The organism is Delftia sp. WSY_7 (genome assembly GCF_043104845.1).
Classification (GTDB): Bacteria; Pseudomonadota; Gammaproteobacteria; order Burkholderiales; family Burkholderiaceae_C; genus Comamonas; species Comamonas tsuruhatensis.
This window is the reverse complement of record NZ_JBICLB010000034.1, coordinates 335,259-782,221: the sequence shown is the minus strand read 5'-3', so window position 1 is coordinate 782,221 and position 446,963 is coordinate 335,259. Positions and strand designations below refer to the sequence as shown.

Here is a 446,963-nt window from a genome sequence, read left to right as displayed (position 1 = left end):
GCAGGCGGCGCAGCTGGTCGAATTCGCGCTTGCGTACGAAGTCGTTGCGGCGCTTGCGCTCGATCATTTCCTTGAGCGCCTGCTTGCTGTACTGGCTCTCCTGGTCAGCGTCGAGGCCGTCGAGATCGGACCAATTGACCGTCGGGTGGCGCACAAAGCGCACCACCTTGGACAACAACCCTCCCGATTTGCTGCTCTCTTCTTTTGCCATGGCGAATCAGATTAGCACCACCGTTCCGAAGGCCGTTGCCGCAACTCAATCTCCGTACATCTTCTGCTTGAGCTCGCGTCGCTGCTGGGCCTCCAGCGACAGCGTGGCCGTGGGACGGGCCAGCAGGCGGCCCACGCCGATGGGCTCGCCGGTTTCGTCGCAGTAGCCGTAGTCGCCTGCGTCGATGCGTGCAATGGATTGCTCGATCTTCTTGAGCAGCTTGCGCTCGCGGTCGCGGGTGCGCAGTTCCAGCGCGTGCTCTTCCTCGATGGTGGCGCGGTCGGCCGGATCGGGAACCACCACGGTGTCCTCGCGCAGGTTTTCTGCCGTCTCGCCCGCGTTGGTGTGCATGTCGTGCTTGAGAGTGAGCAGCTTCAGGCGGAAAAACGCCATCTGCTTCTCATTCATGTAGTCGTCATCGGACATGGCCAGCACTTCGGCATCCGTCAGCTCCTCCGCCGACTTGGTCTTCCAGGCATTGGCCAGCTTGGGGTCTCGTTTCGTCGATCCCGACGAAGGCGTTTGCGTAGTGGTAGGCATAGTGTTGGTTTCGCTAACTTAGTCCGAGCCGGGGGCATCGGACGGGGCCATGGATGGTACTGTCAATCGAGGCGCCCGGGTCGAATGCCATGTAGGACAGCCGATCGCCGCAGTTGCGGAACCTGCCGGCTTCCCCTTGCGGCGGGGTGCGGCAATCCAGGCCGTGCGGCGGCCGTGCGTGCAAAGAGCCCTTTTCCAGCCGGCGCGGGAGGCCAGGTCGACGACGCCGACCGCAGTGCGGACCGCGGCCTTCTGGCTTGCAGCCGGGGCCTGGGCGACCACTGACGGCTTCTTGCTGGATTCGGCGCTCACTTGCTGTCTCCTCACGGTATGGGCGACCCCTGCGGGGCAGTCCATTGGGCTTGGGGGCTCTCTTCAGGGGCGCGATTGTATCGATGCTCTACAGGAGCGCAAGCCGTTGCACATACCCCACATGAAAGCAGAGGAACCGCCTGCAGATGCGGGCGGCTCCTGCGTCAATCAGATGTCAGCAAAAACCATGTGATTCCTCACAAAAGTTCACAGACGGCTCAGACCAGGCACTGCTCCAGGCCCTGCAGGAAGATGTCCTGGGGCAGGTCGATGCCGATGAAGACCATCTTGCTCTGGCGCTTTTCGTCTTCGGCCCATTGCGGTCCCAGGTCGCTGCCCATGAGCTGGTGCACCCCCTGGAAGATGACCTTGCGCTCCGTGCCCTGCATGTTCAGCACGCCCTTGTAGCGCAGCATGCGCGGGCCATAGATGTTGACGATGGCGCCCAGGAAGTCCTCCAGGCGGGCAGGGTCGAACGCGCGGTCGGCACGGTAGACGAAGCTCTTGACGTCGTCATCGTGATGATGGTGGTGAGGATGATTGCAGTGTTCGCCGTGCTCGTGGTCATGGGCGTGGCTGTGGGCGTGGTCGTGCCCGCAGTTCTCGTCATGCTCGTGGTCATGGCTGCAGTGCTCGCCATGCTCGTGCTTGTGATCATGGCCGTGGTCGTGATCGTCTTCCTTGAGGAAGTCGGGATCGATGTCCAGCTTGGCATTGAGGTTGAAGCCACGCAGGTCGAAGACTTCGTTCAGGGGCACTTCGCCGAAATGCACGGCGCGGATGGGCGCGCGCGGATTCATGTGCTTGAGGCGGTGGATGAGCGCGTTCTTCTCGTCCTCGCTGACCAGGTCGGTCTTGGACAGGAAGAGCTGGTCGGCAAAGCCGACCTGGCGGCGCGCTTCCTGGCGGTCGTCCAGCTGCTGGTTGGCGTGCTTGGCGTCGACCAGGGTCAGGATGGAGTCGATGAGATAGGTCTCGGCGATCTCGTCGTCCATGAAGAAGGTCTGGGCGACGGGACCGGGATCGGCCAGGCCCGTGGTCTCGATCACGATGCGGTCGAACTCCACCAGGCCCTTGCGGCGCTTGGAGGCCAGCAGCTGCAGGGTCTCGCGCAGGTCTTCGCGGATGGTGCAGCAGATGCAGCCGTTGCTCATCTGCAGGATCTGCTCCTTGGACTCCGTCCTGAGGATGTCGGTGTCGATGTTTTCCTCGCCGAACTCGTTCTCGATCACGGCGATCTTCATGCCGTGGGACTCGCTGAGCACGCGCTTGAGCAGCGTGGTCTTGCCCGAGCCCAGGAAGCCGGTAAGGATGGTGACGGGAATCAGTGCCATGGGATTGCTTTCAGAAAATTCAGCAAAGGGAAGCAGCAAGGCCCGTCCACCATGGACGGGCCTTGTCGAAAAGACGTTCCGAATAAGTTTAGCGAGCCTGTCAAGTGCTGTTTTGCCAGAGGGCTTGGCCCTTTTTATTCGAGGTTGTCCTTTTCAGGGGTTTCGCCGATTTCGCCGACTTGCCTGCTGTCGCCGCTCTTGCGGCGCGCGCGCGGGTGGGCGCTCTCGTAGGCCTGGGCCAGATGCTGGAAATCCAGGCGCGTGTAAATCTGCGTGGTCGAGATGCTGGCGTGGCCCAGCAGCTCCTGCACGGCGCGCAGATCGCCACTGGACTGCAGCATGTGGCTGGCGAACGAATGCCGCAGCACATGGGGATGGACACCGGCCGACAGGCCGGACTGCTGCCCGCGCTGGCGCAGCCGCGCCCAGACCGACTGCGCGCCCAGGCGCTCGCCGCGCCGGCCGATGAAAAGGGCGGGTTCGTGCTGCGCAGCCTGCGCGGCCGCCCCCGCAAGACCCGTTTCCCGAAGGGCCAGCCAGCGCTGCAGCGCCTGCAGCGCGGCCGCTCCCACGGGCACGGTGCGGCGCTTGCCGCCCTTGCCCTGCACGTGGGCGTCGGCGGACTGCAGGTCTATCCAGCCACGGCCCTGGCGCTGCGTGTCCTGGCCGGGCGCCACGTCCAGGCCTACCAGCTCGCCCACGCGCAGGCCGCAGCTGTACAGCAATTCGGTGATGGCGGCGTCGCGCGCCTCGATCCAGGGGTCGGCATCGGCGTTGCTGAAGGCGGCCAGCTGCACGGCGTCATCCACGCCCAATGCCTTGGGCAGGGGTTTGGGGGCCTTGGGGCCGCGCACGCCCTCCACAGGATTGAAAGGCACCAGCGACTGCTGGGCCGCCCAGCGGAAGAAGCTGCGCCAGCCAGACAGGATGAGCGCAATGCCGCGCGGGCTGCGGCCCCGGGAATGCATCCGGGCCACGAAACGGCGGATGTGGGCGGGCTGCAGCGCCAGCAGATCCAGGCCGGCGTCGCGGGCCATGGCGCACAGCCGGGCCATGTCCAGCGCATAGAGCTCGCAGGTGCGGTCAGCCAGGCGCTTTTGCACGCGCACATGCTCCAGATAGGCATGGACGGCGGAGGGGAGCAGCGCCAGGTCCTCTGCCTCCAGATCCTCTGCCGGAAGGCCGCCTTCCGGGAGCCCGTCCCTGTCCGATGCCCCCGGCATGGGCTTTCAGCCGATCAGCCGCGCGCCAGGGTCAGCGCCACGGGCCGCATGCGCGAGAGGGCCGCGCTGGCCAGGGCCGCGATGCGCGAGAGGAATTCCGTGCCCATGGTGGCCTCGAAGCGCAGCGGATCGGGCGAGCCCAGGACCAGCATGCCGAAGGCATGGGCCGGGTTGCCGGGGTCGCCATCGTGCAGGGTGAGCAGGGCCAGGGACTGGGCCGCGTCGGGATCGACCAGCCAGCCGCCGGGCTCGAAGCCCATGTTGGGGCCGCAAAACGGCATGGTCAGCGAGGCAGCGAAGGACTTGGCATCGTCGCTGACGCCCATGGTGTAGATGCTGCTGGTCTGCGCGCCGGAGACGTTCCACAGGCGCAGGGCCACCTGGGGCACCTCGAAGACATGCTGCAGGCTGGCCGTCAGCGCATGGGGCAGTTCGCGCAGGTCCTGGACCTTGGCCAGGGCGCAGCTCCAGGCGTGCAGCTTGTCGGCGATGGAGGCGTTCTCGCTGCTGTGCCGCATCATGTCCATGATGCGGTGCTCCAGGCCCTTGATCTTCTCGCGCAGCATCTCGGCCTGGCGTTCCTGCAGGCTGACGGTGCGCGGGCTGTGGCTGCTGACCAGCTGCACGCGCGCGAGCATCTCGGCGTGGCGCTCGAAGAATTCCGGATGGTTCAGCAGGTAGTCGGCAATCGTCTCTTCGGTGACGGCGATATCGGTAGTGCTGTTCATGGCTGGTCGGGAACCTCGATCTGTCCTTCAAAAACAAACTCTGCGGGGCCGGTCATGCGCACTGCGCCGCCGTCCCACTCGATGGTCAGCCGGCCACCGCGGGTGCGCACATCGACGCGCGCGTCGAGCAGCCCCCAGCGGATGCCGGCCACCACGGCCGCGCAGGCGCCCGTGCCGCAGGCCAGCGTCTCGCCGGCACCGCGCTCGTACACACGCAGCCGGATCTGGCCGCGATCGACGATCTGCATGAATCCCGCATTGACGCGCTGGGGAAAGCGCGCATGGCGCTCGATCAGCGGGCCCCAGGTGGCCACGGGCGCATGGTCCACATCGTCCACCAGCTGCACCGCATGCGGGTTGCCCATGGAAACGGGGGCGATCCAGACCGTGGCCTCGTCGCCCAGCTGCAGGGGCCATTGCTGCGCCGCACCCAGCGGGCGGGGAACCAGGCCTGCACCATCGAAGGGCACCAGGGCGGGCTCCAGCACGGGCTGGCCCATGTCCACGGTGACGCGGCCATCGGCATGCAGCTCGGGGGCGATGAGGCCGGCCAGCGTCTGCACGCGGATGACGGACTTGTCCGTCAGTCCCTTGTCGTGCACATAGCGGGCAAAGCAGCGCGCGCCGTTGCCGCACTGCTCGACCTCGCCGCCGTCGGCGTTGTGGATCACGTATTCGAAGTCGATGCCTTCGGCGGGCGAGGGCCGCACCGTGAGGATCTGGTCGGCGCCCACGCCGAATTGGCGGTGGGCCAGAAAGCGGTACTGGGCTGCGCTCAGGCCCAGCGGGCCGGCGGTTTCGTCAAGGACCACGAAATCGTTGCCAGCGCCCTGCATCTTGGTAAAGCGGATCTGCATCCCGCGATTATCCCCTGCACGGCAGCCTCATGGCGCAATCCGGGGCATGCCCTGGTGCAGACCGCCATCCAGCCGCCTGCGTCTCCGGCGCAACAGCACGATGCAGGTCCATCCGCATAATGCCCCCATGACCCGCCCCAGCCAGCTCCTGCACCCCCAGCGCCAGCCCGTAGACACGCTCAAGGCCTCCACCGTTTTGCTGATGCGCGACCGCGCCGATGGCAGCGGACTGGAAGTGCTCATGACAAGGCGCTCGCCCAAGGCCAGCTTCGTGCCCAGCGCCTATGTCTTCCCGGGCGGCGGCATCGAGGCCCAGGACGCCGCCGACGCCGCCCATGCCTGCGCCAGCACCCGCCCCGCGCAGGCCGGCTATGGCCTGCGCGTCACCCAGGCCATCGCCGGCCTGCGCGAGACTTTCGAGGAGCTCGGCATTTTGCTGGCCCACGATGCCCAGGGCCGACCGGTATCGGCCGCCGAGCTGGCCACGCTGGACCGCAATGCTCCCCTGGTTCCCCAGTGCGAGGCACGCGGCCTGCGCCTGGCCGTGGATGCGCTGTGGTACCTGGCCCACTGGACGGCCGACCGCGACCTGCCCCGGCGCTTCGATGTGCCTTTCTTCGTGGCGCGCATGCCCGAAGGCCAGGAGCCTGACGCCGACGGATCGGAACAGTTCGAGCCCATCTGGGTGAGCCCCCAGCAAGCGCTGGAGCGCCACCGCGCCGGCAGCTTTCCCATGATCTTTCCCACCATCCGCACGCTGGACCGGCTCAGCCGCTTCGCGGGCACCGATGCCGTGTTCGCCGCCCTGCAAGGCGAGCGGCCGCTGTGGCAGTGCTGCCCGCGCACCGGCTTTCTCGATGGCAAGGAAGCCCGCCACATGGAGGACGAGGCCCCCTTCGGCGAGCTGGAAATGGTCTGCCCGGACGGCCAGATCCTGCACACGCTGGACTGGCAGAGCGAGCGCGCCGTGCCCCTGCGCAAGAACCTGCTGCGCCTGACGGCCCCCAACCCCGGTGTGATGACCGGCCCCGGCACCAACAGCTATCTGGTGGGCGATGCCGCCACGGGCTACATCTGCATCGATCCCGGCCCGGCCGACGCCGCCCATGTGCAGCGCCTGTTCGAGGCGGCCGGCGGCGACATACGCCACATCCTGTGCACCCACTCCCACGCCGACCATTCGCCGGGCGCAGCCCTGCTGCAGGCGCTGGCGGTGCAGGCCGGCAAGCCACGCCCGGCCATCGGCGGCCTGCCTTCGGCACCCACGGCCCGGCCGGCCAGCCGCTTCACGCCAGACCACGTGCTGGCAGATGGCCAGCGCATCGCCGTGCAGGATGCGCAAGGCACCGTCACCCACACGCTGCAGGCCGTGTTCACGCCGGGCCATGCGGCCAACCACGTGTGCTTTCTGCTGGAGGAAGATGCCCTGCTGTTCAGCGGCGACCACATCCTCAACGGCAGCACCACCATCATCGATCCGCCCGACGGCAACATGCGCGAGTACATCGATTCGCTGGACAGGCTGGACGCGCTGTGCGCCGCGCACGATGCGCGCTTCATCCTGCCGGCCCATGGCTATGTGCTGGGCTTTGCGCGCCAGGCGATTGCCAGACTCAAGGCCCACCGGCTGGCGCGCGAGGCCAAGGTGCTGGCCGCCATGCAAAGACAGCCCGACGGCAGCGTGCAGGACTGGGTGCGCCTGGCCTATGACGACGCCCCGCCGCAGCTGTGGCCGATTGCCGAGCGCTCGCTGCTGGCGCATGTGGAGCGCATCCGTGCGCTGTGCGGGCGGCAATGACCGGCAATGACCGACGACGCGCGCGGGGCCTGGTATCTGGTTAAGCTGCGCGCATGTCTGAATCTGAAAGCGTTCGCCTGGCCAAGCGCCTGGCCGAACAGGAACAATGCTCGCGCCGCGAGGCCGAGCTGCATATCACCGCCGGCAACGTCCAGGTGGACGGCAAGGTCGTGCAACTGCCCGAGACGCGCGTGCGCCCCGAGCAGCAGGTCACGCTGCGCAGCGGCGCCCAGCCCGAGGCCGTGCCGCCCGTCACCCTGCTGATGAACAAGCCTGCGGGCTATACCCAGGGCCGGCCCTATGGCCGGGTGCGCAGCGCCCACTCCCTGCTGGGCGAAGCCAGCATGGCCCAGGTGGACACGCCCATGCCGCTGCTGGTGCTGGCCCAGCACTTCAAGAACCTGGAATCCTTCCTGCCCCTGCCGCTGCCTGCCAGCGGCCTCATCGTCTACACCCAGGACAAGCGCGTGGCGCGCAAGCTGGGCGAGGAAGGCATGTGGCTGGAGCAGGAATGCATCGTCGGCGTCGAGGGCCAGATCCACGAGGACGGCCTGGAGCTGATGAAGGCCGGCCTGCCGATCGGCAAGCGCCAGCTGCCGCCCTGCCGCGTGAGCTGGCAAAACGAGAACCACCTGCGCTTTGCGCTCAAGGGCATCGCGCCCGACGAGATCGACGCCATGTGCACCGAAGTGGGCCTGCGCGTGGTCAGCCTGCGCCGCCTGCGCATTGGCCGCCTCTCTCTGGCCAAGGTGCCCGAAGGCCAGTGGCGCTACCTGATGCCCTGGGAGCGGTTCTAGGCCGGCATTGCCGGGTGCGCGGCGGGCAGCACATTCGGCAAATGAGAATCATTTCATAGAATGCGGGATTCCCGTGCTGCCTTCGGGCCTCCCGCATGCCTGCGCCCGCCTCTTCCTCCTCTTCCCTGCTGAGCACCTTCCAGGACAGCTACCACGAGCTGGTGCGCTTCGTGGCGCGCCGCGCCGGCCCGCAGGCAGCGCGTGACCTGGTGCATGACGCCTGGATACGCCTGGCCGAACGCCAGCGCGGCGAAAGCGATGCGCCCGCCGCGCCGGACAGTCCGCCAGGCGCCAGCCGCGCCTATCTCTACGCGGTGATGGAGAACATCGCCATCGACCACCTGCGCCATGGCCAGCGCACGGCCGAGCGCTTTGACACCAGCGCGAGGGAAGGCGAGCCGCCCTCCCCCCTCAGCCCCGATGTGGCCGACACCCATTCCTACCGCCAGGCCCTGGCCGGGGTCGAAGGCGCCCTGGCGCAGTTGCCCGCGCGCTGCCGCGACATCTTCCTGGCCGACCGCATCGAGGGCGCCTCGCATGCCGAGCTGGCCGAGCGCCACGGCGTCTCGGTCAAAACCGTGGAACGCGAAGTCATGCGCGCCATGGACAGCGTGGAAGCCTCGCTGCGCCGCTGGCGCGGAGAAACCGCCGCACCCGCACCACGCACGGGCCGCCGCCGCGCCCTGTCCACCCTGCTGGGGATGGCGGGCCTGGGTGTCGGCAGCCCGGCGATCTGGCTGGCCTGGCGCCAGTGGATGCCGCAGTACCAGGTGCGGCTGGCCACGGCCACCGGCCGCCTGCTGAACCAGCCCCTGCCCGACGGCAGCAGCTTGACGCTGGACGCCGCCAGCCGTGCCGAGGTGGATTTCTACGCCACGCGCCGCCAGGTGCGGCTGCTGGCCGGCAGCGCCTTCTTCGCCGTGGCGCGCGACACGGAACGGCCCTTCGTGGTCCAGGCGGCGGACGTACAGGTCACCGTGCTGGGCACGCGCTTCGAGGTGGCGCTGGAGGACGATGCGGTGCTGGTCGCCGTCGATGCGGGCCGCGTGCAGGTGCGCGACGGCAGCGGCGCCCGGCATGCACTGGGCGCAGGCCAGATGCTGCGCCTGGCGCCAGGCCAGACGGCCGCCGTGCAAACGGTTGCGGCAGTGGCCGCCTGGCGCGAGGGCTGGCTGGACTTCCAGAACACGCCGCTGGCCGAGGTTGCCCGCCGCCTGGAGCGCTACAGCCTGCAGCCACTGCGCGTGGAGCCCGACGCCGCCGCCCTGCCCGTGCTGGGGCGCGTTCGCATTGCGGCGGCCCAGGGCTGGCTGCGCATGCTACCGCGCACCCTGCCGGTCAGCGTGCAGGAAGAGGTGCAGGAAAAGGAGCAGGGCCCGGGAACCGGGCGCACTCTGGTCATCCGCCGCCGCAGCTGATGCGCTGATGCGCCCATGGCCCCGGAATGCACGTCGCATGCGCACCAGGCATGAGGGAATGCCTGCGCCCGTTCGTATAGGCATGAGGACCCGGGAACGCGACGCATTCGCAGCCCGGGAATCGCCATTGCCCAGATCCGCCACGGGACCTTCCATGTCTTCATTCCCCTCCAAGCCTTCCCGCCTTGCCTGCAGCCTTGCCCGCCACCATGCCGTTGCGGCGGCCATCGCGCTGCTGGCCCTGCAGCTGTCTCCAGCCGCTCCAGCCGCACTGGCCCAGGCAGCACCGGCCCCGGCCACGGCCGCCAGCACCGACTTCCACATTCCCGCCCAGCCGCTGGACCAGGCGCTGGCCCAACTGGCCCGCCAGGCCGGCCTGCAGCTGCTGGCCGCGCCCGAACTGGTGCAGGGCCGCCGTGCGCCCGCCGTGGAAGGGCGCCTGAGCACCGCCGCCGCCGTGGCCCGGCTGCTGCGCGGCAGCGGGCTGGAAGGCCATGTGAGCCAGGGCACGCTGGTGGTGGAAAAGCCCGCCGGCACCGTGGCCCTGCCCGAAGTCACGGTGTCCGCCGTGGGCGAGACCACGACCACCGAGGGCTCGGGCTCCTACACCACGGGGCTGATGAGCACCTCGACCAAGCTGCCGCTGTCCATCCGCGAGACGCCCCAGTCCCTCACCGTGGTCACGCGCCAGAAGATGGACGACCAGGGCATGCTGTCCATCGACGACGTGGCCAACAGCGCCACCGGCATCACCATCAACCGCTGGAGCGACGACCGGGCGCGCTATTTCTCGCGCGGGTTCGTGATCGGTTCGTTCCTGCAGGACGGCGTGCCCGTCTCGTATGAAACCGACACCTCCACCTACGACACCATGGCCATGTACGACCACGTGGAAGTGGTGCGCGGCCCCACGGGGCTGATGACGGGCGTGGGCGACCCTTCGGGCACGATCAACTTCGTGCGCAAGCGCGCGCCGCGCACCACCCAGCGCTCGGTCACCCTGCGCGGCGGCAGCTGGAACCAGGCCGTGGGCGAGCTCGATGTGGGCGGTGCCCTCAACGAGGACAGCTCGGCGCGCGGGCGTGTGGTGGCCTCGGCCCAGTCGCGCGACCACTTCATTGATGGCTATAGCAGCCGCCGCCAGCTGCTGTACGGCACCGCCGAGTTCGACCTGGGGCGCGACACCACGCTGAGCGTGGGCGGCGCCTATGTGAACGAAGACAACCCCGGCTCGCAATGGATGGGCGTGCCCATGGGCTTTGATGGCTCCTTCCTCGACATTGCGCGATCCAGGCGTTTCTCGCCCTCCTGGAGCAAATGGGACAAGAAGGAGGTCAGCCTGTTCGCCGACCTGGAGCACCGCTTCGACAACGGCTGGAAGGCCAGGCTGGCCGCGCGCGCCCTGCAGGCCAAGTCCGCGCTGGACGGTGCCTACCTGGTCTCGGGCGGCCTGGACGACCAGGGCCGCACGCGCTACGACGTGGCCGGCGGCCTCTACGACTACGACAAGCGCCAGCTCAGCCTCGATGCCTCGGCCCAGGGCCCCGTGCGCCTGTTCGGCCGCGAGCATGACCTGGCCTTCGGCCTCAGCCGCCGCACCATCCGCTGGAGCGACCAGGGCTACAGCTACCTGTCGCCCACGGGGGAATGGCTGATCGCCAATGGCGTCGATCCCTATACCTGGAACCCCGACTCGCTGGACCGCTCCGGCCTGCTGGCCGAAGACCTGTGGACGCGCCGCCAGAAGACCACGCTGACCTCGGCCTACGCCACGGGCCGCTTCCTGCTGGCCGAGCCACTGAACCTGATCGCCGGCGCGCGCCTGGACTGGTACGACTTCACCAACGTCCAGCGCCAGGGCAGCTGGAGCCGGGAGCGCGAATTCAGCGAGAAAGCCCATGCCACGCCCTATGCGGCGCTGACCTATGACATCAACAAGACCTACTCGGCCTATGCCAGCTACACCAGCATCTTCCGGCCGCAGGATTTTCTGGATGTCTCGGGCAGCATGCTGGCGCCGGTGGAGGGCCGCAATTTCGAGCTGGGCCTCAAGGGCAGCTACCTGGACGAGCGCGTGAACCTGGCCGTTGCCGTGTTCAACACCACGCAGGACAACCTGCCCCAGGCCATCGCGGACATCAACTCCTGCACGGTGAAGACCAATTGCTACCGCTCGGTGGGCAAGGTCAGGAGCAAGGGGCTGGACGTGGACATCAGCGGCGAGATCCTGCCGCGCCTGAACGCCGGCCTTGGCTATACCTTCACCCAGGCCAAGATCGCCAGCGACAGCACCGAAGGCGCCAAGGGCGCGCCCTATGCCAGCTACACGCCGCGCCACCAGCTCAAGCTGTCGGCCATGTACCACCTGGGCGGCGAGCTGGTCGCATGGCGCGTGGGCGGCGGCCTGCGCTACCAGAGCCGCACCACGTCCGAGTCGCTGACCAGCGCCGAGGGCTATGCAATCCGCCAGCCCGCCCATGCCGTGGCCGACCTGGTCATCGGCTATCGCGTGAACCGGCAGTTGGACCTGCAGATGAACATCAGCAACCTGTTCGACCACCGCTATTTCGAGACCCTGGGCACGAACAACGGCGGCAACTATTTCGGCGTGCCGCGCAGGCTGCTGCTGACGGCCAGATACCAGTTCTGAACCGCCCATGAAAATGCCCCGCCGGTGGCGGGGCATGGAAGAAAGTGTGAAGCGCGCCGATAAGCCGGATTCTGTGCACGCGGTTGCCCGCATGTGACCGCCATTAATCTGGGCCGGGCGTCGCCGCCCGGCTCGGTGCTACCTACCCGCACACTCCGGGGGCCCCGTCAACGTGTGCCTACTTGGTATTGCTGCGCGTAGAGATTGCCCGTTTCACCCGGGGACGCGTTCCGCGTCCCCGGGTGGCTATGGGGCCCAGGCTTTCGCCTGGGCGTCTGGCTTGCGCCATCCGTCGCCAGCTTGCGCTGGCACCCCATAGAACACCAAGTTGGCGGCACATGTCCCCGACTCGTCTCTGTTGCTCTGATCCTCACCTCACGGTGGACAGCCGTTAGCTGCTACGCTGCCCTGTGCAGTCCGGACGTTCCTCCAGTGCCGTGTTTCCACGATTGCACCAGCGGCGGTCTGGCGTGCTTCACGGGCGGCATTATCTCGCGGCTGGGGCCAGGCTGCAGACAGATGGCGCAACAGCCTCACGGCGGCATGCAGAACTCGCGGCGGAATTGTTCGGGTGAGGTGCCGGCCTCGCGCTGGAACATGGCGATGAAGGCCGAGGGCGTGCTGTAGCCCAGGTCATAGGCGATCTGCTGCACGCTCAGGCCGGCCTCCAGCGCATCGATGGCCAGCAGGTAGCGCATGCGCTGGCGCCATTCGCCCAGGCCCATGCCCAGTTCGCGCTGGCAGTGGCGCGCCAGGGTGCGCTCGGTCATGTGCACGCTGGCGGCCCATTGGGCCAGGCTGCGGTGGTCCTCGGGCGCAGCGCGCATGCGGGTCAGCACTTCGACCAGGGCCGGGTGTTCGGCGGCCGGCAGATAGCCGGGCTCCACGGGAACGGCCCGCAACTGGTCGTAGAGCACACGGGCCAGGCGCAGGTCGGCGTCGGTGGCGGGAATGTGCACGTCGCGCACGGCAAAGTCGGCCAGGATGGCCTTGACGATGGCGCCGATGCGCATGGAGCATGGCTGCGCCGGCAGCTCCCTGCACAGCGCAGGCGCCAGGTAGACCGAGCGGTAGACCACGGCGTGCGCCACATGGCAGCTGTGCACCACGCCGGGCGGCACCCAGACGCCGTACTGCGGCGGCGAGACCCAGCGCTGGCCTGCCGTGTCCATGCACATGCTGCCGTGGGGCGTGTAGTTCAGGTGTCCCCAGCTGTGGCTGTGCGGCGGCACCTCGGTGTCGGCGCCGAATTCGTCGTAGCGGAAGTAGTACTCGCCCGGCACATCCTCGACGTTCTGGATGCGCATGGGCTTGCTGGGACGGGGCATGGCGGATGGTCCGGGTTGCGCTATCGATTGTCCGAAACCAGGGATGCACTCCAAGTCGGACAGAACGATCATAGGACCAGTCTTAGGAGTCTTCCAATGGGGTCTTACCTTTTCCCTTTGATCGCCGTGCTCATCTGGTCGGTCAATACCGTGGTCAGCAAGATGGCGGCCGACAGCATCGGCGCGGCCGAGATCGGTTTCTACCGCTGGCTGGTGGCGGCCGTGCTGTTCACGCCGTTCCTTTTGCCCTCCATCTGGCGCCAGCGCGCCGACATCCGGCCGCTGCTGCCGCGCCTCATCGTGCTGGGGATGCTGGGCATGGTGATCTACCAGAGCCTGGCCTACTACGCGGCCCATATGACATCGGCCACGCACATGGGCCTGATCGGCTCGCTCACGCCCATGATGGTGCTGGGCCTGTCCACCGCCATGCTGGGCCAGGCGCTGAGCCGGGGCGCCGTGCTGGGCTGCGTGCTGGCGATTGCGGGCGTGGCCCTGGTGGTGTCTTCGGGGCAGCCTGCCACCTTGCTCACCCAGGGCCTCAATGGCGGTGACGCGCTGATGTTCGTGGCCATGCTGGCCTATGCCGTCTACAACATCCTGCTCAAGCGCTGGCCCATGCCGCGCCTGGCCACGGTGCAACTGCTGTACCTGCAGATCCTGGTGGCCGTGATCGCGCAGCTGCCGCTGTTCCTGATGGCGCCGCGCACGGGGCTGAACGCGGCCAACCTGCCGCTGGTGGGCTTTGCGGGCATCATGGCCTCCATCGCCGCGCCGCTGCTGTGGATGATGTCGGTGGCGCGCATCGGGCCGGGCCGCTCCAGCATGTTCTTCAACCTCGTGCCCATCTTCACGGCCGTGATCGCCTTCATGGCATTGGGCGAGCCCCTGGCGGCCTACCACGCCGTGGGCGGCGTGATGACCATCGGCGGCCTGCTGCTGGCCGAGCTGTGGAAGCAGCCTTTGCGCGCACCGCGTGCCGCCGCCACCGCCTGAAAAAATCAGGGTTTTCCCGAGCTCAAATGGTGCACGCATGCCGCATGCCGGTGCGGCGCCCGCACCATTGCTGCCCATAAGAATTTGCATTCAGGCCTGCTCATAATTTCTTGTTGGACAGCCCTGTCCTGCCTTTCGATACTGCCGCCAAAGGAACCGCTGCAAGCGCCAGACGCCTGAGGTTCCCACGACACACGGGCCCGGTCCCAGCGGCCTGGCCCGTGTGCCCGCTGCACTTTCGAAGACAGGAGACACCCCATGAGCAGCCCGGCATCCGCCGCACACCCCCTCGCACAGAGCACAGGCGCCGGCGAGGCCGCGTCCCTCGACATGGACGCCACCTATCGCAAGATCGCCTGGCGCCTGATCCCTTTTCTGGTCCTGCTCTTCATCCTGGCCTGGATAGACCGCGTCAACGTCGGTTTCGCCAAGCTGCAGATGCTGGACGACCTGCAGTTCAGCGAGGCCATCTACGGCCTGGGCGCAGGTATCTTCTTCATCGGCTACTTTTTGTTCGAAGTGCCCAGCAACCTGCTGCTGGAGAAGATCGGCGCGCGCAAGACGCTGGCGCGCATCACCATCCTGTGGGGCGCGGCCTCCATGGCCATGGCCTACGTGACCACGCCCACCATGTTCTACGTGCTGCGCTTCGTGCTGGGCGTGGTGGAGGCCGGCTTCTTCCCCGGCGTGGTGCTGTACCTGACCTACTGGTTCCCGGCCCGCCACCGGGCGCGCGTCAACGGCCTGTTCATGACCTCGTTCGCCATTGCGGGCGCCGTGGGCGGCCCGATTGCGGGTGCCATCATGAATGGCATGCAGGGCGTGGGCCATCTGTCCAACTGGCAGTGGCTGTTCATCCTGGAAGGCATTCCCTCGGTGATCGCCGGCTTCTTCGTGCTGCTGTACCTGCCCGAAAAGCCCGCCAACGCCAGGTGGCTGAGCGCGGCCGAGCAGCGCGCCGTGACCGCCGCCGTGGAGGCAGAGAACCAGGGCGGCCACAAGCATGTGTCCTTCCTGGACGCCTGCCGCAACTACCGCGTGTGGCTGTGCGCCGCCGTGTATTTCTGCATCGTCAGTGGCAACGCCACCATCGCGTTCTGGTCGCCGTCCATCATCAAGGAGATCGGCATCCAGAACACGCTGCAGATCGGCCTGATCTCGGCCATTCCCTTCCTGGCCGGCACCCTGGCCATGGTCTGGAACGGCATGCATTCGGACAAGACCGGCGAGCGCCGCATGCACTGCGCCCTGTCCGCGCTGATCGCGGCGGCGGGCCTGATCCTCACGGGCCTGTTCCTGCACAACGCCGTGCTCGCCCTGTGCGCGCTGACGCTGGCCTCCATCGGCATCCTCGCGGCCTTTCCCGTGTTCTGGTCGATTCCTGCCGCCTTCCTGGCCGGCACGGCGGCGGCCGGCGGCATTGCGCTGATCAACTCCATCGGCAACCTGGCCGGCTTCGTGGCGCCCTACATGATCGGCGCGCTCAAGACCAGCACGGGATCGCTGTCCTCGGGCCTGTACTTCGTGGCAGCCCTCGAATTCCTGGCGGCCTTCCTGGTCGTGCTCTTCGTCAGGAAGCAGTGAGGCCTGCGCGTGCGCTGCCGCTCCACGCCCTCCGCACGCCACAGCCTGACTTCCGCGTTTTCTCACCGGGGCCCGCGGCCCCGAATTCCCCCTGGATCGCCTGCCATGCAACTGCAGTTCACCACCCCCGAAGGCCAGACCTTCGCCCCTGAATTCGACACCCTCATCGTCGCCGGCTGGGCCGGCCGCGACCGCGAGGCCATCGAGCACCACATCGAGGAGCTGGCCGCCATCGGCATCCCGCGCCCCAGCGCCGTGCCGCTGTACTACCGCATCTCCAGCAACCAGCTGAGCCAGCACAGCGCGCTGCAGGTGCTGGGCCCGGACTCCTCGGGCGAGGTCGAGGTCTTCGTGTTCACGCACGAAGGCGAGATGTTCGTGAGCCTGGCCTCCGACCACACGGACCGCAAGCTGGAAGCCTACAGCGTGGCCTTTTCCAAGCAGGCCTGCGTCAAGCCCGTGGCCACCCAGGCCTGGCGCTTTGCCGACGTGGCCGGCCACTGGGATGAGCTGGTCGTGCGCTCGTGGATCGTGGAAGACGGCCGCGAGGTGCTCTACCAGGAAGGCACGCTGGCCAGCCTGCGCACGCCCCAGGACCTGATCGCAGGCTTCACGGGCGGCAAGGATCTGCTGCCCGCAGGCTGCGGCATGACCTGCGGCACGGTGGGCGCCATCGGTGGCATCCGCCCCTCGACGCAGTTCTCCATGGAGCTGTACGATCCCCGCAGCCAGCGTTCCATCCGCCACAGCTACCGCAGCGAACTGCTGGACGTCGTGGCCTGAGCCGCGACTCCGATCCGCCCACGCCCGCCTTCACCCACAGGACTTCCCACATGACCCAAGCCCTCCCCCTGCCCAGCCTGGAACTGGCATCACAGCGCCTGCATGGCGGCGAAACCACCTCGGTGCAGCTGACCGAGCAGGCCCTGGCCCGCACCATGTCGGGGGAAGGCCCCAAGGTGTTCACGCGCGTGTTCCAGGGCGCGGCCCTGGCCGAGGCCCGCGCCAGCGACGTGCTGCGTGCGGCCGGCCTGGCGCGCTCGCCCATCGAGGGCCTGCCGGTCTCGGTCAAGGACCTGTTCGACATCGCCGGCTTTCCCACGCTGGGCGGCTCGCGCCTGCTGGCCGACGCACCGCCCGCGCAGCGCACGGCCGAAGTGGTGCAGCGCCTGCGCCAGGCCGGCGCCGTCATCGTGGGCACGACCAACATGACCGAGTTCGCCTACTCGGGCCTGGGCATCAACCCGCACTACGGCACGCCGCGCAATCCCTGGCAGCGTGACGAGGGCGGCGGCCGCATCCCGGGTGGCTCGTCCTCGGGCGCGGCCATCTCGGTCACCGACGGCATGGCCATGGCGGCCATCGGCTCGGACACGGGCGGCTCGGTGCGCATTCCTTCGGCGCTGTGCGGGCTCACGGGCTTCAAGCCCACGGCGCGCCGCGTGAGCATGGAAGGCGTGCTGCCGCTGTCGGCCAACCTGGACTCCATCGGCCCGCTGGCCCCCAGCGTGCGCTGCTGCGCCACGCTGGACGCCATCCTCTCCGGCGAACCGCTGGGCGAGCTGCATGCCGCGCCGCTGCAGGGCCTGCGCCTGCTGGCACCCACCAACGTGGTGCTGGACGGCATGGACGCCACCGTGGCCGCCGCCTGGGAGCGCGCCCTGTCCCTGCTGTCGCAGGCGGGCGCCCACATCACCCATGCCGTGGTCGCGCCCTTCGGCGAGCTGGCCGACATCAATTCCAAGGGCGGCTTCACGGCCGCCGAGGCCTGGGCCTGGCACCGCCACCACATCGCCACGCGCCTGTCCGAGTACGACCCGCGCGTGGGCACGCGCATCCTGCGCGGCAAGGACATCAGCGCGGCCGACTACATCGACCTGCTGGCACGCCGCAGGCAGTGGATTGCCGCCGTCAGTGCGCAGATGGCCGACCATGACCTGATCGTCATGCCCACCGTGCCCGTGGTCGCCCCGAAGATCGCCGACCTCACGCAGAGCGACGAGGCCTACTTCGGCGCCAACGGCCTGATCCTGCGCAACCCCACGCTGATCAACTTCCTCGACGGCTGCGCCATCTCCCTGCCCTGCCACCGCGCAGGCGAGGCGCCCGTGGGCCTGAGCCTGGCCGGCCTCGGCGGGCAGGACCGGCGACTGCTGTCCGTGGCCCTGGCCGTGGAGCAGCTGCTGGCTTCGGCGCAGGGCTGATCGACCAGACGGCCTCGGGCCTAGCCGCCCAGGCCGCTGCCCGGCAGCCGCGCCACGGCCTGGCCGTGGTTCAGCGCAAAGGCGGCAGCGGTCTCCTCGGCCGCGCGCGCCACCACTTCGGTCAGCGGGTTCTGGTGGTCATTGCGGTAGCAGGCCACCAGCGGCAGCGAGGGGAACTCCCGGTCCACGCGCAGCAGGCGCAGGCGCTGCTCGGCCAGCTCGCGCTGGATGATGGCCGGCGGCACGGCGGCCACGCCCAGGCCGTCGCAGACCACGCGGATCATGGTGGCCACCGAGGCAATGCAGTTCAGGTGCACCGAGGCGCTGCTTTCGGTGGAGAACAGCTGCTCGATCACCGCATACGGCTCGGAGCCGCGCGCAAAGCACATGATGGGAAAGGCCGCCAGCTCGGCCAGGCTCAGGGTCTCGTCGCCGATGCCCAGCTTGGGGCTGCCCACCCAGGCCATGGGAAATTCACCCAGCGACAGATGGCCCACGCCGGCCGCCGTCACGGGCTTGGCCTGCAGCGACAGGTCCAGCTGGCCCTTCACCAATTGGTCGGACATGTGCAGCGTGGTGTCGCAGGCGATCTCCACCTGCAGGCGCGGATAGCGCTGCTGCAGCAGCGCCAGGAAATCGGGAAACCAGCTGTGCACGATGGACTCGATGGCGCCGATGCGGATCACGCCCGCATAGGCCTGCTTGTCCAGCATGTCCTCGCGCATCTCGCGCATGAGGCGCAGCATGCGCTCGGCATGGACCAGGGCCTTGGCGCCGTCGGCCGTGAGCGTGACCTCGCGCACGCCGCGGTCGAACAGGCGCACGCCGAACTCCTGCTCCAGCGTGGCGATGCGGCTGGAGACGGCGGCCTGCGTGGTGTACAGCCGCTCGGCCGTCATGCGGAAATTGCGCAGCTCGGCCAGCAGCACAAAGGTTTCCAGGAACCGTAGATTCATGCGGCGATGTTAGCCGTCCAGGCCATATCGATATAGCCCATGCATGGAACGCCTGCGTGCACAATGCTCCGTGACCGCGCACGCTGGCTGCGCAACACCCCGACTGTCCAACCACCACCCCAAAATCGCGGAGGTCCGATGAGAGCTGACAACATCCTGCAAACGATTGGCAACACGCCCCACGTGCGCATCAACCGCCTGTTCGGCGCCGGTGCCAATGTGTGGATCAAGTCCGAGCGCGGCAACCCCGGCGGCTCCATCAAGGACCGCATCGCGCTGGCCATGGTCGAGGACGCCGAAAAATCCGGCGCCCTGCAGCCCGGCGGCACCATCATCGAGCCCACCAGCGGCAACACCGGCGTGGGCCTGGCCCTGGTGGCCGCCGTCAAGGGCTACAAGCTGGTGCTGGTCATGCCCGAGAGCATGAGCATCGAGCGCCGCCGCCTGATGCTGGCCTACGGCGCCAGCTTCGACCTCACGCCCAAGGAAAAGGGCATGAAGGGCGCCATCGCCCGCGCCCAGGAACTGGCCAGCCAGACGCCTGGCGCCTGGATTCCGCAGCAGTTCGAGAACCCCGCCAACATCGATGTGCACGTGCGCACCACCGCCCAGGAAATCCTGGCCGACTTCCCCGAAGGCCTGGATGTGCTGATCACCGGCGTGGGCACGGGCGGCCACCTGACCGGCGTGGCGCGGGTGCTCAAGGCCCAATTCCCCCAGCTCAAGGTCTTCGCCGTGGAGCCTGCCGCATCGCCCGTGATCTCGGGCGGCCAGCCCTCGCCCCACCCCATCCAGGGCATTGGCGCAGGCTTCGTGCCCAAGAACCTGGACACCAGCCTGCTGGACGGCGTGATCCAGGTCGAAGCCGAACCCGCGCGCGAGTACGCACGCCGCTCGGCCCGCGAGGAAGGCATCCTGGTCGGCATCTCCTCGGGCGCCACGCTGGCCGCCATCGCGCAGAAGCTGCCCGAGCTGCCCGCAGGCGCCAAGGTGCTGGGCTTCAACTACGACACGGGCGAGCGCTACCTGTCGGTGGAAGGCTTCCTGCCGGCCTGACCGCCCTGCCCCCTGAACAAGCCAAAGGCCCTTCGCGGGCCTTTTGTCATGGCAGATCCGTTCAGATCGTCAGGCCCTGAGCCAGGTGCCGCAGCAGCGCATCCACCTTGGGCAGCAACTGGCGGCTGCGCGGCCAGACCAGGTGCAGCGGCAGGCCATCGACTTCGGCGCCGGGCAGCAGCCGCAGCAGGTGGCCATCGCGCAGCGGCGCCTCAACCATCCACGTGGCCAGTTGGGCGATGCCGCAGCCCGCCATCACGGCAGCCACCACCGCTTCGCCATCGCCCAGCACCATGCGCGGCTGCACCGCAATGGCGCCGGCACTGCTCTGCCATGCACTCATGCCTGCATCGGTCCTTCCATAGGCCACGGCATCATGGCCGGCCAGTGCCTGCAGGCTGTCAGGCGCTCCGCGCCGCTCCAGATAGGCAGGCGATGCGCAGAACACCAGCCGCTCCCGCCCCAGCAGACGCTGGCCCAGTCCCGCAGGCAGCTGCACGCTGCCGCCTATGCCTATGCGCACGGCCACGTCGATGCCTTCGTCCACCACGTCCACGAAGCGGTCCGTGAACGACACCTGGGGCTGCACCGCCGCATGGCGCTGTGCAAACTCCAGCAGCAGCGGCATCACCTTGAGCCGTCCGTACAGCGCCGGCAGGTCCACGCGCAGCCTGCCTGCGGGCTCCAGGTGCTCGGCGGCCAGCACCTGCTCGGCCGACTCCAGCTCGCCCAGCACGCGCACACAGGTGCGGTAGAAGGCCTCGCCGGCATCGGTCAGCCGCAGCCGCCGCGTCGTACGTTCAAACAGGCGCGTCGCCAGCCGGGCTTCCAGCCGGGCCACGGCCTTGCCCACGGCCGAGCCCGTCAGGTGCAGCCGCTCGGCAGCAGCCGTGAAACTGCCCGCGTCTGCGGTACAGACAAAGGCCTCGATGCCCTTGAGACGCTCCGAAGGAAACATGGCGATGGCGGCTTTCATTCAAGAATCAATTTCCAGTATCTGCAGAAAATTCGTCCGAGATAAGAATTCACATCTTAAATAAGCTCGCGGGCCTGTTGTTTCTTTTCCCCGGAGTCTTTGCGCATGTCCCCTGCCCCATCCCTGAACCGCGATGCCCGCCCCTCCATTCCTGCCACCCAAGGCAAGGCCGCCACCGCCGTGCTGGCGGTGGCGGCTTTCGTCATCGTCACAACGGAGTTCCTGATCGTCGGCCTGCTGCCGGCGCTGGCGCGCGACCTGGGCACCAGCGCTGCGGCGGCCGGCCAGCTGGTCACGCTGTTCGCCCTGGTCGTGGCGCTGGCCGGTCCGCCGCTCACGGCCTGGCTGGCACCGGTGGGCCGCAAGCGCCTGTTCGTGGCCATTGCCCTGCTGTTTGCGGGCTCCAACGCGCTGGCGGCCGTGGCGCCCAGCCTGGGCGTGCTGGCACTGGCGCGCCTGCTGCCGGCCATGGCGCTGCCGGTGTTCTGGGGCACGGCCAGCGAAACCGCTGCGCAACTGGCAGGACCGTCACGCGCAGGCCGTGCCGTGGCCAGCGTCTACCTGGGCATTTCTGCGGCGCTGCTGCTGGGCATTCCCCTGGGCACGCTGGCCGCCGATGCCGTGGGCTGGCGCGGCGCCTTCGGCCTGCTGGCCCTGCTGTCGCTGCTGGTGGCCCTGGCCCTGCAATGGAAGATGCCGGCGCTTGAAGGCGCGCCCCGCATGCCCCTGGCGCAGCAGTTGCGCGTGTTGCGCACTCCCCGGTTCCTGGCGCAGATTGCGCTGTCGGTGCTGGTCTTCACGGCCATGTTCACGGCCTATACCTATCTGGCCGAAATCCTGGAGCGCGCCGCCGGCGTGGCACCCGCACGCGTGGGCTGGTGGCTGATGGGATTTGGCGCCGTCGGCCTGGCCGGCAACTGGCTGGGCGGGCGCTGGGCCGAGCGCCACGCGCTGAGAGTCACAGCGGCCCTGTGCCTGGTACTGGCCCTGGGCATGGCGGCCACCGTGCAGCTGGCCCAGGCCCTGCCCTGGCTGGTGGTCGCGCTGGCCGTCTGGGGCGTGGCCAACACGGCCCTGTACCCGGTCTGCCAGATCCGCGTCATGCAATCCGCACCCCAGGCGCAGGCCCTGGCGGGCACGGCCAATGTCTCGGCCGCCAATGCCGGCATTGCGCTGGGTGCCCTTTTGGGCGGATGGGCACTGCAGACGGCAGGCCCTCTGTCCACGGGCCGGGTTGCCGCCGGCCTGGCCATGCTGGCGGCCGTGGCGGCGCTGTGCATGGCACGCTCGGGGCGAGCAAGGCACGCGCACTGCGCATGATCCACTCCATGAAGAGCCAGGGCCGGCAACCGCAGCGGCGTGCATTGTTGCTGGCCGCTGCATGCTGCGTTGTCTGCTCGCGCACAAAGTGAACCGCCTCGGGCCTGGACAATCCGTACCGGCGCCGCGACCGCATCCCGGACCGCCGCCTGTGTGCAGCGCAGACGTGACGCCCAGCCCGGCGTAAGACAGTTGTGTGGAGATCTCTTACAAAACATGTTGCGCCCAAAGGTCATGCTGAACGCGCATCGGGCAAACCCGACTCTGGCCTACGATGGTCTGACCAAGGAGTAAAAAAATCTTGTTCGGTTTCTTTGAAAAACGCGTTCCGCCCTATCCCAGCGTCGAGCCCACGGTCCCTCCCAAGGGCTTTTTCGCCTTCATCTGGGCCTGCACGCAAGGCATGCGCGGCTGGATCGCGCTGCTGACCTGCACCTCGGCGCTGCTGGCCGTCTACGAGGCGGCGCTGTTCGCCCTGATGGGCCATGTGGTGGACTGGCTTTCCACCGTGTCGCCGGCAGGCTTCTGGGAGCAGCAGCGCGGCACGGTCTGGGGCATTGCCGCCATCCTCTTGTCCAGCGTGCTGCTGCTGGCCTTTCACACGGCAGTGATGCACCAGGTGCTGGCCATCAATTTCCCCATGCGCCTGCGCTGGGTGTTCCACCGGCTGATGCTGGGCCAGAGCATGTCGTTCTATGCGGACGAGTTCGCGGGCCGCATCACCACCAAGATCATGCAGACGGCGCTGTCGGTGCGCGAAGTGGTGTTCATGGTGGTCGATGTGCTGGTGGGCGTGAGCGTCTACATGATCGGCATCCTGGTGCTGGCGGCCAGCTTCGAGTGGCGGCTGATGATTCCGTTCGCGCTGTGGCTGCTGGCCTATATCGGCGCCTGCTTCTACTTTGTTCCGCGCCTGGGCAAGATCGGCAAGGAGCAGGCCGACGCGCGCTCCATGATGACGGGCCGCGTGACCGATGCCTATACCAACATCGCCACCGTCAAGCTGTTCGCCCACACGCGCCGCGAGGCAGAGTACGCGCGCAACGCCATGGACGCCTTCAAGTCCACCGGCTATGCGCAGATGCGGCTGGTCAGCCTGTTCGAGATCACCAACCACCTGATGATCACCCTGCTGCTGGTGGGCTCCACGGGCACGGCGCTGTACCTGTGGTCTGCCGGCCAGGCCAGCGCGGGCGTGGTGGCAGCGGTGATTGCCATGGCGCTGCGGCTGATGGGCTATTCGCACTGGGTGATGTGGCAGATGACGGGCCTGTTCGAGAACGTGGGCACCATCCAGGACGGCATCCTCACGCTGACCAAGCCGCGCACCATCGTGGACGCGCCCGACGCCAGGCCGCTGCAGGTCACGCACGGCGCCATCGCCTTCGAGGACCTGAGCTTTGCCTACAAGGACGGCGGCAAGCAGGTGATCGACCACCTGAACCTGCACATCCGCGCGGGCGAGCGCATCGGCCTGATCGGCCGCTCGGGCGCGGGCAAGTCCACGCTGGTGAACCTGCTGCTGCGCTTCCATGAACCCCAGGGCGGGCGCATCACCATCGACGGGCAGGACATCCGCACCGTCACGCAGGACAGCCTGCGCGGCGCCGTGGGCATGGTGACGCAGGACACCTCGCTGCTGCACCGCTCCATGCGCGACAACATCCTCTACGGCCGCCCCGATGCGACCGAGCAGGAGATGCTGGCCGCCGCGGACAAGGCCGAGGCCTCGGACTTCATCGCCACGCTGACCGACCTCAAGGGCCGCAGCGGCTACGACGCCCAGGTGGGCGAGCGCGGCGTCAAGCTGTCGGGTGGCCAGCGCCAGCGCGTGGCGATTGCGCGCGTGATGCTCAAGGACGCGCCCATCCTGCTGCTGGACGAGGCCACCAGCGCGCTGGACAGCGAGGTCGAGGCCGCCATCCAGCAAAGCCTGGACAGCCTCATGCACGGCAAGACCGTGATCGCCATCGCCCACCGCCTGTCGACCATCGCGGCCATGGACCGGCTCATCGTCATGGACCAGGGCCAGATCGTCGAGCAGGGCACGCACCAGCAACTGCTGGAGCTGGGCGGCATCTACGCCAAGCTGTGGTCGCACCAGAGCGGCGGCTTCCTCGCAGAGCAGGGCTCGGAAGCTGCCAACGCCAACGGCTAGACGCTCGCCAGATCCCGGTCCAGCTGCGTATGCAATGTGTAGCGGCTGGCCGGGTGCAAGGTCACACTGAGGTCCATCAACTCCCCATCGGTATCCAGGTAGCGGCGCACGATCTTCAGCGCCGCTGACCCGGCCGGGGCCTGCAATTCCTCCGACAGCGCCTCGGGAATGAGCGCCCCCACCACGGCCTGCCGCACCCGCGCGATGCGCAGGCCGTATTGCTGCTCCAGCAGGCTGCTGACCAGCAACTCGGGCGCGGCGCGCACGCGCTCGGCCAGCTCCTGCGTGTCAAAGCGCTGCGCATCCACATAGACCACGGTCCAGGCAATGGGCAGGTGCGGCGCTGCGCCGTCGCGGCGCAGGCTGCAGATGGCCAGCCAGCGGCTGCCGGCCGGGCAGTCCAGTTCGGCGGCCAGGTCCTGGTCCAGCACCACCTCCTCGATGCGCCGCACTTCGCGCACATGGGTGGCGCCGAACTGCACCAAGTCCTCCAGCGAGGTCAGCGCCTGGCGGTAGTGCGCATGGGGCTGCGCCGCCTCCACGCGCGTGCCGACCTTCTTGCGCCGCGAGACCAGCCCCGACTGCTGCAGCTCGGCAATCGCCGCGCGCACGGTGTGGCGGCTCACGCCATAGCGGTCGCACAGCTCCAGCTCGGTGGGCAGCAGGGCGCCCACGGCGTATTCGCCCGAGGCAATGCGCTCGGACAGGTCGCGCGCCACCTGGGCATAGCGTGTCTCAGCCATGGGCGCAGGCCCTCACCCCAGGCAAACCCGGATGTTCGTAATGTACGTACATAAATAAAAATATCGATATGTCCGAACTTAATTGCAATTGCGCACCATGACCCTTCCGTCCTTCACCTCCAGCACCGCCATCGATTCGCTGCTGTTCCGCGACGCCTTCGGCACCCCCGCCATGCGCGCCATCTTCGCCGACAGCGCGCTGGTGTCGCGCTACATCGAGGTCGAGGTCGCGCTGGCGCGCGCCCAGGGCCGCTGCGGCGTGATTCCGGCCGAGGCCGCACACGAGATCGCGCAGCGCTGCAGCCTCGAAGCGCTGGACTTCGAGCTGCTGCGCAAGGAAACCGACATTGTCGGCTACCCCATCCTGCCGCTGGTGCACCAGCTGGTGAAACAGTGCGGCGACGCAGGCCGCTACATCCACTGGGGCGCCACCACCCAGGACATCATGGACACGGCCACCGTGCTGCAGGTGCGCGATGCGCTGGACCTGGTCGATGCCGACATCGCCGCACTACGCACCATCCTGGCCGACCTGGCAGAACGCCACCGCGACACGCCCATGGCCGGCCGCACGCACCTGCAGCACGCCCTGCCCATCACCTTCGGCTACAAGGCCGCCATCTGGCTGGCCATGTTCGACCGCCATGCCCAGCGCCTGAAGGAACTGCGCCCGCGCGTGCTGGTGGGCCAGTTCGCGGGGGCGGCAGGCACGCTGGCCTCGCTGAGCGGCCGGGGCCTGGAAGTGCAGCAATTGCTCATGGAAGAACTGGGCCTGGGCGTGCCCGCCACCACCTGGCATGTGGCGCGCGACGGCCTGGCCGAGGCCGTGAATTTCCTGGCACTGGTCACCGGCTCGCTGGGCAAGATCGCCTACGACGTGATGCTGCTGTCCTCCACCGAGTTCGGCGAGGTGTTCGAGCCCTTCGTCACCGGGCGCGGCGCCAGCAGCACCATGCCGCAAAAGCGCAACGCCATCTCCAGCGAGCTGATGCTGGCCGCCTCCAAGGCCGTGCGCCAGCATGCGGGCCTGATGCTGGACGCCATGGTCCAGGACCTGGAGCGCGCCACCGGCCCCTGGCACGCCGAATGGGTGGCCCTGCCCGAGAGCTTCGTGCTCTCGGCCGGCGCCCTGCACCAGGCGCGCTTCATGCTGGGCGGCCTCATCGTCGATCCCGAACGCATGGCCCGCAACCTGGACATGACCGACGGTCTGATCGTGGCCGAGGCCGTGATGATGGGCCTGGCCCCGCACACGGGCCGCCAGCAGGCGCACGACATCGTCTATGCCGCCTGCCGCAGCGTCAACGCCGAGGGCGGCACGCTGGCCGATGCGCTGGCCCGCCTGCCCGAAGTCACGGCCCATTTCGACCGCGCGGCGCTGCAGCGCCTCACCGACCCGCGCAACTACCTGGGCGAGGCCCCGCAGATGGTGGACCGCGCCCTTGCGCTGTCGCGCGCCCATACAGCCAGCGGCCGCTGACATCCCGGCCCAGGACAGAACACAGCACTACAGGAGACAACACCATGCCTTTCCATCTTCCCCGCCTGCCACGCCTGGCCCTTGCCCTGGCCGCCACCACCTTCGCCCTGGCCGCGCACGCCCAGGGCGGCTACCCCGCCAAGCCGCTGACCTGGATCGTGCCCTTCGCGGCCGGCGGCCCCACGGACGCCATGGCGCGCGACATCGCCCAGCGCACCAGCACCCAGCTGGGCCAGCAGATCATCATCGAGAACGTTCCGGGTGCGGGCGGCACCATCGGCGCGGCCAAGGCGGCGCGCTCGGCGCCCGACGGCTACAGCTTCCTGGTCGGCCACATGGGCTACATGGGCGCGGCGCCGTCGCTGTACAAGAAGCTGGCCTATGACCCGGTCAAGGACTTCGAGGCGGTGTTCCGCTTCCCCGACACGCCGCTGGTGCTTCTGGTGGGCAAGAACTCCCCGTACAAGACGGCCGAGGAGCTGGTGGCCTTCGGCAAGCAGAACCCGGGCCGGCTGAACTTCGGCAACGCGGGCGTGGGATCGACCTCGCACCTGGTGGCAGCGCTGTTCGCCAGCCGCGCGCAGATGGAGATCACCCAGGTGGCCTACAAGGGCGCGGCACCGGCCATGACCGATGTGATCTCGGGCCAGGTCGATGCCATGTTCGACCAGACCAACACCGCCCTGCCCCAGCTGGCCGGCGAGCGCATCCGCGCCATCGCCCTCACCTCGGACAAGCCCATGCCCCAGTTCCCGGGCGCGGCCGCGCTGGGCCAGAAGCTGCTGCCGGGCTTCGAGACCGCCACCTGGTACGGCATCTACGCGCCCAAGGGCACGCCGCGCGACGTGGTGCAAAAGGTCTACCAGGCCTATACCAAGGCCCTGGCCGACAAGGCCTGGACCGACAGGATGGCCGCCCAGGGCATACGCCTGCTGCCCGCAGATCAATACGCGCCCGAAGCCCTGGCACGCCACACGGCCGCCGAGGTGGAGCGCTGGCGCAAGGTGGCAGCCGACGCGAAGATCTCGCTGGACTGAGCCCATGGACCAGACACGCACCCAGGCCCAGGCACAGACCCAAGCTCATACCCGCATCGAGCACGATGCCTTCGGCCCCGTCCACATCCCTGCCGACCGCCTCTGGGGCGCGCAGACCCAGCGCGCGCTGGAGCTGTTCACCATTGGCGAGGAGCGCTTTCCGCAGGGCCTGTACCGCGCATTCGGGCTGCAGAAGCTGGCGGCAGCGCGCGCCAACCGGCGCCTGGGCGTGCTGGACGACGAGCGCGGCGCGGCCGTCGAGGCCGCAGCCGCCGAACTGCGCGACGGACTGCTGGACGCGCATTTCCCGCTGACCATCTGGCAGACGGGCTCGGGCACGCAGACCAACATGAATGCCAACGAGGTCATCGCCAACCGCGCCAACCAGATGCTGGGCCAGCCCCCGGGCACGCGCAGCCCGGTCCACCCCAACGACCATGCCAATGCCTCGCAGTCGTCCAACGACAGCTTTCCCACGGTGATGCACCTGGCCACGGCGCTGGAGCTGCGCGACCACCTGCTGCCCGCCCTGGAACAGCTGCAGCAGCGCCTGCAGGAACGCGCCCTGGCCTTTGCCGGCGTGCTCAAGGTGGCGCGCACGCACCTGATGGACGCCGTGCCCATGACGCTGGGCCAGAGCTTCGAGACATTCGCCCACCAGGTGGGCCACGGCATGGACCGGCTGCGGGACACCCAGCCCCGGCTGTGGAGCCTGGCCCAGGGCGGCACTGCGGCCGGCACGGGGCTCAACGCGCCGGCCGGATTCGACCGGATCTTCTGCGAGGAGATACAGGCGCTCACGGGCCTGGCGGTCACGCCCAATCCCTGCAAGTTCGAAGGCATGGCCGCGCACGATGCGCTCATCGAGGTCTCGGGCGCACTCAATGTGGTGGCCGGTTCGCTGGCCAAGATGGCCAACGACATCCGCCTGCTGGGTTCAGGCCCGCGCTGCGGCCTGGGGGAGCTGGTGTTTCCCGACGATGGGCTGAGCTCCTCCATCATGCCGGGCAAGCGCAACCCGACCGTGGCCGAGGTCGTGGTGCAGGCCGCCTACCAGGCCATGGGCCACCACCTCACCGTCACGCTGGCGGGCTCGGCCGGGCACTTCGAGCTCAACGTGGCCAAGCCCGTGCTGATCCACCACCTGCTGCGCGCCATGCGCGCGCTGGGCGACGCCATCCGCGTGTTTGCCGAGAAACTGGTGGCCGGCCTGCAGGCACATACGGAGCGGCTGGAGCAGCAGGTCAGCCACTCGCTGCTGCAGGCCACCGCGCTCAACCCGGTACTGGGCTATGACGCCGTGGCACGCATCACGCGCGAGGCCATGGCGCGCGGCATTGCGCCGCGCGAGGCAGCCGTGGAGCTGGGGCTGATCACGGCGGCCGAGTACGACCGGCTGGTGGACCTGCGGGCCATGGCCGGGCTGCCGCCCGCGTAGCGGCCTCAATCCTCCAGGCCTATGTTCTGCACGATCTTCTTCTCGTCCTCGAACGCCTTCTTGGCGAACGCCGTGTACTCCTGGCTGCCGCGGAACTGCGTGCGCACGCCGTAGTTGCCGACGACCTGGCGGAAGGCCGGGTCGTCCATGGCGGCCTTGATGGCGGCTTCGAGCTTGCGCACGATCTCTGGCGGCAGGCCGCGCGGCCCGGCAATGCCCAGGGGCGAGGGCACATCGAAGGCATAACCGGCCTCGCGGAACGTGGGCACGTTGGCAAAGGCCTCGGGCCTCACCTCGGAGGCCGAGGCCAGGGCGCGCAGCTTGCCCGAGCTCAGGTACGGCAGCACCGTGTTGGCGTACACGCCGGACTTGATGTGGCCGGCCATCAGCGAGTTCAGCGCCTCGGCATCGCCCTTGAAGGGCGCATGCGTGAAGCGTGCGCCCGTGGCCTGCTCCAGCAGCGCCATCACCACGTGGTTGGCCGTGAACTTGCCCGGCGTGCCGTAGTCCACGGCGCCCGGATTCTTCTTGGCGAACTCGACCAGGTCCTGCACCGTCTTGAACGGCGAGTCCTGGGGCACGGCCAGCACGAAGTCATAGGTCATGTAGGTGGCGATGTAGCTGAGATCGCGCACCGGGTCGTACTGCACCTTCTGGATGTGCGGCTGGCGGAAGATGCTCACGGGCGCCAGCGTCAGGCGGTAGCCGTCCGGCTTGGCCGATCGCATGTCCATCACGCCCATGGACGCGCCCGCGCCGGGCTTGTTCTCGATCACCACGGTCTGCCCCAGCTGCTTGCCCATGCCCTGTGCCAGCGCACGCGCCACCACATCGGTCACGCCGCCCGCGCCGTAGGGCACGACCAGGCTGATGGGGCGGCTGGGATAGCTGTCCTGCGCCCATGCTGCGCCCGTCATCAGGACCGATGCGCACATCCATGCGCCAAACACTCGTCTTTGCATTTCCATCTTCCTCAGAGGCTCACGACCATCGAACTTGCTGCTGTTCAATTTAGATGGATGCATGCCAACCATGGATTCGGGCAAGCCCGTAGCGTTGGGGATTGTGGGGAAAACGCGCAGCGTGGGTGCGGGACTGATGGCTCTATAGCAGGGGGTGGCGTGGTTGCTTGGTTTGCGGGTGGTGGTGGGGTGTTTTTTTGCGCATTGGGGTGGGTGGGGCATGTCTTTGAGGCGACAGTCATGGCGCGTGTGCCCTCAGAGCGGCTGCCATTCAGGGATGCTTTTTTGTCCCTGCCGGGTGGTTGTTTTTCGAGGCCGGGTTTCGGCCCGGCGGCCGACCTACTTTCTTATCGCGCGATAAGAAAGTAGGCAAAGAAACGCGCCCAAATGCCCGCGACCCCTGCGCTTCGCTCCGGGGCAACCTGCGTCGTGGCGGTTGCGGGGTTCGCTGCGGAACTCGCTTTGCGCTTCGCGCGCCGCTCAGACAACCGCAGCGAGTCAGGTCACGAAGCAGTCCTGTCCTTCGGCAGGACTGCAACCCCGCAACCACCACGCCGCAGGCGCTGACATACGGGAGGTGGTGCGGGCCTTCGCTTCGCTCGGCCCCGGTTTGAAGCCGAGCGGAGCGATGGCGCCGGCTGTTGGCTGTTGGCTGTTGGCTGTTCCCCAGCCTCCCCCCTTCTGCCCACGCCTGCGTTGGGCGGGATGCGGGGTGGCAGCCCTGCCGAAGGACAGGGCTGCTTCGTTGTCTAGCTTGCCGCAGTTGTTTGAACGGATTGCGCCGCAGGCGCAAGGAGTGAGTTCTGCGGCACACCCCGCATCCCGCCCAACGCAGGTCGCCCGCAGCGAAGCGAAGGGTCGTGGGCAGTTCGGGGCGCGCTTCTTTGCCCCGCTTTCTTGTCGCGCGACAAGAAAGCGGGTCGGCCGCCGGGCCGAACCCCGGCCTCGAAAAACAACCACCCGGCAGGGTCAAAAAAAGACCCACCAGCAAAAAAGGCGCCACCAGCATCCCTGCCAGCAGCGCCTTCCTCAGTCAATCATCAGACCGAAATCAGCGAACGGTATTGCCCAGAACAAGCCCTTCACGGCGCGGATCAGCCCCACCTTCCAGCTGCGCCTGCCCATTGCGCTGCACCCGCAAGATGGTGCCAATCCCGCTGGACTGCGCACTGATGGACACCACATGGCCCAGGGCACGCAGGCCGCTGACCAGCGGATCGTCGTTGCCGCCATTGGCCGTGTTGATGTTGGGGTGCTCGCCGCCCACGTTGGTGGTCGGGCTGTTGGCCGCGCCGAAGTCCACCATCGACGTGGCCTGCTGCGCATCCAGACCCCAGTCCAGCGCGCCGACCAGGGTCTTGGTCACGTACTGGATGATGGTGCTGCCGCCCGGCGAGCCCGTGGCCATCTTGAAGTCGCCGGCGGTGCCGTCGGTCTTCAGGTCGAACACCAGCGTGGGCGCCATGGAGCTGCGCGGGCGCTTGCCCGGCTGCACGCGGTTGGCGACCGGGCCGTCGGCGGTGCTGGGGATGGCCGCGAAGTCGGTCAGCTGGTTGTTGAGCACGAAGCCGCGCGTGACGTGAAAGGACCCCATGCTGGACTCCACCGTGGTCGTCATGCTCAGCGCGTTGCCCTTGGCATCGACGATGCTCATGTGCGTGGTGCCGGCCTCCTTGACATCGACCACGCCCTGCGAAGGCGTACCGAAGTTGCCTGCCTGGGCCGTGCCCATGCTCTTGGTCGTGGAGATGAGGGCGGCGCGCTGGCGCAGGTAGCTCTTGTCCAGCATCAGGGCCGGCGAGCCGCCGGGCAGGGACACGAAGTCGGTGTCGGCCACGTACTTGTCACGGTCGGCATAGGCCAGGCGCAGGGCTTCGCTGACCAGGTGCACGCCCATCACCGAAGGCTTGCCGCCCTCGCCATCGATGGCCGTGGGCGCATAGGCCTTGAGGTCGAAATTCTCCAGAATGCCCATGGCCTGTGCCACGGCGATGCCGCCGGACGACGGCGGCGGCATGCTGCAGACCATGTAGCGCGCGCGGTAGGTGGTGCAGACGGCCTCGCGGCGCTTGGCCTCGTAGCTGGCCAGGTCCTGCAGCGTGGTCTTGCCGGGGGTGATGGGCGCACCGTCCGAGACGGTCTGCGTCACGCCCACCTTGCTGACGATGGCCTGGGCCAGGTCGCCACGGTAGAAGGCATCAGCACCGCCCGTGGCGATGCTGCGCAGCGTGTCGGCATAGGGCTGGTTGACGAACTTGGCGCCCAGCGCCAGCGGCTTGCCCTGGGCATCGAAGTACAGCTTGGCGGCATCGGCATCGCGCGCCAGCTCCGTCTTGGAGCCCTCCAGCGCGGCGGCCATGCGGCCGCTGATGGGAAAGCCCTTGCTGGCCAGGTCGATGCCCGAATTGAACAGCTGGGGCCACGCGGTCTTGCCGTAGTCCTTGTGCGCGAGTTCCAGCATGCGCACCACGCCCGGCGTGCCGATGGAGCGGCCGCTGGAGCGCGCCGAAGGCTTGGGCGCGGTCTGGTCGGTGGCATCGTCCACGTAGCGCAGGTAGTTTTCCGTGGCAGCAGCCGGCGCAGTCTCGCGGCCGTCATAGGCCACGACCTTGCCCGTGGCCGCATCGCGGTAGAGCATGAAGGCGCCACCGCCGATGCCGCTGGACTGCGGCTCCACCAGGCCCAGCACCATCTGCACGGCCACGGCCGCATCCACGGCCGAGCCACCGGACTTGAGCACCTCGCAACCGGCCTTGGACGCCAGCGGGTTGGCCGTGACCACCATGTACTTGGAGGTGTGCAGGGCCTTCTTGCCGAGGCGGTAGCCCGACGAGGGTTCGGGTGCGGCCGGATCACCGGGCAGGCCCGAGCCCACGACCACGCTGCCATCGCCCGAGGTGATGGCGCAGGCGGCCAGGTCGTCCTGGCCCGATCCGCCATTGCCACCACCACCGCCGCACGATGCGAGGAACAGCGGCGTGGCGGCCGCAAGGCCGAGCCACTGCCATGCGGGCAGGCGTTGCCTGGAAGGGGGTTGCTTCATGAAATGTCTCCTTGTGGTGCGTGGAATGCGTTGATCTTGTTCACCTGGGGCAGCACCCGCCCGCAGGCTTGCCGCGAGCTTACATCCGTTCCACCACCACTTCGCGCAGATGCAGCCACCCCATCAGAGCGGGACTGAAGGGCCCCGTTCGCGGATGGCCGGCCCTGCATGCAAGGTCCGTGCCCGGATCGGGACGGCACCAGCACCGGAAATATCTGGCGGAAAATCCGAACCCGAGCACACCCCAAGGCTGTGCGGCCCGCAGCCTGTGCGGTCGCCCACTTTGGCTTACCATCGCCGGCCCTCTGCTTGATAGGTACAAGCCATGATCCGCGTCTCTGAACTGAAACTGCCCCTGTCGGCGGTGCAATACCACCCCGACAGCCACACCGAATACCTGCCCCTGGAGCCGCTGCGCGCCCTGGCCGCGCGCCAGCTGGGCATTGCCGAGGAGGCCATTGCCTCCGTGCATGTGCACAAGCGCAGCTTCGATGCGCGCAAGTCCGAGCTGCTGGCCGTCTACATCGTCGACCTGACGCTGGCCGACGAGAGCCAGGAAGCCGCGCTGCTGGAACAGTTCTCCAGCCATGCCCATGTGAACCCCACGCCCGACATGCGCTGGCATGCCGTGGGCCAGGCGCCTGCCGACCTGCAGCGCCGGCCCGTGGTGGTGGGCTTCGGGCCCTGCGGCATCTTTGCGGCCCTGGTGCTGGCGCAGATGGGCTTCAGGCCCATCGTGATCGAGCGCGGCCGCTCGGTGCGCGAGCGCACCCAGGACACCTGGGGCCTGTGGCGCAAGCGCGAGCTGGTGCCCGAGTCCAATGTGCAGTTCGGCGAAGGCGGCGCAGGCACCTTCTCCGACGGCAAGCTCTACAGCCAGATCAAGGACCCGCGCCACCTGGGCCGCAAGGTGATGCAGGAATTCGTCACCCACGGCGCGCCGCCCGAGATCCTCTATGCCGCGCATCCGCACATCGGCACCTTCAAGCTGGTGAAGGTGGTCGAGGGAATACGCGAGGAGATCATCCGCCTGGGCGGCGAGATCCGCTTCGGCCAGCGCGTGTGTGACATGCGCATCGAGGGCGAGGGCAAGGACCGCCGTCTCACCGCCCTGGAAGTGCTGGACCAGGACAGCGGCGAGCGCCAGTGGCTGGAGACCGACCATGCCGTGATGGCCCTGGGCCACAGCTCGCGCGACACCTTCGCCATGTTCTACGAGCGCGGCGTGCACATGGAGGCCAAGCCGTTCTCGGTGGGCTTTCGCATCGAGCATCCGCAAAGCGTGATCGACCGCGCGCGCTGGGGCAGGCATGCCGGCCACCCGCTGCTGGGTGCGGCCGACTACAAGCTGGTGCACCACGCCAGCAACGGGCGCGCGGTCTACAGCTTTTGCATGTGCCCGGGCGGCACCGTGGTGGCGGCCACCAGCGAGCCCGAGCGCGTGGTCACCAACGGCATGAGCCAGTACTCGCGCGCCGAGCGCAATGCCAACGCCGGCATGGTCTGCGCCATCGACCCCTGCGACTACCCGCGCGATGCCAAGAGCTTTGCCTGGGCCTTCGACGGCAAGACCCATGGCGTGGAAAACCTCAAGGACGGCGAGCTGCACCCGCTGTCGGGCATCGTGCTGCAGCGCCAGCTGGAGACCAAGGCCTACCTGCTGGGCGGGCGCAACTACAACGCGCCGGGCCAGCTGGTGGGCGACTTCATCGCGGGCAAGGAATCGGCCGCGCTGGGCGAGGTCGAGCCCTCCTACAAGCCCGGCATCACGCTGACCAACCTGCACCACGTGCTGCCCGCCTATGCCATCGAGGCCATGCGCGAGGCGCTGCCCGCCTTCGGCAAGAAGATCCGCGGCTACGACATGCACGATGCCGTGCTCACCGGCGTGGAAACGCGCACCTCCTCGCCCGTGAAGATCGAGCGCGGCGCGGACTTCCACAGCCTGAACACGCGCGGCCTGTACCCGGCCGGCGAAGGCGCCAGCTACGCGGGCGGCATCCTGTCGGCTAGCGTGGATGGCGTCAAGGTGGGCGAGGCCGTGGCCTGCGCCATCCTCGGGCTGCCCCTGCCCTCGTCGGGTGCACGCGGCTCCGGTGGCGCAGCATGACACCGCGTCCGCCCCGTTTCGCCGCCCCCTCGCGCGCCCAGCTGCTGGCCGCCATTGCGGCCATGGGCGTGGTGGTGCTGTCGTCCAACATCCTGGTGCAGTACGCCATCAACGACTGGCTGACCTGGGGCGCCATCACCTATCCGTTCGCCTTCCTGGTGAGCGAGCTGGTCAACCGCAGCTTCGGCCCGCAGCAGGCCCGGCGCGTGGCCTGGGTGGGCTTTGCCGTGGCCGTGGCCGCCTCGCTGGTGCTGGCGCCGCCGCGCATCGCGCTGGCCTCGGGCGCGGCCTTCATTGCCTCGCAGTGGCTGGACATCGGTGTGTTCCACCGCCTGCGTGCGGGCCGCTGGTGGCGTGCCCCCCTGGTGGCCACGCTGCTGGCCGCCTGCCTGGACACCTTCCTGTTCTGGAGCATCGCCTTCGCAGGCGCCGCCGAGCCCTGGGTGACCTGGGCCCTGGGCGACCTGGGCGTCAAGCTGGTGCTGGGCGTGGCGCTGCTGCTGCCCTTCCGGCTCGCCATCGCCCGGTGGTGGAAAGGCCCATCGGCAATCGCCAGCGCCAAATAAAGCCGACGCGGTTCGCACGGACTCGATCTCAAGCCAGGGGCACCGAGCAAGGGCCTACGCCGGCCGCGCCGCCCCGCAGCGCGGGTGCCGTCCCCCTCCCGCGTAGCGAGAGAGGGGGCGCCGTGCAACGGGAAGCGGCGTCCGCCGCTCAGGGGGAGTCCAATAACTATGGGTTGCGCTGCAGATAGTCCACGGCCAGCGCGGCCAGTGAGCGCGCGCCCGTGGGCAGTTGCTTCTCGTCGATGTCGAACAGCGGCGAGTGGTTGGACGGCGCCTTGGCAAAGTCCTGGCCGGCCGGCGGCGCGCCCAGGAAGTAGAAGAAGCCCGGAACCACCTTCTGGAATTCCGAGAAATCCTCGGAGCCGCTGACCTTGGGAATCACCATGGCCTTGCCGCCCATGGCCAGCTTGAGCGCGGGCAGCGAGGCCTCGGTCAGTGCTGCGGGGTTGGTGGTCACCGGATAGGCCACGGGACCGAAGCGCACCTTGGCCTTGGCGCCGCTGGAGGCCGCGATCTGCTCGGCCGTGGCGGTGATGCGCTTGTGCGCCTCCTGGCGCATGTCCTCGTCGAAGGTGCGCAGCGTGCCCTGCATCTCCACGTTGTCCGGGATGATGTTGTAGCGCGTGCCGCCCTGGATGGAGCCGATCGTCAGCACGGCAGGCTCCAGGCTGATGTTGAGCTGGCGGCTGACCACGGTCTGCAGGCCCAGCACCACCTGGCTGGCCGCGACGATGGGATCGACCGCATTCCACGGCGACGAGCCATGGCCGCCCCGGCCCTCGACCTGGATGCTCAGGCTGTCCGAGCCCGCCATCAGCGGCCCGCTGCGATAGCCCACCATGCCCGAGGGCAGGTTGGCCGTGATGTGCAGGCCGTAGATGGCCTGCACGTCCTTGAGCACACCGGCCTCCACCATGGCCTTGGCACCAAAGCTGGGCACATGGCCGTGGGCATCGGCCTCCACCGGGGCACCTTCCTCGGCGGGCTGGAAGATGAACTTCACCGTGCCGGGCAGCTTGGCGCGCATGCCGGCCAGCGCCTCGGCCGCGCCCATGAGCATGGCCACGTGGGCATCGTGCCCGCAGGCATGCATGACCGAAACCTCCTTGCCCATGTACTGGGCCTTGGCCTTGGAGGCAAAGGGCAGGCCGGTCTTCTCGGCCACGGGCAGCGCATCCATGTCGGCACGCAGCGCCACGGTCTTGCCGGGCTGGCCGCCGCGCAGCACGCCCACCACGCCCGTGCCGCCCACGCCGGTCTGCACCTCCATGCCCAGGCGGCGCAGATGATCGGCCACCAGCTTGGCCGTGCGTTCTTCCTGGCCCGACAGTTCGGGGTGCTGGTGGATGTCGCGGCGCCACTCCACCATCTTGGGCGCCAGCGGCTGGATGGCGGTATCCAGGGCCGCCAGGCCCTGTGCATCGAGCCCCTGGGCGCTGGCCGCCAGTGGCAGGCCGCAGGCCAGCAGCCCGGCCAGGGCGATGGAGCGCAGGCCTGTGCGCGGGGAGGAGGAAGGCTTTGTCTCGGCGCTGGTGTGGAGCATCTTCGTGGTCCTGGAAAGTGGCACAAGCAGCCATGCTAAAAGTGAAGCACGTATGACGGGCACGTCAAAATCGCCATTCGAGGAGCCAGAACCGCCATGCCCCGAGCCTTCATCATCGAGTTGCCCTGCCTGGAGCACAGCGCCATCGGCCACGCCGCGCACCTGGTGGAGATGCTGCGCAGCGCCAACCTGGTCGCCAGCCTGCGCCTGGGCCGGCGCGCGCCACGCTTTGGCTGGCGCTGGGTCGACGGCCAGGGCCGGCCCCTGCCCGCCATGCCGCATGCGACCGAAGGCGCGGCAGCCGAAGGGCCCGCGCAGGCCGTCTTCGTGAGCGCGCTGCACTGCCCCGACATCCCATCCATCCGCGACATCGTCGCCGCGCATCCGGCCCTCGTGCGCCGCATCACCACAGCCTTCGACCAGGGCCTGGCCGTCTGCACGCTGGGCAGCGCCGCCTGGTTTGCGGCAGCGGGCGGCCGCTGCAAGGGCCGGCTTGTGGCCCTGCCCTGGTATTTCATGGGCGGCTTCGGCCTGGACTTCCCGGGCATCGAACTGGCCGAGGGCCAACCCTTCGTGGACGACAGGCCCTGGCTCAGCGCCTCCCACCCCGAGGCCCTGGCACCCATGGCCGTCGCGCTCACACGCCATGCCTTCGGCGACGACCTGGCCGCAGCGCTGGCCGCCGTGCTACAGCCCGATGCCCAGCGCGAACGCGCCACCCGCGCCGCCCTGCAGGACCGCCGTATTCCCGCCACGCGCAACAGCGTGCTGGCCCATGCCATCGCCTGGCTGGAGGCGCGCGTGGAGCAGCCCTATGACCTGCAGGCCCTCGCGGACGCGGCATCCACCAGCCCGCGCACCCTGCTGCGCCACTTCCAGCAGGAACTGGGCCACAGCCCGCTGGACCACCTGCACCGCCTGCGCTGCGCGCGGGCCCGGGTGCTGCTGGAGATCACGCTGGAGAGCGTGCCGTCCGTGGCGCTGGCCTGCGGGTATGGGGATGCCTCGGCCTTTCGGCGGGTGTTCTTGCGGTATGTGGGGATGGCGCCTGCGGCCTATCGGGAAAGGCATGCGTTGAGGGCGCCCAGGAGGCGGTGGAGGGTGGGGGCTGCTTGATTGTTTTTGCCCCTGCCGGGGGGGTTCTTTTCGAGGCCGGGTCTCGGCCCGGCAGCCGAATGTCCGCGCCCCTCCGCTTCGCTGTGGGCAACCTGCGTCGTGGCGGTCGCTGCGCTCGGCCTGGGACTTTGGCCTCGCTTTCATTCAAAGCCTCTATCATTCCGAGTGGCCCCCAGTACAGGGGCTGGTGCGTAAGAACACCTTTTCTCAAAGCGGTGCGGCCTCCCCGTTAACGAGGCCTTGTCACGTCTGCATTGCCGGATCGTGGGTGTACGCCCACGTCCCTACGGTTATGGACGGGATGGGGCTACCCGCAAGGGCGTCCGCACGGCTTTGAGCGTGTTCTTAACATCCCGTCCACCTGTCTGCGCGTAAGAACGCGGATTGGTGGTTTCAAGTCTCTCAAAGGAGCACGGAACCATGCATACAGCGCCGATGATTCAGAGCGCCCTCACATTCACATGGAGGGCCATGCCATGAAGCAGGAAGTCCGACCCAGCAGCGCCAGAACCACGCAACTGACCATGGCCGTCGCCGAGATGAACGCCATGGTTCAATCAGGCTGCAACGAGGTCTCTGCACTATCCCAGCTCGCGCAGTCATGGCTGCAGACGCCAGAAGGCCTGCGCGATCCGGATGTGGTGATCAGCGCCTTGCGCACCATCCAGCACAGCGCCGAACGGCTGGCCACCTCCATGGACGACGAAATCCACGTCCTGCGCAACACCGCCAGGCCCGAACCCTGACGCCGCACCCAACTCCATGAAAACAGCCGAGCGCACCAATGCGCATCGGCTAGGTCACACATGCTGCAGTACGCCCGAGCACTCGGGCACGCAACCAGTCCATACAAAAGGTCTATTGGAGATCGCGGATCATGAGCTAACCACTAAAACGCAGAATGACCGCTTTCTGCGTCTTTCGAATATCCCGGGGCGCTTCATTTTTGCCCATCGCATTTCCAGGGGAGCAACGAGGCCTATGAGCAATGTGTTCAAGCGAGGCGCAGCCATCAGCCCCTACTTCCGGGGAACGGCCTTCGCCGTCCGCATCGGTGCGGTGGCTGCTGCCGTCGCCGGTGTATGCGAGGCCGCCTTTGCATGGCTGATGCTGCCCATCGTCGACGGAGGCTTCCAATACGCGCCCATCGGTTGGCTGGCAGATATAGACCACCCTCCGCTGTGGTTTGTTCCGATCGGCATGGTTGCCGTGTTCGCCCTGCGGGGAGTGGCCGTATTCATCGTCGACTACAGCCTTGCCTGGACGGCCAACCAGGGGATCATGAATCTGCGGTTGAGGATGTTCGGAAAATTGCTGGATGCCGATCCGAACCTCTTTGCCTCCCGCCCTGCGAACAGCTTGACCAACACGATCGTGTACGAATCAGCGGCAGGAGTGGTGCAATTGACGGGGGCCATCCAGACCATCCTGAAGGACAGCTTCAGCATTCTTGCGCTGCTGGCGACACTGCTCATGCTGAACTGGAAGCTGACGCTGGTCCTGGGCGTTCTCGCCCCGGTCCTGGCCGTGACCATACGTGCATTTGGCCAGCGGCTGCGAAGAATCACCAAAGCATCTCAGACGGCCATCGATCGCCTGGGCTATGTCGTGGAAGAGAATGTGCTCGCATGGCGCATCGTGCGGCTGCATGGGTTGCAGACACCGCAGGCGGCCCGGTTCCGGCAGGAAAGCCGCGCACTCAACCGCTTGCTGATGAAGTCAACGGTTGCCAGTGCATCGGCATCGCCATTGACCCAGTTGTTCACAGCCATTGCTTTGGCGACCGTGGTCGCCCTGGCGCTGTGGCAAAGCAGCAGCACCGGAACGCCAATGGGTTCTTTCGTGGCCTTCATCGCGGCGGCCGCAGGTATTGCCAACCCCATCCGCAGATTGACGGACGTATCCGCCTCCGTGGCCCGGGGAATGGCGGCTATCGCAAGAGGCATCGCACTCATCGACGATGAGCCATCCGAGGCGGGCGGCCCCCTGAGGAAGGACCATGTGACAGGCCATTTTTCCTTGCGAGATGTCACCGTGCAGTTCGGGCCAGACGGTACAAGGCCGGCGCTGGCCGGACTGACGCTGGAAATCGAACCGGGTTCCATGGTCGCGCTCGTCGGCCCCTCAGGAGCCGGCAAAAGTACCTTGGCCAATCTGCTGCCGCGATTCCTTTCACCGTCGGGCGGTGTGGTCGAGCTGGATGGAGTGCCCCTGCCAGACTGGGACTTGCAGTGCCTGCGGGCCCAGGTGGCCATGGTGAGCCAGGACGTCGTACTCTTCAATGGCTCCATCGAATACAACGTCTGCCTCGATACGGATCCCGATGCTCAACGGCTCCGGTCAGCATTGCAGGCGGCCAACCTGCTCGCCACAGTGGACGCATTGCCACACGGGCTGCAGACCCTGGTCGGCCACAACGGCACCCACCTGTCGGGCGGGCAGCGCCAGCGCCTTGCGATTGCAAGGGCCATCTACAAGAACGCCAGCGTCGTGATACTCGATGAGGCCACCTCGGCACTTGACTCGGAATCGGAGAGATTGATCCAGCAGGCCATGGAACGCCTGATGGCGGGCCGCACAAGCATCGTCATTGCGCATCGCCTGTCCACCATCGCCGTGGCAGACAAGATCGTCGTACTGGAAGCTGGTCGGGTTGTAGAGGAAGGCTCGCATGCGCAACTCCTCGACCGCCAGGGACTGTATGCCAAGCTGCATTCCATCCAGTTTGGAGCGTTCTCTGCCGAACCGAAGGCCAACCCTGTGGAGGACAGGAACGATGTCCTCTGCACCACCGCCAAGATCCCATGAAAACAGCCGAGCGCAGCAATGCGCATCGGCTACTGGCTGTGGGCTGTCCCCAGTCTCCCCCTTCTGCCCAACGCGGGTCGCGCAGCGAAGCAAAGGATCGTGGGCAGTACGAGGCGGGCTTCTTTGCATACTTTCTTGTGGCCGGCTCCCCGGCCGCGCGACAAGAAAGCGGGTCGGCCGCCGGGCCGAAACCCGGCCTCGAAAAACAACCACCCGGCAGGGTCAAAAAACAGACCCGAGAACAAGAAAGACTCAGTCCACCGTCACCTTCGCCTCCCGAATCACCCTCCCCCACTTCTCCGTCTCGGCAGCAATGAACCGATCGCACTCCTCAGGCGTGGACCCCTCCGCAAACGTCCCCATCACCTGCTCCAGCCGCTGCGACACCTCGGCACTGCGGATGATGCGCGACACCTCGGCGGACATGCGCTGCACGATCTCGCGCGGCACGCCGGCCGGCGCGATCATGGCCGCCCAGGTGCTGCCCAGCAAGCCGTCGTAGCCCTGCTCCACGAAGGTGGGCACGTCGGGCAGCGCGGCCAGGCGCTTGTCGCTGGCCACGCCGATGAGGCGGATGCGGCCGGCCTTGGCGGGCTGGATGAGGTTGGGCGGCGGGTCCAGGAACAGCGGGATCTGGCCGCCCATGAGGTCGGCCAGCGCAGGCGCGGCGCCCTTGTAGGGCACGTGGACCATGTCCGTCTTGGTGAGCAGCTTCATCAGCTCGGTGGTCAGGTGGGCGCTGGAGCCGCTGCCCGAGGAGCCGAAGCCCACCTTGCCCGGATTGGCCTTGGCATAGGCGATCAGCTCGGGCGTGGTCTTGAAGGGCGCGTTCATGGCCACGGCAGCGACCAGGGGCGAGACGCCCATGAGCGAGACGCCGACCAGGTCCTTCTTCGGGTTGTAGGGCAGCTTGGGATAGAGCGTGGTGTTGGCCGCATAGGCCGCGATGACCACGCCGAAGGTGTGCCCGTCCGGCGCGGCCTTGGCGATCTGGTCCACGCCGATGATGCTGTTGGCGCCGGGCTTGTTCTCCACGATGACGGGCTGGCCCAGGGCCTTTTGCAGGCCGACCTGCAGCAGGCGCGCCATCTGGTCGGTGAAGCCGCCTGCCGTGTACGGAACGATGATGCGGATGGGCTTGGAAGGCCAGGGGCTCTGGGCCCAGGCCGAGGGGGCCAGCACGGTGGTGGCTGCTGCAGCGGCGGCAGCGGTAGATTGCAAAAAGCCGCGGCGGGAAGTCGAAGGCATGGTGTCTCTGGATTCTTCTCAGTTGAAAAATGGCCCCCACGCTACCCTTGCTGCGCAAGGTCCGCTGCCCCCCAAGGGGGCCGCTTTTCATCTTGGGGCGGCCCGGCGATGAAAAAACGCCACGCAACAGCGCAGCGTCGGATGGAAAACAAGGCTCAATACCCCCGCGCCACATCCACAAGGTTGAGCAGCGGCTCGCCCGCGCGCAGGCGGCGCAGGTTCTCTAGACACTGGCGCGCCACGGTGTCGGCCGAGGCCTGGGCCGCGATGTGCGGCGTGACGAAGGCCTTGGGATGGCCCCAGACCTTGTTGCCGGGCTGGGGCGGCTCGTCGCGCAGCACGTCCAGCGCGGCGCCTGCCAGGTGGTCTTCGTCGAGCAGGGCCAGCAGGTCGTCTTCCACCACCTGCTCGCCGCGCCCCACGTTGATGAAGTAGGCGCCGCGCGGCAGCAGGGACAGGGTTCGGCGGTCCAGCAGGTCGCGCGTCTCGGGCGTGAGCGGCAAGGCGCAGACCAGGATGTCGCTGGTGGACAGCAGTTGCTTCAGACCTTCGGCACCGCTGTGCGTGGCCAGGCCTGCAATGCTCTTGGCGCTGCGGCTCCAGCCTGCGACGGGGTAGCCGATGGCCTGCATGGCGCCGGCCACGAAGCGGCCGACCTCGCCCAGGCCCAGGATGCCCACGCGGCAGTCTGCGCTGGCGCGCACGGGGCGGCGCAGCCAGTCGCCGGCCTGCTGCTGGCGCGCGAACAGGTCCAGCTCGCGCGTGTGGCGCAGCGCGGTACCGACCACGTACTGGGCGATCTCCACATGCTGCTGCGGATCGACGGTGCGCGCCACGGGCAGGCCAGCCGGCAGGTCGGGCACGGCCAGCAGCTTGTCCACGCCCGCGCTGGGCGCGCACAGCAGCTTCAGGCCCGGATAGGCCGGCAGCACGCCCGGCTTGAGGCTCCAGGCAAGCATGGCCTCGACCGCATCGGCCGGCGCCTCCTCGCGGTGGCCCCAGACCTGCACGCCGGGCGCCAGCGCGCGCAGCGAGTCGACGATGGGCGCGCCCATGCTCGGATGGATGTTGACCAGAATTCCCATGGTTTCCTTCAGTCCTTGTAAGAATGGTCTATGCGGTCCAGGCGGCGCAGCAGGCCGGGCCAGGCCAGGCCTGCGCCCTTGCCCTTGGTGACCTGGCGCGACTGGTTGACCGCGTCGGCAATGATGTCCTGCGGGATGCGCGTGAGCTCGCCGCCGCCCGACTGCGCCAGGATCTGGATGCGGCAGGCCGACTCCAGCGTGTACATGGCCAGCACGGCCTCGGCCACGTTGCGGCCGCAGGTCAGCAGGCCGTGGTTGCGCAGGATGAGGAAGTTGCTGGCGCCCAGGTCATCGACCAGGCGCGGCTTCTCGTCGTCGCGCAGGGCCACGCCTTCGTAGTCGTGGTAGGCCAGGCGCGCCAGCGGGAAGATGGACTGCTGCGAGATGGGCAGCAGCCCCTCCTTCTGCGCCGAGACGGCCACGCCATAGCGCGTGTGCGTGTGCAGCACGCACTGCACCTCGGGGCGGCCGTCGTGGATGGCGCTGTGGATGACGAAGCCGGCCGGGTTGACGTCGTACTCGGTCTCCATCAGCGGCCGGCCTTCATGATCGACCTTGACCAGGCTGGAGGCCGTGATCTCGTCGAACAGCATGCCGTAGGGGTTGATCAGGAACTGGTCGGGCTGGCCCGGCACGCGCGCCGAGATGTGGGTGAAGATCAGGTCGTCCCAGCCGAAGTGGGCGACCAGCCGGTAGGCGGCGGCCAGCTCGATGCGGGTCTGCCATTCCTCGGCCGTCACCTGGCGGCGGACCTCGGACATCGTGGTGTCGTTGCTCATGGGGTGTACCTCTTGGTGGACATCGTGGTGGACATCGTTTGGAGAAAGCCTCCGCCGGTTCAGCGCCCCGTCGCGTACTGGTCGCGCAGCTCGCGCTTGAGCACCTTGCCGATGGCGCTGCGCGGCAGCTCGGCAATGAAGCGCAGGTCCGCCAGGCGCTGGGTCTTGCCGGCCCGCTGGTTGTACCAGCCCATGATGTCCTCGGGCAGGGCCGGCTGCCCCGCGCGCGACACCACGTAGGCCACGGGCGTCTCGCCCCATTGCTCGGACGGCACGCCGACCACGGCCACGTCGTCCACGGCCGGGTGGGCGCGCAGCTGGGTTTCCAGGTCGCTGGGGTAGATGTTGAAGCCGCCGCTGATGATCATGTCCTTGCGGCGGTCGAACAGGGTGAGGAATCCATCGGCATCGAAGCGGCCCACGTCGCCCGTGCGGATGAAGCGCTTGCCCGTGGGGTCGAACCATTCGGCCTCGCGCGTCTTGGCGGGCTGGCCGTGGTAGCCGGTCATCATGCTGGCAGAGTGGCCCACGACCTCGCCATCCTCGCCCGGGGCGACCTCGCGGCCGTCCTCGTCGATGAGGCGGATGTCATGGCCCTCGGCGGGCTTGCCCACGGTGTGCAGCTTGTCCGGGTGCAGATGGGCTTCGAGGATGCAGGTGCCGCCGCCTTCGGTCATGCCGTAGAACTCGGTCAGGCTGCCGGGCCAGCGCGCCACCACGTCGGCCTTGAGCTCGGCCCGGAACGGCGCGCTGGTGCAGAACTTGGCGCGGAAGCTGGACAGGTCATGCTCGCCGAACTGCGGCAGCGCCATGATGCGCTGGTACTGCACGGGCACCAGCATGGTGTGGGTGACGCGGTGCTGCTGGGCCAGCTGCAGGTAGCGGGCCGCGTCGAATTTGGGCATCAGTACGACGCAGCCGCCGCTGCCCAGCGTGGGGAAGAACACCACCAGCGTGGTGTTGGAGTACAGCGGCGTGGCCAGCAGCGTCGTGCCCTCGGGGCCATAGCCGTAGACGCTGCCCCGGTTGATGTGGGCCCAGCGCATGCCGTGCGACTGCACGATGCCCTTGGGGGTGCCCGTGGTGCCCGAGGAATAGATGATGTTGAACGGCGCGGCCGGCTCCACGCTCACGGGCGCGGGCTGCGCGCCTTCGGGCGCCAGCCAGTCGTCAAAGGCACGGCCGGGCGCGGCGCCGTCCAGCGAGATGCATTGCAGGGCGCTGTCGGCAGGCACCAGGTCCTGGGCCGCCTTGTCGAGGAACAGGTGGCGCGCCTGGGCATCGCGCAGCATGGAGGCCAGGCTGTCGGCCGTGGAGGACGGCGCCAGCGGCGCAACCACCACGCCCGCGCGCAAGGCGCCCAGGAACAGCGCGGCATAGCGCACCGAGTTCAACGCGCAGATGGCAATCGCCTGGCCAGGCTGCACGCCGTCGCGCTGCAGCGCGGCAGCCACGCGGTCCATGAGGGCGTCGAGCTGCGCGTAGCTCAGCGTCTGCTGGTCGTCGCGCAGCGCGGCATGGGCAGGCTGCTGGCGCGCGTGGCTGCGGATCAGCTCGGCCAGCGTGGTGAAGGGCGCATCGGGCGAAGGCAGGGAGACAGTCATGAGGGACTCCGTTTCACGAATTCACGAATCTCAAGCGGACTGCGCCCGCCAGCCCCCTGGCCCTGCGGGCGCATTGGAGGACAGGCCTACTTGGCGGCCAGGCCCAGGCGGTCGATCAGGACCTTGTCCTTGGCATAGGCCTCGCGCACCCACTGCGCATAGTCGGCGCCGGAGCGGTACCAGGCGTCCTGGTTCAGCTGCTTGAGCACCTCGATGTGGCGCGGGTCATCCATGGCTTTCTTGAAGGCGTCGTGCAGCTTGCGCACCACGGCCGGGTCCATGCCCTTGGGGCCGGCCAGTCCGTAGGGCGAGGTGGAGACCACGCCATAGCCCAGCTCCTTGGCCGTGGGCACGTCGGGCCAGCGCTGGGTGCGCTTTTCGCCGAAGGTCATGAGCAGGCGCATCTGGCCGCCATCCACATAGGTGTCCCAGCCCGAGGCATCGCTTTGCGCGGCCACGTGGCCGCCCAGCAGGGCCTGCTGCAGGTCGGCGTTGCCCTTGAAGGGCACGTGGTTGAGCGTGACCTTGGCGTTCTCGGCCAGCTCCTCCATCAGCAGGTGGGGCGAGGAGCCTATGCCGGTGGAGCCGTACTCGATCTTGCCGGGGCTCTTGCGCGCGGCGGCAATGTATTCGTTGAAGCTCTTGTAGGGCGAGTCCGAGCGCACCGTGAAGCCGAAGGTGTAGCCCGAGACGCCGATGATGTAGGTGAAGTCCGTGACCGGGTTCCAGGCCGTCTTTTGCATGTGCGCCATGCGCAGCATGGACATGGGGAACTGGGTGATGGTGTAGCCATCGGGCTTGGCCGTGCGGGACATGTTGCCCGGGCCCAGCGTGCCGCCCGCGCCGGGCTTGTTCTCCACGATGATGGCCTGGCCCAGCTGCTTGCCCGCGATGTCGGCCAGGGTGCGCATGTGGCGGTCGGTGGAGCCGCCTGCGGGGAAGGGCACGATCAGCGTGATCGGGCGCGTGGGAAAGTCGCTGGCCTGGGCCCATGCCGGCGCGCTGGCGCCCGTGGTGGCCACAAAGACAACAGCCGCAAGCGCAAGGCTGCGGCGGCCAATGGAAATCTGCATGTCTGTCTCCTGCATCTCTGAACCAGGTGGGGCCGGGGCACATGCCTTGTGTGCCGCTCTGGCCAGGGCCCGGATACTTCACCCGGGCCCGTTGGCACCGCCTCCCGGTGCGGCGCCTTGCATTCTTACAGCGACTGCACCAGCTCGGGCACGGCCTGGAACAGGTCGGCTTCCAGGCCGTAGTCGGCCACCGAGAAGATCGGTGCCTCGGGGTCCTTGTTGATCGCCACGATCACCTTGGAGTCCTTCATGCCGGCCAAGTGCTGGATGGCGCCGGAAATACCGGCCGCAATGTACAGCTGGGGCGCCACGATCTTGCCGGTCTGGCCGACCTGCAGGTCATTGGGCGCATAGCCTGCGTCCACCGCTGCGCGGCTGGCGCCGATGGCGGCGCCCAGCTTGTCGGCCAGCGGGGTCATGACCTCGTTGAACTTCTCGCTGCTGCCCAGCGCGCGGCCGCCGGAGACGATGATCTTGGCGGCCGTCAGCTCGGGGCGGTCGCTCTTGGTCACTTCACGGCCCACGAAGCTGCTCTTGCCGCTGTCGCCAGCGGCGGCCAGCTGCTCCACCTGGGCGCTGCCGCCCGTGGTGGCCGCTGCGTCAAAGCCCGTGCCACGCACGGTGATGACCTTGATCTTGTCGCTGCTTTGCACCGTGGCAATGGCGTTGCCCGCGTAGATGGGGCGCTCGAAGGTGTCGGCGCTGTCCACCTTGGTGATGTCGCTGATCTGGGCCACGTCCAGCTTGGCGGCCACGCGCGGCGCGGCGTTCTTGCCGCTGGCGGTGGCGGGGAACAGGATGTGGCTGTAGTTCGAGGCAATCGCCAGCACTTGCGCCGCGATGTTCTCGGCCAGGCCGTCCTTCAGGCTGGCGCCATCGGCGTGGATGACCTTGGCAACGCCAGCGATCTGGGCCGCGGCCTGCGCGGCGGCGCCGGCATTCTCGCCCGCCACCAGCACATGCACGTCGCCGCCGCAGGCCAGGGCCGCAGTGACGGTGTTCAGCGTGGCGCTCTTGATGGAAGCGTTGTCGTGTTCTGCAATAACGAGGGATGTCATGTCTGCGAATTCCTTTAGATGACCTTGGCTTCGTTCTTGAGCTTGCTGACCAGGGTCGCCACATCGGGCACCTTCACGCCAGCGCCGCGCTTGGCGGGCTCGGCCACCTTGAGCGTCTTCAGGCGCGGGGCCACATCCACGCCCAGCTCTTCAGGCTTGACCGTGTCCAGCTGCTTTTTCTTGGCCTTCATGATGTTGGGCAGCGTGACGTAGCGCGGCTCGTTCAGGCGCAGGTCGGTGGTGATGACGGCCGGCAGGCTCAGGGCCAGGGTTTCCAGGCCGCCGTCCACTTCACGCGTGACATTCACCTTGTCGCCAGCGACTTCGACCTTGGAGGCGAAGGTGGCTTGCGGCAGGTCGGCCAGGGCCGCCAGCATCTGGCCGGTCTGGTTGGCATCGTCGTCGATGGCCTGCTTGCCCAGGATGATCAGGCCGGGCTGCTCCTTGTCCACCAGGGCCTTGAGCAGCTTGGCGACGGCCAGGGGCTGCAGCTCCTCGGTGGTCTCCACCAGGATGCCGCGGTCGGCACCGATGGCCATGGCCGTGCGCAGGGTTTCCTGGCACTGGGCCACGCCGCAGGAGACGGCGATGACTTCGGTGACCAAGCCCTTTTCCTTGAGGCGAACGGCTTCTTCGACGGCGATTTCGTCAAAGGGGTTCATGCTCATCTTGACGTTGGCGATGTCCACGCCCGTGCCGTCCGACTTCACGCGGACCTTCACGTTGTAGTCCACGACACGTTTGACGGGTACAAGGATTTTCATGAGAAAGCTCTTTCCTGGTTTTTGAAGTACGACCTACGCAAGAAGGAACAAGGCAAGCGGCTTGCCATGGGGCGCAGCACGTTGTCGCATCCTGTTTGCGTAAGTCCTGTGAAGATGGGCGGTCAGCGGGCCAGGCCGGCCAACCGCTCGTTGATCAGTGCATGGGCCTGGTCCATGATGCCGGAGATCAGCTGCTGGACCGTGGGCACGTCGTGGATCAGGCCGGCCACCATGCCACAGGACCAGACGCCTGCGTCCATGTCGCCGTCATGCATGATGCGCGGATAGACGCCGGCCACCTCAGGCGCGATGTCGGCAAAGGTGATGGCCGCGCCCAGCTCGCGCTCCTTTTGCAGCAGGCGCTCGGTGGCCGGGTTGGTCAGCACGCGCTCGGTGTTGCGCAGCGGGCGCATGACCAGGCGCGTGTCCAGCTCGCTGGCCGCGACGATGGCCTGCTTGACGTTGTCGTGCACGGGCGCTTCCTGGGTGGCGATGAAGCGCGTGCCCATGTTGATGCCCTCGGCGCCCAGCGCCAGCGCAGCCACCAGCGAGCGGCCGTCGGCCATGCCGCCCGAGGCGACAAAGGGAATCTTCAGTTCTTCGGCCGCGCGCGGCAGCAGGATGAAATTGGGAATGTCGTCCTCGCCCGGATGGCCGCCGCATTCGAAGCCGTCCACGCTGATGGCGTCGCAGCCGATGGCCTCGGCCTTGAGCGCATGGCGCACCGAGGTGCACTTGTGGATGACCTTGATGCCGGCTTCCTTGAGCGCGGGCAGCCATTTCTGCGGGTTGTTGCCCGCCGTCTCCACGACCTTGACGCCGCCTTCGATGATGGCCTTGACGTAGCCCGGGTAGTCGGGCGGGTTGACCGAGGGCAGGAAGGTCAGGTTGACGCCGAAGGGCTTGTCCGTCATCTCGCGGCAGCGCGCGATCTCGCGCGCCAGCAGCTCGGGCGTGCGCTGGGTCAGGCCCGTGATCAGCCCCAGGCCGCCCGCGTTGGAGACGGCGGCGGCCAGCTCGGCCAGGCCCACATGGTGCATGCCGCCCTGGATGATGGGGTGCTCTATGCCAAAGAGTTCGGTGATGCGTGTCTTCATGTCGATGTCACTCCACTGCAATGCCCTTGTCGCGGATCAGCTGGCCCCAGCGCGTGTAGTCCTGCTGGATGCGCTGGCCCAGCTGGGCGGGGTTCTGGTAGGCGGCGATGGCGCCTGCGTTGAGCAGCTTGTCCTGGATGTCCTTGTCGGCCAGGATCTGCTGAACTTCGCTGGCGATGCGGTCGACCACGGCCTTGGGCGTGCCCTTGGGCGCCAGCAGGCCGCCCCAGGAGACGGCGTCGTAGCCCTTGATGCCCTGCTCGGCAATGGTCTTGGTGTCGGGCAGCATGGCCACGCGCTGGGGCGATCCCACGGCGATGGCGCGCAGCTTGCCGGCCTGGATGTGGGGCAGCGCGGCCACGAGGTCGGCATACATGATGGGCACCTGGCCGCCGATGGTGTCGGTGATGGCGGGCACGCCGCCCTTGTAGGGCACGTGCTGCATGTCGAAGCCGGCCATCTGCTTGAGCAGCTCCATGCTCAGGTGGCCGAAGCTGCCTGCGCCCGAGCTGGTGTAGTTGAGCGCGACCTTCTGCGCCTTGGCGTGGGCGATCAGGCTCTTGAGGTCGGTGACGTCGGGCAGCAGCGTGGGGTTGACCACGATGACGATGGGCAGGTCATAGACCGTGGCCACGGGCGTGAAGTCCTTGACGGTGTCGTAGCCGGCCTTCTTGTACAGGTGCGGCGCCAGCAGCGTGGGCGTGGCCAGCATCATCAGCGTGTAGCCGTCGGCCGGGCTCTTGGCGACCTGCACGGCCGCGATGGAGCCGGAGGCGCCAGGGCGGTTTTCCACCACCACGGTCTGCTTGAGGCGCTCGCCCAGCTTCTGGCCTACGATGCGCGATGCCGTGTCGGTGGGGCCGCCCGCCGGGAAGGGAACGACCAGCCGCAGCATCTTGCTGGGCCAGCCGGTCTCGGCCAGGGCGCCGCCGGCCAGGCCGGCCAGCAGCGGGGCTGCGGCCAGGGCCAGAACGCTGCGCCGCGTGGGGCGTGCCGGGGATGCGGGATTGCGCGTGTACATGAAGTCTCCTCTCAAAGCTGTCTCAGCAGTCGTCGGTGGCGGCCCGCTGCCGCGGGCCGGAAAAATCAATCAAGCTTCGCGCCGGCTTCCTCCACCAGCGCCTTCCAGATGGGCATGTCGCGCTGGTAGTTCTCGCGGAAGGCCTGCGGGCTGTTCATCAGCGGCATGAAACCTGCGCCCACGGTGCGCTCCAGCACCTTGGGGTCCTTGGCGATTTCGCGCAGGTGGCCGTAGAGCTGGTCCACGATCTCCTTGGGCACGCCGGCCGGCGCGCCCATGGCCACCCAGCCGTAGATGGCGTAGGCGTCGTCAGTGACGCCCTGTTCATGGATGGTGGGCAGCTTGGGCAGGATTTCCATGCGCTCCTTGCCCGTGACGCCGATGGCCTTGAGCTTGCCCGAGTCGATGAAGGGCTTGGTGTTGAGCGCGCTGGAAAAGCACATCTGCAGCTGGCCGCCGATCAGCTCCTGGATCATGGGCGCCTCGCCCTTGTAGGCGGCGTGGGTCATGTCGGCGTCCATGGTCTTGCTCATGTAGGCACCGGCCAGATGGGCATACGAGCCCACGCCCCAGGAGCCGTAAGAGAGCTTGCCCTTGTTGGCCTTCACGTAGGCCAGCAGTTCCTTCATGTTGTTGGCCGGCACCGAGGGATGGACCACCAGGGTGACGGGCGCCGCCGCGATCTGGGTGATCAGGGCGATGTCCTTTTGCGGGTTGTAGGGCAGCTTGGTGTAGAGGAACTGGTTGATCAGCATGGAGGTGCTGAGCGAGACCAGCAGGGTGTGGCCATCGGCGGGCGCCTTGACCACGGCGTCCGTGCCCAGGATGCCGGCCGCGCCCGCGCGGTTGTCGATGACCACGGGCTGGCCCACGCGCCTGGCCAGGGCCTCGCCGATGGTGCGCGCAATGATGTCGGTGGCGCCGCCCGCGTTGAAGGGCACGACCACGCGGATGGGCTTGGTGGGCCACGCGGCCGGCTTGCCGGCCTGTGCGAGGGCGCTGGTGGCGCCCGTGGCCAGCAGGCTGGTGCCGCCGATGGCGGCCAGCCCTTGAAGAATGTCGCGGCGTGTGACTTGGTTGCTCATGGCTTTGTCTCCTGGGTGTTGCTGTCTATGGGTGCCGTCTTGGTGCGGCATGCAAACCTGGCGGGTCGGGAGCCGGGCATCAATGGCCCCCGTGGAATCAGTCGCGTGATCGGTCCTCTTATCCCTGTTGCGCGGGGGTCTCGGGCAGGGTCAGCACGCCCTTGGACTGCAGCTGCTGCAGCTGCTCGTCGCTCAGGCTCAGCAGCCGGTGCAGCACCTCGCGCGTGCCCTCGCCCAGCGTGGGCGGTGCATGGCGTATGGGCAGGCGCTGGCCGTCCAGGCGGTAGGGCGGCGCGAACACGGGCGTGGTGCCGACCACGGGGTGGGGCATGTCCTGCAGCAGGCCGCCACGGCGCGTGCGCTCGCTGGTCAGGGCCTCGTGCAGGCCGGCCACACGGCCGCAGGGGATGCCGGCGGCCGTCAGGCGCTCCAGCAGCAGATCGCGCGGGAAGGAGCGGATCAGTTCCTTGAGCATGGGGCCCAGCTCCAGGCGGTTCTTGGCGCGGTTGACGTTGGTGGAGAAACGCTCGTCCTCGACGATGTCGGGGCGCATCACCACCTGGCGGCAGAACTTGTCGAACTGGGCGTTGTTGCCCACGGCGATGATCAGCGGGCCGTCGGCCGCCTCATACATGCCGTAGGGAACGATGGAGGGGTGGGCATTGCCATAGCGCTCGGGGTCATGGCCCAGCTGCATGGCGTCCAGGCCGTAGTAGCCGGTAATCATGATGCCGCTGTCGTACAGCGCCATCTCGATGAGGCGGCCCTTGCCCGTGCGCTCGCGGCGGAACAGCGCGGCCAGGATGGCCTGGGCCGCGTACATGCCGGTCATGAGATCGACCACGGCCACGCCGAACTTGAGCGGCGGCGTGCCGGCCTCGCCGTTGAGCGCCATGAGGCCGGCCTCGCCCTGGATGACCAGGTCGTAGCCGGGGCGCTTGGCCTCGGGGCCGCTGCTGTCATAGCCGGCCACGGCGCAGTAGATGATGCCGGGCTTGATGGCCTTGAGCTGTTCGTAGCCCAGGCCCAGCTTCTCGGCGCCGCCGGTCTTGAAGTTGTGGATGACCACGTCGAACTGGGGCAGCAGGTCGTGGACGATCTTCACGCCCTCGGGGGTCTGCAGGTCCAGCGTGATGGACCGCTTGTTGCGGTTCATGCTGTTGTAGTAGGTGGTCTCGGTCTTGCCGATGCGCAGGCCCCAGTCGCGCGTGTCGTCGCCGCGGCCCGGGTGCTCGACCTTGACCACTTCGGCGCCGAAGTCGGCCAGCACCATGCCGCACAGCGGCCCCGCGAACACGCGCGAGAGGTCGAGCACGCGCACACCCTCCAGCGGGAAGTCGATGTCGCCCGATTTTTCCTTGCTTGCCATCTTGTCTCCTTGAGATTCCTCTATTCAACAACGTCCATACGGCTCATAACCCTTGCAACTGGCGTGGCCCAAACCCGGGGCGCCTAGCAAGGGCCGCCCCGCAGCGAGGGCGCCGTCCCCCTCCCGCGTAGCGAGAGAGGGGGAAGCGGCGCAGCCGCTCAGGGGGTGCTTCATTTCAGCCGCGCAGCTTGGTGAAGTCGGCGCTGCGCTTTTCGAGGAAGGCGCCAATGCCTTCGCGCGATTCCTCGCTCTCCTGCGAGCGCACCATGTACTGCGCCTCCAGCTCCAGCTGCTCTTCCAGCGTGTTGCGCGGCGCCTGGCGGCACAGGTCCTTGATCAGGGCCATGGCCTGGTCGGGCCCGGTGGCCACCTGGGCGGCCAACGCCACGGCGTCGGCCTGGGCCTGGCCCGGTTCGGACAGGCGGTTGACGGGGCCCAGGGCATGCAGGCGCTCGCCGCTGATGCGCTCGCCGGTCAGGCACAGCTCGGTCAGCACCTGGCGCGAGACGAACTCGGCCAGGAAGGCGGTGGCGCCGCCATCGGGCGTGAGGCCGACCTTGACGTAGGCGACCGAGAACACGGCGTTCTTCGCCGCCACCAGCATGTCGCAGGCCAGGGCCAGCGACAGGCCCGCGCCGGCCGCCGCGCCTTCGACGGCGGCGATCACGGGCTTGGGAAAGTCGCGCACGCTGCGGATCAGGTCATGCAGGCCTTCGAGCTTGGCGCGTCGCTCCTGCACCGGCAGCTCGCGGCGCTTGGCCAGCTGGCGCAGGTCGCCGCCCGCGCAGAAGTGGCCGCCCTCGCCCGTGAGCACCACGGCGCCCACGGTGGGGTCGGTCGCCGCGCTCTTGAGCGCCGCCGAGACGGCCGCGTAGAACTCGGGCGACAGCGCATTGCGCGCGGCCACGTTGTTGTTGGACAGCACCAGCACGGCGCCTTCGCGGCGGGTCAGCAGGACTTGGTTCGCTTCGGTCATGGCGGCTTTCCTTGGCTCAGTGTTGCGAGCCGAGTGCGATGTAACGCGACAGGTGGTGGTCCTCGTCGCCGAACTGGTGGTCGATCATGACCAGGCGCTTGGCGTAGTGGGCCAGGGGCAGTTCCCAGGTCATGCCGATGCCGCCATGCATCTGGATGCTTTCCTCGGCCACCAGGGTGCCGATGCGGCCGATGCTGTACTTGGCGGCCGACAGGGCCTTCTCGCGCGCCACGCGGTCTTCGTCCGCAATGGCGGCGGCCGCGTTGATCACGGCCGAGCGCGCCTGCTCCACTTCCAGCAGCAGGTCGGCCATGCGGTGCTGCAGGGCCTGGAAGCTGCCGATGGGCACGCCGAACTGCTTGCGCGTGCGCAGGTACTCCAGCGTCTGGTCCTTGGCCACGTCCATGGCGCCCACGGCCTCGGCGGTCAGCGCCAGCACGGCGTAGCCGCTGATGCGTTCCAGCAGGGACAGGCCCTGGCCTTCTTCGCCCAGCAGGGCGTCTGCGCCGACCTGCACCTTGTCCAGCACCAGCTCGGCCGCGCGGCCGCCCTCGATGCGGTTGTAGCCGCGCTTTTGGATGCCTGCGGCATTGCCGGGGACCAGGAACAGGCTGATGCCGGCCTCGTCGTACTGGCTGCCCGAGGTGCGGGCCGAGACCAGCAGCAGGTCGGCCTTCTCGCCGAAGGCGACCACGCCCTTGGCACCGTTCAGCACCCAGCCGTCGCCGCTGCGCACGGCCGTGGTGGCGACGTTGTTGAGCTCGTAGTGGCTGCCGGGCTCGTCATGGGCCAGGGCCGCAATGGACGTGCCGCCGATGATGGCTGCCAGCTGTTCCTTTTGCGCATCGCTGCCGGCCGCGATCAGGGCCTGGCCCACGACCAGGGCGCCCAGCAGCGGCTCGGCCACCAGGCCGCGGCCCAGGCATTCGAAGACCACGCTGATGTCGAAGCCCTGGCCGCCGAAGCCGCCGGCGTCCTCGGGGAACAGCGCGCCGATAGCGCCGATGTCCGCGAACTGCCCGTACAGCAGCGGGCTGTGGCCTTCCTCGCCATAGGCGACGTGGTTGCGCGCCTCGATGGCGTACTGCTCGGAGACGAAGCGGTTGAGGCTGTCCGCCAGCATGCGGCGGTCTTCGGTGTGTTCGAAGTTCATGTTCCGTTTTCCTTGCCGGATCAGAGGCCGAGGATCATCTTGGAGATGATGTTCTTCTGGATTTCGTTGGAGCCGCCGAAGATCGACAGCTTGCGGTAGTTGAAGTACGCGGCGGCGGCCGTGGCGGCAGCCGCGTCGCCGATGGCGGGCTGGTCGTAGCCGGCCTGCAGGGCCTCTTCGATGAAGGGCGCGGCGTAGGGTCCCATGGCGCGGCGCACCAGGGACAGGATTTCCTGGCGGATCTCGGTGCCGCGGATCTTGAGCATGGAGCTTTCGGCGCCCGGCACGCCGCCGCCGGCCACGGCGGCGATCACGCGCAGGTTGGTGGTCTTCATGTTCTCCAGGTCGATCTCGACCTTGGCCAGGCGGGCCGCGAACAGCGGGTCCTGCGTCAGCGGCTTGCCATTGCGCAGCATGCGGCCGGCGACGGCCTTGAGCTTTTCCAGGCCGGCCACCGAGAAGCCCACGCCCGCGATGTTGGTGCGCTCGTAGGTCAGCAGGTACTTGGCGTAGGTCCAGCCCTTATTCTCTTCGCCGACCAGGTTCTCCACGGGCACCTTGACGTCGGTGAAGAAGACTTCGTTGACCTCGTGCTCGCCGTCCAGCGTGATGATGGGGCGCACTTCCACGCCGGGCGAGTTCATGTCCACCAGCAGGAAGCTGATGCCCTGCTGCGCCTTGGCCTCGCGGTTGGTGCGCACCAGGCAGAAGATCATGTTGGCGTGCTGGCCCAGCGTGGTCCAGGTCTTCTGGCCGTTGACGATGTAGTGATCTCCATCGCGCACGGCCGACGTCTTGACCGAGGCCAGGTCCGAGCCCGAACCCGGCTCCGAATAGCCCTGGCACCACCAGTCGGCGCCATTGAGGATGCGCGGCAGCCAGTGGGCCTTCTGCGCCTCGTTGCCGTACTTGATCAGGACGGGGCCCAGCATGCTCAGCCCGAAGGGCACGATGCGCGGCGTGCCCGCCAGTGCGCATTCATGCTCGAAGATGAATTTCTGCACCGCGCTCCAGCCCGGGCCGCCGTGCTGCTCGGGCCAGTGGTTGGCCAGCCAGCCGCGCTCGTTGAGGATGGCGTGCCAGCGCTCCATGTCCTGCTTGGTCAGCTGCAGGCCGTTCTTGACCTTGTGCGACAGGTCCTCGGGCAGCTTGTCCTTGAGGAAGCCGCGAACCTCGTCGCGGAAGGCCAGTTCTTCGGGGGTGAATTGCAAATCCATTGCTGTGTCCTCAATAAATTTCGAACAGGCCTGCGGCGCCCATGCCACCAGCGATGCACATGGTGACCACGCCCCACTTGGCCTTGCGGCGCCGGCCTTCCAGCAGGATGTGGCCCGCCAGGCGCGCACCCGTCATGCCGAAGGGGTGGCCGATGGAGATGGCGCCGCCGTTGACGTTCAGGCGCTCGTTGGGAATGCCCAGCTTGCGCTGGCAGTACAGGGCCTGGGAGGCGAAGGCCTCGTTGAGTTCCCACAGGTCGATGTCCTCGACCTTGAGGCCGTGGCGCGCCAGCAGCTTGGGGACCGCGAAGACGGGGCCGATGCCCATTTCGTCAGGCTCGCAGCCGGCCACGGCAAAGCCGCGGAAGGCGCCCAGCGGGGACAGGCCCAGGCGCTCGGCCTGCCTGGCTTCCATCAGCACGCAGGCCGACGATCCATCGGACAGCTGCGAGGCATTGCCGGCCGTGATGAACTGGTCCGGGCCCTTGACGGGTTCCAGCTTGGCCAGGCCTTCCAACGTGGTGGAGGCGCGGTTGCAGTTGTCCTTGGTGGCGACCACGTCGCGGTAGGTGATCTCGCCCGTGTCCTTGTTCTTCTCGGCCATGCGCGTGGCGCAGGCAATGATTTCGTCCTTGAACAGGTCGGCGGCCTGGGCGGCGGCCGTGCGCTGCTGGCTTTGCAGCGAGAAGGCGTCCTGGTCCTCGCGGCTGATGCCGTAGCGGCGCGCCACGATGTCGGCCGTGTCGATCATGGCCATGTACAGCGCGGGCTTGTGCTCGACCAGCCAGGGGTCCATGTCGGTGGGCAGGTTGTTGCCGGGGCGGATGCCCGAGATGGTCTCGATGCCGCCGGCCAGCATGGCGTCCACGCCCTCGGCCACGATGCGGCCCGCCGCGATGGCGATGGACTGCAGGCCCGAGGCGCAAAAGCGCGTGATGGTCGTGCCCGCGATGGACAGGGGCAGCTCGGCGCGCAGCACGGTCTGGCGGCCCAGGTTGCGGCCCTGGAAGCCGTCGGGGTTGCCGCAGCCCAGGATCAGGTCCTCGATCATGGCCGGGTCGATGCCCGAGCGCTCGACCGCGGCCTTGACCGAGAAGGCCGCCAATTGGGCGGCGGGCGTGACGTTGAACTCGCCGCGGTGCGACTTGGTCAGGGGCGTGCGGGCAGTGGAAACGATGACGGCTTCGCGCATGGTCGGTCCTTGCTTGTCTCTTGGGAATTTCTATTACTTGTTGCCGGCGCGGCCCAGTCGGGGACACCGAGGAAGGGCCTACGCCGGCCGCGCCACCCCACACCGAGGGTGTCGTCCCCCTCCCGCGTAGCGAGAGAGGGGGAAGCCGCGCAGCGGCTCAGGGGGTGATCAGTTACGCTGCCTTGTTCAGGCTTTCGAAATCGCGGCCTTCTGCCACGAGCTTTTCGAGCAGGGGAGCGGGCTTCCAGAACAGCGCGTCTTCCTTGGCGAATTCGCGGATGTCGGCCAGCACCTTGTCCAGACCTTGCATGTCAGCCCACTTCATGGGGCCGCCACGAAAGCGCGGGAAGCCGTAGCCGGACAGGAAGGTCACGTCCACGTCCAGCGGGCGCAGGGCAATGCCCTCCTCCACCACCTTGGCGCCTTCGTTGACCATGGCGGCCATGTAGCGGCGCATGATTTCCTCAGGGGTGAATTCGCGCGGCGTCACGCCCTTCTTGGCGCGCTCGGCATCGACGATGGCCAGCACTTCGGGGTCGGGCTGGCCGACGCGTGCGCCCTGCGGGTAGAGGTAGAAGCCACGGCCCGTCTTCTGGCCGAACCAGCCGCGCTCGCAGACGCGGTCGGCCACTTCGACGTATCGGGCCTTGGGATCGCGCGTGGCAGCACGCCGCTTGCGCGTGGCCCAGCCGATGTCGCCGCCGGCCAGGTCGGTGACCTGGAACGGGCCCATCGGGTAGCCGAAGCCGCGCACGGCCTCGTCGATCTCGTAGGGGCTGGCGCCGTCTTCCATGATGTAGTCGGCAGCCTGCTTGTAGACGGCCAGGATGCGGTTGCCGATGAAGCCGTCGCAGACGCCGGCACGCACGGGCACCTTCTTCATGCGCTTGGCCAGCTCGAAGGCCGTGGTCACCACGTCGGGCGCCACCTTGGCGGGCACCACGATCTCCAGCAGCTTCATGATGTTGGCGGGGCTGAAGAAGTGCAGGCCGATCACGTCCTGCGGGCGCGAGGTGGCGGCGGCAATGGCGTCGATGTCCAGGTAGGAGGTGTTGGTGGCCAGCACGGCGCCGGGCTTGCAGACGCGGTCCAGTTCCTTGAACACGGCCTTCTTGACCTCGAGGTCCTCGAACACGGCCTCGATCACCAGGTCCACATCCTTGATGTCGTCATAGGAGGTGCTGGGGGTGTAGCGCGCCATGACGGCGGCCTTGGCCTCCTCGGTCATGCGGCCCTTGGCGATCAGGCCGTTGTAGACCTTCTCCACATTGGCCTGGCCGCGCGCGATGGACTCGGCGTCGCGCTCGATCATGGTCACCGTGAGGCCCGCGTCCAGCGCGGACACCGTGATGCCGGCGCCCATGGTGCCGCCGCCGATGACGGCGATCTTGGCAAAGTGGCGCGGCGCAGCGGCCTTGGCTTCGGGAATCTTGGCGGTTTCGCGCTCGGCGAAGAAGGCGTGGATCAGGCCGGCGCGCTGCGGGCTGTTCAGGCACTCCACGAACAGGGCGCGCTCCTTGGCGATGCCTTCGTCGAAGGGCAGCTCCACGGCGGCGCGCACGCATTCCACGATCTTCAGCGGCGAGAACAGGCCGCGGCTCTTCTTGGCGGTGTCGGCGGCCAGTGCGTCGAGTTCGGCCAGGGCAGCAGCCTTGTCGGCGATTTCAATGTCACGCGTGCGGCGCGGCGCGGTATTGGTTGCCAGCAGTTCGTTGGTGTATGCCAGGCCTGCGGCCGTGGCATCCGTGCCGTCCACCAGCTTGTCCACCAGGCCGGCGGCCAGCGCGGCCTTGGCCGACAGGTGCTTGCCGCTGAGCATGAGGTCGGCGGCCGCCTTCACGCCCATCAGGCGCGGTGCGCGCTGCGTGCCGCCAGCGCCGGGCAGCAGGCCCAGGTTGACTTCGGGCAGGCCGAGCTTGGCAGCCGGCAAAGCCAGGCGGTAGTGGGCCGACATGGCCACTTCCAGGCCGCCGCCCAGGGCCGGGCCATGGATGGCGGCGACCACGATCTTGTCGGAGGCTTCGAGACGATTGAGCACCTCGGGCAGCGAGGGCGGCATGGCGGGCTTGCCGAATTCGCGGATGTCTGCTCCGGCGATGAAGGCCTTGCCCTCACCCACGATGAGCACGGCCTTGACGGCGGCATCCGATTCGGCCTGCTCCACGGCGGCCAGCAGGCCGGCGCGCACGGCCTGGCCCAGGGCATTCACGGGGGGGTTGTTGATGCTGACCACCAGCACGGCGCCGTCAAGGCGGGTCTGGACCACGGAAGCCTGGGCTTGTTCGCTCATCTGCATGTCTCCGAACTTGGGTTTTCCACTCAAAACATCCATTCTTGCTACGACAATGGTTCTTTACAATCCCATGAATGATTGACAGACTGTAAAAACGTATTTGACAACCCCCTGAGCGGCTTACGCCGCTTCCCCCTCTCTACCCGCTTCGCGGGGGAGGGGGACGACACCCTCGGTGCGGGACGGCCCTTCCTCGGTGTCCCTCGCTTTGGGTTGCGCCAGTTTTATGCCCTCTGCTCTTGCGCTCGATCTCGCTGTTTTGCTTGGTGAACTGAATGGATCTGAACTCGCTGACCCTGCTGGTGGAAATCATCGATAGCGGCAATCTGAGCCAGGCGGCGCGCAAGCTGAAGATGACGCGGGCCAATGTGAGCTATCACCTGACGCAGCTCGAAAAATCGGTGGGGGTGCAGCTGGTGCGGCGCACCACGCGGCGCGTGGAGCCGACCGAGGTGGGGCTGCGGATGTACGAGCATGGCCGCGCGATCCAGAACGAGATGATGTCGGCGCGCGAGACGATCACGTCGCTGGGCCAGGGGATGGCAGGGCGCGTGGGGCTGAGCGTGCCCAGCGGCTATGGACAGATCGTGATGAGCGACTGGCTGATCGAGTTCAAGCGGCTGTATCCGGCCATCGTGCTGGATGTGCTGTTCGAGAACCGGGCCGACCATTTGCGCGACGAGGTGGACATCGCCATCCGCGTGATCCAGGAGCCGCCGCTGTCGGTGATTGCGCGCAGCCTGGGCAATGTGCACTACGTGGCCTGCGCCTCACGCGAGTATGCGCAGCAGCACGGCCTTCCCGCCACGCTGTACGAGCTGCGCAACAGCCCGCTGATCACGGCCGGCGTGATGGGCCGTCAGCTGCGCCTGTCGGCCTACCAGGGAACGGACCGCCAGGAGGTGCTGCTGGCGCCGACCATGATCTCCGAGCACTTCCCCTTCCTGCGCCAGGGCATTCTGGCGGGCCTGGGCGTGGGCCTGGTGCCCGACTACGTGGTGCAGGACAAGGTGGCCAGCGGCGAGGTGGTGCTGACCCTGCAGGAGTACCGCCTGAGCATCTTCGGCACCCACATGTACCTGCTGTACCTGCCCGACCGCCACCAGACGCGGGCCGTGCGCACCTGCATCGACTTCCTGCTGGCCAAGGCCGGCCAGGGTGGCAGCGGCAGCGGCAGCGCCGACGCCGCCACCACCTGACTCAGCGGCGATACCAGCCGCCGGGACGCTGGTACCAGCCGCGCGGCCCATGGTCCCAGCGGTGCGGGCGCCAGGCATAGCCGGGATGCGGCGGCGCCGCCCAATAACCAGGACGCCAGGCATAACGGCCGCCACCCCAGCCCCAGGAGCCGCCGATCCAGACATGGACCGGCGAGGGAGCGACCGGAATGACCTCGGTCTGCACCGGCGGCGGCGCCATGGGCGCATAGACCACCTCGCCCGAAGGACCTACGGGATAGGCAGGCGCCACCACGCAGCCGGTCAACGCCACCGCAGCGGCAGCCAGGACCAGGGCCGGAACCAGGCGACGGCCCGGCGTTTGAATGAATACAGGCTTCACGATGCACTCCTGGCCGCGCTTAGTACGGCCATGCAGATACAACGAAAAAGCCCCTGCCGGTTGTTGACAGGGGCTTGTGAAGCCTGGGTAAAGATCCGCCGCCAAAGGTAGCGGTGGGATCGGTCGCTCAGAGGTTCTGCGCGTTTTGCAGCGCGGCAATGCGCTCTTCGATCGGCGGGTGGGTCGAGAACAGCTTGCCGATGCCACCGGCAATGCCCATGGCGGCCACGCTCTTGGGCAGCTCGCCGGGGTGCATGCCGCCCAGGCGGGCCAGGGCGTTCATCATGGGCTGCTTGCGGCCCATGAGCTGGGCGGCACCCGCGTCGGCGCGGAATTCGCGCTGGCGCGAGAACCAGGCCACGATGATGGCGGCCAGGAAGCCCAGCACGATGTCCAGCACGATGGTGGTCACGTAGTAGCCGATGCCGGGGCCCGAGCTGCTTTCGTCGTTCTTGCGCAGGAAGCTGTCCACGGCATAGCCGATGACGCGCGACAGGAAGACCACGAAGGTGTTCATCACGCCCTGGATCAGGGTCATGGTCACCATGTCGCCATTGGCGATGTGGGCGACCTCGTGGCCGATCACGGCCTCCACCTCTTCGCGCGTCATGCCTTCCAGCAGGCCCGTGGACACGGCCACCAGGGCCGAGTTCTTGAAGGCGCCGGTGGCGAAGGCATTGGGCTCGCCCTCGTAGATGCCGACTTCGGGCATGCCGATGCCAGCACGGTCGGCGAAGCCGCGCACGGTGTTGACGATCCAGGCCTCATCGGCGTTGCGCGGCTCGTTGATCACGTGCACGCCCGAGCTCCACTTGGCCAGCGGCTTGGAGATCAGCAGCGAGATGATGGCGCCGCCAAAGCCCATGATGAAGGCGAAGCCCAGCAGGGCCCCGAGGTTCAGGCCATTGGAGGTCAGGAAGCGGTTGACGCCCAGCAGGCTGGCGACGATGCCCAGCACCACCACGACGGCGACGTTGGTCAATAGAAAAAGTGCGATGCGTTTCATCAGTGGGTTCTCCACAAAGTGGGGAAAGGGGGAAGGATCTGGGCCCTGCAGCGTTGAAAAGTGAGGGCCGCACCGGCTGTTTTCAAGCCGGGTCCTGCGCTGTTGTCATTCCTTGTTGTGATGCTTGTACGGAACGGGGCGCCCGGAACACGAGAGAGTCATCATAGAAGGAAAAGTTCTCGTTTTCGCGCCACCAGCCGGGCACGCCCAGCACCGGCAAGGGCGCAAAAGGCTTGGCCGCCAGCGTGTCCGGCTCCAGCCAGGCGCTGGCGGCCAGCCAGGCGTCGATATCCGCTGCGCCAGAAGCCGGCGTGGCGCCTGCACCATCCGTGTGCACGCACAGCACATGGGCCGTGATGGGCTTGCGCGGCTGCACCAGCTTTTCCAGCAGCGCATGGCCTATGGGCAGCAGCCTTGCCTGGCGCCATAGTGCGCGCTGCTCCACGAAGAGCTGGTGCCAGCGCCGGTGGCGCAGCGCCTCGCACAGCGCGGCCGGCGCCAGCAGCAGGGCGCCGTTCTCGTCCAGCACGGTGACGGCATCGCGCAGCGGCCCGCGCTGCGCGCCCACGCCCGCCTGGGCAATGGCGCCGGCCTGCAGGGCATTGCAGCGCTGCTTGAGCGCGGGCCAGCGCAGCCAGATCAGGCCGTTGAAGAAGTCATGCAGGTTGTCGCGCGTGGGGATGCAGCGCGTCTCGAAGATGAATTGCTCGTAGGCCATGCCTTCGGGCAGATCGTGCTGGGGCACAAAGCGCCAGGGCAGCGCCTGTGCGTCGGCCAGTGACTGCAAGGCCTGCCAGACCGGCCGGCCCTGCGCCACCTGCAGGCAGGCCGCCCTGCCCTGCGTTTGCAGCCCCTGCAGCCAGGGCGCATTCCAGTCGATGGGAAACGTCAATTGCCGGACGGCCTGGACTGCGCCTTGGCCATGCGCTTGTCGCGCACGGCCACGCGCGAGGTGCCTTCGTCGCGCATCTCGAAGGCCTGCGTGGCCGCCAGCAGCTTGGTGAGCGTGGCATAGCCGTAGTTGCGCGCATCGAACGAGGCCTTGTTGCCGATCTGCGCGCCCACGGCGCCCACATGGGCCCAGCCGCTTTCGTCCTGCGTGGCGTTGACGGCGCTGCGCAGCATGTTCAGCAGGCGCGTGTCCTGGCGCAGCTCCTGCGAAGGAACGCGCAGGCAGGGGCGCTGCGGCTCGGGAGCGGACAAGGAGGCAGGTGCCTGCTCGGCCTGGGCCGGCGCGCGTTCCTTGCCGGCACCGTTGGGCGGCTGGGGCGCGGCGGCGGCCGATGCAGCCACGGGCGGCACCGCCGCCTGGCTTGCCTCATGCGCGGCGTCCTGGCCATTGCCGTTGGCTGGCGCCGCCTCGCCCAGCGCTTCCAGGTACAGGAAGCGCGAGCAGGCATTGACGAAGGGTTGGGGTGTCTGCGCCATGCCGAAGCCGTAGACGGCCGCGCCCTTGGAGCGCAGGTGCATCACCAGCGGGGTGAAGTCGGCGTCGGAGGAGACGATGCCGAAGGCGTCGGGCCGCTCGGTGTACAGCAGCTCCATGGCGTCCACGGTCATCGCCATGTCGGTGGCGTTCTTGTGCTTGGAGTAGTCGAACTGCTGCATGGGCCGCAGTGCGAAATCCAGCAGCTTGCGCTGCCAGCCGCTGAGCGAATGCTTGGTCCAGTTGCCGTAGGCGCGGCGGATGTCGATGACGCCGAAGGTCGACAGCTCGGTCAGGATCTCGTCGATCATCTCGGCCGGCGCGTTGTCGGCGTCGATCAGCAGGGCGATGCGCGGTTGCGGCTCAGGCATGGCAATCCTCTGGCGGGTGGCAGTCCCGCCAGCTTAAACCAGCTTCCAGGGCAGGGCTTCGCCGGAGCGCAGCGGCTTCAGTTGCGCCTCGCCGAAGGCGAAGCTGTCCGGCGGCGTCCAGCTCTCGCGCACCAGGGTGATCTTGCCGGTGTTGCGCGGCAGGCTGTAGAAGTCCGGGCCGTTGAAGCTGGCGAAGGCTTCGAGCTTGTCCAGCGCGCCGGCATTGTCGAAGGCCTCGGCATACATCTCGATGGCGGCATGGGCGCTGTAGCAGCCCGCGCAGCCCGTGGCGTGTTCCTTGAGATGGGCCGCGTGCGGCGCGCTGTCCGTGCCCAGGAAGAACTTGGGCAGGCCGCTGGTGGCCGCCTCCACCAGTGCCAGGCGGTGCGTCTCGCGCTTGAGCACGGGCAGGCAGTAGTAGTGGGGACGGATGCCGCCCGTAAAGATGGCATTGCGGTTGAACAGCAGATGCTGGGGCGTGATGGTGGCGCCCACGAAGCGGTCGGCCTCGGTCACGTACTGGGCGGCTTCGCGCGTGGTGATGTGCTCGAAGACGATCTTGAGTTCGGGGAAGTCGCGGCGCAGCGGGATGAGGTGCTGGTCGATGAAGGCGGCTTCGCGGTCGAACAGGTCGATGTCGCTGCTGGTGACTTCGCCGTGCACCAGCAGCAGCAGGCCTTCGCGCTGCATGGCTTGCAGCGTGGGGTAGATTTTGCGCAGGTCGGTGACGCCGTGGTCGCTGTTGGTGGTGGCGCCAGCCGGGTAGAGCTTGCAGGCCACGACGCCGGCCGCCTTGGCGCGCACGATTTCCTCGGGCGGCAGGTTGTCGGTGAGGTACAGCGTCATCAGCGGCTCGAAGGCCATGCCCTCGGGCACGGCCGAGAGGATGCGCTGCTTGTACTCCAGCGCCTGCTCGGCAGTGGTCACCGGCGGCTTGAGGTTGGGCATGATGATGGCGCGCGCAAACTGCGCGGCCGTATGCGGCACCACGCTGCGCATGGCTTCGCCATCGCGCACGTGCAGGTGCCAGTCATCGGGACGGGTGATCGTGAGGGTGTCGGTGGAGGCGGTCATGGTGCGCTATTGTCCCATTGCCTGGCCGGCTGCGGCCGCGCGCCCCAGGCCGGCAAGATCGACCAGCGTCAGCCGCCCATAGGCCGCCTGCAGCAGGCCGCGCTGCTCCAGCAGGCGCAGCTCCTTGTTGATGGTCTGGCGCGAGACCGACAGCATGGCGGCCAGGTCGCTCTGCGAGATGCGCAGCACCACGCCCTGCCCGTCGGGCGCGGGCTGGCCATGCGTGGGGGCCAGCCGCGCCAGCAGCTCGGCCACGCGGTTGTCGATGTTGCTGAAGGCGTGGCGCTGCTGGACGACGATCAGCTCGTGCATGCGTGCCAGCACCAGCAGGCAGATGTCCTTCCACAGCAGCGGATGGGCATCGAGCAGGGCCAGGAAAGACTCGCCGGGGATCTCCACCAGCACGGTGGGCTGGTGCGCGTGGTAGTCGTAGACGAATTGCGTGTGCTCCAGCAGCCGCGCCAGGCCCACGATGTCGCCCGCGCTGTGCATGGACAGCACGAAGCGCGAGCCCGTGGCGTCCACGCCGCCCACTTCCACGCAGCCCGAAGCCACCACCAGCACCTCGCGCCGCTTGGGGTCGGCGGCGCGCACCTGCTGGTGGCGCTCGTAGCGGCCCAGGCGGGACAGCGCCGTCAGCTCATCGAGCACCTCGGGCGGCCAGTTGCGCAGCATGCGGCACAGGCCCAGGGCGCGGCGGATCAGCGCCGAAGGGTCGGCCACGGGAGCAGGCTTGGAGCGCATGGTTCTCTCACGATGTCGAAGGCCCCGGGTTAGTCCGGTGCCCATGTACCGCCATTTGTCAATGGCTTGACAGAGTGCATCCCCTGTCGCTCGGGATAGTAGCAAGCAAGCCACCGGGCAAAGCATCCGGGGCGCTACCAAGGAGACAAGTTCGTGAAGCACAAGCATTGGCTGGCCGCCGGCGGCATGGCGGCCCTGGGAACGTCCGCGTGGGCCCAGGGCAGCGTGGAGATGTTCGGCATCGTCGACGTCCACATCAACAGCGCAAGGTCGGGCGCCACGCGCCTGAGCCGGCTGGAGGACGGGGGCAGCGCGGCATCGCGCATCGGCTTTCGCGGCAGCGAGGACCTGGGCGGCGGCCTGCGTGCCCAGTTCATGCTGGAGGCCGGCGTGGCGCCGGACACAGGCCTGGGCACCATTCCCGGCCCGGGCCTGGCCTTCACGCGCCAGACCTGGGTGGGGCTGAACAGCGGCTGGGGCGCCGTGGAGATGGGCCGCATGTACACGCCCATGTTCGGCGCGCTGTTCCGGGCCGATCCGCTGGGCATGAACGCGCTGTTTTCCTCGCTGAACCTGGTGTCGGCCACCGATGCCCAGGCCGGCCTGCGGCCGTTTGCGGCACGGGCCAACAACCTGGTGCGCTACCGCACGCCGGCAGGCCAGCCCTGGCTGGCGGACCTGGCCTATTCCTTCGGCGAAGCGGCTTCACCGAACAGCAGCAACGGCCGCCTCTACGGCGCCACGCTGGGCTGGAACCAGAAGCCCTGGTTCCTGGCCTACAGCTTCCAGAAGTCCGTGGAAGGCAGCGCCGCCGCACCCGTGGCCGCGCCCGCCACCAGCCAGTACCAGGCACTGTCGGCCAGCTGGGAAGCCCTGAATGGGCTGCGCCTGACGGGCAACTACGTCATCAACCGCGTGGACCGTGCAGGCACACCCAAGGCGAAGCTGGCGCAGCTGGGCGCCGATTGGAGCGTGGATGCGCGCTCCAAGCTGCTGGTCTCGGTGGCGCGGCGCGAGGTGGGCGGCACGGACCGCGCCCAGAACACCTGGACGCTGGGCTACGACTACGCGCTGAGCAAGCGCACCGTGCTCTACGCGCGCTGGCTGCAGCTGGGCAACGCGGCCAATGCCTCGGCCGCCATCGCCAACGTGCCGGTGGCCGCCAACAGCGGCGACGGCGTGCGGTCCCTGGCGCTGGGCGTGCGCCACAACTTCTGAGGGACACCCATGACCGACAGCCATTGCTTTGACACCTCCCGGCTCGACGCGCTGTTCGCGCCGCGCTCCATCGCCGTGGTCGGCGCCTCGGACCAGGCCAGCAAGATCGGCGGCATTCCGCTGGACTACCTGCTGCGCTTCGGCTACGGCGGCGCGCTGTATGCGGTGAACCCGCGCGCCAGCCGCGTGCAGGGCCTGCCCGCGCACGAGCGGCTGGCCGCCATCGGCGCGCCGGTGGACCTGGCCATCGTCGCCGTGCCGCAGTCGCAGGTGGCCGGCGTGCTGGAGGATGCGGCCGCCGCGCGCGTGCAGTCCATGGTGCTGTTTTCCTCGGGCTATGCCGAGACCGGCTCCGAAGGCACGGCCGCCCAGCAGGCGCTGGCGCGGCGCGCGCAGGAGGCGGGCATACGCCTCATCGGCCCGAACTGCCTGGGCTTCATGCGCCCCGGCCACCAGGTCTACGCCACGTTCTCGCCCGCGCCGGGCGGCGGGCTGGTGCGGCCCGGGCGCATCGGCATGGTCAGCCAGTCGGGCGCCTTCGGTGCCTATGCCTACAGCCTGGCGCGCGAGCGCGGGCTGGGCCTGTCGCTGTGGGCCACCACGGGCAACGAGGCCGATGTACAGCTGGCCGATGGCCTGGCCTGGCTGGCCCAGGACCCCGAGACCGACGTGATCATGGCCTACATGGAGGGCTGCCGCGACGGCCCCCGGCTGCGCGCGGCCCTGGCCCTGGCGCAGGAGCGCGGCAAGCCCGTGGTCATGTGCAAGGTGGGCACCAGCGCCCTGGGCGCGGCCGCCGCCGCATCGCACACGGCCTCGCTGGCGGGCAACGATGCCGTCTATGACGCGGTGTTCCGCCGCTACGGTGTGCTGCGCGCGCATTCCATCACCGACTTCTTCGCGCTGGCGGCCAGCGCCTCCATCGCGCGGGCCCCCAAGGGGCGGTCCATCGGACTGTTCACGGTCTCGGGCGGCGTGGGCGCCATGATGGCCGACGACGCCAGCGCAGCCGGCCTGGACGTGGCACCGCTGTCCGATGCGGCCCAGCGCCAGTTGCGCGAATGGGTGCCGTTTGCCGCGCCGCGCAACCCCGTGGACATCACGGGCCAGGTCACCAACGACATGACGCTGCTGGAGCGCAGTGCCCGCCTGATGCTGGCCGACCGGCAGTTCGACAGCTGGCTGGGCTTCTTCGCGGCAGGCGGCCTGTCCGACGCCTTCTGGCCCGTGCTGCAAAGCCTGGTGCAGACGCTGCGCACCCACCATCCCGACACCCTGCTGGCCGTCAGCACGCTGTGCCCGCCCGAGCGCCGCGATGCGCTGGAGGCGCTGGGCTGCCTGGTGTTCGCCGACCCGGGCGCGGCCATACGCTGCATTGGCGCGCTGGCCCGCCTGCATGAAACACCGCAGGCGCTGCCCGCGATGGCCGATGCAGGCAGTGCGCTGCACCTGGCGGCGGGCACGCTGTCGGAGCAGCGCAGCATGGCCCTGCTGGCCGAGGCCGGCGTGCCCGTGGTGCCGCACCGGCTGGTGCGCACGGCGGCAGAGGCAGCGCAGGCCATGCAGGAGATGGGCGGACGCATTGCCCTCAAGGTCTGCAGCGATGCCATCGCCCACAAGTCCGACGTGGGCGGCGTGGCACTGAACCTGGCGGATGCGGCCGGCGCCCAGGCCGCCTTCGACCGCATCCTGGCCAATGCGCGCCAGGCCCGGCCCGAGGCGCGCATCGACGGCGCGCTGGCCGCCCCCATGGTGCAGGGCGGCGTGGAGTGCATCGCCGGCGTGCACCGCGACCCGGTGTTCGGCCCGGTGCTGATGTTCGGGCTGGGCGGCATCCATGCCGAGATCCTGCGCGATGTCTCGCTGCGCCTGCTGCCCATCACGCGCGACGACGCGCTGGCCATGGTGCGCGAGCTGCGGGCCTTTGCCGTGCTGGACGGCGCCCGCGGCCGCCCCCGCGTGGACCTGGACAGCATTGCCGACACGCTGTGCGCCCTGGCCGGCTTTGCGCAGCGCGCAGGCGCCACGCTGGAAAGCGCCGAGATCAACCCCCTGATTGCCCGCCCGCGCGAGGACGGCGGCTGCGTGGCCGTCGATGCGCTGGTCATCGGCAGGGAGGCTGCATGAAAGCCAATGCCCATTCCATCTCCCACCCGGAGGCCACCATGAACACACCCCTGCTGCGCACCGCCGCGCTGACCTGTCTTGCCCTGGCCTGCAGCGCCGCGCCGGCCCAGGAAGGCTATCCCGCCCGGCCCGTGCGCATCGTCGTGCAATACCAGGCCGGCGGCTCCACCGACACCGTGGCGCGCATCCTGGCCGAGGGCCTGGCCAAGCGCCTGGGCCAGCCCGTGGTGGTGGACAACCGCAGCGGCGCGGGCGGCATCATCGGCACCGAGCATGTGGCCAAGAGCGTGCCCGACGGCCACACCCTGCTGCTGACCGTGCCCGGGCCCATCACGGCCAACCTGGTGCTCTACAAGAAGCTGCCCTACGACCCGCGCACCGAGCTGCGCATGGTCTCGGACGTGGTCTCGCCCTCCATGGTGATGGCCGTCAACCCGGCCGTGCCGGCCAGGGACTTCAAGGGACTGGTCGAGGCCGTGCGCCAGTCGCCGGGCAAGTACGCCATGGGTTCCTGGGGGGCGGGCACGCAGCCGCACCAGGTCCAGGTCTTCATGGACAAGGCCTACGGCCTGCAGTCGCTGCACGTGGCCTACAAGGGCGAGGGGCCCATGTCCATCGACCTGATCAGCGGCGTGATCCAGATGACGCTGGGCTCGGCCGCCACGCTCAAGCCCTTCATCGACGCCGGCAAGCTGCGCGCCCTGGCCGTGGCCGGACCGCGCCGCAGCAAGGCCCTGCCCGATGTGCCCACCTTTGCCGAGCAGGGCTACCGCGAGCCCGTGTATGCCATCACGGGATCGATCTCGCTGATGGCGCCCGCGCGCACGCCCGACGCCATCGTCGAACGCCTGGGCCGCGAGGTCGCCGCCGTGATGCGCGAGCCCCAGGTGCGCCAGCGTGTCGAGGCGCTGGGCCTGGAGGCCCAGGGCAACAGCCCGGCCGAGGCCAGCGCCGCCTACGCCGCCTTTTTGCCCGTGGCGCTGGACCTGGCGCGCTCCACGGGCGTGACCCTCGACTGACCCCCTCATCCCCTGAAGAAAACAATGGACATGAACCCGACCCCTCCCTCCCTGCCCGAAGTCCGCCGCGCCCTGGCGCGCTCCATCGGCCTGGCCGCCTTTGTCTACGGCTATCCGCTGATAGAGACCTACCGCACCTGCCGCCTGCAGACCGATGCCGGCGCCGCGCGCGCTACCGGTCTGAGTGTGGGCCTGGGCCTGGACATGCGCGGCGACTTCGACACGCTGCACCACAGCCAGCGCCCCTCCACCCATGAGGACCGCGACGTGGTCACGCCCGCCAACGACCTGCTGTACTCGCTGGCCTGGATCCACCTGGCCGACGGCCCGCGCCTGCTGACCGTGCCCTCCAGCGCCGCACATCCGGGCCGCTATTTCGTGCTGGCCCTGTACGACGCCTATACCGAGAATTTCGAGAACCTGGGACCGCGCAACTGCGCGCCCGAAGGCGAGACCGTGGTCCTGGTCGGGCCGGGCGGCCAGGTGCCGGAGCAACTGGCCGGCCACCGTCTGGTGCACTGCCCCAGCAACCTGGTCTGGCTGATCGGCCGCACCGTGGTGGGCGATGCGCCCGACTGGCCTGCAGCCCGCGCACTGCAGGCCGACATCCGGCTGGAGCCCGCGCCGGGCGTGCCGAAAGGAGGCCGCCCGGCCGCCGTCGCGAACTGGGTCGGCCCGCCCGTGGACGCCATGGCGGCCGCCTTCGAGAACCAGGAGCCTGCGGCCGAGGTTGCGCCGCGCTTTTTTGCCAACCTCTGCCATGCGCTGGCCGAGGCGCCTGGCCGCAAGGAGGACCAGGGACTGCTGGCCTGGTTCGGCCAGGCCGGCCTGGTGGCCAGCGCCCACATGGCGTGGGAGCAGCTGGAGGAGCCCGTGCGCGAAGGCCTGACCGAGGGCTTTGCCGACGGCGTGCGCACCGTGGCCGCCATGGGGCGCAACCGCCGCCCCCGGCCCTGGACCATGACGCCGTCCACCGGCCGCTACGGCAGCGAGTACCTGGGCCGCGCACGCACCGCCTACCTGGGCCTGGGCGCGCTGGCCACCAGCGAGGCCATCTACGCGGCCGCCCACCACGACGCAGGCCTGCAGCCGCTGGACGGCAGCCAGCGCTATGTGCTGCGCTTCAATGCCGCCGACATGCCACCGGCCGATGCCTTCTGGTCGGTCACCCTGTACGACGCCGACCGCTTTCTCTACGGCAACGAGATCGGCCGCCACTCCATAGGGGACCGCACGCCGGGCTTGCTGCACGAGGCCGACGGCAGCCTGCAGATCGACCTGGGCCATGCCCGGCCGGCACAGGGCGCCGCCAACTGGCTGCCCACGCCGCACGGGCGCTTCTACCTCATCCTGCGCATGTACCACCCGCAGGCAGGCGCGCACCAATGGCCTGTTCCGCCCCTGCAGCCCGTGGCCGCATGAGACACGCCATGGACCTGACCGCACTGGCCGAGGAGGCCGTCATCCACACCTGCCCGCTGTACGAGATGCGCCGCATGCGCGCGGCCACCTCGCCCCGGCGCAATGCGGCGGGCGAGGCCGCGCCCGCACCGCTGCGCTGGTGCAACCAGTTCGTGCATGCGCGCCAGCTGCTGCGCGCCGGCACCAGCCGCGTGGTCACGCCCAACAACGACACGCTCTACACCAACGCCTGGCTGGACCTGGGCGCCGGGCCACTGGTGATCGACGTGCCCGACACGGCGGGCCGCTACTACGTGCTGGGCCTGCTGGACTTCTTCACCAACCCCTTCGCCCACCTGGGCCAGCGCCTGACGGGCACGGCAGCGCGCTCCTTCCTGGTCACGCCGCCGGGCTGGCAGGGGGAGCCGCCGCCACCGTTCGATGCGCCCGGCGCACACATTGCCGCGCCCACGCCCTGGCTGTGGGTGATAGGCCGCATCCTGGTCGATGGCGAGCACGACCTGCCCGCCGTGCACGCGCTGCAGGACGGCTTTGCGGTGCGCCCGCTGGCCGACTGGCAGGCGGGCACGCCCTCGCAGGCCCGCGCCTTCGACCCGGACTGCGATCCCCAGGCCCCGCCAAATGCCGAGCACTATGCAGCCCAGGTGAATGCCGCCTTGCGCGACAACCCGCCGCCAGCGGGGCATGCCGCACGGGTCGCGCGCTTTGCGGCCGTGGGCCTGGGCGCCGGGCTGGGCGCACCCGATGCGCAACAGCAAGCCGCACTGCAGCGCGCCCTGGACAGCGTGCTGCCCCGGCTGCGCGCGGCCAGCACGGGCCGGCGCCTGGACTCGGGCTGGGAACTCCCCGCCCTGGTCGAAGGCAGTTTTGGCGACGACTTCCAGGCCCGCGCCGAAATTGCACTCAAGTACATCGGCATGCTGGAAAGCCGCGAGGCCATCTACCCGCTGGCCTGGCATGACGCCCAGGGCCAGCCCCTGCACGGCAGCCGCCGCTACCGGCTGCGCTTTGCCCCAGGCGCGCTGCCGCCCGTGCAGGCCTTCTGGTCCCTGACCCTCTACGGCGCCCACGACTGCATGCTGGTGGACAACCCCATCGACCGCTATGCCATCGGCGACCGCACGCCGGGCCTGCGCCCCGACGCTGATGGCGATGGCGATGGCGATGGCGGGTTGACTATCCACATCAGCCACGCGCCGCCGGCCAGCGAAGACCACCGCGCCAACTGGCTGCCCGCGCCGCGCGAAGGCTTTTACCTGTGCCTGCGCGCCTACATGCCACGGCCCGAACTGCTGGACGGCCGCTACGCCCTGCCCCCCATCGAACCAGACCCGGAGACCCCATGAACGCCAGAGACGACGACAAGCCCTTCTTGCTGGTGGGCACCGGCAGCGAAACCGTGGCGCCGGGCCTGCACATAATGCGCGGCCAGGGCCAGTCCTTCGTGGCCGAGACCGACGCGGGCCTGGTGGTGATCGACGCCGGCCCCGGCGGCAAGGTCAGCCAGGACATGATCGCCAGCCTGCGCCAGCTCAGCGACGCGCCCGTGCATGCGCTGTGCTACAGCCACGGCCACATCGGCTACAACGCGGGCGTGCCCGCCTGGCTGGAGCATGCGGCCGCGCGCGGAGAGCCCGTGCCGCGCCTGATCGCGCACCGCAACCTGCCGCGCCGCCAGGCGCGCTACCGCGAGACCCGGGCGCTGCAGCACCGCATGGCCGAGATCCAGTTCAACCGCAGCGCGGGCTTTTTCGAGCACCGGCTGGACATGCACGAGCCCACCGAAACCTTCGACACGCGGCTGGAGATAGGCAGCGGAGACAGCCGCATCGAGCTGTTCTGGGCGCCGTCCGAGACCGACGACGCCATCGCGCTGTGGAGCCCCGGCCAGCGCGTGCTGTACGGCGGCGCGGCGCTGCTGGACTCCATCCCCAACATCGGCACGCCCTTTCGCACGCTGCGCGACACCGTGCGCTGGGCCGACACGCTGCAGGCCATGGCCGCGCTGCGCCCGCTCAAGGCCGTGCGCGAGTTCGGTCCCGTGATCGAGGGCGAGCAGGCCGTGCAGCAGGTGCTGCTGCACACCGCACAGGCGCTGCGCTGGCTGCGCGCCGAAGTCGTGCGCCTGATGAACGAGGGTCTGAACGAGCAGCAGGTGCTCGCGGCCATGGACTATCCGCAGGAACTGTTCGGCGTGGAGTGGATGAAGCCCACCTATGGCGACCCCAGCTACATCGTGCGCGACATCTACCGCTCGGAAAACGGCTGGTGGGACCGCAACCCGACCACGCTGCACCCGGCCCCGCCCGAGGCCGCAGGCGCCGCCATCGCCGATGCCATCACCGACAAGCCCGGCCTGGTGGCCAGCGCCCAGGCGCTGGCCGACGCGGGCCAGTGGCAGCTGGCCCTGCATGTGATCGACGTGCTGGCCACGGCGACCGGCGACGCGCCCGAGATCGGCCAGGCCCGCAGCCTCAAGGCCGCCTGGCTGCGCGAGCGTGCGCGCGAGGTGGACAGCTATGTCTCGCGCAACCTCTACCGCGTGGGAGCCGACATGATCGAGCAGGGCACGCAGGCGCGCCTGGGGCTGCGCTGACGGGGCCGCACACAGGCAAGGCGACACAAGGCGACACAAGGAGACAAGTGCATGAAGACGATGAAGAAGCACGGCATGGCCCTGACACTGCTGCTGGCCATGGCCTGCACGGGCCACGCCCAGCCGGCGCAGGATGCCGGCAACTACCCCGCCCGCCCCGTCACGCTGATCGTGCCTACGGCCGCCGCCGGCGGCACGGACACCATCGCGCGGGTGTTTGCCGAAGGCCTGACCAGGCTGCTCAGGCAGCCCTTCGTGGTGGACAACCGGCCCGGCGCCAACGGCCTGGTCGGCGTGGAGCAGGCCGCGCGCAGTGCGCCGGACGGCTACCGGCTGCTGTTCACCTACACGGCGTCCATGGCCGTGAACCCCAGCCTCTACCGCAAGGTGCCCTATGACCCGGTGAAGGACTTCACGCCCATTGCGCAGATAGGGCGCGCCGGCAATCTGCTGCTGGTCTCGCGCGATCTGCCCGTGCATTCGCTCAAGGAGTTCGTGGCCTATGCAAGCGCACGGCCCGGCCAGCTCAGCTACTGCTCCTGGGGCCAGGGCTCAGGCGGGCACCTGACCATGGAATTCCTGCTCAAGCAGGCAGGCCTGCAGATGCAGCATGTGCCCTACAAGGGCAGCAGCCCCTGTGTGCAGGGCCTGCTGGGCGGGCAGGTGCAAGCGGCGTTTGCGGACACCTCTTCCACCGTGGAGCTGGTGCGTGCGGGCCGCGTGCGCGCCATTGCGCACAGCGGCGACAAGCGCATTCCCAGCCAGCCGGACCTGCCCAGCCTGACCGAGGCGGGCTACCCGTTCCACAACTATTCCTGGTACGGCGTCTTCGCGCCCGCCAAAACGCCGCAGCCCATCGTGGACAAGCTCAACGCCGCCATCAACCAGTTGCTGCAGGACCCGGCCACGGCCAAAAAGCTGGGCGAGCTCAACCTGACCGATCTGCCCCGGACCACGCCTGCGCAATTCGCCGACACGCTGCGCCAGGACCTGGCGGACTGGGGGCGGCTGGTGCGCGAGGTGGGTGTGCAGTTGGACTAGCAGCTCACTCGGCGACGATGCCCGTCCTGCGCACCACCTCGCCAAAGCGCTTGAGGCGCTCGGACATCATGGCCTCGAAAGCCGCGGGGCTCATTTCCTCGGGCGGGGTCACGCCCCGGTCCTGCAGGCTGGCCACCATGGCCGGCGCCGTGGCGGCCTGGCGCACGGCCTTGAAGAGGGCCTGCACCACGGGCGCGGGCGTGCCGGCCGGCGCGGCCAGGCCGGTCCATGAGCTCATGTTCAGCTGCGGGTAGCCGACCTCGGCCAGCGTGGGCACATCGGGAATTTGTGCCACGCGCTGCTCGGAGGCCACGGCCAGGGCGCGCACCTTGCCCGCCTGGATGTGGGGCAGCATGGAGATGAGGTTGTCGAAGAACACCTGCACCTCGCCCGCCAGCACCGAGGTGACCAGCAGCGTGCCGCCCCGGTAGGGAACATGGGTGATGTCCAGGCCCGCATCGGCCTTGAACATCTCCATGTTGAGCTGGCCCATGCTGCCCGTGCCGCCGCTGCCGTAGTTGAGCTGGCCAGGGTGCTTTTTGGCATAGGCGATGAACTCCGCAAAGCTGCGGATGGGCAGGCTCGCGGGCACGACCAGCACATTGGGCAGGCGGCCCAGGATGGCGATGTTCTCGAAATCCTTGATGGGGTCGTAGCCCACCTTGGGCTGGGTCAGAGGATTGGCCAGGTGGCTGCTCTGCGAGGACACGACCAGGGTGTAGCCATCGGGCTTGGCGCGCGCCACGGCCAGCGCGGCCACCGAGCCGCCCGCGCCGGGCCGGTTCTCCACGACGATGGGCACGCCCAGGATGCGTGCCATGGGCTCGGCGTACTGGCGTGCCATGGCATCCACCGAACCGCCCGGAGGGAACGGCACGATGAAGCTGATCTGGCGCGAGGGGTAGCCGGTGGCCTTGCCTTCGGCGGCCAGCGCCGCAAGCGGCGCCAGCATACCCAGGCCCAGCCCCGCGCCAAGCACACGGCGGCGGGAAGGGTGGCTGGCAGCCTGGCGGGCGATAGGGGTCATGCTCATGTCTCCTCCTTATGGAAATACGTCGGCTGCGCCCGGCCATCCGGGGCGCCCTGGGGGCGCCCTGGGCGTGCCCTGCTTACTCGGCCACGATATGGGCCTTGCGCACCACCTCGCCGAAGAGCTTCAGGCGCTCGGCCATCATCTTCTCGAACGCGGCGGGGCTCATCTCCTCGGGCGCGACCACGCCGCGCTCCTTGAGGCTGGCCACCATGGCAGGCGCGGTGGCGGCCTGGCGCACGGCCTTGTGCAGCGTCTGCACGATGGCGTCGGGCGTGCCCGCAGGCGCCGCGATGCCGGTCCAGGAACTCATGTTGAGCTGGGGATAGCCGACCTCGGCCATGGTGGGCACGTCGGGCAGCATGGGCAGGCGCTGCTCCGAGGCCACGACCAGGGCTCGCACCTTGCCCGACTGCACATGGGGCAGCATGAAGACCAGGTTGTCGAGGATGAACTGCACCTCGTTGCCGATGGCCGCCGTGACCAGCGGCGAGCCGCCGCGGTAGGGAATGTGGGTGGCGAAGATGCCCGTGGCGGCCTTGAGCATTTCCACGTTGAGCTGGCCCATGCTGCCGATGCCGGCGCTGCCGTAGTTGACCTGGCCGGGACGCTTTTTCACGTACTCGATGAACTCCTGGAAGTTCTTCACGGGCAGGCTGGAGTGCACCATCAGCGCATTGGGCTGGCGGCCCAGGATGGCGATGTTCTCGAAGTCCTTGATGGGGTCGTAGCCGATCTTGGGCTGGGTCAGCGGATTGGCCAGGTGGCTGCTTTGCGACGACACGACCAGGGTGTAGCCGTCCGGCTTGGCGCGCGACACGTACTGCGTGGCGACCGAGCCGCCCGCGCCGGGACGGTTCTCCACCACGATGGGCACGCCCAGGATGCGCGACAGGGGCTCGGCGTACTGGCGGCCCATGATGTCCACCGAGCCGCCGGGCGGAAACGGCACGACCAGCGTGATCGGGCGCGAGGGGTACTTGTCATCGGCGCGTGCGGCCAGCGGCGCCAGCGCGGACAGGCCCGCCAGGCCAAGGCCTGCGCCCAGCAGCTTGCGGCGGGTGGGGAAGGATGCATTCACGGACAGGTTTTTCATGGGTATCAGCGGAGTCAAGGATGGTCGAAGATGGCGAGGGCCACGGCCTGGGCGCGCGGCACGAAGGTGGCCAGCTCGCAGTACTCGCGCTCGGTATGGGGATGGCCGCCCACGGGGCCGGTGGCGCACAGCGTGGGCACGCCCACCGAGGCCGTGAGGCCGCTGTCGGCCGCGCCGCCCGTGAACTCGCCCTGCACGTCGAAGCCCAGCGACTGCGCGCCGCGACGGTACAGCTGCAGCAGCGCATCGGGCGTGGGCGCCATGGGCAGGGTGCGGCGCACGGCGGTGACGCGGCCCTGGGTGCGGGGCACGGATTCTTCCTCCACGATGGCGCGGATGCGCTCCATCAGCGCATCGGGATCGGTCTGGGCCGTGTAGCGCACATCGAGCTCGGCCTTGGCATGGGGCGCCACCATGTTCGGCACGATGCCGCCCTGCAGCACGCCCACATTGGTGGTCGTGCCCGTGGCGGGATCGGTCAGCGCATGCAGGGCCAGCAGCTTGCGTGCCATGGCTTCCAGCGCGCTGGCGCCGGCCGCGTGGTTGATGCCGGCGTGGGCGGCTACGCCCTGCACCTCGAACTCCACGGCCATCGATCCCTTGCGGCTGGTCACCAGGTTGCCGCTGACGCGGCCCGGCTCGGCGTTGAAGACGGCGCGCGCACCGCGCACCGTATCCATGATGGTCTGGCGCGTGGCGGGCGAGCCGATCTCCTCGTCGCACGAGAAGAACAGCTTGAGCGGCGCGCCCAGGCCGCCGCAGCGCGCAAAGGCCTCGGCCACGAAGACGTTGAGCACCAGGCCCGACTTCATGTCGGCCACGCCGGGACCGTAGGCCCGGCCTTCTTCCACGCGGAAGGGGCGGCGCGCCACGGTGCCGGCCGGAAAGACCGTGTCCATGTGGCCCATCAGATAGATGGGCGCGCCCTCGCCGGGCCCGGGCACGTCGGCATGCAGCAGCACGCCGTAGCCGGGAACGTCCTCGAAGCGCACGGCCACGCCGGCCGTCTCCAGCCGCTCGCGCAGGGCCTGGGCCACGGCCAGGATGCCGGCTTCATCGCGGCTGCCGCTGTCGATATCGACAATCCTGTGCAACAGATCTTGCATGGCCTGCTGCTGGCCGCCCAGCCAGTCCAGCAGTCTCGCGCGCTGCTGCACGCGGCTTTGTTCGAGGGTATCGTGCATGGTGGAATCTCCAGAGTGCATGCAGTGTTGCACGCGACCCCCTATTTTGCAACACACGTTGCATATACAAGAAAAACATGAAATCACCATTGCAAAAAGCCGCGCTGCTGCTGCCGCAGCGCCTGGCGCAGCAGGGCGCGGAACTGACGGCCAGCGAGCAGACGCTGGCCCAGACCCTGGGCAGCGACTATCCGCATGCGCTGCTGGAATCGGCCACCGCCCTGGCAGCGCGCACAGGCACCAGCGCCTCGACCGTGGTGCGCCTGTTCGCCAAGCTCGGCTATGCCAGCTATGCCGAGGCCCAGCGCGAGGCGCGCGGCGAGGTGACGGCGCTGCTGCAGACGGCTGCCCAGCGCGCGCCCGTGCTGCTGGGCGCGCAGCGCAGCCTGAGCGAGTGCGTGGACGATGCACTGCTGCACGACCAGCACAACATCCAGTCCACGCGCGAGGGGCTGGACATGGCGGCCTTCGAGGCCATGGCCCGGCAGCTCGCGCAGGACGAGGGCCGGGTGTTCGTGCTGGCCCAGCTCAACAGCTCGCCGGTCTCCGCCTGGCTGGCCCTGCACCTGAACATGTGCCGCCCCGGCGTGCAGCAGCTGGATGCAGGCGCCATCGCCCCGGCCGACCAGCTGCTGTGGGTAGGCCCCACCGACACGCTGCTGGCCTTCAGCGTGAGCCAGTATTCACGCGGCACCTACGAGGTGGCGCAGCGATTTTCGGAAGCCGGCGCCCGGGTGCTGGCCATCACCGACAGCCCCACGGCCCCCCTGGCCACCGTGGCCCACCACTGGCTGCAGGTGCGCACGGCCAATGCCTCGCCCTTTCACTCCTACACGGCCGCCTTCTACCTGTGCAATGCCCTGGTCTCGGCCGTGGCCCAGTTGCGCCATGCCGATGTGTCCGAGGCGCTGGCCCGGCGCGACGCGCTGTGGAGGGAGTTCAACCACCAGCTGATCAGGACGCCCGAGCCGCGCGGGCCGGCTCGCGCCGCGCGCAAGCCACCCGCGCGCAGGTCTTCTACATAGACCAGTAGTACTTGAAGCTCAGCGTGGCCTCGCGATCCACGCCGCGGAAGATGCCTGCGAAGTACTTGCGGTTGAACAGGTTGTTGATGTTCAGCACGATGCGGTACTGCGGCGTCTCGTAGGCCAGCGCCAGGTCGGCCAGCGTGGCGGAGTCGTTGATGTTCAGCGTGCCGTCCGCCGCCACGTTGTAGGGAGAGCGACCCTTGTAGCGCAGGCCGCCGGCCACCATCAGGCCCGGCACCGCGCGCGGGCGGTAGTCCAGCCACAGGCTGGCCATGTGGCGTGTGGTCTGTATGGTCTGGCGGCCGATTTCGGCGGGCCGGTTGCTCTGCGTGGTGCGCGGGTCCAGGTAGGTGTAGCTGGCCAGCGCGTTCAGCTCGCGCGTGAGCGCGAAGCGGCCTTCCAGCTCCAGCCCCGTGGAGCGCACCTCGCCCGTCTGGATGCTGAAGCGCGGGTGGTCGGGGTCCAGCGTGGTGACGTTGGTCTGGCGCAGGTCGAAGACCGAGGCCGTGATCAGCGAGGTGCTTCCCGGAGGCTGGTACTTCACGCCCGCCTCGTACTGCTTGCCGCGCCGGGGCTCGAACGGATTGCCGTCGTACTGCAGGCCCGTGACCGGATCGAAGGAGGTCGCATAGCTCGCATAGGGCGCCCAGCCGCTGTCGAACAGGTAGAGCAGGCCCGCGCTGCCGGTGGTGGCGCTGTCGCTCATGCGCGGCTGGGTGCTGCTGTTCTGCGTGGTGCGCGCCTGGTCATGGCGCAGGCTGAGATTGGCCACCCAGCGGTCCCACTTGAACTGGTTGAGGGTGTAGATGCCGGTCTGGCGCAGGTCCGTGCGGCTGTCCTCCAGCTCTGGATAGGCGATGGACTGGCCATAGACAGGGTCGAGCATGTCCAGGTCGGGCACATCCCAGCCAAAGCCCAGGCCGCCGCGCTCCCTGTACTTCACATGGTCCATGCCGAAGGCCAGCCGGTGCTGCAGCCCGCCCCATCGCAGGTCCTTTTGCAGGCGGGTGTCCAGCGCCAGCGTGCGGCCCTTGGTGCGCTGGGCCAGGCTGGCGCGCGAGACGCTTCGGCCGTCGGCCAGCACGTCCATGGCGTAGATATGGCGGTAATCGATGTCGATGGTGGAGTAGCGCAGGTTCTGCGTGAGCTGCCAGCCGCTGTCGGTCTGGTGCGAGAACTCGTAGCCCAGCGATCGCGTGTCGCGGTCGAAGCGGTCGAAGGACGGGTCGCCGGCGGTCAGGTGCGCGGGCAGGTCCTTGATCTGCGGGTAGGTGAACAGGCTGGGCCACCAGGACTTGGGCGTGCCGCGCTCGCGCGAGTAGCTGCCCAGCACGGTCAGGTGGGTGCGGCCGGAGAGGTTCCAGCGCAGCGAGGGCGCGATGGAGATGCGGTCATCGCGCGAGCCCACGGTGCGTCCGTCGCTGTCACGCGCCTTGAGGTTGAGCCGGTACAGCAGGTCGCCCGAGGCATCCAGCGCGCCGCCCAGATCGGCCGTGGCCTGGGCGCGCTGGTAGCGGCCATAGGACAGGCCCACGCTGTTCACATGGTCGGCCTCGGGTTTCTTGGAGACCACGTTGATCACGCCGCCCGGCCGCCCCTGGCCAAAGAGCACGGAGGCCGGGCCCTTGATGACCTCGATGCTGTCCAGCTCGTCGATCTCGTCGTTCCACGAACCATAGGTGCCGGCCGAGAACTGCCGCAGCCCGTCCTTGTAGTAGGAGCTGCCATCGCTGAAACCCCGGATGATGGCGCCCGTCATGCGCAGGTCCGCGCCCGTGACTTCGGTGGACACGCCGGCCGTGTACGACAGGGCCTGCTCGATGCTCTTGGGCGCCTGGTTCTGCAGCTGTTCCTGGGTGACGATGGAGATGGAGCGCGGCGTCTCGATCAGCGGCGTGTCCAGCTTGGTGCTGGCGCTCCTGCCGCTGCCCACGTAGCTGCCCGGCGCGGCCATGCGCTGCGATGTCACGTTGACCGTGGACAGCGTGGTGCCCGCCGACGCCTGCGGCGCAGGCTCAGGCGCAGGCGCCTTTCGCAGCGTGAACGTGCCCTCCTCGGTGCTGTGCGCGGTCACGCCGGTGCCGGCCAACAGCCGGTCCATGGCCTCCTGCGGCGTGAAGCTGCCCCGGAGGGCCGGCGCCTGGCGGCCGCCCAGCACGGCTTCGTCGTACAGCACCTGGAACTGGGTCTGGCGGCCAAAGGCGCGCAGCGCGTTGATCAGCGGCTGGGCCGGCTGGTCAAAGGCCAGCCGCTGTCCGGATGACGGCATCGGTGAAGAGGCGGCCGGCTGCTGAAGCTGTTGCGCACGGGCGGACGGCGCGGCGCCCATGCCGGCCACGGCACCGGCCACCAGCCACGCCAGCAGGCGCGGACTGGCCTGCGGGCCGGCGCCCTGCTCCTTCATGTTCCTGCGTCGGGCATGTGTGCCCCTGCCTGCGAATTCCCTGCCTGCTGCTTCTTGCGCTCTCATTGCCACTCCGTTGCTGTGCCGTTGCACGGGCACGCGACGGGCAGGCCGCAGGCAGCCGTCGCGGGCGACCAGGAACCGCGCCGGACAAGTCATGCCAGCCCACCCGCGCATGCGCGTCAGGTGTTGCGGCCGTTGGCTGGGGCGTGAGGGACGAGCGCCCTCGGTGGTCCTTGGCTGGCAGCCGTGCGGGCCTGGAAAATCCACGCCCCTGCCCCTATAGAAGCCAAAACCGGTGCAAAGCTGGAACCTGGGGTTGGCCGTCAGTTTGAAACAAATTGTTTCCCAACCTTCGATTCATCCCCGCACGATCAGCCAACCTCCGCCGCTGCGCGGCTGCACGCGTACCGCAATCAAGGTCGGCAGCGCGCGCACAAAGCGCTCGGGCGCGGCCGTGGCCAGCAGGCCCGAGACACGCAGGCGGCCCAGCGACTCGTCGCCCAGCTCCACGGGCGCACCCAGATAGCGCGACAGCTCCTGCGCCACCTCCGCCAGCGGCGTGCCGCTGAAGCGCACCTGGCCCGTGCGCCAGTCGCCCACGCTGTCCGCATCGGCCACCACGGTGCTGTGCCGGCCGGCGCCGTCCACAGCCACGCCCGCGCCTGCCGCCAGCAGCAGGACATCGCCCCCAGCCCGGTCACGCTCGGGCCGCAGCTGCACCTTGCCCTCCAGCACCTTCACCACCAGCCGCGGCGGCCCGGCGCGCACATTGAACGCGGTGCCCACCACCCGGACGCGGCTGGCGCCGGAGTCCACGGTGAAGGGCCTGTCCGGGCCGGGCGTGACCTCGAAGAAGGCCTCGCCCCGATCCAGCACCACCTCGCGGCGGCGCGGGTAGTAGCGCACCTGGAGTTCGCTGTCCACGTTGAGGGCCACGCGCGAGCCATCGGGCAGCTCGATGCTCTGCGTCTGCCCGGGCGCCGTGCGGGCCTGCAGCGTATAGCCTGGCGTGTGGTCCCAGCGGTACCAGCCACCCCAGGCCAGCAGCGAGACCACCGCCAGCACGGACAGGGCCGCCGCAGGGCGGCCGGGCCAGCGGGCAAGAACGCGCTGGCGCGGCGGCGCGGCCGCTGGTGCCGCGCAGACGGCAGGCGCGGCGGGCGGCACCGCTGCGCCGAACTCATCGGGAAACAATTCCCTGAGCTGTGGCGCGCCATGCCAGTGGCGCGACATGCCTTCGAAGATGCCGCGGTGCAGCGGGTGGGCGCCCAGCCACGCATCCAGCGCGCGCTCATCGGCGCCCGTCCAGTCCGGCTGCTGGCGGCGCACGAACCAGTCGGCCGCCCTGTCATGCAGCCCCACCAGCTCCTGCGGCGAAACGCCCGGGGGAAGTTCGTTGCTCATCGTGTGTTCTCTGCGGCGCCCGGCCGCTGCTCGTCTGCGCGCAGCAGGGCACGCATTTGCTCGGCGCTGGCGTAGCGTACGCGGATCTCGCAATAGGACAGTGCCCGGCTCAGGTGGCGCGAGACCATGCGCACGGTGATGTCCATGCGCTCGGCCGTCTGCTCCAGCGTCAGTTCCTGCACGCGGTGCAGCACGAAGGCCTGGCGCTGGCGCTCGGGCAGCTCGTTCAGGGCATCGCGCAGCCGGGCCAGGCGCTGGCGGCGCTCATCGTCCAGCGCATGGTCGGCTCCGTCGCGGGCCGGCAGGGCCTCGACCTCGTCGCGGCAATCCTCCACGGACACCAGCCGCACACCGGCCTGCTGCGGCGCCGTGCGGTGCGCGAAGGCCGCCACGCTGCGCACGACCTGATGCAGATAGGGCCGCTCTTCGTCCACAGGCAGGCGCTTGTCGGCCGACAGCATGCGCACGAAGACTTCCTGGGAGGCATCCTCGATATCGGCCGGGCTCTTGAAGTACCGCGCCAGCATGCGCTGCAGCGGCTTGCGCCAGCGGGTGTAGAGACTGCGGGAATGGCCACCGGGCTCTCCCGGGGCGTCGTCGCGCTTCATGGCAGGCATGGCACGGCGGACGTGGAAGTTGTCCGGTGGCGGGGAAATGGGGGCGGGATCTGGAGCACGGTGCAAACAGCTGAGCCGGCGATTGTATCGAGAACGATTCTCATCATCGTCTCGCCGCGGCCACAAAAAAGGGGCGCCGAAGCGCCCCCTTGATTGCCGTGCCCGCAAGGGCCGCACCGGTTCAGTGCTGCAGGATCTTGTTGAGGAATTCCTTGGTCCGGGGCTGGCGCGCTTCCGGGTTGCCGAAGAATTCGTCCTTGGAGCAGTCCTCCAGGATCTTGCCGCCCACGTCCATGAAGATCACGCGGCTGGCCACCTTGCGCGCAAAGCCCATTTCGTGGGTCACGCACATCATGGTCATGCCTTCGTTGGCCAGGCCGATCATCACGTCCAGCACTTCGCCGACCATTTCGGGGTCCAGCGCGGAGGTGGGTTCGTCGAACAGCATCACGATGGGGTCCATGGACAGCGCGCGCGCAATGGCCACGCGCTGCTGCTGGCCGCCCGACAGCTGGCCCGGGAACTTGTCCTTGTGCGCCGTCAGGCCCACGCGGTCCAGCATCTTGAGGCCGCGCTTCCTGGCGTCGTCCGCGCTGCGGCCCAGCACCTTGACCTGGGCAATGGTCAGGTTCTCGGTCACCGACAGGTGCGGGAACAGCTCGAAGTGCTGGAACACCATGCCCACGCGGCTGCGCAGCTTGGGCAGGTTGGTCTTGGGATCGTGCACGGCCACGCCGTCCACGAAGATCTCGCCCTTCTGGAAGGGCTCCAGCGCGTTGATGGTCTTGATCAGCGTGGACTTGCCCGAGCCCGACGGGCCGCAGACCACCACGACCTCACCCTTCTGGATGTTGGTGGAGCAGTCGGTCAGCACTTGAAAGCTGCCGTACCACTTGGAAACGTTCTTGAGTTCAATCATTGCAATTCCTCAATGGGGTGCTGGCTCATCGAATGATGGCAATCTTTTTGTGCAGGCGCTTCACTGCCCAGGACAGCGAATAGCACAGCACGAAGTAGGTCACGCCAGCGGCCAGATAGGATTCGATGGGACGGCCGTAGTTCTTGCCGGCCACTTCGAAGCCCTTGAGCATGTCGTAGGCACCGATGGCATAGACCAGCGAGGTGTCCTGGAACAGGATGATGGTCTGCGTCAGCAGCACGGGCAGCATGTTGCGGAAGGCCTGGGGCAGCACCACGAGGCGCATGTTCTGCCCATAGGTCATGCCCATGGCCTGGCCCGCGAAGACCTGGCCGCGCGGGATGGACTGGATGCCCGCGCGCATGATCTCGCTGAAGTAGGCCGCCTCGAAGGCGATGAAGGTGATGATGGCCGAGACCTCGGCGCCGATGGGCCGACCGATGATCAGCGGCATCAGCAGAAAGAACCACAGGATCACCATCACCAGCGGCACGGAGCGCATGCCGTTGACGTAGAGCGTGGCGGGCACATCGAGCCATTTCTTGCCGGACAGGCGCATCAGCGCCAGCAGCGTGCCGAAGAGCACACCGCCAATGGTGGCGATGACGGTCAGCGTCAGGCTGAAGTACAGGCCCTTCAGCACGAAGTTGCTGAACAGGTCCCAGGTGAAGAACGACCAGTCGATTTGCAGGTTCATGTCAGTGTCCTCCGCCGCTGGCAGCGATCAGGCCCGGGACGCGCGAGCGCTTCTCGATGAAGGCCATGATGCGGTTGATGGCAAAGGCGGAGACCACGTACAGGCCGGTGACGGCCAGGTAGATCTCGATGCCGCGCGAAGTCTCTTCCTGCGCCTGCATGGCGAACATGGTCAGTTCGGCCACGGACACGGCAAACGCCACGGACGAGTTCTTGAACACGTTCATGGTCTCGCTGGTCAGCGGCGGAATGATGATGCGAAACGCCATGGGCAGCAGCACGTAGCGGTAGTACTGGAACGTGGTGAAACCCAGCGCCATGCCCGCGTACCGCTGGCCGCGAGGCAGCGCCTGGATGCCGGAACGCACCTGCTCGGCGATACGGGCCGAGGTGAAGAAGCCCAGCGCCAGCACCACGAGCACGAAGCCCGGCAGGGACTTCAGCGCGGGGAAGATGGACGGCACCACGTGGTACCACATGAAGATGTGGACCAGCAGCGGAATATTGCGGAACAGTTCGACCCAGGCATTGCCCAGCCGCACGATCCACGGCCGGTCGGGCAGCGTGCGCAGCGTGCCGATCAGCGAGCCGACGATCAATGCGATCAACAGCGACAGCAGCGACACGGAAATGGTCCAGCCCCAGGCCGACAGCATCCAGTCGAGGTAGGTGATGTCGCCGTTCTTGCCGAAGCAGCTTTGACCGACCTCTTGGGTAATGGTGTCCTGGCAGAACACCTGCCAATCCCAACTCATAGGAGCACCTCTTTATTCAGATTCTTGAAAAATGCACTACCGGCAAAAACGGCGCCGCAACAAAAAACGCCCCTTCCAACCGCATGGCAGAAGGGGCGGCATTCAGCTGGTGCTTACTTGACTTCGTACGACTCCATGGGCTTGTCGTTGGGGTTGGCCCATGCGTCCTTGGTGGCGTCGGACAGCGGCAGGCCGACCTTCACGTTGGCCGGGGGAATCGGCTGCATGAACCACTTGTCATAGAGCTTGGCCAGCGAGCCGTCGGCGATCTGGCGCTTGATGGAGTCGTCCACGGCCTTCTTGAAGGCGGGGTCGTCCTTGCGCAGCATGCAGGCGATGGGCTCGACAGACAGGGTTTCGCCGACGATCTTGTAGTCGGCAGGTGCCTTGGACTTGGAGATGTTGGCGGCCAGGATGGAGCCGTCCATGATGAAGGCGTCGGCACGGCCGGTTTCCAGCATCAGGAAGCTGTCGGCGTGGTCCTTGCCCATGACTTCCTTGAAGGTCAGGCCGTCGGCGCGCTTGTTCTTGCGCAGGGTCTGCACCGAGGTGGTGCCCGTCGTCGTGACGATGGTCTTGCCGTTCAGGTCCTTGATGCCGGTGATGCCGGAGTTGCCCTTGACGGCGATGCGCACCTCTTCCACATAGGTGGTCACGGCGAAGGCCACATCCTTTTGACGGGCCTGGCTGTTGGTGGTGGAGCCGCACTCGATGTCCACGGTGCCATTGGTCACCAGGGGGATGCGGTTCTGCGAGGTGACGGGCTGGTACTTGATGTCCAGCTTGGCCAGGCCCAGCTGCTTCTGGATGTCGGCCAGCACGCGCTCGCCCATCTCGGTGTGGAAGCCCACGTACTTGCCATTGCCCAGCGTGTAGCCCAGGCCGGAGGATTCACGCACGCCCAGCGTCACGGCGCCGGAGGACTTGATCTTGGCCAGGGTGTCGCCAGCCTGCGCAAAAGCGCTGCCTGCAGCCAGGGCGGTCACGGCGATGGCCAACAAATGCTTCTTCATACGGGTCTCCTGAGATGAGAACGAAAACGGTCTTGATGAGAACGGTCGAGTCGCCTTGTGGGCTGGCTCGAACTATCAACGATGTGACACATATTGTGCAATCACGCACGGTGCTGGAGCACCGACACGTGCTAGGGCTTTCCAGCACGTCAGCCAGATTCAGGTAAGCAACTGCCGTGCCATGGCACGCGTTTTTTGCCCGATCCAGCGCGCCTGGGGGCCTGCACACGGCGTGGCTGCTGTGCGCGCACTCTAATGCCAGGCGTGGCAGCACAGCCAATGCCGTTTGCAGAAACCCTTATGCATGCCATGCATAATAGGTGTTTACCCTAGGCATAACCCATGCACCAAGTCGGTCTCTTGACGGGCTTTGCCGTGCACCAGCGTGCAGCAAAAAGGGGCTCGAGAGCCCCTTTGTCTTCATGTGTGCCGCCTGGCGTGTCAGCCGATGGTCTCGCCCTGCTCCAGCAGGAAGTTCCACAGCGCGCCGGCCACGCCCTGGGGCGCATCCTTGCTGGTGGGTTTTTCGCGGTAGGCACGCACTTCCATGTCCATGCGGAAACCGTCGTCACCGGCAGGTGCGGCGCTGACCAGGCGGCCGGCCTCCAACTCGTTGCGCACGGCGCTGAATGGCAAAAAGGCCACGCCATGGCCTTCCAGCGCCATGGCCTTGAGGCCTTCGGCCATGTCGGTCTCGTAGACGCGCTCCAAGTGCACGGCCTCGGCCGCTTCCTTGAGGATGAGTTCCGTCACGCGGCCCAGGTAGGCGCCCGGCGCATAGCCCAGGTAGGGCAGCGGCTGGCCCTGGCGGCCCGGCAGCTGGTGCAGCGGCAGGCCGTCGGCGTCGGGCCTGGCGTAGGGGGCGAGCACCTCATGGCCCAGGCTGACCATCTCGTAGCGCGCCGGGTCAAGCTGGAAGGGCTGGGACGGATGGAAGTAGGCGATCAGCAGGTCGCAGCCGCCCTCGACCAGGCGCATCACGGCGTCGTGCACGTTGAGCGCGAACAGCCGGCTGCGGAACGGCCCGAACTTGGCCTGCACGCTGGAGACCCAGTTCGGGAAGAAGGTGAAGGCCAGCGTGTGCGGCACGGCAAACCCCACCATGCCCTTGCCCGCGCTGACATGGGCCCGCAGCATGGTGCGCGTGCTCTGCAGCGACTGCAGCATCTCCAGCGCCTGGTCATACATGGTCTTGCCGGCCGGCGTGAGCCGGGTCGGGTAGGAGCTGCGGTCCACAAGGTCGGTGCCGGCCCAGGCCTCCAGTGCCTGGATGCGGCGCGAGAACGCAGGTTGCGTCACATGCCGCAGTTGGGCGGAGCGGCTGAAACTGCGTGTTTCAGCCAGGCTGACGAAATCTTCTAGCCATTTGGTTTCCATGCCCGCCATTATCCGCTGTGATGGAAGGCACCCCCTGAGCGGCTACGCCGCTTCCCCCTCTCTCTCCGGGAGGGGGACGGCACCCTCGGTGCGGGGCGGCCCTTCCTCGGAGCCTCCACGCCGGGGCATGCCCGTATCAACGTCCCGCATGGGCCGCCACACTGAGGAAACCGCCATCTGATGCGGCGCTCGTATGCGCACATAATGGCGCTGCGCCGCATTTACCCAATGTGACATTTTTTCCTCACGGCCCCCGGCACACGACGCCGAGGAAGCTCAGTGACTGCATCTGCCCCGCCATGTGTAATTTTCTGACTCCCCGCGTCCATGTCATCCCCTCCCACCGAAAACGGCGCCGCTGAGACGCCTTCCCAGCCGGACGAGCCGCGTTCGCTGCGCATCGAGGACTGGCTCACCGTGGTGATCATGGCCCTGCTGGCCCTGATCACCTTCGCCAATGTGCTGGTGCGCTACTTCACCTCCTCGTCCTTCGCGTGGACCGAGGAAATCTCGGTCTTCCTGATGATCCTGCTGGCCATGGTCGCGGGCTCGGCGGCCGTGGCGCGCAACGCCCACATCCGCATCGAATACTTCGCCGAAGGCGGCAGCGCCCTGCGCAGGAAGCGCCTGGCGCGCTTCGGCACGCTGATGGTGGCCCTGCTGTTCGCGGTGATCGCCGCACTGAGCGTGCGCGTGGTCTGGGACGACTACCGTTTCGAGGAAACCTCGCCCGGCATCGGCGTGCCGCAGTGGTGGTATTCGATGTGGCTGCCCATCTGCTCGGCGCTGATCACGCTGCGCGCGCTGCAACTGTTCCTGCGCCAGGGGCGCCCCGGCGCCTTCGTGGACGAGGAGAAGGCGCCATGATCGCGACCCTGCTCTTCATCGCCTTCCTGGGCCTGATGCTCCTGGGCGTGCCCATCGGCGCGGCCCTGGGCCTGGCAGGTGCGGCCGCCATCGCGCTGGCCAGCCCCGACACGCAGTGGTTCGGCCTGCTGGCCGTGCCGCAGAACTTCTATGCCGGCCTGGGCAAGTACCCGCTGCTGGCGATTCCGATGTTCGTGCTCGTGGGCTCGATCTTCGACCGCTCGGGCGTGGCGCTGCGCCTGGTGAACTTCGCCGTGGCCATCGTGGGCCGTGGCCCCGGCATGCTGCCCCTGGTGGCGATTGCCGTGGCCATGTTCCTGGGCGGCATCTCGGGCTCGGGCCCGGCCAATGCCGCTGCCGTGGGCGGCGTGATGATCGCGGCCATGAGCCGCGCCGGCTATCCCGGCAGCTTCTCGGCCAGCGTGGTGGGCGCGGCCGCGGCCACCGACATCCTGATCCCGCCGTCCGTGGCCTTCATCATCTACTCGGTGCTGGTGCCCGGCGCCTCGGTGCCGGCGCTGTTTGCGGCCGGCATGATCCCCGGCATCCTGGCCGGCGTGGCGCTGATCGTTCCGGCCGTGTGGATGTCGCGCAGGCACAGGATGGGTGCGCTGGAATCGTCCATGCCGCGCCCGCCGTTCTGGCGCAGCCTGCGCGAGGCCTCCTGGGGCCTGGCCGCCCCGGTGCTGATCCTGGGCGGCATGCGCGCCGGCTGGTTCACCCCTACCGAGGCCGCCGTGGTGGCCGTGTTCTACGGCCTGTTCGTGGGCATGGTGATCCACCGCACCATCACGCTGCGCGACCTGTATCCCATCCTGCGCGAGGCCGGCGAGCTGTCGGCCGTGATCCTGCTGGTGGTGTCGCTGGCCGGCATCTTCGCGTTCTCGCTGTCCACGCTGGGCGTGATCGATCCGGTGGCCAAGGCCATCGTGGAATCGGGCCTGGGCGAGTACGGCGTGATGGCGCTGCTGATCCTGCTGCTGATCACCGTGGGCATGTTCCTGGACGGCATCTCCATCTTCCTGATCTTCGTGCCGCTGCTGCTGCCGATCATGCAGCACTACCACTGGGACCCGGTGTGGTTCGGCGTCATCCTCACGCTCAAGGTGGCGCTGGGCCAGTTCACGCCGCCGCTGGCCGTGAACCTGATGGTGTCCTGCCGCATCGCGGGCGTGCGCATGGAGTCCACCGTGCGCTGGGTCGGCCCCATGCTGCTGGCCATGTTCCTGGTGATGATCGCCGTGATCGCCTTCCCGCAGCTGGCTCTCTGGCTCCCAGCACGCCTGGGCTACTGATTTCCCAAAAATTCAACAAGGAGACCTTCGCAATGAAACTTCGCACTTTCCTCGCCAGCGGCCTGGCCGCAGCGGCGGCCCTGGCCCTTTCGTCCGCTCCCGCAGTGGCGCAGACTCCGGCCAAGTACAAGAGCGAGTACCGCATGTCGCTGGTGCTGGGCACGGCCTTTCCCTGGGGCAAGGGCGGCGAGATCTGGGCCAACAAGGTGCGCGAGCGCACCAACGGCCGCATCAACATCAAGCTCTACCCAGGCGTCTCCCTGATCCAGGGCGACCAGACGCGCGAATTCAGCGCGCTGCGCCAGGGCGTGATCGACATGGCCGTGGGCTCCACGCTGAACTGGTCGCCCCAGATCAAGGAGCTGAACCTGTTCGCCCTGCCCTTCCTGATGCCCGACTACGCGGCCGCCGACGCGCTCACGCATGGCGAGCCCGGCAAGCGCCTGTTCCAGCGCCTGGACAAGGCCGGCGTGGTGCCGCTGGCCTGGGGCGAGAACGGCTACCGCGAGATCAGCAACTCCAAGCACGCCATCAAGACCCCTGCCGACCTCAAGGGCCTGAAGATCCGCGTCGTGGGCTCGCCGCTGTTCCTGGACACCTTCACCGCGCTGGGCGCCAACCCCACGCAGATGAGCTGGGCCGATGCCCAGCCCGCCATGGCCAGCGGCGCCGTGGACGGCCAGGAAAACCCCGTGTCGGTCTACATGGCCGCCAAGCTGCAGTCCGTGGGCCAGAAGCATCTGACGCTATGGGGCTACATCAACGATCCGCTGATCTTCGTGGTCAACAAGGACATCTGGGCCACCTGGACCAAGGAAGACCAGGACATCGTGCGCCAGGCCGCCGTGGACGCCGCCAAGGAGCAGGTCGTGATCGCGCGCAAGGGCATGATCGAGGCCGACAAGCCCCTGCTCAAGGACCTGGCCGCCAACGGCGTGACCGTGACCCAGCTCACGCCGGCCGAGCGCGAAGCCTTCGTCAAGGCCACGCGCCCCGTCTACGACAAGTGGAAGCAGCAGGTCGGCGCCGACCTGGTGGATGTGGCGGAGAAAGCCATTGCCGCGCGAACTCGTTAGAATGCTATCGGTTGATCGCACACTCCGGTAGAAGCAAAAGGCCCCGCTCTGCGGGGCCTTTTTTTCGCCATCCTGCTTCGCAAGGACGACCAGGACTTCAGCCCGCCCATCAAGGCATGCCTTGCTGCGAAGCCGGTCCAGCGAAATGGCACAGGCACAGCCCCTGCTGCCTATGGGGCAGGGGCACGGGCAGCGGCTCCCGCGTCCGTCGCGCCACCCAGCAACATATCTGCCCCCATCTCGCACAGCAGCTCCTCCAGTGCGCCCGAGGCGATCAGCGGCGAAGCCTCCAGCGAGGCAAAGCGCACCGTGCCCAGCACGGCCCGCGTGGCCACGTAAAGGCGCGCATAGGACAGCGAGGGGCCGCCCCAGCGCTGCAGGTGGGCGGCCATGCGCTCTGCGGTCTCGCGCATGGACAGGGCAATGCGCTCGTCACCATCCTGGCGCCAGGCAAAGCGCGCCAGCTTGCGCCGCGCAGGCGTGCGGCCCGCAAAGCCCTCGACGATGCAGGCGACCACGCCGCGCGCCACGGCCTCGCGCGGCAGGCGCCGTTCCGACGCCTGCTCCAGCCAGGCCTCGATGGCCGCGACGGCCGCACGGCGCTGGCCATCGACCATGGCGCGCAAGACGGCCTGCTTGTCGGGGAAGTACTGGTAGAGCGTGCCGATGGAGACGCCTGCGCGCTCGGCAATGCGATTGGTGGTGAGCGCGGCTTCGCCCTCCTTGACCAGAATCTGAGCTGCTGCCTGAACAATGGCCTCCAGCGTGCGCTGCGCACGGGCCTGTACGGGCTGTCTTCTTCTCTGGGATTCAGTGCTAGCGGAGGTATGGGAGGGCATGCGGCAAAACCTGAGCACAAGGCGAGTTTTCTGCCCGGAGTTTAAGCACTACAGTGGCCGGCCATTGCAGCAAATCCCAAGGAATACACCATGAAGAAGCATCAGCACACCGGCGCGTGGGAATCCCTGCCGTGAAGGGCGTGCAACTGCTGGCCCTGGCCGCCGCCCTGTTCGACACGGCGGCCGCGCTGGCCCACTTCGCCTGCATCGTTTGGGGGGGACGTGGGCTGCGGCTCATGGGTGCCGGCGAGCGCATGGCGCGCATGGCCGAGGCAGGGCACTGGTATCCGCCGCTGGTGTCGGCGGCCATCGGCGTGGTGCTGTCGCTGCTGGCAGGGTATGCGCTGGCAGGCGCGGGCCTGCTGGGACCCCTGCCCTTCATGCGCCCGGTGCTGGCCGGGGCCGGCCTGGTGCTGGTGGCGCGGGCCGTGGCCTATCCGTGGTTGAAACCACGCTTTCCGGACAACAGCGACCGCTTCTGGCATGTGTCCTCGGCCCTCTGCCTGGTCATGGGGCTGCTGCACCTGGCAGCAGTTGCCGGGATGGCACAGGGCTGAATCCAGCCTCAGGCCGTGACCGGCGAGACCAGCGGGCGGCCTTCCAGGTGGCAGCGCATGTTGGCGATGAAGCGGTCCACCGAGGCCTGCACGGCTTCGGGCGACCAGCCACCCACATGGGGCGTGAGCACCACGGCGTCCAGGTCCAGCAGTTCGGCCGGGGGCGCGGGTTCGCTTTCGTAGACATCCAGGCCCGCGCCGGCAAGGCGGCCTTCGCGCACGGCGGCGGCCAGGGCGGCGGTATCGACCACGCTGCCGCGCGCGATATTGACCAGGTGGCCCTGCGGGCCCAGTGCGTCCAGCACCTGGGCGTTGACGAGATGGCGCGTACCCGGGCCGCCCGGCGTGGCGACCAGCAGCACATCGGCCCATTGCGCCAGGGACAGCAGGTCGCCGAAGTAGCGGTGGGGTAGCCCGCTGCGGGGGCTGCGGTTGTGGTAGCCGATTTCCATCTCGAAGCCCAGCGCGCGCTGGGCGATCTTGGCGCCGATGGCGCCCATGCCCAGGATGCCCAGGCGCTTGTGCGAGACATTGGGCGGCAGCGGCATGGCGGTGCGCCAGACGCCGTCGCGCGTGGCGCGGTCCAGGCGCACCAGGCCGCGCACGGAGGCGATCAGCAGGCCCATGGCATGGTCGGCCACGCAGTCGTCATTGGTGCCTGCGCCATTGCCCACGGCAATGCCGTGGGCCTGCGCATGGGCGACATCGATGTTCTCGTAGCCCGCGCCCAGCGCGCAGACCAGCCTGAGGGCGGGCATGCGCTGCATCTGCGCGGCCGACAGGCCGATGGAGCCTATGGTCAGCACGGCCTGTATGCGCGTGCCGTGCTCGGCGATGGCGGCCTCGCACTGGGCGGCGTCGGGCGCGTAGAGCAGGTCGAAGGAGGGAAAGGCCTGGGCCATCTGGCGCAGATGGGCCTCGGTATTGAAGTTGAGGACGAGCAGGGCAGGTTGCATGGCAGGAAGGCGGCGCCCGCCGCCACAGGGCGGGCCTTGGGGGAAAACCTCATTGTGCGCCGGCCGGCCGGGTCCAGCGCTACAGGTCCAGCACCAGCCGGGCGGATTTCGCGCGCGAGCAGCAGGGCAGAAACTGGTCGCAGGCGGCCTGCTCGTCCTCGGTCAGGTACATGTCGCGGTGCTCGGGCTCGCCCGAGAGCACACGCGTGAGGCAGGTGCCGCACACGCCCTGCTCGCACGAAGTCTGCACCTCCACGCCGATGCCGGCCAGCGCCTGGACCACGGTCTGCTCGGGCGCCACGCGCACCACCTGGCCGGTGCTGGCGATCTCGATCTCGAACCCGGCATCGCCCTCGCGCTGCACGGCCTCGCCTGCAAAGAATTCGTAGTGCAGGCGGTCCTCGCTCCAGCCCGACGCGCGGGCATGGCCCAGGGCCGCGTCCATGAAGCCGCGTGGGCCGCAGACATACAGGTGCAGGCCCGCCTGCGGGGCGCCGAGGAGCTGCGCCATGTCGAGCGCACCCTCGCCATCCACATGCAGGTGCACGCGGTCGGCCCAGGGCATGGACTGCAGCAGGGCCGTGAAGGCCATGCGCTCGCGCGAACGCGCGCAGTAGTGCAATTCGAAGTCGGCACCCTCGCGCGCCAGCTGGCGCGCCATGGCCAGCACGGGCGTGATGCCTATGCCGCCGGCCAGCAGCAGGTGCCGCGCAGGGCCACCCGCATGCAGCGCGAAGTGGTTGCGCGGCGCGCCGATGGCGATCTGCTGGCCTTCCTGCACCTGTTCGTGCACGGCGGCCGAGCCGCCGCGCGAGGCGGCCTCGCGCAGCACGCCGACCACGTAGCGGCCCGTGTCCTGCGGGTCGTTGCACAGCGAGTACTGGCGCACCAGGCCGCCCGGCAGGTGCAGGTCGATGTGCGAGCCGGCCGTGAAGGCGGGCAGGCTCTGGCCGTCCAGCGGCACGAGTTCAAGGCTGCAGATGTCCTGCGCCTCGGCGCATTTGCGCGCGACGCGCACCTGGAGGATGGGGTTGGCTTGCATGGGAAGAAATCGCGGAAAGGGATGGGTTCGGAAAAATCAGGCCGCCGCCAGCGCCCGGGCGCTGGCCTCGCGCAGCCGGCTGATCACGCGGCGCGCGCGGTTGGGGCCGGCGTCCACGTGGATGTCGATGACGGGGCGCGCGCCAAAGCGCTGCTGGTTGCGGAACTGGGCCTCGATGACGACCTTGTCCTCCTCGAAGGTGGCGGCCGTCTGGTCGATCACCAGGCGCGTGGTGTCCTGCATGTCGGGATGCGGGTTGGTGGCAATGGTCCAGAAGTAGTGGGCCGAATGCTCGGTCTCCGGCGTCACGCCGTGAAATCCCCGCATGTGAAAGCCCTCGCGCTGCGGATCGTCGAGCCGGCCGCTGCCTGTGTCCATGGCGCCGGTCCAGATGCACACGTGCGAGGGGTGGAACTCCACTTCCTGCCAGCGGTCGATGCGGCCCGCGAACGGCCAGGCCGCCGCATAGGTGGGCGGCGGGTCGGAGTCGGGCATCCAGCGCAGCACGGTGACGCTGTCCCCGTCCTGGCGGACCTGCAGCTCCGCATTCATGTGGATGCCGGCATTGCCGCCAATGGTCTTGAGGTGCACATAGCCCAGGTGGCTGAGGTCCAGCAGGTTGTCGTGGATGAGCTGGTAGGGCGCGTCGTAGTGGTAGACATCGCCGCCGAAGCGGTAGCGCGCATCGCCGTGCACGGGATAGGCGGGCGGCTCCTGCGCGGGCACGGAATCGGGCGTGGCGCCCATCCAGATCCAGAGGATCTGGTCACGCTCGCGCAGGTCGAAGGACTTGACGCAGGCCTTGGGCGGTATGCGCTGCTGGCCCGGAATCTCCAGGCACTGGCCGGCGCGGTCGAACAGCAGGCCGTGGTAGCCGCAGCGCAGGCCGCGCGCCTCCACCGTGCCGCAGGACAGCGGCAGCTCGCGGTGGCAGCAGCGGTCCTCCAGCGCGGCCACGCTGCCATCGGGCGTGCGAAACAGCACGACGGGCCGGCCCAGCAGGGTGCGTGCCAGTGGCGCGTCCTGCAGCTCCCAGGCAAAGCCGGCGACATACCACTGGTCCAGCGGGAAGGCAGGCGTGGAGGCAGGTGCAATGGTGGTGCATTCGGTCATGGGTTCTCCTTCTTGTCTGCAAGTCGCGCTCAATGCGCCGACAGCGTGCGGCCCGTGGCTGCGGGCCTGCCGGCTTCGGGCCCCTGCAGCCGGTGCAGCGACACGATGCAGGCCGCAAACACGAAGGCCAGGCCATAGCCCACATAGAGCTGGCTGGGCGACCACGCGGCGTCCAGCAACGAGCCCGCGACCATGGGCGAGACGATGGCGCCGATGCGCCCTATGCCTATGCCCCAGCCCACGCCGGTCACACGCACCTCGCCGCCATAGACCATGGGCGCGATGGCATAGAGCCCGGCCACGCAGCCGTTGACGAAGACGCCGATCAGAAAAGCCAGCGCATACGACAGCAGCAGCGAGCCCGGATTGCTCACGATGAAGCACAGCAGCACGGCCGTGGCCAGCATGAAGCCGGCCAGCGCGCGGTGCACGGGATAGCGCGCCGCCAGCAGGCCCAGCAAGGTGGCGCCCAGGATGCCGCCCAGGCTCAGCAGCACCCCGCCGGTCACGCCCTGCTCGGGCGTGAGGCCCGAGGCGGCCAGCAGCTTGGGCGTCCAGCTCATCACGAAGTAAAAGCCGAACATCACCGCGAAGAACGACAGCCAGACCAGCAGCGTGGGCCGGCGCAGGCCCGGCGCGAACAGCTGCAGCGGGCCCCGCCTTGAGCGCTCCGCCGCCGATGGCGCGGCAGGCGGCAGCGCAGCCAATGCGGGCAGGCCCAGCCGCCCGACCAGGGCGTTGAGCCGCTGCAGCGCGCCGGCCGGGCGCCGCGCCAGCAAAAAGTCCATGGACTCTGGCAGGCGCCACCAGGCCAGGACCAGCACGCCCAGCGTCACGCAGCCGCCGAACAAGAAGACGGCGCGCCAGTCATGGCGCCCCAGCAGCCACACCGCGATGGAGCCGCCAATGCTGGCGCCCAGCGCATAGCCCGTGGACTGCAGGGTGACGGCCAGGCTGCGCCAGCGCTGCGAGGCGTATTCGCTGGCAATCACGTTGCTGCAGGCCAGGATGCCGCCCACGCCCAGGCCCGTGAGCACGCGCAGCGCCGCAAGCTGGATGGCGCTGTGGCTGAAGGCCGAGCCCAGCATGCCCACGCCCGAGAGGGCCAGGCAGGCCAGGATCAGCGGCCGGCGGCCCAGCCGGTCGGCCCAGGGCGCGATCAGCAGCGATCCGCCCGCCATGCCGAACAGGCCCGCGCTGAGCAGAAAGCCCAGCTGGGCTCCGCTGAGCTGCCAGTGCGCCGACACGGCCGAGGCCGTGAACGCCATGACCAGGACGTCGAAGCCGTCGATCATGTTGAGCACCATGCACAGGGCTATGACCGACCACTGGAAGCGCGTCATCGGCCGCTGGTCGACGCTTGCACGCAGGTCGGCGCTCATGGCCGCAGCTCCCGCAAAGGGCAATTGGACGATGCGGCGGCGCAAGGCCGCTGCAGCCATGGGACAGGGGTAGAGGCAGTCATCGTGGGTCTCCTTGGGTTGAAGCTCTGTGGAAGCCTTCTTGTGTTCTCAGCACATCATTACGTATGCTGAATGTGATTCAGTTTACTGAATGAAAATCGGCGCCAGATACCGGGATTTCCCCGATCAGGCGGGGCCGCGCAGTCTCGGACGCGGAGGCGGCCGGGCCGCTGTCAGTCGGATGAGGAAGCGTTGAGGGCGTCGCGTGCGTCGTGCAACTGCACGAACTTGCGCAGCAGGCGCTTGAACTCGGCCTGCTCCTCGGGCTCCAGCGCGGCCAGCATGCGGTTGTGCAGTTCGTGCACATTCGGCACGAAGCCGCCCAGCATGGCCTCGCCCTCGGCCGTGAGCGTCAGGCGCCGCTGGCGCCGGGGCAGAATCTCGCGCAGCACCCAGCCCTTGGCCTCCAGTCGCGCCGCGATGTCGGCCGTGGTGGAGTTGTCCAGCGCCACCAGCCGCGCCAGCGTCACCTGGTCGATGCCCGGTTTTTCCTGCAGCATGCGCAGGATGGCGTACTGCACGGGTGTCACGTCCGGCCCCAGCACGTCGCGGAACAGCTGCGCCGCGATCTGCTGCGCGCGCCGGATCAGGTGGCCCGGCTGGTCGTAGAGGTCGATGGAAAGCGGATCGGAGGCGGAGTGGACCATCGGTGGCGGCAGGCCTTGCGGCCCTGGGGTTGAAGCCCGCCGAGATTACCCCATCCCCGGCGCCGGTCCTGGATGCGCGCCGGGCCATGGCCGGCCTCAGGCCACCGCGGCGGCAGGCTGGGCCGCTGCTGCGGCCACCGCCGCCGCCTGCTGTTCCTGCGCAATCCATTTGTCGATGACCTTGCGCGACTGCACGCCGCCCGCATCGATGTTGAGCTTGAGCAGCTTGCGGTCGGGGTGGGCACTGAGGTTGCGCTGCTGCAGCTCCAGCATCTGCAGGTCTTCGCTGAAGATCTTGTGCTGGCCCTCGCGTATGCGGTCGGTGACTTCGGCATCGCCCGGATTGAAGCGGCGCGCCATGCCCCAGAAGTACCACATGGACTCCTCGGTCTCCGGCGTGATGAAGTCCACCACCATGCTGTAGACCTTGTGTTCGTCGGGCGCGTCGTAGCCGCCGTGGCCTGCGTGGGCCACGCCGACCTCGATCAGCACATGGCTGGGCGGGGTGAAGCGGCAGACCTGCCAGCGGTCCACGGGCACATCGTCGGCCAGGCCGTTGCTGCGCAGCGCCATCTTCCAGAACGGGGGCGCGGGAATGTCGTTCATGAAGCGGCTGGTGACCACCTCGACATCGGCGCCCTCGCCGCGCGTCTCGGTCTTGCAGGGCGTCTCGTCGATCTCGGCCTGGCCGATGGAGCTGGCGTGCACATAGGTCTCGTGCGTCAGGTCCATGAGGTTGTCGATCATCAGCCGGTAGTCGGCCTGGATGTGGAACATGCCGCCGCCATAGGCCCATTCGGGGTTGTCGTGCCAGGGCAGCTTCGGGATGAGCGCGGCATCGGCCAGCGCCTTGTCGCCGGGCCAGACCCAGATGAAGCCATGGCGCTCCTCGACGGGATAGCTGCGGATCTCGGGGAAGCCGCGCACGCGCTGGCCCGGCATGGCAATGGTCTTGCCGTCGCAGCCCATCTCCAGCCCGTGGTAGCCGCAGACCAGCTTGCCCTCGCAGACAAAGCCCAGCGACAGGGGCGCGCCGCGGTGCGGGCAGAAATCCTCCACGGCGGCAATGCCGTGCTGCGCGCGGTAGAACGCGATGCGCTCGCCGCAGATGCGCCGGCCCAGCGGCTTGTCCTGGATCTCATCGGACGTGGCGGCCACGTACCAGGTGTTCTTGGGAAATGTGCTCATGGGGGGTCTCCTTTATGGGTGGGGTCCGCAGTCCTTGGCGCTGCGGTGGCTGGGGCGCAGGCGGCCGAGGCCGCCGGCGCACATCAAGGGCAGATCAAGCGCAGATCAAGCGCGGATCAGACTCGAATCAGGCTCGGATCAACTGCACGCCAGGAACCGCATGGCTGCCGGGCTCGCTCACGGCTTCGCGCAGGTTGCGGCGCGCAATGCGCGAGTGCTCCTTCATCAGCGCCTCGGCCCGCGCGCCCTCGCGCGCGGCAATGGCGTCCAGCACCTGGCGGTGCTGGTCCTGGGCCACCATCAGGCTGTGGCGCGCACGCGGAGACTCGGCCCGCGCCAGCACAAAGCCCGAGGGCGAGGCGAAGGGCATGCGCACCACGCGCTCCAGCTCGCGCTGCATGACGCTGCTGCCGGCCATGGAATGCAGCAGGTCGTGGAATTCGGAGTTCAGCGCCACATAGCGCGAGAAGGCCTCATCGCCCCAGTCAGGCGTCTCCAGCACACGGTCGATGGCGTCCAGGCAGCGGCCGGCCTGCGCCAGCAGCGGCTCGGCCACGCCGCGCTCGGCCGCCCAGCGCGCGGCCAGGCCTTCCAGCGTGCCGCGCAGCTCGATGGCATCGGCCACATCGGCCTCGGAGAACAGCCGCACGCGGTAGCCGCGCCCGCCGGCCATGGCTTCGAGCAGGCCTTCCTGCTCCAGCCGCATCAGCGCGGCGCGCACCGGCGTGCGCGAGATGCCCAGGCGCTGCACCACGGTGAGCTCGGCAATGCGCTCGCCTGCGGGCAGTTCGCCCGCAAGAATCATCTCGCGCAGTTGCAGCTGGGCCTTGATGACCTGGGAGTGGCTTTCCGCTTCGGAGGCGGCGGGGGCAAGCTGGGGGCTCATGGGGCTTTGTCTGGATGGAATGGCGTTAATGTATACATTCAAGGCGATTAATGGTGCATTTTTCCGCAAAAACACGGGAAAACACCAATCAAATGTATACAACCGATCCCGGCAAAGACAGTGACCCGCCTGTTTGTATACATCGCCATGGCATCATGGTCGGCTCCCTTTTTCCCCTGCCGCTGCAACCCAGGAGGTCACCCTTGCCGACGTTTTCCCGACACCCCGCCATGGCCGCCCACATCCTCAACCTGGCACGGGATGCCAGCGCCGATGCGCAGGCTCCGCAGACCTATCCCATCAAGGACTTCTTCCGCAATCCGGAGCGCGGCTTCTTTCGCCTGGCCGATGACGGAAGCATGCTGGGCTTCATGCAGCCCGTCAGCGTGGACGGCCATCCGGCGCGCATGAACATCCATGTGCAGGCGCTGGACGGCAGCACCCCTGTGGGCGAGCCGCGCCGCATCACGGCCGAGACCGAGCGCGACATCAGCAACTTCTTCTGGAAGGGCCCGGATGTAGTGCTCTACCAGAAGGACTTCGGCGGCGACGAGAACTTCCACGTGCTGGCGGTCAACGCGCGCAGCGGCGAAGCCACCGACCTGACGCCCTGGGAAGGCGTGCGCGCCAGCATCGAGGACGACCTGGAAGACGACCCCGACCATGTGCTGATCAGCCACAACCAGCGCGATGCCGAGGTCTTCGACGTGTACCGCGTGAACGTGCACACGGGGGCGGCGCAACTGGTGGCGCAGAACCCCGGCAACATCGTCGGCTGGCAGACCGACCATGCGGGCCGCGTGCGGGCCGCCGTGGCCAGCGACGGCCTGAACAGCGCCCTGCTCTACCGCGACGACGAGGCCGGCGAGTTCCAGCCCCTGATCACCACCGACTACCGCACCAGCGTCAGCCCGGCCTTCTTCACCTTCGACGACCAAAAGCTCTACGCCCTGTCCAACCGGGGCCGCGACAAGCTGGCCCTGGTGGTCATCGACCCGGCCCGGCCCGACGAGGAAGAAGAAATCTTCGTGCCCGAGGAAGTCGATCTGGGCGCGGCGGCCTATTCGCGCAAGCGCCGCGTGCTCACCCTGGCCGCCTACCAGACCGACAAGCCGCAGTACCGTTTCTTCGATGCCGAGACCGAAGCCCTGTACGGCCGGCTGGCTGCGCAGTTGCCGGGCTACGACTTCGCCATCCAGGGCGCCAACCGCGCCGAGGACAAGTTCATCGTCGCCGCCTTCAACGACCGCACGCCGGGCGCGCGCTACATCTACGACGCGGCCGCCGACGCGCTGACCAAGCTGGCCGACATCAACCCTGCCATCCCCGAGTCCGCCATGTCGCGCGTGCAGCCCGTCAGCTACACCAGCCGCGACGGCCTGACCATCCACGGCTACCTGACCTTGCCGGCCGGCCGAGAGCCCCGGAACCTGGCCTGCATCATCAACCCGCACGGCGGCCCCTGGGCCCGCGACGGCTGGGGCTACAACCCCGAGGTGCAGTTCCTGGCCAACCGGGGCTTTTGCGTGCTGCAGGTGAATTTCCGCGGCTCCACGGGCTATGGCCGCGCGTTCTGGGAAGCGGGATTCGGCCAGTGGGGCCTGAAGATGCAGGACGACATCACCGACGGCGTGCACTGGCTGATCGACCAGGGCATTGCCGACCCTGCGCGCATCGGCATCTACGGCGGCAGCTATGGCGGCTATGCCACGCTGGCCGGCGTGGCCTTCACGCCCGACCTGTATGCGGCGGCCGTGGACTATGTGGGCGTGTCCAACCTGTTCACCTTCATGAAGACCATTCCGCCCTACTGGAAGCCGCTGCTGGACCAGATGCACGCCATGGTGGGCGATCCCGAGCGCGACAGGGAGCGCCTGGCCGCCACCTCGCCGGCCCTGCATGTGGACCGCATCAAGGCGCCGCTGTTCATCGCCCAGGGCGCGCGCGATCCGCGCGTGAACAAGGACGAGAGCGACCAGGTGGTGAAGGCGCTGCGCGAGCGCGGCGTCGAGGTGCAGTACATGGTCAAGGACAACGAGGGCCACGGCTTTCACAACGACGAGAACAAGTTCGAGTTCTACGAAGCCATGGAGCAGTTCCTGGTCACGCACCTCAAGCCCTGAAGCCGTCCAGGCACCCGGCCGCCCGGTCCCTCGGCCGCCCCGCGCTACAGCACGGCGGGCTCCCCGCTTTGCTGCAGCGCCCACATGTCCGCATAGCGCCCGCCCGCCGCGACCAGCTGGGCGTGGGTGCCGCGCTCGACGATGCGGCCCGCCTCCATGACCAGGATCTCGTGCGCATCGACCACGGTGGACAGGCGGTGGGCAATCACCAGCGCCGTCTTGTTGCGCGCGGCGCTTTGCAGCTCGGCCTGGATGGCGCGCTCGTTGGCCGAGTCCAGCGCCGACGTCGCCTCGTCGAAGATCAGGATGGGCGGGTCCTTGAGCAGGGTGCGCGCAATCGCCACCCGCTGCTTTTCGCCGCCCGACAGCTTCAGGCCGCGCTCGCCCACGCGCGTGGCATAGCCCTGGGGCGTGGCCTCGATGAAGTCGTGGATGCGCGCGGCGCGCGCGGCCGCCACCACCTGCTCGCGGCTGGCGCCAGGGCGGCCGTAGGCGATGTTGTATTCCACCGTGTCGTTGAACAGCACCGTGTCCTGCGGCACGATGCCCACGGCGCCGCGCACGCTGTCCTGGGTCAGCTCGCGCAGGTCGTGCCCGGCGATGCGCACATGGCCGGACTGCACGTCGTAGAAGCGGAAGATCAGCCGCGCCAGCGTGCTCTTGCCCGAGCCCGAAGGGCCGACCACGGCCACGGTCTTGCCGGCGGGAATGGTGAAGCTCACGTCCTTGAGGATGGGCCGCTCGGGGTCATAGGCGAAGTCCACATGCTCGAAGCGCAGCTCGGGCGGTGCGCCATGGGTCTGCAGCGGCTGGGCGCCGGGCGCGTCGGCCACCTCGCGTTCCTTGTCCATGAGGGTGAACATTCGCTCCAGGTCGGTCAGGCTCTGCTTGATCTCGCGGTAGATCACGCCCAGAAAGCCCAGCGGGATGTAGAGCTGGATCATGAAGGCGTTGACCATGACCAGGTCGCCCAGCGACAGGCGGCCATCCACCACGCCCTGCGTGGCCCGCCAGAGGATGGCGACCAGGGCCGTGGCGATGATCAGCTGCTGCCCGCAGTTGAGCATGCTCAGCGTGGTCTGGCTCTTGAGGCGCACGCGGCGCAGCGCCTCCAGGTTCTCGTCGTAGCGCCGCGCCTCGAAGCCCTCGTTGCCGAAGTACTTGACGGTCTCGTAGTTCAGCAGCGAGTCGATGGCCTTGGTGTGGGCCGCCGACTCCTGGGCATTGGCCTCGCGCCGAAAGCGCGTGCGCCACTCGGTCACCGTGACCGTGAACGTGATGTAGAACACCAGCGCCGCCAGCGTGATGGCCGCGAACCAGATGTCGAAGCGCAGCGCCAGGATGCCCAGCACCAGCGCCATCTCGACGAAGGTGGGCAGGATGCTGTAGAGCGAATACGAGATCAGCGACTCGGTGCTGCGCACGCCGCGCTCGATGTCGCGCGTCATGCCGCCGGTCTGGCGCTCCAGGTGAAAGCGCAGGCTCAGCGCATGCAGGTGCTCGAAGGTGGACAGCGCAATCGCCCGCGAGGCACCCTGCGTGGCCTTGGCAAAGACCAGGTCGCGCAGCTCGGTGAACAGCGAGCTGGAAAAGCGCAGCAGTCCGTAGGCCAGCAGCAGGGCCACGGGCACGACGAGCACCGCGCGGGCATCGCCGGCCTTCAGATCCAGCGCATCGACCAGATGCTTCAACAACACCGGCACGCCCACGTTGGCGAGCTTGGCCCCGATCATGAAGCCCAGCGCCGCCAGCACGCGCCACTTGTATTGCCACAGGTAGGGCAGCAGGCGCCGCAGCGCGTTCCAGTCCCGCGACGGTGCCGGGGTTGGGACTAAGGGTAAATCCGTAGGGGAAGCGCTCTCGCGTCGCATGAAAGACAATTCTCGGTTGTTATATTGATCCGATTGTGCCCATGCCACCCCGCCCAGACCTCCCGCCCCATCCCTTGCCCGCAGACAAGGAGCTGGTTCTCAAGGTCATTCCCATGCCTGCCGATGTCAACGCCAATGGCGACATCTTCGGCGGCTGGGTGATGGCGCAGGTTGACTTGGCAGGTTCGGTGCTGCCCTCGCGCCTGGGCCAGAGCCGCATGGTCACCGTGGCCGTGAACGAGTTCATCTTCAAGCAGCCCGTGCGTGTGGGCGACATCCTGTCGTTCTACTCCAGCGTGCAGCGCGTGGGCCGCACCTCGGTCACGGTCGATGTCGAGGTCTATGCCGAGCGCTTTGCCGACCAGGGCCGCTTCGTCAAGGTGACCGAGGCCCTGCTGACCTACGTGGCCATCGACGGCCAGGGCAAGCCCCAGTCGCTGCCGGACAACGACCAGGTGCGTTCCTGGCGCGCAGCGGCCGAGCGCAATGCAGAACGCAAGCAGCAGCAGGCCGGCTGAACCAGCCCCTCTGCAGCCATGAAAAAAAGCGACCTTCGCAGGTCGCTTTTTCATTTCCGGCAGCAGAGATGGCTCATGCCAGCGACGGCGTGACGCGCGGCTGCAGCGAGGCCGCTGCGGTGGCCGCAGCCAGGGCCGCGGAACTGCTGGCGGCGCTGTCGCTGGAGGCGGCCGACGAGGAAGAGGACAGGCTGGAGGCGCTGGACGCCACGGCCGAACCCGAAGATGAACGCGGCGAGGAGCCGGCCTCGATCTGGCCCGTGAGCTCGCCGCCCTCCTCGATCACCACCTTGCCGTAGCGGATCTTGCCGCTGACCTTGCCCGTGCCGTAGATGACCAGCTTCTCGCGCACGGTCAGCGTGCCGTCGAACACGCCATGGATCTCGGCGATGTCGATTTCGGCCGTGCCGTGGAAGGCACCCTGCTCGGCGATCTGGATCACGCGCGAGTCCATGGTGGCTTCCACCGTGCCTTCGACGACCAGCGTGTCGCAGTCGGTGATCTCCACGCCCTTGAGCTTGATATTGGGGCCTACGGTGAGCTTGCTGCCCTGGGAGTCCTGCGCCACGGCCGATGCCTGGCGCTGGGCGGTCGACGGACTTGTCACGCTGGAGCTGGGCGTGACGGCACCGGAGGGGCTGCCGCCCGTACCGGTGGCGCCTATGCCGCTGCCCAGGGTGTTGCGGGAGGTGAAAGCATCGTTGTCGCGCTTGCCAAAGAACGGGTTCTGAACAGCCATGGGTGGGTCTCCTTCGGAAAAATCCGATGCTACGCACACGAACTGGCAACAAATGCCGGCATCTCGCAAGAAAAGTAACCAGATGGTTCTCCCGTTTCATGTGCTTGCAAGCCTTTCTCGATCACACACCGCGCATGCGCAGGTCGCGCAGCGGACATGCGCAAATCAATAGGTGCATCTACACTCATTTCCATTCCAGGCCACCTGCCCCACGCCCCATGACCTCCTCCACCTCAAGCGCCGCCAGTCCGGTCTGCACCTGCTTCATGGTGCGCAGCCTGTCGCGCAAGATCTCCCAGCTCTATGACGACACGCTCGCGCCCAGCGGCCTGCGCGGCACGCAGTTCAGCCTGCTGGTGCAGGCGCGCAATGCGCCCGACGGCCCGCCCACCGTCTCGGCCCTGGCCGAGCAGCTGCACACCGACCGCACGACGATGACGCGCAATCTGCGCACGCTGCAGCAGGCCGGCTTCATCGACCTGGTTCCCGGCGCGGATGCGCGCAGCCGCTGCGTGGTGGTCACCCCGGAAGGCCGCGCCCGCATCCGCGAGGCTGCCGCCCTGTGGCGCCAGGCCCAGCAGCGCGTGCGCGAGCTGTGCGGCAGCGAGCAGATCGGCGCGCTCGAAAGCCTGGTGCTGGGCATGCTGCCCGTGCTGGAAACCGCCACGCAGGAGAGCGCGGAATGAGCGCCGCCCTGCCCTCCGCAGCCCCTGGCGCTGCGGCCAGCGGGTCCGCGCATCCGTTGGTCAGCGGCCCCATCGCCTCCACCCTGGTGCGCCTGGCCGTGCCCAACATGGTGGCGCTGAGCATGTCGGTGCTGGTCGCCGTGGCCGAGACCTACTACGTAGGGCAGCTGGGAACCGTATCGCTGGCGGCCATGGCCCTGGTGTTTCCGCTGGCCATGCTCACGCAGATGATGAGCAACGGTGCCATGGGCAGCGGCGTGTCCTCGGCCATCAGCCGCGCGCTGGGCGCGGGCGACGGCGCGCGTGCCTCGGCACTGGCCCTGCACTCCATCGTCATCGGCACCATCGCAGGCCTGCTGTACTCGCTCATCTTCGTGCTCTGCGGCGCCACCTTCTACGGCTGGCTGGGCGGGCGCGGCGAGGTGCTGGCAGCGGCCACGGGCTTCGGCGCCGTGCTGTTCAGCGGCGCCATCCTGGTGTGGCTGTGCAATACGCTGGCCTCGGTGGTGCGGGGCACGGGCAATATGCGCATGCCGTCGGCCGTGATCTTTGCGGCCTCGCTGGTGCAGATCGCCGTCGGCGGCACGCTGGGGCTGGGCCTGGGGCCCATGCCGCGCTGGGGCATGCCGGGCGTGGCCGTGGGCAACATCGTGGCCATGGCACTGGCCGTCGCAGTCTTCCTGGCCTATCTGCAATGGGGCCAGCAGCGCCTGCAACTGGACTGGCGCAGGCCCCGCCTGGCCTGGCCCATGTTCCGCGACATCCTGCGCGTGGGGGCCCTCGCCTGCCTGTCCCCCGTGCAAACGGCGCTGGCCGCGCTGCTGCTGACAGGCATGGTCGCCCGCCTGGGCCCGCTGGCACTGGCCGGCTACGGCATTGGCCAGCGGCTGGAGTTTCTGCTGATCCCCATGGCCTTCGGCGTCGGCATGGCCGCCGTGCCCATGGTGGGCATGGCCATGGGCGCCGGCCAGGTGGCGCGCGCGCGCCGCGTGGCCTGGTCGGGCGGCGCCATGGCAGCGGCCCTGCTGGGCGTGCTGGGGCTGGTGGTCATGGTCTGGCCGCAGCTGTGGTCGGGCATTTTCACCGGCGACCCGGCCGTGCGCGCCTACGCCGACCTCTACCTGCGCACCGTGGGCCCGGCCTTCGGGCTGTTCGGCCTGGGACTGGTGCTGTACTTCGCCTCCCTGGGCGCAGGCCGCGTCTGGGCGCCCGTGCTGGCCGGCACCGTGCGCCTGCTGATCGTGGTGGTGGGCGGCGGCTGGCTCATGTCCAGCGGCCTGGGCAGCGCCCAGTCGCTGTTCATCCTGGTGGCCGTGGCCATGGCCGCCTATGGCGCAGGCACGGCCTGGGCTGTGTGGCGCGCGCGCTGGGGGTGAAGAAACGCAAAAAGAAGGCCCGCAGTCAGCGGGCCATGCTTCAAGAAACGATGTACGCCGCCGTCCCCGTGGACAGCAAGCTGCCATCGGCCCCCAGGAATTCCATGCGCGTGTTGGCCACGCGCGAACCCAGCCGCAGCACCTCGGCGCGCAGGATGAATTCGCTGCCTATGCCGGGGCGCAGGTAGTCCACGCGCAGGTCGATGGTGCCCAGGCGCGAGAAGCGGTGCAGGCGCTGCAGCGGTGCGCCGTCCATGTGCTTGGCGCCGATGGCCGCCATGACGGCCAGGCCGCCCATGGAGTCCAGGCCGGCGCTGATCACGCCGCCGTGGATGCGCTGGTAGGCCGCGTGGCCTATGAGCTCGGGCCGCATGGTGATGCGGCCTTCAACCCGCTCGGGCAGCACTTCGGTGATGCGCAGCCCCAGCACCTGGTTGAAGGCAATCTGGCGCTCGAACACTTCGCGCAGCCCGGCGATGAACTCGGGCTCGAACTGCACGGGCGCCTCGGAGGCCTCGGAGGCCTTCGTGGATTTCAGCACTGGCTGAAGTCCGGCTTGCGCTTCTCCATGAACGCGGTGAACGCCTCCTTGGCAGCAGGTCCGCCCATCAGCTTGCCGAAGCTCGCGCCCTCCTCGGCCATGCGCTCGCGCACCAGGCCGGACTGGCCGGCCTTCATGAGGCGCTTGGTCTCGATCAGGGCCGACAGCGGCTTGGCAGCCAGCTTCCTGGCCTGGGCCTGGGCCAGCGCATTGCATTCGCTGGGCGGCACGACGCGGTTGACCAGGCCCACTTCCAGGGCGGCTTCGGCCAGGAAGGGCTCGCCCAGCAGCAGGGCCTCGGCCGCGCGGTGGTAGCCGAGCATCTGGGGCAGCAGCAGGCTGGAGGCCGCTTCGGGGCACAGGCCCAGGTTCACGAAGGGCAGCGAGAAGGCCGCGTTGTCGCCCGCATAGACCAGGTCGCAGTGCAGCAGCAAGGTGGTGCCGATGCCCACGGCCGGGCCGCAGACGGCGGCGATCACGGGCTTGGGAAAGGCGGCGATGTTGTGCAGGAAGCGCCAGACGGGGCGCTGCTCGCCTTCCGGCCTGGCGGCGCCGCCGGCAGACTGCTTGAGGAAGTCGGCAATGTCGTTGCCCGCGCTGAAGATGGCCATGTCGCCCTGGAAGACCACGCAGCGCACGGCGGCGTCTTCGCCGGCCTGGGCCAGCGCATCGGCCATGCTGGCGTACATGGCCTCGGTGATGGAGTTCTTCTTGTCTGCGCGGTTGAAGGTGATGGTGCAGACACCGGCTTCGGTGTGCACGAGGATGTCCTGGGTGGTTTCGCTCATGATGGTCTTGCCTTGCTTATTCCTTGAAATACACGATCTGGTGGCTGCTCGCCAGCATCACGCCGGCCTCGCTCCACAGCTGGGCGCTCTGGTCGAAGAAGCCGTTGCGAAATTCCTGGCCGCGCGCCTGGGCCAGCAGATGGCCCGTGCCTGCGGCGGCCAGTTCCTCGCGCCCCGCATGGAAGTAGACGGTGATGGACACCGTGCCCGCCGGGGTGCGCTGTGCGCGGCGCAGCCACACGCGCGGGAAGAATACGTCAGCCAGGCCGGCCAGCGCGCAAAAATCCAGTGCGCGCGGCGGCTCGTCGCGCACCCACAGGCGCGTGAGGCTGTCGGTCTCGCGGCCATCCCAGGTCTGGGGAATGATGCCGTCGAGAAAGCGCATGTCGTAGCGATTGAGCCATTCCACGCCGCCCAGAGGCGGCACGCGCGGCACGGTGGCGGGCGCAGGCACCTCGGGCATGGCCAGGTCGGTACCGCCCCAGGTGCTGCGCCGCACAGCCGTGACGGCCGTGGCCGTGGTGACGACCTGGGCATCGCCATCCTGGTCGGGCTGGGTGATGGTCAGCAGCCAGTGCTGGGTGGAGCGGTTGGTGCGAACGGGGCGGGCCTCGATGTCGAAGCGCCCCGCGCCCAGCGCGGCCGCGTAGTTGACGGTGATGGACAGCGGATCGCCCAGGCACAGCGGATGCTGCTGGATGGCCCGCACCAGCGCGGCGGCGGTGATGCCGCCGTACGGGCCCACCATGTTCCAGTAGTCCTGCGTGGTCTGGCCCTGGTAGTGGCCCACGGCGCCGGTGGGCGTGAGCGCCACGGCCTGGTCGAGAGGATGGATGTCTGTGCTCATGGCAAACGAGTGTGATGGCAAGCGGGGCCCGCGTCCGTCAAGCCGGCGACTCTGCGGGTGAGGGAAAGCGCGGGTGGGCCGCGGCGGCCGGCGCCTTGGTCCAGCCCGAGAACACGTCCACGGCCCGGCCCCAGAGCGCGTCGCGCATATCGGCGCGGAAGAAGCCGAAATGCCCTATGCGCCGCAACTGCAGGGCCTTGGGTTCGATGCGCTCGATGCGGCTGGGGGCATTGGCGTAGAGCGCGAACAGGTGCTCGGTGCCGCGCCAGGTCATGAGTTCGTCGTCGCTCATGGACAGCGCCATCACCGGAAAGCGCACGGCGGCGTAGCTGCGCGCGGCGGCCTCGCCCTCGGCACCCACGCTGTAGCGCGGATTCAGGCACCAGCGGCGCCACTGCAGCATGACGCCGGCCGGCAGGTCGCCCACCTTGCGCAGGCGCCGGCCCGGAAAGTAGCCGCACAGGCGCGTGGCCACGGGCACCAGCACATGCCAGAAATAGGGAACCATGCGCTTGAGGCGGGGCGCGTTGTCGCGCCAGTAGCCGCTGCCGGCCGCAATGCTCAAAAGGCCGTCCACCAGCTGCGGGGAGCGCAGCAGGCCCGGCAGCTGGGCGCCCAGGCTGTGGCCGATAAGGAACAGCGGCTGGTCCGGCAGCTGCGCCTTGGCATGGGCGATGACCGCCTCGTAGTCGCGCGCCCAGTCGCACAGGTCGGCACGCACCTGGCGCAAAGAGCCTTGCAGGGAATCGCCATGGCCCCGGTAGTCAAAGCTGGTCACCCGATAGCCCTGGCCCGCAAGCCAGGTGGCAAAGGCCTCGTAGAAGGCCTGGCGCACCCCCATGGCCCCGCCGATGACCACGCTGGCGCGCGGCGGGCCAGAGGGCGTGTAGACGCGCAGCGCCAGCGTGGCGCCATCGCTGCTGAGTTGGTGTTGTTCCATGGCTGTCTCCTGGTCGGTGCCGCAATGTGCTGACACCAAGTCAAAAACCGGCGCGGCCCCACGCCAGGGACACCAAGGAAGGGCCTAGGCCGGCCGCGCCGCCCCGCACCGAGGGTGTCGTCCCCCTCCCTCGCGCAGCGAGTAGAGAGGGGGAAGCGGCAAAGCCGCTCAGGGGGTGCTACATCCTCTCGAAGATGCCGGCGGCGCCCTGGCCCATTCCGACGCACATCGTCACCATGCCGTAGCGCAATTGCTTGCGGCGCAGCGCATGCACCACGGTGGCCGAGCGGATGGCGCCTGTGGCACCCAGCGGGTGGCCCAGGGCGATGGCGCCGCCCATGGGATTGACCTTGGCGGGGTCCAGGCCCAGCGTGTTGACCACGGCCAGCGACTGGGCGGCAAAGGCTTCGTTGAGCTCGAACCAGTCGATGTCGTCCTGCTTGAGGCCCGCATAGCGCAGCGCGGCCGGGATGGCTTCGATGGGGCCGATGCCCATGATGGCCGGCGGCACGCCCTTGCTGGCATAGCTCACGAAGCGCGCCAGCGGCGTGAGGCCGAAGCGCTGCACGGCGGCGCCGCTGGCCAGGATCAGCGCGCCTGCGCCATCGCTGGTCTGCGAGCTGTTGCCGGCCGTCACCGAGCCGCGCGCCGCGAACACGGTGCGCAGCTTGCCCAGGCCTTCGAGGCTGGTGTCGGGGCGTGCGCCCTCGTCCAACTCCACGGTGCGCGTGCGCACCACGGGCTCGCCCTTGGCCAGGTCCAGGCTCCGGTCGGTGACCTCGATGGGCGTGATCTCGTCCTTGAACTCGCCGGCCTGCTGCGCGGCCAGGGCACGGCGGTGCGACTCCAGCGCAAAGGCGTCCTGCGCATCGCGCGAGACCTTCCACTGCTGGGCCACCTTCTCGGCCGTCAGGCCCATGCCATAGGCAATGCCCACGTCGCCATCGCGCTCGAAGATGGATGGCGACAGCGAGGGCGCGTTGCCCATCATGGGCACCATGCTCATGCTCTCGACGCCGGCCGCGATCATCACGTCGGCCTCGCCCACGCGGATGCGGTCCGCCGCCATGGCCACGGCCGACAGGCCCGAGGCGCAGAAGCGGTTCACGGTAATGCCACCCACGCTGGTGGGCAGGCCCGCCAGCACGGCGCTGATGCGCGCCACGTTCAGGCCCTGCTGGGCCTCGGGGATGGCGCAGCCGCAGATGATGTCCTCGATGGCAGCCGGGTCCAGCCCCGGCACCTGGGCCAGCGCGGCCTTCAGCGTGGTCGCCAGCAGGTCGTCGGGACGGTAGTTGCGGAAAAAGCCCTTGTGCGACTTGCCGATGGGCGTGCGCGTGGCGGCGACGATGTAGGCGTCTTGGATTTGTTTCATGGAGATTGCTCCTCGATCTCAGTTATTCATCACCCCCGCAGCCCCCGAAAAGGGCGCGCCCCAGACAACTGGCGTGCTCCAGACCAGGGACAGCGAGCAAGGGCCGCCCCGCCGCGAGGCTGTCGTCCCCCTGGGGGGGAAGGCGCGAAGCGACTCAGGGGGGACATATCAATTCCGGACGGGCTTGCCGGTGTTCAGCATTCCGAGAATGCGTTCATGGGTCTTCGGATGGCCGATCAGGTGGCAGAACGCCTTGCGTTCGAGCTTCATCAGATAGGCCTCGTCCACCAGGGTGCCAGCATCCACGTCGCCGCCGCAGACCACGTTGGCGATCAGGCTGGCCACATGCTGGTCGAACTCGCTGATGAAGCCGCCGTCACGCATGTTGACCAGCGAGCCCTTGATGGTGGCCACGCCGCTGCGTCCCGCCACGGGGAAGCTGCGCGGCAGCGGCGCGCGCCAGCCGCCTGCGGCCATGGACTTGGCCTCGTTGATGGCGACGAAGAGCAGCTCGTCCTTGTGCGGCACGATGAGGTCGCTGTCCAGCAGGTAGCCCAGCTTGCGCGACTCGATGGCACTGGTGCCCACCTTGGCCATGGCCGCGGCCGTGAAGCCTTCGGTCAGGAAGGGCAGCAGGTCCTTGCCCGTGCTGGTGGCGGCGTTCTCTGCCGCGCGGCGCGCGATATAGGTCAGGCCGCCCGCGCCGGGCACCAGGCCCACGCCGACTTCCACCAGGCCGATGTAGCTTTCCATGTGCGCCACGCGGCGCGCGCTGTAGACGGCCAGCTCGCAGCCGCCGCCCAGCGCCATGCCATGGATGGCCGCAACCACGGGCACCTGGGCGTAGCGGATGCGCAGCATGAGGTTTTGCAGCTCCTGCTCCACGCTTTCGATGGCGTCGGCGCCGCCGATCACGAAGGCCGGCATGGTGGCCTCCAGGTCGGCGCCCACGCTGAACGGCGCATCGCCCGACCAGATGACCATGCCCTGGAAGTCGGTCTCGGCCACGTCCACGGCTTCCATCAGCGCTTCCATGACTTCGGGGCTGATGGCGTGCATCTTGTTCTTGATGCTGGCGATCAGAATCTGGCCGTCCAGCGTCCAGGTACGCAGCGCCTTGGATTCGGCGATCGTGGTGCCGGCCGTCTTCCAGTCGGGCAGGCTGTCTTCGCCCAGCAGCTTCTCGGGGAAGATCTGGCGCTCGTAGACGGGCAGCACGCGGCGGGGCACGAATTGGCCCTTGGCGGGGCTCCACGAGCCCTGCGCCGTGTGCACGCCGCCGGCCTCGGCCACCGGGCCTTCGAAGACCCACTTGGGCAGAGGCGCCTTGCTCAATGCCTTGCCGGCATCGATGTCCTCCTGAACCATCTTCGCCACTTCCAGCCAGCCCGCTTCCTGCCACAGCTCGAACGGGCCCTGCTTCATGCCGAAGCCCCAGCGCATGGCCTGGTCCACGTCGCGGGCGGACTCCGCAATGCTCTCCAGGTGGATGGCCGCGTAGTGGAAGCTGTTGCGCAGGATGGCCCACAGGAAGCGGCCCTGCGCGCCCTCGGCATTGCGCAGCAGCTTCAGGCGCTCGGCCGCGGGCTTCTTGAGCATGCGGCCATAGACCTCGTCGGCCTTGCCGCCGGCGGGCACGTAGTCCTCGCTGTCCAGCTCGAACTGCAGGATGTCGCGGCCGACCTTCTTGTAGAAGCCCTTCTTCGCCTTCTGGCCGAGGTTGCCCAGCTCGATCAGCTTGGCCAGCACGGGCGGCGTGCCGAAGCTGCCGTAGAAGGGATCGGTCTCGGCGCTGAGGTTGTCCTGCAGCGTCTTGATCACATGGGCCATGGTGTCCAGGCCCACCACGTCGGCCGTGCGGAAGGTACCGCTGGATGCTCGGCCCAGCTTCTTGCCGGTGAGGTCATCGACCACGTCGAAGGTCAGTCCGAAGTTCTCGACCTCTTTCATCGTGGCCAGCATGCCGGCGATGCCGATGCGGTTGGCGATGAAGTTGGGCGTGTCCTTGGCGCGCACCACGCCCTTGCCCAGGCCGCTGGTGACAAAGGCTTCGAGCTGGTCCAGCACCACGGGCTGCGTGGTCGGCGTGGCGATCAGCTCCACCAGCGGCATGTAGCGCGGCGGGTTGAAGAAGTGGATGCCGCAAAAGCGCGGCTTGATCGCGTCGGGCAGCGCCTCGGACAGCTTGGTGATGGACAGGCCCGAGGTGTTGGACGCCACGATGGCGTGCTTGGCCACATGGGGCGCGATCTTGGTGTACAGATCGAGCTTCCAGTCCATGCGCTCGGCAATGGCCTCGATGATCAGGTCGCAGCCCTTGAGCAGCTTGAGGTGCTCCTCGTAGTTGGCGGGCTGGATCAGGTCCGCGTCCTCGGCCACGCCGATGGGCGAAGGCTTGAGCTTCTTGAGGTTGGCGATGGCGCGCTCGGCGATGCCGCTTTTCGGGCCTTCCTTGGCAGGCAGGTCGAACAGCACCACGGGCACCTTGACATTGACCAGATGGGCGGCGATCTGCGCACCCATCACGCCAGCGCCGAGCACGGCGACTTTCTTCACATTGAATCGGGACATGGATGTTCCACAAGTGGGAGGAAGGCGGCCGCTGCGGCCGCCCTCCGGAATGGTTACTGCACGCGCACCCAGGTCTGGGTGCGGCCGAAGGGGCCGATGGAGCCACGCACCTCGAGCTTGGCGCCGCCTTCGATGGGCGTCAGGCGCAGCGTGTAGGTCTTGCCGTTTTCGGGGTCGAGGATCTTGCCGCCTTCCCAGACGTCCTTGCCCTCGGCCTTCTTGGCGCCGCGGATGATCTCCAACCCCTTGAGCGGCTGGCCCTTGCGGTCGTCAGAACACTCGGTGCAGGTGGCGGCCGGATCGGCGCCCTTGCGCAGGATCTGCTCGATGCGTCCCGTGACCACGCCGTCGTTCTCGGCCACGCGGATCTCGGACTTGGCCTCGCCGCTCTTGTCGTCCACGCTCTTCCACAGGCCCACGGGCGTCATCTGCGCCTGCGCTGCGGCAGCCGTGAGGCCCAGGACCATTGCTGCCAGTGCTTGATATGCCTTCATTTCAAACCCCCTTCGCCTAGAAAGGCGCGCAGGCCACGCTGATGCGCACAGCCCGCGCTCCCATGTTGGAGTGAAGCCGTTCAGGCCAGCGCTGCGTCCGTGTCCATCAGCGACTTGCTGCCTGCGCGGGCCGTGCGCATGAGCGTGGCGGTCTCGGGCAGCAGCTTGGCGAAGTAGAAACGCGCGGTCTGCAGCTTGGCCTGGTAGAACGGGTCGGTATTGCCCTTGGCGATTTCGCGCAATGCCACCTGGGCCATGCGGGCGAAGAAGTAGCCGAACACCAGGTGGCCCGCCACACGCAGGTAGTCCACGGACGCGGCACCCACCTCGTCGGGGTTTTGCATGCCCTTGAAGCCGATCTCGGTGGTGAACTTGGTCATCTGGTCGCCCAGGTAGGCGATGGGATTGATGAACTCGGCCATCTTCTCGTTGACGCCCTCTTCCTCCACCAGTTGCGCCACCAGCTTGCCGAACTTCTTGAGCGATGCGCCCTGGTTGCCCAGCACCTTGCGGCCCAGCAGGTCCAGCGCCTGGATGCCGTTCGTGCCTTCATAGATCATGTTGATGCGCGCATCGCGCACGAACTGCTCCATGCCCCATTCGGTGATGAAGCCATGGCCGCCATAGACCTGCTGGCTCATGGTGGTGGCCGTCCAGCCGTTGTCGGTGATGAAGGCCTTGACGATGGGGGTCAGCAGCGCCACCAGCTCGGCGCTGTCCTTGCGCACCTTTTCGTCGGGGTGGTTGAACTCCTTGTCGATCAGGAAGGCGCAGTAGGTCACCAGCGCGCGGCCGCCTTCGGCATAAGCCTTGGCCGTCAGCAGCATGCGGCGCACGTCGGGGTGGACGATGATGGGGTCGGCCGGCTTGTCCTTGGCCTTGGTGCCCGACAGGCTGCGCATCTGCAGGCGGTCCTTGGCATAGGCCAGGGCGTTCTGGTAGGCCACCTCGGTCAGGCCCAGCGACTGGTTGCCCACGCCCAGGCGGGCGGCATTCATCATCACGAACATGGCCTGCAGACCCTTGTTCGGCTGGCCCACCAGGGTGCCGATGGCGCCGTCGATATTGATCTGAGCCGTGGCATTGCCATGGATGCCCATCTTGTGCTCCAGTGCGCCGCAGAAGATGGGGTTGCGCTCGCCCAGCGAGCCATCGGCCTTGACCACGAACTTGGGCACCACGAACAGGCTGATGCCCTTGGAGCCCGGGGGCGCATCGGGCAGGCGGGCCAGCACCAGATGGACGATGTTCTCTGTGAAATCGTGCTCGCCAGCGCTGATGAAGATCTTGTTGCCGGTGATCTTGTAGGTGCCCTCGGGCGCGCCGGCCACGGGCTCGGCCTTGGTGCGCAGCAGTCCCAGGTCGGTGCCGCAATGGGGCTCAGTCAGGCACATGGTGCCGGTCCACTCGCCGCTGGTCAGCTTGGGCAGGTACAGCTTCTTTTGCTCTTCCGTGCCATGCACATGCAGGGCCTCGTAGGCGCCGTGCGACAGCCCGGGGTACATGGTCCAGGCCTGGTTGGCGCTGTTGAGCATCTCGTACAGCGCCGAGTTCACCGCAAAGGGCAGGCCCTGGCCGCCATAGGCCGTGTCGCAGGACAGCGAAGGCCAGCCGCCTTCCACGTACTTCTGGTAGGCCTCCTTGAAGCCCTTGGGCGTGGTGACCTCGTGGGTTTCCTTGTTCAGCACGCAGCCCTCGGCATCGCCGCTGATGTTCAGCGGAAAAGTCACATTGGCCGCGAACTTGCCCGCCTCTTCCAGCACGGCGTTGATGGTGTCGGCATCGACCTCGGCATGCGCCGTCATCTGCCGGTAGTCATCCGTGACCTTGAACACCTCGTGCATGAGGAATTGCATGTCGCGCAGGGGCGGGTTGTAGCTGGGCATTTGTCTTCTCCTGTGTTGGCGGGGTTTGCAGTGGATGCGGTGAAAACGGTGAAACTGAAAAATCAGGTCGGGCTGGCGTAGCGCGCCAGGATGCTCTCGAAGCCGTCGATGGCGCGCTGCATGGAGCCTTCGTTGCGCAGGAAGCGCGCCTCGTAATGCAGGGCCAGGATCAGGCCGTGGATCTCGAACAGTAGCTGGTTCTCGTCCAGGTCGGCACGCAGGTCGCCGCATTCGCGGCACTGCACGATGGTGCGGCGCATGGCTGCGTGCCAGGTCTGGACCGAGGCCGTCAGCGCATCGCGCACCGGCCCCGTGCGGTCATCGAACTCCACGGCGCCGCTGATATAGATGCAGCCCGAGTCCAGCTCGATCGAAGTGCGCTTCATCCAGTTGTCGAACAGCGCGCGCAGACGCGCCACGCCGCGCGGCGCCTGAAGCGCCGGGAAGAACACTTCCTGCTCGAAACGGTCGTGGTATTCATGCACCACGGAAATCTGCAGCTCCTCGCGCGAGCCAAAATGCGCGAACACGCCCGACTTGCTCATGCCCGTCAGCTCGGCCAGAGCGCCGATAGACAGGCCCTCAAGGCCGATGTGCGTGGCCAGGTTGAGGGCAGCCTCCACAATGGTGGCCTTGGTCTGCTGCCCCTTGTGCAGCGCGCGGCGCGGCGCGGGCGCAGCGGCTTCGTGCACGGAAGAGCCGGCCTTGGGATCGGCATTGGAGTTGGCCTGAGAGCGGGCGGCGCGGCGTGGGGCGGAAACGCTGGACATGCGAAATTCTTGTTAAAACGAACGTTCGTGCTATTTTGCATGGAAAGCTTGTCGCGGCGAAGACATGCGGGGGAAAACACCTAGCAACCCGAATCCCACTCCACCGCGTGCCCATGAAAAAAGCCACCGGCGCAAGCGGGTGGCTTTGCTGCAAAGCGGACCCTGGGGTCCGCTGGGCCGTGTTCAGACCATCAAGGCCAGGCTGGCTTCCAGATGCTCGGTCGGCAGGCGGCGGAAACCCGAGCGTGCGTAGCGCTGCAGGCGGCCCAGCGCGAACGACGTCAGCACGCTGGCGGCGACCTGGGCATCGACCGTCGGGGCGGAGGAGCCCAGCGCACCGGCGGCGGGGCGCAGGCACTGGCGCAGCGTGGATTCGATGCGGTCGAAGAACTGGTTCATGCGGGCCTGCAGGCGCTCGTGCTCGAAGACGATGGCATCGCCCACCATGACGCGCACCATGCCGGGGTTACGCTCGCCGAACTGCAGCACCAGCGAGATCACGCGGCTGGCCTGGCGCATGCCATCCACTGCGGGACGCTCTTCCTCCGGCACATCCCGCCCGACGATCTGCTGCACCAGCGTGAAGACGGATTGCTCGATGAACTCGATCAGGCCTTCGAACATCTGTGCCTTGCTGGCGAAGTGGCGGTACAGGGCCGCCTCGCTGACGCCCAGGTGAGCGGCCAGTGCTGCCGTGGTGATGCGTTCTGCGCCGGGCTTTTCCAGCATGGCCGCAAGCGCCTGCAGGATCTGCTCGCGCCGCTCCCCGGGTTTGGGGCGTTTGCGCGCAGGCGTGGGGGCGGAAGCGGAGGCGGCTTCGTCGGAAACGACATCAGCGCCAGGAGCGGATAAAGGCGACAGGACTTCAGACTCGGACATAAGCAGATCAACTATTTGTAAGTAATTCTCTCACAGCCCTCGGCGGCAACTCCGCACAAAGCTGTCCCCATGAGCGCAACCGTCAGGATCGCGTCCCTGTTGGCTGTGCTGCTACTGTTTCCGAGAGCACGGCCGGCATTTGCAATGGAAGCTCCAAGCGTACCAGCAGGCCCTTGCCCTGCGCGCCAGCGCCAAAGGCCAGAGTGCCCTGGTGCAACAGGGCGATTTCATCGGCAATCGCCAATCCCAGCCCCGTTCCATCGCCGGACGCACCCTGGGCGCGGTAAAAGCGCTGCGTGATCTGCGAGCGCTCGGCCTCGGGCACGCCGGGGCCATCGTCCTCGATCTCCAGGAAGGCCCACCCTGGCGGCTCATCCGCAGACTGCCCCGCGCCATGGTACATGCCGCAGCGCAGCGTGACGCTACCGCCGGGCGGCGTGTACTTGATGGCGTTGTCCACGAGATTGGACACCAGTTCGCGCAGCAGCCAGCTGTGGCCCCAGACACTGGCCGGAGCAACGTCAAGGCCGAAGTCCAGCCCCTTGGCGCTGGCCTGGTCGAAGAACATTTCCAGCATGCTTTCGCACAGGTCCTTGAGGTCCACCTGCTGCAGCGGCTGGACTTCGGCATTGCGGGCGTCGGCACGTGACAGCGCCAGCAGCTGGCGTGCCAGCTGCGAGGTGCGCCGCGTGGCGTCGCGCAATTGCTCGATCTGCGTCACGCTGAGCACCACCTGGGCCTCGGTGCCCTTGCGCCTCGCCTCGGCCTGGGCAGCCTGCGCGCTCAGCGCCCAGGCCTCGACCTGGGCTTGCAAGGCCGCCAGAGGCGTGCGCAATTGATGGGCGGCATCGGCCACAAAGCGCCGCTGGCCTTCGGCCTGGGCGTTGACCAGTGCAAACAATCGGTTGAGCGAGCGCACCAGCGGGCGGACCTCGGCCGGCGAGCTGTGCTCAGAGATGGGACTGAGGTCGCGCGGCGAGCGCCGCTCCACAGCCTGGGTCAGGGTCAGCAGCGGCCGGAAGGCCCGGCTGACCGACCAGTAGATGGCGATGCCAGCGCCCGCGATCAGCAGAACGCTGGGCAGCAGCACATGCAGCAGCAACTGGCGCACCCATTGCTGGCGTACGTCGCCACCGTCGGCCAGCACGAGCACCATTTCACCGGCGCCATAGGTTTCGGCGCGCATGACGGCCACGCGGTAGGTCAGGCCGTCATGCTCCTGGCTGTGGAACTCGGCCAGCGGCGTGGAAGGCACATCGAAGCGGATCCAGGTGTCGCCGGCAACGACATGGCCCTGCAGGTCGCCCACGGCATATCCGACGTCGTTGCCGCGCTGGCGCAAGACTTCCTCGATGGCGGGCGTCAGCGCGACCAGCGGCGGCGTTCCCTCGGCAATCGACGGTGCCAGCACGGAGTCGGCCAGCGCGGGCAGCAGGCGCAAAAGGCGCTGGTCATGCTGGGTGGAGGCCTCGTCTGCCGAGCGGTAGCCGAACCAGCCGCCCATCAGCGCCAGCAGCGTCAGCGGCACCACCAGCAGCACCAGCAGGCGAAGTCGCAGATTGGCTGTCATGGGCGGTCAGCGCCTGGGGCCATGCGCCATGTCCGCATCAGGCAACGGTATGCGAGAGTTCCAGCCGATAGCCGAAGCCCCGGATGGAGCGCAGGGCCACGCCGTGCGGCTCCAGCTTGCTGCGCAGGCGAGAGACATAGACCTCGACCGCATTGGGCGTGATCTCTCGGTCCCAGCCCGTGAGCGCCTGCAGCAGCTTGTCCTTGCTGGCCGGCTTGGGCGCGTGGATCAGCAGGTATTCCAGCACGGTCCATTCGCGCGGGCCCAGGTCGATGGGCAGCAGCTTTCCCTCGCTCTCATCGTCTTGTGCAGGCTGGCGCGCGCCGGCGCGGCGGCCTGCCGTGTCCAGCTCGATGGGACCGAAGCTGAGGACGGCCGATGTGGCTGCCTGTGATCGGCGCAGCAGCGCGCGCAGCCGGGCCAGCAGTTCAGGAAGCTCGAAGGGCTTGACCATGTAGTCGTCGGCGCCCTGGTCCAGGCCCTGCACGCGGTCCTGCAGCGCGTCGCGCGCCGTCAGAATCAGCACGGGCATGGCCGAGCTCTCCACCGCGCTGCTGCGCAGGCGGCGCGTGAGCTCCAGCCCGTCGATACCGGGCAGGCCGATGTCGATCACGGCCAGGTCGAAGGCTTCCTGAGCCAGCACCTCCAGGGCGCGCTCGGCACTGCCGACCCAGTCCACGGCATACCCCGCATCGGACAGCCCCAGCTTGATGCCGCTGGCCACCATCACATCGTCTTCCACAAGAAGCAAACGCATATCAAACCTAAAAAACAAAAGCCGCCCAAAGGCGGCTTGCAGCAGACCGGCCCAGGCCGTCAGACCACGCCCGGGCCATGCGCGATGGTAACGCGAACCGCAAAGTCCGCGCCATCGGGCCTCAATGGCTGCGGATCATGGTGCCGTAGGCCTGGTCGGTCAGGATTTCCAGCAGCATGGCATGCGGCACGCGGCCATCGATGATGTGCACGGCGTTGACGCCGGCCTTGGCGGCATCCAGGGCGCCGCTGATCTTGGGCAGCATGCCACCCGAGATGGTGCCGTCTGCGAACAGGGCGTCGATCTCGCGTGCCGTGAGGTCGGTCAGCAGGCTGCCGGCCTTGTCCAGCACGCCGGGGGTGTTGGTCAGCAGCACCAGCTTTTCGGCCTGCAGCACGGTGGCCAGCTTGCTGGCGACAACGTCGGCGTTGATGTTGTAGCTCTCGTTTTCCTCGCCAAAGCCGATGGGGCTGATCACGGGGATGAAGGCGTCATCCTGCAGCGCGCGCACCACGCTGGGGTCGATGGAGACGATGTCGCCCACCTGGCCCACGTCGTACTCGATGTTCGGATCCTTGTTGTCGACCATCTTGAGCTTGCGTGCGCGGATCAGGCCACCATCGCGCCCTGTCAGGCCCACAGCCTTGCCACCGGCCTGGTGGATCAGGCCCACGATGTCCTGCTGCACCTCGCCGGCCAGCACCCATTCCACGACTTCCATGGTCTCCGCGTCGGTCACGCGCATGCCCTGGATGAACTCGCCCTTCTTGCCCAGGCGGTTCAGGGCCGTCTCGATCTGCGGCCCGCCGCCATGCACCACCACCGGATTCATGCCCACCAACTTCAGCAGCACCACGTCTTCCGCGAAGTCGGCCTGCAGGGCCGGATCGGTCATGGCGTTGCCGCCATACTTGATGACCATGGTCTTGCCATGGAACTTGCGGATGTAGGGCAGGGCCTGGGCGAGGATTTCGGCCTTGTCGCGGGGGGCAATCGAGAGGATATCGTTCATGGTGCTAGCCCGGGGGCGTGGAAGTAGTCAACAACAAGGCGGGCATTGTGCCGCAACTGCGCCGCAGTGTTGCATGCCCGGATGACGGAACGCCCATGGCGCCTGGTCATCATCCATTGTTCTGCATCCAGCCCGGCAGCTTGAAGCGCACGATGGCCAGATAGGCGATCACATAGCTGACCACAAACAGCAGGCAGAACCCCACCAGAACGGGCGTGTTGCTCCAGAACAGCAATGCCGGCACCACGGTCAGCAGCGTGAAGGCCCACAGGTAGGGAGAAGTCCGGTTATTGCGACGCAGCATGCGCCGTGCCAGATCGTCGTCGAACACGCCACGCACGATGCGCCGGTAGATCAACTGGTGGAAATGCAGGGCATCCGCCATGCCCGGCGACATGCCGCGCATCAGCTTGCGGTAAATGGAAAACACCGTCTCCCAGACCGGATAGATCAGCAGCAGCATGGGAAACCATGGCGAGACTGCGGAATTGCGCTGCACCAGGGCAATGCTGGCCAGGGCAATCGCCAGGCCCCAGACATAGGCTCCGCCATCGCCGGCAAACATCATGCCGCGCGGGTAGTTCCAGACCAGGAAGCCGCAGGTGGCGGCGGCCAGCGTCACCAGCATGGCGGCCAGCGTGCGGTCGCCCACCTGCAAGGCCACATGGGCCAGCGCCAGGCAGATGATGGTGGCCACCATGCCCGCCAGCCCGTTGTAGCCGTCGATGATATTGAAGGCATGGGGCAGGCCCGTCAGGGCCAGCACCGCAAGGCCCATGCCCAGCCAGGGCATGGCAGGACCCAGTGCCTGTTCCAGCCAGGGCCAGCCGAGCCGGGGCACGGTGAGGCCGCACAGCAAAACCGCCAGCACGGCGCTCAGCAGGGTCAGCACCAGCCGGTAGCGCACGCTCAGGCGCTGCGAGACATCCTCGATGACGCCGCCGACCACGGCCGGCAGCATGGCGGCCAGGCATACGACGACCCACAGCTGCATGCGCAGCGACGAAGGATCTCCGCGCATGCTCAGCCAGGTGCCGACTCCCCAGGAAACAGCCAGCCCGAGGTACATGGGCACGCCCCCCAGCCGGGGCACCTCGCCCATGTGGAAACGCTGAGGCTTGTCGTATCCGTAGGAGGACGTTGCGGACCGCCGGGCCCAGCGCAGCAGCAGCGCACAGCCGATGAAGGAGACCATGAAGGCCAGTACCGACATCCAGATCACGATGGTTCTCCACGCAGGCTGCGCAGCGATGGCGCTGCCTGCGGCAGGGCCCTGGCCTTGCGGTAAGCCGGCCGGCTCCACAGCCGCAGCAGACTGGCCACGTGCCATGCGCCATGGCGCAAGCTGCGCCGGCTCGCCCTCTGGCCCGCATGGACCACAGGCAAACCGCCGCGCCTGAGTTCTCCGCCCAGCACCCGCAGGCGAAGGCACAGATCCACATCCTCACAATACATATAGAAACCTTCGTCAAACCCACGCAGCCGCAGCCAACTGTCCCGGCCCAGCACCAGGCAGGCCGCATTCACCCATTCCACACGCCGCTCCACGCGCCCGCGCAGCTTGCGCCGCAGCAAATTCCACAGCGATGGCAGCTCCCGTTCGAAATCCTGCAGCGCGCCGTCTTCACCGATCTGCGGGGGATAGGCCAGGGCCAGTCCCGGACGGGCCACCAGCGCCAGAAGGTCTTGCAACGGCTCCTCCTGCTCGCTCCAGAACACATCGGGATTGATCACGCAGACAAACGGCTCCCGTGCGCTCGCCAGCGCCCGGTTGTGGTTGCAGCCGAACCCCAGAGGCTGCGCATTGCGCCGGATCTCCAGAGCAAAGGGCCAGCCGGCCACGGGCGCCTGGGGCTCCGCCTCGGGAATGTTGAGCGTCAACACCACACGGGACACCGGCGCAACGCGCGCCGAAGCCAGGCACTCAAGCAGCCTCTGGATATGAGCGCCATGTCCGTGACTCACCACCGACACGACCAACGATGAACCCATCAATGCCGCCCTTCAGATCTTCAAATTCCCGCACGGGAATCACGCGCCGCAGAAACGGCGGCACAGAGTATTCCGCCGACAGCCTTCGTCAAGCGTCAGCGGCCATGCCGTAATGCAAAAAAATGCAACAGCCGCGCAATATGTCATTACCCGGCCATGCCATGCAGTCACTGCAGTGGCCGGGATTATGATGCGCGACAATCTGCCGCCCGGACTTCCGGGATTTTTTGCGCCCTGACGTGGGCGCAGCTTGCTGCCCGCTGCGGACTGGCCAAGGCCGTCTGGCATGAATGAATACGGCCGCGGCACCTGCTCCCAGCGGAGAGATTGCCCGGCACCCCTTTTCCTATGACCACACCCATTCCCGATCCCCACGTCTACCTGCGCACCGTCGATCTGAACGAGCGCACGTCGCTGTCCGTGCTGGCCGGCCATGTCCGGGCCCAGGCGCACATACTGGATCTGGGTTGCGGCAGCGGCGCGCTGGGCGCCTTTCTCGCCGAGCACAAGCAATGCGTCTGCGACGGCGTCACCCTGAGCCAGGAAGAGGCACGCCATGCAGCGCCCTTCTACCGCCATGTCCATGTGGCCGACCTGGAAGACTGCGACCTGGACCAGCTCTTCGGCGAAGCACGCTATGACTACATCGTCTGCGCCGACGTGCTGGAGCACCTTCGCCAGCCCGAGCGCGTCCTGGCTGCATGCCGCAAGCGGCTGACGCCCGAAGGCCGTCTGCTGATCTCCGTGCCCAATGCAGGCTACAGCGGCCTGGTGGCAGAACTGCTGCATGGCGAATTCCGCTACCGCGAAGAAGGCCTGCTGGACCGCACCCACCTGCGTTTTTTCACGCGGCGCTCGCTGTCGCGCTTTCTGGCCGAGCAAGGCTGGCAGGTGGACGACATCGACACCATCGAACGGGCGCTCCCCGAATCCGAATTCCGCGTCGCCTACGACAGCCTGCCCCCTGCCGTTGCCCGCCACCTGCTGGCCACACCCGATGCACTGGCCTACCAGTTCATCGCCAGTGCCGCCCCGGTGGCCCAGGCACAGGCCATCGAGCCGCCGGTGAACTATCCACAGGCACATGCCCTATTCACGGCACAGCTCTACATGGCACGCGCTGGCCGCTATGACGAAGAAAGCAAGCTCTCCACCACGGGCATCATTGGCCAGGCACGCCAGACACTGCGCTTTGCGCTGCCCGACCACAACACTTCACTGAGCCATCTGCGTCTGGACCTGGCCGACCGGCCGGGCTTCATACACCTGCATCGGCTGGCCTTGCTCGATGCGCAAGGCGCCGTCGTCTGGCAATGGCTGCCAGAGGATTCGGACGCAGCCCTGCTGGGGCAACGCCCGCATCATCAGCTCGTGTGGAATGGACTTCATCCGGCAGGCGCCTTCTCGCTGATGCTGCTTCTGACCGGCGATGACCCCTGGTTCGAACTGCCCATTCCTGCAGAAACCCTGGCTGCACTGCGTGGCGCCTCGCTGGAGATCGAGATGGGATGGCCCATGTCGGCCGACTATCTGGCGCTGGCGGGCGCCGTGCAGCCGCTTGAACGGCAGATCGCGCAGGAGCGCAGCCGGGCCAATGATCTGCAGGATCAACTGCACACCCAGCAACTGTTGCATGAACAGCAGCATGCGGAAACCCTTAGCCGGCTCACCAATGAGCTTCAAGGACTGAATGTTGAGATTCAGCACAAGAGTGACTCCATCAAGGGCCTTTCGCATCGAAATGCTCTGCTAGAAGAGAGCCACGCGGCACAAAGCAAGGAACGCGCCATCTGGCAGCAAGAGGCCACCCGCGTGCAGCGGGACTTCGCGCGCCTGGAGCAGCACCTGCGCGATATCGAGAACTCCACCGTCTTCCGGGCCACGCGCCCTCTCGTCCACGCCAAGATGCGCATTGACCGCCTGCTGGGCCGCACGCCCGTGCCTGCCCCTGTCCTCCACACACCCGTGCCCCAGCCGATGCCGCAGCAACCCGTCGATGTGATCGTGCCCGTGTACCGCGGCCTGGACGACACGCGCAACTGCATCGAATCCGTTCTGGCCAGCCCCTGCCGCACGCACTGGCAACTCGTGGTCATCAACGATGCCAGCCCGGAGCCCGAAGTCACGGCCTGGCTGCGCGAGAAGGCTGCGCAGGAGCCCCGCATCACTTTGCTGGAGAACGAGGAGAACCTCGGCTTCGTCGGCACCGTCAACCGCGGCATGGCGCTGAACACCGCCCATGACGTGCTGCTGCTCAACAGCGACACCGTGGTTGCCAATGACTGGCTGGACCGCATCCGCCAGGCTGCCTACGGAGATGCACGCATCGCCTCCGTCACGCCGTTTTCCAACAACGCCACCATCTGCAGCTACCCGCGCTTTTGCGAGGGCAACGACCTGCCGCCCGGCATGGATACGGCCGCCATCGACGCACTGTGCGCGCGCACCAATCCCGGCCAGGTGGTGGACGTGCCGACCGGCGTGGGCTTTTGCATGTACATCCGCCGCGACAGCCTGAACGCCGTCGGCCTGTTCGACACCGAGCACTTCGGCAAGGGCTATGGCGAGGAAAACGACTTCTGCCAGCGTGCCGCAGCCGCTGGCTGGCGCAACCTGCATCTGCTGGACACCTTCGTGCTGCACACAGGCGGCGTGAGCTTCGGAGAAAGCAAGAGCCCGCGTGAACGTGCCGCCATGGAAACCCTGCGCAGGCTGCATCCGCGCTACGAAGCCGATGTCATGGCCTTCGTCCAGGCGGATCCCGCATGTACGGCTCGCTTGGCAATAGATGTGGCTCGCCTGCAGGCAGACGCCGCGCACCTGCCGGTGGTGCTTTCCGTCCTGCATGATCGAGCGGGCGGCACCGTTCGCCATGTGCGCGAACTGGCGCAGCATCTGCAAGGCAAGGCCCTGTTCCTGACCCTGTCTCCTGCTGCAGGCGGCGCCGTGGTGCTGCGCCGCGCCGAAGAGAAAGAAGCCTTCGAGCTGGCCTTCCGCGTCGCCGACCAGATGGAGGAACTGGTGCAGGCCCTGCGCCAGCTTGGCGTGGTTCATGTGCACTACCAGCACCTGCTGGGCCACAGCGAAGCCATCCTGGACCTTCCCGCCCGCCTGGGTGCGGCCTATGACTTCACGACCCACGACTTCTACACCTACTGCAAGAACATATCGCTGACCGGCATAGACAACCGCTACATCGAACCGACACATGAAGGAGAGTGCGGCTGCTGCGAACCGGGAGACACCGCCCCCTACGCAGGCACCGTAGCCCAGTGGCGCCATCGCAATGCGCTGCTGCTGAACAATGCACGCCATGTACTCGCGCCCAGCCAGGACACGGCCGGCCGGATCGCCGGCTTCGCGCCCGGCGCGCGTGTCCAGGCGGTTGCCCACACCGACCTGCCGGCACAGCTGCCGGCTCCAACGGCGCGACCATTGGCCGAGACAGCCCCGCTCAAAGTCGTGGTCTTGGGTGCCATGAGCGCCATCAAGGGCGCCGACGTGCTGGAAGCCGTGGCGCAGGAGGCCGCCAAGCGTGGCGCACCCGTAGAGTTCCACTTGCTGGGCTACGGCTACCGCAGCCTGCAGACCCAGCCGCGCGCTCGCCTGACCGTGCATGGCGCCTACAAGGAAGAGGAGCTGCCTGCGCTGCTGGAGTGGCTGCAGCCCGACCTGGCCTGGTTCCCTGCGCAATGGCCGGAGACCTATAGCTACACGCTCAGCGCGTGCCTGGCTTCTGGCCTGCCTATCGTCGGCCCCGATATCGGTGCGTTTCCGGAGCGTCTTGCCGGGCGTGAATGGTCATGGGTCCACGCCTGGGATGCCAGCCCTGCACAATGGCTGGATTTCTTCGCCAAGGTACGTCAGGCGCATTTCATCGCCTCACAGGCACCGGAAACTCCTCCCGCGTCAGACATGCCGCAGGCGCTGGCTGGCGAAGCCTTCTATGGGCAAAGCTACCTGAAAGGCCTTCAGCCTTGCGAACAGGCCGTGCTCCAGCCCCTGCCCCAGGTTTTTCTGGCAACGCATCGCCTGCAGCGCGAAACCCATGTGGCCAGCTCAATGGCATTGGCCGCCCTGGCACGGTTGCGCTCCATGCCAGTCCTGCGCGGCGTGGCCAGGTGCATCCCCGCGCACTGGCAGCGGCGTGTCAAGAACTGGCTGCAGGCCTGAGCCCTGGACCATGAATTCGCAGGCGCCGCCAAGATGCCAAGGCCTGCGCAGTTCAGGACTTGCCCAGCAACAGCAAGATCTCGTTATTGCGCAACCAATCCTCGGGATATCGTCCCTGCAGCGCCTGCGGAACGGGCATATCGACATGGCGCCGCTCCTCGCGCAGCACGTCGAAGCCGGCCTGCCGGGCGATATCGATCAGCTCATCGGCAGTGAGTCGGTTCAGCGCCTGGTACTCCTTGAAGACAAAGCGCTTGTAACCATCGACACCGAAATCGGCAAAGCCGAAATCCACCTCGGCAGCATCCAACGGACCTTCATGCTTGTCGATGATGCTCCATAGCTCCTCTTCCGAAGCCATCAGGTGGTGCCAAGGTACATCGTCATAGCGGCGCAGATGCGAGCCCCAGGGCGAATGGAACAGCGGCTCAATCTGCAGGAAGAACACCCCGCCAGGGCGCAGGCAGGCGTGCAGGTCCGCCAGAATCGGCAGCACCTTGTCGCGCTGCACATGCTCAAAGGTGGACCAACTGAGCAATCCATCGTAATTTGCATGGCGCCCCGCCAGTGGCGAATTGGGCACGATGGTCTCAAAGCTCAGCGCTGCAGGAATGCGCGACATGCCCAATTGCTCTCGCGCGATGCGCGGCAGCTTGGCGTATTCCTGGCGGATGTCGATGCCGTGGATGGACGTCGCACCATGGCGCAATACCAGGGCCAGATCGGTAATGCCATCGCCGCAGCCGAAATTCAGCAGCCGAGCCTTGGACAGATCCAGCGCCCGACCCAGCCAATCATGCGCCAGATCTGCAGCATAGTTGAAATGTGCACGAAACCATTCATCCGTGATCTTGCCGGCATCCCATGGCGCCAGGCCGAACAGTCTCTCCTGCAAGCGCAGCTTCCAACTCATGCAATCGTCCTCTTTGTTCTATCAAATGGCCTGGCTGCCGTTCACAGCCGTTGAAGCACATAGGCATCCTGGTGGTTCCAGAAATGCACCAGTGAACGATGGCGCAAGGCATCACTGCCCCAGGTTTCGGCAATGCGCTCCAGCACGAAACGCTCCGAGGTGAACGCCGTGCCGTACTCATTGGCATCAATGGCATTCGATTCGCTGGACGGTGCGAAGAAAAAACCGTCATCGTCCAGTGTCACGCTATCGAAATCCGCAGCCTTCACGCCATGGGTGCTGAACACCAGCAGACCACCCGGCGCCACCGCATCGCGCAGCACCTGCAGCCATCGCGTCCAGGTCGAGCGCGGCAGATGGCTGAACAGCGACAGTACGAACACCAGCTCGTACTGCTGAGGCCAGCGTACCTGCTCCGGCACGCTGGCCGACGCAAAGCCCTGCACACCGAAGGTCTGCCTGGAAAAGTCCACGGCATCGATCACGATGTCCGAGACCGTGACCCGTTCCGCACCCAGTGCCTTGACCAGGTGCCGTGTGAAGCGGCCATGGCCGCTGGCGAACTCCAGCACGCTGGCCGTGTGCAGCAAGGGCTTGTCCACTGCCTCCAGCAGCAGCATCAGCTCCGACAGCGTGCGCCAACCATCAGCGAAGTAGTCGCGCAGCGGATTGCGGCTGGAGGGATGTCCACGGAAGAAGCCAAAGATATCGTCCTGTGGCGAGATCCTGCACTCAAGCCCCATGATGTTGGAGAACGAGCCCACAAGGCCATGGGTCTCGATCAGCTCATGAGCCTGCAGCAGCGCATCGTTTTCGCTTCGTGCGCGAAGCAGTACCTGGGCAGCGCCAGCTCTGTCTCCCTGCTCCAGCAGTTGGCTGGCTTCTTTCAGCAGACGTTGCCCTTCGCTCAAATCCGTGGGCAGAGAACTCGTTGTATTCATTGAACTATCCGGGGAGAGTTGTGTGCAAAGGCCGAAAAACCGACTTCAGCTCACCAGGCGCCGCAGCGGTGGAAGAGAAAAAAGCGCCAGCGATGTCACCGCAGACAGCGCAAACACCAGCAGCGTCATCAAAGGCCAGTAACTGCCGGCTTGTGCAAGGCCATAGCCCCAACGTGCCAGCATATCGATCCAGAAGGGGTGAATGGCATAGATGCCCAAAGTGGCCTTGCCCATGTGGTTGACCCAGGCCGGCACCCTGTGAGCGGGAAAGCGAAGTGCCAGCAAGAAAACGCAGAAGGTCAGCACCATCGCAAACGGGCTGCGATTGCTGTAGAAGAGCACGAAGGCCCACTCCTTGAGCGCCGGGTAAAGCAATGCCACACCCCCTGCCATGCCCGCAATCGCCAGGATCACGCCCAGCCACAATTGCCATGACGCCAGGCGCACCTGGCGCCTGAGCAGATAGTAGCCACCGAGGAAATAGACGATAAACAGGGGAGCAAGCCCGATGAAGCTGGCATGCGAGGTCTTCTGCAGCGTCTGTGCGATGGAGACAAACCACGTCATGCCCGCTGCCACTGCCAAGAGATGGCGCCATCCCGGGCCATCCCCCACGCCCAGCACCGCATAGCGCATGGCAGGCATCATCAGGTACAGGCCCAGCATCATGTACATGAACCACAGGTGGTACCAGGGGCTGCCCAGCACCACATCCTGCACGATGCCCGCCCAGGTCATTCCGCCCCACATCCACTGGCGCCAAGCGAAATAGAACACCGACCAGAACAGCAGCGCGGGCAGCAGCCGGGACAGGCGTTGGCCCACCATGCCCCAGGGATCACGTTCGGCAGGCCGCGCCAACAGCACCGCCCCGCCCACCATCACAAACATGGAACTGCCCAGGCGCCCGGCCGCGTCTCCGATATTGGCAACCCACCAACCCAGGCTGTGCAAGTCGACCTGCGACACCCGCAGCACTGCCGTATGCACCATGATCACGCCGAACGATGCCAGTACCTTGAGCAGATTCAAGCGTGGATCAACACCCGACCTGGCCTCGCCAGCGGGCGGCGCGTGCTGCTGCGATCGTGCCGACTCCTGCGCCATCGTTCAGTTCCAGTGATGAGGAAGGCGCACCAATCCAGGCAGCGGCTTTGGGAAGATGAAGCGCAGATGCAGGAACTGGAACCATTCGTCATAGACGGCAAGACCTGTCTCATCGAACAGGAAGGCACTGATCACATAGTCGCCGCTGTGCAGAGGCAGTTCGGGGAAGGTCAATACCGTCTGCCAGGTTCCATCAGGCAATTGCCGCGGAAAAGCGCCATCTTCGTGGGTGGCCAGGGAGGTGATTCCCACTCCCTTGGACTGCTCGATCATGAAGCCTATGTGCGGGCGCTCCTCCCCGCGTCCGCGCGCCGTGATGGTCACCACCAGATCCTGGCTCTGCAGCAGGCCAGGCTGATCGCCCTCAGGCTCGGCCAGATCCTTCACATCCACCGACAGGATGCAGGCCGTGCCACTGTCCACGGCAGCCACGGGCCCCGATGGCGGAGCCTCTGCCTCATGCGCCGTTGCCTGCTCACGCCCGCCTGCCCCCTCGGATGCAGCAGCGCCTTCCAGCGCTTGCTGCTCGCGCTCCTGGCGCTCGCGTGTGTGCATATCGTAGGCAGCAAGCACCTGCTCGGTATCGCCGAACTGCGCCACCTGCCCCCCACGCAGCCACAGTGCAGCGTCGCAGAGATGGCGGATGTGGTACGGACTGTGGGAGCAGAACAGGATAGTGCAGCCGCTGTTGCGGAAGGCCATGATGCGTTCGATGCATTTCTTCTGGAAATGCTGGTCACCCACGGCCAATGCTTCATCGATGATCAGCACATCGGGTTGCACCGCCGTCACCAGCGCAAACGCCAGGCGCACGGTCATGCCCGAGGAATAGGTCTTGACCGGGCGCTCCATCGCCTCGCCCAGCTCGGCGAAGGCAGCAATCTCGGGCTCCAGCTCGCGCATGCGCTCGGGGCTGATGCCGATCAGGCTGCCGCCGAAATACAGATTGTCACGGCCGCTGAAATCAGGATGGAACCCGGCGCCCAGCTCCAGAATGGCCGTCACCCGGCCCACGCGTTCGATCTTTCCGCAGCTCGGCTGCAAGGTACCTGCCAACAGCTTGAGCAGCGAACTCTTGCCTGCGCCGTTGTCGCCAATCACGCCAATGCACTGGCCGCGGTGCAGTTCAAACGACACATCGCGCAGCGCCCAATGGCTGCGGTGCGTGGCGGTTCCTGTCAGCAGCGCCTTGAACCGCGCGCGCGGCGACGGGTATAGCTTGTATTCCTTGCCCAGGTCGCGCACGCGCAAAACCAGGTCTTCGGGCAGCTCGACATGCTTGGCGTTCATAGCCAGTCCACCAATTGATCGCGGCTGCGCCGCACCAGGCCGTTCAGGAGCACGGCCAGCACCAGCAGCCAAGCGCCCAGGGCCACCCACACCGCAAGCTGGGGCCACAGGCCCTGCAGCAGCACATTCTGGTAGCCCAGCACCAGCGCCGTCATGGGATTGGCCCAGAGCACCCAACGCCAACGCTCGGGGAACAGCGTGAGCGGAAACAGGATGGGCGACAGGTAAATACCCACCGACAGCAGGAAGGTCACCAACTGCCCCACATCCCGCAGCGCCGCCGTGAGGATGGCCAGCGCATAGGCCAGCAGCGCGCACAGCAGCAACTGGCCCAGCAGCAGCGGCGCCAGGGCCAGCATCGAGGTGTTCAATCCATGCTGGGGCAGATAGGCCAGTGCCACCAGCACCAGCAAGGGCCCGAAGATCACGCTGCTGGCCAGCACGGCCCGCATGGGAAACAGTACGGGTGGCAGCGCGTTCTTCTGCAGAATACCTCCCGCCTCGATCAGGCTGTTCATGCCACGTGCCGTGGCGTCGCAGAACGCCATCCAGGGCAAGGCGCCCACGACCAGGAACGCGCCCACGGCATGCGTGGGCGCGTTGTCGCCCAGGCGCATGGAGAACACCACGTCGAACACGAGATAGTAGGCAGCCACCGTGAGCAGGGGCTGCAGATAGGGCCAGAGCACGCCTGCGGCCGTGCCCGCATGGCGAGCCGCCACCTCGCGCCGGGTCATCACCCACAGCAGGCTGCGTGCCTGCCACAGCGCGCGGCATTCGCCGAATAAAGAGTACATGCGTTGTTATGCGACAAGTGCCGCCCACGTCGCATGGCGACGCAGCGGCACTTCGTTCATGCCAAACCCGGCATTTTCGCGCAAGACGCCGGGTCTGTGCCTGCCTTTATGGGGCTGTCCAGGCAAAGAGTGTCAGTTTTTGCTGCACCCCCTCGACAACTTCTAGCAGGCCTGCCAGTCCACGGCAAAAGGCTGAACTCGGCGTTGGAGCCGATACAGCTTAGCGCTTCTTCATGCTTTCGCTATAAGTCTTGATGGCTTCAGGCTTGAGTGTGCCCTTGGCGCGCAGCTTATCAGCCTCTTTGTCGATAGCCTCTTGCACGGCCTTGGCACGCACCTCGGCCACCAATTGCTCGCGCACTTCAGCGTAGGGTAGTACACCTGCAGGGCGACGGGATTCCAGCTTCAGGATGTGGTACCCGAACTTGGTCTTCACCAGCGAACTCAGGGCACCGGGCTTGTCCAGCGCAAAAGCGGCCTCATCGAATTCCGGCACCATGCGGCCGCGTTCGAAGTAACCCAGGTCTCCGCCCTTGGCGGCGCTGCCCTTATCGACGGAATTGACCTTGGCCAGCTCTGAGAAATCGGCGCCGGATTTGAGTTGTGCTAGCAACTCCTCTGCTTTTGCCTTGGATTCCGGGGTATCGCCAGCAATCAGAATGTGACGGACATGGACTTGTTCGAAGTGCGAAAAGCGATCCGGCTTGGCGTTATAGGCGTTGCGCGCCTGGGATTCGGCCAGGGCGTCCGACAGATTGTGCTTGGCCTGCATGCTCTGCAGCCAAGCGTCCGACAGCATCTTGTCTCGTGCCAGGCGCATTACGGCGTCCAGATCCGCCTGCTTCACGAGTTTTTGTTTTTGTGCATCATCGGCCAATGCACGACGCACATAGAGGCTGGTGACAATCTGCTCGACCCGCTTTGGATCGGAGAGCACCTGGTTGCGCAAGGCGTCAGGCGTGCGCAACGCGTCGGCGTTGACGTCACTGATCGTGATCCGGGCAGGGCCATCCATCAAGGCCTGGGCCTCGTCAGCGCGGGCACTGGCTCCCAGCAGGCAACCCGCCATCAAGGCCAGGGCCACAGTGGTTCGCGGCAGGGAGGAAAAAGCGGTCTTTGTCATTCGCATGCTTGCCATTTTTTTCGTCGGTACAAATAAAAAAAGCGGGACTTCCGTCCCGCTTTTTTAGATCGCTACTTGGCGACTAAGTTGCTTGCTCACGCAAACAAATTAGGGAGCCACGCGAGCGTAGCGGTGGGGCCAAGTGATACCGTAGGTGCCCGAGAAGCCAGAGCCAGCGCTGGGGTTGGTCAGCTTCTGGAACGAAGCGCCCAGGATAGGCAGGCCAGCGCCGCCGTTGGTCACATCAGCAATAGCCCAGCCACGGTTGAAAGCAGAGCCGCCGGTGTCTTGACGAGCCACGGTAGCGGCCAGCACGGAGTTGCCGGTGTCGGCAAAGCTCAGCACGCTGGTTTCACCGCAGAAGCGGAAGGTAGCGACTTCACCCGGCGACAGGACAGCGCCATCTTCACGGAACTGCTCTTCACGGCCGTAGAAGGTCTGGTTGTCAGCTGCCACGCAGATACGTGCATCAGCAGTAGCGTCTGTCACTTCGGTGTTGCCGGAGTGGAAGAACGCCACGGCGTTGTTGACGATGTCCGACGAGAACACGCGAGCAGCAGGAGTGGTGCCTGCGCCGTTGTAGTTCAGTGCCACGCTGTAACGACGGGTGGGCATGGAGAACACCCAGTCAGTCTTACCCGAAATGCTCAGGTCATTGGCGTACTGGTTGATCACCGAGCCTTGCGCCAGAGCCACCGACAGAGCCTGGGCTTGCGTCAGGGGCTGTGTGTCGCTCAGTGCGCCGAAGTAAGGCGTAGACATGTCGGGCAGGTCGTACAGACCAGCACGGATCACGGGGTTGTTGAAGGTACCGCCGGTCACAGCGCCTGCAGCGTTCTTCTCCAGGCCCACGTTCACCGTACGGAACAGCGGATCGGCCGTCACTTGGTTAGCCGTTGCCACAGCAACAGGGGTAGCGCGCTGGGGGAACAGCACGTAGTTACCGCGAGCGGCAGCACCGGCGTTGACAGCCGTCAGAGCCGTGGCAGCACCCGAGAACGTGGTGGTCTGCGGCACGTTCATGATGTACCAGTCACCCATCAGACCCGTGGTGGGGGAAGCCAAGCCGCGGGAAGCAGCGTCAGCTTCATCAGTCCAGTCGGTGGTCAGCACGGCGGGGTTCAGCACAGCGCTGTCGCAAGCAGCCACGCCAGCGGCATTGTGCTTGATGGTCTTGTACAGAGCCGACTGGGAGTCAGTAGCAGCACCGTAGACACTTGCGCTCGGGATGTCAGCCATGTTGAAGATTTCAACGTAGCCTTCACGCGAACCACTGGCACGGGCTTCAGCCGACAGCTTGGGGTTCAGGCGGGCAGTCGTGCCGTTGAAGTAGCCCACGGCATTGGCAGCCTTGGCACCATCAGGCGTAGCCTGGTTGGGAGCCGAGTTCAGGCGGGGCAGCGTGCAGGTATTGTCCGAGCTGGCCAGTTGCAGGACGCCATTGGCACCTTGTGTCACGGCAGCGGTGAAGACGTCTTGGGGCGACAGGAAGACTTGGAAGTCCATCAGGTCGTCGGAGTTGGCGGCGCCGCGGAAACGCACCTTGACGGCCTTGCCGTTCTGGGTGTCGGTGTTCACCAGGTGCAGCACGGTCATGTTGCCGTTTTGAGCGGAGAAGTAGGGCACAACCAGGTTGTGACCCGTACCGCCTTCGCTCAAAGCGAACGACGTGGCGTCAGATGCGCCCAGCACAGCAGCCGTAGGAGCAGCACCCGTACCGACGATCACGCCAGCCGATGCAGCGCCTGCAAAGCCCAGGCCACCAACCATGGCAGCAATGCTCAGGGCCAGAACATTTTTCTTCATAAGAACTATCTCCAGTAAAAAAGATAAGGTAGTTGCAACCACCACGATTGATCGCCGAGGAATCGTAGCACAGCCAGTTACGCCGCCATGTGGCTTTTTGGGGGCTTGCAAGTGAGCATTTGCGAAAAAAACAACACTTGCCTAGCGAGCGCCGGTACAGGGACGACGCATTATCCCCGACATTTACCAACGCACACAATGGCTTTTGAACCAGTTCGAACTTTTCAGTCCAAGTGCAGCCACCAGCGGCCGTCCTCGGTCACCCAGGCCTCCGTGATGCTGATCGGCACTTCCGCCCCACCCATGCTGGGCACCTTGGTCGTGAAATTGCGGCGCACCACGCAGCGGGTCGGCTCGCACTCGGTGGAAATCAGTTCACCGCCCTTGAGCGTGGTTGCTGCGCCATTTTCCAGGCGGAAGCGCTCCTTATCCTTGAGCTTGCGGTAGGTAGGAGTCAGGTATTCATAGGCTTTGTCCACCTCGCCGGACTGCCGCGCCTTGAGATAGGCAGCGGAGCGAGCGCTCACAACGTCTTCCGGGGTTTTACCCTCATCCGAGGTCGTGGCGCATCCTGCCAACAGCGCCACGCAGGCTGCCCCTGTTGCCCACGCCATCCACCGTAGGCCCGATGCAATAGGCTGTTTGATTGTCTTGTTACTCATATGGTTTTTCTCCAGAAAGAAATTTCGAGGTGTGCAGATTCCGAACGCTTCAAAGGCCTGCACGCTTACCGGGAGGCAGGCGCAAGAGGCCCCACCTCCACCGAGGCCTTGGATGGCGCCGGAAAGGCATCATCAGGTGCAGTCCGAACCGAGGACTTGAGGAGCGGCGACAGAGCACGCATCTGCTCGCGCAGGTCATCGCTGACTTCGCGCACATCGATGTCGGTGCGGACCACGCGCGGGGTGATGATGACGATGAGCTCGGTGCGGGCACCTGAGTTGTTGGTGGAGCCGAACAGATTGCCGACCACGGGCAGATCATACAAATAAGGTATGCCCGAACGGCCCTCATTTGAATTCTCCTGGATCAACCCCCCCATGACGATGGATTCCCCCGACCGCACGGCCACACGGCTTGAGATCTGGCGCTGAAGGAAGGCTCGCTGCCGAGTCACCTCATCCATGGCGCCCACATCTGTCACCGATTGATTGACTGTCATAGTGACCAGATTGCCCGCATTGACAGAAGGGACGACCTGCAAATTCACCCCCGTGTCCTTATAAGAGAAGTTGTCGATGGCGGTCCCCGAGGTCCCAGTCACAGTAGTGCCGGATTTGTAAGGCTGCTGCGTACCGACGGCGATAGCCGCCGGATGGTTGTCCAGCACCATCAGCGTGGGACTGGCAACTACCTTGACCTGGGTCTTGCCGGCCAGGGCTGTCAAAACGGCCTTGATGTTGCCAAGAGAGTTTTTAAGTGTGTAATTGAAGCCCTGTCCAAGGCTAAGACCGCCCAGCCCTCCTGTGGCTGTATCCAATGATGTAGCGCCAGGGGGACGGTCATCGCCCGCCTGACCCAGCAGTCCACCATTCCCGCTGTAGCCCTTGTTGCCGACATCGCCACTGAAGGCCCATTGCAGGCCATAGCGCAATGTGTCATTAAGAGTGACCTCCACGATGCTGGCCTCGATCAACACCTGGGTGGGCGGCAGGTCCAGCTTCTTGAGCGAAGCTTCGATGCGCTCGAACTCAGCTGGCGTGCCCCAGACCAGCACGGAGTTGTTGAGTTCGTCGGCCATGACGCGCACGCTACCCAGGCTCGCGCTGACCATGCCCTGCCCTGTCCCAACCTGGTTGCCGATCCCCGATGTCGTGGAACCGAAGCGCTGCCCGGAGTTCGAGCCGAAACCACTGTTCCCAAATCCGCTATTGCCGAACCCGCTATTGCCGAACCCGCTATTGCCGAACCCGCTATTGCCGAACCCGCTATTGCCGAACCCGCTATTGCCGAACCCGCTGTTGCCGAACCCGCTGTTACCAAAGCTGTTGTTCCCGAAAGCCGAGGTCCCTGAAGTCGAGGTTCCCAACCCGGGAGCCACACCGCTGTTGGCCGTACTGCCGCCCGCAGAGCCACCGAAGATGCCGGCCAGCACGCCGGCCAGATGCTTGGCATTGCCGTTCTGCACGCGATAGATGTTCAGTTGCGGCTGCGAGCCTCCGGAGCCCGGCTGGTCCAGCTTGGCCAGCCAGCGCCGCGCCTCGTCCAGATAGGCCGCCCGGGGCGTGATGACGATCACGCTGTTGAGACGCTCGATGGGGATGATGCGCAGCGCGCCGAACATGGGGTTGCCCTCGCTCAGCGATGTCACCGCGCCTGCGCTGGCCGCCGCAGCTGCGCCAACGGCCGCGCCCGGCCGGACTGATCCACCGGCAGTGCCGGGCGCCCCAGGGGTTGCGGCACCGCCAGCGCCTCCACCATTCATGATCTGGAGCGCCGCACTGACTTCCTGGATGGAGACATACTTGAGGGGAAAAACTCCCACGGACATGCCTTCGAGCAGGTTCACGTCAAAAGTCCGCACCATGTCCAGCCAGCCTTCAGCCTGCGCCCGCGAGCCCGCCATCACCAGCAGGTTGCGGATGTTGTCCACGCGCACGATGGCATCGCCAGGCACCATGGGCCGCAGGATGGCAGCCATCTCGTTTGCACCGATGTACTGCAGCGGCACGATGATGGTTCCGTATCCTGGTGCCAGCGGCTTGTCGGTCGTGGCCTGGCGCACGGTGGCACCTATGCTCTTGAGTGCATCGACCCGGCCCACATGGTAGGTGCCGCGCGCATCGCGCACCATGGCCATGCCATTGGCTTGCAGAGCAGTCTCCAGCAGGTTGAGGATCTGGTCCGCCGGAATGGCACTGCGCGTACTGAGCGTGATGTTGCCCGTGATCGGCGGGTGCAACACATAGTCGAGCGACAGGATGTCGCCCAGCACCGTGCGCACTACCTGGGATAGTGGCGCGTCCTCGAAGTTGAGCTTGGAGGGCTTGCCAGCCACCGGAGGAAATGCCTTGGCATCGCCCAACAGCTTGCCCGTCCCGGACAGGATGCGTGGCTTGGCGCCATCAGCATCGTCCGAAGTCTTTTTGCCCTGCGATGCGCCATCGGCACCCTCCCCTTCGGGCAGAAAGACATAGTCCCGTTGAACGGCATCGTCACGGAAATGGCTCACGAAGTTGTTCTTGGCCGGTTGGGCACAGGCCAGCAGCAACTGGCACACGGCGAGTGCCAATGCGGTTCGGATAGGTCGATTAGGCAGTTGCATAGATTCTCTTGACTGGTTTCTTGAGGCGGAGGAGTCTCAGCGGACAATCCCGCCACCCAACGAGGCACCCTCTTCCTGGGGCGCCGGACCGGTGTTTTGCGGCTGCTCAGCCTCCAGCTGTTGCCCAGCATATGAGCCCCCCCTGGGGACTCGCGCCACCGGAGCAGGAGGCGACGGCACACGAACATTTGCGGGAATGGCCGGACCCTTGTCCATTGCGGCCCGCGTTATGGGTAGCCTGCGCTTGCGCCCGCCACGTTCCAATTCAATTTCGCGGTCCAGCACACGAGACAGCTTCCAGCCGCCAAGGCTTTGGCTGAGCATGAAGCGCTGTTCCTTGCCTGCGTACTGGACGATGGCGCCCGTGACGGCCCCATCAAACAGGCCCAGCACCTTGGCCTTGGACCATTGGTCCTGCTCGACCGGTTCTTCGTCCGACTTTTTGGGAGGCGGCGGGGGGGGAGGGGGAGGACGGCGGCTGAGCGCGAACAAAGGCCGTTCCTGCATCTGGAGCATCAACTGATCCTCCTGGCGTATCCCAGGTTCCGGGGTCTCCGGCTGCTTTGGCAGCAATGCCTGAACGTCCGCCTTGATGGGCTCAGGCGGCTGCCAGCGGCTGTTCTTGATCTCCATCTGCGGCGTGAGCCAGGCCATCGCCAGGGCACCGCACAGCAATACCTGGGTGGCTCCTACGCCCCATCCCAGCCAGTTGATCTGATTCACGGCGTCTTGCTCCGGAGAATGCTGAAGGTAAATTGCGCACTCAACCTGGGCGCCACTCGGGGATTGGCATTTTGCAGGCTACCCGGCAGATTGACCTCCAAGTCGTCGAGCCAGACCGTGGGGCTGATGTCGCGCAGGGACAGCAGCGCCATCTGGATCGAGGGCCAGTCGCCCTCCGTGGACATCACAACATCAATGCGCTCATAGTTGCCGTCTTCAGGATTGGGGCGCACTTGGCTGCTGACGATGGCCAGGCCGGCACGGTCCAACACCGTACGCAGGCGCTGCTGCACCGCGTTACCGGTCTGGGTAGCGTCACTCTCGCCCGGATAGACATGCTTGGCCTTGGTCTCGGCCAGGCTTTCCAATGCCTGTTGAATTTCCTCCTCCTGCTGCTGCAGGCCCAGCAACCGCGCATGGCGTGGCTCCACGACATCCAGCTGGCTCTGCCCCCAGTTGTGCTTGGCATGGACCCAGAGCCCGCCCACAACCAGAGGTAGCAACAATGCCAGGGCAGGCAGCGACAGGATTGCCAGTTGGCGCCAGGGCAGTCTTGGCTTCTCGGCCATTACGCACCCTCCTTCGCCGGCACGGATGGCGTATCCGTTGCTTCAGATGCATCCTTGGCCTCGTCAAGGGCGTGCACACCGAGCACGGCTGAATCCAGCGTGGCTTCGAGCGTAAAGCTCTCCTTGCTGGTCCGCGAGGACCGCGTCACGGCGCTGGGCAAGCGCACATCGCGCAATCCAGGCTCCTTGGAGAGCAGGCGCACCGCTTCGGAAGTGTCATCACTCAGGCCTTGCACCGTGAGCTTGTCTCCCTTGTACTGCACGCGTTGAACGGCAGTGTCATCAGGCAACACCCGCGTCAGGAGCGCCATTACACGCAGATGGTCGATCTGCTGATTCCTGCGATCCATCAGGGCGGAGACACTTTCCGCCTCAGCCACCAAGGCCTGCCGCTTGGCCACCACTTCCCGGGTAGCCTGGGTCAGCCGGGCAAATTGGGCGTTGGCATCCTCGGCACGCAGATAAAGCTGTGCGGTAGGCGTGGCGGCCAGGGCTGCAGCCAGTGCCGCCACGACCAATACACCAGTCAGTAGCCAGACACGTTGCCGCGCCTCACGAGCCAGACGGCGCTGCTCGCCAAACCCGGTGATCATGATGGTCTGCGTCACGGCATCTGCCCAGACCTCGGGCGCCATGCCGGCCGGCAGGCGGTATCCCTGCTCCTTCAGAGCCCGCTCCACCTGATCGCGAGATGTGATCACCACATCGACCAGCCGGACTGAAGATGCCCCCCCTGGGGAACGCGCAGCATAGGCCCACAGTGTCTGCTCTTCAGTGAAGGGCGACATCATCTGCACATCGAGCTGCACGGCTCCATGCAGTGCCTTGGGAGACATGGCAGGCAGGCGCAGCGTGCGTACCAACACCTGCTCGGACGGCAGCAAGACGGCAGCATAGTCAGGCGAGGGGGTGGTCCCGCCATTGTCCCGCTGCCCCCACTCGAAACGATCTCCCCTGACCCACGCCATACCATCAGGCCGGGACTCCCAACCTGCCACCTTCACGGGGAACCGCGGCATAAAACGCCGCATCCAGGGCAGGTGTGCCAGTTGCTGCCATGCCTCGCGCAATTGACCACCCAGCGAACTCAGGTCGATGCCGAACAGTTTCGCGTCGGAACTCAGCAGCGGCATGGACTACCCCCTCCACTCTCACGTTGAGCCATCTTGAAATTCTTCCTTTCTTGGCACTTGAAGCGCTACAAGCGCCCTTTCCAGGTCTGGGAGGCAGCGAGCACAGTCCAGGGCAAACGCCCGGGCCCCATTCCGCCCGGTACGTCCACCTGCCGCGTGATCAATGCCTCCCCCGTGCCGTCAAACGGCACCTTGGCAATGAGGGTGTAGCGCGAACCGGATACGCCCTGCTGGGAGCCAACGCTCCCTTCCAGCCATGGCTTGAGCGCTTCCGGGGCGGCCCCAGGATTCACCGAACCACGCCCATCAGCATCCGCTACGACAAAGCCCCGGATGCTGGCAAAAATGCCGTAACTCATGCCCTGCACCTGCAGCAGGTCCTCAGGCGCATCCCAGGCCGGGCGTAGCGGCTGGCGATTGTCTACGCCATTGCGCGCCTGCACAATGGCTTGGGCCAATGCCTCGGCAGCACCGCCACCGAGGCCAGCCGCCTTGGAAAGCAGCAATGCCAGCAACGCAGGCGGCGCATCGTTGATGTTCACCAAGCCGCTCCAAGGCACAACAGCGACGTCTATTATCCCTTTTGGCGTCGGCACCTGGAGCACGGCGGAATCGCGAAATTCCATTGGTTTGAGAGCTATTCTCTGCAGCACTTGGTAAATGGCTGCCTCACCCAGCGCCCGGCCTTCGGCCATTTGCCGGGTTACAGCGATAACCGAGGCCTCACTGCGCACCACGCGACCCAGGCTGCTCGCAAATATGGCCAAGGCGGCCACAATCCAGAGCACCAGCACCAGGGCCATTCCACGCTGCGAGTCAGAACGGCAAGTGTTTTCGGTCGTGCAGCGTCTCACCAAATAACACCTCCGCCCAAGGTGGCACGAATGACACTTGCAGGATTCGAACCTGCTGGCGTATTCATCGCAACAACTGTCAACGGCCATACCCCTGACGACGTCTGCAACTCGATCTGCACGGCAGACGGCAGTTCCTTTTCGTTGTCCTTTTCGGGCCCCCATTGCGGCTGCCAATGTGCCACGCCCAGCTTGGCGTTCTGGTAACGCAAGGCAAAACCCGTGACACCGCGATCGACCACGTAGGACTGGCTCTGCCCCCAGTCGGGCATGACATCTGGCCCCTGCCAGGGCGCAAAGCGCAGCACCAGGGCATCGCCTTCGACGGAAAGCTGGAAGTGGGTACGACCGCCCATGCCAAAGCGTGCGGGCATGATGCCCAGCCAGCGCATGCCCTGCGGGCCGCCTTCGAAAAACAGCTCGCTCTCGCCCTGCTTGCGCAGGCCCGCCTGCCGGCGCACGGCAGAGACCTGGCCCAGAACCGAGCGCAGGAAGGCAATGGACACACGCTGGTGGTCCATGCGGTCCCGTCGCGCATCGACACGCTCCTGGGTCTGGGAGACCGTGGACATGGCCGAGGCCAGCCCCAGCATGAGCAGGGACAGCAAAGCCATGACCACCAGCAGCTCCACCAGCGTGAAGCCGCGCTGCCTGGCCGAAGCCGAAGGCTTGACGCCGGACACTCTCATCGCGTTACCTCGCCTGGCTGCAATGGTCGCTGCGGACGCAGGGTTTCAAAGACCCAGCTGCGATTTTCGGCAGAGATGGTGATTCGCAATGCATGCAGGGGGACGGCGGTCTCAGGCAAGTCGCTTACCGGGAAAGGCGCCGAAGTCACTTGCCAAGCATAGATGCCATCCTGGCCCGAAGCCTGGGTGCCACCAGGATCGACCATGGGGAAGGCGTCCATCAGCGAATCGGCCAGCAGGGCCACGCCCTGGTTCTGTTCCAGCTTGGCGACGCCCCGCGCGGAACCACCCACCGCCCGATAGATGAGCGCCAGCGAGATCGCCATGATGGACAGCGCCACCAGCAACTCCAGCAAGGTCATGCCCCGCACCCGGGTGCGGGCTCCAGCGCGCCGACGCACTACAGGGCCTCTTTGGTGACTTGGCCGGACAGCCAGTCCACACGCAGACGCACGCCGCTGCCGCTTTGCGCGCGGGCGAGCGAAATGCTGCCGCCCGTGGCACCGCCCTCGGGCAGGAAGACGATGGTCTGGCTGCCGTCGGGCAGGGCCATGCCGGCTGCCGTGGTCAGTTGCACCGTCAGGCTGTCGGGCAGCTTGGCCGTGGCCTGTCCGGCGATACCGTACTGCCTGCTATTCGTATTGACAGCGAATGCCACGGGCATGCCCTGCAACGTGGCCTGCTGGCGCGCCTTGCGCAGCAGGGCCGTCACGTCCTGCACCGTCTGCCGATAGTCCACGGCATCGCGCAGCTTGCCCATGGCAGGCGGCACGATGCCGATGATGGCGGCAAGGATGCCGAAGACCACCAGCAACTCGATCAGCGTGAAACCATGGGCGCGCTTCAAGACTCATTCCCGGCACGGAGGCAGCGTTGCACTGAGGCGTCAGACCAGCAACTTACTTGGTGTTGCGGATATCGGAAGCTTCACCTTCTCCGCCGGGTGTGCCATCGGAGCCCAGCGAGAGGATCTCGAGGTCGCCATTGGCAGCCGGATAGGTGTAGCGGTAAGGATTGTTCCAGGGATCATTCGGCACGCCACCCTTCAGGTAAGGGCCTGCCCAGCCGGCGACGCCAGCGGGCTGCTTGACCAGCGCGTCCAGGCCCTGCTGCGAGGTGGGATAGCGGCCCACGTCGAGCTTGTACAGCTCCAGCGCCTTTTCGATGTCGGCAATCTGCACGCCGGCCGTCTTGGTCTTGGCTCCGCCCAACTGGTTCAGCACCTTGGGGCCGACCAGGCCGGCCAGCAGGGTCAGGATGGCCAGCACGACCAGCAGTTCGATCAGCGTGAAGCCACGCTTGCGGGCGCGGGAGGACAGTTGCTTTTGCATGCGCATCATCTTCTACATACCTTTCAGACAATTCAGATTCATCAGACGGCCAGATCGTTGACGGACAGGATTCCGAGCAGGATCGACACGATGATGGAGGCGATAAGGATACCGAGGACCAGGATCAGCGCCGGCTCCAGCATGGTCAGGAGGCGTTTGATCGCGTTTTCGACCTCGCGGTTCAATATGTTGGACAGCTCCAGCATCATGTCGCCCAGGCGGCCGGTTTCCTCGCCCACCCGCACCAGATTCAGGGCCAGGGGCTCGAATTCTCCGGTTTTCTGGGCAGCATGGGCCATGCGATGGCCTTCCTTGACCATGGGACCCATTTTTTCCAGGCGCTCGCGGATGGCGACGTTGGAGACCGTGTCGCTGGCAATGCGCAGTGCGGTCAGCAGCGTGACGCCGTTGCCCAGCAGCGTGCCCAGCGATCGGCTGAACAAGGTGAGCTGGTACTTGCGCACCACGCCACCCAGGCCCGGCAGGCCCAGCAGCCACGATTGCCAGGTCTGGCGGCCCTTGGGGCTCTTGACCCAGCGGGAAAAGGCCCAGCCCAGCGCGCCCAGCACGATGAACACCGCCCAGCCGTAGCTGCGAAACGCATGGCCCAACCCCATCACGAACTGCGTGGGAAGGGGCAGCGCGTCGCCCATGTCGTTGAAGAGTTGCTCGAACTGCGGGACCACGAAGCCCAGCATGGCCACCAGGGACAGCACGGCCACGCCCAGCAGGATGGCCGGATAGATGGTGGCCGAGACCACGCTGTCGCGCAGGGCACGCTGGCGCGCCATGTGTTCCACCAGCCGGTTGAGCACGCCCGACATCTGGCCGCTGGCCTCGCCCGAGCGCACCATGTTGATATAGAAGTCGCCGAACAGGTCATGGTGCTTGCCCAGCGCCTGGCTCAGCGGCATGCCGGCCTTGACGCTGTCGAGCACGGACTGGAGCATGGCCTGCATCTGCACCTTGTGGCTCATCTCCACCAGGACCTTGAGCGCATTGTCCAGCGACAGGCCGGCACGCATCATGATGGCCAGTTCGGTGGTCATGCCCTGGATGTCGTCGGCCTTGATGCGGCCTTTCTTGAGCGCACGCGCCGCCAGCGGCACATTGCCCAGGCTTGCGGCTTCCTCGACCTTGATGGGCGACAGGCGGCTCTTGCGCAGGTGCACCACCACCTCGGCCACGGCCGCAGCGGAAAAAGTGCCCTTGACCATCTGACCGCGGCTGTCCACGGCCTCCCAGCTGTAATCAGGCATCGCTCTGGTCCTGGGTCACGCGCAGCACTTCGTCGAGCGTGGTGACGCCCGAAGCCACCTTGCGCAGGCCGTCGTCATAGAGGCTCAGCATGCCGCTCTTGGCGGCCATGGCATGCAGGGCGTTGGCATCCTGGCCTTCGATGATGGCGCGGCGCAGCGGCTCGTCGATGACCATGAGTTCGTGGATGCCGGTACGCCCCTTGTAGCCAGTGCCGCGGCAATGCTCGCAGCCGACGGCGCGGTAGATGGGCGAGCCCTCGCGCAGAAAGCGCTTGAGGCCGCTGCCCTCGATGGCGGCCGTCGGCAGTGTGTCGGGCTGCTTGCAGCGCGAGCACAGCGTGCGCACCAGCCGCTGGGCCAGCACGCCGTTGACCGAGGAGGTGATCAGGTAGCTCTCCACCCCCATGTCGCGCATGCGGGTGACGGCGCCTGCGGCGGTGTTGGTGTGCAGCGTGGACAGCACCAGGTGACCTGTCAGGGCGGACTGCACGGCGATCTGCGCGGTTTCTCCGTCACGCATTTCGCCGATCATGATGATGTCCGGGTCCTGGCGCAGGATGGAGCGCAGGGCGTTGGCGAAGGTCAGGTCGATCTGGGGATGGACCTGGATCTGGTTGATGCCGTCGAGCTGGTATTCGACCGGGTCCTCGACGGTGATGATCTTGTTGGAAACCGCGTCGATCTTGGACAGGGCTGCATACAGCGTGGTGGTCTTGCCAGAGCCCGTGGGGCCCGTGACCAGCACAATGCCGTGCGGCTTGGCCAGCAGCGTGTTGAATTTCTCGAGCGTGTCCGCCTCGAAGCCCATGCTTTCCAGGCGCAGCCTCACGCTGGCGCGGTCCAGCACCCGCATGACGATGCTCTCGCCATGCACTGTGGGCGCGGTGGAGACGCGCAGGTCCAGTTCGCGGCCCTTGGCGCGGGTCTTGATGCGGCCGTCCTGCGGCAGGCGGCGCTCGGCAATGTCCAGATGGGCCAGCAGCTTGACGCGCGAGCCGACGGCGGCGCTCAGGCGCGGCGGCACGAGTTCGGCCGCGTGGATCACGCCGTCCATGCGGTAGCGCACCTGCAGGCCGGCTTCAAAGGGCTCGAGGTGGATGTCGGAGGCGTGCAGCTCGATGGCGCGGGAAATGATGCCTGTGACCAGGCGGATGACGGGCGCCTCGCTGGCCAGGTCCTTCAGATGTTCGACGAAGTCGCCACCCGTGGCGTCCGATTCCCAGTCCTGGCCTTCTTCCCCTTCGGGTTCCTGGCCTGCTTCGGACAGTGCCTTGCGGATGTCGGCCTCCAGCGCCAGCACGGGCTTGATCTGCAGCCCCGTGGCCAGGCGCAGCGCCTTGGTGATGAAGGGGTCCTGCGGCACGGACATGGCCACTTCGAGCACGCCGTCCTGCAGCGAAATGGGGCAGACGCACTGCGCATCCAGAAAACTGGCCAGCAGGCCAGGCACGTCGGGCAGCAGGTCGGGAAACTCTTCCGCACGCAGCCAGCGCATCTGCAGCTGCTCGGCCAGCGCCTGGGCCACGTCGGTTTCCGCCACCACACCCAGCTGTACCAGCACCTGGCCCAGGTAGCCGCCCAACTCCTGCTGCGCCTGCAGGGCGTTTTGCAGATCGCGCTCGTTCAGCTTGCCGGCGGAAAGGAGGCGTTCGCCCAGCCGCCCCTTGATCGGGGCTTCGACAGCGGCAATCGGTTCCATGAGGTGATTGGTGGAAGACATTGCCGCGGATTATCCACTGTCGCCGCATCCCCCGCCAAAGGCATAGCATGCGACACCCAGGGGCGCCGCCTTCCCGTCATCAACTGTTACGCGCGCAATCGTGCGGCGCGATGCTGCGCTGCACGATGAAAAGTGGTCTCAGGCGGTTTCAGGCGTTGTCAGGTGGTTCAAGGCGGCTTCAAGCCGCCTTCACCGCCTCTGCGGGCAGGCCGCTGGCATCGCCCCAACGACGCTGGGCCATGACCAGCAGCCCCTCGAAGATGAGGTTGTCCACCAGTTCGAAAGGCCGCGTCATGCTGGGCACCATCTTCCAGCCGGCGCCGCCGGCCATGACGCAGGCAGGCTCCATGCTGCAGTGCATGTAGAGATGCTGGTACATGCGCTCCACGGCACCGGCGATGGCGTAGGTGCCGCCGCTGGTCAGGGCGTCGCTGGTGTTGGTGGGAAATGGCGTGACCGCGCCCGTGGGCACATGCAGGCCGGCCGTGCCGCTTTCCAGGGCGCGCAGCATGATGCCGTGGCCCGGAAGAATCAGCCCGCCCATGAAGTGGCCATGCTGGTCCAGCGCGTCCACGGTGACGGCCGTGCCGACCATGACCACGATCAGGGGCCGCTCGGGGCCGCGCTGCAGGATGTGCTGGCGCGCACCGATCATGGCCACCCAGCGGTCTGCGCCCAGGCGCGACGGAAAATCGTAGCCATTGGTGACGCCGGCCTCGGCTGCGCTGGGCACGGCCCACTGCGGCTCGAAATCCCAGCCCAGCATCATGTCGATCTGGTCGTGCACGCGCCGTCGCGCCGTGTCGCCAGCCACCACGCAGCCCAGCATGCGCGTGGGCGTGGGCAGGTCGCTCCACGGCCCTTCGGCCAGGTGCTCGATGTGCTCAAGGAACTCGGCGCCGTGCGCCAACAGGGCAGCGCCAGGCCGATGCGCGTCGTACATCGCCCATTTCAAGCGGGTGTTGCCGATGTCTATGGCCAAAAAAGTCATGGGCGGGATTATCGGAGTTTTCCGGAGGATAGCGTCAGCCATGGACGACAACTGAGTGAGGACGTGAACGCAAGAATGACGCAAATGTCAAAAATCCGGGAGCGCTCCTGCCCGGCAGCGCGCGCTGCCACTGTTAGGCGTTACATTGGCCTTTCCGTTTTTCCACCCACCAACAGGAGTCACCCATGGGACTTTTCAGTTTCATCAAGGAAGCCGGCGAAAAGCTGTTCGGCGGCAGCGCCGCACAGGCAGCCGAGCCTGCGCAAGACCTGAATGCCAAGGCGGCCAAGGCCATCGAGACCTATATCGGCACGCAGAACCTGGGCGTCAGTGACGTGAAGGTGCAGTTCGACGGCTCGCAGGGCAAGGTCACGGTGCTGGGCACGGCACCTACCCAGGCGGCCAAGGAAAAGGTGACGCTGTGCTGCGGCAACGTCTCCAGCGTGCAGTCCGTGGACAACCAGATGACGGTGACCAACCCCGAGCCCGAAGCCCAGTACCACGACGTGGTGCGCGGCGACACGCTGTCGGCCATTGCCAAGAAGTTCTATGGCGATGCCAACAAGTACCCGGTGATCTTCGAGGCCAACAAGCCCATGCTGAGCCACCCCGACAAGATCTACCCCGGCCAGAAGCTGCGCATTCCGGCAATCTAAGCCCCCCTTGAGCGGCGGGGCGGCCCTTGCTCGGTGTCTCTGACCTGGCTCATGCCAGTTCTGGATGCCGCGAATTAGACCTACCCCGCTCCGAGAAAGGCCGCAATAGCGGCCTTTCTCAAGGAAAGATTCAGTATTTACCGCTCAACAGCGCACCGAACCCCGGAACGGCTGTCGGCAAGCCCAGGCGCTTGAGCATCATGAACGTCGTGGCCACCGAGGAAGACAGTACCGGCAGGCCCACGCGGTCCTCGATGGGCTGCACCGAGGCCAGCGAGGGCATCTGCACGCAGGCCGAGGCGATGACCGCGTCGGCATTGGCCGTGTTCAGGCGCCGCGTGATCTCGATGGGTGCGCGCGCATCCTGGGCGCCCACCTGCAGGTTGTCGGCAATCTCCAGCGAGATGCTGTCCACCACTTCGATGCCTTCGTTCTCTATGTAGTCGATGACCAGCTGCGTCAGCGGCTTCATATAGGGCGCCAGCAGCGCCACCTTCTTCGCGCCGATGGCGTGCAGGCCATCGACCAGGGCGCCGGCGCTGGTGACCACAGGCGCGGGGCCGCCGTTGTCCACTGTGCGCTGGTGCAGGCGCGTCTCGGAGACACGGTGGTAGCCGCGCCCCATGCTCATGATGGCCACCAGGCAGGCATAGCCGAGCACATCGACACGCGCATCCGACAGTTCCAGCGCGCAGCGGTCGCTGTCGCCGTCCATGGCAGCCAGCTCCTCCTTGGTCACATGCTTCATGCGCATGCGGCTGGAGTGAAAGGTGAAACGCTCGGGCGCCAGGGCCTCGCGGGCCCGCAGGATGGCGGGGATCTCGGTCTCCATCGTGGTGTTGGAGCTGGGCACGATCTGCCCGATACGGAAATGGGTTTTGGCTGTCATGTCAATCCATCGTGATGTGGTTGGCCTTGATGACCTTGCCCCAGTGGTCCGTCTCGCGCTGGACCAGGGCGGCCAGCGCCTGCGGGCCGAGGAATCGCGGCTCCACGCCCTGCAGGGCCGCGCGCTTTTGCACGTCAGGCGACTCCAGGGAGGTCTTGAGCGCGTCCGACAGCCTGGCGATGGCGTCGGGCGGTGTGCCCGCAGGCGCGAACAGGCCGACCCAGGCCTCCAGCTCGAAGCCCGGCAGGCCCGCTTCTGCGGTGGTGGGCACATCGGGCAGCATGGGATGGCGCGTCTTGCTGGTCACGGCCAGGGCCCTGAGCTTGCCCGTCTGCACATGGCCCAGCACCGAAGGCGGCGTGGTGATGAACATCTGCACCTGGCCGCCCAGCACGTCCTGGATGGCCGGGCCGGAGCCCTTGTAGGGCACGTGGGTGATCTGGGTCTGGGTCACCTGGGCGAACACGGCCGTGCCCACATGGGACAGCGAGCCATTGCCCTGCGACGCGTAATTGACCTTGCCCGGGTTCTTGCGCAGATAGGCAATGAACTCCTGCAGATTGTTCGCCGGCACCGAAGGATGGACGGCGATCACATTGGTGGCGGCCACGATCAGTCCCACGGGCACCAGCTCGGACTGGGCCCAGGGCAGCTTGGGAAACAGCGCCGGATTGCCCACGTGGTAGGCCGAATACGAAGCCAGCAGCGTGTAGCCGTCCTTGGGTGCCCTGGCCACCATCTGGTAGGCAATGTTGCCGCTGGCCCCGCCCCGGTTGTCCACCACGACCGACTGCCCCAGCAGGCGCGACATCGGATCGGACGCCAGGCGTGCCGCCGTGTCCACCACGCCTCCGGGCGGATTGGGGACCACGAGGGTGATGGACTTGGCTGGAAAGGCCTGGGCCTGGACGGTTCCTGCGCCCAGCAGGGCGGCCGCTGCCAGGCCGGCGGCCTGCAGCACAATGCGTCGATTCATGCTTGTCTCCATGTTCTCTTTGTACCGGCGCATTCTTGCGGGCCTGCTCGCGGTCGAACAGCCGTATCTCGTTGATCCATCCTTCGTCTCTGGTGGAGGATGCGAATGATCAACCTGCACCGATTCGATCTGCTGACGCTGCGCCTGTATGTGGCCGTGGTCGATGCCGGCAGCCTGACGGCGGGCTCGCGCACGCTGGGGCTGTCACTGGCAGCCGCCAGCAAGCGCGTGGCCGAGCTGGAGCAGCACTGCGGCGTGACCCTGCTGGTGCGCAGCAAGCGCGGCGTCACGCCCACGCCCGCCGGCCAGAGCATGTACCACCATGCCGTGGACGTGGTGGCCCGGCTGGAACATCTGGCCCTGGCCATGGACGACTTTCGCAGCGGCGCCACGGGCCAGTTGCGCCTGTGGGCCAACAACTCGGCGTTCGCAGGCTTTCTGCCCCGGCTGCTGGCCGACTTCATGGAGGCCCACCCGGGTGTGTCGGTGGACCTGGAAGACGCGCTGAGCGAGGAGTCCGTGCGCGCCGTGCTCAGCGGCGTGGCCGAGCTGGCCATCATCGGGGAGAACACGCCCCTGGAAGGGCTGAGCACCCAGGTCTGCGATGTGGACGAGCTGGTGCTGGTCATGCCGCGCGGCCATGCGCTGGACACGGACGACGACTCCCCCGTGCCCCTGGCCACCGTGCTGGACCACGACTTCGTGAGCCTGGCCCGCTCCACCTCGCTGATGCGGCGCATTGCGGCCGAGGCCGAATCCATCAACCGGCCCGTGCGGATCCGCATCCAGGTGCGCAGCTTCGATGCCATGTGCCACATGGTCTCGGTGGGCCTGGGCCTGGCCATCCTGCCGCGCGCGGCCACCGCGCCGCACCTGGCCGCGCGGGCACTGCGGCTGCGCCCGCTGGGAGCGCTCAACACCCGGCGCCGGCTGTTGCTGGCCATGCGCTCGCAGGCCACGCTGTCGGGACCGGCCCAGGCCCTGGTGGACATGGTGGCCGCCCGGGCGGCGGCGCTGGGGTTCGCGCAGCCGCAGCGCTGAGCGACGACAGGCTGGCGCCGGCTTACTGGCGCCAGGGCAGGCCGCGCAGGCGCCAGCCGCCGACATGGCCGCGCTGGCCGCTGGCGTCCACATCGCCCTCGAAGCCTTCGAGGATGTTGTAGGCCTCGATGCCCAGTTGCGCTGCGCGCTGGGCAGCGGCCACCGAGCGCACGCCGCTGCGGCACAGCAGGACCACCTTGCCGCCCTCAGGCACGGCGGCGCGCAGCTGGCTGTCGAAATCGGGGTTCATGGCCATGGACGGCCACTGCTTCCAGGCCACGGCCACGGCGCCAGGTACGCGGCCCACCCACTCGCGCTCGGCATCGGTGCGCACGTCCACCAGCGCGGCTTCGCCGGATTGCAGCCATTGCCAGGCAAGTTCGGGAGGAATGTCGCCGGCATAGCCCTGTGCGGGCTGGACGGTCGGGGGAATGGCTGCGGGAACGGGAGCGTTTGCGGACATGGATGGGCTTTCTTGATAGGACGCGGTTGTGTGTCCGGCAAGAATAACCGTCCAGCCCGACTGGCGCCGCCTCGCCGGTGCCCGAGTCGCCTATTCCCAGGGAGGCAGCAGCCTGTCGCGCAGCACCTGGCGCTGCGCCTCCCAGCCCGGCATCACGCTGGCCACCGTGGCCCAGAAGCGCGGACTGTGGTCCATGTGGCGCAGGTGGGACAGCTCGTGCACGACCACGTAGTCGATGACCTCGGGCGTGTGCTGCATGAGCCGCCAGTTCAGGCGGATGGCCCCTGCGGTGTTGGCGCTGCCCCAGCGCGTGCGCGCGCTGGTCAGGCGCAGGCTGGTCCATTGCACGCCCAGCAGCGGCGCATGGCGCTGCAGGCTGGCCGTGAACCAGGAGCGGGCCTCGCGCAGCATCCAGGCCTGCACGCAGGCACGCACCTCGGCAGCCGATGCGTCTGGCGCCAGGGGCAGATGCAGGGACTGGCTGCCGTCGGCCGCCTGTTCGCGGTGGACCTGGCGGGTGCGCAGCGGCTGGGCTTCGCCACCGGTGAGAAGCAGTGCCAGGGGACGCCCCAGATAGTCGATCTCGCCGCCGTGCTCCCACCGGATGCGTGCCGACTCCTGGGCCCGCTGGCGCTGCCCGGCCTCCTGGAGCTTGCGCAGTATCCAGCCCGACTTCGCATCCAGTGCCTGCCCGATGGCCGTCATGCTCACCCATGCGGGCGCGCTGACCACCAGCCCCTGCGCGCCGATGGTGAAGCCTATGGTGCGTCGGCGCGACCGCTGCAACCGAAAGTGCAGCACCTGCCCCTGGAGAACCGCCTGCTGGTTGGCTTGCGGATGAACGAAGGAACTGTGCACGGAGCCGGTGGGCGGGGTGGGTGCAGGTGCAGGTGCAGGTGCAGGTGCAGGTGCAGGCAAAGCCTGCGGCGCTTCGGGTTGAGCGGATCGCTCACGGCGCGGCCTCAGCCCGCCGTCCTGTCTTTCCACGGCGGGCGGCACCAACCAGTCCCAGGAACGCTGTGCCGTGTCCGCCATGCCGACTCCTGCCTCAGGCGCGGTAGGCCTCGGGGTCGAGGCGCTGCATCTCGGATTCGATCCAGTTTTCGACTTCCACCATCAGCTCCTCGTGCTTGCGGCCCACGGAAGGGATGGGCTTGCCTATGGAGACATCGACCACGCCCGGGGTCTTGATGAAGGCCTTGCGCGGCCAGCACTTGGCCGAGGTGACGGCAATGGGCACCACGGGCACGCCGGTCATGATGGCCAGGCGCGTGGCGCCGGTCTTGTACTCGCCGCGTTCGCCGCGCGGGATGCGCGTGCCTTCGGGAAACATGATCACCCAGGTGCCCTGGCCCAGCAGGCGCTTGCCCTGCTCGACCACCTTGTGGAATGCGCGCGACCCGTGCTTTCGGTCGATATGGATCATGTCCATGCTGCCGATGGACCAGCCGAAGAAGGGCACCATGAGCAGTTCCTTCTTGAACACATAGGCCAGCGGGCGCGGCATGATCGCCGGCATGAGGAAGGTTTCGTAGGTGGACTGGTGCTTTACCAGCAGCACCACGCCCTGCTTGGGGTCGGTGGGCAGGTTCTCCATGCCCTGCACGCGGTGGCGCACGCCCATGATCACGCGGGCGCTGTCCACCGACAGCTTGAGCCAGGCGCGCGCCACGGCATAGACGCGGCGCGGCCCGCCGCCCAGCCAGCGCGTGAGCAGCACGGCCAGGGTGTAGGGGATCACGGTGATGCCCATCCAGAGCATGTGGAGGGTGGAGCGGATCAGGGACATGGCGGCAGTGTGGTGCAGAAAGCGGCGCAGGGGCCGGGCGGCAGGCCCGGGCCTTGCGCCCTCAGGAATCGGAATTCACAAAGATAGCATTGTGCGCAGGACGGCAGGCCGGCGGCGCATGGGCAAAGCGCCATTCGGGCGTTCAGGCGTTCAGGGAGCGGGTGCGGCATCTGCCGGAACCAGCGCATCGGCCAGCGCGGCCAGGCTGGCATGGCGCTGGGTGCCGGCAGGCAATCCGGGCGGAAGTTCGCCGTCCAGAGACACTCCGGCGCTGGCGCCCGTGCAGACCAGGTGCAGGCGTGCGCCCATGGCCGCTCCGGCCTGCAGGTGGGCCACGCAGGAACCTATGACCCACAGCTGCTGCCCCTCGACGCCGAAGCGCTCGGCAATCTGCTCGAACAGCGCCGTGCCGGGCTTGCGGCAATGGCATTCCTCGTCCGGGGCATGGGGGCAGTAGAAAACCGCATCGACGCGCGCGCCTGCCGCCGCCATTTCGCGGTGCATGCGCGCGTGCACGGCATTGAGCTCGGTCACGTCGAACAGGCCCCGGCCCAGGCCCGGCTGGTTGGTGGCGACCACCACATGCCAGCCCGCCCGGTTCAGGCGCGCCACGGCTTCCAGCGCACCGCGCTGGGCCCTCCAGGCCTCGGCCGAGCCGATGAAGCCCTCCTCACCGATCTGGTTGAGGGTTCCGTCACGGTCCAGGATCGCAATTTTCATGGTCGGGTCCCAAGAATGTCAGAACTCAATTGCGCGCGTCCCAAGACGAGGGACACCGAGGAAGGGCCTAGGCCGGCCGCGCCGCCCCGCACCGAGGGTGCCGTCCCCCTCCCTTGCGAAGCAAGTAGAGAGGCGCCGTGCCACGGGGGGAAGGCGCGAAGCGCCTCAGGGGGTGCTCCATTCACGCCAGTCGCGAAAGGTCCGCCACGCGGTTCATGGCTTCGTGCAACGTGGCCAGCAGGCCCAGGCGGTTGGCCTTGAGCGCCGGGTCTTCGGCGTTGACCATCACATGCTCGAAGAAGGCATCGACCGGGGCGCGCAGCGCGGCCAGGGTCTGCAGGCTGGCCGTGTAGTCGCCGGCAGCAAACTGCTGCTGCGCCTTGGGCGCCACCGATTGCAGGGCTGCGTACAGGTCCTTCTCTGCCACCTCGGCCAGCACGGCCGCGTTGACCTGGGCCTGCACCGCCTGGTCGGCCTTCTTGAGGATGTTGCCCACGCGCTTGTTGGCGGCGGCCAGGGCCGGTGCCTCGGGCAGCTCGCCGAAGGCGCGCACGGCCTCCAGGCGCTTTTGCACGTCGGACAGGCGCTGCGGGCGCAGGGCCAGCACGGAGTCCACTTCCTGGGCCGAGAAACCCTGCTCGCGCAGGTTGCCGGCCAGGCGGTCGTAGATGAAGTCGGCCAGCTGGGGCGTGGCGTCCTCGATCTTGTCGCCGAAGGCGGGCAGCACGCTGACCAGCAGGGTTTCCAGGTCCAGCGCTAGGTCCTTCTCGACCAGCATGCGGATCACGCCCAGGGCGTGGCGGCGCAGCGCGAAGGGGTCGCGGTCGCCCGTGGGCAGGTTGCCGATGCCGAACATGCCGACCAGGGTTTCCAGCTTGTCGGCCAGGGCCACGACCACGCCGGCGTTGCCGCGCGGCAGTTCGTCGCCCGCAAAGCGGGGCTTGTAGTGGTCCTCGATGGCATCGGCCACGGCCACGTCCAGGCCATCGTTGAGCGCGTAGTAGCGGCCCATGGTGCCCTGCAGTTCGGGAAACTCGCCCACCATGTCGGTCACGAGGTCGGTCTTGGCCAGTTGCGCGGCCAGGTCGGCCTGCTGGGCCAGGCCCGTGTCGCCCAGCTGGCGGGCAATGCTCTTGGCGATGGAGCGCACGCGCTCCACGCGCTCGCCCTGGGTGCCGAGCTTGTTGTGGTAGACCACCTTGCCCAGCCCGTCCACGCGCGAGGCCAGGGTCTTCTTGCGGTCCTGGTCGAAGAAGAACTTGGCGTCGGCCAGACGCGGGCGCACCACGCGTTCGTTGCCGCCGATGACGGCGCTGGCATCCTGGGGGCTGATGTTGCTGACCACCAGGAACTGGTGGGTCAGCCGGCCGGCGGCGTCCAGCAGCGGGAAGTACTTCTGGTTGGCCTTCATGGTGAGGATCAGGCATTCCTGCGGCACGTCGAGGAATTCCTTCTCGAACTCGCAGACCAGCACATTGGGGCGCTCGACCAGGGCCGTGACTTCGTCCAGCAGGGCCTCGTCCTCGATGGGACGGACACCGCCGCCCACGCGCTCGGCAGCGGCCTGCAGCTGGCGCGCGATCTCGGCTCGGCGCTCGGCGAAGCTGGCGATGACGGCGCCTTCCTCGCGCAGCTGCGCGGCGTAGTCATCGGCGGAGCGGATGACCACGGGATCGACCGCCGCCTCGAAGCGGTGGCCATGCGTGGCCGTGCCGGCCGTCAGGCCCAGGGCCTTGACGCCGATCAGCACCTCGGTGCCGTGCAGCACCACCAGGCCGTGGGCCGGACGCACGAAATGGACGCTGCTCCAGCCGTCGGCCAGCTGGTAGCGCATGACCTTGGGGATGGGCAGCTTGGCAATGGCTTCGTCCAGCGCCTTTTGCACGCCGTCGGCCAGCATCACGCCGCGCACGGTGGAGGCGTGGAACAGGGCCTCGGCCTTGCCTTCGCCCTGGCGGGTCAGGCTGGCAACGGCTTCTTCGCCGGCGCCCAGGGCGGCCAGCTTCTTGATCAGTGCGGGCGTGGGCTTGCCGTCGGCGTCCAGGCCCACGGAGACGGGCATGAGCTTTTGCGACACGGCCTTGTCCTCGGCCTGGGGCAGCACTTCGGTGATGTGGGCGGCCAGGCGGCGCGGCGAGGCATAGGCCGTCAGGCGCGCTTCGCTCGATGCCAGCAGGCCCTGGGCCTTGAGCTGCTCGAACAGCACGCCGGCAAAGGCGTCGCCCAGCTTTTGCAGCGCCTTCGGGGGCAGCTCTTCGACAAACAGTTCAACAAGAAGATTCGATGCGTTCATGGTCTGGTGTTCTCTCGGTGCAGCGGTGTCCGCCTCAGGCGGCCTTCTTGCCCTGTTGTTCGGCGGCCTTGGCCAGCTCGGCCAGCACTTCGTCGGCATGGGCCTTGGGCGCCATGGGGAAGCCCAGGCGTGCACGGCTGTCCATATAGGCCTTGGCCACGGCTCGGGCCAGGTTGCGGATGCGGCCGATGTAGGCGGCACGCTCCGTCACGCTGATGGCGCCGCGCGCATCGAGCAGGTTGAAGGTGTGGGCGGCCTTGAGCACCTGCTCGTAGGCCGGCAGCGCCAGCTGTTCGCCGATCAGGTGGTTGGCCTGCTTTTCGTGGGCGCTGAAGGCGGTGAACAGGAAGTCGGCGTCCGAGTGCTCGAAGTTGTAGGTGGACTGCTCCACCTCGTTCTGGTGGTAGACGTCGCCGTAGCTCAGGCCGTCGGTCCAGGTCAGGTTGTAGACGTTGTCCACGCCCTGCAGGTACATGGCCAGGCGCTCCAGGCCATAGGTGATCTCGCCGGTGGCGGGCTTGCAGTCGATGCCGCCGACCTGCTGGAAGTAGGTGAACTGGGTCACCTCCATGCCGTTGAGCCAGACTTCCCAGCCCAGGCCCCAGGCGCCCAGCGTGGGGTTTTCCCAGTCGTCCTCGACGAAGCGGATGTCGTTCTTCTTCAGGTCGAACCCCAGGGCTTCGAGCGAGCCCAGGTACAGCTCCAGGATGTTGTCGGGCGCGGGCTTGAGCACCACCTGGAACTGGTAGTAGTGCTGCAGGCGGTTGGGGTTGTCGCCATAGCGGCCGTCCTTGGGGCGGCGGCTGGGCTGCACGTAGGCGGCCTTCCAGGGCTCGGGGCCCAGCGCGCGCAGGAAGGTGGCGGTGTGCGAGGTGCCCGCGCCCACTTCCATGTCATAGGGCTGGAGCAGTGCGCAGCCCTGGTCGGCCCAGTAGGACTGCAGCTTGAGGATGATTTGTTGGAAAGTGAGCATGACTTGTTTCAGGCGTCGCACGCAGGCCGGGGCCGCGCCGGTGAATGAGAGGCGGCTCGCGCCGCGCAAACGACGATTTTAAGGCGCCGCCCGGCCCTGCGCCGTGGCGCGGGCCTGCGGCCCCACGGCAGACGCTCCACAGGGCGATCTGCATCAAAAAACGGAGCAGGCGACACATGCCGGCAAAGGCCGTGGCCCGCGAAGCCCCGAAAGCCCGCCTTGCACGACGCATCCGGATCATTTTTTGACAATTCACCGGGGCAGCGGCCGGTGACCGTTCGCCACGCCGCCATGCACGCCCCCTAGAATGGCCCATTGACCTTTTTTGTCGTGGACCACCACCGCCCCGGAGCCTGCCATGAACCTGATGAACATCATCACCAAGCAACTGATAGAGATCATCGAGTGGACCGATGACTCGCGCGACACGCTCTCCTACCGCTGGCCCGACGACGACAAGGAAATCAAGAACGGCGCCCAGCTCATCGTGCGCGAGTCGCAGCAGGTGCAGTTCGTCTCGGCCGGCCAGTACGCCGACCTGTTCAGCCCCGGCAAGCACACGCTGACCACGCAGAACATTCCCATCCTGTCCACCATCCAGGGCTGGAAGTACGGCTTCAACTCGCCGTTCAAGTGCGATGTCTACTTCATCAACACGCGGCTGTTCACGGGCAACAAGTGGGGCACCTCCAACCCCGTGATGGTGCGCGACCAGGACTTCGGCGCCGTGCGCCTGCGCGCCTTCGGCACCTATGACTTCCGCATCGTCGAGCCGGCCAAGTTCCTCAAGGAAGTGGCCGGCACGGACCAGAACTTCCGCATCGACGAGTTCGCCGACACCATGCGCTCGCGCATCATCAGCGTGTTCACCGAGTCGCTGGCCAAGGCCCGGGTGCCCGTGCTGGACGTGGCCCAGCGCTATGGCGAGCTGGGCGATGCGCTGCTGCCGCTGATCAACCCGGCCATGACGGACAAGTACGGCCTGGAGATCACCAGCTTCGTGCTGGAGAACGTGTCCGTGCCGCCCGAGGTGGAGCAGGCCATCGACAAGCGCTCCAGCATGACGGCCATCGGCAACCTCAACGACTACGTCAAGTACCAGATGGGCCAGGCCATGACCACGGGCGGCGAAGGCGCTGCCGCAGCCACCCTGCCCGCCACCATGGCCATGGGCTTCGGCATGGCGCAGGAGATGATGAAGAGCATGCAAAACGGCGGCGGCGCCGGTGGCGCACCGGCCGGCCAGGCCTCCGACCCGTTCTCGCCTGCCGCCGCCCAGGCCGCCCAGGCGCCGGCAGCACCCGCCGCCGGTGGCCTGCAGGTGCTGACTCCGGCACAGGCGGCCCAGGTGCTGGGTGTCAGCGAGGCCGATGTGCTGGCCGAGATCCAGGCCGGCAACCTCAAGGCGCGCCAGATCGGCAGCCAGTGGCGCATTGCGCAAGCCGCACTCGATGAGTTCCTGCGCGGCTGACATTTCCGTGGTTTGACCCTTTGCGGCGCCAGGCCCTGCCTGGCGCCGCGTCCCGTTTTCCAGGACCGATGCCGTGAGCGCGCCCTCCTCCAGTTCCTCCAGCACCTCGACTTCCCCCGCCTCCGGTTCCTGGGAGGCCGCCGCCGCCGCGCCGGCCATGGTGCGCAAGCACCCCTGCCCCGAATGCGGCGCCAACCTCGAATGGAATGCCCAGGCCCAGGCGCTCAAGTGCCCGTACTGCGGCACCACGGTGCCCTGGAGCGAGGAAACGCGCGAGGAACTGGGCCGCGATGTGGTCGAGCAGGACTTGGCCGAGGCACTGCGCAACCCCAAGTCCGGCCGGGGCTGGGGCACGGAGGACCGCTACGAGGTCCAGTGCCAGAACTGCCGCGCGATCTCGGTCTTCGTCAACCGCACCGTGGCCCAGCGCTGCGACTTCTGCGGCTCGCCCTCCATCGTGGCCCACGAGGGCCAGGGCGATGCCATCACGCCGCAGAGCATCCTGCCCTTCAAGATCAGCGACGGCCAGATCCGCGACCGCATACGCCAGTGGTACGGCAGCCGCTGGTTCGCGCCCAACCGCCTGAAATCCGCCGCGCTGACCGACACGCTGCACGGCGTCTACCTGCCCTACTGGACCTTCGACGCCCACGCCAGCGCCGACTGGCAGGCCGAGGCGGGCTTCTACTACTACACCACCGAGTCCTACCGCGACAGCAACGGCAACGTGCAGACGCGCCAGGTGCGCCATGTGCGCTGGGAGCCGGCCTCGGGCAGCCTCGCCCATTTCTTCGACGACGAGCTGGTGCCCGGCACCGTGGGCGTGCACGCCAACCTGCTGCGCCAGGTGGAGCCCTTTCCCACCACCACCGACCTCAAGCCCTACACGCCCGAGTTCGTGCGCGGCTGGACCGTGGAGCGCTACCAGATCGACCTGGGCAAGGCCGCGCAGGTCAACGTGCAGGACATGGACGAGCAGCTGCGCGCCCTGTGCGCGCGCCAGGTGCCCGGCGACACCTACCGCAACCTGCAGATGCAGCGCGAGTACCAGGGCCGCACCTTCAAGCACATCCTAGTGCCGGTCTGGCTGGTGGGCTACACCTACGGCAGCAGGACCTTCCAGATCATCGCCAACGGCTACACGGGCCAGATCGCGGGCGAGCGCCCCTACAGCGCCCTCAAGATCACGCTGGCCGTGCTGGCCACGATCATGGTGCTGGCGCTGCTGTGGGTGATGTTCGGCAAGTAGGCCGGCTGCCGCTCACCACGCGCTCCAGACCTCTTCGGCAAGCCCGAAGGCGGTGCTCGCGCCGGAACCTCCGGTGACCGCCACCACGCGCGTGGCCTCGTCGGGCGCATGCACCACGCAGGGCGCGTCCTGCGCGCTCGGGTAGACGCCCACCCAGCGCTCCACCACCTGCGCATCGCGCAGGTGCAGGGCCTCGTTCATGTGGCGCAGCATCAGCCGGTCCACGGCTTCGCTGGCAAAGGGCGGGGGCGCTGCGCCGTAGTGGTGGGAGTCGCCCACCACCAGGCTGCCGTCGGCGCTTTGCACGGCGATCAGGTGGATGCCGTGGGCCAGGCTCTCGCCCTCCTCCCGCTCCAGTTCGGCGCGCAGCGCGGCGGCTTCGGGCAGGGCGCTGTAGCCCTCGTATCTGACCATGCTCAGGTCCCCCATGACCGAGCCCTTGAGCTGCAAGCCCGGCTGCGGCCGCACGCGCAGCATCTGCAGCTGGCACAGCTGGATGCGGTGCGGCGTCCACAGGCCGGCGAACAGGCCGCCCGGGTCGGCGTTGTTGCAGACCACCACGCGTTCGCCGTGGTAGCTGGCGCGCGTGCTGCGCACCCGGGGCGCGGCCACGTCGAGCACGGCCTCGCCAAAGCGGAAATCCACGCCCATGGCCTGCTCCAGCCACTGCGCCAACCTGGCAATGGCTGTGCGCGACTCCACGCGCAGCTCATGCGGGCTGTAGAGCACGGCGCTGAGGTCTTCGGTGCGCAGTGCCGGGTGGCGTTCGGCGGCCTGGGCCGGCGTGAGCAGCTCGCAGCGCTCGCCCATGGAGGTGCTCAGAAAGGCGTGGAGCACGGCCTCGGCGCTGGCCCGGCGCGCCGTCAGCCACAGGCCGCGGTGCACGACCTCGATGCCGGCCTGCGGCGCGATCTCGGCCCAGGTATCGCGCGAACGCATGGCCCGCTGCCAGTGGGCGCCCGCCTGCTGCCCCGTGACAGTGACAAAGCCGAAATTGCGGATGGAGGCGGAGATGCAGGCCGCGTCGCGCTCGATGACGAGCACGCTGCGGCCACGGCGCGCAGCCGCATAGGCGTGGGCCAGGCCGACAATGCCGGCCCCCACCACGATCAGGTCGTAGTTCTTCATGGGAGAAAACAGAGGAGAGGGAAAGGAAAAAAGTCAGCGCTGGCGCCAGCGCTGCGTGCGCCGCTGCACCCAGGCATCCAGCGCCGCGATCAGCAGCCGGCCCGCAGCGGCCGTGGCAAAGATCAGCGTGGCCATGGCGGCGGCCGGCGCGGTGTCGCCCGCGTCGTCCATGGCCAGCACGGCCACCGAGGCCAGCGTGGTCTCGGGCGAGTACAGGAACACCACGGCCGACACCGTGGTCATGGCGTTGACGAAGAAATAGCCGGCCACCTGCATGACCACGGGCAGACACACCGGCAGGTGCACGCGCCACAGCAGCGTCCAGAAGGCCACGCCCATGGAATCGGCCACGCGCTCGTACTCGGCATCGAGCTGCTGCAGCGCGGCCAGTTGCGTGATGTGCGCCACCGAGAAGAAATGCGCCACCGAACACAGCACCAGAATGGCCATGCTGCCGTACAGGAAGTGCAGCGGATTGCCCTGGGCATTGAAGAACAGGATGTAGCCCAGGCCCAGCGCCAGCCCCGGCACGGCCATGGGCAGCGTGGCCACGGCATGCAGCCACTGGCGCGTGCGCGCCCAGCGCACGGGCTTGGCCACCAGGTAGGCGGTCACAAAGCTCAGCACCGCGCCCAGCACGGCCGTGGCCAGCGCCATGGACAGCGAGTTGCCATAGCTGGCCCAGCCGCCGCCGTCCATCATGTCGAAGCGGTAGTTCTTGAATGTCAGCGTGAGGTTGTAGGGCCAGTAGCTGACCAGGGAGGCCAGCACGGCCGTGCCCATGACGGCCAGCAGCGCCAGCGCCACCAGCGCGCAGTAGGCGAACAGCGCGCGGTCCAGCGGCGCATGGGGCTGGGGCACCAGCGGCACGGAGCGCACGCCCATGGTGGCCGCCTGGCGCGCACGCAAATGGCGCTCGGCCGCAAAGGCCAGGCCGGCCGGCACCAGCAGCAGCATGGCCACCACCGCACCCATGGACAGGTTTTGCTGACCGATGACCTGCTTGTAGATGTCGGTGGCCAGCATGGCCGTGTTGCCGCCAATGACCTTGGGCACGCCGAAGTCGGTCACCACGAGCACGAAAACCACGATCCACGAAATCATCAGCCCGTAGCGGCTGGCCGGCAGCGTGACCTGGCGGAAGCTGCGCCAGCGGCTGGCGCCCAGCGTGGCGGCCGCCTCGTACAGGCGCGCATCGCCCGAGGCCAGCGTGGTGCACAGAATCATCAGCGCATGCGGAAAGGTCCAGAGCACCGAGCCCACGATGATGCCGAAGGGCCCGTAGGCCGAGCCCCCCTGCAGCCAGCCCTTGAGCAGGCCCTGGCTGCCGAACAGGTAGATCAGGCTGATGGCCATGAGCAGCGAGGGCGCCAGCAGCGGCACCAGGGCCAGCGCGCGGAACCAGCGCGCCAGCGGCATGCAGCTGCGCACCACGCCATAGGCGTAGGCATAGGCCAGCAGCACGCAGACCGTGCTGCTCACGGCCGACAGCCACAGGCTGTTGAACAGCGATTGCGCCACGCCCGGCATGCGCGCATAGGTGATGAACTGGGCCAGGCCCGTGAAGCGGCCCGTGTCGTCCCAGAAACTCCTGCCCAGCAGGCTGGCCACCGGCAGGGCGATGGTGGCCAGCAGCCAGGCCAGTGCGCCCAGCACCAGGGCGCCCAGCCACCAGCGCTCCCAGCCTGCACTGCGCCCCTGCGGACGCACGGGTCCTGCAGGCGCGCTGCGGCGTGCGCAAGCGAAGCGGTCCACCGGCACCGGCACGGAAACGGCCGTGTCCATGGGATGCGCGCTCATGCGGCCTTCCTCGCGTCGGGCGCCGCCAACGGCTGCAGCGCAGCGGCGGGCAGCTCCATCAGCACCTCGCCCTGCAGCCAGTCGGGCAGGCCCACGTCGTGGCGCAGGGGCCACTGGGCGTCAACCTGGCATTGCAGCGTGGGGCTGTACAGGCGCACCAGGGCCATCGATCCGAGGAAGGAGGTCTCCACCACGCGGGCGCGCAACAGGTTGGGCAACGCCGTGGGCTGGGCCGGGTGCAGCACCACGCTTTCCGGACGCACGCCGACCAGCAGCGCGTCGCCACGCTCGAAGCCGGCCAGCGCACAGCGCAGGCTGGCTTCGCCGATGCGCACCTGGTCCGCCCCCTCGGCCGTGGCCGGCAGCAGGTTCATGCGGCCCACGAAACCGGCCGCGAACTGGCTCACGGGCTGGGCATAGAGCTGCTCGGGCGAACCCTGCTGCTCGATGCGGCCCTGGTGCATGAGCACCACGCGGTCGGCCATGGACAAGGCCTCTTCCTGGTCGTGCGTGACCATGATGGAGGCGATGCCCAGCTGGCGCTGCAGCTGGCGGATCTCGCTGCGCAGCTCGGTGCGCACCTGGGCATCGAGCGCGGACAGCGGCTCGTCGAGCAGCAGCAGGCGCGGCCGGGGCGCCAGCGCGCGGGCCAGTGCCACGCGCTGCTGCTGGCCGCCCGACAGCTGGGCCGGGTAGCGCTGGGCCTGCGCGCCCAGACCCACCAGGGACAGCATCTCGGCCACGCGCTCGCGCGCCTGCGCCGCAGGCTGCCCGTTCAGCCCGAAGGCCACGTTCTGCGCGGCCGTGAGATTGGGAAACAGCGCATAGCTCTGGAACACCACGCCGAAGCCACGGCGTGCGGCCGGCCAGCGCGTGATGTCATCGCCCTGGAACAGCACCCTGCCCTCGTCAGGCATGTCGATGCCGCAGACGATGCGCAGCAGCGTGGTCTTGCCGCAGCCCGAAGGGCCGAGCAGGCTGACGAACTCGCCCGCCTCCACGTTCAGGTCAATGCCGCGCAGCACCTGCTGCTCGCGGTAGCGCTTGGCGATATGGTCTATGCGCAGCATGGCGTGGCTCCGGCTTACTTTTTCTCTGCCTTGGCTTCGTAGCGGCGGCTCCACTCGGCCAGGATGCGCTCGCGGTTGGCCGCGGCCCAATCGAAGTCGTTCTTCGCCAGCCGCTTTTCGAGGTCGGCAGGAATGAACTCCAGCTTTTCCTGCGCCTCAGGCAAGGCCAGCACGGCGAAGTTGGCGGCGTAGAGCTTGTTGGCCTCGGGCGTGACGGCCCAGTCGGCCAGGGCCTTGGCGGCTTCCTGCTTCTTGCTGGTCTTGAGGATGGCCGTGGCCTCCACATCCCAGCCCAGGCCTTCCCGGGGGAAAACGATGTCGATGGGCGCACCGTCCTTCTTGGTCTTGCTGGCGCGGTACTCGAAGCTCAGGCCCACGGGAAACTCGCCAGCCCCTGCCTGGCGGCAGGGCTTGGAGCCGCTGTGCGTGTACACGCCCATGTTCTGGTGCAGGCCGTCCATGTAGGCCCAGCCCTTGTCCTCGCCCATGATCTGCAGCCAGGCCGCGACCATCAGGTAGCCCGTGCCGCTGGAGGCCGGGTGGGGCATGGTGATCGTGCCCTTGAACTCGGGCCTGACCAGGTCGGCCCAGCTGGCGGGTACCGGCAGCTTGCGCTTGCCGGCCTCCACGGTGTTGAAGCAGATGGCCGAGGACCACAGGTCCATGCCCACCCAGGTCGGCTGGGCGCGCGGATCGCGCATGTTGGCTCGCACCTTGTCCAGGCCCTTGGGCGCGTAGGGCTGGAGCATGCCCTGCTTGTCCAGCAGCATCAGCGAGGTGGCGGCCACGCCCCAGATCACGTCGGCCTGGGGATTGGCCTTCTCGGCCAGCAGGCGGGCCGTGATGATGCCCGTGCTGTCGCGCACGAACTTGAGTTCGATCTCGGGATGGGCCTTCTCGAAGCCGCTCTTGTAGGCCTTGATCTGGTCGGCCTCCAGCGCGCTGTAGACCAGCAGCTCGGTCTTGGCCGCGTGGGCCAGGGAGGCGAAGGAGGCGACGGTCAGCGCCGCAGAGGCAATGGCGAGGCGGCGGCCCAGGGAGGCAAGGGTGTGGCGCATGGCGTGTCAGTTCCGTTGTGGGTTCGTGGACAGGCGGCAGGGTCGCCACCTCTGACACCCACTGTAGAAAGCGCAGGTGAAACGTCCGTGTCACACAACGGAAATTTAGCGAAGCGGGTATTGGCGGATTTGGGTGCCCTCCGCCCCTCGGCGCCCCCTCGCCCCGCTCCCGCCTTCTTCAGCGGCGCGGCTTTACCCTGCCCGGGCGCTCAGCCTGGGCCGTCTGCGGCTGCAGCGCATCCAGCAGCCGGTCCTGCAGGCGCGCGCGGTGGGCAAGGTTCTGATCCAGCCTGGCGGCCAGCGCGTCGATGTGCTCGCGCATCAACTGCTCGGCGCGCGCCATGTCGCCGGCGGCCAGCGCATCGACGATGGCCTCGTGGTCGGCATTGGAGTGCTGGGCCTCGGTCTGCGACTGGTACAGCGCAGACACCAGGGTGGTGCGCGCCGACAGGTCGGCCATCATGGCCGTGAGAAAGCGGTTGCCCAGTTGCTCGGCCAGGCAGACGTGGAAGTCGGCCAGCAGCACGCTGCGCTGGCCGGCGTTGTCGGCCTCGGCGATGGCGCCGCGCTCCTGGGCCACATGCTCGCGCAGCGTGCGTATGGCCGCCTGCAGCGGCCGGCCCGCGTCGCGCAGCATGCCGGACTCCAGCACGCGGCGCGCGGCATAGGTTTCCTGGGCTTCCTCGAACGAGGGCTCGACCACGTACCAGCCCTGGCGCGAGCGCACCTCGACGAAGCCGCGCGCCTGCAGCTGCATCAGCGCCTCGCGCACCATGGTGCGGCTCACACCGAAGACCTCGGCCAGTTCCTTTTCGCCCAGGCGTTCGCCAGGGCGCAGCTTGCGCTCGACGATGGAGCGCATCACGCGCTCGGCAATCAAGGCCGGCCCGGTGGCCGGCGCATCCTGCGGCTCGGACATGGCGGCCTCCTCAGGCTGCGGCCGGAATGCGGCGCGGGCGCAGCGTGGCCATCACCCAGTACACGCTGCCGCCGATCAGCACGCCGAAGAACCAGCCGTAGGTGCCCCACCAGACCGGCAGCAGGCTGGTGAAGTTGGGCAGGATGGTGGAGAACACGCTGCCGATGCCGGTGGCGATCAGCGCGTTGACATTCCAGCCGCCCTCGTAGCGGTACTCGCCATGCTCGTCATACAGCGCCGCCACGTTGATGTTGCCCTTGGCCACCAGGTAGTAGTCCACCAGGATGATGCCCAGCAGCGGCCCCATGGTGGCGCCGATGGCGTTCACGAAGTGGGCAGCGCCGCCCTCCCATGGTGCAAAGGGGTAGAGAGCCAGGGCGATCAGTGCGGCGATGTATCCGCCGCGCTTGAAGTCGATGCGCTTGGGAAACACGTTGGAAATATCGAAGGCCGCCGAGACGAAGTTGGCCACCACGTTGATGCCCAGCGTGGCCACAGCAAAGGTGACGGCGGCCAGCAGGGCCAGCACCCAGCTGTCGAACTTGGCCGAGATCTGCTCGGGGTGCAGCAGCACCTCGCCATAGACCTTGAAGGCCGCAATCGTGGTGATGCCGGCCACCAGCGAGAAAGCGATCAGGTTCACGGGCAGGCCCCAGAGGTTGCCCTTGGCGACCGCTTCCTTGTTCTTCGCATACCGCGAGAAGTCGCAGAAGTTCAGGTACAGCGCCGCAAAGTAGGTGATCCAGGTCGCGCCCACGGCCATCAGCGCCCAGAAGCTGCCCGGCGCGCCGCTCACCCCCGCATCCTTGGTCTTGTCCAGCAGCACATCCATGGGAATGCCGTGGTCGAAGCTGAAGCCGCCGGCCTTCACGCACAGGCCGATGGCCAGCACCAGCATGGCGATCCACACGGCAGGCCCGGCCCAGTCCTGGAATCGCCGCACGGTCTCCATGCCCCTTTGGATGATCAGCAGCTGCAAGGCCCAGATGACCACGTAGCAGATCACCTCCAGCCCCGAATGGCCCAGCCAGTGCGTCGTCTGGTGGAAGGACAGCAGGGCGTCATTGCGCACCATCAGCGCCACCATGGCGCCCGAGGCGGCCGCCGTCTGCGCCCCGTACCAGAAACAGGCCACGATGGCTCGCACCAGGGCAGCCAGATTCGCGCCCCATACCCCGAAGGACGCACGCGCCAGCACCGGATAGGGCACGCCGGTCTTCTCGCCCGCATAGCCCACCAGGTTCATCAAGAAGAAGATGACCAGGGAGCTGATGCCGATGGCGATCAGAAAATTGACGAAGCTGCCGCACAGCAGAAACAGGCTGGCCGCCAGGTAGTAGCCCCAAAGGCTGTGCACGTCCGAAGTCCAGACGTTGAAAATGCTGAAGGCGCCCCAGCGGCGGTCCTTGGTGGGCGCCAGGTCTTCGTTGTAAAGACCCGGCGAGGGATTGCGAATATCCATTGCTGCGCTCCTTGATCACGAGCAATCACTGACACAAGACCAGCCGAGACCCATGAATCAGCTGGCACACAAACTGGCACGCAAACTGGTATGCAAGAAGTGTGCCTTCAGGCGCAGGAGTTGTTTCCAGGGACATACCCGGCCACGCCGGCCCTGCGCATCACGGCGCCATGTTGAAATGGCGCCAGGCATTCCTGACCCCAACACCCCGCCATGTTCGTCACGCAGCTCAAGTCCTTCTTCTGGGTGGCCCGCCTGGGCAGCATCACGCAGGCGGCACGCCAGCTTTCGCTGAGCCAGCCCACCGTGACCACCCAGATCCGCGCGCTGGAAGAGCACTACGGCGTGGAGCTGTTCCATCGCCAGGGCGGGCGCCTGTCCATCACCGATGCCGGGCTGCGCCTGCTGCCCCAGGTCGAGCAATTGCTGCTGCAGACCATCCAGCTGGAGTCGGCGCTGCGCCATTCGGGCGATGCCAGCCAGGGCCAGTTGCGCATCGGTGCGACGGCGCCCTACTACGTGCTGGACATCGTCAAGCGCTACCAGCGGCGCTTCGAGCGGGTGGAAGTGGCCATCGTGGGCGGCAACTCGCGCCAGATGGTGCAGGCGCTGGTGGACTACCAGGTGGACCTGGCGACCTCATCGCACCTGGAAGGTGATCCGCGCCTGCTGCGCGTGGAGCTGGGCCAGGACCCGCTGGCCCTGCTGGTGCACCGCAGCCACCGGCTGGCGCAGCGCACCATGGTGCAGGCGTCCGATCTGGTGCAAGACACGCTGATCCTGCGCGAGCGCGGCTCCATGACGCGCCAGCTCACCGAACAGATGCTGGCCGCCGCCGGCCTAGCACCGCGCCACATCATGGAAATCGCCAGCCGCGAAGCCATCCGCGAGGCCGTGATCCGCGACATGGGCATCAGCGTCTTCGCCCGGCATGAAGCCTCGGCCCACCCCGACATCGTCGTCCTGCCCTTCGCAGGCCCCGTGCCGCGCCTGCCCGAGTACCTGTACTGCCTGCGCGAACGCCGCCAGGCCCGGCTGATCGCCGGCTTTCTGGAGGAGGCCGTGCCGGGCGGGGTGCTGCCGGACCAGATGTGAACTGGCTCAGGCCAGCTCGGCATCCGCCAGCAGCGGCTGCCTGAGGTCCTTGTCCGACAGCGACAGCTCCACATCGAGCTGCGGCCACTGCACGCCGATGGCCGGGTCGTCCCAGGCAATGCCGCGATCGGCCTGGGGCGCGTAGAAGGCCGTGGCCTTGTAGAGGAAGTCGGCGCTGTCGCTGAGCACCATGAAGCCGTGGGCAAAGCCTGGGGGCACCCACAGCTGGCGGTGGTTGTCTTCCGTCAGCTCGGCGCCCACCCATTGGCCGAAGGTCGGCGAGCCCTTGCGGATGTCCACGGCCACATCGAACACGGCGCCGCGCACCACGCGCACCAGCTTGCCCTGGGCATGGGGAGGCAGCTGGTAGTGCAGGCCGCGCAGCACGCCCTTCTTGCTGCGGCTGTGGTTGTCCTGCACGAACTGGTGGTCCGTGCCGGTGGCCTGGTTGAAGGCCTGCTGGTTGAAGCTTTCGAGGAAAAAGCCGCGATCGTCACCAAACACCTTGGGCTCGATCAGCATCACCTCGGGAATGGCCAGGGGTGTTGCCTTCATGCGTGCACCTTTTCCTTGAGGATCTGCAGCAGGTACTGGCCGTAGCCATTCTTGGCCAAGGCCTGGCCCAGCGTCTCGAGCTGGGCGCGATCTATCCAGCCCTGGCGGAAGGCGATCTCCTCCGGACAGGAGACCTTCAGGCCCTGGCGCTGCTGCAGGGTGGCAATGAACTGGCCAGCCTCCAGCAGGCTGTCATGCGTGCCCGTGTCCAGCCAGGCATAGCCACGGCCCATGAGTTCCACATTGAGCTGGCCCTTGTCCAGGTACAGGCGGTTGAGGTCGGTGATTTCCAGCTCGCCGCGCGCCGAGGGCTTGATGGACTTGGCCAGCTCAACGACCTGGTTGTCGTAGAAATACAGGCCCGTGACCGCGTAGTTGCTCCTGGGCTGCCTGGGTTTTTCCTCCAGGGAAAGAACCCGGCCCTGGGCATCGAACTCGGCCACGCCATAGCGTTCCGGGTCCTGCACATGGTAGGCAAACACCGTGGCGCCCTCGCTGCGCGCGTCAGCGCGTTCGAGCAGGCGGGGGAAATCGTGTCCGTAGTAGATGTTGTCGCCCAGCACCAGGGCGCTGGGGGCGCCGGCCAGGAAGTCTTCGGCGATCAAAAAGGCCTGGGCCAGGCCATCCGGGCTGGGCTGGACTGCATATTCGAGCTTCAGGCCCCATTGCGAACCATCGCCCAGCAACTGCTCGAAGCGCGGCGTGTCCTGCGGGGTGCTGATCACGAGGATCTCGCGGATGCCCGCGAGCATGAGAGCGCTCAGCGGGTAGTAGATCATGGGCTTGTCGTAGACCGGCAGCAGCTGCTTGCTGATGGCCAGCGTGGCCGGGTGCAGGCGGGTGCCGGAGCCGCCCGCGAGGATGATGCCTTTGCGTGTCTGGTTCATGTCCTGGATCCTGGGGTTCTGCTGAAGCGCGCAGCCGCGCTCAGATGATTTCCTGCAGCATGCGGTCCACGCCGGCCTGCCAGTGCGGCAGGCGCAGGCCGAAGGTCTGCTGCAGCCGCTCGGTGTTCAGGCGGGAATTGTGCGGACGCTGCGCCGGGGTGGGAAAGGCGCTGGTGGGCACGGCAGCTATGCGCTGCACCTTCCAGGGCCGGTCGGGCGCGAGTTCGCGGGCGCGGGCGATCACGTGGCTGGCGTAGGCATGCCAGGTGGTCTCGCCACCGGCCACCAGGTGGTACAGGCCCTGGTCGCCGGGTTGGCGCTGCAGCTGGCGAATGGCATGGGCCGTGACGTCGGCGATGAGGTCCGCGCCCGTCGGTGCGCCCCATTGGTCGTCGATCACGCTCAGTGCTTCACGCTCCTGGGCCAGGCGCAGCATGGTCTTGGCGAAGTTGCCGCCGCGCGCCGCATAGACCCAGCTGGTGCGAAAGATCAGGTGGCGGCAGCCCGAAGCCTGGATCAGCTGCTCGCCTTCGAGCTTGCTGCCGCCATAGACGGACAGCGGCGCCGTGGCCTCGGTCTCCGTGCGCGCAGCGCTGCCGCTGCCATCGAAGACGTAGTCCGTGCTGTAGTGCACCAGCAGCGCGCCGGTCTGCGCCGCCTCGCGGGCCAGCACCTGGGGAGCCAGCGCATTGAGCAGCCGCGCCTGTTCCGGCTCGCTTTCGGCCTTGTCCACGGCCGTGTGGGCGGCGGCATTGACGATGACATCGGGACGCAGAGCGCGCACGGTCCGTGCGAGTTCATCGAGGCGAGAGAGATCGCCGCACAGGCCCTGGCCACCGGCGTCGTCCTGGCGGTCCAGCGCAATCAACTCGCCCAGCGGCGCCAGGCTGCGCTGCAGCTCCCAGCCCACCTGTCCATTGCGGCCCAGCAGCAGCAGCTTCATGCGCCGGCTCCCTCCGTGTACTGGCGGCTGACCCATTCGCGGTAGGCGCCGGACTGCACATCGGCCACCCACTCGGGATTGTCCAGGTACCACTGCACGGTCTTGCGGATGCCGGTCTCGAAGGTCTCCGCGGGCTTCCAGCCCAGTTCGCGCTCGAGCTTGCGCGCGTCGATGGCATAGCGCCGGTCGTGACCGGGGCGGTCCTTCACATAGGTGATCTGGGCAGCGTAGCTGGTGCCATCGGCCTTGGGGCGCAGCTCGTCGAGCAGCGCGCAGACGGTGTTCACGATCTCGACGTTGGGCTTTTCGTTCCAGCCGCCCACGTTGTAGGTCTCGCCCAGCTTGCCGGCCTCCAGCACGCGGCGGATGGCGCTGCAATGGTCGCGCACATAGAGCCAGTCGCGCACCTGCATGCCATCGCCATAGATGGGCAAAGGCTTGCCGGCCAGGGCGTTGACGATCATCAGGGGGATCAGCTTCTCGGGGAAATGCAGCGGGCCGTAGTTGTTGCTGCAGTTGGTGGTCAGCACGGGCAGGCCGTAGGTGTGATGCCAGGCGCGCACCAGGTGGTCGCTGGCGGCCTTGCTGGCCGAGTACGGGCTGTTGGGCTCGTAGTTATGGTCTTCGGTGAAGGCCGGTGCCGCTGGCGCCAGGCTGCCATAGACCTCGTCGGTGGAGACATGCAGGAAGCGGAAGGCCGCCCTGGCCTCGGCATCCAGCGCGCTCCAGTAGCCGCGCACGGCCTCGAGCAGGCGGAAGGTGCCGACCACGTTGGTCTGGATGAAGTCCTCGGGGCCGTGGATGGAACGGTCCACATGGCTTTCGGCCGCGAAGTTGACCACGGCGCGCGGCTGGTGCTCGGCCAGCAGGCGGGCCAGGACTTCGCCATCGCCGATGTCGGCCTGCACGAAGACATGGCGCGCATCGCCCTGCAGGCTCTCCAGGCTCTTGAGGTTGCCCGCGTAGGTGAGCTTGTCCACGTTGAGCACCGGCTCATCGCCGGCAGCCAGCCAGTCCAGCACGAAATTGGCGCCGATGAAGCCGGCGCCGCCTGTGACAAGAATCATGGTTCAACCTTGCAAAATTTCATTGTTCTTGGTTCGGGGTTCAGGCAGCAGCCTGCCGTGCTGCCTCCCGCGCGACCTGGGCATTGTCGGCGTTCACCAGTGAAAAAGCCCGCAGGAGGCGGGCTTTTTCCTTCAGGACACGCCTTTTACACACCAGGGCGTATTCACTGGCCCTGCCAGCGGCGCAGCACCAGCGAGGCGTTCGTGCCACCGAAGCCGAAGCTGTTGGACAGCACGGTGTTCAGCTGGGCATCGCGTGTGCGCGTGACCAGGGGCATGTCGTTCAGCGCGGGATCGGGCGTGTCCACGTTGACCGAACCCGCGATGAAGCCCTTGTTCATCATGATCATGCAGTAGATGGCTTCCTGCACGCCGGTGGCGCCCAGCGAGTGGCCGGTCAGCGACTTGGTGGAGGAGAACGGCGGCACCTGGTCGCCGAACAGCGCGCGCATGGCGCGCACTTCCTGCATGTCGCCCACGGGCGTGGAGGTGCCGTGGGTGTTGATGTAGTCCACGCCGCCTTCGAGGCCTTCAAGGGCCTGCTGCATGCAGGCGATGGCGCCGTCGCCCGAGGGCGCGACCATGTCCTCGCCATCGCTGGTGGCGCCAAAGCCCACGACTTCGGCCAGGATGTTCGCACCCCGGGCCTGGGCGTGCTCCAGGCTTTCCAGCACCACCGCGCCGCCGCCACCTGCGATCACGAAACCGTCGCGGTGGGCGTCATAGGCGCGCGAAGCCTTTTCGGGCTGGTCGTTGTACTTGCTGGACATGGCCCCCATGCCGTCGAACAGCAGTGCCATGCCCCAGGACAGCTCTTCGCCGCCGCCGGCAAACATCACGTCCTGCATGCCCCAGGCGATCTGCTGCGCCGCTGCGCCGATGCAGTGCGCCGAGGTGGAGCAGGCCGAGGTGATGGAGTAGTTGATGCCCTTGACCTTGAAGTTGGTCGCCAGGCAGGCGGACACCGTGGAGCTCATGCAGCGCGTGACCTGGTAGGGCCCGACGCGGCGAATGCCCTTTTCGCGCAGCGTGTCGGCCGCCTCGATCTGGTTGGCCGGCGACCCGCCGCCCGAGCCCATGATCAGGCCGGTACGCGGATGGCTGACCTGCTCGGGAGCCAGGCCGGCCTGGGCGATGGCATCTTCCAGCGCGATCTGCGCATAGGCAGCGGCATCGCCCATGAAGCGCAGCTGCTTGCGATCGATACGTGCCTCGACGTCGATCTCCGGCACACCGGCCACCTGGCTGCGCATGCCCAGTTCGGTGAACTTCGGCATGGCCTTGATGCCCGTGCGCCCCTCGCGCAGCGAGGTCTCCACGGTATCGAGGTCGTTGCCGATGCACGAGACAATGCCCGCGCCGGTGATGACTACGCGACGTTTGGTCATGCTGCCGTTCCCTGGCCTTCACCCTCGCGCAGGAACAGGCCCACGCGCAGGTCATTGGCGACGTAGATTTCCTTGCCGTCGGCCAGCAGGCGTGCATCGCCGATGGCCATGTTGAGCTTGCGCTTGATCACGCGCTTGATGTCGATTTCGTAGGTCACGAGCTTGACGTCAGGACCCACTTCGCCCGTGAACTTGACTTCGCCGGCGCCCAGCGCACGGCCCCGGCCCGGAAGGCGCAGCCAGGTCAGGTAAAAGCCGATCAGTTGCCACATGGCGTCCAGACCCAGGCAGCCGGGCATGACGGGGTCGCCCCGGAAATGGCAGTCGAAGAACCAGAGATCAGGCTTGATGTCGAGTTCGGCGACGATCTTGCCCAGGCCGTGGGCGCCACCATCCGTGTCGATGTGCGTGATGCGGTCGAACATCAGCATGGGAGGCAGTGGCAGACGCCCGCTGTCTGCGGAAAACAGCTTGCCTTCGCCCGAAGCGATCAGTTGCTCATACGAAAAAGAATCGGCCATTGTCTAACTTGCTCCACGGCGGCACTGACGCCACCTCTATCTCTGAATGGGTGCGGCCCGCAGCGGACCATGCAGCCGCGCATTATCGGGGCTGAACGTTGCCAGACTGCAACAAAACCCCGAGGCCGCATCAAAACTCTGCCACAAAAGCCACGCCGACCCAGGTCGCGGGACTTGGCTACAGCCCCTGAGCCGAGGCCCTGCGGCGGCCGATCCAGGCCACCAGCAGCACCGCCGCAGCAGCGGCGCACAGCGGGACCAGACCTGCTGCATTCACCCAGCGCGCAAACGGTGTCAAGGCCTCGCGGCCCTGCACACTGGCCTCAAGCACCGCGCGCTCGTAAGGCACCAGCGCGTGCGTCACCACGCCCCGGTGGTCGATGGCCACCGTGGCACCGGTATTGGTGGCGCGCAGCATGGGGCGCTCGAACTCCAGCGCCCGCATGCGGCTGATGGCCAGATGCTGGTCGATCGCCACGCTGTCGCCAAACCAGCCGATGTTGCTGAAATTCACCAGCACCGTGGGCGCCGTCGCTGCATTGCCGAAATGTGCACCCAGCTCTTCGCCAAACAAATCCTCGTAGCAGATGTTGGGTGACAGCCGCTCGCCAGCCCAGGCCATGGAAGGCTGGCCCAGCGCGCCGCGGTTGAAGTCGCCCAGCGGTATGTTCATCATCTGCGTGAACCAGCGAAACAGCGGCGGGATGAACTCCCCGAAGGGCACCAGATGGTGCTTGTCGTATTGGTAGTCCTGGATCTGGCCAGGCTGCCAGCCCACGACCGAGTTCGTATAGCCGGCCTCTTCCGAGCCCAGCGGAATGCCCAGCAGCGCCGCCTGCCGGCCATCCTTCTTCAGATATGGTTCGCGCAGCAGGTCCAGGTATTCCTCGGGCAACTGCTGGGGCAGCAGGGGCACGGCCGTCTCGGGTGCGACCACCAGCTGCGCCGTGGCCGCGCGCAGCTCCCGCCCGTACCAGCCCAGGGCCAGCGGAATGCCGCTGCCGGCCTCGAACTTCTCATCCTGCGGGATATTGCCCTGCAGCATGGCCACGCTCAGCGCTGGCCGTTCGGCCGATGGTGCATTGATGGCGGCATCGCGAAGCCACCACAGCCCGCCCCAGGCCAGAACCAGGGCCGCCACAGTGGCCGCGCACCGTGCAGGCCGAAGGGCTTGTCCGCCCCGCGAACCAGCCGCCAAGGCGGCCAGCCAATATGCCAGCCAGGACGCCACCGCCCCCGTGCCGTAGACGCCGATCCAGCGCGGCAGCACCGACAGGGGCCCTTCGACGTGGGCATAGCCCCCCGCGCCCCAGGGAAAGCCGGTCCACAGCCAGCCACGCGCCAATTCGGCCAGCAGCCAGACGGCGGCGAACAGCAAGGCGCCGCCCGCCGTGCTGGTGGGGCGCAGCTTGTGCCAGCCCCAGGCGGCCACCGCGTAGTAGCTGCCCAGGAAGGCCGCAAGCGCCAGCACGGCGGCAACGGCCAGCGGCGCAGGCAGGCCGCCATAGACATGCATGGAGATGAACAGCCACCAGAAGGTGGCCACCAGCCAGGCGGTGGCATAGAGCATGGCCCGCCCCGCCGCCTGGGCCGGGCGCTGTGCCGTCTGCAGGGCGCGTGCCAGCACGGCCAGCGACAGAATCTGCAGCCACCACAGCGGGCGGCCATAGCCGCCGACCAGGCTCAGCGGCCCGTCGCCCTGGCCGCGCGCCCAGGGCCAGGCCAGCGACAGGGCCTGGGCTGCACCCGCAAGCAGCAGCAGCACGCCCACGGCGAGCCGGCCCATGCGCCGGCCGTCTTGCGAAAAAGCGGAAGAACTGGACAGGGGCATCGGCCAGGTACGGGAGAGATGTCGGTGGGGATAGAAAGGGGCAGCCTCAGCTGCGCAGCAGACTGTCGGCTGCGGGATCGCGCACCACCTTGAACCAGCGCACGGCGCCGCCCTTGGTGTGCAGCACGGTGAATTCCAGGCCGGCCAGATGGATCTGCTCGCCGCGCTTGGGCACATGGCCCATTTCGTGGGCGATCAGGCCTCCGATGGTGTCGAACTCATCTTCGGGATCGCGGGCATGCAGGGCGACCTCGAAGGCTTCGTTCACATGCTCGATGGTGGTGTCGCCCGCCACGCGGTAGCTATTGTCGGCCAGGGCGAAGATGTCGCCCTCGTCCTCGGGGATGTCGAACTCGTCCTCGATCTCGCCGACGATTTCCTCCAGCACATCCTCGATGGTCACCAGGCCTGCCACGCGGCCGAACTCGTCGATGACCACGGCCAGATGGTTGCGGTTGCCCCGGAACTCGCGCAGCAGATCATTCAGGCCCTTGCTCTCCGGCACGAAGGCGGCGGGGCGCAGCAGGGCGCGGATGTTCAGGTCCGGTGAACGCTGCAGCTTGAGCAGGTCCTTGGCCAGAAGGATGCCGATGATGTTCTCGCGCTCGCCCTGGTAGACCGGGAAACGCGAATGTGCAGTGGTGATGACCTGGTGCAGCAGTTCATCGAACGGAGCGTCGATGTTGACCAGGTCCATGCGAGGGGCTGCGACCATGACGTCGCCGGCCGTCATGTCGGCCATGCGTATCACGCGTTCGAGCATGACGCGGGACTCGGGGCCGATGACCTGGTTGTCCTCGGCGTCGGCCAGGGTCTCGATCAGCTCGTCAGGAGAATCAGGGGCCGGGTGGATGAACTCGGCCACCTTTTGCAGGAAGCTTCGCTTGCTTTCCTTCTCGGAAGAGCGCGCAGGATGGGGGTCGGACACTGTCTTGGAGTGCAGGACGTGCGGTAGTGAAACAAGCCGCAAGGATAGCGGATTGCTCCGTCACCCCTGCATGCGCTGCGCCAATTCCCTTTGCGGCGTTTTGCGCCTATTCGCCGGCCTGGTGGCGGCCATCCTGCACGCCACGGCGGATTTCCTGCACGTCGGCCAGGAAATCCCAGAACTGCTTGGCCTGCTTCTTGAGCTGGTAGTCCACCTCGCCGATGTGCTCGGTCATCAGCGACGCCATGTGCGTGTCGATGCCGGCGGGCGGCAGCTGCAGGTAGGCCTCGGACTCGGAGCCATCGCGCTTGATGGTGGCGCCGGCCTTGCGCGCAATCTTGAGCATGGCCGTGTTCTCCGACAGCGCGTGGATGAACATCATGGACACGCCCTTGGTGCGTGCATGGATCACCGCGCGGTTGAACAGGCGCCCGCCGTAGCCGCGGCCGCGTGCCTGCTTGAGCACGGAAACGCCGAATTCGGCGCAGCTCTTGTGCTCGGGATGCGAGGCAAAGGCCAGATGCGCCATGGCGATCAGCTCGAGCCGGCGGTTGTAGATGCCGAAGATGTCGTCGCGCTCGAAATCAAGCTGCATCGCATAGCGGCGAACCTGCTCGTCGCTGGCGGCATAGCCAAAGCGCAGGTAGCGGTCGCCTTCATCGAGCTTGAGCAAATGCGCCACCACGCGTTCGCGGTGGGACGGGCCCAGCGAACGAATGGGCACCATGGACGCGGAGCGCCCATCGGGACGGTGCGGCTGGCCTGCGCTCGCACGCAACATGTCCCGGCCGGCCTGCCAGGACGCCTTCAACCAGTCTTTGGATGCATTCATGGCTCAAATATAGGTAAAAACCCGAGGTCGAGCAACGAAGATATTGCAATGCAACAAAACCGTAAGGTTTTGGCATGCAAACCAATTTCCCCTCCCTGCAACACCCAACGGCCTGGCGCCTGTCGAGCCCGAAGGCTACAAAGGCACGGCCGTGGTCACCTTGACGCGGTCCATCACGAAGCTGGTCTTGCAATCCTGCACGCTGGGATGCTTGAGCAAGGTGTCCATGACGAAGCGCGTGTAGTGCTGCATGTCGGCCACGACCACACGCATCAGATAGTCCATCTCCCCGGTCAGCGACACGCACTCCACCACTTCGGGCCAAGTCTGCACGCTGGCGCGGAACACGTCCATGGGGTTGCGCTTGCTGGTCTCGGTGTACTTCTCCAGGCGCACGTTGAGATAGGCGGTCAGCCCCAGGCCCACGGTCTCCGGCTGGACCAGGGCCACATAGCGGTCGATCACGCCGCTGTCTTCCAGGCGCTTGACCCGGCGCAGCACGGCACTGGGAGACAGGCCGACCTGCTCCCCGATGACGTCATAGGTTTCCCGGCCGTTGGCCTGCAGGCGGCGCAAAATGGCCCGATCCAGTTTGTCGATGGTGTGCGTGGCGCTCATGGCGGTGGACTCGTAAATAAGTACGGATTTCTTCAGGGTTAACCCGAATTAACCAGTTAAATTGCGATAAACAAAAGAATTCCGCAATTTTCATGCATTCCGCATTTTCCCACCAAGGGCAAACGGCAAAAAGCTGAAGCCCCTCCCGCCTACAGTGACAGCACTGATCGCAAGCCCGCAGGCCATGCCTGGGGCGCCCGAAACACTGTCCTGCACAAAAAGGCCGGAGACCCCCATGAAAGCCCCGCTGAACCTGGCCCAGTTCCCCGCCCGCGCACAGACGGCCCGGCGCGCGCAGGACATGGGCGCGTGCGGCCTCAGCGGCAGTCGGCGCTGCCTATACTGCGGGGATCGCCTCCATTTCGCTTCACGCCATGACGCCCCGCCACGACGCCACCCGCGCCATGCCACGCCATGCCCGTGCATCTGCGCCAGTACGTGCACCTGCGGCAGCCGGCCCGCAGCCGTCGGCCCGGATGGCGCGGCGCAGCCTGCTGGCGGCCCTGGCCGCCCTGCCCTGGCTGCCGGCTTCGGCACAGCCCCAGCCGCCTCCGACAGCCTCGACAGCCCCGGCGCGCGACGCGAAATCCGACGCCCTGACCCTGATCGTTCCCTATGCAGCCGGCGGCCCCCTGGACCGCACGGCGCGTCCTCTGGTCGAGGCCAGCTCCGCGAAGCTGGGGGCCATCCACATTCTTTACGTGCCGGGCGAAGGCGGCGCCAAGGGCTCGAACATGGTGGCCCAGGCCACGGCCCAGGACCGCTTGCTGCTGATGGGCGCGGCCGCCACGCACGCCGTGCTGCCCTGGCTGCAGCCCCAGCTGGGCTACGACCCGCTGCGCGACTTCCAGCCGCTGGTGCTGGTGGCGCGCATGCCCAATGTGCTGGTGATGCGCAGCGATCTGGCGCGCCAGTGGCGCATACGCACGGCGCTGGACCTGCAGCGCTTTCTTGCCAAGCACCGCCAGCCGCTGCGCTATGCCTCGGGCGGGCCGGGCAGCAGCGGGCACCTGTCGGGCGAGATGTACCAGATGCTCACGCGGCTGCCGCTGCTGCATCTGCCGTTTGGCGGAACGCAGCCGGCGCTGTCGGCCCTGCTCGACGGATCGGCCGATCTGCTGTTCGACAGCCTGGCGTCCTCGCTGCCGCACATCCGTGCAGGCCGGCTGCAGGCCCTGGCCGTGACCACGCTGGAACGCGTGCCGCTGCTGCCCGAGGTGCCCAGCCTCAACGACACGGTACCGGGCTTCAACCTCGCCAACTGGTTCGGCCTGTTCGCGCCTGCCGGCTGGCCCGCCGACCTGGCCCAGCGCCATGCCGCCGTGTTCTCGAAGGCCATGCGCAGCAGTCCGGTGCAGGAAACGCTGACCGCCATGGGCGTGCTGCCCGAAGACCTTCAACTGCAGGAGTTCGCGCGCTTTGTGCGCTCCGAGCACAGCAAATACGGCCTGCTGGTGCAGGCCGCCCGAATCCGCCAGCTCTGAGCCGCGCAGGTGCCTTGCCTGCCCCCGGCCCGGGGCAGCAATGACAAGATCCCTGGAGAGCACCATGATGAGCACCGCAGCGACCCCCACCTCGTCCCACGCCCCCGCCCACGCCCCCGGTGTGGCACCCGTGGTCTACGGCCAGGCCGACCGCCCCCCGCGCGGCGACTACAGCCGCGCCAGCGACGACTACACCTGCGCGCAGGACTACGACGCCTACACCGAGGCCGACCACGACACCTACCGGCGCCTGTACGAACGCCAGTCCGCCCTGCTGCCGGGACTGGCCAGCCAGCATTTCATCGACGCCCTGCCCTCGCTGGGCGCCAAGGACCGCATTCCGCGCTTCGAGGAAGTCAACGAGCGCCTGCGCCGCGCCACGGGCTGGGAGATCGTCGGCGTGCCGGGCCTGATTCCCGAGGTGCCCTTCTTCTCGCTGCTGGCCAACCGCAAATTCCCGGTCACGGACTGGATCCGCAAGCCCGAGGAGTTCGAGTACATCGTCGAGCCCGATGTCTTCCATGACCTCTTCGGCCATGTGCCGCTGCTGTTCAACCCCGTCATCGCCGACTATATCCAGGCCTATGGCCAGGGCGGGCTCAAGGCCGCCGAGCTGGGCGCCTGCGAGATGCTGTCGCGCCTGTACTGGTACACCATCGAGTTCGGGCTGATCCGCGAGCAGGGTGGCCTGCGCGCCTACGGCGCGGGCATTCTGAGTTCTTCGGGTGAGCTCAACTACTCGGTGCGCAGCCCCGAGCCGCAGCGCCTGCCGCTGTCGCTGGAGCGCGCCATGCGCACGCTCTACAAGATCGACACCTACCAGCACACCTACTTCGTGATCGACGACCTGCAGCAGCTGTTCGACCTCACGGCCGCCGATTTCGAGCCGCTGTACCGCCAGCTGCGCGATCAGCCGACCATCGCGGCCGATGCGCTGCTGCCCGGTGAAGTGGCCCTGCAGACTTCCGCGTCCTGAAGCCGCTCGCGCAGCTCCAGGCAAAAGCGCCAGACGCGCTCGTCGAACACCAGCTGCACATGGGCCACGTCGTCCAGGCGGTGCGCGTGCTGCCCTGGCAGCGTGGCCACGGGGAAGGGAAAGACGATGTTGTCGCAGCAGCTCCACCAGCAGCTGAAGGCCACCTCGGGCGGCGGCGGCCCCAGGCGCTGCAGCCAGGAACTGTCCTCGCGCATCTGAAGCGCCGGCAGGCCATGGGCGAAGCGCGCCATCCAGGTGCCGCGGTGCGGCGTGGCCAGGGTCACCACATGGGCAGCCAGTTGCCGGCGCTCCTGCGCGGACAACCGGCCCAGCCAGGCACGCACCACCAGCCCGCCCATGCTGTGGGCCACGATCAGCGGCGCCTGCCCCGTGGCCTGGGCCATGCGGCGTGCGCAGGCATCGAGGTCGGCCACCATGGCGTCGATGGATGCGCCGTGCGCCGGCTCCAGCGTCATGGCCGCGCAGGCAATGCCGCGTTCCTTGAGCCGCCGCAGCCATGGCGCCCAGACCGCGCGATTGCAGAAGAAACCGTGGACCAGCACCATGCCGACCTGGCCTGTGACCGGGCTTGCGTTTTGTCCTGCGGCCGGGTCACCTGGCCAGCCATCGGCCTCGGCATGGACCCGGAAGGGCAGGCGCCAGCCAAACACCTGCACGGCCAATGCCCACTCGGCGAGCCAGGCTGCCGCCACCGTGCGCCAGGCGGGCACGGGTGCGCCGGCCTTGCGCACCACGCGGCGCATCAACACCATCTGCAGGCCCAAGTGCAGGCCCGGCCAGCACAGGCCCGGCAGCGCTCCTGCCAGCGCCAGCCAGGGCGATTCCGGCCACCACCATGCCAGCCAGGCCATGGCGCCGGCCAGCGTGCCCAGCGCCACCATTTGCAGAATGCGTGCGTTCACGGCAGCCCGCCCTCCCTGAAAAAAACGCCAACGTAGCACAGAGCGGCCGCACTTTCGCGGGGACGCCGGCCCCTGCCTAGGACAACCCCGCGTAGACCGCAAAGCACCCGCCTGACCAGAATCAGCCGCAGCGGTGGCCGGCCGACCGGCGCCTGCCCCTTTGCCGTTCCCCTGTCTCACCAGCAACCCAAGGTACCCTGCATGGACGCTGCGCCCTGGCTCAAGAACTATCCCGCCGATGTGCCCCACGAGGTGCATCCCGAGCAATACCGCTCGCTCACGCACCTGCTGGAGGAGGCCTTCACCCAGCATGCGGACCTGCCCTTCTCGGTGTGCATGGACCGCTGGATGAGCTACCGCGAGCTGGACCAGCTGTCCACGCGCCTGGGCGCATGGCTGCAGGGACTGGGACTGGAGCCCGATGCGCGCGTGGCCATCATGCTGCCCAATGTGCCGCAGTTCGCCGTGAGCATGGCGGCCGTGCTGCGCGCGGGCTACACCTGCGTCAACGTCAATCCGCTGTACACCCCGCGCGAGCTGGAGCACCAGCTCAAGGACTCGGGCGCCACGGCCATCATCATCCTGGAGAACTTCGCCCACACCCTGGCCGACGTGATCGAGCGCAGCGCCATCCGCCATGTCTGCGTCACCGCCATGGGCGATCTGCTGGGCGGCATGTATGGCAGCTGGATCACCTTCGCCGTGCGCCACCTGGCCAAGATGGTGCCGGCCTACAGCCTGCCGCTGGACGGTGAGGGCGGCACCGTGCGCGAGGTCACGACCTTTTCCCAGGCGCTGGCGCGCGGCGCCCAAAAAGAGCTGCGCCCCAGCCAGGCGGGGCTGGATTCGGTGGCCTTCCTGCAATACACGGGCGGCACCACCGGGCTGTCCAAGGGTGCCGTGCTCACCCACCGCTGCATCGTGGCCGCCACGCTGCAGGCGCATGCCTGGTTCACGCCGGCCCTGCACGGGCGCGTCAGCGCGCAGGACACGCACATCATCGCGGCGCTGCCGCTGTACCACATCTTCGCGCTCACGGTGAGCCTGTTTGCCATGCGCATGGGCGCCAGCCTGAGCCTGATCCCCAATCCGCGCGACATCCCCAAGTTCGTCAAGGTGCTGCAAAAACGGCCCTTCCACATCCTGCCGGCCGTCAACACCCTGTTCAACGCCCTGCTCAACAACGCCCAGTTCCGCGAGCTGGACTTCTCGCAACTGCGCGTGTCGCAGGCCGGGGGCATGGCCGCCAGCGAGGGCACGGCGCGCCAGTGGCAACAGGTCACGGGCAGCGTGATGATCGAAGGCTGGGGCATGAGCGAGACCTGCGCCATCGGCACCAACAACCCCGTCACCGCCACCTCCTTCAGCGGCACCATCGGCCTGCCGCTGCCGGGCATCTCCATCGCCATCAAGGACGACGAAGGCCGCGACCTGCCCATGGGAGAGGCCGGCGAGCTGTGCATCAAGGGCCCCAACGTCATGCGCGGCTACTACAACCAGCCCGACGAAACCGCCAAGGCCTTCACGGCCGACGGCTACATGCGTACCGGCGACATCGGCGTGATGGACCAGGAGGGCTTCACCCGCATCATCGACCGCAAGAAGGACATGATGGTGGTCAGCGGCTTCAACGTCTATCCGAACGAGCTGGAGAACGTGATCTCCATGTGCCCCGGCGTGCTCGAATGCGCGGCCGTGGGCGTGGCCGACGAGCGCCAGGGCGAGGCCATAAAGGTCTACGTGGTGCGCAGCGACCCGGCACTGACCGAGGACCAGGTGATGCGCTTTTGCCATGACCAGCTCACCGGCTACAAGCGCCCGCGGCAGGTGGAGTTCCGCGACGAACTGCCCAAGACCAATGTGGGCAAGATCCTGCGGCGCGCCCTGCGTGATCCCGCCTGAAGTCCGGACAGCCGCAGCTGTAGCCCACGCGTCAGCCGTGGCTGCCTGCGGCTGTTAGCCTTGGGAAAGGCTTCTCCCCCCATGACCTCCTTCGCCCCCACAAGCGCCACCGCTGCGCTGCCCTGCGGCATGACCGTGCTGGAGCGCGGCTGGCTGTCGGCCAACAACATCGTCTTCGCGGCCGACCCTGCCGATCCGCAGGACGACGGCGCGGCCGTGGTCGATACCGGCTACGTCAGCCATGCCGATCAGACCGTGCTGCTGATCGAGCAGACGCTGGCTGGCCAGCCGCTGGCGCGCATCCTCAACACCCATCTGCACAGCGACCACTGCGGCGGCAATGCCGCACTGCAGGCGCGCTGGCCGCAGGCCCGGACCTATGTCGCGCCGGGCCAGGCCGAATTCGTGCGCCACTGGAATCCCGAGGCGCTGAGCTACACACCCACCGGCCAGGAATGCCCGCCATTTGCGCTGACCGGCGTACTGCAGCCCGGCGCCAGCGTGCGGCTGGCCGGGCGCGACTGGCAGATCCATGCCGCGCCGGGGCATGACCCGCACTCCATCATCCTGTTCGAGCCTGCCAGCCGCACACTGATCTCGGCCGATGCGCTCTGGGAAAACGGCTTCGGCGTGGTGTTTCCCGAAATCGAGGGCCTGCAGGCCTTCGAGGAAGTGGCCGCCACGCTGGATGTGATCGAGGCCCTGGCACCGCTCACCATCGTCCCTGGCCACGGCGGCGTTTTCACGGGCGTGGCCGCGGCGCTGGACACGGCGCGCCGCCGCCTGGACGGCTTTGTGCGCGCCCCCGAGCGCCATGCCCTCTACGCGGCCAAGGTGCTGCTCAAGTACCGGCTGCTGGACTGGCAGCGCGTGCGCACCACTGAACTGCTGGCCTGGCTGGACGCCACGCCCTACTTCGGCATGCTGCATACAGGCTATTTCAGCCACGAGACCGCCGAGCACTGGAGCCGCACGCTGGTGGATGCGCTGGTGCAAGCGGGCGCGGCGCAGCGCGAGGGCGAATGGGTTCACAACGCCTGAACGAAACAGATCCGCGATAGGCGCAAACCACGCCAATCACATCACCGGCCGCAAGCACTGCGCAGCTGCGGCCCGGCCGCATGCCGCGGGCATCGCCGCCACGCCGATCCGGCGTGACCCTGTGGGAGAAGGCGGCAACTCCGGCAGCATCCACATGCGCACCAAGCCGCCGATGCTGGGCGACCTGTCGCAAATACGCCTTGGCACCGGCACCGCCGACACCAACCGCAGCCGATCTACGAGAAGCAGACCTCCGGGGGCGCACGGGCGCAGGCGCCCTGGCGCCCGCCAATCTCTACGATCCCGGCGTCAGCGATGCGATCACGGGCCAGGACATCCGCTATGCCGGCCAGATCAACGAAGGCCACACCAAGACCCTTGCGCTGTACGCCTTCATGGCCTGGGAGCTCAGCGCGAACCTGAGCCTGCAGTTGAACGTCTACAACCTCGCCAACCAGCGTTACATCGCCAGCCTGAACAGCGACGGCGCGCGCCACATCCCGGACGGGGCGCGCTCGGCCAGGCTGGTCGCCACGCTGAAGATCCGAGACCAGGCTGTTGCTGGGCGGCAACGGCCATCCATTCACTTATCAGATTATTCTTATATTTTTATTAGGAATCATTACCATTCTCAATCCAGGCAAAGCTGCCTGATCCAGCCAGCACCGGCAAGCCAAGACAGCTCTCCAGCCGCCCGCGCAACGCCGGCCAGCAAGCCAGCATGTTCACTGCCCATCCCGCTTTCCGTTCAACCATGGCGAACTCCAACTCGTACATCAAAAGCCGCAAACACGACAGCGCTGGCCGCTCGCCGTCGGCCGGCATCATCGCTGCAGCCGCGGCCCTGGCCACCCTGGGCCTGCCGGCCGTGGCCCAGACACAGACGCCCAGCGCCAGGACCGCGCCCAGCCTCAAGGAAGTGACCGTCGAAGGCTCGCGCAGCACCGGCTACGAACCCGCACAGGTCTCCTCCCCCAAGTTCACGCAGCCGCTGGTGGACACGACGCAGACCATCTCCGTCATCAAGGAGCAGGTGCTGCAGGAACAAGGCGCCACCACGCTGACCGAGGCGCTGCGCAACGTGCCCGGCGCCGGCACCTTCTACGCGGGCGAGAACGGCAACACCAGCACGGGTGATGCCATCTACATGCGCGGCTTCGATACCTCCAACAGCATCTATGTGGACGGCGTGCGCGACGTGGGCTCCATCTCGCGCGACGTGTTCAACACCGAGCAGGTGGAAGTCACCAAGGGCCCGGCCAGCACCGACTACGGCCGCAGCGCGCCCACCGGCGCCATCAACATGGTCACCAAGCAGCCCAGCCTGGCCGACAGCTTCGGCGCCTCGCTGGGCGCGGGTTCGGGCAGCTACAAGCGCTCCACCGTGGACTGGAACAAGAGCCTGACCGAGATGGGCGGCGCGGCCTTCCGGCTCAACGCCATGGTGCAGGACGCCGGCGTCGCCGGCCGCGACCGCGTGGCCAATGACCGCTGGGGCATCGCACCGTCGTTCGCCTTCGGACTGAACACCGACACGCGCACCTACCTGAACGTGCTGCACGTCAAGCAAAGCAATGTGCCGGACGGCGGCGTGCCCACCATCGGCCTGCCCGGCTACAGCAACACCGATGCGCGCCTGAACGCGGGCCGCCCCGTGGAGCCCAGCCGCTTCTACGGCACCAGCGCCGACCACGACGACGTGACGGCCGACATGGTCACGCTGCGCGTGGAGCACGACTTCACGCCCGACACCACGCTGCGCAACACCACGCGCTGGGGCCGCACCAAGCAGGACTACCTGCTCACGGCCTTCATGACGCTGTCCAGCAACAACAGCAGCAATCCCGCCGACTGGACCGTGTCACGCAGCCTGCCGACCTTCAAGAACCAGGTCAACGACATCGTCACCAACCAGACCAACCTGACGACCAAGCTGGCGACAGGCAGCGTGCGGCACGAGCTGAGCACCGGGGTGGAGATCACGCGCGAAAAGCAGAGCAACTACGGCACGGGCACCACGGGCGCCTGGCCCAATGCCAGCCTCTATGACCCGCAGGTGCCCAGCTCCGGCCTGAACTGGTCGCGCAACGGCGCCGACAGCAAGGGCTCGACCGACACCTTCGCGCTGTACGCCTTCGACACGCTCAAGTTCAACGAGCAATGGCAGGCCAACGCCGGCCTGCGCCTGGACCGCTACAAGACGCAGTACGACGCACGCGCCGTCTGCGGCGGCCGCAGCGGCCCGGCCTGCGGCAGCAATCCTGCAGGCACCGTGCTGCCCAGCGCCGTGGGCCTGGAGGCCTCCGACACCCTGCTGAGCTGGAAGATCGGCGGCCTCTACAAGCCCGCGCCCAATGGCAGCGTGTACGTGAACTACGCCCTGTCGCAGCAGCCACCGGGCGGTGCCAACTTCACGCTGTCCACGGCCGCCAACAACGCCAACAACCCCAACATGGACCCGCAAAAGGCCAAGACCGCCGAACTGGGAACCAAGTGGGAGCTGATGGACAAGCGCCTGCTGCTGACAGGCGCGCTGTTCCGCACCGAGATCACCAACGAGATCGTCACCAACCCTGACGGCACCGTGGGACAGACCGGCAAGAAGATCGTGCAGGGCCTGGAGCTGGGCGCCACGGGCCAGATCACGCCCGCCTGGGGCGTGACTGCCGGCTACACGCTGCAGGACACCAAGGTGGACACGGGCGCCACCGTGGCGCAGGACGGCTCCAGCGGCCTGACCTATACGCCCAAGAACGCCTTCTCACTGTGGACCAGCTACCAGTTCCCGTTCGGCCTGACGCTGGCTGGCGGGGCGCGCTACTCGGGCGGACTCAAGCGTGGCACCGACGGAGCCGTGGGCACGCCCAACTTCACCGATGCCTACTGGGTCTTCGATGCCATGGCCAGCTACCGCATCAACAAGAACGCCGACATCCAGCTGAACTTCTACAACCTGTTCGACAAGGAATACGTGGGCGCCATCAACAAGAGCGGCTACCGCTATTTCCCGGGCACTCCGCGCTCCGTGCGCGTGTCCGCGAACTTCCGCTTCTGAGTGAATGCAAGACGGGCCGCCGCGCCGGCCTTGCCGCGCGCAGAGCGCCGACAATCCCAGTACCGCCCCGGCCCCGCCGGGGCTTTTTCCATGCGAGGAGGACCCGCACCATGATGCTGCACATTCCCGACGTGCTCACGCGCCAGCAGGTCACTGCGATCCGCACAGCCATCGACGCCGCCGACTGGGTGGATGGCCGTGCCACGGCGGGCAGCCAGGGCGCCCGGGTCAAGCGCAACCGCCAGTTGCCCGAAGACTCGCCCGTGGCACTGGAGCAGGGCCGCACCATCGAGCAGGCGCTGGCGGCCAATGCGCTGTACTTCAGTGCCGCCCTGCCCGCGCGCACCATGTCGCCGCTGTTCAACCGCTATGCGGACAGTGAAACCTATGGCCTGCACGTGGACGGTGCGGCACGGCGCCTGCCAGGCGCGCAGCAGTGGATGCGCACCGATGTGTCCTGCACCCTCTTCCTCTGCGATCCCGAGGACTACGATGGCGGCGAGCTGGTCGTGGTGGACACCTACGGCACGCACGAGGTCAAGCTGCCGGCCGGCGATCTCATCCTCTATCCCTCCACCAGCCTGCACCGCGTGGAGCCCGTCACCCGGGGCGAGCGCGTATGCGCCTTCTTCTGGGCACAGAGCATGGTGCGCGACGACACACGCCGGGCCATGCTGTTCGAGATGGACCAGACCATCCAGCGCCTGCGCGAAAAACTGGGCGAGACCGATGAAACCCTCAGCCTCGCGGGCCACTATCACAACCTGCTGCGCATGTGGGCCGAGACCTGAGGGATCGGATCGCTTCAGGGCTTGTGCTTTTCCGCGCAGCCGATCAGGTGGTTGTAGCTGTTGGACATGCACTGGTACATGGCCTTGGAGCGGCCCGTGGAGGCCTGGCAGTCGGCCACCGTGGCGTGCGTGCGCGCCTCGCGGAACTTGCCCGCGGTTGCATCGAACTGCGCCTGCGTGATGTAGCCGCCTTTGAGGTTTTTCTGGCCGTTCTCGACCATGGTGTCCACCTGGCTGCGGATGTTGTCCACGGCGGCTGCGCAGTTCAGCGGCACCTCCTTGGAATCGACCTTGCTCAGGCCCTTGGCCACGCCGTCCGCCAGCTCGCGCACCTGCTTGGGCAGCTTCTTCGTGCCGTCGGGATTGCGCTCTTCGCCAAACCGGCCCGAGCCTGCGCCCGAGCTGCCATTGGGCGAGACCTTGATCTGGCCGGCATCGGCCTGGTCGACGGGCAGCTGCGAACCGTAGTGCGTGCGCCCTTCGGCATCCACCCATTTGTAGACGGGCTGCGCTGCCGCCGTGCACGCCCATGCAAGACCCAGCGCGACCCAGGCCGCGCGGCTCCCTGTTGTTGTCATTCTTGAAACCCCTGCGGTATCCGGGGCCGCGGCATGCGGCCCGCCAGTCGGTAACCAAGTGTAGCGCCGACAGGCATCGCCGAACCCCGCAGGAATGTCAAGTGCGGCTCAGGGCAGATCCTTGCTGGGGTCGGGCGTGGCCGCATCACGCGGACCAATGGTGCCCAGGCGGCTCTTGAGCGACTGGGGCTGGCCCGTGATCAGCGCCGCGTAGTTGGTGGTGTTGGACAGCACCTTCTTCACATAGTCGCGCGTCTCGGTGAAGGGCACGTTCTCGGCCCAGATGGCGGCGTCGAGCACCGGGCCGTTGCGCCAGTTGCGCGGGCGGCCGGGGCCGGCGTTGTAGCCGGCCGCAGCCAGCGCCATGGAGCCGTCGAAATCGTCCAGCGCAAGCTTCAGATAGGCGGTGCCTATGGTGATATTCACATCGCGGTCATTGATCATGGACGGGGAAAAGTCCGTCATGCCGATCTTGCGCGCCGTCCACCGGGCCGTGGCCGGCATGACCTGCATCAGGCCCGAGGCGCCTACGCCCGAGCGCGCATCCATGATGAAGCGGCTTTCCTGGCGGATCAGTCCATAGACATAGGCAGGGTCCAGCCCGATGGAACGCGAGCGCGCCAGCACCGTGTCGTGGAAGGGCATGGGAAAGCGCTGGCTCCAGTCGGCAAAGCTGCGCGTGCGCTCGCTGGTGTTGATGCAGCGGTCCCAGACCTGCTGCTGGCAGGCCAGGTCGGCGGCAGCCAGCAGTTCGCGGTCGTTCATGCCGCCGGCCTGGTGCAGGTTGGTGGCGTAGTTCCATTCACGCACGCCTTCGCTGCGCAGGCCGTTCTGGATGGCGTAGAGGCCGCGCACCAGGCTGGGGTTGGCGCGGGCGGCGGCCTTCTCCTGTGCCGTGGGCGGCGCAGGCGGCGGTGGGGCCGTCACGCGCTGGCCGATATCCTCCAGCGCCAGCTGTTCGTAGAAACTGCCGGGGCCGGCCATGTCCTCCAGCAGCTGGCGCGCCTCGGAACGCTCCTGCTCGCTGGGGCGGCCCGACAGCAGGGCGCGGGCCTTCCAGTAGGTCCATGTGTGTTCGGTGCGCTCAGGCCCCATGGCGTCGATGGCGCGGCGCACCGTGCGCCAGTCGCCTGCACGCAACGCGGCACGCACCTTCCAACCCAGCAGTTCGTCGCTGAGATCGCCGTCCTTGCGCACCTTGCCGAAATAGGCCGCAGCCTCGGGCTGCAGCTTGAGCGCGGCCTGCTTGCCGATCACGCCCCAGGCCCAGTTGTTCTCTTCGGCCGTCAGCCGGGCACCCCAGCCGCCTTCCAGCTGGGTGGCCGCCGCCGCCGGGTCGCTGGACGCCATGCGGATCAGCGCCAGCAGCGCCAGTTCCTTGGGCACGGCACCGCGCACGCGCGTCTGCCCGGCAAGGTATTTCGCCGGCGAGGCGAATACCTGCGCCACCTGGGGCAGGGCCTCGGGCGCGACGATGGCCACGGCATCGCGCGTGGCCTTCTGGCGATTAGCCTCGGCCGACTGGCGTGCCTTGCGCCAGACTTCGGGCTCGCTGATCTGCTTGGCTGCGTACAGCTCGCCGGCAGCATAGGTGCAGCCGTCGTCGGCGTCGCGCTGGGCCCACCACAGGTCGCGCACCTGCTGGCCAAGATTGGCGGCAGGCTGGCCCTTGAGGTTGTCGATCAGCAGGGCATAGCAGTTGACGGAACGGTCATCGCGCATGCGAAACGCTCCGTGCACCTGATCGAACATGCCCCAGTCGCGCCGCTGCCCCAGCAGCAGCAGCCAGTCATTGCGCAGCCGGTCTTCCTGGTAGGTGCCGGGCCAGCGCTTGAAAAACCCCAGAATCTCGTCGGCACTGGCTTCTTCCAGCCGGGCCTTGAGTTCCCAATAGGCGGCCCAAGGTTCGAGCACATGGCCACGCGCAGAAGGCAGCAGCTGCGTGAGCTTGGCCTTGTCGCCCTTGCGAAAGGCCTGCTGCATTTCCAGCAGGACGTCGTCGCCACGGTTTTGCGCCAGCGCAGGCGTGGCTGCGGTGGTCCAGAGGGAAGCCGCCAGAAGCGGTGTCAAAATCTTCAGCCAGTGCATGGAGGAAATTATCTGATGGACAAAGCAGCCCTGCGCCGCAGCTTGATAGACCAGCGCCTCAACCTTCCCGACCGATTGCAGCGCGCCGACGCGCTGCAGCAGGTCATGCGCTTTTGGCTGATACAGCGGCCCGACAGCATCATCGGCGCCTATTGGCCGATCAAGGGGGAATTCGACCCGCTGCCAGCGCTTCACCGGTGGAAGGAAGATGGCGAGCTACAGGGTACCCCACAAAGACGCCGCATCGGATTGCCGGTGATCGACAAGCAGCGTAAGACACTCAGCTTTCACGCCTGGTACCCGGGCTGTCCCATGGAAGAGGACGCCTATGGCATCCCCAAGCCCAAGGACACCGAAACCCTCACCCCCACCCTGCTGTTCGTGCCCTGCGTGGGCTACGCGGCCGGTGGCTACCGCCTGGGCTATGGCGGGGGTTTCTACGACCGCACCCTGGCCGAGCTGCAGCCCAGGCCCTTCACCGTGGGCCTGGGCTACGGCTGCGGCTATGTGGACGAGTTCGAGCCCGAGCCGCATGACCTGCCCCTGGACGCCATCTTGAACGACCACGGAGTCGTCTGGCCGGTGTAGAACAAGCACCCCCTGAGGCGCTGCGCGCCTTCCCCCTCTCTGCCCGCTTCGCGGGGGAGGGGGACGACACCCTCACTGCGGGGCGGCGCGGCCGGCTTAGGCCCTTGCTCGGTGTCCCTCGCTTTTGGCCGCGCCGGTTTCTAGCGCTGTGCTTCTTTAGTTTGCTGTCTCGCGCTGCGCCTGCCATTGATGCCAGCCGCGGGCTCGCAGGTCGCAGGCGGGGCAGGTTCCGCAGCCGTAGCCCCAGTCGTGCAGCGTCTCGCGCGTGCCCTGGTAGCAGGTGTGGGTGTCGCGCTGGATGAGGTCCACCAGGGTGTCGCCCCCCAGGTCGTGGGCCATTTGCCAGGTCTGGGCCTTGTCTATCCACATGAGCGGGGTTTCGATGCGCAGGCGCCGCTCCAGGCCCAGGTTCAGGGCGAGCTGCATGGCCTTCATGGTGTCGTCACGGCAGTCGGGGTAGCCGGAGTAGTCGGTCTCGCAGACGCCGGTGACGATGACCGACAGGCCGCGACGGTAGGCCAGCGCGCCGGCCAGGGTCAGGAACAGCAGGTTGCGGCCGGGCACGAAGGTGTTGGGCAGGCCGTCGGCCTGCATGGCGAAGGCCACGTCCTCGGTCAGGGAGGAGCCGCCGATCTGTTGCAGCACGTCCAGCGAGAGGACATGGTCGTCACCCAGGCGCGGTGCCCATCCGGGAAAGTCCCTGGCCAGCCGCTCGCGCACCTGCTGGCGCACCTGCATTTCCACGCTGTGGCGCTGGCCGTAGTCGAAACCCAGGGTCTCGACGCGCTCGTACAGCGACAGTGCCTGCGCCAGGCAGGTGGTCGAATCCTGGCCGCCGGAAAACAGGACCAGCGCAGCCGTGTGGCGCCCCGCTTGCGCCTGGGGGGAAGAGCTATCGTTTTGCATGGCACGCATTAGAGCGCGCCCAGGCAGCGCCCGGCTCCTACATGGGTTTTCCTGCCATGCTTGCTAAGCTGTAGGGCCTATCGCGGAGGTTGCGGCCATGCTCACGCTCTATATCGGCAACAAGAATTACTCATCCTGGTCCATGCGCCCCTGGGTGCTGATGCGCCAGGCCGGCATTGCTTTCGAAGAAGTCATGCTGCGCTTTGACAGCTTCGACGAGCAGTCCGCCTTCAAGCAGCGCGCCCGCGCGCTGTCTCCCTCGGGCCGCGTGCCCGTGCTCATGGACGAAGGCATGGCCATCTGGGACAGCCTGGCCATCTGCGAGTACCTGGCCGAGAAATTCCCTGAAAAACACCTGTGGCCGACCCTGGCCCTGAACCGCGCCCGCGCGCGCAGCCTCTGTGCCGAGATGCACAGCGGCTTCGGCGCGCTGCGCTCGCTGTGCCCCATGAACATCGAGGCCCAGCTGCCCGAGGTCGGCGCGCGGCTGTGGGCCGAGCGCGCGGACCTGCGCGACGATGTCCAGCACCTGTCCGAGCTGTGGCAGCCGCTGCTGTCCACGGCCAGCGGCCCCATGCTGTATGACCAGTTCAGCATCGTCGATGCCTTTTTCGCGCCCGTGTGCATGCGCCTGACGACCTACGAGCTGCCGCTGGCCCCGGCCATCGACGCCTACGTGCGCCGCGTGCGCGCCTTGCCGGGCGTGCAGGACTGGGTGCAGGGCGCACTGGCCGAGCACGATTTCCGGCCGTTCGAGGAGCCCTACCGCAGCGCGCCTGCGGCCGGCTGAGCGGCGCACCAGCAAAAGTCGGAGCACTGCTGCGCTGGGGTGGGCGCGGCCTGCGCAATGCCGCGGTTGCGGAGCCAGTGCAGCGGCCGTCCGGCTGGCGCTGCTTGAGTTCGTCTCCAGAAAGAATCCGGAAGAAAGCATGCGCTCGGCACTCCATCGGTGCGTGGAGGCAGCCCGCCATCATGTCACCGCCCAGGCCCTACCATTGCGGCATGAGCGAATTTCAGGTGTACATGGTGGGCGGCGCGGTGCGCGACCGTCTTTTGGGGCGGGCCGTGCATGACCGCGACTGGGTGGTGGTCGGCGCCACGCCCGAACAAATGTCCGCGCGCGGCTTTCTGCCTGTGGGGCGGGACTTCCCGGTCTTCCTCCATCCCGAGACGCACGAGGAATACGCGCTGGCGCGTACCGAGCGCAAGAGCGGCCTGGGGTACCGGGGTTTCGTCGTGCAGGCGGCGCCCGATGTCACGCTGGAGCAGGATCTGGCCCGGCGCGACCTGACCATCAATGCCATGGCCGCTCCTGCGGACTGGGATGGTGAAAGCGCCATCACCGATCCCTACCACGGCCAGGCCGATCTTCAGGCCCGGGTGCTGCGCCATGTGACCGGGGCCTTCCGCGAAGACCCGGTGCGCATCCTGCGCGTGGCGCGCTTCGCGGCACGTTTCCACGAATTCACGGTGGCGCCGGAAACCATGGCCCTGATGCGCGAGATGGTGGCCGCCGGCGAGGTGGATGCCCTGGTGCCCGAGCGCGTGTGGCAGGAGATCAGCCGTGGCCTGATGGAGCGCCGCCCCTCGCGCATGTTCGAGCTGCTGCGCGAGTGCGGTGCGCTGTCCGTGCTGCTGCCCGAGCTGGAGCGGCTGTGGGGCGTGCCCCAGCGCGCCGAGTACCACCCCGAGGTCGATACCGGCGTGCACGCCATGATGGTGCTGGACATGGCCGCACAGCTCGACGCCCCCCTGCCCGTGCGCTACGCCTGCCTGGTGCACGACCTGGGCAAGGGCACGACATCGGCCGATGTGCTTCCGCGCCACATAGGCCATGAGCAGCGCAGCGCCCGGCTGGCCGAGAAAGTGGGCGAGCGTCTGCGCGTGCCCACGGACTGCCGCGAACTGGGCGACGTGGTGGCGCGCGAGCACGGCAACATCCACCGCAGCGGCGAACTCAACGGCGCCGCCATCGTCCGCCTGCTGGAGCGCTGCGACGCCATCCGCAAGCCCGCGCGCTTCGAGCAGGCGCTCATGGCCTGTGAGTGCGATGCACGCGGAAGACTGGGTTTCGAAGACCGGCCCTATCCCCAGCGTGCCCGCCTGCGCGAAGCGCTGGCCGCAGCGCTGTCCGTCTCCACCTCTGACATCGCCGCCCAGGCCGCTGCGCGCGGCAAGCAGGGCAAGGCCATCGGCGAAGCCGTGCAGGCGGCGCGCGCGCAGGCCGTGGCAGATTGGCTGGCGCAGGCGGCCTGAGCGCAAAGGCCGCCACACACGGGAATCAGGCTCGCGCCACGGGCAGGACCAGTCGCAGGCACACGGGCTGCTCGCCTCCTGCCGTCAACAAGGCCACGCTGCCGCCCAGCCGCTCGGCGATGCGCCGCACCAGGTACAGCCCCAGCCCGGCGCCGGGCCGGTGCTGGGCGTTGCGGCCACGGTAATACCTTTCGAACAGCTGGTCCTGGTCCGCCTGGGCAATGGGCTCTGCCGGATTCGAGACCTGGATCTCCAGACCCTCGCCCTGCCTGGTCACGTCCAGGCGGACCGATTCGCCCTCGGGCGTGTGGCGGTCTGCATTGGCCAGCAGATTGCGCAGCGCGATGCGCAGCAGGCCGGCATCGGTGATCAATTGCTGCGTGCCCCCGCCCAGTTGGCAGACGATGCGGCCGGGCGCAAAGTCCAGGCACAAGCCATCCACCAGCGCATGCAGGTCGCACGGCTGCAGGCGCGGCTCGGCATGGGGCTGGGGGTCGGCCATGCGGTCGTCGGCCAGGCAGTCGTCCACCAGGGCCAGCAGGCGCTGGGCGGCTTCGCGGATGTTGCGGCTGCGTGCCAGCGTCTTGTCGGGCGGTGCAGCCAGATTGCGCGCCAGTTGCTGCGCACTGGTCAGGATGATGGCCAGCGGCGTGCGCAGCTCGTGCGAGACCATGGCGACAAAGTCGCGCTGCTCCTGGCGCACCCTGCGCTCCAGCGCCAGCGCCTCGCTGAGTTCGCTTTCGCGCAACTGTCGCTGCCGCAGTTCCGCCTCCAGCCGGACCTGCTCGTGCTCTCGAATGCGGCGCCTGCGCTCGTATCCGCCGATGATCCAGCCACTGAGCAGCAGCATGTGCGCCATGGTGCCCAGCGCGGACGCATGCGTGGACACCAGCGCGGTCAGCGCGTTCATGGGCAGCCAGCCCAGGTTGCGCAGGAAAGAGATCAGCACGCCGGCATAGAAGATGCCGAACGCCAGCATGAAGAACCGTGCCGGGGCGTGGCCGCGCCGCCACAGCCAAAGGGCGAATGCGAGAAAGCCCACGGTCAGCGGCAGGGTCATGGCCTGCACCGGGACCATGCCCGCCGAGTAGTGCCCCGACACCACCAACAGCATGCAGCACAGGCTGAACAGCCACAGCAGCGGCACGATCTGGCGTACCAGCCGCGGATACAGCGATGCCAGCTCCAACTGCCTGCAGGCCAGTTGCATGGAGATCGCCAGGGCGCCGGCAATGCCGCATCCCAGCAGGCGGTCGCTCCAGAAACCCGGCAGGCCCGTCAACTGCTGCACCAGCCCCAGCGATACCACCTCATTGAGCACGCAGACGCTGAGATAGGCCAGAAACAGGCCGCTCACCGGAGCCCGCGTGCCCAGCCAGAACACCAGTTGCACGCCAATCAACAGCAGGTACAGCCCGAAGTACAGGCCGAACGAGAGGGCCTCGCGCCGCGTATGGTTGTCGAACGCCAGTCGCTGCCACAGATCGATACGGGTGACGAGCGCGTTGCGCGCACGCAGGCGCACCAGCAACTCGTATGACCCGGCGGCAGCAGGTTCGAACTGGAATGCGGGACTGCGGTAGTCCACCGGCCAGGCGTGACGCGGAATCTCTTCGCCACTGCGCCCCAGCAGCTGCCAGGGGTCGCCAGGCCGGCGCACATGGACCTCCACCTCATCGAGCAGGGCATTGCCCAGCAACAGCATCCAGCTGCCGGGCTGCTGCACCTGCAGCGGCATGCGCAACCAGACCGCCGCCTGCGTGAAGCTGGCGTTCAGGTGCCCTGGCATCGCCTTCCACCCGGGCGCCAGGTCGGCCTGCCGCACATCGAGCAGGCCCGAAGCGTCATCGAGCCGCTGCCACTGCCCTGCGGTCTCCTGCATGGGCACATCGGGGTCCAGCAAGAGGGTCCGGGCCTGGAGCAGCAGTGGGCACAGCAGCCAGGCCAGCACGATGAGGGTTGCACGGTAATATCGCATCTGAAGTCCACCACGGGGCCGCCAGCGTACACCAGCTGTCTGCGCTGTCACCCGCCTGCCCTCCTCCCAGTCCATGCTTGATGTGATCCTGCTCGAAGACGAGCCCGTGCTGCGCCATGAACTGGGCGAGTTCCTCGAATCCCTGGGCTATGCACCGCAGTGCGTGGCCAGCCTGCAGGAGTTCGACCGCCATTTCGATGCGCGGCGCCACCGGCTGGCCATCATCGACATCGGCCTGCCCGACGGCAACGGCCTGGCGCTGATCCAGCGCCTGCGCCAGCAGGGCCAGCAACTGGGCATCATCGTCTTCAGCGCGCTCAACAGCAGCGCCAACCGCATCGACGGCCTGGAGATCGGCGCCGACCACTACCTGGGCAAAGGCTGCGATCTCGACGAGCTGGAAGCCACCCTGGCCGCCCTGGTGCGGCGCCTGGGCCTGCAGCAGCGCCAGGCGCCGTGGCTGCTGCAGCTTGGCCCCAGCCGCCTGCAGCCCCCCGCCTCGCCCCCTGTGGCGCTGTCACACCAGGACCTGCTGGTGCTGCACTGCCTGATGGGCAAGGCAGGGGCCAGCGTCAGCCGCCGCCAGATCGTGCAGGCGCTGGGTGGAGACTATCTGGTCTACGACCAGCGCCGCCTGGACACCCAGATGCGCCGGCTGAGGCGCAAGGTGCAAGAGGCCAGCGGCCAGCAGCTGCCTGTCAAGACGCTGCGCAACAGCGGCTATTGCTTCTATCTGCCGGGTGAAGTGCAGGCCTGAGGAAGGGCCTGACGGCGCCCGGTCCTTGCGGCCCGGCAACCATCAGACGACCGAGCGCACCCAGCGCACGATCTCGCCGGCAGGCAGCGCGCCGGAGACACGGGCGATCTCGCGTCCTTCCTTGAACACCACCATGGTCGGGATGCTGCGGATGTTGTAGGGCGCGGCAGCCTGGGGATGGGCTTCGGTATCGAGCTTGGCCAGCTGCACCCCGGGCGCCAGCGCCTGCGCCGCCTGCTCGAAGGCCGGCGCCATCATGCGGCAGGGGCCGCACCAGGGCGCCCAGAAGTCCACCACCACCGGCGCCTGGCTGCGCCCCACATGCCTGGCAAAGCTTTGCGCATCCAGCGCCACGGGCTGGCCGGTGACCAGCGGCTGGTGGCAGCTGCCGCAGTCAGGCGCGCTGCCGAGCTGGTCGGCCGCAATGCGGTTGGTGGTGTGGCAATGGGGGCAGACGAAATGCAGCTTGTCGGACATGGGTGGCCTCTTGTTCGGAAGTCAGGGGGCAATGCCTGCATATACGGGCGGCGCGCCCGTGCTTCAAGCCATGCTCAGATCAGCTTGGCGATCAGGGCGGCAATCACGCTGAGCAACACGGTGCTGGCAATGGGCAGAAAAATCACGCGGCCGAACAGGCGAAAGCGGAAGTCGCCCGGCAGGCGGCCCAGGCCTATGCGCTCCAGCCAGGCGTGCAGGCCATTGAACAGCAGCAGGGCCAGGAAGATGACGAGGAGCCAGCGGATCATGGCGCCGAGTGTACGGCGGCGGCGCGTCATGGGCAGGACACATGGGCGTCCTACATTGGGAAAGTCCCGTGGCGGGAGGCTTCGGGACCATTCGCGACAAGCCCCCTTCTTCCATGGCTCCATGCCGCAACAAGACAACCCCACCATGCAACACACATCCAGGCGCCTTCTTCTCGCCATCCTGCCTGCCGCCCTGCTGGCGGCCTGCGCCAGCGCTCCGGCCCCCACCACGGCAGCCGCAGCGTCGGGCGCCATCGACAACAGCGCCCTGCAGCGCAGCGACTTCCGCGCGCACCAGGCCACCTATGGCCTGGTCTACCGCCTGCCTGCCGATGCCACCGCCATCCTGGACAGCCAGGTCGCGCCCGTGGTGCACGAGCAGTTGCTGCGCCTGAAGCTGGTGGCCGAGGCCAACACCTTCAACCTGCCCCATGTCACCGTGGTGCATATCCACAGCGCCGATCCCTCCACGCCGCGCAAGATGCTGGCGGCCCTGCCGGCATTGCCGCCCGTGCTGCAGGACGTTCACCTGAAGAATTTCTACACTACCGAGGCCGCCAAGGGGGCCGGCAAGCCCTGGTGGCTGGACCTGGGCATCGTCAAGTCCGGCCCGGCCTACGAGGCCATGATGGACTTCAACACCCGCGCCACCGCCGCCATGGCGCCGCTGCGCGACGGCCCGCTGCCGCGCGTGACGGGACCCGTCTATGCCCGGATGAACGACTCGGCCAAGGCCATGGTGCAAAGCGTGGGTGTCAGCGGCATCAACCAGGTGCAGGCCGGCAAGGAGGTGCGCAGCCACAACCCGCACAACACTCTGGTCTACAGCGAAGCCACCTTCACGCCCGAGATCGAGCGCGCCATGGGCGAGACGGCCGCGCGCCTGAACCGCATCCTGCCCGGCGGCCTCACGACCACGTTCGAGAACCTGTCCATCGTGGAGCTGGGCTTCTCTGGCAACGTCACGCGCGAGATCTACCGCATCAACCTCAAGGACCAGACAGTCCACGACGTCAGCAACGGCCGCAGCGTCCAGCGCTGAGGCAGGCGGGCCCCGGCCCGCTACAGGCGGTGCGTGCGGTCGCCGCGCACAAAGCCCATGGCGTCCCAGGGCTCCACGCCCTTGGCCAGGCCGATGACCTTGAACAGCTCGCCCATCTCGTGCTCCATCATCAGCTTGGTGGCCATGGCGCGCGGGCCCTGGGCCAGTGCGTCGAGCTTGGGGCCCAGGCCGCAGTTGATGAGGAAATGGGCCTGCGAGGTATAGCCCAGCACCTCGAAGCCCGCCTCCTGCGCGGCCACGGCCGTGCCCGTGAAGTTCACATGGGCCGTGATGTCCTTGAGGCCGACATCGGCCAGCGGATCGTCGTCCACCTTGTGCAGCCGGTGGCACACCAGGGTGCCCATGTGGCGCTGCGGGTGGAAATACTCGGATTCGCCAAAGCCGTAGTCGATGAAAAATGCCGCGCCGCGCGCCATGCGCTCGCCCAGCGTGCGAATGAAGGCCTCGCACTGCGGGTGGATTTCGGTCAGGTAATCGTGCTCGCCCTCGATGTCCATCGGCGGGCGCAGTGGCGTGGGCCTGTCTTCCCAGCCCAGGCTGCCGTCCGGCTGCAGCACCACGCCGCGCTCGTGCCAGACACCTGCCTTGCGCACCAGCAGTTGCACGGGCATGGCATCCAGCACCTCGTTGCCGATGACCACGCCTTCGAGCCTATCGGGCAGGGCATCGGCCCAGTGCACCAGGCCTTCGTACTTGACCAGCCTGAGCTGCTGTCGCGCACGCAGCGTGCCCGACAGGTCGACGATGGTGTAGCGGTCCGGCCGCACGCCCAGGGCCGCCAGCTCGTCCAGCACCTGCAGCGCCAGCGCGCCCGTGCCGGCGCCAAACTCCCAGACTTCGCGGGTGTGCGTGCGCTGCAGCGCCTCGGCCACCTGGGCGGCCAGCAGCTGGCCGAAGACCGGGGACATCTCGGGCGCGGTCACGAAATCGCTGCCCGACGATGGCATCAGCCCGAACTTGGCGGTGTCATTGGCGTAGTAGCCCAGGCCCGGCTCGTACAGCGCCAGGGCCATGAAACGGTCGAAAGCCAGCCATCCGCCCGAGGACGCAATCTCTTGCGCAATACGGGTTTGCAGGGCGGCCGTTAAAATTGAGGGTTCTGTCGTCACGATCCGTACATTGTCCTCGAATGTCCTCACCTGCCCGAACACGCACAGTTTTGGTGACCGGCGCGGCCCGCCGCCTGGGGCGCGACATCGCGCTCGCGCTTGCCAGCGCCGGTTGGCAGGTGGCCGTGCACTACCGCGACTCCCACGACGAGGCGCTGGAGACGGCCGCCACCTGCGCTGAACTGGCCGGCGACAGCGCCGCCCTGGATGCCGATTTCTTCAACGAGGACTCGGTGCGCTCCCTGGTGCCGCGTGCCGTTGCGCACTTCGGCCACCTGGACGCCGTGGTCAACAACGCCTCTCTGTTCGAGCATGACGACGCCGGCAGCTTCAGCTACGTGGCCCTGGAAGCCCACCTGCGCAGCAACACCGGCGCGCCCATCCTGCTGGCCCAGGCGCTGCATGCCCATATCGAGGACCGCGTGGCGGCCGGCGAGGAGCATGCCAGCGGCGCCGTGATCAACATGCTGGACCAGAAGCTCTGGAACCAGAACCCCGATTTCCTCAGCTACACGCTGTCCAAGGCAGCGCTTGAGGCCGCAGGGACCATGCTGGCGCTGGCCCTGGCGCCGCGCGTGCGCGTGGTCGGCGTGGCCCCGGGCCTGACGCTGACCAGCCACATGCTGAGCCAGGAGCGCTTCGAGGCCCTGCACCGCCTCAGCCCGCTGGGCCGCTCGTCCAGCGCGGCCGACGTGGCCGCCACCGTATGCTTTGCGCTGGACAACCAGTCCATCACGGGCACCACGCTGCTGGTCGATGGCGGCCAGCACCTGCAGCGCTTCGAGCGCGACTTTTCCATGATGTAGGCGCCTGCCCGCGCCCATCCCCACACTCCACGGCTTTTCCCCATGAACTCCGCCACCGGACAACAGATCCTGACGCTCACGGGTTTGCGTTTCGACGCCAACCTGGGCATCCTCGCCCACGAAAAACAGATGCCCCAGCCCATCCAGGTCGATGCCGAGCTGAGCCTGGGCACGCAGCCGCTGGCTCCGCGCGACGACGACATCCTGCATGTGCTGGACTACCGCAAGGTGCGCCAGATCATCATCGATGAATGCACGGCCGAGCATGTGAACCTGCTGGAGAGCCTGATCGGCAAGCTGGCCCAGCGCCTGATGCAGCTGCCCGGCGTGATGGGCGTGCGCGTGAAGATCGCCAAGCTCGAAATTTTTGACGACTGCGAAGTGGCCATTCGCGTCGAGACAGGACAATGGTGAACCCCATGAACGCAGTGACCGACAACCCCTGGCTGGCCGAAGAAGCCGCCGCCGACGCCCCCGCAGACACCGCAGGCGGCAACCGCATCAAGATCGAGCGCGAGCAGATCAAGCTCGAAAAGCGCCTGTGCCGCGAGGTGGGCCGCGCCATCACCGACTTCAACATGATCGAGGAAGGCGACAAGATCATGGTCTGCATGTCGGGCGGCAAGGACAGCTACACGATGCTGGACGTGCTGCGCAAGCTGCAAAAGCGCGCGCCCGTCAAATTCGAGCTGGTGGCCGTGAACCTCGACCAGAAGCAGCCCGGCTTTCCCGACCATGTGCTGCCCGAGTACTTCAAGAGCATCGGCGTGGACTACCACATCGAAACGCAGGACACCTACAGCGTGGTCAAGCGCGTCGTGCCCGAGGGCAAGACCACCTGCGGCCTGTGCTCTCGCCTGCGCCGCGCCATCCTGTACAAGGTGGCCGACGAGCTGGGCTGCACCAAGGTGGCCCTGGGCCACCACCGCGACGACATCGTGCAGACGCTGATGCTCAACATGTTCTACGGCGGCCGCATGAAGGGCATGCCCCCGAAGCTGGTCTCGGACGACGGCAAGCATGTGGTAATCCGCCCGCTGTGCTACGTGCCCGAGAAGGACACGGTGCGCTGGGCCCAGTACCAGAACTTCCCCATCATCCCCTGCAACCTCTGCGGCAGCCAGGACGGCCTGCAGCGCGTGGCCGTGGGCGAGCTGCTGCGCGAATGGGACAAGAAATTCCCGGGCCGCGTGGAAAGCATGTTCCGCGCCATGGGCCACATCGTGACCACGCACATGATGGATCCCGAGCTGCACGACTTCAAGAACGCCAAGGCCACCGGCATTGCCGACCCCAACGGCGACATGGCCTTCGACCATGAAGAGATGCCAGTGTCCGCATCGCTGCCCGGCCTGCAGGTGGTACAACTGTCGTCCTGACGGCTGAACCTATAACAATCGCCCCACTCCAACCAAGGCCCGTGCAAACGGGCCTTTTTTCGACCAAGGAGTACACCATGAAGCTGCGCTGCATCCATGTCCTGGCCATCGTGGCCACGGCCTTGCTCACCGGCTGCGCCAGCGTGCGCGAAGTCCAGAGCACCGTCCAGAGCTATTCCACGCTGGGCGCCCTGCCCGCGCCGCCCACCTATCGCCTGGAGGTCCTGCCCTCGCAACGCGAGGCGCAGACGCATTTCGCTGCCATCGAATCCCAGGCCCAGCAGGCCCTGGGCCGCGTGGGCCTGCAGCGCGACGACTCCCGGGCCAGCCTGATCGTGCAGATCGGCGCCGACGCACGCTATGCGCGCGACTACGCCGCCTGGCCCTACTACGACCGCTGGGGCGGCCCGCGCTGGGGTTGGGGCGTGGGCTACGGGCGCGGCTGGGGCATGGGCTTTGGCGGCAGCTTCATGTTCGACGGCCCGCCGCTGGAGTACTACCGCGCCGTCAGCATCGTGATGCGCAACGCCACCACGCAGCAGATCGTCTACGAGACCTCGGCCCAGCGCCAGGATGTCTGGACCGACGACCCGGCCATCTTCGGCATCCTGTTCGACGCTGCGCTCACCGGCTTCCCCAACCCGCCCAAGGGCTCGCGCGTGGTGCGCACCACCATCGGTCCGGTGCAGCAGGGTGGCGCGCCGGCGCAGCAGCCGGCCCAGGCGGCACCTGCGGCGCAGGCAGCACCGGCCACGCCACCAGCACCCGCCCGGTAAGCCATCGTGTCCTCAGAAGCAAAGGCCTGCATCCGCAGGCCTTTTTTGGGTCCATCGCTGTCATTCGTTCCTGGGAACATGAGAACGCTGTAGGTCATGTGGACAGCGCCTTGCAGCGTTGGTAACTCATAAGTTACCATCCAATCCATGCGAATCCAGCTCCAGGAGTACATCCGCGAAGACGGCAGCAGCGCGTACCAGACATGGTTCAACGGGCTGGATGGCCAGGCGGCCGCCAAGGTGGCCGTCGCCATGGCCCGCATGGAGTTGGGCAACACCTCCAATATCGAATGGTTCCGGGGTATTGGCGAATACAAGATCGACTGGGGCCCGGGCTACCGCATCTATCTCGCCAAGGACGGGGAAAGATTGATCATCCTGTTCGGGGGCAGCACGAAAAAGGGCCAGCAGAAGGCCATCGACGAAGCCGTGGCCATGCACAGCGAATACAAGGCTCGCAAGAGGCAACGCCCCTCGGACAATGCCAAAAAAGGAACGAAGGCATGACGCTCACCCGCGATTTCAAACAAACGGTCATTCAGCGCATTGAGCGCGACCCTGCTTTCGCACAGGCGCTGCTTGATGAGGCGGCCACTCTTTTTCTGAGCGGTGAGCCAGAAACGGCACGCCTCGTCCTGCGCGATCTCGTCAACGCAACGGTGGGATTCGAGACGCTGGCCGACCTCACGCACAAGCCGAGCAAGAGCCTGCACCGCATGCTCTCGCCGAAAGGCAACCCCAGCATGGACAATCTTGCCGCCATCTTTGCCGCCATCAAGAACTGGCTTCAGGTCCGGTTCGACGTGCGGGTCGTTGCCGCGACCTGAACGCCAAGCCATGGCAGTGCACTTGCCTCAGTGCACATGCTCCATATCAGGCACGGCAGCCATCAGCGCACGCGTGTACGCATGCTGCGGTGCATCGAGCACGGCGCCGGCCTCGCCGGCCTCGACCAGGCGGCCGCGCTGCATGACGCCGATGTCGTCGCACATGTGGCGGATCACGGCGAGGTTGTGGCTGATCAGCAGATAGGTCAGGCCGAACTCCTCCTGCAGGTCGCGCATGAGGTTGAGCACCTGGGCCTGGACCGAGACGTCCAGCGCCGAGGTGGGCTCGTCGCAGATGATGAATTCGGGCCGGCTGGCCAGGGCGCGCGCGATGGCGATGCGCTGGCGCTGCCCGCCCGAGAACTGGTGCGGGTACTTGCGCGCATCGTCGGGCTTCATGCGCACGCGGCGCAGCGCCTCCTGCACGCGCTCGGCCGTCTCGTCCTTGCCGGCTGTGAGGGCCAGCACCTGCAGGGGCTCGGCAATCAGTTCCTGCACGGTCCAGCGCGGGTTCAGGCTGGCATACGGGTCCTGGAAGATCATCTGGAAGCGCCGGCGCATGGCCACGGTCTGGGCGGCCGGGCTCCACTTGTCCACGCCGTCGAACAGCACGGTGCCGCTGGTGGGCGGCGTCAGCCCGGCCACCATGCGCGCCACCGTGGATTTTCCCGAGCCGGACTCGCCGACCAGGCCGAAGGTGGAGCCCTTGCGGATGGAGAAGCTGACGCCGTCCACGGCCTTGAGGACCTTTTTGTCCTCGCGCGCCAGCAGCCGGGCCAGCCAGCCGCTGGACAGGTCGAACTCCTTGCACAGATCCCTGACCTCCAGCAGGGCAGCCGCGGGCTCCTGCGCTCCGGCCCTGGGCTGCCAGGGCACGGCGGGCGCGGCCGGGCCGCCGCCCACCTCGGGCACGGGCAGGCGCTGCACGCGGTGGTGCACGCTGGGAATGGCGCCCATCAGCACCTGGGTATAGGGCTGCTGCGGCGCGTCCAGCACCTGGCGCACGGGGCCGGTTTCCAGCACGCGGCCCTGGTACATGACCATGACGCGGTCGGCCGTCTCGGCGATGACGCCCATGTCGTGCGTGATCAGCATGGCGGCCGCGCCGCGCTCCTTGCACACGCGGCGCAGCAGGGCAATGATCTGCGCCTGCACGGACACGTCCAGCGCCGTGGTGGGCTCGTCGGCAATGATGAGTTCGGGCTCGGCGCACAGCGCCAGGGCAATGGCCACGCGCTGGCGCATGCCGCCCGAGAACTGGTGCGGATACTGGGCCATGCGCTCGCGCGCCTGCGGGATCTCCACCTCTTCGAGCAGGGCCAGCGCGCGTGCCTCGGCTTCCTTCTCGGAGACGGGCAGGTGCGTGCGGATGGTCTCCACCAGGTGCCGGCCCACGGTATAGACCGGGTTCAGGCTGGTCAGCGGGTCCTGGAAGATGGAGCCTATGCGCCGGCCGCGTATGCGCCGCAGGTCCTCGCCGCGCAGCGTGTCGATGCGCTCGCCGCGCAACTGCACCGTGCCGGCCGAGATGCGGCCCGGCGGCTCGATCAGGCCGATCACGGCGGCGCCCGTCATGGACTTGCCCGCGCCAGACTCGCCGACCACGCCCAGGATCTCGCCGGGCGCAATATCGAAGGACACATCGTCCAGCACCTGCACGGGGCCCTTGTAGGTGTCGAAGGTGACGGACAGGCCGCGAACGCTCAGCACCGCAGGCTGTGCGGGGGGCTGCCCGGATTGTTGTGTCGTGCTCATTGCAGCTTGGGGTTCAGTGCGTCGCGCAGCCAGTCGCCGACGAGGTTGACGGACAGCGCCAGCGCCAGCAGCACCAGCGAGGGGAACAGCAATATCCACCACTCGCCCGAGAACAGGAAGCCCTGGCCGATGCGGATCAGCGTGCCCAGCGAAGGCTGGGTGGGCGGCAGGCCCACGCCCAGGTAGGACAGCGTGGACTCGGCCACGATGGCATGCGCGAAGCTGATGGTGGCGATGACCAGGATGGGCGCCAGCAGGTTGGGCAGGATGTGGCGCACCAGGATGGCCACGCGGCTGCGGCCTATGAGCTGGGCCGCCAGCACGTAGTCCTTGTGCTTTTCCACCATCACCGCGCCGCGCACGGTGCGCGCGTACTGCACCCAGTCGGACAGGCCGATGGCCACGATGATCACGAAGACCGCCATGTCGTCGCGGTAGCCCTCGGGCAGCAGGCCGCGTGCGATGCCGAAGACCAGCAGCGCCACCAGGATCACGGGAAAGGTCAGCTGTACATCGGCGATGCGCATCATCAGCGTGTCGAACCAGCCGCCCGCATAGCCGCAGACCAGGCCCAGCGGCACGCCGATCAGCAGGGACAGCCCCACGGCCGACACGCCCACCAGCACCGACATGCGCAGCCCGTAGAGGATGGCGCTCCACACATCGCGGCCCTGGTCGTCCGATCCCAGCGCGTACAGCGTGCCGCTGGTGCCCGCCTGGCCCGGCGGCGTGAAGGCATCCATCAGGTCCAGATTGGCCGGATCGAAGGGGTTCTGCCACGCCAGCCAGGGCGACAGCAGCGTGGCCGCCACGATCAGCGCCAGCACCAGCGCCGCCGCCTGCACCAGGCGCGAGCGTGCAAACGCGCGCTTGACCGGCGAGTCGCTGGCGCGCCAGCCCGTGGGAGGGATTGCTTGTTTGGCGGAATCGGTCATCGGTTTCTCAAGCGGGGGTCCACGATCACGTACAGGAAATCGACGAGCAGGTTGATGCCCACGTACAGCAGCGCGATGAACATCAGGTAGGCGGCGATCAGCGGCACGTCCACACCCTGGATGGAGGAGATGAACAGCAGGCCCACGCCGGGCCACTGGAACACGGTCTCGGTGACGATGGCAAAGGCGATCAGCGAGCCGATCTGCAGGCCCGCGATGGTGATCACGGGAATCAGGGTATTGCGCAGCGCATGGCCGAAGTACAGATCGCGCTCACGCAGCCCGCGCGCACGGCCGAAGCGCATGTAGTCGGCGCGCAGCACCTCCAGCATCTCGGCGCGCACCAGGCGCATGATCAGGGTCATGTTGTAGAAGCCCAGCGTGATGGCCGGCAGGATCAGCGCCGACCAGCCCGAAGCCGTCAGCAACCCGGTCTCCCAGCCGCCCAGCTTCACCGTCTCGCCGCGCCCGAAGGACGGCAGCCAGCGCAGCTCCACGGCAAACAGGTAGATCAGGGCGATGCCGATCAGGAAGGTGGGCAGGGACACGCCCACCAGCGACACCGTCATGATCGAGCGGCTCAGCCATCCCTCGCGCCGTATGGCCGTGTACACGCCCAGCGCCACGCCGATGACCAGGGCGAACAGCGCCGCCGTCATCGCCAGCTCCAGCGTGGCGGGCAGGCGCTCGGCAATGATCTCGGTCACGGGGCGCTTGAGCCGGTAGGAGATGCCCAGGTCGCCCTGCAGCACCTTGCCCACGTATGCCAGGTACTGCAGCGGCACGGGCTTGTTGAAGCCCAGGCTTTCCGTCAGCGCCTCGCGCTCGGCAACCGTCGCGTCCTCGCCCAGCAGGCTGATCGTGGGATCGCCGATATGGCGGAACACCATGAACGAGACAAAGGAGACGGCCAGCAGGACCAGGGCGGACTGGCCCAGCCGGCGCAGCAGATGGACCAGCATCGGCGCTTACTTCTTCTCGAACTTGACGAACTTGAAGTGCAGCGCGTTGTCCGGGTGCACGGGCACATTGAGCCGGGGCACGGACGCGAAGTGGATCACCTGGTCATGCAGCGCAATGTAGAAGCGCTCCTTTTGCACGGTCTCCCAGATGCTCTTGATGGTGGCATCGCGCTTTGCCTTGTCGCTCTCCGAGGACAGGGACAGGATCTTGGCATCCACATCGGCATTGCTGTAGTGCGTCGCGTTCTGCGCGCCACGGCTGTCCTTGCCGCGCGTGTGCACCAGGAAGTCGAAGATGTAGGCCGAGTCATAGGTGGGCACGCCCCAGCCGTACAGGTAGAAGTCGCTGTCCGCCTTGGTCAGCGAGACGCTGTGCATGGCGATCGGCCGGGCCGAGACTTCGGTCTTGATGCCGATGCGGCCCAGGAAACCGGCCACCGCCGTGGCGATGGCCTCGTCGTTCACATAGCGGTCGTTGGGCGTGTTCAGCGTGATGGTGAAGCCGTTGGGGTAGCCCGCCTCGGCCAGCAGTTGCTTGGCCTTGGCGGCATCCGCCTTGGGATAGGCCGCGAAGGCCTTGTCGTAGCCATTGACGAACGACGGCGCGATCACGCCCGTGGGAATCGACAGGCCGCGCATCACCGAGCGCTTGATCGCATCGCGGTCGATGGCCAGCTCGATGGCCTGGCGCACCTTGGGATCGGCCAGCGGATTCTTGCCCTTGACGTTGCTGCTCTTGAGCTCGGCCGCACCCACGTTCAGGCCCAGGAAGATGGAGCGGTTCTCGGGGCCTTCATTGATGCGCAGGCGCTTGTCCTGCTTCAGGCGCGCCACGTCCTGCGCGGGAATGTCCTGGGCGAAGTCCACCTCGCCCGACAGCAGGGCCGCCACGCGCGTGGCCGGCGACTTGATGGGCAGGTAGACCAGCTCGGTCACCTGCAGCGGGAACTGGCCCTTGCCCCAATAGTCGGGGTTGAGCTTCATCACCGTCTTCGAATCGACCTCGCGGCTGGCCAGCACATAGGCGCCCGTGCCGTTGGCCGCGCGCGTGGCGCCGTTCTCGGTCTTGCTGGCCGTGTCCTGCGTGGTCTCGGCGCCGTTGGCCTTGGACCACTTCTCGCTCATGATGAAGAGATTGGTCAGGTTGTCGGGGAAGATCAGGTTCGGGCCCTTGGTCTTCACCTGCACCGTGAGATCGTCAACGGCCTTGGCCTCCTCCATCGAGGACAGCAGGGACTTGACCTGGGCGTTCTCGCCCTTGGCGCGGTTCAGCGAGAAGACCACGTCGCGCGCCGTGAACGGCGTGCCGTCATGGAACTTGACGTTGGGGCGCAGCTTGAACTCCCAGACCGACGGGTCGGAGGTCATCTTCCACGAGGTCGCCAGCGTGGGCACCAGCTTGCCGTCGGCCGAGCGGATGACCAGGGTTTCGTAGATCTGGTGCAGCAGCACGAAATTGGTGCCGACATTGAAGGCATGCGGGTCCAGCGAAGTCGGATCGGAGCCGCGCGCCCAGCGCACGGTCTCGGCCTGGGCCAGCGCGGCCGAGGTCAACAGGCCTGCGGCCAGCAAAGAACTGCCCAGAATCTTCATGATCATTTGTCTGCTCCCCTGTGGATTGATTGGAAAGGCGGCGGCCATGCGACGCAGCAGCCCGGGCGCCGCAAGAAGCGGGCCATATAGGTGCGCCCCACTTTAAATAACTTTTTCAGCTTGTTGAATTGATTTTTATACTTAAAAGCCATTTCCAAATAACAAGACTGCCGCCGCGGCCCGCCAATGGTGTGCGGCCATCATGGACAGGCCAACGGCTTTGAAAGCTAGTGAAAACGCGAAAGACCGACACGGCCCGCTCTGGCAAAGGTTTGCAATCGGGCACAGGTCTGCGCCGCACGGCGTGCTAATTTCAGGCCCTGTATCGAGCCTGCGGGTTTCCGCGGAAAGGAAGCATCCATGAAGACATCCATTGCCAGCGCACTGCTGTGCGCCATGCTGGGCCTGGGCGCCCTGCCTGCCCAGGCGTCGGGCCTGGGAGACTCGCTGCGCCAGGCCTCGGGCCTTGGCGGTGACAAGGCCGCCGCCAGCAGCGAAGGCGCCGGCTCCGGCCTTGGCGGCATGCTGGGTGCGGGGGCAGGCGGTGCGGGCGCGCTGTCCGCCCTGGGCCTGAGCCCCTCGGCCACGGCCGGCAATGCGGCAGGCGTCATCTCCTACTGCATGAAGAACAACTACCTCAATGCCGACAAGGCGGCCCAGGTCAAGGACCAGTTGCTGGGCAAGCTGGGCATGCAAAAGCAGGAAGAGCCCAAGGACACGGGATTCCAGAACGGCCTGGGCGGCCTGGTCACCGGCTCCAACGGCAAGAGCTTCAGCATCGACAAGCTCAAGGGCGACCTCAAGGAGAAGGCCTGCGACTTCGTGCTGGACAACGCAAAATCGCTGATCTGACCCCCTGAGCGGCTGCGCCGCTTCCCCCTTCTCGCTTCGCGGAGGGGGACGACGCCTTCGGCTGGGCGCCCCCGCCGCGAGGCGACTCTTGCTCGGCGTCCCTGAGTGGGGCCGCGCCAGTTTCAACGGCGGCGCGCGATGCAGGCTTGCCTGGCTTGCGGGACAATGCCTGCTCCTTTTTGCAGCACCCCACGCCAGCCCCTCATGCAAGCCACGCGCATCATTGCCATCCGCCACGGAGAAACCGCCTGGAATGTGGACGCCCGCATCCAGGGCCATCTGGACATTCCTCTGAACGACATGGGACTTTGGCAGGCCGCCCAGGCCGGCAAGGCCCTGGCGGGCGAGCCGGTGGCCGCCATCTACAGCAGCGACCTTCTGCGTGCCTATGCCACGGCCGAGGCCGTGGCCGCGACCACGGGCGCATCGCTGACGGCCGACAAGGGCCTGCGCGAACGCTGCTTCGGCAGCTTCGAGGGCCAGACCTTCAACGATATCGAGGCGTCCCACCCGGAGGATGCGCTGCGCTGGCGCAAGCGCGATCCCGAGTTCGTGCCCGCAGGCGGCGGCGAGTCGCTGTTGATGCTGCGCGACCGCATCTCGGCCACGGTGGACCGCCTGGCCGGCCGCCACGCAGGCGAGCAGATCGTGATCGTGGCGCATGGCGGCGTGATGGATGTGCTCTACCGCCTGGCCACGCACCAGGAAGTGCAGGCACCACGCACCTGGGCGCTGGGCAACGCGGCCATCAACCGCCTGCTGTGGACGCCCCAGGGCCTGGGCCTGGTTGGCTGGGGCGATGTGCAGCACCTGGAAGGCGGTGCGCGCGACGAGGTTTTCAGCTGAACGCCCGCACTGCAGCGCAGTCCCTCATTCCACCTGGATATTGGCGGACTTGACGATCTGCGTGTAGCTCGCCTTTTCCTTTTTCAGGAACTGGGCGAACGTGGCCGGCGTGCCCGAGCCGGGCGTGGCGCCGCTGTCCTGCAGGCGCTTGCGGACCTCGGGCAGCTTCAGCACCTCGGCCAGTTCGGCGGCCAGGCGGCTGACCACGGGTTCGGGCGTGCGGGCGGGGGCGAACAGGCCGGTCCAGGCTTCCAGCTCGAAGCCCTTCAAATCAGGAGCCTCCGCAAAGCTCATCACCTCGGGAATCACGTCGATGCGCTGTGCCGAGGTCACGCCCACGCCTTCCAGCTTTTTCTGCTGCACCAGCGGCGTGGCGCCGGTGGTCATCAGAATGCCCAGATCGACCTGGCCGCCCATGACCTCGCTGGTGACCTGTGCCACGCCACGATAGGGCACATGGACCAGGCGGATGCGGGCACGCTCCTGCAGCCGCTCCATGGCCAGGTGCAGCACCGTGCCCACGCCCGGGGTGGCATAGGTCAGCGCGCCGGGCCGGGCGCGGGCCATGCTGATCAGCTCGTTGAGGTTGTGCACGGGCAGGCCAGGGCGGGCCACGATCACCATGGGCGCCACCGAAGTCAGGCCCACGGGAGCCAGATCACGCTCGGCGTCATAGCGCACGGAGGAGTTCACCAGTTGCGCAATGCTCACCGGCCCGTCAAAGCCCAGCAGCAGCGTGTAGCCATCGGCATGCGAGCGCGCCACCTTGCTCACGCCCAGCACGCCGCCGGAGGCCGGCACGTTGTCCACCACCACCGACTGGCGCAGCCGCGCACCCAGCTTTTCGGCGATCAGCCGCGCCGTGGCGTCCACATCACTGCCCGCGCCGAAGGGCACGATCAGCGTGATGGGCCCGCCTGCCGGCCAGGGCTTGCCCGCGCCCGGCGCGGCATGGGCGGCGGGTGCGGCAGCAAGGGCCGCAGCCACTGAGGCTGCAGCCGATAGCAGGGAGCGTCGGGACAGGTGCATGGAGCGTGGGCATGCGCGGCGCATGCCGGCGAAGGCGGTGCGGGCTGGCAATGGCCTGCAGGGCAGGGACGGCCAGCGCGTGGAAAGCGGGCGATTCTGCCATAGGGCGCAATTTTCCTGCCACACGCTTGCCACGAAGCCCTATTTATTGCAATCCGTTTCAACCCTTGTGATTCCGTGTCCTAGGGTTCTCGCCTAAGGCGCTGCCCCGCCGCCATGCCCAGAATCGGCTGACCATGCTCTCACCCAGCCAAGTCATTGTCTTCGCCACTCCTGCCTTTTTGCTGCTGATCGCGCTGGAATGGGGCGTGAGCCTGTGGCGCGGGCGCAATGCCTACCGGCTGGCCGACGCCATCAGCTCCATCAGCCTGGGCATGCTCAGCCAGACCAGCGCCGTCTTCACCACGCTGCTGCGCGTGGGCCTGTACACGCTGGCCTTCGAGCACTTGGCGCTGTGGCGCAACGATGCCTTCTGGACCAGCATTCCCGGCTGGCTGCTGGCCCTGCTGTTCTACGACTTCTGCTACTACTGGCTTCACCGCATGGGCCACGAGGTGGCCGTGCTCTGGGCCGCGCATGCCGTGCACCACCAGAGCCAGGACTACAACCTGTCGACGGCGCTGCGCCAGACCAGCTCGGGCGCGCTGCTGGGCTGGCTGTTCTACCTTCCCATGGCGCTGGCCGGCGTGCCGCCGCTGGTGTTTGCCATCGTGGGCCTGATCGATCTGCTCTACCAGTTCTGGGTCCATACCGAGCAGGTGCGGCGCCTGGGCTGGTTCGACCGCTGGTTCTGCGCGCCCAGCAACCACCGCGTGCACCACGCCGTCAATGACTGCTACCTGGACAGGAACTACGGCGGCATCCTCATCGTCTGGGACCGCCTGTTCGGCACCTTCAAGCCCGAGGACGACAGCGAGCCCTGCGTCTACGGCACGCGCGGCCTGCTGCAAAGCTGGGATCCGCTGTGGGCCAACGCCGTGGTGTACCGGCAACTCATCCATGACAGCTGGCATGCGCGGCGCTGGGGCGACAAGCTGCGCATCTGGCTCAAGCCGCCCGGGTGGCGCCCTGCCGACGTGGCGCAGCGCTTTCCCAGGCCGGCCTTCGACCTGGACGCGCACCGCGTGCTCTACGCACCGGACATGCAGCGCAGCCTGCGCTGGTTTGCGGGCCTGCAGTTCGTGGCGCTGATCGCCGGGGTGTCGCTGTTCCTGTGGCATGCCGACCAGTCCTCGACGGCGCGCAATGCGCTGTGGTTTGGCGTGCTGCTGGCCTGCCAGTGGGCACTGGGCGCGGCCATGCAGAGGCGCATCAGCCTGTGGGTGGCCCTGGCCATCGAGGCCGGCGCGCTGGCCACCGCCACCAGCGTGCTGGACATGCTGCACTGGCACTGGCTGTTCAAGCCGCTGGCCATGGTCTTTGCGCTGATCGCTGTCATGCAGCTGTGGCGCGGCAGCGCGGCGTTCTCGGCGCTGGCGAAACCCGCGCGCGGCGCCTGCTGGCTGGCCGCGGCGTTGGCGGCCTCGATGGCGGGCGACGTGTTCCTGATGCTGCCCGATCTGTTCATCCCGGGCCTGGCCAGCTTTCTGCTCGCCCACCTGGCCTATATCGTGCTGCTGCGCCAGGATGCGCCCTGGTTTGCGCACCGGCCCTCGCTGGCCGCCACGCTGGCCCTGGGCGTTGCCATGTATGCCGTGCTCTGGCAGGGCGGCCTGCCCGCCGCGCTGCGCCTGCCCGTGGCCGCCTATGTGCTGGTCATTGCGCTGATGGCGGCGCAGGCCCTTGGCCGCGCCAGGCACCTGGGCGGCCAGCCCGCCTGGACCGTGGCCATCGGCGCCTGCTTCTTCATGGTCAGCGACTCGCTGCTGGCCATCAACCGCTTCGTGCAGCCTTTCGACGGGGCGCAAGCCGCCGTGCTGTCCACCTACTACGCGGCGCAGTTGCTGATCGTGCAGGGCTGGCTGGCCCGTGGCGCATCGACATCAGGGTTGACCCGAGGCAGCTCGCAAGGCACAATGGCGGGATCGCATTTTCAGGAGTCCTTCCGTGGACAGTGCCAGTTCAACCAGTGACAAACAGCGCGCCGCAATGGCTACGCTGCTGGCTGACTGACCGACTCCTGTGAAGGGAGCGGCCATGTCGGCCGGCTTCCTTCCATTGCTGCGTTTCCCGTTGGATCTTCGCGCCGCCCGGCGCTGCAGTTGCGCTTGGCATGCATCAGGTACGCCGCTCCTGCACCGAAGATTCCAATGGCTGTTGATCACTGATCGCGTGCCCGTGTGGCTGCCATCGAGCAGCGCGCGACCCACGCTGCTTGACGGCCCTGCCCGCGGCAGTCTTCCTGGTTCGCCAAGGAGAAAGCCATGTCCACACCGTTCGTCCGCCCCGCAATGCAACGCCTGCAGCCTGCCACTGCCGCGCCCTGCCCCGGCGCCACCGGCACGCGCGTGGCTGCCTCCCAGGCAGCAATGCAGGCCAAGGCACAGCCACAGATGCAGGCCCAGGCCCCATCGGCCATGGAGCACGCCATGCACCTGGACCTGCAGACCCACTGGCCCACGCACCGCATCCGCAGCTTTCTGAGCCTGCAGCCGCGCTGAGCGCGCGCCGCAGCCTTGTCCGCCCCATCGTCAGAAAGGAGTTCCCCCATGGACCCCGATCCGAGTCGATCTTGCCCTGACCCCTCCGATACGGTCCGGCCGCACATGCCTGCGGCCCTTCCGCCCCTTCCCAAGGCCCCGGCCGGGAGGCCCGTGCACGTCCATTGACGGATAGGTGCCGGGCTTCCTTCGGCCGCAACGAAAGAAGCCCGCCATGCAACACGTCATCACCGCGCTGCGCGCCACGCCCGCAACAGCACCCGTCTCCGCACGCGCCAGCCACACCTCCCGCGCCAGCACCCTGCAGCTGGCCCTGCAAGCCGCCATTGCGGCACGCCATACCGGGCAACTGCACGCCCTGCTGCAGCAACACGGCCCCGATCTCTTCGCCCACGCACTCGTGGCGCTCACGCAGCGCCAGCAGGCCGACGTCCTGTCCCTGCTGGCGGCGCAGGAGCGCGCCGAGGTCTACCGCCACCTGCCTGCCCATGCGCGGCGCCAATGGCTGCAGTCGGCCACCGTGGCACGCCCGCCGCTGCGCCGCCGCCTGCTGTGCGCCTGCCAGCGCAACTGGCACTGGCTGCGCGCCACCCTTCGTTCGAGCCAGGCCTGAGCCGCCAGGGAGGTCACCATGAAAAGCCTCAAGCACCTGTTCCAGGCGTTTCTGCGCAGCCGCCACGCCCTGGGGCTGTTCCGGCGCAATGCCCTGCCCTCGGGCACGGCCGTGCACCACTCGCGCTCGGTATCGCCGACCCTCACGCGCGAGCTGCTGCGCGCCTCGCGCGATGACATCGCCGCCGTGCTGGCGCGCACCAGCTCCAGCGAGAACGGCCTGACCCGCGAGCAGGCCCGCGGCGCGCTCGCACGTCTCGGCCCCAACGAGGTCGAGCACGAAAAGCCGCTGCCCGGCTGGCTGCACCTGTGGTACTGCTACCGCAATCCCTTCAACCTGCTGCTGACGCTGCTGGCCGTGGTCTCCTACGCCACCGAGGACATGAAGGCCACGGTCGTCATCGCCTCCATGGTGCTGCTGTCCACGCTGCTGCGCTTTGTGCAGGAAGGCCGCTCCAACCGCGCCGCCGCGCGGCTCAAGGCCATGGTCAGCAGCACGGCCACGGTGCTGCGCCGCAATGGCGGCCCACCGGCCCCTGCAGATGCCGACTCCGCAGACGCCCCGCACAGCGGCTTCGGCCAGCAGGCGCGCCGCTACGAGGTGCCGCTGCGCGAGGTCGTGCCCGGCGATTTCGTGGTGCTGTCGGCCGGGGACATGATCCCTGCCGACTGCCGCGTGCTCAGCGCCAAGGACCTGTTCGTGAGCCAGTCCGCCATGACCGGCGAATCCCTGCCCGTGGAAAAGCGCGCCGACGCCAGTGCATCGAATGGCACCGGCGTGCTGGACGCCAGCAACCTGCTGTTCATGGGCACCAACGTGGTCTCGGGCACGGCGCTGGCCGTGGTGCTGGCCACGGGCAACCGCAGCTATTTCGGCACCATTGCCACGCGGGTGACCTCCAACGACCGCGCGCCCACGGCCTTCGAGACCGGGGTCAACAGCGTCAGCTGGCTGCTGATCCGCTTCGCGGCGGTGATGGTGCCCGTGGTGCTGTTCATCAACGGCTACACCAAGGGCGACTGGGCCGAGGCCTTCCTGTTCGCGCTGTCCGTGGCCGTGGGCCTGACGCCCGAGATGCTGCCCATGATCGTGACCTCCACCCTGGCCAAAGGCGCCGTGGTGCTGTCGCGCCGCAAGGTCGTGGTCAAGCGGCTGGACGCCATCCAGAACTTCGGCGCCATGGACGTGCTGTGCACCGACAAGACCGGCACGCTGACCCAGGACCGCATCGTGCTGGAGCGGCACACCGACGCCTTCGGCCAGCCCTGCGACGAGACGCTGCGCTTCGCCTACCTCAACAGCCACTACCAGACGGGCCTGAAGAACCTGCTCGACCATGCCGTGCTGGAACACGTGGAGCTGCACACCCAGATGCGCCTGGCCGAGGACTACCGCAAGGTCGATGAGATCCCCTTCGACTTCGAGCGCCGCCGCATGTCCGTGGTGGTGGCCGAGCGCGGCCACCACCACGAGCTGATCTGCAAGGGCGCGGTCGAGGAGATCCTGGGTGCCTGCACCCGGCTGCGCGAGGGCGATGGCACGCGCCCGCTGGACGAGGAGCAGCTGGCCCGCGTGCGCCGCGTGACGCGCGAGCTCAACCGCGAGGGCCTGCGCGTGGTCGCCGTGGCCATGAAGGAAGTGCCGCCGCACAAGAGCGACTACGGCGTGGCCGACGAGTCGGAGCTGACCCTGATCGGCTACATCGCCTTCCTGGACCCGCCGAAGGAAACCACGGCCGAGGCGCTGGCCGCCCTGGCCGCGCACGGCGTGGCCGTCAAGCTGCTGACCGGCGACAACGAACTGGTGGCCGCCAAGGTCTGCCGCGATGTGGGGCTGCCCGCAGACCACATCATCCTGGGCACGCAGATCGAGCACATGAACGACGAGATGCTGCGCCAGACGGTGGAACGGCACCAGCTGTTCGCCCGGCTCACACCGCTGCACAAGGAGCGCATCGTGCATGCGCTGCGGGCCAACGGCCACATCACCGGCTTCATGGGCGATGGCATCAACGACGCCCCGGCCCTGCGCGCGGCCGACATCGGCATCAGCGTGGACAGCGCCGTGGACATCGCCAAGGAAGCGGCCGACATCATCCTGCTGGAAAAAAGCCTGATGGTGCTGGAGCAGGGCGTGATCGAGGGCCGGCGCACCTTCAGCAACATGCTGAAGTACATCCGCATGACGGCCAGCTCCAACTTCGGCAACGTGTTCTCGGTGATGGTGGCCTCGGCCTTCATCCCCTTCCTGCCCATGCTGCCGCTGCACCTGCTGGTGCAGAACCTGCTGTACGACCTCTCGCAGATCGCCATCCCCTTCGACAACGTGGACGACGAACTGGTGCGCCAGCCGCTGCGCTGGAACCCGGCCGACCTGGGCCGCTTCATGGTGTTCTTCGGGCCCATCAGCTCGCTGTTCGACATCCTGACCTTCGCGCTGATGTGGTTCGTCTTCGCCGCCAACACGCCCGGGCAGCAGACGCTGTTCCAGTCGGGCTGGTTCGTCATCGGGCTGCTCACGCAGACGCTGATCGTGCACATGATCCGCACGCCCAGGATCCCCTTCCTGCAAAGCCGCCCGTCCTGGCCGCTGCTGCTGGCCACGGCGGCCGTGATGGCGGCCGGCATCTTCCTGCCGATGGGGCCGCTGGCCGGCTACTTCAAGCTGCAGGCGCTGCCGGCGGCCTACTTCCCGTGGATGATTGCCATATTGCTGGGCTACGCTTGCCTGGCCACGCTGCTCAAGCGCGTCTACATCCGCCGCTACGGCTGGCAATGACGCACCCTTCGGCGCCTCTTTCAACGCCCCTTCAACCCATTCACCAGGAAAGCCCGGAACCCCATGCAGGCCCTGCAGAACCTCAACCCCGGCGCCATGCTGGACACCTTCGTCAGCCTGACCACGGCCTTCGTGTTCGGCGCCCTCATCGGCCTGGAGCGCCAGGTGCGCCAGCGCACGGCGGGGCTGCGCACCAACACCCTGGTCGCCGTGGGCGCGGCCGTCTTCGTGGACCTGGCCGTGCGCCTGGGCGGGGCCGAGGGCGCCACGCGCGTGGTGGCCTACGTGGTCTCGGGCGTGGGTTTCCTGGGTGCGGGCGCCATCATGAAGGAAGGGGCCAACATCACCGGGCTGAACACGGCGGCCACGCTGTGGGGCTCGGCCGCCGTGGGCGCCTGCGCGGGCGCCAGCCTGGTGGCCGAGGCGGGCCTGGCCACGCTGTTCGTGCTGGCCAGCAACACCTTGCTGCGCCCCGTGGTCAACCGCATCAACCGCCGCCCGGTGGATGACGAATCCACGGAGTCGACCTACTACGTCTACGCCATCTGCCACCGCGGCGCCCAGGGCGATGTGCGCGAGCAGATGCTGGAGCTGCTGGAGAACGCCAGCTACCCCGTGCGCGGCGTGGAAACCCATGCCTTCGGCCCGCAGGACACCGAGATCGAGGCCATGCTCTACGCCACCTCGGTGGACTCCGACGAGCTGGACCGCGTGATCGCCGCCATCGAGGCACTGCCCGGAGTGCTGCAGGCCTTCTGGAACGCCGGCACGGAGGAGTGAGCCTGCGTCAGCTGGCGTCGTCGCCCGGCACGGGAAGGCCCAGGTGGCGGTACGCCGCCTGGGTCGCCATGCGCCCGCGCGGCGTGCGCTGCAAAAAGCCCTGCTGGATCAGGTAGGGCTCGATCACGTCCTCGATGGTGCCCGCCTCCTCGCCAATGCTGGCCGCGATGTTGTCCAGGCCCACGGGGCCGCCGTCGAAGCGGTGCACCACGGCCTCCAGCAGCTTGCGGTCCATGATGTCGAAGCCCTGGGGATCGACATCGAGCATGGCCAGCGCACGGTCGGCCAGCTCGCGCGTGATGCTGCCGTCGCCACGCACATCGGCATAGTCGCGCACGCGGCGCAGCAGGCGGTTGGCAATGCGCGGCGTGCCGCGCGAGCGGCGCGCGATCTCGAAGGCGCCCTCGTCGTCAATCGGCGCGTTCAACAGGCCTGCACTGCGCCGCACGATGCGCGCCAGCTCCTCGGCCGTATAGAACTCCAGCCGCGCCACGATGCCGAAGCGGTCGCGCAGCGGGTTGGTCAGCATGCCCGCGCGTGTGGTCGCGCCCACCAGCGTGAACGGCTGCAGGTCCAGCTTGATGGAGCGCGCCGCCGGCCCTTCGCCGATCATGATGTCTATCTGGTAGTCCTCCAGCGCCGGGTAGAGGATTTCCTCGACCACGGGCGACAGGCGGTGGATCTCGTCGATGAACAGCACATCGTTGGCTTCGAGGTTGGTCAGCAGCGCCGCCAGGTCCTTGGGCTTTTCCAGCACCGGGCCGCTGGTCTGGCGCAGGTTCACGCCCAGCTCGGCCGCGATGATGTGCGACAGCGTGGTCTTGCCCAGGCCCGGCGGGCCGAACAGCAGCACATGGTCCAGCGCCTCGCTGCGCTTTCGGGCCGCGCCGATGAAGATCTCCAGCTGCTCGCGCGCCTTGGCCTGACCCACGTACTCCTGCAGCAGCTTGGGGCGCAGGGCGCGCTCCATGGCCTCTTCCCCGCGCGAGACCGGCGCTGCCGAAATCATGCGCGGCTTTTCCGGTGCCTTGTCGGGCGCGAAACCGCCCTGCGGAAAGCCGCCCTGCCCGAAATCGTCGGTATGGATGCTCATGCGCCGCTCACTTGGCCAGCGCCTTCAGCGCCAGCTTGATGCCTTCGGTCACGCCCACGTCGGGCGGCAGCTTCTTGAGCGCGGCGGCCGCATCCTTGTCGGAATAGCCCAGCGCCATCAGCGCCTGCACGATGTCGTTCTGGTCGTTGTTCACGAACAGCGACTGCGCGCCCGTATCGGCGCCGATCTTGCCCTTGAGCTCCAGCAGCAGGCGCTCGGCCGTCTTCTTGCCGATGCCCGGCACCTTGACCAGGCGGCCCACCTCCTGCAGCGTCACGGCCTGGGCCAGGTCCTCCACGCTCATGCCGCTGAGCACCGACAGCGCCATGCGCGGGCCGATGCCGGTGATCTTGATCAGCTCGCGGAACGCCTGGCGCTCGCTGTGCGTGCCAAAGCCGTACAGAAGCTGCGCATCCTCGCGCACCACGAAGTGCGTCAGCAGGCTGACCCTGGCCCCACTGGCGGGCAGGTTGTAGAAGGTGCTCATGGGCACCTGCACCTCGTAGCCCACGCCGCCGCAGTCCACCAGCACCTCGGGCGGGTTTTTTTCCAGCAGCGTTCCTGTCAATTTGCCTATCATTGGTGTCCTTTGCCGCCCCAGGGGCGGCTTTTCATGCCCGTCCGCAACCGAACGCCGGCCCATTCACAGGGTATGGCACCACGCCCTCGCGCTGGCCGCCGCCCGGAATCTCTGGAATTATCCGCGTGATCCTGCGCCACACATTCACACCCCACGACAACAACCGGTTGAGCCATCTGTGCGGCCCGGCCGACGCGCACCTGCGCACCATCGAGATCGCACTGGGCGTCAAGATCGCCCACCGCCACGAGCAATTCAAGATCGACGGCCCCAAGGCCAAGGCCAACGACGCACTGGAGCTGCTGCAGGCCCTCTACGAGATGGCCGACGACCCCATCCTGGACGATTCGCTGCAGCTCATGCTGGCCGGCGACACCGAACTCATCGAGCAGCCCCTGGACGCCATCCAGCTGTCCACGCGCCGCCCCGACCTGCGCGCGCGCACGGCCAACCAGTCGGCCTACCTGGAGAACATCGCCCGCCACGACATCACCTTCGGCATCGGCCCGGCCGGCACCGGCAAGACCTACCTGGCCGTGGCCTGCGCCGTGGACGCGCTGGAGCGCAGCGCCGTGCAGCGCATCGTGCTCACGCGCCCGGCCGTGGAAGCAGGCGAGCGCCTGGGCTTTCTGCCCGGCGACCTCACGCAGAAGGTCGACCCCTACCTGCGCCCGCTGTACGACGCGCTCTACGACCTCATGGGCTACGAGAAGGTGCAAAAGGCCTTCGAGCGCAATGTGCTGGAGATCGCGCCGCTGGCCTTCATGCGCGGGCGCACGCTGAACAACGCCTTCGTCATCCTGGACGAGGCGCAGAACACCACGCCCGAGCAGATGAAGATGTTCCTCACGCGCATCGGCTTCGGCGCCCGCGCCGTGGTCACGGGCGACGTCAGCCAGATCGACCTGCCCAAGGGCGCCCTGAGCGGCCTGATCGATGCCGAACGCGTCTTGAAGCGCGTCAAGGGCATCGCCATCAACCACTTCACCAGCGCCGACGTGGTGCGCCACCCGCTGGTGGCCCGCATCGTGGACGCCTACGACGCACGCGGCCAGGCCCCGGCGCGCCGTGCCGCACCGCGCCTTGCAGCGCCTTGATCCCGACAGCCACAGCAGACGCCCGCCCACGGGCGCTCCAAAGCTCAAGCCCAAGCACACGCCCACGCACTCCCCCATGTCCCTGAACCAACTGCAACTGTCCCTGCAATTCGCGCGCTTTGCCGAGGCGCCCGCCCACCGCGCCGTGCTGTCCCGCAGCAAGGTCACGCGCTGGATACGCCATGCCCTGGCCGTCGATGCCGAAATCACCGTGCGCATCGTCGATGCCGAGGAAGGCCAGCAGCTCAACCGCGAGTACCGGCAAAAGGACTACGCCACCAACGTCCTGACCTTCGACTACCAGCAGGAGCCCACCGCCATGGCCGACCTGGTGCTGTGCGCCCCCGTGGTCGAGCGCGAGGCGCGCGAGCAGAACAAGACGCTGGAGGAGCACTACGCCCACCTGCTGGTGCATGGCACGCTGCATGCCCAGGGCTGGGACCATGAAACCAGCGAGCAGGACGCCGAGGAAATGGAAGCCTACGAGACCGAGATCATGGTCGAGCTGGGCTTTGCCGACCCCTACGCCAAGTAGGCCCCGCGCGGGCCTCAGCGCGCCGTATCGATGACGACCCGGCCGCGCACCTGGCCGGCAAGCAGCCGGGGCGCCAGCGCAACCGCATCGGCCAGGCCCGCCTCTTCGGTATTGCGCTCCAGCACCTCGCGCGGCAGTTCGGCGGCCAGCCGCGCCCAGGCCTGCTCGCGCCGCGCCTGCGGCGCATAGACGCTGTCGATGCCCAGCAGCGACACGCCGCGCAGGATGAACGGTGCCACGGAAGCGGGCAGGTCCAGCCCCTGGGCCAGCCCGCAGGCCGCCACGCAGCCGCCGTAGCGCAGGCTGGCGCACACATTGGCCAGCGTATGGCTGCCCACGCTGTCCACGGCCGCCGCCCAGACCTCCTTTTGCAGCGGCTTGCCGGGCGCATCCAGGCTGCTGCGCTCCACGATCCGCGCCGCGCCCAGCGCCTTCAGGTGCTCGGCCTGTTCGGGCCGCCCGGTGCCGGCGTGCACCTCGAAACCCAGGCGCGACAGCAGGGCCACGGCAATGCTGCCCACGCCGCCATTGGCCCCCGTCACCAGCACGGGGCCGCTGGAGGGCGTGATGCCATGCGCCTGCAGCGCCATCACGCACAGCATGGCCGTATAGCCGGCCGTGCCTATGGCCATGGCATCCCGTGCGCTGAAGGTCTCGGGCCGGCGGATCAGCCAGTCGCCGTTCACGCGCGCCTGCTGGGCGAGCCCGCCCCAGTGGGTCTCGCCCACGCCCCAGCCGTTGAGCAGCACGGCATCGCCGGGCTGGAAACGCGCGTCCTCGCTGTCCAGCACCGTGCCGGCCAGGTCGATGCCCGGCACCATGGGGAACTGGCGCACCACGGGCGAGCGCCCCGTGATGGCCAGTGCATCCTTGTAGTTGAGCGTGGAATGCGAGACGGCCACGCGCACCGCGCCGGCGGGCAGGCTGGCTTCGTCCAGCTCCACACACTCGGCACGGGTTTCACGCGGTACGGGTTGGGTCAGCAGCAAGGCTTTGAACATGGGATCTCCAGCAAGGCAGTGGCAAAGGAATCCAAAGGCAATCAGGACTGCGGCGCGCCCAGCACGCCGCTGCGGCACAGGCGGGCGATGGCCTCATCCGCCATCCCCAGCTCCCGCAGCAGCGCAAGGTTGCCATCGCCCAGGACGGGGGCCGGCGCACCCGGCAGGGGCTCGGCATCCATCCACCGGAACCCCATTCCCGGAGTGTCCACCGCAGCGCCGCCGGCGCCATAGCTCACAGGTGACACGGTGCCGGCAGCGCGGGCCTCGCCCAGGAACTCACCCAGGCGCCGCACCCTGGCGGCAGGCACGCCCACGGCGTTGAGCCGGGCTTCCATGTCCCGTGCGCTGCGTGCGGCGAAGGCCTCGGCCAGACATGCCTGCAGCCGCTGCAGCGCGGACGCATCGCGCGCGGCGACAAAGCCGCCCTCGGGCGCGTTGAAGGCATCGAGGTCCAGCAGCGTGGCGTCCTCGCACAGGGCATCGAGCCCCAGCACGCTGGCGAGCCTGCGAAACTGCTGCGGCGTGTTGGCGGCCGTGGACAACCAGCCGTCGGCGCACCGGTAGGTGTCGGCCGCCGGGCTGCCCGTATAGCCCCGGTTGCCCACGCGCAGCTCCATGCTGCGCCGCATGATGGAAGAGGTGTTCCGCCGCGAAGGCGTGATCGCGCCCACGCCCGTCATCGAATCCACCAGCCCCTTCACCAACCTGCAACTGGTCCGGGCCGGCCTGGGGCTCAGCGCCGTGCCCGACTCCACGCTGCAGGCCTCGCCCCGGTCGCTGGGGGTGCGCAGGGTGCATGTCACACCCACCATCTCCATGGGCCCCGTGGCGTTGATCTACCGCAGCGCCGTCGCCAACCCGCGCGTCGCCCTGCTGCGCGCCACGCTGGGCCTGCCCGGCCCGGCGGTGGAGCCGCCCTAGTCGCCTGGTGGCCACCACGCCGGCGCGATCCTGTCCTTTTGCGCAAAGCAGCCCTGACCCTGCCGCCATGCCGGTGCGACAGCCCGGCCGATGGTCCGGCACTAAGATCAGCCTCGACCTATAACACCGGCCTGGCCGCGCAAGGCCACGGCGGCCTGCCGATGCCTGGCCCCAGGAGGAGACAACACCATGTGGGACATCGCACTGCTCATGAGCGCCGCCTTCGTGGCCGGCGCGCTCAATGCCGTTGCCGGGGGCGGCAGCTTCCTCACCCTGCCCGCCCTGGTCTTCACCGGCGTGCCGCCCGTGGCCGCCAACGCCACCGGCACCGTCGCCCTGCTGCCCGGCTACATGGCCGGTGCCTGGGGCTTTCGCCAGGACATGGAGCCGCCGCCCGGCCTGGGCATGCGCGGCGTCATCGTGCTGTCGCTCATCGGCGGCTCGCTGGGCGCGGCCCTGCTGCTGGTCACGCCCGACCACCTGTTCCGCAAGGTCGTCCCCTGGCTGCTGCTGGCCGCCACCGCCATGTTCGCCTTCGCGCCCCAGCTCAGGCGCATGGCATCGCGCGGCAGCGCCGAGCATGCCGCCCATGCATCGCCCCTGAAGGCCGGTGCCGGCATGCTGGCAGTGGCCATCTACGGCGGCTACTTCAACGGCGGCCTGGGCATCCTGCTGCTGGCCCTGTTCGGCCTGCTGGGCCAGACCAGGCTGCATGCCATGAACGGCATGAAGAACCTGGTCTCCGCACTGCTCACGGCCATTGCCGTCGCCATCTATGCGGCCGGCGGCGTCGTGCAGTGGGAGCAGGCCCTGGTCATGATGATTGCCGCCACCGCAGGCGGCTACGGCGGCGCCCGCCTGGCGCGCCGCATCCCGCCCGAATGGCTGCGCGCGGGCATCGTGCTGACGGGGCTGGTGATGGCGGGGGTGTTTTTCTGGAGGCAGTGAGGCCAGAAAGCTACTTCTTCGGCGCCGCACTCTGCGCTGACTTCGATACGCGCTTGCCTGTGGATTTTTCCGGCGTCGCCGCATCCGTGGTTGGCTGAGAGCCGCTCTGTGGCAGGGCCAGGGCTTGCGCAAGCGATTGCAACCGCTCTTCGATACGCTTCACGGTTTCCAGCGTTTCGTCACCGACGCGGGTATCCAGATTCATTTGCGAACTATCGCTGTCCATGCCCGAAACGCGCGGCGCCGCAAAGGTCTGCTGTAGCCGAGCCACGACCTCGGCAGTCATTGAGCGCCGGTTCTCTTCGGAAGCGGCATCCAGCAGATCCTTCAGCTCCTGAGGGATACGCATGTAGATGGTTGGGTCGTCGCGTGCCATCCGCGCACTTTGCCATGGAACACACTTGCCATTCTCTATGCACAGTGCATAGAATATTGAGTGCATAGATCGTGCATAGAAAGCCCGAGTCATTGAAGCGACGACAAAGGAATCGATATGGCTGCGTCACGGCACTCAACGAACAAGCCCTGCACGATGGACACCGCTGCCTGGCCCACCATGCAGCAAATGATCGCCCTGTCCATTGCCCGCGCAGAGAGGGGGCTGGTTGCCCTGATCGAAACACGCTGTGCCGACATGGACTGGCATGACGCGGATGTAGAGGTGGACCTGGCCGCAGACCTGGCGCTGAACCACATCCGGCAAATCCGGCACAAGGTATTCGAGGACGCCAGTGAATTCGACAACGAGTGGTACCTCGCCCGCGCAGCCATCGCCCTGGCCGCCCAGGCCTTCAACCGGCCACAGAGCCTCTACGCCCGGCACCTGAAACTGCTCTTGCAACTGTTTGATGAAGCACCGTCCTTTGTGGAATACGCGGAGCATGGTCCGGAAGGTTGAGGGCAGGCAGGCCTGTGCCGCATCCAGGGCAGTCGGCTTTCATGTGTCGAATGACTGGGCGGAATTGGACGAAAAAAAGCGCCTTGCTTTCACAAGGCGCTTTCGCATTTCAATAGCCGGAGAATGTCACTGCATCTGCTTCAGATTCCCGATGCGCACCAGCATTTCCGTGAACATCTGCATGTCGGCGCGCAGGTCGGGCAGTTCCTTGTATTCGAGCGCGTTGTGCGCCGTGTACTTCTTGCCGGGCATGGCGGGGCCGAAGTTGATGGCGTTGGGCATGAGCTTGGCCGTGGTGCTGCCGGCCGTGGGCACGGGCTTGGCGTCCAGGCCAGTGGTGTCGCCGAAGATGTTGAGCAGGGTGGACAGCCAGGCGCCCTTGGGATCGCGCGCCATCCAGTTGCCCTGGGTGTACTGCAGGGTGAGGGGAACCTTGGCGGCCTCGCTCCAGCGGGTGATGCGCTGCTCGACTTCGGTGCGCAGCTGCTCGGGCGTCTTGCCGCGCGGCATGCGCACGTTGGTGGTGACTTCGAGCTTGCCGTCTGCCGCCTTGATGAGGTTGGGCGACAGGGTCAGCGGGCCCATGAAGTCGTCGGCATAGGCAACGCCCAGCTGCTTGCCGAAGTAGTCGAGGCCGAAGGCGCCGTTGATGTAGCGCAGGGCGTTGCTGTAGGCATTGGGCTGGACCAGGGCCACGCCATCGGTGGGCATGAGCACCTGCTGCAGGAACAGCGTCAGGCGCGGCACGGGGTTGACGCCTTCCTCGGGGCGCGAGCCGTGGGCCGAGGTGCCCGTGACCTTGACGGTGGCCGTCGCGCCGCTGTGCTGTATGTCGATGGTGAACGGCCCGCCCTGCCCGGCATAACTGGCGGTGAAGTCACCCTTGGCCGCCTGCAGGCGCGCGGCGATGGCGGCAATGGCGGCTTCGTCGCTGGCCGTGATGGTGGCCGTGGCGGTCTGGGCAATGGCGTTGGCCGAGGCGGCGCCGGCCATGGCGGTGATGGCCGGGCGGGCGGGGTCGGTCTTCACGTCATCGAACACGGCCTTGAGCGCGCCCGAGCCTTTTTCCGCGACGACGGCGGGGTACTTGCTGTCCAGCACGATGTTGTAGGCGGGCAGCGTGGTCTTGCCCTGGTAGTACTTCATGGCATCGCCGCCGGTTTCCTCGGTGGTCTCGATCATGAGGCGTATGCCGCGCGACAGGGGCAGGCCGCTGTCCTTGACGGCCTTCATGGCGAATAGCACGGTGGCGATGGAGCCCTTGTCGTCGATGGTGCCGCGCCCGTAGATCCGATCAGGCATGGGTGGGACAAGCACCGGGGGATGGCTCATCAGGGTGATCCCGCTGTTGCCGGGCACAAAGGTAACCTCGAATGGGTTGATTTGCTTGCCGTCCAGCACCCATTCGGCGGCCACGGCAGGTACGACGTCGGCATGGGTGAGGATGCCGAATTCATCGGTGCCCGCGTTCGCTGCGTTCGCAGGCAGGGTGACTTCGAAGATGCGGTTGTCCACGTTGCGGTACTGCAGGCCGAAGTCCCTGGCCATCTGCTGCACCAGTTCGCCGAAGGCCAGGATGGCCGGGCTTTCGTGCGGCGGCACCTTGGGGTCGCGCACCGTGGGCAGGGCGACCATGCGCTCGATGCTGGCCAGCACGGCCCGCTCCTGCGTCAGCCGCGTGTACAGGCCCAGCAGGCGGGCGATGTGGTTGAGTTCATCCCCCGTGAGCGCGGCGCCTGCGGCATGGCGCTGCACGGCCTGGGCGATGGCAGGCTGCGCGGCCGCGGCCTGCCTCAGGAAGCTGGCGAAGTCGGTGGGTGCCGGCTGCGCCTGGGCCAGTGCGTCCAGCGCGGGCTTCTTGAGGGTGTCGGCGCCGGCCGCGCCGCTCCACGCCAGGGCCATGCTCATGGCAAGGGCCAGGGTGGAGGCTTTGAACGGATGGTTCTTCATGGTCGTCGGTCTGTCGATGAATGCTGAGGCCGCAAGAATACGGGCTTTGCAGGCCAGTTCCGACCAGGCCGCGCTCGCAGATCGCGCCAGAATCCGCCCCAGAACAGCAGGTCTGCGGCGCGCTATGCCGCGGTGGCCGGAGCTATCGACAGCGGAATGGTCACGGGCCCGTCGTTGAGCAGGTGCACCTGCATGTCGGCGCCGAAGCGGCCCGTGGCGACTTCCGGGTGCAGGGCGCGCGCCCGCTGCACGATGTAGTCGTACAGGCGCTCTCCCTCGGCCGGTGGCGCGGCGCGCGTGAAGCTGGGGCGGTTGCCGCCGCCGGTGTCGGCCGCCAGCGTGAACTGGCTGACGATGAGCAGGCCGCCGCAGGCGCCCTGCCCGTCCAGGTCCTGCACGCTGCGGTTCATCTTGCCCGCGTCGTCGGCAAAGATGCGCAGCTTGAGCATCTTGGCCAGCAGCTTGTCGGCTTCGGCCTCGGTGTCGCCGCGCTCTGCGCAGACCAGGGCCAGCAGGCCGGGGCCTATGCTGCCGGCGACCTGGCCATCGATTTCCACGCGCGCCTGTTTCACGCGCTGCAGGATGCTGATCATGGTTCGGGGTTCGGGTTCTTGTCGGTGGATGGGGAAGGCGTGTCTGTCTGGCCTGCCGCCTCGATGGCGGCTTCCATGGCGGTCTGCATGCCCAGCGGCAGCAGCTCAATGCGCGCATACAGGCCGGGCACGGCCTGCAGCAGTTCGGCCTCTATCTCGGTGCGCAGCCGGGCGGCGCGGGCCACGCTCCAGTCGCCGGGCACATGCATGTGCAGGTCGGCAAAGCTGCGCTCGCCGGCACGCCGGCTGGAGATGTTGTCGAAGACCACGCCATGCTCGCGGTGCGCGTGGCGGTCCAGAACGGCGTCGATGCGCAGGCGCTCGGGCGCGTCCAGGGCCTGGTCCATCAGGCCCTGGGAAGACTGCCAGACCAGTTGCGCGCCCTGCACGCAGATGTTGATCGCAACCCCGATGGCCACGGCCGCGTCCAGCCACAGCCAGCCTGTGAGCGCTGCGCCCATCAGGCCGATGACCACGCCGGCCGAGGTCCAGACATCGGTGAGCAGATGGCGGGCATCGCCCTCCAGCGCCATGGAGCGGTGCTGGCGCGCCGAGCGCAGCATGGCCACGGCCAGCAGGCCGTTGAGGGCAGAGCTGGCCACGGACAGCGCCAGGCCCCAGCCCAATTGCTCCAGCGGCTGCGGGTTCCACAGCCGCGCCAGCGCCGCCCAGGCGATGGCCAGGCTGGCGCCGATGACCAGGATGCCCTCGAAGCCCGCAGAGAAGTACTCGGCCTTGTGGTGCCCATAGGGATGGTCGGTGTCCGCCGGCCGCTTGGCGATGGTGACCATGGTCAGCGCGAACACGGCGCCGGCCAGGTTGACGAAGGATTCGAGCGCATCCGACAGCAGGCCCACCGAACCCGTGAGCCACCAGGCCAGGGTCTTGAGCACGATGGTCAGCAGGGCCACGGCCACCGAGATGCGCAGCAGGCTGTGCGGCGCCATCCAGCCGGCCGCGGAAGCGGGGGCGGTAGCGTTGGCAGTAGAGGGAGTGGGTTCGGCCATGCTGCGCTGCGGTACGTGGGGGGGTGCTTCGGATTAGACCACCGCGTGCCCACCGCGTGCGCGAGCCGCATGACAGAATCCGCGCCATGAATGGATGGCAGCGAGCAGCGGGGTGGGTGCTGGCCTGGGCCCTGGCCGCAGGCTGTGGCGCGGCCTGGCTGGCGCATGGGCGCCTGCAGTCGCTGCGCGAGGTCTTCGACACCGATGCCCGCATCGCCCACCGGCTGCTGAGCCAGCGCATGGTGCAGCACGACGCCGTTCTGGGCACGCTGGCCCTGCTGCAGCCGCGCCAACCCGCATCCGGCCAGGCCTCATGGAAGCAGTTGCCGCGCCTGTATCCCCAGGTGCTGGATGTGGCGCGCCGCGCGGCCACCGCAGGCCAGCCCTGGCCCGAGACCTGGCCGCCCGGCATGGCCGAGGCCGAGCGCCGCTCCCAGGCCAGCGGCCAGGCCGAACTGGCCCTGGCCGACCTGGTCCGGGGCCGGCTGTACCTGGTGCAGGCCGGGCTGCCGGCCAGCTACGCGCTGCTGCTGGACCTGCGCGCCACGATTCCCGCCGACGAGTGGCCGCTGCCGCCCGCCACCAGCCCGGTGCGCGCATGGCTGGCCCTGGGCGGGCAGGAATTCGTGATCCAGCCGGGCCGAGCCGCCGCGCACGGCTGGAACACATGGTCGTGGGAGGTGAGCAAGACCCTGGCCTCGCCCAGCCAGCCTCTGGTGCTGTACCTGCGCCAGCCGCTGGACGCCACGGTGCTGCCCTGGACGGCCATGCTGGGCTGGGCCCTGGGCTGTGCGCTGGCCGTGGCCGCGCTGCGCGCCCTGCTGCGCCAGCGCGTGGCCCGCCGCCGCGCCGAGCAGTTGCTGCAGCTGGGCCAGGTGGCACGGCTCAATACGCTGGGCGAACTGGCGGCCGGCATGGCGCATGAGCTGAACCAGCCGCTGACGGCCGTGCTGTCCAACAGCCAGGCCGCGCGCCGCCTGCTGGCCGAGGACCCGCCCGAGCTGGACGCCGCACGCCAGGCCATGGGACAGGCTGCCGAGCAGGCCAAGCGCGCATCGGCCGTGGTGGGCAGGCTGCGCCGCCTGGTGGAGCGGCCGGGGCTCGCGCCCCAGGCCGAGCCGCTGGATCTGGGCCAGGCCGTTGCCGAGGCGCTGTATCTGCTGGAGCCCGAGCTGCGGCGCCGCCAGGTTCAGGTCATGGTGCAGGCCGCCGATCTGCCCGCCGCCCAGGCCGACCCCGTGGCGGTGCAGCAGATACTGCACAACCTGCTGGTCAATGCACTGCAGGCCATGGATGAGCAGCCGCCCGCAGCCCGCCATCTGCGGGTGGAGCTGGCACGCCGCGACAGCCGCCTGATGGTGGCCGTGCACGACAGCGGCCCCGGCGTGGCGCCCGAGATGCGCCAGCGCCTGTTCACCCCGTTTGCCACGGGCCGCGCCCAGGGCCTGGGACTGGGCCTGACGCTCAGCCAGAGCCTGGCCGAATCCATGGGCGGCAGCCTGGAGCTGGCCGCATCCGCCGCCACCCCGCCGCAAGGCGGGGCGCGCTTCGAGCTGCTGCTGCCTGCGGCCCATGGCCCGGCACCTGCCGTACCCAACGCCCCTCAGGAACCACCGACCCCATGACTGCCGCGCCCGCCCAAGACCTGTCCCCGCTGATCCATCTGGTCGATGACGACGAGGCCGTGCGCGACAGCCTGGCCCTGCTGATCGGCACCGTGGGCCTGCGCGTGCAGTGCTGGGCCGATCCGCTGGCCTTTCTCGACGGGCTGGACCGCCAGGGCATAGGCGCCATCGTGCTGGACGTGCGCATGCCCGGCATCGGCGGGCTGGCCCTGCTGGGCCGGCTGATGGAGCAGGGTGTGGACCAGCCCGTGATCATGCTCACCGGGCATGGCACGGTGGACATGTGCCGGCGCGCCTTCAAGGCCGGCGCGGCCGAGTTCCTGGAAAAGCCCGTGGACGACGAAGTGCTGATCGACGCGCTGCAAGGCGCCGTGCGCCAGCATGTGCAGTCGCGCGAACGCCAGCAGGCCGACCGCGATGCCCAGCAGCGCTTTGCGCAGCTTTCCGCGCGCGAGCGCGAGGTGCTGGCGCTGATCGTGCAGGGCCTGACCAACAAGGAGATAGGCCGCAGCCTGGAGCTGTCGCCACGCACGGTGGAAACGCACCGGGCCAACCTCTTCGCCAAGCTGGAGGCGCCCAGCCTGGCCCAGCTCATACGCCGCTACGCCAGCCTGGCGGACACGGCGGCAGGCGCCTGAAGCACTACCTCCTCACCCAGCAGCGCGCCTGGCTTCTCCGTATTTCTACGCAGCGCCGCGCGTAGCCGTCCGAATGGTGCGCGGCGGCGGCATTTTCTACAGTGCATGCATGCCGTCCGGGCTTGTGGCCCGGGCCGTCCTGACCCCAAAGGAGAAGACCATGCAACGCCACGCCACCAAGCTCGCCACCCTCGCTGCCCTGACCCTGGGCCTGATCGCCACCGCCGCCCAGGCCGATGCCGTGCGCACGGAAAAGAACATGTCGCTGGAGCTGGCCAACCAGATCGCCGCACGCAGCGTGGCCGCCTGCGCCGCCGACGGCTATGCCGTCACCGCCACCGTGGTGGACCGTGCCGGCACCGTGCGCGCCGTGCAGCGCGCCGACAACGCGGGCCCCCACACGCTGGAGGCCAGCCGGCTGAAGGCCTATACGGCCGCATCGGCCAAGAACAGCACGCTGGCCATCATGGAAGGCGCGCAGAAGAACCCCGGCGCCGCCAACCTGGTGAACATCCCCGGCTACCTGCTGCTGGGCGGCGGCCTGCCGGTGAAGGTGGGCAACGAGGTGATCGGCGCCGTGGGCATCGGCGGCGCGCCCGGCGGCCATCTGGACGACAAGTGCGCCCAGGCTGCACTGGGCCAGGTGCAGGACCTGCTCAAGTAAAGAAGCCGCGCCGTACGTGATGCGGCGCTGCAAAAAAAAGACAGGCCGCCATGGCGGCCCCGGAGGCTCGACAGCCGCACGCGCTCCCTCGCGTCAGCGGCCGCTCACCCTCGCACAAGAGCGCTATCAAAATCTCGGCGATTCCGCTATAAATCCCCAGCGAGGGGGACGAATGCCAGAGAACGTCGATGCGCAAATCACGGGGCCCAACGATACGCTGCTGCGGCTGATAGCAGATACGGCTCCGGCCATGCTGGCCTACTTCGATGCGCGCACGCTGCGCTGCCGCTTCGCCAACATCAACTACGCACGCAATTTCGGATTGACGCCCGCCGAGGCGGTCGGCAAGACCGTGCGCGAGATCGTGGGCGAAGCCGTGTGGCAGCTCATCGCCGAGCATGTGGAGCGCGGCCTGCGCGGCGAACATGTGCGCTACGAGCGCGAGGTGCCCCAGCCGGATGGACCGCCTCGCCATATCGAATCGCTGCTGATGCCGCACTTCGAGCACGGGCAGCTGCAGGGCGCCGTGGTGCAGATCACCGACGTGAGCCACCACCACCATGTGGCGCAGAAGGTGCGTGACAGCGAAGAGCGCATGCGCAAGTTCACCGAGGTCACGACCGAGGCCATCGTCATGCACCGCGACGGCCTCATCATCGACGGCAACGAGGCCCTGTCCCGCCTGGCCGGCTACACGCTGGACGAGCTGATCGGCCGCCCCATCCTCGACTACATCTGCCCGGAATTCCGCCTCTACGCGCTGCAGTACATGCGCAGCGGCCGCGAGGACCGTTTCGATGGCGCCCTCCAGCACAAGGACGGCCACCGCATTCCCGTGGAGATCGAGGCCAAGACCATGCCGGCCGGGGGCAGGCCCTACCGCATCGTGCTGGTGCGCGACATCACGCTGCGCCAGCTGGCCCAGGAGCGCATGGACTTCCTGGCCCAGCACGACCAGCTGACCCAGCTGCCCAACCGGGTGCGCCTGATCCAGATGCTGCGCCAGGCGCTGTCGCTGGCCTCGGTCAAGCAGCGCACGCTGGCCGTGCTCCTCATCGACCTGGACCATTTCAAGACCATCAACGACTCGCTGGGCCACCAGGCCGGCGACCTGCTGCTGTGCGAGGTCGCCCAGCGCCTGCGCGGCAGCGTGCGCGCCCATGATCTGGTGGCGCGCGTGGGCGGCGACGAATTCGTGGTCGTGCTCACCGATGATCCCGATCCGCAGGAGACCGAGACCCAGGCCAGGCACCTGCAACGCATCATCGAGGCACCCTGCACCATCGACGGCACGCCGCTGGTGGTCTCGCCATGCATGGGCATCGCCATGTACCCGGGCGACGGAAAAAGCGCCGAGGAACTGCTCAACCGCGCCGAAAGCGCCACGCACACGGCCAAGGACAGCGGCCGGCGCAACCTGCAGTTCTACGCACCCGCCCACGGCGGCCAGGCCACCCAGATGCTGATGCAGGAGCAGCAACTGCGCGGCGCGCTGGAGCGCGGAGAGTTCGAGCTGCACTACCAGCCCCAGACCTTCACGGCCGATGGCCGGCTGGCGGGCTTCGAGGCCCTGGTGCGCTGGCGCCACCCGCAGCGCGGCCTGGTGCTGCCCGGCGAGTTCATCGGCTTTGCCGAGGCGCGCGGCCTGATCTCGGCCATAGACCACTGGGTGCTGCGCGAGGCATGCCGCCAGGCTCGCCAGTGGCAGGACGAGGGGCTGCGGCCCGTACCCCTGTCCGTGAATGTCTCCGCGCTGGAATTTCGCCAGCGCAACATGGCGCGCGAGGTGGCCCTGGTGCTGGAGGAAACCGGCCTGGAAGCGCGCTGGCTGCACATCGAGCTGACAGAGTCCACGCTGATGCACACCAGCGGCCAGGTGCAGGACACCTTGCAGGCGCTGCAGGCCCTGGGCGTGGGCCTGGCCATCGACGACTTCGGCACCGGCTATTCCTCGCTGGCCTATCTGCGCCGCCACCCCATCAACCAGCTCAAGATAGACCGGTCCTTCATCGCCGACGTGCCCGATAGCGAGGACGACACGGCCATCGTCACCGCCATCGTGCAGATGGGCCACAGCCTGCATCTGGACATCGTCGCTGAAGGCGTGGAAACACCTGCCCAATTGGAGCTTTTGCGCGACCTGGGCTGCGGCATGATGCAGGGGTACCTTGTGGCGCCGCCCATGCCGGCCGACAGAGCGCGCGCCTGGCAGTTGCACAACAGTCATCCAGTCCAACGACAATAGCCCATGGTTTCGCTTCACAACCCCTCGCAGGCCTCACGGGCCGCAGCCACCTTGCACACCGACCCCCAGCGGGCCCTGGAGCATGTACAGCAGATCTACCGCGAGCAGATAGAGCACCTGCGCACGAACATGCAGCGCTTCGTCTCCGGTGAAACCCCGGCCGCCCCCGTCCACGCCTACTACCCCTTCGTGCGCATGCATACGGCCACCGTGTCACGCGCGGACACGCAGCTGGCCTACGGCTTTGTCGAGGGGCCGGGCACGCACGAGGCCACGCTCACGCGGCCCGACCTGTTCTCGCGCTACTACGCCGAGCAGTTCCGCCTGCTGATCAAGAGCCACGGCGTGCCGCTGGAAGTGGGCCTGAGCGACAAGCCCATCCCCATCCACTTCTCGTTTGCCGAGAACGACCACATCGAAGGCACGCTGTCGCGCGAGCGCCGGCAGCTGATGCGCGATGTGTTCGACCTGCCCGACCTAGAGGCCATGGACGACGGCATCGCCAACGGCACCTGGCGCCCCCAGCCGGGCGAGGCCCTGCCGCTGTCGCTGTTCACGGCCCCGCGCGTGGACTATTCGCTGCACCGGCTGCGCCACTACACGGGCACCCAGCCGGAGTGGTTCCAGAACTTCGTGCTGTTCACCAACTACCAGTTCTACATCGACGAGTTCATCCGCCTGGGCCACGCCGAGATGGCCCGGGAGGACAGCGAGTACGTGGCCTTCATCGAGCCCGGCAACGTGGTCACGCGCCGCACCGGCCTGCCGGCCCAGCCCAATGACGAGCTGGGCACGCCGCCGCCGCGCCTGCCGCAGATGCCGGCCTACCACCTGGTGCGCGCCGACCACAGCGGCATCACCATGGTCAACATCGGCGTGGGGCCGGCCAATGCCAAGACCATCACCGACCACATTGCCGTGCTGCGCCCGCACGCCTGGATGATGCTGGGCCACTGCGCGGGCCTGCGCAACAGCCAGCAGCTGGGCGACTACGTGCTGGCCCACGCCTATGTGCGCGAGGACCATGTGCTGGACGAGGAGCTGCCGCTGTGGGTGCCCATTCCCGCGCTGGCCGAGATCCAGCTGGCCCTGCAGCAGGCCGTGGCCGACGTCACGCAGATGGACGGGCCCGACCTCAAGCGCATCATGCGCACCGGCACCGTGGCCAGCACCGACAACCGCAACTGGGAGCTGCTGCCCAACAACCTGCCCCAGCTGCGCTTCAGCCAGAGCCGCGCCGTGGCGCTGGACATGGAAAGCGCCACCATCGCGGCCAACGGCTTCCGCTTCCGCGTGCCCTATGGAACGCTGCTGTGCGTGTCCGACAAGCCGCTGCACGGCGAGATCAAGCTGCCCGGCATGGCCAACCACTTCTACCGCGAGCGCGTGGACCAGCATCTGCGCATCGGCATGCGCGCCATCGACATCCTGCGCGAAGGCGGCACCCAGCGCCTGCACAGCCGCAAGCTGCGCAGCTTCGCGGAGGTGGCGTTCCAGTAGCGCCCCGCCACCGGCCACCTGCTGCCAAGGGCCCCGCTTCGCACCGCCATCCAGGGACGCACATGCCATCCACGCTGCCCACCCTGGATTTTTTCTCCATGACCTCGGTCGTGGCCCTCAACATGATGGCCATGTCGGCCGCCCTGCCGCTGGCCATGGGGCGGCGCGTCAGCGGTGCCGCGCGCCATGCCCAGCATTTCTTCCTGATCCAGGCCGGGGCCTGGATCTTCATCCTCATCGCCAGCCGCCTGCCGCAAGGCCTGCTCTCGCGCGAACTGCTGTCGCTGGGCGCAGCAGCCTGCGCGGCATCGGCACAGTGGCAGATGGCGCGCGCCTTGCGCGAATGGCTGGGGCCCCGGCCGCCCTGGCTGGAACGCGGCCTGATCGCGCTGTGCTTTCTGGGGCCGCTGGGCTTCACCCTGCTGCTGCCCCACTTGTCCTTGCGCACCGGCTGGTTCAGCGCCGCCCACGGACTGAGCCTGCTGGCGCTGGCCGGCCTGTGCCTGGCGCCACGCCGCCCCGTGGCACGCAGCTGGCGCTATCTGATGTGCGGCGTGGCCGTCTTCATGGGGCTGGTACTTCTGGTGCGCAGCTACCTGGCCCTGGCCACGCCCTTCCTGCCCAGCTTCACGGCCGACAGCGGCGCCAACCAGATATTCGCCCTGCTGGTCACGCTGAGCAGCACGCTGCTGATGGTGGCCGTGCTGGTGGCCTGGCGCGACGAGACCAACCAGCAGCTGCGCGACATGGCCTTGCAGGACATGCTCACCGGCCTGCCCAACCGCCGCGCCCTGCTGGAGCGCGCCCCCGCCATGCTGGCGCATGCCCAGCGCCACCGGCAGGCCCTGGCCCTGGTGATGCTGGACCTGGACCACTTCAAGCATGTCAACGACGAATACGGCCATGCCATGGGCGACCGTACGCTGTGCCTCTTCGCCCGCCTGCTGCAGCAGCAATTGCGCAGTGACGAAATCGCTGCGCGCTGGGGCGGCGAGGAGTTCTGCCTGCTGCTCTACACCACGGACGACGGTGTGGATACCCTGTGCACCCGGCTGCAGTCGGCGCTGCTGCAGGCCTCGACGCAGACGCTGGGCTTCGAAGTCCGCTTCAGTGCCGGCTGCGCCCACGCGCCCCAGGTCTGGGACGGCCTGCGCCTGGAAATGCTGCTGCCCGCCGCCGATGCCGCGCTCTACGCTGCCAAGCGCCGCGGGCGTGACTGCTGGACGCAGGTGCGGCTGAGCCCACCGCAGCAGCAGGCCTGCGCCGATGCGCCAGCTGTATCGGAGACGCCGGAGACGCCGGATGCGCCGGCCAGGCCCGCACTGGCCGCCAAGCCTGCGCGCTAGCCCCGGACCCAGGAAAACGCTCCATGCCCGCGCTCTTCGACGCCCTGAACCTGCGCAAGCGCTACGGCGACACCACGGTGGTCGATGACCTGTCCTTTTCCATCGCTCCCGGCGAATGCCTGGGCGTGATCGGCCCCAATGGCGCGGGCAAGACCACCACGCTGCGCATCTGCCTGGGCCTGACGGCATCCGATGCGGGCCATGTTCTCTACCACCCCGAAGACGGCTCGCCGCCGCTGCACATGCCTGCCGATGCACTGGCCATCAAGGCGCGGCTGGGCGTGGTCTCGCAGAACGACACGCTGGACCCCGACTTCAGCTGCGCGGAAAACCTGGGCGTCTACGCGCGCTACTTCGGACTGGGTACGGCGCAGATGCGTGACCGCATACCGCAGCTGCTGGACTTCGCGGCGCTGTCGCACAAGGCCGCGGCCAGGCCGGGCGAGTTGTCCGGCGGCATGAAACGGCGCCTGTCCCTGGCGCGCGCCCTGGTCAACGACCCGCGCCTGCTGCTGCTGGACGAACCCACCACGGGCCTGGACCCGCAGGCACGCCACCTGATCTGGGAGCGTCTGCAGTGGCTGCTGCAGCAGGGCAAGGCCATCTTGCTGACCACGCATTTCATGGACGAGGCCGAGCGGCTGTGCTCCCGGCTGCTGGTGCTGGACCACGGCCGCAAGATCGCCGAAGGCCGCCCGCGCGAACTCATCGCCGAGCACCTGGAGCCCGAAGTGGTCGAGGCCTACGGCAACGGCGCCCTGGGCCTGGCGCATGACGCGGCACTGCGCCCACTGGCCGGGCGCACCGAGGTCAGTGGCGACACCGTCTTCTTCTATACGCACGACGCGCGCCCGCTGCTGCAGGCGCTGGCCGCGCACAGCCACCTGCGCACCCTGCACCGCCCGGCCAACCTGGAGGACCTGTTCCTCAAGCTCACCGGCCGACAGATCAGAACCGACGGCTGAACCACCATGACCGAACCCGCATCGGACACCCCCAGCATCTGGCGCCCGCCCGACCTGTCGCTGCGCTGGTGGCCGGTGTTCCTGCGCAACCTGCTGGTGTGGCGCAAGCTGGCCCTGCCCAGCCTGATCGGCAACATCGCCGAGCCGCTGATGTGGCTGGTGGCCTTCGGCTACGGCATGGGCGCCTTGGTGGGCGAGGTCACCGTGGGCGCCACGGGCCGGCAGGTGCCCTACATCCTGTTCCTGGCCAGCGGCTCCATCTGCATGAGCGCCATGAATGCCGCCAGCTTCGAGGCGCTGTACTCGGCCTTCTCGCGCATGCATGTGCAAAAGACCTGGGACGGCATCATGAACGCGCCCATCAGCCTGGACAGCGTGCTGCTGGCCGAGATGCTCTGGGCCGCCTTCAAGGCGCTGTTCACGGTCACCGCCATCCTGGGCGTGATGCTGGCGCTGGGCATCAGCCACTCGCCCAGGCTGCTGGTGGCCTGGCCCGTGCTGCTGTGCGTGGGCATCATGTTCTCCAGCATCGCGCTGATCTTCAACGCCCTGGCCAAGGGCTATGACTTCTTCACCTACTACTTCACCCTGGTGCTCACGCCCATGATGTTCCTGTCCGGCGTGTTCTTCCCGCGCGAGCAGCTGCCCGAGGCCGTGCGCCTGGCCTCGGACTGGCTGCCGCTGACCAATGCCGTGGAGCTGGTGCGCCCGCTGTTCATGGACGAGTGGCCGGCCCACCCGCTGCGCCACGGCCTCGTGCTGGCCGCCACCACGGTGGCGGCCTACTGGTTTGCGCTGGCGATGACGCGCAGGCGCTTCAGGGCCTGAGATCCGGCCGTTCTTCAGCGCGCTGCGGCGCGGATCATGTCCACCGCCTTCTCCGCGATCATCACCGTGGGCGCATTGGTGTTGCCGCTGACGATGCGCGGCATGACCGAGGCATCGACCACGCGCAGGCCCTTGATGCCGTAGACGCGCAGCTGCGCATCGACCACGTCCATGGGCCCCGGCCCCATGCGGCAGCTGCCCACGGGGTGGTAGATGGTGTCGGCATGGCTGCGGATGAAGGCCTCGATGCCCGCATCGTCCTGCGCGCCGGCCGAGGCCGGCATCTCGCGCCCGCCCAGGGCCGCCAGCGCCGGCTGGGCCAGGATCTCGCGGGCGCAGCGCACGCCGTTCACCATGCGCCGCAGGTCCTGCGCATCGGAGAAAAAGGCCGGGTCCACCAGCGGCAGGGCCAGCGGGTCGGCACTGGCCAGGCGCAGGCTGCCCCGGCTGGCCGGCTGCAGCACGCAGACATGCAGGGAATAGCCGTGGCCCCAGACCGTCTTGCGCCCATGGTCCACCAGCTTGGCCACCACGAAGTGCAGCTGCAGGTCGGGCGCAGCCTCGCCGGGGCTGCTGCGGATGAAGCCGCCCGCCTCGGCAAAGTTGGTGGTCAGCATGCCGCGCCGCTGGCTGCGCCATTGGCCCACGGCGGCCAGCAATCTGCGTGCGCCCCCCAGGGACAGGCCGAAGCTGTCGGTCAGCTGCGCGCCATCGACCACCAGCACCACATCCGGGTGGTCATGCAGATGGGCGCCCACGCCGGGCAGGTGGTGGACCACATCGATGCCCAGCGAACGCAGGTGATCGCCCGGCCCCACGCCAGACAGCATCAGCAGCTGCGGCGACAGTAGTGCGCCGCCGCTGAGCAGCACCTCGCGCCGGCAGTGCAGTTGCTGCACCGTACCGCCCTGCAGGTACTCCACGCCCACGGCGCGCCGGCCCTCGAACAGAATGCGCAGCACCTGGGCACCCGTTTCCACGCGCAGATTGGGCCTGGCACGGTGCGGCGCCAGATAGGCCTTGGCGACGTGGTGGCGCTCGCCATTGCGCTGGGTGACCTGGTACAGGCCCACGCCCTCCTGCGCCTGGCCGTTGAAATCCGCGTTGTGCGCATGGCCGGCCTGCACGCCCGCCTGCACGAAGGCCCGGGACAGCGGGTTGGGATCGCGCAGCTCGGCCACGTTCAGGGGCCCGCCCGTGCCATGCCAGGCGTCGGCGCCGCGCTCGTTGTGCTCGGCGCGCAGGAAGTAGGGCAGGACTTCGCTCCAGCTCCAGCCCGGGTTGCCCTGGGCGGCCCAGTGGTCGTAGTCGGCCGGCTGGCCGCGCACATAGACCATGGCGTTGACCGCGCTGGAGCCGCCCAGCACCTTGCCGCGCGGCTGGTGGCCACGCCGCCCGCCCAGGCCCGGCTGGGGCACGGTGGACAGGCCCCAGCTGTGGCGCCCGCCCTTGGCCATGGCGGCCATGCCCGCCGGACAGTGGATGAGCACGCTGGAGTCGGCCGGCCCGGCCTCCAGCAGCGCCACCTGCGTCTGCGCATCCTCGCTGAGCCGCCCGGCCAGCACCGAGCCCGCCGAGCCGCCTCCGATCACGATGTAGTCCAGCATGCCTCCCCCTCCCCTGCGGTGTAGCCATCCACTGTTGCAGTCGCCTGCGCGGCGCCGCAAGCCGGGGCAAACCCGGTGGATGCTCCGAATCCCGCTACGATCGCTGGATCGCATTCACGTTCGCATTCACTTTGTTCGTTTGAGGAGACTGACAGTCATGGCAATTCAAACCGTAGGCATCATCGGCGCAGGCACCATGGGCAACGGCATCGCGCAGGCCTGCGCGGTATCGGGCATCGACGTGGTCATGGTGGACATCTCCGATGCCGCCGTCCAGAAGGGCGTGGCCACCGTCTCGGGCAGCCTGGACCGCCTGATCAAGAAGGAAAAGCTGACCGAGGCCGACAAGGCCGCCGCCCTGGCCCGCATCAAGACATCGACCGACTACGCGGCGCTCAAGGGCGCGCAGCTGGTCATCGAGGCCGCCACCGAGAACTACGAGCTCAAGGTCAAGATCCTCAAGCAGCTGGACGCCCTGCTGGATGCCGACGTCATCGTCGCCACCAACACCTCGTCCATCTCCATCACCCAGCTGGCCGCCGTGACGGGCCGTGCCGACAAGTTCATCGGCATGCACTTCTTCAACCCCGTGCCCATGATGGCGCTGGTGGAGATCATCGTCGGCCTGCAGACCAGCGACGAGACGCACGCCACGGTCAAGGAACTGTCCGAGCGCCTGGGCAAGAGCCCCATCACCGTGAAGAATGCCCCCGGCTTCGTGGTCAACCGCATCCTGGTGCCCATGATCAACGAGGCCTTCTTCGTGCTGGCCGAAGGCCTGGCATCGGCCGAGGACATCGACGCCGGCATGAAGCTGGGCTGCAACCAGCCCATCGGCCCGCTGGCCCTGGCCGACATGATCGGCCTGGACGTGTGCCTGGCCGTGATGGAGGTCTACCTCAAGGAATTCGGCGACAGCAAGTACCGTCCCTGCCCCCTGCTCAAGGAAATGGTGGCCGCCGGCCGCCTGGGCCGCAAGACGGGCCGCGGCGTGTACAGCTACTGATACACGGCCTTTGCCTGCCGGCCCGCACGGGCCGGCCGTCTTCTGCGCGACTGCGCCCTCCAGCGGCCTGCTCTAAGGTCCATGCGCAGGAGACAACCATGGACATCAACACCCCCACCCCGCCGCCCGAAGGCTGCATCAGCTGCGAAGTGCGCGGCCATGTGCTGCTGATCGGCATCAACCGCCCCGCCAAGCGCAACGGCTGGACGCCGCCCATGTTCCAGCAACTGGCCGAGGCCTATACGCGCCTGGACGACGATCCAGAGTTGCGCGTGGGCGTGCTGCATGCGTTCGGCAGCCATTTCACGGCGGGGCTGGACCTGCCGGTGATGGCGGAGTACCTGCGCTCGGGCAGGAAGGCCATCCCGCAAGGCCTGGTGGAGCCGCACGACTACGGCCTGGTCGGCTACCGGCGCCGCGCCAAGCCCATGGTGGTGGCGGTCAAGGGCATTTGCTTCACGGTGGGCATCGAGCTGATGCTGGGCGCCGACATCGTGGTCGCGGCCGACGACTGCCGCTTTTCCCAGCTGGAGGTGCAGCGCTGCATCATGCCCACGGGCGGCGCCACGCTGCGCATGGCCGAACGTGCGGGCGTGGGCAATGCCATGCTGCACCTGCTGACGGCCGACGAATTCGACAGCGCCGAGGCCTATCGCCTGAACTTCGTGCAGAAGGTGGTGCCGGCCGGCGAGGAGCTGGCCGAGGCGCTGCGCATTGCCGAGCGCATTGCCGCCCAGGCCCCGCAGGCCGTGGTGGCCACGCGGCTCAATGTGCTCAAGGCCATCGAGCTGGGCCAGGCCGCCGCCGTGGCCGACTTCATTCCCGTGCAGCAGCGCCTGGCCAGCAGCGAGGATGCGGCCGAGGGCGTGCGCTCCTTCATCGAAAAACGCCCCGCGCGCTTCACGGGCCGATAGGCCCCCTCGGTCCCTCGACCCCTGCGGATCTTCACCTTCCGATCCGAAGGGGTTTTTCAAATTAAGTTGTGCACAATTTAATTGACAGCAATAATTTAACCCATGCCCAGCAGCCACCCCCTTCCTCTCGACAGCTCCGAGCTTCTGTGCCTGGACAACCAGGTCTGCTTCGCGCTGTACTCGGCATCGCTGGCCATGACCAAGCTGTACAAGCCCCTGCTCGATGGCATCGGCCTGACCTATCCGCAGTACCTGGTGATGCTGGTGCTGTGGGAGCGCGACGGCCTGACCGTGTCCGAGATCGGCGAACAGCTGTATCTGGATTCGGGCACGCTGACCCCGTTGCTCAAGCGCCTGGAAGGCGCGGGCCTGCTGGAGCGGGTGCGCGATGCGCATGACGAGAGGCGCGTGCGCATCACGCTCACGCCGCAAGGCCGGGCACTGCGCGATGCGGCTGAAAAGATTCCCGCCTGCGTGCTGCAGAGCACGCAGTGCACGCTGCCCGAGTTGCAGGCGCTGACGCAGCAACTGGGCGCGCTGCGCCAGCGACTGGTGCCGCGCCGCAGCGATTGACGACCACCCACAGACGATTTCCTCCACCCGTCCGCACCGCCGGACAACTTTGCAAAAGGAAGACACCATGGCCCAGCTCGAAAAAGTCCTGTACACCGCACGTGCCCACACCACCGGCGGCCGCGACGGCGCCTCGCGCACCGATGACGGACGCCTGGATGTGACCCTGTCCTCGCCGGGCACCAGCGGCACGGGCACCAACCCCGAGCAACTGTTCGCCGCCGGCTACTCGGCCTGCTTCATCGGCGCCATCAAGGCCGTGGCCGGCAAGCAGAAGATCAGCCTGCCCCAGGACCTGGCCATCGACGCCGAAGTGGACCTGGGCACCATCCCCAACGCCTACGGCATCGCCGCGCGCCTGAAGGTCAGCCTGCCCGGCATGGACAGGGCCGCCGCCCAGGCCCTGGTGGACGCGGCCCACCAGGTCTGCCCCTACTCCAACGCCACGCGCGGCAACATCGACGTGCAGATCACCCTGGCCTGATCAGGCCCAGTCCGGCCTCTGCAGCCAGTGCAACCTGCGGCGCAGGAGGTCGTAGCGGGCGTGGCAGGTCAACGGCCCGTGCAGCACATCGGCTGCATAGCTGACCAGCGCGATCTCGCCCACGGCGGCCTGCCAGTGCTCCTGCATTGGCAGGCCGCTCATCCATTGCAGCACCTGGTCACGGGGCCAGGCAGCGCTCCAGGCGCCCAGCGTCACATGGGGCACGTAGGGGCGCATCGCCTCGGTCAGCGCCAGCCCTGGCCCTGTCTGCGCGAGCACGCCATGCAGTCCATGCAGCGTGCAGCCGTCCGGCCTGCCGTCGCGCACCTGAAGGTAGGGCGCCATCTCGAAACTTCCCCAGCCACCGAACTCCAGCTGCAGCGGCGCGGCCGGCAGGTGCTGCAGCGCGAGCAGGTCGCGCGACAGTTGCGCCGCGCCGTAGGCCTGCGGCAGTTGCGCACCGCCATCCAGAAAGCCCGCGGTGGCCAGGGTCACGTGCAGTTGCCGCTGGCAGTGCGGGACCAGCGCCGCGCCCAGCCAGCGGCGTGCCTGCGCACAGGCGGCTTGCACGGCGTCGCGCACAGGCGGGGTCAGCGCCTGCATCGTCACCACCCAGACCGCATAGCGGCCACGGCCGAGGTGCCAGGCGCTCCAGTCGTCGGATGGCCCGGCCGCACTGGCGATGGCATGGGATTGCAGGAAGTGGGGCAGCAGCGGCACGGCGGGCGGATCGGCGTTGTCGGGCGGACGCAAAGCTTAAGCCAGCCCGGCGACAATCGCCCCATGTCTGCCACACCATACGATCCTGATCTGAGTGCCGTCCCCGATGCCGGTTCGCACGCCTATGCCCGGCTTACGCCCGACGCCGTGCTCGACGCACTGGCCTCGGTCGGCCTGTGGGGCGATGGCCGGCTCACGGCCCTGGCCTCCTACGAAAACCGCGTCTACCAGGCCGTGCTGGAGGACGGCGAACGCGTGGTGCTGAAGTTCTACCGCCCGGGCCGCTGGAGCCGCGATCAGATCCTGGAGGAGCACGCCTTCAGCGCCGAGCTGACGGCCGCCGAAGTGCCTGCCGTGCCCCCGCTGGTGCTGGAAGGTGCCACGCTGCACAGCTATGCGGGCTTTGATTTCTCGGTCAGCCCGTGGCGCGGTGGCCGCCCGCCCGAGCTGGACGATTTCGAGGTGCTGGAGTGGACCGGGCGCTTCCTGGCCCGCATCCACACCGTGGGCGAAGCCCGCCCGTTTGTGCACCGGCCCGCGCTGGACCTGGCCACCTTCGGCCACGACTCCATGCAATGGCTGCTGGACCGGAAAATGATTCCGCTGGAGGTGGAATCCACCTGGAAAGCCGCCTGCCAGCGCGCCCTTGAGCTGATGGCACCCGCTGCCGACGGCCTGAGCGCAGCCGGCCACTTCGGCCTGCACAGCGCGCGCACGCTGCGCCTGCACGGCGACTGCCATCCCGGCAACGTGCTGTGGACGCCGCTGGACGACGAAGGCCATGGCGGCCCGCATTTCGTGGACCTGGACGATGCGCGCACGGGCCCGGCCGTGCAGGACCTGTGGATGCTGCTGTCGGGCGACCGCAGCCAGCGCACGCGCCAGCTGGGGGCCCTGCTGGATGGCTATGAGCAGTTCCGCCCCTTCGACCGACGCGAGCTGGCCCTGATCGAGCCGCTGCGCACGCTGCGCCTCATCCACTACAGCGCCTGGCTGGCGCGACGCCAGGACGACCCGATCTTTGCCATCAACTTCCCGTGGTTCGGCACACCCGACTACTGGCGCGGGCAGGTGGACATGCTCAACGAGCAGATCGAGGCGATGCAGGAAGAGCCTCTATACGCCTGAGGCCACCGGGCCGCCTGCCTGCCGAAGACAGAGATCTTTACAAATTGTCCAGACCCCCTGCGCCCTATCCAGGGCTGCGGGTTCCGGGGTATTCTCGGCCCGAAATCCCACCGGCCATGCCCTACTCCGCCTTCCCCCCTACGCTGCCCAACCCGCTACAGCCCTTGCCTGCCGGGCAGAAGGTGCTTGTGGTGGACGACGTCCCGGACAACGCCGCCATCATCTGCCAGGTGATCAAGGATCTGTGCAGCGTGCTCATGGCCCACACGGGCGAGGACGCGCTGACCCTGGCCCGCCAGTACCTGCCCGACCTCATCCTGCTGGACATCCGCATGCCCGAGATGGACGGCTTCGAGGTCTGCCGGCGCCTGAAGGCGGACCTGGAAACCGCCCACATCCCCGTCATCTTTCTCACGGCGCTGACCGAGCCCCATTGCGAGGAACTGGGACTGAACCTGGGCGCGGTGGATTTCGTGACCAAGCCCTTTCGCCCGCCCGTGCTCAAGGCGCGCGTGCGCACGCATCTGGAGATTGCACAGCAGCGCAAGATGCTGCAGCTGCTCTCGCACAGCGACGGGCTGACGGGCACGGCCAACCGGCGCTTTTTCGGCGCCCAGCTGGAGCGCGAGTTCATGCGCCTGCAGCGGCTGGGCGAGCCGCTGTCGCTGGTGATGATCGATGTGGACCACTTCAAGGCCTACAACGACCACTACGGCCATCTGGTCGGCGATGAATGCCTGAGCCAGCTGTCCCAGGCCATACAGGGCGCGCTGCACCGGCCTGGCGACCTGCTGGCGCGCTATGGCGGCGAGGAATTCGTCTGCCTGCTGCCCCATACGGCGCTGGACGGCGCGGTGCTGGTTGCGCAGGGCATCGTCGATGCGCTCAGGGCGCTGGACCTGCCTCACGCCGCATCGCCCCTGGGCCATGCGCTGACCGTCAGCCTGGGTGTGGCCAGCATGGCGCCTTCGCCCGACAACAGCGCCGACCAATTGCTGGCCGATGCCGACCGGCGCCTGTACCTCGCCAAGAACGCGGGCCGGGACCGTATCGTCTGGGCGGGGTGAACCGAAGCTCCCCCTGGCGGCTGCGCTAGGCTGGGCCAGGCGCACCTTCCAGGGCGACGCATACGCTTGAGCGTTAGCAACGCCCGTCGACGCGGCAGGCCGGTACGACCTGACCGCTGGCGTCGCGCCATTGCAGCTGGCCGGCGGGGGTCTGGGAAGGCGCTGCAGGTGAGGGCTCCTGAGGTGTTTGGGTGGCGGAGCGCTGCGGGTCGTGCAGCACGGTGGACGAGCCCACGCCCACACCCACCCGCGCGCCGCCCACGCCCGTGGAGGCGCCCACGCCGGCGCTGCCCAGGACCTGGCCGCTCTGGTTGACGCCCACGCCAACGCCCAGCGGCCCCACGCCCGTGCCGACACCGGCGCTCAGCCCGCCGCTGCCCAGCCCGACGCCCACCGATACCGGGCCGACGGGAATGCCTATGCCCACGCCGCCGCCTACCGAGCCGCAACCGGCCAGCAGCAGCGCGCAGGCGGCAAGCGCGGCACCAGCCGCCTTGCGCGATGGCGGGCAGGTGATGAAGGCGGTGGGTGGAACTGGCATGCCGGACTCTCTGGACAAGGGAAAACACAGGGACGGCCACAGGGTACACCCGCCCGCCTGGCGCACGATGCCAGCGGTATGCCCGGGTGCATGCCAGGGGCTCGGAGGCGGCGAAACACCCAGGACACGCGGGTTTCTTAGAATTCACCCATTGGCCTGCGGGTCATTCCAGATTCCATGCGCTCCCGGACAGTGCCGCGGCGCCTCGGGGCGCAAGGCCTGCGCGGCGCCTCTTTCCCTCGCTTTCGTCTTCTTCGCGTTCCCTTTTTCTATGCAAACCCGTTGGCCGCCCTATGCGTGGGTGTGTTTTTCCATGTGCGTGGGTGTCATGGGCACGGCCCTGGCCAGCCCGCTGTACCCGCTGTACCAGCAGGCCTGGGGGCTGCAGCCCAGCCACATCACGCAGATCTTCGTGGCGTACATGTTCGGCGCGCTGGCCAGCCTGCTGTTCCTGGGCCGGCTGACCGACCGCTTCGGCTTTGTCGCCGTGCTGCGCGCCGGGCTGATCCTGATGACGCTGGGCGTGCTGGCCTCCACCGTGGCCTGGAACGTGCCCAGCTTTGCGCTGGGCCGCGTGGTGATCGGCGTGGCTTCGGGGCTGATCACCACCTCGGCCTCGGTGGGCATGACCCGGCTCAACAACCGGGGCGACCTGCAGCGCGCCGCGGCCACGACCAGCCTGACCATTGCCTTCGGCTTCGGGCTGGGCCCCGTGGTGGGCGGGCTGATCGCGCAGTGGCTGCCCTGGCCGCTGGTCACGGCCTACATTCCGTCGCTGGGGCTGGGCCTGCTGGCCGTCTATGCGCTGTACCAGGTGCGCATTGCCGAGCCGGCGGAGCTGGCCTCCACCCAGGCACGCGCGCTGCACTGGCGTGATTTCATGCCCACCATCACCCTGCCCGAGCGCCGCTTTGCGCGCCACTACGCGCTGGGCGGCATGTGTGCGTTCTGCGCCTTCGGCATGTTCAGCCTGTTCGCATCGCTGGCGCCCAGCTTCATGCAGCGCATGGTGCCCTGGCATGGGCCGGCCGTTTCTGGCCTGTCCATCGGCGTGATCCTGTTCCTCTCGGCGGGCTTCCAGTACCTGGCGCGCCCGCGCCCGACCAAGGGCTCGGCCATTCTGGGCTTTGCCTGCCTGGTGGCCTGCAACCTCCTGCTGCTGGTCAACAGCTTTGCGGGCTCGGCCCTGCTGTTCGCGCTCAGCGTGATCGCCACGGCGGCGGGCCACGGCCTGTGCAACCTGGCGGGCATGTCCATCGTCAACAAGGTCTCGACACCGGCCACGCGCACGGGCCTGCTGTCCACCTACCTGGTGGTCGGCTACCTGGGCACCATCGTGCCCATCCTGGGCCTGGGCTGGCTTTCGGACCACATCGGCATCACCGAGGCCCTGGTCGCCTACTGCATCGTCATGGGCGTGCTGGCCGGCTGGCTGTGCTGGATGTGCACGCGCACGCCCACGCTGCCCATGCCCAAGCACTAGGACCTGTTCACGCCCAAGCGCAGGCTGTTCAGCGAAAGTGCGGCCCCGGCCCGTCCTTGGCCAGGCAATCGCCGTCATTGCGCAGCGGGCAGACCTTGAGGGACAGGCAGCCGCAGCCAATGCAGCCGTCGATCTGGTCGCGCAGCTGGGTCAGCCCCTGGATGCGCGCATCCAGCGCATGGCGCCAGCGCGCGGACAGCGCGCTCCAGTCGGCCTGCGTGGGCGTGCGGCCGCTGGGCAGCTCCTGCAGCGCCTCGGCAATCTCGGCCAGCGGCACGCCCATGCGCTGGGCCACCCTGATGACGGCCACGCGCCGCAGCACGGCACGCGCATAGCGGCGCTGGTTGCCGGGCGTGCGCAAGCTCTCGATCAGCCCCTGGCGCTCGTAGAAATGCAGGGCCGAGACGGTGATGCCACTGCGCCGGGCCACTTCGCCCACGGAGAGGATGGCCGGCCCGTCATGGTCGGACGCGGTGACACCGGCAGAAGACAGATTCATGGCAGCAGGAAAATAGGCGCAGGAAAAATAGGTCCAAGCAGGCCTGCATTTGACCTCAACTTTGGTTGAGGTTTCACACTGGCAAGCCTCGCCGGTCCAGCCGGCGCACTTTCGGACTCCAGGCCCACCATGCAACACGACGCACTTCCAGCCGCCTCGGCACAGCCCGCCGCTTCCACGGCCCCGCAACTGCACCATCTGCAGCCCGCCGGCCTATACGACGCCACGCCCAACGGCTACACGCATGTGGTCACCGTGCACGGGCCGGCGCAATGGGCCTTCGTCTCGGGCCAGGGCGGCGAGAACCAGGCGGGCGACTTGCCCGACAGCTTCGCGGCCCAGGCGCAGCAGGCCCTGTCCAACCTCAAGCTGGCGCTGCAGGCGGCGGGCGCGGACATGGGCCAGGTGGTCAAGCTGACCCTGCTCATCGTGGACCACTCGGAGGCCCGCTTCAACGACTGGCAGGCCGCCGTGCGCCTGCATTGGAGCGACGGTGCCCCCGGCGATGGCGCCCCCGGCAATACCCTGCCGCGCTTTCCGGCCTGCACCCTGATCCCCGTGCCCCGGCTGGCCCTGCCCGGCATGCTGATCGAGGTCGATGCCGTGGCCGCACTGCCCGCCACCGCCCAGCCGGCGCGGCCGCCGCTGTGGGTCTGAGCCATCCGCTTGCCACCCATCAGCAGATACCACAGGCATTCGTCCGATGAACAGATCCTCCCCGGCCCCCGCCCTGCCCTCGCCGCCCATGCAGGCCACCGCCGCGCCCGTGCTGCCCCAGAGCACCCTGCTGCTCATGGCCACGGCCTGCGGCCTGTGCGCGGGCGCCAACTACTTCAACCAGCCGCTGCTGCACTCCATCGCCATCGACCTGGGCATCAGCGAGGCGCGTGCCTCGCTGACGGTGACCATGGCCCAGGTCTCCTATGCGCTGGGACTGCTGCTGCTCGTGCCCCTGGGCGACATGCTGGAACGCCGCCGCCTGGTGCTGGGCCTGATGCTGCTGGCCGCGCTGGGCATGCTGGCCAGCGGCATGGCGCACAGCTTCACCCTGCTGGCGGCGGGCACGCTGATGACCGGGCTGTTCTCGGTCGCGGCCCAGGTGCTGGTGCCCATGGCGGCCAGCTTTGCGGCGCCCGGCGCCAGCGGGCGCGCCGTGGGCCTGGTCATGAGCGGGCTGCTGATCGGCATCCTGGCCTCGCGCAGCGTGGCCGGCGTGCTCTCGGACCTGGGCGGCTGGAATGCCGTGTACTGGGTCGGTGCCCTGGCCACGGCCGGCGTGGCCCTGCTGCTGCGGCGCGCGCTGCCGCTGGCGCAGCCGGCCCAGCGCATCGGCTATGGCGCGGTGATGCGCTCCCTGCTCACGCTGGCGCGCGAGCAGCCGCGCCTGCGCAGCCGGGCGCTGATCGGCGGCATGGGCTTTGCCACGGTGAGCGTGCTGTTCTCGACCATGGCACTGCTGCTGGCCGGGCCGGGCTACGGGTTTGGCGATGCGCAGATCGGCCTCATCGGCCTGGTCGGCGTGGCCGGCGCCCTCATGGCCAACATGGCCGGCCGTCTGGCCGACCGGGGGCTGGAGCAGCGCACCACGCTGGCCGGCGGCCTGCTCATGCTGGCGGGCTGGGGGGCGCTGTGGCTGGGCGGCACCAGCCTGTGGTGGTTTCTGGCGGGGTTGCTCATCGTCGATGCTGCGCTGCAGGCCCTGCACATCAGCAACCAGAACGTGATCTACGCGCTGGCACCCTTGGCGCGCTCGCGCATCAATGCGGTCTATATGACGGGCTATTTCATCGGCGCCTCGGCAGGCTCGGCTGTGGGCTCGGCAGTCTGGCTGCACTGGGGATGGACAGGTGCCAGCGTGGCGGGCCTGATTCTGAGCCTGGCCACGCTGGCCGTCGTGGCCTGGGACAGGTCCCTCGCGCGCCAGGCAGGCCAGGCAGATCGACAACAGGGCCGCGCGTAAGAAAGAGCACCAGCCTGCGGCACGCTGCGCAAGAATGCACTGCAAACGTGCCGTCTTGCGCGCCTTGCCATGCAGGAAACGCACCAATCCGATGCGCCAGCGCACCAGCATGGCGCAACCGCCACTGCACCGGATTGGCACGCTAAATGCATGACAAAGGCCGTTACAACCACCACGCCCTGTACCGCCCGTCACGCCCATGTCCGCAGCGCTACCGATCACCGCCGTGCCCGCTTGCGCCTCGGGCTGGCAGGCCATGCTGGACCTGCGCTTCGGGCACCGCGCCGGCCAGGGCAGCGTGCTTTCCCACGCACGCCACAGCGGCCCGCTGCGCGTGCAAAAACCGCTGCACCCCGAAGGCCCCGGCATCTGCCATGCCGTGCTGCTGCACCCGCCCGGCGGCGTGGCCGGCGGCGACCAGTTGCAGATCGATGTGACCGTGGAGCCCGGCGCCCACGCCCTGCTGACCACACCGGGCGCCACGCGCTGGTACAAGTCCCAGGGCCGCCCGGCCGCGCAGCGCGTGCGGCTGCGCGTGGAAGAAGGCGCCATCCTGGAATGGCTGCCGCAGGAAAACATGCTGTTTGCCGGTACCGACGCCACCATGGCGCTGGACCTGGAGCTTGCCCCGGGTGCGCGCGCCATCGGCTGGGACGCCACGGTGCTGGGCCGCTATGGCGCAGGCGAGCACTGGAACCATGCCGACGCACCGCCTGCGCGGCTGCAGCTTCACAACCGGCTGACCCATGCGGGCCTGCCACTGTGGCTGGAACAGGGCGAGCTGCACTGCGGCCATGCCCTGCTGTCCAGCCCGGTTGCCTGGGCAGGCTTGCCCATACAGGCCAGCCTCTGGGCCGTGGCCCCGGAACCCCTGGCGGCCATGGAGCCATTGAGCGAGCAACTGGCCGCCAGCCTGCCCTGGAGCGATGAAGTGCGCGCCGGCGCCAGCCTGCTGGCCGGCCAGGGCGGCGCGCCCTCGGTGCTGCTGCTGCGCGTGCTTGCCCGCCGCATGGAGGCGGCACGGGCCGTGCTGCATGAAGGCTGGCGCCTGCTGCGCCCCGCACTGCTGGACATGCCTGCCCGCCCTCCCCGCCTCTGGGCCACCTGATCAACGGAGACTCATCCATGGAACTCACCCCGCGTGAAAAAGACAAGCTGCTGCTGTTCACCGCAGCTTTGGTGGCCGAGCGGCGCAAGGCGCGCGGCCTGAAGCTCAACTACCCCGAGGCCGTGGCGCTGATCAGCGCTGCCGTGCTGGAGTGGGCGCGCGACGGCAGGACCGTGGCCGAGCTCATGCACCTGGGCACCACGGTGCTGACGCGCGCCGATGTGATGGAGGGCATTCCAGAAATGATCCCGGACATCCAGGTCGAAGCCACTTTCCCGGACGGCACCAAGCTGGTCACCGTTCATCACCCAATAGTTTGACCCCCTGAGCGGCTACGCCGCTTCCCCCAAGGGGGACGGCGCCATCGCTGCGGGGCGGCGCGGCCAGCTTAGGCCCTTGCTGGGCACCCCCAACCAGCCCGCTGCATCCGCTTGTGCCGTGGGCAGATCCAGTCTCGATAGCGATCAAGGAGATCTCCATGTTCAGATTCCGCAACACTTTCAACTACCTGCTCGCCCCGGCCCTGCTGGCCGCCGCCACGGCTGCCAGCGCCCATACGGGGGCCGGCGCCCACCTGCATGCCGGCGACGGCGCCATGCAGGCCCTGATGGCCGGGCTGTCCCATCCCATTGCGGGCCTGGACCATCTGCTGGCCATGCTGGCGCTGGGCCTGTGGTGCGGGCTGATGCTCAAGCGCCAGTGGCTGCCGCCCGTGGCCTTTGCCGCATGCATGGCGCTGGGCCTGGCGCTGACGCAGACCCCGCTGGAGCTGCCGGCCGTGGAGCCCATGGTGGCCGCCTCGCTGCTGGCCTTCGGCCTGCTGCTGGTGGCCCAGCGCCGCCTGCCCGTGGCCCTGGCCATGGTGCTGGCCGGCGCCTTCGCGCTGTTCCACGGATACGCGCATGGCGAGGTCTTCCCCCACGCGCTGCCCGCAGCCGTGTTCTGGGCCTACATGGCGGGCATGGTCGCCACCACGCTGGTGCTGCATGCCCTGGGCGTGGCCTTTGGCCGGGCCATGCGCGGCGGCACGGCATCGACCTGGGCCGCACGCCTGGCCGGCGTGGCCGCCATGGGCTATGGCGCAGCAGCCCTGGCGGGCTGAACGCGGGAGCCGCACATGACCGAGCGCATCATCCCCGGCGAACTGCTGGCCGAGCCCGGCGAGATCCTGCTGAACGCAGGCCGGCCGGTGCAGACCCTCACGGTCACCAACACCGGCGACCGGCCGGTGCAGGTGGGCTCGCACTTTCATTTCTTCGAGGTCAACGAGGCCCTGCACTTCGACCGCGCCGCCGCACGCGGCTGGCGGCTGAACATCGCGGCCGGCACGGCCGTGCGCTTCGAGCCGGGCCAGGAACGCACGGTGGAACTGGTGGAAATCTCCGGCGACCGCATCATCTATGGCTTCAACGCCAAGGTGACGGGACCTCTCTGAAAGGGAACATTCATGGCAAGCATCACGCGCCAGGCCTATGCCGAGATGTTCGGCCCCACCGTGGGCGACCGCCTGCGGCTGGCCGACACGGCCCTGGTCATCGAGATCGAGAAGGACCACACGATCTACGGCGAAGAGGTCAAGTTCGGCGGCGGCAAGGTCATCCGCGACGGCATGGGCCAGAGCCAGCGCATGGCCGCCGACTGCGCCGACACCGTCATCACCAATGCCGTGATCATCGACCACTGGGGCATCGTCAAGGCCGACATCGCCATCAAGAACGGGCTGATCGCAGGCATAGGCAAGGCCGGCAATCCGGACATGCAGCCGGGCGTGACCATCGTCATCGGCCCCGGCACCGAGATCATTGCGGGCGAGGGCATGATCGTCACGGCCGGCGGCATCGACACGCACATCCACTTCATCTGCCCGCAGCAGATCGACGAGGCGCTGACCAGCGGCGTGACCACCATGATCGGCGGCGGCACGGGCCCGGCCACGGGCACCTTCGCCACCACGGTCACGCCCGGTCCCTGGCACATGGAGCGCATGCTGCAGGCCGTGGACGGCTACCCCATGAACATCGGCCTGCTGGGCAAGGGCAACGCCAGCCAGGCCGCGCCGCTGCGCGAGCAGATCGCGGCAGGCGCCATCGGCCTGAAGCTGCACGAGGACTGGGGATCGACGCCCGCCGCCATCGACTGCTGCCTGGGCGTGGCCGACGAGACCGACACCCAGGTCGCCATCCACACCGACACGCTCAACGAGGGCGGCTTCGTCGAGGCCACGGTGGCCGCCTTCAAGGGCCGCACCATCCACACCTACCACACCGAAGGCGCGGGCGGCGGCCACGCGCCCGACATCATCAAGGTCTGCGGCGAGGCCAACGTGCTGCCCTCGTCCACCAACCCCACGCGGCCCTACACGGTGAACACGCTGGACGAGCACCTGGACATGCTCATGGTCTGCCACCACCTGGACGCCTCGATTGCCGAGGACATCGCCTTCGCCGAAAGCCGCATCCGCCGCGAAACCATCGCCGCCGAGGACGTGCTGCACGACCTGGGCGCCTTCTCCATGATCTCCAGCGACAGCCAGGCCATGGGCCGCGTGGGCGAGGTCGTGCTGCGCACCTGGCAGACCGCGCACAAGATGAAGGTCCAGCGCGGCAGCCTGCCGGGCGACAACGCGCGCCACGACAACTTCCGTGTCAAGCGCTACGTGGCCAAGTACACCATCAACCCCGCACGCACGCATGGCATCGCCCATGTCGTGGGCTCGGTCGAGGTCGGCAAGCTGGCCGACCTGGTGCTGTGGCGGCCTGCGTTCTTCGGCGTCAAGCCCAGCCTCATCCTCAAGGGCGGCAGCATCGCCAGCGCCGCCATGGGCGACCCCAACGCCAGCATCCCCACGCCCCAGCCCGTGCACTACCGCCCCATGTTCGCGGGCCAGGGCAGCGGCGTGGCGGCGGCCAGCCTGACCTTCGTCTCGCAGGCCGCCCAGCAGGCCGGCGTGGCCGACCGCTACGGCCTGCGCAAGCGCACCGTGGCCGTGGAAAACTGCCGCAGCGTCAGCAAGCGCGACATGGTGCACAACGACTGGCAACCCGACATCAGCGTCGATCCCGAGACCTACCAGGTCGTGGCCGACGGCCAGCTGCTGACCTGCGAGCCCGCCACCGAGCTGCCGATGGCGCAGCGGTATTTTCTTTTTTAAGGGGGAGCAATGGGGTCAGCGGGGCAAGGGCGCACCGTGCTCACGTATCCAGAGGGCGAACCCGGCCTCGTCCAGTTCGCCTGCGGCCAAGGCCACCATGGTCAGCACACAAGACTCGTCACCCGCCGTCAATTCCCAGCCATTGAGATGGAGAAACAGCTCGGTCGCCACAAAGGCTGTGCGTTTATTGCCATCCACAAAGGGATGGTTGCGCGCGATGCCAAAGCCATAGCTGGCTGCCAGCTCGGCCGCATCAGGCGCCCCATAAGCGGCCAGATGGCGTGGCCTGGCCAGGGCGGATGCCAGCAACCCGGCATCACGCACGCCCGCCGGGCCACCATGCTCGGTCAGTTGCTCTTCGTGAACAGCCAGCATGACGGCCTCGCTGAGCCAGACCCAAACCTGCATGTTCCCGGTCATTTCGCCAGCTCACGCAAAACACCACGCCGCTTTTTCATGATCAGGCGCGCTGCATCCATCTGCTGCCCGAAGTCCTCGTCATACGGAGAAAGCTTGATGCCACCGTCGGCGACCTCGGTCAGATACACCGTGTCGCCTTTGCCCAGGTTCAGCTTCGCCAGAATCTCCTTGGGCAGGATCAAGCCCACGGAATTGCCGACCTGGGTGAGTTTGAGAGTGGTCATGATGGAATCTCCAGGGAAGTCATTGACCTCGCAATGTTATAACGAACGTTAATACGAAACAATTCATGCTCACCGTCAACAAACACATGCCCCAGGGCGGGGGCCTTGCCGCCGTGCTGGTCAGGCGCGCCGCCACGCTGGAACTGGACTGGGACATGCGCCAGAAGAGCCGCTTTGCGGCCATCGACTCCACGGGGCGCGAGCTGGCCGTGGTGCTGGCGCGCGGCAGCGTGCTGCGCGGCGGCGACGTGCTGGTGGCCGAGGATGGCAGCCTGGTCGCCGTGCGCGCGGCGCCCCAGGCGGTGTTGCGCGTGACGGCGGCCACGCCGCTGGGCCTGCTGCGTGCGGCCTACCACTTGGGCAACCGGCATATCCCGGTGGAGGTCACGCCCACGCACCTGCACCTGGAAAACGACCCCGTGCTGCACGACATGCTGCTGCGCCTGGGTGCGCAGGTGGCCCTGGTGGATGCGCCCTTCGAGCCCGAGGCCGGCGCCTATGGCGGCGGCCACCGCCACGGCCATGACGCCAGCTTTGCCGAGGACCAGGCACTGGCGCAGAGCGTGTATGCGCTGCATGACCATGGGCACGCACACGGCCATTCACACGATCATTCCCACGGGCATGAACATGGCCACGACCACAGCCATGACCATGATCACAAAGGCTGCTGCGGACACGGGCACGGCCACGACCATCCGCATGGCTGACCTGTCGATACAGGGGCTGTGCGCCCTGCTGCACCTGGCATCGCCCCAGCTGCCCGTGGGCGGCTTCAGCTATTCGCAGGGGCTGGAGGCCGCCATCGAGCACGGCCTGGTCACGGACGCCGGCACGGCGCGCACCTGGATTGCCGATGCGCTGGCCCACGGCTTTGCACGCTGCGAGGCGCCGCTGTGGCTGCTGCTGCGCCGGGCCTGGAGCGCAGGCGACGAAGGGGCAGTGCACGAATGGAACCAATGGTTCATTGCCAGCCGCGACAGCCGTGAGGCCCGTGCCGAGACGCTGCAGATGGGCTGGTCGCTGCACAGCCTGCTGCGCTCCGTGCCCTGGGGCGGCGAGGCCTTTGCGCCCCGCATCGCACAACTGGGCGCGCTGGTGGACACCCCTGGCCTGGCCTATCCCACGGCCTTTGCCTGCGCCTGCGCCGCCGTGGATGCCGACGAGGACCATGCCCTGCTGGCCTATGGCTTTGCCTGGCTGGAGAACCAGGTGGCCGCCGCCATCAAGGCCGTGCCACTGGGCCAGGTGGCGGGCCAGAGCCTGCTGCTGGCCCTGCATCCGCTGCTGGAGCAGGTCGTGGGCGAGGCACGCCGCCGCGCCAGCGAGGCGCCGCCCCGGCTGGACACCATGCTGCCCCAATGGAGCGTGCTGCAGGCGCGGCACGAACACCAGTACTCCCGGCTCTTCCGGTCCTGATCACTCACCCCAAGTCCACCATGAACACCCGCACCAAGAAACTCCCCCCGCTGCGCGTCGGCATCGGCGGCCCGGTCGGCTCCGGCAAGACCACGCTGCTGGAGATGCTGTGCAAGGCCATGCGCGCCCACTACGACCTGGTGGTCATCACCAACGACATCTACACCAAGGAAGACCAGCGCCTGCTGACGGTGGCCGAGGCCCTGCCGCCCGAGCGCATCATGGGCGTGGAGACCGGCGGCTGCCCGCACACGGCCATCCGCGAGGACGCCTCCATCAACCTCGAGGCCGTGGACCGCATGCTGCGCCAGTTTCCCGAGGCGGACATCGTCTTCATCGAAAGCGGCGGCGACAACCTGGCCGCCACCTTCAGCCCCGAGCTGTCGGACCTGACCATCTACGTGATCGACGTGGCCGGCGGCGAGAAAATTCCGCGCAAGGGCGGCCCCGGCATCACCAAGAGCGATCTGCTGGTGGTCAACAAGACCGACCTGGCGCCCTACGTGGGCGCCAACCTGTCCATCATGGAAGCCGACACGCAGCGCATGCGCGCCCACAAGCCCTATGTGATGGGCAGCGTGAAAAGCGGCAAGGGCCTGCGCGAGGTGATCGACTTCATCACCGAGCGCGGCCTGCTGCCGCCCATGCCCGCTCAGGCCTGAAGACGGCCGCGCACGGCCTTCAGCGCTGCGGCGTGCCGCTGGTGGCCTTGGCCTTGGGCAGGGTGGCCGCGCTGCTGGAAGACACCAGCGGGTGGCCGGTGGAGGTGGCGGCGCCATCGGTCTGGCGCCAGGCCGAGGGCTTGGGCGCCACCATGGGCTGGGGCGCGGCGGCAGGCGCCCGGCTGCGGTTCCAGGCCGGCAGCAGCACGCGGCGCACAAAGCCCATGTCCAGCGCCAGCCACAGCAGCACCGGGCACAGCGTGGGCACCATCAGCCCGCCCATCTGGTAGGCGTAGACGATGGCCTCCAGCTGCCATGTCTGTATGCCCAGCACGTTGAGGTCGAGCCGCGCCGCAAGGCACAGCTGCATCAGCACCTGCGAGACCACGCTGAAGGTCTGCAAGGGCAGCAGCGCCACATAGCCCACCAGGATGCGCCACCACCGGCCCGGCCCCCAGGCCGCCAGCAGCATGGCCACCAGCACCGGCAGGCCGTAGCCGTAGCGGGCGGGATCGACCTCGACGATGGCCTCGGCGCGGCGCCAGCCGGTCTGCTCGTTGGAGACCTGGACCGAGGAATTGACGACCAGGTTGCGGGGCGTCTCCAGGTCCACGCGCTGCACCCAGCCGTTGGCGGCGTTCTCCAGCACCCACTTGCTCATGCCGGACACCGGCACGGCCAGCCAGCCGGCCGCCAGCGTCCAGGCCAGGGTCAGCACCACGATGCCGCCCATGGCCAGGGCCGCGAAGCGCGAGATGGGATTGCGTCCGATCATGGCCTGCTCCTCAGGCGGCCACGGCGGCGGAAGCTGCAGCGGCGGGCGGCAGCGGCGGCTGGCCGCCGTCATCCTGCGACGGCGCCTTGCGGCCGCTCCAGCGCACCCACAGCAGCCAGAACACCAGCACGTCCAGCATGATCAGCGCCTGCCAGAGGTACTCATGCGCGAAGTTGAAGGCCGTGGTGCTCCACTGGCCCAGGTAGAACAGGCTGATGACGCGCAGCACGTTGATGGCCTGCACGGCCACGAAGCCGGCCAGCAGGCCCGCCAGCTTCTGGCGCCATGACGAGGGGAAGGCCATCACGGCGGCAAACAGCACGATGTAGGCCTCCAGGCCGTTGCAGCCGGCCTCGATGGAGACGCCGAAGCCCGTGGCCGTGTTCCACAGCACCTTGCCCGTGGCCGAGGCCGTGCTGTCGAACCAGGTCACCAGCGAGGCGCAGATGTGCGCCAGGAAGGCCGTCCAGGGCAGCACGATGTGCTGCTGCACCCAACTGAGCAGGTTCAGCCCGAACATCGTCAGCTGGATGGCCAGAAAGATCAGAAAGAAACGCAGCATGGCAGGTCTTGGAGTGTTGGTTGCCGGGCTTGCGACCTGGCGGTTGCGAAACAGTGTCCCTCTATAGGCTCGCATTATCTTCGGACCGCTCAAAGACGACAAAGGCCGGTGCGTGAATCACGCCACCGGCCCTTGTCGTCACGGGCGCATCACCGACGCTCGCGCCTGCGCATGGTCCCCAGTGCCATCAGCGCCAGCAGGGACGACATCAGCATCAGGCCCCACTGCGACAGCGTGGGAATGCTGGCCGTGCCGCCCGGCCCCGGCTTGAGCGGCGTGGTGGTCGTGCTCTTGTCGTTGTCGGGATTGCCGTCACCGGGCACCGAGACCGTTGCCGAGTTGACCAGCGGGCGGGCGCCCTTGTAGGGCTTGTCCAGCTTGGTCTCCAGCGTGAAGACGGCCGTGCCGCCCTGGGCCAGCTGCGGCACGCTGCAGGTCACGGTGCGCGTGCCGCTGGCATAGCTGCAGCCTGCCGAGGCCGAGACGAACTCCAGCCCGGCGGGCAGCACGTCGGTCACCGAGCCGCCCGCGGGCGACTGCGGATCGCGGCCGTAGTTGGTGACGGTCAGCGTGTAGCTGGCCGTGTCGCCATCGTCCAGCGGGCCGGCGGGGCCCTGCTTGCCGATCCCCAGGTCCACGGCATTGCCCTGGCGGCTGGTGGAGGTGCGGTCGGTGGTGATGTTGTTGACGATCACATCGCCGCCATTGCTCAGCCATTCCGTCTCGAAGGGCTTGACCGAGGCCTCGTGGTAGATGGTGCCGCCCGAAGCCTTGTCGGGCAGGGTCTGTGCACGCATCTTGAACTTGATGGTCATGCTCTGGCCCGGCGCCAGCGAGGGGATGGTGCACTGCAGAGGCCCGCTGGTCGCGTTCAGCGCCGGCTGCACGCCGCACCAGGATGCGGAGGCGCCGGGAATGCCGGCCAGCGCCAGGCCGTTCTGGTAGCTGAAGGTGGCCGTGGAGCCCGATGCGGGGAACTTGTCGGTCACGACCACCTGGGTGGCGTAGGAGGGGCCGGAGTTGGTCACCGTGATGGTGTATTCGGTGTCCTCACCCAGCACCAGGCCGTCCGCCGTGTGGCGCATGCTGATGTTCACATCCAGCTCGGCACGCTTGAGCCGGGCCTTGGCCTCGGCCTGGTTGTTGGCCTTGGTCAGTTCCTCGGTGGTGGTGTCGACGGCGACCGTGTTGAGGATCTCCGTGTCAGCCGCCAGATCGCCGCGCGAGCGCATCTTGTAGGTCACGGTGTACTGCGCGCCTGTGGGCAGCGGATTGGCCCAGGCGCACTCCAGCGTTCCGCCCTGCACGCCATCGGTGGCAGCCGGAGTGCAGGTGCCGCCGCCGGAGACCGTGGGCGTGCCGATGAAGATGGCGTCTGCAGGCAGCACGTCCTTGAGCGTGACATTGGCGGCCGACGAGGGGCCGTAGTTGGGCACCGTGACCGTATAGGTCAGCGGCTCGCCCGCAGCCGCCACCTTGGGCGAGACCTGCTTTTGCGCGGCGATTTCCGCGATGGCCTGCACGGTGATGCTGGCCGTCGAGGAATCGTTGCCGGGATCGGCGTCATGGATGTCCAGGGACTGGGCCGAGGCCGCGTTGGCATAGGTGCCGGTGGTGGCGCGCTTGGGGCGGATCTTGACCTCGATCACCACCTCGGCCTCCGGGGCCATGGAGGTGATGTCGCAGGTCAGATCGCGCGTCTCGCTGTTGACGCCGCCCGAAGGAGTGCCGCAGCTGGCGTTGGCGCCGGAGACGATGCGGCTGGAGACAAAGCCGCCGCCCGGGTAGGTGTACGGCACGGGATTGCCGGCCTCGTCCACCGGGTTGCCGCCCACGATGCGCACGCCGTCGGTCTGCTTGACCAGGGACTGCAGCGCGTCGCGCACGCGGACATTCGTCACCGTCGTGCTGGCCGAGTGGTTCTTCACCACCAGCTGGTAGGTGACCTCCTCACCGCTCTTGATGGCAGCCGGCGGCACGGGGCTGACCACGCTCTTGACGATGCCCACATCCACCTTGTCGGCAGACACGGTGACGGTCGCGGAGGTGGTGGCCGATGCATTGTCCCGGCCGATCACGCCAGCGGAGGCGTTATTGGTGAAGTCCAGATGGCCCGAAGCCAGCGTGACCTTGGCCCTGACCGTGATCCGGCGGCTGGCGCCCACGGCCAGGCCCGCGGTCGAGGTGCAGCTCTGGGCGGCGCAGGTCCAGTCACCCGCGCCGGTGCCCGCACCGGACATGCCGATGACGGTCATTCGGTTGTCCGCAGGGTTGTCGGATACGGTGATCAGCTGATTCGGCAGCACAGGCATGGGACCGTTGTTGGTCACCGTGATCGTGTACTGGAACTCCTCACCCGCCAGCACCGGGCGGCTGGGGCCGGCCTTGACGAGGCGCAGCCGTGCATCGTTGCTGAAGCTCACCGCCGCGCTATCGGTGTTGTTGGTCTTGTTGGGCTCGTTGAGTTCGGGTGGAACCCCGATCACGCCCTGATTGACCAGTTGCGCACCCGGCGTTCCACCCGCAGCCACGCTGGCCTTGAAGCGGATGGCCTGCATGTTGGCGTAGCCGGCCACCGGGTACTCGCCCGCGTGGGTGCAGGTGATGGTGCCGCTGTTGTGGCCGCAGTTCCAGGGCGCCGTGCTGCCGTCGAAGCCCATGAAGGTCACGCCGGCCGGCAGGGTGTCGGTGACGGTGAGATCGCGCGGCACGAGGGAGCCGCCTTCGCGGCGCGGCTGCAGCGTGTAGGTGACCTCGGTCGCCTGCAGCGCATCCAGTACCGTGGGCGCCACCTGCTTGCGCAGCGAGACATCCACGAACTCGCTGCCGCTGGAGACCACGGCGGCGCTGGCGGTGTTGTTGCCGGACTGGCCGTCGGGCATCTCCGTGCTGGCGTCCTTGTAGCCCTTGACGCTGGCAGCGCCGGCAATGGTGCCGCTCATGTTGGCGATGGCCGGCACGGTGATGGCTGGCAGCACGGCGCCTGGCAGCACCGGGCCGCCGCGCGTGCAGTTGAGCTCGCCCGAGATCAGCGGATAGCCCGAGGCCGGCGTGCAGCTCCAGCCGCTGCCTGAGGGCACGCCCGTGACCACGGCGCCGTTGGGCACGGGGAAACGCACCACGGTACGGCCACCGGCGGGGACCTCGGACGGGCCCTTGTTCTGCACGTCGATGACGTACTGGAAGGCGCCGCCGTTGGCGACGCTGGCGGGAGCCGCCATCGCGATGGCCAGATCGGCGGCCTCGGTGGTGGTGAAGTTGCGGTCCAGCTGCGTGTTGTTCTGGTCGTTGTCGTAGTCGGGCGAGGCCATGCGCGCGCTGGCCACGGCGCGCCAGTTGGTGCCGACGGTCGGCAGGATGACCTCGAAGCCCACGGACTTGAAGCCATCGGCGGGCGCCAGGTTGCCGATGTTGCAGACCAGCGTGTTGTTGCCTGCGGTGAGCACCGTGCCGGCAGCCGGTGCCGTGCAGGTGATGCCGCCCGGGCTGCTGCTGTAGCCCTGGAACACGGCGCCCACGGGCAGCACCTCGGTCAGGGTGACGCCTACGGCGTCGGGACCGATGTTGTTGTGCCTGACCTTGGCCACATAGGTGAAGGTGCCACCGGCAGGCCCTGCCGATGCGTCCTGTCCGTCATAGAGACCATCCTGGTTGACCAAGATGTCGGTATCGGCCGGCGCCGCCACGGCAGCCGCTGTTGCCAGCAAGCCGCCGGACAGCAGCGCACGCGCCAGCCAGCCCTTTCTCGTGAAAGCCATACAAACCTCTCTTTTGCTTCGTTGACAGCGCCGAATGCCGCAGGCACGGACGCACGGGGTGCCCGGCTGGAACAGCTCTGTCAAAAAGCCGACAACCGGACGCACCAAAGGGAGGCATGATGGTTCTTTATTACCAAAAGTAAATATGATCTGGAATTTTTGACAAAAGTGAGTATTTAGAAGAATTTGTGAGTTTTCCGTGAGTCCACCGACGACTACCGGTTTTCCTCACGGATTGCAGACGTGAAAAAGCCGGTGGCAGCTTGGCTGGCACCGGCTTGGAAGGCTTGTCTGCCGTGCGCTGGCACGACAGTGAGCAGGCACTGAGGCCTATGGAATGCGCCTGGGCGATCCTTGTGAGGAACTCACGCGAGAAGAGCGTTCACGCGCTTGACGTAGGCGGCCGGGTCCTCGGGCATGCCGCCTTCGGCCAGCACGGCCTGGTCGAAAAGGATGTTGGCCAGGTCATGGAAATGCACCGATCCGTCCAGCTTCTTGACCAGCGGATGCTCGGGGTTGACCTCCAGCACGGGGCGGGCGTCCGGCGCCTGCTGGCCGGCCTGCTTGAGCAGGCGCGCCAGCTGCAGGCTCATGCCGCCGTCCTGCACCACCAGGCAGGCCGGCGAGTCGACCAGACGCGTGGACACGCGCACGTCCTCGGCCTTGTCCTTGAGCGCCTCCTTGAGCTTGGCCAGCAGGGGCTTGAAGGCTTCGGCCGCTTCCTCGGCGGCCTTCTTTTCCTCTTCGTCCTGCAGCTTGCCCAGGTCCACGGCGCCCTTGGCCACGGACTGCAGCGGCGTGCCGTCGAAGTCGGTCAGGTAGCCCATGGCCCATTCGTCCACGCGGTCGGCCATCAGCAGCACTTCGATGCCCTTCTTGCGGAAGACTTCGAGCTGCGGGCTGTTGCGCGCTGCCGTCAGGGAGTCGGCCGTGATGTAGTAGATCGCGTCCTGGCCTTCCTTCATGCGGGCCTTGTAGTCGGCCAGCGAGACCATGGCGTCTTCCTGGCTGGTGGAGGCAAAGCGCAGCAGCTTGGCGATGCGTTCCTTGTTGGCGAAGTCCTCGCCCAGGCCTTCCTTGAGCACGGCGCCGAACTCGGCGTAGAACTGGCTGTACTTGCCTTCCTTGGCCTTGTCCTCTTCGCTGACCACGTCGGTGACGCCGTCCGTGCCTTCGCCGGCCTCGTGGCGATCGTGCTTGGCCAGGTCTTCCAGCATGGACAGCACGCGCTTGGTGGAGCCGTCGCGGATCAGGCGCACGTCGCGGCTTTCCTGCAGCAGCTCGCGGCTGACGTTCAGCGGCAGGTCGGCCGAGTCGATCACGCCCTTGACGAAGCGCAGGTAGCCGGGCATCAGCGCCTCGGCGTCATCCATGATGAAGACGCGCTTGACGTAGAGCTTGACGCCGGCCTTCTTGTCGCGGTTGTAGAGATCGAACGGTGCCTTGGCCGGAATGAACAGCAGCTGCGTGTACTCGGTGTTGCCCTCCACGCGATTGTGGCTCCAGGTCAGCGGGTTCTCGAAGTCGTGGCTGATGGCCTTGTAGAAGTCCTGGTACTGCTCGGCCGTGATGTCCTTCTTGGGACGCGTCCACAGCGCGCTGGCCTTGTTGATGGTCTCCCACTCGCCGGTCTTGACCATGGCGCCGGGCTGGTCGTTCTCGCCGTCCTTCCATTCCTCCTTTTCCATGAGGATGGGCAGGCTGATGTGGTCGGAGTACTTACCGATGACCTGCTTGATCTTCCAGGCATTGAGGAACTCCTCGGCCTCGGGGCGCAGGTGCAGCGTGATGCTGGTGCCGCGCTGGGGGCGCTCGATCTGCTCGACCTCGAACTCGCCCGTGCCGCCGCTGGTCCAGCGCACGCCTTCGGCGGCCGGCAGGCCCGCGCGGCGTGTTTCCACGGTGATCTTGTCGGCCACGATGTAGCCCGAGTAAAAGCCCACGCCGAACTGGCCGATGAGCTGCGAGTCCGACTTCTGGTCGCCCGACAGCTTTTCCATGAAGGCCTTGGTGCCGCTCTTGGCGATGGTGCCCAGGTTGTCGATGGCTTCCTGCTCGCTCATGCCGATGCCGGTGTCGGCAATGGTCAGCGTCTTGGCGGCGGCGTCGAAGGACACGCGCACTTCCAGGTTGGGCTGGTCTTCATACAGCGCGGCATTGTTCAGCGCCTCGAAGCGCAGCTTGTCGCAGGCGTCCGATGCGTTGGAGACCAGCTCGCGCAGGAAGATCTCGGGGTTGGAATACAGCGAATGCGTGACCAGGTGCAGCAGCTGTGCAACTTCGGCCTGAAAAGAATGGGTTTGCTTGCTCATGCAGACAGTGTCCTATGTCCTATGGGTTCACAACAGGGAAAAAATCAGCCCTCATCTCGGGTCGGCGGATGCAATTTCAAGAGCCCGCCGCCCCTGTGGCGACGCAGGCTGTGGACGATTGTTCACTTTCTTGCCCTCTCGGCAGGCCAGGCGCAGCGCTATAACTGCGCCACTTTCCGCCATTCGGCGGGCAGTGCGCGCAGGGCCCGGGCGCAGCGGCGGGCCTGTTTCAGGAGATTTCCCATGCACAGCTCTGTTCAAAAATGGTCCGCAGAATTCCTCGGAACCCTGTGGCTGACCCTGGGCGGCTGCGGTGCGGCCGTGCTGGCCGCCGCCTTCCCGCAGGTGGGCATCGGCCTGGTCGGCGTCTCGCTGGCCTTCGGCCTGACGGTGGTCACCGGCGCCTATGCCTTCGGTCCCATCTCGGGCGGGCACTTCAACCCTGCCGTCTCCGTGGGCCTGGCCATGGGCGGGCGCTTTGCCTGGAGCGAGCTGCCGGGCTACGTCGTGTCCCAGGTGCTGGGCGCCATCACGGGCGCAGGCATTCTCTACGTGATCGCCACGGGCAAGGCCGGTGCCGACATCGGCGGCTTTGCCACCAACGGCTTCGGCACGCATTCGCCGGGCGGCTACGGCATGACGGCTGCCCTGGTCACCGAGGTGGTGATGACGGCCTTCTTCATCCTGGTCATCCTGGGCGCCACGGCCAAGCGCGCGGCAGCCGGCTTTGGCGGGCTGGCCATCGGCCTGTGCCTGACGCTGATCCACCTGATCTCGATTCCCGTGACCAACACCTCGGTCAATCCCGCGCGCAGCACGGGCCCGGCCCTGTTCGGTCCCGAGATCGCCGTCTCGCAACTGTGGCTGTTCTGGGTGGCCCCCATCGTGGGCGCGCTGATCGGCGCCGTGATCTACAAGGCCCTGCTGTCCAATCCGGCCGACGAGTAAGGCCAGGCACGGGCGCAGCAGGCGCCCCGCAGCAAACCCCGGCGGCTGGCGACAGCCGCTTTTTTTTCGTCCGGCAGCAGCCGCGTTTTCATTGGACCTTTGGTGAAACACGGTTTTCGTTTGTTGCATGGCGGCAACGCGAAGGACTTTTACCCAGGGCAAACAGGCCAACTTTACGAAGCAGAAACCGAACACTAGTGATTCGCAATAACAATCCGCGGGCTTTCATCGGAGTGAACATGAGCAAAATCCAACAAATCCTCCCCCCCGCGAACCTCACCCAGCTGGCCCTTGCCGCTGCCCTGTGCCTTGCTGGCACCCCGGCCTTTGCGCAGGCCAGCACCACGCTGGGCACCGTGAACGTGACGTCTTCGACCGAAGCGCCCGTCAAGACCGACAACGCCTCCTCGGCCAAGTTCACGGCCCCGCTGGTGGACACGCCCAAGACGGTGCAGGTCATCAACGAGGAAATCATCAAGCAGACCGGCGCGACCAGCCTGCAGGAAGCCCTGCGGTCCACGCCCGGCATCACCTTCGGCAACGGCGAAGGCGGCAACCCCTCGGGTGACCAGCCCTTCATCCGCGGCATGGATGCCCAGGCCAGCACCTTCGTGGACGGCATGCGCGACATCGCGGCCGGTACGCGCGAAGTGTTCAACCTGGAATCGGTGGAGGTCATCAAGGGTGCCGATTCGGCCTATGCAGGCCGTGGCGGCGCTGGCGGCTCCATCAACCTGGTGACCAAGAAGGCCAGGAACGAGAACTTCATCAGCGGCGACGTGGGCCTGGGCACGGACAGCTACCGGCGCGCCACCATCGACGCCAACCGCGTGCTGGGCGAAGGCGTGGGCCTGCGCCTGAACGCCATGGTGCACGACGCCGACGTTCCCGGCCGCAGCGGCCCCGAGAACAAGCGCTGGGGCATCGCCCCCACGGTGACCTTCGGCATGGGCACGCCCACCGAGGTCTCGCTGTCCTGGCAGCACCTGCAGACCGACAACATTCCCGATGGCGGCGTGCCCTACCTGTACACCAGCACGGCGGCCGCCGGCCTGCCCGGCGGCAGCGTGGTGCGTCCCACCTACGGCAGCAACCGCGACAACTGGTATGGCCTGACCAGCCGCGACTACGAGAAGGAAAAGAGCGACCTGTTCACGGCCACCGTGGAGCACAAGTTCACCGACACGAACAAGTTCCGCAACAGCCTGCGCTACAGCAAGTCCGAACAGGACTACCTGTGGACCCAGCCCGACGACAGCAAGGGCAATGTCATCAACGGCTATGTGTTCCGCCGCGGCAATGCGCGCGTGGCCGACATCAAGACGCTGCAGAACCTGTCGGAATTCACGGGCAAGGCACAGACCGGCAGCGTGGGCCACAGCTACGCCTTCGGCCTGGAGCTGTCCAAGGAAAAGGCCGAGTCCCGCACCGCCGCGCTGCAGACCACCAACACCACCTGCACGGCCGCCAGCCTGTGGTGCGCCTCGCTGAACAACCCGGACAGCAGCCCGCTGTGGAACCTGCCCGTGACCCTGGGCGACCCCAGCCACAACAAGATCGACACCGTGGCGCTGTACGGCTTCGACACGCTCAAGTTCAACGACCGGTGGCTGCTCAACGCCGGCCTGCGCATGGACCACTACAAGCTCAGCGCCTCCGGCCCCGCCGGCCGCAACACGCCGGCCTATGACCTGAGCCGTTCGGACACGCTTTTCAACTACCAGCTGGGCCTGGTCTACAAGCCGGCCACCAACGGCAGCATCTACGCCAGTCTCGGCACCTCCTCGCGCCCCGGCGGCTCCATGCTGGGCAACGGCAACGAGGACCTGGGCATCTCCACCGACCAGCTGGCCAACCTGGCGCCCGAGAAGACCCGCTCGCTCGAGCTGGGCACCAAGTGGGACCTGATGGAAAAGCGCCTGGCGCTGACCGCCGCGCTGTTCCGCAACGACGTGACCAATGCGCGCATCACCGAAAACGGCGTCACCTACATGGGCGGCAACAAGGTGGTCAACGGCGTGGAGCTGGGCTTCACGGGCAGCGTGCTGCCGGGCCTGAGCGTCTTCGGCGGCTACACCTACATGGACAGCGAGCAGAAGAACGCAGGCGCAGGCAACGTGGCCAACGGCCAGCCCTTCCCCAACACGCCCAAGCACAGCTTCAGCCTGTGGACCAGCTACAAGCCCATGGCCAAGCTGACCGTGGGCCTGGGCATCTATGCCCAGAGCAGCGTAAACCAGAGCTACATCCGCTCCACCGTGGATGGCGGCATCGTCACCAAGGGCGCCAGCGGCTATGCGCGCTACGACGCCATGGTGGCCTACCAGATCGACCGCAACCTGACCGTGCAGCTGAACCTGTACAACCTGGGCGACAAGGTCTACTACAGCGGCGTGCGTTCGCCCCACTACGCGACCATGGCGGCAGGCCGCTCGGCCGTGGCCTCGCTCAAGTGGACGTACTGATCTGCTGATCGCCCCGGGCGAACGCGCAGCGGCTTGACGCTGCGCAGATCACCGCAAAGCCCCGCAGGCCATCGCCGCCTGCGGGGCTTTTTTGCGGGACACTCATTGATTCCGCCCCTGAGGACCGCCTGCCATGATGCTCCGCATACCCGCCCTGCTCAGCCCCGACGAAGTGCGCCAGTGCCGCCAGGCGCTGGAGCAGGCCCCGTGGCAGGACGGCCGCGCCACGGCCGGCCCCCTGGCGGCCCAGGTCAAGGCCAACCTGCAGCTGCCGCTGGACAGCCAGGCCGGCCAGGCGATAGGCAACCTCATCCTCGACAGGCTGGGGGCCAGCGCGCTGTTCATGTCGGCCACGCTGCCGCTGAAGGTGCTGCCGCCGCGCTTCAACCGCTACGAAGGCGGCGGCACCTATGGCAACCACATAGACAACGCCATCTTCACCATCCCCGGCACGGCCATCAAGGTGCGCAGCGATGTCTCCACCACCGTTTTCCTCAGCGAGCCCGACGAATACGAAGGCGGCGAACTGGTCGTGGAAGACACCTTCGGCCACCAGAGCGTGAAGCTGGCCGCAGGCGACGCCATCGTCTACCCCGGCACCAGCCTGCACCGCGTCAACCCCGTCACGCGCGGCACGCGCTACGCCAGCTTCTTCTGGACCCACAGCCTCGTGGCCTCGGACGAGCAGCGCCGCCTCCTGTTCGACCTGGACCAGCAGATCCAGCAGTTGACGCTGCGCCACCCGGGCGACCCCGCCCTATCCGCGCTGTCCGGCACGTACCACAACCTGTTGCGGATGTGGTCGCAGGCCTAGTGGCACAGCCGCCAGGCAGCCGCATCAGAACCTGTAGCGGGCCGTGACCAGCACATTGCGCGGATCTCCATACACGCCCGTGCCGTACGAACCCAGGCCCGGCATATAGGTCTTGTCGAACAGGTTGTTGACGTTCAGCGTCACCGACCACTGGCGGTCCACGTCGTAGCGCGCCATCAGGCCCACCAGCGCATAGGCACGCTGGTCGGCGCGCGCGTAGGGAGCGGCGGACTGCTGGTAGTAGGTCAGGCTCTGCCAGGCCAGCGACCCACCCACGGTCCACTGCGGGTTGAGACGGTAGCTGGTGCTGAGCTTGAACAGGTGGCGCGGCTGGTTCGTGTTGACCGCGCTGAGGATCACGTCGGGCTGGGCCGGCGCACGCGAAGTGCGGTAGGTGTAGCCGCCGTAGATGTTCCAGGCCGGCGTGATGCTGCCCGACACCTCCATCTCCACGCCCTTGCTGGTCACGCCGTCGATGGCCGCATAGACCTCTTCCCCGGATTGCGGGTTGGCGCTGACGTACTGCGCGGCATTGCGCTGCTGGATGTGGAACAGCGCCAGCGAGGCGTTGAGCCGGCCGTCCAGGAACTCGCCCTTGACGCCCACTTCGCGGCTGCGGCCCGTGAGCGGCGGAAGCGGGCTGCCGGCAGCGTCCTTGTAGTAGGTCTGCGGATTGAAGATATCGGTCTGGCTGGCGTACAGCGACAGCTGGCGGTTCAGGTCATACACCACGCCCGCATAGGGCACGGTCTTGTGCGCCACGCGCAGCGCGTTGTTCACGACGTAGCTTCCGCTCAGGCCCGTGGTGTCGTCCAGCATGTCGTACCAGCTCACGCGCGCACCCAGGATCACCGACAGATCGTCCGTGGGCCGCAGGCGCGCGGCGCCGAAGACACCCTTTTCCACGATGCGCGTCATGCGGTGGTTGCGCAGCTGGAAATCGGGCCGGGGCACCTGGCCGTCCCACTCGAAGTAGTTGCCCACGGGGCCGTAGGCATTGCTGTAGCCGGGCGCATGGCGGCGCTGGCGCGACCAGCTGGCGCCGAACGACAGCTCATGCTCGCGCCCGAACAGCTGCAACGGCCCGGACAGCGCCGCATTCACGGCCTGCGTGGTGGCATCGGTGGGAATCTTGTTGGACAGCATGTTGATGCCCAGGCCGCTGACCGGGTCCACCATGCCGTGGGCTGCCACGCCGACCTCCACGTCGCGCGACTGGCGCAGCCGGCTGGCAGACAGGTCCATCTTCCAGCCATTGCCGAAGCTGTGCTTGAGTTCGGCAAACACGTTGGTGCTGTCGTTGTCCCAGTACGACCAGCGCGCCGCAGGGTTGAGCGAGGTGGGGAAGTGCGTGCGGCTGCCATCCTTGAAGAACAGCGGGATGTGGCCGAAGCTGGCCCCGTCGGCGCGCGTCTGCATGTGGTCAATGCCCAGGCTGGCCACGGTGCCCGGGCCCAGGTCGGCCTCGATGATACCGTACAGGCTGCGCACGTTGCGGCTGTAGTCGTCCACATGGGACCTGGCGTTCTGCGCCACGGCCACCACGCGGGCGCGCACGCGGCCGTCTTCGGTCAACGGCGCGGAGATGTCGCCCACGCCGCGCAACCGGTCATGGCTGCCGATGGCCGCCTCGGCCGAGGCCTGGAAGGTCTTGGTGGGCCGCTTGCGCACCAGATTGACCACGGCCGACGGATAGCCCGCGCCCGTGAGCAGGCCTGTGGCGCCCTTGACCACCTCCACGCGGTCATAGATGGCGCTGTCGGCCAGCGAGGTCGTGTACTGGTTGGCCGAGTCCATGGTGTTGGGCACGCCGTCGAACTGGAAATTCTCGATGGCATAGCCGCGCGAGTAGAAGGTGGTGCGCTCGCTGTCGTTGCGGCCCACGGTGATGCCGGGCGTCTTCTCCAGCACCTCGGGCAGGCTGGTCAGGCCCTGGTCGTCCATGAGCTGGCGCGTGACCACGCTGACCGACTGCGGCGTCTCGCGCTGCGACAGGCCCAGCCGTGTGGCCGTGCTGGACTGGCGCGTGGCGTAGGAGCCCGTGCCTTCGGAGACCGCGCTGCGCTCGGCAGCGGCCGTCACGTTGACCGTGGCCAGCGTGGCACCGGCGGCCGCCACGGGCGCCACCTGCTCCACGCGCCGCAGCGCATAGCCGCCGCCGGCCTGGCGCACGGCCTGCCAGGCGGTGCCGGCCAGCAGCGCCTCGAAGGCGCCCTCCACCGTATAGCTGCCGCGCAGGCCCGCGCTGCGCTGTCCGGCCGTCTGCTCGGCCGTGAAGATCAGGGCCACGCCGGCCTGGGCGGCCGTGCTGCGCAAGGCGGCATCCAGCGGGCCGGCAGCGACGTCATAGCTGCGCTGGGCCTGGGCCAGCACGGCGGCGGGCATGAGCGCGATGGCCAGCGCCAGCGCGGGGCGGGGCATGAAAAGGGGTTGCATGGTCCTGGGTTCTCCCTGTGTTCCGATGTCGAAAATCAAAGCTCTCGGAAACAAGGAAGCGCGGCGCGGGAAATCGGGTCACCCCCGGCGCAAAAAAAGCGAAAAGGAAGAAAGAGCCTCAGCCGCGCACCTGCGCAGGCTCCACCACCACCCACCAGCGCGTGCGCCAGCGCAGTTGCACGGGCAGCGCACCGGGCAGCATGGCCAGCACGGCGTCCGTGCCATCGATGCCGCCTTCGTCCAGCGGGAACACGCCTGAGAACCGCAGCCCGGCCACGGCCGGATCGGCGTGCAGCCAGCCGGGGCGGTAGCGGTTGAGCTCGGCCAGGAAGTCGTCCAGGCGCTGGTTGTCCACCCACAATTGGCCCCGGCTCCAGGCGTCATCCGCAGGGCCGGCCGGCTGCACCGTGCCCCAGCCCGTGCGCGTGAAGTCCATGGCCTCGCCCGCCTGCAGGCGCCGTGCGGATGCGCCTGTGCCGGCCGGGCGCAGCTCCACGGCGCCCTCGAACACCGCCACGCGCGCACCTGCCTGGCTGCTGCGCACCATGAAGCGCGTGCCCAGGGCGCGCACGCGGCCGTGGGCGGTCTCCACCACAAAGGGCAGATCGCCCAGCGCACCTGCGGGATGACCGGTGGTGAACAGCGCCTCGCCGGCCAGCAGGCGCAGCCGGCGCTCGCTGCCGTCGAACTGCAAAGCCACGGCGCTGCCGGGGCCCAGCAGCATGTCCGTGCCGTCGGGCAGGCTCCAGCGGCGGCGCTGCGTGCCGGTGGAGTAGTCGGCCGCTATCTGCTGCCACTGCGGCGTGCGGCTGGCCAGCCAGCCCGCGCCCGCCGCCGTGCCCATCCCCGCGAACAGGCCCAGCAGGCGCCGCCGCGCAGCCCGGGGAGCAGCGGACAGGCCGCGATAGCCCGCGCCACCGGGATTGAGCCCCGTCAGCGCGCCCGTGACGGCCTGCAGATGGGCCCAGGCGCGGCCATGGTCGGCGTCTTCATCGAGCCAGCGCTGCCAGCGCGCCCGGTCGGCGGCCGAGGCCTGGCCCGATTGCAGCAGCGCAAACCAGCCGGCCGCCGCCCGCGCCACGCCGGCCGGCAAGGGCCGGCCCAGCGCCTGGGGCGCCTGGATACTGCTGCCGGGTAGCGGCGTGGCGCTGGACAGGCGCCGAGGATCGGAAGGAGGCACCGGCGCCATCAGGACAGCGCCAGCACGAAGCAGCGCTCATAGCCCTGGGCCAGGTAGCGCTTGACGCTGGTCATGGACACGCCCAGGCGCGTGGCGATGTCCGCATAGCTCAGGCCTTCGAGGTTGGCCAGCAGGAAGGCCTCGCGCACCTTGGGCGCCAGCGCGTCCAGCGCCTGGTCCACGGCCTGCAGTGATTCGAGCGCGATCAGCCGCTCCTCGGGCGAGGGAGCCAGCTCGGCCGGCAGCAGGGCCAGGGTGTCGAGATAGGCGCGCTCCAGCAGCCGGCGCCGGTGCTGGCGGATCACAAGATGGCGAGCCACGGTGGCCAGAAAGGGGCGCGGCTGCTCGATGCGGCCGGCCATGCCCGAGGTGATCACGTTGACGAAAGTGTCGTGCGCGATATCGGAAGCCTCGAACACATTGCCCAGCCTTTGGCGCAGCCAGCCTTGCAGCCAGCCGTGGTGTTCGACATAGAGGGTGTGTACAGGATCGGCCGGTGCGCGCATGAAAAGACGGACGCGCCCCGGACTGGCGTGCCGCAGCGCTGAAGCTCGTTTGAGAATGGTTCGCATTCTAAACACGAGCTCAAAACCGTCGCTGCCCAAATCAGGGGCACCGAGGAAGGGCCGTCCCGCACCGAGGGTGCCGTCCCCCTCCCGCGAAGCGAGAGAGGGGGAAGCGGCGCAGCCGCTCAGGGGGTGCTAAAAATTCTCGTGTGCACCCAGATAGCGCCACTGGCCCACAGGCAGATTGCCCAGCGTCACGCGGCCGATGCGGATGCGCTTGAGGCCCACCACGCGCAGGCCCACCAGTTCGCACATGCGGCGGATCTGGCGCTTCTTGCCTTCGGTCAGCACGAAGCGCAGCTGCTCGGGGTTCTGCCAGTCCACCTTGGCGGGCTTGAGTGCCTCGCCGTCCAGCGACAGGCCATGGCACAGGCGTGCCAGCTGCTCGGCCGGGAACACGGATTGCACGTCGATGTCGCGGTCGCCGTAGGTCACGCGTACCAGGTACTCCTTGTCCATCTCCGAGTCTTCGCCAATGATCTGGCGCGCCACGCGGCCATCCTGGGTCATGACCAGCAGGCCCACGGAGTCGATGTCCAGCCGGCCGCAGGGCGCCAGGCCCTTGAGCTGCGCGAAGTTGAAGCGCGTGCGGCTGGTGTCCTGGTTCCAGTGGTTCTGGGGAGTGACCAGGACCACGGCGGGCTCGTGGCCATCCTCGGCCTGTCCGCTGACGTAGCCCATGGGCTTGTGGATCAGGATGGTGACCTGCTGGTCCTGGCGGTCACGTGCCTCGCGCTCGACCGTGATGCGGTCGGCGGCCACCACGTTCTGGCCCATGACGGCGAGTTCGCCGTTGACGCGGACCCAGCCCTTGTCCACCCACTCGTCGGCCTCGCGGCGCGAGCACAGGCCCATGTCGGCCAGGCGCTTGTTGATGCGCACGGCGCCCGGAACCTGCTCCTGCACGGGCGCGGGGGCACGCTTGACGGGAATCTCGCGGCTGGCGCCACCGTCGGCGGGACGGTAGGTGCGGATGCCGCTGAGCGGACGGTAGGCGGGTTCGGCCTGGGCCGGCGCATCGCGGCGCGGGCCGCGGGCGTCATCACGGCGGGGACCCCGGGCGTCGTCACGGGGGCGATCACGGAAGCCGCCCTCCCGGGGGCCGTCACGTTGCCCATCACGCGGACGCTCGTCGCGCTGGCCATAGGGCCGGTCGCGGCGATCATCCGGGCGGGGCGGACGCGGGGGACGGGAGTCGCGCATGTCGCCCGCATGGCGCGTGTCACGCGCATCACGGGGATCGCGCTGCTCGCGCGGGGCACGGTTTTCGCCGCCGCCATGGCCACGCCAGTCGCCACGCGGCTGGGAACGGTCCAGGTCCTCGGCACGGCCGAAACCGCTGCTGCGCGGGCGCTGATCACGGGCGTCGCCGCGGGGCGCCGCATCACGGGCATCGCCGCGAGGGCCTGCGTCACGGCGGTCGGAGCGCTCGTAGCGTTCATTGCGCCCGCCGCGTTCATTGCGGTCGTTGCGGTCGTTGCGCGGGCCGCGTGCGCCCGCAGATCTGCCTGCGCCACCAGAGGGGCGGCGGGCATCGCCAGCCGGCTCGGCCTGTGGCTTTTCGGGGCGGCGCAGCACAGGGCGCGCGGAGGGCGCGGCCGCCTCGTCGGCGCCGGGCCGGGACGGTTTGGAAGAAGTAGGGGATGACATTAGGCCGCCATTGTCGCGCGGCACGGCCTGCAGCGGCAGCGCCCTGCGGCCAATACGGGCATTGCGCTCGGCTATCGGCCCCGCGCTGCCCCGGCCTGCCGGGCCCCCTGCGCGGCCCCGCAGCGAAGCGCCTGCACGAAGGACGGCACACCCGTTGTGCGAGCCCGATTCCCGTCCATGGCAATGCACCTGGCCCCCAGGCCCATCCCATTCGCTGCATCCGGCGCGATATGCATATTCATATGAATCCCCAATGAAAGATGGATCAGGTTGAATCAACTCGCCACGAAAATTCGCCATCCGGCCAATGAGGAAATAACAGCCCATGGCATTGAATATGTAAAAAACTGTATTTCTCACGAGCGCATTCATTCATTTTCCATTGCAAACCAATCCATTGGGCTTGCCATTTCCCATGTATCTCCCCATAGAATGGCGCCCGTCCAGAGACAGGGGCCCTCTTTCGAGACAACAGCCCTGCGCGCAGCGCCCGCTGCGGCATCCAGACCATCACGCCCGGAATCCCGCCTCATTCAACAAGGAAAACCATGAGCGATACACCCAACCTATTGAATTCCATGCCCTTGAAAGAACAATTCAAGGCGCTGCTCATCACCAAAATGGACTTGACGGGAATCGAGTGGTCCGATATGGAGACCGCCATCGGCCCGAATGCCGACAAATACCGTCCGCTGTGGGAGCGCATGGTCGGCGGGAAAAAGGGATTCTTCGCCGCACTCAGTCCCTGCTGGACGGCCATTCCCTTCATGGGCGTGTCCTGGGCCATTGCCCGCCGCGTCTACGCCTATGCCGTGGTGGCCTTCATCACCCTGTTGATCATCAACCTGCTGATGCCCGGCACGGGCGGCGCGGGCCGCGTGCTCGGCATCGCGGTGGCCATCTCGTTCACGGTCAAGCGCACCTACCTGCAGTGGCTGGTCACGCGCATACAGCAGATCAACCAGAGGGGCCTGGTGGGCGCTGCGCGCGAAGAGGCGCTGCGCCAGATCGGTGGCCTGGACCAGAAGAACGGCTGGATCTCCTTCGGCGTGCTGCTGGCCATCGGCATCGTGCTGGCCGCCTTCTGAAGCGCCAGGCCCGCAGATCAGCGGTCCACGGGCAGCCGGTCGCACAGGGCCACCAACTGCGCCAACTGGGGGCCCACATCCCGGATCAGCGTGCGGGCCGGCATGCGCAGGCCCGGCACGGCGCAGTTGAACAGCAGCCGGCGAGACCCGTAGCGGATGCGGGAGGCCGCGCCCACCGCGCACACGCCCAGGCCGGAGTCGCCCATGTTGACCGCGAAGCCCCGGGCGGCATAGTGCGCCAGGCTTTCGCTGGCGTTGTCCCTGCAGCGCGCGTATTCCTCGGGCCGCTGGCTGCGCACGCGGTCCAGGAAGCGCTGCAGTTCCCCGGCATCGAGCTGGGCAAGCCCTGCCCGGCCCATGGCCGTTTCCAGCACGCCGCGAACCGCGCCCACGCCGGGGCGCTTGAGCGTGCCGCCTTCCCAGGCGCAGGTGTCCAGGTAGACCACATCCAGGTCCATGACCACGCCCACCGATACCGCCCCCTTCACGCGGTCGGCCAGGGCCTGCATGGGCAGGCGCAAAGGCCCCAGCAGCGGCGTGTTGATCACATAGGGGTATCCCAGGGCGACGGCGGCCGGGCCGACGAAGTAGCGGTCCAGCCGCTCGTCATGGTCCAGGTAGCCCATGGTCTGCAGGCTGCGGCACAGCCTGGACACGGTAGGGCGCGGCAGGCCCAGGCGGCGGGCCAGCTCGCTGTTGGCATGCGGGCGCGGGTCGCTGACGAAGCACTGCAGGATCATCAGCCCCTTGGCCAGCGTGCCCGCGAAATACGGGTCCTGCTCGCGGATGCGGCAGACATCCTGCGAGTCCTTGGGTTGGTGGGCAATGGGGGTGTGGGGCACGTAGCGATTGTGCGGACCACGGCCGCAAAGCCGCAACTGCATTTCAATATTTGAAACTGCATTGCAGCCCTGGTGCCCGCGCTTCCTACAGTGCGGCCCATGAGCCAAGCCCCCACCCCCCAACCCGCCGACGCCCGCCTGCAGGCGTTGATTGCAGACATCCGCCATTTCGTGCGCCACCGCTGGCATCCGCTCGAAGAGCAGATCGAGCGCGACGACAGCATTCCGCCCGCCGTGGTCCAGGAGCTGCGCGACAAGGGCTATTTCGGCTGGAGCATTCCCCAGGCCCATGGCGGCCTGGGCCTGAGCACCGAGGAGCTGGTGCGCTGCGCCTTCGAGCTGTCCCAGGCCTCGGTGGCGCTGCGGGCCCGCGTGGGCACCAACACCGGCATTGGCTCGGAAGCCCTCGTGGCCGACGGCACCGAGGCGCAAAAGCAGCGCTGGCTGCCGCGCATGGCGCGCGGCGAGCTCACGGGTTGCCTGGCGCTGACCGAGCCGGACGCGGGCTCGGAGGCAAGCAACATCCAGACAACGGCGCGCCGCGAGGGCGACCACTATGTGCTCAACGGCAGCAAGCGCTTCATCACCAATGCGCCGCTGGCCGATGTGTTCACCGTCATCGCCCGCACCGGCGAAGGCAGCACGGGCAGCGAGGGGCTGACGGCCTTCTTCGTGGAACGCTCGCCGGGCCTGGTGACAGGCCAGCCCTATCGCAAGATGGGCCAGGCGGGCTCGCCCGTGTCCGACGTGCATTTCCAGGACTGCCGCGTGCCGGCCGACCAGATCATCGGCGGGCGCGAGGGCCAGGGCTTCAAGACCGTGATGAAGGTGCTCAACAAGCAGCGCCTGCACCTGGCAGCGCTGTGCACGGGGCCGGCGATCCGCATGCTGGACCTGGCGCTGGCCCATGTGCGCCAGCGCGAGCAGTTCGGCCAGCCGGTGGCGAACTTCCAGCTGGTGCAGGCCATGCTGGCCGACAGCCGCACCGAGATCTTCGCGGCCCAATCCATGATCCTGGAGGCCGCCCGCGCCCGCGACCGGGGCGAGGACGTGGCGCTGTCCGCCTCCATGTGCAAGTACTTCGCCTCCGAGATGTGCGGCCGCGTGGCCGACCGCGCCGTGCAGATGTTCGGCGGCGCGGGCTATGTGGCCGACTTCAGCCCCATCGAGCGCTACTTCCGCGACGTGCGCCTGTTCCGCCTCTACGAAGGCACCAGCCAGATCCACCAGCTCAACATCGCCAAGCTCATGCTGCGCGAGAGCGCCTGACACCGGAGGCCCCCATGACACGCTCCCTCACCTCGAAGCACCTGGCCAACCTGGGCCTGCTGGCCGCGCTGTGTGCCTGCGCGCAGGCTGCCCAAGCGGCACAGACGGCCCAAGCGGCTTTTCCCGATCGGCCCGTGCGCGTGATCGTTCCCTTTCCCGCAGGCGGCAGCACCGACCTCGTGGCCCGAGCGCTGTCGGTGGAACTGGGCAAGGCCCTGGGCCAGCCGGTGGTGGTGGAGAACAAGCCGGGCGCGGGCAGCCTGGTCGGCTCGGAACTCGTGGCCCGCGCCGCGCCCGACGGCTACACCCTGCTCATGGCAGGCCTGAGCAATGTCTTCCTGCCCCATGTGCACGCCAACCTCAAGTGGAATCCGCTGACCGACTACGAGTACATCGGCCTGGTGGCGGACCTGCCCAACGTCATCGCCGTCAACGCCAAGACCCCCTACCGCACGCTGGCCGAACTGGTGGCGGCCGACAAGGCCAGGCCCGGCACACTGTCCTTCGGCACGGCCACGCCCTCGCACCTGGTCTGCGAGATGGTCAACCACCGGCTCGGCACCAAGATGCAGCACCTGCCCTACAAGGGCAACGCCCCGGCCGTCAACGACCTCATGGCCGGCCACATCCCGGTGATGTGCAACAACCTGGGCGGCACCCTGCCCTACATGCAGGGCGGGCAGATCCGCATCCTGGCGCAGACCGGCAAGAGCCGCTCGCCCGCAGCGCCCGACATTCCCACCTTTGCCGAGCTGGGCGTGGCCGGGCTGGACACCGGCCTGTGGGTGGGCCTGGCCGCGCCCAAGGGCACGCCGCAGCAGATCGTGGCCACGCTCAACCAGGCGCTGGCCAAGGCCATGGCCTTGCCCGAGACACGCGACAAGCTGGCGCGCCTGGGTGCCACGCCGCTGCCCACACAGACGGCAGACTTCCACCAGCGCGTGGCCGAAGACCGCCGCGCCTGGGAGCCCGTGCTGAAGAACGTGGACCTGAAAGGCAACTGATGCAGCGCCAAGGCTATCCGCTGGAGGGTGTGCGCATCCTCGACATGGCCACGGTGCTGGCCGCCCCCTTCTCGGCCACCCTGTGCGGCGACCTGGGCGCCGACGTCGTCAAGCTGGAGCTGCCCGGCGGCGGCGACACGCTGCGCAGCCTGGCCCCCGTGCACGACGGCCACGCCGTGTTCTGGAAAACCGCCAACCGGGGCAAGCAGGGCATCTCGCTGGACGTGCGCAAGGCCGAGGGCCGCATGCTGTTCCTGCGGCTGATCGAGGATTTCGACGTGCTGGTGGAGAACTTCCGCACCGGCACGCTGGACCGCTGGGGGCTGGACCTGGCCACCTTGCATGCCCGCAACCCGCGCCTCATCGTGCTGCGCCTGACGGGCTTCGGCCAGACCGGCCCCTATGCGCGCCGGCCGGGCTTTGCGCGCATCTTCGAGGCCATGAGCGGCTTCGCCCACCTCACGGGCGAGGCGGGCGGCCCGCCCCAGCACATGAACTACCCGCTGGGCGATGCCGTGGCCGGCCTGTTCGGCGCCTTCTCCATCGCGGCCGCACTGGCCGAGCGCAACGCGCAGCCGCCTGGCGAACGGCGCGGCGTGGAGATCGACCTGTCGGCCACCGAAGCCATGCTGCGCCTGCTGGACCCGCTGGCGGCCGAGTACCAGCTGGGCGGACAGGCACGCAGCCGCACGGGATCGTGCGCGGGCTACACGGCGCCCTCCAACGTCTACCGCACGCGCGACGGCGCCTGGCTCACCGTGGTCGCCACGGGCGATGCCATCTTCACGCGCCTGTGCCAGGCCATGGACCGCGCCGACCTGGCCGCCGACCCGCGCTTTGCGGACAACGCCGCGCGCATCCGCCACCTGCAGGCGCTGGATGCGCTGATCGTGCAATGGTGCGCAGGCCTGGACTGCACCCAGGCCATGGCCGCGCTGGCCGCGCACGACATTCCGTTCAGCAAGGTCTGTTCGGCCCAGGACGTGCTGCAGGACCCGCATTTCGCGGCACGCGGCAGCTTCATCACCCTGCCCGACCCCGACCTGGGCCCCCTCGCCGCCCCCGCGCCCGTGCCACGCTTCACGGGCCGCCAGGCCCCTTCGCCCCGCAGCGGCCCGGCCACAGGCCAGGACAATGCATGCATCTATGCGGCGTTGGGGCTGGATGCGCAGCAGCAGGAGAGGCTGCGGCGCGAGGGCGTGATCTGAGGCCTCAAGCGGGTGGCAGCGGGCGGCGTCAGGCCGCCCGCCGCGCCGTCGCAAACAGCCCGCTGCGCAGCGCTTCCAGGTCGAGCACGCGCAGGCCGCCGTACTCCACGACGATGGCGTTTTCGCGCTGCAGCACGGACAGCGCCTCGTTGACGCGCTGGCGTGACAGGCCCACCAGGTAGGCCAGCTCCTGCTGGGTGATGCGCAGCACCTCGCCGACGCCGGGATACAGCAGCGGGTGAAAGAGCGCCGCCAGGCTGCGGGCCACGCGCAGGTCGGGGTTGGTGAGGCGGTCGATTTCGCGGGCCGAGATGAACTGGCCCAGGCGCTCGTTGAGCTGGCTCATGACGAAGCGGTTGAAGCCGATGGAGTGGTCCAGCAGCCAGTGGAAGGTGTCGATGGGCAGGCCGGCGACCACGCTTTTTCGGATGGCCTGCACGTTGTAGCGGTAGGGCTCGCGCTTGACGGCCGTGCCCTCGCCGAACCAGCCGCCCGGAGGCAGGCCGGCCAGCGTCATGCTGGCGCCATCGGCGCCATCGGTGTTCATCTTGAGCAGGCCTTCGACCACGCCGAACCAGTAGGTGGGCGCGCGGCCGGTGCGGCAGACGTAGTCGCCGGACTGTGCGTCGCCGACGACCAGCGCCTTGTGCGCGCGCTCGCGCTCGGCGGGCTGGAGCAGGGCCAGCCAGGGAATGCCATCGAGTTCCTCGGGTCGGGGCGCACGGCGGCGCTGGTGCAGTGACAGTTCTTGGCTCATGGAGTCGCGGCGAGGGTGCGCGGATGAATCAACAAAACCACCCAAGCATTGCCCGAGGCCAGTGGCTGGCGTGAGCGGGATTTCCAGAAGGACGGCGACCCGCTGCGAACGGGCTGGAGCGCAAGCCCCCCAACGGGCAATGAGACCGTTTTGGCACCATTTGTTACGGCGCGTTTTCCCGATGATGAGTTTCCCGAAGATTGTCGTCAAACAGACACCACGGCGTCAAAGCCAGTCCTACGATGCAGTCCAAGCCGGTGGGTCTCAGCCTGGGCATTTGCACCACGCGGCCACCATCCACGAACAACCAAGGACATGGAATGACGACCACGTTCCCGCACCTGCTGCTCCAGCATGCTGCCCAGCGCCCACAGGCACCGGCGCTGCGCGAGAAGGAATACGGCATCTGGCAGACCTGGAGCTGGAGCGAGGCCGCGCAGACCGTGCGCCACATGGCCTGCGGCCTGGCGGCGCTGGGCCTGGCACGCGGCCAGAATCTGGCCTTCATCAGCGACAACCGGCCCCATGTCTACATGGGCTTCCTGGCCGTGCAGGCACTGGGCGCCGTGCCGATCCCGCTGTACCAGGACGCGGTGGCGGCCGAGATGCGCTTCGTCATCGAGGATGCCGAGATCGACTTCGCCTTCGCCGAGAACCAGGAGCAGGTGGACAAGCTGCTGGAGGTGCGCGAGAGCGTCCGCGGCCTGGGCCACATCATCTATGACGACCCGCGCGGCCTGCGCCACTACGACCAGCCGGGGCTGATCAGCACCGAGGCGCTGCTGCAAAAGGGCAAGGAATGGGAGGCCGCCCACCCGGGCGCCTGGGATGCCATGCTGGCGGCGCTGTCGCCCGACGACGTGTCCGTCATCCTCTACACCTCGGGCACGACGGGCAAGCCCAAGGGCGTGTGCCAGACCCACCGCAGCTTTGGCGAGTCGGCACGCGGCGGTGTGCAGGTGGACCGCCTGGGCCCTGGCGACAACGTGATCTCCTACCTGCCTCCGGCCTGGGTGGGCGACCACCTGTTTTCCTTCGCGCAGTGGCTGGTGGCGGGCTTCACCATCAACTGCCCGGAGTCGGCCTCGACCGTGTCCATCGACCTGCGCGAGATCGGCCCCAGCTACTACTTCGCGCCGCCGCGCATCTTCGAGGGCATGCTGACTTCGGTGTCCATCCGCATGGAGGATGCCGCGCCGTTCAAGCAGTGGATGTACGGCCGCGCCATGGCCGTGGCGCGGCGCGTGGGATCGGACATCCTGGACGGCAAGAAGGTGGGCGCGCTGGACCGCCTGAAGTACGCGCTGGGCGACCTGTGCATCTACGGCCCGCTGCGCAACGCCATGGGCCTGTCGCGCATCCGCGTGGCCTATACGGCGGGCGCGGCCATCGGGCCCGAGCTGTTCCGCTTCTTCCGCTCCATCGGCATCAATCTCAAGCAGCTCTACGGCCAGACCGAGACCTGCGCCTATGTGTGCATACAGCGCGACGGGCAGGTGGAACTGAGCAGCGTGGGCCAGGCCGCACCGGGCATCGAGCTGAAGATCGCCGACAACGGCGAGGTGCTGCTCAAGGGCGTGTCCGTGCTCAAGGAGTACTACAAGCGCCCCGACGCCACGGCCGAGGTGGTGGATGCCGACGGCTGGTTCCACACGGGCGATGCCGGCGTGATCGACGCCAGCGGCCAGCTGCGCATCATCGACCGCGCCAAGGACGTGGGCAAGACCAGCCGGGGTGCCATGTTCGCGCCCAACTACATCGAGAACAAGCTCAAGTTCTTCCCCCAGATCAAGGAGGCCGTGTGCTTCGGCCACGGTCGCGACCAGGTCTGCGCCTTCATCAACATCGACTACGAGGCCGTGGGCAACTGGGCCGAGCGCCAGGGCCTGCCCTACGGCGGCTATGTGGACCTGGCATCGAAGGCCAAGGTGCTGGAGATGGTGGCCGACTGCGTGGCCCAGGTGAACGCCGACCTGGCCGCCGAAGCCGGCATGGCCGACACGCAGGTGGCGCGCTTCCTGGTGCTGCACAAGGAGCTGGACCCCGACGACGACGAGCTGACCCGCACGCGCAAGGTGCGCCGCGGCTTCATCGCCGACAAGTACGGCGTGCTGGTCGATGCGCTGTACACGGGCAAGCGCGAGCAGTTCATCGAGACCCAGGTCAAGTTCGAGGACGGCCGCACCGGCAGCGTCAGCGCCACGCTGTCCATCATCGATGCCAAAACCCATTCGGTGGCTGCCACCGCCAGGGCCTGACCGGAGCCGCTGACATGACCCACAAGAAGATCGGCGATGTCATCCTCGACATCAAGAACATCAGCCTGCGCTTCGGCGGGGTGAAGGCGCTGACGGACATCTCGTTCGATGTGCGCGAGCACGAGATCCGCTCCATCATCGGCCCCAACGGCGCGGGCAAGAGCTCCATGCTCAACTGCATCAACGGCGTGTACACGCCGTCCGAGGGATCGATCACCTTCCGGGGCAAGACCTTCAGCCACATGAACAGCCGCCAGGTGGCCGAGATGGGCGTGGCGCGCACCTTCCAGAACCTGGCGCTGTTCAAGGGCATGAGCGTGATCGACAACATCATGACCGGCCGCAACCTGCAGATCAAAAGCGGCATCCTGATGCAGGCCCTGCGCCTGGGCCCGGCCCAGCGCGAGGAGATCCGCCACCGCGAGTTCGTCGAGCACATCATCGACTTCCTGGAGATCCAGGCCTACCGCAAGACCCCCGTGGGCCAGCTGCCCTACGGCCTGCAAAAGCGCGTGGATCTGGGCCGCGCCCTGGCCATGCAGCCGCAGGTGCTGCTGCTGGATGAGCCCATGGCCGGCATGAACGTGGAGGAAAAGCAGGACATGTGCCGCTTCATCCTCGATGTCAACGACGAGTTCGGCTCCACCATCGTGCTGATCGAGCACGACATGGGCGTGGTCATGGACATCAGCGACCGCGTCGTGGTGCTGGACTACGGCAAGAAGATCGGCGACGGCGCACCCGACGAGGTGCGCCAGAACGAAGACGTGATCCGCGCTTACCTTGGCACCAGCCATTGAGGGGACTGACATGGGATTTTTTCTGGAAACCTTGTTCGGCGGCCTCATGGTGGGCACGCTGTACGCGCTGATCGCCATCGGCTTCGTGCTGATCTTCAAGGCCTCGGGCGTGTTCAACTTCGCCCAGGGCGCGATGGTGCTGTTCTCGGCCCTGGCCATGGCGCGCTTTTCCGAGTGGATCCCGAAGTGGATCGGCATGGAGCCGGGCTGGTTCACCAACCTGCTGGCCATCTGCGTGTCGCTGGCCATCATGGTGGTCGTGGCCTGGGTGATCGAGCGGCTGGCGCTGCGCCACCTGGTCAACCAGGAGCCCATCACGCTCTTGATGGCCACGCTGGGCATCGCCTACCTGCTCGACGGACTGGGCCCGATGATCTTCGGCAGCGCCGTCTACAGCATCAACGTGGGCATGCCCAAGGACCCCATGTTCATCCTCGACGGCCTGTTCGAGGGCGGCGTGCTGCTGAGCCAGGAAGACCTGTATGCGGCCTGCATCGCCGCGCTGCTGGTGGCCGCGCTCAGCGTGTTCTTCCAGAAGACCAAGACCGGCCGCGCGCTGCGCGCCGTGGCCGACGACCACCAGGCGGCGCAGTCCATCGGCATCCCGCTGTCGCGCATCTGGGTCATCGTCTGGTCGGTGGCCGGCGGCGTGGCCCTGGTGGTGGGCATCATCTGGGGCTCCAAGCTGGGCGTGCAGTACTCGCTGTCGCTGGTGGCCCTGAAGGCCCTGCCCGTGGTGATCCTGGGCGGCCTGACCTCGCTGCCCGGCGCCATCATCGGCGGCCTGATCATCGGCGTGGGCGAGAAGCTCTCCGAGGTCTACCTGGGCCCCATGGTCGGCGGCGGCATCGAGACCTGGTTCGCCTACGGCCTGGCCCTGTGCTTCCTGCTCGTGCGGCCCCAGGGGCTGTTCGGCGACAAGATCATCGACCGCGTCTGAGACCGTATACGGAGAACTTGCACCATGTTTTATCGTGAGAACGGTCAATTCAAGACGACCTACGCATCCGACCAGCAGATCTTCGGCGTCGCCCAGGACCGCTGGGCCATCGTGGCGCTGCTGGCCGTCGCCTTCCTGGTGATTCCCTTCAGCGTCAGCGACTACACCTTCCAGGCCGTGCTGATCCCCTTCCTGATCATGTCGCTGGCGGCGCTGGGGCTGAACATCCTGGTCGGCTACTGCGGCCAGATCTCTCTGGGAACGGGCGCCTTCATGGCCGTGGGCGCCTACGCGGCCTACAACCTGCAGGTGCGCTTCGAGGGCATGCCGCTGCTGGTGGCCCTGATCGGCGGCGGCGTGCTGGCCATGGTCTTCGGCGTGATCTTCGGCCTGCCCAGCCTGCGCATCCGCGGCCTGTACCTGGCCGTGGCCACGCTGGCCGCCCAGTTCTTCGTGGACTGGCTGACCAGCCGCGCCGCCTGGGTGACGAACAACTCCTCCTCGGGCTCGGTGAGCGCAGGCCCGCTGTCCATCATGGGCTGGAAGATCGACACGCCCATGGAAAAGTACCTGCTGTGCCTGGGCATCCTGTGCCTGCTGGGCCTGGCCGCCAAGAACCTGGTGCGCGGCGCCATCGGCCGCGAATGGATGGCCATGCGCGACATGGACGTGGCCGCCAGCGTGATCGGCATCCGCCCGACCTACGCCAAGCTCAGCGCCTTTGCCGTGAGCAGCTTCATCGTCGGCGTGGCCGGCGCGCTGTGGGGCTTCGTACACCTGGGTGCCTGGGAACCTGCGGCCTTCAGCCTGGACCGCTCGCTGCAGCTGCTGTTCATGATCATCATCGGCGGCCTGGGTTCGGTGGTCGGCAGCATCTTCGGCGCGGCCTTCTTCGTCCTGCTGCCGCTGCTGCTCACCCAGGTGCCTCACTGGCTGGGCCTGCCGCTGTCCACGGCCACGGCGACCTACCTGGAGCACATGATCTTCGGTGCGCTGATCGTGTTCTTCCTGATCGTGGAGCCGCACGGACTCGCGAAGCTGTGGGCAACGGCAAGGCAAAAGCTTCGCGTCTGGCCCTTCCCGCATTGATATGACACCCCCTGAGTCGCTTCGCGCCTTCCCCCTCTCTACTCGCTACGCGAGGGAGGGGGACGACACCCTCGGTGCGGGGCGGCCCTTCCTCGGTGTCCCTGACCTGGGGCTCGCCAGTTCCACAGATGGCGCCAGGAAACATGGAATGTTTGATTCTGATCGAGACAGGGCGCCACAGAGTGCCGGATAACCGGGGAATCTTCCCCAGCCAACTAGGAGACAACGTCATGATGTTCAAGAAAGTCGCCATCGCCGCCGCCACCGTCGCAGCCGGAATCGGCGGCCTCGTGGCCGCCCCCGCCGTCCAGGCCCAGGACCAGTTCGTGCCGCTGCTGGTCTACCGCACGGGCCAGTTCGCTCCGCTGGGCATTCCATGGGCCGATGGCAAGCAGGACTACATCAAGCTGGTCAATGCCAAGGGCGGCATCAATGGCGTGAAGATCGCCTACGAGGAATGCGAGACGGCCTACGACACGGCCAAGGGCGTGGAGTGCTATGAGCGCCTGAAGGGCAAGGGCGGCGGCGCGGCGGGCTTCGATCCGCAGTCCACCGGCATCACGTTCGCCGTGACGGACAAGGCGCCCGGCGACAAGATGCCCATCATCACCACGGGCTACGGCCTGTCGCAGTCGGCCGACGGCAAGGTCTTCGAGTGGAACTTCCCGCTGCTGGGCAACTACTGGACGGCGGCCGACTCCATCATCCAGGACATCCTCAAGAAGGAAAAGGGCAGCCTCAAGGGCAAGAAGATCGCCCTGGTCTACCACGACTCGCCCTATGGCAAGGAACCCATTCCGCTGCTGCAAAAGCGCGCCGCCAAGGAAGGCTTCGACCTCACGCTGCTGCCCGTGACGGCGCCCGGCGTGGAGCAGAAGTCCACCTGGCTGCAGATCCGCCAGCAGCGCCCCGACTACGTGCTGCTGTGGTCGGCCGGCGTGATGACGCCCACGGCCGTGCGCGAGGCGCAGGCCACCGGCTACCCGCGCGAGAAGATGTACTCCATCTGGTGGGCCGGCTCGGACCATGACGTGAAGGACATCGGCGCCGGCGCCAAGGGCTACAACACCGTGACCATCCACAACACGGCCGAGCACGACAAGGTGCACGACGAGGTCAAGGCCATGGTCTACGACAAGGGCCAGGGCACGGCCACCGACGCCAAGGAACTGGGCGCCATGGCCCATACGCGCGGCATGGTGATCTCCATGCTGCAGGTGGAGGCCATCCGCACGGCACAGGAAAAATACGGCAAGGGCAAGGTCATGACCTCCGAGCAGGTGCGCTGGGGCCTGGAGAACCTGAACCTCACGCAGGAGCGCCTCAACGAGCTGGGCTTCGGCAAGATCATCCGCCCCGTCAAGACCAGCTGCGACAACCACCTGGGCACCGACTGGTCGCGCATCGCCCAGTGGGATGGCGCCAAGTGGAAGGTGGTCTCCGACTGGTACCAGGCCGACAAGTCCATGGTCGAACCGCTGGTCAAGGAGTACGCGGACAAGTACGCCAAGGAAAAGAACGTAAAAGCTAGAACTTGCACCCCCTGAGGCGCTTGCGCGCCTTCCCCCTCTCTACCCGCTTCGCGGGGGAGGGGGACGACACCCTCGGTGCGGGGCGGCCCTTCCTCGGTGTCCCTGAGTTGGGGCATGCCCCGCGCAGAGATGCTTCGAGAGTTGCGGCCCCGCACTCCGCTTTCGTATCAACGCCCATGGACGACGCCATGACCACCGCACCCACCTCCGCCCCGGCCCCCAGCGATCCGCTGCTCGTGGTCAATGGCATCGAAGTCATCTACAACCATGTGATCCTGGTGCTCAAGGGCGTTTCGCTCCAGGTGCCGCGCGAGAGCATCGTGGCCATCCTGGGCGGCAACGGCGCGGGCAAGACCACGACGCTGCGCGCCATCTCCAACCTGCTCAAGGGCGAGCGCGGCGAGGTGACCAAGGGCACGATCGAGCTGGAGGGCGAGCGTATCGAAAGCCTCACGCCCTCCGAGCTGGTGCAGCGCGGCGTGGTCCAGGTCATGGAGGGGCGGCACTGCTTCGCCCACCTGACCATCGAGGAAAACCTCATGACCGGCAGCTACACGCGCACTGACAAGGGCGAGATAGCGGCCAACCTTGAGAAGGTCTACAACTACTTTCCGCGCCTGAAGACGCGCCGCACCTCGCAGGCGGCCTACACCTCGGGCGGCGAGCAGCAGATGTGCGCCATCGGCCGCGCGCTGATGGCCAATCCGCGCATGGTGCTCCTGGACGAACCCTCGATGGGCCTGGCCCCGCAGATCGTCGAGGAGGTGTTCAACATCGTCCGCGACCTCAACAGCAAGGAGAAGGTCACCTTCCTGCTGGCCGAGCAGAACACCAACATGGCGCTCAAATATTCGGACTACGGCTACATCATGGAAAGCGGCCGCATCGTCATGGACGGCGCGGCCTCGGACCTGGCCAGCAACGAGGACGTCAAGGAGTTCTACCTGGGCGTGGGCGGCGGCGAGCGGAAAAGCTTCAAGGACGTGAAAAGCTACAAGCGCAGAAAACGTTGGCTTGCATGAATACCCCCTGAGTCGCTTCGCGCCTTCCCCCTCTCGCGTCGCGGGGGGGACGACACCCTCGGTGCGGGGCGGCCCTTCCTCGGTGTCTCTCGCCTGGGGCCGCGCCGGTTTCGCAGGCAACGGCGTTGCTGAATTTCTGGAATAAACCACTATCACTGGCCGGACTCCATCTGCCCTTTTCCACATACAGGACTAGCCATGAGTGCCTTCTACGACGCGCTGGAGACGCGCACCCCTGACGAACGCGAAGCGGCGCTGCTGTCCGCCCTGCCCCGGCAGATCGCCCATGCGCAGCAACACTCTGCCGCCTTCGCCCAGATCCTGGCCGGCGTCGATGCCGCGCAGATCACCAGCCGCGAGGCCCTGGCCCGCCTGCCGGTGACGCGCAAATACGAGCTGCTGCAGCGCCAGGCCGAGCAGCGGCCCGCGCAGATCTTCGGCGGCTTCAACGCCATCGGCCTGGGCCAGCCCATGCCGCGCCTGTTCTGCAGCCCCGGCCCCATCTACGAGCCCGAAAGCCGCCGCCCCGACTACTGGCGCATGGCGCGCGCGCTGCATGCCTCGGGCTTTCGGCCCGGCGAACTGGTGCACAACTGCTTCAGCTACCACTTCGTGCCCGCGGGCTCGATGATGGAAAGCGGCGCCCATGCGCTGGGCTGCACGGTGTTCGCAGGCGGCACGGGCCAGACCGAGCAGCAGGTGCAGGCCATGGCCGACCTGCGGCCCGCCGGCTACGTGGGCACGCCCAGCTTCCTCAAGATCATTGTGGAAAAGTCCCTGGAGATGGGCCTGCCCATCCCCTCCGTGACCAAGGCCATGGTCTCGGGCGAGGCCTTCCCGCCCTCGCTGCGCGACTGGCTGGCCGAGCGCGGCATCGCGGGCTACCAGTGCTATGCCACGGCCGACCTGGGCCTGATCGCCTACGAGACCGAGGCCCGCGAAGGCCTGGTGCTGGACGAGCAGGTCATCGTCGAGATCGTGCGCCCCGGCACGGGCGACCCGGTGGCCCCCGGCGAGGTGGGCGAACTGGTGATCACCACGTTCAACCTCGACTACCCGCTGATCCGGTTCGGCACGGGCGACCTCTCTGCCGTGCTGCCCGGCCAGTGCCCCACGGGCCGCACCAACGCACGCATCAAGGGCTGGATGGGACGCGCCGACCAGACCACCAAGGTGCGCGGCATGTTCGTGCACCCGGGCCAGATTGCCGACGTCGTGCGCCGCTTCCCACAGGTGGGGCGCGCGCGGCTGGTGGTCACGGGCGAGATGGCCAACGACCAGATGCAGCTGCTGGTCGAAACCCGCGAAACCTCACCGGGCCTGGCCCAGCAACTGTCCGATGCCGTGCGCGAAGTCACCAAGCTGCGCGGCGATGTGCAGATGGTGCTGCCGGGCACCCTACCCAATGACGGGAAGGTCATTGAAGACGCGAGGTCGTACAAGTAGCCACCGAGGTGCGGGAACGGCGGCCTCGCCGCCGAGCGGCATTCGCAGACCCTGAAAACATGACGCCTGTCAAGACTCCCAGGGTTTGCACTAGATCAATGGCAAGGGAATCTGCTGCGGCGCAATAGAAACAATTCTTAAAATCCGTCTCCTCGTGCATTCGGTTTCTCTTGCGTGTTTGCCCTCGAAGGCAAATGCGCATCGCCCCCTATCATTTGCACGCCATTCACCTGGAGACACTATGAAAGCATTGTTCAAGATCGCAGCCATCGCCCTGGCAGCCGGCGCAGCCATTGGCGCTCATGCGCAGGACTATCCTGCCGCAGGCAAGACGATCACCCTCATCGTGCCGTTCACCGCAGGCGGCCCGACCGACAAGGTGGCCCGCGATCTGGCCGAGTCCATGCGCAAGCATCTGAACAATGCCACCATCGTGGTGGACAACGCCGACGGCGCCGGCAGCACCATCGGCACGGCCAAGGCTGCACGTGCCCGCCCTGACGGCTACACGCTGCTGATCAACCACATCGGCATGTCCACGATCCCGTCGCTGTACCGCAAGCTGTCGTTCAACGTGCTCAACGACTTCGAGTACGCCGGCATCATCAACGACGTGCCCATGACCCTGATCGGCCGCCCCAGCCTGCCGGCCAAGAACTTCGCCGAGGTCAAGGACTGGATCGGCAAGAACCAGGGCAAGGTCAACCTGGCCAATGCCGGCATCGGTTCCGCCTCCCACCTGTGCGGCCTGATGCTGCAGGCGGCCATGAAGACCGAAATGACGCCCGTGCCCTACAAGGGCGCCGCGCCGGCCATCGCCGACCTGATCGGCAACCAGGTCGACCTGCTGTGCGACCAGACCACCAACACCACGGGCCAGATCACGGCCAAGAAGGTCCAGGCCTATGCCGTGACCACGCCCAAGCGCCTGGTCATGCCCGCACTGAAGGACCTGCCGACGCTGGCCGAAGTGGGCGTGCCCGACTTCCAGGTCACCATCTGGCACGGCCTGTACGCGCCCAAGGGCACGCCGGCCGACGTCGTCAAGAAGGTCAACGAGGCCATGAAGGCCGCCCTCAAGGACCCCGAGTTCATCAAGCGCCAGGAAGCCCTGGGCGCCGTGATCGCCAGCGACGGCCGCATCGAACCCGAAGGCCACAAGAAGTTCGTCCAGGCCGAGATCGAGAAGTGGGGCAAGGTCATCAAGGCAGCCGGCACCTACGCCGACTGATCCCGAGGACCACCACCGCGACGGATCGCCCAGTTGCAACCACGATCAAGCCCGGCTTCGGCCGGGCTTTTTCGTTGGCGGGGACGGCGCGACAGCGGCGATGCAGGGTTCAGGGCGCCGGCCCGCGCAGCGCCATCACGGCCTGCCAGCTGCCGCCGCGCTGGCTTGCGTTGTAGAGGTTGCTCTGCGTGTTGCCGGGACCTTCGTAGTAGCTGCCGCGCATCAGGCATTGCGATCCCGAGGCCGTGCAGTGCACAAGCTCGACGCCGAACATCAGCGCCGGCCGGCCGCTGGCCCGGTCCAGCACCTGCTCGCCGCCCTTGCCCACGTCGCAGGCCGAAGCCGGCCGCACCTGGCTCTGGCCGCTGAGCAGGGCCAGCGTGCCGGCATCGGGGTCCAGCAGCGCCCATCCACGGCCGTTGCCTATGCAGTAGGCCGCCGCCTTGGGGCCGAGGTTGGAGGCGTTGTCCAGAAACAGCAGCGAATACACGGCCGCCGCCGCTCCCGGGGGCGCCTGCGGGCCGGTGGGCGCCTTGGGCCTGTCGGCGCAGGCGGCCAGCGCCAGCGTGGCGGCCAGCGCGCCCAGCCAGGGCAGGAATCGGGAGGAATGACGGAGGCGGTGCATGGAAGTCCTTTCTTTCTCGCAATCTGCGTGCGTGTTTAACACGGCGCGCGGCCCCTGCTGCGGCTCAGGCCGGGCCTTCGAGTTCGGCATGCCGCCGCTCGAACAGTTCAATGAGGTGGTCCGCCACGGCCCGCACCCGCCGCGAATGGGCAAGGTCGGCATGCATGGCAAGCCAGATCGGCTGGTCGGCGCCCAGCTGCGGCTCCACGCAGACCAGCCCCGCCTGCCGCGCCAGGAAATGCGGCAGCACGGTCAGGCCCAGGCCCGCCTGGGCCGCGGCCAGCTGCGCGGACAGGGTGTTGGTCTCCAGCCGGCAGGGACGCCCGCGCAGGGCGCGCGCCATCCAGCGTGCGGCGGGCAGGTGGGCATGGCTGTCGTCCCAGCCGATGAAGGCGTCGCCTTCGAAGGGGTCCGAGCCGCTCCGGCCAGCGCGGCCAGCAACATGGCCGGCCGATCCGTACAAGCCGAAACCCAGCGTTCCCAGGCGCCGGATCGTGACGTGGCCGGCCTCGGGCTGGGTCATGCGCACGGCCAGGTCGGCATCGCGCCGGTGCAGGTTCAGCGTCTGCACGCCGCTGACCAGCTGCACGCGCAGCCCCGGATGGCGCGCGAACAACTGCGCCAGCGAGGGCACGATCAGCGGGTTGGCCAGGTTCTCCGCCGTGGCCAGCCGCACCACGCCCGCCACCTGTGCCTGGCTGTGCGCTGCATCGCCCAGGGCCTGGGCCGCCTGCTCCAGCGTCTCGGCCGGGGCCAGCAGCGCCTGGCCGTCGGCCGTGAGCCGATAGCCGCTCTGGTGGCGGCTGAACAGCGGCATGGCCAGCGCGGACTCCAGCCGGTCCAGCCGGCGCGAGACCGTGGCCACGCCCAGCCCCAGCGCGGCCGAGGCGCCGTTCAGGCTGCCGGCGCGGGCAATGGCCAGGAAGATGCGGGCGTCGTCCCACTGCAATGAAGTGCTCCTTGGTTTTCCTGGAAAGCCCTTGCGGAGAGCCTTTGTGGAAATGTTTTCCGGAAATGGAAGATCGAAGCGCGATTTTCTCAGTAGGCAAGCCCACCCCGGAAAACCATACTGGCCCCTTGTTTCAGCAAGAGGATGTGCAATGCAACAACGCACACTTGGCCACGATCTGCAGGTATCCGCCCTGGGCCTGGGCTGCATGGGCATGAGCGAGTTCTATGGCCCGCGCGACGACGCCCTGGCGCTGCAGGCGCTGGACCATGCCGTGGAGGCCGGCATCGACTTCCTGGACACGGCCGATGTCTACGGGCCGCACCACAACGAGGAGCTGATCGGCCGCTTCCTGGCATCGCGCCGCCCGCGCGTGAAGATCGCCACCAAGTTCGGCATCGTGCGCAAGGCCGGGGAGTACCGGCGCAGCATCGACAACAGCGCGCAGTACGCGCGGCAAAGCTGCGAGGACTCGCTGCGGCGCCTGGGCGTGGAGCGCATCGACCTGTACTACGTGCACCGCGTCGATGCCACGCGGCCCATCGAAGAGACCATGCAAGGCCTGGCGCGCCTGGTGCAGGAAGGCAAGATCGCCCGCATCGGCCTGTGCGAGGTCAGCGCAGCCACGCTGCGCCGCGCCCATGCCGTGCACCCGGTGGCGGCGGTGCAGACCGAGTATTCGCTGTGGACGCGCGAGGTGGAGGACGAGGTGCTGCCCGCCTGCCGCGAGCTGGGCGTGGGGCTGGTGGCCTATTCGCCGCTGGGGCGCGGCTTTCTCACGGGACGCTTTCATGGCGGCACGGCCTTCGAGCAGGGCGATTTCCGCGCCAGCCTGCCGCGCTTTCAACCCGGCAACATCGACACCAACCAGGCCCTGGTGGGTGCCGTATCGGCCCTGGCGCAGCGCAAGGGCAGCACGCCTGCGCAGATCGCCCTGGCCTGGCTGCTGGCCCAGGGGCCGGACGTGGTGCCTATTCCGGGCACCCGGCGCATCGCCCATCTGCAGGACAACCTGGGCGCGCTGTCCGTGGCACTGACGCCCGGCGAGCTGGACGAGCTGCGGCGCGCCAGCGACGAGCTGCCCGTGGCCGGGCAGCGCTATACGGAGGAAGGCATGAAGGGCATCAACGCCTGACGGGCCAGCGGGGGCCTCCGGCTTACCAGGTGACGTCGCTGTTCTCGGCGGCGCTGCGGCGCAGCATGTCGATCATGGGCGCAGCGCGCTGGCGCAGGCTGACGGCATCGCGTGCGCCCGGTGCGGCATTGTCCTGGTCGCCATCCTGCGCATCCTCTTCCTGGTTGGCCTTGCGGCGGGCATCGTCATCGGCCACGGCGGCTTCCAGCGCATCGATGGCGGCCGGGATCTGCTGGACGGTGATGATGCCGCTGGCGCCGGGCGTCTTGCCGACGATCTCCAGGACCTGGCGGCCGTTGGATTCGAGCATGATGACGTCGGCCGTGGCACGGGACTTGAACTTGTAGAGCATGGCTATCCTTTTTCTGTGTGGCGTGTCATGCACTCAGCGGTACATGTACTCGCGGTTGAAAGCATAGTCCGATTGGGCTCCCACCATGGACCCCGACTGCAGCCGTCCGTCGGGATGCGTGCACAGCATCTGGTGCAGGGCGATCCAGCCGCGCTCGAAGCCCATGGCGCAACCCGCCAGATAGAGCCGGTAGGCGCGCAGCACCTTGGCGGCACCTTCGGCATCGGCATGCTGCTCAAGGATACGCTGCGCCTGCGGCAGCTGGGCCTCCAATGCGTCGGACCAGTTCCACAGCGTGCGTGCGTAGTGGGGCCGCAGGTTCTCCGTGTCCACCATTTCCAGCCCGCTGTGGCCCATGTCGTGCAGCACGCGGCTCACATGCATCAGCTCGCCGCCGGGGAAGATGTAGCGGTCGATGAACTCGCCCATGCCCGCGCCCAGCTGGGTGTTGTCCACGCCGCCCGCGGTGATGCCGTGGATCAGCGCCATGCCGCCCGGGCGCAGCAGGCGGTGCACGGTCTGGAAGTACTCGGGCAGCTGGGCCTGGCCCACATGCTCGAACATGCCCACCGAGCCTATCTTGTCGAAGGGCTGGCCGGGCGCCAGCGCGCGGTAGTCCAGCAGTTGCATGTCCACCCTGCCCTGCAGGCCGCGCTCGGCAATCAGCTGCTGCACATGGCGGTGCTGGTTGTGCGAGAGCGTGATGCCCGTGGCCGTGACACCGTAATGCTCGGCCGCCCACAGCAGCAGCGCGCCCCAGCCCGCGCCGATGTCCAGGAAACGCTCGCCGGGCCGCAGGTCCAGCTTGCGGCAGATGTGGTCGAGCTTGGCCTCCTGGGCCTGGGCCAGCGTCATCTGCGGATCGCGGAAGTAGGCGCAGGAATAGACGCGGCGCGGGTCCAGCCACAGGCCGTAGAAGTCGTCGGAGATGTCGTAGTGGAACTGGATCTGCTGGGCGTCGCGCGCCAGTGTGTGCGCGGCCATGGAGCGCATGCGGGCCATGGCATGCACCCACCAGTGCGATGTGCCGCGCACCGGATCGGATTGCAGCAGGCTGGCGGCCACCGCCATCACGTCGCGCATGCGGCCATCGATGCGTACCAGCCCCTCCACGATGGCACTGCCCAGTGTCCCTATCTGCCCGGCCGCCAGGCTGGCCATGGCCGCCATGGACTGGAAATGCAGCACCACCTGCGCATCCGCAGGACCGGCGCGCTGGCCGGACGGCAGGATCACCGCCACGGGAACAGGGAGAGACGCCAGCCGCGCCTCGATGGAGCTCAGCACTTGTGTCATGGCGTTCATTTTTGACAGCAAGCCGCACTGCGTCAATCGCAGCCTGGGCTGTGCATGGCGGGGCATGGCGCCCCGCCACAGAGGGGGCGATCAGGCGATCAGCTGCCTGTAGTCGCGCCGTGTCTGGTCACTCACCGAAGCAAGCACTTGCTCGAAGGGCGTCTTGTGCCGTGCGACCAGCCGCAGGGATGCCACGGCGCGCGATTTGCAAAACCAATGACAGGTGTACTGCATGAGCAACAGCTCGGCCGTCATCATGAAGGCGCGCGCACGGCGTTCTTCCTCGGTGGCGCTGTCGGCCACGCGCACGGAGGCAATGCCGCGCGCATGCAGCTGCATGGCTTCGCGCAGATCGAAGCCGGACGACGGGAACAGCCGGTCCAGATAGGGCAGCGCCACGGGCAGCGTGCTCACGCGCGTGAGCTGCGGATCGGCCGAGGCCATTTCCTTGGCAAAGCGCTGGAACTGCTCGACCAGGCTGGTTTCGGTGTTGTCCAGCACGGTCCAGATCTGGGCGCGGCGCTGCTCGTCGTTCTCGCCCAGGGCGCGCAGATAGCCTTCGATCAGGCCGCCCATCAGCTTCTCTATCTGGAAACGCCCCAGATACTGGGCCAGCAGCAGGGTATGCCGGCGCTGCTCCTGCGTCTTGAGAAGGTAGATTGCGATGAAGACAATGATCGCCAGCGTGAAGAAGTCCATGAAAGCAGCAAGGGGGCCAAGGGTGCGTGAAGGCTTGAGTGTAGTCAGGCGCGGCCTGCCCGCGATTTTGGCGGGCATAGGCCTGCTGCTGGGCGGCTGTGCCAGCACGGGGGCCGGCGGCGACGGCCTGGGCTATTACTGGCAGAGCCTGCGCGGCCAGATACACCTGCTGCAGGCCAGCCGCCCCATTGACGACTGGCTGCAGGACGACAACCTGGCACCCGCGCTGCGCGAGCGCCTGCTTGCGGCCCAGCGCATGCGCAGCTTCGCCGTGCAACGGCTGGGCCTGCCCGACAACGCCAGCTACCGCCGCTACGCCGATCTGCAGCGGCCCTTTGCCGTGTGGAACGTGGTGGCCGCGCCGCCCGACAGCCTGGAGCTGCACCGCTGGTGCTTTCCCGTGGCCGGCTGCGTGGGCTACCGGGGCTACTTTTCCGAGGCAGACGCCGTGGCCCAGGCCCGGCTGCTGGCCGACCAGGGCCTGGAGTCCGGCAGCTACGGCGTGCCCGCCTATTCCACGCTGGGCTACCTGAACTGGCTGGGGGGCGATCCGCTGCTCAACACCTTCGTGGGCTGGGGCGAGGGCGAGTTCGCCGGCCTGCTGTTCCATGAGCTGGCCCACCAGGTGGTCTACGTGGCCGGCGATACCGCCTTCAACGAATCCTTTGCCACCACCGTGGAGCGCCTGGGCGCAACGCTGTGGCTGGCCACCGAGGCCGGCCCAGCCGCCCGCGCGCGCTGGGAGTCCAGCCAGCTGCGGCGTACGCAGTGGCGGGCACTGACCGGGCGCACGCGCCAGGCGCTGCAGCAGCTGTACCAGGACCCGCAGCAGCGCGGCCCCGCCATGCAGCAGGCCAAGGCGCAGATCTACCAGCAGCTGCGCAGCGACTACGCTGCGCTGCGTGCGCAATGGCGCAGCGCCGATGCAGCCTTGCTGACGACCGACGCGCAGCGCCAGTTCTACGAACGCCACCAGGCCCGGCTGGACCAATGGGTGGCCGATGCCAACAACGCCAGCTTCGGCGCGCTGGCCGCCTATGACGACTGGGTGCCGGCCTTCACCGCGCTGTGGCACCAGGCCCAGGCCCAAGCAAAGACCCAAGCTCCGGCCCAGGCCCAGCCCGGCAACGAGGCAATCCAGGGCTGGCAGCTTTTCTATGCCGAGGTGCGGCAGCTGGCCGCCCTGCCCGCAGCGCAGCGCAACGCCAGGCTGTGCAGGCACATGCCGGCCGATGCGCCCCTGCCGTCTGCCTGCGCCCCGGCTCAGGCCGGGGCGTCGGAATCTGCGGACGGATCGCGCCCCGGCAACTGAATGCGTGCCAGCAGGCCGCTGGAGCTGCCAGGCGGTGGCGACTGCAGCTGCAGGCTGCCGCCGTGCTGGGCCACGATCATGGACACGATGGACAGGCCCAGGCCATAGCCCGGCGATGCCAGTTCGCGCACGGCGCCCTGGGGCAGGCGCAGATCGTCCACATGGCGCACATGGCGCTCGCGCGCGGTGCCCAGCGCCACGGCGTCCATGCCCGGCCCCTCGTCGCGCACCTGGACGGTATGGCTGTCGCAGACTTCGAGCAGCACCTCCGAGCCATCGCTGTAGCGCAGCGCGTTCTCCACCAGGTTGCGCAAGGCAATGGCCAGCGTGTCCACGTCGCCCGCCACCGGCCCGCAGGGCTGCTCGGGCAGCACCACGTCCAGCCGCAGCTGGGTGGATTCGTCCTGCTGCCAGAACTCGGAGGCCACCATGCTGGCCAGCGTATCCAGCCGCACATCGTCCTGCGCCAGCGCCGAGCCCGAGGCCGCGCGCGACAGCTGCAGCAGCTTTTCCGTGCGCTGGCTCAGCCGCTCCAGCGCCTCGTGCGCGGCCCGCACGTCGGCGTTGTCCACGCCACGGTCCAGGGCCGTCTGCAGGCGCAGCGTGGCCACGGCCAGCGGCGTGCGCAGCTCGTGGGCCGCATTGGCGGCCATGGAGCGCTCCACCTGCAGCGCATGCGACAGGCGCTGCATCAGGTGGTTGATGCCCCGGCCCAGCCGCCACAGCTCGCGCGGCATGGCGTCCAGGTCCAGCGGCTCCAGGTTGGAGCCGCCGCGCTCGCTCAGCTGCAGCTGCATGTCGCGCAGCACGCGCAGGCGCCGCCGCGCGGTCACGCGCAGCGCCCAGCCCATGAGGGCGAGCATGACCACCATCACCGAGCCCAGCGCCAGCAGCGCCCGCTGCAGCGCCTCGCTGCGCTCGACCATGGGATCGGCCAGCATCAGGAACAGCGGCTGCCGGGGATGGGCCACCACATAGATGCGCCAGCCCTCGCGCTCGTAGAAGCCCTCGCGCATGGGCACGGCAAAGGCCGCCACGGGGGCGGCCTGGGTGCGCAGCAGCACGTTGCCGCGGCCGTCCTGCAGCTGGTAGACCAGATCCTCGGCCTCGTCGCCCGGCTGCGAGGCCACATGCGGGCGCTGCACGCCCTCGCGCGAGTGGTCTTCCTGTTCCAGCTGGTGCACGGCCACCTCCAGCAGGCGGTGGCCGCTGTCGATCATTTCCTGGTCGAAGTTGTGGTGCACGATGTGGCTGACATACCAGGCCAGCGCCAGCACGCAGGCCAGCCAGACGGCGGCCAGGGCCAGTGTCAGCTCGCGGGCCAGCTGGTCGGCCAGACGGGGCGGCAGCGCCAGGCTGTAGCGCTGCGGCTCATCCATGCTCGAGGGCCAGGCGGTAGCCGGTGCCGCGCACGGTCAGGATGCGGTCGCGCCCGAGCTTGCGGCGCAGCCGGCTGATGAACACTTCCAGCGTGTTGCTGTCGGCCTCGGCATCGAAGCCGTAGAGCGCATCGAGCAGATGCTCGCGCGCGTGCACACGCTGCGGCTGGGCCGTGAGCACGCGCAGCAGCGCCCATTCCTTGGGCGTGAGCAGCAGGGTGCGGCCGGCGTCGCGCACCATTTCACGGGCCAGGTCGATCTCCAGCGTGCCCATGCGCAGCACGGCGTCCTGCCCGGCCTGCATGCCGCCGCCGCGCCGGCTCACGGCGCGCAGGCGGGCCAGCAGTTCCTCGGGGTCGTAGGGCTTGACCAGATAGTCGTCGGCGCCCGCATCCAGCCCGCGGATGCGGTCGCTGACCTGGTCGCGGGCCGTCAGCACGATGGTGACGGGAGGCTGCGCCAGCCGGCGCAGCGTGGGCATGAGCGCCAGGCCGTCACCGTCGGCCAGGTGCAGGTCCAGCAGCACGGCCGCGTAGCTGGCACCGGCCAGGCAGGCGCGCGCCTGGGCCAGCGAGGGCACGCTGTCGATCAGAAAGGCCTTGGAGCGCAGATAGCTGCCCACCGCCTGGGCCAGGGCCTCATCGTCTTCGACCAGCAGGATTCGCATGGGAGGTTGGGCCTTCGCACATCAGGATGCGCACCGGATACGGACGGAACAAGCGTGGCGCAAGGGGGGGCGGCAGGGGTTCAAGCTGAACGGAGTCTGAACGCGGGGTTCAGATGTTCTTAAGCTGCGAATTCTACGCTCGCGGCCATGTCAGAACGCCTGCTCGCCCGCCCCCCCTTTGCCGGCTCCTCCGGCACCGGCCAAGCCCCGGCCCCATCTTCTGCCCAGCCTGCCCAGGCGGCCCCCGCCAGCCTCGCGGCACGGCTGCGCACGGCCTGGACCGCACCGCGCTCGCCCCAGGCCGTGGCCCTGGTGCTGGCGCTGTGGCTGCTGGCCACCGCCAACTGGGCGCTGTGGCGGCGCCTGCCCCACCTGGAAGGCTATGACGGCAGCCTGGCCGCCCTGGTGCTGCGGCTGCTGCCCCTGGGCCTGGGCGGCCTGCTGCTGCTGCTGTCGCTGACGGCCTGGCCGCGCGGCATGAAGCCGCTGTGGATTGCCCTGCCCTGGATTGCCGGCGCGGCCCAGTACTTCATGACCGCCTACGGCACGGTGATGGACGGCGGCATGATCAACAACATCCTGCAGACCGACCTGCGCGAGAGCAGCGACCTGTTCAACCCCCAGCTGCTGCTGCAGCTGCTGCTGGTGGCCGGACTGCCCACGGCCTGGCTGCTGCGGCTGCGCGTCATCCGCCCGCGCCGCGGCATGCAGACCGTGCTGCGCACGCTGGCGCTGCTGGCCGCCTCGGTGCTGCTGCTGGCGGCCTCGGTCTTTGTCTCGTACCGCGAGCTGGCGCCCGTGGTCCGCAACAACCTGTGGATGCGCCACATGCTCAATCCGGTCAGCCCGGTGCTGGCCTCGCTGGATGCGGTGCTCAAGCCCATCCTGCGGCCCAAGCGCCCCTTCGCCAGCATCGCGGCCGGCGCAACGCTGGGGGCCACCTATGCGGCCGAGCGCAAGCCGCCGCTGTTCGTCATCGTCGTGGGCGAGACGGCGCGCGCCGCCAACTGGGGCCTGAACGGCTATGCCCGCGACACCACGCCCGAGCTGGCCAGGCGCCAGGTGCTCAACTGGAGCAACGTGACCTCCTGCGGCACCAGCACGCGCGAATCCGTGCCCTGCATGTTCTCGCACCTGGGCCGCACGGGCTTCTACAAGAGCAAGGTGGACTACGACAACCTGGTGGACGTGCTGTACAGCGCCGGCCTGGCCGTGCTGTGGCTGGACAACCAGGCCGGGTGCAAGGGCGTGTGCGACCGCATTCCCAACGCCAGCACCGCCGACCGCCTGGACACGCCCGACGGCAAGGCCCTGTGCTCCAGCGATGGAGAATGCCTGGACGGCATCCTGCTCAGCGGCATCGACGAACGCATCGCCGCCCTGCCGCGCGAGCGCCGCGAGCGCGGCGTGGTGCTGGTCATGCACCAGATGGGCAGCCACGGGCCGGCCTACTACAAGCGCTCCACGCCCGAGACCAAGGTCTTCCAGCCCGAATGCCTGACCAATGCGCTGTCCAGCTGCACGCGCGAGCAGGTGGTCAATGTCTACGACAACTCCATCCGCTACAACGACCACTTCCTGTCGCAGACCATCGACTGGCTGACGCGCCAGCAATCGCGCTACCAGACCGGCATGGTCTACATGTCCGACCACGGCGAGTCGCTGGGCGAGATGGGCATCTACCTGCACGGCATGCCCTACGCCATGGCGCCCGACGAGCAAAAGCACATTCCCATGATCGCCTGGCTGGGCAACCTGGGCCAGCGCACCGGCGTGTCAGAGCGCTGCGTGCGCGGCCAGCTGGACGCGCCGCTGTCGCACGACAACCTCTACCACACCACCCTGGGCCTGCTGGACGTGACCAGCCCCACCTACCAGAAGCCCCTGGACGCGCTGGCCGGCTGCCGCAGTTGAGCCGCCCGCGCAGGCAGCTCAGCCCTGTTGCCAGAAGCCCCGGTGCGGCGCCAGCATCTCCTCCTGCAGCGCAGGCACGGGCCCCACGACCTGCACGCTGCGCTGCCCGCGCGCGAAGACCTCGCGGCAGGGCAGGGACAGCGTGGGATTTTCGGGATGGTTGCCCGTCAGCGCCAGCAGCGCCGTTTCCTCGGCGCCGTAGAGCACGCGGCCTATGCCGGCCCAGTAGATGGTTCCGGCGCACATGGCGCAGGGCTCGAAGGTGGTGACCAGGGTGCACTGCGCCAGGTAGGCGCCCGGATAGTTGGCGGCGGCCGTGCGCGCCAGCGTGGACTCCGCATGGTTCACCGTGTCGATGTTGCCCTGCTCGGCCAGCACGGTCTCGCCGTCGGGCGCCAGCAGCAGCGCGCCAAAGGGGTGGCGGCCCATGGCCATGGCCCGCTCGGCCACGGCGCCTGCGCGCCGCAGCTGGCGGGCCGCCTGTTCGTCGGTCAGGGGCGTCATGTGCGGGGTCGTCGTGGGTGCGGGCGTCATGGCCGGATTCTCCTTCACTCGCCCTGCGAGCCGCGCCGGGCCCAGCCCGTGGTGCGCTTTTCGATGGCGCTGAACAGCTCGTACATCACCATGGCCATGGCGCCCACCACGATGAGGCCGGCAAAGGCCAGGCCCATCTGCATGGACGAGCCGGCCGACACCAGCAGGTAGCCGATGCCTTCGTTGGCCGCCGTCATCTCGCTGACCGTGGTGCCCACGAAGGCCAGGGTGATCGCCACCTTCAGCGAGCCGTAGAAGTACGGCATGGAGCGCGGCAGGCCGACCTTGATGAGCACGTCCCAGCGCCGGGCGCCCAGCACGCGCAGCACATCCTCCAGCTCGGGCTCCAGCGTGGCCAGGCCGGTGGCGATGTTGACCATGATGGGAAAGAAGCTGATCAGGAAGGCCGTGAGGATGGCCGGCCCCGCGCCGATGCCGAACCAGACCACCAGGATGGGCACGAAGGCCGCCTTGGGCAGCGCGTTGAAGGCCGTCATCAGCGGATAGAACGCCGCATAGGCCAGGCGCGAGGAGCCGATCAGAAAGCCCAGCAGCACGCCCACCACGATGGCGATGCCAAAGCCCGCCATGGTCACCCAGTAGGTGCGCCAGGCGTGGGCGGCGATGATGCCGCTGAACTCGGCCAGCTGCCGGCCGATGGCCCAGGGGCTGGGGAAGATGAATTCCGAGACCTCGAAGGCCGAGCAGATGACCTGCCACAGCAGGATGACCGCCAGCAGCAGCACCCAGGGCGCCCAGCGTTCCGCGTATTTCTTGTGCATGTGAATCTCCCCCGTTCTATTGTTGGATGGCCGCGCCGGTCTTGCGCATGGCGCCGATGTGGCCGCGCAGCTCGTGCACGATGTCGGTGAATTCGCGCGTGTAGGTCAGCTCCAGCTCGCGCGGGCGCGGCAGCTCGATGTCGCGGCGCACCACGAAGCGGCCCGGGCTCTTGCTCATCACGTACACGGTGTCGGCCAGGAAGACGCTCTCGCGCAGGTCGTGCGTGACCAGGATGACGTTGAAGCGCTGCTCGGCCTGCAGGTCGCGCAGCACGCACCACAGCTCCTCGCGCGTGAAGGCGTCCAGCGCGCCGAAGGGCTCGTCCAGCAGCAGCATCTGGGGCTCGTGGATCAGCGCACGGCAGATGCTGGCGCGCTGCTGCATGCCGCCCGACAGCTGCCAGGGGTACTTGTCCTCGTAGCCGCCCAGGCCCACCTTCTGCAGCAGGGCGCGCGCACGCGCCTCGTACTCCTTGCGCTTTTGGCGGAACAGCGAGCGGTGCGGCTCCACGATCTCCAGCGGCAGCAGCACGTTGTCCACCGTGGTGCGCCAAGGCAGCAGCGACGGCGCCTGGAAGGCCATGCCCGAGATCTTCAGCGGCCCGGTCACGCGCTCGCCGTTGACCATGACACGGCCCATGGAGGGCATCTTCAGCCCCGTGGTCAGCTTCATGAAGGTGGACTTGCCGCAGCCCGAGGGGCCGACGATGGCGATGAACTCGCCGCGCCGCACCTGCAGGTCGATGGCCTCGACCGCGAAGTGGTTGGCGCGCAGCAGTTCCTCGTTGTAGGCAAGCCAGACGTCGCGGAACTCGACGAAGAAGGCGTCGTCATCGCCGTGGGATGTGGAGGAATTCATGTCAGGCAGCAGGCAAGGGCCGGCGCGTCGCCCGCTGGCGCACGCGCACGGTGTCAATCACTTTGTCGTCACTTCTTGGGCAGGATGTTCAGCTCGGCCGCAGACGGCAGGAAACTGCCGTTCCAGACCTCGGCCGGGTTCACGCGCGTCTTGGTGGCGTAGACATCGGAGACCTGCGACGCCATCAGCGACAGCCGTGTGGGCACGACCTGGCCAAAGCCCTCGGCACGCGCGTCGGCGCTGTTGACCACGGTGTCGATGGCCAGTTGCAGGCGGCGCGTCTCCAGCTGGGTGTTGACGATGCCGTCGCGCTCCTTCACGTAGGCAATGGCCGCGCCCGGGTTGGCGATGACTTCCTTGGCCCCCTTGGCGAAGGCCTGCAGGAAGGCCTTGATGGCGGCCGGGTTCTCCTTGATCAGCTTCGGGCTGGCGATGATGGCGTTGCCGTACAGCTTCACGCCGAAGTCCGCATAGGGCATGACCACCACATCGGCGGCCTTGATGCCGCGCGCCTCCAGGTTCAGCAGCGAGGTGAAGGTGAAGCCCGTGATGGCATCCACATCGCCGCGCACCAGCATGGTCTCGCGCAGCGGCGGGTCCATGGCCGTCCACTGCACGGTGCCGACCTGGTTGGCCTTGGCGAACAGCGGGAAGGCGCGGCGGCCCGCATCGAACACGGGCGCGCCCAGCTTCTTGCCGGTGAGGTCGGCCGTCCTGGCGATGCCGCTTTTCTTGAGCGCCATCACCGAGGCCGGCGTGTTGTTGTAGACCATCATCACGGCCACGGGCTTGTTGGGCATGTCCGGGTTGTTGGCCTGGAACTCCATCAGCGCCGCGATGTCGGCAAAGCCCAGGTCATAGGCGCCCGAGGCCACGCGCTGCACCACGCCGCCCGAGCCGCTGCCGGCATCGACCGTGACATCCAGGCCCGCGTCCTTGAAGTAGCCCTTGGCCACCGGCTGCAGGAAGAAGGCGGCCGGCCCCTCGAAGCGCCAGTCCAGCTGGAACTTCAGCGGCGTGGCCGCGTGGGCCTGTGTATGGGCCGTTGCCAGGCCGGCGCTGGCGGACAGGGCCAGGACGGTGTGCAGGAACAGTCGTTTTTGCATGGTGGGCTTCCTCTCTGGTGGTCAAAAGAAACGGTGGGGACGGACGGGGCCGGGTCAGCTTTTCCAGGCGCCCTGGTGCGATGCGGCGGCCTCGCCGATCAGCGCCGGGCCTATGCATTCGATGGCGTGGGACGAGGCGGCGAACACATCGCGGCAGGACAGCTCGGCATCCTTCTGGTCCAGGCGCTCGCCGCGGAATTCGCGCAGGCGCACGGCGTCTATGCCGTAGACCACGCGGCCTATGGCCGACCAGAAGATGGCGCCCGCGCACATCACGCAGGGCTCGGCCGATGAATACAAGGTGGCTGCGGACAGCGCCTCGCGGTCATGCAGGGGGCTGGCCAGGCGGATGGCCGACAGCTCGGCATGGGCCGTGCAGTCGCCGCTCTCGCCGTTGGCGTTGGAGGCCTCGGCCAGCACGCGGCCATCGGCGGCCACGATGAGTGCGCCGAAAGGGCGGTTGCCGCGCTGGCGCGCGCGGTCGGCCATGGCGATGGCGCGGCGCAGGTACAGGCCGTCGCGCTCGTCGAGCGAGGCCTCAAGGGGCAGTGAAACGGTGGCGTGGTCCATGTGCGCTCCCTCAGGCCTTGGCCATGCGCGCGGCCAGCGGCGGCAGCAGGCTGCGGTTGAACAGCGCATCGGCCGACACGGGTGCCTTGAGGCCGAAGGCCTGGCTGACCTGCTCGGCCTGTCGGGCCAGCAGCTGCGGGTCGATGTCGCCCAGGCCGTGGCGCTGCGTATCGGGCGCGGCCAGGTATTGCGAGGTGATGGCCCAGCGCGCCAGTTCCAGCTTTTCATCCAGGATGGGCTCGCGCTGGCGTACGGCGGCCACGGCCAGCGCAGGCTGGGCCAGGCATTCGATGAGGGCGCGGTTGCTGGCGCGCAGGAATCCCGCCACCAGCGCCGGCTGCTCGGCCACCAGAGCGCTGGAGGCCAGGATGGCATTGCCGTACAGCTGCACGCCCGCATCGGTGTAGCGCAGCACCGACAGCTCCTCGGGCTTGATGCGTGCGAACAGCGACACGGCCGAGTCATGGAAATAGGTGGCCGCATCCACATCGCCGCGCACCACCACGTTGTCGCGCGCCGAGAACTCCGTCGTGGTCCAGGCGAACAGGTCGGCCGGCAGGTTCTGGCGCTGCGCAACCAGGGGCCAGACGCGGCGCGTGGACTCCACGGCGGCGGCGGCCACCTTCTTGCCCTTGAGGCTGGCGAACTCGCCCGTGATGCCCCGGTCCTTGCGGCCGATGATGGCGAACGGCGCGCGGTTGTAGTACTGGTAGACGGCCTGCACGCGCGCCGCGCCCGCGTTCTGCGCATTGAACTCGATCAGCGAGCTGATGTCGCCCAGGCCCAGCTGGTAGGCGCCGCTGGCCACCCGCGTGATGGATGCCACCGAGCCCGAGCCCACGTCGATGCTCACGTCCAGCCCCTCGTCGCGGTAGTAGCCCTTTTGCAGCGCCACGAAAAAGGGCGCGGTCTGCGAGGTCACGCGAAAGTCCAGCGTGAACTTCAGCGGTGTCAGCGCCTTGCCCTGGGCGAAGGCACCGGGCATCACGGCACTGGCAGCGGGAAGGGCGGCGGCGGCAAGGAAATGGCGGCGTTGCATGGTGGAACTCTCAGTCGCTATCAACATGGGGACCGGCCGCTGGCATGGGGCCGGGCGGCTGGCGTGACATGAGCAATTTCCGGGCAACGCGCACTGGGCGCGTGCTGAACGCTTCTACTCGTTCGTCCTTGTATGCAAAGTGCGTACCACCCCCTGAGTCGCTTCGCGCCTTCCCCCTCTCTCGCTGCGCGGGAGGGGGACGACACCCTCGGGGCGGGGCGGCCCTTCCTCGGCGTCACTGGGCTGGGCCGCGCCGGTTTTCGACGCGGCGGGCATGCATCAGATTGGTGCCAGACGGTTCCGATGCGGCGCGTGCACCAAGCTGCCCGGCCCTCTTGCACCACGATGGAACGCAGGCGGCCATGAACCGGCCTTCGCGGGCTGGCGCGCTGTTTGCTTGGGTGGTTGGCAAGAGTAGAAGCGTTCAGCTTGCCGGTCTGTGCCGGCGCGGGTCATTGCTCTTGAAGCGGGTGCGGGAGCGGCGTGGCTGCGACCTGTGCCCTGTCAGCCACTTCAAGAGCGACGGGCGGGATCGGTGTCTTTTTGCGCCGGCCGCTGCGTGCCTTGCCACTGCCTTTGCGGCAAAGGAAACAGACCATGAACATGCTTACCAACTCCACCCTGCCTTCGGCACCGGCGTCAGATTACGCGCTGGGTGAACTCGCCAAGGAGGCCCGCATGGGCGGCCAGGGGCAGGAGACGCGCGCACGGGAGGTGCGGGTGATCGACATCTCCGACTTCGACCGCCGCAAGGCCGAGATCGCCGATGCGATCTGGCAGGCCTCGGTGGAGATCGGCTTCTTCCAGGTGTCGGGCCACGGCATTCCCCAGCCCGATATCGATGCGGCCTTCGGGCGTGCCGAGCAGTTGTTCGCGCTGCCGCGCGAGGTGAAGGCGCAGTGGCCGCTGTCGCGCAATGCGGGCTGGGAGCACAAGGCGCAGATCCGGCCTTCCACGCGCACGCCCGATCAGAAGGAGTCCTACCAGGTGACGCGCCCGCGCATGGCCGGCCTGTGGCCCACGCAGCAGGAGCTGCCGGGCTTTCAGCAGGCCACGCTGGGCTTCGAGCGCCAGTGCTGGCAGGTGGGCATGCAGCTGCTGTCGTGCTTTGCGCACAAGCTGGGCTTTGATGCGGATTTCTTCACGCGCGCCCACGACCCTTCGGTGCCCGCCTACCAGAGCACGCTGCGCATGCTGCATTACTTTGCGGTCGACCCCGCGCTCAAGGACGAGCTGGGCCTGTGGCGCGCAGGCGCCCACACCGACTTCGACTGCCTGACCCTGCTGTTCCAGCGCGCGGGCCAGGGCGGCCTGCAGGTGCTGCCGGGCAAGGAGATGGAGGGCCAGCAATGGACGCCCGTGGACCCCGTGGAGGGCGTGATCACCTGCAACATCGGCGACATGCTCACGCGCTGGAGCGACGACCAGCTGCCCAGCAACTTCCACCGCGTGCGCAATCCCCTGCCCCATGAATACCAGGGCGCGCGCTACAGCCTGGCCTTCTTCTGCCAGGCCAACGAGGACGCGGTGATCGAGGGCCCGCAAAAGAAGTACCCGCCCATCACGGGCGCGGAGTACCTGCGCCAGCGCATCAGCGCGAACTTTTCCAACAAGTACTGAGCCCGGCCGGGGCCGTGGCCGGAAACGACAAGGCCCCGGATTCCGGGGCCTTGTCTGTGTCTGCGATCGGTGGTGGCGTTGATCAGCGCAGCGACTCGATCAGGTCGATGTACTGCTGCTTGGCGTCATCGGCCGAGGTGTCCTTGAGCTTTTCCCAGGCGTCCCACTTGGCGCGGCCGACCATGTCGGTGAAGCTGGGCTTCTTGGCCTCGTTGTCGCCTTCGGTGGCCTGCTTGTACAGCGCGTAGAGCTTGAGCAGCGTGGCGTTGTCGGGGCGCTCGCTGATCGAGGTGGAGTTCTTGACGGCGGCCTCGAAGGCGGCGTTCAGATCGGACATGGCGGGTCTCCTGGTGGGCGGTTCGTGTAGCGGCACAGTGTAGCCAAAAAAGCAGGAATTTAGAACGACCGTGCTTTTTTCACCGTCATCCGAACCGAGACCGGCTACGCCCCTCCTATGCTGCGCTGCACAGGTGCCCGGCCATGGGCCATAGGTCTGCCTCGCAAGGCACGGGGGCCGGCGCCTGGCCCCGGGCGCTGCCCGGTTGCAGGATGCGGCCGTGCTCCATCACGACCACGCGGTCGGCGACGGCGAAGGCCTGCTGGCGGTCCTGGGTCGCATAGACGGCCGTACAACCCAGGCTGCGCAGCAGCCAGGGGATTTCCTCGCACAGGCGCTCGCGCAGGTTGCAGTCGAGGCCGGACAGGGGTTCGTCCAGCAGCACCAGGCGCGGGCGCTCCACCACGGCACAGGCCAGCGCCGCGCGCTGCTGCTGGCCGCCCGACAGGCTGCCGGGAAGACGCTCGCCCATGCCCTGCAGCCCGACCAGGCCCAGGGTCTGCTGCACCCGCTCGTGGATCTGCGCGCGAGGCAGGCCGCGCATTTCCAGCGCGAAGGCCACGTTGGCCTGCAGGCTCATATGGGGCCAGAGCGCCTGGTCCTGGGGCACCAGGCCCAGGTCGTGCCGCTCGGGCGGCAGGGACTGCGAGGCGCTGGCCAAGCACTGCCCGCCCATCCAGACTTCGCCGCGGCTGGGCTGCTCCAGCCCGGCCAGGATCTTGAGCAGGGTGGTCTTGCCGCAGCCCGAAGGACCCAGCAGGGCCAGCACCTCGCCGGGGGCGATCTGCAGGCTGATGTCCTGGAGCACGGCGCGCTCGCCGTGGATGCGCTTGAGCTGCCGGGCTTGGACGGCCACGCCCTGCGCGGCGGCCGTGGAGGATTCGATGGAGGTCACAGGGACCGCATGCTAGGTGCGGTGTGTGACATGCCGGTGTCGGCCGGACCCTGCAAGGGCCTCAGCGCGTGGGCTCGCTCAGCCAGCGCTGGGCCAGCTTCACCCAGAACGTGGCGCCCTGCGGGATCAGCTGGTCGTTGAAGTCGTAGCTGGGGTTGTGCAGCGTGCAGGGACCGCCGCCGTGGCCGATGGCGCGGTGGTCGCCGTCGCCATTGGCGATGAAGCAGTAGGCGCCGGGCTTTTCCAGCAGCATGAAGGCGAAGTCCTCGGCGCCCATGGACGGCTCCTGGGGCAGCACGTTGGCCTCGCCCACGACCTCGGCCATGACGCGGCGTGCGAACTCGGCCTCCGGGGCGGAGTTGATGGTGGGCGGGTAGTTGCGCACGAACTCGAACTCGCAGCGCGTGTCATGCGCGGCGCAGATGCTCTCGGCCAGGGCCTTCATGCGCCGCTCGATCAGGTCCAGCACCTCCAGCGTGAAGGTGCGCACCGTGCCCTGCAGCTCCACGCTGTCGGGCACCACGTTCGTGGCCTCGCCCGCATGGACCATGGTGACCGAGACCACGCCCGCCTCGATGGGCTTGACGTTGCGGCTGACGATGGTCTGCAGGCCCAGGATGAGCTGGGCCGCCACGGGCAGCGGGTCGATCACCATGTGCGGCATGGCCGCGTGGCCGCCCTTGCCGCGCACGACGATGCGGAACTCGTTGCTCGACGCCATGGCCGGGCCCGGGCCCACGGCCATGGTGCCGGCCTTCATGCCCGGCCAGTTGTGCATGCCGAACACGGCCTGCATGGGGAACTGGGTGAACAGGCCGTCCTCGACCATCTCGCGCGCCCCGCCGCCGCCCTCTTCGGCCGGCTGGAAGATCAGGTGCACCGTGCCCTCGAAGCTGTCGCAGTGCACGGCCAGGTACTGCGCGGCGGCCAGCAGCATGGCGACATGGCCGTCATGTCCGCAGGCATGCATTTTTCCGGCGTGGCGGCTGGCGTGCTCGAAGGTGTTGAACTCCTGCATGGGCAGGGCGTCCATGTCGGCGCGCAGCCCGATGGCCCGGCCGCTGGCGCCGCCGTCACGGCCGTGGATGGTGCCCACCACGCCCGTGCGGCCCAGGCCGCGGTGCACGGCGATGCCCCATCCCTCCAATTGCCGGGCCACGAGGTCGGCGGTGCGGATCTCCTCGAAGCACAGTTCGGGATGGGCATGTATGTCGCGGCGCAGCGCGGTGATCTCGGGCGCGCGGTCCAGCAGTTCCTGCAGCAAGGCCATGGGGTTCTCCTTTTAGAGCGTGATATGCACTTTTAAGTACCCGCGTTGGCTTTGCGCGCTGGTGATCGCAAGGCGCAGTGCGCCGCCAAGGCTGAAGCCTTGGCAAGCGCTGCAACGCCGCGAGCGCCTGCGCGCAGAGCCAACCCGAAGGGAAAGCCGGGAAAGGGGCCCGGCCCTTCTCCAATGCTGCAAGCCTACACCCGGACCTTGCCGTCGCCGGTCAGCATGGACAACTCCACGAAGCGCGGCTTGGCCGATTGCGGCTTGAAGACCAGCGGGAAGCCGGCCACCTGCTGGCCGTGCATGGCGTCGAGCGCGGCCACCAGGCCGTCGCGCGTGGGCTTGCCCGAGGCCGAGGCCTGGCGCAGCGCATCGGCGAACACGCGTGCCGCCAGATAGCCTTCCATGCTGGAGTAGTTGGGCGTCAGCTTGCCGCCGCCCTTCTGGATGGCCGCCAGGAAATCGCGCGTGATCTGGCGCGAGGTCTGGAAGGGCGAGGGCACGACCTGGGTGACCACCACGCCTTCGGCATCCTTGCCCAGCGTCTCCGACAGCGCCTGGGCACCCACGAAGGACACGTTGTAGAACTGCCCGCCAAAGCCTGCCTGGCGCGCGGCGCGCACAAAGGCCGCGCTGGCCGAGTAGGTGACGATCTGCACGATCACATCGGCGCCCAGCGGCACCAGCGTCTTGACGGCCGCCGCCACATTGTTCGAGTTGCGCTCCACCGTGGCCGCGCCCACGGGCTCCAGACCCTTGGCGGCCAGGGCCGCCTTGACACCGGCCAAGCCCGACTCGCCATAGGCATCGTTCTGGTGCAGCACGGCCACCTTCTTCAGGCCCAGGCCCGTGAGGTGGCGCACCATCAGCGCCGTCTCGTCGGCATAGGAGGCGCGCACATTGAAGACCAGGTGGGCCAGCTGGGGCTGGCGCAGCGCGTCGGCGCCCGTCAGCGGTGCGAACAGGGGCACGCGCGCCTTTTGCAGCAGCGGCAGCGCGGCCATGCTGGTGGAGGTGCCCACGTAGCCGAACAGGGCGAACACGTCGTCGGACAGGAAGCGCTGGGTATTGGCCGCGCAGCGCTCGGGCTCGTAGCCGTCGTCCATCACGCGCAGTTCGATGTTGCGCCGGGCAATGCCCCCCTGCGCGTTGAGCTGTTCGAAGTACAGCTTGGCGCCTTCATGGAAGGGCTGGCCGATCTGCGCTGCAGACCCGGTCAACGGGCAGGACTGGCCCAGCACGATGGTGCCTCCCGCGTCCTGGGCGCGCACTGCGCCGGTCCAGGTGGCGGCAGCAGCCGTGCTGGCTGCGATGAACTGTCTGCGGCTGAACGCCGTCTTGGGTCGGAGCATGAACTTGCCTGTTTTTGTCACTGGAATCGGCGCCGTTGCTGCGTGCAGCCGGCCGCAAGGGTCCGCATAATAAAGACAAGCGGCGATTGCGGCATGCAAGACCGGCACCGCCCCTTGCCCGTGACGGCCTTTTCCTGTTTTCCCGGCTTTTCACGGTTTTTTCGCAAAGTACCCACCCTGTCCGAGACCGCTGCCACCATGTCCTCCGCCACGCCCCCACTCCAGGCCACCTCACAGGTGCTGGGCGCCTGCCCCCATGACTGCCCCGATACCTGCTCGCTGGTGACCACGGTCGAAGACGGCATCGCCAAAAGAGTCCAGGGCAACCCCGACCATCCGCACACGGGCGGCGTGCTCTGCGCCAAGGTCAGCAAATACACCGAGCGCAGCTACCACCCCGAGCGCGTGCTCACCCCGCTGCGCCGCGTGGGCCCCAAGGGCTCCGGGCAGTTCGAGCCCGTGGGCTGGGACGAGGCGCTGGCCGACATCGCCGCCCGGCTGCACGCGCTGGCGGCGCGCGATCCCGAAACCATCCTGCCCTACAGCTACGCAGGCACCATGGGCCTGGTGCAGGGCGAGAGCATGGACCGGCGCTTCTTCCACCAGCTCGGCGCCTCGCTGCTGGACCGCACCATCTGCTCCAGCGCCGGGGGCGAGGCCCTGAACCTGACCTATGGCGGCAAGCTGGGCATGCGCGTGGAGCATTTCACCGAAAGCCGGCTCATCCTCATCTGGGGCAGCAACAGCATCGGCAGCAGCCTGCATTTCTGGCGCTATGCGCTGGAGGCCAAGCGCAACGGCGCACGCCTGGTGTGCATCGACCCGCGCAAGACCGAGACCGCCGACAAATGCCACGAGCACCTGCAGCTGCTGCCCGGCACCGATGCCGCCCTGGCACTGGCCCTGATGCACGAGCTGATCACGCACGGCTGGCTGGACCACGACTACATTGCACGCCACACGCTGGGCTGGGAGGAACTCAAGGCCCGCGCCCTGCAGTGGCCGCCCGAGCGCGCGGCCCAGGTCTGCGGCCTGCCCGTGGAGCAGATCCGCCAGCTGGCGCGCGACTACGGCACCACCACGCCCGCCGCCATCCGCCTGAACTACGGCGTGCAGCGCGCGCGCGGCGGCGGCAATGCCGTGCGCGCCATCGCCTGCCTGCCGGCCCTGGTGGGCGCCTGGCGCCACTGTGCGGGCGGCCTGCTGCTGTCCGCCTCGGGCGCCCTGCCCGCGCAGCGCGCCCGACTGCAGATGCCGCACCTGCTGGGCGAGCGCCGCCCGCGCACCATCAACATGAGCACCATCGGCGACGCCTTGCTGCACGAAGGCGGCAATGGCTTCGGCCCGCGCGTGGACGCCATCGTGGTCTACAACAGCAATCCCGTGGCCGTGGCGCCCGAGTCGGCCAAGGTCGTGGCCGGCTTTGCGCGCGAGAACCTGTTCACCGTGGTGCTGGAGCAGTTCATGACCGACACGGCCGACCTGGCCGACTACGTGCTGCCGGCCACCACGCAGATCGAGCACTGGGACATCCACGGCAGCTACGGGCATACCGACGTGCTGCTCAACCGCCCCGCCATCGCGCCGCTGGGCCAGGCGCGCAGCAACGGCCAGATCTTCCGCGACCTGGCCGCGCACATGGCGCGGCATGACGACGCCTTTGCCGCCGCCCATTTCCAGACGGGAGACGAGCAACTGTGCCGCGAAGCCTTCGAGGGGCGCGGCGTGGACTTCAACGAGCTGCTGGACAAGGGCTTTGCCACCCTGGCCCTGCCCGAGGCCCCCTTTGCCGAGGGCGGCTTCGCCACGCCCTCGGGCCGCTGCGAATTCACCAGCGCCGAGCTGGCGCGGCGCGGCATGGACCCGCTGCCCGACTACCTGCCCAACTACGAAACCGCCGAAACGGATGCGCGCTACCCGCTGGCCATGATCTCGCCGCCGGCACGCAACTTTCTCAACAGCAGCTTCGTCAACGTCAAGAGCCTGCGCACCATGGAAGGCCGCCCGCTGGTGGAGCTGCACCCCGACGACGCCGCCACGCGCGGCGTGGCCGAGGGCGACCGCGTGCGCGTCTTCAACGACCGGGGCAGCTACGAATGCCACGCAACCCTCAACGGCCGCGCGCGCCGTGGCGTGGTCAACGGCCTGGGCATCTGGTGGCGCAAGCACGGCGTCAACGGCACCAATGTCAACGAGCTCACCCACCAGCGCCTGACCGACCTGGGCCGCGCGCCCAGCTTCTACGACTGCGCGGTACAGGTGCAGCGGCTGGCCTGAGCCCCGCCCCGGAGGCGGGCGATTCCTGCGCAATGGCGTCTGGCGCATCGGCACAATGGACCGCATTGCCACCACCGACAGGAGATGCCCATGCTGCAAACCGCCGTGGTCGCCGTGCGCGACCGTGCCCGGCTGCAGGAAATCGTCGGCGTGCTGCTGCGCTTCGGGCTGGCCGACCTGGTCGACACGCTGGGCCTGGCCCGCTTCGCGCCGCGCGGCAGCCAGCCCCATCCCGAGCATCCGCTGGATGCCAGCCGCCCCGAGCGCCTGCGCATGGCCCTCGAACACCTGGGTCCCAGCTTCGTCAAGCTGGGCCAGATCATGGCCACGCGCTCGGACCTGCTCGCGCCCGAATGGACGGCCGCCCTGCAGCAACTGCACAGCCACGCCGCCCCGCTGCCCTGGGAGACGGCCCAGCCGCTGATCGAGCAGTCGCTGGGCCTGCCCGTGGAGCAGGTGTTCACGCATTTCGACCCCGTGCCGCTGGCCTCGGCCTCCATGGCCCAGGTGTACCGCGCGCGGCTGCCTGCGGCTGAAGACCGGGATGACCGGGAAGACCAGGAGGACGGCAGCGGCAGCGGCAGCGACAGCGACAGCACCCCTGCGGCCAGCGCTGCCGACATCGAAGTCGTGGTCAAGGTCCAGCGCCCTGGCCTGCGCCCCCAGATCGAGGCCGACCTGCGCCTGCTCGAGCACCTGGCGCTGCTGGCCCAGGAACAATGGCCGCAACTGGCACGCTACCGCCCGCGCGAAGTCACGCGCCAGCTGGGCCAGGCGCTGCGCGAGGAACTGGATTTCACCGTCGAAGCCCACAACGGCGACGCCGTGGCGCGGCACTTCGCGGCCCAGCCCGAGATCGTCGTGCCGGCCATCCACTGGGCATTGAGCGGGCCGCGCCTGCTGGTGCAGGACTTCGTGCCGGGCGTGCCGGCCTCGGCCGTGGGTGCGGACCCCGCGCTGGACGGCCCGCTGCTGGCGCGCCGTGGCGCCTGCGCGTTTTTGCAGATGGTGCTGCGCGACGGCCTGTTCCACGCCGACCCGCACCCCGGCAACCTGCTGGCCCTGCCCGGCAACCGCGTCGGCTTCATCGACTTCGGCATGGTCGGGCGGCTGTCGCCCCAGCGCCGCCGCCAGGTGCTGGGCCTGATGCGCGCCCTGGTCGAGGGCCAGGGCCGCAGCCTCTCGGGCGTGCTGCTGGAATGGGCGGCCGAAAGCGAAATGCCCGGCCGCGCCCCGCCCTCGGCCGCGCGCATCGAGGCTGCCGTGGACCGCTTCGTGACCCGCCATGGCCCCGGCGCCAGCAATGGCCGCCTGGTCATGTCCCGCGCCCTGCAGGACTTCATGGCCCTGGCCCGCGAAACCGGCGTGGCCCTGCCCGCCGACATGGCGCTGCTGCTCAAGGCACTGATCACGGCCGACCAGGTGCTGCTGCAGCTGGACCCGCAATTCGACGTGGTGCAGACGGCCACGCCCCTGGTCAAGGCCCAGCTGCTGCAGCGCTACTCCCTGCGCAGCCTGGCGCGCCAGCGCCGCGCCGCCATGGCGCAATGGATGGACCTGGCCGACGACGCGCCGCACACCCTGCGGCTGGTGATGCAACGATTGCGCTCGGGCCGGCTGCAGGCCGACCTGGACATACGCCACATCGACCGCCTCTCCCAGGCCCTGGAACGCGCCGCCACCCGCCTGGCCCTGGCCGTGGTCTCCGGAGCCTTCATCCTGGGCCTGGCCCCCGGCCTGCTGACCATGGGCCCGCGCCTGTGGGGCATCCCCCTCTTCGCCGCCCTGGGCGTGGCCGGCGCCGCCGCCAGCCTGGCCGTTCTTTTCACCACCATGCGCAGGCAGAAGGCGCTGGATTGATGGCTGGATTGATCGCTGGATTGGCGATCAGGAACGCCAAAAAAAGCAGCACCAGCGCATCAGATCAAAGCCTGGCGCCGCCCCCAAAACCGCCACGGCCCAACCCAGAGACACCGAGGAAGGGCCTACGCCGGCCGCGCCGCCCCGCACCGAGGGTGTCGCCGGCTGCCCGTACGCCCCCTCCGCGAAGCGAGAAGGGGCGACGTGCAACGGGCGCCGTGCAACGGGCGACGTGCAACGGGAAGCGGCGCAGCCGCTCAGGGGGTCAGTCCAATTTGACGCCCGCGCTCTTGATGATGGCCCCCCAGCGCTTGGACTCCGCGCGCGACATGGCCAGGAACTGCTCGGGCGTGCCGGGCAGCGCCTCCATGCCGAAGTCCTGCATGCGCTTGACCACGGCGGGGTTGGCCAGGGCCTTGTTGAGCTCGGCGTTCAGGCGCTGCACCACGGCCGGGGGCATCTTGGCCGGGCCCAGGATGCCCTGGAAGGCATAGACCTCGGTATCGGGCACGCCGACCTCGGCCAGCGTGGGCAGCTCGGGCAGGCTGGGCACGCGCTTGCCCGTGCCGATGGCCAGGGCGCGCACCTTGCCCGACTGGATCACGGGCAGGCCCGAGGCCAGGTCCAGGAACATGCAGGGCACCTGGCCGCCCATCACGTCGGCCAGCGCGGGTGCCGCGCCGCGATAGGGGATGTGCGTCAGGAATGTGCCCGTGCGGTTCTTGAACATCTCCATGGCCAGGTGGTGGGGCGAGCCGTTGCCTGGAGAGGCGTAGTTGACCTGGCCCGGATGCGCCTTCACGTAGGCCAGGAATTCCTTGAAGGTCTTGGCCTCGAAGTTCGGGTTCACCACCAGCGCCATCGGGAAGCGGCTGATGCCGCCGATGTAGGTGAAGTCCTTTTCGGGGTTGAAGGACAGCTTGCTGAACAGGTGCTCGTTGTAGGCCAGCACGGCGTTGTCGGCCGACATGATGGTGTAGCCGTCGGGCTTGGCCGTGGCCACGATCTGGGCGCCGATGTTGGTGGAGGCGCCGGGGCGGTTGTCCACCACGATGGTCTGGTTCAGCGTCTGGCGCATGGCCTCGGCCACGGTGCGCGCCAGCACGTCGGTGCCGCCGCCGGGCGGATAGGGCACGACCCAGCGGATGTTGCTGGCGGGCCAGTCCTGCGCCTGTGCAAAAGGCGCGGCCATGCCGGCCGATGAGGCCGCCACGGCGGCCAGGAATTGTCTACGGTCCATTGTTGTCTCCTGTGGGATGGGTGTGGATGGGTCCTGGCCGCGCCCTGTTGCTTTTGTTCATGGAGGCGGCGGCCGTGTGTTTCAGGGCGGGCTGGCTGCGGGGAACTCCACGCGCTGCACCTTGAAGCCCTGGGCCGCCAGCAGCGCCGGCAGGCCGCGCGTGCCCACCATGTGCAGGGCGCCCACGGCGGCGAACACGCTGCGGCCGGAACGGATCTGCCGCGCCACTTCGCGCGCCAGGCCGGGGTTGCGGCCATAGACCATGCGGTCGTAGTCGGCACGCTCGGCGGCATTGGCCATGCAGTCGCACCAGTCGGGCAGGCTCTCCAGCAGGTGGATGCGGCCATCGGCCCAGACGCCTGCGATCAGCCCCAGCTTCTGGGACGCGGTGCCGCTTTCCAGCTGGCGCAGGCCGGACTCCACCGTCTCGGCCACGCGCGCGGGGTCGTCCGAGACCAGCTCGCGCAGTTGCAGCTCGGGCGTCTCCAGGGACAGCACGGGCTTGTCCAGCGCGCGTGCCATCCCGGCCAGAGAGAAGTCGATGCCGTAGGCCGCGTCCAGTCCCTCGCTGCGGCCGGCCAGCGACAACAGGGTGATCACCTGGGCGTCGGGGCGCAGCAGGGCCAGCTCGGGGCCGGCGCAGGCCAGGCGCCTTTGCTCCTCAAGCCGGCGCTGGAGATCGCCGCGCAGCGGCGGCGCATCGGGCCGCGCCTGCATGCCGGCGAACAAGACCTTCATGACATCGGGATCGAGGATGTTCAGCTCCAGCGCCAGGCTGTCGGAGGCGCGCAGCGCGTCCGCCACCGTGGGGCCGGGCACGCTCCAGCCGAGCTTGGCCGCGTGCATGGTCCCGTAGAGCCAGCTGGTGCGGCCCCGGTGCTCGATGCGCCACAGCAGCCCGCGGTCCTGCGCCTTGCGCTGCATGGCGCGGATCTCGTCCGGGCCGGGCATGCGCGCCTCGGGCGGGCAGGTGACGGGATCCGCGGCCGGGGGCGCCGCGAATGCGCCCGCCAGCGGCGACAGCGCCAGCGCGGCCAGGCCGGCGCGCAGCGACCTGCCCGCCAGGCGCCACCAGGGTGCGCAGACGCGGCTCATTCGGCAGGCTCGACGATGTTCTGGTCGATGGCGCCGAAGATGCTCTGGCCGTCCTTGCCCTTCATCTCGATGCGGATGGTGTCGCCGAAGCGCATGAACTCGGTCTTGGGCGCGCCGTCCTGGATGGTCTCTATGCAGCGCTTCTCTGCGATGCAGCTGTAGCCCTTGGGCCACTCCATGCGCCGGTTCTTGCCCTTGCCGCTTTCCACGCCCTTGTTGCTCACGGTGCCGCTGCCCACGATGGAGCCGGCGCGCACATTGCGCGTCTTGCAGATATGGGCGATGAGCTGGCCGAAATGAAAGCTCATGTCCTCGCCCGCATCGCACATGCCGACCTTGCGGCCGTTCCAGGTGGACTGCAGCGTCAGGTGCAGGCGGCCGCCCTTCCAGGCGTCGCCCAGCTCGTCCAGCGTCACGGCCACGGGGCTGAAGGAGGTGGCAGGCTTGGACTGGAAGAAGCCGAAGCCCTTGGACAGCTCATTGGGGATCAGGTTGCGCAGGCTCACGTCGTTGGCCAGCATGACCAGGCGCACGCCGCCCAGCGCACGCTCGGGCGTGGCGCCCATGGGCACGTCGGCGGTGATGACGGCGATCTCGGCCTCGAAGTCGATGCCCATGGACTCGCTGGGCACCACCACATCGTCGCAGGGGCCCAGGAAATCGTCGCTGCCGCCCTGGTACATCAGCGGGTCGGTGTAGAAATTGGCAGGCACCTCGGCGCCGCGCGCCTGGCGCACCAGCTCCACATGGTTGATGTAGGCCGAGCCGTCGGCCCACTGGTAGGCGCGCGGCAGCGGCGCCATGCACTGGCGCGGATCGAAGGCAAAGGCATGGACCGCCTTGCCGCTGTTGAGCAGGTGGTACAGGTCCTGCAGCTGGGGCGCCATGTAGCTCCAGTCGTCGAGCACCTGCTGCAGGCGGCTCGCTATGCCGGTCGCATAATGGGCCTGGCTCAGGTCGCGTGACACCACGACCAGTTGCCCGTCCCGCGATCCGTCCTTGTATGTGGCAAGTTTCATGCTGCTCCCCCGTGCCGCCGCCGCGCGCCACGGCATCCGGGCAGCGGCCTGGATACCCATGGCGACGCAGCCACGAATTACGATAAGTTAAATTGATTTAACTAAACAAAACCAAATTCTATTGCAATGGACAAGGAACGCGCAGGGATTCAATCGGTCGAGGTCGGTTTTACATTGCTGGAGGCGCTGACGCGCGCCCGGGGCCCGCAGATGCTCAAGGACCTGGCGTCCGACGCCGGCATGAGCGCCGCCAAGGCGCACCGCTACCTCGTGAGCTTCCAGCGCATCGGCCTGGTCACCCAGGACGCGCGCACCTCCCGCTACGACCTGGGCCCGGCCTCGCTCAAGCTGGGCCTGGCATCGCTGGCGCGGCTGGACCCCGTGCGACTGGCGCGCGAACGCATGCCCGCGCTCATGGAACGCATCCACCACACGGCGGCCATCGCCGTCTGGGGCAACCACGGGCCGACCATCGTGCATTGGGAGGAAAGCGCGCAGTCGGTCACCGCCAATCTGCGCCTGGGCGACGTCATGCCCATGCTGGCCTCGGCCACCGGGCGCTGCTTCGCGGCCTGGCTGCCGCGCGAGGTCACGGCCCCGCTGCTGGAGCCAGAAGTGGACAAGGCCCGCCGCATCCAGCGCAAGGACCTGCCGCTCACCCCCGAGGCCATAGACGCCATGCTGGCCGAGGTGCGCGAGCGCGGCACCGCCCGCGTGGTCGATACCGTGCTGCCCGGCATCGTGGCCTTTTGCACGCCGGTCTTCGACTCCTCGGGCCATATCGTGCTGGGCCTGACCACGCTGGGCTCGATTGCCACCTTCGACCCCGAATACGGCGGCGCCATCGATGCGCCCCTGCGCGAAGCCTGCGTGCAGCTGTCCCAGGACCTGGGCTGGAATGCCTGAGATGAAGCTACACCCCCTGAGTCGCTTCGCGCCTTCCCCCTGGAAGGGGGACGACAGCCTCGCTGCGGGGCGGCGCGGCCGGCGTAGGCCCTTGCTCGCTGTCCCTGGCCTTGGGCCGCGCCGGTTTCATGGGCTGTGGGTGGCGCGCAGCACTATGGATAATTGACATGAGCCTGCGCCAGCGCGCCCTGCCCGCCCTCACCGCCGTGGTGCTGGGCGGCCATGCGCTGGCCCTGCTGGGCCTGCCGCTGTGGAACCAGGTATCGGCACCGCGCACCGAGGTGGCGGCCATGCAGACACGGGCGCTGTCCCTGCCCGAGCCACCCGCTCCCCCGCCTGCCGCCGCGCCCGAGACACCTGCGCCCGTACCCAAGCCGCAACCCCGCCCTCGCCCCAAGGTCCAGCGCCCGACACCCGCCGCGCCCACCGCACCCGTGGCCGAGCCGCTGGACACGCCCATCCGCGAAACCGTCGAACCCTTGCCGATGGCCGCAGCGCAGGAGCCTGCTGCATCGGACGCCTCGGAAACCGCCCGTGCTGCTGCCGATACGGGTGCCGGCAGCGAGCCAACTCCGGCCACACCGCCGGCGCCGCCCGCTCCCAAGCCCGAACCCGAAACACCGCCCACGCCCTCGGCCGGCCCGGCCCAGGGCATGGCCATCACATCGCCCGACGGCACGCCGCTGGCCTCCGACGCCCCCGTTCCCGTGCAACTGCCCGATCCCGCGCGGCTGTCGTTCGCCGTCACCGGCCAGGCCAAGCGCTTCAACTATTCGGCCAATGCCGAGCTGGTCTGGCGCCATGCCAACGGCCAGTACCAGGCCAGCCAGGAAGTCAGCCTGTTCCTGCTGGGCTCGCGCTCGCAGACCAGCGAGGGCCGCATCACCGACAGGGGCCTGGAGCCCAGCCGCTTCAATGACAAGGCGCGCAAGGAGCAATCGGCGCAGCTGGCGTTCGACCAGAACCTGGCGCGCTTCAGCACGGGCGCGCCCGACGCGCCCATCGCGCCCGGCGCGCAGGACCGGCTCAGCGTGTTCCTGCAGCTGTCGGCCCTGCTGGCGGCGGCGCCGCAGCGCTACCCGGCGGGCACGCAGATCAGCTTCATCACCGTCAGCGCGCGGCGCGCCGACCGCTGGACCTTCCGCGTGGGCGAGACCGAAACGCTGGACCTGCCCTCGGGCAGCACGCAGGCGCTGCGCCTGGACAAGATCGCGGCGGCCGGCGATGACCAGCAGGCCTCGCTGTGGCTAGCGCCATCCATGCAATATCTGCCCGTGCGCATCCGGCTGGCGCAGGACAACGGCGACTTCGCCGATCTGCAGCTCAAGAGCCGCCAGGCGCCATGACACACGGGACACCGGTGATTTCCCGGTAGTCCTGCACTTGCAGCCAACGCCACCGCCCGCCTACCACAGCGCGGCCTGCGGCACACGCCGCAGCGCATGCCAATCCGTGGAATACTGCATGCAAGTGCCTGCGATAGATCGGGACCCCCACGGTCCTTGAAATCCGGCGCTTCGCAGCCATGTAGGCTGTGCGACGCCCGGCAACGGGCCAGAAAGGGAACACCATGCAAATGCTTTACGACTCCGAATCTTTTGTGGTGCTCCATCTGCGTCCCGACATGGATCCGGATGCAGCGGCCGGCGAAGCTGCGGTCGATGCCGCCCGCCAGCTGCCACGCCACGGCTTCGAAATCGTGGACAAGCGCTCGGGCAAGGAGGTCTATCTGGACGGCTCCTGGGCCGAGATGTTCCAGAAGCAGATCATCGCCTGGCAGCAGGACGCCCCCACCGAGGAAGAGGTCGAGGACGCCCTGGAGCGCTACGCCGGCCTGGCCCAGCAGCCTGTCGTGGTCCACTGACAGCACACAGCGCACGGTCCCGTGAAGGGACTTCGCGCCAGGCCCGCCGCAGGTTCTCTGCGGCGGGCCTTTTCTTTGGGCGCGGCCATTGCGCGCACCCTGGTGCTTTCACCGATCCGCAGGCTGCGCCTGCTGCCTAGAATCGCCGCACAGGTTCAAGATTTGAAGACCATCTGTGAGATGGTCTTGTCGCGCCTGTACGGTTTGCCGGCCTCTTGCAGAAACACAGGAGGCCAGCATGCAGACCAGCATCCACAGGGTTCGCGGCGTTCAGGATGTCATCGCCTACATCGACGCACGCCAGGGCATTTCAGGCCGCGCCGGCACCATCTGGTGGCTGGCCCTCGGCGGACTTTTCCTCGACGCATTCTCCAACTCCGCACTCAGCGTGGGCCTGGGCCCCATGACGCGCGACCAGCAGCTCACGCCGGCCGAAGTGGCCTGGATGACGTCGCTGGCCTCCTGGGTGTCCATCGCCTTCAATCCCATCGGCGGCTGGATGGCCGACCGCTGGGGCCGCATGCGCCCGCTGGTCATCGCCAAGGTGCTGGCCGTGGCCGGCGCGCTGCTGGTCAGCATGGCGCCCGACTACGCCACCATCCTCTTCGGACGCTTCTTCGTGGGCGCGGCCTATGGCATCGACTTCGCCATCGCCATGGCGGTGCTGGCCGAATTCACGCCCGCCCGCCTCAAGAGCCGGCTCAATGTCTGGCAGGGCATGTGGTACATGGCCGTGTGCAGCAACCTGGTGCTGGCGCTGTGGTTCCATTCCTGGGATGTGGGCGATTCGCTGTGGCGCTATTCGGTGGCCGCCACGGCGGTGTTCGGCCTGTTCATCCTGGGCATGCAGGCCGCGCTGCTGGTGGAAAGCCCGACCTGGCTGGCACGCAAGGAGCGGCTGGATGACGCCGCCCGCGCCATGACGCGCATCTACGGCGCACACGGCCAGCGCTTCGAGGCCGCGCCGCCCGCCGAACGCCTGCCCGTGCTCAACCCGGCCCGTCGCGGCCTGGCCAATGTGCTGCTGATCTTTCGCGGCATCTACCTGCCGCGCACGCTGCTGGCGGCCACGGTGCAGATCGGCCAGTCCATCCAGTACTTTGCCGTGGGCTGGTACCTGCCGCTGATCAGCGCCTCGCTGTTCGGCAAGGATTTCCGCGAGGCCACGCTGGGCGCGCTGGTGTTCAACGTGTTCGGCATCGTCGGCGGCTTCCTGTCACCCGTCATCGGGCGCCGGCTGGGCCTGCGGCGGGCCTCGGCCTTCGGCTTTGCGCTGGTGTTCCTGATGCTGCTGGTGCTGGGCCTGTTCAACGGCCGCATGCCCATCTGGCTGGCCGTGGCCGTGCCCTCGCTGTTCATCCTCTTTCACTCGGGCGGGCCCGGCGCCAACGGCAAGAGCCTGTCCACGCTGTCGTTCCGCAGCGAGCTGCGCGCGGGCGCCAATGGCGTGATCGGCGCGCTGGGCGCCATGGGCGCGGCGCTGGGGCTGCTGGTGTTCCCGCTGTTCCGCCAGCAGTACGGGCTGGAGAACACCTTCCTCATCCTGTCCGTGGTGCCGCTGCTGGCCAGCATCGTCTGCTTTTCCATCCGCTGGGACCCCACGCGCACCACCGTGAACCCCGACGACGAGCCCGGCGCGCCCCAGTTCGCGGACGACGCCGCCCCGCCCGCCAAGGTCGCTCAAACCACCGCCTGAAAGAGACCACCCCATGCACCATGAAGCCGTGATCCTTTGCATAGACGAAGGCACCTCGGGCACGCGCGCCGCCGTCGTGGGACGCGACGGGCAGGTGTCCGCCCAGGACTATCTGCCGCTGGAAATCCACTGCCCGCGCCCCGGCGTGGTCGAGCAGGACGCCGACCTGCTGCTGGAGCGCACGCTGGACGTGTGCCGCCGCGCCATCGCCCGCGCCCAGGGCAGCGGCCAGCAGATCGTGGCCCTGGCCATTGCCAACCAGCGCTGCTCGGCCGTGCTCTGGGACACGGCCACGGGCCGTTCGCTGGCGCCCATCATGGTCTGGCAGGACTCGCGCCACCGCGACGAACTGGCCCTGCTGGCCAGCGACTGGGATGCCCGGCTGATCCGTCACGCGGGCCGGCCCGTGGGCGTGCGTTCGCCCTACCTGTGGGCCGCGCGCAAGCTGCGCGAATGCCCGGCCGTGGCCCAGGCCTGGCAGCAGCGCCGCCTGGCCTTCGGCACCATCGACTCCTGGCTGCTGTGGCATCTGTCGGATGCGCGCGCCGTGGTCACCACGCCCACCAATGTGACCTCGGGCAACGCCTATGCGCTGGGCGATCACCGCTACCTGCAGGACTGGCTGGACGCGCTGGAGTTTCCCGCCGAGCTGCTGCCCCGCCTGTGCGAGGACGTGCAGGACTTCGGCCGCACGCGCACCGAGCTGCTGGGCCTGGCCGTGCCCATCCTGGCCTGCGCGGGCGACCAGCATGCGGCCGCCGTGGGCCTGGGCTGCCTGGAGCGGGGCCAGGCGCTGTGCGTGCATGGCACGGGCAGCTTCGTCGATGTGCTCACGGGAACAAAGCTGCCCGCGCATGACGCGGCCCATGAAAGCTCGCTGACCATGACGGCGCGGCGCATGGACGGTGTCTCGCGCTATGCCATCGAGACCTATGTGCCCACCACGGGATCGGCGCTCAACTGGATCTGCGAGAAGCTGCAGTGGTTCGACAACCCGCAGCAGATCAGCACCCTGGCCCGCGAGGCCGAGACGCCGGCCGACCTGGTCTTCATCCCCGCGCTCACCGGCCTGCGCCTGCCGGCCATGGAGCCGGGCGCGCGGGCCTCGATCTCGGGCGTGTCCATGGCCACCTCGCGGCCGCAGCTGGCGCGCTCCATCCTCGAAGGCATTGCGCATTCCGTGGCCTCCTGCGTGCAGGCCGACGAGGCGGCCGCAGGCACCGAGGTGGGCGAGCTGCTGGTGGGCGGCGGCCTGTCGGGCAGCGATGCGCTGCTGCAGATCCAGGCCGACCTGGGCGGCCTGCCCGTGCGACGCCTGGCCGATACCGACAAGGCCAGCCTGCGCGGCATCGCCTTCATGGCCGGCAGCGCGGGCCTGCTGTGGGACGGGCTGGAGCAGGCCTGCGCCACGCTGCGCACCGAAGCGGTCTTCACCCCGCGCATGGCCGCCGACGAGCGAGGCGAGCGCCGCCGCATCTGGCGCGCCCGCGTGGGCGACGAACTGGCCCGCGCCCGGTCCCCCGGCCGCAGCGCCGCCCTGGAGGGCTGCGCATGATGCAATGGCCCTTTGGCAAGGAGCGCAGGGACAGCGCCGCACTGACCCAGACCGCGCCGCTGCAGCTGCAGCGCGCGGACCAGCTGGCGCGGCTGGGCGACGAGGCATTCGACCTGCTGGTCATCGGCGGCGGCATCACGGGTGCCTATGCGGCGCTGGACGCCAGCCTGCGCGGCCTGCGCGTGGCGCTGGTGGAGAAGGACGACTTCGCCTCGGGCACCTCGTCCAAGTCCTCCAAGATGGTGCACGGCGGCCTGCGCTACATCGAGCAGGGCAACCTGGGGCTGGTGCGGCACTCGCTGCTGGAGCGCCAGCGCCTGCGCCGCAATGCGCGCCACCTGGTGCAGCGCCTGCCCTTCCTGTTTCCCGTGATGGAGCGCGACGGCGTCTTCGACGCCCGCCTGGCCAAGGCCTTCGGCAGCCTGCTGTGGACCTACGACCTGGCCGGCGGCTGGCGCGAAGGCATCCTGCACCGCAAGCTCGGCAAGGCCGAGGTGCTGTCGCACTGCCCGACCTTCCGCGAAGAGCAGCTCCTGGGCGGCTACATGTACTTCGATGCGCGCGTGGACGATGCGCGGCTCACGCTGGCCGTGGCGCGCACGGCGGCCTTCCATGGCGCGGCCGTGCTCAACCATGCCCGGGCCACCGCCATCACGCGCAACGCCCACGGCGGCGTGGACGGCGCCATCGTCCAGGCCGATGGCCGCGAGATCACGGTGCGCGCGCGCAGCGTGGTCATGGCCACGGGCGTCTGGCTGCGCGACTGGGATGGCCGCAGGTCCGACCAGCAGGCGCAGCTGCACGTGCGCCCCGCCAAGGGCGTGCACGTGGCCATTCCCTGGCTGCGCATACGCAACGACTGCACCGTCACCATTCCCGTGCCGGGCCGCAGCCGGCGCGCCACCATCACGCGCTGGGGCGATGTCTCCTACCTGGGCACCACCGACGAGGACTACGCAGGCGGCCTGGACGATGTGCACTGCACGCGCACCGAGCTGGATTTCCTGCTGGAAGGCGCGCGCTCCGCACTCAAGGTGGACCTGTCGCCCGAGGACGTGGTCGGCTCCATCGCCGGCTGCCGCCCCCTGGTCGGCCCGCCCGGCGGCAAGACCGTGGAGATGAAGCGCAACCACGAGATCCATGTGGCAGCCGACGGCCTGGTCACCATCGTCGGCGGCAAGCTCACCACCTCGCGCCACATGGCCGAGCAGACCGTGGACGCCGTGGAAAAGCTGCTGGGCCGGCGCACGCGCTGCACCACCGCCTCCGCCTTCCTGCTGGGCGCGGCCGGCTACGACGCCCAGGCCATCACGGCCACGGGCGGACTGTCGGCCCACCTGGGCGAGCGCTACGGCACGGAGGCGCGCTTCGTCAGCGACATCCTCGACGCGCATCCCGCGCTGGCCCGGCCCATCGTCGAGGGACTGCCCCACACCGAGGCCGAAGTCCTCTACGCCGCGCGCCACGAAATGGCGCGCACGGTGGAAGACGTGCTCTCGCGCCGCATGCGCGCCCGGCTCATGGCGCGTGATGCATCGGCCCGCGCCGCAGCGCGCGTGGGCGACATCCTGGCCCAGGAACTGGGGCTGGCACCTGCGCAGATAGCGCAGCAGATCCACGACTACCGCCGCGCCATGGAGCGCGAGAAACAGATTTTGATGGGAGACATCCAATGCTGAGCAAAGACGCAATCGCCCGCGGCTACAACCGCCGCAACTACGTGGTGGGCGCCCCCACGACCCCGGGCTGGGCGGCGCAGGCCGCACCCGCAGCCGACCGCCCTGCCTCCGAAGGTCCTGCCTGCGGCCTGCAGCACGAACCCGTGGCCGTGCCCGAGGCCGTGCTCGCCGCGCTGCGCGCCGCCTGCGACCGCGTGCAGACCGAGCGCGCCGACATCGTTGCCGGCACGCGCGACTGGTGGGCGCGCACCATGGTGGCCGAGACCTCGGGCCACCCGGCCACGCCGCAGGCCGTCATCGCCCATGCATCCACCGTGGAGCAGGTGCAGGCCGTGATGCGCATTGCCGACGCGCACGCAATTCCCGTCACCGTCTCGGCCGGGCGCAGCAACGTCACGGGCGCGGCCCTGCCCCTGCGCGGCGGCATCGTGCTGGACCTGTGCGAACTCAATCGCTTCATCGCCATGGACGAGCAAAGCCAGATCGTCGAGGTCGAGGCCGGCATGTTCGGCGACGTGTTCGAGGAAACCATCCAGCGCCGCCACGGCATGACCATGGGCCACTGGCCCTCGTCCTTCGGCATCAGCACCGTGGGCGGCTGGGTGGCCTGCCGGGGCGCGGGCCAGCTGTCCACGCGCTACGGAAAGATCGAGGACATGGTCCACGGCATGGACGTGGTGCTGGCCGATGGCCGCCTCGTCACCGTGGGCGGCTACGCGCGCGCGGCCATCGGGCCGGACCTGCAGCAGCTGTTCATCGGCTCGGAAGGCACGCTGGGCGTGATCGTGCGCATCCGCTTCAAGCTGCACCGCCTGCCCGACCACGGCCGTGCCATCGCCTATGGCTTTGCCAGCTTTGCCCAGGGCCTGGAGGCCTGCCGCCAGATCCTGCAGCAAGGCGCCAACCCCGCCGCGCTGCGGCTGTACGACGCGCTGGAAAGCGGCGTGCAATTCGGCCGCAGCGACCTCAACGTGCTGCTGATCGCCGACGAAGGCGCGCCCGAGATCGTCGATGCCGTCATGGACATCTGCGAACGTGTGTGCGCACCCTTGGGAGAACGGCTGGACGGCGCCGCCACCCTGGAGCGCTGGCTGGACACGCGCTACCTGACCGGCAAGAGCGCCGAGGGCTTCAAGAAAGGCCCGGGCTTCGTCGCCGACACGCTGGAGATGTGCGGCCCCTGGAAAGACCTGCCGGCCATCTACGAGGAAGTGGTCGCCGCCCTGCAGGCCATCCCCGGCACCCTGGCCGGCTCGGCCCACCAGTCGCATGCCTATGTGGATGGCGCCTGCCTGTACTTTTCGCTGCGCGGCGAGGTGGCCGTGGACCAGCGTGCCCAGTGGTACCGCGCGGCCTGGGACGCGGCCAACGCCGTGCTGCTGCGCCACGGCGCCACGCTCAGCCACCACCACGGCGTGGGCCTGCTGCGCGCACCCTACATGCGGCAATCGCTGGGCCCGGCCTTTGCCCTGCTGGAGGCCACCAAGCGCATGCTGGACCCCAAGAACCTGCTCAACCCCGGCAAGCTGGGGCTGGACCTCTGACATGGGCCGCCCGGACAACTCCCTGGGCGCGCGGCTGGCGCGCCGCCCCGTCATCGCCACCCTGTACGGGGCCGAGCAAATGGACGCGCTGCTGGCCAGCCAGGCCGAAGTCGCCATCGTCGCCAACATCGAACTGCGCCGCCTGCGCTCGGTGATCTCCACCATCACCGGGGCGGGCAAGATCGCCATCGTCAACATCGACAGCTGCGACGGCATCTCGCCCGACAAGGGCGGCGTGGACTACCTTGTGGACCTGGGCGCCAGCAGCCTGCTGTCCACGCGCGTGGCCACCATCCAGCGCGCCAACAAGGCCGGGCTGCTGACCATGCAAAAGGTCTTCGTCACCGACCGCTCCACTTGGCCGCGCAGCATCAAGGCCGTGGAGCAGAGCGACCCCAACCTCGTGCAGATCATGCCCGCCCCCATGCTGGCCCACATCACCGAGGCCGAGCGCCGCATCCTGCCGCCGCTCGTGGCCTCGGGCTTCGTCTGCAGCCAGGAGCAGGTCCAGCAGGCGCTGGCCGGTGGTGCGATTGCGGTATCGACCAGCGACAGTGGGCTGTGGTGAGGTGGGCCCTAGGCCGTGCGCGACGCGGCCGGCCCGCGCGCCTCCACCCAGCGGAACAGCGGCGCCACCAGCAGCAGCACGGCGATCAGCCGGCAGACCTGGAAGGCCGTGACCACGGGCACGCCCAGCTGCAGCACCTTGGCGGTGATGGCCATCTCGGTGATGCCGCCCGGCGAGGTGCCCAGCAGCAGCGTGACCCAGGGCAGGTCCGCGGCCAGGTGCAGCAGCCAGGCAAAGCCCGCGCAGATCGCCATGAGCCCCACGGTGCCCACGGCCACGGAGCCCAGCCAGCGCGGCGCGGTGTGCAGGAATTCGCGCTTGAAGCGCACGCCCAGGCTGATGCCGATCACCAGTTGCGCCGCATTGACCAGGGCCTGGGGCACGGCCGACAGTTCCTGGCCGCACATGGTCAGCAGCATGGACACCAGCAGCGCGCCCAGGAACCAGGGGTTGGCCCGCTTGAGCCGGTCCATGGCCCAGGCGCCCAGGCCCGTGAGCACGGCCAGCAGCGCCAGCCCCGGCCATTCGACGATGCGGATGCTGGGCGGCGTCAGCCCCTCCAGCCCGTGCAGGCCGCTCCACTGCAGCGCAAACGGAATGCTCACGGTGACGATGACCAGGCGCAGGCTGTGGCTGGCCGCCACCAGGTCGGTGCGCGCGTTCTCGCGCTCGGCCAGCAGCGTCATCTCCGACGCCGCGCCAATGGCGCCAGCGAAATAGGTGGTGGCGCGCATCTCGCCCGCCGGTATCTGCGGCATGCGCGGCGCATGCACGCGGTACAGCCAGGCGCCGAAGCCCCAGCCCAGCAGCAGCGCCCAGACAATGGCCACGGCAATCGCCCACCACAGCCCCGCGATCAACTGCACCACGGCCGGCGTGAAGTACAGGCCCAGCGAGGCGCCGATGATCCACTGCCCGCCGTTGCGCAGCCGGCCCGAACTGGCCGTGGGCGCGCCCAGGATGGAGGCCAGCGAGGTGGCGATCAGCGGCCCCAGCATCCAGGGCAGCGGCGTGCGCAGCCACAGGCACAGCTGGGCGGCGGCAAGGGCGCCCAGCAGGGTCAGTGCGATGCGAAGCAGGAAAATGGGGCGGCGCTCGGGCATGGCAGGCGAGGCGGGGGCAGGTCCAAAGCCTGCGAGTATCGCCGCGCCGGCTCCCGCGCGCTGCCGGCGGCGCTATCTCCGTGACAGGTCCGCGCCCCGCCGCACCGCCATCTCGCGGCCCATGTCCGCCTGCGCTGCCTCTGGCAGCAGGCCGCGCGCCTGCGGGTAGGCCAGCCGCTCTTCATTCTCGACATGGCTGGCATAGCAGGCCGCGAAGCGTTCGAACACCGCCTCGTCAGCCGCGCCAAAGCCCTGGGACTGCCCCTCAGCCATGTCCAGCAGCGGCTGGCGCGCCAGCGCCCAGTCGGCGCTCATCAGGCCGTGCTCGCGCTGCAGGCGCTGCACCAGGGCCACGGTCTGCGCATCGCCCTGCTCCAGCAGCGGCGGGAAGACATGCAGCTCCTCGTCCTCATGGTGCAGCGGCGCCGCCTGGTCGAAGTAGCGCAGGATGTCGCGCGCCGCCTGGCGTGCGCTGTCGTCGCAACCTTTGGTCTGGAGATGCACACGCAGCCGGTCCAGCAGCGCCAGCATGCGCAGCACGCGCTCGTGGCAGGCTTCGAGCATTTCGAAGGGCTGGTCGAAGCCAACGGCCGGTGAGCGCCAGCCTGGAAGCGTGGAGATTCGCTGTGCAGGATCGTGGTTCATTTTTTGTCCAGCAAGACTCTCGACAAAGACAGGGTAGCGCAACGCCTGCGCTTCACCCCTGCCCGGCAGTCAGCCGCCGCAAGCCATCGCGGAATTTGCCAAAGCTTGGCGATTCATTGCGCTCCACATCCAGGTGCGGACCTATGTTCCTGGCCCACTCATGCTTGATCTGTCCCGGCAACGGCCAGCCAGCATGTTTGATGGCGGCGTGGCCGCCCGGATGGATTGCGTCGGCCAGCAGTTCCCAGGTGCCGCAAACGCTGTCTTGCCGGTAGCGGGCCAGCACATCCTTTTTTGCTTTGGGGTAGGCGGCAATCAGCGCCTGGCGATCGCCGAGGTACCAAGCCTCCATCTCCTCGATGGCGAGGCGAAACAGGGTTTGGGGCGCAGGGTCACATTGCTGGAGTATCGCGTCCAGTTCGCCAAGAAATTTCCTGCAGTCGCGTGTGTCGCTGTCAAGAACCACCACGACGGCATCAATGCCGTGCGTCTTGCCATGCGCTCGCAGAATCCCCGGCAGCCTGTCAAGCAAGGTCATCTTGACGGGATCGCTTTTCTTGCCGAGTTCTTTGGGGATGCGGCCGATCCCCTTGAAATCGTGGATTCGCCAGGTGTGCGGCTGGCCTTGTTGGCCAATGATCTGCGGCAGCAACGCTTCGACCAGCCGTGCGCCTGAACCATCCTCTACCAGCACCTCGATATGCATGCTCACCTCGCGTCCAGGTAGTCGCTGTACCAGAGCCCCCCCAGAGGCAGGCCCTCTTCCACGAGGTTGCGAACCAGTTCAATGTCGGAGGCGCGGCGGATGGCCGAGAAGCCGTCCTCACCCTTCTCCAGAATCCAGACCTCCTTGGGCGAGAGCGCATCCACAAAGTAAGGCTGGTGCGTGGTGACAAAGACCTGCGGAGCCCCTTTCTTGCCGGTGGCGTGGCTGCGCAGTTCGTTGGCCAAGGCTTCCAGCAAGCGGTGATACAGGCCGTTCTCCGGTTCTTCTATGCAGATGAACGGTGGCGGCTCGGGGTCTTCCATCAACAGCAGGTAGGCGAAGATTTTCAGGGTGCCATCGGACATCTGGGATGCATAGAACGGATCGGCAAACGCACCGTCGTTGAATCTCAGCAGCACGCGCTTGTCGTCCGTGACCTTGGTGTCGATGCTCGTCACCCCGGGAATCTTGGTGGCGATGCGGTCCAGGATGACCTGGAAGCGCGCCTTGTGCTCGCGCTCCATGTACTGGACCACGTTACCGATGTTGTCGCCATGCACATTGAGGTGGCGCTGCACTCCCGCCGGCTGGATGGTCCGCGCGGCATCGGGGTGGAAATAGGACAGGTACCAGCCCTTGAGGAAGTCCCGAAAGCGCTTGATGCGCGGGTGCTCTTTCAGGGTTCCCAGCGTGGCAATGCCGAGTTGGCGCAGATCTGTCAGCTCAACGTCTTCCTGGGCACGGTCTTCTTCGTCGCTCTCTGCCTCGACTGCCTCTTCCCCGGCCCAGACCTTGCCAATCCCATGATTCAAGCGCAGAAACGGATAAGGCCTGCCGTGCTTCTGGCCTTTGCGGCGCTGTTTCAGGACTTCGGATTCCACAAACGGCCGGCCGCTCGCATCCATGTTGATGGCCAGCTCATAGGTGATGGGGCGCTCGCCCGGCCCCTCGCGGTAGTAGATGTCGAACTGAATCGCTTCATTGACGCCAAGAGCGCGCATGCGCTCGAAGCCACCGCGCAGCTTGTCGTCACAGGCTGTCTCCACATCCGTGTTCAGGCAGTCAGCCACAAAGCCAAAGGCATCGAACAGCGTGCTTTTGCCCACCCCGTTCTTGCCGATGACCACCGTGAAAGGGGTCAGCGGATCACCTTTTTGATCGGTCGAAAGCTTGCCCAGCGTGATGTCACGCAGCGCCTTGTAATTGCGGACCCTGAAACCTTCGATCTGTGCCATCTCAACAACCTCTCCCGCGAATGCGACATCACCGCCACGGCGACCTGTGCAAGCCATTCCACAAAGGACTGCAGATTATGGTGCACGGGCCGCATGGCGATCACCCGCAACTCCCCAGATGGCCGCAGGCCGTGCAGTACTCGCAGCCGTCCTTGCGGATCACGGCATGGGCGCCGCATTCCTCGCATTTGCGGCCGGCCATGACCATGGGGTCGGTGGCCAGGGCTTCGGGCTCGGGCAGCGGCGAGGGGGCGGGCGGCGCGCCGCTGCCGCGCCGGGCCAGGATGTTCTGCACCGCATAGGCGATGGCGGCCACCTCGGAGTCGTGCCACATGGGCACGCGTGTGCCGTCGTCGCGCTGGTGGGTGCCCAGGCGCACGGGACCCCGGTCCCAGGCCACCTTGCGCATGTCGCTGAGGGCGCGCTCCAGGAAGCCGCCGCGCGCGGCCAGTGACAGCAGGCGCATGCTGGAGGTCACCCATTGCTGGGACTCGCCGCTCTGGCCCACGGGCATGAAGAATTCGATGGCGCGGTCCACCGTGCGGCCATCGGGCAGGACCACGGGCAGGAAGGAGACGACCAGGTACAGGCGCTTGGGGCCTTGCTGGGTCCAGTACTCGATCTTCTCGGCCACGGCGTCCAGCGCGCCCTGCGGGCGGCTTTCTATCACGGTGCGCAGCGGGTCGGGTGCGGAAGCCCCGGCCCCTGCCGGCGCGGGGGAGGCCGGCTTTTCAGCAGATTCGGGCGCATGGGTTTCGAGCACGGCGCCCAGGATGGTGTTGGGCCGGTAGGTGGCCAGGCCCTTGAGGCCGGCCTTCCAGGCCTGGCGGTACAGGTCCTTGAAGTCCTCGTAGGGATAGTCGGCGGCCACGTTGACGGTCTTGGAGATCGCCGTGTCCACGAAGGGCTGCACGGCCTGCATCATGGCGATGTGGCCGGCCGCAGGCATCTGCAGCGCGCTGACGAAGTAGTCGGGCAGCTGCTGCACGTCGCCGCCCAGCGAGCGGTACAGGCGCCAGGCATGGTCCTCGACCGCGTACTCGGCGCTGCCGCCATCGGCCGTGCGTTTCTTGCGCTTGTAGGTCCAGGAGAACGGCGGCTCTATGCCGTTGGAGGCGTTGTCGGCAAAGGCCAGGCTGACCGTGCCCGTGGGCGCGATGGACAGCAGGTGGCTGTTGCGTATGCCGTGCGTGCGTATGCGCTGGCGCAGCGCATCGGGCAGGCGGCTGGCGAATGTGCCTTCGGCCAGGTAGCCATCGGCGTCGAACTTGGGGAAGGCCCCCTTCTCGCGCGCCAGCTCCACCGAGGCGCCATAGGCCGCATCGCGCATGCGCTCGGCAATGCGCGCGGCCATGGCACGGCCCTCGGGCGCGTCGTAGCGCAGGCGCAGCATGGCCAGCGCATTGCCCATGCCGGTGAAGCCCACGCCGATGCGCCGCTTGGCCTCGCTTTCCTCGCGCTGCTGCGGCAGCGGCCACCAGGTCAGCTCCAGCACGTTGTCCAGCGCACGCACCTGCACGCCCACGGCGCGCTCGAAGGCCTCGAAGTCGAACACAGGCTCGCCCGCGAAGCCGAACGGATGGCGCACGAAGCGCGTGAGGATGACGGGGCCGAGGTCGCAGCATCCGTAGGAGGGAAGCGGCTGTTCGCCGCAGTTGTGCACATACAGGCCATTGGCGTCGAAGGCGTGGCAGTCTGCCACCGTGACGTCATAGACCATTTCCTCGCCGTCGCTCTCCAACGCCTGGACGGTGGCAGTGAAGCGCTCACGGTTCGGGGTGCGCCGGTACTGGGCCAGGGCCTGCTCCAGCCGTTCGGCCTTGTCGGTATCCGCAAGGCCTATGCGGTCGGCAAAGATGCCAAGATTGTCGCCGCTGATGACCAGTTCATGCTGTGCCTGGGTTGCATAGTCGCGCTGGCCGCCTTTGCCGTCGGGCATGGCGCGCAGTTGGGCTGGCCGACGGTTCTCATAAATCGTCGACGCCATGCCCTGGCGCAGCAGCATGCGCTGCACGGTACGCAGCAACTCAGAATCGCTCTGGGACAGGCGCAGGCTCACGCCCTTGTCCTGTGTGCCCTGGACCGATCCATCGGCATCAAACAGGCCGCGCAGCAGCCCTGCGGAAAATGCAGAAGAGGCCGCTTCCATGGACTTGGTGATGCACTTGCACCCTGGCTCCATCCCCATGCCAAGCGCCAGATCGCGCAATGCGGCACTGGCCATGCGCGCCTCGCCACGTCCCGCCACTGGCCGCTGGAATCCACGGAAATCCGCACGGTGGCGCAAGCTGGCTGCTGCAGCCTCAGCGGCCTGCATGATGCCTGCCGCGCCCGTGGCGGCATAGGCCACCGCACTGCTGGCGTTGCCTGCGACCTGGCGCAGCTCGGGCGCCCATACGCTGATCACGGCCTTGTCGGCCTTGAGGGTTCCATCGCCTATCAGCAGGCCCAGCAGGTAGCCTTCGGCCTCGGTGCCCTGCCCATCCCAGCCTTGAAACGCACGGTGGTTATGAAGCAGTACCTCGTCGCCTGCCTGCAGTTGGGCGGCCGGAGTCCATTCGGCCTGCAACGCATAGCGCGTGCGGCGAGCGACACGCCGCACCAGATGGTCTGCGGTCAGGCGCAGCACCTGGCCCTCGCGTGTGGTCAGCCGCAGCACCGGCTTGCGGCCGGTGGCAAAGAAGCCCGCGCTTTCGGTGGCGTAAACCTGGCCGTCGACCACGGCGCCAAATGTCTTTCCGACGAGGTCTGCAACCTGGGCTGGTCCCGACTCGGTGAGTACCCAGGTATCTGCCGTGACGCAAGGATTCGTCGCCGCGATCTCCTCGCAGTAGCGCAGGTTGTTGTCGTCGTTGATGTGGTCCAGGAAGAGGATGCCGGGCTCGGCGAAGTCGTAGGCCGAGCGCATGATGGTGTCCCACAGCGTGCGGGCGGGCAGGGTCTGGTAGACCCACTGGCCGTCTTCGCGCTGGTGGGCACCCTGCTCCAGCAGGGCGGTGCCGGGGCGGGCGCGGTGCACCAGGTGCCAGGGCTGGTCTTCGGCCACGGCCTGCATGAAGGCGTCGCTGACGCCGACCGAGACGTTGAAGTTGTTCCAGCGGCCCGGCGTGCGCTTGGCGGTGATGAATTCGAGCACGTCGGGGTGGTCGATGCGCAGCACGCCCATCTGGGCGCCGCGCCGCGCGCCCGCGCTTTCCACGGTGGCGCAGGACTGGTCGAAGACGTTGATGTAGCTGCACGGGCCCGAGGCCAGCGAGGCGGTGGCGCGCACCTCGGCGCCACGGGGGCGGATGCGCGAGAAGTCGTAGCCCACGCCGCCGCCACGGCGCATGGTTTCGGCGGCTTCGCGCAGGGCTTCGTAGATGCCGGGGTAGCCGCCGTCGTCCACGCCCTGGATGCAGTCGCCCACGGGCTGCACGAAGCAGTTGATCAGCGTGGCCTGCAAGTCGGTGCCGGCCGCGCTCATGATGCGCCCCGCGCCTATGGCGCCGGCCTGCAGGTTGGCCAGGAACAGGGCCTCGCATTCGGCGCGGCGCGCCTCGGGCTCGACCGAGGCCAGGGCGCGGGCCACGCGGGCGTAGAGCTCGCCCACGCCGGTCTCGCCGTCCTTGAGGTATTTCTCGCGCAGCACATCGAGGCTGATGGGCTGCAGATCCGCCGCGTCCTGCGCGCGGCCCAGGTTTTCGCGATGCATTGGCATGGCTCCCGTGTTGACTTGCCTGCCGCCGTCCCTGGCACTTGCTCGGGCCTCAGTCGACAAGCACTTGTCCATCATGCTCCACGTAGGGCGGGTACGGCCCGGTGCCGCTGTGCGGAGCTTGAGATGCCGCAACAAAGCGGCCGGTCTGGACATCGAAGACATGGACTTCGCCGTCTTCGATGACATAGTGCCACCCGTGCAGGCTGAGCCGCCCGGCCTCTACCCGCGATCGCACCATGGGATAGTCCATCAACCGTTCGAGCTGCAGCACGACGGCGCGCTGCTCGGTGCGGCGCAGCGCCTCGGGGCCGGCCTGCACGGGCAGCACGGCCTCGCGGCCCAGGTCCAGCCAGCGCTGCAGGTTGCGCGCCTCGGGCGAGACTTCTCCATACAGGGCCTTGATGGCCCCGCAGTGGCTGTGGCCGCAGACCACGATGCGGCTGACCTGCAGGTTGAGCACGGCGAATTCGATGGCCGCCGCCGTGCCGTGGTGGCCGTGCGATCCGTCGTACGGCGGCACGAAGGCGCCCACGTTGCGCACCAGGAACAGCTCGCCCGGCGGCGCCCCCGTGAGCAGGTAGGGCACGAGGCGCGAGTCCGAGCAGCCGATGAACAGCGTAGTGGGATGTCAGGGCCTGCCCGCCCTCATCTGGGGTCGCGAAGCTGCATGCCAGCGTGCCAATCAAGGCGCGCGACGCCGTGCGTGTGTCCACACGCACAAGGAGTGCAACGCGGAGTGGCGCGCTGGCATGCAGCTTCCCTTCGGGTTGCCCCGCTCCAGGGCCGTCTGCGGCGTTGCCCGCGCTTGCAAGGCACATGCCTTGCGGCGCACGTGCGCCTTGCATACGACCCTGGAGCGGGGCAACGCGATCCCCAGATGAGGGCGGGCAGGCCCTCGCCTCTTCGACCAGGGTGCGGAACTGCGCGCGGTACTGCGGGAAGGCGTGCTCGTGGAAGCGCCGCAGGCGCAGCAGCAGTTCGTCGTCGGGCATGGGCACTGCGCCTTTGCCCGGCTATTGCACCAGCGGCGAGTCGGCCGCAGCGATGCGCACGCCCACCACTTCGGACTGGCCGGCCAGCAGCTGCAGGTACTGGTGGAGCGCGCTCACCCAGGTCTGCTGGTGCAGGGCCTGGGCGACGGCCGGGCGCGCCTGCTGCCAGTCGGGCAGAACGCCCGCCTCGCGCGCGCAGACCTCGACCACGTGCAGGCCGAAGCGGCTGTGCACCAGGCGCGGCAGCACGCCGATTTCCTGGGAGGCAAAGACATCGCGCGCGAATTCGGGCGCGCAATCGCTGCGGCCCAGCCAGCCCAGTTCGCCGCCATGCTGGCCGCTGGGGCAGTTGGACCATTGGCGCGCGGCCTCGGCAAAGCGCAGGCCGCCGTCGTCGGCGCAGCGCAGCTCGATCAGCAGGGCCTCGGCCCGCTGGGTGAGGGCGCGCACGTCCACGCCGGGCGTGACGGCAAACAGCACGTGGCGCAGGCGCACGCGCTCGCCCTGGGCGAAGCGCGCGGGGTTGGCATCGAAGTGGCGGCGGCAGGCATCCTCGCCGGGCTCGGGCAGGTGCAGCGATCGCTCCAGCAGCTGCTCTATGGCCTGGGAGGCGCGCTCGCTGATGACGCCGTCGTCGCCGGCCGCATCATCGGCGCCCAGCAGGCCTTCGCGCTGGGCCGCCTGGCGCAGCAGCTCGGTGCAGGCGCGCTGGCGCAGTTCGCGCTCGGGCGGGCGCTGTCCGGGTGCGTGCAGCGGCGTGGCGTTGATGCGGGCCACCTCGGCACCGGCCTCGCCCACGGGCTGGAAGGCCGGCACTTCGGGAATCGCCGGGAGATCCCCCATCGGGGCAGAAGAAGTAGAAGAAGAAGGGGTTGAAGACGCGCAGCCGCAATGGCCGCCGCCCGATCCGTTGCATCCATGTTCCATGTCGATCTCCTCAATGGCCGGGCTTGGCGTCACGGCGTGCCGACGATGCGGGCAGGCCCAGGCGGCGCGAGCGCACCAGCTGGTAGGGACGCAGCAGGTAGACCAGGGTGCCGAAGCCGCTCCAGACGTGGACCAGGCGCGTGAAGGGGAAGACCAGGAAGATGCTCATGCCCAGGAACATGTGGGCCTTGAACACCCAGCCGGCCTCGGCCAGCAGTTCGGCTGCGCCGCCACGGAAGGTGACGATGCGCTGCGCCCATTCGGCCAGGGCCATCATCATGGAGCCGTCCATGTGCCTTGCCGACAGCGGAATGGTGGCCAGGCCCAGCAGCAGCTGCAGCCACAGCAGCCAGAGGATGGCGATGTCGCTGAACCTGGAGTTGGCGCGGATGCGCACGTCCGACAGCCGGCGGTGCAGCAAGATGGTGAGGCCGATGAAGCCCAGCGTGCCCGCGATGCCGCCGCTGACCATGGCCAGCAGCTGCTTGGCGCCTGCGGCCATGAAGGGCTCGTAGACGAAGTGCGGCGTGAGCATGCCCACGGTGTGGCCGAAGAACAGGAACAGCACACCGATGTGGAACAGGTTGCTGCCCCAGCGCAGGCTGCCGCTGCGCAGCAGCTGCGAGGAGTCGCTCTTCCAGGTGTACTGGTCGCGGTCGAAGCGCAGCCAGCTGCCGATGAAGAACACGGCCAGACAGATGTAGGGGTAGAGGCCGAAGAGCAGGTGGTCTATCCAGGAGGGGGTCATGTCAGGCTCCTTTGGCGGGGTCCTTGGGCTTGGGGCGCCGCCGTGCGGCGCACGAAATGCACGGGCTGCTCGGCGCCGGGGCGCGATTGGCCCTGGCTGCTGCAGTCGTCGAAGGCGGCGGGTTCGGCCCAGGCCTCGTCCATGGCGAGCTCGGGGCGGATTTCCACGCGTTCGGCCCGGTGGCCGGTGATCTCCAGCACGGCCGCGATCACGCTGGCGTAGGGGCTGTCGCGCCGCGCCAGCGCCGTGAACAGGGCGTTGAGGATGTGGGCCATCTCGCCCAGGAATTCACGGGCGATGGCCGGCGGCTGGGTGGAGGCGAACTCCAGCACCACGGCCAGGTGGTCGGGCAGTTCGTCGGCCTCGAAGGCCAGGCCCGCGCGCTCGTAGGTCTGCTGCAGGTCGATCAGCGCCGGGCCCCGGTCGGCCGAGTCGCCGTGCACATGCTCGAACAGGTGCAGCGAGGTCTGGTGGCCCCGGTCGAAGGTGTCCACGTAGCGGGCCTCGGCCTCGAAGGGGTCCATGGCCTGCAGCTGCTCGGCCAGCTGCTGCAACTCGCGCAGCCGCGCCAGCGCCACGGATTGCTCCAGGCGCAGGGCGTCGATCAGGCCCGGCAGCAGGGCGCGCAGCTCGGCGCCGGGGTAGCCGATGAGGCAGGCCAGCGCGCGCAGCGTCAGGCGCACGGGGGAGGAGGTGTTGTGATTGAACATGGCGGCAGTCCTCACATTTGCGCGCGGATGGGGATGGTGCGCGGCTTCCTGCCGCCGAACAGGCTGGCGTCGGTGCTGCCGTCGGAGCAGCCGTTGCCGAACGAGAAGCCGCAGCCGCCGCGCAAATCGAACGCGCTTTCGGCGTATTCGCGGTGGGCCGAGGGGATGACGAAGCGGTCCTCGTAGTTGGCGATCGCCATGGTCTGGTACATGTCCTCGACCTCGTGCACCGTCAGTCCCGCGTACTGGAGCACGGCCAGGTTCCGTTCCTGGTCCACGTGCTTGCTGCGCTGGTACGCGCGCATGGCCAGCATGCGCTCCAGCGCGCGCACCACGGGCGTGGTGTCGCCGGCGGTGAGCAGGTTGGCCAGGTACTGCACGGGGATGCGCAGCTGCGAGACATCGGGCAGGTCGCCATTGATGGGGCTGCGGCCGACACTGTCGAGATGCCCGGCGTTCGCCGCCGAGGTGATGGGCGACAGCGGCGGCACATACCAGACCATGGGCAGGGTGCGGTACTCGGGGTGCAGCGGCAGGGCTACCTTCCAGTCCACTGCCATCTTGTAGACGGGGCTGGACTGGGCCGCCTCGATCCAGGCGTCGGGGATGCCGTCGATGCGGGCCTGGCGGATGACCTCGGGGTCATTGGGGTCCAGGAAGATGTCCAGCTGCGCCTGGTAGAGGTCGCGGTCGCGCTCCACGCTGGCCGCTTCCTCGATGCGGTCGGCGTCGTACAGCAGCACGCCCAGGTAGCGGATGCGGCCCACGCAGGTTTCGGAGCAGACGGTGGGCTGGCCGGCCTCGATGCGCGGGTAGCAGAAGATGCATTTTTCGGCCTTGCCGCTTTGCCAGTTGTAGTAGATCTTCTTGTAGGGGCAGCCGGAGACGCACATGCGCCAGCCGCGGCACTTGTCCTGGTCGATGAGGACGATGCCGTCCTCCTCGCGCTTGTAGATCGAGCCCGAGGGGCAGGACGCCACGCAGGCCGGGTTCAGGCAGTGCTCGCACAGGCGCGGCAGGTACATCATGAAGGTGTTCTCGAACTGGCCGTAGATGTCCTTCTGGATCTGCTCGAAGTTCACGTCATGGCTGCGCTTGCTGAATTCGCCGCCCAGGATTTCCTCCCAGTTCGGACCCCATTCGATCTTCTCCATGCGCTGGCCCGAGATCAGGCTGCGTGCGCGCGCCGTGGGCGCGGCCTTGCTTTCCCTGGCCGACTGCAGGTGCTCGTAGTCGTAGGTGAAGGGTTCGTAGTAGTCGTCGATCTGGGGCAGGTTGGGGTTGGCGAAGATGCGCATCAACAGGCCCCACTTGCCGCCCTGGCGGGGCGCGATGGAGCCGTCCGTGCGGCGCATCCAGCCGCCGTTCCACTTGGCCTGGTTTTCCCACTCGCGCGGGTAGCCGATGCCGGGCTTGGTCTCGACGTTGTTGAACCAGGCGTATTCGACGCCGGGGCGGCTGGTCCAGACGTTCTTGCAGGTGACGGAGCAGGTGTGGCAGCCGATGCACTTGTCCAGGTTCAGCACCATGCCGATCTGTGCGCGGATTTTCATCGTGTTTCTCCTTGTTGTTCAGGCATGGGCGGCTGCGCCGGCCGGAGCTTCGTCGTCGAGCCAATCTATGCGGCGCATCTTTCGGACCAGCACGAACTCGTCGCGGTTGGTGCCGATGGTTCCGTAGTAGTTGAAGCCGTAGCTGTACTGCGCGTAGCCGCCGATCATGTGGGTGGGCTTGAGCACGATGCGCGTGACCGAGTTGTGGATGCCGCCGCGCGTGCCGGTGATCTCCGAGCCCGGCGTGTTGATGGTCTTCTCCTGCGCGTGGTACATCATCACCATGCCCGGCTTGACGCGCTGGCTGACCACGGCCCGCGCCGCGATGGCGCCGTTGGCGTTGTACAGCTCCACCCAGTCGTTGTCGGCGATGCCGGCGCTCCTGGCGTCGTCCTCGCTGAGCCAGACGATGGGGCCGCCACGCGCCAGCGTGAGCATCATCAGGTTGTCGCCATAGGTGGAGTGGATGCCCCACTTCTGGTGCGGCGTGATGAAGTTCAGCGCGATCTCGGGGTGGCCGTTGGGCTTTTGGCCCTGCACTTCCTGCAGCGCCTTCATGTGCACGGGCGGGCGGTAGCTGACGAAGCCTTCGCCGAAGTCGCGCATCCACGGATGGTCCTGGTAGAACTGCTGGCGGCCGGTGAGGGTGCGCCATGGGATCAGCTCATGCACGTTGGTGTAGCAGGCGTTGTAGCTGACCTTCTCGCTTTCCAGGCCCGACCAGGTGGGCGAGCTGATGATCTTGCGCGGCTGGGCCTGGATGTCGCGAAAGCGGATCTTCTCGTCCTCGCGGTGCAGGGCCAGGTGGGCGTGCTCGCGCCCCGTCTGTTTCGACAGCGCCTCCCAGGCCTTGACGGCCACGTGGCCGTTGGTCTCGGGCGCCAGCATCATCACCACCTCGGTGGCGTCGATGTCGGTGACGATGCGCGGGCGGCCCTGGCTCACGCCTTCCTCGCGCACCAGGCCATTGAGCTCGCCCAGCTGCTCCACCTCGGTCTCGGTGTTCCAGCCGATGCCCTTGCCGCCGTTGCCCAGCCTGTCCATCAGCGGGCCCAGGGCCGTGAAGCGCTTGTAGAGGTTGGGATAGTCGCGCTCGACCACGGCAATCTGCGGCGCGGTCTTGCCGGGGATCAGGGCGCACTCGCCCTTCTTCCAGTCGCGCACGCCATCGGGCTGGGCCAGCTCGGCGGGGGTGTCGTGCATCAGCGGCGTGAGCACCACGTCCTTTTCCACGCCCAGGTGGCCCACGCAGACCTCGCTGAAGGACTTGGCGAAGCCCTTGTAGATCTCCCAGTCGCTCCTGGCCTGCCAGGCCGGGTCCACGGCCGCCGACAGCGGATGGATGAAGGGGTGCATGTCGCTGGTGTTGAGGTCGTTCTTCTCATACCAGGTGGCCGTGGGCAGGACGATGTCCGAGTACAGGCAGGTGGTGCTCATGCGGAAGTCCAGCGTGACCAGCAGGTCCAGCTTGCCTTCGGGCGCCTTGTCGTGCCAGCGCACTTCCTGCGGCTTGGCCGAATGGCCGACGCCGGGCCGCCCCAAGCCGGCCGCCCCCTGGGGGGAGGCGCGCAGCGCATCGGGGGGGTCTTGTTCTCCAAGGTCTTTTCCTTGCACGCCGTGCGTGGTGCCCAGCAGGTGCTTGAGGAAGTACTCATGGCCCTTGCCCGAGCTGCCCAGGATGTTGGAGCGCCACACGAACATGTTGCGCGGCCAGTTGGCCGGGTGGTCGGGGTCCTCGCAGCTCATGGACAGCGAGCCGTCCTGCAGGGACTGCACCACGTGGTCCTTCACGTCCAGGCCCTGGGCCTGGGCGTCGCGCACCAGCTGCAGCGGGTTGGCCTGCAGCTGCGGGGCGCTGGGCAGCCAGCCCATGCGCTCGGCGCGCACGTTGTAGTCGATCATGGCGCCGCCGTACTGGCTGCGGTCGGCCAGCGGGGACAGCACCTCTTCCACGCCCAGCTTCTCGTAGCGCCACTGGTCGGTGTGGGCGTAGAAGAAGCTGGTGGAGTTCATCTGGCGCGGCGGGCGCAGCCAGTCCAGCGCAAAGGCCAGCGCGGTCCAGCCGGTCTGCGGGCGCAGCTTTTCCTGGCCCACGTAGTGCGCCCAGCCGCCGCCGCTCTGGCCTATGCAGCCGCACAGCATCAGCATGTTGATGATGCCGCGGTAGTTCATGTCGCAGTGGTACCAGTGGTTCATGGCCGCGCCGATGATGACCATGGACTTGCCGCGCGTCTTCTCGGCGTTGTCGGCGAACTGGCGCGCAATGGCGATCACCTGGTCACGCGGCACGCCGGTGATCTTTTCCTGCCAGGCCGGGGTGAAGGGCGCATCGGCGTCATAGCCGCCATCAGCGCCCTCGCCTTCCAGACCGCGGTGGATGCCATAGTTGCCCGCCAGCAGGTCGAACACGGTGGCCACGATGGCCTCCTCGCCGTCCAGCACCATGCGCGAGACAGGCACGCGGCGCAGCAGCACGTCCGTGCCCTGCTCGTTGGCGTCGAACCCCGGCGACTGCAGGCCGCCGAAGTAGGGGAAGGCCACGTCGGCCACTTCACTGTCCACGCCCTGGCCGTCCAGCACCGAGAGCTTGAGCTGCACGTCGTTGCCCGTGCGCGCCTCCTTGGATTCGAGGTTCCACAGGCCCTCGTCGGCACGGCCGGCCTCGCCCCAGCGAAAGCCGATGGAGCCATTGGGCAGGGCTACGCCGCCGTCCTCGCCGTAGGCCACGGTCTTCCACTCGGGGTTGCTGTCCTGGCCCAGGTGGCCGTCGAAGTCGCTGGCGCGCACATAGCGCTCGGGAACCAGGGCCGTGCGGCCGTCGGGCAGTTGCTGGCGCTTGAGGCGGATCAGCAGCGGCAGGTCGGTGTAGCGGCGCGCATAGTCCTCGAAATAGGCCGGGCGGCCGCGCTCGCCGAAGTAGAACTCCTTGAGGATGACGTGGCCCATGGCCATGGCCACGGCGGCATCCGTGCCCTGCTTGGGGTGCATCCACAGGTCGGCCAGCTTGGCGACCTCGGAGTAGTCGGGCGTGACGGCCACGACCTTGGCGCCCTTGTAGCGGACCTCGGTGAAGAAGTGGGCGTCGGGAGTGCGCGTCTGGGGCACGTTGGAGCCCCAGGCGATGATGAAGTTGGAGTTGTACCAGTCGGCGCTCTCTGGCACGTCGGTCTGCTCGCCCCAGGTCTGGGGGCTGGCCGGCGGCAGGTCGCAGTACCAGTCGTAGAAGCTCATGCACACGCCGCCGATCAGGCTCAGGTAGCGGCTGCCTGCGGCATACGAGATCATGGACATGGCCGGAATCGGCGAGAAGCCGATGATGCGGTCCGGCCCGTGCTTCTTGATGGTGTAGACGTTGGCCGCCGCGATCATGCGGTTGACCTCGTCCCAGCTGCTGCGCACGAAGCCGCCCAGGCCGCGCTGCTTTTGCCACTCGCTGCGCGCATCCTCGTTCTCGACGATGGCGGCCCAGGCATCGACCGGGCTCCTGGCCACGGCCAGGGCGGCACGCCAGTGCTTGAGCAGCCGGCCGCGCACCATGGGGTATTTGACGCGGTTGGCGCTGTACAGGTACCAGCTGTAGCTGGCGCCGCGCGCGCAGCCGCGCGGCTCGTGGTTGGGCAGGTCGGCGCGCGTGCGCGGGTAGTCGGTCTGCTGCGTCTCCCAGGTCACGATGCCGCCCTTGACGTAGATCTTCCACGAGCACGAGCCCGTGCAGTTCACGCCGTGCGTGGAGCGCACCACCTTGTCATGCGCCCAGCGGTCGCGGTAGGCGTCTTCCCAGGTGCGGTCCTCGCCCGTCACCTGGCCATGGCCGTTGGAGAATTCCTGCCGGGGCAGGGAGAAGTAGGAAAGCTTGTCCAGAAAATGGCTCATCGCGGGACTCCTTGTTGTTCGTTGCGGTGCGGTCTGCGGCCCGGGGCTCAGCAGGGCATCTCGGCGTTCCTGCGCGCGTAGTACCACCAGGTCACGCCCACGCACAGCACATAGAAGGCGGCAAACACCCACAGCGCCAGCTCGGGCCCGCCCGTGGCGGCGATGGAGCTGCCGTAGCTCTTGGGGATGAAGAAGCCGCCGTAGGCTCCCAGCGCGCCCGCAAAGCCCAGGGCGGCCGCGCCTTCGGTATTGCCCTCCTTGAGGGCATGGGCCTGGGCTTCCTCGCTGGGATGGGCGCCGAGCTCGCGCTGCTTGAGGGCCAGGAAAATCGCCGGGATCATGCTGAAGGTCGATCCGTTGCCGATGCCCGTGGTCAGGAACAGCACGAGGAACATCAGGAAGAAGCCCATGAAGCTGCCCTCGGCAGGGCCCAAGCCCAGCGCGTAGCCGCCGCTGCCCTTGGGCAGGAAATACAGCACGCCCACCACGGCCACGGCCATGACGAGAAAGTTCCAGAACGTCACGCGCGCGCCGCCCGCCTTGTCGGCCAGCCAGCCGCCAAAGGGCCGCGACAGCGCGCCCAGCAGCGGGCCCAGCCAGGCATAGGCCAGCGGATTGACCGCCGGGAACTGGCTCTTGATCAGCAGCGGAAAGCCGGCGGCAAAGCCGATGAAGGAGCCGAACGTGCCCAGGTACAGCAGGCACATCACCCAGTTGTGCTTGCGCCGGAAGATGGCGGCCTGGGCCGCGAAGCTGGCCTTGGCGTCGGCGATGTCATTCATGCCGAACCAGGCGGCCAGCGAGGCGATGGCGATCCACGGCACCCAGATGAAGGCCGCGTTCTGCGCCCAGACCCGGGTGGTCTCGCCGGCCTTGGTGATGGTCTGCGCATCGCCGCCGAAGACGCCGAAGATGCCGGCCGTGATCACCAGCGGGCTCAGGAACTGCACCACCGACACGCCCAGGTTGCCCAGGCCCGCGTTCACGCCCAGGGCCGAGCCCTTGCGCTCCTTGGGAAAGAAGAAGCTGATGTTGGCCATGCTGGAGCTGAAGTTGCCCCCGCCCAGGCCGCACAGCAGGGCCAGGATCAGCATGGTCGGATAGCCGGTGGTGGCGTCCTGCACGGCGTAGCCGATGCCGATGGCCGGGATCAGCAGCGAGGCCGTGGACAGCGCCGTCCAGCGGCGCCCGCCCATCAGCGGCACCATGAAGGAATAGAAGATGCGCAGCGTGGCGCCCGACAGAGCGGGCGCCGCCGCCAGCCAGAACAGCTGGTTGGTGGAGTAGGTGAAGCCCAGCGCGGGCAGGTTCACGGCCACCACGCTCCAGACCTGCCAGATGGCAAAGGCCAGGAACAGGGCGGGCACCGAGATCCAGAGGTTGATCCTGGCGATGGCCTCGCCCTCGCGCTCCCAGAACTGTTTGTCCTCGGGGCGCCAGAGGGTCAGCACGCTGCCGGGGCGGCTGCGCGCGGATGCCTTTGCGGCGGTCTTGGTGTTCGCATGCATGTGCAACTCCTGCGGTTCAGCGCGCGGCCGGCTGCACATCGCTGTGGCCGCCGTGGCTGTTGAGCACGTCGGTGCGGCGCACCTCGGTGAAATACATCCAGATCAGCGACACCCAGACCACGCCGTACAGCAGCATGAAGGCGCTGGAGCGGATGCCCGTCCAGTCCAGCAGCACGCCGAACAGGATGGGCAGGATGAAGCCGCCCATGCCGCCGGCCAGGCCCACGATGCCGCTGATGGCGCCGATGTTTCCGGGGTAGTCGTCGCTGATGTACTTGAAGACGCTGGCCTTGCCGAAGGCCATGGCAATGCCCAGCACGAACATCAGCGCGGTGAAGGCATAGACGTTCAGGCCCAGGTGAAAGCGGGTGCTGCCCTCGGTGGTGAGCACCGTGAAATCGGTCTGCGGATAGGACAGCAGGAACAGGCAGATCCAGCACACCCACAGCACCCACCAGGTCACGCTGTGTGCGCCGTACTTGTCCGACAGCCAGCCGCCGATGGCGCGCAGCACGCCGCCCGGCAGCGAAAAGCAGGCCGCCAGCAGCGCCGCCACGCGGATGTCCAGGCCGTACTCGCCCACGTAGTACTGCACCATCCACAGGCTCAGCGCCACATAGCCGCCGAAGACGATGCTGTAGTACTGGCAGTACTTGAGCACGCGCGGGTCCTTGAGCGCCTTCAACTGGTCGCTGAAGCGCACATTGCTGGGCACCAGGTGGGCCGGGTCGCTGTGGCTGAACAGCCAGAACAGCACCAGCGCGCCCAGCATGATGGCCGCATAGGCATGCGGCACGGCGGCCCAGCCGAAGGCCACCAGGATCACCGGCGCCACGAACTTGTTGACCGCCGCACCCGAGTTGCCCGCGCCATAGATGCCCATGGCCATGCCCTGGCGCTCCTTGGGAAACCAGCGCGCCACATAGGGCGTGCCCACCGAGAACGAGCCGCCCGCCAGGCCCACGAACAGGCCGATGGTCAGGAAGTGCCAGTACTCGGTGGCATAGCCCATCACCCAGATCGCGGGCACGGTGACGGCCATCAGCACTGCCATCACGATGCGCCCGCCGAAGCGGTCGGTCCAGATGCCCAGCGGCACGCGCACCAGCGAGCCCGTGAGCACGGGCATGGCCGTGAGCAGGCCGAACTGCGTGGCGTTCAGATCCAGCATCTTCTTGATGGGGATGCCGATGATGCCGAACATCATCCAGACCATGAAGCAGACCGTGAAGGCCAGGGTGCTGACGGCCAGGACCGACCAGGCCTGGCGGTCGTGGCGTGTGCCTGTGCTGGTGCTCTTTCGGGGGTCGCCCTGTGCGGTGGGCGCTGTGTTTGCCATTTTGTTTTCCTCGTGGGGGCTATGGCATCCATGGTCCCGCGCGAGGGCCGCGCCGCACATCCGCCAGCCGTACGCTCGGACAAGGCGGAAGAACTAGGAGCGCGCAGGCGGGCCTAGTTCCAAAGAACTATCGAGGACAAAAAGGCTTGACGCAGATCAGGAGCGGCGGCCGAAGACCGACTTCGGGCTGCGCCCATAGAACCGCGCAAATGCCGCACTGAAGTTCGACGGATGGGCATAGCCCACCTGCCAGCCGGCCTGGGCGACCTGGCAGCCGGTCTCCAGCAGCGCCCAGGCGCGGCGCATGCGCAGCTCCAGCAGCAGGGCCTGGGGCGTAGTGCCGAAGACGGCGCGAAAGCCCTGCTTGAGCCGGTGCTCGCCCAGGCCCACGGCGGCGCTCAGGTAGGCCAGGGTCAGCGCGCGGTCCATCTGGGTGGACAGCAGTTCGCGCGCCTGCTCCAGCCGGGCCAGTTCGTCGGCCGACCAGCGCGGTGCCGCCCTGGCCGGCTGCGGCGCAGGCGCGAGATGCCGCAGCTCCAGCGCGGCCAGGCTCAGCATGGCGATGTGGCGGTCCAGCGCATCGGTGGGCTGGTGCCCGGGCGGCTGGGCCAGGCGCCGCGCCAGCGCCAGGCTGGCCGGCAGGCTGGCACGGTGGTCCAAGGGCCGCACGCCGGCCGCGCCGTCCACCTGGGTCAGGCGCTGCGAGAGTTCAGGCCCCAGATAGCGGTCGAGCGCTGCACCCGACAGCAGCAGGCGCAGCTGGCGCACGGTCTGCCCGGCCGCATAGCGGCGCTCGCCCTGGCTGCCGCGAAAGGCTGCCAGCGTGGTCTGCCCTGCGCCGAAGCGCAGCGCCGCGCCCGTGCGCGCCACAAAGCCCGATTGCCCGGCCAGCCCCAGCGTGATGACCAGGGTGCGGCCCTGGTCCGAGGCATCGGCCTGCACGCTGTCCTCCACCAGGTCGCGCAGCGGGCAGTAGTGCGAGCGCGCCAGCACGATGCCGTCGCCCAGCGTGAAGCGCTCCGCATGGCAGTCGCCCAGCTCGGCGGGCAGGGCATGCCGCGTCCAGCCCGGCGCACAGGGCTGGGGCAAGGCAAGCGAGGAAGGGATGCGGGAGGTCATGGGAGAGGAATGGATGCGCGCTTCGCATAGGAAATGCTCCGGCGCGCATACGTTTTCAAATGATAGCGATTCTCATCTTCCCTAGCATCGGTCTCCAACGAGATTCCCTTTTGGAGAGGACGAGAAAACCATGGCATTCCCCCTTCGCTGGCCGGCCGCGCTGGCCCTGGCCCCCTTCACGGTGGCGGCCCAGGGCCAGGCGCCCGAAGCCGCCCTGCCCGAGATCACGGTCACGGTGAACAAGCAGGCCGAGAGCCTGGACGCCGTGCCCGCCAGCGTCTCCGTCTTCGAGGGCGCGGCGCTGGAGGCGGCCGGCGTGCGCGGGCTGGACGCGCTGTCCGCCCAGGTGCCGGGCTTTGTGTTCCAGGCCTTCGGCCAGTCGGGCGTGCAGCCGCCCGTGATGCGCGGGCTGACGGCCAACTTCGTGTCGTTCTCCTCGTCCACGCTGCTGCTGGTCGATGGCGTGCCCACGCTGATGGCCCAGGGCTTCGAGCACAACCTGCAGGGCGTGGACCGCGTGGAGGTGCTGCGCGGCCCGCAATCGACCTTGTACGGCCGCAATGCCGAAGCGGGCGTGGTCAGCATCGTCACGCGCCAGCCCGGCGACACGCCCTATGCATCGATCAGCGCCGAGGCAGGCAACCACGGCCAGCGCGCGGGCAGCTTCGAGCTGGGCCGCGCCCTGGTGCCGGGCCAGCTCTATATCGGCCTGTCGGGCGAGTGGCGCGCGCAGGACGGCTTCATACGCCAGCAGGCGACGGGAGCGCGCGTGGACGACCGCGAGCGCGCCAGCGGCCGCCTGGCCCTGCGCTGGACGCCCACGGCCGAGACCGAGGCCACGCTGCGCTACGCCCGGCAGCGCTGGGACGACGGCGCCGCGCAATGGGGCAGCATTGCCGCGCCGCGCGCCACGGTGAACTCGGGCACGGACAGCTGGAACCGCTCGCGCGGGCAGACGCTGTCGCTCGATGTCTCGCACCGCTTTGCCTCGGGCCTGCGGCTGCGCTCCATCACCGCGCGCAATGTCTTCGACGACCGCGTGCTGCAGGACACGGACTTCCAGCGCGCCGACCTGCTCCACGTGCGGCGCGACTACCGCCTGGCCACGACCTCGCAGGAACTGCGCCTGGAGGGCGAGGCCGCAGGCCTGTGGAACGCGCGCTGGCTGGCCGGCCTGTACCTGGACCGCGACGACCATGACCTGCGCTACGAGCAAAAGCTGCCCGCCGCGCTGATGCGGCCCACGGCCGGACTCAAGGGCAGCACGGCGGCGCTTTTCACGCACTGGACCGTCCCGCTGTCCGAGCGCTGGACGCTGGCGGCCGGCGCGCGCGTGGAGCGCAACCGCGTGGAACTGGCCCCCGTGGGCGCGGCGGCGCGCAGCGACGACTGGTCGCGCTTGAGCCCCAAGCTCTCGCTGCAATACCAGTGGTCGCCCCAGGGCCAGGTCTACACCAGCCTCAGCGAGGGCTACCGCGCGGGCGGCTTCAACGTGTTCTCTCCGGCCATGGGCTATGCGGCCTACGAGCCAGAGACCGTGCGCGCCTGGGAGATCGGCGCCAAGGGCCGGCTGCTGGGGCAGCGCCTGCGCTATGCGGCCTCGGTCTACACCCAGCAGGTGCGCGACATGCAGGTGCAGCAGATGGGCCTGCCGGGCGTGGTCTACATCACCAATGCGGCGCGGGCGCGCTCCACGGGTGCGGACTTCGAGCTGGACTATGTGTTCGGCGGCGGCTGGCAGCTGCAGACGGCCCTGGGCCTGAACCGCACGCGCTTCGGCAGCTTCCGCGACGGCGCCGCCGTCTACGACGGCCACCGCAACCCGTTTGCGCCCGACATGACGGCCCATGTGGCGCTGCGCTACGACGCGCCCGGCCGCTGGTGGGCGCAGGCCGCCGTGCAGGGCGCGGGCAAGGTCTACCTGGACGCCGCCAACGCCTACCGCCGCCCCGGCTACGGGCTGCTCAACCTGTCGGCCGGCTATGCCCAGGGGTCCTGGGAAATCGCCGCCTACCTGCGCAATGCCGCCAACCGCCGCTACGACGCCGTGGGCTACCTCAACGGCCAGGTCGTGGTCTACAGCCCGCCGCGCGAGTTCGGCGTGCGGCTGACCTGGCGCATGTGACTCCCTTTCGTGAAAAGGACCTTCCGATGTATACACCCCGCTGTGAATCCCCTACCCACGCCCCCTCTCACGCCCTGCAACCGCTGTGGGACCTGGCCGCCGCCCAGGTGCAGGCCGAGGCCCTGGTGCTGGCGCTCGAATCGGGGGCACTGGACCGGCTGGCCACGCCCCAGACGCCGGCCGAGCTGGCCCTGGCCCAGGGCTGGAACGAGGCCAATACCTCCCATTGGCTGGAATTGCTGTGGAGCATGGGCCTCCTGCGGCGCGGCCAGCACGAGCCCGTGAGCTACCTGCTGGCCACCGACGCGCTGCGCTACCTGCACAGCGCATCGCCCGAGTCCTGCGGCGCGGCCTGGCTGTTCCGCCTGCGCTCGCTGCGCCACTCCGCCACGCTGCTGCGCGGCCTGGTCGAGCACGGCCCTGCCGGGGACGGCTCGGCCTGCAGCGCCCCCTTGGCCACGGGCAATGCCGAAGGCTGGGCCGCCGCCGCGCGCGCCCAGATCGGCCAGGAGCAGCGCGCCGTCAGCGTGCCTGCCGCGCTGAACCTGCTGCAGCAGGTTCCCGAGGCAGGCGCCGCGCGCCGCATGCTGGACCTGGGCGGCGGCCCCGGCTGGATCGCGCTGGCCCTGCTGCGCCAGCAGCCCGCGCTGCAGGCCAGCGTCTTCGACTGGCCCGTGGCCGTGGCCGTGGCGGCGGACAACGCCCGCCAGTCCCGCCTGTCCGACCGCTTCACCGCCCTGGGCGGCAACCTGGCCACGGACAGCATAGGCAGCGGCTACGACCTGGTCTGGTGCTCGTCCGTGCTGCACTTCGTGCCCGATGCGGCAGCCGTGGTCGCCAAGGTGTTCGACGCGCTGGCGCCCGGCGGCGTCTTCGTCTGCGCCCATGCCGAGGTGGATGAGACGCCCGAAGCCGCCCTGCGCACCCTGCCCTACTACTTGCCCATGCGCCTGCTGGGCCGCAGCGTGACCCGGCGCGGCGAGCTGCAGGCGCTGCTGGCGCAGGCGGGTTTCGAGCGCATAGAACGCATCGAGTCGCGCGAGTTTCCGATGGCGCCGCTGGCCGTGCTCATTGCCCGCAAGGCCGCGCCATGAAGGCCGCAGCTCCCCGCCCGGTCTGGCTGCTCCAGGCACTTTTCGGCTGGCTGCACCTGGCGCTCACCGCGCCCAGCGTCTACCTCTGGCTGGGCCTGCCCCTGGTCATGCGCCAGCATGGCTGGTCGGGCACGGCCATCGGCCTGTTCCAGCTGGCGGGCCTGCCCGCGCTGATCAAGTTCGCGCTGGCCGCGCCCGTGGAAGCGCGCAGCGCGAACGGCCGGCCGCGCTACCGCGCCTGGGCGCTGGCCCTGTGCCTGGCCTATGCGGCCGTGCTGCTGGCCCTGGGCTGGCAGCAGTTGCTGGCCGAGCGCCTGTGGCTGTTCGGCCTGGCCTTCGCGGCCGCGCTGGCCGCCACCTGGGCCGACATTCCCGTCAGCGCCCTGGCCATCCGCCTGCTGCCCGCGTCCGAGCGCATGCGCGCCGGGGGCGTGCGCGCAGCGGCGCTGTCGCTGGGCGCCATCGTGGGCGGCGGGATGATGCTGCTCATGCAGGCGAAATGGGGCTGGCGCGCGCCCTTCCTCTGCCTGGCCGGCGCGCTGGCCCTGGGCGCCCTGCTGCTGGCCTGGGTGGTGCGCCATGAGCCGGGGGATGCGCCCTCACCCCTGCTGCTGCCTGCGCCCAAAGCTGGACTGGCCGCCATGGTCCGCGGCTATGGCGCCCAGCCCGGCGCCTGGCGCTGGACCCTGGTGCTGGTCAGCTGCTTCCCCTTCATCGGCGCGGCCTGGTTCTACCTCAAGCCGCTGATGCTGGACCATGGCTTCGCGCCCGCCCAGGCCGCCCTGCTGGCCGGCATGGGCGGCGGCGTGGTGGCTGCGCTGGCGGGCGCGGCCTCGCCCCTGCTCACGCGCTGCCTGGGCACCCGGCGCGCCCTGCCCCTGTATGCGGGCGGCAACGTGGCGGCGCTGGCCCTGCTGGCCGCCGTCATCGCAGCCGGCGCCCCGGCCCCGGGCCTGGTCGCGGCCGTGGCCTGCGTGGCAGCAGCCATGGGCGCCTCCTCGGCCTGCGTCTTCGGACTGATGATGCAATTCGCCCGCCCGCGCTGGCAGGCCTTCGACTACGGCCTGCAGGCCAGCCTGTTCGCCGCCAGCCGCATGCTGGTGCCGCTGGCGGCCGGCGTGGCGCTGGACGCCATGGGCGCAGCGGCCATGCTCACCGGGCTGACCCTGGCGGCTGCGCTGGCCTGGGTGTGGGCGCTGCGGTGTGCGGGGGATGGGTGGGTGCAAGGAGATGCGGGGACGACTGGAACGCAATGATCCGTTGACCTCTGCCAGCATGCGTGGCGGAGGATGAGAAGCCAGCGGCATTCACGTGCACAATTTCGACTGTTCACGAACCAGCCGACATCCCACGGCTGCCCCGTGCTTGAAACGAAGGCATGCGCCATGCGATTGAAATCCGTCACGCTCAACAACTTCCGTTGCTTTGAATCCCTCACGCTGGATCTGGACCCGCGCCTTACGGTCATCGTGGGGGAAAACGGTGCGGGCAAGACGGCACTTCTGGATGGCATTGCCAGCGGACTGACCCCTGTGCTGACCCACTTGTCCTCGGCAGACCAGCGACTGACAGGCCGTGGCATCAAGGACTCGGACTTTCGCCTTCAGGCCTTGTCAGCACCACGCGGAAAAGCGCAATGGAGCACGGCCGACTACGCACAGATCATGACCACCACCGTAGGTGATCTGCGCTGGGATTACTGGCGCCCTTCCGCCAGCGGCAAGGGTCGGAAACCTGCACAGACATGGGGCGAGACGGCTCTCAAGGAGCACCTGAATTCAATCACCGACAGCTACAAAACAGAGAGTCCGGCTCCGACGCCCGTATTCACCTACTACGGGGCAAGCAGAGGCCACATCGAGGTGCCTGAGCGTCTGCGCTCCGCAAAGAACAACTACGAACACCCGACATCCGCGCTTGTGGATTGCTTCAACCCCCGCAGCGACTTCCGGGAAATGCTGGCCTGGTTCGATCAGGAGGAGTCTTCCGAACTGCGCTCAAACAAGGGCGTGACGGGCGAGAACTACAAGCCGTTTTCCTCGCTGGAAGCGGTGCGCGCCACCGTGGTTTTATTGCTGGGCGGAGCCTTTCGCAACCCCCAGTTCAATGCACGGCACAAGTTCGTTCTGGAGCGCGCCAGCGATGGGGCCGAGCTGCTGGTCAGCCAGTTGAGCCAGGGCTATCAAAGCATGTTGGCGCTGGCCATCGACTTTGCGCGGCGGCTTGCCATTGCCAACCGGTATGCCGAGTACGGCAACATCCACGCGCACCAGCAGTTTCTGATACACGCAACATCTGTTCTGGATGAGCATGATCCAGGCAGCTATGCGCCGTTTCAGCACGCGCTGACCATGAGCGCTCCGGCCATCATGCTGGTCGATGAAATCGACCTGCACCTGCACCCCACCTGGCAGCAGCGCGTGCTGGATGACCTGATGCGCACCTTTCCGGCGACGCAATTCATTGTCACCACGCACAGTCCGCAGGTCTTGACTTCGGTACGGCGCGAGAAGATCCGTATCCTGGAGCAGCACGACGGCCGCCTGCGCGTGCGCACGCCTGACTTCAGCCCGCTGGCCCATGAATCGGGCGATGCGCTGGCCAAGATCATGGGAACCCACCGGGAGCCGCCGTTGCCACTGCAAGACGACATCCGCCAATACGAGCAGTTGGTGCGTGAAGGCCAGGAGCAGACCGAAGCCGCGCAGGCCCTGCGCGTCACCTTGCAGCAAGCAGGCTATCAATTCCATGAAAGCGATCTGGCCACCTGGCGCTTCCTTGCCGCGCGCAATACCGGCAGGGCGCATTGACCATGGTGGAACTGGAACATCGCGCCATTCCTACGGTGGCTCTCACAGCCTTCGTCGCGGCAACCCCACGCGCCACGGTCGCGGACTTCGACAGCCTGGCATTCCGCGCCGTCAAAGCGGCCGTCAAAGCCGACCTCAATCAGGACCAGGGAGGTCTGTGCGTCTATTGCGAAAGCGCTTTGGATGCAGAGGACGGGCAGGTGGAGCACATCAAACCCAAGGCGGGCCGCAACGCGCATCCGCACCTGTGTTTTACCTACACCAACTACGGCCATAGCTGCATCAACCACAAGACCTGTGGGCAGAAAAAGAAGAATGGTCTGCTGCCCATAGAACCCGGCCCTGGCTGCAATGCACAGTGGGCGCTGTCCACCGACGGAACCATCGAGCCTCGTCCAGGCTTGAATCGCAAACAGCGGCATCGCGTGACCCAGACCCGCGACATGCTGGGCCTGAACGCCGACTCCAATCTGGTGGATGAGCGCAGACGCTGGCTGGCGAACAGCATTGCCATCCTGCAGCAAGCGCCGGATGGCATTCAAGCCTTTTTGCAGTTGGCACCGTATCGCCACATGCTGGCAACGGCGCTGTAGCCGCCTGCGTTCTTTCTCTTGCAGCGCCTAATCCCGCTGCCGCTCCGACGCATACACCGCCGCCTGCACGCGCGAGCTCAGGCCGAGCTTGCGCAGGATGTGTTGCACATGGATCTTGACCGTGGTCTCGGCAATGTCCAGCGTGCGGGCGATTTCCTTGTTGCTGGCGCCTCGGGCGATCTGGACCAGCACCTCTTCCTCGCGCGGGGACAGCGGCGAGGCCGGGGCCTCGTCCGGCTCGGGCGCCTGAGGCTCGGGCGCGCCCTGGGACTGGAAGGCGGCCACCAGCTTGCCCATCATCTCGGGGCTGACCACGGGCTCGCCGCGCGCGGCGCGGCGCAGGGCCTCGGACAGCAGGTCGCCGTCGATGGTCTTGAGCAGATAGCCCTGGGCGCCGTTGCGCAGCGCGGCCGCCAGGTCCTGGCCGTCCTCGCTCACGGTGAGCATGACGACGCGGCTGCCGGGCGATGCGGCCCGCAGGCCCGCGATGGCATCGACGCCCAGCACGCCGGGCAGGTGGTTGTCCAGCAGGATGACCTGGGGCGCCAGCGCGGGTACCAGGCGCAGGGCCTCGCCCGCGTCGCCGGCCTCGCCGACCACGCGCAGGCCTGCGTCCTGGGCGATGAGGGCGATCAGGCCGCGGCGGAACAGCGTGTGGTCGTCGATGACGAAGACGGAGATGGGGCTGGAGAAGGACATGGGGCGGTCTTTTTCTTGCGGGAGCGTGTCACGCGTTCGAGGGGAGGGCCTGCGCCGGCGCGCCGGCCGAGGCCGACGGCGGCAGCTCGATGAGCACGCGCGTGCCCTCGCCGGGGCGGGAGTGGACATGGACCAGCGCCTGCGCCAGCAGGGCGCGCTCGCGCATGATGCCCAGGCCCACATGCAGCGAGTCCGGCGCAACGGCGGCGGGAACGAAGCCGCAGCCGTCGTCGCAGACTTCGAAGCGCCAGGGGTGGCGCCCCACACGCAGCTCCACATGCCTGGCACCCGCGTGCTTGCGCACGTTGGACAGCGCCTCCTGCACCATGTGCAGCACCTGGATCTGCACGTCGGGCGCCAGCGGCAGGCCCTGGCCCGACATGCTCAGCGAGGTGGCAATGCCCGTCTGGTGCTCGAACTTGGACAGCGTGGCGCGCAGCGCGGCCTCGATGTCCTCGGTGCTGGTGCGCGTGCGGAAATGCACCAGCAGCTCGCGCACGTCGGCATAGCATTCGCGCACGCCCACTTCCAGCTCGCCCAGGCTGCGGTCGCGCGCCTCGTCGCGGCCCTTGGCCACGGCGTCGCGCAGCAGCTGGGTCTGGATCTTGAGAAAGGCCAGCGACTGGGCAATGGAGTCATGCAGCTCGCGCGCGATCAGGCCGCGCTCCTCGGCCACGGCGGCTTCGCGCTCCAGCGCCGTGGCGCGCAGGCTTTCCATGGCGCTGGCCAGGTGGCGCGCCATGGCGGACAGCAGGTCGCGCATGTCGTCCGTGAGCACCACGGTGGAGCGAAAGAACAGGTTGACCTCGCCCAACAGGCGCTGCTGCAGTTGCACGGGGATGCTGACCACGGTCTCGAAGCCGGCCTCGCGGCAGTGGGGCAGCTGCAGGTCGCTGGCCGGCGTGATGGGGATCACGCGCAGCCTCGCCTGCTCGCGCGGCTGGCCGCACAGGCAGGCGCCCGTGTGCAGGCAGTGCTCCTGCACCGACATGGACTGGGGCAGGCCGTCGCCGGCCAGCAGCACGTAGCGCTCGTTGGCCTCGTCGGACCAGCGCACCGTGGCCGCATCGGCCTGGGCCGCCAGGCGGACCTGGCGCACAAAGCCTTCGGCCAGGGACTGCAGGCTGGCGGCCTCCGACGCCTGCACGCTGACCGCGTACAGCGCCTGCAGCTGCTGGTGCTGCACGTTGAGGCTGGCGGTCTTCTCGCGCACCTTGTCCTCCAGCTCGGCGTGAGAACTTTGCAGCGACTGGGCCATGAGGTTGAAGCCGGCCGCCAGCTGGCCGAACTCGTCGTCCACCTCCACGCTCATGCGCGTGTCCAGGTGTCCGCGGCGCATGCGCTCCAGCGCCGAGCGCAGCTGGCCCACGGGATGCAGCACCAGCCAGTAGCTGGTGGCCATGAAACTCACGGCCGCGATGATGGCCAGCGCCATCAGACACATCTGAAACAGGTGCAGGATGGCCGTCCAGCGCGAGAGCCGGTCCTCGATGGCCTCGACAAAGCCGTCCACCTCGCGCACGAAGGCGTCGGCGCTGCCCATGATGGCCTGCGCATCGGCCTGGTCCTCGGCCTGCCAGCGCGCGTGCAGCGCGCTCCAGTCGCGGCGTATGCGCTCGTAGCGCGCCCTGACCTCGTCGCTCCAGGGCACGAACAGCGGGCGCGACATGTCGCCGCTGCGCAGCAGGTCCAGGCTGGCGTCGAACTGCTGCGCGCGCGCCTGCCACTGCGCAGGCGCCTCGTTCTGGCGCGCCATGGCCATGCGCACCATGCTCATGCGCAGCCGCCCGGCCTCGTTCACGGCGGCCGCGCCGCCCTCCAGCTGCCAGGCCACCCACAGCGTGAAGCCGATCGATGCCACGGCCGCCAGCAGGCAGGCCGCGCCCATGAGCAGCAGCTTGGTCGAAAGCGAGGGCTTGCCATGCATGGTCGCACTGTAGCCACGGCGCATTTGCGCGTCTTGACCTGAATCAAGCGTCACCCGTTTGCGCCGTGCCCCCGCCCCGATTCCTAGGATCCTTTCCAACTGCCCCCAATGCCCACAGGGCCTATGAGGACCCCGGCAAGGCCAGTGATTAGCATGGGGCCATGCATGTCCGCTCCCACCTCCGCCCCTTCATCCGCACCCCGCGCCTTGCTGGCCTGGCTGCGGCCGCATGGCTGGCGGCAGCCCTTGCCGGCTGCGCCAGCTCCTCCACACCGGCGCGGGACTGGACGCAGCAGCTGCAGCGCTGGTCCGACGCACCCCTGGTGCTGCTGGGCGAGCAGCACGATGCGGCGGCCCACCAGGCCTGGCAACAGGCCACGGTGCAGCAGCTGGCCACGCAGGAGCGCCTGGCCGCGCTGGTGATCGAGATGGCGCCGCGCACGGGCTCCACGGCCAGCCTGGCGCGCGATGCCTCCGAGGACGCTGTGCAGCAGGCCCTGCAATGGCAGGACGCCGCCTGGCCCTGGCCGCGCTACCGCGGCGTGGTCATGGCCGCCGTGCGCGCAGGCGTGCCCGTGCTGGGCGGCAACCTGCCCCGCGCCGACATGAAGCAGGCCATGCGCAACCAGAACCTGGACACCCACCTGCCGCCCGAAGCCTGGCAGCGCCAGCTCGACGCCATCCGCGAAGGCCACTGCGGCCTGCTGCCCGACACCCAGCTGGCGCCCATGGCCCGCATCCAGCTGGCCCGCGACGCCAGCATGGCCGAGGTGGCCAGGGCCGCAGTCAAGCCCGGCAAGACCGTGCTGTTGGTGGCCGGGCGCGGCCACGTACTGCGCGGCGTGGGCATTCCCACCTGGCTGCCCGAGGCCGCAGGCGCCAAGGTGGCCGTGGCGCAGGCGGGGGAGACATCGGTGGCGCAGGCCTCGGATGTGGATTGGCTGCAGAAGACGGATGCCCTGCCCGCCAAGGACCACTGCGCCGAGCTGCGGGAGAAGTTCAGGAATCCGCCGGCGCCGCGGGCGGATGCGGGTCGGGTGGACTGAGCTTCACCCCTGCACGGCCCACATTCCCTCGTTGCCCGAGACCCACTCGCCGAACGCCTGCGCAGGCATGGGCTTGCTGCACAGATAGCCCTGGAAGAAGTCGCACCCCTTGCCGCGCAGGAATGCCAGCTGCTCGGCCGTCTCCACGCCCTCGGCCAGCACCTTCAGCCCCATGGCATGCCCCAGCGCGATCACCGACCCGCTGATGGCCATGTCGTCGGCGCTGTGCGGGATGTCGCGGATGAAGCCCTGGTCGATCTTGAGCAGGTCCAGCGGGAAGCGCTTGAGGTGGGCCAGCGAGGAATAACCGGTGCCGAAGTCGTCGATGGCCAGCCGCAGGCCCTGGGCCCGCAGACGGCGCATGACGGCCAGGGCCTCCTCGGGGCGCTCGGCCAGGGCGCTTTCGGTGATCTCCAGCTCCAGGCAGTGCGGGGCGAAGCCCGTGGCGGCCAGCGCGTCGGCGGTGGCACCGGCGATGTCGGTCAGCAGGAACTGGTGCAGCGAGACATTGACCGCGATGGTCATCTCGGGCAGGCCCTGATCGCGCCAGCGCTGGCCCTGGGCGCAGGCCTCGCGCAGCACCCACAGGCCCAGCGCGCCGATGACGCCCGAGCTTTCGGCCACGGGAATGAAGCGTGCCGGGGAGATGAGGCCCTCGTCCGGGTCCAGCCAGCGCACCAGGGCCTCGGCGCCCACCAGGCGGCCCGTGGCCAGGTCGATCTGAGGCTGGAAGTAAAGGCGCAGGTGGCCCAGGTCTATGGCCTGCCGCAGCCGTGCCTCCATGGCCAGGCGCTCGCGCGCGGCCGAGGTCATGTCTTCCTCGAAGAAGCACCAGGCACGGCCGCTGCGCGACTTGGCGCCGTAGACGGCCGCATGCGCGCCCTGCAGCAGGTCCTGGGCATTGCCGGCGTGGGAGGGGTACATGCAGATGCCCACGCTGACGCCGGCCATGACGGACAGGCCGTCCGGCGAGCTCCAGGGCTGGCCGGCCGCCGCGATCAGTTGCCGTGCACGGGCGATGGCGTCGCCGCGCTCGCTCATGCCCTTGCACAGCACGGCCAGTTCGTCACCGGCCATGCGACCTATGAGGTCCTGGGGACCCAGGGAGTCGTGCACACGGGCGGCGATGTGGCGCAGCACCTGGTCGCCGATGGCGTGGCCGTAGCTGTCGTTGACGTCCTTGAAGCGATCGATGTTCAGCAGCATCACGGCCAGCGTGCCCTGCTCGGCGGCCGCCTCGGCCACGGCGTCTTCCAGCAGCGCTGTGAAGCGCACGCTGTTGGGCAGGCCGGTGAGCATGTCGCGGTGGGCCAGGAATTCGAGCTGGGCCTCGCGCGCCTTCTCGGCCGAGATGTCGGTGAACATGCACACGTAGTGCGTGACCTTGCCCTGTGCGTCCTTGACGGCGCTGAGCGACATGCGCTCGGGAAAGACCTCGCCGTTCTTGCGGCGGTTCCAGATTTCGCCCTGCCAGTGGCCCGTGGCCTGCATGCTGTCCCACATGGCCTCGTAGAAGGCCTTGTCATGGCGGCCGGACTTGAACATGCGCGGGGTCTTGCCCAGCATCTCCTGCTCGGTATAGCCCAGCAGCCGCGTGAAAGCGCTGTTGACCGAGAGGATGCGGCTGCGCGCATCGGTGACGACCACGCCCTCCATGGTGTTGTCCACCACGGCGGCGGCCAGGCGCTGGCGTTCGTCGGCCTCCCGCCCGGCGGCCATCGCGGCATGGGCAGTGCACTCTCCACGGCGCATGCGCCACAGCAGCCAGCCGCCGCCCACGGCCGTGACCAGCACCAGGGTCACCGAGGACAGCATGCGCCGCTGCGCCGCCGCCTCGGGCGGAATCTGCAGGTGCGCCAGCAGCCATTCCACGCCCCAGAGCCACAGCAGACCTGCGCACACGTACAGGGTCATTGCGCCCCAGAGCGGTATTCGGGGCTGCTCTCCCTGATCTTGCATGTGGTTCCTCAGAACGTTCCCAGAACGTGTGACTTGCGCAGGGTCGTGTCCATGCTGCGACAATTGCGCCGCTATGACCCAAGCCTATATTCTTACCCTTTCGTGCCCCGACCGGCTCGGTCTGGTACATGCCGTCTCGGGCTTTCTGCTCGAGCAAGGCGGCAACATCGAAGAGGCCGCGCAGTATAACGACCCGGCCACCGGACTGTTCTTCATGCGCGTGCAATTTGCCTGCAACGGCTGCGATCCCGCGGCTCTGAGGGCGGCCCTGGCCGACCTGGGCGGCCAGTACCAGATGAAGTGGCGCCTGCACACCAAGGCCGAAGCCATGAAGACCGTGCTCATGGTCAGCAAGGAAGGCCACTGCCTCAACGACCTGCTGTTTCGCTGGAAGAGCGGCCTGCTGCCGGTGGACATCCGCGCCATCATCAGCAACCACCGCGAGTTCTACCAGCTGGCGGCCAGCTACAACATCCCCTTCCACCACATCCCCGTCACGGCTGCCACCAAGGCCCAGGCCGAGGCAAAGCAGTTCGAGATCATCGAGGCCGAAGGCGCCGAACTCGTGGTGTTGGCGCGCTACATGCAGGTGCTGTCCAACGACCTGTGCACCAAGCTGGCCGGCCGCGCGATCAACATCCACCACAGCTTCCTGCCCAGCTTCAAGGGCGCCAAGCCCTACTACCAGGCCCATGACCGCGGCGTGAAGCTGATCGGCGCCACGGCCCACTATGTGACGGCCGACCTGGACGAAGGCCCGATCATCGAGCAGGACGTGGCCCGCGCCGACCACACCGACACCGTGGAAGACCTCACGGCCCGCGGCCGCGACACCGAGAGCCAGGTGCTGGCCCGCGCCGTCAAGTGGCACAGCGAGCACCGCGTCATCCTCAACGGCCACAAGACCGTGGTCTTCCGCTGAAGCCGGCTCCCGGCCGCCCATGGCGAACGTGACCCTTGCCGCCGGCAGCGGCTTTGCCCCGCCCGGCGGCGGCGCCCGCCGCATCCCGCCCATACAGTGCCTGCTCACTTTCGAGGCGCTGGCGCGGCTGCGCAGCGTGACGCAGACGGCCGAGGAGCTGTGCGTCACGCCCAGCGCCGTCAGCCACCGCGTGCGCCAGCTCGAGCAGATCCTGGGCACGCGGCTGTTCGGCCGCTCGGACTTTTCGCTCACCACCGAAGGCAGCGCCTACCTGTCCCACGTGCGCGAGGGCCTGGGCGCGCTGCAGCGCTTCCCGGGCGAGGTGACGGCGCCGGGCCGCCGCAGGCTCAAGCTTGCGGTCACGCCCACCTTTGCGCGCGTGATCCTGATTCCGCGCCTGCGCCAGTTCACGGAAACCTATCCCGAGATCGACATCGCCCTGCAGGTCTCCATCCCGCTGCTGGACGTGGTGGCCGAGGATGCCGACCTGATGGTGCGCTTCGGCCCCGGCCACTACGCCGACGTGGAGCACATCGAGCTGGCGCGCGACGTGGTCACGCCGCTGGCATCGCCGGCCTTCATCCGCGAGCACGGCCCCTTCGAGCAGGCCCAGGACCTGGAAGGCATGCCCCTGCTGCGCAGCCCGCTGGAGCCCTGGCGCACCTGGTTCGGCGCCACCGGCCTGGACTGGCCCGAGCCGCACGAGGGCTCGCAGTTCAACGACATCGGCCTGATGTGCGACGCGGCCTCGGCCGGCATGGGCATTGCCCTTGTGCGCCACAAGCTGGGCGCACCCTGGATGGACAACGGCACCCTGGTGCGCCTGTTCGACATGGACACGGCCAGCCCCCACGCCCACTACCTGTGCTGGCGTACCGGCACCATGGACCGCTGGGAATGCGCGGCCTTTGCTGAATGGTTGAAGAGGGCGATGGCCTGCTGAGGCGCCCACAACGGAATTCACGGATTTCGCGGATTTCACGCGCCGTTGCAATAAACATCAGCGCAGTCCCGCTGCACAAAGACGGCGGCATCGCCTAAAGTCAGGCCCCATGACTCCCGCCAGCTCCCCAGCCAGCCCCGCTCCCGGCGCCATGGCGTCGGCCGCCGCCGATGCGGCCCACCAGCAGCCCACGGCCTCCGAACGCGCGCGGCGCCAGGCCGAGGTCGTGGCCGCGCTGGCCCGCCATGTGCCCGCGCATGCCCTGCTGTGGAACGCCGAGGACACCACCCCCTATGAATGCGACGGACTCACGGCCTACCGCCAGCGCCCCCTGGTGGTCTGCCTGCCCGAGACCGAGGCCCAGGTCCAGGCCGTGCTGCGCGCCTGCCACGCCATCCAGGTGCCCGTGATCGCACGCGGCGCAGGCACCGGGCTGTCGGGCGGCGCCCTGCCCCATCCCATGGGCGTGACGCTGTCGCTGGCCAAGTTCAACAAGATCCTCCAGGTCGATGCCGCCAGCCGCACGGCCGTGGTGCAGTGCGGCGTGCGCAACCTGGCCATCAGCGAGGCTGCCGCGCCCTTCGGCCTGTACTACGCGCCCGATCCCAGCAGCCAGATCGCCTGCACCATCGGCGGCAACGTGGCCGAGAACTCGGGCGGCGTGCACTGCCTCAAGTACGGGCTGACCGTACACAACGTGCTGAAGGTGCGCGGCTTCACGGTGGAGGGCGAGCCGGTGGAGTTCGGCTCCACGGCGCTGGACACGCCGGGCTTCGACCTGCTGGCCATCCTGGTCGGCAGCGAAGGCATGCTGGCCGTGACCACCGAAGTCACCGTGCGCCTGATCCCCAAGCCCCAGCTGGCGCGCTGCATCATGGCCAGCTTCGACGACGTGCGCAAGGCTGGCGACGCCGTGGCCGCCGTGATCGCGGCCGGCATCATCCCGGCCGGGCTGGAGATGATGGACAAGCCCATGACGGCCGCCGTCGAGGACTTCGTCAAGGCCGGCTACGACCTCACGGCCGAGGCCATCCTGCTGTGCGAGAGCGACGGCACGCCCGAGGAAGTCGAGGAAGAGATCGCCCACATGAGCGAGGTGCTGCGCGGCGCCGGGGCCACGGCCATCACGGTGAGCGAAAGCGAGGCCGAGCGCCTGCGCTTCTGGAGCGGGCGCAAGAACGCCTTTCCCGCCAGCGGGCGCATCAGCCCCGACTACATGTGCATGGACTCCACCATCCCGCGCAAGCGCCTGGCCGACATCCTGCTGGCCATCCAGGAGATGGAAAAGAAATACGGCCTGCGCTGCGCCAACGTCTTCCACGCGGGCGACGGCAACCTGCACCCGCTGATCCTGTTCGATGCCAACGACCCCGACGAGCTGCACCGCTGCGAGCTGTTCGGCGCCGACATTCTGGAGACCAGCGTGGCCATGGGCGGCACGGTCACGGGCGAGCATGGCGTGGGCGTGGAAAAGCTCAACTCCATGTGCACCCAGTTCACCACGGCCGAGAACGACCAGATGTTCGCGCTCAAGGCCGCCTTCGACCCGCAGGCCCTGCTCAACCCCGGCAAGGTGATTCCCACGCTCAACCGCTGTGCCGAATACGGAAAGATGCTGGTGCGCGGCGGCCAGATCTCACACCCGGACCTGCCGAGATTCTGAGGCGTGGTGCAACCGGCGTGGTGCAACGGGCGCGGTGCAACCGGCGCCGTGCAGTCCTTCCCGCCCTCAGGGCTGCTGCAGGCAGCGCGCCCACAGTCCGTCAAGCGCCCGGGCCAATGCGCCTCCCTGGCGGGGCACGGCCTGGCCCTCGCCCAGGTCTTCGACCAGGGTGTCCAGCGGCATGGCTTCGGTCAGCGTGCGCACGCCGCACTCCATGGCCAGGGCCGTGTCCAGGTAGGCCACGCGTGCGCCGGCCACGCTCCAGCGCGTGAGCTCGCGCACGCGGCCCACCTGGCCCAGCCGCAGGCGCATGGCCTCCATGCGCGCGGCCAATGAGCGGCGTATGCGCTCGCCCGCCTCGGGGCGGTCTTCCTCCAGCCGGCGCAGCGCCGCCTCCTGCTGCTCCAGGGTGCGATCCATCGCCTGCAAGGCCGCCTCGCGGCCCAGCCGGGCCTCGTCGTAGCGCGGCAGGGCCGCGCGCAGCCGCACCAGCGTCCGCTCCCGCTCGCGCGCATAGACATGCCCGGCCGCGCGCCCGGCCTGCGCACAGGCCTGGGCTGCCAGCACCAGGCGCTGCGGCGCGGCCTCGGCACTGAGGCTTTGCGGACGGAAGCTGCCGCACTCCTTCATGTCCCCCAGCACACGCAGATCCTCCAGGTGCCGTTGCCTGTGGTCGGCATCCCTTTGCGCCTCCTGCGCGTGGCGCCGCAGCATCTCCTGCCGCTGCCGCTCCAGCACGAGCAGCTCACGCCATTCGCCACGCAACCGCGCCTCGAACCGGGCCTGTTCGCTTTCGGCGGCGCGCTGCAGTGGCCCGACCTCCTCGCGCAGACTGGCCTGCAGGTAGTCACGCACGCCTGCGCGCTCGCAGGCGTACTCGACGATGCGCCCGCCGCTGCCGTCTCCCACGCTGCGCCAGCTGCTGCGCGCGCAGGCCGACCTGTCCTGCAGCACCTGCCCTATCGACACGCCCGAGGCGGCGCCCCAGGGCGCAGCCCGCACGGTCAGCACCTCGCCATCGTCACCGCCGCAACCGCCCAGCAGCAGGGCCAGGCCCGCAGGCAGCAGCCACACTCCTTGCCAGCGCATGGGCCCTCCTGTGCTTGTGATTTCTGGTTGAGTCTTTGATGTTAACTATCAATCACATCGGATATGTGATTTTTCACAATACTCACTGCACAATCAGACTTATCCCATAGCGTGCCCGCATGCAGGATGCGAAGCAGCGGTTTGCGCAGAAATTACGTGATTCCCTGGAGGCCCGTGGCTATGAAGCCAAGCCCTCGGTGCTGGAGCGCGAATTCAACACACGCTTCTGGGGCAAGCCCATGTCGCAGCACGGCGTGCGTCTGTGGCTGCTGGGCAAGACCATGCCCAACACCAAGAAACTTGCTGCGCTGGCCGACTGGCTGCAGGTGCCGCTGGAGGAGTTCCTGCGCGCGCCGCAGCCGGCGCGTGAGGTGCGTGAGCCCAAGGGCAGCTGGTCCGCCGGTCTGGGCTACGAGGACAACGAGCTGTTCAAGATCTACCTGCGCCTTCCCGTACCCAAGCGCCGCCTGGCGCGCGATGTGATCCTGGCCATCGCACGCGCCCATGAGGCCGAGGAAGCGGAACGCGCCGCAGGCTCGTAGCCGCGCGGCGCGTCGGTCATCCCCTGATACGGCTGCTGCGGGGCAGCACTGCCTCGCCCCGCACGTGCATCAACCACCCATGGCACGCTGGCGTGCATCGCGCTGGGCAGGCGTTTCGTTGATCAGTTCATTGATCACTTCCTGCCGCGTCTTGCCGCCACCGGTCTGCGGTGCAGGCGCCGGGTAGACGCCGGCATTGAAGCGCGAGGTGCCGCCCTGGCGCACGGCCGCCTCGGCCTCGGCCGTCACCTGGGCGCGCGTCTTGCTGCTCTTGAAATGTTCGGGATGGACGACGGCACCCGCCTCGTTGTTGGCCGGGTGGATGTACCCGGCCGCCGATGCCATGCCCGGCAGCAGCAGCGCTGCCGATGCGACCAGGCCGGCGATCAGGGTTGCGGGGGTGAAACGGCGTTGCGACATGGTGTGTCCCTTTCAAAGAACGTTGGTGATTCGTTCTCCCCACGCCCCGCAAGGCGGAACGCCGGGGAGAGGACTCCAATGTAGAAATCACGTGCCCACACCAGCCCCACAGGATGGTGACATTGCTGTCATACAACCGACACAGATGACCGCGATGACCGAGACACTGCGGCGCCTCGGCGCTCGTCAGCCCCGGTACTGCGCACGCGCGCGGCCGGGCGCCAGAGGGTCCAGGCGCACGTCCAGCAGGCCCTCTGCATCGCCCGCGATGCGCGCCAGCGTCTGGCCGAAGGGATCGGCGAACTGGCTGCCTCCGCTGAAAGCGTAGCTGTCGCCAGGGCCCACGCGGTTGGCCATGGCGATGTAGCACTGGTTGTCCATCGCACGCACGGGCACGGCATGGCGATGGATGTGGCCGTGGGGGTGCATCATCCCGTCCATCAGCACGATCAGGTCCACGCCCTGCGCACCCAGCGCGCGGGCCGGTGCCGCAAACTCGATGTCGAAGCAGATCAGCATTCCCAGCCGCAGGCCGCGCCATTCGCATGTGGGCCAGCGCTCACCTGCCTCGAACACGCCCTGGTCCGAGTCGTAGAGCATGGTCTTGCGGTAGTGCAGCAGCACCTGCCCGTCGGCATCGATCAGCAGGCCGGCATTGAAGCGGCGGCCCTGGTCTGCTTCGGCCAGGCCGATGGCGACGGCCACGCCGGCTTGCCGCGCGGCCTCGCGCAGCGCGGTGGCCGAGGGGCCGTCCAGCGGCTCGGCCAGCTGCGCCACGTTGTCGGGCCGGGGAAATCCGCTGATGCAGGTTTCGGGAAAGACCAGCAGGTCGGCCTGACCCGCGCTGGCCCTGATCGTCTTCAGCGTCATCGCCAGGTTGCCGGCAATGTCGCCATCACGCAGACGGGGCTGGATGATGCGGATGCGGTGCTCCGTCATGGTGTGCGCTCCTTGGGATGCAAAAGGTGGCTGTCCTGCCGCGGCTGGCAACGGGCGGCCTCCTCGGCCTGCAGATCCAGGGTGCGGGCCAGCGCCCAGTAAAGGCTGCCGGCGACGAGAATGCCCGGCAGCCAGGCGAAGTCCACGCCGCCCAGCCGCTGCGCAGCCCAGCCGACGAAGACCGCATGGCCGTCCGTGGCGTCGTGGATGTGGAAGAAGGGCACCATGGCCGCAAAGCCGCCCAGATAGGCGCAGATGCCGCGCCAGCCCCAGGCGCCGTAGATGCCCTGTGGCGTGAAGAAATCGGCGATGGCGTAGCGGCCCTTGCGCACCAGGAAGTAGTCCACGAGGTTGACCGCCGTCCATGGCACCAGGAAGTACAGCAGCAGCGCCAGGAAGGAGTGCAGCAGTGCCACGCCGCTGCCCTGGATGGACAGCACGCACGCGAGGATGCCGACGCTGATCGCCGCGATGGCAAAAATACGGGCTGCGCGCGTGGGCCGCATGCCGCCCAGCGAATCCGCCGCCGTGAGCACGGTCAGCGCCGCGCTGTACGTGTTCAACGCGATGATGGGCAGGAAGGCCACGACGGCCAGGGCAGGCAGCAGCCGGTCCGCGCCCGGGAACAGGCCGGTGCCGATCCGTCCCAGCGCCGCCAGCGCGTCCCCGGCCTGCAGCCGCTGCGCCATCCAGGCGCCCAGCCCGATCATCCAGGCCCCGGACAGCGATGCACCCAGGAAGATGGCTGCGATCAGGCGCCGGGGCGCAGTGTGGCGCGGCAGGTAGCGCGAATAGTCGGACACATAGGGCGCATAGGAGATGTTGTAGCTGGCCGCGATGGTGAACTGCGCGGCAAAGGCGCTCCATGCGGATCCTGGCAATGGCTCCGACCGACCGTGCAAGGCGGGCTCGCCCACGCCTGCCAGCAACGCCAGCGTGGCCAGCGCATACAGGGGCAGCGCCAGCACCAGTGCATGGCGGAAGGCCCTGTGCATCACATCGTGGCCGCAGACCGCCAGCAAGGCGCCTGCCGCCACGGCCACGCAGGCCGTGGGCGCTGGCGGCAGGCCGAACACGGCCTGCATGCCCTGCATGATGAGCGAGACGTTGACGACGTTGAACCCCGTGAACACCAGCAGCGTGGCGCAAAGGGCCAGGGTGACGCCACGAAAGCCGAACTGCGCGCGCGACTGGATCATCTGCGGCAGCCCCAGCTGCGGCCCCTGCGCGCCGTGCAACGCCATGAACAGCGTGCCGAACATGATGCCCAGCGTCCCGGCCAGGGCGCTCCAGGGCGCCGAGAGCCCCAGCGACGGGCCGACGAAGCCGATGGAAAGCGTGAAGAAGTGGAAGTTGCCCAGGAACCAGAACGGCCCCTGGTCGGCGAGCCGCGCGTGGCGCTCGCTGTCGGGAATGCAGTCGATGGACCGGCTCTCCACGGCGATGCGGGCACGGCCGTGCTGTCCGCTGGCGGGGCTGTTCATGGCCTTGTCTCCTTCCCGTTGTCCTTGCTGTTGTGGGACGAATTCTAGGCAGGGGCTCGCAGCCGCTCCATGCCAAATGCGCGAGGTTCACATCGATGGGCAAAGATGTGTGGCCCGGGATATCCCGGGCATGAAGAAACCCGCTGCAGCCAGGCTGCAGCGGGTTCCAAAGTGGCCGCCCGGGTGCTGCCCGGGCGCCGCGTCACACGGCAGGTGCCGGCGCGGCGGGCGCGGGGTCTGTGCCGCTGGCTTCCGACGGATCATTGCGATGCACCAGCCGGTACAGCAGCGGCAGCACCAGCAGGGTCAGCAGCGTGGATGACAGGATGCCGCCGATCACCACCGTGGCCAGCGGCCGCTGCACCTCGGCGCCCGTGCCCGTGGCAATGGCCATGGGCACGAAGCCCAGCGAGGCCACCAGGGCCGTCATCAGCACGGGGCGCAGCCGGGTGAGCGCGCCCTCGGTCACGGCGTCGGGCACGCTGGCGCCCTGTTCGCGCAAGGTTCTGATCCAGGAGATCATGACCAGGCCGTTGAGCACGGCCACGCCCGACAGCGCGATGAAGCCCACCGCCGCCGAGATGGACAGCGGTATGTCGCGCAGCCACAGCGCCAGGATGCCGCCCGTGAGCGCGAACGGAATGCCCGTGAAGACCACCAGCCCGTCGCGCACATTGCCGAACATGGCGAACAGCAGCACGAAGACCATCAGCAAGGCCACGGGCACCACGATCTGCAGGCGGCGCGTGGCCGACTCCAGGTTCTCGAAGGTGCCGCCCCAGCGCGTCCAGTAGCCGGGCGGCAGCGACAGGCCTTGCAGCTTCTGCTGCGCCTCGCCCACGAAGGAGCCCATGTCGCGCCCGCGCACATTGGCGCTGACCACGATGCGGCGCTTGCCGTCTTCGCGGCTGACCTGGTTGGGGCCGGGCGCGGTCTCGAACGTGGCCACGGCCGACAGCGGCACGAAGCCGATGCGCCCGTCCGCCCCGCGCGGCAGGGCGATGGGCAGGCGGCTCAGGGCCTGCAGGTCGTTGCGCACGGCGTCCGGCAGGCGCACCTGGATGTCGAAGCGCCGGTCGCCCTGGAATACCGTGCCGGCCTCGGTGCCGCCCATGGCGGTGCTGATGGCGTCCTGCACATCGCCCATGTTCAGACCGTAGCGCGAGGCCTTTTCGCGGTCGATCTGCACGGTGAGCATGGGCAGGCCCGTGGTCTGCTCGACCTTGACCTCGGAGGCGCCCGCGATCTGCTGCAGCATGCCGGCCACGGTCTGGGCGCTTTTCTCCAGCACGGCCATGTCGTCGCCGAAGATCTTCACGGCCACGTCGCTGCGCACGCCCGAGATCAGCTCGTTGAAGCGCAGCTGGATCGGCTGGGAGAACTCGTAGTTGTTGCCCGGGATGCGGTCCACCGACGCCTGCACGGCGGCCAGCAGCTCATCGCGCGGGCGCGCCGGGTCGGGCCACTCGCTGCGGGCTTTCAGCATGATGTAGCCGTCGGAGATGTTGGGCGGCATGGGGTCGGAGGCGATCTCGGCCGTGCCGGTGCGCGCGAACACGCGGTCGATCTCGGGGAACTCCTTCTTGAGCGCCTTCTCGATCTGCATCTGCATTTGCAGCGACTGCGTGAGGCTGGTGCCGGGGATGCGCAGCGCCTGGATGGCGAAGTCCCCCTCGTTGAGGTTGGGCGCGAACTCGCTGCCCAGGCGCGTGGCCAGCAGCAGGCTCAGCGCCACGGCCACGGCGGCGGCCGTGAGCACCACGGCGGGCGCGGCCATGACGCGCGCCAGCACGGGCGCATAGCCGCGGCGTGCCCAGGCCATGAGGCGGTTCTCCTTCTCGGCCACCTTGTCGCCCATGAACAGCGCAATCGCCGCCGGGATGAAGGTGATGGACAGCAGCATGGCGCCGGCCAGCGCAATGACCACCGTGAGCGCCATGGGATGGAACATCTTCCCCTCCACACCCGTGAGCGCGAAGATGGGCAGGTAGACCACCATGATGATGAGCTGGCCGAACAGCAGCGGGCGGCGCGCTTCCTTCGCGGCGGCGAAGACTTCATGGAAGCGTTCGCTGCGCGTCAGCGACCGTCCTCGCGCCTCCTGTGCATGCGCCAGGCGGCGCACGCAGTTCTCCACGATGACCACGGCGCCGTCGATGATGATGCCGAAGTCCAGCGCCCCCAGGCTCATGAGGTTGGCGCTGACCTTGTAGTGCACCATGCCCGTGAAGGTGAACAGCATGGACAGCGGGATGATCAGCGCCGTGATCAGCGCCGCGCGCAGATTGCCCAGGAACAGGAAGAGGATGACCACCACCAGGGCCGCGCCCTCCACCAGGTTCTTCTTGACCGTGGCGATGGCCTTGTCCACCAGGTTGGTGCGGTCGTAGACGGTGATGGCCTTGACGCCAGGGGGCAGGCCCCGGTTGATCTCGGCCATGCGCTGGTCCACGGCGCGCGAGACGGTGCGGCTGTTCTCGCCGATCAGCATGAACACCGTGCCCAGCACCACCTCGCGGCCGTTGTCGGTGGCTGCGCCCGTGCGCAGCTCCTGGCCCAGCCCCACCTCGGCCAGGTCGCGGATGCGGATGGGCTGGCCCTGGGCCGAGCCCACGATGACCTCGCGGATGTCGGCGATGCCGCCGACCTGGCCCGGCGCGCGGATCAGGTACTGCTCGCCCTGGCGCTCGATGTAGCCGGCGCCCACGTTGGCGTTGTTGCGCTGCAGGGCGGTGACGATGTCGGCCAGCGTGAAGCCGTAGGCGGCCAGCTTCTCGGGCGCGGGCGCCACCAGGTACTCCTTGGCGTAGCCGCCGATGGAGTTGATCTCGGTGACGCCGGGCACGTTGCGCAGCTGCGGCTTGATGACCCAGTCCTGGATCTCGCGCAGGTCCATGGGCGTGTAGGGCGTGCCGTCGGGCTTTTTCGCACCGTCCTCGGCCTCCACGGTCCACAGGTAGATCTCGCCCAGGCCCGTGGAGATGGGGCCCAGCGTGGGCGTGATGCCGGCAGGCAGGCTGTCGCGCGCCTGCTGTATGCGCTCGCCCACCAGCTGCCGCGCAAAGTAGATGTCCGTGCCGTCCTTGAACACCACGGTGACCTGGGACAGGCCGTAGCGCGACAGCGAGCGCGTCTGCTCCAGGTGGGGCAGGCCGGCCATCACCGTCTCTATGGGATAGGTGACGCGCTGCTCGGTCTCCAGCGGCGAGTAGCCGCTGGCCTGGGTGTTGATCTGCACCTGGACATTGGTGATGTCGGGCACGGCGTCGATGGGCAGGCGCTGGTAGTTGTAGATGCCCAGGCCCGCCATGGCCAGCACGGCCAGCAGGACCAGCCAGCGCTGCTCTATGGCGAATCGGATGATGCGTTCAAACATGGAGTTCTCCGTTCATGCCCGCATCAATGGGAGTGCTCGGCCGTGGCCTTGCCCAGCTCGGCCTTGAGCATGAAGCTGCCCTCGGCCACGTAGGATTGGCCGGGTTTGAGGCCTTCGAGCACCTCGGTGGCCTTGCCATCGCTGCGGCCCACGCGCACGGGCTGGGCGCGGAAACCGCCCTGCACGGGCACGAAGACCACGGTCTGCTGCTCCATCTTCTGCAGTGCCTGCGTGGCCACGGCCAGCGGCGCCTGCCGGGACGATGCCGTCAGCTCCACATTCACGAACAGGCCCGGGCGCCACACGCCGTCGGGGTTGGGCAGGGTGATGCGCGCGGGGGCCGTGCGCGTGTCCTGGCCGATCAGGGCGCCCACATAGGCCACCTCGCCCGTGGCCGAGGAGTCGAAGGCCGTGGCGCGCACCGTGGCCTTCTCGCCCACGCGCACGGCGGGCAGGTCGGGCGCGGCCACGCGCATCTCGGCCCAGACGCTGCGCAGGTCGGAGATGGTGAAGACCTGGGTGGTGTCCTGCACGGCCTCGCCCACGGACAGGTGCTTTTCCACGATCACGCCGTCAAACGGCGCGCGCAGCTCGAAGCGGTTGAGCCCACCCGCACCACCGCCGGCACCGGCGCCCGTGGCGGCCAGCTTCTGCTGGGCGTTGGAGACGGCGATCTCGGCCTCGCGCAGCGCCTGGCGCGCCTGCAGGTAGTCCTGCTCGGCCGAGACCTTTTCCTCCCACAGCTGCTTTTCACGCGCATAGGTGGTGCGGGCCAGCTCCAGGCGCTTGCTGGCGGCCAGCAGTTCGCTGCGCTGCTCGGAGACGGCGGCGCTGCTGAGCACGGCCAGCAGCTGGCCCTTCTTCACGTTCTGGCCCAGGTTGGCGGGAACGCTCTCGGCAATGCCGGCCACGCGCGGCACGACGTGGGCCGTGCGGTCTTCGTTGAAGCGGATCTCCCCGGGCAGCTGCAGCACGGAGCGCACGGTGGCCGGGCCGGCCTCGGCCAGGCGCACGCCGGCCGCCTGCATGCGCTGGGCGTCCATGGCGATCAGGCCTTCGTCGTCGCCATGGCCGGCTTCGGCGGTGGCTGCGGGTTTGGCGGCGGGCTTGGCCTCGGCTTTTTCCGCCTTGGAATCTTCATGGTGCTCATCGTCGGCATGGCCTTCGTCGTGCTTGTGGCCATCTCCGGCTGCAGCGCCGTGGTGCTCGCCATCGGCATGGCCTGCGGCCTCGCTGTGGCCGTGGCCATGGCTGTCGGCCTTGGCGGCACCCGGCGGGCCGCTGCGCAGGATCAGCGTGGCGGCCAGCGCACCCAGGGCCAGGATGACGGCAATGGCCACGAGGGTGCGGCGCGGTGCCAGGGGGGAGGAGGAGGGCTTGTTGTTCATGGTCTGGATGCAATCAGGTTGCTATCGGAATCAGAGGCCGGATTCGGTGCCGAGCAGGCGGTCGATGTCGGCGGCGGCGCGGTGCGTGGCCAGCAGCTGGTCCAGGTACTGGCTGCGCGCTTCGGACCAGGTGCGCTGCGCGTCCAGCACGTCCAGGTAGGCGAACTTGCCCAGCGCAAAGCCGCGCGAAGCCAGCTCGTAGGCCGTGCGCGCCGTGGGCAGCACCTCCTCGGCCAGCTGGCGCGCCTGCTCGCGGCTGGACTGCAGCAGCTCGCGCGCCTCGAACAGCTGGGCCTGCAGCTGAACGCGCGTGGCCAGCAACTGCTCCTCGGCCTGGTCGGCCAGGCGCAGGGCCTGCAGCTGGTTGCCCCGGTTGCTGTCGAGCACGGGCAGGGGCACGGAGACGCCGACCACGAGCTGGTTGCGCCCGACCTCGGTGGCGCGCTTGACGCCCAGGCTGACGGTGGGATCGGGCAGGCGGCGCGCACGCTCCAGCTCGGCCGTGGCGCGGCTTTGCTCCAGCGCCTGGCGCGCACGCAGCACGGCGGGAGCCTGTTCGATGCGCTGCTGCAGGGCTGCCAGTTCCGGCAGCTGGGGCAGCGCGTCCACGGCGCCCTCGGCCTGGCCGAAGGGGCGCACGCTCTCGCCCCACAGCGCCTGCAGCTGGCCGCGCGCCACGCGCAGGGCAGAGCGGGCCCGGGCCTGCTCCAGCAGGGCGCCGGACTCGGCCACGCGGGCCCGGGTCTCCTCCAGCGGCGCCACCTTGCCGGCCGCCACGCGCCGGGCCGCCGCCTCGCGCGCGCTGCTGGCGATCTCCAGCGTCTGCCCGGCCAGGACCACGCGCTGCTGCGCGGCCAGCACGCCGAAAAAGGCCGCGCCCACATCGGCGCGCAGCGCGGCCTCGGTCCCTGCCAGTTCGGCGCGGGCCAGGTCGCGGCCGCGCTCGGCCACGCGCATGCGGGCCTCGCGCTTGCCGCCCACTTCCAGGGTCTGGTTCAGCTGCACGGTCAGCGTGCGGGTGCTGCGGCGCGTGTCCTCCTGCGACCAGGCCAGCTCGGGATTGGGCCGGGCCTGGCTTTGCAGCACGGCCCCCTCCGTGGCGGCCAGCGCCTGGCGGGCCGCGCGCAGGCCGGGATTGCCGTCCAGCGCCAGGGCCAGTGCCTGCTGCAGGTCCAGCGGCGGGCCATCAGGAAGGGATGCGCCTGCAAAGGCGGGTGGCGCCACGGAATCGGCCGGTGGCTCGGCGGCCTGCACGACGCCGCAGGCGGCCAGCGCCGCCAGCACCCACGGTGCGAAGGCTGTCCTCGACGGAAAGGACGAAGGAAAAGACATACACGGGCTCCTTGCCCGCAGCGCGGATCAGGCGTGATCGCTTGGTCGATCAGGCCCCACGCCACAGGGCGCGCACGGACGAGGGCCGCTGCGCGCGAAGGGATTTCTGGAAAATGCCGGTCCGGGGCGAAACAGGGCGATGAACGCCGAATGCCCGGCCGGCGGCTGCAGGAGCGTCAGCCCTGCCAGCGGGGCCGGTCGGGACGCAGCAGCACGGCCGAGGCATGCCGGCGCAGCGGCTCGGCGAATTGCGCGGGCGGCGGGGCCACCGGCGCCGCCTGCCAGTGCTGTGTGGCAGCGGCCACCCAGGCGTGGCACATGGAGCAGTCCACGCTGAGCGAGGACTGCAGGCCCTGGTCGGCCTTTTGCGCAGGCGGGCCGGACTCGGCATCCGTGCCCGTGCCCGCATGGCGCTCGGCGCCCATGCCGTGCAGGCTCACGCCATGGACATGGTGGCCGAAGTGCCGGGTCTCATGCCCGTCGTGGCGGCACAGCGCAGCGGCCGCCATCCAGGTCCACTGGAACAGCAGCGCGATCACGAGGATGGCAAGGGCGGCAAGACGGGGCCGGGTCATGGAAGAGGGCATGGCAGAAGTGCGGGATTGTCGGGCATGGCGTTTGACCCCAATCGCGACTGCCCCATGCCGGCGAGTCTAGGGCGGCGCAGCGACCCGGCGCTGTCGGGCACATGACAAATTTGTCATCTCCGAAAACCCTTGCCTGCCCCGACAATGCTCGGCATGAAAGTCCTGGTCATCGAAGACGAAACCAAGCTGGCCGACTACCTCCGCAAGGGCCTGACCGAGGAGGGGTTCGTGGTCGATGTCGCGCACAACGGCATCGACGGCCTGCACCTGGCCACCGAGCTGGCCTACGACCTCATCGTGCTCGACGGCATGCTGCCCGGCATCGACGGCCTGGCCGTGCTGGCGGCGCTGCGCCAATCGCGCCAGACGCCGGTGCTGATGCTGACGGCGCGCGGCCAGGTGGAGGACCGCGTGCGCGGCCTGCAAGGCGGCGCCGACGACTACCTGGTCAAGCCCTTCGCGTTCTCCGAGCTGGTGGCGCGCATGCATGTGCTGCTGCGCCGCGGCGGCGGCACGGCCCAGCCTGCGGCCGAGGCCACCACGCTGCGCATGGCCGACCTGGAGCTGGACCTGATACGCCGCCGCGCCACGCGCGCCGGCCAGCGCCTGGACCTGACGGCCAAGGAATTCAACCTGCTGAGCCTGCTGCTGCGCCGCCAGGGCGAGGTGCTGTCGCGCACCGAGCTGGCCTCCCAGGTCTGGGACATGAATTTCGACAGCGAGACCAACGTGGTCGAGGTGGCGGTGCGCCGCCTGCGCCTGAAGCTGGACCAACCCTTCGAGCAGCCGCTGCTGCACACGGTGCGCGGCATGGGCTATGTGCTGGAGTCGCGCGCACCGTGAGCGTTGCCCCTGCCGACATTCCCCACCTGGGCCGGCGCCTGTCGCGCTGGCTGGCCCTGCAGACCATGCTGGGCCTGGGCCTGGTGTGCGCGGCCGTCTACGGGGTGGCATCGATGACGCTGGAGCAGCACCAGCACGAGACGCTGGACCTCAAGCAGCAGGCCGTGCTGCACCTGATGACCGAAAGCCGCAGCGCCCACAACGAAGCCGGGCTGGCCCACATGCTGGACGACTTTCTCACGGGCCTGGACGAGATGTCGCTGCGCATCACCGACCTGCAGGGCCGCGTGCTCTACGAGCGCCTGCGCACGCCCAAGAATCCCGGCCGCACGCTGCAGCGCAGCTTCGAGGTGGTGCTGGCCGACAGTGGCCAGCATGCACAGGCACAGCTCACCCTGGACCGCGCCGACGACGACCGGCAGCTGTCCCTGCTGGCCTGGACGCTGGCCCTGGCTGCCGTGGGCGGCGCGCTGCTGGTGTCGCTGACCGGCATCTGGCTGGTGCGCCTGGGCCTGGCGCCGCTGCGACAGCTGACCGAGCAGACGCGCCAGCTGTCGGCCCAGGACCTGCAGCGGCGCCTGGACGACAGCGGGCAGCCGCAGGAGCTGCGGCCGCTGATCGCACAGTTCAACGCCCTGCTGGAGCGGCTGTCCGTGGCCTACCGGCAGATGGAGGCCTTCAACGCCGACGTGGCCCATGAGCTGAACACGCCGCTGACCACGCTGATCAGCAGCTGCGAGCTGGCCCTGCGCAAGCCGCGCAGCGAGGCCGAGCTGCGCGAGGTGCTGGCTTCCAACCTGGAGGACCTGCGGCGCATGGCCGGCATCGTGGCCGACATGCTGTTTCTCTCCCAGGCCGACCGGGGCCAGGGCGCGCGCCTGGCGCCCTGGGCCAGCCTGGCCGCGCTGGCCCACGAGGTCATCGACTTCCACGAGGCCGCGCTGCAGGAGGCCGACCTGCAGGTCGTCGTCGAGGGCGACGCGGCCGCCGAGGTCGATGCGCGGCTGCTGCGCCGGGCGCTGTCCAACCTGCTGGGCAATGCCACACGCTATGCACAGCGCGGCTCCACCATCACCGTGCAGATCGGCGCGCGGCCCTGTACCCACCACGGGGGCGCCGGCGATGTGGCGCTGGCGGTGCTCAACCGGGGCCCGGCCATCGATCCCGTCCACCTGCCGCGCCTGTTCGACCGCTTCTACCGCGCCGACGCCGCGCGCAGCCAGGCCGACCGCAACCATGGCCTGGGCCTGGCCATCGTGGCCGCCATCGCGCGCATGCACGGCGGGCGCTGCTTTGCCGAGTCCGAAGGCGGCTTCACGCGCATCGGCCTGGAACTGCCCGACAGCCCGAGCCCGCCGCGCGATTCCCCGGCCTGAACACAGGCACCGGAGCGGCGGCACAATGGCGCCCCATGACGCAAGACGCCCCCTCCTCCTACGCAACGCTGCTGGCCGAAGGCAATGCCCTGGTGGCCCAGGCGCAGCGGGCCGCCACCCAGGATTTCGCCCAGGCCCGGGCGCTGTGGCAGCAGGCCGGCAAGCATTTCTATCTGGCCCATAAGGCCGACCCCGACCAGGCGGAAGCCGCGTTTCGCCTGGCCCAGGCCTGGATGGCCGAAGCCCATGCGCTGCAAAAGGAAGAATCGCCGGACGCCGTGGTGATGTGGCGCAACGCCGCAGCGCAATGCGAGCTGGCGTTCGACCTGGAGCCCGAGAACGGCCGCCTGGCCATGACGGCCGCCAGCTGCCACATGTTCGGCGGCCAGCATGACGCGGCCAAGGCCTGGCAGCAGATCGGTCAGCATCTGCTGCCGCCGGCGCCCGAAGGCGACGGCGCCTGAAGCCAGGCTACAGCGCGATCAGCTTGAACACGGCCCGCGCCGTGCACACGGCCTGGCCCGCGCTGTCCAGCACATCGCCCTCGCAGAACACGGTGCGCGCGCCTGCGCGCAGCACGCGGGCCTCGATCAGCAGGTCGGTGGTGGCCGATGCCAGGAAATGCGTGCTCATCTCGATGGTCACCACGCCCAGCCCCAGCGGGTTGGACGAGCGCGCGGCCGCGCTCAGCGTGAAGTCCAGCGCGCTCATCAGCGCACCGCCATGGCCATGCCCCCGACTGTTGGCCAGGTGCGGGCGCATGGGCAGCCGCGTGCGCGCCAGGCCGGGCGCCAGGCTCACGGGCTCCAGGCCGATATGGGACATGAAGGGCACGTCGATGCCGAAGTAGCCGCGCGCCAGCGCGGCGGCCTCCAGGTCCGGGGTGGTGGAGATTCCAACGGCGTTCATCCGATCTCCGCAATCGCCTGGCCTTCGGCCACCGGCTCGCCCACGGCCACGAGCATGCGGCGCACGACGCCTGCCACCTCGCTTTCCACGGGAATCTCCATCTTCATGGACTCCACGATGATGAGGGTGTCGCCCAGGGCGACGGTGCCGCCTTCGGCGGCTTCCACAGCGGCCACGAGGCCGGCGATGGGGCTTGTGATCATGTTCGGGGTGGTGGTCATGGGTAGGGCTTTCAAAGGTGGGCCAGCACGCGCTGGGCGATGCCGGTGTCGATGCGCAGGTCCAGGAAATCGGCGTGGCCCAGGATGCGTTCGATGAAGGGGATGTTGGTCTTCACGCCCTCGATGCGGGTCTGCGCCAGCGCCTGGCGCAGCCGTGCGATGGCCTGGGCGCGGTCGCTGCCATGGGCCACGAGCTTGGCGACCATGGGGTCGTAGAAGGGCGTGACGCTGCAGCCCTGGGCATAGCCGGTCTCCACGCGCAGGCCTTCGCCCTGGGGCATCTCGAATCGGTCCAGGCGCCCCGGCGAGGGCAGGAAGCGCAGGGGGTCTTCGGCATAGATGCGCGCCTCGATGGCATGGCCGCTGGCCACGGGTTCGGCGGGCAGCACGTCGCCCATGCGCTCGCCGGCGGCCAGGCGGATCTGGGCCTCGACGATGTCGATGCCCGTGATCTCCTCGGTCACCGCATGCTCGACCTGCAGCCGCGTGTTCATCTCCAGGAAGACAAAGCCGTGCTGCGGCGTGTAGAGCATCTCCACGGTGCCGATCACGTCATAGCCCGTGCGCGCCAGCAGGCCGGCCAGCAGTTGCCGCATGTCGGCCAGGGCCTGCGCGGGAATGCCTGCGGAGCGGGCCTCTTCCACCACCTTCTGGTGGCGGCGCTGCACCGAGCAGTCGCGCTCGAACAGCACGCGCACCTCGCCATGGCGGTCGGCCAGCACCTGGAACTCGATGTGGCGCGGCGCCTCGATCAGCTTTTCCAGGTACAGCTCGGCCGTGCCGAAGTACTTGGCGGCCATGCCGCTGGCCTTGGACCAGGCGGCCTCCAGCTGCGGTGCATCGTGCGCGGGCAGCATGCCGATGCCGCCGCCCCCGCCTGCGGGCTTGACCAGCACGGGAAAGCCGATGCGCGCCGCCTCGGCCTGCGCCTCCTGCACGCTGTGCAGCACGGCCGAGCTGGCCGCCTGCGGCATGCCCTGGGCGGCCATGAAGGCCCGCGCCTGGGTCTTGTGGCCCAGCGTGCGTATCCAGTGCGGCGAGGGGCCGATGAAGCACAGGCCCTGGCGCCGCACGGCCTCGGCGAACTCCGCGTTCTCGGAGAGAAAGCCGTAGCCCGGGTGCACGGCATCGGCGCCGGTCTCGCGCGCCACCTGCAGCAGCCGCGCCTGGTCCAGATAGCTTTGCGCGGCGGGCGCAGGGCCTATGCACACGGCCTGGTCGGCCGCGCGCACATAGGGCAGGCCGGCATCGGCCTCGGAGTACACGGCCACGGATTCGAGGCCCATGCGCCGCAGCGTGCGGATCACGCGCGCGGCCACGGCGCCCCGGTTGGCGACCAGCACGCGGCGGATGGGGTGCGGGGCGCCGCTCATGCCGCCTCCGAGAGCGCAGCTGGCGCAGCGGCCACGGCCACCACCGCATCGACGATGACCGGCGCCTGCGCGCCGCGCGCCACGAGCACGGGATTGGCATCGACCGACTGCACGCGCCCGCCCTGGGCCAGCATCCAGTCGCCCAGCCTCACCATCATGGCGGCCACGGCGTCCAGCTCCACGGCCGGCATGCCGCGCACGGCCCCAAAGGCCGGGGCGATGGACAGGCGCGCAAGGGCATCCAGCGCCTGCCGCGCACTGAAGGGAGCCACGAGGAACTGCACGTCCCTGAGCGCCTCCACCAGCACGCCGCCCTGGCCGACCATGACCACCACGCCGAACTCGGCATCCACATGGGCACCCAGCGCCAGCTCGAAGTCGGCCTTGTGCTGGGCGCCCAGCAGCAGGCCGCCATCGGCCGCGCCCAGGCGGGCCAGCGTGGCGGCGAAGTCGCCAAAGGCCTGCAGCGCCTGCTCCGCCTCGCGGATGTTGAGCCGCACCAGGCCATGCTCGGACTTGTGCGGGAGATCGGCGGACACGCCCTTGGCCACCAGGGGCCGTGGCAGGGACTCGATGGCGGCACGCACCTCGTCCTCGCTCCTGCAGACCAGATGGCGCATCACCGGCAGGCCGGCGCGGGCGAGTTCGGACAGGCTGGAGGGCTCGTCCAGCGCAACCAGCGTGAGGGAGCTGGAGGCCGCCATCGGCACCGATGCCTCGGCAGACGGCGCCTGTGCCTGCCTGCCGCCGGCCTGCTCGGCCAGCAGCGCCAGGCCGCGCATGGCGGCGCGTTCGCTCCAGAAGGTGGGCACGCCCTGGGCCTGGAAGGCCTGGGCCACCCAGTCCTGGTTGACGCTGACCGCAATGGGCACGCCGGTATCGCGCGCAAAGCGGCTGGCCTGGCCCGCGAAGTCGGCGAAGTCATAGCCCTCGCCGCCGATCGGGAAGCCCACGTGAACGAGGTCCGCCGCACCGCTGCCCGACAAGGCCCGCAGCGTGTCGCCAAAGGTCTGCGGCCTGCCCAGCAGGGCCGTGGTCATGTCGATGGGATTGCGCGCCGTGACATAGGACGGCAGGGCCTGGGACAGGCCGTCCAGCGTGGCGGCATCGAACGGCTCCAGGGCCAGTCCGTATTCCTCGGCCGCGTCGGCCGACAGCACGCAGGTGGCGCCCGAATTGCTGATGCTGACCACGCGGCGACCGCGCGGCGCGGGCTGGGACAGGAACAGCGGCGCGTAGTCGATCAGCTCGCGGAAGTCGGCCAGGCGCGGTATGCCGTGCTGGCGCAGGAAGGCATCGGCCAGCGCGTCCTCGGCCGCCAGCGCGCCCGTGTGCGAGCTGGCCGTGGCCTGGCCTGCGCGCGTGCGGCCGGCCTTCACGGCCAGGATGGTGACGCCGCGCGCATGCGCCAGGCGCGCGGCCTCGGCCAGCCAGGCGCTTTGCCGCAGCGTCTCGATGTAGAGCACGACCAGGCGGATGCCTTCGTCCTCGACCACGGCGCGCACGGCCTCGGCGGCACAGACATCGGCCTCGTTGCCCGTGGACAGCATGTAGCGCACGCCGATGCCCGCGCGGCGCAGGCCGCCGTAGAGAATGGCCGCGCCCGCACCGCTCTGGCTGACGATGGCCACGGGGCCGTCGGCCGGCGCGTTCTCGTTGATCATGGTCGAGAAGTTGAGGATGGCGCCCGCGGCGAAGTTGGCCACGCCCTGGCAGTTGGGGCCGAACAGGCGCAGCCCGCCGCCTGGCGCCCGGCGCGCCCGCGCCACCAGGTCGGCCTGCTGCAGGCGACCGTCCTCGCCCAGCTCCGCAAAGCCGGACGAATAGATCACGGCCAGGCGCGCGCCCACGGCCACGCAGTCGTCGATGGCGGCGGCCACGTCCTCGCCGGGCAGGCTGATGACCACGGCATCGGGCGCCTCTGGCAGCGCGCGCAGCGAGGGGTAGGCAGCCAGGCCCTGGACCTCGGCGCGCTTGGGATTGACGGGCAGGATGCGGCCCGCGAAACCGTGGCGCCGCAGGTAATCGATGGGCCGGCCACCGGCCTTGATGGGGTTGTCGGAGGCGCCGAGGATGGCGACGGAGCGGGGGTTCAGTGCTTGCAACAGAGACATGCGTACCTCATCAATCCAAAGACAAGGCTTCGCGCTGGATCACTTGCCCCCAGTCGGCCACTTCCTTGGCGATGCGCTGGCCGAACGGCGCGGGCGGCATCATCACGGGCTCGCCCTGGCTGCTGAGCACGGCGCGGATGCGTGCGTCCTGCAGCACGCCCCTGGAGGCCTCGTAGAGCCGGTTGACGATGGCCGGCGGCGTGCCCGCGGGCGCCAGCAGGCCGGCCCAGAAGGTGACGTCGAAATCGGCATAGCCGGCCTCGGCCATGGTGGGCACCTCGGGCAGCTGCTGCATGCGCCGGGGCGCGGTGACGGCCAGCGCCACGAGCTTGCCGCTGGCGATGTGGGGCAGCGCGCTCCAGGTGTCGAACTGCGTGTCCAGCTCGCCGCTGAGCACAGCCATCTGCGCCTGCGATGCGCTCTTGTAGGGCACATGCGTGGTCTTCACGCCCGTGCGGTTGCTCCAGGCCGCATAGGCCAGGTGGGCGATGTTGCCGGGGCCGGCCGAGCCGTAGCTGAGCTTGTCGGGATGGCCCTTGGCGAAGGCGATCACATCCTTGGCCGAGCGGATCTGGTGCTTCTGCGCCCACTCGGGGTTGACGGTGAGGATGAAGGGCGCATCCAGCACCATGGTGATGGGCGCGAAGTCCTTGGCGCGGTAGGTGATCTTCTTGTAGATCTGGGGGTTGATGGTGATGCTGCTGGAGTTGGTGACCAGCAGGGTGTAGCCGTCGGGCGCGGCGCGCGCCACCTCGCCCACGCCGATGGCGCCGTTGGCGCCGGGCTTGTTCTCCACCACCACGGGCTGGCGCAGCGACTTGCTCAGCGGCTCGGACAGCGCGCGTGCAATGGTGTCGGTGAACGAGCCTGCAGGAAAGCCGACCACGATGCGCACGGGGCGCGTGGGCCACTTGTCCTCCTGGGGGGCCTGGGCCTGGGCCGCCGTCGCGGCGCAGATGGTCAGGCACGGCGCCAGGCACAGGGCCAGGGCGGTGCGGCGCGAGGGCGCGCGCGGTTGTCTGGTTGCCATTGCTTTGTCTCCTTGGGTTTTTATGCGTTCAGGGCCGCAGGCCGAACTGCGGCGCTCCGGCCTCGCGCAGCGGCGCGGCCAGTTCCACGAATTCGCTGAGCAGGGCGCGCGTGTCGCGCGGATCGATCACCTCGTCGATGCCGAAGGCCTCGGCCGTGCGGAAGGGCGAGGTCAGGCTGCGCACGCGCTGCTCGATCTCGGCGCGCTTTTGCACGGGGTCGTCGGCGCCTTCGATCTCGGCCTTGTAGGCCACCTCCAGCCCGCCCTCGATGGGCAGCGAGCCCCAGTTGGCCGAGGGCCAGGCATAGCGGAAGTTGAAGCGGCCCATGTGCTGGTGGCCGGCCGCCGCCACGCCGTAGGCGCGGCGGATGAGGATGCTGCACCAGGGCACGGTGGCCTGGTAGACGGCGGCCAGGGCGCGCACGCCGTAGCGCATGACGCCGGCCTTCTCGGCCTCCACGCCGATCTGGAAGCCCGCGATGTCCACCAGGTTGACCACGGGCAGGTGGAAGGTCTGGGCCATGTCCACGAAGCGCGTGAACTTCTCGGCCGAGGGACCGTCCCAGCCGCCGCCGTAGAAGTACGGGTCGCTGGCCACCACGGCCACGGGCCAGCCGTCGATGCGCGCCAGCCCGGTGACGATGGCCCGACCCCAGTGGCGGCCCGTCTCCAGGAAGGAGCCCTCATCGACCAGGCATTCGACGATGGGCCGGATCTTGTAGACCTTGCGGCCATCACGCGGAATGGCCGACAGCAGCCATTCGTCGCGCCGCCGCGGATCGTCCTGCGGCGCGGTGCGCGCAGGCAGCTCGTACACCGACGATGGCAGGTAGGACAGGAAGCGGCGCACGCGCTCGAAGGCCTCCTGCTCGGTGGTCACCTCGTCATCGACCACGCCGTTGCGCGTGTGCACCTGGCTGCCGCCCAGCTCGTTCTTGGTCACGTTCTGGCCGATGCGCGCCACCACGGGCGGGCCGGCATTGAACAGCTGGGCGGTCTCCCTGACCATCACCGAGTAATGGCTGGAGGCCACGCGCGCCGCGCCCATGCCGGCCACCGAGCCCAGGGCCAGCGAGACCACGGGCACGGTGGACAGGTTCTGCACCACCTGGCTCCAGACCTTCATGGTGGGCACGCTGGTGTAGCCCTTGGTCTCGATGTTGCGCACCGAGCCGCCGCCGCCCGTGCCGTCCACCAGGCGCACCATGGGCAGGCGCAGGTCGTGCGCCATCTTCTCGGCAAAGATCAGCTTGTCGCCCACGGCGCCGTCGTTGGCGCCGCCGCGCACCGTGAAATCGTCGCCCACCACGACCACGGGCCGCCCGCCCACGCGCGCCCGCCCCATGATGAGGTTGGAGGGCGTGAAGTCCGTCAGCCTGCCCAGGCTGTCGTACTGGCCCGAGCCGGTGAGCGAGCCCACCTCCACGAAGGACTGCGCGTCCGTGCAGGCATCGATGCGCTCGCGCACCGTGAGCTTGCCGGCGGCCTTGTGCCGCGCCACCTTGTCCTCTCCGCCCAGTTTGGCCGCCAGTGCGCGGCGGTATGCGATCTCGTCCACTTCGGGTTGCCAGCTCATGTCGTCGTGTCTCCTTGTGCCTGTGGAGATGCACAAGGCGTGCCAGAACGCAGTGCGTTGAATTCAAAGGATTTTTTCCACAGTCGACCTTCACGTGTCCACATCAAGGACAACCTCGAAGACACGGGTTGGGTACTGTCTTCAATGGAGACACCACGGGGACAGACCCGTGGCCTGCGCGCCGCTAGAGTGCGTTCACCCCAGCCACTGCCCGCCATGCCCATGTCCAGCTCCCCCGACCACCGATTCGGCGTTCTCGTCTGGCGACGCGACTCGCCCGAGCCCGTGGCGCGGCTGGGCCTGGCGCAGGAGCCGCTGCTGCATGCAGCCGTCACCGAGGCCCTGGCCCGCGCGCACGGCGACGGGCACAACCCCATCGGCCATGGCCAGCTGCTGCACGTGGAAACACCGGGCCCGCGCGGCACGGTGGCCCGCCATGTGGCCGTGGTGCTGGCCGATGCCGAGGGCGAGGTCGCCCTGCTGCGCCCGGCCGACGAGGCGGCGGCGCTGTTCGACATGGTGGCCAGCGTGCCCTTCGCCTTCGCCATCCTCAACATGTTCCTGACCAACCCGTACCAGGCGATCACGGTGGCCGACCATGAAGGGCTGATGCGCTACATCAGCCCCGTGCACGAGAAGTTCTTCGGCCTGGCGCCCGGCACGGCCGCGGGCCGGCGCGCCGAGGACGTGATCCCCAACTCGCGCCTGCCCCACGTGGTGCGCAGCGGCCGGGCCGAGATCGGCGACCTGCAGCAGCTGGGGCCTGGCGTGAGCCGCATCGTCAACCGCATGCCGGTCTACGAGGGCGGCGCCGTGGTGGGCGCCGTGGGCCAGGTCAGCTTCAGCGGCGTGGAGGCACTCAACCGCATGCAGCAGCGGCTGAACCAGCTGCATGACGAGGTGCAGCACTACAAGCGCGAACTGAGCCAGTTGCGCGGCGGCACGCCCACGGCGCAGATGGTGGGCGCCAGTGCCCCCATGCAAAGGCTGGCCCGCGAGATCGACGCCGTGGCGCGGTTGGACGTGCCCGTGCTCATCCTGGGCGAGAGCGGCAGCGGCAAGGAACTGGTGGCCCAGGCCCTGCATGCGCGCGGGCGCGATGCCGACGCGCCCCTGGTCAGCCTCAACCTCGCGGCGCTGCCGGCCACGCTGATCGAGTCCGAGCTGTTCGGCTACGAGGCCGGCGCCTTCACGGGCGGGCGCAGGCAGGGCCAGCCCGGCAAGCTGGAGCAGGCCGAGGGCGGCACGCTCTTCCTCGACGAGGTGGCCGACATTCCCATGGAAATCCAGGTCAAGCTGCTGCGCGTGCTGGAGGACCGCCAGGTGCAGCGCCTGGGCGCGCACAGCGGCCGGCAGGTGAACTTCCGCATCGTGGCCGCCACGCACCGCGACCTGCGCGGCCTCATCGACAGCGGCCGCTTCCGGCTGGACCTGTTCTACCGCCTCAGCGGCGTGGTGCTGCATGTGCCCGCCCTGCGCCAGCGCCTGGAGGACATCCCGGCCCTGGTGCAGCGCTTTGCCCAGTCGTTCTGCGAGCGCAACGGCATCGCGCTGCCGCGCATCGCGCCCGGCGTCATGCCCTACCTGGCCCGGCAGGCCTGGCCCGGCAATGTGCGCCAGCTGCGCCAGCGCGTGGAAGAGGCCCTGGTGTTCTGCGACGGCCACCTGCTGGGCGTGGACAACTTCGCGCGCCACGAGGACCCGCTGGCCGGCGCGCGACCTTCACCCGTTGCCGAGGCCGACATGCCCTCCACCGGCGCCGTGGCCCCGCTCAAGGACCAGGAGCGCAACGCCATCCTCGACGCCATCGCACGCTGCGGCGGCAACAAGAAGCTGGCCGCGCAGGAGCTGGGCATCTCGCGCTCCTATCTGTACAAGGTGCTGGGCGCGGCAAACCAGGGCTGATCCCTGCGGGCCCAGGGCCAGCAGGGGAATGAAGCAGCGGGCCGGCTGTGCCGTTGCCATACTAGGCGCCCCACATCCGCCCCACATCCGCGTACCCGCCCCGTACCCGCCGCCATCGGCCTCCTGAATGCAAGACACCCGAGACGCGCTCGAACAGCGCCAGATCCCCATCTACTTCGCCGCCGTGGCCCTGGCCGCAGTTGCCGCCTGGGCGCTGCCCGGCACGGGCGTGCTGGAGCGTGCCATCAACCCCGCGCTGGCACTGATGCTCTATGTGACCTTCTTGCAGGTGCCCGTGGCCGAGCTGCGGCGCGCCTTCGGCCAGGTGCGCTTCCTGGCCGCGCTGATGGTGGCCAACTTCATCGTGGTGCCGCTGCTGGTCTGGGCCCTGCTGCAGTTCCTGCCCGCCGCCCCCCTGCTGCGCCTGGGCGCGCTGCTGGTGCTGCTGGCGCCCTGCATCGACTACGTGGTCACCTTCTCCCACCTGGGACGCGCCGATGCGCGCCTGCTGCTGGCGGCCACGCCGGCCCTGCTGATCGCGCAGATGCTGGCCCTGCCCGGCTACCTGGGCCTGTTCCTGGGCGACGATGCGGCGCGGCTGGTCCAGGCGGGGCCTTTCCTGCATGCGTTCGTGTGGCTGATCGCCGTGCCGCTGGCCCTGGCCGCTGCCACCCAGTGGTGGGCGGCACGCAGCCGTCGCGGGGCCAGCGCCTCGGCATGGCTGGGCCTGCTGCCCGTGCCGGCCACCGCGCTGGTGCTGTTCGTGGTGATCGCCTCCGTGCTGCCCCAATTGGGCCCGGCCACGCAGGCCGCCTGGAGCATGGTGCCCGTCTATGCGGCCTTTGCGGTGGCGGCACCCGCACTGGGCTGGCTGGTGGCGCGCGCCTTTCGGCTCCCGGCAGCCTCGGGCCGCGCCGTCGCGTTCAGCGCGGGCACGCGCAACTCCCTGGTCGTGCTGCCGCTGGCCCTGGCCGTGCCTGGCGCCATTCCCGTGCTGCCGGCCGTCATCGTCACGCAGACGCTGGTGGAGCTGCTGGCCGAGCTGGCCTATGTGCGCGTGATTGCGCTGTGGGGCCGGGACCGGGAGCCGGCCCTGGCCCGCGGTCAACGCGATGACGCCGCGCCATAGGCCTGGCGCAGCTGCGCCATGTTGTCCAGCAGCGCCGTCGGCCCGGCGCTGCCCATCAGGTACCAGCCCTTGGGATCGAGGAAGACGACCTGCCCCTTGCGGCCGGCCGCCGTGGCGTGGATCCGCGCGTTGTCGAACACCTTGCGTGAAGCCATGATCTCGCCGCCGCCTGCCGCCTGGCCCGTGGCCGTGTTGCGGTCGATGACGTAGATCCACTCGGGGCCCAGCCGCGCCACATCATCGAAGCCGTAGGCGGTGCCGCGGGCTGGCAGTTGCGCAGCCGATAGCGCCGAGCGCGCGCCGAACACATCGAACAGAAAGCCGAAGCGCGATCCCGGCGCCTGCGGCAGGAGCTTGTCGTTCACGGCCATCAGCAGCAGGCCCGGCGCGGCCTGCGAGGCCTGGGCACGCAGGCCCTGCAGCTCGGCGTGGATGCGCTGCACCAGCGCACGGCCCTGCGCCTGGCGGCCGAACAGCAGCGCCAGCGTGGCGATGTTGCGTTCGATATCGGCCAGCATGTGCTTGCCGCTGACGCTCAGGTCCAGCGTGGGCGCGATGCGTCCCAGCACCTCGGCCTTGCCGGCCGAGCGCCCGCCCACGACGATCAGGTCGGGCGCCAGCCGGCTCAGCGCCTCGTAGTCGGGCTCGAACAGCCCGCCCGCCGCAGGCCGCTGCGCGAAGCTGTCCAGGTACCGGGGCAGCTGCGCCCGGGGCACGCCTGCGACCGCCGACGCGGGCACGCCCAGCGCATGCAGTGCATCCAGCGCCCCCAGGTCATAAACCACCGCGCGCCGGGGTGCGCCGGGCAGGCTGGTCATTCCCCCGGCATGCCGCACGGACAGCGGGGCCGCCACCGCAGTCCCCAGGAACAAGGCCGGCAGGGCCAGCGCCGCCGCACGGCGCGTGATATCGAAGGTCATGGCAAAGAATCCCAGGAAAAAAATGAAAGGAGTTCCGGCCTCCGGAGGCGGGTGCCGCGCCGGGAAGCGGCGCGGCCCGATCCGCAGGCCACGGGCAGCGGCCGCCCTTGCGGCCGGGATGCCTAGAACTTCACGTTCATGCCGATCCAGTAGCGCCGGCCGTCCTGCACCGTGGCGTAGTCCTCGTAGTACACGTCCTTGTCGAACAGGTTGTAGATGCCTGCGTAGAAGGTCACGTCCTTGCTGTAGTTGTAGGAGCCGCCCATGTCGAACATGGCATAGCTGCCGGCTACCCAGGTGCGCGCCGAACGGCCGCCCGTGGGCTGGCTTTCCTTGCCCCGGTAGGACAGCTTGGCCCAGCCCGCCCATTGCTGCGAAGGCTTCCAGTTCAGCGCCAGGTTGAGCATGTGGCGCGGCAGCTGGCTCAGCGGCTGCCCCGCGAACTCGCCGCTCTTTTGCTCGGACTTGGTGAAGGTGTAGCTGCTGCTCAGGTCCAGCGTGCGCGCCAGCGGGGCCTTGAACGTGGCTTCGACGCCGCGCGTGATGGCCTTGTCGATATTGACGTTGGTGGTGGGCGTGTTGCCCGAGGAATTGGCCGGTCCGCACTCGGGGCAGGCGATGCGCGTGATCTTGTCGTTGAACTCGTTGTCGAACACCGTCAGGCCTGCCGACAGGCCGGCGCCGTTGTTGTAGAGCACGCCCAGTTCCTTGCTCAGCGAGGTTTCGGGCTTCAGGTCGGGGTTGCCGTAGATGTTGCCGCCGCGGCTGGACTGGCCCCAGTCGCCCAGGGTCTGGCGCAGCGAGGGCGCGCGAAAGCCGGTGGACACGCCGCCCTTGACGGTCCATTGCGCGTCGAGGTTCCACACGCCGTACAGGCGCGGGCTCCATTGCGATCCGCCCTTGCTGTCGTGGTCGTAGCGCAGGCCGCCGGTCAGGGCGAAGTTCTCGCGCAGGCGCCACTCGTCCTCGGCGAACCAGGCGTACTGCGTGCGATCGGCCGTGGTGCGCGCCGAGCCCGGCAGCGTATTGGTCGTCGTGTCGCGCAGGTCCTGCTGGTTGTAGTACACGCCCGTGGTCAGCAGGTGCTGGCGGCCCAGCGGCGCCACCCAGCTGCTGTTGAACACCGTGTTCCTGATGGTCATGTCGCGCGACAGGTTGCGCGTTTCCTCGCGCTGCAGATAGGTGTCGGAGGAAGCCCAGCCCCAGCGGCCCTTGTGCTGCAGCGAGTAGTTCTCGCGCTCGAACTTGCGGTCGCTGGGCGCATCGGTGGGCAGCAGGGTCATGCCAGGCGACGAAACGAAGTGCTGGCGCGAAGTGCCGATCTCGGCGATCAGGTCGTGGTCCTTGCTGGGGGTCAGCGCCAGGCGCAGGTTCAGCGAACGGTTGTCGCTCTTGTTGTAGCCCTGGTAGATGCGGTCCTGGTCGCGCTTGCCGTAGTTGCCGTACAGGCTCAGGCCCAGCAGGTCGGTCTTGATCGGGCCTGACAGGTAGAAGTTGGTCTGGTAGGCATCGCCCGAGGTGGAGCGCTCCTGCAGCGTGGCGTCGGCGCGCACCGAGCCATGCCAGTTCTTCGCCACCTTGCGCGTGATGACGTTGATCACGCCGCCCATGGCGTCCGAGCCGTACAGCGAGGACATGGGGCCGCGCACCACCTCGATGCGCTCGATGGCCTCCAGCGGCGGAATCCAGCTCTGGTCCGTGCCCGTGCTGCCGTTGGTCTGGGTCTCGCGCGTGCTCATGCGCTTGCCGTCCACCAGGATCAGGGTGTAGTTGGCGCCCATGCCGCGCAACGAGATGTCGTTGGAGTTGTTGTCCGAGGGCGTGAGGATCACGCCGGGCACATCGCGCAGGGCATCGTGCAGGTTGCGGTAGGCGCCCTGCTCCAGTTCCTGGCGCGTGATCACCGAGATCGAGGCCGGCGCCTGGCTGATCTCCTGCTCGAAGCCGCTGGCCGTCACGACCAGGGTTTCCAGCGCGGCCCCGTCTGCTGCCTGGGCCAGCGCGCTGCCCGAGGCCAGCAGGCCCAGGCAGGCGCCCAGCGCGGTGCGGCGCAGGGGAGCGACGGTGGAGGGAAACGAAGCACGCAGGGAGGTGCAAAGGGCGGACAGGGCAAAGCCACGGCCCGCCGCGGGGGCTGTGCAGTTGTGCATGGGAAAGCTCGCAAGAAGAATCACGGACGGTCGAACGACCGGGGTGCGCATCCGCTCTGTTGTTTTGATGAGTGCGAATCGTTCTTATTTTATTTTCCCGACGACAACGGCCTGGCCGACGGCAGCGCAGCTGCTGTTTTTCTTTACAAGCGGGCCGATCTGTGAGCAATTCATTCAGGATGCTGAATGTTGCCTTGTTCATCAATGACATGCAGGGCCGCCAGTGCCCGGGCGCGTGCAGCGCCCGGCCCGATTCACGGCGTTCCGGCGAACACGGCGGCTTTGTAAAGTTGGCCCGATGTGGCCGGCAGGCAACATCCTGATACGAAGATCAGGACCACAGCCGCCCCGCATTGGAGACCAGGAACAGCAGCAGCCCCACGGCACCACCGACCACGGTGCCATTGATGCGGATGTACTGCAGGTCCTTGCCGATGTGCAGCTCGATCAGCTCGGACAGCTCGCGCGCATCCCAGCGCCGCACGGTGTCGGCGATGTGCTGGGCCAGGAACTGCGAGACATCGGGCGCCAGCGCCTGGGCCCAGCGCTTGAGGCGTTCGTTCATGGAGTGGCGCAGCGCCTCGTCGTGCGCCAGCGACTGGCCCAGCCAGCGGCCCATGGCGGCGGTCTTGCGCGCCACCTGCGAATGCTCGTTGGCCAGGTCCGCCTGCAGCCTGGCGCGCAGGCCCAGCCACAGCGAACGCAGGTAGCCGGCCAGCTTCTCGTCGTGCAGCAGGTAGTCGCGCAGGCGCTCGGCGCGATCGGCCATGGCCGGGTCGGACTGCAGCCGGTCAATCAGCCGCTGCACGGAGGCATCGAACGCCTTGCGCATGTGGTGCCCGGGATCGCTGGCGATGTCCTGCAGCAGGCTGTCCAGCGCCCCGGCGATGGCCGTGGCACCCTTGTCGCCGAGCCAGTCCGTAGGCAGCATCTTTTCCTTGAGCGGATGCTCGCGCTTGAGCCACAGCACGATGGTCCGGGCGATCAGCACATGGGTCTCGGATTCGCGCAGCACGCCGCTGACGCGCGCCAGCACATCGTCGAGCACGGCCTGGTGGCGCCCGTCCTGGGTCAGGCCCGACAGCAGGTCCGCCGCCGCGCGGGGCAGGTCCAGATGCTCCAGCAAGGCCTTGAACGAGTGCGAGAGAAAGCGCTCCACCTGCCGGTCCTGCACCATCTCCAGCGCCGCCAGCGCCAGCCGCGCCACCTGCCGCCCCAGCAGCGTGCTGTTGGCCGGTGAGGTCAGCCAGCCCGCCAGCACGCGCGCGGGATCGTGGCGCTCGATCAGCGCCACCAGCGAAGGCCCGTCCAGGAACTTGTCGCGCACGAAATTCGCCAGGTTCAGCCCGATGCGGTCCTTGTTGCGCGGAATGATGGCCGTGTGGCGCCCGACCACGGGCAGCGGAATGTGCCGGAACAGGGCAGACACTGCAAACCAGTCGGCCAGCGCGCCGACCAGCGAGGCCTCGGTCACGGCCTTGATGCAGGCCAGCCACAGCGGCACCTGCTGCCAGTGCGCTGCCGCCACCGACGAGGCCACGAAGCCCAGCGCCATGAGCAGCAGCAACGCCAGCGGCAGGCGCTTGGCCGACTTCAGTGTTTGACGTTGCTCTGGCGACAGCATGGAGCGCAGCATACGACGCCCGCCGGGCCCCGCGTGGCGATGCCTGCCGCCAATGCCTGTCAGCCAGCGCCTGAGCCCGGATTGCGCGGACAATACCGGCTTTCTTCAGAACCCTCTTGCGAGAACAAGACCATGACCGACGCCAACGCATCCGCCGAGCGCCCCGCCCTGCCCGACCACCTGTCCATCGACCCGCGCAGCCCGCACCACGTGGCGGCCGTGTTCGAGTACGACATCGGCATCCGCTTCAACGGCAAGGAGCGGTTCGACGTGGAGGAGTATTGCGTGAGCGAGGGATGGATCAAGGTGCCCGCGGGCAAGACGGTGGATCGCAAGGGCAGGCCCTTGCTGATCAAGCTCAAGGGCACCGTGCAAGCCTTCTACCGCTGAGCCTTCGGACCTTGTCGCGCCTCTTGCCACAGAGGTGCTACAAGGGGCGCGACAAGGGCGCGACAAAGGCATGCCAGGGGTGCGGCAGAGCCAGGAACCACCCAGGGCAGGCTCCGGCAAAGCCTACTGGAGCGCCTCGGCCGGCCCAAAAAACTCATACCGCACCTGCTCCTGCGGCACCCCCAGGGCCTTCAACGATTCCTTCACCGACCGCATGAACGGCCGAGGCCCCAGGAAGTAGACATCGGCATCCACGGCGGGCAGCCATTCACCCAGCTGGCGGGCGGTCAGCAGGCCCTGCGCATCGACCCCATCGCCCTCCTCCGCCCGGTCATAGCAGTAATAACGGGTGAGCTGCGGATGCACGGCAGCCAGCGCATCCACATGCTCGCGGAAGGCATGCACCCCGCGCTCGCGTGCGCAGTGGATGAAGACCACGGGCCGCCGGGTCGGCAAGGCCGCGTCCAGCATGGGCAGGGTCGGCGTGATGCCCACGCCGCCGCTGATCAGCACCAGCGGGCGCTCGCCGGGCTGCAGCGTGAAGTGGCCTGCGGGCGGGAACAGCTGCAGCGTGTCGCCGACCCGGACCCGGTCGTGCAGGAAGTTGGAGACCTTGCCACCCGCCTCGCGCTTGACGCTGATGCGCAGGCTGCGCCCGTCTGCAGGTGCGGACAGGGAGTAGTTGCGCCGCTGCTCCTGGCCGTCCACCACCAGGCGCAGGCCGATGTACTGCCCGGGTTGGTGGGCGATCACGGGGCCGCCGTCGGCGGGCACCAGGTAGAAGGACGTGATCTCGGCGCTTTCCTGCACCTTGTCCTCGACCACGAAGGCGCGCTCGCCGCGCCAGCCGCCTTCGGCCGCCGCCGTGCGGTCATAGGCCTGGCGCTCGGCGCCGATCAGGATGTCGGCCAGCTGCTGGTAGGCGGCGCCCCAGGCGGCTATGACCTCGTCGGTGGCGATCTCGGCGCCCAGCACTTCGCGGATGGCGCGCAGCAGGCAGGTGCCGACGATGGGGTAGTGCTCGGGCTGCACCTGCAGCGCAACGTGCTTGTTGATGATCTGCGCGGGCAGGTCGCCCAGGGCGTCCAGCCGGTCGATGTGCCTGGCGTACATGAGCACGCTGTAGGCCAGGGCACGCGGCTGGGCGCCGCTTTGCTGGTGGGCCATGTTGAACAGGGCGCGCACCTCGGGGTACTCGCCCAGCATGGTTTGGTAGAAATGCGTGATCAGCGCTTCGCCGCCGGTTTCAAGCAGCGGAACGGTGGATTGGACGATGGCACGTTGGCGGTCGGTCAGCACGGAAAACTCCTTGGGTACGGGAACGGACATGCCCGGTGCGATGCCGGACATGCCTTGACAAAGGCAAGGGCCGTGCCAGTCCCGCGACCCTTGAAGAACAAGGGCTTGGCGTTTCATGCGTCAATATGACTCCCGTCAAATCGAGTCCTTTTGACAGCCATCGCAGTCTTTATGACCACATCCACCGCCCTGCACGCCCTCACCCCTCTGGTGGCCGACCTGGCCCAGGACCTGCCTGAGCGCGAGCGCTTTCGCCGCCTGCTGGCAGCCCTGCGCGCCGTGCTGCCGGCCGATGCCGCCGCCCTGCTGCGCCTGGAAGGCGAGTGGCTGCGGCCCGTGGCCATCGACGGCCTGGTGCCCGATGCGCTGGGCCGGCGCTTTCGCATTGCCGAGCACCCGCGCTTCGCCCAGCTGCTGGCCGCGGGCCAGGCCATGCGCTTTGCGCCCGACAGTCCGCTGCCCGATCCCTATGACGGCCTGGTGGCCCAGGGCCACGGGCCGCTGGAGGTGCACGACTGCATGGGCTGCGTGCTGCAGACCGGCGGCCTGCCCTGGGGCCTGCTGACGCTGGACGCGCTGGACCCGGGGCGCTTTGCCGACCCGGCCGCGCTGGCGGCGCTGCAGGCCTTCAGCAACCTGGCGGCGGCCACCGTGACCACGGCCGAGCGGCTGCGCCGGTTGGCGCGCAGTGCGCGCGCCCTGCCCGCACCCGGCGCCGCCCCGGGGGGCGATTCATCGCGTCCGCTGATCGGCCAGAGCCCGGCCATGCGCGCGCTGCAAAAGGACATCGCCCTGGTCGCGGCCAGCGACCTCAATGTGCTGATCACGGGCGAGACCGGCACGGGCAAGGAACTGGTGGCCCAGGCCGTGCATGCGCAGTCGGCGCGTGCAGGCCGGGCGCTGGTCAGCATCAACTGCGCGGCCCTGCCCGACAACCTGGTCGAAAGCGAGCTGTTCGGCCATGTGCGCGGCGCCTTCACGGGCGCGCTGTCCGAGCGCAGCGGCAAGTTCGAGCAGGCCGACCAGGGCACGCTGTTCCTGGACGAAGTGGGCGAGCTGTCCCTGCCCGTGCAGGCCAAGCTGCTGCGCGTGCTGCAAAGCGGCCAGCTGCAGCGCCTGGGTTCGGACCGCGAGCACCATGTGGACGTGCGCGTGATCGCCGCCACCAACCGTGACCTGGCCGCCGAAGTGGCGGCCGGCCGCATGCGCGCCGATTTCTTCCACCGCCTGAGCGTCTACCCGTTGCGCGTGCCCGCGCTGCGCGAGCGCGACAGCGACGTGCTGATGCTGGCCGGCTTCTTCCTCGAGGAAAACCGTTCCCGCCTGGGCCTGGGCGGACTGCGCCTGCACCCCGCTGGGCAATCGGCCTTGCTCGCCCAGGACTGGCCCGGCAATGTCCGGGAACTGGAGCACCTCATCAGCCGCGGCGTGCTGCGGGCTCTCAGCCGTGCGCCCTCCGGCACTCCGGCCGGTGGCCGGGCACGCATGGTCACGCTGGGGCAGGCCGATCTCTGGGATGACGCGCAGCCCCCGGCGACGGCCACCCCGACCCTGCCCGTCCCACAGGTCGCATCGCCCGGCGCCAGCTCCCAAGGCCTGCGCAATGCCGTGGAGAGCTACGAACGCCAGCTGATCAAGGCCAGCCTGCAGCGCCACCACGGCAGCTGGGCCGCCGCCGCACGCGAGCTGCAGATGGACCGCGCCAACCTGCAGCGGCTGGCGCGGCGACTGGGACTGGCATGAGGGGTCATGCGGCCGGCCCGCCGCCTTGAGACGAAGGCTTATTTAAGTCTGCTTAACTTGGCGCTCTCGTTATTTAAGAAAAACCGCATTTGCTTAAATAAGCGTCCGAAGCCATAGTCAGCCCATGCCCGATTCCCCTACCAGCCAGCGGCTTGGCCGCTTCATCGAGACATCCGCAGCAGGCGAAAAGGTGCGCGCCTTCGTGCCGCCACCGCTGCCGCCGGAGCCGGCCATCGATGTGCTCGTCCTCCTGGAAAAGCTCAGCCTTGCCGAGCGTGCGCTGGGACGGCTCGATGGCATCACCATGCTGCTGCCCCGCCAGGAGCTGTTCCTCTACATGTACGTGCGCAAGGAGGCCGTGCTTTCTTCGCAGATCGAGGGCACGCAATCGACGCTGTCGGACCTGCTGCGCTTCGAAGCCGAGGCCCAGGCGGGCCAGCCCATCGACGACATCCGCGAAGTTTCGAACTATGTGGACGCGATGATGTACGGACTGGAGCGCCTGCGGGACCTGCCGCTGTCACTGCGCCTGATCCGCGAGATGCATGGCCGGCTGTTGCAAAGCGGACGCGGCGGCACCAAAAGCCCCGGCGAGTTCCGGCGCTCGCAGAACTGGATTGGCGGCACGCGTCCAGGCAATGCCTTGTTTGTGCCGCCGCCTGTCAACGAGCTCGGCCCCTGCCTCGACGCCTTTGAACGCTTCATGCACGAAGATGCCTCCCGCCTGCCCGCCCTCATCAAGGCGGGCCTGCTGCACGTGCAGTTCGAGACACTGCATCCGTTCCTCGATGGCAATGGCCGCATCGGCCGCCTGCTGGTCACGCTGTACCTCTGCATCAACGGCGTGCTGAACAAGCCGCTGCTCTACCTCAGCCTCTTTCTCAAGACGCATCGGGCCGAGTACTACCGGCTGCTGCAGGAAGTGCGCGAGAACGGCAACTGGGAAGCCTGGCTCGACTTCTTTCTCACCGGCGTGGCACAGACCGCGAACCAGGCCTTCGAGGCCGCCACGCATATCGTCGATCTGTTCAGGCAGGACCGCGAACGCATCGCGACCGAAGGCGAACGCGCCAGCTCCACGCTGCGCATCCACGACCTGTTCCAGCTCAACCCCTTCCTGACGTCCAACCAGCTGGTCCGGCAGACGGGACTGTCCTCGCCTACCGTCAACACGGCGCTCGCCGACTTGCAGCGCCTGGGCATCATCGAGGAAGTGACCGGCCGCAAGCGAGGCCGGGTCTTCAGCTATCAGCGCTATCTTTCCGTGCTCAACGAGGGCACGGATCCGCTACCCCGGCCGGCCTGATCCCCGGCCTCACCGCCTGAGCGACTTCAGCCACCCATACCCGCTCACCAGCAGCACCCCTGCCAGCACCATCAGCGCCCCCGCCAGGAAGTTGGGCTCGATGGGCTCGCTGAGCAGCCAGGCACCGAAGACCACGCCGAAGATGGGCGTCATGAAAGAGAACACGCCCAGGCGCGAGGCCAGGTATTGCGTGAGCAGCCAGAACCAGACCAGGAAGCTCACGAAGCAGACCAGCACGGACTGGAAGGCCAGGCCGGCCCAGGCCAGGGGCGTGGGCTCGAAGCGGGTCTGGCCCAGCAGGAAGGCGGCGGGCAGCAGCAGCGCAAAGCCGGTGGCCAGCTGGTAGAGCAGGGTCTGCGCGGCGGGCAGCGATGCCAGCCGCGTGGTGCGGATGGCCACCGTGGTGGCGCCCCAGGCCACGCCGGCGGCCAGCGCCAGCAGGTCGCCCAGCAGCATGGCGGCGCCGGCCGCCTTCGAAGGCTTGCCGCCGCCCAGGAAGGCCAGCGCAATGCCGGCAAAGGCCAGCACGATGCCCAGCCATTGCAGCGGCGCCAGGCGCTCCGAGGGCAGCTTCCAGTGCAGGCCCAGCGCCGCGAACACGGGAGCGGAATACAGGAAGACCACCACATGGGCGGCCGAGGTGTGGTTGATGCTCTCGCCCACCAGCAGGAATTCCAGCGCAAACAGCGTGCCCACGGCCAGGCCCGGGCGCCAGCTGCCGTCGCCCCACTGCACGCGCATGCCGCGCCAGCGCATGAACAGCCACACCAGCACGGCGCCCGCGCCCGAGCGCAGCGCGATCTGCAGCGTGGGCGCGATGGCATCGGCCGTGGCCTTGAGCAGGATCTGCTGCAGGCTCCAGATCAGGCACAGCATGAGCATCAGCGCGGCGGCGCGCGCGTCCAGCGGTTTGCGAGGGTCCACGACGTCTTCCTTTCAGCGACCGTGAAAAAGCCGGCCCGCAGGCCGGCTTCGCATCAGGCGGGGGATGGCCCGGCCAGCAGGCCGGCCATCACTTGATGCCCAGCAGTTCCACCTCGAAGTTCAGCGTGGCGTTGGGCGGGATCACGCTGCCCGCGCCACGGCTGCCGTAGGCGATGGAGGGCGGGCAGGTCAGCTTGGCCTTGCCGCCGACCTTCATCTTCTGCACGCCTTCGGTCCAGCAGGGAATCACGCCGGTCAGGGGGAACTCGATGGGCTGGCCGCGCGTGATGGAGCTGTCGAAGTCCTTGCCCGTGTCGGGGAAGTAGCCGCGGTAGTGCACGCGCACCGTGTCGCTGGCCTTGGGGCTGGCGCCCGTGCCTTCCTTGAGGCTTTCATAGACCAGGCCGCTGGCCGTGGTGACGGGCTCGGCCGCATGGGCCGCCACGCCGGTCAGTGCGGCGAGCATCAGGCCGCAGGAGGCGGCCAGGGTGGTGAGGGTCTTGTTCATCAGGGTTCCTTCAAATCAAAAAATACATTCAACAGCAATGCCATGCCGCGCGGCCTCAAGCGCTGGCACTGCCTGAAGGCGGGACGCCGAGCAAGAGCCGCCTCGCAGCGAGGGCGTCGTCCCCTGGGGGAAGCGGCGCAGCCGCTCAGGGGGTGCCATTTACACCGATGTCGTCCAGCGCTTTGGCGATGTGGCCGACGGTGCGGTCCACGTTATGCCATTTTTCCAGGCCGAACAGGCCGATGCGGAAGGTCTTGAAGTCCGGGCCTTCGTCGCACTGCAGGGGCACGCCCGAGGCGGTCTGCAGGCCGGCTTCCATGAACTTCTTGCCGCTCTGGATGCCGGGGTCGGTGGTGTAGCTGACGACCACGCCGGGGGCCTTCCAGCCTTCGGCCGCCACGCTGGGAAAGCCGCGCGACTCCAGCAGGGCGCGCACCTTGGCGCCCAGGGCGATCTGCTCGTCGCGCACCTTGGCGAAGCCGTAGGCGCGCGTCTCCAGCATCACGTCGCGCAGGCGGACCAGGGCGTCGGTGGGCATGGTGGTGTGGTAGGCGTGCTGGCCCTTCTCGTAGCCCTCGGCGATCTGCATCCACTTCTTGAGGTCGCAGGAGAAGCTGGAGCTTTGCGTGTGCTCGATGGCTTCGCGCGCACGCTGCGAGAGCATGACCATGGCGCAGCACGGCGAGCTGCTCCAGCCCTTTTGCGGCGCGCTGATCAGCACGTCCACGCCCGTCTTTTCCATGTCCACCCACATGGCGCCCGAGGCCACGCAGTCCAGCACGAAGAGCGCACCCACCTCGTGCGCGGCATCGGCCACGGCGCGCAGGTAGCTGTCGCTGAGGATGATGCCGCTGGCCGTCTCCACATGGGGCGCGAACACGACCTTGGGCTTCTCGGTGCGGATGGCGGCGGCCACGTCCTCGGCCGCGCAAGGCGCCCAGGGGTCCTGGCTGCCCGGGCCCTGGCGGCGGGCCTTGCAGACCACGGCGCCACCGCCCAGGCCGCCTTCCTCGAAGATCTGGGTCCAGCGGTAGCTGAACCAGCCGTTGCGCACGATGAGCACCTTTTCGCGGTTGGCGAACTGGCGCGCCACGGCCTCCATGCCGAAGGTGCCGCTGCCCGGCACCAGCACGGCCGTGTGGGCGTGGTAGACCTCCTGCAGCGTGGTGAGGATGTCCTGCATCACGCCCGCGAAGCGCTTGGACATGTGGTTGAGCGCGCGGTCGGTGTAGACCACCGAGAATTCGAGCAGGCCGTCGGGATCGATATCGGGCAGAAGTCCGGGCATGGGAAGGTCTCCAAAGGCAGCGGGGCCCGCTTGAGCGGGCCCGCCATCGTGTTCGTCGAAAAGAGGATCAGCTTAGCACGCCGCCTGCCGCGTTTTCAGGGCCTACCAGGTGTCCACGAAGCCCGCCTGGGCGGGTGCCACGCGCGCCCCCGCCAGGCCGCGCGACAGCCAGGCGCGCGTGTCGGCGGGGTCGATGACGGCGTCGATCTCCAGCGTGCCGGCCATGTGCATGGCCTCGCCGTGGGCGTACTGCTGGGCCAGCAGCCGGTCGAACAGGGCGTTGCGTTCGGCGCCCTCGGGCAGGGCCTGCAGTTCCTTGCGAAAGCCCAGGCGCACGGCGCCTTCCAGACCCATGGCGCCGAACTCGCCCGTGGGCCAGGCCACGTTGAACACCGGCGCATGGAAGCTGCCCGCCGTCATGCCCATGGCCCCCAGGCCGTAGCCCTTGCGCAGCACCACGCTGAAATACGGCACGCGCAGCTTGGCCGCCGTGACGAACAGGCGGCTGACATGGCGCACCTGGGCCGTCTTCTCGATCTCGGGGCCGACCATGAAGCCGGGCGTGTCCACCAGGCTCACGATGGGCAGGCCATGGGCGTTGCACAGCTGCATGAAGCGCGCGGCCTTGTCGGCCGCATCGGCGTCGATGGCGCCGCCCAGGTGGGAGGGGTTGTTGGCCATCAGCCCCACGGGCCGGCCTTCGATGCGCGCCAGCCCGGTGTGGATGCCTGCGCCAAAGCCCGTGCGCAGCAGCAGCAGGCTGCCTTCGTCCACCAGATGCGCCATGGCCGCACGCGTGTCATAGGCACGCAGCCGGTTCTCGGGCACCACATGGCGCAGGGCGCGCGTGTCGGGCGCGGTCCACTCCGTGGTGCGGCCCTGGAAGAACGAAAGATAGTGGCGCGCTGCAGCCACGGCCTGGGCCTCGTCCTCGACCAGCACGTCGATCACGCCATTGGCATGCTGGATGCCGCTGGGTCCTATCTCTTCAGGGCGGAACACGCCCAGGCCACCGCCCTCGATCATGGCTGGCCCGCCCATGCCGATGGTGCTGGCGCGCGTGGCGATGATGACGTCGCTGCAGCCCAGCAGGGCTGCATTGCCCGCAAAGCAGCGGCCGTGTGCAATGCCGATCACCGGCACCTGGCCCGACAGCGCCGCATAGGCCGCGAAGGTGTGCACATGCAGGCCGGCGACCACGGGCGTGTCGGTATCGCCGGGCCGCCCGCCGCCGCCTTCGGCGAACAGCACCACGGGCAGCTTCTGGGCCAGCGCAATGCCCAGCATGCGGTCGGTCTTGGCATGGTTGCGCGCGCCCTGGGTGCCGGCCAGCACGGTGGCGTCATAGGCCATGACGACGGCGCGCGAGCGCTCCTGGCCGAACTGCGCGCCGTTGATGGAGCCCATGCCCGTGACCATGCCGTCGGCCGGCGTGTTGGCGATCAGGTCGTCCATGCTGCGCCGGCGCGTCTGCGCGGCAATGGCCAGCGCACCGTATTCGATGAAGCTGCCCTCATCGCAAAGATCGGCGATGTTCTCGCGCGCGCTGCGGCCGCCCTGGGCATGGCGTTTGGCCATGGCCTCGGGGCGGGCGGTGTCCAGCGTGAAGGCATGGCGGTCGATGACGCGGCGCAGGTCGGCGCGGATGTGGTCCGGGTCCTGGGCGATCTGCTGCGCGCGTGCGTCGGCCTGCACGCCTTCGGCGGCGGCCAGCACCAGCAGGGGCTGGTCCTGGGCCACATAGGCACCGGCCTCGGCCAGCAGTTGGGTGATGGTGCCGGCCTGCGGCGCCAGCAGCACATGCTCCATCTTCATGGCTTCGAGCACGCCCAGCTCGGCGCCGGCGGACACGGCATCGCCCACGGCCACGCTCCACTGGACAATGCGCGCGGGCATGGGCGCCGTGAGGGCGCCTTCGGGGACCGGCGCGCCAGCAGCCTCGGCAGTCATCGCAACATCGGCGGCCACGGCCGTGCGGCGCGCGCCTTCGGCCAGCGCCTGGGCGTCCGCCACCAATTCTGGAAGGGCCTCTTCAAGCCAGCGTGTGTGCACGGCCTGCGACGCCATCTCGGGCCGGCCGGCCAGCGCCTGCAGCAGCGGCAGGTTGGTGGCCAGCCCGTCGATGCGGCATTCGTCCAGCGCGCGGCGTGCGCGGCGCAGCACGTCTTCGAAGCGCGGCCCGCTGCTGTGCACGATGAGCTTGGCCAGCAGCGTGTCGTAGTGCGGCGAGGGGCTGGCGCCCGCCACCGCATGCGTGTCGATGCGGATGCCGGGGCCGGCCGGCCACTGCAATGCGCCTATGCGTCCGCTGCCGGGGCGCGAATGGCCTGCGGCATCCAGCGTCTCGGCATTGATGCGCCACTGCATGGCATAGCCGCGCGGCGCGGGGGGTGTCCTGGCATCCAGGCCCAGCTCGCCCAGGTGATCGCCCGCCGCAATGCGGATCTGGGCCTGCACCAGGTCAATGCCGAAGACTTCCTCGGTGATGGTGTGCTCGACCTGCAGGCGCGGGTTGGCCTCGATGAACACATAGGGCAGGGAGTCGGAGGCGGCATCGACCAGGAATTCGAAGGTGCCCAGGCTCTCGTAGCCGATCTCGGCGGCCATGCGCAGCGCGTCGCGCGTGATGCGCTCGCGCAGCGGCTGCGCCAGGCTGGGGCTGGGCGCGATCTCGACCAGCTTCTGGAAGCGCCGCTGCAGCGTGCATTCGCGCTCGCCCAGCGCGATGGGGCCTGCGCCGCCGTCGCCCAGGATCTGTACCTCGATATGGCGCGCGCCCGTCATCAAACGCTCCACATAGACGCCGTCCACGCCGAAGGCGGCGCGCGCCTCGCTGCGGCAGCGCTCGTAGGCGGCAGGCAGGTCCTCGGCGCGCGCCACGGCGCGCATGCCGCGCCCGCCGCCACCGCCGATGGCCTTGACCATGATGCCGCTGGCGCCCCCGGCCTGCTGCGCCTCGAAGAAGGCCTGGGCCTGTTCCAGCGTGACAGCCTCGCTGCTGCCCGGCATCAGCGGCACGCCGCAGCGGCGCGCCAGATCGCGTGCGCGGGCCTTGTCGCCCAGCAGCGCCAGATGGGCGGGTGCAGGGCCGATGAAGCGCAGTCCCGCGTCGGCGCAGGCCTGGGCAAAGCCGGCGTTCTCGCTGAGAAAGCCGTAGCCCGGATGGATGCCGTCGCAGCCGTGCTCGCGCGCAATGCGCAGCAGGTGGGCGCCGTCCAGGTAGGCCGAGGGGCCGCTGGCGTCCAGGGGCACGGCTGCATCGGCAGCGGATACATGCGGCGCCTGCGCATCGTCTGCGGCATGGACGGCCAGGCTGGGCACACCCAGCTCGCGCAGCGCGCGCACGATGCGCAGCGCGATCTCGCCGCGGTTGGCAATCAGGATCTTCTGGAACATGGGTAAAAGGTCCGGTATCAATGGTCAACAGCGTTTGCAACTGGCGCCCTCAAATGCAAGGGGCACCGAGGAAGGGCCGCCCCGCACCGAAGGTGTCGTCCCCCTCCCCCGCGAAGCGGGTAGAGAGGGGGAAGGCGCGAAGCGACTCAGGGGGTGTCTTTCAACATCCTGCGCAGCACCTTGCCCGCGCCGGTGGCGGGCAGCGCCTCGATGAAACGCACCTCGCGCGGCGCCTTGTAGCTGGCCATGTTCTCGCGCGACCACTGCACCAGGTCCTCCGCCGCGATCTGCTGGCCCGGCCGCGTGACGATGAAGGCGCGCACGACCTCTCCCTTTTGCGGGTCGGGCACGCCGATCACGGCGGCCTGGGCCACGGCCGGATGCTTGATGAGGATGGCCTCCACCTCCTCGGGGAAGACGCTGTAGCCCGAGACCTTGATCATTTCCTTGAAGCGGCCGATGAAGGTCAGGTAGCCCTCGGCGTCCATGCGGCCCATGTCGCCCGTGTGCACCCAGCCGTTCTTCAGGGTCCTGGCCGTGGCCTCGGGCTTGTTCCAGTAGCCCTTGAAGTTGCCGGGGCCGCGGATGGTGATCTCGCCCACTTCGCCGGCCGGCAGCGGCTCGCCGGTCTCGGGGTCGATGATGCGCACCTCGTTGCCGGGCAGCGGCTTGCCGTGCGTGCCCCAGCGGATGGCATCGCCCGGCATGGTGGTGTCCATGGTGTGGGTCTCGCTCAGACCATAGGCCGCCTCGCTGGAGATGCAGTTCGGGGTGAAGCGCCTCCACTGCCGCGCCAGCTCCTCGGTGTAGGCAATGCCGAAGCTGGTCACCGTGTTGCGGCGCAGCGCGGAAAAGTCCATGGCCTCCACGCCCGGCAGCTGCATCACGGCCACGTTCATGGGCGCGATGCTGTACCACCAGGTCACGCGGTAGCGCTCCAGGGCCTGGGCCACGGCCAGCGGGTCGAAGCGGTGCAGCAGCACGCAGGTGGCGCCGCTGTGCACGGGCATGTTCACGCCCATGGACATGCCGGCAATGTGATAGAGCGGCGCCACGGCCAGCAGCATGTCGCCGGCGTTCACGCCCGTGGCGCTGGAGGCGCCGGCCGTCTTGCTGGCCGCGTTGCCGTAGCTGAGCATGGCGCCCTTGGGCAGGCCCGTGGTGCCCGAGGTATAGGTCATCAGCGAGACATCGTCCATGGCGACATCGACGGGCACGGGCTTGGCGCCGCTGTGCATGACATCCCAGAACGATTCCACGCCCTCGGGCAGCGGCTGCACGGGGGCCTGCAGTTCGGGCGGCAGCGCCAGCGTGGCCGATTCAGGAAGCCAGTCGCCATAGCGCACGGCCAGCACATGCCTGAGCGCCGTGCTGGCGCGCACCTTGTCCACCACGGGCAGCAGCACATCGGCCGCGACGATGACGCGGGCCTGGAGGTCATCGAGCTGGTACTGCAGCTCATGCTCCTTGTTCAGCGGCCCGCAGGGGCAGACGATGGCGCCGACCTTCTGGATGCCGTAGTGCGCCACGATGTACTGCGGGCAGTTGTTCATGAACAGCGCCACGGGCTCGCCCCGGCCCACGCCCAGCGCCTGCAGCCGCGCGGCAAAGGCGTCGCTGGCCGCATCCATCTCGGCCCAGCTGATGTGGCGGCCATACCAGATGTAGGCGTCGCGGCCGGGGTGGTTGCGCGCATTGCGGCGCAGGGCCTCATGCAGGGGAATGAGGGTCTCGGAATCCGCCATGCTTGTCTCCTGGGTGTCTGGCCATCCCGGAACCAGTCCTAAGGGATAGCCTTGATTTGTTTTGGGGTCCAGCGGCTTGCCAATATATACCCGCTGGTAGAACATTGCTACCCATCGGTATAACCATCGCAGCCACCGACGCGACACGAGATTTCCCGCATGCCCAAGCCCCCTGTCACCCCGCGCGGCCGCCAGCGCCTTCCCACGGCCGGCTCCGATGAAAAGCGCGAACGCATCCTCAAGGCGGCCGAGGCCCTGTTCGACCGCAACGGCTACGCCAACACCACGATGGAGCAGATCGTCCAGGCCCTGGGCGTGACCAAGCCCTTCGTCTACTACTACTTCCGCAACAAGCAGGAGATCTTCGAGACCCTGTGCTGGGCGCCCACCGAGGCCTGCTTCACGGTGCTGGACTTCGCGGCCGACGATGCGCGCGCCGCGCACGAGAAGGCCGTGGACGGCCTGCAGCGCCTGATCGCGGCCACCATTGCCCACTATCCGGCGGCCTTCTTTCCCTACCGCGAGCCCCAGGCCTTCAGCCCTGCGTACATGAAGGCCTCGCGCACGCTGGCGCGCCAGTTCTACCGCCAGTTCTGCGCGCTGCTCGAAGAAGGCCGCGCCAGCGGCCACCTGGACTTTCGCGAGACACGCATCACCGCCCAGGCCGCCTGCAGCCTGCCGGGCTTTCTCTACAACTGGTACCGCCCCGGCGGCCGCCTGGGCACGGCCGAGATGGTGGCCGAGCTGACCGAGCTGGCCAGCCGCGTGCTGGGCCTGCGCACGGCGCCAGCCACCGCGCCCGAAGCCATTGCCGCATCCCCCGCGAAAAAGACGCCTGCACGGCGCAGCCGGCCCCGGGCCGAGCCGCCCGGCAAGGACTGACGACCATTCCTTCGAGGAGACAAGACATGCCGATCCGCCGCCATTGCATCCGACGATATTCCCAGCCATCCATGGCACTCGCCGCCGCCCTGCTGTGCAGCACGGCCACCCACGCCCAGGGAACCGACAGCTTCAAGATCGCCTTCATCGATCCGCTGTCCGGCCCCTTCGTCAGCACGGGCGAGCTGATGCGCGACCACGTGCAGTACGCGGTCGAGGACGTGAACGCCAAGGGCGGTCTGTTCAACGGGGCGAAGCTGCAGCTGCTGCAGTTCGACAGCAAGCTCTCGGCCCAGGAAAGCCAGGCCGCGCTGCAGGCGGCCCTAGACCAGGGCGCGCGCGTGGTGGTGACCGGGGGATCGGGCTCGTCGGTGGTGGCAGCCCTGGTGCAGGCGGCCTCGCGCCACAACCAGCGCAATCCGGGCAAGGAGGTGCTGGTGCTCAACCACTCCTCCATCGACCCCGAGCTGACGGGCAAGGCCTGCAGCTTCTGGCATTTCATGTTCGATGCCAACACCGCCATGCGCATGCAGGCGATTGCCAGCTACATCAAGACCCAGCCGGGCATCCGCAAGGTCTACCTGCTCAACCAGGACTACGCCCACGGCAAGCAGTGGGCGGCCTACGGGCGCCAGATGGTGAGCGCGGCCCGGCCCGATATCCAGTTCACGGGCGAGATGCTCCACCCCATAGGCCGGGTCAAGGACTTCGCGCCCTATGTGGCCAAGATCAAGGAAACAGGTGCGGACTCGGTGATCACGGGCAACTGGGGCCAGGACCTGACCCTGCTGCTCAAGTCAGCCGCCGACTCGGGCTATGACCTGCGCTACTTCAACCACAGCGCAGGCGGCATGCCGGGCACGGTGACATCCTTCGCCCAGACCCGCATCGGCCAGCTGACCTGGGTGGCCGAATGGCACCCGGGCCAGGCCGGCCGCCCGCTGGCCGACGCCCGCGCCCAGGAATACAAGGCCCGCATGGGCAAGGACTTCCTGGCCCCGCGCATGGACCTGGTGCCGCGCATGCTGGCCGCCGCCATGGCCAAGGCACAGTCCACCGAACCTGTGAAGATCGCGCTGGCCCTGGAGGACCTGCAGATGGACACCGTGGTCGGCCCCGTGCGCATGCGCGGCAAGGACCACCAGCTGCTGCTGCCCCAGGTGGTCAACACCATCGCGCCCATGGATGGCAAGCTGGTCAAGACCGGCTGGGAAGGCACGAACTACGGCTTTCGCACCGACGCCGTCTACACGCCCGAGCAGGTGGAGCTGCCCACGGACTGCCAGATGAAGCGGCCCGGCAGCCGCTGAGGCTGAGTATCCCGCCAGCTACGCCCCGCTCAGCGCGGGGCGTAGTTTCGTTGGCCGAAGATGCCGCTGCCCACGCGCACCATGGTCGATCCGGCGGCCACGGCCGCTTCCAGGTCGCCCGTCATCCCCATGGACACCGTGTCGAAGCGCTCCAGCCCCGGCAGGCCGCTGGCGCGGATCTGCGTGAACACGGCCGTGGCGCGGGCATGCACCTCGCGCTGGGCCTCGAAGCCCGGCACATCGTCGGGAATGCTCATCACGCCGCGCAGCACCAAGCGCGGCAGCTGCACGATGGCGGCGGCCAGCTCCAGCGCCTGCTGGGGCGCCACGCCGGCCTTGGTCTCGCCGCCATCCACGTTCAGCTGGATGCAGACCTGCAGCGGCGCCAGGCCCTCGGGGCGCTGGGCCGACAGGCGCTCGGCGATCTTCAGGCGGTCCACGGTCTGGGCCCAGTCGAAATGCTCGGCCACCAGGCGCGTCTTGTTGCTCTGGATGGGGCCTATGCAATGCCATTGCAGGGCCTCGCCGCCCGGCAGGCCCATGGCGCGCACGGCGGCGATCTTGTCCACGCCTTCCTGGATGTAGTTCTCGCCAAAGCTGCGCTCGCCGGCCAGCACGGCCTGGCGCACGGCGTCGGGGCCGAAGGTCTTGGAGACGGACAGCAACTGCACCGAGCCGGCCGCCCGGCCCGCCTGCGCGCAGGCCGAGGCAATCCGTTCGTGAATCTGTTGAAGCTTGTTTTCAATCGTCGTCATAATTGCCGCCAGCGTACCAAACGAGGGAGCGAACTCCGTGGACATCACCCAATTGCTGGCTTTCAGCGTCAAGAACAAGGCCTCCGACCTGCACCTGTCCGCGGGGCTTCCGCCGATGATCCGCGTGCACGGCGATGTGCGCCGCATCAATGTCGATCCGCTGGACCACAAGACGGTCCACGCCATGGTCTACGACATCATGAGCGACTCCCAGCGCAAGGCCTACGAGGAGTTCCTGGAGGTGGACTTCTCGTTCGAGATCGAGGGCCTGGCGCGCTTTCGTGTCAACGCCTTCAACCAGTACCGGGGCGCGGCCGCCGTCTTCCGTACCATTCCCAGCAAGATCCTGACGCTGGAGCAGCTCAACGCGCCGCGCATCTTCGCCGACCTGGCCCTGAAGCCGCGCGGCCTGGTGCTGGTGACCGGCCCCACGGGCTCGGGCAAGTCCACCACGCTGGCCGGCATGGTCAACCACCTCAACGAGACCGAGTACGGCCACATCCTGACGGTGGAGGACCCCATCGAATTCGTGCACGACTCCAAGAAGTGCCTGATCAACCAGCGCGAGGTCGGGCCGATGACGCAGTCGTTCTCGGCCGCCCTGCGCTCGGCGCTGCGCGAGGACCCGGACGCCATCCTGGTGGGCGAAATGCGTGACCTCGAAACCATCCGCCTGGCCATGACCGCGGCCGAGACGGGCCACCTGGTCTTCGGCACCCTGCACACCTCCAGCGCCGCCAAGACCATCGACCGCATCATCGACGTCTTCCCGGCCGAGGAAAAGGAGATGGTGCGCGCCATGCTTTCCGAATCGCTGCAGGCCGTGATCTCGCAGACGCTGTGCAAGACCAAGGACGGCCAGGGCCGCATCGCGGCCCACGAGATCATGCTGGGCACCAGCGCCATCCGCAACCTGATCCGCGAGGCCAAGGTGGCCCAGATGTACTCCACCATCCAGACGAGTCAGAATGTGGGCATGCAGACGCTGGACCAGAACCTGACCGATCTGGTGCGGCGCAACCTGATCAGCCCGGCCGAAGCGCGCGCCAAGGCCAAGATACCGGACAACTTCCCGGGCTGACCGCCTCCGGCCCAGCCTCTCGCCACGCGCCATGAAAAGCATTTTCCGCAAGCTGCGAAGCGGCCAGGACCCTTCGGCCCCGGCCTCCGAGTCGGCCTTCTTCACGACCACGCTGGCGGCGCATGGCTTCATGGACCCGCACACGCCTCCCGTTCCCTGGGAGGCGCGCGCCATCGAGGTGGGCGCCACGCGGCTGCCGCGCGGCAGCGTCACCCAGCTGGAGCAGCTGTGGTCGCGCGACCGCTACCTGGGCCAGCTTGACGCCGCCAGCCTGCACCGGCTGAGCGAATACTTCATCTACGCGGCCGTGGCGCCGCAGCGCGACGTGATCCGCCAGGAGGAGAACGGCAGCTTCATGGCGGTGGTGCTGTCCGGCCAGATCGCCGTGGAGCGCCAGCAGCCCTGGGGCGAGCGCATGCGCCTGGCGCAGACACGGCCCGGCGACATCCTCGGCGAGATGTCGCTGCTCGACGGCGGGCCGCGCTTTTCCAGCTGCACCACGCTGACCGACTGCGAGATCGGCGTGCTCAGCGCAGAGGCGCTGGACGAAATGATGGTCAAGGATGCCGCGCTGGCCGCCAAGCTGATGGCGCTGCTGGCGCGCAAGCTCTCGTTCCGGCTGCGTGCCATCAGCGTGCGCCTGGGCGAGGAGCAGCACACTTAGATGGCGAATGAGTCGGCGAATGAGTCGAATATGAGGACGCCTGGCCCATCCGGGCCGGACCGGACCACCTGCACATAACAAAACAACCTGCGCGCCACGACGGTGCGCAATGCCCGGGGGAATACGGCAATGGAAAGAGATCAGGCCACCAAGTTCATCAACGACCTGCTCAAGCTCATGGTCAGCCGCAACGGCAGCGACTTGTTCATCACGGCGGAATTCCCGCCGGCGATCAAGATCGACGGGCGCATCACCAAGGTGTCGCCGCAGCCGCTGTCGCCGGTGCACACGCTGACGCTGGCGCGCTCCGTCATGAGCGACAAGCAGATCGCCGATTTCGAGCGCACCAAGGAGTGCAACTTCGCCATCTCGCCGCCGGGCATAGGGCGCTTTCGCGTCAACGCCTTCATCCAGCAGGGCCGCGTGGGCATGGTGATGCGGACGATTCCGCTGGCCCTGCCCACCATCGACAGCCTGGGCGTACCCCAGGTGCTCAAGGAAGTGACCATGACCAAGCGCGGCCTGTGCATCCTGGTCGGCGCCACGGGCTCGGGCAAGTCCACCACGCTGGCCGCCATGGTGGACTGGCGCAACGAGAATTCCTACGGCCACATCGTGACCATCGAGGACCCCATCGAATTCGTGCACCCGCACAAGAACTGCGTGGTCACGCAGCGCGAGGTGGGCCTGGACACGGACAGCTGGGAAGCAGCGCTCAAGAACTCCCTGCGCCAGGCACCGGACGTGATCCTCATGGGCGAAATCCGGGACCGCGAGACCATGGAGCACGCCATCGCCTTCTCGGAAACCGGCCACCTGTGCCTGGCCACGCTGCACGCCAACAGCGCCAACCAGGCGCTGGACCGCATCGTCAACTTCTTCCCCGAAGAGCGCCGCCCGCAACTGCTGATGGACCTGTCGCTGAACCTGCGCGCCATGGTCTCCCAGCGCCTGCTGCCCAAGCAGGACAGCAAGGGGCGCGTGGCCGCCATCGAGGTGATGCTCAACTCGCCGCTGATCTCCGACCTGATCTTCAAGGGCGAAGTCACCGAGATCAAGGAGATCATGAAGAAAAGCCGCAACCTGGGCATGCAGACCTTCGACCAGGCGCTGTTCGACCTGTTCGAGTCCAACCTCATCACCTACGAGGATGCCCTGCGCAATGCGGACTCGGTCAACGACCTGCGGCTGCAGATCAAGCTGGGCAGCCAGCGCGCCAAGTCGCTGGACCTGGCGGCGGGCACCGAGCATTTCGCCATCGTCTGAACGCGCCTTCAGCGCGCCGAGCCGGGACACCGACTCCTTCCAGGGCCGCACACCGCGCGCCCCTGCGCCACCCGCTCCCACCACCTCTCAGGAATCCCCCATGTCCGACTCCTCCATCGCCGCCCGCAGCTATGCGGCCATCGCTCCCCTCTCCGTAGCCTTCCTGGGGCTGGGCGTCATGGGCTATCCCATGGCCGGCCACCTGGCCACGGCAGGCCACCGCGTCACGGTCTACAACCGCACGCAGGCCAAGGCCCGCGCCTGGTGCGAGGAGTTCAACGGCGGCCATGCGGCCACGCCGCGCGAGGCCGTGGCCGGCGCCGACATCGTGTTCAGCTGCGTGGGCAATGACGATGACCTGCGCTCGGTCGTGCTGGGGCCGGACGGCGCCTTCGCGGGCATGCGCCGCGGCGCCATCTTTGCCGACCACACGACGGCATCGGCCGAAGTGGCGCGCGAGCTGCATGCGGCCGGGCTGGAGCTGGGCCTGCAGTTCATCGACGCGCCCGTCTCGGGCGGCCAGGCGGGCGCCCAGAACGGCCAGCTCACCGTGATGTGCGGCGGTGACGAGGCCGCCTTCGCCACCATGCAGCCCGTGGCCATGGCCTTCTCGCGCGCCTGCACGCTGATGGGCGACAGCGGCGCCGGCCAGCTCACCAAGATGGTCAACCAGATCTGCATCGCCGGCCTGGTCCAGGGCCTGTCCGAGGCCATCGCCTTCGGCCAGCACGCGGGCCTGGACATTCCCGCCGTGCTCGACGTCATCGGCAAGGGCGCAGCCCAGAGCTGGCAGATGGACAATCGCGGCCGCACCATGGCCGAAGGCAAGTTCGACTTCGGCTTTGCCGTGGACTGGATGCGCAAGGACCTGGGCCTGGTGCTGGCCGAGGCCCAGCGCAACGGCGCCCGCCTGCCCGTCACGGCCCTGGTGGACCAGTTCTATGCCGATGTGCAGCAGATGGGGGGCAGGCGCTGGGATACCTCCAGCCTCATCAAGAGGCTCACCCCCTGAGCGGCTTACGCCGCTTCCCCCTCGTTGCACGGCGCCTCTCTACTTGCTTCGCAAGGGAGGGGGACGACACCATCGCTGCGGGGCGGCCCTTGCTTGGTGTCCCTGGCTTTAGGCCCTGCCAGATTCAAGTGCTATGCCCTGAGGAACGAGATCTTCCTATGTCCAAAACAAAAAGCCGGAACATGTTCCGGCTTTTGCTTTCAGGCGGCGGTGATCACTTCACCGGGGTGGCGGTGGCGCCCACGGGAGTGGACAGGCTGCTTTCCGTGGGGCTGGAGGGAGCGCTGGCTGCGGCGGCCTTGCCGGAGTCGTCGGTGACCACGGGGGCGGACTGCGGCTGCATGCGGGCCAGTTCGTCCTCGGAGATGACTTCCACCACGCGCACGACCTTGGTCACGTCGTTGATGCCGCGGGCGATCTCGGCGCCGCGCTTGGCTTCGCGCGGGGTGACGATGCCCATCAGGAAGACGACCTTGTTCTCGGTCACGACCTTGAAGGCCGAGGCCTGGATGTCCTTGGCGTCCAGCAGGCTGGCCTTGACCTGGGTGGTGATCAGGGTGTCCTTGGAGCGCTGGCTCAGCGTGGAAGTGAAGGGCGCCACCACCACTTCGTTGAAGACATTGCGCACCGTGGGCTGCTCGCGCACGAGCTTCTCGATGGTCTGGCGGTCGGCCTCGTTGCCGGCCTCGCCGGTCAGCAGCACCTGGCGGTTGTAGCTGGTGACGTTGACATGGGCCTTGTCGCCCAGCACTTCGGAGATGCGGTTGTTGGCGCGCAGCTCGATGCCCTGGTCTTCCACCTGGGTGCCGGTGGTGCGGCGGTCCGCCACCGACATGCCGGCCATCACGGCGCTGCCACCCACCAGGGCGACGCAGCCCGACAGGGCTGCGCCCAGGGACGCAACGGCGAGCACACCGCAGGCGGCGCGGGACCAACGGAACTTCATAGAGGCATCTCCTGTTCACCAAGTAACTGGGCATCCACGCCGTCGCACAGGCAGTGCAGCACCAGCGTATGGGTTTCGCGCACGCGCGCCGCACGGTCGTGCGGCACGCAGATCAGAACATCGGTCTCGCGCACGCGGCCGGCCAGGGAGCCGCCCGTGCGGCCGGTCAGCACCACGGCCATCATGTCGCGCTCATGGGCGGCATCCAGGGCCTCCAGCACGGCCACGTCGTTGCCCGTGGCGGACAGCACCAGCAGCAGGTCGCCGGGCTGGCCCAGGGCGCGTATCTGGCGCGCCAGGTACTGGGTGGCGTTGCCGCCCGAGCCCGTGGCGCCCACGGTGCCCAGCAGGCCGCCGTCGGACACCAGGGCCACGGCGGCCAGCTCGGGCCGGTCGCGCTCGAAACCGGCCACGCACAGGGCGGCGAAGAGCTGGGCGTCGCTGGCAGAGGCGCCAGCGCCGCAGGCCAGGACCTTGCCGCCGCTGGTCACGCAGGCCAGCATGGCCTGTACCGCTGACGCAATGGGCTGGCTCAGCGCCTGGGCGGCCTGGTATTTCAGGTCGGCGCTGTCGATGAAATGCTGTTGGATACGTTGCTCAAGCATGGAGGCCCGATGATAACTGCCGCCCCTGAAGTCTTTCGTAGCCAGGCGTTATTTGTGCTGCAGCGGTAACGGATCAGGCGCCTTCGGCGTCAAAGGCGGCCTGCAGCCACTGCACGGCAGGCCCGGCGCCAGGCTCGACCAGCACCACGTCGAAGCGGCACGGCGGCGGCGCGGCCCATCGCATCAGGTAGTGGCGCGCGGCAAACACGATGCGCCGCTGCTTGGTGGCGCCTATGCTGGCGCCGGCACCGCCGAAGGCGCGCGTGCCGCGGCTGCGCACCTCGACGAAGACCACGGTGCCGTCGCGCGCCTGCACGATGAGGTCGATCTCGCCGCCGCCGCGCCCCGGCGTCCGATAATTGCGCTCGACCAGACGCAGGCCGGCCGCCTGCAGATGGGCCAGCGCCGCATCCTCGGCCTGCTGGCCCCGGTGCCGGGTCGTGAGGGCAGACGGCCCCGCGCCTGCCGGCTTTTTCGCAAGGAAACCCATTGACTACCTCTTTCGCCACCGCGCTGGGCGCAGCCAAGGATGCTGCGGCATCCCAGCATTATCCGCAGGGCGCCCTCTACGTGGTGGCCACCCCCATAGGCAACCTGGCCGACATCAGCCTGCGCGCCCTGCATGTGCTGCAGCTGGTGGACTGCGTGGCCTGCGAGGACACGCGCCACACCCAGGGCCTGCTGCGCTCCTATGGACTGGACCGCCCCGGCAGCCAGCTGCTGGCCGTGCACCAGCACAACGAGGCCGAGGCGGCACAGCAGATCGTGGCCCGGCTGCAGCAGGGCCAGCGCATCGCCTATGTCAGCGACGCCGGCACACCCGGCGTCAGCGACCCCGGCGCACGCCTGTGCGCGGCCGTGCAGGCGGCAGGCCTGCGCTGCATTCCGCTGCCCGGCGCCAGCAGCATCACGGCGGCCATCAGCGTGGCCGGCGCGGTCACGCCTTCGCAGGGCGAGGGAGGTTTCGTCTTCGCGGGCTTTCTGCCCACCAAGTCGGCCGAGCGCCTGGCCGCCGTGCAGCAACTGGCGCTGCAGCCGCGCTGCACCGTGCTGCTGGAGGCGCCGCACCGCATTGCCGACCTGGCCGCAGCCCTGGCCACGCTGGGCGAGCGCCCGGTGACGCTGGCGCGCGAGATCACCAAGCAGTTCGAGGACATTGCCACCATGCCCGCCAGCGCGCTGCCGGCCTGGCTGCAGGCCGTGCCCCAGCGCAGCAAGGGCGAGTTCGCCGTGGTGCTGCACCCGGTGGCCCTGGGTGGCGATGAGGCCGACGCCGACGCCCTGCGCGTGCTGCGCCTGCTGCTGGCCGAGCTGCCCACCAAGACGGCCGTGCGCCTGGCCGCCGAGATCACGGGCGCACCGCGCAACCGCCTCTATGACGCCGCGCTGGCGATCAAGCAGGCCGCCGAGGAGGACCCGATAGAGGATTAAGCCCAAGGCGGCAGCACCACAGTGGCCTTCACCCTCAGGGACACCGAGCAAGGGCCTACGCCGGCCGCGCCGCCCCGCCGCGAGGGTGTCGCCGGTTGCCCGTACGCCCCCCGCGTAGCGAGAGGGGGCGCCGTGCAACGGGAAGCGGCGCAGCCGCTCAGGGGGACTTATGCATACGCCAAGCCGGTGGCCACGCCACCGAACAGGTCGCCCTCGACCTGCGGCACGCCCGGGAAGGCCTCTCGCAGCGCATCGCGCAGCGTGCGCAGGGCCGATGAGCCGCCCGTGAGGTAGATGGCGTCCAGCGCCTGGGGCGCCACGCCGGCCAGGCGCAGGCAGTCCTGGGCGCAGGCCACGACCTGTTGCAGGGGGCCTTGCAGCTGCTCGTGCAGCACCTCGGGCGAGATGGCGGCGGACAGGCCCGATTCCAGCCAGCCCAGCTCGATGGGCGACTCGGCATGGCGCGTGGAAGCCTCGATCTTGGCCTGCTCCACGACGGCGGCCAGGCGGTGGCCTTCGCGCAGTTCCAGCACGTCCATCAGGCGCTTGTGCAGGCGCTGGTCGCTGTAGTCGGTGCGCAGGTTGCGCGCCTCGGCCAGGGCCTTGGGCGAGTACAGCCACTGGATCAGGTGCCAGGTCGAGAGGTCGAAGAACACGCGGCTGGGCACTTCGCGGCCGCTGGGGCCGGTGTGGCGGTAGCCCAGCAGCGGCATGATCTGGGCCAGGTTGAGCCGGTGGTCGAAGTCCGTGCCGCCGATGTGCACGCCGCTGGTGGCCAGGATGTCGTCGCGGCGGTCGCGGCGGCCGGCCTGCTCGGGCCCCAGGCGCACGACGGTGAAGTCGGAGGTACCGCCGCCGATGTCCACCACCAGCACCACGGATTCCTGCGTGAGGCGCTGCTCGTAGTCCAGCGCGGCGGCGATGGGCTCCATCTGGAAATCCACTTCGCCCAGGCCGGCGGCGCGCGCGGCGTCGGCCAGGGCCTGCTGGGCCTGGCGGTCGCGCTCGGGATGGTCATCCACGAAGTGCACGGGCCGGCCCAGCACCACGCGCTCGGGCAGGCGCCCGTCCAGCGAGGCACGCGCCCGGTCGGCCACGCGGCGAAGGAACAGTCCGATCACATCCTGGTAGCTGACCAGCTGGTCGTGCACGGCCGTCTTTTCCTGCAGCAGCGCGCTGCCCAGCAGGCTTTTGAGCGAGCGCATGAGCCGGCCCGGCTCGCCATCCAGGTACTGGGCCATGGCGTCGCGCCCGAAATGCGTGCTGTGCTCATCCGTATGGAAGAACAGCGCCGTGGGCATGCCGCAGGCATCGCCTTCCAGCGGCAGCAGGCGTGCGGGCTGGCCGGGCGCGCGCCAGGCCATGGCGGAGTTGGAGGTACCGAAATCTATGCCCAGCGTGGCAGGAGAGGAAGCAGTCGTCATGGCAAGCGGCGCCGCGCCACGGCAGCCTGCGAAGGCTGCAGTGGCTGCAACGAAAACGCCCACCGGAGTGGGCATGGGTGTCAGCGGGGCGCCATTCTATCGCCCGCGCATTGCGCCTAGGCGGCAGCGGTTTCCCGGGGCAGGGAATCCTGGGCGAGCACGATGCGCACGCCATGCGTGGCGGCCTCGTCCAGTGCCCGTGCAGGCGCAGTCCGCCGCACGTCCAGCCCGATCGCATAAGGGCCTTCGCCGCGCGTGGCCAGCCGGTGGCCCAGGGCGCCCGTGGCCACGCCCTGGGCTGGGGCAGACAGCACCAGCTCGGTGGCGCCCGGCCCCGTGCCCCCCAGCTTCAGCGAGGCGCGGTAGGCGCCGCCATCGGCCGACAGGCGGGCCTCGCCGATGTCGGCGCCCTCGCCCAGCAGCGCGCGCCAGCGCGCCAGGCTGGCCCGCAGGTCATGCACGGCCACGTGCAGCCGGGCCACGCCGGTGGCGCCGTTGGCATGCACGCGCGCATCGCCCTCAGGCACGCGCAGGGTGCGCGGCGTGAGGTCGCCGCAGAGAAAGGGCAGGTCCTGGCTGCGGGCGCGTGCATTGCGCCAGCGCAGCTGCGCGCCGTCGGGGCGCAGGCGGCCGCCTTCGTAGGGCGCCTCGTAGTCCAGCCCGCGCGCCTGGGCGGCGGAAACCACGGCGCCGGTCTCGGTGGGCAGCAGCGCGAAATCGACAATGCCCTCGCCATGGCGCTGCAGCTGCTGCCACCAGCGTTCCTCGGGCGCGGGCGCGCGCCAGGCGATGAGTTCGAAGTAGGCGCCGTCGGCAAACACCACCAGGGCGTTGTGCGTGGAGCGGCCCGGATGCTCGCCGCCGCGCAGCACGTTGAAGCCCAGCGCGGTGTAGTCGGCAATGGTGCGTTCCAGGTCCTGGACCGCGATGACGATGTGGTCGAGTGGCAAGGTCATGGCAGGGGTGCTTCGCACGGTGTTCAGGCCGCCAGGCGCGCGGCGGCGCTGGAGTCGGTGTGGCGCACTTCGGCGCGGATGTTCTGCGGATTGCGCAGCAGGTTGAGGATGGGGCAGGTGCGCTCCACGGCCTCGAACAGCGCATCGATCTCGGCGCGGCTGGCCGGCGAGTCGATGTGCACGGTGTAGCCGATCTCATGCGGCCAGATGGGCGTGGCCTCGTGGCCGGGCCTGCCGCCGCGCGGGTCGATGATGCCCGTGACCTCGACCTCCAGGCTCTCCACCGGCACCTGTCGCTCGGCCGCCTGGATCAGAAAGATGTGGGTCACGCAGGTGCCCAGCACACCCAGCTGCAGCTCGGGCGAGCTGGGGCCGAGGTTGTAGCCCGCGAAGTCGGGTGGGCTGTCGCTGATGACCTGGTGCTCGCGGATGCGCAGGCGGCGCACGCCGCTGCGGCCCTCGGCACGCACATGGGCCTTGAGGTGGGCGGGCTGGGCCGTGCCGGCCGCGACGGCGGCGCTGCGGGCGAGCACGGCGGCGCGTTTTTCGGCGAGGTATTCGTTGAGATGGCTCATGGACGGGCTTTCGGTGAAGGAAGTACCAGCCCATTGTTGGGACCGCCGCATGCGCGGCAAACAAACGAATCCGTCTGCGCTTATGCACTGGGCAGATATGTGGGGGGCTCCCATCCCTTAGTCGTTTTCCAAATAACGATGCAACTCGATATATGAGCGCAAATATTTGGCATCGATAGCATGAAAAACATGGAGCCGGTCCTGTGGCCGGCAGTCTTGTTTTTCAGCGCCCCAGCGGCGGCGAGGTACGAACGTGTTTTCCCAATCGAAGGCGGGTCAGGTGGCATGGAAGGCCGCGATAGCGGTATTGGCGGGCAGCAGCCTGCTGCTGGCGGCGTGCTCCAGGCAGGCCGATACGGCCCAGGCGGGCGCGGCTGCTGGGCCCGTGGAAGGCGGCACCCTGGTCTACCTGGAGCAGCAGGCCCATACCAACCTCTATCCGCCGGCCGGAGGCTTCTATCCCAACGGCGGCGTGCTCAACCAGATCACCGACAAGCTGACCTACCAGGACCCGAAGACGCTGGAGATCCAGCCCTGGATCGCCGAGTCCTGGACCGTGAATGCCGACGCCACCGAGTACCGCTTCAAGCTGCGGCCCGGCGTCACCTTCTCCGACGGCACGCCGCTGGACGCGACGGCCGTGGCGCGCAACTTCGACACCTATGGCCTGGGCAACAAGGCGCTCAAGCAGCCCGTGTCCGAGGTGATCAACAACTACGAGCGCAGCGAAGTGGTCGACCCACTGACGGTGAAGTTCTTCTTCAGGAAGCCTTCGCCGGGCTTCCTGCAGGGCACCTCGGTGATCGGTTCGGGCCTGGTCTCGCCGGCCACGCTGGACCGCCCCTTCGAGGAGCTGGGCGATGCCACGCGCATCATCGGCTCCGGCCCCTTCGTGGTGGCCAGCGAAACGCTGGGCAAGGAGCTGGTGCTCAAGGTGCGCAAGGACTACGCCTGGGGTCCCGCCAAGCTGGCCCACCAGGGCCGCGCGCGGCTGGACGAGGTGAAGTTCATCGTCACGCCCGAGGACAGCGTGCGCATCGGCGCGCTGCTGGCCGGCCAGGCCGGGCTGATCCGCCAGATCCAGGCCTACGACGAAAAGCGCGTCGAGGACCAGAAGTTCAGCATCTACGCCCCGCCCACGCGCGGCGTGAACAACAGCGTGGCCATCCGCCCCGACAACGCCCTGGTGGCCGATCTGAAGGTACGCCAGGCCCTATTGCACGGCACCAATGCCAAGGAGATCGTGGAGACGCTGTTCTCGCCGCGCTATCCGCAGGCGCGCTCGGTGATTGCCTCCACTGCGGCCGGCTTCGTGGACCTGTCGGCCAAGCTGGCCTATGACGAGGCCAAGGCGAAACAGCTGCTGGACGAGGCCGGCTGGACGCTGGGCGCCAACGGCCTGCGCCAGAAGGACGGCCGCGATTTCGTGCTCTCCACCTACGAGTCCCTGCCCCAGCCGCAGAACAAGGAGACGCTGCAGCTGGTGGCCCAGCAGTGGGCCCGCCTGGGCATCAAGCTCAACGTGCTGTCGGGCGACGCGGGCAGCCGCGCGGTGGACACGCTGGACCCCGACAAGACCGGCGTGCTGCCCGGCATGGTGGGCCGCGCCGATCCCGACGTGATCAAGAGCAACTACTACCCGACCAACCGCAACGTGCTGCTGCAAAAGGGCGGCGTGAGCCAGAAGGTCAAGTCCTTCGAGGACACCAGGCTCAACGGCCTGTTCGACGCCATCGCGGCCGAGACCGATGCCGCCAGGCGCCTGGCGCTGGCCGGCGAGGTGCAGAACTACCTGATCGACCAGGCCTATGTGATCCCCATCTTCGAGGAACCCCAGGCCTTTGCGGGCGCAGGCTGGGTGCGCGACGTGGGCTTCGAGGCCGTGGGCCGGCCCAGCTTCTACAGCACCTGGCTGGCCAGGCGCTGACCGGATCGCACCCTGAGGAACCACTCCCATGCCGCGCCGCTATCTGCTCAGCCGCATCGCCCAGGCCGCCCTGGTGCTGTGGGCGGCCTTCACGGTCTCGTTCATCCTGCTGCAGCTGCTGCCGGGCGATGCCGTGCTGATCAAGTTCCTGAACCCCGAGCTGGGCCTGGGCCCGCAGGAGATCGCCGACATCCGCGCCGCCTACGGCTCGGACCAGCCCGTGTGGCAGCAGTACCTGCACACGCTGGGCCAGTTCCTCACGGGCCATTTCGGCTATTCGCTGCAGGCCGGCGTGCCGGTGAGCCAGGGCCTGGCCACCAGCCTGCCGCCCACGCTCAAGCTCGCGGCCCTGGGCTTTGCCGCAGCCGCGCTGCTGGCCGTTGCGCTGGCGGCGGCTGCCAGCCTGGCGCCCCTGTCCTGGCTGCGCAATGCGCTGTATGCACTGCCCTCGGTCTTTGTCTCGGTACCCGTGTTCTGGCTGGGGATCATGCTGATCCAGGTGGTGTCGTTCCGCCTGGGCTGGATCGCCGTGATCAATCCCGGCCCCTGGGAAGGACTGGTGCTGCCCACGCTGACCCTGGCCGTGCCGATCTCGGCGCCGCTGGCCCAGGTGCTGCTGCGCAATATCGACGCCGTGCTGGCCCAGCCCTTCGTGGCCGTGGCGCGGGCCAAGGGCGCCTCGCGCCGCTGGGTGCTGCTGCGCCATGTGGCGCGCAATGCCCTGCTGCCCACACTGACCATTGCCGGCGTGCTGTTCGGCGAGCTGCTGGCCGGCGCCGTGGTGACGGAGGCCGTGTTCGGCCTCAACGGCCTGGGCACGCTGACCCAGCAGGCCGTGGGCAACCAGGACACGGCCTTGCTCCAGGCCGTGGTGGTCGTCTCGGCCGCCGCCTTCGTCCTCATCAACCTCGCCGTGGACCTGCTGTACCCGCTGCTAGATCCACGCCTGCGCCATTCCGTGGAGAACCGGCCATGAACACTGCCGTCTCAAGCGCTCTTTCCCCGGCCCTGGATGCCCAGGCCGCGCCCGCCACTGCCACTCCCACTCCCATTCCCATTCCCATTCCCACGGCGCTGCCAGCGTCGTCCCTGGCCCCTGCGCCAGCCGCCCCGCGCCGCAGCTTCGCCTTGCCGGCCCGCCTGCAATCCCTGAAACGCCTGCCGCCCACGCTGGCCCTGGCCTGGCTGGTGATTGCCATGGCCGCGCTGTGGGCGCTGGCGCCCGGCTGGTTCGCCCACCAGAACCCGATCGCGGGCCAGGCCGGCCAGCAGCTGCTGGCGCCCAGCGCCGCGCACTGGCTGGGCACGGACGCGCTGGGGCGCGACCTGTGGGCGCGCGTGGTGCATGGCGCCGTGCATTCGCTGTCGGGCGCCTTCGTGGCCGTGGGCGTGGGCCTGGCCGTGGGCACGCTGATCGGCCTGCTGGCCGGGGCCACGGGCGGGCGCACGGAAGATGCGCTGATGCGCCTGGTCGATGTGCTGCTGGCCGTGCCTTCGCTGCTGCTGTCGCTGACCATCATCATCGTGCTGGGCTTTGGCACCATCAACGCGGCCATTGCCGTGGGCGTGGTCTCGGTGGCCAGCTTCGCGCGCCTGGTGCGCTCGGAGGTGGTGCGCGTGCGCCGCTCCGACTACGTGGAGGCCGCCTTTGGCAGCGGCGGGCGCTTTGCCGCCGTGCTGTGGCGCCATGTGCTGCCCAACTCGCTGACGTCGGTCATCGCCATGGCGGCGCTGCAGTTCGGCTCGGCGATCCTTGCGATTTCCACGCTGGGTTTTCTGGGCTACGGCGCGCCGCCGCCCACGCCCGAATGGGGGCTGCTGATCGCCGAGGGCCGCAACTACATCGCCACCGCCTGGTGGCTGACCACGGCGCCGGGCCTGATCGTGGTGGCCGTGGTGCTGGCGGCCAACCGCATCGCCACGGCCTTCGCACGGAGGCCTGCATGAGCGCCGCCATCGAGGAACGCATCCACGCCGCACCAGCGGTGGCAACCACCGCCCCCGTGCTCGAAGTGCAGGACCTGGCCGTGGCCTACCGCGATGCCGCAGGCCAGGCACAGCGCGTGGTGCACGGCGTGTCGTTTTCCGTGGCGCCGGGCGAGGTGGTGGCCCTGGTCGGCGAATCGGGTTCGGGCAAGACCACCACGGCCCAGGCCGTGATCGGCCTTTTGGCCGACAACGGCCGGCGCGAGCACGGCAGCATCCGCCTGCAGGGCACCGAGGTGTCGGAGTGGCCGGCCGCACGCTGGAACGCCGTTCGCGGCCGCGTGGTCAGCCTGGTGCCGCAGGACCCCACCATGTCGCTGAACCCCGTGCGCACGGTGGGCGACCAGGTGGGCGAGATCCTGCGCATCCACGGACTGCGCGACCGCACGGCCGTGCAGGCGCGCGTGCTGGAGCTGCTGGCCCGCGTGGGGCTGTCCCAGCCCGCGCTGCGCGCACGCCAGTATCCGCACGAACTGTCGGGCGGCATGCGCCAGCGCGTGCTGATCGCCATCGCCATCGCGCTGCGGCCCGCCCTCATCATTGCCGACGAGCCCACCAGCGCGCTGGACGTGACCGTGCAGCGGCGCATCCTGGACCTGATCGACGCGCTGCGCCGCGAGACCGGCACGGCCGTGCTGCTGGTCACGCATGACCTGGGCGTGGCGGCCGACCGCTCGCACCGCCTGGTCGTCATGCAGGGCGGCCGCATCCAGGAGCAGGGCCCCACGCTGGAGCTGCTGCGCAATCCGCAAAGCGCCTATACGCGGCGGCTGCTGGCCGATGCGCCTTCGCTGGCGCCCGCGCCGCGCCGCACGCCCAGGCCCGCCACGGCCGATGACTGGGCCATCGAGGTCGAGGACCTGGTGCACGAGTTCGCGGCGCCTGGCCATGCCTCCGCCCACGGGCGCGGCATCTTCCGTGCCGTGGACGGCGTGTCGCTGCGCGTGCGCCGGGGCAGCACGCATGCCATCGTGGGCGAGTCGGGCTCGGGCAAGACCACCACCATCCGCGCCATCGTGGGCCTGGGCCGGCCCACGGCGGGCCGCATCCGCATCGAAGGCACCGAGGTCACGGGCCTGCGCGGCGAGGCCCTGCGCCAGCTGCGCCGCCGCGTGCAGCTGGTCTACCAGAACCCGTTCAGCTCTCTGGACCCGCGCCAGAGCGTGTTCGACATCATCGAGGAGCCCCTGCTGAACTTCGACCCGCTGCCGGCCGATGAGCGCCGCCGGCGCGTGCACGACATGCTGGAGCGCGTGGGCCTGCCGGCCGCCGTGCTGCAGCGGCGCCCGCATGCGCTGTCGGGCGGCCAGCGCCAGCGCGTGGCGATTGCGCGCGCCCTGGTGCTGCAGCCGCAGGTCCTGGTGCTGGACGAGGCCGTCTCGGCCCTGGACGTGACGGTGCAGGCGCAGATCCTCGCCCTGCTCGCCCAGCTGCAGCAGGACCTGGGGCTGACCTATCTCTTCATCTCGCACGACCTTGCCGTGGTGCGCCAGATCGCCGACACGGTGTCGGTGCTGCGCGCGGGCCGGGTGGTGGACGCGGGCAGCGTGGAGGAAGTGTTCCAGCGCCCCACCAGCGACTACACACGCGAACTCATGGACGCCATTCCCGGCAAAAGGAGCATTGATTTTGTCCCTCACCCCGCCTGATACCAACCGTGGCCACGGCTCCCGCACCGGCCCGCGCCTGGGCTTCTTCAGCCGCCTGCTCGACGATGTGCCGGCCGGCGAGCGCTACCGCCTGGTGGCCGAGCAGATCGCCCATGCCGAGGCCCAGGGCTTCGACTCGGCCTGGGTAGCCCAGCACCATTTCCATGAAAGCGAGGGCGGCCTGCCCTCGCCCTTCGTCTTCCTGGCCCATGTGGCGGCGCGCACGCGGCGCATCCGCATCGGAACGGGCGTGATCACGCTGCCGCTGGAAAACGCGCTGCGCGTGGCCGAGGATGCGGCCGTGCTGGACCTGCTGACCGGCGGCCGCCTGGAGGTGGGCCTGGGCACGGGCGGCACGGCCGAATCCTTCGAGGCCTTTGGCGTGCAGGGCGCCGAGCGCGGCGCCGTCTTCGCGCGCAACTTCGGCGTGCTGCAGGACGCCTGGGCCGGGCGCGCGCTGGCCGGTGGCGTGCACCTGTACCCGGCCGCGCCGCAGCTGCTGGAGCGCGTCTGGCAGGCCACGTTCTCGGCCGAGGGCGGCGCGCGGGCCGGGGCCAACGGCGACGGCCTGATGCTGTCGCGCACCCAGCCACGGCCCGAAGGCGCGCCGCAGGCCACGCTGTCCGAGATCCAGAACCCCATCATCGACGCCTACCTCGCCCGCCTGCCCGCAGGGCGGGCGCCGCGCATCCTGGGCTCGCGCACGCTGTTCGTTGCCGACCGCCGAGACGAGGCGCTGCGCTGGGCCGAGGCCGGCCTGCGCCGCGTGGCCCGGCGCCATGCCGCCCGGCCCTCGCAGTGGGCGGCCCGCGTCGATCCACAGGCGCCGCTGGCCGATCTCATCGCCGCCTACGACGTGCATGTGGGCACGCCCGACGAGGTCATCGCCTCGCTGCGCGCCGACACGGCGCTGGCGCGCGTGAGCGACATCGTCTTCCAGGTGCATTCCATCGACCCGCCGCACGCCGCCATCCTGCGCTCCATCGAGCTGACGGCCGCCCATGTGGCACCAGCCCTGGGCTGGCGCCGTGCAGATCTGCAGGCACCCTCTTCCCTCCCCGCAGCCCGGGCCGGACTGCTGCAAGCCGCATGACCATGAACACCACCGTACAGCCCCGTTTTCCGGACGACGTCATCGACCACCTCGCCGGCATCACCCCCGGCAGCGCCCTGGACCGCGTGCGCCGCCACCGCACCGAGGCGCGCACGCAGGCCCAGCAAAGCTTTGCCGCCCTGTTCACGCCCGCCGAGCCCGTGCACGGCACGGTCTCGCTGCGCGAGCGGCTGGCCCTGGCCGCCTTCACGGCCGGGCTTCATGGCGAGCCGCGCAGCGCCGCCTTCTATGCGAAGGCGCTGGCGGCCGAAGATGCGGAACTGGCTGCCGCCGTGGCATCCGAAGTCGTGCGGGGCCGTGCACAAAGCCTTCAGCCCGGCAGCGGCCCGCACGGGCCGTACGGCCGCTACCCGGCAGGCCCGCTGAGCCGCGAAGACCAGAGCGGCCCCGCCTATGCCGTGGACCCGGCCCATGCCGCGCTGCTGGGCGCGCGCCTGGCCGCGGCGCTGGCCCATGCCCACCTGCTGGCCTACCACCCGCGCGACGCCAGCGCCGGGGCCCTGCAGGCGCTGCAACAGGCGGGCTGGAGCGAGACGGACATCGTCATCCTGTCCCAGCTGGCGTCCTTCCTGTCCTTCCAGATCCGCGTGGTCGCGGGGCTGCGCGTGCTGGCTGCACGCCCCGCGCCCCCGGCCGCCCATCAACCCACCACCCTGCAAGCCCAGCCATGACCTCAACGAACTCCGCCGCTCCCCAGGTCTTCACCCAGGAACAGCTCGACTGGCTGCCATGGATTGAGCCGCTGGACGAAAGCGAGCTGACCGAACGCCACCATGCAGGCCTGGTCGATGCCTCACGCGCGCAGTCCCCCTACTTCCGCCTGCTGGCGCGCGACCCCGACACGCTGGGCGCACGCACGCGCACCGACAAGGACATCTTCTACAACCCCGACGCCGGCCTGCCGCGTGCCGAGCGGGAGCTGGCGGCCGCTGCCACTTCGCGCGCCAATGGCTGCATCTACTGCGCCTCGGTCCATGCGCGCTTTGCCACGCACTTCTCGCGCCGGGGCGGCGACGTGCAGCGCCTGCTCGACGAGGGTCCGGGCACGGACCTGGGGCCGCGCTGGAACGCCATCGTCACGGCGGCCGTGGCGCTGACCCAGACGCCGCCTGCGCTGGAGCCCGCCCACATCGATGCGCTGCGCGCCGCCGGCCTGGACGATGCCGCCATCTCCGATGTGCTGCACGGCACGGCCTTCTTCAACTGGGCCAACCGGCTCATGCTGTCGCTGGGCGAGCCACGGACCACCGCATGAGGGCTTTCGCCCTCACCACAGGCCCAGCAGCTTCCACCAGGCGCTGCCGACCACGGCAAAGACCAGCAGCTCGATCACGCACATGGCCGCGCCCACGCGCCACCAGTTGCCCAGCGTGACATAGCCGCTTCCGAAGATGATGGGCGAAGTGCCGGTGGCGTAGTGGGTCAGCGTCATCATGATGGCCGAGCCGGCCGTCATCATCAGCATGAAGGGCACGACATAGTCGGCAGGAATCAGCTGCGCGCCCACGGTCAGGAAGGCCAGCATCATGGCGCTGATGTGGGCCGTGGTGCTGGCGAACAGGTAGTGCGAGAACACGAACACGCCCACCAGGATGGCCGCCACCGGCAGCCAGTCCAGGCCGCTGGCGACGATGGCGTTCTTCATGCCCACCGCGAACCAGGACACCACGCCCAGCTTGTTGAGCTGCTCGGCCAGCATGACCAGGGCGCCGAACCACACCAGCGTGTCCCAGGCGCTTTTCTCGGACAGCACGTCATCCCAGTCGATGGTGCCCGTGATGATCAGCACGAACAGGCCCAGGAAGGCGACCACCGTCGGGTCCAGCGTGAAGGCAGGCCCGAACAGCATCTGCGGCACGTTGGCCCACAGCAGCAGCATCAGGCCGAAGGTGCCCAGCATCACGCGCTCCTTGCCCGACAGCGGCCCCATGCGGGCCATCTCGCTGCGCGCGTACTCCACGGCATTGGGCGTGGCCTTGAGTTCGGGAGGCGACAGCAGGTAGATCACCAGCGGCATCAGCAGCAGGCACAGCAGGCCCGGCAGCAGCATGTACAGCGCCCAGGTGGTCCAGCTCAGGTGCAGGGCCTGGCCCGTGGCCTTGGCCACGAAGTCCACCACCAGCGGATTGGGCGCCGTGGCGGTCAGGAACATGGCCGAGGTGATGGGATTGGCGTGGTAGTTGACCAGGGCCAGATAGGTGCCCACCTTGCCCTGCGTACCCTTGGCCGGGTCCGACTCGAAGGCATTGGCGATGGACTTCATGATGGGGTGCACGATACCGCCGCCGCGCGCCGTGTTGCTGGGCGTGAACGGTGCCAGCACCAGCTCGCAGATCGCCAGGCCGTAGCCGATGCCGATGGTCCGCTTGCCCAGCAGCGCGATGAACATCAGTCCGATGCGGTTGCCCAGCCCCGTCTTCTTGAGGCCGCGCGAGATCAGGATGGCCACCACGATCAGCCAGATCAGCGGGCTGGAAAAGCTGCTCAGCGCATCGGTGACTGCGCCCTTGGACGAGCCAGACGTGACCTGGGACAGCGAGACGATCACGATGGCCATCAAGGCCATCACGCCAATGGGCATGACCTTGAGGATGATGGCCACGATGGTGGTCAGGAAAATGGCCACCAGCTGCCAGGCCTTGGGCGTCAGCCCCTCGGGCACGGGCACCAGCAGCAGCCCGAACAGCACGGCGGTGGCGATCAGCGCCGGCACCAGCCGGAACGGCACGGCCGACTTGAAGTAGCGGAACAGCGAGGCAATCTTCTCGAGCATGTGGATCCTTTGCGTTGCCGGAGCGGCGCCGAGAGAGCATGGCCTGCCGGGAGCAAAAGCCCACCAGCCTGCACGGGCACTGGCGGCCGCGCCGCATGACTGACATCATGATGCAGTGCAGCATGAGCCCGGCTTCCAGCGGGCGCCTGCGCCACCGAAGTTTGACAGGCATCAAGGCCGGGCCAGTAAACCTGGCGACCCAGGCCACCGAGCCCCGCTCACATGACAGCATCCCCAGACCGGGTGCCTTTCGCCCCGGTGTACCCATGCAGTGAAAAAAGGAGAAAAGCCGACATGCCAGCCAACCGATTCTTGCCCGAGGAATGGGAATGCCGGCTCCAGGAGATCGACCTGGAGATCGCCCGCCACGCCGTCATCTGCAAGATCCCGCTGCTGCAGGCCGGCGTGGTGGAGCGCGTGCTGGCCGATGACGCCAGCGTCTGCGGCGGCGACCACGAGGCCGCTTTCAAGACGCTGCGCGGCCTCTTGTACATGCACTACACCGAGCTGCTGCACATCAGCGAGGTGCTCAGCCCCGATGCCGCCCAGGAAATCGCCCACCGCGTGCGCCTGCGGCTGGGCCAGCGCATCGGCAACCAGCTGGGCGGCTGATGCCGGGCTGTCTGCCTGGCCTTTGCCCTGGCGCGAGGGCATGAAAAAAGGGCTACGACAGTTGTCGTAGCCCTTTTCAATTTGGTTGCGCGAGAAGGATTTGAACCTCCGACCTTTGGGTTATGAGCCCAACGAGCTACCAGACTGCTCCATCGCGCGGTATTCCAAAATTATAGCAGATTATTCAGCTGCCTTGGCTTCGGCGGCGCCTTCTTCAGCGCGCTCGACCAGTTCCACGAAGGCCATGGGGGCGTTGTCGCCCACGCGGAAGCCCATCTTCAGGATACGGGTGTAGCCACCAGGACGCTTTGCGAAGCGGGGGCCCAGCTCGTTGAAGAGCTTGGTCACGCTGTCGCGGTCGCGCAGGCGGTCGAATGCCAGACGGCGGTTGGCAACGGTGTCGACCTTGGCCAGGGTGATCATGGGCTCGATCACGCGGCGCAGTTCCTTGGCCTTGGGAACGGTGGTCTTGATGGCTTCGTGCTCGATGAGCGAATTCATCATGTTCTTCAGCATCGCCAGGCGGTGCGAAGAGGTGCGATTGAGTTTGCGGAGGCCGTGACCGTGACGCATGGTGCTTTATTCCTAAAATATGTAATTAGGGCTTGCGCAAACAAGGATGCAAGCCTGGACCCGTTACCGGATCTGCAGCTTGCCTCAACCGAATTTGCGCAAGTTGTTGATTAATTCGGGCAGCCGTATCAGGTACTGCCCGAGGCACTGAGGCTCTCCAAAAAGGAGAGCCCGCAATTATAGTGCTTAGCGCTTTTCCAGGCCAGCAGGCGGCCAGTTCTCCAGCTTCATGCCCAGCGTCAGACCGCGGGAAGCCAGGACTTCCTTGATCTCGTTGAGCGACTTGCGACCCAGGTTGGGGGTCTTGAGCAGCTCGTTTTCGGTACGCTGGATCAGGTCGCCGATGTAGTAGATGTTCTCTGCCTTGAGGCAGTTGGCCGAACGCACGGTGAGTTCCAGCTCGTCCACGGGACGCAGCAAGATGGGATCAAAGGCGGTTGCGGCACCACGGCCACCGGCCGGAGCATCGAAGACGCTGGCGATATCGCCGCCGTCCAGCTGAGCGAACACGGCGAGCTGTTCCACCAGGATCTTGGCGGATGCGCGCACGGCGTCCTCGGCAGTGATCGCACCATTGGTTTCGATCTCCACCACCAGCTTGTCGAGGTCGGTGCGTTGTTCAACGCGGGCCGATTCGACGGCGTAGCTCACGCGCTTGACGGGCGAGAACGAAGCGTCCAGCACGATACGGCCGATCGACTTCGTGGACTCGTCGCCATAGCGGCGCACGTTGCCGGGCACATAGCCGCGGCCCTTCTCGACCTTGATCTGCATGTCCAGCTTGCCGCCTTGCGACAGGTTGGCGATGACATGATCAGGGTTGATGATTTCCACGTCGTGGGGCGTCTGGATGTCGCGCGCCGTCACGACGCCTTCGCCATCCTTGCGCAGGGAGAGCGTGACCTCGTCGCGGTTGTGCAGCTTGAACACCACACCCTTGAGGTTCAGCAGGATGTTGACCACATCTTCCTGGACACCGTCAATGGACGAGTACTCGTGCAACACACCAGCAATCGTCACTTCCGTCGCTGCGTAACCCACCATGGACGAGAGCAGGACACGGCGCAGGGCATTGCCCAGCGTATGGCCGTAGCCACGCTCAAACGGCTCCAGAACAACTTTGGCGCGATTGTGGCCAAGCTGCTCGACATTGATCGTCTTGGGCTTCAGCAAATTGGTTTGCATGCAGACTTCCTCTCAATACCCCCGGCTCGTTACACCGGTAAGGCTGGTGAAGCACCCCAGCGCGATGCCTCGCGGCTGGGGGACGGTTTTACAGAAATGTCGCTGCGCGGAATTAACGCGAGTACAACTCAACGATCAGGGATTCGTTGATGTCTGCACCGAACTCGTCGCGGTCAGGCGACTTCTTGAACGTGCCTTCAGCCTTGTCGGCCGACACTTCCACCCATGCGGGGAAACCGACTTGACCAGCCAGTTGCAGGGCTTCGACGATGCGGGCCTGCTTCTTGGACTTTTCACGCACGGCGACCACGTCACCCACCTTCACCATGTAGGAAGGGATGTTGACGGATTGGCCGTTGACCGTGATGGCCTTGTGCGACACCAGCTGACGCGCTTCCGAGCGGGTCGAGCCGAAGCCCATGCGGTACACCACGTTGTCCAGACGCGACTCCAGCAGCGACAGCAGATTGGCACCGGTGTTGCCCTTCTTCTTGTCGGCGGCTTCGAAGTAGCGGCGGAATTGCTTTTCCAGCACGCCGTACATGCGCTTGACCTTCTGCTTTTCGCGCAGCTGCAGGCCGAAGTCGGAAGTACGCTGACCGGAAGTGCGGCCGTGCTGGCCGGGCTTGGTGTCGAACTTGGACTTGTCGGCGATAGAGCGACGTGCGCTCTTCAGGAACAGGTCAGTGCCTTCACGGCGGGAGAGTTTGGCCTTGGGGCCGATATAGCGTGCCACTTGATTTCCTTTGTGTCATCTGCCGTGCACAAGCACGGGAGCCGCCCGCGATGTTACACATCTGGGCGGCGGTGGGCTTGGTGAAAAAGCTTAGATACGACGGCGCTTTTGAGGGCGGCAGCCGTTGTGGGGAACCGGCGTCACGTCCGCGATGGAAGTGATGCGGATGCCCAGGGCGCCCAGGGCGCGAACCGAGGATTCACGGCCGGGACCGGGACCCTTGATTTCGACGTCCAGGTTCTTGATGCCCTGTTCGATGGCAGCACGACCAGCCACTTCCGAAGCCACCTGGGCAGCGAAGGGAGTCGACTTGCGCGAACCCTTGAAGCCCTGGCCACCCGACGAGGCCCACGACAGAGCGTTGCCTTGGCGGTCGGTGATGGTGATGATCGTGTTGTTGAACGAAGCGTGCACGTGGGCAATGCCGTCCGAAATGTTCTTACGGACTTTCTTGCGAACGCGCTGTGCAGCGTTGTTTGCGGGAGACTTAGCCATAGTGATCTTTCAATCTCTTTATTTCTTCAAAGCCGCGGCACCCTTGCGCGGACCCTTGCGGGTACGTGCATTCGTGCGGGTACGCTGACCACGCATGGGCAGGCCACGACGATGACGGAAACCGCGATAGCAACCGATGTCCATCAAACGCTTGATGTTCATCGTTGTTTCGCGACGCAGATCACCTTCCAGCGTCAGGGAAGTCAGCTGATCGCGGATCTTTTCCAGATCGCCGTCAGTCAGTTCCTTGATTTTCTTGGAATATGCGATGCCAGCGGCTTCGCAGATCTTGCGTGCAGTGGTGCGACCGATCCCATAGATAGCGGTCAGGCCGATTTCAGCGTGCTGATGCGGCGGGATGTTAATGCCAGCGATACGTGCCATTATTCGTCCTCAAACTTTCCTATCAACCCTGGCGCTGCTTGTGGCGCTGGTCCGTGCAGATCACTCGCACCACACCCTTGCGGCGGATGATCTTGCAGTTACGGCAGATTTTTTTGACCGAAGCCGAAACTCTCATTTCATTCTCCTAAAACTCTACATCCGTTACGGCCTATCGACCGGGAAACATGCCCGCGATGGATAGATCGAATGGGCGTCTACTAACTCTTACTGGACCCGCCGGCACCGCCGGCCAGGCCCATCACTTAGTTCAATTGCCAAGTGTCGCTTTGAAGTTCGCCTTTTTGAGGAGCGATTCGTACTGTTGCGACATCATGTAGTTCTGCACCTGGGCCATGAAGTCCATGGTCACCACCACAATAATCAGCAGTGATGTACCACCGAAGTAGAACGGGACGTTGTACTTCAGGATCAGGAACTCGGGCAACAAGCACACGAATGTGATGTACACCGCACCAGCCAGGGTCAGGCGAACCAGGATCTTGTCAATGTAGCGGGCCGTCTGGTCACCGGGACGGATCCCGGGGATGAAGGCACCACTCTTCTTCAGGTTGTCGGCGGTTTCCCGGCTGTTGAACACCAGGGCCGTGTAGAAGAAGCAGAAGAAGATGATGGCGGTGGCGTAGAGCATCACATAGATCGGCTGACCGGGGGTCAGCGTGCTAGCAATGTCCTTCAGCCAGCGCATGGATTCCCCTGCACTGAACCAGTTCACAACGGTCGCCGGCAGCAAGATGATCGAGGAAGCGAAGATGGGAGGAATGACCCCCGCCATGTTCAGCTTCAGCGGCAAGTGCGAAGACTGACCGCCATACACCTTGTTACCCACCTGACGACGCGCATAGTTCACCAGGATCTTGCGCTGTCCCCGCTCGACAAACACGACGAAGTACGTCACGGCTGCCACCACGAGAACGATGAAGATCGCGGCCAGGATGCTCATGGCACCGGTGCGCACCAGCTCCAGCAGACCACCGATGGAGCTCGGCAGACCTGCGGCGATACCTCCAAAGATGAGGATCGAGATGCCGTTGCCCAGACCACGTTCCGTGATCTGTTCACCGAGCCACATCAGGAACATGGTGCCGGCCGTCAGGCTGACCACCGCCGTGAGGCGGAAGCCGAAACCGGGGCTCAGAACCAGACCTGCGGAGCTTTCCAGAGCCACGGCAATTCCCAGGGACTGAAAAATCGCCAGGCCCAGAGTGCCATAGCGGGTGTACTGGGTGATCTTGCGACGACCCGATTCACCTTCCTTTTTCAGCTGCTCGAATGTAGGGACCACGTAGGTCATGAGCTGCATGATGATCGATGCCGAGATGTACGGCATGATCCCCAGTGCGAACACCGTGAAGCGCGACAGCGCCCCACCCGAGAACATGTTGAACAGATTGAGAATGCCGCCCTGCTGGCCATTGAACAGCTGCTGCAGCTGCGCTGGATCGATGCCCGGCACGGGGATATGAGCCCCGATGCGGTAAACGACCAGCGCGAGCAACAGAAAAACCAGACGGCGGCGAAGATCGCCGAATTTTCCGGTTTTTGCAATTTGAGCTGCGCTAGTAGCCACGGATGTCTTCTTTCAGATCATTAATCAGGCGATGCTGCCGCCGGCAGCTTCGATGGCAGCCTTGGCGCCGGCGGTAGCGCCGATGCCGTTGAGCTTGACAGCCTTGCTGATTTCACCGCTCTTGATGATCTTGACCACCTTTGCGATTTCACCAACCAGACCGGCTTGCTTCAGAGCTGCCAGATCGACTTCGGCCAGGCCCAGCTGTTCCAGAGCGGACAGGGTCACTTCTGCGTTGAACTTCAGCAGATGCGACTTGAAGCCACGCTTGGGCAGGCGGCGCTGCAGAGGCATTTGACCGCCTTCGAAGCCCACCTTGTGGTAGCCACCCGAACGCGACTTCTGGCCCTTGTGACCACGGCCGGCAGTCTTGCCCAGGCCGGAGCCGATGCCGCGGCCGACACGGCGCTTGGCATGCTTGGCACCTGCTGCAGGCTTGATGCTATTGAGTTCCATCATCAATCCTTTCAGAGGACTTTGACCAGATAGCTGATCTTGTTGATCATGCCGCGCACAGCAGGCGTGTCCTGCAGTTCGCTGATGCTATTCAGCTTGCGCAGGCCCAGGCCACGGACGGTGGCGCGGTGCGATTCCTTGGTGCCAATGGGGCTGCGCACCAGTTGCACCTTCACGGTTTGTTGCGTTGTCATGTGATTGACTCCGATCAGGCGGTGAAGATGTCTTCAACCGACTTGCCGCGCTTGGCTGCCACTTCCGAAGGGGTCGTGGAGTTCTTCAGAGCGTCAAAAGTCGCGCGGACCATGTTGTAGGGATTCGACGAGCCATGGCTCTTGGCCACGATGTCGGTGATGCCCAGCACTTCGAAGACGGCGCGCATCGGGCCGCCGGCGATGATGCCGGTACCCTTGGGAGCGGGGTTCAGCATCACGGATGCTGCGCCATGCTGACCCATCACGGTGTGATGGATCGAGCCGTTCTTCAGGGACACCTTGATCATGTTGCGACGGGATTCTTCCATCGCCTTTTGCACGGCTGCAGGCACTTCCTTGGACTTGCCCTTGCCCATGCCAACACGGCCATCACCGTCGCCAACCACGGTCAGTGCAGCGAAGCCGAGGATACGACCGCCCTTCACAACCTTGGTGACGCGGTTCACCGCGATCATTTTTTCGCGCAGACCGTCGTCACGACCTTCGTCTTGCACCTTGGGAGAAAACTTTGCCATTTCTATCCGCTCCGCTTAGAACTGCAGGCCGGCTTCACGAGCGGCTTCTGCCAAAGCCTTCACGCGGCCGTGGTATGCGAAACCAGCGCGATCGAAAGCCACTTTCTCCACGCCTGCAGCCTTGGCCTTCTCGGCAATGCGCTTGCCGATCAGCGTAGCGGCAGCCACGTTGCCACCCTTGCCGATGGCGCCCAGTTGGGTGCGCACTTCGGCTTCGGCAGTCGAGGCCGAAGCCAGCACCTTGGTGCCGTCTTCCGACACCACGCTTGCGTAGATGTGGAGGTTCGTACGGTTCACGCTCAGACGTGCCACGCCTTGCTGTGCAATGCGGATGCGGGTCTGGCGGGCACGACGGAGACGCTGCTCTTTCTTGGTCAACATAATGCAGCTCCTTACTTCTTCTTGGTCTCTTTGATCACGACCTTCTCATCCGAGTAACGGATGCCCTTGCCCTTGTAGGGCTCGGGAGGACGAACGGCACGGATCTCAGCAGCCAGTTGGCCAACGGCCTGGCGGTCAGCACCCTTGACCACGATTTCCGTGGGCGTGGGGGTGGCAACAGTGATGCCGGCCGGCATTTCGAAGTTCACCGGGTGCGAATAGCCGATCGCGAGGTTCAGCTTGGCGCCAGAGGCCGAAGCCTTGAAGCCCACGCCGACCAGCGACAGCTTCTTCTCGAAGCCCTTGCTCACGCCCACCACCATGTTGTTCACCAGCTGACGCATGGTGCCGCTCATGGCGTTGGCTTCGCGCGAGTCGTTGACGGGCTCGAAAGACAGCTTGCCTTCGTTGTTGGAGATCTTCACCAGAACGTTCTGGGCCAGCGACAGCGTGCCGCCGGTGCCCTTCACATTGATCTGGTCAGCCTTGATGGACACATCCACGCCTGCGGGGATGGCCACGGGAGTCTTTGCTACGCGAGACATTTCAGTATTTCTCCTTAATGTCCGTTAGGCCACGTAGCACAGCACTTCGCCGCCCACGCCGGTGGCGCGTGCCTTGCGATCCGTCATCACGCCCTTGGGAGTGGTGACGATGGCCACGCCCAGACCGTTCATGACCTGGGGGATTGCGTCGCGGCCCTTGTACACGCGCAGGCCGGGACGGCTCACGCGCTCGATGCGCTCGATCACCGGACGGCCGGCGTAGTACTTCAGGGTAATTTCGAGTTCGGACTTGCCAGCGTCGGTCTTCACTTGGAAGCCGTCGATGTAGCCTTCATCCTTCAGCACCTGGGCGATGGCAACCTTGACCTTGGAGGAAGGAGCCGTCACGGTGGTCTTGGAGACCATTTGTGCATTGCGGATGCGGGTCAGCAAGTCAGCGATGGGATCACTCATGCTCATGTTTAATCTCTCCTGCTTGCTTACCAGCTGGCCTTGGTGACACCGGGGATGTCGCCAGCGAAGGCCAGTTCACGGATCTTGGCGCGGCCCAGACCGAATTGACGGAAGGTGCCACGGGGACGACCCGTGATCTCGCAGCGGTTGCGCTGGCGAGTGGGGTTCGCGTTACGGGGCAGCTTCTGCAGGCCCAGGCGAGCGGCGTCGCGCTCTTCGTCGCTGCGCTTTGCGTCAGCGGCGATCGCCTTCAGTTCTGCGTACTTGGCAGCGTACTTGGCCGCCAGCTTTTCGCGCTTGAGTTCGCGCTGAATCAATGCAACTTTAGCCATGCGCCACCTCAGTTCTTGAAGGGGAAACGGAAAGCGGCGAGCAGTGCCTTGCACTCGTCGTCGGTCTTTGCCGTAGTCGTGATGCTGATGTTCAGACCACGCAGAGCGTCCACCTTGTCGTACTCGATTTCGGGGAAGATGATCTGTTCCTTGACGCCGACGTTGTAGTTGCCGCGACCGTCGAACGAACGGCCGGAGATACCACGGAAGTCACGCACGCGGGGCAGAGCCACGGTGACGAAACGATCCAGGAATTCATACATCTGAACGCCACGCAGGGTCACCATGCAGCCGATGGCCTGGCCTTCGCGGATCTTGAAGCCGGCGATAGCCTTCTTGGCCTTGGTCACCACGGGCTTCTGACCAGCAATCTTGGTCAGGTCGGCCACGGCGTTGTCCATCACCTTCTTGTCGGCCACGGCTTCGCTCACACCCATGTTCAGGGTGATCTTGGTCAGGCGGGGCACTTCCATGGTGGAGGTGTAGCCGAACTTTTCCTTCAGTTCAGCCGCGATCTTTTCGCGATACAGTTTTTGCAGTCGTGCCATGTGTTACCCCTTAGGCCGCCTTGATTTCGGCGCCGTTGGACTTGAACACGCGAACGCGCGTGCCGTCGGCTTGCACCTTGATGCCCACGCGATCGGCCTTGCCGGTCGCTGCATTGAAGATGGCCACGTTGGATTGGTGGATAGGCATGGCCTTTTCCACGATGCCGCCGGTGGTGCCCTTCATGGGGTTCGGCTTGACGTGCTTCTTCACCAGGTTGATGCCGTCGATCAGCAGGTGGGAGTCGTCCTTGCGAGCCGAGACCACGCCTTGCTTGCCCTTGTCACGGCCGGTCAGCACGATGACTTGGTCGCCCTTGCGAATCTTGTTCATGGTGCTTCCTTTAGAGAACTTCAGGTGCCAGGGACACGATCTTCATGAACTTTTCGTTGCGCAGTTCACGAGTCACGGGGCCAAAGATGCGGGTGCCGATAGGCTCCAGCTTGGCGTTCAGCAGCACGGCGGCATTGCCGTCGAACTTGACGAGCGAGCCATCAGCGCGGCGAATACCCTTCGCCGTGCGCACCACGACCGCGCTGTAGACCTCGCCTTTTTTGACGCGTCCACGCGGTGCAGCTTCCTTGATGCTCACCTTGATGATGTCACCAACACTCGCATAGCGACGATGAGAACCGCCCAGCACCTTGATGCACTGAACAGACTTCGCGCCGGTGTTGTCGGCAACCTCTAACCGAGATTCTGTTTGGATCATTTCAATATTCCCAACTTGCTCCAGCAAACACCCGACAGCCCCAGAGTCTTCTCAAGGGCCGCGAGCAGCCAGTCAGTCTTGGGCCCGTCGTCCACGCCGAAAACCATTTCTCGGCGCTTCCACTGGGCAGATAACTTCACGATTTTCACGTGAAGCATGGGATTGTCCCAGAAATTCCTTTGCGCGTCAAACCCTTAGCGACTTTTCCCGCCCCTGCCCGGCAGCGTTGCGCAACGCCCACAAGGGCGCCGGCAACCGAGGGGCCGCCCGGGCCTCCCGATCGGCCCATGCCACCGGAGACGCCCATAAAAAAGCCGAGCCACGCGGGCTCGGCAAAGGGTGGCAGACTCAACGCAATTGTTGGCTGCGGACGGACCGCGCCGACGACGGCACAGACCGCGCAGCGGCTTTGGGGCCACCGCGTCGGGCTTGGGCGCGGCCCTTGCCCTGCGGAAAACGCACTTTCAAGCGCTTTCTTTTTGCTTCCCTCCCTCGTCAGCCTTGTGCTGGCTGCTGTTCACTGGCACTGAAGCTGGGCGCCATGAACCGCATTCTCATTCATAAAACCAATCGAGTACATATATTCATCAATTTTGACAATCATTCGTGGCGCAAGCGTCTTACGCAGAAAGCACAACGCCCTGCGTTGCAGGGCGTTGTGCATGGAGATGGACAGGATCAGGCAGGCAGGTACTGCGCCGCCAGCGGCATGAAGTCCGCCAGGCCGGCGTCGTGTCCCAGCTCCTCCTGGAGGATGGCCGCCACGCGCGGGGCCACTTCGGCGGCCTTGCGCGCATCGAGGAACAGCAGGCGGCTGCGGCGCGCCAGCACGTCTTCCACGGTGCGCGCGTATTCGAAGCGCGCGGCAAAGCGCACCATGGCTTCGTTCAGGCCGTCGGCCAGCCATTCGTCGTTGCCCGGCAACGCCTGCACCGCCGAGGCTTCCGTGCCGTAGGAATGCAGGCCCTGGATCTGGTTCATGCGGTGGTGCACGGCGGACTCGGCCGGGGCGCCGGCCAGCGGCAGGCGGGCCGTGACACCACCGGGGCGGTGCGGCAGGCGGCCGATGGCAAAGCATTCGGAGAGCACGTCTTCGGCCATGGCGCGGTAGGTGGTCCACTTGCCGCCCGTGACGGTCACCAGGCCGGTGCGGCTGGACATGACGGTGTGCTCGCGGCTGATCTTCTTGGTGTTTTCGCCATCGTCGTCCTGGGGCTTGACCAGCGGGCGCAGGCCCACCCACATGCTGCGCACGTCGGCCAGCGTGGGCTGGCGCGTGAGGTAGCGGCCTGCCTCGGTGAGGATGAAGTCCAGTTCTTCGGGGAAAGGCAGGGGTTCGCGCGCCAGGTCGTTGCGCGGCGTGTCGGTGGTGCCCAGGATGACCTTGCCCAGCCAGGGCACGGCAAAGAGCACGCGGCCGTCGGCCGTCTTGGGCACGAGCAGGGCATGGTCGCTGGGCAGGAAGTCGCGGTCCACGACCACGTGCACGCCCTGGCTGGGCGCGACCATGGGCTTGACGGGACGGCCCTGGGCCTCGGCGTCCTGCTGGCGAAACAGGTCCACCCAGGGGCCGGTGGCGTTGACCACGCACTTGGCGCGCAGCGTGAAGCGCTGGCCGGATTCCGAGTCTTCGCAGATCAGGCCGGCGACCTTGCCGCCTTCGTGCAGCAGTTCACGTGCGGGGCAGTAGTTGACCAGCAGCGCGCCCTTGGCAGCGGCCGTGCGGGCCAGCGCCAGCGCCAGGCGGGCATCGTCGAACTGGCCGTCCCAGTATTTGACGCCGCCCTTGAGGCCCTGCTGCCGCACGGTGGGCAGGCACTTCACGGTGCTGGAGCGCGAAAGGAATTCCGTGGCGCCCAGGCCTGCCTTGCCGGCCAGCGCGTCATACATCTTGAGGCCGATGCCATAGAACGGCGTGTCCAGCAGCTTGTAGGACGGCATGACGAAGGCCAGCGGCTGCGCCAGGTGGGGCGCGTTGTGCAGCAGCGTGGTGCGCTCGTGCAGCGCTTCCCGCACCAGGGCGATGTTGCCCTGGGCCAGGTAACGCACGCCACCATGGACCAGCTTGGTGGCACGCGAGGACGTGCCCTTGGCGAAGTCATGCGACTCCACCAGCACGACCTTGAACCCGCGCGCCGCCGCGTCCAGGGCCACGCCCAGGCCGGTGGCACCGCCGCCGATGATGGCCAGATCGTAGGTTTCAGGCTGGGCCAGGCGTTCCAGCAGGGCGGCGCGGCCGGTGGGCAGAGGGGAAGCAGCGAGGGACATGGATCTTCGACGAAGGAATGTGGGGCAAGTTAACAGGGCGCCATGTAGCCGCCATGTCAGCACCCGGGACGCCACGCCTGCGCCCAATGCGAAGGGGACGGAATCGGGTTTTCCGCTATTTTCGCTCGTTTTTGTATTTTTTTCTTCGCTATCTTTCGTTTTGTGTTTTTGGCGACCCAGGACGCCCAACGATGGACTGTGATGCCAGCGCAGGGTATTGCGCCCAAAGCCGACGCGGCCCAACTCAGGGACGCCGAGCAAGAGCCGCCTCGCGGCGAGGGCGTCGTCCCCCTCCCGCGAAGCGAGAGAGGGCGCCGTGCATACGGGGGAAGGCGCGTCAGCGCCTCAGGGGGTGCTTATCGAACTTTTCCGTTTTTCCAGGCATTGAGCAGCGTGTCATACGCAATCGTCTCGCCCTTGGGCTTTTCATTGGCCAGCTTCTTCCACGGCGCCTGCTTGTCGCTGAGCCACTTGGCCGGGTCGCCCTTGGGGTTGAGCTTGGGCGCGCAGTGCGCCATGCCTGCGCGCTGCAGGCGGGCCATGACCTGGTCCATTTCCTCGGCCAGGTTGTCCATGGCGCCCTGGGGCGTCTTCTCGCCGGTGACGGCCTGGGCCACGTTCTTCCACCACAGCTGGGCCAGCTTGGGATAGTCGGGCACGTTGTTGCCGGTGGGTGTCCAGGCCACGCGGGCGGGGCTGCGGTAGAACTCGACCAGGCCGCCGAGCTTGGGCGCCATGTCGGTCATGGCCTTGGAGCGGATGTCGCTTTCGCGGATGGGCGTCAGGCCGACGATGGTCTTCTTGAGACTGGTGGTCTTGGCGGTGACGAACTGCGCGTAGAGCCAGGCGGCGGCCGTGCGGTTGGCGTCATGGTCCTTGAAGAAGGTCCAGCTGCCCACGTCCTGGTAGCCGTTTTGCATGCCGTCCTTCCAGTACGGCCCGTTGGGGCCGGGCGCCATGCGCCATTTGGGCGTGCCGTCGGCATTGACCACGGGCAGGCCGGGCTTGGTCATGTCGGCCGTGAAGGCGGTGTACCAGAAGATCTGCTGCGCGATATGGCCCTGGGCCGGCACGGGGCCGGACTCGCCGAAGGTCATGCCCATGGCTTCCTTGGGCGCGTACTTCTTCATCCAGTCCACGTACTTGGTGAGCGCGAACACGGCGGCCGGCGAGTTGGTGGCGCCCCCGCGCGAGACCGAGGCGCCCACGGGCGTGCACTTGTCGTCGGCCACGCGGATGCCCCATTCATCGACAGGCATGCCGTTGGGAATGCCCTTGTCGGCCGCGCCGGCCATGGACAGCCAGGCATCGGTGAAGCGCCAGCCCAGCGAGGGGTCCTTCTTGCCGTAGTCCATGTGGCCGTAGACAGGCTTGCCGTCGATCTGCTTGACGTCGTTGGTGAAGAACTCGGCGATGTCCTCGTAGGCGCTCCAGTTCAGCGGCACGCCCAGCTCGTAGCCGTACTTGGCCTTGAACTTGTCCTTGAGGTCCTTGCGCTCGAACAGGTCGGCGCGGAACCAGTAGAGGTTGGCGAACTGCTGGTCGGGCAGCTGGTAGAGCTTGCCGTCGGGCGCGGTGGTGAAGCTGGTGCCGATGAAGTCCTTGATGTCCAGGCCCGGATTGGTGAAGTCCTTGCCGGCGCCGGCCATGTAGTCGGTCAGGCTCATGATGCGGCCGTAGCGGTAGTGCGTGCCGATCAGGTCGGAGTCGGAGATCCAGCCGTCATAGATGGACTTGCCCGACTGCATCGAGGTCTGCAGCTTCTCGACCACGTCGCCTTCCTGGATCAGGTCGTGCTTGACGGTGATGCCCGTGATCTCGGTGAAGGCCTTGGCCAGCGTCTTGCTCTCGTACTCGTGCGTGGTGATGGTCTCGGAGACCACGGCGATCTCCTTGACGCCCTTGGCCTGCAGCTTCTTGGCCGCCTCGATGAACCACTTCATCTCGGCCATCTGCTGGTCCTTGGACAGCGTGCTGGGCTGGAACTCCGCGTCGATCCACTTCTTGGCTTCCGCCTCTCCGGCCCAGGCCGCCTGCCCCGCCGCCAGCAGGGCCGCCGCGAGGGCGATGGTGTGAAGTCGTTGTTTCATCTGCCGTCTCCTAGATTCTTGCTGTCTCCCCGACATGCACATGCACCAGCGGGCCCCGGGGGAGCTTCGGACCCGGCTGTCGATAAATGGAATGAAGTGATCAGCCTTTGCGCATCACGACGGCCAGCACGAGCATGGACAGCACGAAACTGATCCACACCGAAGGCTCGGCCTCCAGCGAGAACCACTGCGCCATCTTCTCGCCCAGACCCACCCAGGCCAGATTGACATAGGCCGCCAGCAGCAGCCCGATGAACAGCCGGTCCCCGCGCGTCGTCGCCATCGGCAGCCAGCCCTTGCGCATCACGGTCGGGCTGCGCAACTCCCACAGCGTCATGCCCACCAGCATCAGCACGATGCAACTGAAGAACACCGCCACCGGCAGCGTCCAGGCCATCCAGGAAAACATTGACGAGTCCTTTCAGAAACAAAAACCACTGCCCGTCGAAACTGGTGCGGCCCCAAGCGAGGGACAGCAAGCAAGGGCCGCCCCGCCGCGAGGCTGTCGTCCCCCTCCCCCGCGAAGCGGGCAGAGAGGGGGAAGGCGCGCAAGCGACTCAGGGGGTGCCTCACACCCTCCCCATGGCGAAACCCTTGGCGATGTAATGCCGCACGAACCAGATCACGATGGCGCCCGGCACGATGGTCAGCACGCCGGCCGCCGCCAGCGTCGCCCAGTCCATGCCCGAGGCCGAGACGGTGCGCGTCATGGTCGCCACGATGGGCTTGGCGTTCACGCTGGTCAGCGTGCGCGCCAGCAGCAGTTCCACCCAGCTGAACATGAAGCAGAAGAAGGCCGCCACGCCCACGCCGGCCTTGATCAGCGGCAGGAAGATGGTGAGGAAAAAGCGCGGGAAGGAGTAGCCGTCGATATAGGCCGTCTCGTCGATCTCGCGCGGAATGCCGCTCATGAAACCCTCCAGGATCCAGACGGCCAGCGGCACGTTGAACAGCAGGTGGGCCAGGGCCACGGCGATGTGCGTGTCCATCAGGCCCACCGTGGTGTAGAGCTGGAAGAAGGGCAGCAGGAAGACGGCCGGCGGCGTCATGCGGTTGGTCAGCAGCCAGAAGAACACATGCTTGTCGCCCAGGAACTGGTAGCGCGAGAACGCATAGGCCGCCGGCAGCGCCACCGTCAGCGAGATCACGGTGTTGATGGCCACGTAG

The 446,963-nt window shown here is 68.0% G+C and carries 399 protein-coding genes, 1 tRNA gene, 1 other RNA gene and 1 pseudogene (2 of these 402 cut by a window edge); 159 read left to right on the top strand and 243 right to left on the bottom strand.

Translation table 11 applies throughout. From position 1 onward, the window contains the following. The 6 genes from ACF8ME_RS18335 to dapF form a co-directional block, all read right to left on the bottom strand. A protein-coding gene (locus ACF8ME_RS18335) for an STAS domain-containing protein (RefSeq protein ID WP_034366288.1) crosses the window boundary here: on the bottom strand, window positions 1-211 show its 5' portion. It extends 1,574 nt beyond the left edge of the window; 211 of the gene's 1,785 nt are visible here — the first part of the coding sequence; it begins with the start codon at window positions 209-211; its stop codon lies off the left edge, out of view. A gap of 45 nt (window positions 212-256) precedes the next feature. Continuing rightward, entirely contained in the window at window positions 257-751 is a 495-nt protein-coding gene (dksA, locus tag ACF8ME_RS18330) for an RNA polymerase-binding protein DksA (protein ID WP_016448042.1), read from the bottom strand. A 530-nt stretch (window positions 752-1,281) separates the two neighbouring features. Continuing rightward, window positions 1,282-2,397, bottom strand: a complete 1,116-nt coding sequence (locus tag ACF8ME_RS18325) for a GTP-binding protein (protein ID WP_017407136.1) — start codon at window positions 2,395-2,397, stop codon at window positions 1,282-1,284. Window positions 2,398-2,531: 134 nt separating this feature from the next. Continuing rightward, on the bottom strand, window positions 2,532-3,620 hold the full coding sequence (locus tag ACF8ME_RS18320; RefSeq protein WP_277849410.1) for a tyrosine recombinase XerC: 1,089 nt from the start codon (window positions 3,618-3,620) through the stop codon (window positions 2,532-2,534). Window positions 3,621-3,634: 14 nt separating this feature from the next. Beyond that, a complete protein-coding gene (locus ACF8ME_RS18315; RefSeq protein ID WP_016448045.1) occupies window positions 3,635-4,348 on the bottom strand; it encodes a DUF484 family protein in 714 nt (237 codons plus the stop codon). Then, on the bottom strand, window positions 4,345-5,205 hold the full coding sequence (gene dapF, locus ACF8ME_RS18310; RefSeq protein ID WP_034366282.1) for a diaminopimelate epimerase: 861 nt from the start codon (window positions 5,203-5,205) through the stop codon (window positions 4,345-4,347). The genes ACF8ME_RS18315 and dapF overlap by 4 nt, the downstream gene beginning before the upstream one ends. 127 nt (window positions 5,206-5,332) lie before the next feature. Here dapF and ACF8ME_RS18305 point away from each other — a divergent pair, with 127 nt between their 5' ends. From ACF8ME_RS18305 to ACF8ME_RS18290, 4 genes are all read left to right on the top strand, one after another. Continuing rightward, complete coding sequence (locus tag ACF8ME_RS18305; protein WP_392417713.1) at window positions 5,333-7,003, top strand: MBL fold metallo-hydrolase; 1,671 nt, start codon at window positions 5,333-5,335, stop codon at window positions 7,001-7,003. 53 nt (window positions 7,004-7,056) lie between these two features. After that, the gene (locus ACF8ME_RS18300) at window positions 7,057-7,800 is read left to right on the top strand and encodes a pseudouridine synthase (RefSeq protein WP_012203381.1); all 744 of its coding nucleotides are present in this window, start codon (window positions 7,057-7,059) and stop codon (window positions 7,798-7,800) included. Between the two features lie 95 nt (window positions 7,801-7,895). After that, entirely contained in the window at window positions 7,896-9,218 is a 1,323-nt protein-coding gene (locus ACF8ME_RS18295; RefSeq protein WP_392417711.1) for a sigma-70 family RNA polymerase sigma factor, read from the top strand. Window positions 9,219-9,372: 154 nt separating this feature from the next. After that, a complete protein-coding gene (locus ACF8ME_RS18290; protein WP_392417709.1) occupies window positions 9,373-11,868 on the top strand; it encodes a TonB-dependent siderophore receptor in 2,496 nt (831 codons plus the stop codon). A gap of 44 nt (window positions 11,869-11,912) precedes the next feature. On the opposite strand, the gene rnpB is transcribed toward ACF8ME_RS18290, so the two are convergent. Continuing rightward, an RNA gene (gene rnpB / locus ACF8ME_RS18285) (RNase P RNA component class A) lies at window positions 11,913-12,345 on the bottom strand. A gap of 56 nt (window positions 12,346-12,401) precedes the next feature. Continuing rightward, window positions 12,402-13,196 carry a helix-turn-helix domain-containing protein gene (locus ACF8ME_RS18280; RefSeq protein ID WP_016453123.1) on the bottom strand — a complete coding sequence of 265 codons (795 nt, stop codon included), beginning with the start codon at window positions 13,194-13,196 and terminating at the stop codon, window positions 12,402-12,404. A gap of 96 nt (window positions 13,197-13,292) precedes the next feature. Between ACF8ME_RS18280 and ACF8ME_RS18275 the strand changes: the two genes are divergently transcribed. The 4 genes from ACF8ME_RS18275 (at window position 13,293) to ACF8ME_RS18260 (ending at window position 17,980) form a co-directional block, all read left to right on the top strand. After that, window positions 13,293-14,192 (top strand): DMT family transporter, encoded by a 900-nt coding sequence (locus tag ACF8ME_RS18275; protein ID WP_392417707.1) that lies wholly within the window; start codon window positions 13,293-13,295, stop codon window positions 14,190-14,192. A gap of 258 nt (window positions 14,193-14,450) precedes the next feature. Further along, entirely contained in the window at window positions 14,451-15,776 is a 1,326-nt protein-coding gene (locus ACF8ME_RS18270; protein ID WP_016448052.1) for an MFS transporter, read from the top strand. A gap of 105 nt (window positions 15,777-15,881) precedes the next feature. Continuing rightward, window positions 15,882-16,559 carry a DUF2848 domain-containing protein gene (locus tag ACF8ME_RS18265; RefSeq protein ID WP_043822013.1) on the top strand — a complete coding sequence of 226 codons (678 nt, stop codon included), beginning with the start codon at window positions 15,882-15,884 and terminating at the stop codon, window positions 16,557-16,559. A gap of 50 nt (window positions 16,560-16,609) precedes the next feature. Next, the gene (locus tag ACF8ME_RS18260; protein WP_070080667.1) at window positions 16,610-17,980 is read left to right on the top strand and encodes an amidase; all 1,371 of its coding nucleotides are present in this window, start codon (window positions 16,610-16,612) and stop codon (window positions 17,978-17,980) included. A 20-nt stretch (window positions 17,981-18,000) separates the two neighbouring features. Here ACF8ME_RS18260 and ACF8ME_RS18255 read toward each other — a convergent pair whose 3' ends face one another. Continuing rightward, entirely contained in the window at window positions 18,001-18,936 is a 936-nt protein-coding gene (locus ACF8ME_RS18255) for a LysR family transcriptional regulator (RefSeq protein ID WP_017406934.1), read from the bottom strand. A 138-nt stretch (window positions 18,937-19,074) separates the two neighbouring features. Here ACF8ME_RS18255 and cysK point away from each other — a divergent pair, with 138 nt between their 5' ends. Then, entirely contained in the window at window positions 19,075-19,992 is a 918-nt protein-coding gene (gene cysK / locus ACF8ME_RS18250) for a cysteine synthase A (protein WP_017406935.1), read from the top strand. Between the two features lie 61 nt (window positions 19,993-20,053). Here the strand turns inward: cysK and ACF8ME_RS18245 are convergent, their stop codons facing one another. Beyond that, on the bottom strand, window positions 20,054-20,968 hold the full coding sequence (locus ACF8ME_RS18245) for a LysR family transcriptional regulator (protein ID WP_392417705.1): 915 nt from the start codon (window positions 20,966-20,968) through the stop codon (window positions 20,054-20,056). A gap of 105 nt (window positions 20,969-21,073) precedes the next feature. On the opposite strand from ACF8ME_RS18245, the gene ACF8ME_RS18240 reads away from it, so the two are divergent. Both ACF8ME_RS18240 and ACF8ME_RS18235 read left to right on the top strand, forming a co-directional pair. Beyond that, the gene (locus ACF8ME_RS18240; RefSeq protein WP_016453117.1) at window positions 21,074-22,288 is read left to right on the top strand and encodes an MFS transporter; all 1,215 of its coding nucleotides are present in this window, start codon (window positions 21,074-21,076) and stop codon (window positions 22,286-22,288) included. Between the two features lie 301 nt (window positions 22,289-22,589). Then, entirely contained in the window at window positions 22,590-24,446 is a 1,857-nt protein-coding gene (locus tag ACF8ME_RS18235) for an ABC transporter ATP-binding protein (RefSeq protein WP_016448059.1), read from the top strand. Here the strand turns inward: ACF8ME_RS18235 and ACF8ME_RS18230 are convergent. After that, window positions 24,443-25,189, bottom strand: a complete 747-nt coding sequence (locus tag ACF8ME_RS18230; RefSeq protein WP_016448060.1) for a GntR family transcriptional regulator — start codon at window positions 25,187-25,189, stop codon at window positions 24,443-24,445. The two genes, ACF8ME_RS18235 and ACF8ME_RS18230, sit on opposite strands and share 4 nt — an antisense overlap. A gap of 97 nt (window positions 25,190-25,286) precedes the next feature. On the opposite strand from ACF8ME_RS18230, the gene pcaB reads away from it, so the two are divergent. Genes pcaB through ACF8ME_RS18215 form a run of 3 tightly spaced genes read left to right on the top strand, consistent with a single transcriptional unit; the run spans window position 25,287 to window position 29,144 of the window. Continuing rightward, on the top strand, window positions 25,287-26,669 hold the full coding sequence (gene pcaB / locus ACF8ME_RS18225) for a 3-carboxy-cis,cis-muconate cycloisomerase (protein ID WP_034390459.1): 1,383 nt from the start codon (window positions 25,287-25,289) through the stop codon (window positions 26,667-26,669). A 44-nt stretch (window positions 26,670-26,713) separates the two neighbouring features. Continuing rightward, on the top strand, window positions 26,714-27,706 hold the full coding sequence (locus tag ACF8ME_RS18220; protein WP_012203368.1) for a tripartite tricarboxylate transporter substrate-binding protein: 993 nt from the start codon (window positions 26,714-26,716) through the stop codon (window positions 27,704-27,706). Between the two features lie 4 nt (window positions 27,707-27,710). Beyond that, on the top strand, window positions 27,711-29,144 hold the full coding sequence (locus tag ACF8ME_RS18215) for a class II fumarate hydratase (RefSeq protein WP_392417701.1): 1,434 nt from the start codon (window positions 27,711-27,713) through the stop codon (window positions 29,142-29,144). Between the two features lie 5 nt (window positions 29,145-29,149). On the opposite strand, the gene ACF8ME_RS18210 is transcribed toward ACF8ME_RS18215, so the two are convergent. Both ACF8ME_RS18210 and ggt read right to left on the bottom strand, forming a co-directional pair. Next, window positions 29,150-30,106: a tripartite tricarboxylate transporter substrate binding protein gene (locus tag ACF8ME_RS18210; protein WP_141830260.1), complete on the bottom strand. Its 957-nt coding sequence runs from the start codon at window positions 30,104-30,106 to the stop codon at window positions 29,150-29,152. Between the two features lie 1,051 nt (window positions 30,107-31,157). Next, complete coding sequence (gene ggt, locus ACF8ME_RS18205; RefSeq protein WP_392417698.1) at window positions 31,158-33,149, bottom strand: gamma-glutamyltransferase; 1,992 nt, start codon at window positions 33,147-33,149, stop codon at window positions 31,158-31,160. A 325-nt stretch (window positions 33,150-33,474) separates the two neighbouring features. Here ggt and ACF8ME_RS18200 point away from each other — a divergent pair, with 325 nt between their 5' ends. Together ACF8ME_RS18200 and ACF8ME_RS18195 are read left to right on the top strand one after the other, a co-directional pair. Next, window positions 33,475-35,259: an NAD(P)/FAD-dependent oxidoreductase gene (locus tag ACF8ME_RS18200; protein WP_392417697.1), complete on the top strand. Its 1,785-nt coding sequence runs from the start codon at window positions 33,475-33,477 to the stop codon at window positions 35,257-35,259. After that, window positions 35,256-35,825 carry a VUT family protein gene (locus ACF8ME_RS18195; protein WP_016448066.1) on the top strand — a complete coding sequence of 190 codons (570 nt, stop codon included), beginning with the start codon at window positions 35,256-35,258 and terminating at the stop codon, window positions 35,823-35,825. The genes ACF8ME_RS18200 and ACF8ME_RS18195 overlap by 4 nt, the downstream gene beginning before the upstream one ends. A gap of 166 nt (window positions 35,826-35,991) precedes the next feature. Here the strand turns inward: ACF8ME_RS18195 and ACF8ME_RS18190 are convergent, their stop codons facing one another. Further along, window positions 35,992-37,368: an amidohydrolase gene (locus ACF8ME_RS18190; RefSeq protein ID WP_013804135.1), complete on the bottom strand. Its 1,377-nt coding sequence runs from the start codon at window positions 37,366-37,368 to the stop codon at window positions 35,992-35,994. 96 nt (window positions 37,369-37,464) lie between these two features. Here ACF8ME_RS18190 and ACF8ME_RS18185 point away from each other — a divergent pair, with 96 nt between their 5' ends. From ACF8ME_RS18185 to msbA, 3 genes are all read left to right on the top strand, one after another. Beyond that, window positions 37,465-38,484 carry a GlxA family transcriptional regulator gene (locus ACF8ME_RS18185; protein WP_012203346.1) on the top strand — a complete coding sequence of 340 codons (1,020 nt, stop codon included), beginning with the start codon at window positions 37,465-37,467 and terminating at the stop codon, window positions 38,482-38,484. Window positions 38,485-38,960: 476 nt separating this feature from the next. Then, window positions 38,961-39,230 (top strand): hypothetical protein, encoded by a 270-nt coding sequence (locus tag ACF8ME_RS18180; protein ID WP_047326162.1) that lies wholly within the window; start codon window positions 38,961-38,963, stop codon window positions 39,228-39,230. 235 nt (window positions 39,231-39,465) lie between these two features. Further along, on the top strand, window positions 39,466-41,292 hold the full coding sequence (msbA, locus tag ACF8ME_RS18175; protein ID WP_392417694.1) for a lipid A export permease/ATP-binding protein MsbA: 1,827 nt from the start codon (window positions 39,466-39,468) through the stop codon (window positions 41,290-41,292). A gap of 252 nt (window positions 41,293-41,544) precedes the next feature. Here msbA and ACF8ME_RS18170 read toward each other — a convergent pair whose 3' ends face one another. From ACF8ME_RS18170 to ACF8ME_RS18095, 16 genes are all read right to left on the bottom strand, one after another. Then, on the bottom strand, window positions 41,545-42,540 hold the full coding sequence (locus ACF8ME_RS18170) for a tripartite tricarboxylate transporter substrate binding protein (RefSeq protein WP_043823801.1): 996 nt from the start codon (window positions 42,538-42,540) through the stop codon (window positions 41,545-41,547). Between the two features lie 155 nt (window positions 42,541-42,695). Continuing rightward, on the bottom strand, window positions 42,696-43,625 hold the full coding sequence (locus ACF8ME_RS18165; protein ID WP_047217427.1) for a glyoxylate/hydroxypyruvate reductase A: 930 nt from the start codon (window positions 43,623-43,625) through the stop codon (window positions 42,696-42,698). An 8-nt stretch (window positions 43,626-43,633) separates the two neighbouring features. Then, on the bottom strand, window positions 43,634-44,404 hold the full coding sequence (locus ACF8ME_RS18160; RefSeq protein WP_392417691.1) for a class II aldolase/adducin family protein: 771 nt from the start codon (window positions 44,402-44,404) through the stop codon (window positions 43,634-43,636). A 59-nt stretch (window positions 44,405-44,463) separates the two neighbouring features. Then, window positions 44,464-46,008 (bottom strand): class I adenylate-forming enzyme family protein, encoded by a 1,545-nt coding sequence (locus tag ACF8ME_RS18155; RefSeq protein WP_392417689.1) that lies wholly within the window; start codon window positions 46,006-46,008, stop codon window positions 44,464-44,466. Between the two features lie 86 nt (window positions 46,009-46,094). Then, on the bottom strand, window positions 46,095-47,081 hold the full coding sequence (locus ACF8ME_RS18150) for a tripartite tricarboxylate transporter substrate binding protein (RefSeq protein ID WP_016450812.1): 987 nt from the start codon (window positions 47,079-47,081) through the stop codon (window positions 46,095-46,097). 125 nt (window positions 47,082-47,206) lie between these two features. Next, complete coding sequence (locus tag ACF8ME_RS18145) at window positions 47,207-48,139, bottom strand: electron transfer flavoprotein subunit alpha/FixB family protein (RefSeq protein WP_126311330.1); 933 nt, start codon at window positions 48,137-48,139, stop codon at window positions 47,207-47,209. 14 nt (window positions 48,140-48,153) lie between these two features. Further along, window positions 48,154-48,903, bottom strand: coding sequence for an electron transfer flavoprotein subunit beta/FixA family protein (locus tag ACF8ME_RS18140; RefSeq protein ID WP_392417687.1), 750 nt, complete (start codon window positions 48,901-48,903; stop codon window positions 48,154-48,156). A 122-nt stretch (window positions 48,904-49,025) separates the two neighbouring features. Then, complete coding sequence (locus ACF8ME_RS18135; RefSeq protein WP_013804143.1) at window positions 49,026-50,000, bottom strand: nitronate monooxygenase family protein; 975 nt, start codon at window positions 49,998-50,000, stop codon at window positions 49,026-49,028. A 7-nt stretch (window positions 50,001-50,007) separates the two neighbouring features. Further along, window positions 50,008-51,021 carry a tripartite tricarboxylate transporter substrate binding protein gene (locus ACF8ME_RS18130; RefSeq protein WP_046986935.1) on the bottom strand — a complete coding sequence of 338 codons (1,014 nt, stop codon included), beginning with the start codon at window positions 51,019-51,021 and terminating at the stop codon, window positions 50,008-50,010. A 65-nt stretch (window positions 51,022-51,086) separates the two neighbouring features. After that, window positions 51,087-52,106: a tripartite tricarboxylate transporter substrate binding protein gene (locus ACF8ME_RS18125; RefSeq protein WP_017407912.1), complete on the bottom strand. Its 1,020-nt coding sequence runs from the start codon at window positions 52,104-52,106 to the stop codon at window positions 51,087-51,089. Between the two features lie 118 nt (window positions 52,107-52,224). Beyond that, window positions 52,225-53,475, bottom strand: coding sequence for a CaiB/BaiF CoA transferase family protein (locus tag ACF8ME_RS18120; RefSeq protein ID WP_392417684.1), 1,251 nt, complete (start codon window positions 53,473-53,475; stop codon window positions 52,225-52,227). 175 nt (window positions 53,476-53,650) lie between these two features. After that, complete coding sequence (locus tag ACF8ME_RS18115) at window positions 53,651-54,451, bottom strand: oxepin-CoA hydrolase, alternative type (protein ID WP_047326166.1); 801 nt, start codon at window positions 54,449-54,451, stop codon at window positions 53,651-53,653. A gap of 16 nt (window positions 54,452-54,467) precedes the next feature. Beyond that, window positions 54,468-55,604 (bottom strand): acyl-CoA dehydrogenase family protein, encoded by a 1,137-nt coding sequence (locus ACF8ME_RS18110; RefSeq protein WP_012203326.1) that lies wholly within the window; start codon window positions 55,602-55,604, stop codon window positions 54,468-54,470. Between the two features lie 20 nt (window positions 55,605-55,624). Then, a complete protein-coding gene (locus tag ACF8ME_RS18105) occupies window positions 55,625-56,821 on the bottom strand; it encodes an acyl-CoA dehydrogenase family protein (protein WP_392417682.1) in 1,197 nt (398 codons plus the stop codon). A gap of 10 nt (window positions 56,822-56,831) precedes the next feature. After that, window positions 56,832-58,013 carry an acetyl-CoA C-acyltransferase gene (locus tag ACF8ME_RS18100; protein WP_063327246.1) on the bottom strand — a complete coding sequence of 394 codons (1,182 nt, stop codon included), beginning with the start codon at window positions 58,011-58,013 and terminating at the stop codon, window positions 56,832-56,834. A 172-nt stretch (window positions 58,014-58,185) separates the two neighbouring features. Beyond that, window positions 58,186-60,303, bottom strand: a complete 2,118-nt coding sequence (locus ACF8ME_RS18095; protein ID WP_392417681.1) for a 3-hydroxyacyl-CoA dehydrogenase NAD-binding domain-containing protein — start codon at window positions 60,301-60,303, stop codon at window positions 58,186-58,188. A gap of 278 nt (window positions 60,304-60,581) precedes the next feature. Between ACF8ME_RS18095 and ACF8ME_RS18090 the strand changes: the two genes are divergently transcribed. After that, window positions 60,582-61,505, top strand: a complete 924-nt coding sequence (locus tag ACF8ME_RS18090; RefSeq protein WP_392417679.1) for a LysR family transcriptional regulator — start codon at window positions 60,582-60,584, stop codon at window positions 61,503-61,505. A gap of 1 nt (window position 61,506) precedes the next feature. Here the strand turns inward: ACF8ME_RS18090 and ACF8ME_RS18085 are convergent, their stop codons facing one another. The 6 genes from ACF8ME_RS18085 to ACF8ME_RS18060 all read right to left on the bottom strand — a co-directional run bounded on the left by ACF8ME_RS18085 (window position 61,507) and on the right by ACF8ME_RS18060 (window position 66,487). After that, complete coding sequence (locus ACF8ME_RS18085) at window positions 61,507-61,866, bottom strand: YXWGXW repeat-containing protein (protein WP_026062496.1); 360 nt, start codon at window positions 61,864-61,866, stop codon at window positions 61,507-61,509. A gap of 127 nt (window positions 61,867-61,993) precedes the next feature. After that, window positions 61,994-62,872, bottom strand: a complete 879-nt coding sequence (gene htpX / locus ACF8ME_RS18080) for a protease HtpX (RefSeq protein ID WP_013804154.1) — start codon at window positions 62,870-62,872, stop codon at window positions 61,994-61,996. Window positions 62,873-62,954: 82 nt separating this feature from the next. Further along, the gene (locus ACF8ME_RS18075; RefSeq protein WP_126311326.1) at window positions 62,955-63,764 is read right to left on the bottom strand and encodes a DUF3025 domain-containing protein; all 810 of its coding nucleotides are present in this window, start codon (window positions 63,762-63,764) and stop codon (window positions 62,955-62,957) included. Continuing rightward, window positions 63,761-64,669 (bottom strand): NYN domain-containing protein, encoded by a 909-nt coding sequence (locus tag ACF8ME_RS18070; protein WP_392417677.1) that lies wholly within the window; start codon window positions 64,667-64,669, stop codon window positions 63,761-63,763. Before ACF8ME_RS18070 ends, ACF8ME_RS18075 begins: the two co-directional genes overlap by 4 nt. Before the next feature lie 33 nt (window positions 64,670-64,702). Then, window positions 64,703-65,743 (bottom strand): dihydroorotase, encoded by a 1,041-nt coding sequence (gene pyrC / locus ACF8ME_RS18065; RefSeq protein ID WP_034365040.1) that lies wholly within the window; start codon window positions 65,741-65,743, stop codon window positions 64,703-64,705. A 6-nt stretch (window positions 65,744-65,749) separates the two neighbouring features. Beyond that, the gene (locus ACF8ME_RS18060) at window positions 65,750-66,487 is read right to left on the bottom strand and encodes a Crp/Fnr family transcriptional regulator (protein ID WP_392417675.1); all 738 of its coding nucleotides are present in this window, start codon (window positions 66,485-66,487) and stop codon (window positions 65,750-65,752) included. A gap of 153 nt (window positions 66,488-66,640) precedes the next feature. Between ACF8ME_RS18060 and ACF8ME_RS18055 the strand changes: the two genes are divergently transcribed. From ACF8ME_RS18055 to ACF8ME_RS18025, 7 genes are read left to right on the top strand one after another with little or no spacing between them, the layout of a single operon-like run. Beyond that, the gene (locus ACF8ME_RS18055; RefSeq protein WP_392417673.1) at window positions 66,641-67,705 is read left to right on the top strand and encodes a porin; all 1,065 of its coding nucleotides are present in this window, start codon (window positions 66,641-66,643) and stop codon (window positions 67,703-67,705) included. Between the two features lie 9 nt (window positions 67,706-67,714). Continuing rightward, a complete protein-coding gene (locus ACF8ME_RS18050) occupies window positions 67,715-69,832 on the top strand; it encodes an acetate--CoA ligase family protein (RefSeq protein ID WP_392417671.1) in 2,118 nt (705 codons plus the stop codon). Then, window positions 69,829-70,851, top strand: coding sequence for a Bug family tripartite tricarboxylate transporter substrate binding protein (locus ACF8ME_RS18045; RefSeq protein ID WP_392417669.1), 1,023 nt, complete (start codon window positions 69,829-69,831; stop codon window positions 70,849-70,851). The genes ACF8ME_RS18050 and ACF8ME_RS18045 overlap by 4 nt, the downstream gene beginning before the upstream one ends. A gap of 24 nt (window positions 70,852-70,875) precedes the next feature. Beyond that, complete coding sequence (locus ACF8ME_RS18040) at window positions 70,876-72,273, top strand: DUF1254 domain-containing protein (protein ID WP_392417667.1); 1,398 nt, start codon at window positions 70,876-70,878, stop codon at window positions 72,271-72,273. A gap of 8 nt (window positions 72,274-72,281) precedes the next feature. Next, window positions 72,282-73,619, top strand: a complete 1,338-nt coding sequence (locus ACF8ME_RS18035; protein WP_392417665.1) for a DUF1254 domain-containing protein — start codon at window positions 72,282-72,284, stop codon at window positions 73,617-73,619. Continuing rightward, window positions 73,616-74,869, top strand: a complete 1,254-nt coding sequence (locus tag ACF8ME_RS18030) for an alkyl sulfatase dimerization domain-containing protein (RefSeq protein ID WP_392417663.1) — start codon at window positions 73,616-73,618, stop codon at window positions 74,867-74,869. The genes ACF8ME_RS18035 and ACF8ME_RS18030 overlap by 4 nt, the downstream gene beginning before the upstream one ends. Before the next feature lie 51 nt (window positions 74,870-74,920). Continuing rightward, on the top strand, window positions 74,921-75,910 hold the full coding sequence (locus ACF8ME_RS18025) for a Bug family tripartite tricarboxylate transporter substrate binding protein (RefSeq protein WP_392417661.1): 990 nt from the start codon (window positions 74,921-74,923) through the stop codon (window positions 75,908-75,910). Window positions 75,911-75,914: 4 nt separating this feature from the next. Here ACF8ME_RS18025 and ACF8ME_RS18020 read toward each other — a convergent pair whose 3' ends face one another. The 3 genes from ACF8ME_RS18020 to ACF8ME_RS18010 all read right to left on the bottom strand — a co-directional run bounded on the left by ACF8ME_RS18020 (window position 75,915) and on the right by ACF8ME_RS18010 (window position 79,220). Beyond that, window positions 75,915-76,943, bottom strand: a complete 1,029-nt coding sequence (locus tag ACF8ME_RS18020) for a Bug family tripartite tricarboxylate transporter substrate binding protein (RefSeq protein WP_392417659.1) — start codon at window positions 76,941-76,943, stop codon at window positions 75,915-75,917. 76 nt (window positions 76,944-77,019) lie between these two features. Further along, window positions 77,020-78,036 carry a tripartite tricarboxylate transporter substrate binding protein gene (locus tag ACF8ME_RS18015; RefSeq protein ID WP_016450281.1) on the bottom strand — a complete coding sequence of 339 codons (1,017 nt, stop codon included), beginning with the start codon at window positions 78,034-78,036 and terminating at the stop codon, window positions 77,020-77,022. A 14-nt stretch (window positions 78,037-78,050) separates the two neighbouring features. Beyond that, complete coding sequence (locus ACF8ME_RS18010; protein ID WP_046987580.1) at window positions 78,051-79,220, bottom strand: M20 family metallopeptidase; 1,170 nt, start codon at window positions 79,218-79,220, stop codon at window positions 78,051-78,053. A 77-nt stretch (window positions 79,221-79,297) separates the two neighbouring features. On the opposite strand from ACF8ME_RS18010, the gene ACF8ME_RS18005 reads away from it, so the two are divergent. Then, entirely contained in the window at window positions 79,298-80,245 is a 948-nt protein-coding gene (locus ACF8ME_RS18005; RefSeq protein ID WP_016450279.1) for a MurR/RpiR family transcriptional regulator, read from the top strand. On the opposite strand, the gene ACF8ME_RS18000 is transcribed toward ACF8ME_RS18005, so the two are convergent. The 8 genes from ACF8ME_RS18000 to ACF8ME_RS17965 form a co-directional block, all read right to left on the bottom strand. Next, window positions 80,238-82,652 carry a TonB-dependent siderophore receptor gene (locus ACF8ME_RS18000; protein WP_392417658.1) on the bottom strand — a complete coding sequence of 805 codons (2,415 nt, stop codon included), beginning with the start codon at window positions 82,650-82,652 and terminating at the stop codon, window positions 80,238-80,240. The genes ACF8ME_RS18005 and ACF8ME_RS18000 overlap by 8 nt on opposite strands. Before the next feature lie 360 nt (window positions 82,653-83,012). Beyond that, window positions 83,013-84,059: a FecR family protein gene (locus ACF8ME_RS17995; RefSeq protein ID WP_392417656.1), complete on the bottom strand. Its 1,047-nt coding sequence runs from the start codon at window positions 84,057-84,059 to the stop codon at window positions 83,013-83,015. Continuing rightward, window positions 84,056-84,667 (bottom strand): RNA polymerase sigma factor, encoded by a 612-nt coding sequence (locus ACF8ME_RS17990; RefSeq protein ID WP_224986090.1) that lies wholly within the window; start codon window positions 84,665-84,667, stop codon window positions 84,056-84,058. The genes ACF8ME_RS17995 and ACF8ME_RS17990 overlap by 4 nt, the downstream gene beginning before the upstream one ends. 190 nt (window positions 84,668-84,857) lie before the next feature. Further along, the gene (locus ACF8ME_RS17985) at window positions 84,858-85,595 is read right to left on the bottom strand and encodes an amino acid ABC transporter ATP-binding protein (RefSeq protein WP_016450275.1); all 738 of its coding nucleotides are present in this window, start codon (window positions 85,593-85,595) and stop codon (window positions 84,858-84,860) included. 25 nt (window positions 85,596-85,620) lie between these two features. Further along, entirely contained in the window at window positions 85,621-86,292 is a 672-nt protein-coding gene (locus ACF8ME_RS17980; RefSeq protein WP_016450274.1) for an amino acid ABC transporter permease, read from the bottom strand. Between the two features lies 1 nt (window position 86,293). Then, window positions 86,294-87,046, bottom strand: coding sequence for an amino acid ABC transporter permease (locus ACF8ME_RS17975; RefSeq protein WP_016450273.1), 753 nt, complete (start codon window positions 87,044-87,046; stop codon window positions 86,294-86,296). A 113-nt stretch (window positions 87,047-87,159) separates the two neighbouring features. Continuing rightward, window positions 87,160-88,059 (bottom strand): transporter substrate-binding domain-containing protein, encoded by a 900-nt coding sequence (locus ACF8ME_RS17970; RefSeq protein WP_016450272.1) that lies wholly within the window; start codon window positions 88,057-88,059, stop codon window positions 87,160-87,162. Window positions 88,060-88,500: 441 nt separating this feature from the next. Then, window positions 88,501-89,436 carry a LysR substrate-binding domain-containing protein gene (locus ACF8ME_RS17965; protein WP_016450271.1) on the bottom strand — a complete coding sequence of 312 codons (936 nt, stop codon included), beginning with the start codon at window positions 89,434-89,436 and terminating at the stop codon, window positions 88,501-88,503. 327 nt (window positions 89,437-89,763) lie between these two features. Here ACF8ME_RS17965 and ACF8ME_RS17960 point away from each other — a divergent pair, with 327 nt between their 5' ends. Genes ACF8ME_RS17960 through ACF8ME_RS17950 form a run of 3 tightly spaced genes read left to right on the top strand, consistent with a single transcriptional unit; the run spans window position 89,764 to window position 92,674 of the window. Next, a complete protein-coding gene (locus tag ACF8ME_RS17960) occupies window positions 89,764-90,303 on the top strand; it encodes a TRAP transporter small permease (RefSeq protein ID WP_016450270.1) in 540 nt (179 codons plus the stop codon). Further along, window positions 90,300-91,598: a TRAP transporter large permease gene (locus tag ACF8ME_RS17955; protein WP_016451794.1), complete on the top strand. Its 1,299-nt coding sequence runs from the start codon at window positions 90,300-90,302 to the stop codon at window positions 91,596-91,598. Before ACF8ME_RS17960 ends, ACF8ME_RS17955 begins: the two co-directional genes overlap by 4 nt. Before the next feature lie 32 nt (window positions 91,599-91,630). After that, the gene (locus ACF8ME_RS17950) at window positions 91,631-92,674 is read left to right on the top strand and encodes a DctP family TRAP transporter solute-binding subunit (RefSeq protein WP_016451795.1); all 1,044 of its coding nucleotides are present in this window, start codon (window positions 91,631-91,633) and stop codon (window positions 92,672-92,674) included. Window positions 92,675-92,844: 170 nt separating this feature from the next. On the opposite strand, the gene ACF8ME_RS17945 is transcribed toward ACF8ME_RS17950, so the two are convergent. After that, on the bottom strand, window positions 92,845-93,513 hold the full coding sequence (locus tag ACF8ME_RS17945; RefSeq protein ID WP_392417654.1) for a TetR/AcrR family transcriptional regulator: 669 nt from the start codon (window positions 93,511-93,513) through the stop codon (window positions 92,845-92,847). A gap of 116 nt (window positions 93,514-93,629) precedes the next feature. Here ACF8ME_RS17945 and ACF8ME_RS17940 point away from each other — a divergent pair, with 116 nt between their 5' ends. Further along, entirely contained in the window at window positions 93,630-94,070 is a 441-nt protein-coding gene (locus ACF8ME_RS17940; protein WP_392417653.1) for a hypothetical protein, read from the top strand. An 8-nt stretch (window positions 94,071-94,078) separates the two neighbouring features. On the opposite strand, the gene ACF8ME_RS17935 is transcribed toward ACF8ME_RS17940, so the two are convergent. The 7 genes from ACF8ME_RS17935 to ACF8ME_RS17905 form a co-directional block, all read right to left on the bottom strand. Then, window positions 94,079-95,026 carry a 2-hydroxyacid dehydrogenase gene (locus ACF8ME_RS17935; RefSeq protein WP_047326185.1) on the bottom strand — a complete coding sequence of 316 codons (948 nt, stop codon included), beginning with the start codon at window positions 95,024-95,026 and terminating at the stop codon, window positions 94,079-94,081. A gap of 79 nt (window positions 95,027-95,105) precedes the next feature. Further along, on the bottom strand, window positions 95,106-96,068 hold the full coding sequence (locus ACF8ME_RS17930; protein ID WP_392417652.1) for a PDR/VanB family oxidoreductase: 963 nt from the start codon (window positions 96,066-96,068) through the stop codon (window positions 95,106-95,108). Window positions 96,069-96,104: 36 nt separating this feature from the next. Beyond that, entirely contained in the window at window positions 96,105-97,181 is a 1,077-nt protein-coding gene (locus tag ACF8ME_RS17925) for a Rieske 2Fe-2S domain-containing protein (protein WP_374006140.1), read from the bottom strand. 29 nt (window positions 97,182-97,210) lie between these two features. Then, window positions 97,211-98,563, bottom strand: a complete 1,353-nt coding sequence (locus ACF8ME_RS17920) for an MFS transporter (protein WP_392417649.1) — start codon at window positions 98,561-98,563, stop codon at window positions 97,211-97,213. A gap of 254 nt (window positions 98,564-98,817) precedes the next feature. After that, window positions 98,818-99,291, bottom strand: a complete 474-nt coding sequence (locus ACF8ME_RS17915) for a MarR family winged helix-turn-helix transcriptional regulator (RefSeq protein ID WP_392417647.1) — start codon at window positions 99,289-99,291, stop codon at window positions 98,818-98,820. Window positions 99,292-99,387: 96 nt separating this feature from the next. Then, complete coding sequence (locus tag ACF8ME_RS17910; RefSeq protein ID WP_012203282.1) at window positions 99,388-100,479, bottom strand: aromatic ring-hydroxylating dioxygenase subunit alpha; 1,092 nt, start codon at window positions 100,477-100,479, stop codon at window positions 99,388-99,390. Between the two features lie 127 nt (window positions 100,480-100,606). Next, a complete protein-coding gene (locus ACF8ME_RS17905) occupies window positions 100,607-101,365 on the bottom strand; it encodes a GntR family transcriptional regulator (RefSeq protein ID WP_016451803.1) in 759 nt (252 codons plus the stop codon). Between the two features lie 230 nt (window positions 101,366-101,595). Here ACF8ME_RS17905 and ACF8ME_RS17900 point away from each other — a divergent pair, with 230 nt between their 5' ends. Beyond that, a complete protein-coding gene (locus ACF8ME_RS17900) occupies window positions 101,596-103,488 on the top strand; it encodes an alpha/beta hydrolase family protein (RefSeq protein ID WP_392417925.1) in 1,893 nt (630 codons plus the stop codon). Window positions 103,489-103,532: 44 nt separating this feature from the next. On the opposite strand, the gene ACF8ME_RS17895 is transcribed toward ACF8ME_RS17900, so the two are convergent. Further along, window positions 103,533-105,359, bottom strand: a complete 1,827-nt coding sequence (locus ACF8ME_RS17895; protein WP_392417644.1) for an ABCB family ABC transporter ATP-binding protein/permease — start codon at window positions 105,357-105,359, stop codon at window positions 103,533-103,535. Between the two features lie 41 nt (window positions 105,360-105,400). Between ACF8ME_RS17895 and ACF8ME_RS17890 the strand changes: the two genes are divergently transcribed. Next, window positions 105,401-105,877 (top strand): acyl-CoA thioesterase, encoded by a 477-nt coding sequence (locus ACF8ME_RS17890; protein ID WP_012203278.1) that lies wholly within the window; start codon window positions 105,401-105,403, stop codon window positions 105,875-105,877. A gap of 73 nt (window positions 105,878-105,950) precedes the next feature. On the opposite strand, the gene ACF8ME_RS17885 is transcribed toward ACF8ME_RS17890, so the two are convergent. Then, the gene (locus tag ACF8ME_RS17885) at window positions 105,951-106,616 is read right to left on the bottom strand and encodes a polymer-forming cytoskeletal protein (RefSeq protein ID WP_074920485.1); all 666 of its coding nucleotides are present in this window, start codon (window positions 106,614-106,616) and stop codon (window positions 105,951-105,953) included. 218 nt (window positions 106,617-106,834) lie between these two features. Here ACF8ME_RS17885 and ACF8ME_RS17880 point away from each other — a divergent pair, with 218 nt between their 5' ends. Both ACF8ME_RS17880 and ACF8ME_RS17875 read left to right on the top strand, forming a co-directional pair. Continuing rightward, window positions 106,835-107,302, top strand: coding sequence for a MarR family winged helix-turn-helix transcriptional regulator (locus ACF8ME_RS17880; RefSeq protein ID WP_013804191.1), 468 nt, complete (start codon window positions 106,835-106,837; stop codon window positions 107,300-107,302). After that, on the top strand, window positions 107,299-108,678 hold the full coding sequence (locus tag ACF8ME_RS17875) for an MATE family efflux transporter (protein WP_392417642.1): 1,380 nt from the start codon (window positions 107,299-107,301) through the stop codon (window positions 108,676-108,678). The genes ACF8ME_RS17880 and ACF8ME_RS17875 overlap by 4 nt, the downstream gene beginning before the upstream one ends. Before the next feature lie 40 nt (window positions 108,679-108,718). Here the strand turns inward: ACF8ME_RS17875 and ACF8ME_RS17870 are convergent, their stop codons facing one another. From ACF8ME_RS17870 to ACF8ME_RS17800, 15 genes are all read right to left on the bottom strand, one after another. After that, window positions 108,719-109,219, bottom strand: coding sequence for a thioesterase family protein (locus ACF8ME_RS17870; RefSeq protein ID WP_392417640.1), 501 nt, complete (start codon window positions 109,217-109,219; stop codon window positions 108,719-108,721). Continuing rightward, window positions 109,213-110,007 (bottom strand): enoyl-CoA hydratase, encoded by a 795-nt coding sequence (locus ACF8ME_RS17865; RefSeq protein ID WP_013804194.1) that lies wholly within the window; start codon window positions 110,005-110,007, stop codon window positions 109,213-109,215. Before ACF8ME_RS17865 ends, ACF8ME_RS17870 begins: the two co-directional genes overlap by 7 nt. Before the next feature lie 16 nt (window positions 110,008-110,023). After that, window positions 110,024-110,854 carry an acyl-CoA thioesterase gene (locus ACF8ME_RS17860; protein ID WP_392417638.1) on the bottom strand — a complete coding sequence of 277 codons (831 nt, stop codon included), beginning with the start codon at window positions 110,852-110,854 and terminating at the stop codon, window positions 110,024-110,026. Between the two features lie 37 nt (window positions 110,855-110,891). Beyond that, a complete protein-coding gene (locus ACF8ME_RS17855; RefSeq protein ID WP_392417636.1) occupies window positions 110,892-111,794 on the bottom strand; it encodes an alpha/beta fold hydrolase in 903 nt (300 codons plus the stop codon). Window positions 111,795-111,972: 178 nt separating this feature from the next. Further along, the gene (locus ACF8ME_RS17850) at window positions 111,973-113,169 is read right to left on the bottom strand and encodes an acetyl-CoA C-acyltransferase (protein WP_061287125.1); all 1,197 of its coding nucleotides are present in this window, start codon (window positions 113,167-113,169) and stop codon (window positions 111,973-111,975) included. A 168-nt stretch (window positions 113,170-113,337) separates the two neighbouring features. Then, window positions 113,338-115,740 (bottom strand): 3-hydroxyacyl-CoA dehydrogenase/enoyl-CoA hydratase family protein, encoded by a 2,403-nt coding sequence (locus ACF8ME_RS17845; protein WP_012203269.1) that lies wholly within the window; start codon window positions 115,738-115,740, stop codon window positions 113,338-113,340. A gap of 53 nt (window positions 115,741-115,793) precedes the next feature. Beyond that, on the bottom strand, window positions 115,794-116,234 hold the full coding sequence (locus ACF8ME_RS17840; RefSeq protein ID WP_012203268.1) for a DUF2147 domain-containing protein: 441 nt from the start codon (window positions 116,232-116,234) through the stop codon (window positions 115,794-115,796). 80 nt (window positions 116,235-116,314) lie between these two features. Next, window positions 116,315-118,120, bottom strand: a complete 1,806-nt coding sequence (locus ACF8ME_RS17835) for an acyl-CoA dehydrogenase C-terminal domain-containing protein (RefSeq protein WP_392417633.1) — start codon at window positions 118,118-118,120, stop codon at window positions 116,315-116,317. A gap of 62 nt (window positions 118,121-118,182) precedes the next feature. Next, window positions 118,183-118,890, bottom strand: coding sequence for a TetR/AcrR family transcriptional regulator (locus ACF8ME_RS17830; protein ID WP_017405916.1), 708 nt, complete (start codon window positions 118,888-118,890; stop codon window positions 118,183-118,185). Window positions 118,891-119,073: 183 nt separating this feature from the next. After that, the gene (gene slmA, locus ACF8ME_RS17825) at window positions 119,074-119,769 is read right to left on the bottom strand and encodes a nucleoid occlusion factor SlmA (protein ID WP_012203254.1); all 696 of its coding nucleotides are present in this window, start codon (window positions 119,767-119,769) and stop codon (window positions 119,074-119,076) included. Between the two features lie 82 nt (window positions 119,770-119,851). Beyond that, a complete protein-coding gene (locus ACF8ME_RS17820; protein WP_016451814.1) occupies window positions 119,852-121,339 on the bottom strand; it encodes an ATP-binding protein in 1,488 nt (495 codons plus the stop codon). Window positions 121,340-121,376: 37 nt separating this feature from the next. Then, the gene (locus ACF8ME_RS17815; RefSeq protein WP_016446445.1) at window positions 121,377-122,096 is read right to left on the bottom strand and encodes a response regulator transcription factor; all 720 of its coding nucleotides are present in this window, start codon (window positions 122,094-122,096) and stop codon (window positions 121,377-121,379) included. Between the two features lie 121 nt (window positions 122,097-122,217). Next, the gene (gene argB, locus ACF8ME_RS17810) at window positions 122,218-123,108 is read right to left on the bottom strand and encodes an acetylglutamate kinase (protein ID WP_012203251.1); all 891 of its coding nucleotides are present in this window, start codon (window positions 123,106-123,108) and stop codon (window positions 122,218-122,220) included. 109 nt (window positions 123,109-123,217) lie between these two features. Further along, window positions 123,218-124,321, bottom strand: a complete 1,104-nt coding sequence (locus ACF8ME_RS17805; RefSeq protein ID WP_126311348.1) for a glycosyltransferase family 4 protein — start codon at window positions 124,319-124,321, stop codon at window positions 123,218-123,220. 5 nt (window positions 124,322-124,326) lie between these two features. Then, a complete protein-coding gene (locus ACF8ME_RS17800; protein ID WP_392417631.1) occupies window positions 124,327-125,100 on the bottom strand; it encodes a glycosyltransferase family 2 protein in 774 nt (257 codons plus the stop codon). 348 nt (window positions 125,101-125,448) lie between these two features. Between ACF8ME_RS17800 and ACF8ME_RS17795 the strand changes: the two genes are divergently transcribed. Beyond that, on the top strand, window positions 125,449-129,273 hold the full coding sequence (locus ACF8ME_RS17795; RefSeq protein WP_392417629.1) for a methyltransferase domain-containing protein: 3,825 nt from the start codon (window positions 125,449-125,451) through the stop codon (window positions 129,271-129,273). Window positions 129,274-129,325: 52 nt separating this feature from the next. Here the strand turns inward: ACF8ME_RS17795 and ACF8ME_RS17790 are convergent, their stop codons facing one another. The 20 genes from ACF8ME_RS17790 to ACF8ME_RS17695 form a co-directional block, all read right to left on the bottom strand. Continuing rightward, entirely contained in the window at window positions 129,326-130,186 is an 861-nt protein-coding gene (locus tag ACF8ME_RS17790) for a cyclopropane-fatty-acyl-phospholipid synthase family protein (RefSeq protein ID WP_047326198.1), read from the bottom strand. A gap of 41 nt (window positions 130,187-130,227) precedes the next feature. Continuing rightward, entirely contained in the window at window positions 130,228-131,127 is a 900-nt protein-coding gene (locus tag ACF8ME_RS17785) for a bifunctional 2-polyprenyl-6-hydroxyphenol methylase/3-demethylubiquinol 3-O-methyltransferase UbiG (RefSeq protein ID WP_047326199.1), read from the bottom strand. Window positions 131,128-131,172: 45 nt separating this feature from the next. Further along, complete coding sequence (locus ACF8ME_RS17780) at window positions 131,173-132,159, bottom strand: acyltransferase (RefSeq protein WP_392417627.1); 987 nt, start codon at window positions 132,157-132,159, stop codon at window positions 131,173-131,175. 78 nt (window positions 132,160-132,237) lie between these two features. Further along, on the bottom strand, window positions 132,238-133,524 hold the full coding sequence (locus ACF8ME_RS17775; RefSeq protein ID WP_047326201.1) for an ABC transporter ATP-binding protein: 1,287 nt from the start codon (window positions 133,522-133,524) through the stop codon (window positions 132,238-132,240). Then, the gene (locus ACF8ME_RS17770) at window positions 133,521-134,321 is read right to left on the bottom strand and encodes an ABC transporter permease (RefSeq protein WP_047326202.1); all 801 of its coding nucleotides are present in this window, start codon (window positions 134,319-134,321) and stop codon (window positions 133,521-133,523) included. Before ACF8ME_RS17770 ends, ACF8ME_RS17775 begins: the two co-directional genes overlap by 4 nt. Before the next feature lie 220 nt (window positions 134,322-134,541). Further along, window positions 134,542-135,444, bottom strand: a complete 903-nt coding sequence (locus ACF8ME_RS17765; protein ID WP_392417623.1) for a peptidylprolyl isomerase — start codon at window positions 135,442-135,444, stop codon at window positions 134,542-134,544. 108 nt (window positions 135,445-135,552) lie between these two features. Next, window positions 135,553-137,250 carry a cell surface protein gene (locus tag ACF8ME_RS17760; protein ID WP_392417622.1) on the bottom strand — a complete coding sequence of 566 codons (1,698 nt, stop codon included), beginning with the start codon at window positions 137,248-137,250 and terminating at the stop codon, window positions 135,553-135,555. Window positions 137,251-137,474: 224 nt separating this feature from the next. Beyond that, window positions 137,475-137,912: a hypothetical protein gene (locus tag ACF8ME_RS17755; protein WP_392417620.1), complete on the bottom strand. Its 438-nt coding sequence runs from the start codon at window positions 137,910-137,912 to the stop codon at window positions 137,475-137,477. A gap of 65 nt (window positions 137,913-137,977) precedes the next feature. Further along, the gene (gene gspD / locus ACF8ME_RS17750; RefSeq protein ID WP_392417617.1) at window positions 137,978-140,515 is read right to left on the bottom strand and encodes a type II secretion system secretin GspD; all 2,538 of its coding nucleotides are present in this window, start codon (window positions 140,513-140,515) and stop codon (window positions 137,978-137,980) included. A 36-nt stretch (window positions 140,516-140,551) separates the two neighbouring features. Then, window positions 140,552-141,238, bottom strand: a complete 687-nt coding sequence (locus ACF8ME_RS17745) for a hypothetical protein (RefSeq protein ID WP_312840024.1) — start codon at window positions 141,236-141,238, stop codon at window positions 140,552-140,554. Further along, on the bottom strand, window positions 141,235-141,807 hold the full coding sequence (gene gspM, locus ACF8ME_RS17740) for a type II secretion system protein GspM (protein ID WP_097203741.1): 573 nt from the start codon (window positions 141,805-141,807) through the stop codon (window positions 141,235-141,237). The genes ACF8ME_RS17745 and gspM overlap by 4 nt, the downstream gene beginning before the upstream one ends. Further along, window positions 141,807-142,940, bottom strand: coding sequence for a PilN domain-containing protein (locus ACF8ME_RS17735; RefSeq protein ID WP_392417615.1), 1,134 nt, complete (start codon window positions 142,938-142,940; stop codon window positions 141,807-141,809). The genes gspM and ACF8ME_RS17735 overlap by 1 nt, the downstream gene beginning before the upstream one ends. Window positions 142,941-143,005: 65 nt before the next feature. Next, window positions 143,006-143,743 carry a type II secretion system minor pseudopilin GspK gene (locus tag ACF8ME_RS17730; RefSeq protein WP_392417613.1) on the bottom strand — a complete coding sequence of 246 codons (738 nt, stop codon included), beginning with the start codon at window positions 143,741-143,743 and terminating at the stop codon, window positions 143,006-143,008. 47 nt (window positions 143,744-143,790) lie between these two features. Continuing rightward, window positions 143,791-144,483, bottom strand: coding sequence for a prepilin-type N-terminal cleavage/methylation domain-containing protein (locus ACF8ME_RS17725; protein ID WP_392417612.1), 693 nt, complete (start codon window positions 144,481-144,483; stop codon window positions 143,791-143,793). Further along, on the bottom strand, window positions 144,480-144,884 hold the full coding sequence (locus ACF8ME_RS17720; protein WP_312840028.1) for a type II secretion system protein: 405 nt from the start codon (window positions 144,882-144,884) through the stop codon (window positions 144,480-144,482). The genes ACF8ME_RS17725 and ACF8ME_RS17720 overlap by 4 nt, the downstream gene beginning before the upstream one ends. Further along, window positions 144,884-145,330 carry a GspH/FimT family pseudopilin gene (locus ACF8ME_RS17715; RefSeq protein WP_046240069.1) on the bottom strand — a complete coding sequence of 149 codons (447 nt, stop codon included), beginning with the start codon at window positions 145,328-145,330 and terminating at the stop codon, window positions 144,884-144,886. Before ACF8ME_RS17715 ends, ACF8ME_RS17720 begins: the two co-directional genes overlap by 1 nt. Window positions 145,331-145,382: 52 nt before the next feature. Next, window positions 145,383-145,823, bottom strand: a complete 441-nt coding sequence (gene gspG / locus ACF8ME_RS17710) for a type II secretion system major pseudopilin GspG (protein WP_017405949.1) — start codon at window positions 145,821-145,823, stop codon at window positions 145,383-145,385. A gap of 32 nt (window positions 145,824-145,855) precedes the next feature. Then, window positions 145,856-147,073: a type II secretion system F family protein gene (locus ACF8ME_RS17705; RefSeq protein ID WP_047469286.1), complete on the bottom strand. Its 1,218-nt coding sequence runs from the start codon at window positions 147,071-147,073 to the stop codon at window positions 145,856-145,858. Further along, window positions 147,066-148,772 carry a type II secretion system ATPase GspE gene (gspE, locus tag ACF8ME_RS17700; RefSeq protein WP_016446467.1) on the bottom strand — a complete coding sequence of 569 codons (1,707 nt, stop codon included), beginning with the start codon at window positions 148,770-148,772 and terminating at the stop codon, window positions 147,066-147,068. Before gspE ends, ACF8ME_RS17705 begins: the two co-directional genes overlap by 8 nt. A gap of 199 nt (window positions 148,773-148,971) precedes the next feature. Beyond that, window positions 148,972-149,784, bottom strand: coding sequence for a type III pantothenate kinase (locus ACF8ME_RS17695; protein ID WP_016446468.1), 813 nt, complete (start codon window positions 149,782-149,784; stop codon window positions 148,972-148,974). Between the two features lie 185 nt (window positions 149,785-149,969). On the opposite strand from ACF8ME_RS17695, the gene lysM reads away from it, so the two are divergent. Continuing rightward, entirely contained in the window at window positions 149,970-150,440 is a 471-nt protein-coding gene (lysM, locus tag ACF8ME_RS17690) for a peptidoglycan-binding protein LysM (protein WP_016446469.1), read from the top strand. Between the two features lie 130 nt (window positions 150,441-150,570). On the opposite strand, the gene ACF8ME_RS17685 is transcribed toward lysM, so the two are convergent. Both ACF8ME_RS17685 and ACF8ME_RS17680 read right to left on the bottom strand, forming a co-directional pair. Beyond that, window positions 150,571-151,329 carry a maleate isomerase gene (locus tag ACF8ME_RS17685; RefSeq protein ID WP_016446470.1) on the bottom strand — a complete coding sequence of 253 codons (759 nt, stop codon included), beginning with the start codon at window positions 151,327-151,329 and terminating at the stop codon, window positions 150,571-150,573. Window position 151,330: 1 nt separating this feature from the next. Next, window positions 151,331-152,305 (bottom strand): tripartite tricarboxylate transporter substrate binding protein, encoded by a 975-nt coding sequence (locus ACF8ME_RS17680; RefSeq protein WP_017405951.1) that lies wholly within the window; start codon window positions 152,303-152,305, stop codon window positions 151,331-151,333. A gap of 105 nt (window positions 152,306-152,410) precedes the next feature. Here ACF8ME_RS17680 and ACF8ME_RS17675 point away from each other — a divergent pair, with 105 nt between their 5' ends. After that, window positions 152,411-153,346, top strand: coding sequence for a LysR family transcriptional regulator (locus ACF8ME_RS17675; RefSeq protein ID WP_343739777.1), 936 nt, complete (start codon window positions 152,411-152,413; stop codon window positions 153,344-153,346). 22 nt (window positions 153,347-153,368) lie between these two features. Here ACF8ME_RS17675 and ACF8ME_RS17670 read toward each other — a convergent pair whose 3' ends face one another. The 6 genes from ACF8ME_RS17670 to glyQ form a co-directional block, all read right to left on the bottom strand. After that, window positions 153,369-153,809, bottom strand: a complete 441-nt coding sequence (locus ACF8ME_RS17670) for a rhodanese-like domain-containing protein (protein WP_392417610.1) — start codon at window positions 153,807-153,809, stop codon at window positions 153,369-153,371. A gap of 90 nt (window positions 153,810-153,899) precedes the next feature. After that, window positions 153,900-154,844, bottom strand: coding sequence for a M48 family metallopeptidase (locus ACF8ME_RS17665; RefSeq protein ID WP_392417608.1), 945 nt, complete (start codon window positions 154,842-154,844; stop codon window positions 153,900-153,902). 13 nt (window positions 154,845-154,857) lie between these two features. Then, complete coding sequence (locus ACF8ME_RS17660) at window positions 154,858-155,598, bottom strand: 1-acyl-sn-glycerol-3-phosphate acyltransferase (protein WP_160852894.1); 741 nt, start codon at window positions 155,596-155,598, stop codon at window positions 154,858-154,860. 150 nt (window positions 155,599-155,748) lie between these two features. Next, window positions 155,749-156,318, bottom strand: a complete 570-nt coding sequence (locus ACF8ME_RS17655; RefSeq protein WP_392417606.1) for a D-glycero-alpha-D-manno-heptose-1,7-bisphosphate 7-phosphatase — start codon at window positions 156,316-156,318, stop codon at window positions 155,749-155,751. A gap of 181 nt (window positions 156,319-156,499) precedes the next feature. Then, window positions 156,500-158,611 carry a glycine--tRNA ligase subunit beta gene (gene glyS, locus ACF8ME_RS17650; RefSeq protein ID WP_392417604.1) on the bottom strand — a complete coding sequence of 704 codons (2,112 nt, stop codon included), beginning with the start codon at window positions 158,609-158,611 and terminating at the stop codon, window positions 156,500-156,502. A gap of 34 nt (window positions 158,612-158,645) precedes the next feature. Beyond that, window positions 158,646-159,584 (bottom strand): glycine--tRNA ligase subunit alpha, encoded by a 939-nt coding sequence (gene glyQ, locus ACF8ME_RS17645; RefSeq protein ID WP_016446477.1) that lies wholly within the window; start codon window positions 159,582-159,584, stop codon window positions 158,646-158,648. 358 nt (window positions 159,585-159,942) lie between these two features. On the opposite strand from glyQ, the gene ACF8ME_RS17640 reads away from it, so the two are divergent. Both ACF8ME_RS17640 and ACF8ME_RS17635 read left to right on the top strand, forming a co-directional pair. Further along, window positions 159,943-161,055, top strand: a complete 1,113-nt coding sequence (locus ACF8ME_RS17640; RefSeq protein WP_034365129.1) for an SPFH and helix-turn-helix domain-containing protein — start codon at window positions 159,943-159,945, stop codon at window positions 161,053-161,055. 73 nt (window positions 161,056-161,128) lie between these two features. Continuing rightward, the gene (locus ACF8ME_RS17635; protein WP_267178209.1) at window positions 161,129-162,304 is read left to right on the top strand and encodes a zinc ribbon domain-containing protein; all 1,176 of its coding nucleotides are present in this window, start codon (window positions 161,129-161,131) and stop codon (window positions 162,302-162,304) included. Window positions 162,305-162,316: 12 nt separating this feature from the next. Here the strand turns inward: ACF8ME_RS17635 and ACF8ME_RS17630 are convergent, their stop codons facing one another. The 6 genes from ACF8ME_RS17630 to ACF8ME_RS17605 form a co-directional block, all read right to left on the bottom strand. After that, on the bottom strand, window positions 162,317-163,432 hold the full coding sequence (locus tag ACF8ME_RS17630; protein ID WP_392417601.1) for a TIGR03364 family FAD-dependent oxidoreductase: 1,116 nt from the start codon (window positions 163,430-163,432) through the stop codon (window positions 162,317-162,319). 33 nt (window positions 163,433-163,465) lie between these two features. After that, window positions 163,466-165,232, bottom strand: coding sequence for a putative 2-aminoethylphosphonate ABC transporter permease subunit (locus ACF8ME_RS17625; protein WP_209799044.1), 1,767 nt, complete (start codon window positions 165,230-165,232; stop codon window positions 163,466-163,468). Then, window positions 165,229-166,302, bottom strand: a complete 1,074-nt coding sequence (locus ACF8ME_RS17620) for an ABC transporter ATP-binding protein (protein ID WP_016446482.1) — start codon at window positions 166,300-166,302, stop codon at window positions 165,229-165,231. Before ACF8ME_RS17620 ends, ACF8ME_RS17625 begins: the two co-directional genes overlap by 4 nt. A 14-nt stretch (window positions 166,303-166,316) precedes the next feature. Beyond that, window positions 166,317-167,360, bottom strand: coding sequence for a putative 2-aminoethylphosphonate ABC transporter substrate-binding protein (locus ACF8ME_RS17615; RefSeq protein ID WP_126311299.1), 1,044 nt, complete (start codon window positions 167,358-167,360; stop codon window positions 166,317-166,319). Window positions 167,361-167,538: 178 nt separating this feature from the next. Beyond that, window positions 167,539-168,279, bottom strand: a complete 741-nt coding sequence (locus ACF8ME_RS17610; RefSeq protein WP_016446484.1) for a GntR family transcriptional regulator — start codon at window positions 168,277-168,279, stop codon at window positions 167,539-167,541. A gap of 10 nt (window positions 168,280-168,289) precedes the next feature. Next, window positions 168,290-169,741, bottom strand: a complete 1,452-nt coding sequence (locus ACF8ME_RS17605) for an NCS1 family nucleobase:cation symporter-1 (RefSeq protein ID WP_392417598.1) — start codon at window positions 169,739-169,741, stop codon at window positions 168,290-168,292. Between the two features lie 213 nt (window positions 169,742-169,954). Here ACF8ME_RS17605 and ACF8ME_RS17600 point away from each other — a divergent pair, with 213 nt between their 5' ends. Next, complete coding sequence (locus tag ACF8ME_RS17600) at window positions 169,955-170,836, top strand: LysR substrate-binding domain-containing protein (RefSeq protein WP_017407333.1); 882 nt, start codon at window positions 169,955-169,957, stop codon at window positions 170,834-170,836. Between the two features lie 6 nt (window positions 170,837-170,842). On the opposite strand, the gene rfbC is transcribed toward ACF8ME_RS17600, so the two are convergent. From rfbC to ACF8ME_RS17550, 10 genes are all read right to left on the bottom strand, one after another. Then, window positions 170,843-171,391: a dTDP-4-dehydrorhamnose 3,5-epimerase gene (rfbC, locus tag ACF8ME_RS17595; RefSeq protein ID WP_097203771.1), complete on the bottom strand. Its 549-nt coding sequence runs from the start codon at window positions 171,389-171,391 to the stop codon at window positions 170,843-170,845. Then, a complete protein-coding gene (gene rfbA / locus ACF8ME_RS17590; protein ID WP_373805497.1) occupies window positions 171,388-172,278 on the bottom strand; it encodes a glucose-1-phosphate thymidylyltransferase RfbA in 891 nt (296 codons plus the stop codon). Before rfbA ends, rfbC begins: the two co-directional genes overlap by 4 nt. 40 nt (window positions 172,279-172,318) lie before the next feature. Next, window positions 172,319-173,221, bottom strand: a complete 903-nt coding sequence (rfbD, locus tag ACF8ME_RS17585) for a dTDP-4-dehydrorhamnose reductase (protein ID WP_252651511.1) — start codon at window positions 173,219-173,221, stop codon at window positions 172,319-172,321. Next, window positions 173,218-174,288 carry a dTDP-glucose 4,6-dehydratase gene (gene rfbB, locus ACF8ME_RS17580; RefSeq protein WP_016446490.1) on the bottom strand — a complete coding sequence of 357 codons (1,071 nt, stop codon included), beginning with the start codon at window positions 174,286-174,288 and terminating at the stop codon, window positions 173,218-173,220. Before rfbB ends, rfbD begins: the two co-directional genes overlap by 4 nt. 164 nt (window positions 174,289-174,452) lie before the next feature. Next, window positions 174,453-175,676, bottom strand: coding sequence for a beta-ketoacyl-ACP synthase I (gene fabB, locus ACF8ME_RS17575; protein WP_016446491.1), 1,224 nt, complete (start codon window positions 175,674-175,676; stop codon window positions 174,453-174,455). Then, window positions 175,673-176,197 carry a bifunctional 3-hydroxydecanoyl-ACP dehydratase/trans-2-decenoyl-ACP isomerase gene (fabA, locus tag ACF8ME_RS17570; RefSeq protein ID WP_016446492.1) on the bottom strand — a complete coding sequence of 175 codons (525 nt, stop codon included), beginning with the start codon at window positions 176,195-176,197 and terminating at the stop codon, window positions 175,673-175,675. The genes fabB and fabA overlap by 4 nt, the downstream gene beginning before the upstream one ends. A 178-nt stretch (window positions 176,198-176,375) precedes the next feature. Further along, window positions 176,376-177,983, bottom strand: coding sequence for an apolipoprotein N-acyltransferase (gene lnt, locus ACF8ME_RS17565; RefSeq protein WP_392417596.1), 1,608 nt, complete (start codon window positions 177,981-177,983; stop codon window positions 176,376-176,378). Window positions 177,984-178,074: 91 nt separating this feature from the next. Continuing rightward, entirely contained in the window at window positions 178,075-178,956 is an 882-nt protein-coding gene (locus tag ACF8ME_RS17560) for an HlyC/CorC family transporter (protein ID WP_016446494.1), read from the bottom strand. Between the two features lie 106 nt (window positions 178,957-179,062). Beyond that, window positions 179,063-179,788 (bottom strand): GNAT family N-acetyltransferase, encoded by a 726-nt coding sequence (locus ACF8ME_RS17555; protein ID WP_016446495.1) that lies wholly within the window; start codon window positions 179,786-179,788, stop codon window positions 179,063-179,065. Window positions 179,789-179,923: 135 nt separating this feature from the next. Next, window positions 179,924-180,406 (bottom strand): Lrp/AsnC family transcriptional regulator, encoded by a 483-nt coding sequence (locus tag ACF8ME_RS17550; RefSeq protein WP_016446496.1) that lies wholly within the window; start codon window positions 180,404-180,406, stop codon window positions 179,924-179,926. 476 nt (window positions 180,407-180,882) lie between these two features. Here ACF8ME_RS17550 and ACF8ME_RS17545 point away from each other — a divergent pair, with 476 nt between their 5' ends. Both ACF8ME_RS17545 and phhA read left to right on the top strand, forming a co-directional pair. Continuing rightward, window positions 180,883-181,890, top strand: a complete 1,008-nt coding sequence (locus tag ACF8ME_RS17545; RefSeq protein WP_392417923.1) for a Bug family tripartite tricarboxylate transporter substrate binding protein — start codon at window positions 180,883-180,885, stop codon at window positions 181,888-181,890. A 64-nt stretch (window positions 181,891-181,954) separates the two neighbouring features. Further along, entirely contained in the window at window positions 181,955-182,866 is a 912-nt protein-coding gene (gene phhA, locus ACF8ME_RS17540; RefSeq protein ID WP_016446498.1) for a phenylalanine 4-monooxygenase, read from the top strand. Here the strand turns inward: phhA and ACF8ME_RS17535 are convergent. Beyond that, window positions 182,800-183,789, bottom strand: coding sequence for an esterase/lipase family protein (locus ACF8ME_RS17535; RefSeq protein ID WP_392417594.1), 990 nt, complete (start codon window positions 183,787-183,789; stop codon window positions 182,800-182,802). The two genes, phhA and ACF8ME_RS17535, sit on opposite strands and share 67 nt — an antisense overlap. A gap of 201 nt (window positions 183,790-183,990) precedes the next feature. On the opposite strand from ACF8ME_RS17535, the gene ACF8ME_RS17530 reads away from it, so the two are divergent. The 4 genes from ACF8ME_RS17530 (at window position 183,991) to ACF8ME_RS17515 (ending at window position 190,578) form a co-directional block, all read left to right on the top strand. Beyond that, window positions 183,991-185,691: an AMP-binding protein gene (locus ACF8ME_RS17530; RefSeq protein WP_074920551.1), complete on the top strand. Its 1,701-nt coding sequence runs from the start codon at window positions 183,991-183,993 to the stop codon at window positions 185,689-185,691. 81 nt (window positions 185,692-185,772) lie between these two features. Further along, window positions 185,773-186,732 carry an MBL fold metallo-hydrolase gene (locus tag ACF8ME_RS17525; RefSeq protein ID WP_392417592.1) on the top strand — a complete coding sequence of 320 codons (960 nt, stop codon included), beginning with the start codon at window positions 185,773-185,775 and terminating at the stop codon, window positions 186,730-186,732. Window positions 186,733-187,486: 754 nt separating this feature from the next. Continuing rightward, entirely contained in the window at window positions 187,487-189,787 is a 2,301-nt protein-coding gene (locus tag ACF8ME_RS17520; protein ID WP_392417921.1) for a catecholate siderophore receptor Fiu, read from the top strand. Between the two features lie 110 nt (window positions 189,788-189,897). After that, entirely contained in the window at window positions 189,898-190,578 is a 681-nt protein-coding gene (locus ACF8ME_RS17515; RefSeq protein WP_061287148.1) for a Fe2+-dependent dioxygenase, read from the top strand. A gap of 14 nt (window positions 190,579-190,592) precedes the next feature. Here the strand turns inward: ACF8ME_RS17515 and ACF8ME_RS17510 are convergent, their stop codons facing one another. Then, window positions 190,593-191,156 (bottom strand): DUF4124 domain-containing protein, encoded by a 564-nt coding sequence (locus tag ACF8ME_RS17510; RefSeq protein ID WP_047217751.1) that lies wholly within the window; start codon window positions 191,154-191,156, stop codon window positions 190,593-190,595. Window positions 191,157-191,264: 108 nt separating this feature from the next. Continuing rightward, entirely contained in the window at window positions 191,265-193,244 is a 1,980-nt protein-coding gene (locus ACF8ME_RS17505; protein ID WP_016446505.1) for a lytic transglycosylase domain-containing protein, read from the bottom strand. 15 nt (window positions 193,245-193,259) lie between these two features. Here ACF8ME_RS17505 and ACF8ME_RS17500 point away from each other — a divergent pair, with 15 nt between their 5' ends. Continuing rightward, the gene (locus tag ACF8ME_RS17500) at window positions 193,260-193,832 is read left to right on the top strand and encodes a 5-formyltetrahydrofolate cyclo-ligase (RefSeq protein WP_016446506.1); all 573 of its coding nucleotides are present in this window, start codon (window positions 193,260-193,262) and stop codon (window positions 193,830-193,832) included. 156 nt (window positions 193,833-193,988) lie between these two features. Here the strand turns inward: ACF8ME_RS17500 and queC are convergent, their stop codons facing one another. Further along, complete coding sequence (gene queC, locus ACF8ME_RS17495) at window positions 193,989-194,747, bottom strand: 7-cyano-7-deazaguanine synthase QueC (protein WP_392417590.1); 759 nt, start codon at window positions 194,745-194,747, stop codon at window positions 193,989-193,991. 88 nt (window positions 194,748-194,835) lie between these two features. Between queC and ACF8ME_RS17490 the strand changes: the two genes are divergently transcribed. Then, window positions 194,836-195,528 (top strand): glutathione S-transferase family protein, encoded by a 693-nt coding sequence (locus tag ACF8ME_RS17490; RefSeq protein WP_016446508.1) that lies wholly within the window; start codon window positions 194,836-194,838, stop codon window positions 195,526-195,528. A gap of 212 nt (window positions 195,529-195,740) precedes the next feature. Then, entirely contained in the window at window positions 195,741-196,994 is a 1,254-nt protein-coding gene (locus ACF8ME_RS17485) for a multifunctional CCA addition/repair protein (protein ID WP_392417589.1), read from the top strand. Window positions 196,995-197,019: 25 nt separating this feature from the next. Here the strand turns inward: ACF8ME_RS17485 and ACF8ME_RS17480 are convergent, their stop codons facing one another. After that, window positions 197,020-198,972 (bottom strand): 7TM diverse intracellular signaling domain-containing protein, encoded by a 1,953-nt coding sequence (locus ACF8ME_RS17480; RefSeq protein WP_392417587.1) that lies wholly within the window; start codon window positions 198,970-198,972, stop codon window positions 197,020-197,022. 73 nt (window positions 198,973-199,045) lie between these two features. Between ACF8ME_RS17480 and ACF8ME_RS17475 the strand changes: the two genes are divergently transcribed. Continuing rightward, window positions 199,046-199,729, top strand: coding sequence for a response regulator transcription factor (locus tag ACF8ME_RS17475; RefSeq protein ID WP_016446511.1), 684 nt, complete (start codon window positions 199,046-199,048; stop codon window positions 199,727-199,729). Window positions 199,730-199,771: 42 nt separating this feature from the next. Here ACF8ME_RS17475 and trxC read toward each other — a convergent pair whose 3' ends face one another. Both trxC and ACF8ME_RS17465 read right to left on the bottom strand, forming a co-directional pair. Further along, window positions 199,772-200,206, bottom strand: coding sequence for a thioredoxin TrxC (trxC, locus tag ACF8ME_RS17470; RefSeq protein ID WP_065345346.1), 435 nt, complete (start codon window positions 200,204-200,206; stop codon window positions 199,772-199,774). A gap of 74 nt (window positions 200,207-200,280) precedes the next feature. After that, window positions 200,281-200,475 (bottom strand): DUF2905 domain-containing protein, encoded by a 195-nt coding sequence (locus ACF8ME_RS17465; protein ID WP_392417584.1) that lies wholly within the window; start codon window positions 200,473-200,475, stop codon window positions 200,281-200,283. Window positions 200,476-200,620: 145 nt separating this feature from the next. On the opposite strand from ACF8ME_RS17465, the gene ACF8ME_RS17460 reads away from it, so the two are divergent. After that, window positions 200,621-201,517 (top strand): hypothetical protein, encoded by an 897-nt coding sequence (locus tag ACF8ME_RS17460; RefSeq protein WP_392417582.1) that lies wholly within the window; start codon window positions 200,621-200,623, stop codon window positions 201,515-201,517. A 20-nt stretch (window positions 201,518-201,537) separates the two neighbouring features. Here the strand turns inward: ACF8ME_RS17460 and ACF8ME_RS17455 are convergent, their stop codons facing one another. Next, window positions 201,538-202,551: a class I SAM-dependent methyltransferase gene (locus ACF8ME_RS17455; RefSeq protein WP_392417919.1), complete on the bottom strand. Its 1,014-nt coding sequence runs from the start codon at window positions 202,549-202,551 to the stop codon at window positions 201,538-201,540. Between the two features lie 116 nt (window positions 202,552-202,667). Between ACF8ME_RS17455 and ACF8ME_RS17450 the strand changes: the two genes are divergently transcribed. From ACF8ME_RS17450 to ACF8ME_RS17425, 6 genes are all read left to right on the top strand, one after another. After that, window positions 202,668-203,453: an SDR family oxidoreductase gene (locus tag ACF8ME_RS17450; protein ID WP_016446515.1), complete on the top strand. Its 786-nt coding sequence runs from the start codon at window positions 202,668-202,670 to the stop codon at window positions 203,451-203,453. A gap of 42 nt (window positions 203,454-203,495) precedes the next feature. After that, complete coding sequence (locus ACF8ME_RS17445) at window positions 203,496-203,867, top strand: dihydroneopterin aldolase (protein ID WP_016446516.1); 372 nt, start codon at window positions 203,496-203,498, stop codon at window positions 203,865-203,867. Further along, complete coding sequence (gene ttcA / locus ACF8ME_RS17440; protein WP_016446517.1) at window positions 203,861-204,832, top strand: tRNA 2-thiocytidine(32) synthetase TtcA; 972 nt, start codon at window positions 203,861-203,863, stop codon at window positions 204,830-204,832. Before ACF8ME_RS17445 ends, ttcA begins: the two co-directional genes overlap by 7 nt. 77 nt (window positions 204,833-204,909) lie before the next feature. Beyond that, complete coding sequence (locus ACF8ME_RS17435) at window positions 204,910-205,608, top strand: DUF4136 domain-containing protein (protein WP_392417581.1); 699 nt, start codon at window positions 204,910-204,912, stop codon at window positions 205,606-205,608. 147 nt (window positions 205,609-205,755) lie between these two features. Further along, window positions 205,756-206,115, top strand: coding sequence for a type II toxin-antitoxin system RelE/ParE family toxin (locus ACF8ME_RS17430; RefSeq protein ID WP_392417579.1), 360 nt, complete (start codon window positions 205,756-205,758; stop codon window positions 206,113-206,115). Beyond that, window positions 206,112-206,435, top strand: coding sequence for a DNA-binding protein (locus ACF8ME_RS17425; protein WP_012203174.1), 324 nt, complete (start codon window positions 206,112-206,114; stop codon window positions 206,433-206,435). The genes ACF8ME_RS17430 and ACF8ME_RS17425 overlap by 4 nt, the downstream gene beginning before the upstream one ends. A gap of 27 nt (window positions 206,436-206,462) precedes the next feature. Here ACF8ME_RS17425 and ACF8ME_RS17420 read toward each other — a convergent pair whose 3' ends face one another. From ACF8ME_RS17420 to ACF8ME_RS17405, 4 genes are read right to left on the bottom strand one after another with little or no spacing between them, the layout of a single operon-like run. Then, a complete protein-coding gene (locus ACF8ME_RS17420) occupies window positions 206,463-208,190 on the bottom strand; it encodes a dipeptide ABC transporter ATP-binding protein (protein ID WP_392417577.1) in 1,728 nt (575 codons plus the stop codon). Beyond that, complete coding sequence (locus tag ACF8ME_RS17415) at window positions 208,187-209,125, bottom strand: ABC transporter permease (RefSeq protein ID WP_012203172.1); 939 nt, start codon at window positions 209,123-209,125, stop codon at window positions 208,187-208,189. Before ACF8ME_RS17415 ends, ACF8ME_RS17420 begins: the two co-directional genes overlap by 4 nt. Continuing rightward, window positions 209,122-210,087: an ABC transporter permease gene (locus tag ACF8ME_RS17410; protein ID WP_016446522.1), complete on the bottom strand. Its 966-nt coding sequence runs from the start codon at window positions 210,085-210,087 to the stop codon at window positions 209,122-209,124. Before ACF8ME_RS17410 ends, ACF8ME_RS17415 begins: the two co-directional genes overlap by 4 nt. A gap of 6 nt (window positions 210,088-210,093) precedes the next feature. Next, a complete protein-coding gene (locus tag ACF8ME_RS17405) occupies window positions 210,094-211,686 on the bottom strand; it encodes an ABC transporter substrate-binding protein (RefSeq protein ID WP_016446523.1) in 1,593 nt (530 codons plus the stop codon). Window positions 211,687-212,040: 354 nt separating this feature from the next. Here ACF8ME_RS17405 and ACF8ME_RS17400 point away from each other — a divergent pair, with 354 nt between their 5' ends. Together ACF8ME_RS17400 and ACF8ME_RS17395 are read left to right on the top strand one after the other, a co-directional pair. Continuing rightward, a complete protein-coding gene (locus ACF8ME_RS17400; RefSeq protein WP_016446524.1) occupies window positions 212,041-212,532 on the top strand; it encodes a DUF2501 domain-containing protein in 492 nt (163 codons plus the stop codon). Between the two features lie 204 nt (window positions 212,533-212,736). After that, window positions 212,737-213,378, top strand: a complete 642-nt coding sequence (locus ACF8ME_RS17395; RefSeq protein WP_277849371.1) for a histidine phosphatase family protein — start codon at window positions 212,737-212,739, stop codon at window positions 213,376-213,378. Between the two features lie 24 nt (window positions 213,379-213,402). Here ACF8ME_RS17395 and ACF8ME_RS17390 read toward each other — a convergent pair whose 3' ends face one another. Beyond that, window positions 213,403-214,407 (bottom strand): tripartite tricarboxylate transporter substrate binding protein, encoded by a 1,005-nt coding sequence (locus tag ACF8ME_RS17390; protein ID WP_043789951.1) that lies wholly within the window; start codon window positions 214,405-214,407, stop codon window positions 213,403-213,405. A 236-nt stretch (window positions 214,408-214,643) separates the two neighbouring features. Here ACF8ME_RS17390 and ACF8ME_RS17385 point away from each other — a divergent pair, with 236 nt between their 5' ends. The 5 genes from ACF8ME_RS17385 (at window position 214,644) to ACF8ME_RS17365 (ending at window position 221,178) form a co-directional block, all read left to right on the top strand. After that, window positions 214,644-216,479, top strand: a complete 1,836-nt coding sequence (locus ACF8ME_RS17385) for a lysoplasmalogenase family protein (RefSeq protein ID WP_392417574.1) — start codon at window positions 214,644-214,646, stop codon at window positions 216,477-216,479. A gap of 291 nt (window positions 216,480-216,770) precedes the next feature. Continuing rightward, a complete protein-coding gene (locus tag ACF8ME_RS17380) occupies window positions 216,771-217,007 on the top strand; it encodes a hypothetical protein (protein WP_392417572.1) in 237 nt (78 codons plus the stop codon). A gap of 214 nt (window positions 217,008-217,221) precedes the next feature. Next, window positions 217,222-217,620 carry a hypothetical protein gene (locus ACF8ME_RS17375; protein ID WP_392417570.1) on the top strand — a complete coding sequence of 133 codons (399 nt, stop codon included), beginning with the start codon at window positions 217,222-217,224 and terminating at the stop codon, window positions 217,618-217,620. Window positions 217,621-217,638: 18 nt separating this feature from the next. Beyond that, window positions 217,639-220,398, top strand: a complete 2,760-nt coding sequence (gene mgtA / locus ACF8ME_RS17370; protein ID WP_392417568.1) for a magnesium-translocating P-type ATPase — start codon at window positions 217,639-217,641, stop codon at window positions 220,396-220,398. A gap of 63 nt (window positions 220,399-220,461) precedes the next feature. Then, window positions 220,462-221,178, top strand: a complete 717-nt coding sequence (locus ACF8ME_RS17365; protein WP_012203158.1) for an MgtC/SapB family protein — start codon at window positions 220,462-220,464, stop codon at window positions 221,176-221,178. 7 nt (window positions 221,179-221,185) lie between these two features. Here ACF8ME_RS17365 and ruvB read toward each other — a convergent pair whose 3' ends face one another. Both ruvB and ruvA read right to left on the bottom strand, forming a co-directional pair. Then, the gene (gene ruvB, locus ACF8ME_RS17360; protein WP_016451874.1) at window positions 221,186-222,271 is read right to left on the bottom strand and encodes a Holliday junction branch migration DNA helicase RuvB; all 1,086 of its coding nucleotides are present in this window, start codon (window positions 222,269-222,271) and stop codon (window positions 221,186-221,188) included. Between the two features lie 7 nt (window positions 222,272-222,278). After that, the gene (gene ruvA / locus ACF8ME_RS17355; protein ID WP_016446532.1) at window positions 222,279-222,851 is read right to left on the bottom strand and encodes a Holliday junction branch migration protein RuvA; all 573 of its coding nucleotides are present in this window, start codon (window positions 222,849-222,851) and stop codon (window positions 222,279-222,281) included. Between the two features lie 125 nt (window positions 222,852-222,976). On the opposite strand from ruvA, the gene ACF8ME_RS17350 reads away from it, so the two are divergent. Both ACF8ME_RS17350 and ybeY read left to right on the top strand, forming a co-directional pair. Then, window positions 222,977-223,948: a PhoH family protein gene (locus ACF8ME_RS17350; RefSeq protein ID WP_016446533.1), complete on the top strand. Its 972-nt coding sequence runs from the start codon at window positions 222,977-222,979 to the stop codon at window positions 223,946-223,948. 76 nt (window positions 223,949-224,024) lie between these two features. After that, window positions 224,025-224,483, top strand: coding sequence for an rRNA maturation RNase YbeY (ybeY, locus tag ACF8ME_RS17345; RefSeq protein WP_016446534.1), 459 nt, complete (start codon window positions 224,025-224,027; stop codon window positions 224,481-224,483). 14 nt (window positions 224,484-224,497) lie between these two features. Here ybeY and ACF8ME_RS17340 read toward each other — a convergent pair whose 3' ends face one another. Continuing rightward, window positions 224,498-225,484 carry an MDR family oxidoreductase gene (locus ACF8ME_RS17340; RefSeq protein ID WP_392417566.1) on the bottom strand — a complete coding sequence of 329 codons (987 nt, stop codon included), beginning with the start codon at window positions 225,482-225,484 and terminating at the stop codon, window positions 224,498-224,500. Window positions 225,485-225,525: 41 nt separating this feature from the next. Then, window positions 225,526-226,116, bottom strand: coding sequence for a CoA transferase (locus ACF8ME_RS17335; protein WP_392417564.1), 591 nt, complete (start codon window positions 226,114-226,116; stop codon window positions 225,526-225,528). Here ACF8ME_RS17335 and ACF8ME_RS17330 point away from each other — a divergent pair. Together ACF8ME_RS17330 and ACF8ME_RS17325 are read left to right on the top strand one after the other, a co-directional pair. Further along, on the top strand, window positions 226,103-226,408 hold the full coding sequence (locus ACF8ME_RS17330; RefSeq protein WP_392417563.1) for a LysR substrate-binding domain-containing protein: 306 nt from the start codon (window positions 226,103-226,105) through the stop codon (window positions 226,406-226,408). The genes ACF8ME_RS17335 and ACF8ME_RS17330 overlap by 14 nt on opposite strands. 189 nt (window positions 226,409-226,597) lie before the next feature. Continuing rightward, window positions 226,598-227,356 (top strand): sulfite exporter TauE/SafE family protein, encoded by a 759-nt coding sequence (locus ACF8ME_RS17325; RefSeq protein WP_012203149.1) that lies wholly within the window; start codon window positions 226,598-226,600, stop codon window positions 227,354-227,356. A 10-nt stretch (window positions 227,357-227,366) separates the two neighbouring features. Here ACF8ME_RS17325 and ACF8ME_RS17320 read toward each other — a convergent pair whose 3' ends face one another. Beyond that, entirely contained in the window at window positions 227,367-227,732 is a 366-nt protein-coding gene (locus tag ACF8ME_RS17320) for an Arc family DNA-binding protein (protein WP_392417561.1), read from the bottom strand. 156 nt (window positions 227,733-227,888) lie between these two features. Between ACF8ME_RS17320 and ACF8ME_RS17315 the strand changes: the two genes are divergently transcribed. Then, window positions 227,889-228,254: a hypothetical protein gene (locus ACF8ME_RS17315; protein ID WP_288896802.1), complete on the top strand. Its 366-nt coding sequence runs from the start codon at window positions 227,889-227,891 to the stop codon at window positions 228,252-228,254. A 126-nt stretch (window positions 228,255-228,380) separates the two neighbouring features. Here the strand turns inward: ACF8ME_RS17315 and ACF8ME_RS17310 are convergent, their stop codons facing one another. From ACF8ME_RS17310 to ACF8ME_RS17300, 3 genes are all read right to left on the bottom strand, one after another. Continuing rightward, a complete protein-coding gene (locus ACF8ME_RS17310) occupies window positions 228,381-230,204 on the bottom strand; it encodes a dipeptidase (protein WP_392417559.1) in 1,824 nt (607 codons plus the stop codon). A 122-nt stretch (window positions 230,205-230,326) separates the two neighbouring features. After that, on the bottom strand, window positions 230,327-230,797 hold the full coding sequence (gene dtd, locus ACF8ME_RS17305; RefSeq protein WP_012203138.1) for a D-aminoacyl-tRNA deacylase: 471 nt from the start codon (window positions 230,795-230,797) through the stop codon (window positions 230,327-230,329). After that, window positions 230,794-231,804, bottom strand: a complete 1,011-nt coding sequence (locus ACF8ME_RS17300) for a cation diffusion facilitator family transporter (RefSeq protein WP_392417557.1) — start codon at window positions 231,802-231,804, stop codon at window positions 230,794-230,796. Before ACF8ME_RS17300 ends, dtd begins: the two co-directional genes overlap by 4 nt. An 86-nt stretch (window positions 231,805-231,890) precedes the next feature. Here ACF8ME_RS17300 and ACF8ME_RS17295 point away from each other — a divergent pair, with 86 nt between their 5' ends. The 8 genes from ACF8ME_RS17295 to ACF8ME_RS17260 all read left to right on the top strand — a co-directional run bounded on the left by ACF8ME_RS17295 (window position 231,891) and on the right by ACF8ME_RS17260 (window position 241,615). Then, a complete protein-coding gene (locus ACF8ME_RS17295; protein ID WP_392417555.1) occupies window positions 231,891-233,429 on the top strand; it encodes a sensor histidine kinase in 1,539 nt (512 codons plus the stop codon). Continuing rightward, the gene (locus tag ACF8ME_RS17290) at window positions 233,426-234,067 is read left to right on the top strand and encodes a response regulator transcription factor (protein WP_392417553.1); all 642 of its coding nucleotides are present in this window, start codon (window positions 233,426-233,428) and stop codon (window positions 234,065-234,067) included. Before ACF8ME_RS17295 ends, ACF8ME_RS17290 begins: the two co-directional genes overlap by 4 nt. A 160-nt stretch (window positions 234,068-234,227) precedes the next feature. Next, window positions 234,228-234,731 (top strand): heme-binding protein, encoded by a 504-nt coding sequence (locus ACF8ME_RS17285; protein ID WP_392417550.1) that lies wholly within the window; start codon window positions 234,228-234,230, stop codon window positions 234,729-234,731. Window positions 234,732-234,903: 172 nt separating this feature from the next. After that, window positions 234,904-236,976, top strand: a complete 2,073-nt coding sequence (locus tag ACF8ME_RS17280) for a putative bifunctional diguanylate cyclase/phosphodiesterase (protein WP_392417548.1) — start codon at window positions 234,904-234,906, stop codon at window positions 236,974-236,976. A gap of 3 nt (window positions 236,977-236,979) precedes the next feature. Further along, window positions 236,980-238,476 (top strand): AMP nucleosidase, encoded by a 1,497-nt coding sequence (locus ACF8ME_RS17275; protein ID WP_016446546.1) that lies wholly within the window; start codon window positions 236,980-236,982, stop codon window positions 238,474-238,476. Between the two features lie 62 nt (window positions 238,477-238,538). Then, window positions 238,539-239,822 (top strand): GGDEF domain-containing protein, encoded by a 1,284-nt coding sequence (locus ACF8ME_RS17270; RefSeq protein ID WP_160851711.1) that lies wholly within the window; start codon window positions 238,539-238,541, stop codon window positions 239,820-239,822. A gap of 23 nt (window positions 239,823-239,845) precedes the next feature. Continuing rightward, a complete protein-coding gene (locus tag ACF8ME_RS17265) occupies window positions 239,846-240,787 on the top strand; it encodes an ATP-binding cassette domain-containing protein (RefSeq protein WP_392417546.1) in 942 nt (313 codons plus the stop codon). 6 nt (window positions 240,788-240,793) lie between these two features. Beyond that, window positions 240,794-241,615, top strand: coding sequence for an ABC transporter permease (locus ACF8ME_RS17260; RefSeq protein ID WP_017406567.1), 822 nt, complete (start codon window positions 240,794-240,796; stop codon window positions 241,613-241,615). Window positions 241,616-241,629: 14 nt separating this feature from the next. On the opposite strand, the gene ACF8ME_RS17255 is transcribed toward ACF8ME_RS17260, so the two are convergent. Beyond that, window positions 241,630-243,222 (bottom strand): GMC family oxidoreductase, encoded by a 1,593-nt coding sequence (locus ACF8ME_RS17255; protein WP_392417543.1) that lies wholly within the window; start codon window positions 243,220-243,222, stop codon window positions 241,630-241,632. A gap of 157 nt (window positions 243,223-243,379) precedes the next feature. Between ACF8ME_RS17255 and ACF8ME_RS17250 the strand changes: the two genes are divergently transcribed. From ACF8ME_RS17250 to ACF8ME_RS17235, 4 genes are all read left to right on the top strand, one after another. After that, complete coding sequence (locus tag ACF8ME_RS17250; RefSeq protein WP_016446551.1) at window positions 243,380-244,228, top strand: 3-hydroxybutyryl-CoA dehydrogenase; 849 nt, start codon at window positions 243,380-243,382, stop codon at window positions 244,226-244,228. A 98-nt stretch (window positions 244,229-244,326) separates the two neighbouring features. After that, window positions 244,327-245,142, top strand: a complete 816-nt coding sequence (locus tag ACF8ME_RS17245) for a crotonase/enoyl-CoA hydratase family protein (protein WP_016446554.1) — start codon at window positions 244,327-244,329, stop codon at window positions 245,140-245,142. A gap of 102 nt (window positions 245,143-245,244) precedes the next feature. Beyond that, window positions 245,245-245,715, top strand: coding sequence for a MarR family winged helix-turn-helix transcriptional regulator (locus ACF8ME_RS17240; RefSeq protein ID WP_392417540.1), 471 nt, complete (start codon window positions 245,245-245,247; stop codon window positions 245,713-245,715). 67 nt (window positions 245,716-245,782) lie between these two features. After that, window positions 245,783-246,199, top strand: coding sequence for an organic hydroperoxide resistance protein (locus ACF8ME_RS17235; RefSeq protein ID WP_016451896.1), 417 nt, complete (start codon window positions 245,783-245,785; stop codon window positions 246,197-246,199). Here the strand turns inward: ACF8ME_RS17235 and ACF8ME_RS17230 are convergent, their stop codons facing one another. Further along, window positions 246,200-246,952: a 2'-5' RNA ligase family protein gene (locus ACF8ME_RS17230; RefSeq protein ID WP_160851701.1), complete on the bottom strand. Its 753-nt coding sequence runs from the start codon at window positions 246,950-246,952 to the stop codon at window positions 246,200-246,202. It lies immediately after the preceding gene. A 30-nt stretch (window positions 246,953-246,982) separates the two neighbouring features. Between ACF8ME_RS17230 and ACF8ME_RS17225 the strand changes: the two genes are divergently transcribed. Both ACF8ME_RS17225 and ACF8ME_RS17220 read left to right on the top strand, forming a co-directional pair. Next, window positions 246,983-248,047 carry a serine/threonine protein kinase gene (locus tag ACF8ME_RS17225; protein ID WP_047474524.1) on the top strand — a complete coding sequence of 355 codons (1,065 nt, stop codon included), beginning with the start codon at window positions 246,983-246,985 and terminating at the stop codon, window positions 248,045-248,047. 116 nt (window positions 248,048-248,163) lie between these two features. Further along, window positions 248,164-249,114 carry a diguanylate cyclase gene (locus tag ACF8ME_RS17220; RefSeq protein ID WP_016446559.1) on the top strand — a complete coding sequence of 317 codons (951 nt, stop codon included), beginning with the start codon at window positions 248,164-248,166 and terminating at the stop codon, window positions 249,112-249,114. A gap of 73 nt (window positions 249,115-249,187) precedes the next feature. Here ACF8ME_RS17220 and ACF8ME_RS17215 read toward each other — a convergent pair whose 3' ends face one another. Next, on the bottom strand, window positions 249,188-249,655 hold the full coding sequence (locus ACF8ME_RS17215) for a hypothetical protein (protein WP_392417537.1): 468 nt from the start codon (window positions 249,653-249,655) through the stop codon (window positions 249,188-249,190). A gap of 313 nt (window positions 249,656-249,968) precedes the next feature. On the opposite strand from ACF8ME_RS17215, the gene ACF8ME_RS17210 reads away from it, so the two are divergent. Further along, window positions 249,969-251,138: an MFS transporter gene (locus ACF8ME_RS17210; RefSeq protein WP_016451900.1), complete on the top strand. Its 1,170-nt coding sequence runs from the start codon at window positions 249,969-249,971 to the stop codon at window positions 251,136-251,138. Window positions 251,139-251,166: 28 nt separating this feature from the next. Here ACF8ME_RS17210 and soxR read toward each other — a convergent pair whose 3' ends face one another. Next, window positions 251,167-251,637, bottom strand: a complete 471-nt coding sequence (gene soxR / locus ACF8ME_RS17205; RefSeq protein ID WP_034400108.1) for a redox-sensitive transcriptional activator SoxR — start codon at window positions 251,635-251,637, stop codon at window positions 251,167-251,169. A gap of 129 nt (window positions 251,638-251,766) precedes the next feature. On the opposite strand from soxR, the gene ACF8ME_RS17200 reads away from it, so the two are divergent. The 7 genes from ACF8ME_RS17200 to ureC all read left to right on the top strand — a co-directional run bounded on the left by ACF8ME_RS17200 (window position 251,767) and on the right by ureC (window position 257,856). Continuing rightward, window positions 251,767-252,294: a RidA family protein gene (locus tag ACF8ME_RS17200; RefSeq protein ID WP_392417535.1), complete on the top strand. Its 528-nt coding sequence runs from the start codon at window positions 251,767-251,769 to the stop codon at window positions 252,292-252,294. A 46-nt stretch (window positions 252,295-252,340) separates the two neighbouring features. Continuing rightward, entirely contained in the window at window positions 252,341-253,597 is a 1,257-nt protein-coding gene (locus ACF8ME_RS17195; protein WP_392417532.1) for an MFS transporter, read from the top strand. A gap of 199 nt (window positions 253,598-253,796) precedes the next feature. Then, window positions 253,797-254,705 (top strand): urease accessory protein UreD, encoded by a 909-nt coding sequence (locus ACF8ME_RS17190; protein WP_392417530.1) that lies wholly within the window; start codon window positions 253,797-253,799, stop codon window positions 254,703-254,705. 17 nt (window positions 254,706-254,722) lie between these two features. Beyond that, window positions 254,723-255,025, top strand: coding sequence for an urease subunit gamma (locus ACF8ME_RS17185; protein WP_012203116.1), 303 nt, complete (start codon window positions 254,723-254,725; stop codon window positions 255,023-255,025). Between the two features lie 158 nt (window positions 255,026-255,183). Next, complete coding sequence (locus ACF8ME_RS17180; protein ID WP_392417527.1) at window positions 255,184-255,807, top strand: HupE/UreJ family protein; 624 nt, start codon at window positions 255,184-255,186, stop codon at window positions 255,805-255,807. 27 nt (window positions 255,808-255,834) lie between these two features. Further along, window positions 255,835-256,140, top strand: a complete 306-nt coding sequence (locus ACF8ME_RS17175; RefSeq protein WP_392417917.1) for an urease subunit beta — start codon at window positions 255,835-255,837, stop codon at window positions 256,138-256,140. Between the two features lie 12 nt (window positions 256,141-256,152). Beyond that, complete coding sequence (gene ureC, locus ACF8ME_RS17170) at window positions 256,153-257,856, top strand: urease subunit alpha (protein ID WP_012203113.1); 1,704 nt, start codon at window positions 256,153-256,155, stop codon at window positions 257,854-257,856. Between the two features lie 15 nt (window positions 257,857-257,871). On the opposite strand, the gene ACF8ME_RS17165 is transcribed toward ureC, so the two are convergent. Next, window positions 257,872-258,276: a type II toxin-antitoxin system death-on-curing family toxin gene (locus tag ACF8ME_RS17165; protein WP_043789307.1), complete on the bottom strand. Its 405-nt coding sequence runs from the start codon at window positions 258,274-258,276 to the stop codon at window positions 257,872-257,874. Then, window positions 258,273-258,500, bottom strand: a complete 228-nt coding sequence (locus tag ACF8ME_RS17160) for an AbrB/MazE/SpoVT family DNA-binding domain-containing protein (RefSeq protein WP_016446570.1) — start codon at window positions 258,498-258,500, stop codon at window positions 258,273-258,275. The genes ACF8ME_RS17165 and ACF8ME_RS17160 overlap by 4 nt, the downstream gene beginning before the upstream one ends. Window positions 258,501-258,565: 65 nt before the next feature. Between ACF8ME_RS17160 and ureE the strand changes: the two genes are divergently transcribed. Genes ureE through ureG form a run of 3 tightly spaced genes read left to right on the top strand, consistent with a single transcriptional unit; the run spans window position 258,566 to window position 260,581 of the window. Then, entirely contained in the window at window positions 258,566-259,210 is a 645-nt protein-coding gene (gene ureE / locus ACF8ME_RS17155; protein WP_046239194.1) for an urease accessory protein UreE, read from the top strand. Continuing rightward, window positions 259,203-259,919: an urease accessory protein UreF gene (locus tag ACF8ME_RS17150; RefSeq protein WP_046986757.1), complete on the top strand. Its 717-nt coding sequence runs from the start codon at window positions 259,203-259,205 to the stop codon at window positions 259,917-259,919. The genes ureE and ACF8ME_RS17150 overlap by 8 nt, the downstream gene beginning before the upstream one ends. A gap of 20 nt (window positions 259,920-259,939) precedes the next feature. Next, window positions 259,940-260,581 (top strand): urease accessory protein UreG, encoded by a 642-nt coding sequence (gene ureG, locus ACF8ME_RS17145; RefSeq protein WP_016446573.1) that lies wholly within the window; start codon window positions 259,940-259,942, stop codon window positions 260,579-260,581. 19 nt (window positions 260,582-260,600) lie between these two features. On the opposite strand, the gene ACF8ME_RS17140 is transcribed toward ureG, so the two are convergent. The 4 genes from ACF8ME_RS17140 to htpG form a co-directional block, all read right to left on the bottom strand. After that, on the bottom strand, window positions 260,601-261,356 hold the full coding sequence (locus ACF8ME_RS17140) for an exosortase H-associated membrane protein (RefSeq protein WP_012203109.1): 756 nt from the start codon (window positions 261,354-261,356) through the stop codon (window positions 260,601-260,603). A 10-nt stretch (window positions 261,357-261,366) separates the two neighbouring features. After that, the gene (gene xrtH / locus ACF8ME_RS17135; protein WP_071954271.1) at window positions 261,367-261,918 is read right to left on the bottom strand and encodes an exosortase H; all 552 of its coding nucleotides are present in this window, start codon (window positions 261,916-261,918) and stop codon (window positions 261,367-261,369) included. Between the two features lie 149 nt (window positions 261,919-262,067). Beyond that, window positions 262,068-265,676, bottom strand: coding sequence for an IPTL-CTERM sorting domain-containing protein (locus tag ACF8ME_RS17130; RefSeq protein WP_392417524.1), 3,609 nt, complete (start codon window positions 265,674-265,676; stop codon window positions 262,068-262,070). A 365-nt stretch (window positions 265,677-266,041) separates the two neighbouring features. Then, window positions 266,042-267,988 (bottom strand): molecular chaperone HtpG, encoded by a 1,947-nt coding sequence (gene htpG, locus ACF8ME_RS17125; protein WP_017407192.1) that lies wholly within the window; start codon window positions 267,986-267,988, stop codon window positions 266,042-266,044. 243 nt (window positions 267,989-268,231) lie between these two features. On the opposite strand from htpG, the gene aqpZ reads away from it, so the two are divergent. From aqpZ to ACF8ME_RS17110, 3 genes are all read left to right on the top strand, one after another. Further along, complete coding sequence (aqpZ, locus tag ACF8ME_RS17120) at window positions 268,232-268,936, top strand: aquaporin Z (RefSeq protein ID WP_016446578.1); 705 nt, start codon at window positions 268,232-268,234, stop codon at window positions 268,934-268,936. A 239-nt stretch (window positions 268,937-269,175) separates the two neighbouring features. Beyond that, window positions 269,176-271,401, top strand: coding sequence for a TonB-dependent receptor (locus ACF8ME_RS17115; RefSeq protein WP_392417522.1), 2,226 nt, complete (start codon window positions 269,176-269,178; stop codon window positions 271,399-271,401). Between the two features lie 133 nt (window positions 271,402-271,534). After that, entirely contained in the window at window positions 271,535-272,215 is a 681-nt protein-coding gene (locus ACF8ME_RS17110; RefSeq protein ID WP_017407189.1) for a Fe2+-dependent dioxygenase, read from the top strand. Between the two features lie 24 nt (window positions 272,216-272,239). Here the strand turns inward: ACF8ME_RS17110 and ACF8ME_RS17105 are convergent, their stop codons facing one another. The 4 genes from ACF8ME_RS17105 to ACF8ME_RS17090 form a co-directional block, all read right to left on the bottom strand. Continuing rightward, the gene (locus ACF8ME_RS17105; RefSeq protein ID WP_392417518.1) at window positions 272,240-274,651 is read right to left on the bottom strand and encodes a TonB-dependent siderophore receptor; all 2,412 of its coding nucleotides are present in this window, start codon (window positions 274,649-274,651) and stop codon (window positions 272,240-272,242) included. Between the two features lie 118 nt (window positions 274,652-274,769). Next, entirely contained in the window at window positions 274,770-275,840 is a 1,071-nt protein-coding gene (locus ACF8ME_RS17100; protein WP_392417516.1) for a FecR domain-containing protein, read from the bottom strand. Next, window positions 275,840-276,337, bottom strand: coding sequence for a sigma-70 family RNA polymerase sigma factor (locus ACF8ME_RS17095; RefSeq protein ID WP_392417513.1), 498 nt, complete (start codon window positions 276,335-276,337; stop codon window positions 275,840-275,842). The genes ACF8ME_RS17100 and ACF8ME_RS17095 overlap by 1 nt, the downstream gene beginning before the upstream one ends. Before the next feature lie 195 nt (window positions 276,338-276,532). After that, window positions 276,533-278,047 (bottom strand): pseudouridine synthase, encoded by a 1,515-nt coding sequence (locus ACF8ME_RS17090; RefSeq protein ID WP_392417511.1) that lies wholly within the window; start codon window positions 278,045-278,047, stop codon window positions 276,533-276,535. Between the two features lie 548 nt (window positions 278,048-278,595). On the opposite strand from ACF8ME_RS17090, the gene ACF8ME_RS17085 reads away from it, so the two are divergent. Beyond that, on the top strand, window positions 278,596-279,135 hold the full coding sequence (locus tag ACF8ME_RS17085) for a hypothetical protein (RefSeq protein WP_074920645.1): 540 nt from the start codon (window positions 278,596-278,598) through the stop codon (window positions 279,133-279,135). A gap of 17 nt (window positions 279,136-279,152) precedes the next feature. On the opposite strand, the gene ACF8ME_RS17080 is transcribed toward ACF8ME_RS17085, so the two are convergent. Continuing rightward, entirely contained in the window at window positions 279,153-280,019 is an 867-nt protein-coding gene (locus ACF8ME_RS17080) for an IclR family transcriptional regulator (protein WP_392417507.1), read from the bottom strand. 57 nt (window positions 280,020-280,076) lie between these two features. On the opposite strand from ACF8ME_RS17080, the gene ACF8ME_RS17075 reads away from it, so the two are divergent. Genes ACF8ME_RS17075 through ACF8ME_RS17065 form a run of 3 tightly spaced genes read left to right on the top strand, consistent with a single transcriptional unit; the run spans window position 280,077 to window position 283,458 of the window. Continuing rightward, window positions 280,077-281,246 (top strand): acyl-CoA dehydrogenase family protein, encoded by a 1,170-nt coding sequence (locus tag ACF8ME_RS17075; protein ID WP_392417504.1) that lies wholly within the window; start codon window positions 280,077-280,079, stop codon window positions 281,244-281,246. 14 nt (window positions 281,247-281,260) lie between these two features. Next, complete coding sequence (locus ACF8ME_RS17070) at window positions 281,261-282,250, top strand: Bug family tripartite tricarboxylate transporter substrate binding protein (protein ID WP_392417502.1); 990 nt, start codon at window positions 281,261-281,263, stop codon at window positions 282,248-282,250. Beyond that, a complete protein-coding gene (locus tag ACF8ME_RS17065) occupies window positions 282,250-283,458 on the top strand; it encodes a CaiB/BaiF CoA transferase family protein (RefSeq protein WP_392417499.1) in 1,209 nt (402 codons plus the stop codon). The genes ACF8ME_RS17070 and ACF8ME_RS17065 overlap by 1 nt, the downstream gene beginning before the upstream one ends. A 28-nt stretch (window positions 283,459-283,486) precedes the next feature. Here ACF8ME_RS17065 and ACF8ME_RS17060 read toward each other — a convergent pair whose 3' ends face one another. After that, complete coding sequence (locus tag ACF8ME_RS17060; RefSeq protein ID WP_016446592.1) at window positions 283,487-284,215, bottom strand: Crp/Fnr family transcriptional regulator; 729 nt, start codon at window positions 284,213-284,215, stop codon at window positions 283,487-283,489. 320 nt (window positions 284,216-284,535) lie between these two features. Here ACF8ME_RS17060 and ACF8ME_RS17055 point away from each other — a divergent pair, with 320 nt between their 5' ends. From ACF8ME_RS17055 to ACF8ME_RS17020, 8 genes are all read left to right on the top strand, one after another. Next, window positions 284,536-286,473 carry a long-chain fatty acid--CoA ligase gene (locus tag ACF8ME_RS17055; RefSeq protein ID WP_017405426.1) on the top strand — a complete coding sequence of 646 codons (1,938 nt, stop codon included), beginning with the start codon at window positions 284,536-284,538 and terminating at the stop codon, window positions 286,471-286,473. Between the two features lie 14 nt (window positions 286,474-286,487). Continuing rightward, window positions 286,488-287,273, top strand: coding sequence for an ABC transporter ATP-binding protein (locus ACF8ME_RS17050; RefSeq protein WP_013804350.1), 786 nt, complete (start codon window positions 286,488-286,490; stop codon window positions 287,271-287,273). A gap of 10 nt (window positions 287,274-287,283) precedes the next feature. Beyond that, window positions 287,284-288,213, top strand: a complete 930-nt coding sequence (locus tag ACF8ME_RS17045) for a branched-chain amino acid ABC transporter permease (RefSeq protein ID WP_016446594.1) — start codon at window positions 287,284-287,286, stop codon at window positions 288,211-288,213. Window positions 288,214-288,237: 24 nt separating this feature from the next. Continuing rightward, a complete protein-coding gene (locus tag ACF8ME_RS17040; RefSeq protein ID WP_016446595.1) occupies window positions 288,238-289,302 on the top strand; it encodes a branched-chain amino acid ABC transporter permease in 1,065 nt (354 codons plus the stop codon). Window positions 289,303-289,532: 230 nt separating this feature from the next. Then, entirely contained in the window at window positions 289,533-290,849 is a 1,317-nt protein-coding gene (locus ACF8ME_RS17035) for an ABC transporter substrate-binding protein (protein WP_016446596.1), read from the top strand. Between the two features lie 173 nt (window positions 290,850-291,022). Continuing rightward, window positions 291,023-291,856 carry an ABC transporter ATP-binding protein gene (locus tag ACF8ME_RS17030; RefSeq protein ID WP_013804352.1) on the top strand — a complete coding sequence of 278 codons (834 nt, stop codon included), beginning with the start codon at window positions 291,023-291,025 and terminating at the stop codon, window positions 291,854-291,856. A 198-nt stretch (window positions 291,857-292,054) separates the two neighbouring features. Continuing rightward, window positions 292,055-293,302, top strand: a complete 1,248-nt coding sequence (locus ACF8ME_RS17025) for a phenylacetate--CoA ligase family protein (protein WP_392417498.1) — start codon at window positions 292,055-292,057, stop codon at window positions 293,300-293,302. A 241-nt stretch (window positions 293,303-293,543) separates the two neighbouring features. Then, window positions 293,544-294,533 carry a tripartite tricarboxylate transporter substrate-binding protein gene (locus ACF8ME_RS17020; RefSeq protein ID WP_016446599.1) on the top strand — a complete coding sequence of 330 codons (990 nt, stop codon included), beginning with the start codon at window positions 293,544-293,546 and terminating at the stop codon, window positions 294,531-294,533. Between the two features lie 109 nt (window positions 294,534-294,642). Here the strand turns inward: ACF8ME_RS17020 and ACF8ME_RS17015 are convergent, their stop codons facing one another. Then, window positions 294,643-295,158 carry a hypothetical protein gene (locus ACF8ME_RS17015; RefSeq protein WP_016446600.1) on the bottom strand — a complete coding sequence of 172 codons (516 nt, stop codon included), beginning with the start codon at window positions 295,156-295,158 and terminating at the stop codon, window positions 294,643-294,645. Window positions 295,159-295,222: 64 nt separating this feature from the next. Continuing rightward, complete coding sequence (locus ACF8ME_RS17010; protein ID WP_392417495.1) at window positions 295,223-296,107, bottom strand: LysR family transcriptional regulator; 885 nt, start codon at window positions 296,105-296,107, stop codon at window positions 295,223-295,225. A gap of 151 nt (window positions 296,108-296,258) precedes the next feature. On the opposite strand from ACF8ME_RS17010, the gene ACF8ME_RS17005 reads away from it, so the two are divergent. Further along, a complete protein-coding gene (locus tag ACF8ME_RS17005; protein ID WP_160851663.1) occupies window positions 296,259-297,242 on the top strand; it encodes an aldo/keto reductase in 984 nt (327 codons plus the stop codon). A gap of 22 nt (window positions 297,243-297,264) precedes the next feature. Here ACF8ME_RS17005 and ACF8ME_RS17000 read toward each other — a convergent pair whose 3' ends face one another. From ACF8ME_RS17000 to ACF8ME_RS16990, 3 genes are read right to left on the bottom strand one after another with little or no spacing between them, the layout of a single operon-like run. Continuing rightward, window positions 297,265-297,594, bottom strand: a complete 330-nt coding sequence (locus ACF8ME_RS17000; RefSeq protein WP_016446603.1) for a DUF1840 domain-containing protein — start codon at window positions 297,592-297,594, stop codon at window positions 297,265-297,267. Between the two features lie 33 nt (window positions 297,595-297,627). After that, complete coding sequence (locus ACF8ME_RS16995; RefSeq protein ID WP_016446604.1) at window positions 297,628-298,956, bottom strand: class I SAM-dependent methyltransferase; 1,329 nt, start codon at window positions 298,954-298,956, stop codon at window positions 297,628-297,630. A 24-nt stretch (window positions 298,957-298,980) separates the two neighbouring features. Further along, on the bottom strand, window positions 298,981-299,589 hold the full coding sequence (locus tag ACF8ME_RS16990; RefSeq protein ID WP_016446605.1) for a hypothetical protein: 609 nt from the start codon (window positions 299,587-299,589) through the stop codon (window positions 298,981-298,983). Window positions 299,590-299,611: 22 nt separating this feature from the next. On the opposite strand from ACF8ME_RS16990, the gene ACF8ME_RS16985 reads away from it, so the two are divergent. Further along, on the top strand, window positions 299,612-300,901 hold the full coding sequence (locus ACF8ME_RS16985; RefSeq protein WP_392417915.1) for an aminopeptidase: 1,290 nt from the start codon (window positions 299,612-299,614) through the stop codon (window positions 300,899-300,901). Here ACF8ME_RS16985 and ACF8ME_RS16980 read toward each other — a convergent pair. Together ACF8ME_RS16980 and ACF8ME_RS16975 are read right to left on the bottom strand one after the other, a co-directional pair. Then, window positions 300,853-302,280 carry an ATP-binding protein gene (locus ACF8ME_RS16980; RefSeq protein WP_061287197.1) on the bottom strand — a complete coding sequence of 476 codons (1,428 nt, stop codon included), beginning with the start codon at window positions 302,278-302,280 and terminating at the stop codon, window positions 300,853-300,855. The genes ACF8ME_RS16985 and ACF8ME_RS16980 overlap by 49 nt on opposite strands. Next, window positions 302,273-302,947 carry a response regulator transcription factor gene (locus tag ACF8ME_RS16975; RefSeq protein ID WP_016446608.1) on the bottom strand — a complete coding sequence of 225 codons (675 nt, stop codon included), beginning with the start codon at window positions 302,945-302,947 and terminating at the stop codon, window positions 302,273-302,275. The genes ACF8ME_RS16980 and ACF8ME_RS16975 overlap by 8 nt, the downstream gene beginning before the upstream one ends. Window positions 302,948-303,094: 147 nt before the next feature. On the opposite strand from ACF8ME_RS16975, the gene ACF8ME_RS16970 reads away from it, so the two are divergent. After that, a complete protein-coding gene (locus ACF8ME_RS16970) occupies window positions 303,095-304,861 on the top strand; it encodes a phosphoethanolamine transferase (protein ID WP_016451929.1) in 1,767 nt (588 codons plus the stop codon). Between the two features lie 18 nt (window positions 304,862-304,879). Here ACF8ME_RS16970 and ACF8ME_RS16965 read toward each other — a convergent pair whose 3' ends face one another. The 6 genes from ACF8ME_RS16965 to ACF8ME_RS16940 all read right to left on the bottom strand — a co-directional run bounded on the left by ACF8ME_RS16965 (window position 304,880) and on the right by ACF8ME_RS16940 (window position 309,751). Then, complete coding sequence (locus ACF8ME_RS16965; RefSeq protein WP_392417492.1) at window positions 304,880-305,395, bottom strand: nucleoside deaminase; 516 nt, start codon at window positions 305,393-305,395, stop codon at window positions 304,880-304,882. 14 nt (window positions 305,396-305,409) lie between these two features. Next, on the bottom strand, window positions 305,410-306,177 hold the full coding sequence (locus ACF8ME_RS16960) for an ABC transporter permease (protein ID WP_012203071.1): 768 nt from the start codon (window positions 306,175-306,177) through the stop codon (window positions 305,410-305,412). A 16-nt stretch (window positions 306,178-306,193) separates the two neighbouring features. Next, a complete protein-coding gene (locus ACF8ME_RS16955; protein ID WP_012203070.1) occupies window positions 306,194-307,036 on the bottom strand; it encodes an ABC transporter ATP-binding protein in 843 nt (280 codons plus the stop codon). Between the two features lie 68 nt (window positions 307,037-307,104). Further along, window positions 307,105-308,142 (bottom strand): ABC transporter substrate-binding protein, encoded by a 1,038-nt coding sequence (locus tag ACF8ME_RS16950; protein WP_017406666.1) that lies wholly within the window; start codon window positions 308,140-308,142, stop codon window positions 307,105-307,107. A 54-nt stretch (window positions 308,143-308,196) separates the two neighbouring features. Further along, the gene (locus ACF8ME_RS16945; RefSeq protein ID WP_012203068.1) at window positions 308,197-308,712 is read right to left on the bottom strand and encodes a nucleoside deaminase; all 516 of its coding nucleotides are present in this window, start codon (window positions 308,710-308,712) and stop codon (window positions 308,197-308,199) included. Window positions 308,713-308,722: 10 nt separating this feature from the next. Then, window positions 308,723-309,751: an ABC transporter substrate-binding protein gene (locus ACF8ME_RS16940; protein ID WP_016446613.1), complete on the bottom strand. Its 1,029-nt coding sequence runs from the start codon at window positions 309,749-309,751 to the stop codon at window positions 308,723-308,725. Window positions 309,752-310,348: 597 nt separating this feature from the next. On the opposite strand from ACF8ME_RS16940, the gene ACF8ME_RS16935 reads away from it, so the two are divergent. Then, entirely contained in the window at window positions 310,349-311,371 is a 1,023-nt protein-coding gene (locus tag ACF8ME_RS16935) for an isopenicillin N synthase family dioxygenase (protein ID WP_392417490.1), read from the top strand. A gap of 82 nt (window positions 311,372-311,453) precedes the next feature. Here ACF8ME_RS16935 and ACF8ME_RS16930 read toward each other — a convergent pair whose 3' ends face one another. The 4 genes from ACF8ME_RS16930 to ACF8ME_RS16915 all read right to left on the bottom strand — a co-directional run bounded on the left by ACF8ME_RS16930 (window position 311,454) and on the right by ACF8ME_RS16915 (window position 315,225). Further along, complete coding sequence (locus tag ACF8ME_RS16930) at window positions 311,454-311,708, bottom strand: acyl-CoA-binding protein (protein WP_012203065.1); 255 nt, start codon at window positions 311,706-311,708, stop codon at window positions 311,454-311,456. 115 nt (window positions 311,709-311,823) lie between these two features. Next, window positions 311,824-312,603, bottom strand: a complete 780-nt coding sequence (locus tag ACF8ME_RS16925) for an ABC transporter ATP-binding protein (RefSeq protein WP_392417488.1) — start codon at window positions 312,601-312,603, stop codon at window positions 311,824-311,826. A gap of 61 nt (window positions 312,604-312,664) precedes the next feature. Then, entirely contained in the window at window positions 312,665-313,873 is a 1,209-nt protein-coding gene (locus tag ACF8ME_RS16920) for a M20 aminoacylase family protein (RefSeq protein WP_392417486.1), read from the bottom strand. A 194-nt stretch (window positions 313,874-314,067) separates the two neighbouring features. Beyond that, window positions 314,068-315,225, bottom strand: coding sequence for an ABC transporter substrate-binding protein (locus tag ACF8ME_RS16915; protein ID WP_209670116.1), 1,158 nt, complete (start codon window positions 315,223-315,225; stop codon window positions 314,068-314,070). A gap of 198 nt (window positions 315,226-315,423) precedes the next feature. On the opposite strand from ACF8ME_RS16915, the gene ACF8ME_RS16910 reads away from it, so the two are divergent. Together ACF8ME_RS16910 and ACF8ME_RS16905 are read left to right on the top strand one after the other, a co-directional pair. After that, window positions 315,424-317,502 (top strand): molybdopterin-dependent oxidoreductase, encoded by a 2,079-nt coding sequence (locus ACF8ME_RS16910; protein WP_392417485.1) that lies wholly within the window; start codon window positions 315,424-315,426, stop codon window positions 317,500-317,502. 90 nt (window positions 317,503-317,592) lie between these two features. Then, window positions 317,593-319,362 carry an ABC1 kinase family protein gene (locus ACF8ME_RS16905; protein WP_392417483.1) on the top strand — a complete coding sequence of 590 codons (1,770 nt, stop codon included), beginning with the start codon at window positions 317,593-317,595 and terminating at the stop codon, window positions 319,360-319,362. 265 nt (window positions 319,363-319,627) lie between these two features. Here the strand turns inward: ACF8ME_RS16905 and ACF8ME_RS16900 are convergent, their stop codons facing one another. The 3 genes from ACF8ME_RS16900 to ACF8ME_RS16890 all read right to left on the bottom strand — a co-directional run bounded on the left by ACF8ME_RS16900 (window position 319,628) and on the right by ACF8ME_RS16890 (window position 322,716). Beyond that, window positions 319,628-320,602: a tripartite tricarboxylate transporter substrate binding protein gene (locus ACF8ME_RS16900; protein ID WP_016446620.1), complete on the bottom strand. Its 975-nt coding sequence runs from the start codon at window positions 320,600-320,602 to the stop codon at window positions 319,628-319,630. 81 nt (window positions 320,603-320,683) lie between these two features. Further along, entirely contained in the window at window positions 320,684-321,697 is a 1,014-nt protein-coding gene (locus tag ACF8ME_RS16895) for a TraB/GumN family protein (protein WP_392417480.1), read from the bottom strand. After that, complete coding sequence (locus ACF8ME_RS16890; RefSeq protein WP_034390060.1) at window positions 321,694-322,716, bottom strand: fumarylacetoacetate hydrolase family protein; 1,023 nt, start codon at window positions 322,714-322,716, stop codon at window positions 321,694-321,696. Before ACF8ME_RS16890 ends, ACF8ME_RS16895 begins: the two co-directional genes overlap by 4 nt. Window positions 322,717-322,842: 126 nt before the next feature. Here ACF8ME_RS16890 and ACF8ME_RS16885 point away from each other — a divergent pair, with 126 nt between their 5' ends. The 8 genes from ACF8ME_RS16885 (at window position 322,843) to ACF8ME_RS16850 (ending at window position 332,528) form a co-directional block, all read left to right on the top strand. Beyond that, window positions 322,843-323,622, top strand: coding sequence for an IclR family transcriptional regulator (locus tag ACF8ME_RS16885; RefSeq protein WP_012203056.1), 780 nt, complete (start codon window positions 322,843-322,845; stop codon window positions 323,620-323,622). A gap of 167 nt (window positions 323,623-323,789) precedes the next feature. Beyond that, entirely contained in the window at window positions 323,790-324,968 is a 1,179-nt protein-coding gene (locus tag ACF8ME_RS16880; RefSeq protein WP_392417478.1) for a DUF3108 domain-containing protein, read from the top strand. Between the two features lie 224 nt (window positions 324,969-325,192). Next, window positions 325,193-325,486, top strand: a complete 294-nt coding sequence (locus ACF8ME_RS16875; protein ID WP_034363542.1) for a DUF3567 domain-containing protein — start codon at window positions 325,193-325,195, stop codon at window positions 325,484-325,486. A gap of 238 nt (window positions 325,487-325,724) precedes the next feature. Next, the gene (locus ACF8ME_RS16870; RefSeq protein WP_392417476.1) at window positions 325,725-327,182 is read left to right on the top strand and encodes a nitrate/nitrite transporter; all 1,458 of its coding nucleotides are present in this window, start codon (window positions 325,725-325,727) and stop codon (window positions 327,180-327,182) included. A 13-nt stretch (window positions 327,183-327,195) separates the two neighbouring features. Continuing rightward, window positions 327,196-328,737 carry an FGGY family carbohydrate kinase gene (locus tag ACF8ME_RS16865; RefSeq protein ID WP_392417475.1) on the top strand — a complete coding sequence of 514 codons (1,542 nt, stop codon included), beginning with the start codon at window positions 327,196-327,198 and terminating at the stop codon, window positions 328,735-328,737. Then, complete coding sequence (locus tag ACF8ME_RS16860) at window positions 328,734-330,416, top strand: FAD-dependent oxidoreductase (RefSeq protein ID WP_392417474.1); 1,683 nt, start codon at window positions 328,734-328,736, stop codon at window positions 330,414-330,416. The genes ACF8ME_RS16865 and ACF8ME_RS16860 overlap by 4 nt, the downstream gene beginning before the upstream one ends. Continuing rightward, window positions 330,410-331,960, top strand: a complete 1,551-nt coding sequence (locus ACF8ME_RS16855) for an FAD-binding oxidoreductase (RefSeq protein ID WP_392417472.1) — start codon at window positions 330,410-330,412, stop codon at window positions 331,958-331,960. The genes ACF8ME_RS16860 and ACF8ME_RS16855 overlap by 7 nt, the downstream gene beginning before the upstream one ends. 1 nt (window position 331,961) lies before the next feature. Continuing rightward, window positions 331,962-332,528, top strand: a complete 567-nt coding sequence (locus tag ACF8ME_RS16850) for a glycerol-3-phosphate responsive antiterminator (protein WP_012203049.1) — start codon at window positions 331,962-331,964, stop codon at window positions 332,526-332,528. 8 nt (window positions 332,529-332,536) lie between these two features. Here the strand turns inward: ACF8ME_RS16850 and ACF8ME_RS16845 are convergent, their stop codons facing one another. The 14 genes and pseudogenes from ACF8ME_RS16845 to ACF8ME_RS16780 form a co-directional block, all read right to left on the bottom strand. Next, on the bottom strand, window positions 332,537-333,631 hold the full coding sequence (locus tag ACF8ME_RS16845; protein WP_392417471.1) for an AbrB family transcriptional regulator: 1,095 nt from the start codon (window positions 333,629-333,631) through the stop codon (window positions 332,537-332,539). Window positions 333,632-333,703: 72 nt separating this feature from the next. Next, on the bottom strand, window positions 333,704-334,276 hold the full coding sequence (locus tag ACF8ME_RS16840; RefSeq protein WP_160851646.1) for a hemerythrin domain-containing protein: 573 nt from the start codon (window positions 334,274-334,276) through the stop codon (window positions 333,704-333,706). A gap of 52 nt (window positions 334,277-334,328) precedes the next feature. Beyond that, the gene (locus ACF8ME_RS16835) at window positions 334,329-334,982 is read right to left on the bottom strand and encodes a DUF4276 family protein (RefSeq protein WP_202396479.1); all 654 of its coding nucleotides are present in this window, start codon (window positions 334,980-334,982) and stop codon (window positions 334,329-334,331) included. Window positions 334,983-334,984: 2 nt separating this feature from the next. Beyond that, window positions 334,985-336,217 (bottom strand): AAA family ATPase, encoded by a 1,233-nt coding sequence (locus ACF8ME_RS16830; RefSeq protein WP_017407750.1) that lies wholly within the window; start codon window positions 336,215-336,217, stop codon window positions 334,985-334,987. A gap of 100 nt (window positions 336,218-336,317) precedes the next feature. Next, window positions 336,318-339,911, bottom strand: a complete 3,594-nt coding sequence (locus ACF8ME_RS16825; RefSeq protein WP_392417469.1) for an LAGLIDADG family homing endonuclease — start codon at window positions 339,909-339,911, stop codon at window positions 336,318-336,320. Window positions 339,912-339,966: 55 nt separating this feature from the next. Beyond that, window positions 339,967-340,545: pseudogene (locus ACF8ME_RS16820) on the bottom strand (carbonic anhydrase); the annotation flags it as partial. A 385-nt stretch (window positions 340,546-340,930) separates the two neighbouring features. Next, complete coding sequence (locus ACF8ME_RS16815; RefSeq protein ID WP_392417467.1) at window positions 340,931-341,752, bottom strand: peptidylprolyl isomerase; 822 nt, start codon at window positions 341,750-341,752, stop codon at window positions 340,931-340,933. A 94-nt stretch (window positions 341,753-341,846) separates the two neighbouring features. Beyond that, the gene (gene narI / locus ACF8ME_RS16810; protein WP_238003650.1) at window positions 341,847-342,584 is read right to left on the bottom strand and encodes a respiratory nitrate reductase subunit gamma; all 738 of its coding nucleotides are present in this window, start codon (window positions 342,582-342,584) and stop codon (window positions 341,847-341,849) included. Further along, a complete protein-coding gene (gene narJ, locus ACF8ME_RS16805; protein WP_392417465.1) occupies window positions 342,581-343,294 on the bottom strand; it encodes a nitrate reductase molybdenum cofactor assembly chaperone in 714 nt (237 codons plus the stop codon). Before narJ ends, narI begins: the two co-directional genes overlap by 4 nt. Window positions 343,295-343,305: 11 nt before the next feature. Continuing rightward, window positions 343,306-344,847, bottom strand: coding sequence for a nitrate reductase subunit beta (gene narH, locus ACF8ME_RS16800; protein WP_392417463.1), 1,542 nt, complete (start codon window positions 344,845-344,847; stop codon window positions 343,306-343,308). 18 nt (window positions 344,848-344,865) lie between these two features. Beyond that, window positions 344,866-348,720, bottom strand: coding sequence for a nitrate reductase subunit alpha (locus ACF8ME_RS16795; protein WP_392417462.1), 3,855 nt, complete (start codon window positions 348,718-348,720; stop codon window positions 344,866-344,868). Window positions 348,721-348,767: 47 nt separating this feature from the next. After that, window positions 348,768-350,228, bottom strand: coding sequence for an MFS transporter (locus ACF8ME_RS16790; protein ID WP_392417461.1), 1,461 nt, complete (start codon window positions 350,226-350,228; stop codon window positions 348,768-348,770). Window positions 350,229-350,244: 16 nt separating this feature from the next. After that, window positions 350,245-351,567: a nitrate/nitrite transporter gene (locus tag ACF8ME_RS16785; RefSeq protein ID WP_012203038.1), complete on the bottom strand. Its 1,323-nt coding sequence runs from the start codon at window positions 351,565-351,567 to the stop codon at window positions 350,245-350,247. 156 nt (window positions 351,568-351,723) lie between these two features. Further along, window positions 351,724-352,686 (bottom strand): AraC family transcriptional regulator, encoded by a 963-nt coding sequence (locus ACF8ME_RS16780; protein ID WP_277849333.1) that lies wholly within the window; start codon window positions 352,684-352,686, stop codon window positions 351,724-351,726. 130 nt (window positions 352,687-352,816) lie between these two features. Here ACF8ME_RS16780 and ACF8ME_RS16775 point away from each other — a divergent pair, with 130 nt between their 5' ends. The 5 genes from ACF8ME_RS16775 (at window position 352,817) to ACF8ME_RS16755 (ending at window position 359,308) form a co-directional block, all read left to right on the top strand. Then, a complete protein-coding gene (locus tag ACF8ME_RS16775) occupies window positions 352,817-354,811 on the top strand; it encodes a TonB-dependent receptor (protein ID WP_392417460.1) in 1,995 nt (664 codons plus the stop codon). 26 nt (window positions 354,812-354,837) lie between these two features. Then, on the top strand, window positions 354,838-355,905 hold the full coding sequence (locus ACF8ME_RS16770) for a class I SAM-dependent methyltransferase (RefSeq protein ID WP_392417459.1): 1,068 nt from the start codon (window positions 354,838-354,840) through the stop codon (window positions 355,903-355,905). After that, window positions 355,902-357,161 carry an MFS transporter gene (locus ACF8ME_RS16765; RefSeq protein ID WP_392417458.1) on the top strand — a complete coding sequence of 420 codons (1,260 nt, stop codon included), beginning with the start codon at window positions 355,902-355,904 and terminating at the stop codon, window positions 357,159-357,161. The genes ACF8ME_RS16770 and ACF8ME_RS16765 overlap by 4 nt, the downstream gene beginning before the upstream one ends. Window positions 357,162-357,290: 129 nt before the next feature. After that, complete coding sequence (locus ACF8ME_RS16760) at window positions 357,291-358,715, top strand: AAA family ATPase (protein WP_392417457.1); 1,425 nt, start codon at window positions 357,291-357,293, stop codon at window positions 358,713-358,715. Window positions 358,716-358,717: 2 nt separating this feature from the next. After that, entirely contained in the window at window positions 358,718-359,308 is a 591-nt protein-coding gene (locus ACF8ME_RS16755) for a retron system putative HNH endonuclease (RefSeq protein WP_392417455.1), read from the top strand. Between the two features lie 27 nt (window positions 359,309-359,335). On the opposite strand, the gene ACF8ME_RS16750 is transcribed toward ACF8ME_RS16755, so the two are convergent. Together ACF8ME_RS16750 and ACF8ME_RS16745 are read right to left on the bottom strand one after the other, a co-directional pair. Continuing rightward, the gene (locus tag ACF8ME_RS16750) at window positions 359,336-360,007 is read right to left on the bottom strand and encodes a response regulator (RefSeq protein ID WP_012203037.1); all 672 of its coding nucleotides are present in this window, start codon (window positions 360,005-360,007) and stop codon (window positions 359,336-359,338) included. Window positions 360,008-360,035: 28 nt separating this feature from the next. After that, entirely contained in the window at window positions 360,036-361,934 is a 1,899-nt protein-coding gene (locus ACF8ME_RS16745) for a type IV pili methyl-accepting chemotaxis transducer N-terminal domain-containing protein (RefSeq protein ID WP_392417454.1), read from the bottom strand. Between the two features lie 161 nt (window positions 361,935-362,095). On the opposite strand from ACF8ME_RS16745, the gene ACF8ME_RS16740 reads away from it, so the two are divergent. Then, complete coding sequence (locus ACF8ME_RS16740; RefSeq protein WP_392417453.1) at window positions 362,096-362,980, top strand: ChaN family lipoprotein; 885 nt, start codon at window positions 362,096-362,098, stop codon at window positions 362,978-362,980. A gap of 3 nt (window positions 362,981-362,983) precedes the next feature. Here ACF8ME_RS16740 and ACF8ME_RS16735 read toward each other — a convergent pair whose 3' ends face one another. Further along, window positions 362,984-364,939: a bifunctional diguanylate cyclase/phosphodiesterase gene (locus tag ACF8ME_RS16735; RefSeq protein ID WP_198803897.1), complete on the bottom strand. Its 1,956-nt coding sequence runs from the start codon at window positions 364,937-364,939 to the stop codon at window positions 362,984-362,986. 73 nt (window positions 364,940-365,012) lie between these two features. Between ACF8ME_RS16735 and purU the strand changes: the two genes are divergently transcribed. The 3 genes from purU to ACF8ME_RS16720 all read left to right on the top strand — a co-directional run bounded on the left by purU (window position 365,013) and on the right by ACF8ME_RS16720 (window position 368,467). Next, complete coding sequence (gene purU / locus ACF8ME_RS16730) at window positions 365,013-365,861, top strand: formyltetrahydrofolate deformylase (RefSeq protein ID WP_013804418.1); 849 nt, start codon at window positions 365,013-365,015, stop codon at window positions 365,859-365,861. Between the two features lie 19 nt (window positions 365,862-365,880). Beyond that, on the top strand, window positions 365,881-366,804 hold the full coding sequence (locus ACF8ME_RS16725; protein WP_392417451.1) for a LysR substrate-binding domain-containing protein: 924 nt from the start codon (window positions 365,881-365,883) through the stop codon (window positions 366,802-366,804). A gap of 151 nt (window positions 366,805-366,955) precedes the next feature. Next, window positions 366,956-368,467 (top strand): FAD-linked oxidase C-terminal domain-containing protein, encoded by a 1,512-nt coding sequence (locus ACF8ME_RS16720; protein ID WP_343739900.1) that lies wholly within the window; start codon window positions 366,956-366,958, stop codon window positions 368,465-368,467. 66 nt (window positions 368,468-368,533) lie between these two features. Here the strand turns inward: ACF8ME_RS16720 and ACF8ME_RS16715 are convergent, their stop codons facing one another. Continuing rightward, the gene (locus ACF8ME_RS16715; RefSeq protein WP_392417450.1) at window positions 368,534-369,556 is read right to left on the bottom strand and encodes a hypothetical protein; all 1,023 of its coding nucleotides are present in this window, start codon (window positions 369,554-369,556) and stop codon (window positions 368,534-368,536) included. A gap of 119 nt (window positions 369,557-369,675) precedes the next feature. Between ACF8ME_RS16715 and ACF8ME_RS16710 the strand changes: the two genes are divergently transcribed. Continuing rightward, window positions 369,676-370,098: a hypothetical protein gene (locus ACF8ME_RS16710; RefSeq protein WP_016446649.1), complete on the top strand. Its 423-nt coding sequence runs from the start codon at window positions 369,676-369,678 to the stop codon at window positions 370,096-370,098. A 69-nt stretch (window positions 370,099-370,167) separates the two neighbouring features. On the opposite strand, the gene ACF8ME_RS16705 is transcribed toward ACF8ME_RS16710, so the two are convergent. The 7 genes from ACF8ME_RS16705 to ACF8ME_RS16675 all read right to left on the bottom strand — a co-directional run bounded on the left by ACF8ME_RS16705 (window position 370,168) and on the right by ACF8ME_RS16675 (window position 379,624). Continuing rightward, entirely contained in the window at window positions 370,168-370,518 is a 351-nt protein-coding gene (locus ACF8ME_RS16705; protein WP_016446650.1) for a DUF4148 domain-containing protein, read from the bottom strand. 186 nt (window positions 370,519-370,704) lie between these two features. Then, window positions 370,705-371,457, bottom strand: a complete 753-nt coding sequence (locus tag ACF8ME_RS16700; protein WP_016451966.1) for a carbon-nitrogen hydrolase family protein — start codon at window positions 371,455-371,457, stop codon at window positions 370,705-370,707. Continuing rightward, complete coding sequence (locus tag ACF8ME_RS16695) at window positions 371,454-372,941, bottom strand: purine-cytosine permease family protein (protein ID WP_392417448.1); 1,488 nt, start codon at window positions 372,939-372,941, stop codon at window positions 371,454-371,456. Before ACF8ME_RS16695 ends, ACF8ME_RS16700 begins: the two co-directional genes overlap by 4 nt. A 202-nt stretch (window positions 372,942-373,143) precedes the next feature. Continuing rightward, window positions 373,144-376,317: a CusA/CzcA family heavy metal efflux RND transporter gene (locus tag ACF8ME_RS16690; RefSeq protein ID WP_392417446.1), complete on the bottom strand. Its 3,174-nt coding sequence runs from the start codon at window positions 376,315-376,317 to the stop codon at window positions 373,144-373,146. A gap of 23 nt (window positions 376,318-376,340) precedes the next feature. Then, window positions 376,341-377,705, bottom strand: a complete 1,365-nt coding sequence (locus ACF8ME_RS16685) for an efflux RND transporter periplasmic adaptor subunit (RefSeq protein ID WP_392417443.1) — start codon at window positions 377,703-377,705, stop codon at window positions 376,341-376,343. Window positions 377,706-377,735: 30 nt separating this feature from the next. Beyond that, window positions 377,736-379,037 (bottom strand): TolC family protein, encoded by a 1,302-nt coding sequence (locus ACF8ME_RS16680; protein WP_392417441.1) that lies wholly within the window; start codon window positions 379,035-379,037, stop codon window positions 377,736-377,738. A gap of 176 nt (window positions 379,038-379,213) precedes the next feature. Continuing rightward, complete coding sequence (locus ACF8ME_RS16675) at window positions 379,214-379,624, bottom strand: hypothetical protein (protein WP_223275155.1); 411 nt, start codon at window positions 379,622-379,624, stop codon at window positions 379,214-379,216. 153 nt (window positions 379,625-379,777) lie between these two features. Here ACF8ME_RS16675 and ACF8ME_RS16670 point away from each other — a divergent pair, with 153 nt between their 5' ends. The 3 genes from ACF8ME_RS16670 to ACF8ME_RS16660 are packed head-to-tail and all read left to right on the top strand — an operon-like array spanning window position 379,778 to window position 382,307. After that, window positions 379,778-380,467: a heavy metal response regulator transcription factor gene (locus ACF8ME_RS16670; protein ID WP_252653264.1), complete on the top strand. Its 690-nt coding sequence runs from the start codon at window positions 379,778-379,780 to the stop codon at window positions 380,465-380,467. Next, window positions 380,464-381,843, top strand: a complete 1,380-nt coding sequence (locus ACF8ME_RS16665) for a heavy metal sensor histidine kinase (protein WP_392417439.1) — start codon at window positions 380,464-380,466, stop codon at window positions 381,841-381,843. The genes ACF8ME_RS16670 and ACF8ME_RS16665 overlap by 4 nt, the downstream gene beginning before the upstream one ends. Before the next feature lie 35 nt (window positions 381,844-381,878). Next, the gene (locus ACF8ME_RS16660) at window positions 381,879-382,307 is read left to right on the top strand and encodes a hypothetical protein (RefSeq protein WP_016451972.1); all 429 of its coding nucleotides are present in this window, start codon (window positions 381,879-381,881) and stop codon (window positions 382,305-382,307) included. A gap of 7 nt (window positions 382,308-382,314) precedes the next feature. Here ACF8ME_RS16660 and ACF8ME_RS16655 read toward each other — a convergent pair whose 3' ends face one another. The 6 genes from ACF8ME_RS16655 to ACF8ME_RS16630 are packed head-to-tail and all read right to left on the bottom strand — an operon-like array spanning window position 382,315 to window position 389,066. Next, window positions 382,315-382,752, bottom strand: a complete 438-nt coding sequence (locus ACF8ME_RS16655) for a PaaI family thioesterase (protein WP_154835963.1) — start codon at window positions 382,750-382,752, stop codon at window positions 382,315-382,317. Continuing rightward, window positions 382,749-382,973 carry an acetyl-CoA carboxylase biotin carboxyl carrier protein subunit gene (locus ACF8ME_RS16650; protein ID WP_012203026.1) on the bottom strand — a complete coding sequence of 75 codons (225 nt, stop codon included), beginning with the start codon at window positions 382,971-382,973 and terminating at the stop codon, window positions 382,749-382,751. The genes ACF8ME_RS16655 and ACF8ME_RS16650 overlap by 4 nt, the downstream gene beginning before the upstream one ends. 11 nt (window positions 382,974-382,984) lie before the next feature. Then, window positions 382,985-384,346: an acetyl/propionyl/methylcrotonyl-CoA carboxylase subunit alpha gene (locus tag ACF8ME_RS16645; protein WP_392417437.1), complete on the bottom strand. Its 1,362-nt coding sequence runs from the start codon at window positions 384,344-384,346 to the stop codon at window positions 382,985-382,987. After that, window positions 384,343-386,460 carry an acetate--CoA ligase family protein gene (locus ACF8ME_RS16640; RefSeq protein ID WP_392417435.1) on the bottom strand — a complete coding sequence of 706 codons (2,118 nt, stop codon included), beginning with the start codon at window positions 386,458-386,460 and terminating at the stop codon, window positions 384,343-384,345. The genes ACF8ME_RS16645 and ACF8ME_RS16640 overlap by 4 nt, the downstream gene beginning before the upstream one ends. Window positions 386,461-386,470: 10 nt before the next feature. Continuing rightward, window positions 386,471-387,490, bottom strand: coding sequence for a tripartite tricarboxylate transporter substrate binding protein (locus ACF8ME_RS16635; protein WP_392417433.1), 1,020 nt, complete (start codon window positions 387,488-387,490; stop codon window positions 386,471-386,473). A 28-nt stretch (window positions 387,491-387,518) separates the two neighbouring features. Then, complete coding sequence (locus ACF8ME_RS16630; protein ID WP_392417431.1) at window positions 387,519-389,066, bottom strand: acyl-CoA carboxylase subunit beta; 1,548 nt, start codon at window positions 389,064-389,066, stop codon at window positions 387,519-387,521. Window positions 389,067-389,288: 222 nt separating this feature from the next. On the opposite strand from ACF8ME_RS16630, the gene ACF8ME_RS16625 reads away from it, so the two are divergent. Together ACF8ME_RS16625 and ACF8ME_RS16620 are read left to right on the top strand one after the other, a co-directional pair. Beyond that, a complete protein-coding gene (locus ACF8ME_RS16625) occupies window positions 389,289-390,971 on the top strand; it encodes a sigma-54 interaction domain-containing protein (RefSeq protein WP_392417430.1) in 1,683 nt (560 codons plus the stop codon). Between the two features lie 127 nt (window positions 390,972-391,098). Then, window positions 391,099-392,100 carry an arsenic resistance protein gene (locus ACF8ME_RS16620; RefSeq protein WP_392417428.1) on the top strand — a complete coding sequence of 334 codons (1,002 nt, stop codon included), beginning with the start codon at window positions 391,099-391,101 and terminating at the stop codon, window positions 392,098-392,100. On the opposite strand, the gene ACF8ME_RS16615 is transcribed toward ACF8ME_RS16620, so the two are convergent. Then, entirely contained in the window at window positions 392,076-393,020 is a 945-nt protein-coding gene (locus ACF8ME_RS16615) for a siderophore ABC transporter substrate-binding protein (protein ID WP_392417427.1), read from the bottom strand. The two genes, ACF8ME_RS16620 and ACF8ME_RS16615, sit on opposite strands and share 25 nt — an antisense overlap. Before the next feature lie 122 nt (window positions 393,021-393,142). Then, window positions 393,143-395,170, bottom strand: coding sequence for a ligand-gated channel protein (locus tag ACF8ME_RS16610; RefSeq protein WP_392417425.1), 2,028 nt, complete (start codon window positions 395,168-395,170; stop codon window positions 393,143-393,145). On the opposite strand from ACF8ME_RS16610, the gene ACF8ME_RS16605 reads away from it, so the two are divergent. Beyond that, complete coding sequence (locus ACF8ME_RS16605) at window positions 395,169-395,378, top strand: hypothetical protein (protein ID WP_392417423.1); 210 nt, start codon at window positions 395,169-395,171, stop codon at window positions 395,376-395,378. The two genes, ACF8ME_RS16610 and ACF8ME_RS16605, sit on opposite strands and share 2 nt — an antisense overlap. Window positions 395,379-395,501: 123 nt before the next feature. On the opposite strand, the gene ACF8ME_RS16600 is transcribed toward ACF8ME_RS16605, so the two are convergent. Beyond that, window positions 395,502-396,806, bottom strand: a complete 1,305-nt coding sequence (locus ACF8ME_RS16600; protein WP_016446669.1) for a DUF445 domain-containing protein — start codon at window positions 396,804-396,806, stop codon at window positions 395,502-395,504. A gap of 120 nt (window positions 396,807-396,926) precedes the next feature. Here ACF8ME_RS16600 and ACF8ME_RS16595 point away from each other — a divergent pair, with 120 nt between their 5' ends. Continuing rightward, window positions 396,927-397,184, top strand: a complete 258-nt coding sequence (locus ACF8ME_RS16595; protein ID WP_392417421.1) for a DUF3297 family protein — start codon at window positions 396,927-396,929, stop codon at window positions 397,182-397,184. Between the two features lie 123 nt (window positions 397,185-397,307). Here ACF8ME_RS16595 and hmpA read toward each other — a convergent pair whose 3' ends face one another. After that, window positions 397,308-398,534 (bottom strand): NO-inducible flavohemoprotein, encoded by a 1,227-nt coding sequence (gene hmpA / locus ACF8ME_RS16590; protein WP_016446671.1) that lies wholly within the window; start codon window positions 398,532-398,534, stop codon window positions 397,308-397,310. Window positions 398,535-398,654: 120 nt separating this feature from the next. Here hmpA and norR point away from each other — a divergent pair, with 120 nt between their 5' ends. Continuing rightward, window positions 398,655-400,226, top strand: a complete 1,572-nt coding sequence (gene norR, locus ACF8ME_RS16585) for a nitric oxide reductase transcriptional regulator NorR (RefSeq protein ID WP_392417419.1) — start codon at window positions 398,655-398,657, stop codon at window positions 400,224-400,226. 124 nt (window positions 400,227-400,350) lie between these two features. Beyond that, entirely contained in the window at window positions 400,351-401,532 is a 1,182-nt protein-coding gene (locus ACF8ME_RS16580) for a Fic family protein (protein ID WP_016446673.1), read from the top strand. Window positions 401,533-401,541: 9 nt separating this feature from the next. Here the strand turns inward: ACF8ME_RS16580 and ACF8ME_RS16575 are convergent, their stop codons facing one another. From ACF8ME_RS16575 to ACF8ME_RS16555, 5 genes are all read right to left on the bottom strand, one after another. Continuing rightward, entirely contained in the window at window positions 401,542-402,456 is a 915-nt protein-coding gene (locus tag ACF8ME_RS16575; protein WP_047219585.1) for a DMT family transporter, read from the bottom strand. Window positions 402,457-402,544: 88 nt separating this feature from the next. Further along, window positions 402,545-402,964: an FKBP-type peptidyl-prolyl cis-trans isomerase gene (locus ACF8ME_RS16570; protein WP_016446675.1), complete on the bottom strand. Its 420-nt coding sequence runs from the start codon at window positions 402,962-402,964 to the stop codon at window positions 402,545-402,547. 145 nt (window positions 402,965-403,109) lie between these two features. Further along, window positions 403,110-404,252, bottom strand: a complete 1,143-nt coding sequence (locus ACF8ME_RS16565) for an alanine--glyoxylate aminotransferase family protein (RefSeq protein WP_016451985.1) — start codon at window positions 404,250-404,252, stop codon at window positions 403,110-403,112. 102 nt (window positions 404,253-404,354) lie between these two features. Beyond that, on the bottom strand, window positions 404,355-407,648 hold the full coding sequence (locus ACF8ME_RS16560; protein WP_392417417.1) for a carboxyl transferase domain-containing protein: 3,294 nt from the start codon (window positions 407,646-407,648) through the stop codon (window positions 404,355-404,357). 146 nt (window positions 407,649-407,794) lie between these two features. Continuing rightward, window positions 407,795-409,393 carry an AMP-binding protein gene (locus ACF8ME_RS16555; RefSeq protein WP_392417416.1) on the bottom strand — a complete coding sequence of 533 codons (1,599 nt, stop codon included), beginning with the start codon at window positions 409,391-409,393 and terminating at the stop codon, window positions 407,795-407,797. 159 nt (window positions 409,394-409,552) lie between these two features. On the opposite strand from ACF8ME_RS16555, the gene ACF8ME_RS16550 reads away from it, so the two are divergent. Further along, window positions 409,553-410,275 carry a TetR/AcrR family transcriptional regulator gene (locus ACF8ME_RS16550; protein ID WP_013804427.1) on the top strand — a complete coding sequence of 241 codons (723 nt, stop codon included), beginning with the start codon at window positions 409,553-409,555 and terminating at the stop codon, window positions 410,273-410,275. Window positions 410,276-410,301: 26 nt separating this feature from the next. Continuing rightward, window positions 410,302-411,585, top strand: a complete 1,284-nt coding sequence (locus ACF8ME_RS16545; protein WP_392417414.1) for a branched-chain amino acid ABC transporter substrate-binding protein — start codon at window positions 410,302-410,304, stop codon at window positions 411,583-411,585. Between the two features lie 29 nt (window positions 411,586-411,614). Here ACF8ME_RS16545 and ACF8ME_RS16540 read toward each other — a convergent pair whose 3' ends face one another. After that, a complete protein-coding gene (locus ACF8ME_RS16540; protein ID WP_374006253.1) occupies window positions 411,615-412,340 on the bottom strand; it encodes a YggS family pyridoxal phosphate-dependent enzyme in 726 nt (241 codons plus the stop codon). Between the two features lie 37 nt (window positions 412,341-412,377). On the opposite strand from ACF8ME_RS16540, the gene ACF8ME_RS16535 reads away from it, so the two are divergent. The 4 genes from ACF8ME_RS16535 to ACF8ME_RS16520 all read left to right on the top strand — a co-directional run bounded on the left by ACF8ME_RS16535 (window position 412,378) and on the right by ACF8ME_RS16520 (window position 416,363). After that, a complete protein-coding gene (locus tag ACF8ME_RS16535) occupies window positions 412,378-413,421 on the top strand; it encodes a type IV pilus twitching motility protein PilT (protein ID WP_016450723.1) in 1,044 nt (347 codons plus the stop codon). 31 nt (window positions 413,422-413,452) lie between these two features. Beyond that, window positions 413,453-414,085: a cyclic nucleotide-binding domain-containing protein gene (locus ACF8ME_RS16530; RefSeq protein ID WP_016450724.1), complete on the top strand. Its 633-nt coding sequence runs from the start codon at window positions 413,453-413,455 to the stop codon at window positions 414,083-414,085. Between the two features lie 129 nt (window positions 414,086-414,214). Beyond that, window positions 414,215-415,351, top strand: coding sequence for a PilT/PilU family type 4a pilus ATPase (locus ACF8ME_RS16525; RefSeq protein WP_016450725.1), 1,137 nt, complete (start codon window positions 414,215-414,217; stop codon window positions 415,349-415,351). Between the two features lie 100 nt (window positions 415,352-415,451). Continuing rightward, on the top strand, window positions 415,452-416,363 hold the full coding sequence (locus ACF8ME_RS16520) for an NAD(P)-dependent oxidoreductase (RefSeq protein WP_016450726.1): 912 nt from the start codon (window positions 415,452-415,454) through the stop codon (window positions 416,361-416,363). Window positions 416,364-416,577: 214 nt separating this feature from the next. On the opposite strand, the gene ACF8ME_RS16515 is transcribed toward ACF8ME_RS16520, so the two are convergent. The 3 genes from ACF8ME_RS16515 to ACF8ME_RS16505 all read right to left on the bottom strand — a co-directional run bounded on the left by ACF8ME_RS16515 (window position 416,578) and on the right by ACF8ME_RS16505 (window position 418,404). Then, window positions 416,578-417,309: a BON domain-containing protein gene (locus ACF8ME_RS16515; protein WP_252653278.1), complete on the bottom strand. Its 732-nt coding sequence runs from the start codon at window positions 417,307-417,309 to the stop codon at window positions 416,578-416,580. Beyond that, the gene (locus ACF8ME_RS16510; RefSeq protein WP_016451992.1) at window positions 417,306-417,914 is read right to left on the bottom strand and encodes an SIS domain-containing protein; all 609 of its coding nucleotides are present in this window, start codon (window positions 417,912-417,914) and stop codon (window positions 417,306-417,308) included. The genes ACF8ME_RS16515 and ACF8ME_RS16510 overlap by 4 nt, the downstream gene beginning before the upstream one ends. A 73-nt stretch (window positions 417,915-417,987) precedes the next feature. After that, window positions 417,988-418,404 carry a YraN family protein gene (locus tag ACF8ME_RS16505; protein ID WP_016450729.1) on the bottom strand — a complete coding sequence of 139 codons (417 nt, stop codon included), beginning with the start codon at window positions 418,402-418,404 and terminating at the stop codon, window positions 417,988-417,990. On the opposite strand from ACF8ME_RS16505, the gene rsmI reads away from it, so the two are divergent. Beyond that, window positions 418,404-419,345, top strand: coding sequence for a 16S rRNA (cytidine(1402)-2'-O)-methyltransferase (rsmI, locus tag ACF8ME_RS16500; RefSeq protein WP_012202992.1), 942 nt, complete (start codon window positions 418,404-418,406; stop codon window positions 419,343-419,345). The genes ACF8ME_RS16505 and rsmI overlap by 1 nt on opposite strands. A gap of 167 nt (window positions 419,346-419,512) precedes the next feature. Here rsmI and ACF8ME_RS16495 read toward each other — a convergent pair whose 3' ends face one another. From ACF8ME_RS16495 to ACF8ME_RS16485, 3 genes are all read right to left on the bottom strand, one after another. Then, window positions 419,513-420,769: an Hsp70 family protein gene (locus tag ACF8ME_RS16495; RefSeq protein ID WP_016450731.1), complete on the bottom strand. Its 1,257-nt coding sequence runs from the start codon at window positions 420,767-420,769 to the stop codon at window positions 419,513-419,515. Between the two features lie 116 nt (window positions 420,770-420,885). Beyond that, a complete protein-coding gene (locus ACF8ME_RS16490) occupies window positions 420,886-421,725 on the bottom strand; it encodes a VOC family protein (RefSeq protein ID WP_392417411.1) in 840 nt (279 codons plus the stop codon). 23 nt (window positions 421,726-421,748) lie between these two features. Next, window positions 421,749-422,300, bottom strand: coding sequence for an OsmC family protein (locus ACF8ME_RS16485; protein ID WP_034400151.1), 552 nt, complete (start codon window positions 422,298-422,300; stop codon window positions 421,749-421,751). Between the two features lie 253 nt (window positions 422,301-422,553). Here ACF8ME_RS16485 and ACF8ME_RS16480 point away from each other — a divergent pair, with 253 nt between their 5' ends. Genes ACF8ME_RS16480 through ACF8ME_RS16450 form a run of 7 tightly spaced genes read left to right on the top strand, consistent with a single transcriptional unit; the run spans window position 422,554 to window position 430,231 of the window. Then, the gene (locus ACF8ME_RS16480; RefSeq protein ID WP_392417409.1) at window positions 422,554-424,227 is read left to right on the top strand and encodes a TIGR04028 family ABC transporter substrate-binding protein; all 1,674 of its coding nucleotides are present in this window, start codon (window positions 422,554-422,556) and stop codon (window positions 424,225-424,227) included. Between the two features lie 28 nt (window positions 424,228-424,255). Next, window positions 424,256-425,203 carry an ABC transporter permease gene (locus tag ACF8ME_RS16475; RefSeq protein WP_392417407.1) on the top strand — a complete coding sequence of 316 codons (948 nt, stop codon included), beginning with the start codon at window positions 424,256-424,258 and terminating at the stop codon, window positions 425,201-425,203. Further along, window positions 425,200-426,174, top strand: coding sequence for an ABC transporter permease (locus ACF8ME_RS16470; protein ID WP_392417406.1), 975 nt, complete (start codon window positions 425,200-425,202; stop codon window positions 426,172-426,174). The genes ACF8ME_RS16475 and ACF8ME_RS16470 overlap by 4 nt, the downstream gene beginning before the upstream one ends. Next, window positions 426,171-427,862, top strand: coding sequence for a dipeptide ABC transporter ATP-binding protein (locus tag ACF8ME_RS16465; protein ID WP_392408163.1), 1,692 nt, complete (start codon window positions 426,171-426,173; stop codon window positions 427,860-427,862). The genes ACF8ME_RS16470 and ACF8ME_RS16465 overlap by 4 nt, the downstream gene beginning before the upstream one ends. Beyond that, window positions 427,843-428,955, top strand: coding sequence for a putative FMN-dependent luciferase-like monooxygenase (locus ACF8ME_RS16460; RefSeq protein WP_392408162.1), 1,113 nt, complete (start codon window positions 427,843-427,845; stop codon window positions 428,953-428,955). Before ACF8ME_RS16465 ends, ACF8ME_RS16460 begins: the two co-directional genes overlap by 20 nt. Then, complete coding sequence (locus ACF8ME_RS16455) at window positions 428,952-429,647, top strand: CMD domain protein (protein WP_392417404.1); 696 nt, start codon at window positions 428,952-428,954, stop codon at window positions 429,645-429,647. The genes ACF8ME_RS16460 and ACF8ME_RS16455 overlap by 4 nt, the downstream gene beginning before the upstream one ends. Beyond that, on the top strand, window positions 429,644-430,231 hold the full coding sequence (locus ACF8ME_RS16450; protein WP_016449182.1) for an alkylhydroperoxidase domain protein: 588 nt from the start codon (window positions 429,644-429,646) through the stop codon (window positions 430,229-430,231). Before ACF8ME_RS16455 ends, ACF8ME_RS16450 begins: the two co-directional genes overlap by 4 nt. 12 nt (window positions 430,232-430,243) lie before the next feature. Here ACF8ME_RS16450 and ACF8ME_RS16445 read toward each other — a convergent pair whose 3' ends face one another. Then, window positions 430,244-431,749, bottom strand: coding sequence for a DASS family sodium-coupled anion symporter (locus tag ACF8ME_RS16445; RefSeq protein WP_016449181.1), 1,506 nt, complete (start codon window positions 431,747-431,749; stop codon window positions 430,244-430,246). A gap of 294 nt (window positions 431,750-432,043) precedes the next feature. On the opposite strand from ACF8ME_RS16445, the gene ACF8ME_RS16440 reads away from it, so the two are divergent. After that, the gene (locus ACF8ME_RS16440; protein ID WP_016449180.1) at window positions 432,044-432,361 is read left to right on the top strand and encodes a hypothetical protein; all 318 of its coding nucleotides are present in this window, start codon (window positions 432,044-432,046) and stop codon (window positions 432,359-432,361) included. 82 nt (window positions 432,362-432,443) lie between these two features. On the opposite strand, the gene ACF8ME_RS16435 is transcribed toward ACF8ME_RS16440, so the two are convergent. From ACF8ME_RS16435 to ACF8ME_RS16330, 22 genes are all read right to left on the bottom strand, one after another. Further along, window positions 432,444-432,520 (bottom strand) — tRNA-Met (locus ACF8ME_RS16435). A gap of 21 nt (window positions 432,521-432,541) precedes the next feature. Next, window positions 432,542-432,934, bottom strand: a complete 393-nt coding sequence (rplQ, locus tag ACF8ME_RS16430) for a 50S ribosomal protein L17 (protein ID WP_012202979.1) — start codon at window positions 432,932-432,934, stop codon at window positions 432,542-432,544. A gap of 186 nt (window positions 432,935-433,120) precedes the next feature. After that, on the bottom strand, window positions 433,121-434,119 hold the full coding sequence (locus tag ACF8ME_RS16425) for a DNA-directed RNA polymerase subunit alpha (protein WP_012202978.1): 999 nt from the start codon (window positions 434,117-434,119) through the stop codon (window positions 433,121-433,123). A gap of 112 nt (window positions 434,120-434,231) precedes the next feature. Beyond that, entirely contained in the window at window positions 434,232-434,855 is a 624-nt protein-coding gene (gene rpsD / locus ACF8ME_RS16420; RefSeq protein WP_012202977.1) for a 30S ribosomal protein S4, read from the bottom strand. Window positions 434,856-434,945: 90 nt separating this feature from the next. Next, window positions 434,946-435,350, bottom strand: coding sequence for a 30S ribosomal protein S11 (rpsK, locus tag ACF8ME_RS16415; RefSeq protein WP_012202976.1), 405 nt, complete (start codon window positions 435,348-435,350; stop codon window positions 434,946-434,948). Window positions 435,351-435,368: 18 nt separating this feature from the next. Next, the gene (gene rpsM, locus ACF8ME_RS16410; protein WP_012202975.1) at window positions 435,369-435,734 is read right to left on the bottom strand and encodes a 30S ribosomal protein S13; all 366 of its coding nucleotides are present in this window, start codon (window positions 435,732-435,734) and stop codon (window positions 435,369-435,371) included. A 22-nt stretch (window positions 435,735-435,756) separates the two neighbouring features. Beyond that, entirely contained in the window at window positions 435,757-435,870 is a 114-nt protein-coding gene (gene rpmJ / locus ACF8ME_RS16405) for a 50S ribosomal protein L36 (RefSeq protein WP_003050535.1), read from the bottom strand. Between the two features lie 132 nt (window positions 435,871-436,002). Next, complete coding sequence (secY, locus tag ACF8ME_RS16400) at window positions 436,003-437,322, bottom strand: preprotein translocase subunit SecY (protein WP_012202974.1); 1,320 nt, start codon at window positions 437,320-437,322, stop codon at window positions 436,003-436,005. Between the two features lie 24 nt (window positions 437,323-437,346). Continuing rightward, window positions 437,347-437,778 carry a 50S ribosomal protein L15 gene (gene rplO, locus ACF8ME_RS16395; protein ID WP_016449179.1) on the bottom strand — a complete coding sequence of 144 codons (432 nt, stop codon included), beginning with the start codon at window positions 437,776-437,778 and terminating at the stop codon, window positions 437,347-437,349. An 11-nt stretch (window positions 437,779-437,789) separates the two neighbouring features. Then, window positions 437,790-437,972, bottom strand: coding sequence for a 50S ribosomal protein L30 (gene rpmD / locus ACF8ME_RS16390; protein WP_012202972.1), 183 nt, complete (start codon window positions 437,970-437,972; stop codon window positions 437,790-437,792). A gap of 14 nt (window positions 437,973-437,986) precedes the next feature. Continuing rightward, window positions 437,987-438,508, bottom strand: coding sequence for a 30S ribosomal protein S5 (rpsE, locus tag ACF8ME_RS16385; RefSeq protein ID WP_016449178.1), 522 nt, complete (start codon window positions 438,506-438,508; stop codon window positions 437,987-437,989). A gap of 15 nt (window positions 438,509-438,523) precedes the next feature. Continuing rightward, window positions 438,524-438,889 carry a 50S ribosomal protein L18 gene (gene rplR / locus ACF8ME_RS16380; protein ID WP_012202970.1) on the bottom strand — a complete coding sequence of 122 codons (366 nt, stop codon included), beginning with the start codon at window positions 438,887-438,889 and terminating at the stop codon, window positions 438,524-438,526. Window positions 438,890-438,900: 11 nt separating this feature from the next. Beyond that, on the bottom strand, window positions 438,901-439,434 hold the full coding sequence (gene rplF / locus ACF8ME_RS16375) for a 50S ribosomal protein L6 (protein ID WP_016449177.1): 534 nt from the start codon (window positions 439,432-439,434) through the stop codon (window positions 438,901-438,903). 24 nt (window positions 439,435-439,458) lie between these two features. Then, window positions 439,459-439,854 (bottom strand): 30S ribosomal protein S8, encoded by a 396-nt coding sequence (gene rpsH / locus ACF8ME_RS16370; protein WP_016449176.1) that lies wholly within the window; start codon window positions 439,852-439,854, stop codon window positions 439,459-439,461. 20 nt (window positions 439,855-439,874) lie between these two features. Further along, the gene (rpsN, locus tag ACF8ME_RS16365; protein WP_012202967.1) at window positions 439,875-440,180 is read right to left on the bottom strand and encodes a 30S ribosomal protein S14; all 306 of its coding nucleotides are present in this window, start codon (window positions 440,178-440,180) and stop codon (window positions 439,875-439,877) included. 8 nt (window positions 440,181-440,188) lie between these two features. Continuing rightward, on the bottom strand, window positions 440,189-440,728 hold the full coding sequence (rplE, locus tag ACF8ME_RS16360; protein ID WP_016449175.1) for a 50S ribosomal protein L5: 540 nt from the start codon (window positions 440,726-440,728) through the stop codon (window positions 440,189-440,191). Window positions 440,729-440,738: 10 nt separating this feature from the next. After that, entirely contained in the window at window positions 440,739-441,059 is a 321-nt protein-coding gene (rplX, locus tag ACF8ME_RS16355; RefSeq protein ID WP_016449174.1) for a 50S ribosomal protein L24, read from the bottom strand. Window positions 441,060-441,069: 10 nt separating this feature from the next. Then, window positions 441,070-441,438 (bottom strand): 50S ribosomal protein L14, encoded by a 369-nt coding sequence (rplN, locus tag ACF8ME_RS16350; protein WP_016449173.1) that lies wholly within the window; start codon window positions 441,436-441,438, stop codon window positions 441,070-441,072. A gap of 678 nt (window positions 441,439-442,116) precedes the next feature. Then, entirely contained in the window at window positions 442,117-443,706 is a 1,590-nt protein-coding gene (locus tag ACF8ME_RS16345; RefSeq protein ID WP_016449171.1) for a glycerol-3-phosphate dehydrogenase/oxidase, read from the bottom strand. 356 nt (window positions 443,707-444,062) lie between these two features. Further along, complete coding sequence (locus ACF8ME_RS16340; RefSeq protein WP_016449170.1) at window positions 444,063-445,796, bottom strand: ABC transporter substrate-binding protein; 1,734 nt, start codon at window positions 445,794-445,796, stop codon at window positions 444,063-444,065. Between the two features lie 100 nt (window positions 445,797-445,896). After that, entirely contained in the window at window positions 445,897-446,205 is a 309-nt protein-coding gene (locus tag ACF8ME_RS16335) for a DUF2160 domain-containing protein (RefSeq protein WP_016449169.1), read from the bottom strand. A gap of 160 nt (window positions 446,206-446,365) precedes the next feature. Further along, window positions 446,366-446,963, bottom strand: the 3' portion of a protein-coding gene (locus tag ACF8ME_RS16330; RefSeq protein WP_013804448.1) for a carbohydrate ABC transporter permease. It continues 218 nt past the right edge of the window; the window shows 598 of its 816 coding nt (coding positions 219-816); its start codon lies beyond the right edge, outside the window; the stop codon is at window positions 446,366-446,368.

What these genes read in the sequence shown, in the direction of transcription:
- dksA (WP_016448042.1), bottom strand. Translation starts at nt 751, where the DNA reads ATGCCTACCACTACGCAAACGCCTTCGTCGGGATCGACGAAACGAGAC.
- ACF8ME_RS18325 (WP_017407136.1), bottom strand. Translation starts at nt 2,397, where the DNA reads ATGGCACTGATTCCCGTCACCATCCTTACCGGCTTCCTGGGCTCGGGC.
- ACF8ME_RS18320 (WP_277849410.1), bottom strand. Translation starts at nt 3,620, where the DNA reads ATGCCGGGGGCATCGGACAGGGACGGGCTCCCGGAAGGCGGCCTTCCG.
- ACF8ME_RS18315 (WP_016448045.1), bottom strand. Translation starts at nt 4,348, where the DNA reads ATGAACAGCACTACCGATATCGCCGTCACCGAAGAGACGATTGCCGAC.
- dapF (WP_034366282.1), bottom strand. Translation starts at nt 5,205, where the DNA reads ATGCAGATCCGCTTTACCAAGATGCAGGGCGCTGGCAACGATTTCGTG.
- ACF8ME_RS18305 (WP_392417713.1), top strand. Translation starts at nt 5,333, where the DNA reads ATGACCCGCCCCAGCCAGCTCCTGCACCCCCAGCGCCAGCCCGTAGAC.
- ACF8ME_RS18300 (WP_012203381.1), top strand. Translation starts at nt 7,057, where the DNA reads ATGTCTGAATCTGAAAGCGTTCGCCTGGCCAAGCGCCTGGCCGAACAG.
- ACF8ME_RS18295 (WP_392417711.1), top strand. Translation starts at nt 7,896, where the DNA reads ATGCCTGCGCCCGCCTCTTCCTCCTCTTCCCTGCTGAGCACCTTCCAG.
- ACF8ME_RS18290 (WP_392417709.1), top strand. Translation starts at nt 9,373, where the DNA reads ATGTCTTCATTCCCCTCCAAGCCTTCCCGCCTTGCCTGCAGCCTTGCC.
- ACF8ME_RS18280 (WP_016453123.1), bottom strand. Translation starts at nt 13,196, where the DNA reads ATGCCCCGTCCCAGCAAGCCCATGCGCATCCAGAACGTCGAGGATGTG.
- ACF8ME_RS18275 (WP_392417707.1), top strand. Translation starts at nt 13,293, where the DNA reads ATGGGGTCTTACCTTTTCCCTTTGATCGCCGTGCTCATCTGGTCGGTC.
- ACF8ME_RS18270 (WP_016448052.1), top strand. Translation starts at nt 14,451, where the DNA reads ATGAGCAGCCCGGCATCCGCCGCACACCCCCTCGCACAGAGCACAGGC.
- ACF8ME_RS18265 (WP_043822013.1), top strand. Translation starts at nt 15,882, where the DNA reads ATGCAACTGCAGTTCACCACCCCCGAAGGCCAGACCTTCGCCCCTGAA.
- ACF8ME_RS18260 (WP_070080667.1), top strand. Translation starts at nt 16,610, where the DNA reads ATGACCCAAGCCCTCCCCCTGCCCAGCCTGGAACTGGCATCACAGCGC.
- ACF8ME_RS18255 (WP_017406934.1), bottom strand. Translation starts at nt 18,936, where the DNA reads ATGAATCTACGGTTCCTGGAAACCTTTGTGCTGCTGGCCGAGCTGCGC.
- cysK (WP_017406935.1), top strand. Translation starts at nt 19,075, where the DNA reads ATGAGAGCTGACAACATCCTGCAAACGATTGGCAACACGCCCCACGTG.
- ACF8ME_RS18245 (WP_392417705.1), bottom strand. Translation starts at nt 20,968, where the DNA reads ATGAAAGCCGCCATCGCCATGTTTCCTTCGGAGCGTCTCAAGGGCATC.
- ACF8ME_RS18240 (WP_016453117.1), top strand. Translation starts at nt 21,074, where the DNA reads ATGTCCCCTGCCCCATCCCTGAACCGCGATGCCCGCCCCTCCATTCCT.
- ACF8ME_RS18230 (WP_016448060.1), bottom strand. Translation starts at nt 25,189, where the DNA reads ATGGCTGAGACACGCTATGCCCAGGTGGCGCGCGACCTGTCCGAGCGC.
- pcaB (WP_034390459.1), top strand. Translation starts at nt 25,287, where the DNA reads ATGACCCTTCCGTCCTTCACCTCCAGCACCGCCATCGATTCGCTGCTG.
- ACF8ME_RS18220 (WP_012203368.1), top strand. Translation starts at nt 26,714, where the DNA reads ATGCCTTTCCATCTTCCCCGCCTGCCACGCCTGGCCCTTGCCCTGGCC.
- ACF8ME_RS18215 (WP_392417701.1), top strand. Translation starts at nt 27,711, where the DNA reads ATGGACCAGACACGCACCCAGGCCCAGGCACAGACCCAAGCTCATACC.
- ACF8ME_RS18210 (WP_141830260.1), bottom strand. Translation starts at nt 30,106, where the DNA reads ATGCAAAGACGAGTGTTTGGCGCATGGATGTGCGCATCGGTCCTGATG.
- ggt (WP_392417698.1), bottom strand. Translation starts at nt 33,149, where the DNA reads ATGAAGCAACCCCCTTCCAGGCAACGCCTGCCCGCATGGCAGTGGCTC.
- ACF8ME_RS18200 (WP_392417697.1), top strand. Translation starts at nt 33,475, where the DNA reads ATGATCCGCGTCTCTGAACTGAAACTGCCCCTGTCGGCGGTGCAATAC.
- ACF8ME_RS18195 (WP_016448066.1), top strand. Translation starts at nt 35,256, where the DNA reads ATGACACCGCGTCCGCCCCGTTTCGCCGCCCCCTCGCGCGCCCAGCTG.
- ACF8ME_RS18190 (WP_013804135.1), bottom strand. Translation starts at nt 37,368, where the DNA reads ATGCTCCACACCAGCGCCGAGACAAAGCCTTCCTCCTCCCCGCGCACA.
- ACF8ME_RS18185 (WP_012203346.1), top strand. Translation starts at nt 37,465, where the DNA reads ATGCCCCGAGCCTTCATCATCGAGTTGCCCTGCCTGGAGCACAGCGCC.
- ACF8ME_RS18180 (WP_047326162.1), top strand. Translation starts at nt 38,961, where the DNA reads ATGAAGCAGGAAGTCCGACCCAGCAGCGCCAGAACCACGCAACTGACC.
- msbA (WP_392417694.1), top strand. Translation starts at nt 39,466, where the DNA reads ATGAGCAATGTGTTCAAGCGAGGCGCAGCCATCAGCCCCTACTTCCGG.
- ACF8ME_RS18170 (WP_043823801.1), bottom strand. Translation starts at nt 42,540, where the DNA reads ATGCCTTCGACTTCCCGCCGCGGCTTTTTGCAATCTACCGCTGCCGCC.
- ACF8ME_RS18165 (WP_047217427.1), bottom strand. Translation starts at nt 43,625, where the DNA reads ATGGGAATTCTGGTCAACATCCATCCGAGCATGGGCGCGCCCATCGTC.
- ACF8ME_RS18160 (WP_392417691.1), bottom strand. Translation starts at nt 44,404, where the DNA reads ATGAGCAACGACACCACGATGTCCGAGGTCCGCCGCCAGGTGACGGCC.
- ACF8ME_RS18155 (WP_392417689.1), bottom strand. Translation starts at nt 46,008, where the DNA reads ATGACTGTCTCCCTGCCTTCGCCCGATGCGCCCTTCACCACGCTGGCC.
- ACF8ME_RS18150 (WP_016450812.1), bottom strand. Translation starts at nt 47,081, where the DNA reads ATGCAGATTTCCATTGGCCGCCGCAGCCTTGCGCTTGCGGCTGTTGTC.
- ACF8ME_RS18145 (WP_126311330.1), bottom strand. Translation starts at nt 48,139, where the DNA reads ATGACATCCCTCGTTATTGCAGAACACGACAACGCTTCCATCAAGAGC.
- ACF8ME_RS18140 (WP_392417687.1), bottom strand. Translation starts at nt 48,903, where the DNA reads ATGAAAATCCTTGTACCCGTCAAACGTGTCGTGGACTACAACGTGAAG.
- ACF8ME_RS18135 (WP_013804143.1), bottom strand. Translation starts at nt 50,000, where the DNA reads ATGAAGACACGCATCACCGAACTCTTTGGCATAGAGCACCCCATCATC.
- ACF8ME_RS18130 (WP_046986935.1), bottom strand. Translation starts at nt 51,021, where the DNA reads ATGTACACGCGCAATCCCGCATCCCCGGCACGCCCCACGCGGCGCAGC.
- ACF8ME_RS18125 (WP_017407912.1), bottom strand. Translation starts at nt 52,106, where the DNA reads ATGAGCAACCAAGTCACACGCCGCGACATTCTTCAAGGGCTGGCCGCC.
- ACF8ME_RS18120 (WP_392417684.1), bottom strand. Translation starts at nt 53,475, where the DNA reads ATGGCAAGCAAGGAAAAATCGGGCGACATCGACTTCCCGCTGGAGGGT.
- ACF8ME_RS18115 (WP_047326166.1), bottom strand. Translation starts at nt 54,451, where the DNA reads ATGACCGAAGCGAACCAAGTCCTGCTGACCCGCCGCGAAGGCGCCGTG.
- ACF8ME_RS18110 (WP_012203326.1), bottom strand. Translation starts at nt 55,604, where the DNA reads ATGAACTTCGAACACACCGAAGACCGCCGCATGCTGGCGGACAGCCTC.
- ACF8ME_RS18105 (WP_392417682.1), bottom strand. Translation starts at nt 56,821, where the DNA reads ATGGATTTGCAATTCACCCCCGAAGAACTGGCCTTCCGCGACGAGGTT.
- ACF8ME_RS18100 (WP_063327246.1), bottom strand. Translation starts at nt 58,013, where the DNA reads ATGCGCGAAGCCGTCATCGTTTCCACTGCCCGCACGCCCCTGACCAAG.
- ACF8ME_RS18095 (WP_392417681.1), bottom strand. Translation starts at nt 60,303, where the DNA reads ATGAGCGAACAAGCCCAGGCTTCCGTGGTCCAGACCCGCCTTGACGGC.
- ACF8ME_RS18090 (WP_392417679.1), top strand. Translation starts at nt 60,582, where the DNA reads ATGGATCTGAACTCGCTGACCCTGCTGGTGGAAATCATCGATAGCGGC.
- htpX (WP_013804154.1), bottom strand. Translation starts at nt 62,872, where the DNA reads ATGAAACGCATCGCACTTTTTCTATTGACCAACGTCGCCGTCGTGGTG.
- ACF8ME_RS18070 (WP_392417677.1), bottom strand. Translation starts at nt 64,669, where the DNA reads ATGCCTGAGCCGCAACCGCGCATCGCCCTGCTGATCGACGCCGACAAC.
- pyrC (WP_034365040.1), bottom strand. Translation starts at nt 65,743, where the DNA reads ATGACCGCCTCCACCGACACCCTCACGATCACCCGTCCCGATGACTGG.
- ACF8ME_RS18060 (WP_392417675.1), bottom strand. Translation starts at nt 66,487, where the DNA reads ATGCGCTCCAAGCCTGCTCCCGTGGCCGACCCTTCGGCGCTGATCCGC.
- ACF8ME_RS18050 (WP_392417671.1), top strand. Translation starts at nt 67,715, where the DNA reads ATGACCGACAGCCATTGCTTTGACACCTCCCGGCTCGACGCGCTGTTC.
- ACF8ME_RS18045 (WP_392417669.1), top strand. Translation starts at nt 69,829, where the DNA reads ATGAAAGCCAATGCCCATTCCATCTCCCACCCGGAGGCCACCATGAAC.
- ACF8ME_RS18040 (WP_392417667.1), top strand. Translation starts at nt 70,876, where the DNA reads ATGGACATGAACCCGACCCCTCCCTCCCTGCCCGAAGTCCGCCGCGCC.
- ACF8ME_RS18035 (WP_392417665.1), top strand. Translation starts at nt 72,282, where the DNA reads ATGGACCTGACCGCACTGGCCGAGGAGGCCGTCATCCACACCTGCCCG.
- ACF8ME_RS18030 (WP_392417663.1), top strand. Translation starts at nt 73,616, where the DNA reads ATGAACGCCAGAGACGACGACAAGCCCTTCTTGCTGGTGGGCACCGGC.
- ACF8ME_RS18025 (WP_392417661.1), top strand. Translation starts at nt 74,921, where the DNA reads ATGAAGACGATGAAGAAGCACGGCATGGCCCTGACACTGCTGCTGGCC.
- ACF8ME_RS18020 (WP_392417659.1), bottom strand. Translation starts at nt 76,943, where the DNA reads ATGAGCATGACCCCTATCGCCCGCCAGGCTGCCAGCCACCCTTCCCGC.
- ACF8ME_RS18015 (WP_016450281.1), bottom strand. Translation starts at nt 78,036, where the DNA reads ATGAAAAACCTGTCCGTGAATGCATCCTTCCCCACCCGCCGCAAGCTG.
- ACF8ME_RS18010 (WP_046987580.1), bottom strand. Translation starts at nt 79,220, where the DNA reads ATGCACGATACCCTCGAACAAAGCCGCGTGCAGCAGCGCGCGAGACTG.
- ACF8ME_RS18005 (WP_016450279.1), top strand. Translation starts at nt 79,298, where the DNA reads ATGAAATCACCATTGCAAAAAGCCGCGCTGCTGCTGCCGCAGCGCCTG.
- ACF8ME_RS18000 (WP_392417658.1), bottom strand. Translation starts at nt 82,652, where the DNA reads ATGAAGGAGCAGGGCGCCGGCCCGCAGGCCAGTCCGCGCCTGCTGGCG.
- ACF8ME_RS17995 (WP_392417656.1), bottom strand. Translation starts at nt 84,059, where the DNA reads ATGAGCAACGAACTTCCCCCGGGCGTTTCGCCGCAGGAGCTGGTGGGG.
- ACF8ME_RS17990 (WP_224986090.1), bottom strand. Translation starts at nt 84,667, where the DNA reads ATGAAGCGCGACGACGCCCCGGGAGAGCCCGGTGGCCATTCCCGCAGT.
- ACF8ME_RS17985 (WP_016450275.1), bottom strand. Translation starts at nt 85,595, where the DNA reads ATGATTGAACTCAAGAACGTTTCCAAGTGGTACGGCAGCTTTCAAGTG.
- ACF8ME_RS17980 (WP_016450274.1), bottom strand. Translation starts at nt 86,292, where the DNA reads ATGAACCTGCAAATCGACTGGTCGTTCTTCACCTGGGACCTGTTCAGC.
- ACF8ME_RS17975 (WP_016450273.1), bottom strand. Translation starts at nt 87,046, where the DNA reads ATGAGTTGGGATTGGCAGGTGTTCTGCCAGGACACCATTACCCAAGAG.
- ACF8ME_RS17970 (WP_016450272.1), bottom strand. Translation starts at nt 88,059, where the DNA reads ATGAAGAAGCATTTGTTGGCCATCGCCGTGACCGCCCTGGCTGCAGGC.
- ACF8ME_RS17965 (WP_016450271.1), bottom strand. Translation starts at nt 89,436, where the DNA reads ATGGAAACCAAATGGCTAGAAGATTTCGTCAGCCTGGCTGAAACACGC.
- ACF8ME_RS17960 (WP_016450270.1), top strand. Translation starts at nt 89,764, where the DNA reads ATGTCATCCCCTCCCACCGAAAACGGCGCCGCTGAGACGCCTTCCCAG.
- ACF8ME_RS17955 (WP_016451794.1), top strand. Translation starts at nt 90,300, where the DNA reads ATGATCGCGACCCTGCTCTTCATCGCCTTCCTGGGCCTGATGCTCCTG.
- ACF8ME_RS17950 (WP_016451795.1), top strand. Translation starts at nt 91,631, where the DNA reads ATGAAACTTCGCACTTTCCTCGCCAGCGGCCTGGCCGCAGCGGCGGCC.
- ACF8ME_RS17945 (WP_392417654.1), bottom strand. Translation starts at nt 93,513, where the DNA reads ATGCCCTCCCATACCTCCGCTAGCACTGAATCCCAGAGAAGAAGACAG.
- ACF8ME_RS17935 (WP_047326185.1), bottom strand. Translation starts at nt 95,026, where the DNA reads ATGCAACCTGCCCTGCTCGTCCTCAACTTCAATACCGAGGCCCATCTG.
- ACF8ME_RS17930 (WP_392417652.1), bottom strand. Translation starts at nt 96,068, where the DNA reads ATGCAAGCCAACCCCATCCTCCAGGTGCGCGTCGCGCGCAAATGCGCC.
- ACF8ME_RS17925 (WP_374006140.1), bottom strand. Translation starts at nt 97,181, where the DNA reads ATGACCGAATGCACCACCATTGCACCTGCCTCCACGCCTGCCTTCCCG.
- ACF8ME_RS17920 (WP_392417649.1), bottom strand. Translation starts at nt 98,563, where the DNA reads ATGAGCGCCGACCTGCGTGCAAGCGTCGACCAGCGGCCGATGACGCGC.
- ACF8ME_RS17915 (WP_392417647.1), bottom strand. Translation starts at nt 99,291, where the DNA reads ATGGTCCACTCCGCCTCCGATCCGCTTTCCATCGACCTCTACGACCAG.
- ACF8ME_RS17910 (WP_012203282.1), bottom strand. Translation starts at nt 100,479, where the DNA reads ATGAGCACATTTCCCAAGAACACCTGGTACGTGGCCGCCACGTCCGAT.
- ACF8ME_RS17905 (WP_016451803.1), bottom strand. Translation starts at nt 101,365, where the DNA reads ATGAGCCCCCAGCTTGCCCCCGCCGCCTCCGAAGCGGAAAGCCACTCC.
- ACF8ME_RS17900 (WP_392417925.1), top strand. Translation starts at nt 101,596, where the DNA reads ATGGCCGCCCACATCCTCAACCTGGCACGGGATGCCAGCGCCGATGCG.
- ACF8ME_RS17895 (WP_392417644.1), bottom strand. Translation starts at nt 105,359, where the DNA reads ATGCGACGCGAGAGCGCTTCCCCTACGGATTTACCCTTAGTCCCAACC.
- ACF8ME_RS17890 (WP_012203278.1), top strand. Translation starts at nt 105,401, where the DNA reads ATGCCACCCCGCCCAGACCTCCCGCCCCATCCCTTGCCCGCAGACAAG.
- ACF8ME_RS17885 (WP_074920485.1), bottom strand. Translation starts at nt 106,616, where the DNA reads ATGGCTGTTCAGAACCCGTTCTTTGGCAAGCGCGACAACGATGCTTTC.
- ACF8ME_RS17880 (WP_013804191.1), top strand. Translation starts at nt 106,835, where the DNA reads ATGACCTCCTCCACCTCAAGCGCCGCCAGTCCGGTCTGCACCTGCTTC.
- ACF8ME_RS17875 (WP_392417642.1), top strand. Translation starts at nt 107,299, where the DNA reads ATGAGCGCCGCCCTGCCCTCCGCAGCCCCTGGCGCTGCGGCCAGCGGG.
- ACF8ME_RS17865 (WP_013804194.1), bottom strand. Translation starts at nt 110,007, where the DNA reads ATGAGCGAAACCACCCAGGACATCCTCGTGCACACCGAAGCCGGTGTC.
- ACF8ME_RS17860 (WP_392417638.1), bottom strand. Translation starts at nt 110,854, where the DNA reads ATGAGCACAGACATCCATCCTCTCGACCAGGCCGTGGCGCTCACGCCC.
- ACF8ME_RS17855 (WP_392417636.1), bottom strand. Translation starts at nt 111,794, where the DNA reads ATGGAACAACACCAACTCAGCAGCGATGGCGCCACGCTGGCGCTGCGC.
- ACF8ME_RS17850 (WP_061287125.1), bottom strand. Translation starts at nt 113,169, where the DNA reads ATGAAACAAATCCAAGACGCCTACATCGTCGCCGCCACGCGCACGCCC.
- ACF8ME_RS17845 (WP_012203269.1), bottom strand. Translation starts at nt 115,740, where the DNA reads ATGTCCCGATTCAATGTGAAGAAAGTCGCCGTGCTCGGCGCTGGCGTG.
- ACF8ME_RS17840 (WP_012203268.1), bottom strand. Translation starts at nt 116,234, where the DNA reads ATGAAGGCATATCAAGCACTGGCAGCAATGGTCCTGGGCCTCACGGCT.
- ACF8ME_RS17835 (WP_392417633.1), bottom strand. Translation starts at nt 118,120, where the DNA reads ATGCCCAGCTACAACCCGCCCCTGCGCGACATGCAATTCCTCATGCAC.
- ACF8ME_RS17830 (WP_017405916.1), bottom strand. Translation starts at nt 118,890, where the DNA reads ATGTCCAGCGTTTCCGCCCCACGCCGCGCCGCCCGCTCTCAGGCCAAC.
- slmA (WP_012203254.1), bottom strand. Translation starts at nt 119,769, where the DNA reads ATGTCCGAGTCTGAAGTCCTGTCGCCTTTATCCGCTCCTGGCGCTGAT.
- ACF8ME_RS17820 (WP_016451814.1), bottom strand. Translation starts at nt 121,339, where the DNA reads ATGACAGCCAATCTGCGACTTCGCCTGCTGGTGCTGCTGGTGGTGCCG.
- ACF8ME_RS17815 (WP_016446445.1), bottom strand. Translation starts at nt 122,096, where the DNA reads ATGCGTTTGCTTCTTGTGGAAGACGATGTGATGGTGGCCAGCGGCATC.
- argB (WP_012203251.1), bottom strand. Translation starts at nt 123,108, where the DNA reads ATGAACGATATCCTCTCGATTGCCCCCCGCGACAAGGCCGAAATCCTC.
- ACF8ME_RS17805 (WP_126311348.1), bottom strand. Translation starts at nt 124,321, where the DNA reads ATGTCGGTACTGGCCTTCATGGTCTCCTTCATCGGCTGTGCGCTGCTG.
- ACF8ME_RS17800 (WP_392417631.1), bottom strand. Translation starts at nt 125,100, where the DNA reads ATGGGTTCATCGTTGGTCGTGTCGGTGGTGAGTCACGGACATGGCGCT.
- ACF8ME_RS17795 (WP_392417629.1), top strand. Translation starts at nt 125,449, where the DNA reads ATGACCACACCCATTCCCGATCCCCACGTCTACCTGCGCACCGTCGAT.
- ACF8ME_RS17790 (WP_047326198.1), bottom strand. Translation starts at nt 130,186, where the DNA reads ATGAGTTGGAAGCTGCGCTTGCAGGAGAGACTGTTCGGCCTGGCGCCA.
- ACF8ME_RS17785 (WP_047326199.1), bottom strand. Translation starts at nt 131,127, where the DNA reads ATGAATACAACGAGTTCTCTGCCCACGGATTTGAGCGAAGGGCAACGT.
- ACF8ME_RS17775 (WP_047326201.1), bottom strand. Translation starts at nt 133,524, where the DNA reads ATGAACGCCAAGCATGTCGAGCTGCCCGAAGACCTGGTTTTGCGCGTG.
- ACF8ME_RS17770 (WP_047326202.1), bottom strand. Translation starts at nt 134,321, where the DNA reads ATGTACTCTTTATTCGGCGAATGCCGCGCGCTGTGGCAGGCACGCAGC.
- ACF8ME_RS17765 (WP_392417623.1), bottom strand. Translation starts at nt 135,444, where the DNA reads ATGACAAAGACCGCTTTTTCCTCCCTGCCGCGAACCACTGTGGCCCTG.
- ACF8ME_RS17760 (WP_392417622.1), bottom strand. Translation starts at nt 137,250, where the DNA reads ATGAAGAAAAATGTTCTGGCCCTGAGCATTGCTGCCATGGTTGGTGGC.
- ACF8ME_RS17755 (WP_392417620.1), bottom strand. Translation starts at nt 137,912, where the DNA reads ATGAGTAACAAGACAATCAAACAGCCTATTGCATCGGGCCTACGGTGG.
- gspD (WP_392417617.1), bottom strand. Translation starts at nt 140,515, where the DNA reads ATGCAACTGCCTAATCGACCTATCCGAACCGCATTGGCACTCGCCGTG.
- gspM (WP_097203741.1), bottom strand. Translation starts at nt 141,807, where the DNA reads ATGGCCGAGAAGCCAAGACTGCCCTGGCGCCAACTGGCAATCCTGTCG.
- ACF8ME_RS17735 (WP_392417615.1), bottom strand. Translation starts at nt 142,940, where the DNA reads ATGCCGCTGCTGAGTTCCGACGCGAAACTGTTCGGCATCGACCTGAGT.
- ACF8ME_RS17730 (WP_392417613.1), bottom strand. Translation starts at nt 143,743, where the DNA reads ATGGCCCTGGTGCTGGTGCTCTGGATTGTGGCCGCCTTGGCCATATTT.
- ACF8ME_RS17725 (WP_392417612.1), bottom strand. Translation starts at nt 144,483, where the DNA reads ATGAGAGTGTCCGGCGTCAAGCCTTCGGCTTCGGCCAGGCAGCGCGGC.
- gspG (WP_017405949.1), bottom strand. Translation starts at nt 145,823, where the DNA reads ATGATGCGCATGCAAAAGCAACTGTCCTCCCGCGCCCGCAAGCGTGGC.
- ACF8ME_RS17705 (WP_047469286.1), bottom strand. Translation starts at nt 147,073, where the DNA reads ATGCCTGATTACAGCTGGGAGGCCGTGGACAGCCGCGGTCAGATGGTC.
- gspE (WP_016446467.1), bottom strand. Translation starts at nt 148,772, where the DNA reads ATGGAACCGATTGCCGCTGTCGAAGCCCCGATCAAGGGGCGGCTGGGC.
- ACF8ME_RS17695 (WP_016446468.1), bottom strand. Translation starts at nt 149,784, where the DNA reads ATGACTTTTTTGGCCATAGACATCGGCAACACCCGCTTGAAATGGGCG.
- lysM (WP_016446469.1), top strand. Translation starts at nt 149,970, where the DNA reads ATGGGACTTTTCAGTTTCATCAAGGAAGCCGGCGAAAAGCTGTTCGGC.
- ACF8ME_RS17685 (WP_016446470.1), bottom strand. Translation starts at nt 151,329, where the DNA reads ATGACAGCCAAAACCCATTTCCGTATCGGGCAGATCGTGCCCAGCTCC.
- ACF8ME_RS17680 (WP_017405951.1), bottom strand. Translation starts at nt 152,305, where the DNA reads ATGAATCGACGCATTGTGCTGCAGGCCGCCGGCCTGGCAGCGGCCGCC.
- ACF8ME_RS17675 (WP_343739777.1), top strand. Translation starts at nt 152,411, where the DNA reads ATGATCAACCTGCACCGATTCGATCTGCTGACGCTGCGCCTGTATGTG.
- ACF8ME_RS17670 (WP_392417610.1), bottom strand. Translation starts at nt 153,809, where the DNA reads ATGTCCGCAAACGCTCCCGTTCCCGCAGCCATTCCCCCGACCGTCCAG.
- ACF8ME_RS17665 (WP_392417608.1), bottom strand. Translation starts at nt 154,844, where the DNA reads ATGGCGGACACGGCACAGCGTTCCTGGGACTGGTTGGTGCCGCCCGCC.
- ACF8ME_RS17660 (WP_160852894.1), bottom strand. Translation starts at nt 155,598, where the DNA reads ATGTCCCTGATCCGCTCCACCCTCCACATGCTCTGGATGGGCATCACC.
- ACF8ME_RS17655 (WP_392417606.1), bottom strand. Translation starts at nt 156,318, where the DNA reads ATGAAAATTGCGATCCTGGACCGTGACGGAACCCTCAACCAGATCGGT.
- glyS (WP_392417604.1), bottom strand. Translation starts at nt 158,611, where the DNA reads ATGAACGCATCGAATCTTCTTGTTGAACTGTTTGTCGAAGAGCTGCCC.
- glyQ (WP_016446477.1), bottom strand. Translation starts at nt 159,584, where the DNA reads ATGCTCACTTTCCAACAAATCATCCTCAAGCTGCAGTCCTACTGGGCC.
- ACF8ME_RS17640 (WP_034365129.1), top strand. Translation starts at nt 159,943, where the DNA reads ATGAACCTGATGAACATCATCACCAAGCAACTGATAGAGATCATCGAG.
- ACF8ME_RS17630 (WP_392417601.1), bottom strand. Translation starts at nt 163,432, where the DNA reads ATGAAGAACTACGACCTGATCGTGGTGGGGGCCGGCATTGTCGGCCTG.
- ACF8ME_RS17625 (WP_209799044.1), bottom strand. Translation starts at nt 165,232, where the DNA reads ATGAGCGCGCATCCCATGGACACGGCCGTTTCCGTGCCGGTGCCGGTG.
- ACF8ME_RS17620 (WP_016446482.1), bottom strand. Translation starts at nt 166,302, where the DNA reads ATGCTGCGCATAGACCATATCGCCAAGCGCTACCGCGAGCAGCAGGTG.
- ACF8ME_RS17615 (WP_126311299.1), bottom strand. Translation starts at nt 167,360, where the DNA reads ATGCGCCACACCCTTGCCTCCCTGGGCCGCCGCCTCGCCATTGCCTCT.
- ACF8ME_RS17610 (WP_016446484.1), bottom strand. Translation starts at nt 168,279, where the DNA reads ATGTCCGAGCCGCAGGATGCGCCGGCCACCGGGCCGGCCTTGATTGCC.
- ACF8ME_RS17605 (WP_392417598.1), bottom strand. Translation starts at nt 169,741, where the DNA reads ATGGATATTCGCAATCCCTCGCCGGGTCTTTACAACGAAGACCTGGCG.
- ACF8ME_RS17600 (WP_017407333.1), top strand. Translation starts at nt 169,955, where the DNA reads ATGTTCGTCACGCAGCTCAAGTCCTTCTTCTGGGTGGCCCGCCTGGGC.
- rfbC (WP_097203771.1), bottom strand. Translation starts at nt 171,391, where the DNA reads ATGAAGGCAACACCCCTGGCCATTCCCGAGGTGATGCTGATCGAGCCC.
- rfbA (WP_373805497.1), bottom strand. Translation starts at nt 172,278, where the DNA reads ATGAACCAGACACGCAAAGGCATCATCCTCGCGGGCGGCTCCGGCACC.
- rfbD (WP_252651511.1), bottom strand. Translation starts at nt 173,221, where the DNA reads ATGAAGCTGCTGCTGCTGGGCCGCAATGGACAGGTGGGCTGGGAGCTG.
- rfbB (WP_016446490.1), bottom strand. Translation starts at nt 174,288, where the DNA reads ATGATTCTTGTCACAGGCGGCGCCGGCTTCATCGGCGCCAATTTCGTG.
- fabB (WP_016446491.1), bottom strand. Translation starts at nt 175,676, where the DNA reads ATGACCAAACGTCGCGTAGTCATCACCGGCGCGGGCATTGTCTCGTGC.
- fabA (WP_016446492.1), bottom strand. Translation starts at nt 176,197, where the DNA reads ATGGCCGATTCTTTTTCGTATGAGCAACTGATCGCTTCGGGCGAAGGC.
- lnt (WP_392417596.1), bottom strand. Translation starts at nt 177,983, where the DNA reads ATGGGCCGGCTCGCCGTGGGCGTGCTGCTGCTGCTTGCGGGTGCAGCC.
- ACF8ME_RS17555 (WP_016446495.1), bottom strand. Translation starts at nt 179,788, where the DNA reads ATGAATGCATCCAAAGACTGGTTGAAGGCGTCCTGGCAGGCCGGCCGG.
- ACF8ME_RS17550 (WP_016446496.1), bottom strand. Translation starts at nt 180,406, where the DNA reads ATGAGCGCCACGCACACCATCGACAAACTGGATCGGGCCATTTTGCGC.
- ACF8ME_RS17545 (WP_392417923.1), top strand. Translation starts at nt 180,883, where the DNA reads ATGGCGCGGCGCAGCCTGCTGGCGGCCCTGGCCGCCCTGCCCTGGCTG.
- phhA (WP_016446498.1), top strand. Translation starts at nt 181,955, where the DNA reads ATGATGAGCACCGCAGCGACCCCCACCTCGTCCCACGCCCCCGCCCAC.
- ACF8ME_RS17530 (WP_074920551.1), top strand. Translation starts at nt 183,991, where the DNA reads ATGGACGCTGCGCCCTGGCTCAAGAACTATCCCGCCGATGTGCCCCAC.
- ACF8ME_RS17525 (WP_392417592.1), top strand. Translation starts at nt 185,773, where the DNA reads ATGACCTCCTTCGCCCCCACAAGCGCCACCGCTGCGCTGCCCTGCGGC.
- ACF8ME_RS17520 (WP_392417921.1), top strand. Translation starts at nt 187,487, where the DNA reads ATGGCGAACTCCAACTCGTACATCAAAAGCCGCAAACACGACAGCGCT.
- ACF8ME_RS17515 (WP_061287148.1), top strand. Translation starts at nt 189,898, where the DNA reads ATGATGCTGCACATTCCCGACGTGCTCACGCGCCAGCAGGTCACTGCG.
- ACF8ME_RS17510 (WP_047217751.1), bottom strand. Translation starts at nt 191,156, where the DNA reads ATGACAACAACAGGGAGCCGCGCGGCCTGGGTCGCGCTGGGTCTTGCA.
- ACF8ME_RS17505 (WP_016446505.1), bottom strand. Translation starts at nt 193,244, where the DNA reads ATGCACTGGCTGAAGATTTTGACACCGCTTCTGGCGGCTTCCCTCTGG.
- ACF8ME_RS17500 (WP_016446506.1), top strand. Translation starts at nt 193,260, where the DNA reads ATGGACAAAGCAGCCCTGCGCCGCAGCTTGATAGACCAGCGCCTCAAC.
- queC (WP_392417590.1), bottom strand. Translation starts at nt 194,747, where the DNA reads ATGCGTGCCATGCAAAACGATAGCTCTTCCCCCCAGGCGCAAGCGGGG.
- ACF8ME_RS17490 (WP_016446508.1), top strand. Translation starts at nt 194,836, where the DNA reads ATGCTCACGCTCTATATCGGCAACAAGAATTACTCATCCTGGTCCATG.
- ACF8ME_RS17485 (WP_392417589.1), top strand. Translation starts at nt 195,741, where the DNA reads ATGAGCGAATTTCAGGTGTACATGGTGGGCGGCGCGGTGCGCGACCGT.
- ACF8ME_RS17480 (WP_392417587.1), bottom strand. Translation starts at nt 198,972, where the DNA reads ATGCGATATTACCGTGCAACCCTCATCGTGCTGGCCTGGCTGCTGTGC.
- ACF8ME_RS17475 (WP_016446511.1), top strand. Translation starts at nt 199,046, where the DNA reads ATGCTTGATGTGATCCTGCTCGAAGACGAGCCCGTGCTGCGCCATGAA.
- trxC (WP_065345346.1), bottom strand. Translation starts at nt 200,206, where the DNA reads ATGTCCGACAAGCTGCATTTCGTCTGCCCCCATTGCCACACCACCAAC.
- ACF8ME_RS17465 (WP_392417584.1), bottom strand. Translation starts at nt 200,475, where the DNA reads ATGATCCGCTGGCTCCTCGTCATCTTCCTGGCCCTGCTGCTGTTCAAT.
- ACF8ME_RS17460 (WP_392417582.1), top strand. Translation starts at nt 200,621, where the DNA reads ATGCAACACACATCCAGGCGCCTTCTTCTCGCCATCCTGCCTGCCGCC.
- ACF8ME_RS17455 (WP_392417919.1), bottom strand. Translation starts at nt 202,551, where the DNA reads ATGGCCCTGGCGCTGTACGAGCCGGGCCTGGGCTACTACGCCAATGAC.
- ACF8ME_RS17450 (WP_016446515.1), top strand. Translation starts at nt 202,668, where the DNA reads ATGTCCTCACCTGCCCGAACACGCACAGTTTTGGTGACCGGCGCGGCC.
- ACF8ME_RS17445 (WP_016446516.1), top strand. Translation starts at nt 203,496, where the DNA reads ATGAACTCCGCCACCGGACAACAGATCCTGACGCTCACGGGTTTGCGT.
- ttcA (WP_016446517.1), top strand. Translation starts at nt 203,861, where the DNA reads ATGGTGAACCCCATGAACGCAGTGACCGACAACCCCTGGCTGGCCGAA.
- ACF8ME_RS17435 (WP_392417581.1), top strand. Translation starts at nt 204,910, where the DNA reads ATGAAGCTGCGCTGCATCCATGTCCTGGCCATCGTGGCCACGGCCTTG.
- ACF8ME_RS17430 (WP_392417579.1), top strand. Translation starts at nt 205,756, where the DNA reads ATGCGAATCCAGCTCCAGGAGTACATCCGCGAAGACGGCAGCAGCGCG.
- ACF8ME_RS17425 (WP_012203174.1), top strand. Translation starts at nt 206,112, where the DNA reads ATGACGCTCACCCGCGATTTCAAACAAACGGTCATTCAGCGCATTGAG.
- ACF8ME_RS17420 (WP_392417577.1), bottom strand. Translation starts at nt 208,190, where the DNA reads ATGAGCACGACACAACAATCCGGGCAGCCCCCCGCACAGCCTGCGGTG.
- ACF8ME_RS17415 (WP_012203172.1), bottom strand. Translation starts at nt 209,125, where the DNA reads ATGACCGATTCCGCCAAACAAGCAATCCCTCCCACGGGCTGGCGCGCC.
- ACF8ME_RS17410 (WP_016446522.1), bottom strand. Translation starts at nt 210,087, where the DNA reads ATGCTGGTCCATCTGCTGCGCCGGCTGGGCCAGTCCGCCCTGGTCCTG.
- ACF8ME_RS17405 (WP_016446523.1), bottom strand. Translation starts at nt 211,686, where the DNA reads ATGATCATGAAGATTCTGGGCAGTTCTTTGCTGGCCGCAGGCCTGTTG.
- ACF8ME_RS17400 (WP_016446524.1), top strand. Translation starts at nt 212,041, where the DNA reads ATGAAGACATCCATTGCCAGCGCACTGCTGTGCGCCATGCTGGGCCTG.
- ACF8ME_RS17395 (WP_277849371.1), top strand. Translation starts at nt 212,737, where the DNA reads ATGCAAGCCACGCGCATCATTGCCATCCGCCACGGAGAAACCGCCTGG.
- ACF8ME_RS17390 (WP_043789951.1), bottom strand. Translation starts at nt 214,407, where the DNA reads ATGCACCTGTCCCGACGCTCCCTGCTATCGGCTGCAGCCTCAGTGGCT.
- ACF8ME_RS17385 (WP_392417574.1), top strand. Translation starts at nt 214,644, where the DNA reads ATGCTCTCACCCAGCCAAGTCATTGTCTTCGCCACTCCTGCCTTTTTG.
- ACF8ME_RS17380 (WP_392417572.1), top strand. Translation starts at nt 216,771, where the DNA reads ATGTCCACACCGTTCGTCCGCCCCGCAATGCAACGCCTGCAGCCTGCC.
- ACF8ME_RS17375 (WP_392417570.1), top strand. Translation starts at nt 217,222, where the DNA reads ATGCAACACGTCATCACCGCGCTGCGCGCCACGCCCGCAACAGCACCC.
- mgtA (WP_392417568.1), top strand. Translation starts at nt 217,639, where the DNA reads ATGAAAAGCCTCAAGCACCTGTTCCAGGCGTTTCTGCGCAGCCGCCAC.
- ACF8ME_RS17365 (WP_012203158.1), top strand. Translation starts at nt 220,462, where the DNA reads ATGCAGGCCCTGCAGAACCTCAACCCCGGCGCCATGCTGGACACCTTC.
- ruvB (WP_016451874.1), bottom strand. Translation starts at nt 222,271, where the DNA reads ATGAGCATCCATACCGACGATTTCGGGCAGGGCGGCTTTCCGCAGGGC.
- ruvA (WP_016446532.1), bottom strand. Translation starts at nt 222,851, where the DNA reads ATGATAGGCAAATTGACAGGAACGCTGCTGGAAAAAAACCCGCCCGAG.
- ybeY (WP_016446534.1), top strand. Translation starts at nt 224,025, where the DNA reads ATGTCCCTGAACCAACTGCAACTGTCCCTGCAATTCGCGCGCTTTGCC.
- ACF8ME_RS17340 (WP_392417566.1), bottom strand. Translation starts at nt 225,484, where the DNA reads ATGTTCAAAGCCTTGCTGCTGACCCAACCCGTACCGCGTGAAACCCGT.
- ACF8ME_RS17330 (WP_392417563.1), top strand. Translation starts at nt 226,103, where the DNA reads ATGCTGCGCCGCATGATGGAAGAGGTGTTCCGCCGCGAAGGCGTGATC.
- ACF8ME_RS17335 (WP_392417564.1), bottom strand. Translation starts at nt 226,116, where the DNA reads ATGCGGCGCAGCATGGAGCTGCGCGTGGGCAACCGGGGCTATACGGGC.
- ACF8ME_RS17325 (WP_012203149.1), top strand. Translation starts at nt 226,598, where the DNA reads ATGTGGGACATCGCACTGCTCATGAGCGCCGCCTTCGTGGCCGGCGCG.
- ACF8ME_RS17320 (WP_392417561.1), bottom strand. Translation starts at nt 227,732, where the DNA reads ATGGCACGCGACGACCCAACCATCTACATGCGTATCCCTCAGGAGCTG.
- ACF8ME_RS17315 (WP_288896802.1), top strand. Translation starts at nt 227,889, where the DNA reads ATGGACACCGCTGCCTGGCCCACCATGCAGCAAATGATCGCCCTGTCC.
- ACF8ME_RS17310 (WP_392417559.1), bottom strand. Translation starts at nt 230,204, where the DNA reads ATGAAGAACCATCCGTTCAAAGCCTCCACCCTGGCCCTTGCCATGAGC.
- dtd (WP_012203138.1), bottom strand. Translation starts at nt 230,797, where the DNA reads ATGATCAGCATCCTGCAGCGCGTGAAACAGGCGCGCGTGGAAATCGAT.
- ACF8ME_RS17300 (WP_392417557.1), bottom strand. Translation starts at nt 231,804, where the DNA reads ATGGCCGAACCCACTCCCTCTACTGCCAACGCTACCGCCCCCGCTTCC.
- ACF8ME_RS17295 (WP_392417555.1), top strand. Translation starts at nt 231,891, where the DNA reads ATGAATGGATGGCAGCGAGCAGCGGGGTGGGTGCTGGCCTGGGCCCTG.
- ACF8ME_RS17290 (WP_392417553.1), top strand. Translation starts at nt 233,426, where the DNA reads ATGACTGCCGCGCCCGCCCAAGACCTGTCCCCGCTGATCCATCTGGTC.
- ACF8ME_RS17285 (WP_392417550.1), top strand. Translation starts at nt 234,228, where the DNA reads ATGCAACGCCACGCCACCAAGCTCGCCACCCTCGCTGCCCTGACCCTG.
- ACF8ME_RS17280 (WP_392417548.1), top strand. Translation starts at nt 234,904, where the DNA reads ATGCCAGAGAACGTCGATGCGCAAATCACGGGGCCCAACGATACGCTG.
- ACF8ME_RS17275 (WP_016446546.1), top strand. Translation starts at nt 236,980, where the DNA reads ATGGTTTCGCTTCACAACCCCTCGCAGGCCTCACGGGCCGCAGCCACC.
- ACF8ME_RS17270 (WP_160851711.1), top strand. Translation starts at nt 238,539, where the DNA reads ATGCCATCCACGCTGCCCACCCTGGATTTTTTCTCCATGACCTCGGTC.
- ACF8ME_RS17265 (WP_392417546.1), top strand. Translation starts at nt 239,846, where the DNA reads ATGCCCGCGCTCTTCGACGCCCTGAACCTGCGCAAGCGCTACGGCGAC.
- ACF8ME_RS17260 (WP_017406567.1), top strand. Translation starts at nt 240,794, where the DNA reads ATGACCGAACCCGCATCGGACACCCCCAGCATCTGGCGCCCGCCCGAC.
- ACF8ME_RS17255 (WP_392417543.1), bottom strand. Translation starts at nt 243,222, where the DNA reads ATGCTGGACTACATCGTGATCGGAGGCGGCTCGGCGGGCTCGGTGCTG.
- ACF8ME_RS17250 (WP_016446551.1), top strand. Translation starts at nt 243,380, where the DNA reads ATGGCAATTCAAACCGTAGGCATCATCGGCGCAGGCACCATGGGCAAC.
- ACF8ME_RS17245 (WP_016446554.1), top strand. Translation starts at nt 244,327, where the DNA reads ATGGACATCAACACCCCCACCCCGCCGCCCGAAGGCTGCATCAGCTGC.
- ACF8ME_RS17240 (WP_392417540.1), top strand. Translation starts at nt 245,245, where the DNA reads ATGCCCAGCAGCCACCCCCTTCCTCTCGACAGCTCCGAGCTTCTGTGC.
- ACF8ME_RS17235 (WP_016451896.1), top strand. Translation starts at nt 245,783, where the DNA reads ATGGCCCAGCTCGAAAAAGTCCTGTACACCGCACGTGCCCACACCACC.
- ACF8ME_RS17225 (WP_047474524.1), top strand. Translation starts at nt 246,983, where the DNA reads ATGTCTGCCACACCATACGATCCTGATCTGAGTGCCGTCCCCGATGCC.
- ACF8ME_RS17220 (WP_016446559.1), top strand. Translation starts at nt 248,164, where the DNA reads ATGCCCTACTCCGCCTTCCCCCCTACGCTGCCCAACCCGCTACAGCCC.
- ACF8ME_RS17215 (WP_392417537.1), bottom strand. Translation starts at nt 249,655, where the DNA reads ATGCCAGTTCCACCCACCGCCTTCATCACCTGCCCGCCATCGCGCAAG.
- ACF8ME_RS17210 (WP_016451900.1), top strand. Translation starts at nt 249,969, where the DNA reads ATGTGCGTGGGTGTCATGGGCACGGCCCTGGCCAGCCCGCTGTACCCG.
- soxR (WP_034400108.1), bottom strand. Translation starts at nt 251,637, where the DNA reads ATGAATCTGTCTTCTGCCGGTGTCACCGCGTCCGACCATGACGGGCCG.
- ACF8ME_RS17200 (WP_392417535.1), top strand. Translation starts at nt 251,767, where the DNA reads ATGCAACACGACGCACTTCCAGCCGCCTCGGCACAGCCCGCCGCTTCC.
- ACF8ME_RS17195 (WP_392417532.1), top strand. Translation starts at nt 252,341, where the DNA reads ATGAACAGATCCTCCCCGGCCCCCGCCCTGCCCTCGCCGCCCATGCAG.
- ACF8ME_RS17190 (WP_392417530.1), top strand. Translation starts at nt 253,797, where the DNA reads ATGTCCGCAGCGCTACCGATCACCGCCGTGCCCGCTTGCGCCTCGGGC.
- ACF8ME_RS17185 (WP_012203116.1), top strand. Translation starts at nt 254,723, where the DNA reads ATGGAACTCACCCCGCGTGAAAAAGACAAGCTGCTGCTGTTCACCGCA.
- ACF8ME_RS17180 (WP_392417527.1), top strand. Translation starts at nt 255,184, where the DNA reads ATGTTCAGATTCCGCAACACTTTCAACTACCTGCTCGCCCCGGCCCTG.
- ureC (WP_012203113.1), top strand. Translation starts at nt 256,153, where the DNA reads ATGGCAAGCATCACGCGCCAGGCCTATGCCGAGATGTTCGGCCCCACC.
- ACF8ME_RS17165 (WP_043789307.1), bottom strand. Translation starts at nt 258,276, where the DNA reads ATGACCGGGAACATGCAGGTTTGGGTCTGGCTCAGCGAGGCCGTCATG.
- ACF8ME_RS17160 (WP_016446570.1), bottom strand. Translation starts at nt 258,500, where the DNA reads ATGACCACTCTCAAACTCACCCAGGTCGGCAATTCCGTGGGCTTGATC.
- ureE (WP_046239194.1), top strand. Translation starts at nt 258,566, where the DNA reads ATGCTCACCGTCAACAAACACATGCCCCAGGGCGGGGGCCTTGCCGCC.
- ACF8ME_RS17150 (WP_046986757.1), top strand. Translation starts at nt 259,203, where the DNA reads ATGGCTGACCTGTCGATACAGGGGCTGTGCGCCCTGCTGCACCTGGCA.
- ureG (WP_016446573.1), top strand. Translation starts at nt 259,940, where the DNA reads ATGAACACCCGCACCAAGAAACTCCCCCCGCTGCGCGTCGGCATCGGC.
- ACF8ME_RS17140 (WP_012203109.1), bottom strand. Translation starts at nt 261,356, where the DNA reads ATGATCGGACGCAATCCCATCTCGCGCTTCGCGGCCCTGGCCATGGGC.
- xrtH (WP_071954271.1), bottom strand. Translation starts at nt 261,918, where the DNA reads ATGCTGCGTTTCTTTCTGATCTTTCTGGCCATCCAGCTGACGATGTTC.
- ACF8ME_RS17130 (WP_392417524.1), bottom strand. Translation starts at nt 265,676, where the DNA reads ATGGCTTTCACGAGAAAGGGCTGGCTGGCGCGTGCGCTGCTGTCCGGC.
- htpG (WP_017407192.1), bottom strand. Translation starts at nt 267,988, where the DNA reads ATGAGCAAGCAAACCCATTCTTTTCAGGCCGAAGTTGCACAGCTGCTG.
- aqpZ (WP_016446578.1), top strand. Translation starts at nt 268,232, where the DNA reads ATGCACAGCTCTGTTCAAAAATGGTCCGCAGAATTCCTCGGAACCCTG.
- ACF8ME_RS17115 (WP_392417522.1), top strand. Translation starts at nt 269,176, where the DNA reads ATGAGCAAAATCCAACAAATCCTCCCCCCCGCGAACCTCACCCAGCTG.
- ACF8ME_RS17110 (WP_017407189.1), top strand. Translation starts at nt 271,535, where the DNA reads ATGATGCTCCGCATACCCGCCCTGCTCAGCCCCGACGAAGTGCGCCAG.
- ACF8ME_RS17105 (WP_392417518.1), bottom strand. Translation starts at nt 274,651, where the DNA reads ATGCAACCCCTTTTCATGCCCCGCCCCGCGCTGGCGCTGGCCATCGCG.
- ACF8ME_RS17100 (WP_392417516.1), bottom strand. Translation starts at nt 275,840, where the DNA reads ATGGCGCCGGTGCCTCCTTCCGATCCTCGGCGCCTGTCCAGCGCCACG.
- ACF8ME_RS17095 (WP_392417513.1), bottom strand. Translation starts at nt 276,337, where the DNA reads ATGCGCGCACCGGCCGATCCTGTACACACCCTCTATGTCGAACACCAC.
- ACF8ME_RS17090 (WP_392417511.1), bottom strand. Translation starts at nt 278,047, where the DNA reads ATGTCATCCCCTACTTCTTCCAAACCGTCCCGGCCCGGCGCCGACGAG.
- ACF8ME_RS17085 (WP_074920645.1), top strand. Translation starts at nt 278,596, where the DNA reads ATGAGCGATACACCCAACCTATTGAATTCCATGCCCTTGAAAGAACAA.
- ACF8ME_RS17080 (WP_392417507.1), bottom strand. Translation starts at nt 280,019, where the DNA reads ATGCAGTTGCGGCTTTGCGGCCGTGGTCCGCACAATCGCTACGTGCCC.
- ACF8ME_RS17075 (WP_392417504.1), top strand. Translation starts at nt 280,077, where the DNA reads ATGAGCCAAGCCCCCACCCCCCAACCCGCCGACGCCCGCCTGCAGGCG.
- ACF8ME_RS17070 (WP_392417502.1), top strand. Translation starts at nt 281,261, where the DNA reads ATGACACGCTCCCTCACCTCGAAGCACCTGGCCAACCTGGGCCTGCTG.
- ACF8ME_RS17065 (WP_392417499.1), top strand. Translation starts at nt 282,250, where the DNA reads ATGCAGCGCCAAGGCTATCCGCTGGAGGGTGTGCGCATCCTCGACATG.
- ACF8ME_RS17060 (WP_016446592.1), bottom strand. Translation starts at nt 284,215, where the DNA reads ATGAGCCAAGAACTGTCACTGCACCAGCGCCGCCGTGCGCCCCGACCC.
- ACF8ME_RS17055 (WP_017405426.1), top strand. Translation starts at nt 284,536, where the DNA reads ATGACGACCACGTTCCCGCACCTGCTGCTCCAGCATGCTGCCCAGCGC.
- ACF8ME_RS17050 (WP_013804350.1), top strand. Translation starts at nt 286,488, where the DNA reads ATGACCCACAAGAAGATCGGCGATGTCATCCTCGACATCAAGAACATC.
- ACF8ME_RS17045 (WP_016446594.1), top strand. Translation starts at nt 287,284, where the DNA reads ATGGGATTTTTTCTGGAAACCTTGTTCGGCGGCCTCATGGTGGGCACG.
- ACF8ME_RS17040 (WP_016446595.1), top strand. Translation starts at nt 288,238, where the DNA reads ATGTTTTATCGTGAGAACGGTCAATTCAAGACGACCTACGCATCCGAC.
- ACF8ME_RS17035 (WP_016446596.1), top strand. Translation starts at nt 289,533, where the DNA reads ATGATGTTCAAGAAAGTCGCCATCGCCGCCGCCACCGTCGCAGCCGGA.
- ACF8ME_RS17030 (WP_013804352.1), top strand. Translation starts at nt 291,023, where the DNA reads ATGACCACCGCACCCACCTCCGCCCCGGCCCCCAGCGATCCGCTGCTC.
- ACF8ME_RS17025 (WP_392417498.1), top strand. Translation starts at nt 292,055, where the DNA reads ATGAGTGCCTTCTACGACGCGCTGGAGACGCGCACCCCTGACGAACGC.
- ACF8ME_RS17020 (WP_016446599.1), top strand. Translation starts at nt 293,544, where the DNA reads ATGAAAGCATTGTTCAAGATCGCAGCCATCGCCCTGGCAGCCGGCGCA.
- ACF8ME_RS17015 (WP_016446600.1), bottom strand. Translation starts at nt 295,158, where the DNA reads ATGCACCGCCTCCGTCATTCCTCCCGATTCCTGCCCTGGCTGGGCGCG.
- ACF8ME_RS17005 (WP_160851663.1), top strand. Translation starts at nt 296,259, where the DNA reads ATGCAACAACGCACACTTGGCCACGATCTGCAGGTATCCGCCCTGGGC.
- ACF8ME_RS17000 (WP_016446603.1), bottom strand. Translation starts at nt 297,594, where the DNA reads ATGCTCTACAAGTTCAAGTCCCGTGCCACGGCCGACGTCATCATGCTC.
- ACF8ME_RS16995 (WP_016446604.1), bottom strand. Translation starts at nt 298,956, where the DNA reads ATGCCCCGCCATGCACAGCCCAGGCTGCGATTGACGCAGTGCGGCTTG.
- ACF8ME_RS16990 (WP_016446605.1), bottom strand. Translation starts at nt 299,589, where the DNA reads ATGGACTTCTTCACGCTGGCGATCATTGTCTTCATCGCAATCTACCTT.
- ACF8ME_RS16980 (WP_061287197.1), bottom strand. Translation starts at nt 302,280, where the DNA reads ATGGATGAGCCGCAGCGCTACAGCCTGGCGCTGCCGCCCCGTCTGGCC.
- ACF8ME_RS16975 (WP_016446608.1), bottom strand. Translation starts at nt 302,947, where the DNA reads ATGCGAATCCTGCTGGTCGAAGACGATGAGGCCCTGGCCCAGGCGGTG.
- ACF8ME_RS16970 (WP_016451929.1), top strand. Translation starts at nt 303,095, where the DNA reads ATGTCAGAACGCCTGCTCGCCCGCCCCCCCTTTGCCGGCTCCTCCGGC.
- ACF8ME_RS16965 (WP_392417492.1), bottom strand. Translation starts at nt 305,395, where the DNA reads ATGACGCCCGCACCCACGACGACCCCGCACATGACGCCCCTGACCGAC.
- ACF8ME_RS16960 (WP_012203071.1), bottom strand. Translation starts at nt 306,177, where the DNA reads ATGCACAAGAAATACGCGGAACGCTGGGCGCCCTGGGTGCTGCTGCTG.
- ACF8ME_RS16955 (WP_012203070.1), bottom strand. Translation starts at nt 307,036, where the DNA reads ATGAATTCCTCCACATCCCACGGCGATGACGACGCCTTCTTCGTCGAG.
- ACF8ME_RS16950 (WP_017406666.1), bottom strand. Translation starts at nt 308,142, where the DNA reads ATGCAAAAACGACTGTTCCTGCACACCGTCCTGGCCCTGTCCGCCAGC.
- ACF8ME_RS16945 (WP_012203068.1), bottom strand. Translation starts at nt 308,712, where the DNA reads ATGGACCACGCCACCGTTTCACTGCCCCTTGAGGCCTCGCTCGACGAG.
- ACF8ME_RS16940 (WP_016446613.1), bottom strand. Translation starts at nt 309,751, where the DNA reads ATGCAACGCCGCCATTTCCTTGCCGCCGCCGCCCTTCCCGCTGCCAGT.
- ACF8ME_RS16935 (WP_392417490.1), top strand. Translation starts at nt 310,349, where the DNA reads ATGAACATGCTTACCAACTCCACCCTGCCTTCGGCACCGGCGTCAGAT.
- ACF8ME_RS16930 (WP_012203065.1), bottom strand. Translation starts at nt 311,708, where the DNA reads ATGTCCGATCTGAACGCCGCCTTCGAGGCCGCCGTCAAGAACTCCACC.
- ACF8ME_RS16920 (WP_392417486.1), bottom strand. Translation starts at nt 313,873, where the DNA reads ATGGCCTTGCTGCAGGAACTGCTGGACCGCGCGCCCGAGATCACCGCG.
- ACF8ME_RS16915 (WP_209670116.1), bottom strand. Translation starts at nt 315,225, where the DNA reads ATGCTCCGACCCAAGACGGCGTTCAGCCGCAGACAGTTCATCGCAGCC.
- ACF8ME_RS16910 (WP_392417485.1), top strand. Translation starts at nt 315,424, where the DNA reads ATGTCCTCCGCCACGCCCCCACTCCAGGCCACCTCACAGGTGCTGGGC.
- ACF8ME_RS16905 (WP_392417483.1), top strand. Translation starts at nt 317,593, where the DNA reads ATGCTGCAAACCGCCGTGGTCGCCGTGCGCGACCGTGCCCGGCTGCAG.
- ACF8ME_RS16900 (WP_016446620.1), bottom strand. Translation starts at nt 320,602, where the DNA reads ATGGACCGTAGACAATTCCTGGCCGCCGTGGCGGCCTCATCGGCCGGC.
- ACF8ME_RS16895 (WP_392417480.1), bottom strand. Translation starts at nt 321,697, where the DNA reads ATGAGCCGCGTCTGCGCACCCTGGTGGCGCCTGGCGGGCAGGTCGCTG.
- ACF8ME_RS16890 (WP_034390060.1), bottom strand. Translation starts at nt 322,716, where the DNA reads ATGAAACTTGCCACATACAAGGACGGATCGCGGGACGGGCAACTGGTC.
- ACF8ME_RS16885 (WP_012203056.1), top strand. Translation starts at nt 322,843, where the DNA reads ATGGACAAGGAACGCGCAGGGATTCAATCGGTCGAGGTCGGTTTTACA.
- ACF8ME_RS16880 (WP_392417478.1), top strand. Translation starts at nt 323,790, where the DNA reads ATGAGCCTGCGCCAGCGCGCCCTGCCCGCCCTCACCGCCGTGGTGCTG.
- ACF8ME_RS16875 (WP_034363542.1), top strand. Translation starts at nt 325,193, where the DNA reads ATGCAAATGCTTTACGACTCCGAATCTTTTGTGGTGCTCCATCTGCGT.
- ACF8ME_RS16870 (WP_392417476.1), top strand. Translation starts at nt 325,725, where the DNA reads ATGCAGACCAGCATCCACAGGGTTCGCGGCGTTCAGGATGTCATCGCC.
- ACF8ME_RS16865 (WP_392417475.1), top strand. Translation starts at nt 327,196, where the DNA reads ATGCACCATGAAGCCGTGATCCTTTGCATAGACGAAGGCACCTCGGGC.
- ACF8ME_RS16860 (WP_392417474.1), top strand. Translation starts at nt 328,734, where the DNA reads ATGATGCAATGGCCCTTTGGCAAGGAGCGCAGGGACAGCGCCGCACTG.
- ACF8ME_RS16855 (WP_392417472.1), top strand. Translation starts at nt 330,410, where the DNA reads ATGCTGAGCAAAGACGCAATCGCCCGCGGCTACAACCGCCGCAACTAC.
- ACF8ME_RS16850 (WP_012203049.1), top strand. Translation starts at nt 331,962, where the DNA reads ATGGGCCGCCCGGACAACTCCCTGGGCGCGCGGCTGGCGCGCCGCCCC.
- ACF8ME_RS16845 (WP_392417471.1), bottom strand. Translation starts at nt 333,631, where the DNA reads ATGCCCGAGCGCCGCCCCATTTTCCTGCTTCGCATCGCACTGACCCTG.
- ACF8ME_RS16840 (WP_160851646.1), bottom strand. Translation starts at nt 334,276, where the DNA reads ATGAACCACGATCCTGCACAGCGAATCTCCACGCTTCCAGGCTGGCGC.
- ACF8ME_RS16835 (WP_202396479.1), bottom strand. Translation starts at nt 334,982, where the DNA reads ATGCATATCGAGGTGCTGGTAGAGGATGGTTCAGGCGCACGGCTGGTC.
- ACF8ME_RS16830 (WP_017407750.1), bottom strand. Translation starts at nt 336,217, where the DNA reads ATGGCACAGATCGAAGGTTTCAGGGTCCGCAATTACAAGGCGCTGCGT.
- ACF8ME_RS16825 (WP_392417469.1), bottom strand. Translation starts at nt 339,911, where the DNA reads ATGCATCGCGAAAACCTGGGCCGCGCGCAGGACGCGGCGGATCTGCAG.
- ACF8ME_RS16815 (WP_392417467.1), bottom strand. Translation starts at nt 341,752, where the DNA reads ATGGGGGATCTCCCGGCGATTCCCGAAGTGCCGGCCTTCCAGCCCGTG.
- narI (WP_238003650.1), bottom strand. Translation starts at nt 342,584, where the DNA reads ATGACCCCCTCCTGGATAGACCACCTGCTCTTCGGCCTCTACCCCTAC.
- narJ (WP_392417465.1), bottom strand. Translation starts at nt 343,294, where the DNA reads ATGTTCAATCACAACACCTCCTCCCCCGTGCGCCTGACGCTGCGCGCG.
- narH (WP_392417463.1), bottom strand. Translation starts at nt 344,847, where the DNA reads ATGAAAATCCGCGCACAGATCGGCATGGTGCTGAACCTGGACAAGTGC.
- ACF8ME_RS16795 (WP_392417462.1), bottom strand. Translation starts at nt 348,720, where the DNA reads ATGAGCCATTTTCTGGACAAGCTTTCCTACTTCTCCCTGCCCCGGCAG.
- ACF8ME_RS16790 (WP_392417461.1), bottom strand. Translation starts at nt 350,228, where the DNA reads ATGCATGCGAACACCAAGACCGCCGCAAAGGCATCCGCGCGCAGCCGC.
- ACF8ME_RS16785 (WP_012203038.1), bottom strand. Translation starts at nt 351,567, where the DNA reads ATGGCAAACACAGCGCCCACCGCACAGGGCGACCCCCGAAAGAGCACC.
- ACF8ME_RS16780 (WP_277849333.1), bottom strand. Translation starts at nt 352,686, where the DNA reads ATGACCTCCCGCATCCCTTCCTCGCTTGCCTTGCCCCAGCCCTGTGCG.
- ACF8ME_RS16775 (WP_392417460.1), top strand. Translation starts at nt 352,817, where the DNA reads ATGGCATTCCCCCTTCGCTGGCCGGCCGCGCTGGCCCTGGCCCCCTTC.
- ACF8ME_RS16770 (WP_392417459.1), top strand. Translation starts at nt 354,838, where the DNA reads ATGTATACACCCCGCTGTGAATCCCCTACCCACGCCCCCTCTCACGCC.
- ACF8ME_RS16765 (WP_392417458.1), top strand. Translation starts at nt 355,902, where the DNA reads ATGAAGGCCGCAGCTCCCCGCCCGGTCTGGCTGCTCCAGGCACTTTTC.
- ACF8ME_RS16760 (WP_392417457.1), top strand. Translation starts at nt 357,291, where the DNA reads ATGCGATTGAAATCCGTCACGCTCAACAACTTCCGTTGCTTTGAATCC.
- ACF8ME_RS16755 (WP_392417455.1), top strand. Translation starts at nt 358,718, where the DNA reads ATGGTGGAACTGGAACATCGCGCCATTCCTACGGTGGCTCTCACAGCC.
- ACF8ME_RS16750 (WP_012203037.1), bottom strand. Translation starts at nt 360,007, where the DNA reads ATGTCCTTCTCCAGCCCCATCTCCGTCTTCGTCATCGACGACCACACG.
- ACF8ME_RS16745 (WP_392417454.1), bottom strand. Translation starts at nt 361,934, where the DNA reads ATGCATGGCAAGCCCTCGCTTTCGACCAAGCTGCTGCTCATGGGCGCG.
- ACF8ME_RS16740 (WP_392417453.1), top strand. Translation starts at nt 362,096, where the DNA reads ATGCATGTCCGCTCCCACCTCCGCCCCTTCATCCGCACCCCGCGCCTT.
- ACF8ME_RS16735 (WP_198803897.1), bottom strand. Translation starts at nt 364,939, where the DNA reads ATGCAAGATCAGGGAGAGCAGCCCCGAATACCGCTCTGGGGCGCAATG.
- purU (WP_013804418.1), top strand. Translation starts at nt 365,013, where the DNA reads ATGACCCAAGCCTATATTCTTACCCTTTCGTGCCCCGACCGGCTCGGT.
- ACF8ME_RS16725 (WP_392417451.1), top strand. Translation starts at nt 365,881, where the DNA reads ATGGCGAACGTGACCCTTGCCGCCGGCAGCGGCTTTGCCCCGCCCGGC.
- ACF8ME_RS16720 (WP_343739900.1), top strand. Translation starts at nt 366,956, where the DNA reads ATGGCGTCGGCCGCCGCCGATGCGGCCCACCAGCAGCCCACGGCCTCC.
- ACF8ME_RS16715 (WP_392417450.1), bottom strand. Translation starts at nt 369,556, where the DNA reads ATGCGCTGGCAAGGAGTGTGGCTGCTGCCTGCGGGCCTGGCCCTGCTG.
- ACF8ME_RS16710 (WP_016446649.1), top strand. Translation starts at nt 369,676, where the DNA reads ATGCAGGATGCGAAGCAGCGGTTTGCGCAGAAATTACGTGATTCCCTG.
- ACF8ME_RS16705 (WP_016446650.1), bottom strand. Translation starts at nt 370,518, where the DNA reads ATGTCGCAACGCCGTTTCACCCCCGCAACCCTGATCGCCGGCCTGGTC.
- ACF8ME_RS16700 (WP_016451966.1), bottom strand. Translation starts at nt 371,457, where the DNA reads ATGACGGAGCACCGCATCCGCATCATCCAGCCCCGTCTGCGTGATGGC.
- ACF8ME_RS16695 (WP_392417448.1), bottom strand. Translation starts at nt 372,941, where the DNA reads ATGAACAGCCCCGCCAGCGGACAGCACGGCCGTGCCCGCATCGCCGTG.
- ACF8ME_RS16690 (WP_392417446.1), bottom strand. Translation starts at nt 376,317, where the DNA reads ATGTTTGAACGCATCATCCGATTCGCCATAGAGCAGCGCTGGCTGGTC.
- ACF8ME_RS16685 (WP_392417443.1), bottom strand. Translation starts at nt 377,705, where the DNA reads ATGAACAACAAGCCCTCCTCCTCCCCCCTGGCACCGCGCCGCACCCTC.
- ACF8ME_RS16680 (WP_392417441.1), bottom strand. Translation starts at nt 379,037, where the DNA reads ATGTCTTTTCCTTCGTCCTTTCCGTCGAGGACAGCCTTCGCACCGTGG.
- ACF8ME_RS16675 (WP_223275155.1), bottom strand. Translation starts at nt 379,624, where the DNA reads ATGCCCTCTTCCATGACCCGGCCCCGTCTTGCCGCCCTTGCCATCCTC.
- ACF8ME_RS16670 (WP_252653264.1), top strand. Translation starts at nt 379,778, where the DNA reads ATGAAAGTCCTGGTCATCGAAGACGAAACCAAGCTGGCCGACTACCTC.
- ACF8ME_RS16660 (WP_016451972.1), top strand. Translation starts at nt 381,879, where the DNA reads ATGACGCAAGACGCCCCCTCCTCCTACGCAACGCTGCTGGCCGAAGGC.
- ACF8ME_RS16655 (WP_154835963.1), bottom strand. Translation starts at nt 382,752, where the DNA reads ATGAACGCCGTTGGAATCTCCACCACCCCGGACCTGGAGGCCGCCGCG.
- ACF8ME_RS16650 (WP_012203026.1), bottom strand. Translation starts at nt 382,973, where the DNA reads ATGACCACCACCCCGAACATGATCACAAGCCCCATCGCCGGCCTCGTG.
- ACF8ME_RS16645 (WP_392417437.1), bottom strand. Translation starts at nt 384,346, where the DNA reads ATGAGCGGCGCCCCGCACCCCATCCGCCGCGTGCTGGTCGCCAACCGG.
- ACF8ME_RS16640 (WP_392417435.1), bottom strand. Translation starts at nt 386,460, where the DNA reads ATGTCTCTGTTGCAAGCACTGAACCCCCGCTCCGTCGCCATCCTCGGC.
- ACF8ME_RS16635 (WP_392417433.1), bottom strand. Translation starts at nt 387,490, where the DNA reads ATGGCAACCAGACAACCGCGCGCGCCCTCGCGCCGCACCGCCCTGGCC.
- ACF8ME_RS16630 (WP_392417431.1), bottom strand. Translation starts at nt 389,066, where the DNA reads ATGAGCTGGCAACCCGAAGTGGACGAGATCGCATACCGCCGCGCACTG.
- ACF8ME_RS16625 (WP_392417430.1), top strand. Translation starts at nt 389,289, where the DNA reads ATGTCCAGCTCCCCCGACCACCGATTCGGCGTTCTCGTCTGGCGACGC.
- ACF8ME_RS16620 (WP_392417428.1), top strand. Translation starts at nt 391,099, where the DNA reads ATGCAAGACACCCGAGACGCGCTCGAACAGCGCCAGATCCCCATCTAC.
- ACF8ME_RS16615 (WP_392417427.1), bottom strand. Translation starts at nt 393,020, where the DNA reads ATGACCTTCGATATCACGCGCCGTGCGGCGGCGCTGGCCCTGCCGGCC.
- ACF8ME_RS16605 (WP_392417423.1), top strand. Translation starts at nt 395,169, where the DNA reads ATGGGAAAGCTCGCAAGAAGAATCACGGACGGTCGAACGACCGGGGTG.
- ACF8ME_RS16610 (WP_392417425.1), bottom strand. Translation starts at nt 395,170, where the DNA reads ATGCACAACTGCACAGCCCCCGCGGCGGGCCGTGGCTTTGCCCTGTCC.
- ACF8ME_RS16600 (WP_016446669.1), bottom strand. Translation starts at nt 396,806, where the DNA reads ATGCTGCGCTCCATGCTGTCGCCAGAGCAACGTCAAACACTGAAGTCG.
- ACF8ME_RS16595 (WP_392417421.1), top strand. Translation starts at nt 396,927, where the DNA reads ATGACCGACGCCAACGCATCCGCCGAGCGCCCCGCCCTGCCCGACCAC.
- hmpA (WP_016446671.1), bottom strand. Translation starts at nt 398,534, where the DNA reads ATGTCCGGCATCGCACCGGGCATGTCCGTTCCCGTACCCAAGGAGTTT.
- norR (WP_392417419.1), top strand. Translation starts at nt 398,655, where the DNA reads ATGACCACATCCACCGCCCTGCACGCCCTCACCCCTCTGGTGGCCGAC.
- ACF8ME_RS16580 (WP_016446673.1), top strand. Translation starts at nt 400,351, where the DNA reads ATGCCCGATTCCCCTACCAGCCAGCGGCTTGGCCGCTTCATCGAGACA.
- ACF8ME_RS16570 (WP_016446675.1), bottom strand. Translation starts at nt 402,964, where the DNA reads ATGAACAAGACCCTCACCACCCTGGCCGCCTCCTGCGGCCTGATGCTC.
- ACF8ME_RS16565 (WP_016451985.1), bottom strand. Translation starts at nt 404,252, where the DNA reads ATGCCCGGACTTCTGCCCGATATCGATCCCGACGGCCTGCTCGAATTC.
- ACF8ME_RS16560 (WP_392417417.1), bottom strand. Translation starts at nt 407,648, where the DNA reads ATGTTCCAGAAGATCCTGATTGCCAACCGCGGCGAGATCGCGCTGCGC.
- ACF8ME_RS16555 (WP_392417416.1), bottom strand. Translation starts at nt 409,393, where the DNA reads ATGGCGGATTCCGAGACCCTCATTCCCCTGCATGAGGCCCTGCGCCGC.
- ACF8ME_RS16550 (WP_013804427.1), top strand. Translation starts at nt 409,553, where the DNA reads ATGCCCAAGCCCCCTGTCACCCCGCGCGGCCGCCAGCGCCTTCCCACG.
- ACF8ME_RS16545 (WP_392417414.1), top strand. Translation starts at nt 410,302, where the DNA reads ATGCCGATCCGCCGCCATTGCATCCGACGATATTCCCAGCCATCCATG.
- ACF8ME_RS16540 (WP_374006253.1), bottom strand. Translation starts at nt 412,340, where the DNA reads ATGACGACGATTGAAAACAAGCTTCAACAGATTCACGAACGGATTGCC.
- ACF8ME_RS16530 (WP_016450724.1), top strand. Translation starts at nt 413,453, where the DNA reads ATGAAAAGCATTTTCCGCAAGCTGCGAAGCGGCCAGGACCCTTCGGCC.
- ACF8ME_RS16525 (WP_016450725.1), top strand. Translation starts at nt 414,215, where the DNA reads ATGGAAAGAGATCAGGCCACCAAGTTCATCAACGACCTGCTCAAGCTC.
- ACF8ME_RS16520 (WP_016450726.1), top strand. Translation starts at nt 415,452, where the DNA reads ATGTCCGACTCCTCCATCGCCGCCCGCAGCTATGCGGCCATCGCTCCC.
- ACF8ME_RS16515 (WP_252653278.1), bottom strand. Translation starts at nt 417,309, where the DNA reads ATGAAGTTCCGTTGGTCCCGCGCCGCCTGCGGTGTGCTCGCCGTTGCG.
- ACF8ME_RS16510 (WP_016451992.1), bottom strand. Translation starts at nt 417,914, where the DNA reads ATGCTTGAGCAACGTATCCAACAGCATTTCATCGACAGCGCCGACCTG.
- ACF8ME_RS16505 (WP_016450729.1), bottom strand. Translation starts at nt 418,404, where the DNA reads ATGGGTTTCCTTGCGAAAAAGCCGGCAGGCGCGGGGCCGTCTGCCCTC.
- ACF8ME_RS16495 (WP_016450731.1), bottom strand. Translation starts at nt 420,769, where the DNA reads ATGACGACTGCTTCCTCTCCTGCCACGCTGGGCATAGATTTCGGTACC.
- ACF8ME_RS16490 (WP_392417411.1), bottom strand. Translation starts at nt 421,725, where the DNA reads ATGACCTTGCCACTCGACCACATCGTCATCGCGGTCCAGGACCTGGAA.
- ACF8ME_RS16485 (WP_034400151.1), bottom strand. Translation starts at nt 422,300, where the DNA reads ATGAGCCATCTCAACGAATACCTCGCCGAAAAACGCGCCGCCGTGCTC.
- ACF8ME_RS16475 (WP_392417407.1), top strand. Translation starts at nt 424,256, where the DNA reads ATGCCGCGCCGCTATCTGCTCAGCCGCATCGCCCAGGCCGCCCTGGTG.
- ACF8ME_RS16470 (WP_392417406.1), top strand. Translation starts at nt 425,200, where the DNA reads ATGAACACTGCCGTCTCAAGCGCTCTTTCCCCGGCCCTGGATGCCCAG.
- ACF8ME_RS16465 (WP_392408163.1), top strand. Translation starts at nt 426,171, where the DNA reads ATGAGCGCCGCCATCGAGGAACGCATCCACGCCGCACCAGCGGTGGCA.
- ACF8ME_RS16455 (WP_392417404.1), top strand. Translation starts at nt 428,952, where the DNA reads ATGACCATGAACACCACCGTACAGCCCCGTTTTCCGGACGACGTCATC.
- ACF8ME_RS16450 (WP_016449182.1), top strand. Translation starts at nt 429,644, where the DNA reads ATGACCTCAACGAACTCCGCCGCTCCCCAGGTCTTCACCCAGGAACAG.
- ACF8ME_RS16445 (WP_016449181.1), bottom strand. Translation starts at nt 431,749, where the DNA reads ATGCTCGAGAAGATTGCCTCGCTGTTCCGCTACTTCAAGTCGGCCGTG.
- ACF8ME_RS16440 (WP_016449180.1), top strand. Translation starts at nt 432,044, where the DNA reads ATGCCAGCCAACCGATTCTTGCCCGAGGAATGGGAATGCCGGCTCCAG.
- rplQ (WP_012202979.1), bottom strand. Translation starts at nt 432,934, where the DNA reads ATGCGTCACGGTCACGGCCTCCGCAAACTCAATCGCACCTCTTCGCAC.
- ACF8ME_RS16425 (WP_012202978.1), bottom strand. Translation starts at nt 434,119, where the DNA reads ATGCAAACCAATTTGCTGAAGCCCAAGACGATCAATGTCGAGCAGCTT.
- rpsK (WP_012202976.1), bottom strand. Translation starts at nt 435,350, where the DNA reads ATGGCTAAGTCTCCCGCAAACAACGCTGCACAGCGCGTTCGCAAGAAA.
- rpsM (WP_012202975.1), bottom strand. Translation starts at nt 435,734, where the DNA reads ATGGCACGTATCGCTGGCATTAACATCCCGCCGCATCAGCACGCTGAA.
- rpmJ (WP_003050535.1), bottom strand. Translation starts at nt 435,870, where the DNA reads ATGAGAGTTTCGGCTTCGGTCAAAAAAATCTGCCGTAACTGCAAGATC.
- rplO (WP_016449179.1), bottom strand. Translation starts at nt 437,778, where the DNA reads ATGGAACTCAATAGCATCAAGCCTGCAGCAGGTGCCAAGCATGCCAAG.
- rpmD (WP_012202972.1), bottom strand. Translation starts at nt 437,972, where the DNA reads ATGACAACGCAACAAACCGTGAAGGTGCAACTGGTGCGCAGCCCCATT.
- rpsE (WP_016449178.1), bottom strand. Translation starts at nt 438,508, where the DNA reads ATGGCAAAGTTTTCTCCCAAGGTGCAAGACGAAGGTCGTGACGACGGT.
- rplR (WP_012202970.1), bottom strand. Translation starts at nt 438,889, where the DNA reads ATGTTGACCAAGAAAGAGCAGCGTCTCCGTCGTGCCCGCCAGACCCGC.
- rplF (WP_016449177.1), bottom strand. Translation starts at nt 439,434, where the DNA reads ATGTCTCGCGTAGCAAAGACTCCCGTGGCCATCCCCGCAGGCGTGGAT.
- rpsH (WP_016449176.1), bottom strand. Translation starts at nt 439,854, where the DNA reads ATGAGCATGAGTGATCCCATCGCTGACTTGCTGACCCGCATCCGCAAT.
- rpsN (WP_012202967.1), bottom strand. Translation starts at nt 440,180, where the DNA reads ATGGCTAAAGTTGCATTGATTCAGCGCGAACTCAAGCGCGAAAAGCTG.
- rplE (WP_016449175.1), bottom strand. Translation starts at nt 440,728, where the DNA reads ATGGCACGACTGCAAAAACTGTATCGCGAAAAGATCGCGGCTGAACTG.
- rplX (WP_016449174.1), bottom strand. Translation starts at nt 441,059, where the DNA reads ATGAACAAGATTCGCAAGGGCGACCAAGTCATCGTGCTGACCGGCCGT.
- rplN (WP_016449173.1), bottom strand. Translation starts at nt 441,438, where the DNA reads ATGATCCAAACAGAATCTCGGTTAGAGGTTGCCGACAACACCGGCGCG.
- ACF8ME_RS16345 (WP_016449171.1), bottom strand. Translation starts at nt 443,706, where the DNA reads ATGTCCCTCGCTGCTTCCCCTCTGCCCACCGGCCGCGCCGCCCTGCTG.
- ACF8ME_RS16340 (WP_016449170.1), bottom strand. Translation starts at nt 445,796, where the DNA reads ATGAAACAACGACTTCACACCATCGCCCTCGCGGCGGCCCTGCTGGCG.
- ACF8ME_RS16335 (WP_016449169.1), bottom strand. Translation starts at nt 446,205, where the DNA reads ATGTTTTCCTGGATGGCCTGGACGCTGCCGGTGGCGGTGTTCTTCAGT.